The 461,373-nt window shown below is 43.7% G+C and carries 386 protein-coding genes, 12 tRNA genes, 6 rRNA genes, 5 pseudogenes and 1 riboswitch (1 of these 410 only partly in view); of the genes and pseudogenes, 182 read left to right on the forward strand and 227 right to left on the reverse strand.

Annotated features, from left to right (window positions below):
* The 7 genes from pyrI to mtgA form a co-directional block, all read left to right on the forward strand.
* Positions 1–396: the 3' portion of an aspartate carbamoyltransferase regulatory subunit gene (gene pyrI, locus ACYQ0C_RS10745; RefSeq protein ID WP_025019503.1), read on the forward strand. The gene continues 72 nt to the left of window position 1, outside the view; 396 of the gene's 468 nt are visible here — the last part of the coding sequence; its start codon lies off the left edge, out of view; the stop codon is at positions 394–396.
* Positions 397–401: 5 nt separating this feature from the next.
* Complete coding sequence (locus tag ACYQ0C_RS10750) at positions 402–1,001, forward strand: flavin reductase family protein (protein WP_016277573.1); 600 nt, start codon at positions 402–404, stop codon at positions 999–1,001.
* Positions 1,001–1,720, forward strand: coding sequence for a porin family protein (locus tag ACYQ0C_RS10755; RefSeq protein WP_025076880.1), 720 nt, complete (start codon positions 1,001–1,003; stop codon positions 1,718–1,720). Before ACYQ0C_RS10750 ends, ACYQ0C_RS10755 begins: the two co-directional genes overlap by 1 nt.
* A 258-nt stretch (positions 1,721–1,978) precedes the next feature.
* Entirely contained in the window at positions 1,979–3,259 is a 1,281-nt protein-coding gene (glyA, locus tag ACYQ0C_RS10760; protein ID WP_016277575.1) for a serine hydroxymethyltransferase, read from the forward strand.
* 197 nt (positions 3,260–3,456) lie between these two features.
* Positions 3,457–4,800 (forward strand): MATE family efflux transporter, encoded by a 1,344-nt coding sequence (locus ACYQ0C_RS10765; RefSeq protein ID WP_016277576.1) that lies wholly within the window; start codon positions 3,457–3,459, stop codon positions 4,798–4,800.
* 48 nt (positions 4,801–4,848) lie between these two features.
* On the forward strand, positions 4,849–5,568 hold the full coding sequence (locus ACYQ0C_RS10770) for an OmpA family protein (protein WP_016277577.1): 720 nt from the start codon (positions 4,849–4,851) through the stop codon (positions 5,566–5,568).
* A 121-nt stretch (positions 5,569–5,689) separates the two neighbouring features.
* Positions 5,690–6,406, forward strand: a complete 717-nt coding sequence (gene mtgA, locus ACYQ0C_RS10775) for a monofunctional biosynthetic peptidoglycan transglycosylase (protein ID WP_016277578.1) — start codon at positions 5,690–5,692, stop codon at positions 6,404–6,406.
* On the opposite strand, the gene ACYQ0C_RS10780 is transcribed toward mtgA, so the two are convergent.
* From ACYQ0C_RS10780 to ACYQ0C_RS10795, 4 genes are all read right to left on the reverse strand, one after another.
* Complete coding sequence (locus ACYQ0C_RS10780; protein ID WP_025076879.1) at positions 6,384–7,229, reverse strand: N-acetylmuramoyl-L-alanine amidase-like domain-containing protein; 846 nt, start codon at positions 7,227–7,229, stop codon at positions 6,384–6,386. The two genes, mtgA and ACYQ0C_RS10780, sit on opposite strands and share 23 nt — an antisense overlap.
* Before the next feature lie 153 nt (positions 7,230–7,382).
* Positions 7,383–9,158 (reverse strand): biotin/lipoyl-binding protein, encoded by a 1,776-nt coding sequence (locus tag ACYQ0C_RS10785; RefSeq protein WP_025019505.1) that lies wholly within the window; start codon positions 9,156–9,158, stop codon positions 7,383–7,385.
* Positions 9,159–9,349: 191 nt separating this feature from the next.
* Positions 9,350–9,853, reverse strand: a complete 504-nt coding sequence (locus ACYQ0C_RS10790) for an RNA polymerase sigma factor (protein WP_016277581.1) — start codon at positions 9,851–9,853, stop codon at positions 9,350–9,352.
* Between the two features lie 158 nt (positions 9,854–10,011).
* Entirely contained in the window at positions 10,012–10,626 is a 615-nt protein-coding gene (locus ACYQ0C_RS10795; protein WP_016277582.1) for a trimeric intracellular cation channel family protein, read from the reverse strand.
* A gap of 83 nt (positions 10,627–10,709) precedes the next feature.
* On the opposite strand from ACYQ0C_RS10795, the gene ACYQ0C_RS10800 reads away from it, so the two are divergent.
* Entirely contained in the window at positions 10,710–11,798 is a 1,089-nt protein-coding gene (locus tag ACYQ0C_RS10800) for a UDP-N-acetyl glucosamine 2-epimerase (protein ID WP_016277583.1), read from the forward strand.
* Between the two features lie 185 nt (positions 11,799–11,983).
* Here ACYQ0C_RS10800 and ACYQ0C_RS10805 read toward each other — a convergent pair whose 3' ends face one another.
* On the reverse strand, positions 11,984–13,375 hold the full coding sequence (locus tag ACYQ0C_RS10805) for a DUF3078 domain-containing protein (protein ID WP_016277584.1): 1,392 nt from the start codon (positions 13,373–13,375) through the stop codon (positions 11,984–11,986).
* A gap of 209 nt (positions 13,376–13,584) precedes the next feature.
* Between ACYQ0C_RS10805 and pyrG the strand changes: the two genes are divergently transcribed.
* The 3 genes from pyrG (at position 13,585) to dpp5 (ending at position 19,430) form a co-directional block, all read left to right on the forward strand.
* Complete coding sequence (gene pyrG, locus ACYQ0C_RS10810; protein WP_016277585.1) at positions 13,585–15,183, forward strand: CTP synthase; 1,599 nt, start codon at positions 13,585–13,587, stop codon at positions 15,181–15,183.
* A 39-nt stretch (positions 15,184–15,222) separates the two neighbouring features.
* Positions 15,223–17,091 carry a membrane protein insertase YidC gene (yidC, locus tag ACYQ0C_RS10815; RefSeq protein WP_016277586.1) on the forward strand — a complete coding sequence of 623 codons (1,869 nt, stop codon included), beginning with the start codon at positions 15,223–15,225 and terminating at the stop codon, positions 17,089–17,091.
* A gap of 218 nt (positions 17,092–17,309) precedes the next feature.
* Positions 17,310–19,430 (forward strand): dipeptidyl-peptidase Dpp5, encoded by a 2,121-nt coding sequence (gene dpp5, locus ACYQ0C_RS10820; RefSeq protein WP_016277587.1) that lies wholly within the window; start codon positions 17,310–17,312, stop codon positions 19,428–19,430.
* Between the two features lie 459 nt (positions 19,431–19,889).
* On the opposite strand, the gene ACYQ0C_RS10825 is transcribed toward dpp5, so the two are convergent.
* Together ACYQ0C_RS10825 and rlmD are read right to left on the reverse strand one after the other, a co-directional pair.
* Positions 19,890–20,816: an RluA family pseudouridine synthase gene (locus ACYQ0C_RS10825; RefSeq protein WP_016277588.1), complete on the reverse strand. Its 927-nt coding sequence runs from the start codon at positions 20,814–20,816 to the stop codon at positions 19,890–19,892.
* A 43-nt stretch (positions 20,817–20,859) separates the two neighbouring features.
* Entirely contained in the window at positions 20,860–22,281 is a 1,422-nt protein-coding gene (rlmD, locus tag ACYQ0C_RS10830; RefSeq protein ID WP_016277589.1) for a 23S rRNA (uracil(1939)-C(5))-methyltransferase RlmD, read from the reverse strand.
* A 197-nt stretch (positions 22,282–22,478) separates the two neighbouring features.
* On the opposite strand from rlmD, the gene ppdK reads away from it, so the two are divergent.
* Positions 22,479–25,199, forward strand: a complete 2,721-nt coding sequence (gene ppdK / locus ACYQ0C_RS10835; RefSeq protein WP_025076877.1) for a pyruvate, phosphate dikinase — start codon at positions 22,479–22,481, stop codon at positions 25,197–25,199.
* A gap of 332 nt (positions 25,200–25,531) precedes the next feature.
* Entirely contained in the window at positions 25,532–27,025 is a 1,494-nt protein-coding gene (locus tag ACYQ0C_RS10840; RefSeq protein ID WP_025076876.1) for a tyrosine-type recombinase/integrase, read from the forward strand.
* Between the two features lie 92 nt (positions 27,026–27,117).
* On the opposite strand, the gene ACYQ0C_RS10845 is transcribed toward ACYQ0C_RS10840, so the two are convergent.
* Positions 27,118–27,345: a hypothetical protein gene (locus ACYQ0C_RS10845; protein ID WP_128811894.1), complete on the reverse strand. Its 228-nt coding sequence runs from the start codon at positions 27,343–27,345 to the stop codon at positions 27,118–27,120.
* Positions 27,346–28,267: 922 nt separating this feature from the next.
* Between ACYQ0C_RS10845 and ACYQ0C_RS10850 the strand changes: the two genes are divergently transcribed.
* The 20 genes from ACYQ0C_RS10850 (at position 28,268) to ACYQ0C_RS10945 (ending at position 46,400) form a co-directional block, all read left to right on the forward strand.
* On the forward strand, positions 28,268–28,648 hold the full coding sequence (locus tag ACYQ0C_RS10850) for a plasmid mobilization protein (protein ID WP_025076874.1): 381 nt from the start codon (positions 28,268–28,270) through the stop codon (positions 28,646–28,648).
* 134 nt (positions 28,649–28,782) lie between these two features.
* A complete protein-coding gene (locus ACYQ0C_RS10855; protein WP_025076873.1) occupies positions 28,783–30,333 on the forward strand; it encodes a relaxase/mobilization nuclease domain-containing protein in 1,551 nt (516 codons plus the stop codon).
* 171 nt (positions 30,334–30,504) lie between these two features.
* Positions 30,505–31,299 carry a ParA family protein gene (locus tag ACYQ0C_RS10860; RefSeq protein WP_257463631.1) on the forward strand — a complete coding sequence of 265 codons (795 nt, stop codon included), beginning with the start codon at positions 30,505–30,507 and terminating at the stop codon, positions 31,297–31,299.
* Positions 31,300–31,320: 21 nt separating this feature from the next.
* Entirely contained in the window at positions 31,321–31,737 is a 417-nt protein-coding gene (locus ACYQ0C_RS10865; protein WP_025076872.1) for a hypothetical protein, read from the forward strand.
* Entirely contained in the window at positions 31,734–32,321 is a 588-nt protein-coding gene (locus tag ACYQ0C_RS10870) for a hypothetical protein (RefSeq protein WP_025076871.1), read from the forward strand. Before ACYQ0C_RS10865 ends, ACYQ0C_RS10870 begins: the two co-directional genes overlap by 4 nt.
* 13 nt (positions 32,322–32,334) lie before the next feature.
* Positions 32,335–32,760 (forward strand): hypothetical protein, encoded by a 426-nt coding sequence (locus tag ACYQ0C_RS10875; RefSeq protein WP_025076870.1) that lies wholly within the window; start codon positions 32,335–32,337, stop codon positions 32,758–32,760.
* Between the two features lie 111 nt (positions 32,761–32,871).
* Entirely contained in the window at positions 32,872–33,225 is a 354-nt protein-coding gene (locus tag ACYQ0C_RS10880; protein WP_025076869.1) for a DUF4134 domain-containing protein, read from the forward strand.
* Positions 33,226–33,243: 18 nt separating this feature from the next.
* Entirely contained in the window at positions 33,244–33,534 is a 291-nt protein-coding gene (locus ACYQ0C_RS10885) for a hypothetical protein (RefSeq protein ID WP_025076868.1), read from the forward strand.
* Between the two features lie 2 nt (positions 33,535–33,536).
* On the forward strand, positions 33,537–36,374 hold the full coding sequence (locus ACYQ0C_RS10890) for a TraG family conjugative transposon ATPase (protein ID WP_257463630.1): 2,838 nt from the start codon (positions 33,537–33,539) through the stop codon (positions 36,372–36,374).
* Positions 36,368–37,108 (forward strand): hypothetical protein, encoded by a 741-nt coding sequence (locus ACYQ0C_RS10895; RefSeq protein ID WP_257463629.1) that lies wholly within the window; start codon positions 36,368–36,370, stop codon positions 37,106–37,108. The genes ACYQ0C_RS10890 and ACYQ0C_RS10895 overlap by 7 nt, the downstream gene beginning before the upstream one ends.
* Positions 37,109–37,125: 17 nt before the next feature.
* Positions 37,126–37,812, forward strand: coding sequence for a hypothetical protein (locus ACYQ0C_RS10900; protein WP_257463628.1), 687 nt, complete (start codon positions 37,126–37,128; stop codon positions 37,810–37,812).
* Positions 37,802–38,488, forward strand: a complete 687-nt coding sequence (locus tag ACYQ0C_RS10905; protein ID WP_025076867.1) for a DUF5045 domain-containing protein — start codon at positions 37,802–37,804, stop codon at positions 38,486–38,488. The genes ACYQ0C_RS10900 and ACYQ0C_RS10905 overlap by 11 nt, the downstream gene beginning before the upstream one ends.
* A 19-nt stretch (positions 38,489–38,507) precedes the next feature.
* Positions 38,508–39,629 carry a TraJ family protein gene (locus ACYQ0C_RS10910; protein ID WP_025076866.1) on the forward strand — a complete coding sequence of 374 codons (1,122 nt, stop codon included), beginning with the start codon at positions 38,508–38,510 and terminating at the stop codon, positions 39,627–39,629.
* A gap of 23 nt (positions 39,630–39,652) precedes the next feature.
* Positions 39,653–40,249 (forward strand): conjugative transposon protein TraK, encoded by a 597-nt coding sequence (gene traK, locus ACYQ0C_RS10915; protein WP_257463627.1) that lies wholly within the window; start codon positions 39,653–39,655, stop codon positions 40,247–40,249.
* A gap of 11 nt (positions 40,250–40,260) precedes the next feature.
* Entirely contained in the window at positions 40,261–40,761 is a 501-nt protein-coding gene (locus ACYQ0C_RS10920; RefSeq protein ID WP_025076865.1) for a hypothetical protein, read from the forward strand.
* Entirely contained in the window at positions 40,758–41,942 is a 1,185-nt protein-coding gene (traM, locus tag ACYQ0C_RS10925; RefSeq protein ID WP_025076864.1) for a conjugative transposon protein TraM, read from the forward strand. Before ACYQ0C_RS10920 ends, traM begins: the two co-directional genes overlap by 4 nt.
* Positions 41,943–41,995: 53 nt before the next feature.
* Entirely contained in the window at positions 41,996–42,883 is an 888-nt protein-coding gene (gene traN, locus ACYQ0C_RS10930; protein ID WP_025076863.1) for a conjugative transposon protein TraN, read from the forward strand.
* Entirely contained in the window at positions 42,880–43,344 is a 465-nt protein-coding gene (locus tag ACYQ0C_RS10935) for a hypothetical protein (RefSeq protein WP_257463626.1), read from the forward strand. The genes traN and ACYQ0C_RS10935 overlap by 4 nt, the downstream gene beginning before the upstream one ends.
* A 48-nt stretch (positions 43,345–43,392) precedes the next feature.
* On the forward strand, positions 43,393–45,702 hold the full coding sequence (locus ACYQ0C_RS10940; protein ID WP_120137588.1) for a type IV secretory system conjugative DNA transfer family protein: 2,310 nt from the start codon (positions 43,393–43,395) through the stop codon (positions 45,700–45,702).
* Between the two features lie 2 nt (positions 45,703–45,704).
* The gene (locus ACYQ0C_RS10945; protein ID WP_025076862.1) at positions 45,705–46,400 is read left to right on the forward strand and encodes a TraX family protein; all 696 of its coding nucleotides are present in this window, start codon (positions 45,705–45,707) and stop codon (positions 46,398–46,400) included.
* Here the strand turns inward: ACYQ0C_RS10945 and ACYQ0C_RS10950 are convergent.
* A complete protein-coding gene (locus ACYQ0C_RS10950; protein ID WP_257463625.1) occupies positions 46,378–46,998 on the reverse strand; it encodes a glucosaminidase domain-containing protein in 621 nt (206 codons plus the stop codon). The genes ACYQ0C_RS10945 and ACYQ0C_RS10950 overlap by 23 nt on opposite strands.
* A gap of 84 nt (positions 46,999–47,082) precedes the next feature.
* On the opposite strand from ACYQ0C_RS10950, the gene ACYQ0C_RS10955 reads away from it, so the two are divergent.
* From ACYQ0C_RS10955 to ACYQ0C_RS11005, 11 genes are all read left to right on the forward strand, one after another.
* Positions 47,083–47,868 (forward strand): DUF4099 domain-containing protein, encoded by a 786-nt coding sequence (locus ACYQ0C_RS10955; protein ID WP_257463624.1) that lies wholly within the window; start codon positions 47,083–47,085, stop codon positions 47,866–47,868.
* Positions 47,869–47,873: 5 nt separating this feature from the next.
* Positions 47,874–49,142, forward strand: a complete 1,269-nt coding sequence (locus tag ACYQ0C_RS10960; RefSeq protein ID WP_257463623.1) for a MutS N-terminal domain-containing protein — start codon at positions 47,874–47,876, stop codon at positions 49,140–49,142.
* A gap of 41 nt (positions 49,143–49,183) precedes the next feature.
* On the forward strand, positions 49,184–49,414 hold the full coding sequence (locus ACYQ0C_RS10965; protein WP_025076861.1) for a hypothetical protein: 231 nt from the start codon (positions 49,184–49,186) through the stop codon (positions 49,412–49,414).
* Positions 49,398–50,735, forward strand: coding sequence for an ArdC family protein (locus ACYQ0C_RS10970; RefSeq protein WP_257463622.1), 1,338 nt, complete (start codon positions 49,398–49,400; stop codon positions 50,733–50,735). Before ACYQ0C_RS10965 ends, ACYQ0C_RS10970 begins: the two co-directional genes overlap by 17 nt.
* Positions 50,736–50,758: 23 nt before the next feature.
* Positions 50,759–51,943, forward strand: a complete 1,185-nt coding sequence (locus ACYQ0C_RS10975; protein WP_025076860.1) for a DUF3991 and TOPRIM domain-containing protein — start codon at positions 50,759–50,761, stop codon at positions 51,941–51,943.
* 5 nt (positions 51,944–51,948) lie between these two features.
* Positions 51,949–52,692 (forward strand): hypothetical protein, encoded by a 744-nt coding sequence (locus ACYQ0C_RS10980; protein WP_025076859.1) that lies wholly within the window; start codon positions 51,949–51,951, stop codon positions 52,690–52,692.
* 69 nt (positions 52,693–52,761) lie between these two features.
* Positions 52,762–53,307 carry a topoisomerase C-terminal repeat-containing protein gene (locus tag ACYQ0C_RS10985; protein WP_025076858.1) on the forward strand — a complete coding sequence of 182 codons (546 nt, stop codon included), beginning with the start codon at positions 52,762–52,764 and terminating at the stop codon, positions 53,305–53,307.
* On the forward strand, positions 53,304–53,840 hold the full coding sequence (locus ACYQ0C_RS10990) for a hypothetical protein (RefSeq protein ID WP_025076857.1): 537 nt from the start codon (positions 53,304–53,306) through the stop codon (positions 53,838–53,840). Before ACYQ0C_RS10985 ends, ACYQ0C_RS10990 begins: the two co-directional genes overlap by 4 nt.
* A 344-nt stretch (positions 53,841–54,184) precedes the next feature.
* Positions 54,185–54,490, forward strand: a complete 306-nt coding sequence (locus ACYQ0C_RS10995; protein WP_025076855.1) for a hypothetical protein — start codon at positions 54,185–54,187, stop codon at positions 54,488–54,490.
* A 30-nt stretch (positions 54,491–54,520) separates the two neighbouring features.
* Complete coding sequence (locus tag ACYQ0C_RS11000; RefSeq protein ID WP_025076854.1) at positions 54,521–54,943, forward strand: PcfK-like family protein; 423 nt, start codon at positions 54,521–54,523, stop codon at positions 54,941–54,943.
* A gap of 4 nt (positions 54,944–54,947) precedes the next feature.
* Positions 54,948–56,225, forward strand: a complete 1,278-nt coding sequence (locus ACYQ0C_RS11005) for a PcfJ domain-containing protein (RefSeq protein ID WP_025076853.1) — start codon at positions 54,948–54,950, stop codon at positions 56,223–56,225.
* A 210-nt stretch (positions 56,226–56,435) separates the two neighbouring features.
* Here ACYQ0C_RS11005 and ACYQ0C_RS11010 read toward each other — a convergent pair whose 3' ends face one another.
* The 11 genes from ACYQ0C_RS11010 to ACYQ0C_RS11060 form a co-directional block, all read right to left on the reverse strand.
* Entirely contained in the window at positions 56,436–56,942 is a 507-nt protein-coding gene (locus ACYQ0C_RS11010) for a phosphatidylglycerophosphatase A family protein (RefSeq protein ID WP_022400796.1), read from the reverse strand.
* 81 nt (positions 56,943–57,023) lie between these two features.
* Positions 57,024–59,909, reverse strand: coding sequence for a calcium-translocating P-type ATPase, PMCA-type (locus ACYQ0C_RS11015; protein WP_025076852.1), 2,886 nt, complete (start codon positions 59,907–59,909; stop codon positions 57,024–57,026).
* Between the two features lie 14 nt (positions 59,910–59,923).
* The gene (locus ACYQ0C_RS11020) at positions 59,924–60,520 is read right to left on the reverse strand and encodes a hypothetical protein (protein WP_235783122.1); all 597 of its coding nucleotides are present in this window, start codon (positions 60,518–60,520) and stop codon (positions 59,924–59,926) included.
* Between the two features lie 245 nt (positions 60,521–60,765).
* Positions 60,766–61,296, reverse strand: a complete 531-nt coding sequence (locus ACYQ0C_RS11025) for a hypothetical protein (RefSeq protein ID WP_025076850.1) — start codon at positions 61,294–61,296, stop codon at positions 60,766–60,768.
* Positions 61,297–61,298: 2 nt separating this feature from the next.
* The gene (locus ACYQ0C_RS11030; RefSeq protein WP_025076849.1) at positions 61,299–62,021 is read right to left on the reverse strand and encodes a TerD family protein; all 723 of its coding nucleotides are present in this window, start codon (positions 62,019–62,021) and stop codon (positions 61,299–61,301) included.
* Between the two features lie 4 nt (positions 62,022–62,025).
* A complete protein-coding gene (locus ACYQ0C_RS11035; RefSeq protein ID WP_025076848.1) occupies positions 62,026–64,515 on the reverse strand; it encodes a hypothetical protein in 2,490 nt (829 codons plus the stop codon).
* A gap of 12 nt (positions 64,516–64,527) precedes the next feature.
* Complete coding sequence (locus ACYQ0C_RS11040) at positions 64,528–67,908, reverse strand: hypothetical protein (RefSeq protein ID WP_025076847.1); 3,381 nt, start codon at positions 67,906–67,908, stop codon at positions 64,528–64,530.
* 8 nt (positions 67,909–67,916) lie between these two features.
* Positions 67,917–69,524, reverse strand: a complete 1,608-nt coding sequence (locus tag ACYQ0C_RS11045; RefSeq protein WP_025076846.1) for a hypothetical protein — start codon at positions 69,522–69,524, stop codon at positions 67,917–67,919.
* 5 nt (positions 69,525–69,529) lie between these two features.
* Positions 69,530–69,916, reverse strand: a complete 387-nt coding sequence (locus ACYQ0C_RS11050) for a hypothetical protein (protein WP_025076845.1) — start codon at positions 69,914–69,916, stop codon at positions 69,530–69,532.
* 5 nt (positions 69,917–69,921) lie between these two features.
* Positions 69,922–71,283 (reverse strand): hypothetical protein, encoded by a 1,362-nt coding sequence (locus ACYQ0C_RS11055; protein WP_025076844.1) that lies wholly within the window; start codon positions 71,281–71,283, stop codon positions 69,922–69,924.
* A 292-nt stretch (positions 71,284–71,575) separates the two neighbouring features.
* Entirely contained in the window at positions 71,576–72,778 is a 1,203-nt protein-coding gene (locus ACYQ0C_RS11060; protein ID WP_025076843.1) for a tyrosine-type recombinase/integrase, read from the reverse strand.
* A gap of 502 nt (positions 72,779–73,280) precedes the next feature.
* Between ACYQ0C_RS11060 and ACYQ0C_RS11065 the strand changes: the two genes are divergently transcribed.
* From ACYQ0C_RS11065 to ACYQ0C_RS11090, 6 genes are read left to right on the forward strand one after another with little or no spacing between them, the layout of a single operon-like run.
* Positions 73,281–73,475, forward strand: coding sequence for a hypothetical protein (locus ACYQ0C_RS11065; protein ID WP_128811892.1), 195 nt, complete (start codon positions 73,281–73,283; stop codon positions 73,473–73,475).
* 11 nt (positions 73,476–73,486) lie between these two features.
* Positions 73,487–73,807: a sulfide:quinone reductase gene (locus ACYQ0C_RS11070; RefSeq protein WP_257463621.1), complete on the forward strand. Its 321-nt coding sequence runs from the start codon at positions 73,487–73,489 to the stop codon at positions 73,805–73,807.
* A 1-nt stretch (position 73,808) separates the two neighbouring features.
* Positions 73,809–73,976: a hypothetical protein gene (locus ACYQ0C_RS11075; protein ID WP_025076842.1), complete on the forward strand. Its 168-nt coding sequence runs from the start codon at positions 73,809–73,811 to the stop codon at positions 73,974–73,976.
* A gap of 1 nt (position 73,977) precedes the next feature.
* Positions 73,978–74,337 (forward strand): hypothetical protein, encoded by a 360-nt coding sequence (locus ACYQ0C_RS11080; RefSeq protein WP_025076841.1) that lies wholly within the window; start codon positions 73,978–73,980, stop codon positions 74,335–74,337.
* Positions 74,338–74,396: 59 nt separating this feature from the next.
* Positions 74,397–74,765: a hypothetical protein gene (locus tag ACYQ0C_RS11085; protein ID WP_057249910.1), complete on the forward strand. Its 369-nt coding sequence runs from the start codon at positions 74,397–74,399 to the stop codon at positions 74,763–74,765.
* 7 nt (positions 74,766–74,772) lie between these two features.
* The gene (locus tag ACYQ0C_RS11090; protein ID WP_128811888.1) at positions 74,773–75,162 is read left to right on the forward strand and encodes a hypothetical protein; all 390 of its coding nucleotides are present in this window, start codon (positions 74,773–74,775) and stop codon (positions 75,160–75,162) included.
* A gap of 23 nt (positions 75,163–75,185) precedes the next feature.
* On the opposite strand, the gene ACYQ0C_RS11095 is transcribed toward ACYQ0C_RS11090, so the two are convergent.
* The 7 genes from ACYQ0C_RS11095 to ACYQ0C_RS11125 all read right to left on the reverse strand — a co-directional run bounded on the left by ACYQ0C_RS11095 (position 75,186) and on the right by ACYQ0C_RS11125 (position 82,613).
* On the reverse strand, positions 75,186–75,428 hold the full coding sequence (locus ACYQ0C_RS11095; protein WP_057249836.1) for a helix-turn-helix domain-containing protein: 243 nt from the start codon (positions 75,426–75,428) through the stop codon (positions 75,186–75,188).
* 1,070 nt (positions 75,429–76,498) lie between these two features.
* Positions 76,499–77,200 (reverse strand): RloB family protein, encoded by a 702-nt coding sequence (locus tag ACYQ0C_RS11100; protein WP_025076837.1) that lies wholly within the window; start codon positions 77,198–77,200, stop codon positions 76,499–76,501.
* A gap of 12 nt (positions 77,201–77,212) precedes the next feature.
* Positions 77,213–78,484: an AAA family ATPase gene (locus ACYQ0C_RS11105; protein ID WP_025076836.1), complete on the reverse strand. Its 1,272-nt coding sequence runs from the start codon at positions 78,482–78,484 to the stop codon at positions 77,213–77,215.
* Positions 78,485–78,623: 139 nt separating this feature from the next.
* Positions 78,624–81,833: a DNA primase gene (locus ACYQ0C_RS11110; RefSeq protein WP_025076835.1), complete on the reverse strand. Its 3,210-nt coding sequence runs from the start codon at positions 81,831–81,833 to the stop codon at positions 78,624–78,626.
* Positions 81,830–82,033: a MerR family transcriptional regulator gene (locus ACYQ0C_RS11115; RefSeq protein WP_081023366.1), complete on the reverse strand. Its 204-nt coding sequence runs from the start codon at positions 82,031–82,033 to the stop codon at positions 81,830–81,832. The genes ACYQ0C_RS11110 and ACYQ0C_RS11115 overlap by 4 nt, the downstream gene beginning before the upstream one ends.
* A gap of 52 nt (positions 82,034–82,085) precedes the next feature.
* The gene (locus ACYQ0C_RS11120; RefSeq protein ID WP_025076834.1) at positions 82,086–82,403 is read right to left on the reverse strand and encodes a hypothetical protein; all 318 of its coding nucleotides are present in this window, start codon (positions 82,401–82,403) and stop codon (positions 82,086–82,088) included.
* An 18-nt stretch (positions 82,404–82,421) separates the two neighbouring features.
* Complete coding sequence (locus ACYQ0C_RS11125) at positions 82,422–82,613, reverse strand: hypothetical protein (RefSeq protein ID WP_025076833.1); 192 nt, start codon at positions 82,611–82,613, stop codon at positions 82,422–82,424.
* A 145-nt stretch (positions 82,614–82,758) separates the two neighbouring features.
* Here ACYQ0C_RS11125 and ACYQ0C_RS11130 point away from each other — a divergent pair, with 145 nt between their 5' ends.
* From ACYQ0C_RS11130 to ACYQ0C_RS11140, 3 genes are all read left to right on the forward strand, one after another.
* On the forward strand, positions 82,759–83,211 hold the full coding sequence (locus ACYQ0C_RS11130) for a helix-turn-helix domain-containing protein (protein WP_025076832.1): 453 nt from the start codon (positions 82,759–82,761) through the stop codon (positions 83,209–83,211).
* Positions 83,212–84,092: 881 nt separating this feature from the next.
* Positions 84,093–85,949, forward strand: coding sequence for a gamma-glutamyl-gamma-aminobutyrate hydrolase family protein (locus tag ACYQ0C_RS11135; protein WP_016277591.1), 1,857 nt, complete (start codon positions 84,093–84,095; stop codon positions 85,947–85,949).
* 241 nt (positions 85,950–86,190) lie between these two features.
* Complete coding sequence (locus ACYQ0C_RS11140; RefSeq protein ID WP_016277592.1) at positions 86,191–86,628, forward strand: hypothetical protein; 438 nt, start codon at positions 86,191–86,193, stop codon at positions 86,626–86,628.
* Positions 86,629–86,684: 56 nt separating this feature from the next.
* Here the strand turns inward: ACYQ0C_RS11140 and ACYQ0C_RS11145 are convergent, their stop codons facing one another.
* From ACYQ0C_RS11145 to ACYQ0C_RS11155, 3 genes are read right to left on the reverse strand one after another with little or no spacing between them, the layout of a single operon-like run.
* Positions 86,685–89,000: an ABC transporter permease gene (locus ACYQ0C_RS11145; protein ID WP_016277593.1), complete on the reverse strand. Its 2,316-nt coding sequence runs from the start codon at positions 88,998–89,000 to the stop codon at positions 86,685–86,687.
* Between the two features lie 16 nt (positions 89,001–89,016).
* The gene (locus ACYQ0C_RS11150) at positions 89,017–89,691 is read right to left on the reverse strand and encodes an ABC transporter ATP-binding protein (protein ID WP_016277594.1); all 675 of its coding nucleotides are present in this window, start codon (positions 89,689–89,691) and stop codon (positions 89,017–89,019) included.
* Positions 89,692–89,725: 34 nt separating this feature from the next.
* On the reverse strand, positions 89,726–92,035 hold the full coding sequence (locus ACYQ0C_RS11155; RefSeq protein ID WP_016277595.1) for an ABC transporter permease: 2,310 nt from the start codon (positions 92,033–92,035) through the stop codon (positions 89,726–89,728).
* A gap of 320 nt (positions 92,036–92,355) precedes the next feature.
* Between ACYQ0C_RS11155 and ACYQ0C_RS11160 the strand changes: the two genes are divergently transcribed.
* Complete coding sequence (locus ACYQ0C_RS11160) at positions 92,356–94,461, forward strand: M3 family metallopeptidase (protein WP_016277596.1); 2,106 nt, start codon at positions 92,356–92,358, stop codon at positions 94,459–94,461.
* A gap of 175 nt (positions 94,462–94,636) precedes the next feature.
* Positions 94,637–95,797 carry an acyltransferase gene (locus ACYQ0C_RS11165; RefSeq protein ID WP_016277597.1) on the forward strand — a complete coding sequence of 387 codons (1,161 nt, stop codon included), beginning with the start codon at positions 94,637–94,639 and terminating at the stop codon, positions 95,795–95,797.
* Positions 95,798–95,903: 106 nt separating this feature from the next.
* Here the strand turns inward: ACYQ0C_RS11165 and ACYQ0C_RS11170 are convergent, their stop codons facing one another.
* The 13 genes from ACYQ0C_RS11170 to ACYQ0C_RS11230 form a co-directional block, all read right to left on the reverse strand.
* Positions 95,904–96,713 (reverse strand): YjbH domain-containing protein, encoded by an 810-nt coding sequence (locus ACYQ0C_RS11170; protein WP_050582569.1) that lies wholly within the window; start codon positions 96,711–96,713, stop codon positions 95,904–95,906.
* A gap of 185 nt (positions 96,714–96,898) precedes the next feature.
* Entirely contained in the window at positions 96,899–97,612 is a 714-nt protein-coding gene (locus tag ACYQ0C_RS11175) for a WecB/TagA/CpsF family glycosyltransferase (RefSeq protein ID WP_016277600.1), read from the reverse strand.
* An 8-nt stretch (positions 97,613–97,620) separates the two neighbouring features.
* Positions 97,621–98,715, reverse strand: a complete 1,095-nt coding sequence (locus ACYQ0C_RS11180; RefSeq protein ID WP_016277601.1) for a glycosyltransferase — start codon at positions 98,713–98,715, stop codon at positions 97,621–97,623.
* Position 98,716: 1 nt separating this feature from the next.
* Positions 98,717–100,630: an HAD family hydrolase gene (locus ACYQ0C_RS11185; RefSeq protein ID WP_016277602.1), complete on the reverse strand. Its 1,914-nt coding sequence runs from the start codon at positions 100,628–100,630 to the stop codon at positions 98,717–98,719.
* A gap of 70 nt (positions 100,631–100,700) precedes the next feature.
* Entirely contained in the window at positions 100,701–101,735 is a 1,035-nt protein-coding gene (locus ACYQ0C_RS11190) for a glycosyltransferase (RefSeq protein WP_016277603.1), read from the reverse strand.
* Positions 101,716–102,450 carry an acyltransferase gene (locus ACYQ0C_RS11195; protein WP_007835154.1) on the reverse strand — a complete coding sequence of 245 codons (735 nt, stop codon included), beginning with the start codon at positions 102,448–102,450 and terminating at the stop codon, positions 101,716–101,718. Before ACYQ0C_RS11195 ends, ACYQ0C_RS11190 begins: the two co-directional genes overlap by 20 nt.
* Before the next feature lie 78 nt (positions 102,451–102,528).
* Positions 102,529–103,356: an alpha-1,2-fucosyltransferase gene (locus tag ACYQ0C_RS11200; protein ID WP_007835151.1), complete on the reverse strand. Its 828-nt coding sequence runs from the start codon at positions 103,354–103,356 to the stop codon at positions 102,529–102,531.
* An 18-nt stretch (positions 103,357–103,374) separates the two neighbouring features.
* Positions 103,375–104,631 (reverse strand): O-antigen ligase family protein, encoded by a 1,257-nt coding sequence (locus ACYQ0C_RS11205; RefSeq protein ID WP_244964590.1) that lies wholly within the window; start codon positions 104,629–104,631, stop codon positions 103,375–103,377.
* Positions 104,632–104,688: 57 nt separating this feature from the next.
* Complete coding sequence (locus ACYQ0C_RS11210) at positions 104,689–105,579, reverse strand: glycosyltransferase family 2 protein (RefSeq protein ID WP_007835148.1); 891 nt, start codon at positions 105,577–105,579, stop codon at positions 104,689–104,691.
* Positions 105,580–105,606: 27 nt separating this feature from the next.
* Positions 105,607–107,169: a lipopolysaccharide biosynthesis protein gene (locus ACYQ0C_RS11215; RefSeq protein ID WP_016277605.1), complete on the reverse strand. Its 1,563-nt coding sequence runs from the start codon at positions 107,167–107,169 to the stop codon at positions 105,607–105,609.
* A 726-nt stretch (positions 107,170–107,895) separates the two neighbouring features.
* Positions 107,896–108,279 carry a hypothetical protein gene (locus ACYQ0C_RS11220; RefSeq protein WP_025077169.1) on the reverse strand — a complete coding sequence of 128 codons (384 nt, stop codon included), beginning with the start codon at positions 108,277–108,279 and terminating at the stop codon, positions 107,896–107,898.
* An 82-nt stretch (positions 108,280–108,361) separates the two neighbouring features.
* A complete protein-coding gene (locus ACYQ0C_RS11225) occupies positions 108,362–108,910 on the reverse strand; it encodes a UpxY family transcription antiterminator (protein ID WP_016277607.1) in 549 nt (182 codons plus the stop codon).
* Positions 108,911–109,908: 998 nt separating this feature from the next.
* Complete coding sequence (locus ACYQ0C_RS11230) at positions 109,909–110,325, reverse strand: DUF2442 domain-containing protein (protein WP_016277608.1); 417 nt, start codon at positions 110,323–110,325, stop codon at positions 109,909–109,911.
* A 310-nt stretch (positions 110,326–110,635) separates the two neighbouring features.
* On the opposite strand from ACYQ0C_RS11230, the gene ACYQ0C_RS11235 reads away from it, so the two are divergent.
* The 3 genes from ACYQ0C_RS11235 to ACYQ0C_RS11245 are packed head-to-tail and all read left to right on the forward strand — an operon-like array spanning position 110,636 to position 111,758.
* The gene (locus tag ACYQ0C_RS11235; RefSeq protein WP_005852645.1) at positions 110,636–111,064 is read left to right on the forward strand and encodes a DUF3791 domain-containing protein; all 429 of its coding nucleotides are present in this window, start codon (positions 110,636–110,638) and stop codon (positions 111,062–111,064) included.
* The gene (locus ACYQ0C_RS11240) at positions 111,061–111,534 is read left to right on the forward strand and encodes a DUF3990 domain-containing protein (RefSeq protein WP_005852647.1); all 474 of its coding nucleotides are present in this window, start codon (positions 111,061–111,063) and stop codon (positions 111,532–111,534) included. Before ACYQ0C_RS11235 ends, ACYQ0C_RS11240 begins: the two co-directional genes overlap by 4 nt.
* A complete protein-coding gene (locus ACYQ0C_RS11245; protein WP_005839961.1) occupies positions 111,531–111,758 on the forward strand; it encodes a UBA domain-containing protein in 228 nt (75 codons plus the stop codon). Before ACYQ0C_RS11240 ends, ACYQ0C_RS11245 begins: the two co-directional genes overlap by 4 nt.
* Positions 111,759–111,788: 30 nt before the next feature.
* On the opposite strand, the gene ACYQ0C_RS11250 is transcribed toward ACYQ0C_RS11245, so the two are convergent.
* A complete protein-coding gene (locus tag ACYQ0C_RS11250) occupies positions 111,789–112,328 on the reverse strand; it encodes a glutathione peroxidase (RefSeq protein ID WP_008668754.1) in 540 nt (179 codons plus the stop codon).
* A 205-nt stretch (positions 112,329–112,533) separates the two neighbouring features.
* Between ACYQ0C_RS11250 and ACYQ0C_RS11255 the strand changes: the two genes are divergently transcribed.
* The 5 genes from ACYQ0C_RS11255 to ACYQ0C_RS11275 are packed head-to-tail and all read left to right on the forward strand — an operon-like array spanning position 112,534 to position 123,131.
* A complete protein-coding gene (locus tag ACYQ0C_RS11255; RefSeq protein WP_016277610.1) occupies positions 112,534–114,306 on the forward strand; it encodes an AAA family ATPase in 1,773 nt (590 codons plus the stop codon).
* 36 nt (positions 114,307–114,342) lie between these two features.
* Entirely contained in the window at positions 114,343–115,683 is a 1,341-nt protein-coding gene (locus ACYQ0C_RS11260) for a sigma-54-dependent transcriptional regulator (protein ID WP_016277611.1), read from the forward strand.
* Positions 115,684–115,740: 57 nt separating this feature from the next.
* A complete protein-coding gene (locus ACYQ0C_RS11265; RefSeq protein WP_016277612.1) occupies positions 115,741–117,042 on the forward strand; it encodes a sensor histidine kinase in 1,302 nt (433 codons plus the stop codon).
* Positions 117,043–117,075: 33 nt separating this feature from the next.
* Positions 117,076–120,252: a UvrD-helicase domain-containing protein gene (locus ACYQ0C_RS11270; RefSeq protein WP_016277613.1), complete on the forward strand. Its 3,177-nt coding sequence runs from the start codon at positions 117,076–117,078 to the stop codon at positions 120,250–120,252.
* Positions 120,252–123,131 carry a PD-(D/E)XK nuclease family protein gene (locus tag ACYQ0C_RS11275; RefSeq protein WP_016277614.1) on the forward strand — a complete coding sequence of 960 codons (2,880 nt, stop codon included), beginning with the start codon at positions 120,252–120,254 and terminating at the stop codon, positions 123,129–123,131. The genes ACYQ0C_RS11270 and ACYQ0C_RS11275 overlap by 1 nt, the downstream gene beginning before the upstream one ends.
* 88 nt (positions 123,132–123,219) lie before the next feature.
* Here ACYQ0C_RS11275 and ispE read toward each other — a convergent pair whose 3' ends face one another.
* Positions 123,220–124,047, reverse strand: a complete 828-nt coding sequence (ispE, locus tag ACYQ0C_RS11280; protein WP_016277615.1) for a 4-(cytidine 5'-diphospho)-2-C-methyl-D-erythritol kinase — start codon at positions 124,045–124,047, stop codon at positions 123,220–123,222.
* A 263-nt stretch (positions 124,048–124,310) separates the two neighbouring features.
* Here ispE and dnaB point away from each other — a divergent pair, with 263 nt between their 5' ends.
* The 4 genes from dnaB to ACYQ0C_RS11300 all read left to right on the forward strand — a co-directional run bounded on the left by dnaB (position 124,311) and on the right by ACYQ0C_RS11300 (position 129,505).
* Positions 124,311–125,867 carry a replicative DNA helicase gene (dnaB, locus tag ACYQ0C_RS11285; protein ID WP_016277616.1) on the forward strand — a complete coding sequence of 519 codons (1,557 nt, stop codon included), beginning with the start codon at positions 124,311–124,313 and terminating at the stop codon, positions 125,865–125,867.
* Positions 125,868–126,021: 154 nt separating this feature from the next.
* Positions 126,022–128,484 carry a phenylalanine--tRNA ligase subunit beta gene (pheT, locus tag ACYQ0C_RS11290; RefSeq protein WP_016277617.1) on the forward strand — a complete coding sequence of 821 codons (2,463 nt, stop codon included), beginning with the start codon at positions 126,022–126,024 and terminating at the stop codon, positions 128,482–128,484.
* Between the two features lie 33 nt (positions 128,485–128,517).
* Positions 128,518–129,258 carry a YebC/PmpR family DNA-binding transcriptional regulator gene (locus tag ACYQ0C_RS11295; protein ID WP_016277618.1) on the forward strand — a complete coding sequence of 247 codons (741 nt, stop codon included), beginning with the start codon at positions 128,518–128,520 and terminating at the stop codon, positions 129,256–129,258.
* Between the two features lies 1 nt (position 129,259).
* Entirely contained in the window at positions 129,260–129,505 is a 246-nt protein-coding gene (locus ACYQ0C_RS11300) for a TIGR03905 family TSCPD domain-containing protein (RefSeq protein ID WP_007835123.1), read from the forward strand.
* 117 nt (positions 129,506–129,622) lie between these two features.
* On the opposite strand, the gene ACYQ0C_RS11305 is transcribed toward ACYQ0C_RS11300, so the two are convergent.
* The 8 genes from ACYQ0C_RS11305 to ACYQ0C_RS11340 form a co-directional block, all read right to left on the reverse strand.
* Positions 129,623–131,986, reverse strand: coding sequence for a DEAD/DEAH box helicase (locus tag ACYQ0C_RS11305; RefSeq protein WP_016277619.1), 2,364 nt, complete (start codon positions 131,984–131,986; stop codon positions 129,623–129,625).
* A gap of 10 nt (positions 131,987–131,996) precedes the next feature.
* Positions 131,997–132,806 (reverse strand): YjbH domain-containing protein, encoded by an 810-nt coding sequence (locus tag ACYQ0C_RS11310; protein WP_032942037.1) that lies wholly within the window; start codon positions 132,804–132,806, stop codon positions 131,997–131,999.
* Between the two features lie 11 nt (positions 132,807–132,817).
* The gene (locus ACYQ0C_RS11315) at positions 132,818–133,906 is read right to left on the reverse strand and encodes a glycosyltransferase family 4 protein (protein WP_016277621.1); all 1,089 of its coding nucleotides are present in this window, start codon (positions 133,904–133,906) and stop codon (positions 132,818–132,820) included.
* Positions 133,907–134,090: 184 nt separating this feature from the next.
* On the reverse strand, positions 134,091–134,726 hold the full coding sequence (locus tag ACYQ0C_RS11320; RefSeq protein ID WP_005852674.1) for an RloB family protein: 636 nt from the start codon (positions 134,724–134,726) through the stop codon (positions 134,091–134,093).
* Between the two features lie 3 nt (positions 134,727–134,729).
* Positions 134,730–135,950, reverse strand: a complete 1,221-nt coding sequence (locus ACYQ0C_RS11325) for an AAA family ATPase (RefSeq protein WP_016277622.1) — start codon at positions 135,948–135,950, stop codon at positions 134,730–134,732.
* 179 nt (positions 135,951–136,129) lie between these two features.
* On the reverse strand, positions 136,130–137,203 hold the full coding sequence (locus ACYQ0C_RS11330) for a radical SAM protein (RefSeq protein WP_016277624.1): 1,074 nt from the start codon (positions 137,201–137,203) through the stop codon (positions 136,130–136,132).
* A gap of 16 nt (positions 137,204–137,219) precedes the next feature.
* The gene (locus ACYQ0C_RS11335; RefSeq protein ID WP_016277625.1) at positions 137,220–138,398 is read right to left on the reverse strand and encodes a glycosyltransferase; all 1,179 of its coding nucleotides are present in this window, start codon (positions 138,396–138,398) and stop codon (positions 137,220–137,222) included.
* Positions 138,399–138,566: 168 nt separating this feature from the next.
* The gene (locus ACYQ0C_RS11340; protein WP_016277626.1) at positions 138,567–139,013 is read right to left on the reverse strand and encodes a hypothetical protein; all 447 of its coding nucleotides are present in this window, start codon (positions 139,011–139,013) and stop codon (positions 138,567–138,569) included.
* A 128-nt stretch (positions 139,014–139,141) separates the two neighbouring features.
* On the opposite strand from ACYQ0C_RS11340, the gene ACYQ0C_RS11345 reads away from it, so the two are divergent.
* From ACYQ0C_RS11345 to ACYQ0C_RS11365, 5 genes are all read left to right on the forward strand, one after another.
* The gene (locus tag ACYQ0C_RS11345; protein WP_175271235.1) at positions 139,142–141,466 is read left to right on the forward strand and encodes a VapE domain-containing protein; all 2,325 of its coding nucleotides are present in this window, start codon (positions 139,142–139,144) and stop codon (positions 141,464–141,466) included.
* Positions 141,467–141,673: 207 nt separating this feature from the next.
* Positions 141,674–141,880 carry a DUF4248 domain-containing protein gene (locus tag ACYQ0C_RS11350; protein ID WP_128812066.1) on the forward strand — a complete coding sequence of 69 codons (207 nt, stop codon included), beginning with the start codon at positions 141,674–141,676 and terminating at the stop codon, positions 141,878–141,880.
* Between the two features lie 307 nt (positions 141,881–142,187).
* Positions 142,188–142,694, forward strand: a complete 507-nt coding sequence (locus ACYQ0C_RS11355; RefSeq protein ID WP_025077112.1) for an HU family DNA-binding protein — start codon at positions 142,188–142,190, stop codon at positions 142,692–142,694.
* Positions 142,695–142,768: 74 nt separating this feature from the next.
* Positions 142,769–142,888 carry a smalltalk protein gene (locus ACYQ0C_RS11360; RefSeq protein WP_175271236.1) on the forward strand — a complete coding sequence of 40 codons (120 nt, stop codon included), beginning with the start codon at positions 142,769–142,771 and terminating at the stop codon, positions 142,886–142,888.
* Positions 142,885–143,397 carry an N-acetylmuramoyl-L-alanine amidase gene (locus ACYQ0C_RS11365; RefSeq protein WP_025077111.1) on the forward strand — a complete coding sequence of 171 codons (513 nt, stop codon included), beginning with the start codon at positions 142,885–142,887 and terminating at the stop codon, positions 143,395–143,397. The genes ACYQ0C_RS11360 and ACYQ0C_RS11365 overlap by 4 nt, the downstream gene beginning before the upstream one ends.
* 137 nt (positions 143,398–143,534) lie before the next feature.
* Here ACYQ0C_RS11365 and ACYQ0C_RS11370 read toward each other — a convergent pair.
* The 13 genes and pseudogenes from ACYQ0C_RS11370 to ACYQ0C_RS11430 all read right to left on the reverse strand — a co-directional run.
* Positions 143,535–144,674: pseudogene (locus tag ACYQ0C_RS11370) on the reverse strand (ATP-binding protein); the annotation flags it as partial.
* A 59-nt stretch (positions 144,675–144,733) separates the two neighbouring features.
* Positions 144,734–145,597 (reverse strand): hypothetical protein, encoded by an 864-nt coding sequence (locus ACYQ0C_RS11375; RefSeq protein WP_235783265.1) that lies wholly within the window; start codon positions 145,595–145,597, stop codon positions 144,734–144,736.
* A gap of 179 nt (positions 145,598–145,776) precedes the next feature.
* On the reverse strand, positions 145,777–146,880 hold the full coding sequence (locus ACYQ0C_RS11380; RefSeq protein ID WP_016277630.1) for a glycosyltransferase family 4 protein: 1,104 nt from the start codon (positions 146,878–146,880) through the stop codon (positions 145,777–145,779).
* Positions 146,881–146,897: 17 nt separating this feature from the next.
* The gene (locus ACYQ0C_RS11385) at positions 146,898–147,899 is read right to left on the reverse strand and encodes a glycosyltransferase family protein (RefSeq protein WP_016277631.1); all 1,002 of its coding nucleotides are present in this window, start codon (positions 147,897–147,899) and stop codon (positions 146,898–146,900) included.
* Positions 147,847–149,193 carry an O-antigen ligase family protein gene (locus ACYQ0C_RS11390; protein ID WP_016277632.1) on the reverse strand — a complete coding sequence of 449 codons (1,347 nt, stop codon included), beginning with the start codon at positions 149,191–149,193 and terminating at the stop codon, positions 147,847–147,849. The genes ACYQ0C_RS11385 and ACYQ0C_RS11390 overlap by 53 nt, the downstream gene beginning before the upstream one ends.
* A 100-nt stretch (positions 149,194–149,293) precedes the next feature.
* A complete protein-coding gene (locus ACYQ0C_RS11395; protein WP_016277633.1) occupies positions 149,294–150,514 on the reverse strand; it encodes a polysaccharide pyruvyl transferase family protein in 1,221 nt (406 codons plus the stop codon).
* A 178-nt stretch (positions 150,515–150,692) separates the two neighbouring features.
* Complete coding sequence (locus ACYQ0C_RS11400; RefSeq protein ID WP_016277634.1) at positions 150,693–152,444, reverse strand: thiamine pyrophosphate-binding protein; 1,752 nt, start codon at positions 152,442–152,444, stop codon at positions 150,693–150,695.
* Between the two features lie 16 nt (positions 152,445–152,460).
* Positions 152,461–153,333 carry an SDR family NAD(P)-dependent oxidoreductase gene (locus ACYQ0C_RS11405; protein ID WP_016277635.1) on the reverse strand — a complete coding sequence of 291 codons (873 nt, stop codon included), beginning with the start codon at positions 153,331–153,333 and terminating at the stop codon, positions 152,461–152,463.
* A 148-nt stretch (positions 153,334–153,481) separates the two neighbouring features.
* Positions 153,482–154,837 carry a hypothetical protein gene (locus ACYQ0C_RS11410; RefSeq protein ID WP_007835075.1) on the reverse strand — a complete coding sequence of 452 codons (1,356 nt, stop codon included), beginning with the start codon at positions 154,835–154,837 and terminating at the stop codon, positions 153,482–153,484.
* 27 nt (positions 154,838–154,864) lie between these two features.
* Positions 154,865–156,415, reverse strand: coding sequence for a lipopolysaccharide biosynthesis protein (locus ACYQ0C_RS11415; RefSeq protein WP_016277636.1), 1,551 nt, complete (start codon positions 156,413–156,415; stop codon positions 154,865–154,867).
* Positions 156,416–156,674: 259 nt separating this feature from the next.
* Entirely contained in the window at positions 156,675–157,247 is a 573-nt protein-coding gene (locus tag ACYQ0C_RS11420; RefSeq protein ID WP_016277637.1) for a hypothetical protein, read from the reverse strand.
* A 107-nt stretch (positions 157,248–157,354) separates the two neighbouring features.
* Positions 157,355–158,188, reverse strand: coding sequence for a hypothetical protein (locus ACYQ0C_RS11425; RefSeq protein WP_016277638.1), 834 nt, complete (start codon positions 158,186–158,188; stop codon positions 157,355–157,357).
* A 1,049-nt stretch (positions 158,189–159,237) separates the two neighbouring features.
* Positions 159,238–160,770, reverse strand: coding sequence for a carbon-nitrogen hydrolase family protein (locus ACYQ0C_RS11430; RefSeq protein WP_016277639.1), 1,533 nt, complete (start codon positions 160,768–160,770; stop codon positions 159,238–159,240).
* 201 nt (positions 160,771–160,971) lie between these two features.
* Here ACYQ0C_RS11430 and ACYQ0C_RS11435 point away from each other — a divergent pair, with 201 nt between their 5' ends.
* Complete coding sequence (locus ACYQ0C_RS11435; protein WP_025077107.1) at positions 160,972–162,474, forward strand: glutamine synthetase family protein; 1,503 nt, start codon at positions 160,972–160,974, stop codon at positions 162,472–162,474.
* Between the two features lie 134 nt (positions 162,475–162,608).
* On the opposite strand, the gene ACYQ0C_RS11440 is transcribed toward ACYQ0C_RS11435, so the two are convergent.
* The 8 genes from ACYQ0C_RS11440 to ACYQ0C_RS11475 form a co-directional block, all read right to left on the reverse strand.
* Positions 162,609–162,681 (reverse strand) — tRNA-Gly (locus ACYQ0C_RS11440).
* 12 nt (positions 162,682–162,693) lie between these two features.
* Positions 162,694–162,777 (reverse strand) — tRNA-Leu (locus ACYQ0C_RS11445).
* An 11-nt stretch (positions 162,778–162,788) separates the two neighbouring features.
* Positions 162,789–162,861 (reverse strand) — tRNA-Gly (locus ACYQ0C_RS11450).
* A 16-nt stretch (positions 162,862–162,877) separates the two neighbouring features.
* A tRNA-Leu gene (locus tag ACYQ0C_RS11455) sits at positions 162,878–162,961 on the reverse strand.
* Positions 162,962–162,986: 25 nt separating this feature from the next.
* A tRNA-Leu gene (locus ACYQ0C_RS11460) sits at positions 162,987–163,067 on the reverse strand.
* Positions 163,068–163,114: 47 nt separating this feature from the next.
* Positions 163,115–163,187: transfer RNA gene (locus ACYQ0C_RS11465), tRNA-Gly, on the reverse strand.
* Between the two features lie 175 nt (positions 163,188–163,362).
* On the reverse strand, positions 163,363–164,526 hold the full coding sequence (gene nspC, locus ACYQ0C_RS11470; protein ID WP_016277641.1) for a carboxynorspermidine decarboxylase: 1,164 nt from the start codon (positions 164,524–164,526) through the stop codon (positions 163,363–163,365).
* 27 nt (positions 164,527–164,553) lie between these two features.
* Positions 164,554–166,941 carry an ATP-dependent helicase gene (locus ACYQ0C_RS11475; protein ID WP_016277642.1) on the reverse strand — a complete coding sequence of 796 codons (2,388 nt, stop codon included), beginning with the start codon at positions 166,939–166,941 and terminating at the stop codon, positions 164,554–164,556.
* Between the two features lie 108 nt (positions 166,942–167,049).
* Between ACYQ0C_RS11475 and ACYQ0C_RS11480 the strand changes: the two genes are divergently transcribed.
* The 11 genes from ACYQ0C_RS11480 to ACYQ0C_RS11530 all read left to right on the forward strand — a co-directional run bounded on the left by ACYQ0C_RS11480 (position 167,050) and on the right by ACYQ0C_RS11530 (position 176,353).
* A complete protein-coding gene (locus ACYQ0C_RS11480; protein ID WP_016277643.1) occupies positions 167,050–167,667 on the forward strand; it encodes a superoxide dismutase in 618 nt (205 codons plus the stop codon).
* Positions 167,668–167,861: 194 nt separating this feature from the next.
* A riboswitch (TPP riboswitch) is annotated at positions 167,862–167,965 on the forward strand.
* A gap of 61 nt (positions 167,966–168,026) precedes the next feature.
* On the forward strand, positions 168,027–168,227 hold the full coding sequence (gene thiS / locus ACYQ0C_RS11485; protein WP_016277644.1) for a sulfur carrier protein ThiS: 201 nt from the start codon (positions 168,027–168,029) through the stop codon (positions 168,225–168,227).
* Positions 168,217–168,843: a thiamine phosphate synthase gene (locus ACYQ0C_RS11490; protein WP_016277645.1), complete on the forward strand. Its 627-nt coding sequence runs from the start codon at positions 168,217–168,219 to the stop codon at positions 168,841–168,843. Before thiS ends, ACYQ0C_RS11490 begins: the two co-directional genes overlap by 11 nt.
* 17 nt (positions 168,844–168,860) lie before the next feature.
* Positions 168,861–169,634: a thiazole synthase gene (locus tag ACYQ0C_RS11495; RefSeq protein WP_016277646.1), complete on the forward strand. Its 774-nt coding sequence runs from the start codon at positions 168,861–168,863 to the stop codon at positions 169,632–169,634.
* An 11-nt stretch (positions 169,635–169,645) separates the two neighbouring features.
* On the forward strand, positions 169,646–171,343 hold the full coding sequence (thiC, locus tag ACYQ0C_RS11500) for a phosphomethylpyrimidine synthase ThiC (protein WP_016277647.1): 1,698 nt from the start codon (positions 169,646–169,648) through the stop codon (positions 171,341–171,343).
* A gap of 21 nt (positions 171,344–171,364) precedes the next feature.
* Positions 171,365–171,883 carry a hypothetical protein gene (locus ACYQ0C_RS11505; RefSeq protein ID WP_016277648.1) on the forward strand — a complete coding sequence of 173 codons (519 nt, stop codon included), beginning with the start codon at positions 171,365–171,367 and terminating at the stop codon, positions 171,881–171,883.
* Entirely contained in the window at positions 171,880–172,452 is a 573-nt protein-coding gene (locus ACYQ0C_RS11510; protein ID WP_016277649.1) for a flavodoxin family protein, read from the forward strand. The genes ACYQ0C_RS11505 and ACYQ0C_RS11510 overlap by 4 nt, the downstream gene beginning before the upstream one ends.
* Before the next feature lie 92 nt (positions 172,453–172,544).
* Positions 172,545–173,675, forward strand: a complete 1,131-nt coding sequence (gene thiH, locus ACYQ0C_RS11515) for a 2-iminoacetate synthase ThiH (protein WP_016277650.1) — start codon at positions 172,545–172,547, stop codon at positions 173,673–173,675.
* A 38-nt stretch (positions 173,676–173,713) separates the two neighbouring features.
* Complete coding sequence (locus ACYQ0C_RS11520; protein ID WP_016277651.1) at positions 173,714–174,445, forward strand: HesA/MoeB/ThiF family protein; 732 nt, start codon at positions 173,714–173,716, stop codon at positions 174,443–174,445.
* Between the two features lie 199 nt (positions 174,446–174,644).
* Positions 174,645–175,253: a thiamine phosphate synthase gene (locus ACYQ0C_RS11525; RefSeq protein WP_016277652.1), complete on the forward strand. Its 609-nt coding sequence runs from the start codon at positions 174,645–174,647 to the stop codon at positions 175,251–175,253.
* 161 nt (positions 175,254–175,414) lie between these two features.
* Positions 175,415–176,353, forward strand: coding sequence for a ribose-phosphate pyrophosphokinase (locus ACYQ0C_RS11530; protein ID WP_025019467.1), 939 nt, complete (start codon positions 175,415–175,417; stop codon positions 176,351–176,353).
* A gap of 159 nt (positions 176,354–176,512) precedes the next feature.
* Here ACYQ0C_RS11530 and ACYQ0C_RS11535 read toward each other — a convergent pair whose 3' ends face one another.
* From ACYQ0C_RS11535 to ACYQ0C_RS11555, 5 genes are all read right to left on the reverse strand, one after another.
* Positions 176,513–177,853: an ABC transporter substrate-binding protein gene (locus tag ACYQ0C_RS11535; protein ID WP_016277654.1), complete on the reverse strand. Its 1,341-nt coding sequence runs from the start codon at positions 177,851–177,853 to the stop codon at positions 176,513–176,515.
* Positions 177,854–177,856: 3 nt separating this feature from the next.
* A complete protein-coding gene (locus ACYQ0C_RS11540) occupies positions 177,857–178,648 on the reverse strand; it encodes an ABC transporter permease (RefSeq protein ID WP_016277655.1) in 792 nt (263 codons plus the stop codon).
* On the reverse strand, positions 178,642–179,439 hold the full coding sequence (locus tag ACYQ0C_RS11545; protein WP_025019466.1) for an ABC transporter permease: 798 nt from the start codon (positions 179,437–179,439) through the stop codon (positions 178,642–178,644). Before ACYQ0C_RS11545 ends, ACYQ0C_RS11540 begins: the two co-directional genes overlap by 7 nt.
* A 12-nt stretch (positions 179,440–179,451) precedes the next feature.
* A complete protein-coding gene (locus tag ACYQ0C_RS11550) occupies positions 179,452–180,846 on the reverse strand; it encodes a polyamine ABC transporter ATP-binding protein (protein ID WP_089503724.1) in 1,395 nt (464 codons plus the stop codon).
* A gap of 75 nt (positions 180,847–180,921) precedes the next feature.
* Positions 180,922–182,964, reverse strand: coding sequence for a PAS domain-containing sensor histidine kinase (locus tag ACYQ0C_RS11555; protein WP_016277658.1), 2,043 nt, complete (start codon positions 182,962–182,964; stop codon positions 180,922–180,924).
* 196 nt (positions 182,965–183,160) lie between these two features.
* Between ACYQ0C_RS11555 and ACYQ0C_RS11560 the strand changes: the two genes are divergently transcribed.
* Positions 183,161–184,252 (forward strand): TlpA disulfide reductase family protein, encoded by a 1,092-nt coding sequence (locus ACYQ0C_RS11560; protein ID WP_032942040.1) that lies wholly within the window; start codon positions 183,161–183,163, stop codon positions 184,250–184,252.
* 226 nt (positions 184,253–184,478) lie between these two features.
* Here ACYQ0C_RS11560 and glgP read toward each other — a convergent pair whose 3' ends face one another.
* From glgP to ACYQ0C_RS11630, 14 genes are all read right to left on the reverse strand, one after another.
* Entirely contained in the window at positions 184,479–187,043 is a 2,565-nt protein-coding gene (gene glgP, locus ACYQ0C_RS11565) for an alpha-glucan family phosphorylase (protein ID WP_016277660.1), read from the reverse strand.
* A gap of 28 nt (positions 187,044–187,071) precedes the next feature.
* Entirely contained in the window at positions 187,072–188,742 is a 1,671-nt protein-coding gene (locus ACYQ0C_RS11570) for a glycosyltransferase (RefSeq protein ID WP_016277661.1), read from the reverse strand.
* A 253-nt stretch (positions 188,743–188,995) separates the two neighbouring features.
* Complete coding sequence (locus ACYQ0C_RS11575) at positions 188,996–189,460, reverse strand: V-type ATP synthase subunit K (protein ID WP_005839531.1); 465 nt, start codon at positions 189,458–189,460, stop codon at positions 188,996–188,998.
* Positions 189,461–189,663: 203 nt separating this feature from the next.
* A complete protein-coding gene (locus ACYQ0C_RS11580; protein ID WP_016277662.1) occupies positions 189,664–191,484 on the reverse strand; it encodes a V-type ATP synthase subunit I in 1,821 nt (606 codons plus the stop codon).
* Positions 191,481–192,086, reverse strand: coding sequence for a V-type ATP synthase subunit D (locus ACYQ0C_RS11585; RefSeq protein ID WP_016277663.1), 606 nt, complete (start codon positions 192,084–192,086; stop codon positions 191,481–191,483). Before ACYQ0C_RS11585 ends, ACYQ0C_RS11580 begins: the two co-directional genes overlap by 4 nt.
* A 14-nt stretch (positions 192,087–192,100) precedes the next feature.
* The gene (locus tag ACYQ0C_RS11590) at positions 192,101–193,423 is read right to left on the reverse strand and encodes a V-type ATP synthase subunit B (RefSeq protein ID WP_007843366.1); all 1,323 of its coding nucleotides are present in this window, start codon (positions 193,421–193,423) and stop codon (positions 192,101–192,103) included.
* Positions 193,424–193,541: 118 nt separating this feature from the next.
* The gene (locus ACYQ0C_RS11595; RefSeq protein ID WP_016277664.1) at positions 193,542–195,296 is read right to left on the reverse strand and encodes a V-type ATP synthase subunit A; all 1,755 of its coding nucleotides are present in this window, start codon (positions 195,294–195,296) and stop codon (positions 193,542–193,544) included.
* An 18-nt stretch (positions 195,297–195,314) separates the two neighbouring features.
* Complete coding sequence (locus ACYQ0C_RS11600; protein WP_016277665.1) at positions 195,315–196,151, reverse strand: DUF2764 domain-containing protein; 837 nt, start codon at positions 196,149–196,151, stop codon at positions 195,315–195,317.
* A 9-nt stretch (positions 196,152–196,160) separates the two neighbouring features.
* Positions 196,161–196,751 (reverse strand): hypothetical protein, encoded by a 591-nt coding sequence (locus tag ACYQ0C_RS11605; RefSeq protein ID WP_016277666.1) that lies wholly within the window; start codon positions 196,749–196,751, stop codon positions 196,161–196,163.
* Between the two features lie 471 nt (positions 196,752–197,222).
* Positions 197,223–197,333: ribosomal RNA gene (rrf, locus tag ACYQ0C_RS11610) — 5S ribosomal RNA — on the reverse strand.
* A 79-nt stretch (positions 197,334–197,412) separates the two neighbouring features.
* A 23S ribosomal RNA gene (locus ACYQ0C_RS11615) occupies positions 197,413–200,298 on the reverse strand.
* 117 nt (positions 200,299–200,415) lie between these two features.
* Positions 200,416–200,489 (reverse strand) — tRNA-Ala (locus tag ACYQ0C_RS11620).
* A gap of 15 nt (positions 200,490–200,504) precedes the next feature.
* A tRNA-Ile gene (locus ACYQ0C_RS11625) sits at positions 200,505–200,578 on the reverse strand.
* 125 nt (positions 200,579–200,703) lie between these two features.
* Positions 200,704–202,232 (reverse strand): 16S ribosomal RNA (locus ACYQ0C_RS11630).
* The 16S, 23S and 5S rRNA genes sit together here with 2 tRNA genes alongside, the layout of an rRNA operon.
* Positions 202,233–203,198: 966 nt before the next feature.
* Between ACYQ0C_RS11630 and ACYQ0C_RS11635 the strand changes: the two genes are divergently transcribed.
* Positions 203,199–203,432 carry a hypothetical protein gene (locus ACYQ0C_RS11635; protein ID WP_032942092.1) on the forward strand — a complete coding sequence of 78 codons (234 nt, stop codon included), beginning with the start codon at positions 203,199–203,201 and terminating at the stop codon, positions 203,430–203,432.
* 364 nt (positions 203,433–203,796) lie between these two features.
* On the opposite strand, the gene lacZ4 is transcribed toward ACYQ0C_RS11635, so the two are convergent.
* The 5 genes from lacZ4 to ACYQ0C_RS11660 form a co-directional block, all read right to left on the reverse strand.
* Positions 203,797–205,836, reverse strand: coding sequence for a beta-glucuronidase LacZ4 (gene lacZ4, locus ACYQ0C_RS11640; RefSeq protein ID WP_016277820.1), 2,040 nt, complete (start codon positions 205,834–205,836; stop codon positions 203,797–203,799).
* A 218-nt stretch (positions 205,837–206,054) separates the two neighbouring features.
* Positions 206,055–207,992, reverse strand: coding sequence for a WD40 repeat domain-containing protein (locus ACYQ0C_RS11645; RefSeq protein ID WP_016277821.1), 1,938 nt, complete (start codon positions 207,990–207,992; stop codon positions 206,055–206,057).
* Between the two features lie 63 nt (positions 207,993–208,055).
* Complete coding sequence (locus tag ACYQ0C_RS11650) at positions 208,056–210,101, reverse strand: metallophosphoesterase (protein WP_016277822.1); 2,046 nt, start codon at positions 210,099–210,101, stop codon at positions 208,056–208,058.
* A 341-nt stretch (positions 210,102–210,442) separates the two neighbouring features.
* Positions 210,443–210,516: transfer RNA gene (locus tag ACYQ0C_RS11655), tRNA-Asp, on the reverse strand.
* A gap of 28 nt (positions 210,517–210,544) precedes the next feature.
* Positions 210,545–210,621 (reverse strand) — tRNA-Asp (locus ACYQ0C_RS11660).
* Positions 210,622–210,884: 263 nt separating this feature from the next.
* Here ACYQ0C_RS11660 and purU point away from each other — a divergent pair.
* The 8 genes from purU (at position 210,885) to lysA (ending at position 218,004) form a co-directional block, all read left to right on the forward strand.
* A complete protein-coding gene (gene purU, locus ACYQ0C_RS11665; RefSeq protein WP_016277824.1) occupies positions 210,885–211,742 on the forward strand; it encodes a formyltetrahydrofolate deformylase in 858 nt (285 codons plus the stop codon).
* On the forward strand, positions 211,742–212,332 hold the full coding sequence (gene hisH / locus ACYQ0C_RS11670; RefSeq protein WP_016277825.1) for an imidazole glycerol phosphate synthase subunit HisH: 591 nt from the start codon (positions 211,742–211,744) through the stop codon (positions 212,330–212,332). The genes purU and hisH overlap by 1 nt, the downstream gene beginning before the upstream one ends.
* A gap of 41 nt (positions 212,333–212,373) precedes the next feature.
* Positions 212,374–213,093 (forward strand): 1-(5-phosphoribosyl)-5-[(5-phosphoribosylamino)methylideneamino]imidazole-4-carboxamide isomerase, encoded by a 720-nt coding sequence (gene hisA / locus ACYQ0C_RS11675; protein ID WP_016277826.1) that lies wholly within the window; start codon positions 212,374–212,376, stop codon positions 213,091–213,093.
* 9 nt (positions 213,094–213,102) lie between these two features.
* A complete protein-coding gene (gene hisF / locus ACYQ0C_RS11680; protein ID WP_016277827.1) occupies positions 213,103–213,858 on the forward strand; it encodes an imidazole glycerol phosphate synthase subunit HisF in 756 nt (251 codons plus the stop codon).
* Positions 213,859–214,025: 167 nt separating this feature from the next.
* Positions 214,026–214,637, forward strand: a complete 612-nt coding sequence (hisIE, locus tag ACYQ0C_RS11685; RefSeq protein ID WP_016277828.1) for a bifunctional phosphoribosyl-AMP cyclohydrolase/phosphoribosyl-ATP diphosphatase HisIE — start codon at positions 214,026–214,028, stop codon at positions 214,635–214,637.
* A gap of 1 nt (position 214,638) precedes the next feature.
* Entirely contained in the window at positions 214,639–215,337 is a 699-nt protein-coding gene (locus ACYQ0C_RS11690; protein WP_025019681.1) for a cell division ATP-binding protein FtsE, read from the forward strand.
* 79 nt (positions 215,338–215,416) lie between these two features.
* Positions 215,417–216,736 (forward strand): aspartate kinase, encoded by a 1,320-nt coding sequence (locus ACYQ0C_RS11695; protein ID WP_016277830.1) that lies wholly within the window; start codon positions 215,417–215,419, stop codon positions 216,734–216,736.
* A gap of 107 nt (positions 216,737–216,843) precedes the next feature.
* A complete protein-coding gene (gene lysA / locus ACYQ0C_RS11700; protein ID WP_016277831.1) occupies positions 216,844–218,004 on the forward strand; it encodes a diaminopimelate decarboxylase in 1,161 nt (386 codons plus the stop codon).
* 60 nt (positions 218,005–218,064) lie between these two features.
* Here lysA and ACYQ0C_RS11705 read toward each other — a convergent pair whose 3' ends face one another.
* Positions 218,065–218,307 carry a hypothetical protein gene (locus ACYQ0C_RS11705; protein ID WP_016277832.1) on the reverse strand — a complete coding sequence of 81 codons (243 nt, stop codon included), beginning with the start codon at positions 218,305–218,307 and terminating at the stop codon, positions 218,065–218,067.
* 103 nt (positions 218,308–218,410) lie between these two features.
* Between ACYQ0C_RS11705 and ACYQ0C_RS11710 the strand changes: the two genes are divergently transcribed.
* From ACYQ0C_RS11710 to ACYQ0C_RS11725, 4 genes and pseudogenes are all read left to right on the forward strand, one after another.
* Positions 218,411–219,568 (forward strand): glycosyltransferase, encoded by a 1,158-nt coding sequence (locus ACYQ0C_RS11710; RefSeq protein ID WP_016277833.1) that lies wholly within the window; start codon positions 218,411–218,413, stop codon positions 219,566–219,568.
* A 228-nt stretch (positions 219,569–219,796) separates the two neighbouring features.
* Positions 219,797–221,107, forward strand: a complete 1,311-nt coding sequence (locus ACYQ0C_RS11715) for an ATP-binding protein (RefSeq protein ID WP_016277834.1) — start codon at positions 219,797–219,799, stop codon at positions 221,105–221,107.
* Between the two features lie 197 nt (positions 221,108–221,304).
* Positions 221,305–222,221, forward strand: a pseudogene (locus ACYQ0C_RS11720) (HEPN domain-containing protein).
* 54 nt (positions 222,222–222,275) lie between these two features.
* Positions 222,276–222,734, forward strand: coding sequence for a hypothetical protein (locus tag ACYQ0C_RS11725; protein ID WP_016277837.1), 459 nt, complete (start codon positions 222,276–222,278; stop codon positions 222,732–222,734).
* Between the two features lie 168 nt (positions 222,735–222,902).
* Here ACYQ0C_RS11725 and ACYQ0C_RS11730 read toward each other — a convergent pair whose 3' ends face one another.
* Positions 222,903–224,147, reverse strand: coding sequence for an ABC transporter permease (locus tag ACYQ0C_RS11730; protein ID WP_016277838.1), 1,245 nt, complete (start codon positions 224,145–224,147; stop codon positions 222,903–222,905).
* A gap of 1 nt (position 224,148) precedes the next feature.
* Positions 224,149–225,351, reverse strand: a complete 1,203-nt coding sequence (locus ACYQ0C_RS11735) for a pyridoxal phosphate-dependent aminotransferase (RefSeq protein WP_005851630.1) — start codon at positions 225,349–225,351, stop codon at positions 224,149–224,151.
* A 165-nt stretch (positions 225,352–225,516) separates the two neighbouring features.
* Between ACYQ0C_RS11735 and ACYQ0C_RS11740 the strand changes: the two genes are divergently transcribed.
* From ACYQ0C_RS11740 to ACYQ0C_RS11770, 7 genes are all read left to right on the forward strand, one after another.
* Positions 225,517–226,752: a hypothetical protein gene (locus tag ACYQ0C_RS11740; protein ID WP_016277839.1), complete on the forward strand. Its 1,236-nt coding sequence runs from the start codon at positions 225,517–225,519 to the stop codon at positions 226,750–226,752.
* Positions 226,753–226,942: 190 nt separating this feature from the next.
* Positions 226,943–227,425 carry a DUF4494 domain-containing protein gene (locus tag ACYQ0C_RS11745; protein ID WP_005841540.1) on the forward strand — a complete coding sequence of 161 codons (483 nt, stop codon included), beginning with the start codon at positions 226,943–226,945 and terminating at the stop codon, positions 227,423–227,425.
* Positions 227,426–227,457: 32 nt separating this feature from the next.
* On the forward strand, positions 227,458–228,126 hold the full coding sequence (locus tag ACYQ0C_RS11750; protein WP_016277840.1) for a YggS family pyridoxal phosphate-dependent enzyme: 669 nt from the start codon (positions 227,458–227,460) through the stop codon (positions 228,124–228,126).
* A gap of 13 nt (positions 228,127–228,139) precedes the next feature.
* Positions 228,140–229,114 (forward strand): dihydroorotate dehydrogenase-like protein, encoded by a 975-nt coding sequence (locus ACYQ0C_RS11755; RefSeq protein WP_016277841.1) that lies wholly within the window; start codon positions 228,140–228,142, stop codon positions 229,112–229,114.
* 195 nt (positions 229,115–229,309) lie between these two features.
* Positions 229,310–230,968 carry an AMP-binding protein gene (locus tag ACYQ0C_RS11760; RefSeq protein WP_016277842.1) on the forward strand — a complete coding sequence of 553 codons (1,659 nt, stop codon included), beginning with the start codon at positions 229,310–229,312 and terminating at the stop codon, positions 230,966–230,968.
* 284 nt (positions 230,969–231,252) lie between these two features.
* Positions 231,253–232,638 (forward strand): hypothetical protein, encoded by a 1,386-nt coding sequence (locus ACYQ0C_RS11765; RefSeq protein ID WP_025076945.1) that lies wholly within the window; start codon positions 231,253–231,255, stop codon positions 232,636–232,638.
* Between the two features lie 36 nt (positions 232,639–232,674).
* Positions 232,675–234,147 (forward strand): DUF3943 domain-containing protein, encoded by a 1,473-nt coding sequence (locus tag ACYQ0C_RS11770; RefSeq protein ID WP_016277844.1) that lies wholly within the window; start codon positions 232,675–232,677, stop codon positions 234,145–234,147.
* Here ACYQ0C_RS11770 and ACYQ0C_RS11775 read toward each other — a convergent pair.
* Entirely contained in the window at positions 234,144–234,722 is a 579-nt protein-coding gene (locus tag ACYQ0C_RS11775) for a Crp/Fnr family transcriptional regulator (protein WP_016277845.1), read from the reverse strand. The two genes, ACYQ0C_RS11770 and ACYQ0C_RS11775, sit on opposite strands and share 4 nt — an antisense overlap.
* 143 nt (positions 234,723–234,865) lie before the next feature.
* Between ACYQ0C_RS11775 and ACYQ0C_RS11780 the strand changes: the two genes are divergently transcribed.
* The 5 genes from ACYQ0C_RS11780 (at position 234,866) to ACYQ0C_RS11800 (ending at position 242,182) form a co-directional block, all read left to right on the forward strand.
* Entirely contained in the window at positions 234,866–236,464 is a 1,599-nt protein-coding gene (locus ACYQ0C_RS11780; protein ID WP_016277846.1) for a dipeptidase, read from the forward strand.
* Positions 236,465–236,495: 31 nt separating this feature from the next.
* Positions 236,496–237,686: a C1 family peptidase gene (locus ACYQ0C_RS11785; protein ID WP_016277847.1), complete on the forward strand. Its 1,191-nt coding sequence runs from the start codon at positions 236,496–236,498 to the stop codon at positions 237,684–237,686.
* A gap of 137 nt (positions 237,687–237,823) precedes the next feature.
* Entirely contained in the window at positions 237,824–240,055 is a 2,232-nt protein-coding gene (locus ACYQ0C_RS11790; protein WP_025076946.1) for a S9 family peptidase, read from the forward strand.
* A 198-nt stretch (positions 240,056–240,253) separates the two neighbouring features.
* The gene (locus tag ACYQ0C_RS11795) at positions 240,254–241,741 is read left to right on the forward strand and encodes a capsule assembly Wzi family protein (protein WP_016277849.1); all 1,488 of its coding nucleotides are present in this window, start codon (positions 240,254–240,256) and stop codon (positions 241,739–241,741) included.
* Positions 241,742–241,771: 30 nt separating this feature from the next.
* Positions 241,772–242,182 (forward strand): lipocalin-like domain-containing protein, encoded by a 411-nt coding sequence (locus tag ACYQ0C_RS11800; protein ID WP_016277850.1) that lies wholly within the window; start codon positions 241,772–241,774, stop codon positions 242,180–242,182.
* Positions 242,183–242,277: 95 nt separating this feature from the next.
* Here ACYQ0C_RS11800 and ACYQ0C_RS11805 read toward each other — a convergent pair whose 3' ends face one another.
* Positions 242,278–243,711 (reverse strand): aspartate ammonia-lyase, encoded by a 1,434-nt coding sequence (locus tag ACYQ0C_RS11805; protein WP_016277851.1) that lies wholly within the window; start codon positions 243,709–243,711, stop codon positions 242,278–242,280.
* Between the two features lie 261 nt (positions 243,712–243,972).
* Positions 243,973–244,863 carry a YitT family protein gene (locus ACYQ0C_RS11810; protein WP_016277852.1) on the reverse strand — a complete coding sequence of 297 codons (891 nt, stop codon included), beginning with the start codon at positions 244,861–244,863 and terminating at the stop codon, positions 243,973–243,975.
* Positions 244,864–245,404: 541 nt separating this feature from the next.
* Between ACYQ0C_RS11810 and ACYQ0C_RS11815 the strand changes: the two genes are divergently transcribed.
* The 7 genes from ACYQ0C_RS11815 (at position 245,405) to ACYQ0C_RS11845 (ending at position 254,252) form a co-directional block, all read left to right on the forward strand.
* Positions 245,405–245,695: a hypothetical protein gene (locus tag ACYQ0C_RS11815; RefSeq protein WP_016277853.1), complete on the forward strand. Its 291-nt coding sequence runs from the start codon at positions 245,405–245,407 to the stop codon at positions 245,693–245,695.
* Positions 245,692–245,868, forward strand: a complete 177-nt coding sequence (locus ACYQ0C_RS11820) for a hypothetical protein (RefSeq protein ID WP_016277854.1) — start codon at positions 245,692–245,694, stop codon at positions 245,866–245,868. Before ACYQ0C_RS11815 ends, ACYQ0C_RS11820 begins: the two co-directional genes overlap by 4 nt.
* Positions 245,869–245,928: 60 nt before the next feature.
* Entirely contained in the window at positions 245,929–246,888 is a 960-nt protein-coding gene (locus ACYQ0C_RS11825; RefSeq protein ID WP_016277855.1) for a cation diffusion facilitator family transporter, read from the forward strand.
* Between the two features lie 50 nt (positions 246,889–246,938).
* Positions 246,939–249,287: a TonB-dependent receptor gene (locus ACYQ0C_RS11830; RefSeq protein WP_016277856.1), complete on the forward strand. Its 2,349-nt coding sequence runs from the start codon at positions 246,939–246,941 to the stop codon at positions 249,285–249,287.
* 36 nt (positions 249,288–249,323) lie between these two features.
* Positions 249,324–250,553, forward strand: a complete 1,230-nt coding sequence (locus ACYQ0C_RS11835; protein WP_016277857.1) for a DUF4374 domain-containing protein — start codon at positions 249,324–249,326, stop codon at positions 250,551–250,553.
* 140 nt (positions 250,554–250,693) lie between these two features.
* On the forward strand, positions 250,694–252,478 hold the full coding sequence (locus tag ACYQ0C_RS11840; protein ID WP_016277858.1) for an ABC transporter ATP-binding protein: 1,785 nt from the start codon (positions 250,694–250,696) through the stop codon (positions 252,476–252,478).
* A complete protein-coding gene (locus tag ACYQ0C_RS11845) occupies positions 252,465–254,252 on the forward strand; it encodes an ABC transporter ATP-binding protein (RefSeq protein WP_016277859.1) in 1,788 nt (595 codons plus the stop codon). Before ACYQ0C_RS11840 ends, ACYQ0C_RS11845 begins: the two co-directional genes overlap by 14 nt.
* Before the next feature lie 108 nt (positions 254,253–254,360).
* Here the strand turns inward: ACYQ0C_RS11845 and ACYQ0C_RS11850 are convergent, their stop codons facing one another.
* From ACYQ0C_RS11850 to ACYQ0C_RS11860, 3 genes are all read right to left on the reverse strand, one after another.
* Positions 254,361–256,241, reverse strand: a complete 1,881-nt coding sequence (locus tag ACYQ0C_RS11850; RefSeq protein WP_016277860.1) for an LruC domain-containing protein — start codon at positions 256,239–256,241, stop codon at positions 254,361–254,363.
* A gap of 249 nt (positions 256,242–256,490) precedes the next feature.
* Positions 256,491–257,297, reverse strand: a complete 807-nt coding sequence (locus ACYQ0C_RS11855) for a TrmH family RNA methyltransferase (RefSeq protein WP_016277862.1) — start codon at positions 257,295–257,297, stop codon at positions 256,491–256,493.
* A 27-nt stretch (positions 257,298–257,324) separates the two neighbouring features.
* Positions 257,325–258,371, reverse strand: coding sequence for an alcohol dehydrogenase (locus tag ACYQ0C_RS11860; RefSeq protein WP_016277863.1), 1,047 nt, complete (start codon positions 258,369–258,371; stop codon positions 257,325–257,327).
* 330 nt (positions 258,372–258,701) lie between these two features.
* On the opposite strand from ACYQ0C_RS11860, the gene ACYQ0C_RS11865 reads away from it, so the two are divergent.
* Entirely contained in the window at positions 258,702–259,139 is a 438-nt protein-coding gene (locus ACYQ0C_RS11865; RefSeq protein ID WP_025018471.1) for an Hsp20/alpha crystallin family protein, read from the forward strand.
* A 1,326-nt stretch (positions 259,140–260,465) separates the two neighbouring features.
* On the opposite strand, the gene ACYQ0C_RS11870 is transcribed toward ACYQ0C_RS11865, so the two are convergent.
* From ACYQ0C_RS11870 to ACYQ0C_RS11950, 17 genes are all read right to left on the reverse strand, one after another.
* Positions 260,466–261,788, reverse strand: a complete 1,323-nt coding sequence (locus ACYQ0C_RS11870) for a sigma-54-dependent transcriptional regulator (protein ID WP_016277866.1) — start codon at positions 261,786–261,788, stop codon at positions 260,466–260,468.
* Positions 261,781–264,108: a hybrid sensor histidine kinase/response regulator gene (locus tag ACYQ0C_RS11875; RefSeq protein ID WP_016277867.1), complete on the reverse strand. Its 2,328-nt coding sequence runs from the start codon at positions 264,106–264,108 to the stop codon at positions 261,781–261,783. The genes ACYQ0C_RS11870 and ACYQ0C_RS11875 overlap by 8 nt, the downstream gene beginning before the upstream one ends.
* 90 nt (positions 264,109–264,198) lie before the next feature.
* Entirely contained in the window at positions 264,199–264,618 is a 420-nt protein-coding gene (locus ACYQ0C_RS11880; RefSeq protein ID WP_016277868.1) for a DUF2867 domain-containing protein, read from the reverse strand.
* Between the two features lie 22 nt (positions 264,619–264,640).
* A complete protein-coding gene (locus ACYQ0C_RS11885) occupies positions 264,641–265,534 on the reverse strand; it encodes a DUF4377 domain-containing protein (RefSeq protein ID WP_016277869.1) in 894 nt (297 codons plus the stop codon).
* A 53-nt stretch (positions 265,535–265,587) separates the two neighbouring features.
* A complete protein-coding gene (locus ACYQ0C_RS11890) occupies positions 265,588–266,019 on the reverse strand; it encodes a GNAT family N-acetyltransferase (protein WP_025076948.1) in 432 nt (143 codons plus the stop codon).
* A gap of 5 nt (positions 266,020–266,024) precedes the next feature.
* On the reverse strand, positions 266,025–266,540 hold the full coding sequence (locus ACYQ0C_RS11895) for a GNAT family N-acetyltransferase (protein WP_016277871.1): 516 nt from the start codon (positions 266,538–266,540) through the stop codon (positions 266,025–266,027).
* Positions 266,541–266,622: 82 nt separating this feature from the next.
* The gene (locus tag ACYQ0C_RS11900; protein ID WP_016277872.1) at positions 266,623–266,916 is read right to left on the reverse strand and encodes a hypothetical protein; all 294 of its coding nucleotides are present in this window, start codon (positions 266,914–266,916) and stop codon (positions 266,623–266,625) included.
* 14 nt (positions 266,917–266,930) lie between these two features.
* Positions 266,931–267,383, reverse strand: a complete 453-nt coding sequence (locus tag ACYQ0C_RS11905; protein ID WP_025076950.1) for a SecDF P1 head subdomain-containing protein — start codon at positions 267,381–267,383, stop codon at positions 266,931–266,933.
* A 1-nt stretch (position 267,384) separates the two neighbouring features.
* Entirely contained in the window at positions 267,385–267,801 is a 417-nt protein-coding gene (locus ACYQ0C_RS11910; RefSeq protein ID WP_016277874.1) for a hypothetical protein, read from the reverse strand.
* Between the two features lie 254 nt (positions 267,802–268,055).
* A complete protein-coding gene (locus ACYQ0C_RS11915; RefSeq protein WP_016277875.1) occupies positions 268,056–268,631 on the reverse strand; it encodes a Crp/Fnr family transcriptional regulator in 576 nt (191 codons plus the stop codon).
* 5 nt (positions 268,632–268,636) lie between these two features.
* A complete protein-coding gene (locus ACYQ0C_RS11920; protein ID WP_016277876.1) occupies positions 268,637–269,203 on the reverse strand; it encodes a Crp/Fnr family transcriptional regulator in 567 nt (188 codons plus the stop codon).
* Positions 269,204–269,456: 253 nt separating this feature from the next.
* Positions 269,457–270,398, reverse strand: a complete 942-nt coding sequence (locus tag ACYQ0C_RS11925; protein ID WP_016277877.1) for a relaxase/mobilization nuclease domain-containing protein — start codon at positions 270,396–270,398, stop codon at positions 269,457–269,459.
* Positions 270,395–270,757, reverse strand: a complete 363-nt coding sequence (locus tag ACYQ0C_RS11930; RefSeq protein ID WP_016277878.1) for a MobC family plasmid mobilization relaxosome protein — start codon at positions 270,755–270,757, stop codon at positions 270,395–270,397. The genes ACYQ0C_RS11925 and ACYQ0C_RS11930 overlap by 4 nt, the downstream gene beginning before the upstream one ends.
* 173 nt (positions 270,758–270,930) lie before the next feature.
* Positions 270,931–271,869, reverse strand: a complete 939-nt coding sequence (locus ACYQ0C_RS11935; RefSeq protein ID WP_016277879.1) for a toprim domain-containing protein — start codon at positions 271,867–271,869, stop codon at positions 270,931–270,933.
* Positions 271,870–272,139: 270 nt separating this feature from the next.
* A complete protein-coding gene (locus ACYQ0C_RS11940; RefSeq protein ID WP_016277880.1) occupies positions 272,140–273,345 on the reverse strand; it encodes a primase-helicase family protein in 1,206 nt (401 codons plus the stop codon).
* Positions 273,346–273,678: 333 nt separating this feature from the next.
* Positions 273,679–274,062: a virulence RhuM family protein gene (locus ACYQ0C_RS11945; RefSeq protein WP_016277881.1), complete on the reverse strand. Its 384-nt coding sequence runs from the start codon at positions 274,060–274,062 to the stop codon at positions 273,679–273,681.
* The gene (locus ACYQ0C_RS11950) at positions 274,059–275,282 is read right to left on the reverse strand and encodes a site-specific integrase (RefSeq protein WP_016277882.1); all 1,224 of its coding nucleotides are present in this window, start codon (positions 275,280–275,282) and stop codon (positions 274,059–274,061) included. The genes ACYQ0C_RS11945 and ACYQ0C_RS11950 overlap by 4 nt, the downstream gene beginning before the upstream one ends.
* Positions 275,283–275,598: 316 nt before the next feature.
* Between ACYQ0C_RS11950 and ACYQ0C_RS11955 the strand changes: the two genes are divergently transcribed.
* The 3 genes from ACYQ0C_RS11955 to ACYQ0C_RS11965 are packed head-to-tail and all read left to right on the forward strand — an operon-like array spanning position 275,599 to position 277,865.
* Positions 275,599–275,988, forward strand: a complete 390-nt coding sequence (locus ACYQ0C_RS11955) for a GtrA family protein (RefSeq protein ID WP_016277883.1) — start codon at positions 275,599–275,601, stop codon at positions 275,986–275,988.
* A 16-nt stretch (positions 275,989–276,004) separates the two neighbouring features.
* Positions 276,005–276,880: an SDR family NAD(P)-dependent oxidoreductase gene (locus ACYQ0C_RS11960; protein WP_016277884.1), complete on the forward strand. Its 876-nt coding sequence runs from the start codon at positions 276,005–276,007 to the stop codon at positions 276,878–276,880.
* A 43-nt stretch (positions 276,881–276,923) separates the two neighbouring features.
* On the forward strand, positions 276,924–277,865 hold the full coding sequence (locus ACYQ0C_RS11965) for a VOC family protein (protein WP_016277885.1): 942 nt from the start codon (positions 276,924–276,926) through the stop codon (positions 277,863–277,865).
* Between the two features lie 159 nt (positions 277,866–278,024).
* Here the strand turns inward: ACYQ0C_RS11965 and ACYQ0C_RS11970 are convergent, their stop codons facing one another.
* Positions 278,025–278,489: a MaoC family dehydratase gene (locus tag ACYQ0C_RS11970; protein ID WP_016277886.1), complete on the reverse strand. Its 465-nt coding sequence runs from the start codon at positions 278,487–278,489 to the stop codon at positions 278,025–278,027.
* 97 nt (positions 278,490–278,586) lie between these two features.
* Here ACYQ0C_RS11970 and ACYQ0C_RS11975 point away from each other — a divergent pair, with 97 nt between their 5' ends.
* The gene (locus ACYQ0C_RS11975) at positions 278,587–278,880 is read left to right on the forward strand and encodes a nitrous oxide-stimulated promoter family protein (RefSeq protein WP_081642429.1); all 294 of its coding nucleotides are present in this window, start codon (positions 278,587–278,589) and stop codon (positions 278,878–278,880) included.
* Positions 278,881–279,027: 147 nt separating this feature from the next.
* On the opposite strand, the gene ACYQ0C_RS11980 is transcribed toward ACYQ0C_RS11975, so the two are convergent.
* Positions 279,028–279,558 (reverse strand): SGNH/GDSL hydrolase family protein, encoded by a 531-nt coding sequence (locus tag ACYQ0C_RS11980; protein ID WP_016277887.1) that lies wholly within the window; start codon positions 279,556–279,558, stop codon positions 279,028–279,030.
* 2 nt (positions 279,559–279,560) lie between these two features.
* Positions 279,561–279,767: a hypothetical protein gene (locus ACYQ0C_RS11985; protein ID WP_016277888.1), complete on the reverse strand. Its 207-nt coding sequence runs from the start codon at positions 279,765–279,767 to the stop codon at positions 279,561–279,563.
* 250 nt (positions 279,768–280,017) lie between these two features.
* Between ACYQ0C_RS11985 and ACYQ0C_RS11990 the strand changes: the two genes are divergently transcribed.
* The 5 genes from ACYQ0C_RS11990 to ACYQ0C_RS12010 all read left to right on the forward strand — a co-directional run bounded on the left by ACYQ0C_RS11990 (position 280,018) and on the right by ACYQ0C_RS12010 (position 289,490).
* Entirely contained in the window at positions 280,018–281,856 is a 1,839-nt protein-coding gene (locus ACYQ0C_RS11990) for a hypothetical protein (RefSeq protein WP_235783159.1), read from the forward strand.
* Between the two features lie 48 nt (positions 281,857–281,904).
* Positions 281,905–283,527, forward strand: a complete 1,623-nt coding sequence (locus tag ACYQ0C_RS11995; RefSeq protein ID WP_016277890.1) for an RluA family pseudouridine synthase — start codon at positions 281,905–281,907, stop codon at positions 283,525–283,527.
* Positions 283,528–283,719: 192 nt separating this feature from the next.
* Complete coding sequence (locus ACYQ0C_RS12000) at positions 283,720–284,919, forward strand: efflux RND transporter periplasmic adaptor subunit (RefSeq protein WP_016277891.1); 1,200 nt, start codon at positions 283,720–283,722, stop codon at positions 284,917–284,919.
* A 74-nt stretch (positions 284,920–284,993) separates the two neighbouring features.
* Complete coding sequence (locus ACYQ0C_RS12005) at positions 284,994–288,095, forward strand: efflux RND transporter permease subunit (protein ID WP_016277892.1); 3,102 nt, start codon at positions 284,994–284,996, stop codon at positions 288,093–288,095.
* 21 nt (positions 288,096–288,116) lie between these two features.
* A complete protein-coding gene (locus ACYQ0C_RS12010) occupies positions 288,117–289,490 on the forward strand; it encodes an efflux transporter outer membrane subunit (protein ID WP_016277893.1) in 1,374 nt (457 codons plus the stop codon).
* 36 nt (positions 289,491–289,526) lie between these two features.
* Here the strand turns inward: ACYQ0C_RS12010 and ACYQ0C_RS12015 are convergent, their stop codons facing one another.
* The gene (locus tag ACYQ0C_RS12015; RefSeq protein ID WP_016277894.1) at positions 289,527–290,738 is read right to left on the reverse strand and encodes a hypothetical protein; all 1,212 of its coding nucleotides are present in this window, start codon (positions 290,736–290,738) and stop codon (positions 289,527–289,529) included.
* A gap of 103 nt (positions 290,739–290,841) precedes the next feature.
* Here ACYQ0C_RS12015 and ACYQ0C_RS12020 point away from each other — a divergent pair, with 103 nt between their 5' ends.
* The 3 genes from ACYQ0C_RS12020 to ACYQ0C_RS12030 all read left to right on the forward strand — a co-directional run bounded on the left by ACYQ0C_RS12020 (position 290,842) and on the right by ACYQ0C_RS12030 (position 297,398).
* Positions 290,842–292,020 (forward strand): ATP-binding protein, encoded by a 1,179-nt coding sequence (locus ACYQ0C_RS12020; RefSeq protein ID WP_016277895.1) that lies wholly within the window; start codon positions 290,842–290,844, stop codon positions 292,018–292,020.
* A gap of 42 nt (positions 292,021–292,062) precedes the next feature.
* On the forward strand, positions 292,063–295,608 hold the full coding sequence (nifJ, locus tag ACYQ0C_RS12025) for a pyruvate:ferredoxin (flavodoxin) oxidoreductase (RefSeq protein ID WP_016277896.1): 3,546 nt from the start codon (positions 292,063–292,065) through the stop codon (positions 295,606–295,608).
* Between the two features lie 281 nt (positions 295,609–295,889).
* A complete protein-coding gene (locus tag ACYQ0C_RS12030; protein ID WP_016277897.1) occupies positions 295,890–297,398 on the forward strand; it encodes an arylsulfatase in 1,509 nt (502 codons plus the stop codon).
* A 226-nt stretch (positions 297,399–297,624) separates the two neighbouring features.
* Here ACYQ0C_RS12030 and ACYQ0C_RS12035 read toward each other — a convergent pair whose 3' ends face one another.
* Positions 297,625–298,386: a LytR/AlgR family response regulator transcription factor gene (locus ACYQ0C_RS12035; protein WP_016277898.1), complete on the reverse strand. Its 762-nt coding sequence runs from the start codon at positions 298,384–298,386 to the stop codon at positions 297,625–297,627.
* 127 nt (positions 298,387–298,513) lie between these two features.
* Positions 298,514–300,550, reverse strand: coding sequence for a tetratricopeptide repeat-containing sensor histidine kinase (locus ACYQ0C_RS12040; protein WP_032942103.1), 2,037 nt, complete (start codon positions 300,548–300,550; stop codon positions 298,514–298,516).
* Positions 300,551–300,732: 182 nt separating this feature from the next.
* Here ACYQ0C_RS12040 and ACYQ0C_RS12045 point away from each other — a divergent pair, with 182 nt between their 5' ends.
* Positions 300,733–301,608, forward strand: coding sequence for an aldose 1-epimerase family protein (locus tag ACYQ0C_RS12045; RefSeq protein ID WP_016277900.1), 876 nt, complete (start codon positions 300,733–300,735; stop codon positions 301,606–301,608).
* A 48-nt stretch (positions 301,609–301,656) separates the two neighbouring features.
* On the opposite strand, the gene ACYQ0C_RS12050 is transcribed toward ACYQ0C_RS12045, so the two are convergent.
* From ACYQ0C_RS12050 to ACYQ0C_RS12065, 4 genes are all read right to left on the reverse strand, one after another.
* On the reverse strand, positions 301,657–302,577 hold the full coding sequence (locus tag ACYQ0C_RS12050; protein ID WP_025018459.1) for a DMT family transporter: 921 nt from the start codon (positions 302,575–302,577) through the stop codon (positions 301,657–301,659).
* A 183-nt stretch (positions 302,578–302,760) separates the two neighbouring features.
* Positions 302,761–304,506: a phospho-sugar mutase gene (locus tag ACYQ0C_RS12055; protein ID WP_025076954.1), complete on the reverse strand. Its 1,746-nt coding sequence runs from the start codon at positions 304,504–304,506 to the stop codon at positions 302,761–302,763.
* 136 nt (positions 304,507–304,642) lie between these two features.
* Positions 304,643–306,283, reverse strand: coding sequence for a C69 family dipeptidase (locus ACYQ0C_RS12060; RefSeq protein WP_016277903.1), 1,641 nt, complete (start codon positions 306,281–306,283; stop codon positions 304,643–304,645).
* Between the two features lie 43 nt (positions 306,284–306,326).
* Positions 306,327–307,997 (reverse strand): M23 family metallopeptidase, encoded by a 1,671-nt coding sequence (locus ACYQ0C_RS12065; protein ID WP_025076955.1) that lies wholly within the window; start codon positions 307,995–307,997, stop codon positions 306,327–306,329.
* 192 nt (positions 307,998–308,189) lie between these two features.
* Between ACYQ0C_RS12065 and ald the strand changes: the two genes are divergently transcribed.
* Positions 308,190–309,281 carry an alanine dehydrogenase gene (gene ald, locus ACYQ0C_RS12070; protein ID WP_016277905.1) on the forward strand — a complete coding sequence of 364 codons (1,092 nt, stop codon included), beginning with the start codon at positions 308,190–308,192 and terminating at the stop codon, positions 309,279–309,281.
* Positions 309,282–309,505: 224 nt separating this feature from the next.
* On the opposite strand, the gene ACYQ0C_RS12075 is transcribed toward ald, so the two are convergent.
* From ACYQ0C_RS12075 to ACYQ0C_RS12115, 9 genes are all read right to left on the reverse strand, one after another.
* On the reverse strand, positions 309,506–310,120 hold the full coding sequence (locus ACYQ0C_RS12075) for a DUF5024 domain-containing protein (protein ID WP_016277906.1): 615 nt from the start codon (positions 310,118–310,120) through the stop codon (positions 309,506–309,508).
* A 20-nt stretch (positions 310,121–310,140) separates the two neighbouring features.
* Positions 310,141–310,707, reverse strand: a complete 567-nt coding sequence (locus ACYQ0C_RS12080; RefSeq protein WP_016277907.1) for a hypothetical protein — start codon at positions 310,705–310,707, stop codon at positions 310,141–310,143.
* On the reverse strand, positions 310,698–311,168 hold the full coding sequence (locus ACYQ0C_RS12085; protein ID WP_016277908.1) for an RNA polymerase sigma factor: 471 nt from the start codon (positions 311,166–311,168) through the stop codon (positions 310,698–310,700). The genes ACYQ0C_RS12080 and ACYQ0C_RS12085 overlap by 10 nt, the downstream gene beginning before the upstream one ends.
* A 179-nt stretch (positions 311,169–311,347) precedes the next feature.
* Positions 311,348–312,481 carry an aldose epimerase family protein gene (locus ACYQ0C_RS12090; protein ID WP_016277909.1) on the reverse strand — a complete coding sequence of 378 codons (1,134 nt, stop codon included), beginning with the start codon at positions 312,479–312,481 and terminating at the stop codon, positions 311,348–311,350.
* A gap of 126 nt (positions 312,482–312,607) precedes the next feature.
* On the reverse strand, positions 312,608–314,167 hold the full coding sequence (locus ACYQ0C_RS12095) for a DUF3857 domain-containing protein (RefSeq protein ID WP_016277910.1): 1,560 nt from the start codon (positions 314,165–314,167) through the stop codon (positions 312,608–312,610).
* 6 nt (positions 314,168–314,173) lie between these two features.
* Positions 314,174–316,129 (reverse strand): DUF3857 domain-containing transglutaminase family protein, encoded by a 1,956-nt coding sequence (locus tag ACYQ0C_RS12100; RefSeq protein ID WP_025076957.1) that lies wholly within the window; start codon positions 316,127–316,129, stop codon positions 314,174–314,176.
* Between the two features lie 473 nt (positions 316,130–316,602).
* Complete coding sequence (locus tag ACYQ0C_RS12105; RefSeq protein ID WP_016277912.1) at positions 316,603–317,787, reverse strand: class I SAM-dependent rRNA methyltransferase; 1,185 nt, start codon at positions 317,785–317,787, stop codon at positions 316,603–316,605.
* On the reverse strand, positions 317,777–318,427 hold the full coding sequence (locus tag ACYQ0C_RS12110) for a 3'-5' exonuclease (protein WP_016277913.1): 651 nt from the start codon (positions 318,425–318,427) through the stop codon (positions 317,777–317,779). Before ACYQ0C_RS12110 ends, ACYQ0C_RS12105 begins: the two co-directional genes overlap by 11 nt.
* Positions 318,424–318,987: a DUF5063 domain-containing protein gene (locus tag ACYQ0C_RS12115; RefSeq protein WP_016277914.1), complete on the reverse strand. Its 564-nt coding sequence runs from the start codon at positions 318,985–318,987 to the stop codon at positions 318,424–318,426. Before ACYQ0C_RS12115 ends, ACYQ0C_RS12110 begins: the two co-directional genes overlap by 4 nt.
* Before the next feature lie 104 nt (positions 318,988–319,091).
* On the opposite strand from ACYQ0C_RS12115, the gene ACYQ0C_RS12120 reads away from it, so the two are divergent.
* The 13 genes and pseudogenes from ACYQ0C_RS12120 to ACYQ0C_RS12180 all read left to right on the forward strand — a co-directional run bounded on the left by ACYQ0C_RS12120 (position 319,092) and on the right by ACYQ0C_RS12180 (position 335,957).
* On the forward strand, positions 319,092–321,557 hold the full coding sequence (locus ACYQ0C_RS12120; protein ID WP_016277915.1) for an FtsK/SpoIIIE family DNA translocase: 2,466 nt from the start codon (positions 319,092–319,094) through the stop codon (positions 321,555–321,557).
* Positions 321,558–321,573: 16 nt separating this feature from the next.
* Positions 321,574–322,188 carry an outer membrane lipoprotein periplasmic chaperone LolA1 gene (gene lolA1, locus ACYQ0C_RS12125; protein WP_025076958.1) on the forward strand — a complete coding sequence of 205 codons (615 nt, stop codon included), beginning with the start codon at positions 321,574–321,576 and terminating at the stop codon, positions 322,186–322,188.
* Positions 322,189–322,253: 65 nt separating this feature from the next.
* On the forward strand, positions 322,254–323,201 hold the full coding sequence (gene trxB / locus ACYQ0C_RS12130; protein ID WP_016277917.1) for a thioredoxin-disulfide reductase: 948 nt from the start codon (positions 322,254–322,256) through the stop codon (positions 323,199–323,201).
* Positions 323,202–323,232: 31 nt separating this feature from the next.
* A complete protein-coding gene (locus ACYQ0C_RS12135; RefSeq protein WP_175271240.1) occupies positions 323,233–326,052 on the forward strand; it encodes a M16 family metallopeptidase in 2,820 nt (939 codons plus the stop codon).
* 14 nt (positions 326,053–326,066) lie between these two features.
* A complete protein-coding gene (locus ACYQ0C_RS12140; protein ID WP_016277919.1) occupies positions 326,067–327,554 on the forward strand; it encodes a DUF5687 family protein in 1,488 nt (495 codons plus the stop codon).
* Between the two features lie 12 nt (positions 327,555–327,566).
* Positions 327,567–328,274, forward strand: a complete 708-nt coding sequence (locus ACYQ0C_RS12145) for an ABC transporter ATP-binding protein (RefSeq protein ID WP_016277920.1) — start codon at positions 327,567–327,569, stop codon at positions 328,272–328,274.
* Positions 328,271–328,783 (forward strand): C40 family peptidase, encoded by a 513-nt coding sequence (locus tag ACYQ0C_RS12150; protein ID WP_016277921.1) that lies wholly within the window; start codon positions 328,271–328,273, stop codon positions 328,781–328,783. Before ACYQ0C_RS12145 ends, ACYQ0C_RS12150 begins: the two co-directional genes overlap by 4 nt.
* 59 nt (positions 328,784–328,842) lie before the next feature.
* Positions 328,843–329,511, forward strand: a pseudogene (locus ACYQ0C_RS12155) (HAD family hydrolase); the annotation flags it as partial.
* A gap of 433 nt (positions 329,512–329,944) precedes the next feature.
* On the forward strand, positions 329,945–330,262 hold the full coding sequence (gene rplU, locus ACYQ0C_RS12160; RefSeq protein WP_005839375.1) for a 50S ribosomal protein L21: 318 nt from the start codon (positions 329,945–329,947) through the stop codon (positions 330,260–330,262).
* A gap of 21 nt (positions 330,263–330,283) precedes the next feature.
* A complete protein-coding gene (gene rpmA, locus ACYQ0C_RS12165) occupies positions 330,284–330,547 on the forward strand; it encodes a 50S ribosomal protein L27 (RefSeq protein WP_007833535.1) in 264 nt (87 codons plus the stop codon).
* Between the two features lie 300 nt (positions 330,548–330,847).
* Entirely contained in the window at positions 330,848–332,122 is a 1,275-nt protein-coding gene (gene serS, locus ACYQ0C_RS12170; protein WP_016277923.1) for a serine--tRNA ligase, read from the forward strand.
* Positions 332,123–332,261: 139 nt separating this feature from the next.
* On the forward strand, positions 332,262–333,479 hold the full coding sequence (locus tag ACYQ0C_RS12175; protein ID WP_016277924.1) for an MFS transporter: 1,218 nt from the start codon (positions 332,262–332,264) through the stop codon (positions 333,477–333,479).
* A gap of 180 nt (positions 333,480–333,659) precedes the next feature.
* On the forward strand, positions 333,660–335,957 hold the full coding sequence (locus tag ACYQ0C_RS12180; protein ID WP_016277925.1) for a bifunctional dihydroorotate dehydrogenase B NAD binding subunit/NADPH-dependent glutamate synthase: 2,298 nt from the start codon (positions 333,660–333,662) through the stop codon (positions 335,955–335,957).
* A 111-nt stretch (positions 335,958–336,068) separates the two neighbouring features.
* On the opposite strand, the gene ACYQ0C_RS12185 is transcribed toward ACYQ0C_RS12180, so the two are convergent.
* The 22 genes from ACYQ0C_RS12185 to ACYQ0C_RS12290 form a co-directional block, all read right to left on the reverse strand.
* Complete coding sequence (locus tag ACYQ0C_RS12185) at positions 336,069–336,494, reverse strand: BT0820 family HAD-type phosphatase (RefSeq protein WP_016277926.1); 426 nt, start codon at positions 336,492–336,494, stop codon at positions 336,069–336,071.
* A gap of 18 nt (positions 336,495–336,512) precedes the next feature.
* Positions 336,513–337,325, reverse strand: coding sequence for a glycosyltransferase family 2 protein (locus tag ACYQ0C_RS12190; protein ID WP_016277927.1), 813 nt, complete (start codon positions 337,323–337,325; stop codon positions 336,513–336,515).
* A gap of 17 nt (positions 337,326–337,342) precedes the next feature.
* On the reverse strand, positions 337,343–338,314 hold the full coding sequence (locus tag ACYQ0C_RS12195) for a glycosyltransferase family 4 protein (RefSeq protein WP_016277928.1): 972 nt from the start codon (positions 338,312–338,314) through the stop codon (positions 337,343–337,345).
* A 10-nt stretch (positions 338,315–338,324) separates the two neighbouring features.
* On the reverse strand, positions 338,325–339,347 hold the full coding sequence (locus tag ACYQ0C_RS12200) for an EpsG family protein (protein WP_016277929.1): 1,023 nt from the start codon (positions 339,345–339,347) through the stop codon (positions 338,325–338,327).
* Between the two features lie 26 nt (positions 339,348–339,373).
* Positions 339,374–340,351, reverse strand: coding sequence for a glycosyltransferase family 2 protein (locus tag ACYQ0C_RS12205; protein ID WP_016277930.1), 978 nt, complete (start codon positions 340,349–340,351; stop codon positions 339,374–339,376).
* Positions 340,348–341,496 (reverse strand): glycosyltransferase family 4 protein, encoded by a 1,149-nt coding sequence (locus tag ACYQ0C_RS12210; RefSeq protein WP_016277931.1) that lies wholly within the window; start codon positions 341,494–341,496, stop codon positions 340,348–340,350. Before ACYQ0C_RS12210 ends, ACYQ0C_RS12205 begins: the two co-directional genes overlap by 4 nt.
* Positions 341,475–342,449, reverse strand: a complete 975-nt coding sequence (locus ACYQ0C_RS12215; protein ID WP_016277932.1) for a glycosyltransferase family 2 protein — start codon at positions 342,447–342,449, stop codon at positions 341,475–341,477. Before ACYQ0C_RS12215 ends, ACYQ0C_RS12210 begins: the two co-directional genes overlap by 22 nt.
* Positions 342,450–342,502: 53 nt before the next feature.
* The gene (locus tag ACYQ0C_RS12220) at positions 342,503–343,408 is read right to left on the reverse strand and encodes a glycosyltransferase family 8 protein (RefSeq protein ID WP_016277933.1); all 906 of its coding nucleotides are present in this window, start codon (positions 343,406–343,408) and stop codon (positions 342,503–342,505) included.
* A 2-nt stretch (positions 343,409–343,410) separates the two neighbouring features.
* Entirely contained in the window at positions 343,411–344,835 is a 1,425-nt protein-coding gene (locus tag ACYQ0C_RS12225; protein WP_016277934.1) for a lipopolysaccharide biosynthesis protein, read from the reverse strand.
* Positions 344,836–345,181: 346 nt separating this feature from the next.
* Complete coding sequence (locus tag ACYQ0C_RS12230; protein ID WP_016277935.1) at positions 345,182–346,195, reverse strand: glycosyltransferase family 2 protein; 1,014 nt, start codon at positions 346,193–346,195, stop codon at positions 345,182–345,184.
* A gap of 28 nt (positions 346,196–346,223) precedes the next feature.
* The gene (locus ACYQ0C_RS12235; protein ID WP_016277936.1) at positions 346,224–347,234 is read right to left on the reverse strand and encodes a glycosyltransferase family 2 protein; all 1,011 of its coding nucleotides are present in this window, start codon (positions 347,232–347,234) and stop codon (positions 346,224–346,226) included.
* A 1-nt stretch (position 347,235) separates the two neighbouring features.
* A complete protein-coding gene (locus ACYQ0C_RS12240) occupies positions 347,236–348,141 on the reverse strand; it encodes an NAD-dependent epimerase/dehydratase family protein (protein WP_025077286.1) in 906 nt (301 codons plus the stop codon).
* Positions 348,142–348,193: 52 nt separating this feature from the next.
* Positions 348,194–349,084 (reverse strand): NAD-dependent epimerase/dehydratase family protein, encoded by an 891-nt coding sequence (locus tag ACYQ0C_RS12245; RefSeq protein ID WP_257463673.1) that lies wholly within the window; start codon positions 349,082–349,084, stop codon positions 348,194–348,196.
* Complete coding sequence (locus tag ACYQ0C_RS12250; RefSeq protein WP_016277939.1) at positions 349,084–349,620, reverse strand: dTDP-4-dehydrorhamnose 3,5-epimerase family protein; 537 nt, start codon at positions 349,618–349,620, stop codon at positions 349,084–349,086. The genes ACYQ0C_RS12245 and ACYQ0C_RS12250 overlap by 1 nt, the downstream gene beginning before the upstream one ends.
* Positions 349,617–350,693 carry a CDP-glucose 4,6-dehydratase gene (gene rfbG, locus ACYQ0C_RS12255; RefSeq protein ID WP_016277940.1) on the reverse strand — a complete coding sequence of 359 codons (1,077 nt, stop codon included), beginning with the start codon at positions 350,691–350,693 and terminating at the stop codon, positions 349,617–349,619. The genes ACYQ0C_RS12250 and rfbG overlap by 4 nt, the downstream gene beginning before the upstream one ends.
* Before the next feature lie 29 nt (positions 350,694–350,722).
* A complete protein-coding gene (locus ACYQ0C_RS12260; protein WP_016277941.1) occupies positions 350,723–351,022 on the reverse strand; it encodes a type II toxin-antitoxin system RelE/ParE family toxin in 300 nt (99 codons plus the stop codon).
* Positions 351,004–351,261, reverse strand: a complete 258-nt coding sequence (locus ACYQ0C_RS12265; RefSeq protein WP_016277942.1) for a hypothetical protein — start codon at positions 351,259–351,261, stop codon at positions 351,004–351,006. The genes ACYQ0C_RS12260 and ACYQ0C_RS12265 overlap by 19 nt, the downstream gene beginning before the upstream one ends.
* Positions 351,262–351,346: 85 nt before the next feature.
* Positions 351,347–352,126 carry a glucose-1-phosphate cytidylyltransferase gene (gene rfbF / locus ACYQ0C_RS12270; RefSeq protein WP_016277943.1) on the reverse strand — a complete coding sequence of 260 codons (780 nt, stop codon included), beginning with the start codon at positions 352,124–352,126 and terminating at the stop codon, positions 351,347–351,349.
* A 19-nt stretch (positions 352,127–352,145) separates the two neighbouring features.
* On the reverse strand, positions 352,146–353,489 hold the full coding sequence (gene rfbH, locus ACYQ0C_RS12275; protein WP_016277944.1) for a lipopolysaccharide biosynthesis protein RfbH: 1,344 nt from the start codon (positions 353,487–353,489) through the stop codon (positions 352,146–352,148).
* 160 nt (positions 353,490–353,649) lie between these two features.
* Entirely contained in the window at positions 353,650–353,772 is a 123-nt protein-coding gene (locus ACYQ0C_RS12280) for a hypothetical protein (RefSeq protein ID WP_016277945.1), read from the reverse strand.
* A gap of 95 nt (positions 353,773–353,867) precedes the next feature.
* A complete protein-coding gene (locus ACYQ0C_RS12285) occupies positions 353,868–354,764 on the reverse strand; it encodes an Rpn family recombination-promoting nuclease/putative transposase (protein ID WP_016277946.1) in 897 nt (298 codons plus the stop codon).
* Between the two features lie 198 nt (positions 354,765–354,962).
* A complete protein-coding gene (locus ACYQ0C_RS12290; protein WP_016277947.1) occupies positions 354,963–355,118 on the reverse strand; it encodes a transcriptional regulator in 156 nt (51 codons plus the stop codon).
* Between the two features lie 116 nt (positions 355,119–355,234).
* On the opposite strand from ACYQ0C_RS12290, the gene ACYQ0C_RS12295 reads away from it, so the two are divergent.
* Both ACYQ0C_RS12295 and ACYQ0C_RS12300 read left to right on the forward strand, forming a co-directional pair.
* Positions 355,235–356,281: a hypothetical protein gene (locus ACYQ0C_RS12295; protein WP_257463670.1), complete on the forward strand. Its 1,047-nt coding sequence runs from the start codon at positions 355,235–355,237 to the stop codon at positions 356,279–356,281.
* Positions 356,282–356,359: 78 nt separating this feature from the next.
* Entirely contained in the window at positions 356,360–358,336 is a 1,977-nt protein-coding gene (locus tag ACYQ0C_RS12300) for a toprim domain-containing protein (protein ID WP_175271245.1), read from the forward strand.
* A 108-nt stretch (positions 358,337–358,444) separates the two neighbouring features.
* Here the strand turns inward: ACYQ0C_RS12300 and ACYQ0C_RS12305 are convergent, their stop codons facing one another.
* Positions 358,445–358,684 (reverse strand): DUF4248 domain-containing protein, encoded by a 240-nt coding sequence (locus ACYQ0C_RS12305; protein ID WP_016277950.1) that lies wholly within the window; start codon positions 358,682–358,684, stop codon positions 358,445–358,447.
* A gap of 205 nt (positions 358,685–358,889) precedes the next feature.
* Here ACYQ0C_RS12305 and ACYQ0C_RS12310 point away from each other — a divergent pair, with 205 nt between their 5' ends.
* Genes ACYQ0C_RS12310 through ACYQ0C_RS12320 form a run of 3 tightly spaced genes read left to right on the forward strand, consistent with a single transcriptional unit; the run spans position 358,890 to position 360,001 of the window.
* Complete coding sequence (locus ACYQ0C_RS12310) at positions 358,890–359,369, forward strand: HU family DNA-binding protein (protein ID WP_016277951.1); 480 nt, start codon at positions 358,890–358,892, stop codon at positions 359,367–359,369.
* 34 nt (positions 359,370–359,403) lie between these two features.
* Entirely contained in the window at positions 359,404–359,505 is a 102-nt protein-coding gene (locus ACYQ0C_RS12315) for a smalltalk protein (protein WP_016277952.1), read from the forward strand.
* A gap of 40 nt (positions 359,506–359,545) precedes the next feature.
* Positions 359,546–360,001, forward strand: a complete 456-nt coding sequence (locus ACYQ0C_RS12320) for an N-acetylmuramoyl-L-alanine amidase (protein WP_081642430.1) — start codon at positions 359,546–359,548, stop codon at positions 359,999–360,001.
* A gap of 66 nt (positions 360,002–360,067) precedes the next feature.
* Here the strand turns inward: ACYQ0C_RS12320 and ACYQ0C_RS12325 are convergent, their stop codons facing one another.
* The 12 genes from ACYQ0C_RS12325 to ACYQ0C_RS12380 all read right to left on the reverse strand — a co-directional run bounded on the left by ACYQ0C_RS12325 (position 360,068) and on the right by ACYQ0C_RS12380 (position 372,419).
* Complete coding sequence (locus ACYQ0C_RS12325) at positions 360,068–362,488, reverse strand: GumC family protein (RefSeq protein ID WP_016277954.1); 2,421 nt, start codon at positions 362,486–362,488, stop codon at positions 360,068–360,070.
* A gap of 7 nt (positions 362,489–362,495) precedes the next feature.
* The gene (locus tag ACYQ0C_RS12330) at positions 362,496–363,290 is read right to left on the reverse strand and encodes a polysaccharide biosynthesis/export family protein (RefSeq protein WP_016277955.1); all 795 of its coding nucleotides are present in this window, start codon (positions 363,288–363,290) and stop codon (positions 362,496–362,498) included.
* Positions 363,291–363,420: 130 nt separating this feature from the next.
* Positions 363,421–364,824, reverse strand: coding sequence for a carboxypeptidase-like regulatory domain-containing protein (locus ACYQ0C_RS12335; protein WP_016277956.1), 1,404 nt, complete (start codon positions 364,822–364,824; stop codon positions 363,421–363,423).
* 28 nt (positions 364,825–364,852) lie between these two features.
* Positions 364,853–366,085 carry a YjbH domain-containing protein gene (locus ACYQ0C_RS12340; RefSeq protein WP_016277957.1) on the reverse strand — a complete coding sequence of 411 codons (1,233 nt, stop codon included), beginning with the start codon at positions 366,083–366,085 and terminating at the stop codon, positions 364,853–364,855.
* A gap of 11 nt (positions 366,086–366,096) precedes the next feature.
* Complete coding sequence (locus ACYQ0C_RS12345) at positions 366,097–366,804, reverse strand: YjbH domain-containing protein (protein WP_235783333.1); 708 nt, start codon at positions 366,802–366,804, stop codon at positions 366,097–366,099.
* A gap of 17 nt (positions 366,805–366,821) precedes the next feature.
* Positions 366,822–367,961 (reverse strand): MraY family glycosyltransferase, encoded by a 1,140-nt coding sequence (locus tag ACYQ0C_RS12350; RefSeq protein ID WP_016277959.1) that lies wholly within the window; start codon positions 367,959–367,961, stop codon positions 366,822–366,824.
* A 36-nt stretch (positions 367,962–367,997) separates the two neighbouring features.
* Entirely contained in the window at positions 367,998–368,588 is a 591-nt protein-coding gene (locus ACYQ0C_RS12355; RefSeq protein ID WP_016277960.1) for a UpxY family transcription antiterminator, read from the reverse strand.
* Between the two features lie 486 nt (positions 368,589–369,074).
* Positions 369,075–370,100 carry a nucleotidyl transferase AbiEii/AbiGii toxin family protein gene (locus ACYQ0C_RS12360; RefSeq protein WP_016277961.1) on the reverse strand — a complete coding sequence of 342 codons (1,026 nt, stop codon included), beginning with the start codon at positions 370,098–370,100 and terminating at the stop codon, positions 369,075–369,077.
* Positions 370,097–370,702, reverse strand: a complete 606-nt coding sequence (locus tag ACYQ0C_RS12365) for a DUF6088 family protein (RefSeq protein WP_016277962.1) — start codon at positions 370,700–370,702, stop codon at positions 370,097–370,099. Before ACYQ0C_RS12365 ends, ACYQ0C_RS12360 begins: the two co-directional genes overlap by 4 nt.
* Positions 370,703–370,836: 134 nt before the next feature.
* Complete coding sequence (gene tatC / locus ACYQ0C_RS12370; protein ID WP_016277963.1) at positions 370,837–371,670, reverse strand: twin-arginine translocase subunit TatC; 834 nt, start codon at positions 371,668–371,670, stop codon at positions 370,837–370,839.
* Between the two features lie 6 nt (positions 371,671–371,676).
* Positions 371,677–371,880, reverse strand: a complete 204-nt coding sequence (locus ACYQ0C_RS12375; protein WP_016277964.1) for a Sec-independent protein translocase subunit TatA/TatB — start codon at positions 371,878–371,880, stop codon at positions 371,677–371,679.
* A 29-nt stretch (positions 371,881–371,909) separates the two neighbouring features.
* Complete coding sequence (locus tag ACYQ0C_RS12380) at positions 371,910–372,419, reverse strand: hypothetical protein (RefSeq protein ID WP_016277965.1); 510 nt, start codon at positions 372,417–372,419, stop codon at positions 371,910–371,912.
* A 135-nt stretch (positions 372,420–372,554) separates the two neighbouring features.
* On the opposite strand from ACYQ0C_RS12380, the gene ACYQ0C_RS12385 reads away from it, so the two are divergent.
* The 3 genes from ACYQ0C_RS12385 (at position 372,555) to ACYQ0C_RS12395 (ending at position 373,920) form a co-directional block, all read left to right on the forward strand.
* Complete coding sequence (locus ACYQ0C_RS12385; protein WP_016277966.1) at positions 372,555–373,037, forward strand: hypothetical protein; 483 nt, start codon at positions 372,555–372,557, stop codon at positions 373,035–373,037.
* Positions 373,038–373,282: 245 nt separating this feature from the next.
* Positions 373,283–373,600: a type II toxin-antitoxin system RelE/ParE family toxin gene (locus ACYQ0C_RS12390; RefSeq protein ID WP_016277967.1), complete on the forward strand. Its 318-nt coding sequence runs from the start codon at positions 373,283–373,285 to the stop codon at positions 373,598–373,600.
* Positions 373,601–373,611: 11 nt separating this feature from the next.
* Positions 373,612–373,920 (forward strand): HigA family addiction module antitoxin, encoded by a 309-nt coding sequence (locus ACYQ0C_RS12395; RefSeq protein ID WP_016277968.1) that lies wholly within the window; start codon positions 373,612–373,614, stop codon positions 373,918–373,920.
* Between the two features lie 390 nt (positions 373,921–374,310).
* On the opposite strand, the gene ACYQ0C_RS12400 is transcribed toward ACYQ0C_RS12395, so the two are convergent.
* From ACYQ0C_RS12400 to ACYQ0C_RS12415, 4 genes are all read right to left on the reverse strand, one after another.
* Positions 374,311–375,549 carry a tyrosine-type recombinase/integrase gene (locus ACYQ0C_RS12400; RefSeq protein WP_016277969.1) on the reverse strand — a complete coding sequence of 413 codons (1,239 nt, stop codon included), beginning with the start codon at positions 375,547–375,549 and terminating at the stop codon, positions 374,311–374,313.
* A 212-nt stretch (positions 375,550–375,761) separates the two neighbouring features.
* Positions 375,762–376,748: a YeiH family protein gene (locus ACYQ0C_RS12405; protein WP_016277970.1), complete on the reverse strand. Its 987-nt coding sequence runs from the start codon at positions 376,746–376,748 to the stop codon at positions 375,762–375,764.
* Between the two features lie 89 nt (positions 376,749–376,837).
* Positions 376,838–377,734 carry a LysR substrate-binding domain-containing protein gene (locus ACYQ0C_RS12410; protein ID WP_016277971.1) on the reverse strand — a complete coding sequence of 299 codons (897 nt, stop codon included), beginning with the start codon at positions 377,732–377,734 and terminating at the stop codon, positions 376,838–376,840.
* A 13-nt stretch (positions 377,735–377,747) separates the two neighbouring features.
* The gene (locus ACYQ0C_RS12415) at positions 377,748–378,329 is read right to left on the reverse strand and encodes a DUF6621 family protein (protein ID WP_016277972.1); all 582 of its coding nucleotides are present in this window, start codon (positions 378,327–378,329) and stop codon (positions 377,748–377,750) included.
* A gap of 275 nt (positions 378,330–378,604) precedes the next feature.
* Here ACYQ0C_RS12415 and clpB point away from each other — a divergent pair, with 275 nt between their 5' ends.
* Positions 378,605–381,193 carry an ATP-dependent chaperone ClpB gene (clpB, locus tag ACYQ0C_RS12420; protein WP_016277973.1) on the forward strand — a complete coding sequence of 863 codons (2,589 nt, stop codon included), beginning with the start codon at positions 378,605–378,607 and terminating at the stop codon, positions 381,191–381,193.
* Between the two features lie 89 nt (positions 381,194–381,282).
* Here clpB and ACYQ0C_RS12425 read toward each other — a convergent pair whose 3' ends face one another.
* The 15 genes from ACYQ0C_RS12425 to ACYQ0C_RS12495 form a co-directional block, all read right to left on the reverse strand.
* Positions 381,283–382,158: a YjbH domain-containing protein gene (locus ACYQ0C_RS12425; RefSeq protein ID WP_025077215.1), complete on the reverse strand. Its 876-nt coding sequence runs from the start codon at positions 382,156–382,158 to the stop codon at positions 381,283–381,285.
* 38 nt (positions 382,159–382,196) lie between these two features.
* A complete protein-coding gene (locus ACYQ0C_RS12430; RefSeq protein ID WP_016277975.1) occupies positions 382,197–382,472 on the reverse strand; it encodes a hypothetical protein in 276 nt (91 codons plus the stop codon).
* A gap of 2 nt (positions 382,473–382,474) precedes the next feature.
* Positions 382,475–383,104 carry a sugar transferase gene (locus ACYQ0C_RS12435; protein WP_016277976.1) on the reverse strand — a complete coding sequence of 210 codons (630 nt, stop codon included), beginning with the start codon at positions 383,102–383,104 and terminating at the stop codon, positions 382,475–382,477.
* Between the two features lie 89 nt (positions 383,105–383,193).
* Positions 383,194–383,688, reverse strand: a complete 495-nt coding sequence (locus ACYQ0C_RS12440; protein WP_016277977.1) for a putative toxin-antitoxin system toxin component, PIN family — start codon at positions 383,686–383,688, stop codon at positions 383,194–383,196.
* Positions 383,666–383,917 carry a hypothetical protein gene (locus ACYQ0C_RS12445; protein ID WP_016277978.1) on the reverse strand — a complete coding sequence of 84 codons (252 nt, stop codon included), beginning with the start codon at positions 383,915–383,917 and terminating at the stop codon, positions 383,666–383,668. Before ACYQ0C_RS12445 ends, ACYQ0C_RS12440 begins: the two co-directional genes overlap by 23 nt.
* Before the next feature lie 125 nt (positions 383,918–384,042).
* Entirely contained in the window at positions 384,043–384,804 is a 762-nt protein-coding gene (locus ACYQ0C_RS12450; RefSeq protein ID WP_016277979.1) for a glycosyltransferase family 2 protein, read from the reverse strand.
* Positions 384,801–385,484 carry a glycosyltransferase family 2 protein gene (locus ACYQ0C_RS12455; RefSeq protein ID WP_016277980.1) on the reverse strand — a complete coding sequence of 228 codons (684 nt, stop codon included), beginning with the start codon at positions 385,482–385,484 and terminating at the stop codon, positions 384,801–384,803. The genes ACYQ0C_RS12450 and ACYQ0C_RS12455 overlap by 4 nt, the downstream gene beginning before the upstream one ends.
* A 25-nt stretch (positions 385,485–385,509) precedes the next feature.
* Positions 385,510–386,802, reverse strand: coding sequence for an O-antigen polymerase (locus tag ACYQ0C_RS12460; RefSeq protein ID WP_016277981.1), 1,293 nt, complete (start codon positions 386,800–386,802; stop codon positions 385,510–385,512).
* A gap of 10 nt (positions 386,803–386,812) precedes the next feature.
* Positions 386,813–387,541 carry a glycosyltransferase family 2 protein gene (locus tag ACYQ0C_RS12465; RefSeq protein ID WP_016277982.1) on the reverse strand — a complete coding sequence of 243 codons (729 nt, stop codon included), beginning with the start codon at positions 387,539–387,541 and terminating at the stop codon, positions 386,813–386,815.
* A gap of 1 nt (position 387,542) precedes the next feature.
* The gene (locus ACYQ0C_RS12470; protein WP_016277983.1) at positions 387,543–388,292 is read right to left on the reverse strand and encodes a glycosyltransferase family 2 protein; all 750 of its coding nucleotides are present in this window, start codon (positions 388,290–388,292) and stop codon (positions 387,543–387,545) included.
* 606 nt (positions 388,293–388,898) lie between these two features.
* The gene (locus tag ACYQ0C_RS12475) at positions 388,899–389,582 is read right to left on the reverse strand and encodes a CatB-related O-acetyltransferase (RefSeq protein WP_016277985.1); all 684 of its coding nucleotides are present in this window, start codon (positions 389,580–389,582) and stop codon (positions 388,899–388,901) included.
* Between the two features lie 14 nt (positions 389,583–389,596).
* Complete coding sequence (locus ACYQ0C_RS12480; RefSeq protein ID WP_016277986.1) at positions 389,597–390,436, reverse strand: acyltransferase; 840 nt, start codon at positions 390,434–390,436, stop codon at positions 389,597–389,599.
* Between the two features lies 1 nt (position 390,437).
* Positions 390,438–391,916: an MATE family efflux transporter gene (locus ACYQ0C_RS12485; protein ID WP_167330615.1), complete on the reverse strand. Its 1,479-nt coding sequence runs from the start codon at positions 391,914–391,916 to the stop codon at positions 390,438–390,440.
* 562 nt (positions 391,917–392,478) lie between these two features.
* Positions 392,479–392,862 carry a hypothetical protein gene (locus ACYQ0C_RS12490; RefSeq protein WP_025077201.1) on the reverse strand — a complete coding sequence of 128 codons (384 nt, stop codon included), beginning with the start codon at positions 392,860–392,862 and terminating at the stop codon, positions 392,479–392,481.
* A gap of 20 nt (positions 392,863–392,882) precedes the next feature.
* Positions 392,883–393,413: a UpxY family transcription antiterminator gene (locus tag ACYQ0C_RS12495; RefSeq protein WP_016277989.1), complete on the reverse strand. Its 531-nt coding sequence runs from the start codon at positions 393,411–393,413 to the stop codon at positions 392,883–392,885.
* A gap of 655 nt (positions 393,414–394,068) precedes the next feature.
* Between ACYQ0C_RS12495 and ACYQ0C_RS12500 the strand changes: the two are divergent.
* A pseudogene (locus ACYQ0C_RS12500) lies at positions 394,069–394,170 on the forward strand (site-specific integrase); the annotation flags it as partial.
* Between the two features lie 882 nt (positions 394,171–395,052).
* On the opposite strand, the gene ACYQ0C_RS12505 reads toward ACYQ0C_RS12500, so the two are convergent.
* The 5 genes from ACYQ0C_RS12505 to nusB all read right to left on the reverse strand — a co-directional run bounded on the left by ACYQ0C_RS12505 (position 395,053) and on the right by nusB (position 398,473).
* Positions 395,053–395,499 carry a DUF5606 family protein gene (locus ACYQ0C_RS12505; RefSeq protein ID WP_016277991.1) on the reverse strand — a complete coding sequence of 149 codons (447 nt, stop codon included), beginning with the start codon at positions 395,497–395,499 and terminating at the stop codon, positions 395,053–395,055.
* A gap of 66 nt (positions 395,500–395,565) precedes the next feature.
* A complete protein-coding gene (gene coaE / locus ACYQ0C_RS12510) occupies positions 395,566–396,162 on the reverse strand; it encodes a dephospho-CoA kinase (protein ID WP_016277992.1) in 597 nt (198 codons plus the stop codon).
* A complete protein-coding gene (locus tag ACYQ0C_RS12515; RefSeq protein ID WP_016277993.1) occupies positions 396,155–397,168 on the reverse strand; it encodes a CdaR family protein in 1,014 nt (337 codons plus the stop codon). Before ACYQ0C_RS12515 ends, coaE begins: the two co-directional genes overlap by 8 nt.
* A 13-nt stretch (positions 397,169–397,181) precedes the next feature.
* The gene (gene yajC / locus ACYQ0C_RS12520) at positions 397,182–397,490 is read right to left on the reverse strand and encodes a preprotein translocase subunit YajC (protein ID WP_016277994.1); all 309 of its coding nucleotides are present in this window, start codon (positions 397,488–397,490) and stop codon (positions 397,182–397,184) included.
* Positions 397,491–397,546: 56 nt separating this feature from the next.
* Complete coding sequence (gene nusB / locus ACYQ0C_RS12525) at positions 397,547–398,473, reverse strand: transcription antitermination factor NusB (RefSeq protein ID WP_016277995.1); 927 nt, start codon at positions 398,471–398,473, stop codon at positions 397,547–397,549.
* Positions 398,474–398,668: 195 nt separating this feature from the next.
* Between nusB and ACYQ0C_RS12530 the strand changes: the two genes are divergently transcribed.
* From ACYQ0C_RS12530 to ACYQ0C_RS12545, 4 genes are all read left to right on the forward strand, one after another.
* On the forward strand, positions 398,669–399,052 hold the full coding sequence (locus ACYQ0C_RS12530; protein WP_016277996.1) for a PUR family DNA/RNA-binding protein: 384 nt from the start codon (positions 398,669–398,671) through the stop codon (positions 399,050–399,052).
* Positions 399,053–399,232: 180 nt separating this feature from the next.
* The gene (locus ACYQ0C_RS12535; RefSeq protein ID WP_016277997.1) at positions 399,233–399,829 is read left to right on the forward strand and encodes a 50S ribosomal protein L25/general stress protein Ctc; all 597 of its coding nucleotides are present in this window, start codon (positions 399,233–399,235) and stop codon (positions 399,827–399,829) included.
* 24 nt (positions 399,830–399,853) lie between these two features.
* Complete coding sequence (pth, locus tag ACYQ0C_RS12540; protein WP_016277998.1) at positions 399,854–400,417, forward strand: aminoacyl-tRNA hydrolase; 564 nt, start codon at positions 399,854–399,856, stop codon at positions 400,415–400,417.
* A complete protein-coding gene (locus ACYQ0C_RS12545; RefSeq protein ID WP_016277999.1) occupies positions 400,417–400,845 on the forward strand; it encodes an RNA-binding S4 domain-containing protein in 429 nt (142 codons plus the stop codon). Before pth ends, ACYQ0C_RS12545 begins: the two co-directional genes overlap by 1 nt.
* A 100-nt stretch (positions 400,846–400,945) precedes the next feature.
* On the opposite strand, the gene ACYQ0C_RS12550 is transcribed toward ACYQ0C_RS12545, so the two are convergent.
* From ACYQ0C_RS12550 to ACYQ0C_RS12570, 5 genes are all read right to left on the reverse strand, one after another.
* Complete coding sequence (locus ACYQ0C_RS12550) at positions 400,946–401,371, reverse strand: HIT family protein (RefSeq protein WP_005852253.1); 426 nt, start codon at positions 401,369–401,371, stop codon at positions 400,946–400,948.
* 24 nt (positions 401,372–401,395) lie between these two features.
* A complete protein-coding gene (locus ACYQ0C_RS12555; RefSeq protein ID WP_016278000.1) occupies positions 401,396–403,663 on the reverse strand; it encodes a cation:proton antiporter domain-containing protein in 2,268 nt (755 codons plus the stop codon).
* A gap of 221 nt (positions 403,664–403,884) precedes the next feature.
* Positions 403,885–404,970 carry a glycine cleavage system aminomethyltransferase GcvT gene (gene gcvT, locus ACYQ0C_RS12560; RefSeq protein WP_016278001.1) on the reverse strand — a complete coding sequence of 362 codons (1,086 nt, stop codon included), beginning with the start codon at positions 404,968–404,970 and terminating at the stop codon, positions 403,885–403,887.
* Positions 404,971–405,007: 37 nt separating this feature from the next.
* A complete protein-coding gene (pepT, locus tag ACYQ0C_RS12565; protein ID WP_016278002.1) occupies positions 405,008–406,228 on the reverse strand; it encodes a peptidase T in 1,221 nt (406 codons plus the stop codon).
* A 107-nt stretch (positions 406,229–406,335) separates the two neighbouring features.
* Positions 406,336–407,742 (reverse strand): amidophosphoribosyltransferase, encoded by a 1,407-nt coding sequence (locus tag ACYQ0C_RS12570; RefSeq protein WP_016278003.1) that lies wholly within the window; start codon positions 407,740–407,742, stop codon positions 406,336–406,338.
* A gap of 98 nt (positions 407,743–407,840) precedes the next feature.
* Here ACYQ0C_RS12570 and crcB point away from each other — a divergent pair, with 98 nt between their 5' ends.
* A complete protein-coding gene (gene crcB / locus ACYQ0C_RS12575; RefSeq protein ID WP_025019478.1) occupies positions 407,841–408,206 on the forward strand; it encodes a fluoride efflux transporter CrcB in 366 nt (121 codons plus the stop codon).
* A gap of 74 nt (positions 408,207–408,280) precedes the next feature.
* Here crcB and ACYQ0C_RS12580 read toward each other — a convergent pair whose 3' ends face one another.
* Positions 408,281–409,036: a NigD1/NigD2 family lipoprotein gene (locus ACYQ0C_RS12580; RefSeq protein ID WP_016278005.1), complete on the reverse strand. Its 756-nt coding sequence runs from the start codon at positions 409,034–409,036 to the stop codon at positions 408,281–408,283.
* Positions 409,037–409,279: 243 nt separating this feature from the next.
* Here ACYQ0C_RS12580 and ACYQ0C_RS12585 point away from each other — a divergent pair, with 243 nt between their 5' ends.
* Together ACYQ0C_RS12585 and coaW are read left to right on the forward strand one after the other, a co-directional pair.
* The gene (locus ACYQ0C_RS12585) at positions 409,280–409,897 is read left to right on the forward strand and encodes a phosphatase PAP2 family protein (protein WP_016278006.1); all 618 of its coding nucleotides are present in this window, start codon (positions 409,280–409,282) and stop codon (positions 409,895–409,897) included.
* A gap of 137 nt (positions 409,898–410,034) precedes the next feature.
* The gene (gene coaW, locus ACYQ0C_RS12590) at positions 410,035–410,856 is read left to right on the forward strand and encodes a type II pantothenate kinase (RefSeq protein WP_016278007.1); all 822 of its coding nucleotides are present in this window, start codon (positions 410,035–410,037) and stop codon (positions 410,854–410,856) included.
* 160 nt (positions 410,857–411,016) lie between these two features.
* Here the strand turns inward: coaW and rrf (ACYQ0C_RS12595) are convergent.
* The 11 genes from rrf (ACYQ0C_RS12595) to ACYQ0C_RS12645 form a co-directional block, all read right to left on the reverse strand.
* Positions 411,017–411,127, reverse strand: a 5S ribosomal RNA gene (gene rrf / locus ACYQ0C_RS12595).
* 78 nt (positions 411,128–411,205) lie between these two features.
* A 23S ribosomal RNA gene (locus ACYQ0C_RS12600) occupies positions 411,206–414,091 on the reverse strand.
* A gap of 117 nt (positions 414,092–414,208) precedes the next feature.
* Positions 414,209–414,282 (reverse strand) — tRNA-Ala (locus ACYQ0C_RS12605).
* A gap of 15 nt (positions 414,283–414,297) precedes the next feature.
* Positions 414,298–414,371: transfer RNA gene (locus ACYQ0C_RS12610), tRNA-Ile, on the reverse strand.
* A 126-nt stretch (positions 414,372–414,497) separates the two neighbouring features.
* Positions 414,498–416,026 (reverse strand): 16S ribosomal RNA (locus ACYQ0C_RS12615).
* Between the two features lie 955 nt (positions 416,027–416,981).
* Entirely contained in the window at positions 416,982–417,239 is a 258-nt protein-coding gene (locus ACYQ0C_RS12620; protein WP_459976807.1) for a hypothetical protein, read from the reverse strand.
* A gap of 713 nt (positions 417,240–417,952) precedes the next feature.
* Positions 417,953–419,155: an ABC transporter permease gene (locus ACYQ0C_RS12625; protein ID WP_025077119.1), complete on the reverse strand. Its 1,203-nt coding sequence runs from the start codon at positions 419,153–419,155 to the stop codon at positions 417,953–417,955.
* A complete protein-coding gene (locus ACYQ0C_RS12630; RefSeq protein WP_016276244.1) occupies positions 419,139–420,311 on the reverse strand; it encodes an ABC transporter permease in 1,173 nt (390 codons plus the stop codon). Before ACYQ0C_RS12630 ends, ACYQ0C_RS12625 begins: the two co-directional genes overlap by 17 nt.
* Positions 420,312–420,371: 60 nt before the next feature.
* Positions 420,372–421,367 carry an HlyD family secretion protein gene (locus tag ACYQ0C_RS12635; protein WP_016276243.1) on the reverse strand — a complete coding sequence of 332 codons (996 nt, stop codon included), beginning with the start codon at positions 421,365–421,367 and terminating at the stop codon, positions 420,372–420,374.
* Positions 421,368–421,384: 17 nt separating this feature from the next.
* On the reverse strand, positions 421,385–422,818 hold the full coding sequence (locus tag ACYQ0C_RS12640) for a TolC family protein (RefSeq protein WP_016276242.1): 1,434 nt from the start codon (positions 422,816–422,818) through the stop codon (positions 421,385–421,387).
* A gap of 159 nt (positions 422,819–422,977) precedes the next feature.
* A complete protein-coding gene (locus tag ACYQ0C_RS12645) occupies positions 422,978–423,553 on the reverse strand; it encodes an RNA polymerase sigma-70 factor (protein ID WP_016276241.1) in 576 nt (191 codons plus the stop codon).
* A gap of 139 nt (positions 423,554–423,692) precedes the next feature.
* Between ACYQ0C_RS12645 and ACYQ0C_RS12650 the strand changes: the two genes are divergently transcribed.
* From ACYQ0C_RS12650 to ACYQ0C_RS12670, 5 genes are read left to right on the forward strand one after another with little or no spacing between them, the layout of a single operon-like run.
* Positions 423,693–424,637 (forward strand): FecR family protein, encoded by a 945-nt coding sequence (locus ACYQ0C_RS12650; RefSeq protein ID WP_016276240.1) that lies wholly within the window; start codon positions 423,693–423,695, stop codon positions 424,635–424,637.
* A gap of 52 nt (positions 424,638–424,689) precedes the next feature.
* Positions 424,690–428,079, forward strand: coding sequence for a SusC/RagA family TonB-linked outer membrane protein (locus ACYQ0C_RS12655; protein ID WP_032941680.1), 3,390 nt, complete (start codon positions 424,690–424,692; stop codon positions 428,077–428,079).
* A gap of 12 nt (positions 428,080–428,091) precedes the next feature.
* Positions 428,092–430,023: a RagB/SusD family nutrient uptake outer membrane protein gene (locus ACYQ0C_RS12660; RefSeq protein WP_016276238.1), complete on the forward strand. Its 1,932-nt coding sequence runs from the start codon at positions 428,092–428,094 to the stop codon at positions 430,021–430,023.
* Between the two features lie 41 nt (positions 430,024–430,064).
* The gene (locus ACYQ0C_RS12665) at positions 430,065–430,961 is read left to right on the forward strand and encodes a DUF4959 domain-containing protein (protein ID WP_016276237.1); all 897 of its coding nucleotides are present in this window, start codon (positions 430,065–430,067) and stop codon (positions 430,959–430,961) included.
* Positions 430,962–430,968: 7 nt separating this feature from the next.
* A complete protein-coding gene (locus ACYQ0C_RS12670) occupies positions 430,969–433,881 on the forward strand; it encodes a M60 family metallopeptidase (protein ID WP_016276236.1) in 2,913 nt (970 codons plus the stop codon).
* Between the two features lie 92 nt (positions 433,882–433,973).
* Here the strand turns inward: ACYQ0C_RS12670 and ACYQ0C_RS12675 are convergent, their stop codons facing one another.
* Positions 433,974–436,172 carry a DUF5686 family protein gene (locus tag ACYQ0C_RS12675; RefSeq protein ID WP_016276235.1) on the reverse strand — a complete coding sequence of 733 codons (2,199 nt, stop codon included), beginning with the start codon at positions 436,170–436,172 and terminating at the stop codon, positions 433,974–433,976.
* Between the two features lie 175 nt (positions 436,173–436,347).
* Here ACYQ0C_RS12675 and ACYQ0C_RS12680 point away from each other — a divergent pair, with 175 nt between their 5' ends.
* The 4 genes and pseudogenes from ACYQ0C_RS12680 to ACYQ0C_RS12695 form a co-directional block, all read left to right on the forward strand.
* Complete coding sequence (locus ACYQ0C_RS12680) at positions 436,348–438,537, forward strand: glutamine synthetase III family protein (protein WP_016276234.1); 2,190 nt, start codon at positions 436,348–436,350, stop codon at positions 438,535–438,537.
* A 161-nt stretch (positions 438,538–438,698) separates the two neighbouring features.
* Positions 438,699–439,400: a Crp/Fnr family transcriptional regulator gene (locus tag ACYQ0C_RS12685; RefSeq protein ID WP_005839272.1), complete on the forward strand. Its 702-nt coding sequence runs from the start codon at positions 438,699–438,701 to the stop codon at positions 439,398–439,400.
* 128 nt (positions 439,401–439,528) lie between these two features.
* Positions 439,529–439,681, forward strand: coding sequence for a hypothetical protein (locus ACYQ0C_RS12690; RefSeq protein WP_016276232.1), 153 nt, complete (start codon positions 439,529–439,531; stop codon positions 439,679–439,681).
* 26 nt (positions 439,682–439,707) lie between these two features.
* A pseudogene (locus ACYQ0C_RS12695) lies at positions 439,708–439,800 on the forward strand (ferritin-like domain-containing protein); the annotation flags it as partial.
* A gap of 203 nt (positions 439,801–440,003) precedes the next feature.
* On the opposite strand, the gene kdsA reads toward ACYQ0C_RS12695, so the two are convergent.
* The 4 genes from kdsA to gap form a co-directional block, all read right to left on the reverse strand.
* Positions 440,004–440,801: a 3-deoxy-8-phosphooctulonate synthase gene (gene kdsA / locus ACYQ0C_RS12700; protein ID WP_032941741.1), complete on the reverse strand. Its 798-nt coding sequence runs from the start codon at positions 440,799–440,801 to the stop codon at positions 440,004–440,006.
* Between the two features lie 69 nt (positions 440,802–440,870).
* Positions 440,871–441,800 (reverse strand): diacylglycerol/lipid kinase family protein, encoded by a 930-nt coding sequence (locus ACYQ0C_RS12705; RefSeq protein ID WP_016276230.1) that lies wholly within the window; start codon positions 441,798–441,800, stop codon positions 440,871–440,873.
* A 5-nt stretch (positions 441,801–441,805) separates the two neighbouring features.
* On the reverse strand, positions 441,806–442,729 hold the full coding sequence (gene miaA, locus ACYQ0C_RS12710; RefSeq protein ID WP_016276229.1) for a tRNA (adenosine(37)-N6)-dimethylallyltransferase MiaA: 924 nt from the start codon (positions 442,727–442,729) through the stop codon (positions 441,806–441,808).
* A gap of 120 nt (positions 442,730–442,849) precedes the next feature.
* Positions 442,850–443,860 carry a type I glyceraldehyde-3-phosphate dehydrogenase gene (gap, locus tag ACYQ0C_RS12715; protein WP_016276228.1) on the reverse strand — a complete coding sequence of 337 codons (1,011 nt, stop codon included), beginning with the start codon at positions 443,858–443,860 and terminating at the stop codon, positions 442,850–442,852.
* 151 nt (positions 443,861–444,011) lie between these two features.
* Between gap and mscL the strand changes: the two genes are divergently transcribed.
* The 3 genes from mscL (at position 444,012) to guaA (ACYQ0C_RS12730) (ending at position 447,589) form a co-directional block, all read left to right on the forward strand.
* Positions 444,012–444,452: a large-conductance mechanosensitive channel protein MscL gene (gene mscL, locus ACYQ0C_RS12720; RefSeq protein WP_016276227.1), complete on the forward strand. Its 441-nt coding sequence runs from the start codon at positions 444,012–444,014 to the stop codon at positions 444,450–444,452.
* Between the two features lie 235 nt (positions 444,453–444,687).
* The gene (guaA, locus tag ACYQ0C_RS12725; RefSeq protein ID WP_016276226.1) at positions 444,688–446,241 is read left to right on the forward strand and encodes a glutamine-hydrolyzing GMP synthase; all 1,554 of its coding nucleotides are present in this window, start codon (positions 444,688–444,690) and stop codon (positions 446,239–446,241) included.
* Between the two features lie 40 nt (positions 446,242–446,281).
* Positions 446,282–447,589 carry a glutamine-hydrolyzing GMP synthase gene (guaA, locus tag ACYQ0C_RS12730; RefSeq protein WP_016276225.1) on the forward strand — a complete coding sequence of 436 codons (1,308 nt, stop codon included), beginning with the start codon at positions 446,282–446,284 and terminating at the stop codon, positions 447,587–447,589.
* A gap of 95 nt (positions 447,590–447,684) precedes the next feature.
* Here guaA (ACYQ0C_RS12730) and ACYQ0C_RS12735 read toward each other — a convergent pair whose 3' ends face one another.
* Positions 447,685–447,936, reverse strand: a complete 252-nt coding sequence (locus ACYQ0C_RS12735; RefSeq protein WP_016276224.1) for a GlsB/YeaQ/YmgE family stress response membrane protein — start codon at positions 447,934–447,936, stop codon at positions 447,685–447,687.
* Between the two features lie 219 nt (positions 447,937–448,155).
* Here ACYQ0C_RS12735 and ACYQ0C_RS12740 point away from each other — a divergent pair, with 219 nt between their 5' ends.
* The 5 genes from ACYQ0C_RS12740 to ACYQ0C_RS12760 all read left to right on the forward strand — a co-directional run bounded on the left by ACYQ0C_RS12740 (position 448,156) and on the right by ACYQ0C_RS12760 (position 455,496).
* A complete protein-coding gene (locus ACYQ0C_RS12740) occupies positions 448,156–449,205 on the forward strand; it encodes an efflux RND transporter periplasmic adaptor subunit (protein ID WP_016276223.1) in 1,050 nt (349 codons plus the stop codon).
* A gap of 20 nt (positions 449,206–449,225) precedes the next feature.
* A complete protein-coding gene (locus ACYQ0C_RS12745; protein ID WP_016276222.1) occupies positions 449,226–452,252 on the forward strand; it encodes an efflux RND transporter permease subunit in 3,027 nt (1,008 codons plus the stop codon).
* Between the two features lie 17 nt (positions 452,253–452,269).
* Positions 452,270–453,559, forward strand: a complete 1,290-nt coding sequence (locus tag ACYQ0C_RS12750) for a TolC family protein (RefSeq protein WP_025077116.1) — start codon at positions 452,270–452,272, stop codon at positions 453,557–453,559.
* A 142-nt stretch (positions 453,560–453,701) separates the two neighbouring features.
* Positions 453,702–454,730 (forward strand): sensor histidine kinase, encoded by a 1,029-nt coding sequence (locus ACYQ0C_RS12755; RefSeq protein WP_016276220.1) that lies wholly within the window; start codon positions 453,702–453,704, stop codon positions 454,728–454,730.
* Entirely contained in the window at positions 454,723–455,496 is a 774-nt protein-coding gene (locus ACYQ0C_RS12760) for a LytR/AlgR family response regulator transcription factor (RefSeq protein ID WP_016276219.1), read from the forward strand. Before ACYQ0C_RS12755 ends, ACYQ0C_RS12760 begins: the two co-directional genes overlap by 8 nt.
* A 171-nt stretch (positions 455,497–455,667) precedes the next feature.
* Here the strand turns inward: ACYQ0C_RS12760 and ACYQ0C_RS12765 are convergent, their stop codons facing one another.
* A complete protein-coding gene (locus tag ACYQ0C_RS12765; RefSeq protein ID WP_016276217.1) occupies positions 455,668–456,546 on the reverse strand; it encodes a hypothetical protein in 879 nt (292 codons plus the stop codon).
* A gap of 246 nt (positions 456,547–456,792) precedes the next feature.
* On the opposite strand from ACYQ0C_RS12765, the gene ACYQ0C_RS12770 reads away from it, so the two are divergent.
* The 3 genes from ACYQ0C_RS12770 to ACYQ0C_RS12780 are packed head-to-tail and all read left to right on the forward strand — an operon-like array spanning position 456,793 to position 460,042.
* Positions 456,793–458,127: a DUF5690 family protein gene (locus tag ACYQ0C_RS12770; protein WP_016276216.1), complete on the forward strand. Its 1,335-nt coding sequence runs from the start codon at positions 456,793–456,795 to the stop codon at positions 458,125–458,127.
* A 31-nt stretch (positions 458,128–458,158) separates the two neighbouring features.
* Complete coding sequence (gene phnX / locus ACYQ0C_RS12775) at positions 458,159–458,947, forward strand: phosphonoacetaldehyde hydrolase (protein ID WP_016276215.1); 789 nt, start codon at positions 458,159–458,161, stop codon at positions 458,945–458,947.
* Positions 458,948–458,953: 6 nt separating this feature from the next.
* A complete protein-coding gene (locus ACYQ0C_RS12780) occupies positions 458,954–460,042 on the forward strand; it encodes a 2-aminoethylphosphonate--pyruvate transaminase (RefSeq protein WP_016276214.1) in 1,089 nt (362 codons plus the stop codon).
* A gap of 67 nt (positions 460,043–460,109) precedes the next feature.
* Here ACYQ0C_RS12780 and ACYQ0C_RS12785 read toward each other — a convergent pair whose 3' ends face one another.
* A complete protein-coding gene (locus ACYQ0C_RS12785) occupies positions 460,110–461,264 on the reverse strand; it encodes an OprO/OprP family phosphate-selective porin (protein ID WP_025077115.1) in 1,155 nt (384 codons plus the stop codon).
* Positions 461,265–461,373: the final 109 nt, after the last annotated feature.

The raw sequence follows: 461,373 nt of genomic DNA on the forward strand, positions 1-461,373 counted from the left end.
CCTTCCGATAAATTATTTACTGTAGTCGCCCTGTTGGGATTACAGGATTCAGACTCTAACATAACCATCGGAAACAACTTTGAGAGCAAGAAACTTGGCAAAAAAGGAATTATTAAAGTGGCCGACCGCTTCTTTACCGATGAGGAAATAAGCCGACTTTCCGTAGTAGCCCCGAATGTGAAACTGAACATTATCCATGATTATGAAGTGGTGGAAAAGAAGCAAGTCCTGATGCCTCAAGAATTACGAGGCATTGTAAAATGCGCCAATCCCAAATGTATCACCAACAATGAGCCAATGACCACCCTGTTTCATGTAATTGACAAAGAACATGGAATCTTGAAATGTCATTACTGTGAAAAAGAACAAAGTAAAGAAGGTATCAAATTGCTATAATCATTATGAAACAAGACTGGAAGCCGGGGACTATGATTTATCCTCTTCCGGCCCTATTGGTAAGTTGCGGAAGTACGGAAGAAGAATATAACATTATCACAGTGGCATGGGCAGGTACTATTTGTACCAACCCTGCCATGTGCTATATATCCGTGCGCCCGGAACGCTATTCCTACCCCATTTTGAAACGGAATATGGAATTCGTCATAAACCTTACCACCAAAGACATGGCATTTGCCACCGACTGGTGCGGAGTGCGTTCGGGCAAGGATTACAATAAATTTGAGGAAATGAAGCTGACTCCGGGAAAAGCGAAAATAGTCAGTGCGCCCATCATCGAGGAATCTCCGCTCTGTATAGAGTGCAGGGTAAAGGAAATCATTTCACTAGGATCTCATGACATGTTTATAGCCGATGTGGTAAATGTAAAAGCCGATGATAAATACCTGAATACGGAAACAGGAAAATTCGAATTGTCCCAAGCTAATCCGTTAGTCTATGTTCATGGCGGGTATTTTGAATTGGGGCCGAAAGTCGGAAAATTCGGCTGGTCTGTAGAAAAGAACAGATCACAGACCAAAAGAAATTCTGAAGGCCTCCTATGATGAAAAAGCTCCTTTTATTAATCGCTTTATTGCTCCTTGCCCTGCCCATTACAGCACAAGAAACAAAGAAAGGCCCGAAAGAGGAGCCTAAAATAAATGTGGGAATAAAAGGAGGTTTCAACTCTTCCATGTACTTCACCAGCCGGTTAGAACTAGACGGGGAACGAATGGAAGATGTACAAAACAATTATAAGGTAGGCTATTTCACCGCCCTGTTTTTCCGGATACACATGAAAAGACATTTCATCCAACCCGAAATAATGTATAATGTTTATAAAGGTGAAATAGCTTTCAATAAAAATCAAAACAAAGAAAACACCCTCCCCGAGTTTGCCAAACTGAACAGCACCATCCACTCTTTGGAGCTACCTATATTATATGGCTATAGTTTTGTAAAAAGCAGGCCTTACGGCATGGCTCTTTTTATCGGTCCCAAACTGGAATATGTATGGAAACATAAAACCTTCGAAGAGTTTGAAGGATTCGGGTATTCCGATATAAAAGAAGAATTACACCCTATTAATATAAGCTCCATTATCGGATTAGGAGTAAATATCGCTAATATATTTTTTGATTTCCGGTATGAAATCGGACTTACCAATATCTCCAGATCAATTACTTATAAGGAAAATACAGATGGAATAAGATCCCGGGGAAAAGGTATCTCCATCAATCGCCATCGCAATGTGTTAAGTTTCTCGTTAGGGGTTATTTTCTGAAGCAGGAGTTCCTTTTCATGAAGTATCCGACTTATATCATAATGCTACATTTGTACGCTAACCTATCAAGAAAAGAGCCACCACTTTCAAGTTTTTATTCACTTTAGCGCTTACAACATAACAAAAAGAAATCCGTCCCTGTTTTTTTCTATAGTCTCACCAAATATTTTCTTCTAAATAATTTCCTTATATTCTAAAATTACTTAACTTTGTGAACTCAGAATCGAATATCGCACATAAACTTATTATAATAAAGAAATGAAAAGAGACGATTTGATTTTCGACATTATCGAAAAAGAGCATCAACGCCAGCTCAAAGGTATCGAGTTGATCGCATCCGAAAACTTTGTTAGTGACCAAGTAATGCAAGCCATGGGTTCTTGCCTTACCAACAAGTATGCTGAAGGGTATCCCGGCAAGCGCTACTATGGCGGTTGCGAAGTGGTAGACCAGAGCGAACAAATCGCTATCGACAGATTGAAACAAATATTTGGAGCAGAATGGGCTAATGTACAACCCCACTCCGGAGCACAGGCCAATGCGGCCGTATTCCTAGCCGTTTTGAATCCGGGTGACAAATTTATGGGATTAAATCTGGCTCATGGCGGTCACTTGTCACATGGCTCGTTAGTTAACACATCCGGAATTATTTATACTCCGTGTGAATACAACTTGAACAAAGAAACAGGCCGTGTAGATTACGATCAGATGGAAGAAATCGCATTACGTGAAAAACCCAAAATGATTATCGGTGGAGGTTCAGCATATTCTCGCGAGTGGGACTACAAACGTATGCGTGAAATCGCAGATAAGGTGGGTGCCATCCTGATGATCGACATGGCCCACCCTGCAGGGCTGATTGCCGCCGGACTGTTGGAAAACCCGGTTAAATATGCTCATATCGTCACTTCAACAACCCACAAAACTCTTCGTGGTCCTCGTGGAGGTGTCATCATGATGGGCAAAGACTTCCCTAACCCATGGGGTAAGAAAACTCCGAAAGGCGAAATCAAAATGATGTCACAGCTTTTGGATTCTGCTGTATTCCCTGGTATCCAAGGAGGTCCGTTGGAACATGTCATCGCAGCCAAAGCCGTTGCATTCGGTGAATGTTTACAACCTGAATACAAAGAATATCAAGCACAAGTAAAAAAGAATGCAGCTGTATTGGCACAGGCTCTGATCGACCGTGGTTTTACGATTGTTTCCGGTGGTACAGACAACCACTCCATGCTGGTAGATCTACGCACCAAATATCCTGATCTGACAGGCAAGGTAGCAGAAAAGGCATTGGTTGCCGCCGATATCACTGTAAACAAGAACATGGTTCCGTTTGACAGCCGTTCCGCTTTCCAGACTTCAGGTATCCGTTTGGGAACTCCAGCCATCACAACCCGCGGTGCAAAAGAAGACTTGATGTTGGAAATTGCCGAAATGATTGAAACTGTTCTTTCAAATGTAGATAATGAAGAAGTGATTGCACAAGTTCGTGCACGCGTAAACGAAACTATGAAGAAATATCCTATTTTCGCTTACTAATCAACGATTTCTATCAATACTCATAAAAGACTTTGGAGTGTTTTGAAAAGGTTTGGTCCTTCTTCAAGAACTCCAAAGTTTTTTTATGGAACATACAGAACATTTAAAAAGAACAATAGAAACGTATTTTTACCGGCAGACTCCACTGAAATCAGTATAAATTTCTACCTTTGCAGACTATTTATTGTTAATGACGAATGAAAGGAACTAAGAATCTGACTCAAGGCCCCATCCTGAAACAATTGTTTACTTTGGCAATGCCCATTATGGCCACTTCATTCATACAGATGGCATATAGTCTGACCGACATGGCTTGGGTAGGAAGAATAGGAAGTGAAGCAATAGCTGCCGTAGGTTCGGTAGGGATTCTTACGTGGATGTCTACATCTATCTCCTTGCTGAACAAGGTAGGTTCGGAAGTCAGCGTAGGACAAGCCATCGGGGCACAAGACGAACAAGCCACCCGAGCGCTTGCGTCACATAATCTTACTTTATCATTACTTATATCATTGAGTTGGGGAGCATTGTTATTCATCTTTGCCACTCCCATTATCAGCATCTATGAACTGAAACCCCACATAGCCGAAATAGCCGTGGAATATCTACGGATTATAGCAACCGCCTTTCCTTTCGTCTTTTTATCAGCTGCCTTTACAGGGATATTCAATGCCGCCGGACGAAGCAAAATACCTTTCTCCATTAACGGTATCGGACTGATTATAAACATGATATTAGACCCTGTTTTTATCTTTGGTTTAAATTGGGGGACTACAGGAGCCGCAATTGCCACTTGGCTGGCCGAAGCGACTGTATGTATGCTGTTTATCTATCAATTGAAACAAAAGAAAATATTATGGGATGACTTCCGGGTATTTACCAAACTGAAGAAACAATATACACGCCACATCCTGAAAATAGGACTGCCGGTAGCAGCACTCAATACATTATTCGCTTTCGTCAATATGTTTCTCGGAAGAACTGCCACAGAACAAGGGGGCCATTTAGGACTGATGGCACTCACTACCGGAGGACAAATCGAGGCCATCACCTGGAATACTTCCCAAGGTTTTTCTACCGCTCTCAGTGCTTTTGTGGCTCAAAACTATGCAGCACGACAAATCTCCCGTGTGCTGAAAGCCTATCGCACCACTTTATGGATGACATTTATATTCGGATCTTTCTGCACATTTCTCTTCATATACTACGGGAACGAAATTTTTAGTATCTTTGTCCCTGAAAAGGCGGCATACGAAACTGGTGGTGTATTCCTACGTATCGACGGATACTCGCAACTGTTTATGATGTTGGAAATTACTATACAGGGCGTATTTTATGGAATGGGGCGCACCATGCCTCCCGCTGTAATCAGCGTCAGTTGTAATTATCTACGCATCCCGATGGCATTGTTGTTCGTATCAGGAGGATGGGGCTTACCGGGTATTTGGTGGAGCATAAGTATTACAAGTACTATGAAAGGAATTATATGTCTGATCTGGTTTATGGTTATCAAAAAGAAAACTTTAAATTATCAGGCTGTTTAATGAACAATTTTTGCATTAAGTCATTAATATATTAAAATGAACATGATTATGAGAAAGACTAAAATTATGGCTTTATTACTGAGTGCTACACTAGTATTCAGTGGATGTGGTAACATGAATAATACCGCTAAAGGCGGCCTGATCGGCGGCGGTGGCGGTGCTGCCCTAGGAGCAATCATCGGCGGAATAGCCGGACATGGTAAAGGTGCGGCCATTGGTGCGGCAGTGGGTGCGGCAGTAGGTACAGGCGCCGGCGTGTTAATTGGGAAAAAGATGGATAAAGCGGCAGAAGAAGCAGCTCAAATCCAAGGTGCACAAGTAGAACAGGTAACTGACAACAACGGACTTCAGGCTGTAAAAGTTACTTTCGATTCCGGCATTCTCTTCAATACAGGAAATGCGGCCTTGAGCGCACAAGCGAAATCGGCTTTAAGTAAATTTGCAAACAACGTATTAAACCAGAACCGGGATATGGACGTATCCGTCTATGGATATACAGACAATCAGGGCTGGAGAAACAGTACTGCGGAACAAAGCATTCAAAAGAACCTTAACCTGTCACAGGAACGTGCTCAAAGCGTGGCTAGTTATTTGTTGAGTTGCGGTGTAAGTAATTCTCAAATCAAGTCTGTAGAAGGCTTGGGACAGGCAGATCCGATAGGTAATAATGATACCGCCGAAGGACGCCAGCAGAATCGCCGTGTAGAAGTATATATGTATGCCAGCCAACAAATGATTCAGCAAGCGGAAGCGGGCACATTGAAATAATACCGATGACATTATCCAATACCTCCGAGCCAACGGTCGCAACCTTGGAATAATACATAAAATAAAGTAAATCAATTTCGGACAGGAATTTCTGCCCGAAATTGATTTTTAATACACAAGCATGAAAAAGAAGATATTTAAATTCATCCGTAACCTGTTGATTGTTTTCTTTGGTTCTTCCATTCTCTCAGTCATCGTTTTACGCTTTATGCCGGTTTACTTTACCCCATTGATGTTTATCCGGACTTTCCAACAGATTATTCACGGTGAAGATCTAAAATGGGAACACACCTGGATATCTAAAGAAGACATATCCCCTCATCTGCCCATGGCCGTTATTGCCTCTGAGGATAACCGCTTTGCTGAGCATAATGGATTTGATTTCAAAGAAATAGAGAAAGCCCTAGAAGAAAACAAAAGCCGGAAACGTCCCCGAGGGGCCAGTACTATCAGCCAACAGACAGCCAAAAACGTTTTTCTGTGGCCAGCATCCTCCTGGGCCAGAAAAGGACTTGAAGTGTATTTCACCACCTTGATAGAACTGTTCTGGAACAAGGAACGGATTATGGAGGTCTATCTGAACTCCATAGAAATGGGAAATGGCATCTATGGCGCCGAGGCTGTAGCCCGCAAGCATTTTCACAAGAATGCCGGCAAACTGACACCGGGAGAATGTGCACTAATTGCTGCCAGTCTTCCCAATCCCCGCAAATTCAATTCGGGCAAGCCCGGCAACTATATGCTTAAAAGGCAAAAGAAGATTCTCTATCTTATGAAATGCGTCCCTGCATTTCCACCCAGACAGGATACGACTCCTACAAAGAAGAAAAAGAAATAACCCGCACACCCGTGTGGGCTTTTTTATTCTTAGAGTAATCAAAAAGACTCTGCGGATCCAGAATAACTTTCTTCATGACTGATGAAGCATGAAGCAAATGCAATTTGCCATCCATCCAACAAGCAAATCCTGTGTGCACCACATCCAACCCTTTTATATTGGTAGTGATCGCTATGATATCCCCATTCCTTATGTCCAATTCCTCAGGAGAAACATTCAGACAGCTTTTAGGAAGGTAAGAAACAGGAACATTCTTCCATCTTCCCTCTATTTCAATCATCTGGGATATTATAGAAGGATTATTTTTCAACTGGCGATAATTGTCTGGGTGCGTGGACATAAAATCCAGATTCAAAACTTGTGATACGGCAAGTCCGAGCTCTCCCGTACGTTCATGTACAATCCCTTTTTGTTCATTATCTTTAATCCAATCACTGAAATAATGCAAACGCGAGACATAACCGGCTTGCTTTCCATTCCGATAGCGAATACACTGTAACGCTTGTTTATAACTTCCAAAATCACTTTTCCCATTCTTATCAGTGAGACTCAATGCAAGTACCGTTTCAACAAATGTGGTACAATCCACCTTATCCAAATACACGACCAGTGCCTCTTCGTCCGTCTCGTCCAATGTATTCGCGACGTATGAAACTCCTAATAGACTTTTGGCAAAAAACAATATCCTACAGCTATCAGCCGGCAATAAGGAAGCCTTTTGAAGCAAGTCACCGACTTTTATACTGTCATTTTCTGACGCTGAGACCATGCAGGACATTAACCCTAAAATCATTCCCAGCAACCACGGGTGCAACTTTCTCATATACATTTTCTTATGTTTCTTCTACATGGCAGCAAAGATAGCACATTACCGGATGAAGACAAATTTTAAAAGAATGAAAAGACAAAAAACACATCCGCCATGACAAGTCCAGCACCTGCCATGGCGGATAAAAAACTATATTTCACCTTTAAATTATGCAGAAAATTCTGTTCTTTCCAAATAAGCTATAACGTCACCTTTATTAACAATAGCTCCCTGTTGGGCGCAAACCTCTACAATGCGTCCCGTAAAGTTAGCAAAAATCTTTTCGTATTCCCCCCACGGAGTAGAAATATAGCAGAACACTTCATCATGCTGGTATTTCCGTCCGACAAATGGTGCTATAGAAGGACCCTCCACAGAAACCTCCCATAAAATCTGTCCTTTATCCGGAGCAATGATAGGATCTGCCTTAGCACGTTTGTATTTCCGGATCGTTTCCTCATCAAAGCCACTTTTTGCCATGGCCGCATCTTGAGCCCGTTGTAAATCATCCATAAAGCGTTTCTTGGCCACACCCGATTTATAATCACGGTATTGCCGGTCATGCATGGCCAGTTCAAACAGTTCCTCCTCATCCTCACCATATTCCCAGCCATTTTCATCCATCTCTTTACGGTATTTTTCCAATTCATCAGGATAGTTCAGCTGAGGATCTTCATCTGTGAATTCGTAGCCTTTACTTTCCGCCAGTTCGATAATTTCAGGCGCCAGCGCACCCGGCAGCTTTCCGCTTTTTCCCAAAATCATGTCCCATGTATGGTTATCAATCATTGTCCATCTCTCCTCTCCCTTCACCAGCTGCATGACATTCATCAAAGCCACATTCTTCACATATTGACTGAACGGTGTTACCAAAGGAGGATACCCCAATTTCGGCCATACATATTCCACTTCTTCAAACAGCATCACTACCAGATCATCCAGACTCATAGGCTCTTTTCCCTGCCCTTTCAGAATCAGATTGATCCCCGAATGCACACCTTTCAAATCGGCCATCATAGACCCCATCATACCACCGGGAAGTCCGCATCCTAACAATAAGGAAGACATGTGCTTGTTGGTAGGATCCATGAAATATCCCAAAAAGTCATCCATAAACTCCTGCGTCATGCTACGTGCTTTCATATAAGCCTTCATATTGATTTCCGGGACCTGAAAGCCTGCATTTTTCAGCATGGCCTGTACAGAAATCACGTCAGGATGCACTTTTCCCCATGACAACGGCTCCATAGCCACATCAATGATGTCCGCACCGTTCTCACAAACCTCCAGAATGGATGCCATAGATAATCCGGGACCAGAATGTCCATGATATTGTACAATGACTTCAGGATGTTTATTTTTGATGTTTTTCACCAACTGCCCCAGCATTTCGGGACGACCGATACCTGCCATATCTTTCAGGCAGATTTCAGGTGCCCCCGCCTCTATCAGCTGATCAGCGATATGAGAATAATATTCCACGGTATGTACAGGAGAATAAGTGATGCAAAGAGTAGCTTGAGGGATCATCCCCGCTTCCTTGGCATATTTTATGGAAGGGATGATATTCCGAACTTCATTCAAACCGCAAAAGATACGGGTAATGTCCACACCTTGCGCATGTTTCACCTTGTACATCAGACGGCGTACATCGGCCGGGACAGGATACATCCGCAATGCATTCAAGCCGCGGTCCAGCATGTGCGTCTGGATACCCGCCTCTCGTAAAGGCTTGGTAAAAGTACGTACCGCCTGGTTCGGATTCTCGCCATACAGCAAGTTCACTTGCTCAAAAGCGCCTCCATTAGTTTCCACCCGGGCAAAACACCCCATTTCAATGATTATAGGAGCAATTCTGGCTAACTGATCAGCTCTGGGCTGGTACTTCCCTGATGACTGCCACATGTCGCGGTAGACCAAACTGAATTTGATTTCTTTTTTCATAATTGTTACTTGATTTAAAGGTGTCTTGTCCTTTTGCAAATATAACAAATGAATAAAAATAAAGTTAATATCCAAGGAGCTTTTTTAGCTTGAAAAAACATGTTTAATATCATATTGTAAATCCATTAAAGCAGCAAAGGCAGAAAGTAATCTTCTCTTCCTGCCTTTTTGATAGTTTTTTTTCCTGGATATTATACAAAATCACGGAGTTGTCCCTGCAATCGTTGTCTGGTAAAGAAGATCCGGCTTTTTACCGTACCTAGCGGTAATCCCAGTTTTTCTGCAATCTCACGGTATTTGAATCCCGACACATGCATGGCGAATGGAATGCGGTACTCCTTGGGAAGCAAACCCACTATACGATGTATTTCCTTCATGTCATAAGCCCCCTCGGTACTGTCAAAGCCGGAATCCTGCGGCAAGCTCAAATGGTAGAGATTGTCTGTGTGGTCCACAAATGTTTGGTCGCGCACTATTTTCCGATAATTATTTATAAAAATGTTACGCATAATGGTGTACATCCATCCCTTAAAGTTTGTGTCGGGGATATACTTGTCTTCGTTGTCCAATGCTTTCAATGAAGTTTCTTGCAACAGATCATTAGCCTCCTCACGGTCGGCAGTAAGTTTGTATGCGAATCGAAGTAACTCTTCTTGCACACCCAGCAGATTCTTTTTAAAACTAACGCTATTCATAAGTCTTTCAGTTTAGGTTTATATTCTTTATTCCATGATCTCGTGATGCAAGGATAGCGCATTTTAAACGGGTGTCAAAGAAAAAACTATCAAAATAGGGGGTAGAAACTGACAAATGACGATTTCTACCCCCTATTTTGATAGTTTTTAGGTGCTGTTTAACGCTGTTCCCCTTTTAAAATTGGTAAACAGATGCTATATTTAACAGCTAAAATACGTGCCAAGAAGACAGTACTGCCTCCTACTATCTGGCAAATAAAGGCTTCCAGACCGCACAGATCACATATCCAGTAGGCCAGTCCTCCCACAACACAGGCCATTGCATAAATCTCTTTACGAAAAATAAGCGGAATTTCATTAATAAAAACATCGCGGAGCACACCACCTGCGGCTCCGGTAATACTACCCATGATAATAGCCACCCAAAAAGGATATCCGAGGGCAATACTTTTACCCACCCCCACTACTGTGAACAGCGCCAGACCGATACTGTCGAACAGGAAGAAAGTGTTATGCATGTGAATCAAATACTTGCCGAAAGCAATCACCCAAAACAATGCCAGTCCTGTACATATTAAATATATGGGGTCGGTCATCCAGCCCGGAGTCACATCCAGAAGCACATCACGGATAGTACCTCCTCCGATGGCAGTCGCCAAACCCACTACATACGCGCCAAACCAGTCAAACTGTTTGGCAGACGCCAATCTGATACCACTGATGGCAAAGGCAAACGTGCCTATAAAATCTAAAACTTGAACAAATGTTAGCATAATGGTTGTTATTTGTCTGCAAAGTAACGAATAAATTCGATAAGAAAATGTATTTTTGTGTTCAGAAAATAGCTTAAAATAAGATGAAAGTAACAATTATCGCAGGCGCACGCCCCAATTTCATGAAAATTGCCCCACTAATGCGTGCTATCAGGGCTGCAAAGGCAGCAGGAAAAAACATCACTGCCCGTCTGGTCTATACAGGTTCGGACGAAGACAAAAGTCTGGAACCTTCTCTGTTTACAGACTTGGACATGCCGCGTCCCGATGTGTACCTTCATGTAGACGATACTGATTTTTTCCAGCGGATGGCAGGCATATTGGTCGCTTTTGCCCGCGAACTGGAACAACATCCCGCACAGATAGTGCTTGTCGTGGATGACCTTACTCCTACCATGGCGTGCTCTATCGTGGCCAAAAAGAAAGGAATAAAAGTAGCCCATCTGGTGGCGGGAACCCGCTCTTTCGATATGGACATGCCAAAGGAAGTGAACAGCATGATAACAGATGGCTTGTCCGATTATCTGTTCACGGCCGGAATGGTAGCCAACCGCAATCTGAATCAAACAGGAACCGAACAGACGCATGTGCACTTTGTGGGAAACATCCTGATTGATACACTACGTTATAACCGCACCCGCTTGCAGCGCCCGGTGGCATTCTCCATTATGAGACTGAAAGAAAAAGAATACCTTTTGCTAACTCTGAACAGACACTCACTGCTGAATAATGACAATGCGCTGAAAGCCATCTTCCACACCATGCTGGAAAAAACAGACAAACCTGTTGTAGCACCACTCCATACGTATGTAAGAAACAAGCTGGTCGCTTTGGGAATCACTTCCGAAAAGTTACATATATTGCCACCGCAACCTTATTTGTCATTCGGTTATCTGGTAAACCATGCCCGAGGCATCATCACAGATTCGGGCAACGTAGCAGAAGAAGCAACTTTTCTGGGAATCCCCTGCATAACATTAAGCACGTATGCAGAACACCCCGAAACGGTGACAATCGGCACTAACCGGCTGGTTGGAGAAGATCCGGAAGCTCTGGCAGACGCCCTCGACATACTGAATAAAGGAGAATGGCAGGAAGGCCGTCTGCCGGAACGCTGGGATGGACGAGCCGCTGAAAGAATTGTGCAAACGTTGCTGGGTGAACATCAATAAAAGTATAAAGCCACCCTACCGATAAAAACACAAGGGCATGTCAAAACCCAACATGAAGGATAAAGAACGTTTAATCTGAAACTTGGCGCCCTCCATCGACAATAAAAAAACCGTATCAACTCTACTTTTGAGTAATGATACGGTTTTTCTTTATTTATCAGTTAACTATTGCACCTTTCTCCCGGCTACCAAGTATAATTCAGACCGAAACTAAGCAATTCCTGCATCTGGAAATAACTCTTGTTATCTTCCGTCAGCTTCACACCGTCATCATAACGCGCATGAACAAACAACTTAGTAGACAAATAGCGATTCAACACAAAATTGAATGTATTTTCCCAACTGGCAATCACTGTGTCATAAGTAGTAAAATACTCCAGTTTTGACTCCCACACTATGCTGGGTATAATCTTCCAAGTCAGATTGCCTGTAAATTTCGAACCGAAGAGATTGGCAGTCTTATGCCCCTGCTCCACATTGAAAGCACCCGGATCAATGATCTTGTCATTGCTGATATACATAAAGGTATATGCCAGCGGAGAACCTAACAAAGACAACGAATAATTCTTCTTATTCTGCTTGAAGTCCATACCGAGCGTTATATCCAACTGCGCAGGAGACAAAAAGTTAGAAATCATATTATTTGTATTCGTCTTGTAATTTCCAAAGAACTGAGTCTTGAACTCACCCGCCAAAGTATAATACCAATTCTTGAACGCCTTCACTCCCAACTTACTGTTTAAGCGGAACAAGTCGGCATTCGTCTTATATTTATGTACCGTGTCTGACGGAGCAGTAATGAATCCCAGTTTTATTTCCAGTTTATTTTCAAGCTCCAGCCGCTGGCGGTCATCAAAATTAGCCTCCAGCACCAAGCCGGCCAGCAGGGCATTCGTACTCTCACCACCTTTATACCAGTTATCGGAAATGTAATGTTGCGTGAACTGCATATATCCATTTCCCTTGTGCGTCCAGAAGTTAGGACGTACTACCACCAGCTCATTATCCGTAGTCAGGCTTTCCACCGGTGTCTCCGGATGAAGGAAACTCTTAATTTTCTCTTTTCTCGGCCTTTTCACAATCTGATTGTCCTCCAACGGTTTCAGATCCGCCAGATAAAGTTCATTGTTCACCAGCCTGCCCGGATACTTTAAATAGTAATTCCTCAATATATTATTTGACCAACGGTCCGCAGCTGCCAAAGTCTCCATATCCGGCAGCTGATATATGGCGGAAGACACAGAGTCACGTTTTCCCATATACAACGAATCAACCGCTGTCATAGCCTTTGTCTCCGGACTCCATTTTATTTCAAATAGTTCTTTTATAGGAGCCTCATAATATGTGGGCGGAACAAATAACTTATAAAAAGCCGGATTAGGACGCACCCGCCGGGGAGCCGGAATATTTAAATCATCCCACATTCTGAAATAAGCAAAATAAGACGCACTTAAAGCTGATAAAGAATCGGAAAAGGCTTTCACGGCCGGACTCTCTTTCGTCTTAGCCACATCCTGCGCCGGTGCACCCAGACAGAACGCGGCAAACACTATAGCTAAACATATATTCTTTCTCATACTATTTTAGTTTTGTGCAAAAATACACTTAATTTTCCTTTTCCCAAAAAACTGTTTCCTTTATCATAGTAACGAATGATAATTTCAGTTCCATCAAATGATTTTTTAAAGCATATCCGACGATATTGAAAAAGATTTTGTAATTTTGCAACTTTGATAGATATTGCGATCTTGGTAATAAAGAAAATAACATTTAAAAATATTAAGTAGTGGGAGAAACTAAGTATATCTTCGTAACTGGTGGTGTTGCCTCCTCATTAGGTAAAGGTATTATTTCATCATCAATAGGTAAATTACTGCAAGCCAGAGGCTATAATGTAACAATTCAGAAGTTCGATCCGTATATCAACATCGATCCGGGAACTTTGAATCCATACGAACACGGTGAATGTTATGTAACGGTAGACGGACACGAGGCTGACCTCGACTTGGGACATTACGAACGTTTTCTGGGCATCCAGACAACTAAAGCCAACAACATTACGACAGGACGTATCTACAAGAGCGTTATCGATAAGGAACGTCGCGGTGACTATTTGGGAAAGACTATCCAGGTTATCCCCCATATCACCGACGAGATCAAGCGTAATGTGAAATTATTGGGAAGCAAATATAAATTCGACTTTGTCATCACCGAAATCGGTGGTACAGTAGGCGATATCGAGTCACTGCCTTATCTGGAAAGCATCCGCCAGTTAAAATGGGAAATGGGGCGCAACGCACTATGCGTGCACCTTACTTATGTACCCTATCTGGCAGCGGCAGGCGAACTGAAGACCAAACCTACCCAACATTCCGTAAAAGAATTGCAATCTGTAGGTATCCAGCCGGATGTACTGGTATTACGCACAGAACATGAACTGAGCGCCAATCTGAAAAAGAAAGTGGCTTTGTTCTGTAATGTAGATGAAAGCGCTGTAGTACAGTCCATTGATATGCCGACCATTTATGAAGTGCCTCTGCGCATGCAGGAACAAGGGCTGGACGTAACCATCCTCCAGAAAATGGGATTACCCGTAGGCGAGACCCCTACCCTTGGCCCATGGAGGGATTTTCTGGACCGCCGCCACAAGGCAACGGAAAAAGTAAAGATCGGATTGGTAGGCAAATACGATTTGCAGGATGCCTACAAATCTATTCTTGAAGCCCTGTCACAAGCAGCCACTTACAATGACCGCAAAGCGGATATCCACTTCATCAACAGCGAGAAACTGACAGACGCCAATGTAGAAGAGCAGATTAAGGAAATGGACGGTATCATTATCTGTCCAGGATTCGGACAACGCGGCATAGAAGGCAAATTCGTGGCCATCAAATATGCGCGCACACACAATGTGCCGACTTTTGGTATCTGTCTGGGTATGCAGTGCATGGCTATTGAGTTTGCCCGTAACGTGCTAGGTTATACAGACGCCAACAGCCGTGAGATGGACGAAAAGACTCCCCACAACGTGATAGACATCATGGAAGAGCAGAAAGCTATCACCAACATGGGCGGCACCATGCGCTTGGGAGCCTACGAATGTATCCTTGACCAACAATCTAAGACTTTCGAGGCCTATAAGAGCGAGCACATACAAGAACGCCACCGCCACCGCTACGAGTTTAACAATGACTACAAGCAGGAGTATGAGAAGGCGGGTATGAAATGCGCAGGTGTCAATCCGGAATCCGACTTGGTGGAAATCATCGAGATCCCGACATTGAAATGGTTTATCGGAGTCCAGTTCCATCCCGAATACAGCAGTACTGTATTGAAACCGCATCCGTTGTTCCTGTCATTCATCAAAGCGGCAATAAACAAATAAGAAACGAGAATTATAATATAATAAGGTAAACAAGTAAAAATGGACAAAAACACTTTAGTGGGATTCGCCCTGATTGGTGCAGTTGTGATAGGCTTCAGCATCTACAACCGTCCCAGCCAGGAAGAAATGGCGCGTGCCAAGCACTACCAGGATTCCATTCAGGCGATAGCCCAGAAAGAGGCCGAACGACAGGCACAGGCTGCCACGACACAGAGTCAGAACACAACATTGCATCTAGACTCTGCCTCCATGTTCTATGGCGCGAGCCAAGGTACGGAACAGCTGACAACACTGGAAAACAATGTAGTAAAACTAACTTTCACCAACAAAGGCGGACGGGTATGTGCAGCCACATTGAAAGACTATAACGGACAGGACGGCAAGCCCTTGATGCTGTTTGACGAAAAAGACTCGGGCATGAATTTCGCTTTTGAAGGAAAGAATGAGAACATCCTGACCGAGGACCTGTATTTCCAGCCTGCCAACGTGACAGACAGCACTGTAACCATGCGTCTGGCTGCAAGCAACGGCGGCTATATAGATTTCGATTACAAACTTTTGCCGGACGCCTATATGGTGAACTTCACCATCCGCGCGAACGGCATGCAAAACTTTTTCCCGCCTGCTCTGAATACGGTTCACATAAGCTGGAATCAGCGGGCACGCCAGCTTGAAAAAGGTTTCAGCTTCGAGCAACGCTATACTTCGCTCACCTACAAACCTGTAGAAAAAAGTTCAGACTACCTGAACGAGATGAAAGAAGCAAAAGAAGAGGTAACCGACCGTCTGGACTGGATCGCTTTCAAGAACCAGTTCTTCTCAAGCGTGTTTATCGCCGATCAGAATTTCGACAAAGCCTCCCTTACCTCCACCCCACAAGAGGAAGGAAGCGGATACATGAAGAATTATACTGCAGACATGACAACGTTCTTCGATCCTAGTGGAAAGCAATCTACCGACATGCAGTTCTACTTTGGTCCGAACCATTTCAAGACTTTGCTGAACAGCAATGATCTGAGCCTTTCCCAAAAAGACTTGGAGCTGGAAGATCTGGTTTATTTGGGATGGCCCATTATCCGCTGGGTAAACCGCTGGTTCACTATCAATCTGTTCGACTGGCTCTCGGGCTGGGGACTGAGCATGGGTGTCGTATTGCTGCTGATGACAATCATCGTCAAAGCGCTGGTTTATCCGGCTACCTACAAATCCTATATGTCCTCTGCCAAGATGCGCGTTCTGAAACCGTATATCAACGAAATCAACGCGAAATATCCCAAGAAAGAGGATGCTTTGAAAAAGCAACAGGAAACCATGGCGCTTTACAGTAAATACGGAGTAAGCCCCATGGGGGGATGCCTGCCTATGCTGATACAGATGCCGGTATTCATGGCCCTGTTTTTCTTCGTGCCCAATGCCATTGAGCTGCGTCAACAAAGTTTCCTATGGGCTCCGGACTTGTCCACATACGATGATATCTTCCATTGGAGCACCACCATTCCTCTGTTAGGCAACCACTTAAGCCTGTTCTGTCTGCTGTTCAGCATCACCAATATTCTGAACACCATGTACACCATGAAACAGCAAGACATGGGCCAGCAGCAGATGCCGGGTATGAAACTGATGATGTATATCATGCCGGTCATGTTTATCTTCATCTTCAACGGTTATTCCTCCGGTTTGAACTATTATTACTTTATTTCCGGGCTGATTGGTATCCTCACCATGGTGATTTTGCGTAAGACTACCGATGAGAAGAAGCTTCTTGCCATGCTGGAAGCACGGAAAGAAAAGAAAAGCCAGAAGAATGGCGGCAAACCAAGCGGCGGCGGGCTGATGGCCAAGCTGGAAGCCTTGCAAAAAGAGCAGGAACGTCTGCAACAGGAAAGAATGAACAAAGGAAAGAAATAACAAGTCTACATTTAAAATAAAATTTAACAAGTGAGGGTGCCTGTTTTTATTCAAAAACAGGCACCCTCACTCTTTTTAATAGTATGACTACTTCTCTCAGCAAAGAATGCCATTCACAGGCATACAAAGAAAAAAAACAAAAATGCCGGAACATTTTACATCACCGGCTTTTATACGTATTTTTGCAATCACTTAAACATCAAAAACAACATTAAGATATGAACAAATCAAGCGCAACCATCATGGCAGCAGCACTTATGCTAGCTTCCTCCTGTGCCGAAGTGAAGCAGGAAGGACAGGGCTACGAGCCCATTATCGGCAAGCAAGAGATTACCATCAAGGACGGCCGTCTTACCCCCGAAGCCCTGTGGGCAATGGGACGCATAGGCAGCCTGAGTGTATCACCCGACGGCAAACGGATAGCCTACACCGTAGCCTACTACAGTGTTCCCAAAAACAAAAGTCACCGTGTGATTTATGTAATGGATGCCGACGGACAAAACAACAACCTGCTTACCCAAGCAGCCTGGAACGAAGGAGAACCCCAATGGATAAAAGGAGGAACCAAAATCGCATTCTTATGCAACGAAAGCGGTGGTAACCAGATTTGGGAAATGAACCCCGACGGAACTGAACGCCGTCTCATCTCCGATTTCAAAGGAGACATAGAAGGATTCTCCTTCTCGCCGGACGGCAAAAAGATTCTTTTCATCTCACAAGTAAAATACGGCCAACGCACCGTAGATCTGTACCCTGACCTGCCCAAAGCCAGCGGTATCATTGTAAATGACCTGATGTACAAGCATTGGGACGAGTGGGTGGAAAGCATTCCGCATCCTTTCATCGCCGATTTTGACGGTAACATGATGGGAGCAGCCACCGACATCATGGAAGGCGAACCGTTTGAGGCCCCGATGAAACCTTTCGGAGGCATCGAGCAACTGGCCTGGAGCAACGACTCCAAGCAAATAGCTTACACCAGCCGGAAGAAGCAAGGACTGGCATACGCCGTATCCACCGACTCGGACATATACCTATATAATATAGAGGAAGGTACAACGCTGAACCTGTGCAAACTGAATGGAAAGGATTCGAATGGAACCGATGAGATGAGAGGATATGACACCAATCCGAAATTCAGTCCTGACGGCAAATACATTGCGTGGCAGAGCATGGAACGCGATGGTTATGAAAGCGACCGGAACCGCCTGTGTGTCTACAATCTGGACAACGGGCAGAAAACATTTGTCACAGAAAGCTTCGAGTCGGGCGTAGATGACTATTGCTGGAACAACGACTCGCAAAGCCTGTACTTTGTCGGTGTATGGCATGGAACCAGCATGGTACACAGCACCAATCTGAACGGCGAGGTGAAAAGACTGACGGACGGCATGTACGACTACGGATCAGTAGCCATGGCAGGCGACAAAGTAATTACCAAACGGCATTCTATCAGCGCGGCCGATGAAATCTACACCCTCACTCCCACCGATGGACAAGTGGCGCAACTCTCGCATGAGAACGACCATATCTTCAAACAATTGAATCTGGGTAAAGTGGAGGAAAGATGGACCAAGACTACCGACGGCAAGCAAATGCTTTCATGGGTGATCTATCCCACCAATTTTGACGCGAGCAAGAAGTACCCTACTTTATTATTCTGTGAAGGCGGCCCGCAAAGTCCCGTCAGCCAGTTCTGGAGCTACCGCTGGAACTTCCAGATTATGGCAGCCAATGATTATATTATCATTGCCCCCAACCGTCGCGGTCTGCCCGGATTCGGCATGGAATGGCTGGAACAAATCAGCGGAGACTACGGAGGCCAGTGTATGAAAGACTACTTGTCCGCCATAGATGACATTTCGAAAGAACCGTATGTAGATACCGACCGTCTGGGATGTGTAGGTGCCAGCTTCGGCGGATTCTCCGTCTATTGGCTCGCCGGACATCACGACAAACGCTTTAAAGCGTTCATCGCACACGATGGTATATTCAATATGGAACAACAATATCTGGAGACAGAGGAAATGTGGTTCGCCAACTGGGACATGGGTGGCGCATATTGGGATAAGAATAATGCAACGGCACAACGCACCTTTGCCAACTCTCCCCATCGCTTTGTTGACAAATGGGACACTCCTATTCTCTGCATCCACGGTGAAAAGGATTACAGAATTCTTGCCTCACAAGGTATGTCAGCGTTCAATGCAGCTGTGTTGCGCGGTGTTCCGGCCGAACTTTTACTATATCCGGACGAGAATCATTGGGTATTGAAACCGCAAAATGGAGTGTTATGGCAACGCACTTTCTTTAATTGGTTAGATAAATGGCTTAAATAATACCTAAATTACCGCAAAGTTATCCGTTATTGGAAATATATAGTAGAAGTTCCAATTTTTATATTACCTTTGTAGCATCAAACAAAAAATGAACATTAAGTGATATTTGTTAAGCTACCTTTTATTAGGTGAGTAGACAATAGCTTGTGAAAGTAGTTGTTTACAGTGTTAGTATATAAATAACTTTTTATTCCCCGTGCTTTGTGAGCGCACAAAGCTGGATGATTACAAAATAATAAAGTGATTATTTTCATGATGCTGGCTTGTGATAAGTCGGTATCATTTTTTTTATCCCCCCAAGGTAGCATCAGCCCCGGCCATGGTCAGACCTACAAATAAAAACATCCACCCGCCTGCCATAAACTGCAGACGGATGGATATGATTACTTTATTCCTTACCTCTCCGTTCAAGATAGAGGCAAGACGCTTTTATTCAACTCCAAGAGGACAGAATGTCTCCTATTTTTCCATCATCAATCCTTTGAACGCTGTAGGATAAGGAGTCTCGAACTCCATCAGTTCTCCAGTCACCGGATGATAGAAACATAACTTGAAGGCATGTAACGCCAACCGTCCCAAAGGATCACAGTTACTGCCATAGCGCTGGTCGCCGGCAACAGGATGCCCCAGATCCGACATGTGCACACGGATCTGGTTCTTACGTCCCGTCTCCAAGTCCAGCTCCACCAAGGAATATCCATTGGCACGTTTTATTGTTTTATAATGAGTGACCGCAAACTTACCCTCCCCATCATCTACAGGGCTGGAGCTGACATACAGTTTCCGGTCGGTCAGCCAAGACTCTATAGTACCGTAATCCTTCTCCATATCACCCGAAACGACGGACACATAACGGCGGTCTGTCACAATATCATGCCAGTTATCACGTAAAGTATTCTGGGTTTTCTCATCCTTGGCATACATCATCAGCCCCGAAGTCTCGCGGTCCAGACGATGCACCACGAATACGCGGTTGAGGCGATGCGAACGCTTTACATACTCATTCAGAATGTGTTGGGCAGTACGTTCCTTCTGACGTTCTGTACTGACAGAAAGCAACCCTTCCTTCTTTTCCACCACTAATATGTATGCATCCTCATATACCAGTTTCAGCATCGGATGTTTAAACTCACGGTTATTCTTCGCCTTGGACAGCTGCACTTTCATACCTGGTTTCAACGGGAAGTTATATTGGGTAGTAATCACATTGTCTACCAAAACCACACGGTTGGCAAGCAATGTCTTCACTTTGTTGCGACTGATTCCCGCCATCTTCCGCATCAGGAAATCCATCAGTTCTGCGGGTTCTGTCACATTATATATAGTATATTGGGCAGCGCATTTCGCCTTAGGCCTGCCGGAATCACTTTTTCTACCTCTTGACATAATTCAATTTACGGTTTTAAAATTTATAATTGAGTTGTCCGGATTATCCTCTTTTCTCCAGCAACACCACATTTTCCACATGGTGCGTATGGGGAAACATATCCACGGGCTGTACGGCCATCACCTTGTATTTTACATCCAGCAAAGACAAATCGCGTGCTTGGGTGGCCGGATTACAACTGACATACACAATCCGCTGAGGTTCGGCAAAAAGAATCGTATTAATTACATCATCGTGCATTCCGGCACGGGGAGGGTCAGTAATGATGACATCGGGACGCCCATGCCGGTTGATGAACTCCTGAGTCAGAATATCCTTCATGTCACCGGCATAAAACAAGGTATTGTCAATGCCATTGATCGCCGAATTCACTTTGGCGTCCTCTATCGCTTCGGGCACATACTCGATACCGATCACTTTCTTTGCCTGACGTGAAACAAAGTTGGCTATGGTTCCGGTTCCGGTATAAAGATCGTACACCAATTCGTTGCCGGTCAATCCGGCAAAGTCGCGTGCCACCTTATAAAGATTGTACGCCTGTCCGGAGTTAGTCTGATAAAATGACTTCGCTCCTATCTTGAACCGCAGCCCTTCCATTTCCTCGAAAATATGATCTTTGCCTTTGAACACCATTACATCCAGATCGTTGATGGTATCATTGCATTTATTATTGACCACATATAATAAAGAGGTGATTTGCGGGAAACGTTCCGCGACAAAATCCAGCAAGCGCTTCATCAAATCCAGTTCACCCTCTTCCACAATCTTGCACTGCAGCAGCACCATGAGTTCCCCCGTGCTCGAGGTACGGATCATCAGGTTGCGAAGCATTCCTTCTTGAGAGCGCAGATTGAAGAAAGAATAATTATGCTCGTATGCATAGTCACGGATGGCGTTGCGTATCTGGTTACTGATATCATCCTGCAACCAGCACTTTTCTATAGCCAACACCTTGTCAAATGCTCCGGGAATATGAAAACCTACGGCATTCATCTGATCGTACTTCACGTCCTCCTTTACCTCCTCTTCCGTCAGCCAACGTTTGTTTGAGAACGTAAATTCCAATTTATTACGATAAAATTCCGTTTTTTCCGATCCCAGGATCGGTGAGATCTCCGGCAGTTCAATCTTGCCGATACGGGTCAAGTTATCTGTCACCTGCTTTTGTTTGTACTTTATTTGTTCCGCGTATGGCAGGCACTGCCATTTACAACCGCCACATACGCCATAATGCTGACAGAAGGGTACTGCACGCACAGGAGAATACTCATGGAATTTCACCGCTACAGCCTCTGCATAATGATTTTTCTTACGCTTTACCTGTAAGTCCACCACATCGCCGGGCACTACGTATGGTACAAACACTACCAAGTCATTCACTTTCGCCAAAGCTTTTCCTTCGGCAGCCACATCTGTTATTGTTATCTTCTCTAATAATGGAAGTTCTTTCTTCTTTCTAGCCACTTTTCCGAATAAGTTAATTTGGGGACAAATTTAAGCATTTTCCCCGAATATCTCTTCATAAATCGGAAGATATTAAAATTGTAAAGTAGGAATTGCAATTTCTACTATTTTTTTTTAGTAAATCGTTTGGAGATAAATAAAATATGTATAGTTTTGCGATTACATTTTTTGAGCGAGTTAACTTTAAATACATTATTATGGATAAAAAAAGAGTTTACACCTTCGGCAACGGACAAGCTGAAGGAAAAGCAGACATGAGAAATCTGCTTGGTGGAAAAGGCGCTAACCTGGCTGAAATGAATCTAATCGGTGTTCCCGTACCTCCGGGATTCACAATCACCACCGAAGTTTGTAGCGAATATTATGAGTTAGGCAAAGATAAAGTAGTGGAATTGCTGAAAACGGATGTTGAGAAAGCTATCGCCAATATCGAGAATCTGATGAACTCCAAATTCGGTGATGTAGAAAATCCGTTATTGGTTTCCGTACGTTCAGGTGCCCGCGCTTCCATGCCGGGTATGATGGATACCATCCTTAACTTGGGTTTGAATGACGAAGTGGTGGAAGGTCTGAGCCGCAAGACCGGACGTCCACGTTTCGCATGGGATTCATACCGTCGTTTCGTACAAATGTATGGTGATGTGGTACTGGGTATGAAGCCGGTGAATAAGGAAGACATCGATCCGTTCGAGGAAATCATCGAGAAAGTAAAAGAAGAAAAAGGCGTGAAGCTGGACAACGAACTGGAAGTGGAAGATCTGAAGGAACTGGTTAAACGTTTCAAAGCAGCTGTAAAGGAACAAACAGGGCAAGATTTCCCGGCTTGCGCATACGAACAACTGTGGGGTGCCATCTGTGCCGTATTCCGCAGCTGGATGAACGAACGTGCCATTCTTTACCGCAAGATGGAAGGCATTCCTGCCGAATGGGGTACTGCCGTAAGCGTGCAGGCAATGGTGTTCGGTAACATGGGAGACACTTCGGCTACCGGTGTTTGCTTCTCTCGCGATGCAGGCAACGGTGAGGATTTGTTCAACGGTGAGTATCTGATCAACGCACAAGGTGAAGACGTTGTGGCCGGTATCCGTACTCCGCAGCAAATCACTAAGATAGGATCTCAGCGGTGGGCTGAACGTGCAGGCATTTCTGAAGAAGAACGCATAGCCAAATATCCTTCTATGGAAGAAGCCATGCCGGAAATCTACAAGGAACTGGATGCCCTGCAGACCAAACTGGAAAACCACTACTGCGACATGCAGGATATGGAATTTACCGTGCAGGAAGGAAAACTATGGTTCTTGCAGACTCGTAACGGTAAACGTACCGGAGCCGCTATGGTAAAAATCGCCATGGACCTGCTGCGTCAGGGTATGATTGATGAAAAAACAGCGCTGGAGCGTTGCGAACCTAATAAATTGGACGAACTGCTCCACCCTGTATTCGATAAGAAAGCATTGAAAGAAGCGAAAGTATTGACTCGTGGTCTACCCGCTTCTCCGGGTGCAGCTACCGGTCAGATTGTATTTTTTGCCGAGGACGCTGCCAAATGGGCTGCCGACGGCAAGAAAGTGGTAATGGTACGTATTGAGACTTCTCCGGAAGACTTGGCAGGTATGGCAGTGGCACAAGGCATCTTAACCGCACGTGGCGGTATGACTTCCCACGCTGCTGTTGTGGCCCGTGGCATGGGTAAATGCTGCGTATCCGGCGCCGGTGCTATCAATGTGGATTACAAGGCACGTACGGTAGAAATTGAAGGTGTGACACTGAAAGAAGGTGATTTCATCTCTCTGAACGGTACCACCGGTGAAGTATATAAAGGTAAAGTGGAAACCAAGGCAGCCGAAGTTTCAGGCGATTTCGCCGCATTGATGGATCTTTGCAACAAATATACCAAGTTGAATGTCCGCACTAACGCTGATACTCCGCATGATGCGGAAGTGGCTCGTGCCTTTGGCGCTTCAGGTATTGGTCTTTGCCGTACAGAACACATGTTCTTTGATGCTGAAAAGATTGTCGCTATGCGTGAAATGATTCTGTCACCGGATGTAGAAGGACGTAGAAAAGCTCTAGCCAAATTGCTTCCCTATCAGAAGGCTGACTTCAAGGGCATCTTCAAGGCTATGGACGGATGTCCGGTGAATGTTCGTCTGCTCGATCCTCCTTTGCACGAATTCGTTCCCCACGATGCAAAAGGTCAGGAAGAAATGGCCAAGGCAATGGGTGTGACCGTACAGGAAATCAAAAAACGTGTGGAAAGTTTGTGTGAACACAATCCGATGTTGGGCCACCGCGGTTGCCGTTTGGGTAACACTTATCCCGAAATCACCGAAATGCAGACTCAAGCTATCTTGGGTGCAGCAATCGAACTGAAGAAGGAAGGCTATGATCCTCATCCCGAAATCATGGTTCCGCTGACCGGTATCCTGTATGAGTTCGAAGCTCAGGAAAAAGTCATCCGTAATGCCGCAGCAGCATTGTTTGAAAAGGAAGGTATGGAAATTCCGTTCAAAGTAGGTACTATGATTGAAATTCCGCGTGCAGCTTTGACCGCCAACCGCATTGCCAGCCGTGCAGAATATTTCTCATTCGGTACCAATGACTTGACGCAGATGACCTTCGGTTATTCTCGTGACGATATCGCTTCCTTCTTGCCGGTATATCTGGAAAAGAAGATTTTGAAAGTAGACCCGTTCCAGGTACTCGACCAGAATGGTGTAGGCCAACTGATTGAAATGGCAGTAGATAAAGGCCGTTCAGTCCGTCCTGACTTGAAATGCGGTATCTGCGGCGAACATGGTGGTGAACCTTCATCAGTGAAGTTCTGTCATAAAGTAGGTTTGAACTATGTGTCTTGTTCTCCGTTCCGCGTGCCTATCGCCAGACTGGCGGCGGCGCAAGCTGCAATAGAGGGATAAACCTCATAAACCTGGCGAAATCGTTATTTTGTTTTTCTTTTGTTTGTCAGCGGATATTCAAAACACTAAGAATCAAAGAGGTAACGATGTGGCGCAGGCTGCAATAGAGGAATAATACTCTAAATAGATAATCTTTATATCAGGCTGTAATCTACTGTTTTAACGGTGATTACAGCCTGATTTGCGCTTGGACGGTTCGTACACTTGACCGCAAAAAATGAGCCAAATGAACGGAAATGTTTTCCATATGTTTACCCCGGAAATCACCATGTTTACCCCTGTTTACCCCGGATTATTTTAGAGTATTTACCCCTTAAAATTAAAAGAAGGATATGACGACATTAAAAGCAACGGTAAAGAAACCGCGTGGCGATGGCTTTTACACGGTTTACATCAGACTGACGCATCAGCGTAAGTCAAGTTACATCAAGACGAACAAAATCGTTGATGAAGCCCACATCGCAAAAAATGGTGAATTGACAGACCCGGTTGTCAATGAGTATTGCGCTATGCTCATTCGGCAATATACCGACCGGTTAAATCGAGTGTGCGCTGACCACTGGGATATAAAGGAGGTTATCGAGTATCTATTAAAGAATGATGCTGATGTATGTTTCAGCGAATATGCTCGAACCTTCATTGGTAAAATGGAAAAGAACGGACATGAACGGACGGCTAAGAACTATCATCTTGCCGTTAATCATTTGGAGCGTTATGTCGGTTCAAACCAGCTCATGTTTAGCCAGCTTACTTCTACTGTATTGAATTTATGGATAGAACAGTTGTCTAAGACGAATCGCGCGAAGGAAATGTACCCTACTTGTGTTCGGCAGATTTACAAGAAAGCCATCATGGAGTTGAATGATGAAGAACGTGGAATGATTCGCATTAAGTTCAACCCTTGGAATAAGATACAAATTCCAAAGTCTGATAGCACTGTTCAACGTGCCATCAGTGCCGAGGCTTGCCGTGAGTTCTTCAATCGCCCGCTTCCTCAAAGCAAGATGATTTCTTCTCTCCCCGAATTGGGTAGAGACGTGGCACTTCTATCTCTTTGCTTGGGTGGTATCAACACGGTTGATATGTATGAACTCAAAAAGGAGGATTACAAAGATGGTGTCATTGGCTATAAGAGAGCCAAAACCAAGCATAGCCGTCGGGATGAAGCCTACATCGAAATGCGAGTTGAACCATTCATCCAATCTACTTTTGACAAGTACCTGTCAGATGAAAAGGATGAATACCTGTTCAATTTCCATCAACGGTACAGCAACTCCGATAGTTTTAACGCAAATGTGAATATCGGCATCCGTAAAATCTGTATAGATATGGGGATGAAGAAAGAGGACTTCTACTGCTATTATACCTTCCGGCATACTTGGGGCACCATTGCCCAAAACGATTGTGATGCCAACTTGTATGAAGTGGCTTTCGGGATGAATCACAGTCATGGTCTTAACATTACCCGTGGGTATGTTAAGTTGGATTTCACTCCGGCGTGGGAACTGAATGCAAAAGTTATCGACTTCATTTTCTTTAGCAGCAAGAAGAGCAAGCAAGGAAAAGCAAAGGACATTGAAGCCTCAGAAGATAAGTTGTTCCGTATCTCAAAGAAGATGATGATTTATGGTCGTGCCTATTTCAAGGGGGATGTGGTAAGCGAACTTACGGATATAGGTTTCAGTAATGCGGATGAAGTCATTGCGGAACTTGTCAAACAACTACCCAAGGACATCCCTACAGGTTGCACCGTTCAATTTCGCCTGCTGAATTGCGATTCAAGAAAGGAAGTCGTTTATGAAAGAAGCAAAGGCAAAGGTTTTTAGCCGATGTGTTGTAGAAGCCAACCCTTAACCCAAGGGAAGAATTAAGCTCCACTCCCCTATGAGCCGTATCAGTCTTTTTGATTGGTGCGGCTTTAATTGTATCTGCCTCTATCGGTTTGATTGCGGTTGGCTACCATCTTGCCTACTACCAAACCGGTAATCAAGAGCAGTCCCTTCCACAGTAAAACAAAGGCAGTCTTGATAATCCAGATAGCCAGCCGGAATACGTTTACGATAATCCAACGAGCCGCCTTCAATAGCAACCCTATCAATAAGATGACCGGGAGCAAGTATATGAGGAATAGCAATTCAAACAACATAACTTTCAAATTTTAGCGTAAATAATGTAGCCAATCAAAGGCTATTCCTATATGTAAATATAGTGAAAATCAGTGATATAGCAAAGAGAAAGTGCCGCTTTTTATGACATCAAACGATACTTTTTTACCTTGCTTTCAAGCTTTTAGGTATCATTGAACAGAGGTTGTTCTAACCTTGAACACTTGGTTAAATTACCATTCTATCCCAATTATGTTGACCTCTTGATATGTTTATTGCTTGCTCAAATTACATCATATGATAACACTTTATTTCCCTATTGTCTTGGTAAAAGAACTCTTCTAACCACGATACCTTGGTTAAACGATACCTTGGGTATAGCATATCCACTAACCTTATTTACTTGGTTACAAGTGTCTATCGTATTAGGCTGCCAAAGAATCATGGTCGATTGGTAGCGTGGTTTGCTGATAGCAGTGTCTAAGGTTAATGAAACAATGTAACCTTGAAACCGAAGTATCACGTTACTTAAAGTATCATAGTTATTGATAACTCCAGTTCGATAAACCGAAGAATCTGTACTATTCGGCATCTTGGTTAAGTAATCAAGGTATCTCGGTTACACCGCATCAGGATGTTTCAGGATGCGGATAACGAGCTACCCTATATCTTTGGCTATCGGGTTAAAGTAACCTTGGTTAGAGAATACCACTTTCAGAAAAATCTGTTGCGTATTTCGTTCCGAGAGGAGTTTCAGCGGTAATTTTGTTGTAAAACGAACCTTGGAGGACATCGAACTGCGTTGCAGGATTTGTCAAGCAAGTTGTACCTTTGTCATTACAAAACTTCGTTTCGTCCTGAAAAGGTGACTTGCCGACTGCTGCCGCATCGGAGCGGTTTCACGCTGTTTCGCCCTGCGAAAGAAGGTTCAGAAAACCAGTTTTACCCAAGTATCATAGTAAGATGAAACGAAGAACCAAAGTTTATCAGTTACGACTGACCCCGGAGGAACAGTCCATGCTTAAAGAAAAAGCGAAGGGAAAACCTGTCGCTGATTACATACGTGCAGCATTGGCAGAGTATTCAGACACCGATGCCAGACAACGGTTAGAACTAATCAATAACCTCGGTTCGTTTTACCGGAAATTCCGGGATGAACTATCCTGGGCAGGCAGTAACCTGAACCAGTCGGTTAAGAGAGCCAATGAACTCTCGGTAGCCGGGTTACTTCCACCCAGCTATATCCGCGAGGTCTTGATGCCGGCTATCCTTGAAACCCAAAAAACACTGAACGAGATAAAGAGAAACCTTGAAACCGTGACACGCAAGGCTGTCAAACTATAGTTCAAGAGTTCACTTATACCTAATTATATAGTAATCCTGATAATGGAAACCGAATAACCGAGATACTGAGTAACCACGGTTACATCCTATCAGAACACCATAGTCACATTATCCAAAGATAAAGTTCCCCAAGTATGATAGCCACCATATTACCCGGAAGCACGAACTTCCACGCAGTCGGTTACAATGAACGCAAAGTTGCGAAAGGAGTTGCCCGTATGCTCGAAATGCGGAACTTCGGCACACTCGGTACATTCGGCAAGCCTACCCCGGAAGAACTGGTCACATACCTTCAGGAGTACACTTCCCGGAACACCCGTATTGAGAAGGCGCAGTTCCACGTTGCCTTTTCCTGTAAAGGGCATGAAATGACGGAATCCGAGTTGTTAGACTTCGCTCATCGCTATCTAACTGAAATGGGATATGGAGAGGAAGGACAACCCTTGTTGGTCTATTCCCATTATGATACCGACAACACCCATCTGCATATCGTTACCTCCCGCATCGCTCCCGATGGCAAGAAGATACAGCACGACCACGAGCGCAGACGTTCACAGGAAGTGATTGACCGCATATTGGGTAATGACAGAAAGCAAAAGGTAGAGAAAGACATAGATGCAGCCAAACAATACACCTTCTCCTCTTTTGCCCAGTTCAAAGCCGTAATGACTTCGATGGGCTACGAGGTCTATCAAAAAGACGGCACCGTCTTTGTCAAACATGGCGGCAAGGTACAGGAGAAAGTGCCTCTTACCGACATTGAGGCATTGTATAAGAAAGGCAACTATAACAGAGGACGTAACCGCCAGCTTCGGAGCATCCTTAAAAAGTATCGGGACGTAAGTTCCAACAAGGAGGAACTACAAAAGGAATTGAAAACCAAGTTCGGCATTGACATCGTGTTCTTCGGAAAGAAGGATGCGGCATACGGCTACATACTCGTTGACCACGCCAACAAGACCGTCATCCACGGAGCAAGAGTATTGGCTATTGATGAACTATTGGACTTCGCCACCCCCGAACAACGCTTTGACCGCATAGAGGATTTCATTGACCGGTTGCTTACCCTCAATCCCAAGATAACCCAAGGCGAGATATTCCATAAATTGAAGAAGCGTCATGCCTATATCAAAAAAGGTGTCATCTACTTCAACGGGGAATCCCGTCCCTTGAAACCGTTTATGGCAAAAGCCATAGACCGTAACAACCGCATCGAGCTGGTGGAGAAGTTCCGACCCACCACAGAGTCAGAACGTGATTTGCTTTGCAAAATCTATAAGGTGAACCGTCCCGACCTTGTTTCTCTCTCGTTGAAAAGACCACAATCTTGTACGGATGCCATCAATCGCCTGAAAGAAATCTTCGCAGATGAAACCGTTACCTCCGTCAGAAGTGCCCTTCGTGAGGAAGGATTCATCATCCGTCAAGAGGCGGATGCCACATACGCCATCAACTTCAAGAAGCATATCATCATCAACCTATCAGAAGAGGGCTTCGATCTGGAGCGACTAAAAAGAAAGCCGATTAAACAACTACACTCGAAGCACTCAGCCAATAAGCCACTCTCCCGTCATAACAAGATGCGTGACCACGGAGAAGGAAGCCACGATGAAAAACGGGAATGGGAAGTCGGACAGAAAGGCAACTATGACGATATAGACGACGGGCGTTCCTTGAAGCGATAAAACAGGGACGTGCTGCCGTCCACTTTTCGGGCGCATCAAACCGTGATACCCTGATAACACGAACCCTTGCACCCCGGTTACTTTAACCGAGGACATATAAGTGTTGCGTATTTCGTTTTCCCGGTTACACGTGCGATAATTTTGCCTTAAAATAATTCATCGCACGGAAAAATGATACAGACACCGGTCATCATCACATTCGCCAACCAAAAAGGAGGCGTGGGCAAAACCACCCTCTGCGTGACCTTCGCCAACTATCTGGTGACGAAGGGAGTACGTGTCGCCATAGTCGATTGCGACTTCCAGCACTCCATCATCAAGTGCCGCAAGGCTGACATCAAGAAATACGATGTGCAGTATGTGCCTTACGATGTGCTGTCATACGAGGCCAACGACAAGAAAGCGATTATTGCCCTTATAGAGAAAATGCACAACGATTCGAGCCTGGATGTCGTGCTGATGGATTCCCCTGGCAGCCTGCAAGCGGACGGACTGGTGCCGATGTTCGTAAACTCGGACATTATCGTTGTGCCTTTCCATTATGACTTGATGACCGTTCCCTCCACCGCCAGCTTCCTTATGTTTATTGACCGTCTGCGAAAAGCCGTTGGCGAAAATATGAAGGCACAGCTTTTCATTGTCCCCAACCTGCATGACGGCAGAGTGGGAAAACGTTCCGAACTGGTCATTTGGGAGAATACCAGAGAGACCTTCTGCAACTACGGAGTGGTAACGGGCAGGATTCCCAAGCGTGCCGACATGGAGCGTTTCAGTACGATGGCGGCTTTGGATAAACAGGCCGGTATCGTTACTCCCGTCTTTGAACGTATCTATTCCTACATCTTCGATACGACAGCACCCATCCGTGAGCCTAAATTGACGGGAATACAACTGACCGGGAATCTGGAGGTGGAATTAAAAGGCAAAGCGAAAGAGAAACAACCGGAAGAAAATGACAATCAATAATAACCATCAACATATACAGTAATGACAAAAGACATTCCCGAAATAGATGACCTCCTCAAAGGCATCAATGACCCCGACATAAGCCTGTCGGACGAAAACAAGCCAAGAGTTGAAGAAGAACATGAAACTGTGTTGGTTACAGGCGAAGATAACATTGGCGAGAAAACTGCTCCTGAAATTGAGCCTTCCGACTATTGGCAAGACTTCCTGTCCTATCTTGAAAGCGATACCCAAGAAGATAAAGGAGAAAGGATGATCTGCAAGTTAGACCGCGACCTTGCCGACTCATTGGACGAGTGCAACATCCATAACCGCAGCCGTTCCGACATGGTGAACGCCATTGTCCGCACGTTCTTCAAGACCTACCTGCCACAGCTTGCGAAGTACCGCCGTGATAACAAGTCGCTTTTCATCAACTATAAGGAGGCAAAGGCATGAGGACAATCCAATGGACTGACCGGATGACAACCCTCTTGACGGAACTGTACCCGGTGGAAACAACTTCCCATACCGCCATAGTATTGGGAGTAAGCGAGACCCTTGTCAAGCAGAAAGCCCGCAAATTAGGACTGGTAAAAGTTGCCAAGACGAAATGGATGGAGCGTGCCGACTATATCCGCAGGCATTTCCATTACAAGTCATTCACTCAAATGGCCCGCGATTTGGGAATAAGCCGGTCGAATGTATGCAACATCGCCGCCAAGTTAGGACTGAAACGCAGCCGGACGGAAACTTCCTATATCATATCCCAAACCCGTATTGAGCTAATCAAACGTGAGAGACGGCACGTGATATTCGGACTTGAACCGCTGACACAGATTAAGGTTGTTTCCAACCGTGCAAGGGTAAGGCTCCGCTCACGGCTCAAAAGCCTGGGGTATGTTGTATGCGGCGAGCGTGTCCTGCTATATGCCACAGATAACTTCGAGCGCAAGACCAAGCTGGAAAGCAAAGCCGTCAAGTTGGGATTGAGCTTCCTGCCAATTACAGGAAATAATCTACAAGTAGTAATCACTTTATAAATAACATAGCACCATGCAATACGGACAAATAGTATTCCTGCTCTTCATTGCCCTCCTGTTCTACTATGCCGCGTTGATAGTCCTTGACATCATGAAAGCCAAGGCTGCACAGACAGCAGAACTGGAATCGCAATCAGAAGAAGACATAGACATATCGGATGAAGCAAAGACCTTCAAGCCATTCAGAATCAGCCGGGATGAACCGAAGCAGAAAGAGGATAAACCGGAGGAAAAGGCAAATTCTGACTCTGAGACAAAATCTGACCGGGAACAGCCTGAATCCAACTCCGAAAAGCCATTCCATCGTCCCGGTTTCCGTGAAGCCATTATGACGGACGGCATCCTTGTGGAAGACCTCGTTGTGGAGGTAAATAATATGGTGGAAAACGGCATTTGCGATTTAGGTTCACTTATAGCCGACTGTGAGAATGCCAAATAGCAAGGCAAACTTACCCGACAAACCATATATACCTTCTTCTAAGAAGAAGCCCCCGTTTCTTTAGCGACCTCTGTTCCTTTGGTGATGAAATCAGATAAACAATTTCAAAAAATGCAATTCAAGAAAAAACTGAAACGTGCATATGACCGCTTCATGGCAAGCTCCTTCGCACAGAAAAGTGTGTTGGCAGTAGTAGCACTGACAATATCCGTAGGTGACATGATGGCGGCAAGCAAGGGCGCGGCCGGCTTCACAAAAGCCACTACTGAAATCAGTTCCTATCAGACCCCGGTTTCCAACCTGATGAAGGCAATCGCAGCCGTAATCGCCTTGGTCGGAGCTTTCAACGTGTATTTCAAGATGTCAAACGGTGACCAGGACGTGAAGAAGACCATCATGCTCACCATCGGTGGCTGTATCGCCTTCATCGCGCTTTCCGAGGCTCTTCCGTTGTTCTTCAAATAACAATGACGCAACAATAGAATGACGATGAATCAGGAGGGATTTCCCGTATTCAAGGGACTGCAAAAACCGCTGGAGTTCATGGGCATCCGTGGGCGTTTCCTTACGTTGGCGGCATTGGCCATCGGTATGTCGTTTGTCGGATTCATACTGTTCTCCATTGTATTGGGAAAGCTCGCCGGGTTCATCGCCATGCTTGTCATGGCGGTCATCGGGCTGGTGACCATCTTCATCAAACAGCGCGGAGGATTGCACAACAAGCGGAGAGACAAGGGCATTTATATTTACAACAAACTGAGAAAAAGCTCCTAATTATGGCACAAACCAAGAAAAAAGTCTTTGACGGCCTCTATGCCGGGTTGGAGGAAACGGACGGCAATGTCGTCCTTTTTTCAGCCAAGGGCGAGCCGTCCGTCATCTTCGAGATGACCAACCCGGTGCAGCAGCTTTGCACCGATGCCGGGCAGTACATACGCTTTCAGGATGTGCTTTCCAATGTAGTGCAGACCCTCGGCGAGGGCTATGCCCTGCAAAAGCAGGACATCCTCTGCAAGCAAGCCTACCACCATGACGTGCCGGAAGATGCGGAGTTTCTGACCCGGAGCTACTTCAATTATTTCGAGGGAAGGGAGTTCACAGAGATACGCACGTACCTGATAGTGACACAGGAGGCGCAACGCAGCCAGTTCGTGCAGTACGACCCGAAGACATGGCTGGACTTTCATACGAAGGTTTCCAAGGTGGATGACATCCTGACCGAGCGGGGCATCCGGCACCGCAAGCTCTCCAAAGCCGAAGCTGACGAGTATTGCCACCGCTTCATGGCATTCCAGTTCCGGCACGGGGCATTCTCCATGACAAACTTCAAGGCTTCGGACGAATACCTCAGAACCGGCAATCGCATCATTCGTTCCTACCCGTTGGTGGATATAGACGAGATAAACCTGCCATCAATCATCAAGCCCTATACGCAGACGAACATCAATGGTTATAATATCGCAACCGACCTGTTCTCGTTCCTGACCAACATACCTTTTTCGGATTGTGTGGTGTTTAACCAGGTAGTACAGATACCGAACCAACGCAAGTTACTCCGTAAGCTGCAAGGCAAAGCAAAGCGTCACGGCTCCATGCCTGACCCAAGCAACAAGATTGCCAAGGCTGACATCGAGGAAGTGTTGAACCGACTTGCCGTGGATAGTTCCATGTTGGTATATACGAATTTCAATATCTTGGTCAGTTGTCCCGTGGATAAAGTAACTCCGGTTACATCGTATCTGGAAACCAAGTTATATGAATGTGGCATCATGCCGTCAAGGACAGCCTATAACCAGTTGGAACTGTTCACGGACAGCTTTCCCGGAAACGCATACGCTTTCAATCCGGACTATGACCTCTTCCTTACACTCTCGGACGCAGCCCTCTGTTTCTTTTTTAAGGAACACTTAAAGGAGTCTGAGCAGACACCTTTGACCACTTACTATACAGATCGACAAGGGTTGCCGGTCTGCATAGATTTCACTGGTAAAGAGGGCAAAGTCAAAATGACAGACAATGCCAATTTTTTCTGTATCGGGCCAAGCGGAAGCGGAAAATCTTTCCATACCAATAGTGTCGTGCGTCAGTTGTTGGAACAAAACACGGATGTCGTTATAGTAGATACGGGTGATTCCTACGAAGGTATCTGTGGCTACTTCGGTGGCACATATATCTCTTATACCAAAGAGAAGCCTATCTCCATGAACCCCTTTAAGGTGACTAAGGAGGAATATGAATTAAACTTCGGCGAGAAGAAGAACTTTTTGAAATCTCTGATATTTCTGATATTCAAAGGTAACGAACTGCCCACGAAGATTGAGGATATGTTAGTGAACCAGACCATTGTGGAGTATTACGATGCCTATTTCCATCCCTTTGAGAAATTCACAGAGAAGGAACGTGAAGGCTTGCGTCAGAAGTTGCTGGTGGACGCAAAGATGGAAGAAGACTATGATAATTATTCCACCCGAATGGAGGACATAGACGAACTGATAAATACGGAAGAGCCTCCTTCCACTGTTGAGGAAAACCGTATGCTGATGTTGCCAACCGAGGCTCACAGGCAAAAGCTGATTCGTCAATACCGTTCCCTAAATGCACTTGCCCATGACCAAGGGGCTACCCAGCCAGAAAGGGAGCGTGCCTTGTGCATCATGGAGAAATTCAAGAAGGAACTCTATGAGAACTCTTTCCTGATAAAGATTGAGAAGCAGATTGATTACTTGGAAGTACAGAAACGTAGGCTAAGGGTAAAGGAACTGTCCTTCAACTCCTACTATGAGTTTGCCTTGGAGCGTATCCCGCAAATCACTTCACAGGAGAAAATCAGTTTCGGCATCCGGGACTTCGCCGCCATCTTGAAGCAGTTTTATCGTGGCGGTGAGTTGGAAACCACGCTGAACTCCGATTTGGATGTAAACCTCTTTGATGAAAGGTTCATCGTCTTTGAAATTGATAAGATAAAGGATGATCCCGTGCTTTTCCCTATCGTGGTGCTGATAATCATGGACGTGTTCCTCCAGAAGATGCGTATCAAGAAAGGCCGCAAGGCATTGATAATCGAGGAAGCGTGGAAGGCTATCGCTTCGCCTACGATGGCAGAGTATATCAAGTACCTCTATAAAACGGTCAGGAAATTTCACGGCATAGCCGGAGTGGTCACTCAGGAGTTGAACGACGTGATAGATTCGCCCATCGTAAAGGAAGCCATCATCAACAACTCAGACGTGAAGATATTGTTAGACCAGACCAAGTTTAAGGACAGGTACGATGAGATAGCCGCCATATTGGGACTGACCCAAATACAGCGGCAGCAGATCTTTACCGTCAACGCCCTGAACAACCGGGAGGGGCGCAACTACTTCAAGGAGGTATGGATATGCCGGGGACAGAACTCCGATGTCTATGGTGTGGAGGAACCGCCCGAATGTTATTGGGCATACACCACCGAGCGGACTGAGAAGGAAGCCCTGAAGATTTACCTTGCCTACTATGGCAATATGCAGGAAGCAATCACGAGAATCGAGGCGGACAGGAAGCAAGCCGGTGATGACAAGTATCTGGTATTCGCAAGAAAAGTCAATCAACAACAAAAAGTGATGTCGTTATGGTAAGAATTAGAATGATACTTGTGGCACTCATAACAATGGTGGCCACTCCAAATTTATTCGCCGCTTGGAAGGTAGTCATTGACAAGAACTGCATCAAGGTGGTATCAAGTAACCTTGCCTCTCAAAAGCTGATTGAGGGTCAGCACAACCAACGTCTGGATTCCATTGCCGAGAAAAAGAAGAAGGTGGAACTCTATACTGTGAGCATGGCTACCATCAAGGAACTCTACAAGGTGACGATGCAGAATGTGTCCGGCTTCGGTACGGAGAGCAAATACTACAAGGAGATTGGACTGTGCGCCTACGACATCCTCAAAGATGTGCCGGAACTTATCAAGACGGTAAACAAGGCGAAGTTCTCCAACAAGTTGCTATGCCTGAATGAGCTGGGCAACCTTGTAACGGAAACCCAACAGTTGGTGGGCAACTTCGTGAATATCGTGAACAATGCCACGATACAGAATCCCCTTAAAGGACAAGGTACGGCAGAGAAGAAAAGCGATGGCTACAATATGCTTGACCGATACGAAAGGCTCTCATTGGCTAACAGTATCTATTCAGGATTACTGGAAATCCGCTACAAGGTGGAAGGTATGATACTGATGGCTCAGTATGCTACCGCTAATGACTTGTTCTTTGCCATTGACCCGGAGGGTTGGGCAAATGTGGTGACGATGAAGAACAATGTCGGCGGGCTTATCAATGACTGGAACAGGTTGGTGGCTTCCAATTACTAACATTAATCTGAGCAGATATGAAACGATATATTATCATAGCTATGATGCTTGCAACGCTCCTTCCGGCAAAATCTTTCGCCTTTGTTATCCCGAAAGACCTTCCGACCATCGAAGCCCTGATAGCCCTTCACAAAGCCGTGAAGAAGGATGAAGACCAGGCATTGAAACGGGTGGCTACCAGCTTCGGGGAGCAGTCGCTTGTAGCCAAGGGAGCCATTAAGTTCAACGATGTACGGACTACGCTTGATACCAAGTTGGACAATGCCCATTCGTACCTTGTATTGGCAGGTGCCATATCAAGCACCGCCAACTCGCTCTATCAGTTAGTCAAAGAGTATAAGGACTTTACGAGCAACACCTTCAAGCAAGTATCAAAGAAGCCGTTTGTCGGTTGGTACTATGCGGATGCCAATGTAGCCATATCAAGGGAGATAAGCCATTGTTACAAGCTCTATGCTTCTGTGGCTGCTTCGGGCATCAACCTGATGAAGGCGAGTATGGACGAGAAACTGAATTTGGTGATGACCCTCAAAACCTCCATCGACAGGGCACGGTACATCATTGACAATGCCAATCTGTATTGCTTTCTGATAACGGATTGCGGCTGGAAACCGGATTATATCTGGGAGATTTTGAACTCCAATGTCAAGGACGAGATAGCGAATAAAGTAATCAATAAATGGAATCAAGGATATGCAGGTTAGACAAATTTTAATATGCCTGTTTTGTGTCGCAACAACAGGTTTCCCTATAACGGTTAATGCCCAACGCCCGACCCGTGACAAGGAGAAAGAGAAACAATGGAAATCTATGGAGAACGGGCCTTGGAACTTCGCCCCCGACTGGTATTATTACTTCCTGCACAACAAGTATTCCGGTGCGGAAATGTATTGGAAATGGGCAGGCTTCAATTCCGGTTTCCGGGTTCGCTTTAAGGAAAAGGACTCTGATGTCAAGCGTATCATGCCTACCCGTGTGACGGCAGAAGAGACCCAGCGGCAGAAAGTAAAGAAGGTGGAAACGGAGCGCAAATACATCGAGGAACTATACAAGGAAGAGCTGGTTCGCGAGGCTGACAGGTCGGTTGATTTGACCTACGCCTCCTACAAGGACGAGTTTGACCGTATGCAGGACTGCATTACGGACGGGTTGCTCTATTGCATGAAGAAAAGTAACGGTAAGCTCAAATATCAGGTGGACGAGTTAAGCCGGCAGAATGAAATTCTTTGTTCCGGCATCGCCTATATCCACAAGACGGGTGTCGGCTACGGATTGGAAAATGCCAAACGGCAGCAAGCCTACGAGGAAGCCAAGACGAAGATGCAGAAACTGGTAAATCAGACCGCCCATCTGTGTGCTGTGGCAGCAACGCATTATTAACTGTAAAATAAGAATAACAATGAATGTATTATCAATTTTCCTGACCATAGGTTTGCCTGCCATTGACGAGAGTCTGGATAAGCTGTTGGTCGCAATGGAGACCTTCCCGAATGTGGCGGTGTTGGGTGATGCGGTCGGACTGGCACGTATCATCGGGCTGTTGCTTGCCCTCTGTGTCGGCTCTTACGAGTGTTGGATGATGATACTCGGACGGCGCGGCATGGATGTAATGAAGCTGCTCCGTATTGTCGGCATCTCCATCTGTATCTCTTCCTCGTCGTGGATTTGCTCCGCATTGCAAGTACCGGGCAAGGGATTGGAGTCAGCCACCAAAGCGATGGCAAACTCCAAAAACAAGGAGGTGGCTGCTTTCGAGCTGAAGGTAGCACAAAAGCAGAGTGAGTATTTGGACCGGCTGAGAGCCGTTCAGGATTCCATTGCAACCGCCAAACAGGTAGCTGCCATTGGTGAGGATGCCGCCTGGTGGGACAAGCTCATCTATAATGTGGAGAACTTGGGTAGCACTATCAACAACTATGCCCAACGTGCGGCTGTGGCTGCCGAGACAAAAGTCAGCGAATGGATTAACGATGTCATACGCTTTATCGGCGAACTGATATTCCAGATGTCCTATTACGGCATACTGGTGGCGCAACGGATATTCATCGCCATTATGATGATATTCTGCCCGATAATGTTCGCCCTGTCACTTGCACCGCCTTGGAGTTCGGCATGGAGCCAATGGATGTCTAAATTCCTTTCCCTCTCGTTATGGGGCTTCGTCACCTATATGTGCCTTTACTACATAGACTTCATCCTGCTTTATAACTTGCAGCAGGACATGGTAGCCTACAACCATCTCCTGCACGGCTCAGTCAATTCATGGGAACAGATTGGCGCATTGGGATTGCAAGGGATAGGCTCCAACTGCATGTACGCGATGGGTATGCTGGTGGGTGCCTACATTATTCGCTTTGTTCCCGAAGTGGCTTCTTGGCTGATTCCCGGTGGTGTAAGTTCGAGTGCGGCTTCCGCTGCAGGTTCTACTGTTACAGGCATGGCTGCTACGGCAGGTTCTATCGCCGGTGGTGCTGTCAGCGCAACGGCTGGTGCGGCAGGTTCGGTCATCAAATCCAAGTGAATGTAATCTTAAAACGAAACGATATGCTTATAGAATCTTTAGCACAGAAAACAAAACTTGCCATGATGACGGTACTCGCAACCATCGGAGGTTGCGCCGTTATCTGCGGCTTTACCATCTGGTGCTGCATCTCTTTAGTTACCAAGGAGCGGCAGCAGATATATGTATTGGACGGTGACATCCCTTTTTTGGCGGAACGGGCCAAGCTGGAAGCGAACTTCACCATGGAGGCGAAAGCCCACATCCAGCTCTTTCATCAATACTTCTTCAACCTGCCACCCGATAACGACTATATCAAGTGGACGGTCGGCAAGGCGATGTATATGGCGGACGGCACAGCCTTGAAGCAGAAACAGGCGATGGACGAGAACGGGTTTTATTCCGACATCATATCGTCATCGGCAGTCTGCACTATCATGTGCGACTCCATCCAATTTGACGAGCATGAACGGAAGTTCACCTACTACGGCACACAGCTTATCAAGCGGCGCACCCGTGACTTGAAACGGACAATGGTAACGACCGGGTATGTGGAGAATGTGCCGAGGACGAGGAACAATCCCCACGGGTTGATGATTACCAACTGGCGCACCATAGAGAACAAGGATTTGGATTATTAAAAACAGCAACAATGAAATCACTCAGAAAGACATTGCATGAAAGCCGCCTGAAGACCCACCAACAGGTTCGGTCATGGCTGCAACCCAAGATGGGGGCAATCGGTACGAAATATCGGTTGGCAGCAAGAATCCGTTTGGCTAACGCATGGGCGATAAAGCATCCCAAGAAGACTTTTGCCTATGTGGTCAGTTCTCTACTATTCTTGTTAGTGGGTAATCTTTGGATAAGTGGAACAAAAACCGACCCGTCTAATGAATTAAGCGAGTCCAATATCAGTATGGTTTCCAACATGGAACCGCTTTTCAGTGGCTTCCATACCATACAGGCAAACAAGGACATCCAGCGCAACACGCTAATTGATTTGGTAGCCCAAGGTCAGGAACTCCGTGAGGAATTGGATTCGATGATTGCCGTCCCCAATAAGTCAAGGATAGATTCCGCCCGTATCATCCAACGATACCGACAGCTCGAAAACATTGTAAAATCCCTTAATAATAATGAGAACAAATGATTAAAATCAATTTCAAACAACCCAAGTATATCTTCCCGCTGGTGGTGTTCGTGCCGCTGTGCGCCTTGATATACTTCGTGATGCAGACCTTCAAGGGTTCGGGCGATACCGAACAGTCGGTATCCACCGACCGCATCAACATGGAACTTCCCGAAGCCCAAGCGGAAGAAGCCGGAGATAAGATGTATGAGATGTCAAGACGTTTCGGTGACGAGGATGCCTTTACCGCAGTCGGTGCTATCGGCGAGGAAAAGAATGAGACCGAGGAACTGGAGCATGGTTATACCGAAGAGGAACTGAATCTGCTTGATGCAGCCGAAGCAGAACGCATCCGTCAGCAAAAGGAACTGGAGGAGTTGGAGCGTTCCCTTGCGGAATCCCGAAAGCATATCAATGAATATGCCTATGGCGATAATCCGACCAATGGTTATACCTCAAAAGATGAGTTTGCCCAAGATTTGGAGGAAATCCAACGCAGGAGCTATGAACGGCAAAAGGCAATCGAGAGCGGACTGGGCATAACCAACCCGGAACAGGAAGAAGCCCTGCAACGGCAACGTGCCGATTCCATTGCCAAAGTCAGACAGGAAGAGAAAGAACGCAACCGTCCCAAGTTGGTTATCAAATCCTCCGATACCAATGCGGACAAGTTCCACACGGTATCTTCTTCGGATGATGCGGTGGATGCCAAACTGATCCGTGCGATGATTGACCAGACCACCAAGGCGCGTGAAGGCACCCGGCTTCGCTTCAAGCTATTGGATGATGTGACGGTTGGCGGCATTAACTTGAAGAAAGGCACTTACCTCTATGGGACGGTGACAGGGTTCGGGCAGCAGCGTGTACGTGCGGCCATCACCAGTATCCTGATTGGGGATAAGTTCGTAAAGGTCAATCTGTCCGTCTTTGACAATGACGGCATGGAAGGCTTCTATGTTCCCGAATCCCAGTTCCGTGACTTCGTGAAAGATGCCGGCTCCAATGCGGTACAGCAGAATATCAATTTTGATTCGGGAAGCGGATATGAGACCGGCATATCGGCTGAAGCCGTCGCTTTGCAGACCTTGCAGAATATGTATAACTCGGCATCGTCGGCCATATCCTCCAATATCCGAAAGAACAAGGCGAAAATCAAATACAACACCATTGTCTATTTGATAAATTCGGATGAAGCAAGGTAGATTTTCTCAAACGTATTCAGATATTTTATAGTCAAACATCAATAATTTTCAGTATGAATTCCAAGATTATTCTTTTCATTCTCAGTGTTCTCTTTGTCATAGGCAACGCATCTGCCAACGAAAGGATCTATGTCAATAGCGGAGTGACCACCCACATTGTCATGCCGGAGAACATCAAATTGGTGGATATATCCACTCCCAAGATTATCGGCAACCAGTGTGCCGACAACATTGTACGCATCAAGCCTTTTCAAGAGAACGATTCCACTTCGGTAAGCGGTTATAAGGAAGATGAGCTGTTAGGAACGCTTACCTTGATTGGAGAACGGCATATCGCCCAATATGACATTGTCTATACACAATCCCCGACATTGGCGGCATCCATCTTCCAAGTTCCATACAGCGATACGCAATCCTACATCAACCCGGAGGTATCTATGCCCATGTCGGAAATGGCCCGCTATGCGTGGGCGGTTTATGGCAGTGACCGCAAGTTTAATCAGGTGGTGTCAAAGGCACACGGCATGAAGGCGGTGGTCAATAACATCTATGCCATCGGGGATTACTTCTTCATTGACTACTCGCTGCAGAACAAGACGAAGATTCCTTACGACATTGAGGAACTGCGTGTGAAACTGACCGACAAAAAGCAGAGCAAGGCTACCAACTCCCAGACAATCGAGCTGACTCCGGTGTTCTCACTCAACTATGCCAAGAAGTTCCAAAAGAACTACCGCAATGTGTTGGTGCTTCCCAAACTGACTTTCCCTGACGAGAAAGTGCTGCGACTGGAGATTTCAGAGAACCAAATCAGCGGCCGCGTCATCGTGCTGACCATCGAATACGAGGACATCCTCAATGCCGACGGCTTTGACTCGGACATCTTGAAGAACAGTGATTATTATCCTTACCATTACATCAAATACTCTGTCGAACAATGAAAAAGCTATTATTCCTTTTAGTATGTGCGGTTATGGCTATAGGCGCATCCGCACAAGATGCCAAGCTCTCAATAAATGCAGGCTTTCAGTTCCCCTCTACGTTGAACGCTACGGTCGGCTATGAACATCCGCTATCCTACGGCAATGCTGTGGAGTTGTATGGCGAGGTGGGCAACCATTGGAGGAAAGATGACTTTTGGAAAGGTTACTTCTGGGATGGTGGTATTGTTTACAAACAACGGCTTGCCCGATATAAGAACGGTATGCTTCGCTTCCGTTTCGGCCCACAATTTGGTGCGGTGGAAAGGAAATTCTTTCTCGGATTGGAAGCGGGCTTTGAATACAGTTACGTTTTCAGAAACGGCTGTGAGTTTGTGATAACCCAGAAGAATAACGTGAACTTCCTGCATGGTGATACATTCAGAAATGGTCTATTGCTTGGAATGAAGATTCCATTCTAAAGGAATGGCTATGTAAGATTCATTTTGTAGAAATCAATATAAAGGACTATGGCATTTGAAGAAACAAGGGAACAGCAGCAGATGTATAACTACTTCCGTAGCTGCATCTACATCTTTCTCATCATTGAGATTATTATGAACCTGCCCATTGCGGCAGATAACCGTATTACGCAGTTTATTCTTGACCTGTTAGGCAGATTCCCCGTGTTCACGTCCGTTTCGGGTTGTAAGATGGTGGAACTGGTCTGCATCTGTGTGGTCTGCATCGGTACAAAGGCGAAGAAAGCATTGAAGTTCAATGTCAAGACAATGGTCATTTATCCTGTATTAGCCGGTCTGACCCTTGTCGGACTTTGCTTCCTCTTTCACAAGATGGACTTCGGAATGAGTTGGATGGGATTCCCAGCCAACCGTATTCTTTATGCCGTATGTTCCGTAGTGGGCACCATGTTGGTACATCAAGGATTGGACGGCATTGCCAAGTATTACAACTATAAGGTTGGTGATGACCGTTTCAATTTCGAGAACGAGTCCTTCCAACAGTCTGAGGTACTTGCCAATAACGACTATTCGGTAAATATACCGATGATTTATTATTGGAAACGGAAGATGCACAAGGGATGGATCAATATCATCAACCCGTTCCGTGGCACGATTGTTCTCGGAACACCGGGTTCGGGTAAGTCCTTCGGTATCATTGACCCGTTCATACGGCAACATGCCGCCAAAGGTTTTGCCATGATGGTGTACGATTTCAAATACCCCACATTGGCGAAAACGCTATTCTATCAGTTCTGCAAGAATCGGAAAGCCGGAAGGCTTCCTGCTAACTGTGGGTTCCGTACCATCAACTTCACGGATGTGGAATACTCTGACCGCATCAATCCGATACAACGGAAGTATATCCCTGACTTGGCGGCAGCTTCGGAAACGGCTGCTACCTTACTTGCTTCCTTAAACAAGGGAGGTGGAGAAAAGAAAGGCGGTTCGGAAGCGTTCTTCACCAATTCGGCAGAGAACTTCTTGGCGGCTATCATTTATTTCTTCGTAAACTTCCACCCTGTCGGGTTCAGAAACGGAAAGAAACTGAAACGCTATATTTTACTGGAGGGAAAGAAATTGGAGATTGTCATTCGGAATTGGGATGACTTCAATGCCATAGACGAGAAGGGAAATGTGGTGCTGGACTTCGTGGATGAGAACGGCAATGATGTATCTACCGATGAAGATAGGATGTTTGTGGACTTGAACGGGTTTTCTTATAAAGACCGGACAAGAACACTTAGAAAAATAGACCGCTGTTGGTATGAGGATGAGCACGGAAACGAGGTTGAGCCGGACACCATCACAGGTGAGTTCTCAGATATGCCGCACGTACTATCATTCTTAGGCAGGTCATACGACCAAGTGTTCAACATCCTGATGCAGGATGATAAGATTGCATCCTTGATGGCTCCGTTCAAGAGTGCTTTCGAGAACAAGGCGAATGACCAGTTGGAAGGTATGGTGGGTACGCTTCGTGTCAATGCCGCAAGATTGGTATCTCCCGAAGCCTATTGGGTCTTTACAGGTGATGATTTTGACTTGAAGATTTCAGACAAGGAGCATCCGAGTTATTTGGTCATCGCCAATGACCCGGAAAAGGAACAGGTAATCGGTTCGCTGAACGCTTTGGTGCTGAACCGACTGATTACACGTGTGAACTCCAAGGGGAACATCCCGGTAAGTATCATCGTGGACGAGCTGCCCACCCTGTACTTCCACAAGATAGACCGGTTGATTGGTACGGCTCGCTCCAACAAGGTTGCCGTTACTCTCGGCTTTCAGGAACTTCCCCAGTTGGAAGCGGATTATGGTAAGGTGGGTATGCAGAAGATTATCACTACTTGCGGTAACATTTTCATGGGTGCGGCACGTAACAAGGAAACCTTGGAGTGGGCACAGAATGATGTGTTCGGTAAGGCGAAGCAGACCTCACGCTCTATCTCCATCAATGACCAAAAGGTATCTACCACAATCTCGGAGAAGATGGACTACCTCGTTCCGGCAGCCAAGATAGCAGACATGGCAACCGGTTGGCTGGCAGGTCAGGCGGCGCGTGACTTTACCGCTACCGATGACAAGATGTTGGACAACTTCGACATCGAGCAGTCGGAGGAGTTCAAGACCACGAAGTATTTCTGCAAGACCCACTTCAATATGAAGAAGATTAAGGAGGAGGAAGAGCACTATGTGGCTCTCCCAAAAATCTATGAGTTCAAGAATGACCGTGAGAAGGAGATTATGCTGAACCGCAACTTCAAGCGTGTCAATCAAGAGGTGGAGGATATGGTCAAGGAACTACTTGGAATGAGTTAAGTATGAATAGACTTGCGAAGATACCCACCTTTAGTGGAAGTACATTGAAGATTATCGCCATAGTATCTATGGTAATAGACCATTGTGCCTATTTCCAGATGAATGACGGCACACTACTTTATGATGCGATGCGTTGTGTAGGTCGAATCGCCTTCCCGGTGTTCGCCTTCTTGATTGCGGAAGGATTCGCTTATACACATAACAAGAAAAGATACTTTGCACAGCTTTTGGCTTTTGCCGTTATCAGCGAAGTTCCTTGGTATCTGTTGAACGGAACAGGTACGCATAATGTGATGTTCACGTTGGCTTTAGGTGTGGTGGCTTTGGCAATACAGGAGAAGCTGAAAGAGAATGGCATCCTTTGTGGGATTGCTATTCTCTCTATTGCCTGCTTCGCCACCTGGTTAGGAACGGATTATGAGTGGCGAGGGATATTGATGATTGTTGTTTTCAATTTGTTACGGAATCAGAATACCAATCTTCCTTTTCCCTATGGTCGGATAATGCAGATACTTTGCGCTTTTCCTTTGATGATACACTATGGTAGCATCGGTGCTTTGCTGGCTTGCGCAGTCCTATTCTTATATGATGGCACAAGAGGATTTATCAAGGGTAATGCTGCCAAGTATGGTTTTTATGCTTTCTATCCGATACACTTGCTACTAATATGGTACGTTATAACATTTTCAGCACACTGATAATTGCCGGAATATAATCAGGTGCTTCCGCATACCCAATCTTTTTTAACCAAAGCAGATAGTTCCCATCTTCTCGTTTGTACTTGTACTGCACCTTGGTATAGTAGGCGCGGACACTTTCCGACCAATGGGCAAACTCATAATACTTTCCGGTACGTGGATTGGTCAGCCCAAAGAGGTTGTGCCTATCCCTACACAGTGGTGAGGTAAACCATCCTGTTTCCAAAATGGCTTGTGCCAATACCACTTTCGGATATAGGATGCCGTTCTTCTTGATTTCCGTATAGAGGTTGGGAATCGTCAATTCAGGAAGATGCCCGTTTGATTTAACCCGTTTGAATTTTTGGGACGTCTTACCGTCCACTTTTTGGGTACATAGACGTTTGTATGTTCTAATATACGATTGAACTTTCAATGTATCTTTCGGTTCATTATTTGAGCCTATTTGTGTTGTATCCTTCTTATTATCAATAGCCTTTTCTTTGTCGTTTGCCCGAATCGACTCAATTCTTGCCTCTTTCGTTATCGTATAGAACTGTGCCGATGCCATGCCCGGCATCAGCATCAAGAACATCGCTGTCAGAATAGTGTTGCGCATTTCTTTTCCGGAATTTGATGTGGGTAATTTTGTGACATCCAAGCGGTAACGACACCGCAAAATTAATAGTTCAACATCATTCAAATGGAATTACACAACAGAAATTTATCCGAAATGCTGCCCTACGAGAAGTTGGCGGTATTGGGCATCGACCGCAAGAAAGCGGATTTGCTGCCCCAAGAGGTAAAGGAGAAACTGGCTTCCGGCGAGGTTACACCGCTGATGCAAGTTTCTATCAATACCCGCAATGGCGACATCATCACCTTGCCTGTTAAGTTACAACTTACCGCAGACAAAAACGGCAATCCGGCTCTTATCGCCTATCCGGTCAGAGCGGAGCTTGAAGTGGAACGTAACAAGGTTCTCCGCCTAACCGAGCAGGAAGCCATCCGGCTACGGAATGGCGAGGTGCTTCAAAAAGCTGTGGAGGTAAACGGCGAGAAGACAAAGCAATATCTCCAATTAGACCCTGAGACCAAATCAGTCATCCACCGTAAAGTGACGGACATCCAACTGGAGCAGAAACTCAAAGACATGGAGAAGGTCAATGACATCGAGTTGGGCACCCAGCAAAAGCAACAGGTTCGTGAGGGCAAGCCCATCGAACTCAATGTTGGCAGTGAGAAGGTTTCCGTGGGCGTGGACTTGAAAGAACCGCAAGGCTTCAAGGTCATCCAAGGCGATATGAAGGAGTGGGAACGGCAGCAGAAACTCCGTTATGACGAGCAGCATCCTGAATACCTGGGGCTGGTAATGACGGACAAGAACCGTTGGGAGTACCAGAAGGTCGTGGATGCCCAATCCAAGGAACGTGCCATTCACCTTAAACCCTCCCATGAAGAGAAAGCAAACAATATCCTTAAACGCTGACGGTCATGGCTAAGAAATCAGACAAAGAGCTGGATGCCGGACTCCTGAAACAATTTGACTCTCTGAAACAAAAGCATCCCGATGCGTTGCTTCTCTTTCGGGAGGGCGATTTCTACCGGCTCTACAAGGAGGATGCCGTCAAAGCCGCCTTGATTCTCGGCATAGCCACAGCAGACAAACTGACTTCAAGCATTGAGAAGAAGATAAAGACAGCCGAGTTTCCCACGGTCGCATTGGACACCTATCTGCCCAAGCTCATCCGTGCCGGAGAACGGGTCGCCATCTGTGACAGGCTTGAAGTTGTAGAGAAAGTAAGGAAGAATGAAGAACCAACCCTATCAAACAATACCGATATGGCAAAGAAGAGTAAAGAGAAGAAAGAGAAGGCTGTGCAGGAAGAGCCTGCCAAGACTGTGAAGAACGCAGCCGGGGAGAAACCTGCCAAGGAGAAGAAGGTGGAAGCGCAAGCGGAAGCCAAGAGTGAACAGAAAGCCGAGGTTAAACAAGAGCGTAAGCCACGCGAGCCTCAGATGGTAACTGCCGCCGGTGAGAAAGTGACCCACGGCCATGCTTACCAAAGCAAAGCCAATCCCGAAGAGTGGTATTTTACCGCCAAGATGGACGGCAAGCAGTTGAAGCCACAACGTATGGACGCTGCCGACTTAGCCGCTTACCAGAAGAAGGAAATGACGGTGCCTCAGTTGATGGAACGCTATTATCCCACCAAGCTGATGCCAAAGGTATCGGAAGAATCCTTCAAGATGCCCAAGTCCATTGCCGGACCGGAAGGCAATATCTCCGTGGAGAAGTTCAATGTCTATAAGGAGAAGGACGAGCAGCGTGCCGATTATGGCAAGTATAAGTTCTATGCGCAAATCGGTGACTCCAAGATGTCGGCTGTCGCTTCCCGTCAGGACTTGAACGCCTACTTCGACCGGGTGATGACACCTGCCCAACTTGTGGAGAAGAACTTCGGGGAACGCTTACATCTGAAATCAGCCTACGAGAAGTACCAGCTTCCCGAAGGCATAGACCCGAAAGGTGTGCGTGTGGCGAAAGACCGGGGTGACAACAAGTGGAAGGTGTCCGTGGATATGGGCGACAAAGGCCGCACCACCAAGCATGAAATCTCCTTCGATGACGGCTATTCCCTTTTCAAGGCGAAGACCGCCACACGGGAGCAGATTGCCGCCAAGTATCTCAATACGGAAATCACAGGTATGCTGGCGGCAAAGAGTATCAAGGTGGAGAAATCCGCATCCATGAAAATGTAACGTAATCAAACAACAGTTTAACGATAAAAGAAAAACAAGATATGAACAAAAAGATGAAGCATGAGGAGTTGGTGGAACTCCTTCAGGAGGGCAAAATCGGTTATCTCCGTTTTGTCCTGGAGGGTGAGAACGAACAGGATTATCTGGAGTGGTGCCGTGCCCACGGCACAGACCCCTCGGATGAATCCGCAGAGTTTTATATCGAGCAGACGGACATCGAGCAGATGGACCGTCAGGTAATGGATGACGAGGACTATGGCATCTGGAACTAGTTACAATCCGTCTGCTTCGGGCAATGCCGGTCAGGTCGCTCTGGATAAGTTCGCGGCGATGATGATTGACCGCATGGAGCAGATGAAAGCCTCCGACTGGAAGAAAGGCTGGATTGGCGGTGCTTCGGGTTATGCCGGCTTGCCGCAGAACGTGGGCGGCAGGAACTATTCCGGTTTCAACTCGCTATTCTTGCAACTACATACGGCGGCGAATGGGTATGACCTACCTGTCTATCTGACTTTCAAGCAGGCGCATAACCTCAAAGCCCACGTCCTGAAAGGAGAAAAGGCGTTTCCCGTGGTCTATTGGGATATGCTGGTAAAGGACAAGAACGGGCAGAAAATCAGTTCAGATGAATACCGTGCCATGAGCCGGGAGGAGCGGAAAGATTTGGAAGCGATACCATTTATCAAGGCTTTCCCGGTTTACAATGTGGCGCAGACCAATCTGGCAGAGATACAGCCGGAGCGTATGCAAAAGCTGTTGGAGAAATTCAAAGTTCCTGAACTTAGAGATACCGAGGGTATGTATGCCCATGCCGCCCTTGACCGTATGGTGCAGACCCAGGGATGGCTCTGTCCGATACAGGCGGACAAACGAGTGGACGGTGCTTATTATTCTCCCTTGGCAGACAGGATTGTTGTTCCCATGAAGGAGCAGTTCAATATCGGCAAAACTCCGGAGGAAGTCTATCGTGGCGGTATGGAGTATTATTCGACCATGCTACACGAAATGACCCACTCGACCATGACGGCAGACCGACTCAATCGTGAGATTGGTGGCAAGTTCGGAGACTCGAAGTATGCGAAAGAGGAACTGGTGGCGGAACTGACGGCTGCCATGATCAGCCACTCGATGGGATTTGATTCCAAGATAACGGACAACTCAGCCGCCTATCTGGATTCGTGGATTGGTGTCCTGAAGAAGGAACCTAAGTTCATTGTTTCCATTATGGCAGACGTAAACAAGGCATCCGACCTCATACTTGACCACGTGGACAAGCAACGGTTGGCATTGGACGAACAGCCTTACCTTGCCAAGAACGACCCTTTTGCTCCTTTGGGGCCGGATGAAGAAGTTCCCTTCAAGAACGCCGTCATCATCAAGACCCGTTCCGGCAATTATGCCATCCGTGCTTCATACGATGGTGTGGAGTTGGGATTGAAGAAAGTTACCAAAGACACGGCTAAGACGTTCTTCCAGTTTACCGACCAGAAGGACAAGACGGCATTCCTGAATATGACGGCACGCAAGACTTACGAGCCGGAGTTGGCTGTGATGCGGAGAAGCCAAAAGGTCAGTTCCGGGATTGGCTTGTAATCGTCCAACAAATCTTAGCGATTATGAGTGATTACAAAGTAAACTTTAAGGACATGAAATCCCGTGTGGGTGTGGATGACATCGCCTATGCGTTGGGGTATCGTCTGGACCGGAAAGCGGGTGTGGGTCGGTATATCGAGCTAGTGCTTGGTAAAGGCAATGACAGACGTGATACCATCATCATCAGCCATCCGCACAACAAGGCGGCCCAGACCTTCTTCCGCAGGGATGGCTCCAAAGGCGATGTGGTCACTCTCATCCGTGAGAATCTGAATTCATTTCTGGTATCGGGTAAGGACGATTGGCAGAAAATTGCCAAGGTGATGGCACGCTTCGCCAATATGCCCGAACCCGAATATCGGGAAGATAGAGAATATATTAAATCTGTTAGGCACGACGCTGTATTTGATGAATCACGCTATGAGGTCAAGCCGATTGATACCAACAAGATTCCGGGATTATTCTCTCAAAGGGGTATTTCAGATGATACTGTGAAAGAGCTTTCATCTTTTATTTGTCTTGTCAGGAACAAGCAAAATGGAAAATTTGAAGGTTACAACATCGGTTTCCCTTATACCAACGAACATAGTGACGAAGTCAATGGCTACGAGATTCGTGGCTATGGCGGTTACAAATCCAAAGCGGCTGGTACGGACTCTTCCTCTTCGGCTTGGGTAGCAGACCTGACAGGAGGCAATCGTGAGGCTGTCCGAAGCGTGTTCTTCTGTGAGTCGGCTTTTGATGCGATGGCGTTCTATCAGATGAACAAGATTCAACTGGGTACGGATGTGGCTCTGGTATCATTGGGCGGCACTTTCTCTGACAAGCAGATAACCGGAACGATGGTTCGTTTCCCCAGTGCGAGGGCATTTGACTGTTTCGATAATGATTTAGCGGGACGTATCTACGGATTGCGTATGATGGTAATACTGGAGGATATTCCGATGAAAATCAGTCGCACAGACAATAAACTGCGAGTGGAAGCCAAAGGCAAGTCCTTTGAATTGAATACGGAACGCTCCTTGACGGCACAGGTCAGCGAGAAGCTATCCATCCGTTACAAGATGGGGCAATGGCTACCTCCCAAGGCTTTCAAGGATTGGAACGACTGTTTGCTCAACAAGCCGATGGTTCCGATGCTCTCTCCGCATAAGGAGGAACGTGAACAGAACTTGACTGAACGCAGAAATGGTGGACTTAAAATGTGAAGTATATGCAAAGAATAAAATCAAGGGTAGCGGCATTGGCCATTCTGTCAGGTTTCCTGATGAACGGCTTGCCTTCTTTTGCCCAACAGACGGATCCGGCTTTGACGGGTGCGGTGATTGCGCAGACTGTGGAGTTGAAAAATATCCACAAGCAGCGTAAGAAAAGACAGGAACAGATTATCGCTGCCGAGACAGCCGTGACCTTGGCTCTCGACCGTGTTCACTCTGTGGAGAACAAGATGCTGGAATACCTCTCCAATGCGCAGGGTGCGATGCAGAACCTCTATCAGATTAAACGTGCAGGGGAATTGGTTGCGGTTGAGATACCCAAAAACTGCAGTCTGCTCACGAAGTCGGTTGGTCGTAATCTGAAAGGTACGGCTATTGCCGCCATCGTGTCGGATGAACTGACAGATGCGGCTACACAGATGGCAGCACTCTATCCCTTTATGAAGCAGTTGGTGACTTCGGGCAGTTACAATGTGCCCGGTGGGGATGGGAAGAACGAGAAGCACAAGGTGAACTTGTTAAACTCTTCTGAGCGATACTATATCGCCAATGAGGTGGTAACAAGGTTGGAAGCCATCAATACGGACTTGTTTATCCTGGCATGGCAGGTTCGCACCTTGTCTTGGAATGACCTTTGGTTCTCTCTTGACCCGGAAGGTTGGGCAAATGTGATGTCCGGCAAGAATATCATTGATGGTATTGTGTCGGAATGGAATCAAGGCTACTTGCTTAAATGGTAATTAGAATAGAATTGGAATGCAATTAGAATAATAATCGAACAACGTAATAATCAATAATCAAAGAGTATGATGACAACAGAAAAGAAAATTATAGGTAGCTGCCCCCTCTGTGGCGGTAACGTAGTGAAGACCTGCAAGGGGTATCGCTGTGAGAACAATATGGGAGAACATCCCTCGTGTGTGCTGAACATCAATGCCATTCTTGGCAACCGTAAGATGGCTGATAACGAAATAGCGGAACTGCTTGCCAATCGTTCTGTTCTACTGGACGGTTTCGCCAGTAAGGAAGGCAAAACCTTTCCCACCGTGCTTGAACTGGCTGATAACGGGAACATCAATATGCAGGCGGTTGTCGGTAAATGCCCTCATTGTGGTGGTGAAATTCGTGTGGGCAGCCGTGCCTTCAACTGTTCCAATTATGGCAATCAGGAAGCTCCCTGTTCGTTTGCCATCTGGCGGAACATCGGCGGGCATCAGGTGACTTTGGCTGAAGCCAAGGAACTTTGCGAGAAAGGCATCACTTCTGCAGAACTGGAGATGTACCGTGAGGACGGTGCGGTGTACCGCAAGCGTCTGGGTGTCTCTCCTGACAAACTCCAAATCGTGAAGATATGAGACCGGGGGCAAGATTAGCTATCATATTGGCTTCGATTATTCTGTTTTGGGGTGTCGTTGGTTATTTGGTATTCCGTGGCGATAATCCGAAGAAGCGTGCTGTCAAGGTGGCGGAACTGGCATTGAAAGCTTCGGTGGATAATCCGAAGTCTGTCAGGATTATCGGTATCAGCCAGCCGGATTCTGTGTTTGGCAGGGAGTATATCACGATGGACGAGAAGATGTCTATCTCTATGGCAATGATGAAAATCAACGAGAAGGTAATGAAACTTACTGACGGGTTGGAGAACTTCAATCCTGATGACAAGGAGATTTCCGTGTTGATGGAGCGGCAGATGGAGGCGATGTCGGTTCTCCGTTCCATGACTCCACAGGCTAATGATAATGTTGTAAAATCATTTACCGGTTGGAAGGTCAAGATTGAATATGAAGGTATGGACTTGGAAGGCAAGCCTTATCACTCCGAATACTGGTTCATATTAGACAAGGAGGGGCAATTTGTCATCAAGTCGTTTGAGATTCCTCTGATGTAAATCCATACAGCAAATACTTTATCCCCGGCATCCGGGAACCGCAAGGTTCAAGGTTGTCGGGGATTTTTGTGCCTGTTATCTTCATTCGGTCATCTGCGCTCCCGGTTCTATTTTCCGATACAAAGTAACAGAGGGCGGTGCCGACAGCAAATGCCGTTTCTCTTGGCTGCACGGAAAGCGGACGGAAGCCTTCCGCAATTTGTGCCAAATTGGGTATTCCGTCTCTTTCCGCTTGCCACATTTGCCTTACGCCCCTTGTTCCCTCCGTGTGGGTGGCATCGTAAAAATCACCCGGAAGCGAGAAGCCAAAAAGGCTTCAAACAAAAGGGAAAAAATTAGAACGTATGAGCATCACACTTAAAGACAGAAAGGAAACGGTAAACCTCAGAGGGAATGTTTACGAACTGACCCTATTGTGGAACAGAGAGGACATCCGCAGATGTGCTTTCGGTATGGCTCCCGATTATGCCCATATCCGCAAGGATGGCAAGAACTTCGCTTGCATTACTTGCTACTCCAATGATACAGGCTTTTCGGTGGAGAGTTTCCATCGCTTGCTGGTTAAGCCGGAGTGGGAAGTGTTGTTCCGCAGTGAGGACATCAATACCATTCCATTGAAGGAACTTTTGGAGAGGTTGCCGATAGGATAGTAAATGTATAACAACTTAAAGCGAACATATATGAAAGGAACAGAGCAATTCAAGGCGATTATCAAGAACTATCTTGACAACAGGGCAAAGGAGGATGAACTTTTCCGTGCCAAGTATGAAACCACCACACGCACCATTGATGATATTGTGAATTACATATTTTCAGAGGTACAGAAATCGGGGTGTTACGGTTTCGCTGACGAGGAAATTTACTCAATGGCAGTTCACGTAGTGGATGAACCCACATTGGAGATTGGCAAGCCGGCATCTTGTAATGTTGTCGTGAACCATCATATAGACTTGACAGAAGAGGAAAAGGCGGAACAGAGGGACATTGCCCTCAAACGCTACCAAGAGGAGGAGCTTCGCAAGCTACAAGTCAGAAACTCCCGACCCAAGCCGAGCAAACCCAAAGTTCCCCAACAAGCCGAGTTATCACTATTTGATTTTTAAGCATATGAAACCGAGAAACAAGTTTGAGAAATTGGTGGCAGCTTCCAATGAGAAGCTGACCGCCATCGGCTCTAAAGCCGTGGAGTGGGCAGTAAGAAACGTAGTGAAGCATATTGCATTCCGTACATCCGAGCATAAATGTACGTGTGGCGATTGCGGAGAGAAGTTTGACTATAAGGGAAAAGGCAAGTCTGTCCGTTGCCCCCATTGCGGACACCGTTTGCAAGTGGCTGATACGATGAAACGCAAGCATCAAGAAAAAAGCTATTTTTCTTCCCTTGAAGTTATCGGGGACTTACAAGTACAACGAGTATTTTTGCTGACCGTCCTATATAGCAAAGGGAAGCCGATGGAGTTTTACTATGATGAAGTATGCCGTCTGTGGCTCAATGCCAAAGGACAGGTGGCGGTTACTTCAAGAAAGAAAATTAAAGGCTATTATCAAGACAGCTTTAGTTTTGCCAGTCCGATAGAGTTAAGGAGATTGTCTGATGTCTATATGGTCATATCCGACACTTATACCTATCCCTACTATTCAGCCCTTCCCGAATTGAGACGGAACGGTATGAAAGGAAAATTGCCTAATTGCCACCCGTTCAAGTTGATTAAGTCTCTTTTATTTGACCATCGGATGGAAACGCTGATGAAAGTAAAGGACTACAAGGCGGTTGAATATTTTATCTATCACGCTTTTGACCTTAACAGCTGTTGGCAATCGTACAAGGTGGCTTCAAGGCATCATTACCGGATTGAGGATTTTGGTATTTGGTGTGATACCATCCGCTTGCTTGAAAGATGTGGCAAGGACATTCATAATGCCAAGTATATCTGTCCGATAAACTTGAAAACGGAGCACAACCATTGGTTGAAGAAAGCGGATGTCATTGAGCAAAAGCGTAGGGATATGGAGCGGATGGCAAAAGTCAAGACATACGAAGCCGAGTTTTACAAGAACAAGTCCTGCTTCTTCGGTATCGTCATTAGTGATGAAGATATTGAGATTTCTGTATTGAACTCGTTGGAGGCTTACAGAGAGGAGGGCAACAAGATGAAGCATTGTGTATTCCAATGTGAATACTATGCCAAGACTGACTCTGTTATTCTGTCGGCTCACGACCATTTGGGAAACCGCATTGAGACCGTGGAGTTCAGTTTGAGCCAGGGGAAAGTGGTACAGAGCCGTGGGGTGTGCAACAGCAACACTGAGTATCACGATAGGATTATCCGTTTAGTGAATGATAATGCCCACCGTTTCTTGGAGGCAAAAAGGACATCCGCATAAGTTCCTTTATATATGTTGAAACTCCGACTTCCGCCGTGAGGCGTGGGTCGGAGTTGTTTGGAATATAGGAGGCTATTATGATTATGTTACATATTCATAGGAAGAAATTGCAGAGGAAACAAGTAACCTTATTATATTATGATAGGAGAAATGCTATGGGAACAGAAAAATCAATGCTCTTTTTAGAGAGAATGATAATTCTGGAATTTTTCATAAACAGATATATTTTATAATAATAACAAGAACAAGAGCATAACTTCCAGCTAATATGTCGTCAAACATCACACCCCATCCTCCGGGCATTATCTGTTCTACTTTTCTACATCCTAAAGGCTTGAAGATGTCAATTATACGAAAGAGAGCAAATCCAATGAATGCAAGAATCCATGTATATTCACCGCATGGGGCTGCTAAAAGCGGAATCCAAGTACCAACATATTCGTCAATAACAACTGCACGTGGATCTGTGCCCCAATATTTTTCCATAACATTTGAAGTCCACACCCCAACAATAGTTGTGGTTATGATTAGAGCAAATGTAATATAAAAAAGAGTTGGTGGTAATAAGACAAGATAAAGTGCATACCATATCACTAATGCTATAAAGCCTGCGAAAGTACCGGGTGCTCCGGGAAAAAATCCGCTTCCCAACCCTGTGGAAACGATTATATGAAACCAAGGTGCTTTACCTAAGGGATGATTATTGTTATTACTCATGCTATCTTTCTTACCATTCTATGTTATTTTGAAAAGTATGGGTATGCCCTTAATAAGAATCAGGCATACCTATACATTGTTTTACTTTCTTGTTATCAAATGCCATACCTCATGTACCCAAAGTACAAGTGAAGAACCAAGGATAATAATTATCCAATCCTGCAGACTCAATCCACAGACATTGAAGAAATCTTGTAGAGGCCAATACTGAGTCCAAGACAGAGGCGTATTAAATAGTTTATGTAGAATTTCAAACAGATTTTCCACCATAAGTATTTGACCCAAGAATACAACGACAACTATCGTAAGCAGACCTTGACATCCTTTGAAATGTAATGCACTGCGACCCGTTTCAAATGCACGAGCATCGAAGAGGTAGAAGAAGTGAGTCATAACAAACGTGGTGAATATCATAGTCAATTCGTATGTACTCAATCCGTCACGCTCACCGATATGAAAGTTCAGCAAATCTACCATACTTGTATATTCACCATGCTCGAAGATATAAAGCATAGCTACAAGCAAGAAGAAGAAAAAGAATCCTACACCAAGAATGTTGATACGCATAGAATGACTGAGGATAGAGGCTTTTCTGTTGCGAGGCTTATCTTGCATAACTTTCTGCGATGGCGGAAGTGAAGCCAAAGCGATAGCTGCAAAAGTATCCATAATAAGGTTGATCCACAACATCTGGGTAACAGTAAGCGGAGACTCCGTGCCCATAAACGCGCCGACAAGTACGAGGAAACAAGCTGTCACGTTCACTGTAAGCTGGAACAACAGGAATCGCTGGATATTTTTGTAAAGAGAACGTCCCCACATTACAGCGTTGGCAATCGTAGAGAACGAGTTGTCTTGGATGGTCATGTCCGAAGCCTCTTTAGCCACAGCAGTACCGTCACCCATTGACAGACCGACGTCTGCGACGTTCAACGCTGGAGCGTCATTGGTACCGTCACCTGTAGCGGCAACAACGTGTCCCTTTTGTTTCAACAGTCTTACCAACCTTTCCTTGTCATTAGGACGGGCACGGGACAGAATCTTAATGTCTTCTACACGTGTAAGCAAATTCTCATCGCTCATGGCTGCAAATTCCACACCTGTCATGATGTTTCTGTCGCCATCTGTGTTATTCCACAGACCAATTTGTCTTCCTATTTCCTTTGCCGTACCAGTTGTGTCACCTGTTACAATCTTCACTTGTATTCCGGCATTGACACAATCTTTGATTGCAGCAGGCACTTCCTTGCGAACAGGGTCAGAAATAGCAAAGATACCAACGAAGGTAAGACTCTTTGTGTTGAGTTTGCCATCCTTGAAAATCTCTTCATTATTGTCAGCTTCCACATATGCCAGACCAAGAGTACGCATTGCCTTGTTCTGATAACTCTGCAACTCTTCGTTGTACTTCTGCTTTTGGGATTCACCAACAGTTGACATTGAGAGCAGAATTTCAGGAGCACCTTTCACATAAACCACTTTTTTATTCAAGGCTGCAGAATCAACAATCGTTGCCATATACTTGTTTTCAGTAGAGAAAGGAAGACGGTCAACAATCATAGACTTCTCACGTATGGACATATAATCCTGTCCTTTGCCGTTGAGCCACAACAAAAGTGCACATTCTGTAGGATTACCTACGGTCTTGACGTTGTTCTTATTTGTAAAGTCAAGGTTGGCAGTTGTGTTGAGTGCAATCATTTCTGCAAGCAGTTCATCGGAAACCTCGTTGAGGTCACTTTCTGCCACCTGCATTTTGTTCTGTGTTAATGTACCGGTCTTGTCGGTACATATCACAGATGTTGCTCCCATAGTCTCGCAAGAGTGCATGGTACGGGGGAGTGTGTTCTCCTTCATCAACTTGCGCATACTGAATGCTAGACTAAGAGTGACGGACATAGGTAATCCTTCTGGAACAGCCACAACAATGAGGGTAACGGCAATCATTACGGTGTTAAGTACATACGTGACAAATCCTATCCATCCATTGCCGGAAGAGAAGTCGGCATCACCCATATAGAAATAGATGAAGATACGTCCAACGACGATAAGGGCGGCAAACACATAACTTGCTTTTGTTATCAAATCCGCCAGTCCATCAAGTTCCTCGCTCAATGGAGTTGAACCTCCTTCTTCCACTTGTGCAGCCTCAAAGACCTTTCCACTCTCTGTAGCATCACCCACTTTCAACACTTTGGCCGTGCAATAGCCTTCAAGGATTATAGTACCCTTCATAATTTGATTTGAAGGATAAGTTGATTCCTTGTCAAATTCCTCTGGGGTAGTAGTCTTGTAAACTTGAAGTTCACCAGTAAGTGATGACTCGTTGACATTTAGATTTAACGCATCTAACAGTTCACAATCGGCAGGAATTTCCTCACCTGCTTCAAGCAACACAATGTCACCAACCACAATATCTTTACGTGGCACCTGACATACATTACTGTTGCGTATCACCTTTACGAGCGTGTCGTCATTCACTTCATTAAGGCTCTGGAATGTCTTTTCATTCTTTCTCTCCAAAACGAAAGCGATACTCGTTGCTAATATCAGAGCAACAATAATACCTATCGGCTCAAAGAAAGTTTTGAATCCAGCACCGACCCATATAAACTCATAAATGGAGATACCCATTGAAAGGACAAACGCCATTATGAGAATCTTGAAAAGAGGATCACCGAAACCTCCAAAGAAGCCAACAGCCAATATCATCACCGTTGCAAGAGCAATAATAGCAGGCATAGACCATACAATAGCCCCCAGACTACTGCTCAGCATCGCTGCGCCAATTACAGACAGAACCAAAAGAACCAACATCGATTTGGTTATCCAATGCGTACACGCTTCTTTTAGAGTGTCCCATAATGTTTCTTTCTCTGGTGGTGTCAGTATATTGACCCCATACTTCTTGCGGCTTTCGAGCACTTGGGCATCGGTCAAGCCTGTGTAATTTTTGTTTTGTAACATATGATTGATTTTAATTATTTCATAAATTCAGCTTCAGATATGGATACGGTTTCAAAATTATTCTGAAGACAACTATCTTTGATATTTATCTGTAGAACATAACTGATAATCGTAGAAGAATTTTTTTTGCCGAAATCAAACACGTCTATACTTTTATCATAGGAAACATTTGCCGTAAATTTCCCTTCTACAATACCGTTACCATTATCATATTCCATCCAGTCCTTCCCATAAGCTAATTTTAGATAATACAGTCCTTGAGGAATCATCTGAATGTTTGCAGTTGTATTTTCGGGCACGAACACATATCTAATACATTGTTCATTTGCCTTATTGACTATTTTTATTGCGACATCACAACCTGAGCCAATTTTAATGTCAAAATAGTTATCTTGTTGTCCGAATTTGCTTTTAACTCCATATTCCTTTGGTAATTCTCCGGATGGAATAGACTGGGGTATGTACCATCCGTCGTTAATAAGATTCTCCTGAACTTTAGAGATTTTTGTTGTATTCTGTTTAGTCGTTGATGTTCCGTTGTGGTTACAACCAATCTCTAAGGCTCCCAATACAATTGATGCTAATATGGCAAATCGACTAATTCTTTTCATGAGAATAGGAACATTATATAGTTGATTATTGATATGGCAATTATTACCATGCCAACAATTCGACACAGCATTGCAACAGCTTTTTTATAAGCTTTCTTTTTAATTGCATCATTGGTTAGTATTGGGACAACAAACCATATGATAAGACCAATTATGATTATAACAATATCCATTATTTTTAATTATACAGGTGAGGAAGTATCGTATAAGACTTCACTTCCTCACCTAATATACATTTGTTAGTTTTAGAATAGACCTTTTCGCTTCAGTTCATTTACTCGGTTCTGAATAGTTTGATATTTTTCACCAAGCTTATTCTTTCGTTCTTGGCCAACTCCATAATCGCCGCGAATAACCTTTATAGCTTCTGTCTCAACATCATTGGAAACATCAAACGTCTTAATATACGTGTTTGTAGTAACCGTTGTTGCAGTTTCTGTAGGCTTCGTAGATTCTACCGAAGTCGCTGTTTCATTAGCATTACTGTTACTTTTTTCAGCTAATTCAGATTCGACATCTCCTGCCTCTTCTTTTACTGTTTCACCAGAATTGGTGGTGTCGGACGGAACTGAAATGTTTTCAACTCCTGTTTTATCTTTTACAATGACTGGTTTTTGACTTCCATTATCAAACTTAGAGAGAAAAAAGTATCCAATAATGCATAGTAGTACAATGACTCCGACAATCAACCATGGATTTTTATACCCAAACTTTTTATTCGAAGTATGAGGCTCTTTGTCGAAATCTGCTTCTGTGAAGATTTTATTGTCTGCCATAATTAGTTAAATACTTCAGTTGCAAGATACATCATACCACCCTTATTGCCATCAGCCATTGGCTCAAAACTCCATAACATGGTATCGGAATCATATACCGTTTTACCAAAACACACGACATCTTTGCCAGGGAATTGTTGTGCGAGTTTATACTCTGCTAAAAGTTCATCGGTGTCAGCATCGTAAATATTCACAACGGGATTATGTGCGTCTTCAAATGTTTCACCAATTTGTATGCGATCTTTTGCAACAGCAGCTGCAAACACAATTGAAGCGTATTTGCGTGAGTCAACTTCATCAAGAAGTACATGCATCGTTTCTCCACATTCTGCATCTTCTTCATCGTCATCTGCCATGTCGTCCCATGAGCCGATAACAGAACCATCTGACGAAATGGGAAGAGTTGCTTCCATCCATTTACGTGGGTTCTTGAAGTTAGCACTGTCTTTAGCCCATGTACTAACTTCTCCTTCAAGAGGATTGAACTGTGGGTCATTGAAGTCTCTTTTGGTTTTCCATCTTAATTGAGAGTTGAAATAAACCAAATCAGCTTTGTCATGAATAAGCCCATCTTCTCCTAATAAGAAGGCGCAAATATCAAGGTCTGTACCTTTCCATACGAGGTCAAGACGTAGAGTTTTAAGATCTTGCTTGTCAAAGACAAGTTGGTCTCCAATACTGAGCGACTTATCAAAGTCCGCATCTGAAAATAGTTTTTTTGCCATATAATTATTTATTACGTGAAACTTTCGGATATTTTCTTATTGTCTCTATTTTGGGAGCATGATCAGAAACTGCATCATTTTTCGAGTAAGCCTTGTTTTTCTCTTGGGGCTTTGGAAATCTTTTTCTATTCGTCTCGTTTGTAATCTCAGCAGAAGAATCTTCAAGCAAAGTCTGAGGCATAGTTCTTTTACACTTTGGTCTTGGATGATTCTTTGCATTAGAGGTTTTATATACTTCCTCTGATATGGTTGGAAGCTGAGAAGACGATTTCTTGCGTTGAACTCGTTGAATACGAATTTGATTTCTCGCCAATTTTATTATCGAATTATTACTTGGAACCTCTCGTAATATTGGGTTGTCATTATAAATAGTAATTACTGTCGACCAATCCTCTGATTCTACGGCATTATTAAATTTTTCTTGTACTGATTGTATTTCAATAGAAAAATTTGCTTCAGACAAAATATTTTCGATTTCTGCATCTTTTTCAATCTCTAAATATTGTCGACACAAAGAATTCAATATATCCCATTCTTTCGTTTTGTATCGTTCTAAAATACTTTGTTTGAGATTGTTCTTCTTTTTATCATTTTCTTCTGACTTAATTCTGAGGGTTACTAATGATTCCTTTTTTTTTCTCCATTGGGGAGAATTATTCGTATCTTCTTCTATAAGCGACTCGCAAATACTAATCGCAGAAACATAGTCTTTTGCTTGTTCAGCTTCATTGATTTGCGCAATAAGTGTATTAATCATTTCTTTATGTTGAGCATGAACTTCAGAAACTTTTCTTTTTATTTCTTTCGCATCATGATTTGAAGGATCTAGACCAAGAATTTTGTTTACCTCTTTGAGTGTCTCTGCATATAACTTCTGCGCAAAAAAAACATCGGCACGATTCAAAAAAGTCTGGACTTTTTCTTTAACCTCCATTTGACGACGTGCTTCGTTTTTCAGGCGAGAAACTTCTTCAGAATCAGGCCTAATTTCAAGTGCCATGTCACATTGTGAAACGGCATCAGTCCATCGTCTTTCTGAAAAAGCTGTTTTTGCACGTAAAAGAACAGTGTTAAATTGCTTATTAGCTGCTTTTTGTTCAGCGTGGAGTTGGCGTGCTAAAGCTGCTTTTTCTTTTGCAAATTCATCGTTGGGTTTATTTGTCAAAGCGATCTCAGCCCATTCAAGCATTTCCTCATAATTATGGTCACTTTCATGACGTTCTATATTTTCTACGGCATTTTTATATTCTTGATTTGCTTTTTTTTGATTATCAATAAGTTCTTGCTGACGCCGTGCGTTTGCCTCTGCTTTCAACTTCTTTTCTTCCTCTTCTTTTGCCTGCTTATTTAGAATTTCCTGAGTTTTTGCGTCATTTAAGAAATTTGCAGTAGCTCCTCTGAACTGGTCGCAATCTATCTGAGAGTATACACTGACCACTTTAGGCAGCTCTTCTTCTCTATAAATTACAATCTTGTCATTATCTACAATAAATCGATTGTTAATTGCTCTTGTAAAAGTCTGATTCGTAAAGGTGTTGCCAATAAATACAATTCCTTTTATTTCATGTGGTTGCAACTGATTTTCTTTCACGAATTCAGCTATTTTTCGAACAATGTCTTCAACAATTCCATTAGTGCGATTATCTAACGCATTAGGGAAAATCTGTACTACCGTAGGATTATTAGGAGCAACTGCGAAAGTTATATTATCAAATGGAACTGGTATATATGGCTTGCTTTTTGCTATTTTGTCAAGCCACATAGAAGCAAATCGATCTTGCCTTACACATTCCATATCAATTTCCTCACGACTTTTCAATAACTTGGTGTTTTTGTTGATGTTTTCAACTATTGCTTCAACTAAAGCTCTGCGACGAACATCCAAACCGAGTCCTAATAATTTCCCTTCATTTTTACGAAGGAAAATATTGCCTTTATTCTCATAAAGTGAGAAATGGAAATTATCGTTGGTTGCTACTAATACAAGATATGTTCCAAGGTTTGTAAATACATTACGTTTTTTGCATTCTTCTAATGCAAGATGAGATATGCGCGCAACACTTTCAATGACCTTGAAGTTGGACTCTTCAAGTTCTTCGATGAAACGTAACCGAGCGACATCAGGGATGTCTGCCGAGAAAGATATATAAGTATCAATAGAACCATCTTCTTCTATTGCTTGATGAAGGTGATTAAAGATACCTGCAACCTTAAAGATTTCCCGTATATCTTCTCTCCGTCTTTCATATCGAGTGAAATAATGCTCTCCTTCCTCAATAAGATTGAATATGTCACCAAAGTAGTGCGGGAGTTTGTCTCTATAATTATTTTCAAATGACTTGCCGTACTCTACTCTGCTGTTGGCTATATCTTCATGGAAATATAGCCAAATCCTATCCTCTCCATTCGGAAGGGACAATGGTAACACATTACCATCGTAGTTGATGGCAACTGTAATAAACCATTTGTCTATGTATAAGGACAGTGATTTCATATTTTCCGATTACTACTGATTGAATACTTTTGAGATAAGGGACTTTAAGAAGCATGCACCTTCTGCAATAATAATAGGCTGATGATAATGGAATCCTTCACCATTTTTGTTGTTCTTCGATGCTTTTTTATACTCTGGGTCGTTTGTGCAAAAAGAAATTATACGAGTAGGAAGTTCACTGATTTCTTCTCTCAATGAATCTTCAGCTCTTTGATACAATTTGGTGTCCTTGCTTACGAACTTGATGAAAATATCCATAAATTTCTCAAAGTTTTGGACACCTGAAAAATCAAAGTAGCTCATATCGTCCGAGAATTGCTCTCCACTGATTTCATCATCGGGAGCGATGGATATAGTGTTGCCATCTTTTATAAATCGTACACCAGTCTCACCACAGATGTCACAATCATTTAGAGCATCAACTATTGCAAGCTCATTGTTTTCACAAAGTCCACGAGCAACCTCTGTCTTATTATCATTCTCGATTTCTTCGTGATACTTGATACTTACGGTTTTATCTGGAATTATCAACTGAAGTCCGGCATTTACACAATTGTTATAGAACTCATTAGTAGTTCGTGAACTTGATGCGTGACGAAGCCAATGGAATAATCTGCCTCCTTTACCAAATGGCATGAGCTCAATACGTTCTATATTTCCTAAACGGTTTAACTTGATTGTCTTTCCGATAAGCATTCCTGAATAGAAAAGCAACAAACCGCATACATAGGCTGGAATTGTAAAGACAAACTTTGCATTTGAACTTAGTGAAGCATAGAACGCATCGTAGTCGTCCTGATTCTTAAGTTGGTCAAAAATGCTATTAAGATAGTATGGAGCCTTATCCGGATGATCTATTATCTCTTTGATATTCTCTACATAGACAGCAGTATCATGTCCCTCATGAAAATCCACAAGAGCTTGTCGGTATTGCTCTGATTTTTTTACAGCATCAAAGAATACACCCGCCGCAAGTCGTACAGAACTTTCACGGAATAATGAGTATCTGTTATTATTCTGTGGGTTCTTTGCTATAAGCAGAATATCACTTGTACTACCACCTACGTCTATTCCAAGGAACATATTGTTGCTATTTAAGCCAAATTCTTGAGACATGGCATAGCTACATACAGCCTCGGCTTCGGTAACCAATTTGTTTGCCAACTCTGGTTTTCGTCCAAAAGGCGTAATTTTACATAAATCCTCAAAAATACCTTCCAATTCATCGCAATCAGAAGTCATCATTGAACCAGGATAACTCCAGAAGATTTCTTCAGGATGAACTCTATTTGTATATAGGAATGCACAAGCTTGAAGCCATATAGATTTCAAAAAGGCACGTTTCTTCTCACGTCCTTTATCATCATCAAGCCATTTCATATTATAATGCAGTATTCCTGCTTGCGTCTTAATTTCCCATTCATTCATCTCCTGAACTCTGACATTCGGACGATTTACTGGGACACCTCCAGCTACCTCTGACGATTGATTAGCTCCGACATAGCGAGAATCATGTTCATGAAGCCATGATTTTAGCTGACCATTTTCAGATGGATAGTTCGTGAAAAATAGTAATTCGTTATTCTCGGCAATTGCTTTTGGATTATTATTTTCCCTGCCAACAAGAACTGCACGGTAGTTCCCGAAAACAATTGGATTTGTTCCTCGATTGGGAGTATTATAATACATACAAGTATTGTTACTTCCAAAGTCGATACCTACTACCGCTTCACTATTAGTGCCAACCGTTGTTAAATCCCTAACAAGATCTTGACGTAACATTAAATATCCTGCACCAATGTTTTTGCCTGCAATTTTAACGATTGCAGACAAGCCACATATTGGTTTATTAGATGATATGATGTTGTATTTAGGAAGATTCTCACTTTGACCAGACGGGTAAGTCGCTAACTGTTTAATGTCAACGCGTCTTTCTTCTTCCGGAGTGGGTTTATACCTTGAAGTAAGGAAATTACCATCAATGGTCTTAACAATCTCACCTCCAATTTTGAAAATTGGGAAAAACTGCTCTGTATCACCATCTGTATATTCAGAGAAGAGATAATACTTATTCCATTTCTCTGAAACGAAATTAGGCCAAGCGATAACTTTTCCTTGGTTTTGAACCCATTGAATTTTGTATTCACGGTCATTTAGTGTTACACTTTCGCCATCAATCTCAACAACAAGAGAAACCGCAAGCATTCCTGCATCCGTAATATGTGCAGTAAGTTTGGTGTTGGCATTACCAGCATATTCAAGAATAGTATCAAGTTTATTTTTGAATATGTCAATTCCTTTCTCAGAAAGAGGCACACTAAAATATGCCGTATCTCCTGTTTCTATGTCTTTTACTTGAAGATAGTAAACAGGTGCATCGGATAGCTTGGGCCGCTGGCTTTGTGGCTCAATCCATCCAACAACATATTCATCAGAGCTGAGAAGTTCTTGTATGTCGCCAATAGTTTGATAGTCGCCATCATTTACATAAGTAAACGTAAAATCAGGCTTCAAATATACGGGAACATCGCTTTTGAACAATTCCATAAATGGCTGTTGTAGCGAACTATATCGAGCAACAGGACCTACAGTTCGCAAGTTATTTCCCCTAATAGCAAGTTCGTTTTCCCATTCTCTTGCCATACCTTTGAAACCAGACAAGTTAATGGATATTTTGCCATTTCGTTGAGAGTTTATCATATTCTCAAACTTAGCAACATTCTGATTGAGGTTCATTATAAAAAGATAAACCTTTTGAAGTTGCTGCGAAGTGAGATATCTGGTAGGGTCTTCAAACTTACCGTTTCTATACCAGTTAATATCAGAAGCTGTGTCTCCTAAATTTGTATAATTTACTCCTGTGAAAACACCTGTAAGAGGAGAAGTTCCTCCAACAAGTTGATTGCGATAATATATTAGGTGAATAAATGGCTGCGCATCCGGATTTTTGGCGAGATCCATTTGATTACACCAAACGTCCTTGTCATCAAATAACATTCGACCGAATGCCGATGCAATGTCATAATCATCACCCTTGATATTCATGTAAACAGGAGCAGAAAATCTGATTCTATCAGGATACAGGGCTATTGTCGCCAATAGGCCACGCCATTCGCCGTGCAATATCTGATAAAAATTCAGTAATCCTCCATTGTCAATATTGGGATTCGGATTATTAATAGTGTCAAGTGCATACTTAAAAAGTTTTGCTCTCGCCCAAGGAGAAGGGACACCTGAGATTAGGGCACTCAGTGTCTGAGCATTCACATTTCCAAGTATATCTCCAGTTTGTATGCCTTGGATATAGGAATTTGCCATATTGAGCTCATTCCAGTCACCTTGTATTCCGGTGGTTAGAGTTGTATAACTCTGTATGAGAAGTGCTTTAGACATAACCTATATCAATTAAAGTTGTAAAGTTTAATTAATGTATCATAGATGAGTTTGTACAATTGTTCTCCTCTATTGGTGATACCTTTGTTATTCTCTCCGTGTAGTTCTTGAAGGAACATCTTTTTGAAACTATTGAACTTGCTGCCAATTAACCCGGTAGAATATTTATTATCCTTACCAATGCCTTCATTCCGATAGATATTTTTATTCCAATCAAACCGCATAAGTTCCTTCTTTGTTTGAGGTGCGAAAAGTTTGGGATTAAGGAGGAATTTATCTCCACCTCCAGCAGAACGATGTAATTGACGAAGCCAACCTTCTTCTAAAACTCCGCTCTCAGTCATACGAGCAAAAAACAATCGGAAATAATCCTTGAGGTATTTTACCTGTGAAGGGTCTATCTCCTCAAAGCCAATAATTTCTTTGTCCTCTCCAGAACGCGCTTTTTCAACAAAATCGTCCTCTCCATTATTAAACAGAGCAAATGCGACAAGGCATCCGAGTTTCTTTGCGAACTCTGTCTGACGGCCTTTTCCTACAAAATCTTGGAAATCAAATTTGTCATTGTCTTCTACTGCACGATACAGATATTCTGTTTTATAATTGTCTTTGTTTTCTTGTAGCGTATCTTCATTACTATTCAGGAAATCCATAGCCGCACATGCTGCAAGTAATTCTATATAGTGAGAATCGTTTTTTTGTGCAGCGCCTCCAGTTAATGTTTTATTAGTCTTTTGACTTTCACTTTGCATAGGATTCCAATTTAGACCACTTGTGCCCATCATATAGAAGCGCTGATAAATGCTTCTAACTGTAGCATCGTCATCATAAAACATCATTGCAACCTGCGAATTGAGAGCAAACTTATCACTTGTCGCAATAATTTTTTGTTGATTCAACTGACCGGCATCCGGTAGATTAAAGTTGAAATATGCAGTTAAAAGAGTTGAACCAAAATATGCGTTTTTGAGAATGTCTGCACTTCCATTACTGATGATTTGCGCTGCTCGTGAAAGGGCTTGTGGAATAATGGGGATTGAAGATGCTCCAGTTCCACCAAAGACAGAACCCAAAATAAATACTTTGGCTTTGCCTGATGTCGTTTCAGTGATTAAAGCACTGACAAATTCTTTTAATCCATTTGGTAATTTTGAATTAGCCGCTTCCACGATTGATTGATACATCATCATAGAACCAAGATGGGTCTGGGCACGATAACCATGTTGAAGATTAAACTCTTCAACATTACGGTCCAAAACCAAATCTGCTAAATCTGTTTCTTCCCGATGGTTATATTGTGTATCACCATATCCAAAGACTTCCTTAAAGGTACTTTTGGTTTCGTAGTTAGGAGAGAACTCGTAGTATTTAATGTTTGACGAGAAAAAAGTTTCTTTATGAGACACTCTGTTTTCAGCTTTAAGACCTTTGGTATTTACATAAGCCTCCTTCAACTCTTTTAGTCTTCCAAAATTACCGTTATTCTTATCGGTGTCAAGTGCAAGAAGATGAATGTCTGTATCATCAAACATGCCCATGGCACATAAGTGTATCAAACTTTCGATACACCTCATGCCGGTTCCACCTATGCCAAGTACGAAAAATTGTTTTGCCATAATAATTAATCTTTTTTCTTACCAAGGATGGAGCCTAATTTGGAATTTCTAAAACAGAACATTAGAAGTACGCCGACAGCTGTATAGCAAACAAATGATGCCAACAGAACATAAAGGTTTGTTTCCTTAAACATATTCTGGAATCCAGCATTCTGTATCTTCGGAACAATAACCTGCATGTTATACACCCAATATCCTAAAGGAGCAATAATCCCAATAGCAATAAACCATATTCTTCGCGTAATATAGTCCTTACGGTCGGATCTCCAATTAACGATATTTGCGACAAAAATTGCTATTGCAAGAGCGATTACAACGACAATCGCTCCATATACCCATGCGTCAGCCTGTGCTTGCTGAACCTGAGGTAGAGTTCTGATAACTGTATTCATAGAATTTAATATTTATCTGATTTAACGTATATACTATATAATACCTTCCCTTTTAGTTGGTTAATAAGTTCTGGATCAAAGACACAATTCTTCAAACTTTCCGAAATGGAAATATTAGTCTGTCCATCACTAGTAATAGAATCAAAGTTAAACATATCAATGTTGTTATCTATGATGTTCTCAAGACTGTTAATTACAATGTCGATTCTAAAATAATTGTACGGTTTACCAGTTAAATCATCGTTAGGTGCAAAGTTATTAATGTCAAAGTAAATGTCTGTCACACCATGCTTTTTGAACTCATCTTTATCTACAATTAAGAAGTTATCAATGGCAGGACCGGCATTCTCAATTTTTTCCGCCCTTTCGTTAGATTCTATGATATTGTAAAGGTTGAAATACTCATCATTTATATTTATAACTCTCACATCAATGTCTGAAATACGATAACAGCCAAACGCATTTTTATTGATTTTCAGACCGCCTATAAGTTTCTCTCCGTTAGGCAGCGGATTGCCTTTGTCATCATATGCGTTTACGATAAGGTTTATGATGTTTTTCCAATCTACTTGCCAATCTTGAATTTCATACGCCCCACAAGATGTAACATTAGCCGCTACAATTTCGTTGGATACGGAAATCTTTCCATTTTCAGGAACTATCCAAGGATAATTACCACTCAAATGAAACTCATCCACCTGTGGAAATTGTTCCATATCTACTATTTCTTTTATTCTATCGTAGATATTTCCCTGAATTCTATCGTCTGTAAAGATGATATAGAATCTTTTTTTGCTATATACTTTTCCATGATATTTTTCTTGAAATGGTTCTGCAATAATATGAATATCATGCCCTTTTAATAACCACTTCTTAAAAGCGTTGTGCATGTATGGATTGTTGGGATTGTTTTTGGTAGCAGTTTGTGTAAAAAATTCACCATCGGTTAGCATCACAGATTCACCGTCCCGTTGAGCCATTTGCTCTATAGCTTTATCAAGAGCTGCATAATTAACTTCTGCCACATTATTAAGGAGATGGTAAGTATCTCCATCTTCTTGAGTAATGGTATTACCTTTAATAGACCAGTATTCTTTCGTGGCGGCAGTTAATGGAGAAACCATTTTCTGATAAAACGAAGAAGTCATGCCGTTGGCAATACAATTAGAATAATCTACATATAACGCCAACTTATCATTGGTAATACCTATCACTTCTTCATTATTAGAAAGTCTATGAAAATCTGCAATGTATTTTGTGTCATACGGGACATTATCATTTTTGCATGATACAAGCGAGACACCAGCAATGATGACTCCCAATACTACTACAAGTAGCGATATTTTAGTATTTGTTATCATTTTCATTATAAATTATTGCTTTATTACCTCTCATCTCTTGGATAGAGATAAGAAGTACCTATTTGTATCTAATACAGAGTGTCTTGAAAGAAGAGAAATCTCTATTTGCTCAACAAATAGGCATAAATAAAATCATATAAGAGTGGATAATTGAATTTTTTGTCTTATTTCCTACAGATTATGGTGTGTTTTTCAGTTTTTCTTTCTACCTTTGTATTTGGATAAGTATCTCTATCCAAGAGATTTGGATAGTTGCTAAACAAAAAAGCCCCAATACCAATCGGTAAAGGGGCAATTATCAGAGGCTTTTAAGGATAAGGGAGTTGGCTTTATCAACAACAGAGGTATCAAGACTGGCAAGATAAATCTGAGTTGTGATTTCCGAATCATGTCCCATTCCTTCACTGATTACACTTATCGGAATACCTTTTGCTTTGGCGGCAGATGCCCAACTATGGCGGGCCACGTATAGCGTCAAGGGGATTGTTACACCTATCATTTTTGCTATCTTTTTCAGGTTATGATTGATGTTGTAGCCTATGTTGCGATAGGTGCATCGCTCATTGATGTCAGGATTACGAATTACAGGTAACAGATAGTCGCTTTTGTTTTCGGTGTACTTATCAAGAATCAACTGCATTTCCTTTGTCCATTCAATAATCAACTGTTGTCCGGTCTTACGACGACGGTACGTTATGTATCCGTTTTTAAGGTCTGTCTTTCTCAGAAAAGCCATATCAATAAAACTCATGCCACGGAGATAGAAACTCATCATAAACATATCACGGGCAAAGTCCAATGCTGGAGTTAATGACAACTCCAATGCTTTTATTTTCTTGATGACGGATAAAGGTAATGCGCGTTTTACCGTTTTATCAACACCCGTATAGACATGACGAAAAGGATTGCGATTTTCGATGATGTCATTCTCTACCGCCCGATTATAGACTGCCCTAAGAATACGGGTATAGAACGATATGCTGTTTGGGGCAACGCCCCGACTTTTATGCCATGCCTCGAAGTTTTCCATTACTTCGGAAGTGATGCAGTCAAGCATAATATCTTCCTCCTTACGGAACTTTTTGAAACTATTGAGAGTAGCCCTGTAAGTTTCTGAAGTTCGTACCTTGCCATTCTGTTTTAGTTTTGCAATTATGCTTTCCATGTAATTGAATAAAGAGTATTCTTTGGAATAACGGTTAAACTCGTCTATTACATCATCAGCGGTATATATCAATCCGTTAGCATCAAGTTTACGGTCAATTTTCGTCAGCCGTTCTACATCCCAGCGAATCCTCTCCCGAATTGAGAGAATTGTAGAACTACGCTCACTTTTCTGATTGGTAGTTACCATTGAGCGGTTTTCGTCCCATTCCGAGGATAATACTTTGTAATCTGTCAGGAGCTGTCGCACCTTTCTTTCATGGATAATCTGATAGTAGATAGTTCCCTCTCGACCAGTGACAGTTGAGGAACGGAATTTTACTTTAACTGTTGCCATATATTTAAATAAGTTCTCTTGTTTTACTCTAACGGATTGGATTTACTATGTAAATATATAGCTAAATAACCTGATAATAAATAACTTAAATATGGGAAAAATTGGATTTTTGTGTGATTTTATGGGAATGATTACTAAGAACACAAAACGTGTCTTGGAAAATTATATGAGTAGAATCCCAAACAGAAATCTTTAGTCATTATTGATAGCGTGTTAGGGCTTTTCTTGGTCAAGACCCATTTTCCCGTGCAAAGGTACTGCGGACAGGAGGAACGTCAAGTGACGCTTCGCTTTCGGTCGGAGGGCTTGCCGACAGCCTTCCGCAAATTTTCTCATTCTTCCAAAATTTGGGTATTCCGTCCGCGCTCTCTGACCTCACACTTGCCTAATCCTCCCTATTGCCCGCAGGGATTACCGCACGTAAAAACGGTTCTCCCGACCAAGAAGCCAAAAGGCTTCAAACAAAAGGGAAAAGTATTGAAACCTAAAAATATAAAGGATTATGCGAGTAAAAAGAATGACCATCGAGCAAGGTAAGCGAGTAAGAATAAACTGTTTCCCAAACTTCCACGCAACAGGAAGCATCAGAGGTATGAAACGACTGTTTTATGGTAACGATTGTTTATTGGTGCGTTGCGGTAACTACATCTATAATGTAACCACCCAACCACAAATCTATTATCAAGCAACTTTCTAAAATTTAACAATATGGACTATCAAGAATTATCAAGAGCAACGACCTCCGAAAGAGACAAGGCATTTGCCTTAGAGTTTGCCAACTTTGTGAATGGTGGTATGTCATCCGCTGACCAGACGGGCAGGGAAATGACCAGAGCACACCGATACCTACAACAACAGATGTTCAAAGTATTTGTTGGATTCATGCGCCAGTTGGCATACAACTATCAGAAAGGACGTTATGACCAACGTAATGAGTGGGCATCCAAACTTGCATCCGAGGCATACGGACATTTGGTTAAGTGTGAGCTTATCTATGACCCCGAATTTTCTAACCCTAAAGCAGAGTGATATGGACGAGAAAGACTTTCCGGAATATGGACGGCAATGTGAGCTGATAACCCCGTGGCGCGGTTATCATCGTGGTACGATAGTAGCCAAAACTGCAAGAGGTTTTACCGTACAGTTCAGTAGTGGCGCAGAGATAGATGTTTATGAGGACGAAATAGAATTTGATTGATATGTGCAGATTAATGACACCCCAATTAGTGGAAGCCTTGAAGGATTTTCCACTTTATTCCCAGGACGGCAAGGGAAGAGAAGCTGTTTGCCGTGCGATATTCGCTCTCGGTTCAATCCGGTGGTACATCCTTGAAGGAGAAACGGAGGGTAAGGACACCATCCTCTTTGGTATCGTTATCGGAATGATGGAAGATGAATATGGCTACATTTCACTGGACGAGCTTTCGGAAGTGGAGCTTGACTTAACGAGACAAGGCTTCGGCAAGTTGCAAGTCCGGCAACAAGAGGATTTCAAACCTGCCAAGTTGAGCCAACTAAAAGATGACAGGTTGCAACACTTCCTTGCAAGGTTTGAATAGTAACTAACCAGTCAGCCGTAGCAGATTCGTTACGGCTGACACAACCATTATATATGAGTATGAGCAAGAATAATACCATTGATAAGATAACCGAGTGTGCCGAGAGCAAAGGCTGGAATGTAGGCTTAGACACCCAACAAGAGAAAGGCATTTTCGTTTTTGAGTTTTCAAAATATACTCCTGCAGGGCAGGACTTTTCCTTTTCGGCAACGATGAAGGATAATAGTCTTGACTCTTTAGTGGCTGATATGGAGGAATACTATGAAGGCTTCGAAGTGGATTCGGAAACTTATCTGTGGTTGGATGATAACGGACACGGAAAGAATGGTGCGCCATATCGTATGAAGGATGTATTGGCAGATATGGAGGCAGCGAAGAAATATATTGAAAGTTTGCTTGATGCTATCAGAGATATTGATAAAGTATGAACAGCTAATGAAAAGACAAATGGTAGGCGAAATCTATGGTATCGCAGCCAAGAATGGCTGGAGTGTATCTATGAGTGTGAAAAACGGAATCCGCAGTTATGACTTTCAGCGGAAAACCCTCAGCGGTGTGGCTTTTAGCTTCACCGCTGAGGTCAAAGATGATAAGGTCAGCAGCCTTACGAATGAGATTGTATCTTTTGCGGATGCAATCCATCCCGACATTTGTGCTTGGGAATGGATGATAAAGTCCGGGGCGATGGGCTCGTCCCGGTATCTGCAAGCTGTGGCGGATATGGAGGACATTCGCACCCAAGCGTGGCTGTTGGCTTGCGACCTGTCTGAATTGTCGGGTGAAAAGCCTATTTGGTCTGTATTAACCAAGAATGGGCTTAACTGAATAGAAAACTGCGGGGATGCCTGTCAATGGGTATCCCCTTGTCGTTTGCGCCCTTTCTTCGGAAGACCGGCTGCTTTGTAGGCTATCAAATCGGCTCCACGGAAGGCTGTCTTGACTTTATCGGGTGACCTTACGAATGGCAAGGACTTTGTGGGATGATTGATATAGGCATAGATGGTACAGCGGTGGACACCGAAGTATCGTGCAGCCTCACTTACTGAGTAGGTCTGTTCCGGGATTATTATTGCGAAATCTTTGTGTATCATAGCTGTTTTTCCATAAAGGTAAACAGATTATGGCTATAGCACAAGACGTTAAACAATGGAATATCTTGTAATTCATTGGATTATGTCGTAATTTCTTGGATTCGTCTCAAATTCTCGGCAGTGTACTATGGTCAACGGATAAGAGTACAATTTTTCAGGAATGAGAAAGGCATATATTTGAAGGTTGACAGCGTTGACAAAAGAGCCAATGCCTGAATGTTGTAAAAATGAGATTCAAAAGCCATTGTAATACAATATATTATCTTTTTTTCTTCAATAAAAGGATAAAAAGTATATATACATACTTTTGTCAACGTATGGCACCTGATTTTAAGAGGAATGGAAAAAGTGGCTACGTTTGTCAACGTTTGTCAACGCAACATTTTTATATAAAGTCATTGATATAATGCGATTTATGCTTTGTCAACGCTGTCAACCGTGAAATGTGTACATATTATTTTTTGAAAATGCACAAAGAACAGGTCTATGATATGAGTATTTATTCGTTGAAATAATATGATGGGGAGGAATAGTCTGGTAAACACAGGCATACAGACATTCTTGTCGCATGGCAACAAGTTGTTATTTGCCAAGAACGACAGGTCTGCCTTGGACCGAACACGATAAGACCACAAAAAGATATGCAGGTTGATCGAGACTTCGCTACGGCACTTGCATATCTTCGCTTACGGCCATATCGTTATGGAGTTCGGTCAAATGTTTCTACAACCATTACACTATGGAGTGGGGGGCTTCCATTTCTTTGTATGATTAAATCCGGCTTACCTCTGCGGATATTCTTTTGCAAAGGTTCTGTCGGTATTACCAAACGGCAAACCGGGAACGGCAAATCCCCCTCAAACAAGTTGAGTGTATTTGCTGTTCCTTCATTTGCCTTATTGCATATTATGCCGGCAAGCCCAAAGGAGGCACGTATTATACGGTCAAGAAAGTCGAGAGGATGGAAATGAGTGTAGCCAACCTTTACGGCTAAAGGAGCAATTAGCCCCTTTGGTCGTAAAGTATTGTTTTTCTTTATAAGACTTCATATAGAGGATGGATAATGTGTCTTATCTGCTTTGTAAAAGCTTTTCAGGATTTTCCAATTCCCCTACCAGTACATCCACAGTTGTGCATGGCTTATGTTCTTTATAATCTTCGTCACCTTCAAAGAAAGAACGAAGTCGTTCTGCATACCGTTTGGCTAAATCTTCATTACCGATGGTAGTCAGCATCTTATAAACAGATACATCATTTTTCTTGTATTCATAATTCTCATATCCGGGATGCTTCCGTACTTCACCTTGTAATTTTTCAATGTAGTTATGCCGACTGATTCCTGCATCTAAATATTGAAAATGAAGCAAATACCAAAGTTCAAAAGCTTCATTTGTCCATGCGCTTTGAAACGAATAGGATGTCGCTAATTGGATTGCTTCATTGAAATCTGTAAAATCATCCTTGTCAAAAACCACCCAAACACGGTCAAATGGCAACTGACGTTTCCGCTCCAGCTCATCCTTGATTTGAAGTGTCCGTTTTACAAGTGCGCAAGTTGATTTACCTTCACCTACTATTTTTTCATCCCGGACTTCCGAATACCTGTCTCTGACTAATGCCTGAAAATAGTTTGGTTCGGTACGTGAACCTTCACATACGATCAAGAAACGTACAATTTTTGAGCGAGTGTTTTCTTTACGCTTCTTGGCTGCCTTGGCTTCCCGTTTCTCACGTTTGAGTGCTTCAATCTTATATTTTGGTAATAATCCCATAATAAAATCATTTTAATTCAGGAATGGAATGGCTCCATAACGTCCGTTAATATAGTCCTTTTGAACACTGCGGTCATTCCGAATTTTTGTGCCGTTTTCATCCTTGAATTCAAGCAAGGAATAAAGGTCAGTCGATTCGGTCTTGTCTTTCTCGGTAAACCAAATCTGGTCGCGACGCAGATAAGCAAGGTTGAGCAGATTGGTGTCGTGAGTAGCAAAGATGAGCTGGGCACCATGAGGGTTAGTCTCAGGGTTCATAAATAGCTGAAGGATGCTGCGAGTAAGAAGGGGGTGTAATTTGGCATCCAGTTCATCTACAATCAGTACTTTACCTAATCGAAGCGTGTCAAAAATGGGACCGGACATTTCGATAACCTTTTTTGTTCCTTCAGATTCCATTTCGTCCTTATCAAAAGTACCAATTCCGCTTACATTACCTTGTTCGTCATAGATGTTATGGGTCGTTTTGGCTTCCATTATTTTTTTACCCTTCAATTCTTCTACCAACTTGGAGCGTAATGCTTCTGGAATTTGCATCTTCCCTGAAATTGTTTCGTCCGAGAATGATTTTTCTGTAACCAACAACTCATTAAAACCGAGTTGGGTATGATGGAAAAATTCCAAAGCCTGTCTGCATCCCTCCAAATGGTTGCTGAACATCTGGAGTGTGAAACCTTCATATCCCTGGCTATCCATTCCAGAAAGGTAATTGCAGTTGTTGAACCAGTCCAAGATACGCATGGATTTTGCACCGTTTAATTGGGCCACCAATGAAACGAACAGGCGATTGGATGGAGTGGCACCCTCTTTGCCCATTCCTTCCGGGAAACGGGTTTTTGATACCTCAAATTCATTATCTACCCGTAGGAATAGATTGAACTCACGTTGTCCGGCACATTTTTCATATAGCCATTCCTTACAAATATGGGTTTTATCATAATCAAATCCATATCGATATTTTACATCGTCCAGCAGAAACTGGATTTCAAACGAAGTCGGAGCATTAGCCGAGGTCAAATCCAGTTTGAATGGCTGAAAATATAATTCATCGGTAGGGTTCAAACGGACACTGCCTAACAAGACACTCCTCATTGTCATTAAAGCCAATAGGACATTACTCTTTCCGCTGGAATTGGCACCATACATCACTGCTGCCGGCAATAAGCGATAAGATTCCTTTTGGATAACAGATTCTTTTAATTCCTTGATTGAACCTGCTTCCATACTAAGCGTTTTTTCGTCTCTGAATGAACGAAAATTCTGGAAAGTGAAGTTTACTAACATTGTATTCTTGTTTAATATCCGTACAAAGATAACGAATAAAAACGATTCTGATGTGATATTTTGTGAAAATCTCTCATTTATCATTATATGCAACTCTATTTTATCATTAAAGATAGCGTTATAAGTCAAATGACAGTTTTTATACACCTTCTGAATCTTGTGCGTCAGATACCATTTCCGTTTCCAGTTCCAAACCAAACGCCTCCTTTAATTGCAGATAATCGAAACATAATGCTTTCGGACGGTTTACTTTTACTTTCCGAATCTGTTCATTATTGACAATCTCAATCGAATAATCAGGCAAGCCACTTGGTAATAAAATCGTGAATCTGTCCTGCTTCAATCCAAGAAATGACGAATGGGATTTCAGATATGAAGTGATAGTGGACCAGTTGGAACGGTTTGCGGTGGCGTTCATATTCCGGCTATTGAACAAGGACGCCACTGCCGCCATATTCAAATAGAGGATTGGACGTGCCTCTTTGAACTCAATATCTTCTTTGACAGAAATGGGACGGAAGGATTTCATATAGCGGATGCGGTAATGTGCCTTATCCACACATTTCCCTGAAGTCTGGAACCCTTGCAGCATATTCCAAAAGTCAGCCACTTCGGAACTTTCCTGAGCCAGTTCGTTCTGACTGCGGACTCCCTTGACTGCCGTTTCAAATAAGTCTGCATAACTGAAAGGCATATCCAATACCGTTTCCAAAGTTCGGTAAGCAGCCAATGGGATGACCCAGTTCCCGAAAATACGGTCATGGATATTCCCATTCTCGAATTTTACAGCCAGTTCCCTCTTGGTGATGGAATAGATTTCCGGAAAATTCTTCTCGAACAGTTCCCGATGATTTAATATCTCTATCGTTAAGTGGGTCAGCCCCATATTGCAGAGCGCGACCAAGTCCTCATAGTTCCTTTTCTCCACCTGATTGAACGATGTCTTGGAGAATGCCAGGAATATGACACGGGTATAGAGTGCCATATCCTGCGTAGGCTTGTCCTGACCACAAAGGGCAACACCGGTACTTACAATGGTCTGTGCCGCCATTCCGTCCGTATTGGTGTTCTTTTTGGTCTGACCGCCACCACCCCAAAGCCCTTTGAGGTAGGCAATCTTGCGGATGTCAAGGTCGTTCTTATATTCATCGAGTACCACAAGCGTATTTACAGCTTGCGATACTCTGTCGTTCATAGCTGGAACGGAAGTAACACCAAGGTTGGGCGGATCCACTCCGTGCAGAAAGAAAGACTGGAGCGAAGTGGCCAAAGTGGTCTTACCTGTTCCTTTCTCACCGAAGAGGTTGAGTATCGGGAAATGCCGGGTGCGCCTGAATATAATGTCACGAAACAGGGTGGCAAGAAGATAACACAAGGCGATAGAGGCGTTCTCGCCGAACACCCCAATCAGCCTTGACGCGAAATCATACAGTTTTACGCCATTGCGGTTCTCATGAACCATCAACCGCTCAAACTGAAAGATTTCCTGGTTGTGTAGATAAATCTTGGAGGTCGCCGGGATATAGAACGCCTTGCCGTTGATGCCGCGGACAATACCCAAATCATCGACATTCTTGAATGAACCGCCATGCAATATGCCGTTACCGAAAGCAAAGAACTCTTCGGAGGCATTCCAGCCCAACTTACGGATACGTTCCGCCGTATCGGTCTTAGAGTATAAATACTCCTTAACCCGGTTGAGTTTGTCTATCTTCGCCAGCCATACATAGTTACCTAATGACCCGGCTTTCTGTTGGAAGTTGCTCAACGAACAGAGTTCCGACTCTTTCAGTTCAATGACCCGGCACACGTCATACATGTTTCGCATCCGAAAGATTCGGGTGGCGTTGTTCTCGTCCTCGATATGAAACAACGGTTCCATGATGAAGTTGGAGATTCTTGCCGGTTCTTCTTCCTCTTCGCCAATGGCATAATAACAGTTTTCCCGGATAAATAGCCCGAACTGGCGTAATAGTTCCGCTTCACGTTGCATTTCGTTCATGGACGAACCATGTTCCTGCTTTTTTCGCGCTTCTCCACGTGCTTGTGTTACAGCGTCGCGCCACAACTTGACCTTGCCGTGCAGTTTGGCCAGTTGTTCAATGCACTGGTCGAAAACGAGTTGGTCTTTCACGTAGCGTAACAGGTCTGCGATTTCAGCCACGTATTTTCGCTCTTCCACCAAAGAACCGGCTATGCAGAAGCGTTTCTGTGCCAGCCACACGATAAAATGTTTTTCCTTCAGGGAAGAATAGTCCTCCTTGCAATGGATGTAACTGTCCGCATCATTCTTTCCGTTTTGTTCCGCAAATGGCAGTTCCCTGACCGTCACGTGGAATCCTTTCTTTATTGCCGAAGCCCCGTTTGCCATGACCGCTTCAAATCCCGGCCCGTATTGTTTGCCATCTGTGGTGTCCGAGTCCGGTATGAAGCAAAGTGAAGAGGTAAACCTTTTCAGTTGTTCAAACTGGCTGTCCGTCCATGCCGTACCAAGAGCTGCCACGGTATTCTCATAACCAACGGACTGCATTCTTAGCACATCCGGCGCACCTTCTACTACAATGAAGTAGTCGGCATCCCGTTGCCTGCTTGCCCGGTCAATACCGAACAGGGTTTCACCTTTAGAATAAATAATGCTTGTTGAAGAGTTGATGTATTTGGGGGCTCTCTCATTGTTGCCTATATATCGGGCAGTGTAAGCGATGATGCGTCCCCATCTGTTACGGACGGGAATCATAATGCGTTGTCGGAACATGGCGTATATACCGCCATCCTCACTGCGCTTGAACATTCCAAGCTCGAAAAGAGATTCCTCATTGAGTCCTTTTACCCGGCAATACTTCATGAATGTATTGCCATCTTTGGGAGCATAACCGATTCCTGCGATGGAACAGAACTCTTCCGACCACCTGCCGTAAGCGTATTCACGGGCAGTCCGGCTTTCATCCGGCATTTCCATCCTCAGGTTTTCTACAAAGAAACGTTGCAGATGGTCAAGGATGACAAGAAGTGATTCTTTATGCCTAGCTTCCAACTGTTCTTCTCCACTGCGTTCTTCATCAGAATACTCTACCGGTATGCCGTTGTTCTTGGCGATAAACGTCACAGCCTCCATGAAGGTCAGGTTCTCTTTCTCCATGATGAAAGCGATGCCGTCCCCTCCACGGTTACAACTGAAACAGTGGAACAGATTCTTGCTTGGAGTGATCGCAAACGAACCTGTCCGTTCCGAATGGAAAGGGCAAAGCCCCATCAGCGTCAGACCTTTTCTTGAAAACCTGACGTAGGGTTTAAGGATGTCTTCAATGGGAAGATTTCTGACCTTGTTGATGGTGGATTCGCTTATCATAATGTTTTGAGAAGGTTCCAACATTCGATGATTGACTGCCCTGAGTATTTGGGGCGGCAAAGGTTTTGGGGATTAAGCGGCTTGATATAGCCATTATCCCTGTATTTACGGAGTGTCTTGTGGCTTACGCCCAGTTCCGCACATGTGCGTTTGACTGAATAGACACCTTCCGGGTCGCATGTTGGCTTTAATTCCTTCATCTGTCGGTACGCTATTGTTCTTGTTTTAGGTTAAAAGTAACCACATTATTGTTTATATCTTCTTCCTTTTCCTGTTATTGCCAATCTTTTCTTTTAATGGAGGCTCCATGTAATCTTGCACGGTACGCTGTAAAATGCGAAGGTCTGAAGTCCTGTATTCCACCTTTCCGGGTCTTTTGTAGGATTCAATTTTCCCTTGCCGCCTCCATCTTTCGACATTGCGCCTCCCAAACATTTCGTATGCCTTTCTTTGGCTAACATATTCGGGGTCGTTGCTGTCCGCTTTAATCATCCCGACAATTCTGGCTGCAAGGTCGTTTAAGAAGGCATCGTATGGAATCAACCGGTCTAATACTTGGAGTATTTTCATATCCATATAATTAGGTCGTTAATCAATACGTTTTACGGTGATAGTCATGTTCTCCCTGTTGGTTTGGGTCTTGTACTGCCGGTTATAGATGGCACCCAACTCGGAGGCTTGGGTACGGACACTTTTCAACTTGGAAATGGGGAAGGTGATTGATTCACCGATCTTGAGGGCGGTGAGAGCGGGACGAATTTTTACCACATTTTCTACCATAATACTTGGATGTTTAATGTTTAATGTTTAACTTTGCATATACTAATCAAGTGTATAACGCTTGCAAAGTAACATAATAATGTTTAGGTAGCCAAATAAATATTTGATATTTTTTGGTTTAATCTCTATTTAATGATTGAAACCTATGGAAATGAACATCAAACATGTGCATGTAGGTGCCGAAATCGAGAAACGGCGTGTCGAACTCGGACTTTCCAAATCTGAGTTGGGGCGCAGGATTGGTGTGCCGCAGCAGCACGTAAACCGCATCTTGGAGAGGGAAACCATGGAAACAAACCGTCTCGTTAAGGTGAGTGAGGCCTTGGATTGTAATTTCTTCTCTTTCTTCTGTCCCATTCCGCAACCGATTTCCGCCAATTGGGGAGCAGTCTCATTACAGGGAAACGCTCATAATATAATAGGTAATGCCGAACTTGCAGTTCAGCTGGAGAAAGAGCAATCAAATACAGAGAATCTAAAAGAAACTATAAAGCTCTTGAAGGAGCAGATAGATAGTTTGAATGCACAGATAAACCGTCTTGATTCCAACCTGAAGGATAAGGACGCCATTATTGAACTATTAAAAGAAAGGAGATAAAAATGTAACATCAAACAAAAACACTGTGGCAAATATGAGGATTTGCACAGGGTAAATACGGATGTTTACACCGGAACAGTAACCAACTGATTATAAAGATTAAATTGTTGTGGCGATTGCTTTTATTGAGGGAAGAGTCCTTCAAAGTTGATGCAAAATTGATATTCGTTTCCTATCTGTTTTCCACAAGTAACCAATCTGCTGAATATCAATATAGTATTAAAATGGCGCAAGCGGCAGTGGAAGAATAACACTCTAATATAAACAATCTTAATATCAGGCTGTAATTCACTGCTTCAGCGGTAATTACAGCCTGATTTGCACTTGAGCAGTTCGTACAAAAAATGAGCCAAAGAAATGTCCCCTACTTACTCCGGCAAATCTTTAATAGTGCAATAGCGAAGTATAACGCCAAAAACACATTGTCGCGCATAGTATCTACCAAGTCATATTGTTTGGAGAGGATATTATCTTCATCGAGAAAGAGGAATATCGGATTAGCGAGGGAGTCATGCAATGAACAAGCTTAGCTGGTACACAGAACACAGTAGCTTTGTGCACTGAACAGACTAAGCTGGTACACAGAACATGCTGGCATGTTTTAAAAAACATCTCGGCCTATTCAACAACAAACATAAGTAACGTGTAATCCTGCACATACATAAGCATCGGACTATACGTAAGTTGTATCGCACCCTGCTCCATCGGACTTTGCACCAAGCCCCGGTGTGCGTCTGGCACTGGACATCCGCGAGATTCACACACTTCCGGACAATAAAATTTGGAAACGTAAATGCCATTCTTTCCATTTTTATGGCATTTTATTTTTATAAGAAAAACATAGTTTATACATTTGCCTGTAAGACAAAATCTAAGTTTATATGAAAAACAAATGCCTTTTAGTATTACTGTTTGCTTTAGGCTGTTGCCATGTACAGGCACAAAAAAACAAAAAAGACCCTTTGCCCGAAGCACTCATCCAATTGAATCAGAAAGTGGATTCCGAATCGGTTTCCGGAGTAAAAAGACGTCCCCTGATTGGAATTTCCACCGATGTAAGCCCGAAACGGACAGCGGTAAACACAGCGTATGTACAGTCAGTCATTCTGTCGGGAGGAATTCCTTACATGATACCTGTAACGGATAATGTAGAAGTGCTGCGCCAAATAGTGTCCCGGCTGGACGGAATTGTCTTTACAGGTGGAGAAGATATCCAACCGATGTATTACGGAGACCTCCCTTATGAAAAACTGGAAGAAGTAAGCCCAGCCCGGGATACCTTCGACTTGATGGTGCTGAAAATGGCCGCAGACCGGAATATTCCCATATTAGGAATTTGCAGGGGACTGCAATTAATGAATGTCGCTTTCGGTGGAACTTTATATCAGGATCTGCCCACACAACATCCCTCAACCGTCAACCACCGCCAAAAAGAGTCCGGCACCACCCCCACCCATGCGGTATCCATCATAAAGGAAAGCAAGCTGGCGGAAATTACCGGACAAGAAGTGCTGCAGGTCAATACATTCCATCATCAAGCCATCCGGAAACTGGCACCCGGATTCAAAGTCACGGCTTGGGCGCCCGACAGTGTGGCGGAAGCCATCGAAGCTTATCCCGTACGACAAATGATAGGTGTGCAATTTCATCCGGAAATATTTACGGCTGCCGGAGATACCACCATGCATAAATTATTTAAATTTCTGGTGAATAAGGCTGACACATTTAATCTGGCCAAAGATATCCATAGCCGTATCCTTTCCATTGACACTCATACAGACACTCCTCTTTGGTTTAAAAACGGTTACAGTGTAGGCCTGAGAAAAGACAACATGGTCAGCATCCCCAAAATGGAGGAAGGCAAATTGGACGCACAGTTCCTAGCCGCATTTATATGGCAGGGGAAACGGGATGACGCATCTTCACAAAAAGCCGTAGAAAGCACCACCCGATTAATTCAATCCATTTATGACGAAGTAGAGCAATACAAAGATTTTTGTGGCATCGCCCTTACGGAAGAAGACTTGATACGCCTGAAGCGTGAAGGTAAAAAAGCTTTTTTTATAGGTATCGAGAATGGTTACGCCATAGGCAAAGACCTAAAGAATATAGCAAAATACAAACAGATGGGAGTCAATTATATTACTCTCTGCCATTCTTATGACAATGATATCTGCCATTCATCCACTCACACGGAAGATGCGACCCAAGGACTGACCCGGTTCGGACGTGAGGTGGTAAAGGAAATGAACCGCCTAGGAATTATGATAGATGTATCGCATGCCAGTGAAGGTACTTTCTGGGATGTTATAAAATATAGCACACAACCTATCATCGCCTCTCATTCCTCGTCAAAGGCGTTATGCGACCATGATCGTAATCTGACAGACGAACAACTCCGTGCCTTAGCGAAAAATGGCGGAGTGGCACAGTTATGTCTTCTTGATGCCTATATCAATAAAAAACCAAAAGCCGCATCCGTTTGTGATGCTGCCGAACATTTGGACCACATGATTAAGGTAGCCGGCATAGACCATGTGGGAATAGGTACGGACTTTGACGGCGGTGGTGGTTTGCAAGGATGCAATGGAGATAATGACTTGATTAATCTGACCGTAAAGATGATTGAAAAAGGATATACGGAAGAAGACTTAAGGAAGATTTGGGGAGGCAATCTCCTGAGAGTGATGAAGCAGGTACAGGAAGCACCCCTTCTCTCCTCCCCCAAACGCAAATAATATACAGACAAGGATAATCAAAAAGTATAGAGAAATTATCCTGTTGTCACTTTTTTGAAATTATCGGAGAGGTTGTGTCAAGATGCCGGCACAACCTTTTTTTGTGACTTACAGTTTAGAGGAATTTTCCTATTACAAATAGGGAAATTCTCCTCTACAAATAGGATTATTCTTTTTATTGTATCATTTTCCCCACCTACCTTTGTGACATAAAGAAAAGCAAATTTAAAAATGAACGGATATGAAAACAAGACTAATGAAATACTTCGGAATAGCAGTCGTACTGACAACAATGATCAGCCTCACTTCCTGTGAAGTATCCATAGGAAGCTGGTACGATGATGATGATTACAGCGAAATGTATTACAGAACCACACGGGAACTATGTAGCCGGACCTGGCAGGAAACTTGGGTACAAGATGGTGAATACTACACGCAACGACTGGACTTTTACGAAAATAGAACAGGCACAGACATTATACGGGTAGAGCACCGGAACGGCTATGTAACCGAAGACAGGTACCGTTTTGAATGGAGATGGGATAACAGTTCACAGACATGCATCCGTATGGTTTACAGTCCCAGTGATGTTTCATATTTTGAGAATGTATGGTTGGGCAGTAATTTTTTAAAAGGCGTACTGGATGACGTCAATGTAAATTTCACAAGAATCAGGTAAAAAGAAAAAGCGGGATGAAATCCAACACCTATCATCCCGCTCTCTTTTTCTACCTGTCATTCAGTCTTAATACTCTTCACCGGATTTTCATTCGCGATGCGCCAAGTCTTGACGATAACACAAGCCACCACCAAAACAATCACCCCGAGACACATGACCCCAAAATACAACGGATTCATATAAATGGCTTCAGGGAACTGGTCAAGCCATGCCCCGGCTGTAAAATAAGAGGCCACGGCCCCTATCAAGGCGGATGGAACAACCACATACAATATATCACAGGACAGCAACCGGAGAATAGTCGAAGCTTCGGCGCCATTCACCTTACGGATGGCTATCTCCTTGCTACGGCGCTGTGTTTCATCATTCACATAGCCAATCAACCCCATGATGACAATGAGCAGAACAAAAGTCGAAGTAATCCATACCGAATTACGAAAACGGTAAACATTGCGATAGATCTCCTTCAGCATGGTATCTATCGGGATAAATTCCAATGCCTTAGTGGAATGCACCTGCTCCATGTATTCGTTCAGCTTTTTCAAATTCTCATCGTATGGCTGCTTTAAACGTACATCAAAAGTATGATTGGTATAATTATTATAAACTAAAGCCACAGGAAACTGTTTGTAAAGAAAAGACGTATTTCGCACATTACGGAATACACCGACAATGGTTCCGGCTTTGTCAAAATCATTCAACCGTTTACCCACTGCCCCGTCTGTCCATTTCATCAGCCGAGCCACCTCTTCATTGACCAATACATCCCCCTCATTCTGCATATCTTTCCCTTCAATAATAGTAATTCCCATGGTTTCAGCATAATTTTTATCACAAGGATTATACATCAAAGTTTCTATGCGCTTGCCACTATTATCAATCAGCCCACGAGTCCAATATTCTCCCAGAACCCTGAGCATAGAACGGGTGGCATTTTCCACCATGGGTTGACGACGAAGATCGCTCACCATATTCTCCGCTTCTTCGGATGACATCCATGTCTCCGCCTCCACCAATCCGGAAGTACGGATACCCATATCACTATTAGCCAGATGATGATACTGCATCAAAGATACCAACAAAATCCCCATCACAAAGGATACCCCCATAAATTGCACAAATAAAAGAGAACGCTTCCATCCCTTTTTCCCATCTGTGTAACGGCGAAAAACCTGAGTGACAGGAATGCGCGAAAACAATCTTCCCGGCAGCACTCCGGCTACCATGAACAGTACAAAAATAATGAGTACCGGCACCCATAGAGTTTCCAATGTAAAGAGTGAGGATAATTGTACCGAAAGCAAATCCTCTATCAGATCTTTGGCGTTAAATATAATAAAGAGAGCCACTACGACGGAAATCAATACCACAATCCCTGTTTCAAAAAGGAACATGCTGAAAATATTGACCGCACTGGCACCGCTGCACTTGTGCACACCTATACTCTTTGCCCTGCGGCTCATGGTAGCAATAGCTACTAATACATAGTTCATGATCGCCACAAAAAAGATGGCAAAGCCCAAAAAGCCATAAATGTAAAGACGAGTACGGGTATTTGAATCGTCCAGATGAATTTCGGGCAACGGCTGTGCATCATAGAAAAATCTCCATTCATTATCAGCAGAATCAGGATGATATTTCTGCATGGCCTTGTATATCTGACGATTGATCTCTTCCCTGTCCACCCCATCGCGCAAGCGGAGAACAGTAAAATAAATATCATTACGTCCCCATGTTCCACCTCCTACATAGCCACCTCCGGCATAAATGGGAGCAACAAAATCAAAATGGTAGGCCGTATTTTCCGGAGTATCCTGATAAACACCACGGACTGTCAGTTCCTGCTGTTTGTCCAAAGACAATTTCTGTCCTACAGGATCCTGCCCACCAAAGACATCACGAACAAAAGTTTCAGAAACGAAAATGTTCCCCGCCCTTTGCAATTCTTCGGGATTTCCTTTCAATACCTTGATGCCGAAAGTACGGAAATAGCAAGTATCTACATAAGCGTAGTTTACATCTTTCAGCTTATGACCATCCTCCTTGAATACATTTAAGGTCTCAAAATTGAAAAGAACTGTAGCATTTTCAATCCATTGTGACAAATCACTGCGGAATGCTTCTGCCATCGGAGCAAACAAGGTATTATCATATCCTTTTCCTTTCTCTCCGGTCTTCACATTCTCTCTCCCTCCACGTACCAATACCAACCGGTCGGCTTCAGGATAACATTTTTCATAATTGAGTTCGAATGCTATTTGTGAAAAAAGCAGTACACCAATAGTCAGACCTAATGATAGAGAGATGACTTTCGTCACATTACTTCCACGGCCGTGCAATATCGTTTGTATTGCATAATAGATTTGTTTCATCGCAACTATCCTTTCATTATTCCTTTATGTTCGCTACCACACTACCATCAAACAAATGAATGATACGATGAGCAAATCCGGCATCATGCTGAGAGTGGGTCACCATGACAATACTAGTCCCCTCTTTGTTAAGTTCGGTCAATAGATTCATGACTTCGGCACCGTTCTTCGAGTCCAGATTACCGGTAGGCTCATCGGCAAGAATCAGTTTAGGATTGGTAATCACCGCACGGGCTATGGCCACACGCTGTTGCTGACCACCGGAAAGTTGCTGTGGAAAATGCTTTGCACGATGGCTCAGATTCATACGTTTCAATATTTCGAGTACACGTTCCTTGCGTTCACTGGCTTTGATACCCAAATAAGTCAGCGGTAACTCCACATTTTCGAATACATTCAGTTCGTCTATCAAGTTAAAGCTCTGGAACACGAAACCTATCACACCTTTACGCAGACGGGTGCGCTCCTTTTCTTTCAGATTGGCTACTTCGTTGCCTATCAGTTTATAGCTGCCCTCCGAAGGATTGTCCAATAATCCGAGAATGTTCAGCAACGTGGATTTTCCACAACCAGACGGTCCCATAATGGCAACAAACTCTCCTTCTTTCACCTCTATATTTACATGGTTCAACGCAATTGTTTCTACTTCTGAGGTACGAAATACCTTACTTAAATTTTCAATCTGTATCATAATAATAAATTTTAATTGTTTGTTCTATTGATATTTATTCTGATTTAATACTCTTTACCGGATTCTCATTGGCTATGCGCCATGTTCTGGAAATGACGCAACCGACAATCAATATCAAGACCACGATAGCTACACATATATAATAAGGAACAAGCGAACCTACAGTCACCGCAAACTGTTCCATCCATAAGCCACCTACATACCATGCCCCTAACGTACCTGCGACTACAGCCGGGAAAGAAATCCAAAGAACATCTTGCACCAACATTTCCAATATGGAAGATGCTTCAGCCCCATTCACTTTACGAATAGCAATCTCTTTCGAACGCCGCTGTAATTCATCATTAATATAACCTATCAGTCCCATCAAAGTAATAAACAAGATGGCAATTGCCGCCAATAAAGTCGCATTACGGAACACACGAACGGAATTATAACTATCCGCCATTTTTTGTTGCAAGCTTTCAAAACCGACTGTTTGATTGGGAAAAGCTTCGGCAGCATCACGGTTCAGTTTCTGAAGATTCTCACCGAAAGGTTCCTTCAGACGGAGATAGACAAGACTAGCCAAGTCTTTGGGATGATGATGCAGGACAAATGGTTTCATCTCTGAGTAAAATCCGTCAATATTAAAATCTTTAATCACACCTACTATTTTGACACGTCCTTCTTCTGTCCCGATACTCCTGCCCAACACATCTTTTCCCCAATGCATTCTCCGCACAAACTCCTCATTGACAGCCACCTCACCGGATTCACGCGGTACACGCCCTTGCTGTATGGTCATTCCCATAAAAGCGACATAATTCTCCTGAGTAAAATCATAGCGACTGGAAAAAAGACTCGTTCCTTTCTCATCCGGTATCATCTGTCCGCTATAGCCATTAGACGGATAGCTGGTTGCCGAAGTCAATGCCTCCACGTATGGAAGACTCTCATAAAAGTGACGGGCGGCAAGCCGGGCTTCAGCATCCGGTGCATTATTAATGCCAATCACTACCCGTTCAGGATTATAACCCGGATCTTTATTAATAACATAATGATATTGAAGCATCACTACACACATCAATCCACATATAAAAGCCACTCCTGCAAATTGGATAAACAATAACGGACGTTTCCATCCTTTTTTACCCTCTGTATAACGCCGGAAGACCTGTGTGACCGGTATCTTCGAAAAAAGTCGTCCCGGCAATACACCACCAATGAAGAATAAAAAAAGAGTCACTCCCAAAGGTACCCAAATACGTTCCACCGCAAAAAGGGACTCCAGTTTAGCAGCCGTGGTATCTTCCACAAAATCCCGGAAGTTAAACATTAAGAAAACCATCAAAAATAATGAAAGCAGAATAATAATACCGGTCTCCCACATAAACATACCAAAGACAGTCCCCGTTCCCGCTCCGCTGCATTTATGCACACCAATACTTTTGGCACGCCGGCTCAACGAAGAAATAGAAATCAACACATAATTCAATGCCGTAATAAACAAAATGGACAGCCCCAAAATAAGCATGATATTACGCATTCTTTTCACCTCATCATATCCACGGTACGTATCCCGGACTGGTTTGGCTATGACGGTGATTCCAAACTTATCACTTCTGGGAATATGTTGCTGAACCACCACATCAATACGTTTGTTCAACTCATCCAGATCAATGTCCTGCTTCAACCGGATATATTCTTTCCAACTGTCACCACCCTCCCATGAATAATTTCCTATCCGGCGGCTCCAGATAGAAGGCAAGGAAATGACGGCCTTCGGCCGCATAGTACAATTCTCAGGTAAAGTAGCATACGTTCCTTTTACTGTCAGCTCAATTTCCTTATTGAAACTAATAACTTTACCAATCGGATTTTCACCGCCAAACATTTTATCCGCCAAGTCTTTACTCAGAAAAATTACATCTTTTTGCTGCAATTCACGTACCGGATCCCCACTCAAGACCTCAATACCCATTGTCTGAAAAAACAATGAATCGGCAGTGACCTTAAAATCATCAAAGCGGACACTCCCGTTATAAATAGGTGCCGATACCGGCCACGAGCCTGTACTTGCCGCCGATTCCACAATTTCCGGCATTGCATCCAGTATGCCTCCGGCAGCTGCACCGATAATGAACTCACTCGGAGGAAAAGGCTCTCCATTTACTGTCCATATATTCCACAATTGGTATAGTTTGTCATGATCCTTAAAACAAGTATCAAAACTCTGCTCATACACCACTCTTGAGAAAAGTAAAATACTCATAGTCAGACCCAAGCCCAACGAGACGACTTTTATGATATTAGAACCTCGTCCATGTATCAAAGTCTGAATGACATAATAAATCTGTTTCATATTTCATGTTTTTAATTGTTATTATCTTAAAAGAGAGAAGTCCCGTTTCACAACGTTACTTCCCATAAAATGTATAAGAAACTAAAGTTTCTATAATTCGTTCTCAATAACAGAAATGCCAAAACCATGCCAAACAAATAAACTACTGATTAATAATATTTTATAGAAATCTTAGAAAAAGCGATCTGTCTAATTATTAGACAATGATGTATAATAATTAGACAGAACTCCCAAACAAACAGATAGTTCCATGCTTCAAATCCATTGAAATTTGCCTTATTTTACTATCTTTGCATATCTATTAATAAAAACAACAGATTATGAAACACATCCTTCTGGCAGCCTGCGCGGTTGCCATACTAAGCGGTTGCGGTTCGCAAGGGAAACAGGCAGACCCTACCGGAAATCCATTCCTTTCTGAGTACACAACCCCCTTCCAGGTTCCTCCTTTCGACCAAATCAAGATGGAACATTACAAACCCGCCTTTTTGCAAGGCATGGAAGAACAACAGAAAGAGATTGACGCTATAGTAAACAATCCCGAACCCGCCACTTTCCAGAATACCATTGCAGCACTGGATCAAAGCGGAGCGTTACTTCGTAAAGTCAGTACCGTATTCTACGGACTGAAAAGTGCCAATACCAATGATGAGATGGATGCACTGAGCCGTGAACTCTCTCCCCTGCAATCAAAACACAGTGATGACATCGCCTTAAATGAAAAACTTTTTGCCCGCATCAAAGCTGTCTATGAAAATCCCGGCGATTTGGACAAGGAACAAAAGAAATTGCTGGAAGAGACCTATAAAGACTTTGTACGCGGAGGTGCCAATCTGGATGCCGAAAGTCAAAAGAAATTGCGTGAACTGAATAGTGAGATTTCCATGTTGCAACTCACCTTCGGCCAAAATATGCAGAAGGAAACCAACGCCTTCCAATTGATCGTGGACAAAGAAGAAGATTTAGCCGGATTACCCCAAAACCTGATTGCCAGTGCTGCCGAAACAGCTAAAGAAGCAGGCATGGAAGGCAAATGGATTTTCACCCTGCACAATCCCAGTGTCATGCCTTTCCTGCAATATGCCGACAACCGAGACCTGCGCGAAAAGATCTTCAAAGGATACATTAACAGAGGTAATAACGGCAATGAATACGACAACAAGGAAGTGGTACGCAAACTGCTCAAAGCCCGTCTGGAAAAAGCCAAGCTGATGGGATACGAGAACTATGCTTCCTTTGCACTGGAGGTACGTATGGCCAAAACACCGGATGCCGTATATCAATTATTAGACCAGATTTGGACCCCTACTCTGTCCAAAGCCAAAGAAGAATTGGCGGATATCAATGCCGAAATAAAAAAAGACGGAAAAACCTTCACTGCCGAAGGTTGGGACTGGCGTTATTATGCAGACCGTGCCAAGAAAGCCAAATTCGACTTGGATGAAAATCAGGTACGTCCTTATCTGAAACTGGAAAACGTACGCGACGGTGTGTTCTATGTTGCCAACAAACTGTACGGCATCACTTTCGCCCAGCTGGATAATCTTCCCCTCCCTCATCCCGATGCACAGGCATTCGAATGTAAGGACAAAGACGGTTCTCATCTAGGTGTGCTCTATATGGACTTCTTTCCGCGTGCCAGCAAGAAAGGTGGTGCATGGTGCGGAAGCTATCGTTCACAAACCTACAAGGACGGCAAGAAAGTGGCTCCTGTAGTAACCGTGGTATGCAACTTTACCAAACCGGCAGCCGGACAACCCGCTTTGCTCAGTGCAGACGAAGCGAATACCTTGTTCCACGAATTCGGACACGCTTTACATAATCTTTTCAAAGATGTACATTATTATGGTGTGGCTAGTGTTCCGCGTGATTTTGTGGAACTGCCGTCACAGATAGATGAGCATTGGGCTTTTGAGCCGGAGGTATTGAATGTATATGCCAAACATTATCAGACAGGTGAAGTCATTCCTGCCGGACTGGTTGAAAAAATGGACAAGAGTGGCAAATACGGGCAAGGCTTCGCTACGACTGAATACTTAGCAGCTTCCCTGCTGGATATGGATTACCACGTATTGAAAGAAGTCCCCGATGATATGGACGTTGTACAGTTTGAAGCAGAAACATTAGGCAAGCGCGGATTGCTGAAACAAATTCCGTCACGCTATCGCACCACTTATTTCAACCATACCATGGGTGGTGGATATACTGCCGGTTACTATAGTTATATTTGGGCGGAAGTGCTGGATTGTGACGCATACGAGGCATACAAGGAAACGGGCGATATCTTCAATCAGGAAGTAGCAGAGAAGTTCCGTAAATATATCCTCACTCCCGGCTGCATTGACGATGCGATGGATATGTATGTCAATTTCCGTGGCAAAGAGCCCGGTATTGATCCGTTGCTGAAGAACAGAGGACTAAAGTAACCCTCTAACTCTAAATAGAAATCCTCCCCCTGCAAAAGACAAATGATTGTGGATCTTGCGGTGGGAGGATTCTCGTTTTGTAGTATGATTGCGGATAGTTCTTTTTTTGTTCCAAAACAATAAATAATCCTCAGAGAAAGCGTACCTTTGTGCCTGTCAAATCAAAAATTAAATTATGAATCAACCTATTGCTATGAATACCACAAGAAAACATGTGGTATGGCTGGACGTTGTCCGTTTGGTAGCCATGTTCACCGTAGTTTGCTGCCATAGTGCAGACCCGTTCAACTTTTACCCCGGCGAACCGCCAGCCAACATTGATGAAATCAAATTCTGGGGAGCCGCCTACGGAGCCTTTCTCCGTCCGTGTGTCCCACTGTTTGTCATGATTACAGGAGCGTTGCTGCTTCCCATACGTGGCGAAATATCCGCTTTCTACAAAAAAAGAATCAGCCGTGTATTCTGGCCGTTCCTTATCTGGAGTGTCATTTATAATTTATTTCCTTGGTTTACAGGACTATTGGGACTTAATCCCGAAATAATCCTTGACTTTTTCCCTTATAGCGGTGAAGAGGCCGCCCGTCAGTCACTCAACGTATCATTGGGTTATATAACAGAGATGCCTCTCAATTTCTCTTTATTGGACGTACACATGTGGTACATCTATCTGCTTATCGGATTATATCTATACCTTCCTATTTTCTCCGCATGGGTAGAAAAGGCCTCGGAAAAAGCCAAACTATGGTTTCTTGTCGCATGGGGAATAACCGGCTTGTTACCTTATTATTATCAGTTCGTATCCCCATACATTTGGGGAGGCTGTGCGTGGAACTCGTTCAATATGCTCTATTATTTTGCCGGATTCAATGGATACTTGCTATTGGGACACTATCTGCGCAACCACGACTGGTCGTGGGGCAAGACACTGTCAGTCTGTATCCCCATGTTTCTGACAGGTTACATGGTCACTTTCTTCGGTTTCCGCCACATGACCGCATTGCCACAATGCACTGATGAAATGTTGGAACTGTTCTTCACCTATAATTCTTTGAATGTGATTATGATGACTATCCCCTTCTTCCTCATAGCCAAGAAAGTAAAAGTACGCTCCGAACTGATCCAGCGTATGCTGGCTAACTTGACCGTATGTGGTTTCGGTATCTATATGATACATTATTTTTTCACAGGTCCGGGTGTAGTCCTGATGCGCAATATCGGTGTTCCCGTGCCTTTACAAATTCCCGCTGCCGCTGTCGTGGCATTTGGCGTATCGTGGCTGCTTGTGATATTCATTCGTAAAATAAGCGGCAAGAATGCTAAATACATTGTAGGATAATAAAAACAGGACATACAAATATCGTTATATAAGAATAGCCGGAACTACTTTTTCCAAGTGATTCCGGCTATTCTTATAATGCTTTATCCACTAGAAATCAAGTCAGTTATTTGAGATGTAATTTAAAGAATATACCTCCGCTAAAATATTTACCGTCATTCAGTTCAGCAATAAGATTGATATGGTCTTTCCATATTGAATAAGTTCCACCTACATTCACAGTATAAGTTGCTGTATGCAGGTTTTCTGCATGTCCGGGACACACTTCCGCCATCAGATTAAATCCATTCAGAGCTTTCTGCCAGAAGCCTTCGCCCTTCATGCCAAAGTGAAAGTTTACCCCTGCAGCAGGACAGCTATAATGCACATCACTCATAGCTTTACCGATAACCCAAGCTACATGCCCCCCCACTGTACCTATTCCACTAAATTCAACATGTTTCGTTGCCGCCAGATAATAACGTGTCAAGTAATTGTGGTTTCCGCTACCGCCACCACCCCAATCTATATCTCCACCTCCATTTGAAGAATGACTTCCCGGATCATTCGTACCAATCACCACCTGAGGAGTCCAGGCCTTCCCCCACCCCTCCTTCCATGCCCTCAACCGGAAATGAAACGATCTGTCCTGATTGGTAAACCTGCCCCAAGTTTGCTGAGGCCAATAAGAAGAACCATGTATCCCCTTTACCAACGTACAAGTATAGGCTACTTCCAGCCAAGGAAACAAAGTACAATTAATATAATAGTTATAGGTATAGGGATGATATTCACTTCTCACCCAATATCGGGAAAGCGTATTCACATCCAGCATATTTCCTCCCAGCATAACGGTTTTATCTTTCTGCATAACGGCAGTAGGTGCATGAAGTAGTCCTGTAGTACCATAAAAAGCCTGCCCTTTGATAACATTCATTCCTCCAAAGAGTCCCCCCAGAAATATTAGAGTCCTTAATTTCACGATTCTATGAATTTTAATTTATATTTGCAGCATGAAAACAGATGTATTAAAAATACTCGGAAAAATTATTCCTACTGCTATCTTCGTCCTGTTGTTGCCATTCTCCATTATTTACATGGCAATAAGCAAAGTCAGCTCTTTCATCCGAAAATTCTTTCCCCGATAAAGCGTGCCGGAAACAAGAATGCAGCTTGCAGATATCTTGTACGTGTATGTTTCTCCTTATACATTCTATAAACGAAACGCAAATTCATCTTATCAACCCAGTCTGGATAATAGTGCATCCTATTCATTGCCGTTTGGTGAATAAACCCACCGCACGTAAAGCCGATGCCTTGGTAACCCATCTTTTTTACCTTAAGCAGAAACTTCTCCTGCATCAAGGCCCCCATACCTACGATCAGAAAATCCGGATTTAATTCGACTATATGAGAAGCTTCCTTGTTCATTTCCGCATCCGAAGAAAAATATCCGTTCCTGAACCCTGCAATGCGTAACTCCGGATACTGTTCTTGAAATATCTTCACAGCACATTCCACTTGTTCCTGACCCGAGGCTACGATATAGAGTGTTTTACGGCTTTCCATGAGGTAATTCAACAATTCGGGAGCAAGGGAAGTCATATCAAAGCTACATCTGGTCACTCGCTTTCCGTATACTAATCTTATGGCAGAAACCAGTAAAGAGCCATCGGCAAAAATACCATCGAATTGTTCAAATAGAGATTTGTTTTCTAAAGCGATAAGGTAAGAGACGGGGTTGAGAAAGGTGTAAATTCTGCTTTTCGTTTCGAAAAGTTCGGGAGGCGTCCATTGCTCTGTTTGCAAAATGTGATTGACTAAGAGAGATGTCATATTTTATACTACAAGTTTTTGTAAATTCTCATGAGGTTTTCCGCCTCTGTTTCTATATTATAACCCGCTTTAGTAATGAGTTTAATATTCCTTTCGCAACGTTCCTGACGAGACAATTCGTATTTAACGTTACCGAGATATTCCGCCCAATAGTCAGCACCTTTACTTAAAGGTAACTGAATTACATCTTCACCTATGTTTACCATTTTAGTTACAGCATCCGAAATAATACATGGTAGACCTGATGCCTGTGCTTCTACCACAGACAATGGCATACCTTCATAAATAGAAGGAAAAAGGAAAATATCCATTGCTTGTAACACATCTGGGATATCAGAACGCAATCCCGCCAATATTACACAATCATTCACTTTGTTTTTATCTATCGCTGCTTCTACAAGATGGCGCAGTTCACCATCACCAACTAGCAATAATTTTGACTTTGGCTGTAAAGCATGATATTTGGCAAACACTTCAATAAGAAAGGAGTGATTTTTTGCTTCCATGAATATACCGATATGGCCTACCACATATTCATCATCTTTAAAACCAAAGACACACCGCATTGTCTTTCTTTTATCTACATTGAATATAAAAGGTTCCACTTTGATAGCATTACGCAAAATAGTAAATTGTGTTTCACCATAAAGCCATTCACCAGCTTCAATAGAACAAGCTATAGCCTGAGTGAACGAACGCCTATATCCAGGCAACAATAATTTATTTAAAATTTTATGTTGGCAACAACTAGAATGATTATGTATAATTCTTGCCTTTATACCTAACCATTTTGCAATTTGTAATTCCAAAACAGCTGTAGCACTGTTTCCATGTATATGAACAATGTCATAACTTCCTTTATACATTATGCGACATAATGCCATTATATAACGAAATAATTGCTTCTGCCGATGTGGCAAATGAATGATTCCACACCCTAGAGACTTGAATTTATCTATAACATCATTGTTTTCTTGTACCGTTACCACTATATCAATTTTATAATCACTGTTTCGCTGTAAGACTGAAATATAATTGAATATATGAGTAGTTATGCCACCTAGATCCAAACCATTTAAATTCTCAACAAGTATTCTTGTCATTTTAGTTTCTGTTTTTCAATATTTTATAAAGTTTAAAGTATGGAAAAGGAATTTTAAGCAAGCATTTTAAAAAACCTATTTTCCATTTACTAGACAATAAATCATTTTTTAAACATCGAGGATTAAACACATAATAAATAAACGACTTACTAGAAACTAATGAAAAAGTCTCTCCCTCATCAAAAAATCTAAATTTTGCCAACATCTTTAAATCCTTTCGAGAGGGAGATAATCCCACTGCTTTTAAATTCGCAAACAACACATCTGGAGTAAAAGGAATATATTTTACAAACTCTATTGCTTCTATATCATTAATGAAATCTAGAGCTGCTGACTGGATTTTTTCTACAATATAATACTCCTCTTGTAATTCACCATTCATTTGATATTCATAATCATATCTCTCTGCCACAAGCCATTCATTTTTGTCACGAATATAGTTTTTTACAGACCCTTTTTGCTCTAAAAACAATGTTTCATAAAGTCCAACAAACGGACTTCGTTTATCCACACTGTTTACATTATTATAAAAATCGAACAAATATCCATGTAATGATAGTTTTCCATCATTCATATTTCGTTTATAATAATCAGCTACCCCTGTATAATAACCTAAAATTTCATTTTCTATACCTATTATTCCCAGTGACTTTTGAAGAAATCTCTGCATACCACCTGACCACCCTATATCCACAACTGCAAAACGTCCTTCAACGTGCATTTGCTTCATATATTCACACATTAAGACAAATTCTTTTTTTGAGTTTAAAATAATCTCATTCTGCAACTCATTATATAAAAGCATTAATCTATTTTCTTCCAATATGGTATTTCTATAGAAATAAGAATTTAAATCATATCCATATTTTCTAACTAAAGCTATATGATCAATAATATTTAATCCAACTCCATCAAATATTGACTTCAATGATATCCTTTTGGAAGGTGACAGCATGGTCAATAAATTAATAAATGATGGATCATTCCACAAAATGGGTACTCTTAGACTTCTTCTTGAAACTTCTAGATAATAACTTTTCAAACTTTCATCTTTGTTTACAATATCGAATGCTTTTTTCATGATAAGCCCATCACGAGCAAAAAAATAAATCTTATTAAGATCTTCTTTTTGAAAATTTTTAATTAGCCAATGAATATATCCCCATAATAAAGGGCCCAAACATCTATAGCCCAAATATTTAAAATAATCCTCTTTTGTTTGACACATATAATCAATGACATTATTTAATAGGGATAAATAGCTTGTATTATCTACTTTTGACTTTGTAAGAGTTATCATAGTTGTATGTATACCCATTATCTTTGGTCTAATAAAATCAGACTTTAGTGTGTCTCCAATATGAACTAATTGACAAGGTTTTAGATTTTCTTTATCTAAGATATAACGAAATAAAGCCCCTGTTCTTTTAGTTCTTTTTATAGATGAAGAAAGATAAAGTTTTTCATAACCTGTAATGCCACAATGACTTAAAATATCCTTTATTATATCTTCAGGAAGATACATATCTGATGTTATTATTACTTTTTTTCCATTCTTAAGGCATTCATTAAAAAGACCGACAATAGATTTATTGGGAATACAAACTTCGTACTCCGTCTTCAATTCTAGGTTTTTCAATTCTTCATTTATAGCTGGACTAAATTCTATAAAATTATAAATTTCATCGATTGAAACTTCTTCTATTATTTTTTTTCTAGCCTTAAGTTCGGCATTTATCCTCAATTCCTTAAAACCTCTTATTTTCTCATTACTGGTACCATGTAAACTGTTATACCTCAATTCAACTATATCAAACACATCTGTAGGCAAGGAAACATATCTTTTTACTAACGTATCAAATATGTCAAAAGATACACAATCATGTTTTAATATATATTTCAATTTATGATCCATATATAAGCCTCAATTGATTAGAGACCCTAATAAATAGGGAAATCTCGCTGATTAATATTTTGGGTTCTGACTAAGATTTAACAGATTTAAACAGCATCTTTAATAATAAAATGCATTTATATTTCAATAAAAAAAATACTATTCTATGCTTTAAATCCATTCGTTGATAAGGATAATTAGACAATAATTCTTGATATAGTTTTTCTTCTAATATTCTTTTGATCTTCTGATCTGTTTCACCAGCTAACACCATACGCATTACAGTATTACGAAGAAGAAAAAATACCGAGCGAAGATAATGCAAATAATATTTCTCTTCAGAGTAAATTTTTGCCAATCGCTCTTTTATTATCCGAGATAAATTTACCATTTTATGGTATTTGGCATCATCATAAGTATGAGAAAGCGAATATGGATTTACAACATAATAGTGCAAACAATCAGGCAGATAACATACACTCCTTACATGTGAAAGAAAATCAATATCAAAAATAATATCCTCGCTCACAAATTCACGTTCAGATACAAACTGTACTCTATGCTCCATAAAAATACTATGACGATATATAGCATGCCACACCGATATCATATAGCGAACATCATGATGATATTCAGGCAATGGAGCTATCATATCAAGCAAAAAATCATCAACAACTTCACGCCCTCTGAAGACAACCTCCTCCTCTACATCTTTTCGAGGATAAATATGCTTTTTATCTTTATAAATATTGCAATTACAATAAACAACATCAATATCCTTGGCCTTTGCTTTTAAATATAACTGTTCATACATATTCACATCTACAAAATCATCGGAATCCAGAAATGCTATATATTCACCAGTAGCTATCTCCAACCCCGAATTACGGGCAAAGCCAAGACCTTCATTAATTTTATGAATCACCTTGATAATCGGCCAATGCAAATTATCTGACGCTGATTCATAATTATCACATAATGCAGGACTATTATCCGGTGAACCGTCATCCACTAGAATAATTTCTAATTCTTTCAGCGTTTGCCCAAGAAGCGATTGCATGCAACGATCAAGATATTTCTCCACATTATAAACAGGGACTATTATACTAACTTTCGGCTGTTTCATTCATTTTTTGATTTACATATTGAATAAAATCATCATAAGACGAAAATTTCGCCTTATGAGTAGATAACCAATCACCATAAGCTATACTTAACTGAGACCGAACAGGCACACCTTGACGTTCATATTCCTCTACATTTGAGGCATCTACAAAATAGATGAATTCTTCATATAATTCATGAGGCAAAGGATCTCGACCAAAATTCTTTTGAAAAGCCTTAACATGTTCCACAGCTTCCTGCAATCCTTTGACTTTCCGTTTTTGATAATATTCATCTAATGAACACACTACACGACAAGGAGCTCCTACCGCTACACTATTGGCAGGGATATCATGTGTTACAACACTGCCAGCACCTATAACACAGTTATCACCAATAGTAACACCACGTAATACAATGACATTTGTGCCAATATAAATATTCGAACCTATTTCCACTCTTCCTGAAGAATTCACAAAATCATGATATTTATTCCTAAAAACAAAGCTAGCCCAGTCATGTGTCAATATCTGGAAATATGTATTCATATCAACATTACTACCAATGGAAACCAAGGCTGGTCTTGAAACATCGATTCTCGTAGTCAGCGGATCTCTAAAAATGCAACCATCACCAATTCTTATACCCAGTGAACGCAGATGAGCAATGTACGATCTGCTGTTTCGGCGATGCCAAATATCTAATATATGCGCTGTTATAGATGATAATTTTATCATATATTGAATTGTACAATGAATATTTAATATAAAGACCTATTAATATGTTACTTAGAGCATTTGAACATTGCCTATAAATTATACACGAATTTTTATCCATTCATTTGGCAAAGCTTCTAATTTTGAAAAATCAGTATTCACCCATCGGTCTGGAGTTATAATTATTTTTGCTGTCCTATTTAAATAAGCTGCCCAACATGAAAAGGTACTATTTGCCAAAATCATATTTTTAGCATGAGCCATCAGGTACATATCAAAGAAGCTGCGATCATCTCTATTATGTGATATGATTATTTTATTTCTTATATCAGCAAATTCTGTTTCCACATATAAACAATCATCAGAGAAAAAGAAAAAAAACGGTTCTTCTACCTCTTGTTCCATGAATTTAATTGCTTCCCGATAATATTTCGATGTACATATACCACCATAAATATGTATTAAATCTGTTTTCAAATAATCGCCACGACGAATATGCACTGAGATTGAATTACAGGTCTCCATTTTTTTAAGAAATTCCATGTTTTCCTTTCCTATAGGAAGTTCCGAGCGAAATTCAAAAATATTTATTTGTTTTATAATAGAATAATCTTGCCAATCTCCCCATTGAAAAAAATGTTTCATAGATTGAGGATAAACCCTATTACAAAATAACAATCTATAGCCATGATTATATAAAAAGCGATTCACACGATATAGAAGAATGCCCAATTTATTATATAAATAAGAAGTTGGAGGTAATTCTATATCAAACCATTTATCAATCTCTATCCCATTATGTGCCTTTAAACTATCAGGATATATTCCCAAAATTCTTTCTGAAGGATATTTCTTCTTCAAATATCTATAATAACTATACTGGAAAAGTTGGTTACCTAATCCTCCACCAAAAACAAAAAATTTCATTTCAATACTTCCATTTGTTCACCTATGAGTAGATGATATAACTATATTACACCACTTTAATTCAGAATCTCGACTCCAATAGTCCATTCTTAAAAAGATAACAACAAAAGTCATCAGAATATTTATATTTTCATCAATCGGAGCAGATAGAGATAAAAAAACAAAATATATAACAGGAAAAAGCACAGCAGTTTTCTGACATTTATAAATCAAAAAACAACATACTAATACAAGAAAAATAAACATTAAGCCACCCATTATTCCATAATCTATCAATAAAGAAAACCAAATACTTTCAGCACCTAATATTTCATAATTATTCTGTGTGGCAACATTCCACAAATATGAGCTCCCATTTCCCCATAATTCATTTTGCTCAAAAGCCCATAAAATAGATCCCCATTGCTCTAGTCTCATACCACTGCTACTACCTACGTCCATTTTGTTAGCAAATAAAGTAGAATAAATAAGAGTAAAATAGAATTTCCAAAAAAACAAACATGATACTAAAAACACACCTACTATTCTATAAAAAACTTTATACCTGAAAATGTTTACACTCAATAAATAAGGCAGTATACCAATAAGAATGGCAACATACCCAGCCCTAGTCCCTGTAAGAATAGTGCATAATGGAAGGAAATATAATAGCTTTGTTACTTTATTTTTATTCAATGGATAATTATAATACCGACTACAAAAAAAGTAAAGATAAAAACACATACAACAATATAAAGCAAAAGGCTGATAATAAGAAAATATAGAATTACTTCGTTTAAAACCATATCTTTCCGCACCTTGGGCTATATATCCATGTACATCAAATAAGCTCAGCAATACGTCCTGAATAATATTCTTATTAAAAAGAACTTCTATAATAGAATAAACACAGGCAAATAACATACATCCACTAAGAAGTTGCAAACAATATATCATATATTTTCTAGAATCCAATGAATACCATAAAAACACGGGTAAAATGAAAAAGAAATATATGTTAGCAAAGGTCAGCATGTTATCAGGAGGATATAATGCCAAATAATTAGAAATTAAATAGCTGATTGAAGTTAAGACTGAAATAAGAATTAACGATATGGGATATTTTCCTTTTTTTGATCTATATATAACTAATCTTCTTTTTCTGCATTTCCGATAAACAAAAATACAAATAGCCAAAACTGATGTCGGATAAATCAGGCGAAGACTCGTATTCCACAGAGTTAAATATATGAATATCTGCAAAATAACAACTATTTGTATGATACCTTTTTTCACATCTTTAAGAAGAACGAAACAAAAGTAGATGAATAGAAGAACAGATGGCATCTTTTTTTATTTATTGTCTATTAGGAACATAGAATAGGCCTTTTTTTTCTCTTTTACAGGATTGAATCTATACAAGGGAATTGAGAGCACAAAAAAAATTGCAAAAAGAATATCCCTATTATTTAAAGCTAATCGGAAACAACTCCAAAGTGCAGTATTATATCTTCTTATTTTACCATAGCACAAATATTGGTAAATTCTATACCTACTAGTAAATAGACTATACATTTTATCAAATGTTAGTTTAGATGTAGATATGTTTCCTTCCCGTGTATAATAAACATATATTTTATTTTTAATAACTTTTATATTAGTTGATCTATATCCAACTCTTACAGAAAATAAAGCATCATTTCCCTTTTCAATTTCCTCAAATTCTACATCCTCACAAATAAGTTCCTTTTTTATCATTTTATTCCATGGAGCCCATAAATAATACCGTATATTATTTATCATGTCTTTATGTCCTTCTAGATAAGATTTTATTTGTATAGAGATAATGTTATCACAATGTTCCATGGTCTTTTCTATGATATGATCACAGGCAAAATAAATTATATCATAATTACTATTCACATATTTATCCAAAACGTTCATTAAATCTGTTGTATAATGATCATCTGCATCAGGAAACAAAAACCATTTTCCCTTTGCATAAGTCAATCCTATATTCCTGGCATATCCCGCTCCCTTCCCTTCTTTTGTAAAATAAACCTCAACACATTTTTCATTTAAGCCTGGAAAACACTCAAAATTCACGATCTTAGGATCACTATTATCATCAACTATAATTATTTGGATATCATCACGTTTGGGAATTGAATCAATACATCGTTGAAGAAGATGTGGTACATTCCTATGAGGTATTATAAAAGAATAATTAATTTCTATTTCCATACGCACTAATACAAACTAAATATTAAATCATTTTTTTTGTTTATTTTTTCTCCGCTTTGATTCTAAAATGGTCACTAACTTTTGGTTTACCACATATCTTTCTGTTGATGAAAGACCGCATAAATAGGCAAGAGAAAATAAAATAAGTTCTAATATAAAACTTGAAAGAACAGCTGTAAAAAAACTATCCTGTTCCATCTTTTTATGTAAGATATAAACTATACAATAGGTGATAAACACAATAAGTATATTTTTGCTGAAAATATGTGTCACATAGTATCTAATTTCATAGATGGGCAAGATTCTACTTATTAAAACTATCCGAATAAGTACCCCCAATAATGTAACAAATAATGATGCATAGAGAACTGAATATGGCGGATATCCAATTGATAACAATAAATAAGCTATCGGTAATTCTGTCAGCATAACAATACAAATTATTACTTGAAACCATTTGATTCTTCCCGTGGCTTGCATGGCTGTTGTTAATGGACTAGATATAGCATACAAAAGATTGCATACAATCGTTAATATCAGAAAAATATCCGTATATTGTGGAACTTCTACCAACCATAAATTTAATATATAGGTAATATTAATCATTATAGGCAGGGAAATGACAGCTAACAAATAAAATGAAAATCTACAACCTGCATATACTAACTCTTTAGATCTGTATAAGTCTCCTACTGCATACGATTTTGTTATTTGTGGATTCATCGCCATCATAAAATTAGCAGAAAAACTATTTATTAGCGAACCTACCTGAACTGATATTCCGCGTGCAGCATTAACAACTGTACCAAAAAATAGATTCAAGAGAATATTAGATAATTGATCTTTAAAAGAAAATCCTAAATTCCCAACCAAACTCCAACCAGCAAAGGCAAACATTTCCCTAAATTGTTCAATATTAAAGCTAAAAGTATAATGACACTCCTCAAAATGCCTTTTACAATAAAAGCAATATAAGGAACGTAAAAGCAATGCAACGCAAAATACCAAAATTGAATATACAATCAATTTATCATAAGATATAAATAACAGCAAATAGGCTATTGCTAACTTCAAACTAACTTCGAAGATACTAATATATGCAAATGCGCTCATTTTTTCGTGTGCCACAATAGAAGCATTATAAGGAACACTGATTACATTCACAGCAAATACGAATATAGATAATTGGAGTGTCCAATTGGCAGCCATCATTCTATCTGATGGAATATTCAGTTTGGTATTGAGGAACCAAACTCCTATTACTTCCGATAAAACAACAATAATAAACGCAATAGCTATGTGTATAGTTAAAGTCGTACAAAAAACATCTTTAAGTTTATGTAAATTTCCCTTTCCTAACTCATATGAAATAAAACGTTGTGAAGTTGCAATCATAGCCGAATTTAAGAAAGCAAATATTGTAACAATACCACCAACAAGATTGTATATGCCATAATCCTCTATTCCCAAACTTTCAAGTACAATACGACTTGTAAACAAACCTATTCCCATACTGAAAAGCATACGAAAATAAAGTAATAGAGTATTTTTAGCTATTCTTTTATTATTTTGCTGAGATAAAGCAGACATTTTCAATTATAAAAAAGCACATTAAAATATTATGTCTATAATAGACAAGTCCCGTAATATGTATCCTGATTCTATTAATATATTCAAATCACTTGAAAGATATATATCTTCCACCTGTAACATTACTAATCTTACAGCCCACACATTAGTAACGTGTCACCCCACACGTTACTAATCTTCCGGCACGCACATTACTAACCTTTCAAAGGTCTTGTCCTTTTCCGAAAAGAACAAGGTCTTTAAAAAAAAGAACAAGACGTTTTCATTAAAAGAACAAGAGCTTTTTAAAATTTGACCTGTTGTTTTTTCCATAATGGCATCTACATGCCGAACCGCCTTACTTTTCCTTCAGATCTTTCAGCCATTCCGCAAACGTCCTGCCTGTCGGCATTCCGGCTGAAGGATATGCATCGTGAAATGTTTCAGCCGGAAAATATCCTTCAGGAAAACGACTCCCCAAAAATCGGAAGAAGATCAGTTCGGCTGAAACATTCCAATCCCCAGCTGAAGGATTCCCGAACCCAATCCTTCAGCCGGAATGCCCACGGGTAGGGCGTTTGCGAGCAGGATGAAGCTTTTGAAGGATTTTTCAGGGTATTTCCTATAGAACATGATCGATGACCATATTCCACTGAAAAAAGTAAGATATCTTCGTGAGCAAAGTAAGATATGTTCCCAAGCAAAGTAACACCACTTACTTGCCTCACGAAGTCCACATACTTTTCTTTACAACAAAAAAGACCTCACGGCCATCTCATGCCAGTGACGATAATCCCCCGTCGGTAAAGAATGCTCCAACCATACTTTCCGGTAAATTCCATCGTGCAAAAGGATGTACTCACCCAAACAGCCCTCCGCCTCATCGGCAGGAACGGAAGCCATCACCACATATTCCACACAACCCGGGACACGAAACAAAGTCAGCTCACTTTCAGAAAACAAACCGCTCAACCTACAGGCGGAACGTTCAAAGGCCACCCAATACGCACCAATGTCATACAGATGAATGAACTTATCATTATTCTGTTCCCTGGCTAAGATTTCCTTATGCTGATTCTGAATCAGCTGTTGGAGCCGGATGCCGGACGGCATGGATGTGGTTCTACACATTATTATATATAAGATTTATATTATCAGATCGTTTACTTTCCCATTAATCAAGGAATAAGAATGTTTAACGTAGCAAATGAAGTCATCTCTTCTTCGGCTCTTCTATCACTTCTATCAAGTCCGGCGAAAGCGTCGCCATGGCCATGGCTATCACTCCTTGCAGACTGATAACCACACGACGGTCTCTCGCACCTTTCACCTTTACAAACACCCCCTCGTAGCCCTCGAAGTCACCACCCGTAATACGGACTTTCGTACCTTTACGCAGGTTCACCTCATCGGGACTAAAGAAGATAAGATGCTCGTCATACGTTCCAGCCACAGCGATAAACTGCTTCATCTGATCATCGGGCACAATGATTTTCTGTCCGTTGCGGATATCAATCATGTATTGAAGATACGGAAGTTTAAACTTCACCTTCTGGAGTTCGGACTGGACGGCATGAACAAATATCAGATCACTGATAACAGGAACCAACTCACGCCTCTTGCGCCCGTTCCTTATACGAACTTCGTAACGCATGGGGATGAAGTTGTTGATTCCTTCTTTATCCAACAAAGCCTTGATCTGCATCCCCCGGCGATAGGTGGCACGCATGGCAAACCATTGCATTTTTTCACTTGAAAGCATAGTTATGGAGCTTTGAAGTACAGATATCTATCTGCAATTCAATCAATTACGAGGAGTTTCGTAAAATACAAGAGGAATCGGCCTCTTGTGATTAAGCTGACCGGAGAAAAGCTATTTCAACAAATGGAGGATAGAAATCCGCACGATGTAGATGCAGCCTGTCGGGTCAACCGATGACCTTCCGCAGATTCCCGAACCGGACGGTTCATATATGTTAAATCAGAAATTTGTAATACCTATATATAAAAAAAGCGCGGGAATCTGTACCTGTTACTCGTCCCACACTTCGAAGGCTTTGCACTGCCCATTGCTGTCTGAACGAGCAACGCAGAAGCCCACGCCGATATGTATAACAACACTTGAATACACCTTTGACCAACAAAGGCGCACCAAGGATATAAACATACCCCGCAGACATCCACTGTTGCTTTGTCTCTGACAGCAATTTCAAAAGGTGCAAATTTTCGAAGCGTCAAGAACAAAACGTCAAGTAAACGTCTTTTCTATATATGTATATTTCCCACCTCCCATAACTTCCCTGCGGAAGTATCAGCGTAGAAAACGTGGCAAAGATAGCAATTTAATAAATAGGACGAAAATATATTCCGCTATTTTTAGTGATGTTTCTTTATTACTTAAAAAGCAAACAAGAAACAGATTGTAGGTGTGCTTGCCTTGATGCAAACTTTTCTGAGCACATCATCGCTCTGATGGTTAAGATATAAGATACAGCGAACAAGGCTACCTGGTACTCGGTACACGCCTACCCTGTCTGCATCACATGCTTGCCCGGTTCTTTGTACGAGCTTGGCTTGTTCACCGCATCTCCCTGACGGATGCAAAAACGTCACGCAGCAACATAGCCGTATTTGTTTATTCTAGCCATATCTTCCTTATATTTAATTATCTTTCTGTTGAAACTATGATTGTGGAAAAATTAACATAAAAAAGGCGTGAAACCAAATGGAATCACACCTAAACTATTATTAAGAGATTAATCAAACGGCAAGTAATTCTTTTCCCAAAAGATGGAGAGCCTCTTTAATCTGCATCTTCCTTATATCACTCGGCTTTTTAATACCATAGATATACTTGGAAAGAAGACTCTTGTTTATTCCCATACTACGTGCAACCTCTGACACATTTAGTTGAGGGAAACGTTTAAATATCATTGCTATCTCATTTTCATAATCCGGCTCCGCTGTATCGAAAAAACTGGATATATGAATATCCTCATCCAATGATTCCCAACGAATATCGTCACCAAACTTTCCTATCTTGAAATCAAGGCGCTCTCTGTCACTTGCATCCTTCAGCAAAGGGAATGCCTCTAAGGGACGGCTGAAAGTTTCTCCACCATCCGTTTTCATATAAATGCGGTTAGCATCAAACCAAATGTCTTTTATTGTATCCATAACTTTCAGTTTTAATAATCATTCTCCATGATATTTTTAATTTTACTAATACAATATAGGGATAAATATTTATCCCCACAAATAAATAAGCAAAAAAATAGCGACAACTCTTTTCGAACCACCGTTCCATAACCTATGATGTACAAAGGAACTGATTTCCCTCCTGTTTTCCTAACAATCATCATCCGGCACACGGGTTCTTGCGTGTCAGAGCAGAGCTGCCATTTAATTGGAAAGATAATAATTATCTAAAGAATATATTTGTAGTTAAAAAGTTTCCTACACAAGAAACTTTATCTATTTTTGTGGTATGAATACGAATTTGCAAAAAATAGGAGAACTTTTGGCCCAATGCCGAAAAAACAAAGGATTGACACAAGAAGAAGTCGGGGTGATGATTGGCGTCCAAAAAGCAATGGTTTCCAAAGTGGAAAACGGTCTGTGTGTTAATTTTGGCACTGTCAACCGCATAGCGGAGGCGTTGGGTGTCGAACCGATAGTGGCGCTCAAGTCCAAAAAGAAAGCGGACAAGAACCTAATCGATTATGTGATGACGGTCATTGTCGAATTTGCGCGCCGTCACGATTTGACAATCCGGGAGGCAAGCAATTATATCAGACGTTTCAAAGGCATTGATTTTCTCACCGAATTTTACGATGTGGAACACACGCTTTCTTTTAACGACTGTGTGGATGACCTAACCATCGTCTGCCAAAACAATGGAGGAACATTGCGATGATACTTTACCACGGTTCAAATACGGCAATCGACGGCATCGACCTCAACAGATGCCGCCCCTATAAGGATTTCGGCAGAGGATTTTACCTGACCGACATTAGGGAACAGGCCCAAAGGATGGCCGCAAGAACAGCGCGGATGTTCAGCGGAAACCCCACTCTGACTATGTTTGAGTTTGACCTCGAAGAAGCGCAGTCGAGCGAATTGAAAGTCAAGGTTTTCAAGGAGCCAGACTGGGAATGGGCACGTTTTGTCATGTCGAACCGCGATATAAACACTACTCAGCCTTGCCACGATTACGATATCGTAATTGGCCCTGTTGCCGATGATACCATTGCGCGCTTGCTACGTTTATACACCGAGAATTTTATTAACGAAGAACAACTATTGCACGAACTGACATTTTCGAAAGTGACTTCACAATATTTCTTTCACTCAGAGGCAGCGATTAAAATGCTGAAACGACTATGAACACGAATACCGCAAAATTCCTCTTTGAAGGAATATCCGCCGATGTAGTCCGTTACTTGGTGGAACGTAATGATATGGATTTGCAGGAAGCCATCTCCACATTCCACAATTCGGAGACATTCGTCAAACTGGAAGACTTCTCCACCGGCCTGTATATCGAAAGCCCGGCATACGTCTATGACCTGCTGATGTCGGAACTGAAAAACGGAAAGCTGGTACAATAACAATAGGGCATTATTTATCTTCTGGTCATTTTATTCTTCAATCCATTCTACAATTTCCTGTGAAAGCGGACTGGTAGTAGAGCCGATTGAGGCAACCCATCTACCATTTTCATCAATCAGAAACTTATGAAAGTTCCACCCTATTTTAGCATCCGAAACCCCGTTTTCACTTTTATGCGTAAGCCATTGATAGAGGGGAGCTATATCTTTTCCCTTTACAGATATTTTAGCCATCATAGGAAAAGTCACTCCATAATTCAACGTACAAAACTCCTTGATTTCTTCATTCGTTCCGGGTTCCTGATGCAGGAAATTATTAGCAGGAAATCCGATAACGACAAAATCATCTTTTCCATATTTCTCATACAATTCCTCCAACTTGGCGTATTGGGGAGTGAAACCGCATTTAGATGCCACATTGACTACCAATACTTTCTTACCCTTGAATGTGGAAAGTGGCAAGTCCTTCCCGTCAATAGTCTTGACCGTAAAGTCATAAAAACTTTTTTGCTGTGCGCCAGCTACCGATGTGATCATGGTTACAATTATGCTTAATATAAATGTTTTCATTTGAAATGCTATTTTATAATAGAACAATTCATGAACTTGAAAAGTTTTCTCTGAAAGAAAAGATTGGCGGATACCTATCGGACAGCTTCCTCCATGTTACCAAAAAGAACCTTTGTTTTTTGGAGAAGCAGGGAAAAGAAAGTATCTTTGTATGCTATACATATCTCTTTTACCAGAGTTTATTCATAAAAAAACAATATAACTAATGGAATATGCACCTTCAAACAGGAAACGATTGCCATACGGCATGATGAACTTTGCAGACATCCGTTTCGACAATTATTATTATGTGGACAAAACCGCCTTCATCCCACTGATAGAACAGTCGGACCGGTTTTTCTTCTTCATCCGTCCCCGGCGATTTGGCAAAAGTCTGACCTTGAGTATGCTGCAACATTATTATGATGTACGTACCCGCGATAAGTTTGACGCCCTGTTCGGAGACCTCTACATAGGAAAGCACCCCACGCCGGACCGCAACAGCTATCTGGTGCTGAAACTCAATTTTTCCGGTATCAGCGGGGAATTGCACAACTACCGTCAAGGACTGGATGCACACTGCCAGACCATGTTCGACTATTTCTGCGATATCTATGCCGACTATCTCCCACAAGGTATCAAAGAGAAGCTGGATGAAAAATCAGGAGCGGTAGAACAATTGGAATATCTGTTTACGGAGTGCAACAAGACTGAGCAGAAAATTTATCTTTTTATCGATGAGTATGACCACTTTACCAATACCATTCTCTCCGATGCCGAAAGTCTGCACCGATACACTGAAGAGACACACAAAGAGGGCTACCTGCGCGCATTCTTCAACAAAGTGAAAGCCGGAACTGATTCCTGCATCAAGCGTTGCTTCATCACCGGAGTAAGCCCCGTAACCATGGATGATCTCACCAGCGGATTCAATATAGGTACCAATTACTCCCTCTCACCAGAGTTCAACGAAATGACAGGATTCACGGAAAAGGAAGTGCGTGAGATGCTGACGTATTATTCCACAAACAGTCCGTTCAACCATACCGTCGGCCAACTGATAGATATCATGAAGCCGTGGTATGACAACTACTGCTTCGCACCGGAATGCTACGGAGAAACCACCCTGTACAATTCCAACATGGTTCTCTATTTTGTCAAAAACTATATTCTGCGCGGCAAAGCGCCACAGAAAATGATAGAAAGCAACATACGCATAGACTACGAAAAACTCCGGATGCTGATTCGCAAGGACAAGGAGTTTGCTCATGATGCCTCCATCATACAAACCCTAGTAAGTCAAGGATATATCACCGGAGAACTGAAGGATAGCTTTCCGGCTGCGAATATTGTCGATCCGGACAATTTCGTGAGTCTGCTCTATTATTTCGGTATGCTTACCATCAGCGGAATGCACGAAGGGAAAAACAAACTCACCATTCCCAATCAGGTAGTGGAAGAGCAACTATACACCTATTTGCTGAATACATACAATGAGGCCGACCTTAGTTTCAGCAGTTATGAGAAAGACGAATTAGCCAGTAAACTTGCTTATCGGGGCGACTGGCAGGCCTACTTCGGTTACATAGCCGACTGTCTGAAACGTTACGCTTCACAACGTGACAAACAGAAAGGAGAGTTTTTCGTACATGGATTCACACTGGCCATGACAGCGCAAAACCGCTTCTACCGCCCTATTTCTGAAGCGGATACACAAGAAGGATACGCTGATCTTTTCCTGTGTCCTTTGCTGGAAATCTATCCGGACATGAAGCACAGTTATATCATAGAGTTGAAATATGCCAAATACAAAGATTCTGAAAGTCGTGTGGAAGAACTGAGGCTGGAAGGGGTCGCTCAGGCAAATCGTTATGCTGATTCCGACCGAGTGAAAAATGCTGTAGGCACCACACAGCTACACAAAATAGTAGTGGTCTATAAAGGAATGGAAATGAGAGTGTGCGAAGAAATAGCACCTTTGCATGAAACGTACAACTAAAGATATCTTAAAAGGAAAAAGAAGCTACAACGATTTATGAGCAAACAAGGAACCATCATTGTGGTAGATGATAACAAAGGAGTGCTGTCGGCAGTAAAGCTATTGCTGAAAAACCATTTCGAACATATTGTCACACTGCCCTCACCCATCACACTGCCCGCTGCGTTGCGTGAAGAAAACGCACAAGTAGTGCTGCTGGATATGAATTTCAGCAGCGGACTGAATACCGGGAATGAAGGTCTGTACTGGTTACATGAAATAAAGAAAATACAACCCTCCCTGCCCGTAGTACTTTTCACAGCATACGCTGACATAGACCTGGCAGTACGCGGCATCAAGGAAGGGGCGACAGACTTCATCGTCAAGCCCTGGAACAATGCCCGGCTGATAGAAACCTTGCTGTCTGCCTGCCGCAATTCCTCCAAGAACAAGAAGAGAGCGGAAGTCCCTAAAACCGTATCTTCTATGTATTGGGGAGAAAGCAATGCCATGAAGCAACTGCGGACGCTGATAGAGAAAGTGGCGCAAACGGATGCCAATATCCTGATTACAGGAGAGAACGGCACAGGAAAAGAAATGCTGGCGCGGGAAATACATGCGTTGTCTGCCCGATACCGGCGGGATATGATAACAGTGGACATGGGTGCCATCACCGAATCCCTGTTCGAAAGCGAATTGTTCGGCCATAAAAAAGGCTCGTTTACCGATGCCCATGCCGACCGTGCAGGTAAGTTCGAAGCCGCCCATGAAGGGACTTTGTTTCTGGACGAAATAGGCAACCTGCCCTATCACCTGCAATCCAAACTGCTCACCGCCATCCAGAGCCGAAGCGTGGTACGAGTAGGAAGCAACGAACCGATACCGGTCAACATACGTTTGATTTGCGCCACCAATTGTGATTTGGAAGAGATGGTGGCCAAAGGCAAATTCCGCGAGGATTTGCTTTACCGCATCAATACCATCCACATCGAGATTCCCCCTCTGCGGGAACGCAAAGAGGATATTATCCCTTTGGCCGAACGCTTTATAGACCGGTTCTGCAAACAATATGACAAAGGAACGATCCTTCTTTCTACCGGTGCGCAAGAAAAATTACGGACACATCCGTGGTATGGAAACATACGCGAACTGGAACATGCCGTAGAGAAAGCGGTCATTATCAATGAAGATGGTATATTGAGCGAGGAACATTTTCATTTTCCCCGAAAAGCAGCGGCTCCTGCGACAGAGACAAGTGTTTCAACTCTGGAAGAGATGGAATTGCAAATGATTCAGAAAGCGATAGAGAAATGCAACGGAAACCTCTCGGCAGTAGCGGCACAGTTGGGAATTACCCGGCAGACGCTTTATAACAAGATGAAAAAGTTCGGACTATGACCTATTTTTAAATAGGAACTAAAGAAACATCCAAACGAAACAATAAATAATCAAGCTGTGAAACAATTCTTCTTCCGCCTATTTACCGTACTGGTTCTAGCCATTGCCTGCACCCTGCTGATTCAGCAACGCAACTGGCTATGGCTATGTATCGTTATACCTTCGTTCCTCGTTTCCATAGGCTGGTTTTACCGCCTGTACACTTTTAATACTCGAAAAATAGCCTTTCTGCTCGATGCTATCGAAAATGATGACCCCGCCGTTCGTTTTTATGAACATGCCTCCCCCAGTGATTCCACTATGGTCAATGTCATGCTGAACCGCATCGCATGTATTTTGTACAATGTAAAGCAGGAAACGGCACAACGCGAGAAATACTATGAACTGATTATGGACTTTGTAGAAACCGGCATTGTAGTACTGAACAGCAAAGGCTCCGTCTATCAAAAAAACAAAGAGGCCATGAATCTGTTGGGACTGGATGTTCTGACTCATGTCAAACAACTCTCCCGCATCTCGGATGAACTGATGACTGCTTTGGAAAAAGCAGTTCCGGGTGACAAGCTGCAAATTCAGTTCAACACCGAACGGGGAACGGTGCATCTTGCCTTACGGGTGTCCGGCATCCGGATCAAAGACGAGGAACTCCGCATTATTGCCTTGAGTGACATCAACCGGGAATTGGATGAGCGGGAAATAGATTCATGGATACGCCTCACCCGCGTGCTGACACACGAAATTATGAACTCCCTGACCCCTGTGACCTCCCTCAGCGAAACGCTGCTGGCACTTCCCGGCGCAGAGAACGAAGAGATGAAGCAAGGATTGGAAACGATCCACACCACAGGTAAAGGATTGATAAACTTCGTCATGTCCTATCGTAAACTGACACGCCTGCCAGCGCCTGAGCCATCTCTATTTTATGTTCTTCCCTTCCTGGAACGAATGATAAAACTGGCACAGCACCAGCATCCGTGCCCCAACATCACCTTTTCCATCCTCGAAGCCCGGGAAGATCTGATAGTCTTTGCCGACGAGAACCTGATAGCCCAAGTCGTCACGAATCTGCTGAAGAATGCGATTCAGGCTATAGGTACTGCTCCTGACGGAAGGATTACCATAAAAGCCTATTGTGACCAACAAGAAAGTATCCGTATCGAAATAGCCAACAACGGCCCTGCCATTCCTCCCGATGCAGCCGAACAAATCTTTGTACCTTTTTTCACCACCAAGGATGAGGGAAGCGGTATCGGCCTAAGCCTGAGCAAGCAAATTATGAGACTGAGCGGAGGCACACTGACCCTGCTACCTTACAAGGAAAAGGGACAGGATACTATTTTCGTACTGGTCTTTAATTAATAATGTGCTTGGCAAATTGACAAATTATTTAAAATGAAACATTCTCCTGAATTATTAGTTTATAAAGCCTCTGCCGGTTCGGGAAAAACATTCACACTGGCTGTGGAATATATAAAACTGCTGATACAGAACCCACGGGCATACCGTAATATACTGGCAGTGACCTTTACCAACAAGGCCACTACCGAAATGAAAGAGCGGATTCTGAGCCAGTTATACGGAATATGGATAAAAGATAAGGATTCTGACCCCTATTTACAGAAAATCACAGAAGAGCTGCAAATGCCCCAAGAAGACATAAGGACAGCCGCCGGTACGGCACTGCACTACATGATACATGATTACAGCCGCTTCCGGGTAGAAACCATTGACTCATTCTTCCAGTCGGTGATGCGTAATTTGGCACGGGAACTGGAATTGGGCGCCAATCTGAATATCGAACTGAACAATATGGAAGTACTGAGTGATGCCGTGGACTCCATGATAGAAAAGCTGGACCGGAAATCTCCCGTACTCTATTGGCTGTTGGAATATATAGAAGAAAGAATAGCCGATGACAAACGATGGAATGTTTCCGGCGAGATAAAGAATTTCGGACGAAACATCTTCGATGAAGGATATATAGAAAAAGGAAACGGACTACGGGAAAAATTACGGGACAAAGACTGTATCAAGAACTACCACAAGACGCTGCAAGCCATTTTGGAAGAGGTGCAGGAACAAATGAAAGGATTTGCCGATCAATTCTTCGGAATATTGGATACAGACGGGGTGAAAGTAGAAGATCTGAAAAACGGCTCCCGAGGTATAGCCAGCTATTTTAATAAACTGCAATCGGGTAAACTGGATGACAGCGTCCGCAATGTAACAGTGGAAAAATGTCTGGACTGCCCCGACGAATGGGTGAAAAAAACTTCCCCCATACGCAACGCTATCATAGGCCTGGCAGAAAAAGAACTGATTCCCCTGCTGAATGAATCGGAAAAATACAGAAGCCGGAACAATATGCTGGCCAATTCCTGCCAACTCTCCCTACGCCACGTAAACAATATCCGTCTGCTGGCCAATATAGACGAGGAGGTACGCGAATTGAACCATGAGAACAACCGTTTCCTGCTGTCGGATACCAACGCGTTGCTTCATAACCTGGTAAAAGAAGGAGATTCCTCTTTTGTATTCGAAAAAATAGGAACGACCATACGCAACGTAATGATTGATGAATTTCAGGACACTTCGCGTATGCAATGGGACAATTTCCGTCTGTTGCTGCTCGAAGGACTGTCCCAAGGAGCCGACAGCCTGATTGTAGGAGACGTGAAACAATCCATCTACCGCTGGCGAAACGGTGACTGGGGCATACTGAACGGACTGAAAACAAACATCGAAGCCTTTCCCGTCAAAGTAAAGACACTGACCACCAACCGCCGGAGTGCCGCAAACATCATTCACTTCAACAACGAAGTGTTTACAGCCGCCTGCGAGGTGTTGAACAACATTTACAAGGAAGAACAAAAAAAGGAATGCAAGGAACTGAAGGAAGCCTACAGCGACGTGTGTCAGGAGACATACAAAGATCCCGGAAAAGGGTATGTCAAAGTGGAATTTCTGTCGGATACGGAAGACATGACCTATATGGAAAACACCCTGCACCACTTGGGAGAAGAAGTGGAGCGGCTTGTGGCGCAGGGTGTACAACTGAAAGATATGGCCATCCTGGTACGCAAGAACAGAAGCATTCCTTTAATAGCCGATTACTTCGACAAGAACACGTCTTACAAAATCGTATCCGATGAGGCATTCCGACTGGATGCCTCACTGGCGGTATGTATGATAATGGATGGTCTGCGCTGCTTGTCACAACCCGGAAACCGGATTGCCAAGGCGCAACTGGCTGCTGCTTATCAGAATGAAGTATTACATAAAGGAATAGACCTCAACACTCTATTGCTGAACGAAATAGATGATTATCTGCCATCCGCTTTTACAGAAGAACTGGAGCAGCTTCGCCTCATGCCACTGTATGAACTGATGGAAAAACTTTTCAATCTGTTTCAGATGTCCTGCATCGAACAACAGGATGCCTATCTGTGCGCCTTCTTTGATGCGGTGACGGAATATTTGCAAAGCAATTCTTCCGAATTATCCGCTTTTATCACCTACTGGGAAGAAAAACTAGGCAGCAAGACCATCCCTTCCGGCGAAGTGGAAGGAATTCGCATTCTCTCCATCCACAAGTCCAAAGGATTGGAATATCATACCGTACTGCTACCCTTCTGCGACTGGAAAATGGAGAATGAGACTTACAACCATCTGGTATGGTGTGCTCCCCGGCAAGCTCCGTTTAGCGATCTTGACATTGTTCCCATCAACTATTCCACAGCCATGCAGCAATCCATTTATCGGGAAGAGTTCCTGAACGAACGCCTGCAATTATGGGTGGATAATCTGAACCTGCTTTATGTAGCATTTACCCGTGCCAAAAAGAACTTGATTATATATGGAAAGGCGGAACAGAAAGGAACGGTATCCGAATTGTTAGGCAATGCCTTATCCGACATGACCGGAAAGAGCTATGCCACCGGAGAAGAAATATACGAACTGGGAACACTCTATCTCTCCTCTCACGAAGAGGAAAAACAAGTGTCCGGCAACAAGCTGCTGACTGTAGCCCGACGTTTGCCTATTCATCTGGAAACGCTGGAAACCAACATCGAATTCAAGCAGTCCAACCGTTCTGCCGAATTTATCCGGGGAGAAGAGGAAACGGAAGACAAATACATCCGGCAAGGACAGCTGTTGCATAATCTGTTCTCCGTAATCCGTACCACGGACGATGTGCCTCCCGCCATAGAACGCCTGCGTTTCGAAGGAATCATAGAGTCGGCACAACAGGAAGAACAGATACGAAAACTCACCGAATGGGCTTTGAGGCATCCGCTGGTCAAAGAATGGTATTCGGGCAGCTGGGAACTATACAATGAGTGTGCCATTATTTATCGGGAAAAAGGAGTGTTGCAAACCCGCCGTCCGGACCGCGTGATGATAAAAGACGGGGAGGTGATTGTGGTGGACTTTAAATTCGGAAAAAAACGGAAGGCTTACAACAAGCAGGTGAAAGAATATATGGATTTATTATCGAATATGGGATATGAGCATATCCGTGGCTATTTATGGTATGTATTTAACAACGAACTGGAGGAAATAGAATAATGGAAAGCTTTTTGAAACTGGTAGCAGCCGATTTATATAAACATACGGAAGGAAACCTGGCACATACAGCCGTGGTTTTTCCCAACAAACGTGCCGGACTTTTCTTTAATGAGTATCTCGCCCAAGAGTCGGACTCACCTATTTGGTCGCCCGCATACGTCAGCATCAGCGAATTGTTCCGTAGTCTTTCTCCATGGGAAGTGGGTGATCCGGTAAAACTGGTATGCGAACTTTATAAGATATTCCGACGGGAAACTCAAAGTACGGAAACACTGGATGATTTCTATTTTTGGGGAGAAATGCTGATCAGTGATTTTGACGATGCCGACAAAAACAAAGTGGATACCGACAAACTGTTTTCCAACTTGCAGGATCTGCGCAACATCATGGACGACTACACCTTCATTGACGATGAGCAGGAAGAAGCTATCCGGCAGTTCTTCCAGAACTTCTCCATCGAACGGAGAACAGCGCTGAAAGAACGGTTTATCTCCTTATGGGACGTATTGGGAAACATCTACAAAGGGTTCCGTGAATCCTTAGCCTCTCAAAACATTGCCTACGAAGGAATGATGTACCGCCACGTGATAGAGCATCTGGATGTGGACAAACTTCCCTACGAGAAATATGTTTTTGTAGGATTTAATGTGCTGAACAAAGTGGAACATACGCTGTTCACCCAATTGAGAGATGCCGGAAAAGCTGTCTTTTATTGGGACTACGACGAATTTTACAGGAGGGAAAACAGACAAGCCGTCACCCATGAAGCCGGAGAATTTATCCGCCGGAACTTACGCGACTTTCCTTCTCCCCTGCCCGATGAACTGTTCAACAATCTCTCGAAGCCTAAAGAAGTACACTATATCGCATCTTCCACTGAAAATGCACAAGCCCGCTACCTGCCTCAATGGATACGGAACAATCTGACCACACCGGAAAAGGAGACCGCAGTCGTATTGTGTAACGAAGCATTGCTTCAACCGGTCCTCCATTCGTTGCCGGCAGAAGTGAAACATGTCAATATCACCATGGGATTTCCGTTATCGCAAACTCCTGTATATAGTTTCCTCATCGCCTTACTGGAATTGCATACCCACGGATTTAATTTCAAAAGCGGCCGTTACACGTTTCAATCGGTTGTTACGCTGTTAAAACATCCCTATACCCGCCAACTCACCGGCCAGGCCGAATTGTTGGAAAAAGAACTGACCCGGGACAACCGTTTCTATCCGTTACCCGGCGAATTGGGCAAAGACGAATTCCTGACCCGGCTTTTCACTCCGCTTTCCGGAAACCTGAATCTGTGCATACGTCTGTCCGAGACTTTGCAGCAAGTGGCAGGTATCTACCAGACAAACACTTCCGGTACCGGGGACACAGATGCATTCAACCAACTTTACCGGGAGTCGCTTTTTAAAGCCTATACCACCATCAACCGTTTCCGCACACTGATAGAAGAAGATGAATTAACCGTACAGCCCGAAACCTTCCGGCGATTGCTGGTCAAGGTCTTGTCAGCGACTAATATTCCATTCCATGGCGAACCGGCCATTGGTATGCAGGTCATGGGGGTATTGGAAACACGTAACCTGGATTTCCGCCACTTGGTATTACTGTCGGTCAATGAAGGGCAGCTTCCCAAATCGGGAGGAGACTCTTCCTTTATTCCTTACAACCTGCGCAAAGCTTTCGGAATGACCACCATAGAGCATAAGATTGCCGTATATGCATACTATTTCTACCGTCTGCTGCAACGGGCAGAAAGGATTACCTTGATGTACAATACCAGTTCGGACGGACTGAACCGCGGCGAATGGAGCCGTTTCATGCTGCAATTCCTTATTGAATGGCCTCACCCCATCACACGTCAGTTTCTGGAGGCCGGACAGTCCCCCCAAGGCACCTCGCCTATCACTGTAGAAAAGACCCCGGATGTCATGCGCCGGATGCAAAACCTGTTTGATGTCCGTGCCAATCCCAAAGCAAAATTTTCTCCATCAGCCTTGAACTATTACCTGGATTGTCCTTTAAAATTTTATTATAGGTACGTAGCCGGTCTCTCCGCCCCCGATGAGGTGAGTGCGGAAATAGACTCCGCCACATTCGGAAGTTTTTTCCATTACGCCGCCGAGCATATTTATAAAGACCTGACCACTCATGGCAAAGTCATTCATAAGGAGGCATTGGAAACGCTGCTGCGCAATGAAGTGAAGCTGCAAGATTATGTGGATGCAGCCTTCAAGGAATTATTCTTTCATGTGCCGCAAAACGAGAAACCGGAATATAATGGCGTACAACTTATTAACTCTGCCGTTATTGCAAGATATTTAAAACAACTTTTACAAAACGATTTACGTTACGCTCCCTTCACTTTTGTGGCGTCGGAAATAGAAGTGGACGAACCCATCGACATACAGACACCCAGAGGAGTCATCAAATCACGTATCGGGGGAATTATCGACCGTATGGACAGCAAGGATGGCACACTCCGCATTGTGGACTACAAGACAGGCGGTGACGCAGACACCCCACCCAACGTGGAGTCTCTGTTTGTTCCGGACAAAAAACGCTCCAACTATGTATTCCAGACGTTCCTGTATGCCGCCATTCTATGCCGCAAGCAGCCAACGATGAAGATAGCTCCGGCCCTTCTCTATATTCATCGGGCCGCCACAGAAACTTACTCTCCCGTTATACAAATGGGCGAGCCACGAAAACCCAAAGAAGCCGTGGAAGATTTCAGCAACTATGAAAAGGAATACCGTGAACGACTTCAAGGATTATTAGAAGAAATCTTTCATCCGGAAAAATCATTCACCCAAACAGAAACCATAGAAAAATGTGCCTATTGCGACTTCAAGGCCCTATGCAGAAGATAGCTGTAGCGGTTAGTGATTAGTGGTTAATACCTGCGGCATGACAGCGCAGCCCACTAACCACTGATCACTAACTACTATTCCCTATTTCCTATTCCAACGCCCTCTGTCTGCAAAAACATCCACAGAATTTATCTTCCACATTCTCTATCGGTGCTTTGAAGATGCCATAGACGGAAGACCCCGAACCACTCATGGCGGCATACACCGCACCCAAATCATACAATTTATCCTTTATGGCAGCAATCTCGGGGAACTTTTTGAAGACACTATCTTCAAAATCATTCTTCATACTGTCTTTCCATGTTTCTATAGGCTGCTTTACAATCTCTTTCAAAGAGACAGCCGGGCGCACAGGCTTTATTTCGGCAAACGCATCCCGGGTGGATACAAAAATATCAGGTTTAATCAGGATAATGTGATATCCCTTTAATGACAATTCCACAGGCTCGAACAGATTCCCGATTCCGGTAGCGAAAACAGGTTTGTTTTGAATGAAAAAAGCACAGTCCGCCCCTAGTTTTGCCGCATATTCCTCCATCTGTCCGGTGCTGAGCCCCAATGAAAATTTATCATTCAGAAGCTTTATCATACAAGCGGCATCTGATGATCCGCCCCCCAGTCCGGCACCCGCCGGTATATGCTTGTACATGTGTATATCTACCGGCAGCAGTCCGGGATAGTCTTTTTTTAATAACTTGTAGGCTTTTACTACCAGATTGTCTTCGGGCTCACCCTCCAAAGGAGATCCGCTTAGGTGTAAAGTGTATTCGTTGTCATTGTTTTCCCGCCGTGTCACTTCCAGAGCGTCTTGCAGGTTTATCGGATAAAATATAGTTTCCAGATTGTGGTATCCATCCGGGCGCTTTTCTATAATATTAAGTCCCAAATTAATCTTTGCATTAGGAAATGTAATCATATTCTGTTCTTTAAATAATTATTTTTAGTGTGTTTCGTCAAGATTGCTGCCCGTTCTACAAAGATGCACGCCATCTCTTTATCCGGACAGAGCGCCAAATATAGAACAAACTTTTCATTTTACCATATAAAAAAACCAATTACTGTCCAGATTGTTCATTTCTCTGTTGATCCAGGTTCATATTTCTTTTATTATTTTTGGGGATGGACGAGTGTCCAACTCAGCAAAAAGTTCTATCTTTGCCCTACTTTAAACAGATGACAATGGCAGAAACGAGAAAAACGACACGCACTCCCAGAGCTCCGAAAGCAAAACCTGTTGACGAATACGGACATTTGCAGCCTCAGGCACCTGAGCTGGAGGAAGCTGTATTGGGAGCTTTAATGATAGAAAAAGACGCTTACTCATTAGTAAGTGAGATTCTTCGCCCCGAATCTTTTTATGAACGCCGTCACCAGCTTATTTATTCGGCTATCACCTCGTTGGCTCTGCGCCAGCAACCGGTCGATATCTTGACAGTGGCCGAACAATTACGTAGCACCGGTGAACTGGAAGAGGCAGGCGGTCCTTTTTATATAACACAGCTGAGCGGCAAGGTAGCCTCTTCCGCACACATAGAATATCACGCACGTATCATCGCGCAGAAGTTTCTGGCACGCGAACTGATCACCTTTACCAGCAACATCCAGACAAAGGCTTTCGACGAGACCCAAGACGTGGACGACCTGATGCAGGAAGCGGAAGGAAAACTGTTCGAAATCTCACAACAGAACATGAAGAAGGATTACACGCAAATCAACCCTGTCATTCAGGAAGCGTATGAGATGCTTCAAAAAGCGGCGGCACGGACGGACGGTCTGAGCGGTCTGGAAAGCGGTTTCCATGCATTGGACAAAATGACCTCGGGCTGGCAGAACTCCGACCTGGTGATTATCGCCGCCCGTCCTGCCATGGGTAAGACGGCTTTTGTGCTTTCCATGGCAAAGAACATGGCGGTAAACGCGAAGATCCCTGTGGCTTTGTTCTCTCTTGAAATGTCCAACGTACAGTTGGTCAACCGTATGATTGTCAACGTGTGCGAAATTCCGGGTGAGAAAATCAAGAGCGGCCAGCTGGCTCCGTATGAATGGGGACAACTGGACTATAAGATAAAAGAATTATACGATGCACCGATGTATGTGGATGATACACCATCCTTGTCCGTCTTTGAATTACGTACCAAAGCACGACGGCTTGTACGCGAGCATGGAGTAAAGATTATCATCATCGACTACCTCCAGTTGATGAATGCCAGCGGAATGTCGTTCGGCAGCCGTCAGGAAGAGGTCAGTACCATTTCACGCTCGCTGAAGGGGTTGGCCAAAGAGCTGAACATCCCCATCATCGCACTGAGCCAGTTGAACCGTGGTGTGGAAAGCCGTGAGGGTATTGACGGAAAACGTCCCCAGCTCAGTGACCTCCGTGAATCCGGAGCCATCGAGCAGGATGCCGATATGGTATGCTTCATCCACCGCCCGGAATACTATAAAATCTATTCGGATGAAAAAGGGAACGACCTGCACGGTATGGCGGAGATCATTATCGCCAAGCACCGTAACGGTGCCGTAGGCGATGTGCTGCTGCGTTTCCGTGGCGAATTCGCCCGTTTCCAGAATCCGGACGACGATATCATCGTACCTATGCCGGGTGAGGCGCCGGGTATTATCCGCTCCAAGATGAACGGTGGCGGCAACAGTGTGCCTCCCCCATCTCCCGATACCATACCTGCCGATAACAATCCGTTCGGAGCACCTATGCCCGAAGGGCCTTTACCGTTCTGACACTTATTTATCCCTCACAGAATGAACACGGATTATTTCCCTCAAAGAAAAAATCTGTGTTAATCTGAGTAATCTGTGGTGGATAAATAACAGGATAAAAGAAAATAATTACTAAATTTGCAGGTCATTTTGAAATACATAAAAAATATCATATATGAATATCTCTTATAATTGGCTGAAAGAATACGTCAACTTCGATTTAACACCCGATGAAGTAGCCGAAGCGCTGACCTCCATCGGTCTGGAAACCGGAGGCGTAGAAGAAGTCCAAACAATCAAAGGTGGTCTGGAAGGTATTGTCATCGGCGAAGTGCTGACTTGCGAACCTCATCCCAACTCGGACCACATGCATGTCACTACTGTCAACTTGGGACAAGGCGAACCGGTACAGATTGTCTGCGGAGCCGCTAACGTAGCTGCCGGACAGAAAGTGGTGGTTGCCACACTGGGTACCAAACTATACGATGGCGAAGAATGTTTCACCATCAAGAAATCAAAGCTCCGCGGAGTTGAATCCATGGGTATGATCTGTGCCGAGGACGAAATCGGTATCGGAACCAGCCACGAAGGTATCATCGTACTGCCGGCGGATGCCGTTCCGGGTACTCCCGCCAAGGATTATTTCAATATCAAGAGCGAATACGTACTGGAAGTGGATATCACTCCGAACCGTGCGGACGCCTGCTCACACTACGGTGTGGCGCGCGACCTGTATGCATATCTGATTCAGAACGGCAAACAAGCCACCTTGAAACGTCCGTCTGTGGAAGCGTTCAAAGTGGATAACCATGATCTGGACATCGACGTCGAAGTAGAGAATACGGAAGCCTGTCCGCGCTATGCCGGAGTCTCCATCAAAGGGGTCACTGTAAAAGAAAGCCCCGAATGGCTGCAAAACAAGTTACGTCTGATCGGGGTACGTCCCATCAACAATATCGTGGATATCACCAACTACATCCTTCACGCCTACGGCCAGCCCCTGCACTGTTTTGATGCAGATAAGATTAAAGGCGGTAAAATCGTAGTGAAGACTGTGGCCGAAGGTACTGCATTCGTCACGTTGGACGAAGTGGAACGCAAATTGTCCGACAGGGATCTGATGATATGCAACACCGAAGAACCGATGTGCATTGCCGGCGTATTCGGCGGTCTGGATTCGGGAACAACCGAACAGACAGTAGATGTGTTCCTGGAAAGCGCTTATTTCAACCCTACCTGGGTACGTAAGACAGCCCGCCGCCATGGATTGAGTACAGACTCTTCTTTCCGTTTCGAACGTGGCATTGACCCCAACGGAACCATTTATGCCTTGAAAGAAGCGGCTCTACTGGTTCAGGAACTGGCAGGAGGTACTATCTCTTCCGAGATCAAAGACAACTACCCTGCCCCGACAGCCGATTTCACCGTAGAGCTGAATTATGAAAAAGTCCACTCACTGATAGGAAAAACCCTACCGGTGGAAACCATAAAGAGCATTGTCACCAGTCTTGAAATGAAAATTGTGAACGAAACGCCCGAAGGCCTGACTTTACAAGTCCCCCCCTATCGTGTGGATGTGCAACGTGATTGCGATGTAGTGGAAGACATTCTCCGTATCTACGGATATAATAATGTGGAGATTCCTACTACCTTGAAATCCAGCCTGACCACCAAAGGTGAAGTGGATTACTCCCAGAAATTGCAGAACCTGATTTCAGAGCAACTGGTAGGTTGTGGATTCAATGAAATACTGAACAACTCACTGACCGCCGCCGCTTATTACGAAGCATCGGAAACATACAAGAACGAAAATCTGGTGTACTTGATGAACCCATTGAGCAACGATTTGAACGTGATGCGTCAAACCTTGTTATTCGGTGGTTTGGAAAGCATCCAGCACAATGCCAACCGTAAGAACGCTGACTTGAAATTCTTTGAATTCGGTAACTGCTATTTCTATAATGCAGAAAAGAAGAACCCGGAAAAAGTGCTTGCTGCATATACGGAAGAATATCATTTAGGACTGTGGGTAACCGGCAAACGCGTCAGCAATTCATGGGCCCATCCCGATGAGAACAGCAATGTTTACGAGCTGAAGGCATACGTGCTGAACATCTTCACCCGTTTGGGATTGAGTTTCGGCAACGTGGTATTCGGTAACCTGACCAACGATATCTATTCAACAGCCATCAGCGTACACACACGTGGCGGCAAGTTATTGGCCACCTTCGGCATCATCAGCAAGAAGATTCAAAAGGCATTCGATATAGACAATGAGGTATATTATGCCGAAATCAACTGGAAAGAACTGATGAAAGCCATCAAGTCCGCTAAAGTCAACTTTAAAGAACTTTCCAAGTTCCCGGCTGTGAAACGTGACCTGGCTTTGTTGATTGACAAGAATGTGCAGTTCGCGGAAATCGAAAAAATAGCCTATGAGACAGAAAAGAAACTGCTGAAAGAAGTGGAACTGTTTGATGTCTATGAAGGCAAGAATCTGGAAGCGGGCAAGAAGAGTTACGCGGTGAGCTTCCTGTTGCAGGATGAAAGCGCGACACTGAACGACAAACAGATTGACAAGATCATGTCCAAACTGATTGCCAACCTGGAAAACAAACTAGGTGCAAAACTAAGATAACAATAAAAATAACCATTATAAAACTACAATCCAATGGGAAGAGCATTTGAATATAGAAAAGCTACAAAGCTGAAAAGATGGGGCCACATGGCCAAAACATTTACAAGACTGGGCAAACAGATCGCTATCGCAGTAAAGGCAGGTGGTCCGGAACCCGAAAATAACCCAACCCTGCGTGGTGTTATCGCTACTTGTAAGCGTGAAAACATGCCGAAGGATAACATCGAACGCGCTATTAAAAATGCAATGGGTAAGGATACCAGTGACTACAAAGGTATGACTTACGAAGGATATGGCCCTCACGGAGTAGCTGTATTTGTCGATACATTGACAGACAACACTACCCGTACCGTGGCAGATGTGCGTTCAGTCTTCAACAAATTCGGTGGAAACCTGGGTACTACCGGTTCTTTGGCTTTCTTGTTCGACCATAAATGTGTATTCACCTTCAAGAAGAAAGAAGGAATAGATATGGAAGAACTGATTCTGGACTTGATCGACTATAATGTAGAAGATGAGTTCGATGAAGATGAAGAAGAAGGAACAATCACTATCTACGGTGATCCGAAGAGCTATGCAGCTATCCAGAAGCACCTGGAAGAATGTGGTTTCGAAGAAGTGGGTGGTGATTTCACTTATATCCCCAACGATTTGAAAGACGTGACTCCCGAACAACGTGAAACGCTGGACAAGATGGTAGAACGTCTGGAAGAATTCGATGATGTTCAAACCGTTTATACCAATATGAAGCCTGCATCTGAAGAGGAAGAATAAAATGAAAATAACCTATAAGACGCAAGGCACTTGCAGCAGCCACATTGAAGTGGAAGTGGAAGATGACGTTATTCAACAAGTTTTCTTTTGGGGCGGATGCAATGGAAATTTACAAGGCATCAGCCGGCTGGTGAAAGGAATGAAAGTGGAAGAGGTCTTACAGAAACTGGAAGGTGTAAGATGCGGAAACCGCTCCACCTCCTGCCCGGATCAATTATGTAAGGCGTTGCGTGAAATGAAACAATAAAAAAGAGGCTGTCTCATCTTGCAGTTCAAGTGTGAGACAGCCTCTCTTATTTTTCCAATATCCTATCTTACTTCCGGATCATTGTTCCGTTTCATTTTCTGATTTCTTCAAGGCCCCTCAAAGGTTGATGGTCTTCACCTTACCCGGAATAATGGTCAGATGCACCGTTCCATCCTTTTCTATCTCCACCTTCTGATACCTGGCCTCCACCACCACTTTTCCATCCAGCGCCATCACTCCCCACTGGCAGGCATTCCCTTCAAAAGCACAATAACCGCCCACGGGAACACAGATATTCCGGTAACAGGGAGGCACTACGATGCGGTCGCCCCATTTCAACCCCCACTTCAGCCCCATCCGGAAAGGAAGCACATCTTTTATCTCATCCAGTCTCTTCCGCCTTTTCTCCTCCTCGTCCTGCTGCCGTTCCCGCTGTACACTCTCCGCACGCCGCACGGCCTCCTCCATCAGATCTTCCATCACAGAGGCAAAATCCGCCTCGCCTGCCTTAGGAGCATTGCAGGCTATATACCGCTTCCCCCGGCCTTTCTCCACATGATAATAGTTCCCATCACCGTCCATCACCACGATGCTCCGGTCCGCCAGACGGCCGCAGCACCAGTACACCTCCTCGTCATCACCGGCCAGCACACAGGCGAAAACATCAAACAGGGTAGTCCACACAGGATCGACCAGCCGGCAGGACTTCGGAACACGGTAATCCGGTATCTTCAGGTAGAAACCATGAAAACAGAGACTGTCCTTGTGCAAGCCATACATGGAGACATACGCCTTCCGCGTGCGGCTATGGAAACTCTCCCCCACCCGCAGCAGCTCTATGCCGCCGTATGAAAAGACCACCGGCCTCTCCCGGTAAGTCCTGTTTGTCCTCAAGTCGGTGTAGCAGTCGCTCCCGTCCTCCCGGGTGACAGCAAGAAGTTCCCCTTTCAGGAACCTCAACCTCCGGCAGCGGTCTGTCACCATCAGGGGAGTTCCGGAATCATCCACCACTCCTGCCCGGCCGTCCTCAAAACGGACGGCAGCCCGGTCCGCACAAAGATCAAACACTTCCCGGTATTGAGGGAGCACGGTGATTTTGTTCCCGCACCTCAAGCCCCACAAACCACTCTGCCGGTCACGACAGGCTTTCAAGGCCGTCCGTTGCTCCCCACCGGCCGGACCGTCCTCTCCCAGACAAACCAAGTCCCCGTTCCGGACAGCATCCAGCAGACGGGCGTGTGTCATCACGACCTCCAGTTCTTCATTCCGCCTGCCATCCTCCGGCAGCGGAACGGACACGGACAGCCCGCTGTTCTCCGTCCGTATCCGGGGCTGGGCATTTCCAGCCATCCGCCCCTCGAACATCGCCTCCCAGTCACGGTCACGGACAGGCAGACCGAATATCCGGTGCAAGCCCACATTATCTATCAGCACACACGAGTCCTTATCATCCGACTTCCGAAGCCCCCGTCCCACCTGTTGCAGGTATTTCGCCAGCGAAAGCGTGGGACGTGCCAGTTGCACGAACTCCACATCGGGACAGTCGAAACCTTCGGAAAAAATATCCACATTGACCAGTACGCTGATCCTGCCCCGTCTGAAATCCTCTACCAGTTCCTTACGTTCCAGAGCGGGGGTCCTGCTGTCGATAGCAACAGACTCCACGCCATGCAGGCTGTAATAAGCCGCAATCTGTCGGGCGTGTGCGATGCTCACGGCATAGACTATCCCTTTCTTCCCGGCGGCATATCGACGGACGCTCTCATACAATTGTCGGATACCGGTCTCCCGGTTCAGCACCGCATTCATTTCCTTCACCTGGTAATCCCCGTCCGCACCCCGCTTCTTCAACGAGTCAACCAGCCGCTGTTCCCTGCTGTTCGCACGGATGGACACATAGTCAAAGGACGACAACCAGCCCCTCCCGATAAATTCCGCAATGCTCCATGAAGTAATCAGGGTATCAAACAAATCCGTGAATCCCTTGCGGTTCAGCCGGCAGGGAGTAGCAGTCATGCCCAGTTTCCTTGCCTCCGGATATCTCTTCCAAAGCTCCCGGTAGGTTTCCGCCAAAGCATGATGTGCCTCGTCAATGACGATCAATCCGGGGGATTCCTCCCTATTCTTCCAGTTACGGGACAACCACTGGATGGAAAATACCCGCACCCTCCCGGATTCTTCCGGCATACTGTCTTTCCCCGTCCTTCCGTTCTTTGCCGATTTGTCCGGTTCTTTTCCCATTCCATACCGGGCTACGGTTTCCTCTATCTGCTCCACCAGCTCCCTGCGGTGTGCCACTATCCACACCCGCATACCGACACCGCCACCACAGAGAAACTCTTTCACCACCGCAGCCAGCAGATGTGTCTTTCCCGTGCCGGTGGGCATCTGTACCATCACACTCCGGTGAAGCTCCCACTCTTCAAAGAGGCGGAGCTTCATCTCCTGCTGGTAGTCACGGAGACCGTCGTTTCTTGCCATACATCATCCCTTATTTCAGATGTATCCTGAATACCATCCCTGCACTGGGATACTTACATTGGGTCAGTTCCACCACACCACCGATATAATCCTTCCAGAAGTTATACCCGATACCGCAATTCACCGAATAACTATCGTATTCCGCTATCACATTCAGCCCATTCACAGCCTTCATCCAAAAAGAGGTAGCCGGCAGGGCAAACTGAAAATTCACCCCCGCCACAGGTCCGTTCCGGTGATAATCCAGCCGCTTGTTATAGACATAACCGAAGTGCATCCCCAACTCCCCCACATTCTTCACCCCGAAGTGCTTGGTGGCAACTATGTAATAGCGGTTCCAGTGTCCGTTACCCACCGAAGACGTACCCGTAAAACCATAATCGTCCTTATCGGGGTCGCCCAGCACATCGTTGGTGGACGGATCGTTCGCCCCCACCACTATCTGCGGTGTCCACTCCTTCCACCATCCCTCCTTCCATACACGCAGCCGGGCGGAAAACTGGCGGTCCTGATTGCGGAACTTATATGAATAACCATACTGGGGCAATCCTATTTTGTGCAGCGTACAGGTATAGCCCACTTCCAGCCACGGAAAGAGGGTGATGTTTATGTAGTAATTCCACGTGTCATAATTCCAATGCTTCGGGGTAGCCGCCACTTGCAGATAGGAAAACCCGCACAGAAAAGTCTTGTCGCGCTGCATATCCGCGCTGGGGGCGTGAAGAAGCCCCGTGGTGCCATATACATATTGCGCTTTCGTTTGCTGCAAGCATACAACCATCAGTAACACTGTCCCGTAAATCAACTTCTTTATCATCATCCGTTTTATTCTTATTTCAACAAACCCTCATAAACTCCCATCACCTGCTTTGCAATCTTGTCCCAATCATACGGAGCCATGTCATACTGCACACTATGATAATCCTCGTCTATCACCTTCTGCAATCGAGCGGCAAGAGCACCCACATCTCCACAATGAAAATAGCAGTCAGAAGAAAGGCCTACCTCCAGATTGGCAGGAATATTACTCACCACCACCGGCAAGTGATAACTCATGGCCTCCAATAATGCAATAGGCAACCCTTCATGCGATGAAGGCAGGCAATAACAGCGAGCATTTGTCAGCAACGAGTGCAACTTACGTCCCTTCACGAATCCCGTCAGCACCACGCCTGCCTCTTGCGCCATCTTCTTCAACCCCAGTGAATATTCATCTTCAAAATCCGTATCGCCCGCCAGCACTAACTTACAATCTCCAGCTTCCAACTTCTTAAAAGCTTCTATCAGGTGATGGAGGTTTTTCTCCGGCACAAAACGACACATGCCAAGGATGTACTTTCCTTTCTCAATACCCAGTTCTTCAAAATAGTCGGGATAGTCGCAAATTTCAGGCTTCGGCACACCATTGTAAATCAGATGTACCCTCTCACGCCGATGGTACTTCCGGGCAATCAGATCCTGAATTACTTCAGATATGACGATTACATCATCTGCAAACCTGCATCCCAACCGCTCCCCCAGTTTCAGCACACTTTTGGCGGCAAAGCCCCACTTGTCACGGTCATAGTCGGGCCCGTGATGCGTGAACACCACCTTCATGCCGAGCATCTTGGCGTATGGCACTAATAGCGCAGGCCCGATGGCATGAATATGCACCACGTCCGCCTTCCACTTTTTCGCCAGGTTGATGGCACGGAATGTATGGACAATCGCTTCGTAAGATTTCTTTTTAGGCGCATCAATGTCCACCAGTTTCACACCCTTCCATTCCGTGAGTGAATCTCTCACGTAACTCCTGCGGCGGATTACGGTCGTATCCACATCCCTATCCGCAATGCGGGGAAACAGTTCCTCGCAATGCGTCTCTACGCCACCCATGATATCGGGGATACCACGGGTGCCGGTAACTACTAGTTTCATCAGAATTTAGATTATTATTAATGAAGGCTACAATCCGAATAGGACAGCCACAATGCATTTAGCCTCATTTCCTGATACAGGAAATGAGGAGATAAGTTTTATCGGTAAATATTAGTTATTAAGAAACCACGCCAAATCCCTCAACAACCAGACAAAGGCAACTTCGCCCCAATTATTTGGCTTTCTATAAAAAATTATTCAATTCTTCTACAAGCCTATAAACAGTAGTAGAAGACTCTTGTTGTGCCGGATTATTCCCATCAAATTGTTTCATGATAGTTTTAGCGTGATTAATGGCTTGTTCTTGTTTAAGAAATAAAGCATTAAACATTTTAGAGCTTACGCCCGACTTCTTTGTATAAGCAAATCCGAGCAAAGTACTCAACATTTTTTCATATCTGGAACGATGCAAAGCCCCCTGATACAGATTGAAGTGAAGCAAGAACCAAAATTCAAAAGCCTGGTTGCTATAAGCCACTTCAAAACCATTCTGGCGAGCTGACAGGATTGCGGAGTTAAAGTCATTTTCTGGAAAATCATCTTTGTCAAAGACCACCCAATTCTGATTGTATGTCCTTCCTCTTTGCCTTTCCTGCTCTTTTATATTGATAGCTTTCTGTACTAATGCTAATGTCCCCATGCCTTGACCGATAGCTTTCACAGTGGCAGAAGTCAAGCGGAAGGCATTAAAGTAGTCTGGTTCAGTATTAACCCCCTCGCAAATAATCAGAAATGTTTGTTTCACTTCACGCACACCACTGATACGGGTTATCTTTCTTTCGATACGCGGATTCATATTTTTCCTTTTTGTAGCCGCCATAGTTTATTTTTCTTGCGTATTAAACAAACGGGTTAAATCTCCGACAATTGGAATAGCTCCATACTTTCCGGACAGGTAATCTTTTTCAAACGAAGCATCATTACGAACTTTATACTCTGCCAATGAATAAAGTTCGGTTGCTCCATAACGGTCTTTTTGTGTAAACCAAATCTGATCTCGTCGGAATATATTAGCACTCAACAAGTTTGTATCGTGGGTAGTGAAAATCAATTGGGCATTTTTCGGATTTGTTTCTTTTGAATTAAACAAGGTAATAATTCTACACGTAAGAAGTGGATGCATTTTGGAATCAAATTCATCTATAATCAGACGCTTCCCATTATCCAAAGCATCAATAATGGGATATGCTAAAGAAAAATACTTTATTGTACCTTCCGATTCATTTTTCCTGAATGGGAAGGTAACAGCTTTGACTTCATTACCTTCATCATCGTATTGTGTATGCGTACTGACAATAGTATTATCAATTTTTTCAATATTTTCAATACCTAAATCAGCATAACGGGAAAACTCCACAATTCGCTGTTTCATTGTGATGTCATCCAGTTGGATGGTGGCGGTATTCCATATCTTCTCATCATTAGAACCTGAAATAATAGTGGTATCGTTCAACCATTTCATGATCTCCACTGCCGTCGGATCATTGAATTGTGCCGCAACAGAAAGTAATAGTGCATTTGCTCTCACCATTCGTTTACCTGCAAGCTCTTTACCAACGGCAAACTTGGTATGAATATCAAAACTGTCTTTTTCCCGGTAGAATAATTCCACCTCCTTAGCCCTTTTCTTATTAGCTTTTTGATAGAGCCATTCCGAATGTACCGATGAATTGTCAGCTTCAAAACCATAACGATATTGATTATCCTCATCACAGAATATGGCTTCAAAATAACCTGGTTCACCTGCTGTAAGCGAATTTAACCGGAAACTTTCTATATTGACACGTTCCCCTGCCTGAATATCCTTCGATGAATTTATCACATACCACTTGAAGAACTCAAATGCTTTAATGAAATTGGATTTACCGGATGCATTGGCACCGTAAACAACCGCACTCTTCATTAACAATAATCCGGCAGTCCCTACACTAAAGATTATATCTTCAGCCGGAACCTGTATTTCTTTCAAAGCCGATGCCGCTAATGACAATGTAGACTGTTCTTTGAAAGATAGAAAATTTCCTATTGTAAATTGAATAATCATACTTTAATCGCTTCATTCGAGATTTTATCACAAATATAGCTTTTATTTTTCATATAAGGATAACTATCAAGTGAATTATATTATTTTATGTCTAACAACATGTAACAGTTCCTCGCAATGCGTCTCTACGCCACCCATGATATCGGGGATACCACGGGTGCCGGTAACTACTAGTTTCATCAGAATTTCTCCCTTAAATCACCTTGCTCAGGATCTTGCCCTACATCGCACCATTTCGGTTCCAGACAAATATCTTTTCCTTGCAGTGATTTCAGTTTATTGACCAACGCCCACTTCAGCGGATACTTGATATATTTGTGCATCACAGGACTGGCAGTTCCCACCATCCAGCAGTTTTTGGGACAACGGCGCACCATGGCGCGAACCTCCTGTGCCTGCTCACTCTCCCATATAGTCATAAAGTCGGGAGTTTCATGAATGTTTCCCATCGACTTCTTCCAATACTTCTCTTCCAGCCCATTACAAGGATATACATCACCAAAGGGATCAATGAAGAAGTTAGCCGAACCGGCCTCACAAGGCAACATACGGCGACCGCCTTCAATATAATTTATCAGTCCCATATTGAACCAGGCACGGAACCAGCTCTTCGGATGACGCTCCTTCAGCTGCCATTCAATGAGTTGCTTGAAGTCACCACACACCTCATTTTTATTAGTGATTACATTGTCTTCTTTGTGGAAGTAGTACGAATTATGAAAAGCAGCTGTGGCGAACTCCATCCCCAAGCTCTTGCTCAGTTGGTAGAGCGAAAGCATGTCTTTAGAATTATTGTTAGACACCGTGCAGCCGAAACCGATATCTTTCAGCCCCATTTCCTTCAATGTCAGCAGTGTACGAAGTCCCTTGTCGAAACCTCCCGCATGTCCACGCAGTTCATCGTTCTTACAACTCAATCCCTCGATAGAGATGCGGATGCCGATATTTGGAAACTTCTTTGCCAGCGCCACCACACGATCCTCAAACCATCCGCTGGTCGAAATGACAATACGGTCGGTATGCCGGTAGCATTCCTCCACAATCTCCGCCAAATCCTCGCGGACGAAAGGTTCGCCACCCGTCAGGTTGATAAACTTCAACTTAGGCAGTGTTCTCAAATCACTCGCTTTTATCTCTTCGCTTTTGTTGGTGGGATTAAACCAGATGTTGCACATCTTGCACTTCATGGGACAACGATAAGTCAGGATGATACTTGCGTCCGTAGGAATAGGAACAGTTTTTTGATAAGCCATAAATATTATAATATTTTTACATTTTATACACTGTGATTATTTCATTATAATACCTTTCCGCATTATAACGCTTATGTGAAGCGACAGCAATCTTAGCATTGTTGAAAGTCCGACCGTACATCGCTTCAATTTTTTTCTTTAAGTCGGCCGTATGGCGGCTTTCGAAAGTCATGCCCGTTTCCTCTGATATCAATTCAGGGATACCTCCAATCCGGGCACCCAGCACCGGAGTACCCAAGCACTGAGCTTCTATCACCGAAAGCGGATTGTTCTCGTACCATTCCGATGGGATGACCGAGAAACGGGCTTTGCCCACCAAGCGCTTGATTTCGCTCCACTGTTTAAAGCCTGCCAGCTCAATGTGCTTGCCTGCCATAGACTTCAACTCGTCTTCCAAAGGCCCTCCCCCAATAACCACCAGTTTATGTTGCGGCAACGCATTGGCCGCTTCAATCAGAGTCTTGGCACCTTTCTCGTGCGAAAGGCGGCCGATAAAGCAATAATAATCATCACGTTGACTGTAATCATCGGCCACACATGGGGCTACATCGATAAAATTGCACAATGTGTGCAACTTTGCAGTAGCAAATCCACCCTGCTTCATCTTGTCGCGCATAAATTGTGAAGGACAGACGAAAGCGTCCGTGCAGTTCTCCAAGCGCTCCCGGTGCCATTTCATTGCCTCACCATAAGAGAGGAAACTTGCTACTTTCGAGTTTTTCATGCATTTATATTCCAACACCTTGTGCTTGTCTGCAAAGCAGGATTCACATACCGTTTCCCCATTTCGCAAACAATCGTATCGAGGGCACAGCAATTTATAGTCGTGCAGGGTCCACACCACCTTTATACCTCTTTCGTGCGCCATCTCTGCAATGACCGGCGAAAGTTGCGAATGGATGTTGTTGAGATGTACCACATCCGGATGGAAATCATCGAGCAGCGCATTGAACTTCCGCTGTACCTCCCGCGTGCCAAACGGTCTCATCAGTGCTTCAATCATGCCCGTTCCGAGTTTGAACTTCACCTCAGAAGGAAAATACTTGCTCCATTGAGTTTCCAGATTTTCAGGGTAGTCCATGGCAAACACAGCCACTTCGTGACCGTGCGCTTTGAGCAGTTGCTCCAAGTTGAGTGTATGGACACAGTCACCGCCCCGGCGGTAATAGAATTTATTAGCCAGTAAGATTTTCATATATCAACATTAATTATATGACCTGCAAGATTTTCAAGGCTGCAAAGCCTGATTAAGTTATTTTGTTATACACTTTAAGGGTAAAGAATATCGATCAATTCTCACATCTGACATTCGCACAACTCCGCCAGTTTTTCCATCGATCTCTCCCGCTCTCTATGCATTATCTCATTCTCTCCTCACATTATTTATCTGCGTACGAATATTCCCCGTGGACGTCCCCGACTTGAACGTCAGGAACTGCTGGAGCGCCTCTATGAAATCCTTGCTTACCATACGTTCGGCACTAAGGATGGTATGCTTATACATATCATTCACCACCAGGTTCGCCAGGTCCGACGCACTGCGGCAATCAGCTATGCGGCGGATGATATCATCCAGTTCCCAGTCATCAGAGTAGTAAATGCACAACGTGCCACGGGCAACACGCACTGCCTCATCCTCGTCTTTCTCCTCCATACCCTTGTTCTGTTTTCTCACATGGGCGAACTCAGCACCATAAAAATTTTGCACTACCTCTATAGCATTAGGCAGTATTTGGTTGTTACCACCATGAATGTTGATGACAACACTTGCTCTCGCAGTATTTTGAGATTCTTTAGTCTCGTTTTTCATTGTTGTTTTATCTTATTTTCTAATTATTCCCGATTATTTTAAATCATAGAGTGATTATTTTAAACCACTATTGTCCTCCTGAAAATTTACCCTGTACTTTGCAGACACAAAATTCTACGCTATACATTATGAATAAAGATTTTTTCAATTCAAGCAACCCGTCTCGCTTCCACTCCCTGCGCGACACCCGGCCCGAACCCACCACCTGGCAGGTTCTTTTCAAGGAGATAACCGACGACACCCATACCGCCGCCACCCGTCATTACCGCACCCATCTGGCCACGCTGCCCGCCATCGAGGCGACAGGCGACGCGCAGCAGCTGGAGCAATGGAAGCTCACCAAGAGCAACCTCAAGAACGCACAGCCGGCATTCATCCCCTCCGTCCTGCTGGAGGGAGGGAGAACCTACGCCCATGTCAAGGGATTCACGGGATTTATCATGGTGGACATAGACGGCATCCCCCCCGAGCGCTTCGCCGCCATCCTGGCTCTGGTAAAGGAGGATATCCATTCCTTCCTGGTGTACACCACCATCTCGGGATGCGGCATCCGGGTCATCAGCCACGTGGAGGGCGGAGTGGCCAAGGCCAACTACCGCATGGTATGGGAGTGGGTCAACGACCATTACGCCCGCCTGTGCGGAGTGGAGATTGACGGACAGTGCAAGAACGCCACGCGCATGTCGGTCCTCTGCCACGACCCCGAAGCCCTGCTCCGCCCCGAAGCAGCCTCTTTCCGCACCGGCGGAATGAAGCCCCGCGAGAAGCCGAAGCGCGGCACTGCCGTGACCGTGACCGCGGAACGTGCCTACAAGATTATCCGTGCACTGCTGGAGGAGGAAGGAATAGCATACGCACCGGGCAGCTACAACGACTATGTAAGCCGCTGTTTCTATCATGCCAACCGCTACGGTGTTCCGCAGGCGGACGCCGAGGCATGGGCGCTCCGGACTTTTCCCGATTATCCGAGCGGGCAGCTGCTGCCCATTATAAAGAGTTGTTACTCGCTCACGACGGAGTTCAACACCGTCCCCCTGCCCCGTTCCGTCCGGAAAAAGGAGAAAGAGAATGACTCCTCTCATAAGAAGGCCACCGTGGAGGAGATGGAGGAGTTTATCAACGGCTACATGAAGATCCGGATGAACATGCTCACCCATCAGATTGAGACACAACTGATTGTAGATACCGATGTGAATGCCGATTCCGATACGAATGCGAAATCCGAGCGTCCCGAAGCTTCCAGCTGCCGCCACTGGCAGCGGCTCACCGACCACATAGAGAACTCCCTGTGGTGCGCCATGCAGCACCATGGAATGGCGGTCAACCTGAACGAGCTTCACACGCTGCTCGGAAGTGATTTCGTCAAGGAATATCATCCGTTGAAAGAGTATCTGGACAGTCTGCCGCCCTGGGACGGAGAGACCGACTACATCGGCCGGCTGGCCGCCATGGTGCATGTCAGGGAAAGTCCGCACAGTCCGTTGCAGCAGGACAAAAGCCGGGGACGGGACGGCCTCTCCGAGGCTCCCGTCCGCTTTGCCGACATCCTGAAACGGTGGATGGTGTCCATGGTTGCCGCGGCTCTGGACGAGACCGTGGTGAACCAGGTGATCCTCACTCTGATAGGGCGGCAGGGAAGTTACAAGACCTCGTTCATGCAGCATATCCTGCCGCCCGCATTGTCCGAATATTACACCACGAAGAGCAATTCGAGCCGCATGACCAAGGACGACCTGTTCACCATGACCGAGAACCTGGTGATCAACCTGGAGGAGATCGACACCATGCCTCCCTCGGAGCTGAACCAGCTGAAGGCGATGGTGACGCAACGCTACGTGGACGAGCGCCGGGCATACGGGCGCAACAAGGTGCACCTGCCCCATGTGGCCTCGTTCGTAGCCACCGGAAACAACCTCCAGTTCCTGACCGACGACACGGGAAACCGCCGCTGGCTGCCCTTCGAGGTGGAGGGCATAGACAGCCCGTGGGAGGCGGACATCCCCTACGAGGGCATCTACAGCCAGACGTACGCGCTCTATCAAGACGTAAAATTCCGTTACTGGTTTAGCGATGAGGAGATACAGCAGTTGCGCGGCCATGTGCAGCAGTTTGAGGTGCCCCGTCCGGAGTATGAGCTGATCCTGACCTTCTACCGCAAGCCCGTGGGGCTGGAACGGGGAGTCTATACCACCAGCAGCCAGATCATCGGACGTTTCGGAAACACCTCGCTGCGGCTGAGCCTCCAGAAGGTGGGCCGTGCCATGCGCGAGCTGGGCTTCCGGCAGATAAAGGCCTCCAACGCCAACTATTGGGTGGTGGTGGAGCGCACCACCGAGGAGGTGCAGCACTTGCTGCCGGCCGAGGCGGAACAGCAGCTGTTGCCATCCGGAGAGGAACAGGCGGATCCCCCCGGCGGAAAGCCTTCCGAGGAGAGTGCCGAACTTCCCTTCTGACACACTTGGTGGAGGATATGGAGGATATTTTTCAAACTTTCCATTATATGGGAATAAGAAGTATCTTCCTTTAAAGGAAAGAATAATAAGTATATTATTTATATAAGTTATATAATAACCCTCCATATCCTCCACTGAAATTGATATTCAAGCATTTACAAAAGAAACAATTCAAGAGTCACTTAGAAAAGAAACAATTCAAGAGCCATGAACAAACAAGAACTCGCCCTGCAATATTTTCCCGATGCCACTTCCGCCACCGCCGTGCGCCACCTCACACGATGGATAGCCCGTTGCCAACCCCTGGTCGAAGCCCTCACCGGAACCGGCTACCAAAGCCGGAACCGAACCTTCACCTGGAAGCAGGTGACCCTGATCCGCCAGTATCTGGGCGAACCATCCGCCGCATCCTGACCCATTCCGAAAGAAATTTTTCCGTAGACGGACATAAACGGACATAGACGGACACTGCGATTTTGAGGGGTGATACCTTTGCACACGTCAAGGAGATGCAGCGGACAGACTAGGCCTGTTCAGCGAACAAGCTAAGCCTGTTCAACGAACAAGCTAAGTCTGTTCAACGGACAAGTTAAGTCTGTTCAACGGACAAGCCAAGTCTGTTCAGCACATTCTCCAAGACCTGCAGGCCCGGTGGATATTCCGGACAGTCCGCTACAGCCGCGCAGTGACTGAGTGTTTAACCATTAAAAACAAACCGATTATGTCAATCAATTACAGTATTGCCATGCTTGGCAACCCTATCGACGAGGATGCGCCAAAAAAGGCCTACGCCAAGTCACAGTACACCAACATCCTGACGCTGGACAAGTTTGCCCAGCACATCGCCAGCCACGGATCCAAGTACAACCGCGCAGACATCTATGCCGTGCTGATGCAGACCGTGGACTGCATGCGTGAAATGCTGCTGGAAGGAAAACGCATCGAGATGGGCGACCTGGGCGTGTTCAGCATCAGCATCCAGAGCCAAGGGGCGGAAAACCTGGAGACCTTCAACCCCGCCATCCACATCGAACAGCTCAACGTGAACTGGTCACCGGGCGACCGCTTCCGCAACCTTCTGGACAATGCCGTGTTCAACCTCGTCCCCTCGCGCCGTGCAGCCAAGATCCTGTTGAAGAGCATCAAGGCAGGCGAAACCACCGTAGACCTGACGGGAGGAGAAGGAGGAGGAAACGAAGCCGACCAGCCCACCGAAGAACAGGTGTGACCCGACTGGGACGGACATGTAGTCCGTCCCAGTAATTTCCCGAACTCTTATGGAAAACTAAAATTTAAAGAATAATGAGCGAAAATAATAAAATCACCTGGCAGAAGGTTATTCAGGCCATCATTCAGGCGGCAATCGCCGCCCTCACCGCACTGGGAATCACCAGCTGCACAACCTTTCCTCTTGGCCTATGATAGAGGAATCCTTTCCCCTGCTCACCGCCGATGAGGAAGTGGCGAGCGAACGAGAACTGCTGAAAAGCGTAGAGGACGGGCCGTATATGCAGAAAGTGAAATATATCATCATACACTGCTCCGCCACCCGCGAGAACCGGGACTTCACCGTAGAGGACCTGCTGCGTTGCCACCGCCGGCGCAAGTTCCGCACCATCGGATATCATTTCTACATCCGCCGCTCGGGCATCGTCACCCAGCACCGCAAGTTGAAGGAAGTGGGCGCGCACTGCCGCCCGTGGAACCGTTGCTCCATCGGTATCTGTTACGAGGGCGGTCTGGATGCGGAAGGGCATCCGGCCGACACACGCACGCAGGAACAATGTGAACAGCTGCTGTTGTTGCTGATGAAGCTCAGGAAACTCTTTCCGGACGCGAAGATCCGAGGACACCGGGACATGCCGGGAAGCATTCCGAAGGCGTGCCCGTGTTTTGATACGGAAAGTGAATACGGATTTTTGGAAAAGTAAATTTATTTTTATTGAAAGGCTAAGGCGGACAAGTAGCGTTCCGTCTTAGCCTTTTGTTCTAATTTCTTGCTTGTTTTTCATTCTTGCTTTTCATTCCTCCACCACCCACTTTTCAATGTTGTGGGTTTCCGCTAGTTCGGCAACAGGCTTTGCATCAGCCCCACCCTTATTTCACGGTTCGGGATATCCAGCGTATAAAGCTCCGTCAGCTTGTCATAGTCCTTTATCGTGATATAGCCGCTCTGATAGAGCAGAGGCACAATAGTTGTCATCCGCTCGGTAGGGGCATCAAAACTGGCAGCCATGGCCTGCATACTGTGCCCCACTTCAGAGGGAAGGACGTGGAACTTGCGCAGCATCTCTATCAGATAGGTGGGCGCGCCGCTGCCAAACCAATAGTTGTCTATCTTCCTTCTTTCCAAGGCATTCAGCAGGCTGAACGGGTTATAAATATCGGGCGAAGGCCAAGTGAAATGATAACCGTCATATTTCTCTTTCAATTTCAGCAGGATATCTTCTTTGCTCATCTCCTGTGATATGGCCAGGTGTTCTATATGTCCGGCCATCTGTTCCAGCATTTCCTCCTGAGTAATGCCACAAATGGCAGCGTATGGTTTCAACATACTGACATTCGAGATATTGTTCAAAGTGCCGGACATGCTGAGCTGCGCGAACTTGGTGACGCCGGTCAGGAACACAAAGCGCAGATAAGGGTCACACCCCTTCAGCGGACTGTAAAAATTATGCATCACATTACGAAGTGCGGGGAGGTTCTCTTCCTCGTGCATCACATCCAGCAAGGGCGCGTCATACTCGTCAATGAGGACTACCACCTGGCGGCCCGTCTGTTCACAGGCACGCTTTATCAGATCCGCCAACTGGATGTTAACCTCCGCATCATTGTTTTTCGTCAGGCCATATTTTTCATTATATCCCCGCAACTGCCAGACCAGATACTCATTCAGTTTCTCCTTGTCCACATGCTTGGCCCGGCTCATGTCAAAATGCAGCACCGGATATTCCGTCCATTCGTTTTCCAGCTTTTCTATGGCAAGCCCTTTGAAGAGTTCTTTCTTCCCGGAAAAATAGCTATGCAGCGTGGAAACCAGCAACGATTTACCGAACCGGCGGGGACGGCTCAGGAAATAATAATTGGAAGCACCGTATGCCATACGGTAAATATATTCCGTCTTATCTATATAAAGGTAGTTCCCCTCTATGACTTTCTCAAAAGTCTGTATCCCTATCGGGCATCTCTTCAACTGCTGCTGTTCCATGATTCATCGTTTAAATCCTAATAAAAAGGGTTATTTCTTTTCAGAGAAGAATTTAAACCCTATACAATCATATGTTCAAACTCCACACCGCCAATTCTAGCGCCACACAAAGAAAAACAAGAACTAGAATACATCTCTGGTGCAGTGATCATATAAACTTTACTTGCTAGCGAAATCATATATTGATCGAGGAAAGCCTTCAACACCTGCTCATGATTATTATTAAAACAAATATGACCGATGGTATCAGGATTGAGCGTTTCCACAGGCAGATCATCTAATGAATGTAGAAATATTTTGCTGTCTGAAAACACCAGCATCTTTTTGTGAGGATTGCAGGCAATTATCTTTCGAATACCAGCTTTACATCGTTCTATAAGGAGTTGCTTTTCACTTTCCGTTGAGAGTCTATTATAATGTCCTTCTTCAAAATCTTCCAAAGCATTCACAAATCGCAGGTGTATGGCGCAATAGCTTTGGGGAGGCATCCCCGTGTCATGGATGGCCCGTACAATTTCCTCGTTGGGTGTAAACAACTCATGGTAGAGTTCATGCCATTTATATCCCGTATTCTCAAATATCTCAGGAATAATATCGCCCGTATAATTATAGCAATGATATTGACACCCAGACGTTGCCGACAAATGCCACCCTCGTTTCTCATTCACAAACCGGGTTTTAAAGAAGGAATATTCCAAATCTCTAAAATCGGCCACCCAATCATTATCTATGCTTGTCGGATGTAAATAATCCTCCAGCACAAAAGGTTGCTTGAATACAATCTTGAAATGCAACCCATTTTTCTTTGCTTCATTATAACATGCGATTATTGCCTTCATACGGTCAGCAAGCCCGGGATGATTAAAGCGAGGATCTATTACGAAGAAAAAAGTGTCAATTTTTTTAACTTTTCCAATTCCCATTAATCTCACATAGAAAGCATTACGCATTATTCTACGAAACAACCGGTAAATACGAGTTATTCCTTTTAAGTGTATGCGAAAAAAGTATCTAATTCTATTCATGTGTGCATATTCATTATAGATGACATATTGAGGATATTCATACAACACATATTATATGAAATTCATTCAATATACTTTTATTTTTTTAGAATCTCATAATTCTGCAAGTAGGCCCGTGCCGTGACACTCACATCATACGTATTCCTCACATAATCCTTCGCTTCATCGGCCTTCGTCATCGCTTCGCCATAATGTTCCTTGATAAAGACTATCTGCCGCTGCAAGTCGTCGGCATCTCCATTGGCAAAAACCCAGCCATAGCGGTTGCCCTGTATCACCTCGGCAGGGCCTTGCCCCTCGCTGACCAATACAGGTACGCCTGCCGCCATAGCCTCCGCAACTGTCAGACCGAAACCTTCCCAACGGGATGGCTGCACAAAGAGGTCGTAGTCAGCCAGATGCGTTGCCACGTAGCCCTGCGTCTGCTTGCCCAGAAAACGTACATACGTTTCAGCATGCAATTCGGCAGTAAGCTGTTTTAGATATTCCATGCTGGAGCCGATACCGATAAAGTCCACCGTAACAGTTCCTTGCAACGCTGCCACTGCACGGATGAGCAAGTCCTGCCCCTTCTTGTCGTGTTCTAGACGGCTCACCATGACGATGCGCAACTGTCTGCCGGGCATGGTCTTAGGACGTGAGACAAAACGGGAGGTCACGATACCGTTGCATACCACCGTGCTCTCCACACCATAATTATCATGCAGTGCCTGCTGCACAGCATTGCTGATAGAGAATACTAGCGGCACTTCGTCGATGTTCACCACATTGCTCGATCTGGCGAGTACCATGTGGGCAAAGGGCACAAGGTTCATCAGACGCCCATGCCTTACCGATCCTATTGGTAAGTCGTGTAGCGTGGAACACGCTACACGACTTTGCTTATTGCACAGCAACCGGATTAATTCGCTACAATGCAGGTGAATCACATCAGGAGATAACCGGTCTAGAACACGGTTCAACTGATATATGAAACTCAGTGAACGCGAGTGCAGCTTGCGGTTGAGACAAACGAGTCTAACACGCAATGAGAGTGTGTCTACAAGCGACTTTTCCAGCCAGTCATTAATAATAATGATGCTCACTTCAGCCCCTGCTTTGGCTTGCTCGTTGGCAATATTGACAAGCATGGTCTCGATGCCACCGAAGCCGAGGCTCCAGAAGATATGGGTTACTTTCATTTTTTAGAAAATAAATATTATTTTTTATGCATAATCGCTTTTTGCAATCGAAGCAAAAACTTTGACACTACAACCGAAAAGCAATAAAGCCAATAAGCAGGTTTAGACACCCCCATATAATTCTTCATATAATAACGGGCACTTCTATAATTATGATCCAGAATGAACAAACTTGGTGAAAAAGAAGTAGTAGATGCCCCCAAGTGAATACATTTTAAATCTGTAAGAAGATAATTCCGCTTGCCTATGGATTTTACTTTTTGCCAAAGTATATTCTCTTCAAAGTACAAAAAAGTGTAGGGGTCGAAAAAACGCAAGTCAGCAAATAATTGTTTACGTATAAACATGCACGAACCAGAAGGTAGTTCAATAGGAATCACTTTAGTAAGAAGTGTCCCTTTCTTAATAATATAACGTTTTTCCACAAAAGGATTATCAGTCCCTATAGCCTTATAACAATAATGAAAAAAGTTTTCTACCAATTCTGCTTTATAGGAAGTGTCAAATCGCGCGCAATTGACATCAATCTCCTCCATGTCCTTCTTATATAAAAGGGGACTGACCAATGCGGCATCCTCATGGTTCTCCACAAAAGCTACCAACGCAGGAATTATATCCTGTATGAAAAGTACATCATTATTAAGAATCATCACATACTGTACATCCGCATCCTTCTCCAAAAGATGCAAGGCTTTATTGTTACCACGTGCATATCCATCATTAGATGAACTTTCAATAAATGTAATATAAGGCAAGGTTACCGATGAAGAACTAACTTTTACTGACAACTCTTCGTCATTGAGTCGCAAATTACGCCCTGCATACCTCCTCTCTACATATTGTTTCAAATTCATGACCTCATCACGATGTGTAGACCCATTATCTACCACGACCAATTTAACAGGAGCAGTATTATAATGTTCAACACTCCTAATACAGTTGAGAGTATCCTTATAATTATTGTAATTAAGAATGATAAGTGCTGTTACTTTCAATGTAAAATCGCTGTTCTCTGCCATTGATTATATTATATAAAGTAAGAAAATAAAATATCATATACAAGGTAAAAAATGAATAAGATATCCCTGTCAAACAAATGCTAAAAAGAAATGGAACGCACAAGGTATGAGCGCGTCCCTTCTCTTCTTTATTTATACACTTTCTCAACAGTCCCTTGTATAAACCGATATAGAAAATAAAGAAGAACACAGTACCCAAAATTCCACCATCTACAAGTTCCTCTAAAACTACACTTTCATAACCCAACATACCTGAATGAGTCTCTCCATAATTGCGTACGTGCCCTTCACCATATCCCATTAACAGCCTGTTATCAATCACTTGGAATGCATAGGTCAGCTGTTCTGTACGTCCACCTAGAGAACTACCATGCATTTCAGCCTTAGCAGCCGCTTTATCATTCCAAAACAACACAAAACCTTCCACTGTATCCTTAGTTTCTTTTGAAAGCATCGGATAACAAAAAAGCGCCAAAACAATGCCTACTAAAACAGATAACACGATATAAGAAGTTCTTTTACAATACACTACATATATTGCAATAGCTAGCAACATTGGCACTAATGCAGAACGTGATCCACAAAACACGCACATCAACATCAAGCCAACAACCAACGGCCAATATATAAATAACCGAGAACGATGCTCAAATTGATGTAGTGCATAACAAAAAAGTAATAATGAAGCTTGTCCCAACTGTAACGGGTGAATAAAAGTGCTGGATATTCGCCCTGCAATTAAACCACGGCTTTCTTCTTGAAAAACATTTGCCATATCAAAATTATCCGTTAACAAACTGATATAAGCAATATATGGATTGAAAAATGTGAAATAATTAAATAGCCCATAAGCAATAATTATAAAAGCACAGACTATTAATGATATATCTATGATCTTAATTGCCTTATCATCCAAGCTTATATAACACATAGCATAGGCAAACATCGTATATTCTACAGAAAACAATAGCATGTTCTTCAGATACTCTCCAATAGAAATTTCACCAAATGATGCTAAAAATGCACAGACAACAACATAGCCCCAATACCCTTTTATTATCTGGAAAATTCCTCGGAATTGTACTTGTTGATGCCTGCTATAAAAAAATAAAAGAGCACAAAAGATGAATATGCTTAAATTGAACACATTTAAATTCACACCTATATTAAACTTCAAAATACCTGGTACTAAAAGTAGTATAACTATTACAGCAGCCAAAGAATACCCTTTGTTGATAGGGAAAAATATGACCTCAGCAAAAAGTATCAGAATAATTACATTAAAAATATCCATATATAAAGCATAAAATGTCAGCCCCCGAAAAAGTACCTATATACTGAACGTAAAAAACGGCTGTCTATTAACTATCGACATGTCATCTACCCAATTATATCTAGCCGCAGATTGAAAAGATACTCCTGACAAACTTATCAAAACAGTTCTGAGCCATATTTTGTGCCTTAAATCTAAGTTTCTGATCTAAGCAAATAACATTTAATTTACTCCGAATCAATTCAATAGTCGCTTGCATATTTTCAGAAGAAATAAAAGTATCTACTATGTCCACCATCATTTCTTCCCCTCCTAACGAGCACAATAAACCGGACATTTTATGCTCGTAACTAAGAGATATAAATGGCACACCATTATTAATAGCAAATACAATAGAATGATAACGGGCACCTATTACACTCTGTGCACCAGCAATAACTGTTTGCTGAACATCTGAATTGTATTTATCACTAATAGACACTAATGGAGCATTAGGATTCCGACCCTTAATTTTTTCGAAGAACAAATAATCACACCAGCCACCAGCATTAAAAAGTTGCGGTAACATGACAATATTGTGACCGGGATAACGTTTAATCAATAAGTCAATAATGCTAGAATAAAATGTCAACAAAGAGTCATCAGAAACATGCCGATAAGCATAATGCCAATTAAGTTGATTGGGTACAAATACTACATAAGGTTTGTGACCTATAAAACTAAGTATTTCATCAGGTAATTCCAGCTTGGGAGAATCCAAAAATGCAGAATCTACTGTAGCTACATACCGAATGCCCAACTCCTGTGCCAAGGACTCAGACTTCTTGTCACGGATAGATAAAAAAGAAAAATAATGTAACATTTCAACACTTAATTTTTTAAACTGCCGATTACTTCGTGTTACAACAGGAAAAGGGCCAAACGAACGCCCATAATAAACCAAAGGTTTTCCTATATATTTAGCAAGTTGTAACATAAACAGATGCCACCAGTTCTGAAACCCTCCCATACAAATGCCTCCAGGTGCACACAACACCACATCCGATTCCTTATATAACTTCATTATATTGAAAATCATCGGATGTAAATGCCAAATCCAACGTACATTGTAAATCATACCCAATTTGGACAAACATCCCATTCCTCTCATTTCAGAAAGATTGACATAGGTCACTTGTGGTAAATGAACATCAAACTGGTGTATGCTGTCAGGATTTGCACCAATGAACAATACTGTCACACGTACATTCTTCTTTTCCTTGCAAACAGCTCTCAACAAAGCTTTATGAGCCGATTCGTCCCCACGATTGTTTAGAGGTTGATTTATCATTAAAATATTCATGACTTTATTATTAAAACATTCAAACCACTCAATCCTTTACCTTCTCTATAGCTCCTAATGGCTATTATTACCATAATAAAGTGAGTTGTTTCGCTAGATGATTATACTATTGGTCTTTGATTCAAAACGAAAGTATATATTTAAATATGAAATTCTAAATTGAGGACTCATACCAATATCATTTCTTTAATATGGATTTTATTGTGTTCATCCCCTCGTGTCCAAACAGGAATTTAACAACTTTCTTAGCTGTTCCTTTCAAACTTTTATCTATTTCGATATTCCACATTCTCTTTAACGCATCATTCTCATCTTTCACATGGGTAAAGACCTCAAAAATCATCGATTTTTCTGCTAATTCGGGAGTAACGAAACGAGGATAAACCTTATCAAACTCTTCCTTACTAGACGCAGACAAGTACTCGAATCCCAAATCCTCCGCATAATGGCGGACTAATACAGATGATTGGTTACCGAAATGGTTTTCCGCTGAAATATAAGACTCTATGTCATTCACACAAGTAATGATGTTTGTTTGCTTGAACAACAGAAATTCTGCCCCAAGAGAATTGTTAATCAACAAAACCCGCAGGTTGTTCCCAATATGACGGTTGCCAAGCGAATTAATGTCGTAAAAGAAAGACAAGTCGCCGACTACTCCAAAATAAAGTTTCTCAGGATGAATCAAAGAAGCACCTATCAAAGAAGAGAGGTTACCATCGATACCAAATCCACCCTGGTTGCAATAAATATCCACCGTGGGATGAAATCTGAAATAACTCCATGAACGCAAGGGGCTTAATATACCCAAATGCATAACTGAATTTTCAGGTATCTTGTCGTGTAGCCGAGAAGCCACATAGATATGAGAGAAAGGAAGTTCCGGCAATTTACCCAAAATCCGCTTCTCCATATTCAAACATGACATAAGATAGGAATCATCTCCATTTTCTTCTTTGGCCATTGCCACATAGTGGCTCCAAAAATCTCCTTCAGACATTTCGAAAACAGCGCTTAGCTTTCCATATCTATCAGACAATTTTCCGTCCTGACAAACCCTCCATACTTCTTTAGGGGTTCCTACCATTCCTGCCTCATCCGACATATCCCCGATGTGTATCAGTAAATCAGGATTTTTATTAGTGTCTGCTATGCTTTGGCAAGCAGGTAAATTATAATTTACACAATACTTTCCATGATAATTGGCAGTAGCATCACAAAACGCGACTGCATTGTATGCGTGGCAAAACGCCTCCAACAAAGCCGCATCCTCAGGCTTCCATTTCGAATGCGACCCAATATAAACAGCAGTCTTTCTTTTATGGATTGGTGGAAGTTTACCATGAGGCAAATAACGATGAATAACCTTCACGGATGGCAATTCTCTTATGGAAAAGTTATGGCTATAACGGGTTGTCAGATTAATGTGGACAGGCCCTCTTCCGTGGTGGTCAAGTTCCAAAATCGCACGGTTGGCTTTTAACGTTACATTCCATTCATCATCCTCATCTTTGACCGTTTGCAAATGTTCACTGCATTTCACGATGTCAGAAGGTTGCTGATGTCGGTCAATGACTTGCGGAATAAGGTGACCAATCTTGGACTCTTCTTGTGTGGAAGTGACCGCCAATATGGGCAATTTACGGTAGAAAGCTTCTGTAAGTGCTGGGAAATAATTACGCGATGCCGTTGCTCCCGTACAACTTAACACTACCGGTTCTCCGCTTTCAGCAGTCATGCCACAAGCCATGTAGGCAGCGGAACGTTCATCCACACAACTGTACATTTCAAACCAAGGGTCCTGTTGTAAACTCCCTACGAAAGTGACATTAGCCGACCCGGGAGAAGCGATCACCTGTTTTATGCCATGTGCTTTAAGGAGAGCTATGAGTATCTGCACATTACGCTCATCAGTATAGTATTGTTCCATTTTCCAATCTAATTCTTTAAAAGTTATAATTCACATCATCAAACGTAATCAGTCCCGCTCCACCCGTCATGCAAACAATGTCTCCTACCACTGTCCTTCCCATGTCACTAACCAAGAAGACAGCCATGTTGGCTATTTCCTCAGGCAAAGCATAACGACCCAATGGATTTCCCTCGAATAAAAGGTTACTACTTACATCTTTCAAAATCATAGGAGTGACTGTTGGTCCGGGAGCAATGCCATTCACCACAATGCCGTAAGGTGCGAACGATTTGGCAAGTCCCAGTGTCAATCCTCGCAAGCCCCATTTCGATAGGGTATAAGCCGATGCAGCCGGTCGGAAAGACGAAGAAGAAGCAATATTCAAAATATTACCTTTTATCTTATTTTGCTTCATGTTCCTTGCTACCATTTGCGAAAGGAAAAAAGTACCTTTCAGATTAGTATCTAATACAGCATCATACTCTTCCTCTGTAGCGGTGGATATATCTCCTCCAAGCAAACCCGCATTGTTTACCAAAATGTCGATCTTTCCACAAATATGCTCAGCTTCTTTTAACCTTTCGGAAAAAGACTGGACATCACGGTTGTCAAGTAAAAGAAAATGAATTTCATTATCCATATCTATTGAGCATTGGTTCTTCAATTTATGAATTGAAGCAACCAATCTTGCTTCATCGCGTCCCGTGATACAAACTGACGCCCCACTCCTAAGAAACACTTCGGCTATAGTATACCCAATGCCACTCGTGCCACCAGTGATAAAAGCCGTCCGTCCACAGAGTAATTTATTCGGTGGCAAAGTAACAATATTTGCTGTAACGTGTTGCACAGGTAATCCTGTCAACAGATAACGTCCTACTCTCTTTATATATTTCTTCAGTTCCATAATCTTCGTATGTTGATATACTTTAAAAATTCAAGTGACAAAATCTATTCATCAATACATCAATTTGAAAAAATCGACATTATCGGATTGAATACCCTTATACAACGATTTGAGAATATCAACTCAATGAATAAAACAACAAGAGATTTCATTCAAGCTTCTTACCAGCAAGCTTTGAAAACATCACTTTCACATAGTGCGGATATTTGTGAACCTTGACTATCCTTAACCATTTCCGAATAACTTTCATTTTCCGGACCCTTTTGAAATATCTCTTGTAACCTGTTTTTTTGAGCCAATGCAGCAACTTGTCACAATACGGGTAAACCGTGTCATCGTCAATCGAATCTATGATGTCCCAAATCCAACATGGATTATTCTCGTAATAGCGGTAGAAACGGACAAGGTGCGAAAACTTCTTTTCATCAAAGTTTACAAATCCCCAATCAACAGGTTTTTCTTTCACACAAAGGATGTTGAGCAATGTTCTCATACATTTATGGCACATACAACATTGCTCGGCATTGTCTTTACAACAAGCCCATATTTCAATTTTCTTACCATGAGCCGCACACCACGCAGCTATATTTTTCATTTTTTGGGAACGACGCATATATTGCCCGTCCTGCCCGGCAAAGGATATCCCGGCAAACTTTATCACATCGGACAGTTCTGGATTAGCCCCATCCTGATTGACTAACGGTTGATTTTCAATGGGTTCAAAAGTGCTTCCCATAATAAGAGTAGGTATGCCCATGGCATAAGCGAATGGTGCGGAAGAAAGTAGGTTACCCAAATATTTTATACCAAACCAACCGTCTGCCAGAAATGCCGCACTGTTGAGTGCAAAAATATGCCTCAAGTCATGCTGTATTTTTGAATCATCGAATATATCCATACGAAAATTATTCGTAACCATAAGCCAGTCACTTCCAGAAACAGCCGAGAACTCACGTATGAGACGCGATTTTGCCACAAGGAAATGCTGCCCGGAAATTTCTTTTGATGAAGACTCCGGACCTTCTATGCTAGGCACAGTTACGAGGACATTACTTTTTCCAAGATTGTTTATTCCGGCATGTACCGCATCAATACCCCCTGAAAAAAAGATAACATTATCGAATCGACTTTCAGGAATCTTATTCTCAACTATTGTTTTGGCCGTCACTTTGCCATGCCATTCTTCCTTAAAAGGTCCATAGATTTTAGAATAGGAATTGTAGATTTGGGGAAGTCTCTCATACAACCTCTTGTCTATCGATGGTACAACAAGTTCCACACCGTAAAACCATGTTACGGGAAGCAGATAAAGCGTTATAGGCAGTACCAATATAGATTCGGGCAATCCTTTTGCCGAAAATCCAAAACATTCCACATTATGGAATTTCACCCATGCTTCAACCTTCTGTTTTTTTAAAAGGCCCAGTCCCGTATTATCCCACAATTCATACCGTATGGTATCACCTGTTGTGGACACCTTTACTATTTCAATCGTTTTAGCCATTGTTGTGATAGTTTTTATTTATAAATATCATCTCTGGATCTGGCTGTAAATCCCGTGCCATTTCTCTTTCAATATTTTTTTGATGTAAAACCTTTCTGTCCGCGTCATACCCAGTGCATATACGGTTACACTGGTAAAAACCGTTATCACCAATGTCCTCATAAAAAATAGTCCGAAATCTGACGCCTCTTTTCCCAGCAGAGCAAAAACGAAAAGTGCAGAAACGGAGAATACGACAAGTGACGGAATAAGGCAACTTTTAAAGAAGCGGACGATGGATAAACCGTATTTTGAACGCGAGTGCAATAACAACGCAAAAAGCACGCATACCTTAAATACAATATTAAGCACAAAGACTGTTTCTACGGGCAAGCCATCCCTCAGGCACACGTATGATGCAATAAAATTTACCAGATAAATGAAAGTAAGCACGATTTCATAAGATTTTATATTCCCCTGCGCCAAAACACCTGTACAAAGCGGATTCACCCAGCAATCAACAAGTGAATACAAAAGAACAAGTACGATGAAATTAGCTGTATGGGCAGGTACATCGGAAAGCCATAATCCCAATACATAGTTTATATCCACGCATAGCGGAAGCAGGACTATCAGCAGAATGAAAAAGCCGAACTTTCCGCTTCGAATAATAAGAGTATGCATCTCATCCAAGTTCCCAGCCGCATAATTTTTGGTAATCTGCGGATTTGAAGCTTGCATGAAGTTGGCCACAAAACTGTACACGGAAGTATTCACCCTCATTGCAATCCCCTGCGCGGCATTCACCACCGGGCCACCGAACAAGTTCAAAAGCACATTACTACCCAGGTCTTTCAAGACAATCACTCCATTGCCTAAAAAAGCCCATCCGGAAAAAGCAAACATTCGGAATAGTAGTTTTTTATCAAAAGCCATTACAAAACGACATTCTGTAAAATGCCGCTTGCAATAAATGGCATATATGCTGCGCTGAATCAAGGCAACCACCACCATGAAGAGAGCATACAGCCACAATTTATCAAGTGGGATGATAATCAGCAGACCTACCACAGCCAATTTCAACACAGCCTCCACAATGCTGATATAGGCAAACGCTTTCATCTGCTCGTTGGCTATAATCAAAGCATTATATGGAACACTCAACAGGTTAATGAAAAAAGCCAATGCAGAGAACCATAGCACATAAAACGCAACGTCAAGTCTTTCAAACGGTATCACCATTTTGTTCTCTATAAACCAGACTCCAAATGTGCTTATCAGCAAGCAGACAGCAATTCCCATGCCAACCTGAATGAGCAAGGAAGCGGAAAATATCTGTTGTACACGAAAAGTGGTAACATTCGGTTGCCCCTTCTCATAAGTGATAAAGCGCGCAATTGCTATTGACATGGCTCCAGAAAGGATACTAAACATAGCTACAAAGCCACCAACAGCATTGTATATTCCATAATCTTCTTCACCTAATACCTCTAATGTCACCCGCACAGTGTACAGACTGACCGCCATGATCAGTATTTGACGCAAATAAAGGAATATGGTATTTTTAGCGATACGTTTATTATTAGTTGATTGGTTCATAATGTTTTAATAGGACACAAGGAAAAGTTCCTTTAAAAGATAGCTTCCCTATATAAAAGGGAAACTTCATGGCACTCATTATCATAATTTAAAAATTTATTAATTATAATGTAAAGGTAAGGCTATACTATTAACCGACTTAAAAAGGATTAGACGCTTACCTTATTACTGATGAGCCATATCAAATAGTTACCATATATGTCATTAAATGCATATTAATAAAAAAGCCAATGTATACATAAAATCTAAACATCCAATATTATAAATGAAATCCCTTATCAACATATTTTCGCTTTCCTTCCTTATCAAACTCACTCATCTCAATAGTATTCGACTCTGATGCTATATAAAAAAAATGATTTCCAATCTTGTATTTCTGAAAATAATCATTGGCTTCATTTACTAATAGTTCACCTGTCGGCTCTGCCAGCCCGAAAAATCTCATAATGCGATTAAATGCATCTCTTACATATTCTTCTTTTGGATCTTTTCTACCGCTAATATCAACAATAAAGTGGAGAGTATCTCTGACAAAAAGCTTCACCCTTTCCCTATTTTTAGGGTCTTCAAATGCCTCTCGCAACTCTTGCTCCATCTTTTCCCTGACACTCCTTTGATTTTTATCACTTAAATGTTTATCTGGAACTATATTTATCCCCCTGTCTGTATTTAGTGAAACCTTAACAGATACAGTTACAGGTTTTCCATTATATTTCGTTTTGCTCTTTTTATCTAAATGTATATCTTGTTTACTATCCCACTCAAACGGAAGGTTTTCATGATGATTATCTACTGTGATAAATTCACCTTTCAGTAACGCACTTATTACCATTATTCTAATTTTATTTTATAAGACAATACTTCACAAAGTATAGACCAAGTAAACATGAATTTTCACAAAGCCATACAACTCTTTTTAATCAAAGAAGAAACGGCTTGTCACTCCACCTTCTCAAACGGAAAAGCGTGAAGATAACTCACAGCCACCGTCATATTCCCAAAAGCAAACACCAGCCTTGTATTCCGATGCAAACGCATGATGCATCCTTCCTTCCCCCTGAAGATGCCACCGGTAATCCGGATGCGTTGTTTCTTCTGAAGATAATCCTCCAAAGGACGGTTCATCAACTCGATATTATAAGGCATGGATTCGTACAAATAGATAAATTCCTCCATCTGGCTTTGAGGGATTACCACCGCACGGTGCGTGTTATAGTCCGTCACCAAATACTGGCGAGGAAACATAGCAGACAAAATAAGTTCCAACTGATCCAAAGGAGCGCAGACAAACAGCCAGCCGTTGCCTTCGATTTCTTTCTCGTCCGTCAAAGCATTCAATTTCCGGGCGGAACCGGTGGCAAAGGCTTCTTTCACTACCCGGGCGGAATCACGACGGGCAGTATATTCCTCTTTAGTATAGGCGCATTGCTCGAAGCGTTTCCTGTGGTCCGTCGAGGTATAGGAGAATACTTTGAAACAAAAGTATCTTTCTTCTGCTTCACCTGATGGCTTACGAAGTTTTACGGACTTCCTGCCACTAAAAACGCCAATATAGCGCTTCAATTCTTTGTTAGGCAGATACAGATAGTACCAATTGAGTTCAGGATGTTCCTTCCCTATTCCCGCCAATGGCGTGACTCCCTTATTTGACCCCTGGTCTGAGACGGAAGCGATTGAACTGCAGAGCAGTAACTTAGGCGCTTCGCTCGCTATGTTTTGATTATTATAAGAGAGTGCTTCGGTTGCAAGCTCTATAGGACTTTTTATTTCCATCAAAACATCATAATTAAATTATTCTTCTAAAAAATGAGGCTCGAATAAGCCATCAATTTTCTTTTTTTGTTGGGGTTCTCTTAGTAAGAGAACCCCAAGTTTACTTAAATGCCTGATAGAGTGACCTATAGATATCGTCTTTCATAGTATTTTTGCAAACGATTGTCATTTATAAGCATACTTTGGGATACTTTTTTAATGCGGAAATTTCTGTATTAAGGAATTATAGCTATCTTTGCAGCAAAATGGGGTTCTCTTACTAAGAGAACTCCATTTTTTATTGAAGGCTTAAAAAGTGAAAAGTCTTATTTTCAATACATTACATTATTTATACAATCAGAATAGATTTTCCTCTCACAATAATTATGGTGGACTAAAATACTCAAAAAGAAAGAGGCTTCCGTTTCCGGTCGCCTCTCTTTTCTTTTCGGATAAACGCTTTTATCCGTAAGTGTACTGACTTTCACAAGCAAATACTAACTATTAATCTTAAATCTATTACTATGAAAAACACATTATATTAACACGCGAATCGCGTAGATTGTTCAACAAAAAGAGATAAAAAGAGTGTTAAATCTATATCGGAGGAATGTTCCAGTTATTTTTTTAATACAGGAACAACAATTAAACCTACTAAAAAGTTGGAGAAACCAAAACATAAAAGAAATATGGTTATTTCACATAATCGTGACACTAGTAAAATACAATGCAAATATAGAAGTATATAGCAAAAGTACAACATAAAAGAGAAAGGATGCCATCAGGACACCCTTTCTCATCGCTCATTTGTAACTATAGAGAGTCAGACTCTCATTAAAAACGCGGTAAAATTAATAAAATAATTTTAAACACAAAATTAGTTTTATAAAAAAAATCAAAAGGTATTCAAAGTTTAGATGAAAGAGAAATAATGGAACAGAACAGAGTTCACTACAGGACTACCCCCGGTTGACACAGGCTATTGCTCATAAACGCAAACAGGCATGAAAACCATAGCCGCTGATCTATATACCTGCATTAACCTGAGTAATCTTATAGTGAAACCTTCTTTATTTCTTTACCTTCAGTTCATAAAGGTCATGCCTGCGGTCACGCAAATTGCGCACACTGCCATACGTATGCAATTCATTCAACAGATTCAAATCAACATCCGAAACCAGAATCATTTCGGTATTCGGAGTCGCCTCGGCCCGTTTACCATCAGTAGGGAAAGCGAAATCACACGGAGTAAACACTCCGGACTGGGCATACTGAATGTCCATATTGTGCACGCGCGGCAAATTACCCACACTGCCGGCTATAACGACAAAGCATTCATTCTCAATAGCCCGTGCCTGAGCACAGACGCGCACACGGGAATAACCGTTCTGCGTATCCGTCAGGAATGGGACAAACAGAATCTGCATTCCCTGGTCGGCCATGATACGGGAGAGTTCGGGGAATTCCACATCATAACAAATCAAGATACCAATCTTGGCGCAATCCGTATCAAAGGTCTGCACCATCTTGCCTCCCGAAAGCCCCCAGCTCTTTATCTCATCGGGAGTGACATGAACCTTTTCATACATTTCGTATGAACCGTCACGCCGTACTAGGAAGCCTACATTATAAAGTCCTCCGTCCTCTTTCACGTATGGCATGCTGCCCGTGATGATATTGATATTATAACTGATGGCCAGATTGACAAACCGGTCGCGGACCTCTTCCGTATATTGTGCCAGACCACGGATGCTCTGGGCTTCGCCCAAATGGTTGAACTTGGCCATCAACGGCGCATTGAAATATTCCGGAAAAAGAACAAAATCACTCTTATAATCGGAAACGGCATCTACGAAAAACTCCACCTGCTCAAATACATCATCCAATGTTTTATAAGGACGCATCTGCCACTGCACCAGCCCTACACGCACCGTGGTTTTCTTATCCACATAATCCTGCGTAGGCTCCTGGTAATAAATATTATCCCATTGCAACAAAGTGGCACAATGCTTGGATTCCTCGTCATTGGGGAGATAATTCTTCATGACACGACGGACATGGAAATCATTGGAAAGCTGGAATGTCAATACCGGATCATAAATCTCACGGGAACGCACCTTGTCCAAATATTCCTTAGGACGCATCGTGTCCGCATACTTATAATAATTAGGAATACGGCCACCGAACATGATCGCTTTCAGATTCAGTTTCTCGCATAATTCCTTCCGGTACTCATACATACGGCGTGCCAGACGCAAACCGCGATAATCGGGATGGATAAACACCTCGATACCATACAGGATATTCCCCTCCGGATTGTGTGTGCAGAATGTCTCATTCCCGGTTACTTTGGCATAGGTATGATCTCCCTTCACCATATCGTAATCCACAATAATGGAAAGAGCACATCCCACTATCTTATCATCCACCACCGTCACGACTTGCCCTTCAGGAAAAATCCGGATCAGCGTTTCTATTTGCTCGTGTGTCCAGAACACATCTTTATCCGCATATACCCGCTTGAATGATTGTGATAACTGGATGTAGTCTTCGATCTGTAAGTTCCGGACCTCTACTTTATTGATTTTATGCATCGGTTCCATAATGATTTTTTTATTATATTTTAAAACAGTGGTGCAAAGGTAGGACAAATTATAACACAATGTTCTCCAAAACAGAAAAAGATAAAGAGAATATCACCCGGTATGAAAAATATCTATGAGCCGTTAATAGGATTTTCAGAAAACTTTTTGCTACCTTTGGAAAGTTAACCCAATAACAAACAAAAAACAACCAATTTTGCTATGAATAAAGAATTAATAATGAATCCCAATCAATTGGTGGCATTTCTAGGAAAGCCTTGCGCAGAGTTTACAAAAGAAGACATCAAGCAATACATTCAGCAGAATGGCATCCGCATGGTCAATTTTATGTATCCTGCCGGAGACGGACGACTGAAAACACTGAATTTCGTTATCAATAATCAAGCATATCTGGATGCTATCCTGACCTGTGGTGAACGAGTGGACGGTTCCAGCCTGTTCCCGTTCATCGAAGCGGGCAGCAGCGACCTGTATGTCATCCCACGGTTCCGCACAGCCTTTTTAGACCCGTTTGCCGAGATCCCGACCCTTTCCATGCTCTGCTCTTTCTTCAACAAGGATGGAGAACCGTTGGAAAGTTCGCCCGAGCATACGTTGCACAAAGCCTGCCGGGCATTCCATGAAGTAACCGGCATGGAGTTTCAGGCTATGGGAGAACTGGAGTATTATGTAATCGCTCCGGATACGAATATGTTCGAGGCAACCGACCAAAAAGGTTACCACGAATCGGCTCCATACGCCAAATTCAATGATTTCCGCACCCAGTGCATGGCCTATATCGCACAAGCGGGCGGACAGATAAAGTACGGGCACTCCGAGGTAGGCAATTTTACCCTGAACGGTATGATATACGAACAGAATGAAATAGAGTTCCTGCCTGTCAATGCCGAGAATGCGGCAGACCAATTGATGATAGCCAAATGGATTATACGCAATCTGGCTTACAAACACGGCTACAACATTACTTTCGCGCCTAAAATAACTACCGGAAAAGCAGGATCGGGATTGCATATCCACATGCGTATCATGAAAGACGGACAGAACCAAATGCTGAAAGAGGGGGTACTCTCAGAAACAGCACGCAAGGCTATCGCCGGCATGATGGAACTTGCTCCGTCCATCACCGCATTCGGAAACACCAATCCTACTTCTTATTTCCGCCTGGTCCCCCATCAGGAAGCACCGACTAATATTTGCTGGGGAGACCGCAACCGCTCCGTATTGGTACGTGTCCCCTTGGGATGGGCGGCTAAAACAGATATGTGCATGACAGCCAATCCACTGGAAGCAGAAAGTCACTATGATACCACACAAAAACAGACGGTGGAAATGCGGTCACCGGACGGCTCGGCCGACCTCTACCAACTGATAGCAGGACTGGCTGTGGCCTGCCGCCATGGCTTTGAAATAGAAAACGCCCTGGACATTGCGGAAAAAACTTACGTAAACGTCAATATCCATCAGAAAGAAAATGCGGATAAGCTGAAAGCATTGGCCCAGCTGCCCGATAGCTGTGCGGCTTCCGCAGCCTGTCTGCAACAACAGCGCGAGATATTCCAAAGACATAATGTGTTCAGCCCCGACATGATTGATGGAATCATCAGCAAACTGACAGGCTATAATGATCTGACCTTACGCAACGACTTGAAGGACAATCCGGAAGGTATGCTGGCATTGGTCAATAAATATTTCCATTGCGGATAATTTGACTAAAACAAGCGGGAGGAGGGCAGATCCATATTTTATTAATATGCTGTTGACCTCCTTCCGTTTCTCATATTTACACTATTATAAATAAAAAAGGTCAATGTATTCCTACACTGACCTTTTTCTTTTTGAGCGGAAAACGAGACTCGAACTCGCGACCCTAACCTTGGCAAGGTTATGCTCTACCAACTGAGCTATTTCCGCAAACCTCTAACATGGTGCCCAGAACAGGACTCGAACCTGCATGCCTCTCGACACACGCACCTGAAACGTGCGCGTCTACCATTCCGCCACCTGGGCATTTTCTTTTGAGCGGAAAACGAGACTCGAACTCGCGACCCTAACCTTGGCAAGGTTATGCTCTACCAACTGAGCTATTTCCGCAAATATCTTCCCTTCGTGAAGGAAATGAGACTCGAACTCACACGACATAACTGTCACCACCCCCTCAAAGTGGCGCGTCTACCAATTCCGCCATTCCTCCAGAAACGAAAAACCTTGTGTTTTAGTGCCCAGAACAGGACTCGAACCTGCATGCCTCTCGACACACGCACCTGAAACGTGCGCGTCTACCATTCCGCCACCTGGGCATTCTGTGTAACACTCTTGTTACAACGCACAAGATTTTATTTATGTGAGCGGAAAACGAGACTCGAACTCGCGACCCTAACCTTGGCAAGGTTATGCTCTACCAACTGAGCTATTTCCGCAATTTCCGCTTTCGGTTTCAACTATCTACTAGCTGTTTCCCGATTGCGGATGCAAAGGTAGTGCTTTTTTCTAAACTTCCAAAAGTTTTCTATACTTTTTATAGCACTTTTATTACATTATTTCAGCAATTTCCTCATAATCAATACAAACCAAAAGAAAGTTTTTTTCTTGTAATCAGGACATACGGTCACGGTAATCCTCATAGCGGAAGTCTTTATATACTTCCAAGGTATGGTCTGTATGCCAAATAGCGATAGAAGGGTGATGGATTCCATTAAACATGTTTGTTTTTACCATAGTGTAATGAATCATATCTTCCAGAACAATGCGCTCTCCTATCTGCAACGGATGGTCAAAACGCCAACTGCCCATATAGTCTCCGCTTAAGCAACTATTTCCGCCCAAACGATAGATATTTTCTTCCGCTAAAGCTGTTTTTACCGCATCGGCAGGTAAAGTTTCAGCACCACGCACTGCCGGCTGATAGGGCATTTCAAGACAGTCGGGCATGTGACATGTAAAACTGACATCCAGAATCGCAGTTTTTATCCCCCGGCTTTCCACTATATCGACAACAGAAGCTACCAAAGGTCCGGTCTGCCAAGTAAAAGCCGATCCCGGTTCCAGAATGATTTCCAGATGCGGATAACGGGCTTTCAAACCTTTTAATAAAGAAATGAGGTGCTCCGTATCATAGTCTTTACGTGTCATCAGGTGCCCCCCTCCCAAATTCAACCATTTTATCTGCGGAAACCAACGGGCAAACTTCTCTTCTATATGCTGCAAAGTATGTTCCAACTCATAAGAGCTGGACTCACAATGACAATGACAATGAAAACCCTCGATACCTGCCGGCAAAGTGTCGGGAAGCAAATCGGCCGTCACTCCAAAACGCGTACCGGGAGCACAAGGATTATAAAGTTCCACCTCTACTTCCGAATATTCAGGATTGATGCGGATGCCACAGGATATCTTTTCTCCAAAAGCCTCAACCATAGGATAAAAACGACGGAACTGACTGAAGGAGTTAAAGGTGATATGGCTGCTGCACTGCATGATAACCGGGAAGTCAGTCTCCGTATAGGCTGGAGAATAAGTATGAGCCTTACTGCCGAACTCTTCGTACGCCAAACGGGCTTCATATACGGAGCTGGCCGTAGTATAACGGATGTATTCCCTGAATACAGGGAACGATTTCCACATGGCAAAAGATTTGAAAGCCAGGATGATCTCAACTCCGGCCCGGTCTGCCACACGCTTTATCAGGCTCAGATTCTTTCTGAGCAATGCTTCATCCATCACATAGCATGGAGAAGGTACTTTATGGATATCTATCATTTTTATATCAGAATTCTGTTCGAAAATTTATCCCACAACTTTGAAACGGGCGAATTTCAGTAATAATTGTTTCTCTCCGGCATTCCGGAAACGGACAGTCGCCTTGCTGTTCTCACCGGTTCCTTCCACCTTTATCACATCGCCTATTCCAAAGCGTTCATGCTCTATCACCTGCCCTGCCTGCACATTTACCGGCAAGGTTCCCGCCGCGGACGGCTTTGAGGCCGTGGCAGGACCTACCTTAGTCAAATTACGCGGCACACTGGGACGGATAATCTCAGCCTTCGGCCTTTCTCCAGCCGAAAACGGTTTCTGACCAGACGGACTTGATGAAGAACGCCCGTAAGAAGGCTGTGAAGCAGATTCATCAAACAAGGAACGAGACGGACGTTCATTTTGTTCACGGCGGAAACGGCTGGCTCCCTCGTCTATTCTCCGGGCCATCTGCTCCTCCTGGGGCAGTTTCAGGAAATGTATATCAATATCTTTCAAGAAACGGCTCGGACTACTGAACTCCATCTTTCCATATTTAAACCGGCTCTTGGCAAAGGACAGATAGCAATGCTCTTCGGCACGTGTAATCGCCACATAAAACAGGCGGCGCTCCTCTTCCAGTTCCTTATACGAATTGAGTGACAAAGCACTGGGAAACAAGTTTTCCTCCAACCCTACAACAAAGACGTTTTTAAACTCCAAGCCTTTAGCAGAGTGAATGGTCATCAAGGTAATCTTCTCGGCATCCCCCTCTTTCTCATTATCCTGATCCGTCAGCAGAGAAACCTCCGACAGAAAATCTGTCAGCAGGATGTTCTCATTTCCTTCTTCCTCACGGGTCGCACAAAAATCGTGCATACCGTTTATCAATTCCTCAATATTCTCCTGGCGGCTCAAATTTTCGGGGTCATTGCTCTGATAAATCTCAGTCATAATGCCGGACTGACGGACTATCATCGCCCCCAATTCGTATGCATTCTTTTCCGGGACCTCCACGATGAAACTCTCTACCAGTTCACGAAAGCCCTGTAACTTGGCATGCGTGCCCTTGTTGATATTCAGGCCGTATGCCAACGGTTCTTCCAAGACTCTCCAAAGACTGACATGATGCTGTGTAGCCGCATCAATGACCTTGTTCAAAGTGGTATCACCGATTCCCCGCGCCGGATAATTCAACACCCGCTTAAAAGCCTCCTCGTCATTCGGATTCACCGCCAGGCGGAAATAAGAAATGACGTCTTTAATCTCCTTGCGCTGATAAAAAGAAAGCCCTCCGTAAATTTTATAAGGCAGACTACGTTTCCGCAAAGCCTCCTCGAAAATACGGCTCTGGGCGTTTGTACGATATAAAATAGCAAAATCATTATAAGAATAATGTTCCCGCGAGCGTAGTTTCACAATCTGGTTGGCCACAATCTCCCCTTCCTCCACATCACTGTAAGCATTGAAAACTCCGATAGGTTCCCCTTTCGCTTTTTCCGAAAAAACTTCTTTCCTTATCTGCTCGCTATTTTTCTCTATCAGGCTGTTTGCCGCACATACAATGGTTTGGGTAGAGCGATAGTTCTGCTCCAGTTTGAAAAGCCTGGCCCCTTTATACAGTTGGGTAAATTTCAATATATTGTCAATATTCGCCCCTCGGAAGGAATAGATACTCTGCGCATCATCCCCCACCACGCATACACGCTGATGCTCCCGGGTAAGCTGAAGCACAATGCTGTGTTGTGCGAAGTTGGTATCCTGGTACTCATCCACCAGCACATAACGGAACTGCTCCGCATACTTGCGGCAAATCTCGGGATAATCCCGGAATAACAGATAAGTATAGACCAGCAAATCATCAAAATCCATCGCATCGCTCTGGCGGCAACGTTCCCAGTACCGTCGGTAAATATCACGAGTGGCAGGTACTTTGGCATTCACATCATACTGATAAAGTTCTGCATTCGAGGCGTATGCATCGGGAAAAACCAGGTGATTTTTCGCATTGCTGATACGCGCCTGTATCAACCCCGGCTTATAGGTCTTATCGTCCAGTTGCATTTCTTTTACAATAGACTTGATCAAGCTCTTCGAATCCGAAGAATCATAGATGGTAAAATTAGAGGTAAAGCCGATGGATTGCGACTCACACCGCAGGATACGCGAAAAAATGGAATGAAACGTCCCCATCCATAAATAGCGTGCCTGATCGCCCACCTGACGGGCTATACGCTCTTTCATCTCACGGGCAGCCTTGTTGGTAAAAGTCAATGCCAGAATAGACCAGGGAGTATATCCCTGCTCCAGCAAATAAGCTATCTTATAAGTCAGCACACGTGTCTTCCCCGAGCCTGCTCCGGCTATCACCAAAGAGGGACCTTCGTTGTAAAGCACCGCATTGCGCTGGCTTTCATTCAATTCTTCTAAATAATTCGTCATAAGTTTCTTCTTTCGTCCGCAAAGATAGAGAAAGTTTGAGTTTATCAGAACAATTCGACGCTCAATAATGTTATTATGATAGAAGTTTAATTAAAACCTCAACTAAAAATGAATATATTATTAACCACTTTAATTTCATTAGTTATGACTTACGAAATGCCCAAACTCCCGTATGCAAACAACGGACTCGAACCTGTAATCAGCCAGGCTACTATAGACTACCATTATGGCAAGCACTTACAAACCTACGTAAACAATTTGAACTCCTTGGTTCCGGGTACGGAATTTGAAGGAAAGACCGTAGAGGAAATTGTAGCATCAGCTCCCGACGGGGCGATATTCAATAATGCCGGACAAGTATTGAACCATACATTATATTTCCTTCAGTTCGCCCCCAAACCCGGCAAGCATGAACCGGCCGGTAAACTGGCGGAAGCCATCAACCGGGACTTCGGAAGCTTTGAGAACTTCAAGAAAGAATTCAACGCCGCCTCCACAGGACTGTTCGGCTCGGGCTGGGCATGGCTTTCTGTAGACAAACAAGGGAAACTGCACATTACCAAAGAACCCAACGGAAGCAACCCGTGGCGTGCAGGATTGAAACCTTTGCTGGGCTTCGATGTATGGGAACATGCCTACTATCTGGATTACCAGAACCGCCGTGCAGACCATGTGAACAAATTGTGGGAAATCATTGACTGGGATGTAATAGAAAAACGTCTGTAAAAGAGTCCTTAACTATACATTATAACAGAACCGCCCCGCGCCCCTATTTATTCAGGGAGCGGGGCGGTTTTACATCTGTCTCCTTTACAGGGAAAGACACACCACGATGCAAGATTATCATAAAAAACAGTCTCCCGCAGAAAATAAAGCAATCTGTTGTAGCATTATTCATTTCTTTCTCCTATCTTTGCCATCGTAAAACAAAGGGGTGCCCCACGTAAGCAGCGGACGGGCTGAGATTATACCCTGTGAACCTGATGCGGTTAGTACCGCCGAAGGGATTGTTACTTCTTACCTCATGCCATCCGGTCAAAAAGCAACTCTTTGTATTTACAGGCAAATTCATAAACTGATATAGCATGAAACTGACAGTAAACAGCAAAGAAACCGAAGTAAAGGACGGATGCACCGTAGCCGAACTTTCCACCTTTCTGGCACTTCCCGAGAAAGGCATTGCCATAGCGGTAAATAACCGTATGGTCCCCCGTATAGACTGGGAAAAATGCGTGTTACAACCCAATGACAGTCTGGTAGTCATTAAAGCTGCATGTGGAGGATAAGGCCGTGGAACTTCAATTCATCACTCACTTCACCGACACATATTCCTATTATGATTCCGCACGCATGGCACTGGAAGGCGGCTGCCGCTGGGTCCAGCTACGTATGAAAGACACTCCCGTTGACGAGGTGGAACGGGAAGCCATACGCCTGCAACGCTTATGCAAAGACTACGGAGCGACATTTATTATAGATGATCACGTGGAGTTGGTCAAGAAAATTCATGCCGACGGAGTACATTTGGGAAAAAAGGATATGCCCGTAGCCGAAGCACGAAAAATATTAGGAAAAGAGTTCATCATCGGAGGCACCGCCAATACATTTAATGATGTAAAGATGCATTATGAAGCCGGAGCTGACTACATCGGCTGTGGCCCGTTCCGTTTTACCACCACGAAAAAGGACCTCTCGCCGGTACTGGGACTGGAAGGCTACCGCTCCATTATCCAGCAAATGAGAAAGGCGGATATCCATCTGCCCATCGTCGCTATCGGAGGAATTACTTTGGAGGACATCCCTTCCATCATGGAAACGGGGGTTACGGGCATTGCCTTGAGCGGAACCATACTCCGGGCGGAAGATCCGGTAGCGGAAACTAAACGAATCATGAATTTATAATAAAATCACAAAATATAATGAAGAAACTGATTATAGCTGGAAAAGAATTTAATTCCCGTTTATTTCTGGGAACCGGTAAATTCAACTCAAACACCGTAATGGAAGAAGCCATCCTGGCATCAGGATGCGAAATGGTAACCGTAGCCATGAAACGTATTGAACTGGACGATAAGGAAGATGATATGCTGAAACATATCATTCACCCCCACATCCAGCTATTGCCCAACACCTCCGGTGTGCGCACAGCCGAAGAAGCCGTCTTTGCCGCACAAATGGCCCGAGAGGCTTTTGGCACTAACTGGCTGAAACTGGAAATCCATCCTGATCCGCGCTACTTGTTGCCGGATTCTACCGAAACATTGAAAGCAACCGAGGAACTGGTCAAGCTAGGCTTCGTCGTTTTGCCTTACTGCCAGGCAGATCCTACATTGTGCAAACGGTTGGAAGAGGCCGGAGCAGCAACCGTCATGCCGCTTGCCGCCCCCATCGGGACAAACAAAGGCTTGCAGACACGTGACTTCCTGCGCATCATTATCGAACAAGCTTCCGTTCCTGTGGTAGTGGACGCCGGAATAGGTGCCCCCAGCCATGCCGCTGAAGCGATGGAAATGGGCGCGGACGCCTGTCTGGTCAATACCGCCATCGCAGTAGCCGGTCAGCCGGTAGACATGGCAACAGCCTTCAAGGAAGCTGTCATTGCCGGACGCCGCGCTTATGAAGCAGGCTTAGGAGCGGTAGGACAGAACTTGATCGCATCCGCCTCATCCCCTTTAACTTCATTCTTAGATTAAACAGAAATATGATGGACAAAAAGCAAGATCAAAAAGCATACGCTCATGCTGAAAAGGCATATATGCAAGGAACCCTGTTCCCATACATCAAAGTAGGAATGCAGAAAGTAAACCTGACTCCCACAGTGAACATAGTGAACGGCGAAAAGGTGACAACGCCAAATGCTCCCGTTTATATCTATGACACCAGCGGTCCGTTCAGTGACCCCAATATGGAAATCGATCTGAAAAAAGGACTTCCCCGTATGCGCGAAAGCTGGATTACCGGACGGGGAGACGTGGAACAACTGCCCTCCATCACCTCAGAATACGGAAAGATGCGCCGTGACGATAAAAGTCTGGATCACCTGCGCTTTGAACACATCGCCCTGCCCTATCGTGCCAAGGCCGGAAAGGCCATCACACAAATGGCATACGCCAAAGCCGGCATCGTTACACCGGAAATGGAATATGTGGCCATCCGTGAAAACATGAACTGCCGGGAACTGGGCATCGACACCTTTATCACCCCTGAATTCGTGCGTGACGAAATAGCCGCAGGGCGTGCCGTACTTCCCGCCAATATCAACCACCCCGAAAGCGAGCCCATGATTATCGGCAGGAACTTTTTAGTGAAGATCAACACGAACATCGGAAACTCCGCCACCACTTCCTCCATTGACGAAGAGGTGGAAAAAGCCGTATGGAGCTGCAAATGGGGAGGTGACACCCTGATGGATCTCTCGACCGGCGATAATATTCACGAGACACGCGAATGGATTGTCCGCAACTGTCCTGTCCCCGTAGGCACCGTGCCTATCTATCAGGCATTGGAAAAGGTAAACGGGAAAGTAGAGGATCTGAATTGGGAGATTTATAAAGATACATTAATCGAGCAATGCGAACAAGGAGTGGACTACTTTACCATCCATGCCGGAATACGCCGGCAGAATGTACACCTGGCCGACAAACGACTGTGTGGCATCGTAAGCCGCGGAGGCAGCATTATGAGCAAGTGGTGTCTGGTACATGACCAGGAAAGCTTCTTATATGAGCATTTCGATGACATCTGTGATATTCTGGCACAATACGATGTAGCCGTATCCTTGGGTGACGGACTTCGTCCGGGCTGTATCGCCGATGCCAATGACGAGGCACAGTTTGCCGAACTGGATACCATGGGTGAACTTGTACTCCGCGCATGGGACAAAAACGTACAGGCATTCATTGAAGGACCGGGACATGTACCTTTGCATAAAATCAAAGAAAACATGGAACGCCAGATCTCTCACTGCCACAACGCACCGTTCTACACCCTCGGCCCGCTGGTAACGGACATCGCTCCGGGATATGACCATATCACTTCGGCCATCGGTGCCGCACAAATCGGCTGGCTGGGCACTGCCATGCTATGCTATGTCACCCCGAAAGAGCATCTGGGACTACCCAACAAAGAAGATGTACGCGTCGGTGTCATCACTTACAAGATTGCCGCCCATGCGGCCGACCTGGCAAAAGGGCATCCTGGCGCACAGATCCGCGACAATGCTTTAAGCAAGGCACGTTATGAATTCCGTTGGCGCGACCAGTTCCACCTAAGTCTGGATCCCGACCGCGCTTTGGAGTACTTCAATGAAGGACGCCATACGGACGGTGAATACTGTACCATGTGCGGACCCAACTTCTGCGCCATGAAATTGAGCCGCGACTTGAAGAACGTGGGTAATTAAACGACCGATTTTGCGAAGACCATGGAAGATTTCAAGAAAGCACTTGAAGGAGCTTTAGGAAGGAAATATATAGACATCATAGTGGAGCAAGTAGCCGGAGCCCCCGGCCGCTTTGACTCCCTTTATGCCCTGACCCGGCATGAAGAAACAAAGATAGCCTGGCGTGCCGCTTGGGCTTGCGAAAAACTGAGCATCCTCCTCCCTTCCCTATTGATGGACAAAAGGGAGGAACTGATGCTGAGAGCCATGCAATGCCCTCACGGCGGAACCAGACGCCTGCTGCTGAATATCCTTCATCACCTTCCTGTTCTGAAGCCTGTCAACGCTACTTTCTTCGATTTCTGCCTGGAAGGCATGCTGTCTCCTGCCGAAAGCGCATCCGGACAAGCTGTCTGCATGAAACTAGCCTACGACATCTGCCTGGAAGAGCCGGAACTGACGGGAGAACTGGAAGCATACCTGGAAAATATGGAACCGGAATACTATACGGCTGCCGTGCAATGCGCCCGCAACAACATCCTAAAGAAAATAAGGAAATGAAGATATTGATACTCAACGGAAGCCCTCGCAGCCAAGGACTTATCAGCCGGATGCTGGACATCATGGCCGAAGAGGCCCGCATACGTGGCGCCGAAGTGGAAGCAATACCCATCCGTAAATTGCAGGTGCGTCCCTGTACAGGATGCATGGCTTGCCGCAGCCGGCAGGCCTGTGTCCTGCCCGAAGACGATGCGCAGCGCACGCTTCAAAAGATACAATGGGCAGACGTGCTGATTGTCGGATCACCCTGCTATTGGGGAAACATGAACGGACATCTGAAAGTAGTGTTCGACCGCATCGTGTACGGCATGATGGGAGAAAGTCCGAAAGGGATCCCCCAAGCGTTGCATAAAGGCAAGAAAGCAGTCATCGTAAGCACCTGCTCCACCCCATGGCCGTTCAATATCTGGTTTAACCAGACACGCGGTGTAGTAAAGGCGTTGCGCGAAATCCTGAAATGGAGCGGATTCTCTATCAAAGGCGTTATCCAGAAGGGAGGAACGAAGCAACATCCCGAACTGACGGAAAGCGACAAAAAGAAATGTAGAAAAATAATAAGGAACTTATAGCTTGAAACCTGTTTAAATGCCGGAAAGGTTTAAACAGGCTCTTATAAAAGCGAAATCATCTTATAGAACAATAACAAGAAAAAAAAACGATCATGTTTTCAGAAGAACTTGAAAAAATAGATTGGGAGAAAACCACCAAAACCATCTACTCCAAGACCGAAAGTGATGTGCTCCGCGCCCTTGGCAAGGAACATTGCGATGTGGACGACTTTATGGCGCTCATCTCCCCCGCAGCAGCAAAATACCTGGAGCCGATGGCGCAACTAAGCAAAAAATATACCGAAGAACGTTTCGGCAAAACCATCTCCATGTTTATACCGCTGTATATCACCAACTCCTGCACCAATTCTTGTGTGTATTGTGGTTTCCATATCAGCAACCCGATGGCACGTACCATCCTCACCCCCGAACAGATTGAAGATGAATACAAAGCCATCAAAAAACTGGGGCCTTTTGAGAACCTGTTACTGGTGACCGGAGAGAATCCGGCAAAAGCCGGAGTCCCTTATCTGGCTAAAGCTTTGGACATCGCCAAAAAATATTTCAGCAATCTGAAGATAGAGGTAATGCCACTCAAAGCCGAAGAATATGCCGAACTGAAAGAACACGGACTGAATGGAGTCATCTGCTTTCAGGAAACCTATAATAAAGCCCGTTATAATATATATCATCCACGCGGAATGAAATCCAAATTCGAGTGGCGGGTGAACGGCTTCGACCGCATGGGACAGGCAGGAGTCCACTCCATCGGCATGGGGGTACTTATCGGACTGGAAGAATGGCGCACCGATGTGACCATGATGGCCTATCACTTGCGCTATCTTCAGAAAAAGTATTGGAAAACCAAATACAGTGTCAATTTCCCCCGTATGCGTCCGGCTGAGAACGGAGGATTCCAGCCGAATGTCATCATGAATGACCGTGAACTGGCACAGCTCACTTTTGCCATGCGCATCTTCGACCACGATGTGGACATCTCCTACTCCACCCGTGAACCGGCACAAATCCGCGACAACATGGCAGGACTCGGAGTGACCACCATGAGCGCTGAAAGCAAAACCGAACCAGGAGGATACTATACCTACCCGCAAGCTTTGGAACAATTCCATGTAAGTGATGAACGTACAGCCGTGGAAGTGGAACACGCACTGAAATCATTAGGAAGGGAACCGGTATGGAAAGACTGGGATGTTTCTTTTGACAAGTTCACACCGATGCGATAGATTTTACCCTCACTTTTACAAAGAAAGGGGCGGTATCAATGATACGAAGCCCCTTTCCCAACTTAACAATAAACAACGTGGAAAGATATAACCGTCAAATCATTCTCCCTGAATTGGGAGAAAAAGGACAACAACGGCTCAAACAGGCCAAAGTGCTTATAGTCGGTGTAGGTGGTCTGGGATCTCCTGCCGCCCTGTACCTGGCAGGAGCCGGAATAGGCACTATCGGATTAATAGACGATGATGTGGTAAGCATCAGCAACTTACAACGTCAGGTACTTTATAGTGAGGCCGAGGTAGGTATGCCCAAAGCTATCCAAGCCCAAAAACGTCTCGAAGCCTTGAACCGTGATGTGCAGATCAATGCCTACCCCACAAGGCTTACCAAAGAGAACGCGGATGAAATTATCTGCGCCTATGACATCGTTATAGACGGATGCGATAATTTCGCCACCCGTTACCTGATCAATGACACCTGTGTGAAATGGGGAAAAGTCTATGTATATGGCGCCATCCGCGCCTTCGACGGCCAAGTGTCCGTCTTCAATTACCAGGGAGGCCCCGATTACCGCCACTTTTTCCCCGACGAAACGGAGATGCTGTCCATGCCCCATCCCCCCAAAGGAGTATTGGGTGTAACCCCAGGCATGGTAGGTTGTGCCGAAGCAGCCGAAGTGTTGAAGATTATAGGCGGATATGGTGAAGTGCTGAGCGGCAAGCTATGGATTATTGATTTGAAAACAATGGCAACCCATCTCATTTCTTTCTAACCAACCCCAAACGGTGCTCGGTTCAGCACCGTTCCCATCAGAAAGTCAGCATTCCCCGCTGTCCTTGCCCTATATCGCAAGACATCCGTATCTTCATTGTTTCCAAGCCGGTTCACAAACTCACCTAAAATAAATCTATGAATCCACTAGGATTATTACAAATAGGTTGCTATCTTTGCTTAGCAATTAGTCATAAGGTATGAAGTTAATTCTAATAACACCCCCCACTTATTTTGTGGAGGAAGATAAGATAATTACAGCCCTTTTCGAGGAAGGGCTGGACACACTCCATTTAAGAAAGCCCGACACTGCGCCTATGTTCGCAGAGCGTCTGCTGACTCTTATCCCCGAACAATATCATAAGCGCATAGTGGTTCATGGACATTTTTACCTGAAAGAGGAATACAAACTGAAAGGAATTCACCTGAACGGCCGTAATCCGAACTTGCCGGAGGGTTACAAAGGACATATCAGTTGCTCCTGCCACTCGCTGGACGAAGTAAAAGAGCACAAATCCGGCTGCGACTATGTATTTCTGAGCCCGGTATTCAACAGTATATCCAAGCTGAACTATAATTCGGCATATACGCCCGAAGAGCTCCGCGCCGCCGCCAAAGCGGGTATCATTGACAAGAAAGTCATAGCTCTGGGAGGCATTGACGAGGAAAACTTGCTGGAAATAAAAGACCTTGGTTTCGGAGGAGCCGCCATATTGGGCGCTCTTTGGAATAAATTCGACGCATGTACCGACCGCGACTACCAATGCGTGATAGAACATTTCCGGAAATTAAGGGATTTGGCCGACTGATTATCAATAGATTTAGAATAAAGGTCTAAAAAGCGAAGAATATGCATCAAAACAAGCATATTACTATAATGAGAAGTTATTTTTAATTTTCTATTTTTAATTTCTAATTATAATACGTACCTTTGCACGCAAATTAACAAATAGGTAATATCTATTACAAAATGAGCAAAACATCACCTTTTATGGTATTCTCAGGAACAAATTCGAGATACCTTGCAGAAAAGATTTGCAACAGCCTCGGTTGCGAATTAGGAAACATGAACATCATGCATTTTGCTGATGGTGAATTCGCTGTTTCTTATGAAGAATCAATTAGAGGCGCACATGTTTTTCTGGTTCAATCTACCTTTCCTAACTCTGACAACTTAATGGAACTGCTGTTGATGATTGATGCAGCAAAAAGAGCCTCAGCAAAGAGCATTGTAGCCGTTATCCCCTACTTTGGATGGGCACGTCAGGACAGAAAAGACAAACCCCGTGTTTCCATCGGTGCCAAACTGGTAGCCGACCTTCTGAGTGTGGCGGGCATCGACCGTCTGATTACAATGGATTTACATGCCGATCAGATTCAAGGCTTCTTTGATGTACCGGTAGATCACCTCTACGCTTCCGGTGTATTCCTGCCCTACATTGAATCATTGCAGCTGGAAGACCTGGTAATCGCAACTCCGGACGTAGGTGGTTCGAAACGTGCCAGCACTTATTCAAAATATCTGGGTGTGCCCTTGGTGCTTTGCAACAAGACCCGCCTGAAAGCCAATGAAGTGGCCACCATGCAAATTATCGGTGATGTAAAAAATAAAAACGTCATCTTGATTGACGATATGGTAGATACAGCTGGTACTATTACCAAAGCTGCCGATATCATGAAAGAAGCGGGAGCCATTTCCGTACGCGCCATCGCTTCCCACTGTGTAATGTCAGGTCCTGCATCCGAACGGGTTCAGAACTCCGGCTTGGAAGAAATGGTATTTACCGACAGTATTCCATACACTAACCGTTGCTCTAAAGTGAAGCAACTGACCATTGCCGATATGTTTGCTGAAACAATCCGCCGCGTGATGAATAACGAGTCTATCTCTTCACAATATATCATTTAATCTTTATAGATTATAGATCAAAAAAAGTCCGGGCTTAGAAAAGTCCGGACTTTTTTGTCTTACCTGCAAAAAGCAGGAAGCACCTGATAATGTGTTTTTTCATCTTTCTAGGACGTGCAAGCTCATGCGTACGTATGCAAAATCCTGCGCCCCTATACATCATTTTCTTTTCCTTTTCCGGTGATTCCTGCGACGGCGCTGCGCCTTCTCATGCCGGTAACGCTGAAGCCTCCTATACACAGTGAACACCACCATAACCCCGACGGATACCAGAATCACAATAACTACACCTACTCCCAAATTATCCCCCTTTACACGCGACCACATCTCCAGCACCAATTCAGTCTTATCACCGGAATCACGAATCATGGCACAACGTTCCACCACCTTACGGTCGGGATACTGCACCTTGTCTATAGGCAAACTATCGGCAGCAGGGCCGAAAAAATAACTCAAATCCGAAAAGTAAGATAAGGTAGTATCTATTTTCGCCTCCAAAATCTCGGGAGTCGCGACGGCACTCACATAGCCACAGGCATCCATATTACGTAAAGCCACATCGGAACGGCACAAATAATTGATGAAATAACTGGCAGCCTTCTTATTTTTAGCATACTTAGGAATCACCCATCCGTCATACCATACATTACTTCCTTCTGCCGGCACCTCATAATCCAGATTGACGCCTACTCCTTCAGCCTCTTCTATCGCCCATACCGCATCACCGCTCCAGGTCATGTTCAGCCATGCTTTACCCTTGGTCATCATTTCCTTGCCAAAATCCGCTTCCCAGCCGGCTATCAAGGGCTTCATCTCCTTCAGGTACTTCTCAACTGTGTCAATGGAGGCTTGCGAATAATCGTTCATCAACTCCTCTACCGTAACTTTGCCTTTTTCCAGATTCCCGGCATTGGCATAAATCAAGGCGGTGCCATACGCATCACGATAACTTTCCTTCATCAGAATCTTGTTCTTATATTTCAGATTCCAAAGACTGGCCCAAGTCCCGGCATCTTCGGCAGGGACATGATCGGTGTTAAAAAGGATACCAGCTGTCCCCCACATATAACCGACAGCATAATCCGAAGCACGATGCCCCGGCCGGCTCAACTTATCCAATTGTTCGCGAATATAAGGAGATTCATTATGCAGATAATTGGGAGTCTTTCCAAAAACGGTATCAATGGGAAGCAACAAACCTTTCCTCAGCATACGCTCTATGATATACTCCGAAGGACAGACCACATCGAAATCCTCATGTCCGCGCTCTATCTTGGTCAACATGATTTCATTGATGTCAAAAGTCTGATAAACAATCCGGATATCTTCTCCCGTCTGTTCTTTGTACCACTGGGGAAACTCCGCCAACACATCCTCGTCAATATAGTCGGCCCAATTATATATTTTCAGTACATTTTCACGAGACTCTGTATTATAGCATCCGGTCAAAGAGAATAATGCACAAGCACACGCCACCAGCCATTTATTTATTTTCCTCATTTTCTATGCCTCCTTTTTCTTGCCTGCACGGCGGTTGATGATAACCAACAATACCAGTACCAATACAAATATAATGGTAGAAAGCGGACGGAGTTCAGGCGTCAGCCCTCCTTTCCGTGCATCCGCATAAATATAGGTGGAAAGAGTTTCAAGCCCTTCGTTACCAATAGTAAATACCGTCACGGCAAAATCATCGATAGATAAAGTCACCGCCAGCATAAAACCTGAAATCATTCCCGGAAGAATCTCAGGGACAATCACCTTGCGGAGTGCCTGCATAGGGGTAGCCCCCAAATCAAGCGCCGCCTCATAAATATTCGGATTCATCTGTTTCAAACGCGGCAACACACTCAACACCACGTATGGAGTACAGAATGTGATATGTGCAAGCACCACAGTGGTGTATCCCTGTGGAATACCCAAGGATACAAACAGCAGGAATAAAGATATACCTATAATGATATCGCCATTCAGTATAGGGATATTATTGACAAAACTGATTGCTTTACGGGCACGGGTACGAAGATTGAATATGCCGATTGCCGTAATGCTGCCCAGCAAAGTAGATACGGTAGCTGCAATCAAGGCGATGCTCAGGGTGTTGATCAAAGCATTGGTCAATGAATGATGTGTACCCGCAACAAACAGGGATGAATAGAGTTTGGTGGAAAATCCGGTCCAGTTGCCCAGCACCTTTGCTTCGGTAAACGAATAGATCATAATGATAAAAATAGGCGCATAAAGCAATAGCAGAAGCAGCCACAAATATCCTTGGCATAAAATTTTCTTTACCATAGTCCACCTCCTTCGTTATGATCCTTATCGTCTGATGCAAGCAAGGTGGTCGCACCGATAAGGAACAGCATAATCAATGACAACGCTGCTCCATAATTCCACATACTATTATTAATATTTTCCTGAATGGTAGTACCAAAGAGTTTGATATTGTTCATTGTCAGCAGTTCGGCAATGGCGAATGTAGAGATAGTAGGCATGAACACCATCAATATACCACTCACAATACCCGGCATGGACAGGGGTAGCACAGCCTTGAAAAACACTTGCATAGGATTGGCGCCCAAATCTTGCGCCGCTTCCACATAACTTTTATCCAATTTCTGCAAAGTGTTGTAAATAGGATAAATCATAAAAGGCAGAAAATTATATACCATACCGAATATCAAAGCCCCCTCGCCTAGAGGTACGTTCATAAAGTCGAACAATGCCACCGTAGCCAGTGTACGTATCAAAATATTCACCCACATGGGCAGAATAAACAAGACCACTACCGTCGATGCATACTTCATCCGGGTCTGCGTCAGAATATAGGCGGCAGGATATCCCAATAAGATACACAGCACTGTCGTGATGATGGCTACGCCAATAGAATAAACAAATGTATTGATTGCCTCGGGATGGGCGAAGAATTTGGCGAAATTTCCCAAAGTGAAATGACCCGCATCATCCATAAATGCATAAACTACAATTAAAAGTAGCGGAAGAATAACAAACACCGCCGAAAATATCACGTAGGGAATCGTCCAGCTTTTACGTGAAGACAAGAAAAATCGTATTGTTCTGAGCACCTCTTTTCTTTATTATGATTCTACAACCTTGGTTACCTTGATACTTTCGGGCAGGATGCTGATACCTACATGGTCACCGTTGTCCCATACATCATTGGTATCAACAAAGATGTCCTCTCCCCAGTCCGATGATACGGTGAGGTGATAATGGTCTCCCTTATACAGGATAAAACGTACATCTCCGGTTAAAGTTCCGTCCTCTTCATTATCCTGCAAAATGATATCCTTGAAGTTCACCTGTACTTTCACTCTGTCCCCCGGCTCAATGTCAGCCACCGGCAGACATTCAAACGTACATCCCAGAAAGTCCACATGCGTTCTGTCTGTCAACTCTCCTTCAAACGTATTGCATACACGCTCTTTTTTCATAATATGAATATCGAAAGGTTTTACCAGCAAGCCAACCTGCTCACCCACTGCGAAGTGATGATAATCCTGTACGATGAACTCATAACCATTGGCCTCGACCACCATTTCATAATGCACGCCTTTAAAAATGGATGAGGTTACGATACCGGAAATCTGTGAGGCATCCGAATCCGGAAAAATATACCAGTCTTCAGGACGTACCACTACATCTACCGGCATATTTTCACCGAAACCTTCGTCCACACATTCAAACTCCACACCTGCAAAACGCACAAGTTTGTCCTGTATCATGGTTCCATTCAGAATATTGCTCTCACCTATAAAATCGGCTACAAACGAATTGATGGGCTCATTATAGATATCCACCGGAGTCCCGATCTGCTGTATTTTTCCTTCACTCATTACCACAATCGTGTCACTCAGTGTCAAGGCTTCCTCCTGGTCATGCGTCACATAAACAAAGGTAATACCCAATGTCTTGTGCATCTCTTTCAACTCCATCTGCATGTCTTTACGCATCTTCAAGTCCAAAGCAGCCAAAGGCTCATCCAACAACAGCACCTCCGGTTCATTGACAATGGCACGGGCTATGGCCACACGCTGTTGCTGACCGCCTGACAGGGAATTCACGTCCCGGTATTCATAGTCAGTCATTCCAACCATGCGGAGAGCCGCCTTTACTTTTTTCCCGATAATCTGCTTGGGAGTCTTTTTCAGTTTCAATCCGAAAGCAATATTATCAAATACATTCAGATGTGGAAACAGGGCATACTTCTGAAACACGGTGTTTACAGGCCTTTTGTGCGGAGGCGTCTGTGTAATCTCATTTCCGGCTATTTTTATCTCACCTTCCGAAGCAGTCTGAAAGCCGGCAATCAAACGCAAAAGAGTTGTCTTTCCGCAGCCGGAAGGTCCCAGCACGGTTACAAACTCACCTTTCTTTACGTATAAATTGATGTTATCCAAGACCATCTTGTCACCAAAAAACTTGGAAACACCTTTTACCTCAATTATATAATTAGATTGTTGCATACTCATTTTGTAATTGAGTTGCAAAAATACGCTATTTTTCAAGAATGAAGGACATAAATAAAGTAATATTTATTCATCCGACTAATAATTTTCCATTGTGCGTACTATTTCTCTTCTTTCGGCAGGAAGAGTGACAGGTTTTTGAGGAATCGTAAACCAGAAAGTGGAGCCTTTTCCCTGCTCTGAGTCAACACCGATCCGCCCTCCCATAATCTTGATGATACTGCTACAGATGGAAAGTCCCAATCCGGCTCCCTGCTTGAAGGTATCCAATTGCACAAAGCGCTGAAATACCTGTCCCTGCTTCTCTTCAGGAATTCCGCAACCTGTATCTTTTACATAAAAATACATTTCCTCCTCCCGTTGCTCATAACCTATGACAATGCTCCCCCGGGTAGTGAATTTCATCGCATTAGTGACCAAGTTGGATATAACTTGAATGAAGCGTTGCCGCTCGGTACGAATCACGCAGTCCTTCATACCAGGTACAAACCTGATCTCCACTTCCGGATTATTCTTGTTCCGTAATTGAAACACTTTCTCTAGATCGTACAACATTGCATTAATATTCACATCACTCCACACAAACTTCAAAGTTCCCGATTCTATTTTCGAAAGATCCAGAATATCACCGATCAACTGTAACAGCAAGGTGCTATTCTGTTCTATAATCTGTTTGAAGCTGTCAAAATCGTCCTTATTGTCAGCATTTATCAATAAATTAGAAAAACCAACTATTGCATTCAAGGGGGTACGTATCTCATGGCTCATATTCGCTAGAAAAGCAGACTTCAACCGGTCAGAACTTTCCGCGCTTTCTTTCGCGGCACGCAAGGCTTCCTCCGTTTGTTTCTGTGCATCAATATCCACATTCACTCCTGCCAGAACAATAGTTTTGTTCTCCGGATCAAAAATCTGCTGTATTAAATATTGTTTCAACCAACGATATTCACCGTCCGTCATAATACGAATATTACGTTCCAACGGCTCCATCTTCTCATAACGGGCTTTCCTTACATATTCAAGGAAAAGTTTCCGGTCATCAGGATGAATATGGTCTAAATTAGAAAAGATCTCACGCAAGTCCACGTTTTCCTTCACTCCCAGATTCTTTAAATATTCCGGAGTCACCAATTGCTCGCTCTTGAACAGATTGAGAGAACAGAAGCCTATTTTGGAAATAGAAGAAGCATAAGTGATCATCTCACGGAACGTGTTATTTTGACGAAGCGCCTTATGAATAAGCGTGTTCTCTACCCAAATAATTAAAATATTCTCCACTTCCCCTTCGGCATCCCGCATATAATTCACGATAAAGCGAAAATAGTGCACATCCTCATGATAGCTCCTTACATAATGCTTGTTTATTTTTTCATAATCATATTTCACTTCACCCGATACAGGAATACCCGCTTTCATCATCTCTTTAAATTCCGGATTAATGCATGGATTGGTATAAATATTAAGCTGATTCACAGCCTCTTTTTTAGAGGAAAGGCCCATATATTTTACATAAGTATCATTCACCTCCACCAACTTGCCATTCTTGTCACAAATAGCACATCCAACGGTCACATTATCAAAAAAACAAAGAAATTTCTCGTTGCTATGTTGCAAAGACGACTTCAACGCACGCTCTTCACTAATGTCATGCACGGTCAAAATAACGTAATTCTTATTTTCCATGGACAGATATCGTCCCGAAACAACCATGTTATAAATACCCGACGGCTGTGAAGCAATCTGCATGTCCATCACCAATTCCAAGTTGCTGAAAGAAGAGTGGTTCTCAAACAATTCCTTTACCTTATGCCGGATGAAACAGGAACCACACCGCTCATGGTTATTGCAATTTTTCTGCCCCCGCGCATACTTGCATTGCAGGATTTTACCAAAACAGATCCTGCCCTTTTTGACAGGTAGTTGATACAAGGTATAATAGTTTGTCTTCACTACGTGCAGGTTCTCGTCTATCAAGAAGATAAACTCATGCGCATTATTCCATATTGCATCATGAAATTGTTTCGCTGTTTTTATTTTACGACTCTGAACCCTCCCTTTTACAATAAGTCCGATTAATGCAAAAGAAAGTAATACAATCAGGATAATAGTCATTAGTAACATTGGCCGATAGGATTATACTTTTTATTCCATAGATTTGTGCAAATATAGCCAAAGGATTTGAATGTGTATGCATTATTTTCAAAAAAAGCAAAGCAAAACTATAGATTCTTAATTTCATTCTGAAAATAAAAACCTTTTTTCCTCAAACATATTAATTAAGTAGTTATCTTTGCGTGCAAATTATAATCATATTAAAATGAAAAAATTAGTTTATTTATTGGCTGCCGGAAGCATGGCTTTCGTTGCATGTCAGAATTCACCTTCTTATAAGGTTACAGGTTCAGTAGAAGACATCACTGATGGCGACACTATCTATTTACAGGAATATGCAGGGGGCGACCTTGTAAAACTTGATTCCGCTATCGTCAAAGGCGGAACTTTCGTATTCACAGGAAAACAGGATACTGCTGTAAACCGCTATATCACTTATATGAAAGGTGACAAGCGTTACTTTACCGATCTTTTCCTTGAAAATGGAAATATCAATATAGCCTTGGGCAAGGAAAGCAAAGTTTCGGGTACTCCTAATAATGACGCTTACCAGAAATTCAAAGACGGTTTCATGGCTTTAAGCAAGGAAATGAATGAAATGTACCAAAAAGCTCAAAGCGACACCAGCCTGACAAAAGAGCAGGTAGAAGCTATCATGGCTGAGATTGAAAAGAAAGACAGTGTAGGCATGGATATGGTTTACCAAACAATTGAAGCCAATATCACCAATCCGGTTGGTGTCTATCTGCTTCCTTCCTATGCAGGCGCATTCGAACTTGACAAACAAAAAGCATTGGTAGAAAAAGTTCCCGCCGCATTGGTCAATGAACGTATCAACAAACTGAAAGCCCATATTGAAACCTCAGAAAAAACGGCTGTAGGCCAGAAGTACATTGATTTCTCTATGCAGACTCCTGCAGGTGAAACAGTAAGCCTGTCCGATTTCATCAGCAAAAACAAATATACATTGATTGACTTCTGGGCTAGCTGGTGCGGACCTTGCCGTAAAGAAATGCCTAATGTTGTGGAAGCATACAAAGCATTCAAAGATAAAGGGTTCGGTATTGTAGGTGTTTCTCTGGACGAGAACGCAGACAAGTGGAAAGATGCTATCACTACTCTGAATATTACATGGCCGCAAATGTCTGACTTACAAGGTTGGAACAATGCAGGCGCCAAACTTTACGGTGTCAATTCAATTCCCGCTACCGTATTGGTTGATCAGGACGGTACCATTGTAGCACGTAATCTTCGTGGCGATGCCATCAAAGCCAAACTGGACGAACTGTTGAAATAAAAAGACAGCACAGATAATTCACTAAATAAAATAGCCGGTGTCCAAAAAGACATCGGTTATTTTTATATCTGTTTCTATCACTCCCAAGCATACAGCTCTTTTCATGGCACCTCTCCTAGAATGAAAATATTCAATGGGATTCTTGAACAACCACAATAGAAAAAGAACTGCCCCTCCTTTTCAAGGAAACAGTTCTTTAAATATGAATGTTATATTAATTCAAGGATTAGTTGAACCAACGCACATAGCAGAAATCCTGACGATGAGGAAGATCAACATTCTTCGGGAACATACGATATGCCACCTTGAAACTACCAGAGTTAGACAAGCTATGTTTAACTTGGAATGTATACAAGTTACCTTCTTTCTTAATCACTTCCATTGGTTCTACAGAATAGATATGCTCCTTACCTTCCGCATTGGTGAAAGTAGTAACCAATTCAATGCCTACAGCATCATCCAATCCCTTTTCATCAATAACGTAAGTAATGGTATATTCTTTTCCGCTTTCAATATTACCGCTAGTCAGTTCTTCTGTCTTTTCACATGATACAATTTCAATGGAATCCCAAAGTTCTGCTACTTTTTCTTTCCATGCAGCCAGTTCCTTAGCCTTTGCATAATCATTAGCTACTAATTCTTTAAAACGCTTTGCTTCTTTAGTATAGAACTTAGTGTAATAATCGTCCAACTGACGTTTCATTGTATAATGAGGGGCTACCTGAGCGATAGAATTCTTGATAGTCTTCACCCAACCTTCAGAGTATCCCTTACGGTTACGTGCATAGTACAATGGCAGAATTTCATTTTCCAGAATGCTATAAATGGTAGCAGCGTCCAATTGATCTTGATGATCCTGGTTCTGATAAGTACGTTTTTCCGTCAACGCCCATCCTGCACCTTCACGATAGCCTTCCAGCCACCAACCGTCAAGAACTGAGAAGTTTACAACACCATTCATCAAAGCCTTCTCACCTGATGTACCGGAAGCCTCCAAAGGACGAGTCGGAGTGTTCATCCAAATATCAACACCGGATACCAAACGGCGAGCTAACTGCATATCATAATTTTCCAAGAAGATGATTTTACCCAAGAATTCCGGACGACGGGAGATTTCCACAATCTTCTTGATCAATCCCTGACCTGCACCATCATGTGGATGAGCCTTACCTGCAAACAAGAACTGTACCGGATAATCAGGATTGTTCACAATCTTAGCCAAACGATCTATATCTGTGAACAGCAAATGTGCACGCTTGTATGTAGCGAAACGACGGGCAAAACCAATCAATAATGCATTCGGATTAATCTTTTCCATCAGCGATACAATGCGTGAAGGATCACCTTGGTTCTTCAACCAGCTTTCACTGAACTGCTTGCGGATATGGTCAACCAGTTTATGCTTCAAAGCCATACGAGTTTCCCAAATTTCTTCATCAGCTACATTATAGATAGCTTCCCAAATTTTCTCATTAGACTGATCTTCCAAGAAGTTAGGAGCAAAATGCTTGGCATATAATTTTTTCCATTCAGTAGCACTCCATGTCGGGAAGTGAACACCATTGGTCACATAACCTACATGACTTTCTTCGGGGAAATAACCTTTCCATATTCCAGAGAACATCTCCTGAGAAACCTTGCCATGCAACCAGCTTACGCCGTTTACTTCCTGACAAGTGTTACAAGCAAATGTGGACATACAGAAACGTTCGCCTGCATCACCCGGATTGATACGGCCCAAGTCCATCAGATCCTGCCAAGTGATTCCCATGCGCTGTGGGTATCCCCCCATATATTTACCAAACAAACCTTCATCAAAATAGTCATGACCGGCAGGAACCGGAGTATGAACCGTATATAGAGAAGAAGAACGGACTACTTCCAAAGCTTGCTCAAACGTCAAGCCATCTTCTACATAATCACACAAACGCTGTACATTGCACAATGCAGCATGTCCTTCATTGCAATGATAAACATCTTTCTTAATACCCAGTTTCTTCAGCAACAACACGCCACCGATACCCAACAAGATTTCTTGTTTCAGACGGTTTTCCCAGTCACCGCCATACAACTGATAAGTAATCGGACGGTCGAACTCACTGTTCATTTCATTATCCGTATCCAGCAAATACAAAGGAACACGTCCTACATTCACCTTCCATACGTATGCATGAACGAAATAATTCAAATAAGGAACATCAACCACCATCGGCTGTCCGTTTTCATCCATTACGCGTTCAAGAGGAAGACTACCGAAGTTCTGTGATTCATAGTTAGCAATCTGCTGACCATCCATTGAAAGGCTTTGGCTAAAATATCCATAACGATATAAGAAGCCAACACCGCACATATCTACATTACTGTCTGATGCTTCTTTCAGGTAGTCACCGGCCAAAATACCCAGACCACCAGAATAGATTTTCAAAACATGTGTCAAACCATACTCCATACAGAAATAGGCAACAGAAGGGCGTTTGCTATCCGGCTTAGTATCCACATAAGCTTTGAATTTGGCATATACGTCATTCATGCGCTTTACAATCACCTTATCCTGGGTCAATGCTTCCAGCTTTTCATAGCTCAAACGTTCCAATAAAGCAACAGGATTCTGCCCCACTTCTTTCCAGGTTGCAGGATCTAAATCTCTAAACAGATCTGTCGCTTCATAATTCCATGCCCACCAGATGTTACGAGCCATTTCCTCCAACTTCTTCAGTTCCTCAGGAATGTGTGATTTTACTGTAACCTCCTTCCAATTAGGAGTATTCGCATTACTTACTTTGATTTTCATGTCTCTCAAATTATTTATTAATAATTAATTAGCTATTCATAATAAGCCTTTTCTGTGCATTACGCAATGCCACATCATAAGCTTCATAATAATATTTGATAAAATGCTTCCACAATGCCTTTTCAGCAATCTCCGCCGCATTTTTACGCATAGTCTTGATTACATTTTCCGGTAGTCCCGAAAATTCCGATATAGTGTCCTTTATAACATCCGCTACTTCAGAATAGTTATAATCCGAGCGATGAATAACCTTCACACCATCCTTCAACTCACTATATCTGCCTTTCAACGAGTTTACCCACAAACCAAATCCGGCCAGATCAGTCGTGATAGTAGGCACATGGAATGCCACACTTTCCAACGGTGTATAACCCCAAGGCTCATAATAGGAAGGATAAACACTCAAATCATTCCCCAACACCAAGTCATAATACTCCAGATCCAAAATACCATCTTTTCCATCCAGATAACAAGGTACAAATATTACTTTTACCTTAGATTCCGCCGAATTGGACATACCCAAATATTTCATCATATCAAGTACCTGATCATGACTCATATTATGCAACCAATGTGTGATAAAAGGACATTCCAACGGAGTTGTAAAATTCTCTTTGCTTTTCAGACGTTCCACCAAATCCTCACGAGGATCTCCTACCCAACCCGGTACATTAATAAATGCCAGCACCTCTTTTTTCAAATTCTTATCTCGGGTCAGTCGGTTCAAGGATTCCAAATAAACGTTGATACCTTTATTTTTAAACTCATAACGACCGCTTGTGCCTACAATAAGAGTATCATCACTCATCGTCAAACCAAGCAATTTATTAGCCAGATTCAACATTGCAGAACGAGCTTTCTTACGCTTGGCAGTAAATGTACGGCCTTGCGGAACGAAATCATCCTCAAATCCATTCATCAGCACCACATCCGCTGGTTTGTCCAGCAACTCCTTACATTCATTGTTGGTAATTTCACTGACCGTAGTAAAACAGTCCACATGATGCGCAGTCTGCTTCTCAATAGAGTGCTTTGCCTCCATATTAAGTTCACGAGCCATCTGGTCGCCATTATAAGCGAATAAGTAATCGTAAAGAGGTTTATTGTTTCCGGCGATAGACCGGCCTATAGAAGTAGCGTGAGTAGTAAAAATAGTAGCAATTTCAGGTACCGATTTCTGCAAATAAAGGGCACCCATACCTGTCATCCATTCGTGTGCCTGATAAATAACTTTATCATTTTCAGTCAAATTGAAACGATAAAAGCTTTCAACCACTTTCCCGGCTGCATAAGAATACATAGACGCTTCATCATAATCTCCGTAAGCATGAAGTGAATCGACTTTGAAATCTTCCCACATCCGACCATATATTTCATTTCTTTTAGAGAAGAAAGGATAAAAATCCACCAATATAACAATAGGCTCTCCCGGAATGTTCCAGCGTCCTACACGCACTTTCAGTCCGTCTTTCTTCAACGCATGTTCACGCCATGCCGCACAAAGGTTCTCGTTTTCACTGAACAAAGGGTTTTCCTTTCCTGCCCAAAAATCGGGTCCTATGAAAAAGACTTTGTCTCTGAATGCTTCCTGCAGCGTTTTTGCCCTGGTGGACAACACTGTATAAATCCCCCCTACTTTATTACATACCTCCCAGCTTGCTTCAAAGATATAATCAGGGGCTAACAATTCTTTTGCCATCTATTAACTAATCTTAATTCGGGCGCAAAGGTACATATTTTCAATGAGATAATAAAGTTTTTTTGCAACTTTATGTTATTCAGACAGCTTCTGAATTAACATTCAATCATTTCGTTCTAACAATCGTCACAAAAAATACTGATATCGACTACAATAATAAACTTTTTTTAGGTTCTGTCTTACATTAGAATAATAAAAGCGGTTATTTCCATAAAACCAGGAAATAACCGCCTATATTAAAAAACTAATCTGATTATGCAGCCAATGCAGATCCCATCAAGAAGGTTGCAGCCAAAGCAACAATAGCATACAATTCAGGGAAAACAGCTAAAATCAATGTATTACCAAACACGTTATGTCCTTGACCAATAGCAGCGATACCATTCGCGCAAACCTGCCCCTGACGGATAGCAGAGAAAAGAGCGACAAGTCCCAAGGCAATACCGGAACCTAATACAGCAGCAGCTTGAATTCCTGTAATAGCCGGAGTCAGAACACCAAAAATGCTCTGGAACATGAAATAACCAGCAAAGCCATACAGACCCTGTGTACCAGGAAGTGCAGTCAACACCAAAAAGTTACCGAATGCACTATCGTTCTTTTTCAATGCACCGATAGATGCATTACCTGCGATAGTCACACCATACGCACTACCGATACCTGATAAACCAACCATAATTGCGATACCTACATAAGCAATCAATAAATTCATTTCCATAATTCTTCTATTTTTTAATTTTTAAATTCTTTATTTTATCAAACTCCTCCTAAAAAAGACTGTTTTGCCATCCCGAGGCGAAAGAACATCAAACAGTTTCCAAATACTTCATTTTATTCAAAACATGCCTTGATGAATAATCAATCCGGAAATCAGCAAAGTTCATGACTGTGCCAAATAACACTCAAAACAGCTTCCTTTTTTTATTTTTCAATTTTTAATCGCTGGAAAGGCTTATACTCCTTGCCTCCTCCTTCGTAACCCGAATTCTTGAAGAACTCTACGAAAGTAAGACGCATCGGGTGAACCATCGCCCCCAATATATTCATAAACATATTGATAGAATGACCGATCAAGAAGATCAGTACCATCACTATCGGACCTGCTATTGCGTTATCGGGACTCATTCCGGCAGCCAGGCTGTTGAACACGCTGGCTAGAATACCACCCGAAAGACCTAATGCAAACAGACGCACATACGAAAGAATATCCCCCAACAGACCGGTTGCCATGTTATAGGAATCCCACAAGCCCAAACCGATATTGAGGAATATATTCTTTCCGGGACTGTTGAACAAAAAGATCAGTACACCGGCAATACCTAAAATTACCAAATGAACAGTTCCTCCCATCGGCATCGTGTCGCCCAACAGGAACGCCAAAGCTGTACTTACCAATACAATAATCCATCCGATAGTTGACAATGCATATTTCAATCCAAATTGAATGGTTTGATTAGCCGCTTTCAATATCATACCGAAAATAATCTGTACTGCCCCCAGAATCAATGAAAGGTTGAACATCCACTGATTGTCAAGGAAGAACAAATCACGCATTTTGTTAAAGAACGGAATGTCATTACCATACAGATTGAATCCGAAGAATGTACCAGTCAACATACCACAGAAGAAAGTAGAAGCCCCCAGAATCTGTACCAAAGTCAGGATAGACTTCATGGAAGCACTGATATTCTTCGCCAACATACGGTAAACCGTCACCCCCAATACCATGAACAGCCCATAACCCGAATCGCCCAGACACAGCCCAAAGAAAAGCATGAAGAAAGGTGCGAAGAACGGGGTCAGATCCAGTTCATTATATTTAGGAAGCATATACAGCTTCATAATCGGTTCAAACAGACGAAAGAATCCCTTATTGTTCAACTGAATAGGTACATTGTCCTCCGACGTAGGGTCAGCTATTTCAAAGTACACTTCCTGTTGGTTCAGAAAATCGGTAATCTCCGGAACCTGCGTAGCCGGAGTCCAGCCTTGCAACAACATCAATTTGTTGTCCGCAGCCTGTTCCGTATTCAACACCACTTTAGAGAATTCTATCTGCGAATGGACATTTGCTTGTGCAACCTGCAAGGAAAGCAACTTCTCTCCAGCTATGGCAGCCAATTTATCATCCACATCTTTTATTTTTTGCTTCATACCCTCACATCGTGCCGCCAGCTGGCTCAATGACATCACCGGCAGTTTGGCTGATTCCACCTCCAGCTCGGGCAGTGAGCCTTTTCTGATAATAGTGATGAAATAAATGCGCGAGCCAATGCGATTAATCTCCGTAGCATGGTAGGCTTCCAGCCATTCCTGGTTAAAGTTCTTCTCTGAACAGATATAGAAATTCACTTGATACCCAGCATCTTGTAGTCTTGACACTGATGCAGGATCAAAGTCACCCCATACCTCCAGTGCAGCACGTTCCTTGTCACAAGCTTGTAACTGATGCTGCAACTGGGTCTTTTCCAGTTGAAGAGCTTCCACTTCCTCCAAAGCCTTCTCTCCACAAACTGCATCACCATTCTGTTCTTTCAGCTCAGCATTGAATGCCTGCAGGAACTTGATGGCTGATGTATAACGGTTAGACAGACGGATGCTCTCTTGAAGTTCGGTATTCTCTGCTGTCCCCTGTGCTTTCTCCGCTACATGGACTACCCCCAGGTCCCGGATGTTTTGCAAGAACCGGTCATACTCCTTATGATAGATAAGGAAAGTCAACTTCTTCATTTTTGTAATCATGCCTCTGCCTCCTTTCTTTTCTCTTGAATGGATTTCAGAATCTTCTGCGATGACTTGGACAAGTTCTCCTCATCCTCCATAAATCGTTTAATCTTTCGCAAAGCGTCCTGGTATCCGGGTATCTGCACCTTCTCAAAAAGATTCACTTTCTGAGTCGTTTTTTTACGCGCATGTTCCAGCAGGTTCAGTTTGGCAAGCATAAATTCCCTTTCAATAGCAGTCTGCGCCAGTCCTTTCAATAAATGTATTCCATCGGAATACCATTTCGGGCTGTTGAACAAACTATAGGGACGAATATCGAAATCCACGTTTTCCAATAACGGAACCCGTACACCGGCAATCTTCTTTATGCCCAAATGAACGTCACTCACTTTAATTAATGAAGCATCAAATTCATTCCAAAGTGCGAACATGGCCTCGTATGCCTGAATCTGTAGTTCAAGCCTTTCCTCCAACCCTGCAGCTTCCGTCTTGCATCTCTTCACTTCCATGCGAAGAGCGCTTTCCTTATTTTTAATAATAGGAAGCGTGCGCACACGGACCTTGAGCTGCTTCTCAAGCTGTTGTAGCGAGGTCTTGTTATATTGAAACTTTATTGCCATGTTTCTTCATTAATTTATTGTTTTTTCCAGTGCTGGTCAACCAATTCTTTCTTGATATTGACTTCTTCCGGCTTAAAGTATTTGCTGAACAATCCCCATGTAACATCCAACATTTCAGTGGTATCCAGATTCACATCAATAGCCAGCAATTGATTGGCATAATCCTTGGCAAATGCCAGAGTACGTTCGTCATAATTAGTCAGGTCGAAACCGTTCTCCATCTTTGTCTTAGCATTGGCTGCATCGGCATACAGACGTACCGCAGCATTCATTACCTGCGGATGATCCTTACGGGTTTTCTTACCACTAACGAGCTGTTTCAAACGAGACAATGAGCGGAACGGGTCAACGATAACCTTACCGATATCACTGTCACGGCGCAGGAACAATTGACCTTCGGTGATATAACCTGTATTATCAGGAACCGCATGGGTAATATCCCCACCGCTCAATGTTGTTACCGCAATAATGGTAATGGACCCCCCTGCCGGGAACTGCACCGCCTTTTCGTATATCTTTGCCAAATCCGAATAAAGAGAACCCGGCATGGAGTCCTTCGACGGAATCTGGTCCATACGGTTGGAAACGATAGCCAGCGCATCAGCATAACTGGTCATATCTGTCAACAACACCAATACTTTCTGGTTGTGTTCCACTGCAAAATATTCAGCTGCCGTCAACGCCATATCCGGAATCAACAGACGTTCTACCGGCGGGTTTTCCGTAGTATTCACGAAACTGATGATACGATCGAGCGCACCAGCATTAGAGAACACGTTCTTAAAATACAAGTAGTCATCATTGGTCATGCCCATACCGCCCAAAATAATCTTGTCGGTTTCGGCACGCAATGCCACATTGGCCATCACCTGGTTGAACGGCTGGTCAGGATCGGCAAAGAACGGAATCTTCTGCCCTGACACCAATGTATTGTTCAAGTCGATACCGGCAATACCGGTCGCAATCAGTTCCGACGGCTGCTTGCGGCGTACCGGATTCACAGACGGACCGCCAATAGGCACTTCCTGCCCTTCAATTTCCGGCCCTCCGTCAATCGGGTCACCAAAGGCGTTGAAGAAACGTCCGGCCAACTGTTCGCTCACTTTCAACGTAGGCGACTTGCCCAAAAATACAACTTCGGCATTGGTCGGGATACCTTCCGTACCCTCGAACACCTGCAAAGTCACTTCGTCACCCATGATTTTTACCACCTGGGCCAACTTCCCATTAACCATAGCCAGTTCATCATAGCCCACTCCTGACGCTTTCAGCGAACAGGTCGCTTTGGTAATTTGGCTGATCTTAGTATATATCTTTTGAAATGCTTTTGTTGCCATTTATTTATTTACAATTTAGCAATTTACAATTTACATTTTTCTCTTCTTCCCAATTACCATTCACAAATACACACCGAACGGCCCATAGTACATTGTGCATGATAAATGGTACATTAAATCAGACGCTTCTCTCGGCAACCAAGTCCTGCAACTGCTTCTTGAAATCCTCATACTGTTCAGATTTATATTTAGCATAGTTCATCTGTTTGCAGAGGTTGATCATCTTCTTGAAGTAATCCATCACTTCAAGAAACGTATCAAACTTGAATTCCGTATGACAGATATCGATAACCATGTTCAGTATATCTTCCTGACGTTCCATCGGAGTCACAGAATCTACTTCATCAAAAGCATCCTGTTGCAGAATTACAAAGTCAATCAGTTCTGATTTCCAAAATATTACGTGATATTCTACAGGTACACCGTCATCACCCAAGATATTAATCTGTTCGGCAATTTCCTTACCACGCAACAATCTTGTCTTGATTTCGTTCACCTTACCAATCCATTCGCCATTAATACGTTTGGCGATATATTCCTCAAATTCAGGATATTCCAGATATTTTGAATAAGAATCAATAGGATTCACTGCCGGATAACGCTTTCTGTCAGCACGTTCCTGCTCCAGAGCATAAAAACAACGGGCCACCTTCTTGGTGTTCTCGGTTACAGGCTCCTTCAAGTTACCGCCTGCCGGAGACACGGTACCGATAAAAGTAATGGAACCGGTTTCACCATTATTCAGATGCACATATCCCGCACGTCCGTAGAAGTTGGAAATAATAGCCGAGATATCCATCGGGAAAGCGTCCGGACCGGGTAGCTCTTCCATACGGTTGGACATCTCACGCAAAGCCTGCGCCCAACGGGAAGTGGAGTCAGCCATCAACAAGACCTTCAATCCCATGGCACGATAATATTCGGAAAGGGTCATGGCTGTATATACAGAAGCTTCACGAGCAGCCACCGGCATGTTCGAAGTATTAGCGATAATGATAGTACGTTCCATCAGCTTACGTCCTGTATGCGGATCTACCAGTTCGGGAAACTCTGTAAATATCTCCACGACCTCGTTTGCACGTTCACCACATGCTGCGATAATTACAATATCCGCCTCCGCCTGCTTGGAGATGGCGTGCTGAAGCACCGTTTTCCCTGTTCCGAACGGGCCGGGAATAAATCCCGTACCACCTTCTACAATGGGATTTACCGTATCAATGACACGGACACCAGTTTCCAGTAGCTTATAAGGACGTGGTTTTTCTTTATAATTAGTCATAGCCTTCTTTACCGGCCACTTCTGAATCATATTTACAGGAATGTCTTTCCCTTCCTCATCCGTCAGAACCACTACTGTATCTTCAATAGTGTAATCGCCTTCGGGTACAATCGATTTTACTTTATAGGTACCCATCAACTGAAACGGTACCATAATCTTCAACGGTTGGAAATTCTCATCCACCTGACCCAACCAAGCCGAAGGGCCCACTTCATCACCCACCTTCACCAACGGTACAAAGTGCCATGCTTTTTCTTTATCCAATGGATACGTGTATTGTCCACGTTTCAAGAACACTCCGTCCATTTTATCGAGGTCATTCTGCAGACCGTCATAATTTTTGGACAACATGCCCGGTCCTAGAGTCACTTCAAGCATGTGTCCCGTAAATTCGGCTTCGGCACCCACTTTCAGTCCACGTGTACTTTCAAACACCTGCACATACACATTGCTGCCTACCACCTTAATAACCTCCGCCATCAACCGATCTCCACCAGTCAGAATGTAGCAAATCTCATTCTGAGCCACCGGCCCGTCAACGGTAAGAGTAACCATGTTGGCAATTACGCCACTAACAGTTCCTTTTGTTGCCATATATCTTTAATCTGTTTATTATCTGAATTCTGCGGGAATCTTTACCTCGTCCTTCAGTTTGTCAATAATCTGACGGAACAGCTCGCTTCCCTTTTCCTTATCCATAGAAATCCAACGGCCAATCATTTCCAGTTTCAACAAGAATACGAAAATCCGTTCCACTGTAAAATAGTTGAAGAAGACAGCGTCTTCCATCCAGTTCCATTTCAACAAATCTATCTTCTTTTCCCTTTCCACCAGTTCTTCAATCTCGCTGATACGGAGTACCGGCTCAAAATATTCCAGCATCTCGGTCAAGCCGAAATCACGGGCATTCGATGTACGGATCATCTCACTCACATCCGTCTTGCCCACTACCGCCTGAGACACGTCCATTCTATATTTACGCGCAGCCAAGGCAGCCAGTATATTATTGATATTCAGATTAAATTCAAACCAAGAGGAAACAAATTGATTACCGCAGTTCATGGCATACGCATAATAATATGCAGACAACATATCTTCCGCACGATAAAGTTCCTCAGCGGAAAGAGCCAGGTAAGCAGTAATAAATTCATAAAGGTAAGATGGATATCTCTTATCCGGAGCATCGCCTTCACGCACTGAAGTGATAAGCGCCAATAACTCATCAGGGGAATAATTCCCTTCAGATCCTGTGACCGCTTCCTTATCTTTCAGCAGTTTCAGCAGGTTGGCGTTATCGAATTTCAGATAGAACAAGTCGATCAACTTTCTATCCTTTTCCGATAATTCCGAATAGATTTCCGATTTAAAATTGGCCACTGTATAGTTCAATTTGCCATCCTCCAACGAAAGATCCGGCAAACCGGCTACCAGGCAATAATAATTTGTCATAGTCCCGTTTTAAAACAACATTTCTACTAATTGAGGACGGAGGAAGTCTTTGAAATAATTTTCAAATTCCTCTTCACCGAAGTTCACTTTGTAAGAACCGTCAGCCGGTGAAATAGTAAAAAGTGCCTTCGTTCCATTCACTTGTTCTATTCTCACTCCTTTATCCAACAAAGCTTTTGCATTCGCTGCAAAATATTTCTTAAGTTCTTCGGCGTTTGTGGTAGAGATAACGATAGATTCGTTGGCAGACCATTGGGCAGCTAATGACACTATAAATTTATTCAGATACTCCTTGTCTGCCACAAAGCCTTTTACAGCCTTGCTTACAACCTCATTTGTCAGCAAAGTAGTAATTTCAGTCTTCAGTGCATTCACTGCTTGTCCGGCAAACAACTTAATCTCTGATTGTGTATTTTCGGCAGTTTCTTTTGCCGTTTTCCGAGCTGCAGCAAGAACAGATTCAGCCTCCTTACGGGCTTCCTCTACAATTTTCGCTGCTTCATCGCGGGCACTACTGATAAGTCGCTGTGCTTCTTCGTTTCCTTTTTCCACACCTTCACGATAAATCTTATCGGTAAGTTCCTGAATTTTATTTTCCATATTCTTAGAAGATATTTTTTGAGTTTAACACGTTCTTTCTTCAATAAATTCAAAAAGAATTGTCCAAAAGTACAAAAATCAATGATAGAAAAAGAATTTAATGATAGAATTTACACTAAAAGTACTACAAAAAAAGAAAAATGCACCATATTCATGTTACAAAACATAGGATTAGAAACGCCCCAAGCTTCCCGATGAAAAAGCCTGACGCATCAAGGGAGCTTCTAGAGATGAGTCTGTCCAAAGAAAAAGCAATCTTAAGAGAGACGGCCGTCCTCCATGATTTTGCAGGCGAGCCACTACCGATGGCTGTCAGGGAGTTGCAACCGTTAGATAATACTCATGTCGAACATACCATCCGTCCGGACAGCCTCCGGAGCAGGATGCAACGCATCCGTCCGGTGGGATTTTACCGGGCGTACATAACAAAAAAACTCCTCCGGAACTTGATTGTTCCGGAGGAGTTCTGTAAAACGGCGGCTACCTACTCTCCCACTGTGACGCAGTACCATCGGCGTGGTGAGGCTTAACTTCTCTGTTCGGAATGGGAAGAGGTGGAACCCTCACGCTATAGCCACCTGAATAAGGTTGACATATTGATAAGCTGTTATCGTAATTTCAATTCGTAGCAACAATGCTAAAGGTATACACCATCCACATATAAAGAAAGTGGACGGGCAATTAGTAATGCTCGGCTTTGATGTCTCCATCTTTACACCTGCATCCTATCAACGTCGTCGTCTGCAACGACCCTGAGAAATCTAATCTTGTGGCCGGCTTCGTACTTAGATGCTTTCAGCACTTATCCGATCCCGACTTGGATACCCGGCGATGCACCTGGCGGCACAACCGGTAAACCAGAGGTCAGTCCAACACGGTCCTCTCGTACTAGTGTCAGAGCCACGCAAATTTCATACGCCCACGATAGATAGAGACCGAACTGTCTCACGACGTTCTGAACCCAGCTCGCGTGCCACTTTAATGGGCGAACAGCCCAACCCTTGGGACCTTCTCCAGCCCCAGGATGTGACGAGCCGACATCGAGGTGCCAAACCACTCCGTCGATATGAGCTCTTGGGAGGGATCAGCCTGTTATCCCCGGAGTACCTTTTATCCTTTGAGCGATGTCCCTTCCATACGGAAACACCGGATCACTATGCTCTAGTTTCCTACCTGCTCGACTTGTGAGTCTCCCAGTCAAGCGCCCTTATGCCATTACACTCTCCCGGCGGTTACCAATCGCCGTGAGGGCACCTTTAGAAGCCTCCGTTACACTTTTGGAGGCGACCACCCCAGTCAAACTACCCACCAATCAGTGTCCTCGCATCACGAGTTAGAACTCAAACAAATGAAGGGTCGTATTTCAACAGCGGCTCCACAAATACTGGCGTACCTGCTTCAAAGCCTCCGACCTATCCTACACATCACGTGCCCAAATTCAATGATAAGCTATAGTAAAGGTTCACGGGGTCTTTTCGTCCCATCGCGGGTAATCGGCATCTTCACCGATACTACAATTTCACTGAGCTCACGGTTGAGACAGCGTCCAGATCATTACACCATTCGTGCAGGTCGGAACTTACCCGACAAGGAATTTCGCTACCTTAGGACCGTTATAGTTACGGCCGCCGTTTACTGGGGCTTCAATTCAACGCTTCTCTTGCGATGACGTCTCCTCTTAACCTTCCAGCACCGGGCAGGTGTCAGGCTGTATACCGGATCTTTCGATTTCGCACAGCCCTGTGTTTTTGTTAAACAGTTGCCTGGACCTATTCTCTGCGCCCTCTCTTGCGAGGAGGGACCCTTTATCCCGAAGTTACAGGGTCAGTTTGCCTAGTTCCTTAACCGTGAATCACTCAAGCGCCTTAGAATATTCATCCCGACCACGTGTGTCCGTTTACGGTACGGGTACCTTTACGGTATAGCTTAGCGGATTTTCTCGGCAGTATGCTTACGTGCGCTATTGCCTTGTCCCGGAGGACGCGGCATACTCTCAGGTTCGAATCACGTGGTGGATTTGCCTGCCACGATCAGCTTCTACACCCTTCAACCATCTATTCCGTCAGATGGCGGCACTGTCACTTCTGCGTCTCCACATCGCCCGTAAAGGTAGTAACGGAATATTAACCGTTTCTGCCATCGGCCTCGCCGTTCGGCTGAGCCTTAGGACCCGACTGACCCTGATCCGATTAGCGTTGATCAGGAAACCTTGGTCTTGCGGCGAGCAGGTTTCTCACCTGCTTTATCGTTACTTATACCTACATTTGCTTTTCCACACGCTCCAGAATACCTCACGGTACGCCTTCGACGCCGGGTGGAATGCTCCCCTACCGATCATTTACATGATCCCACTGCTTCGGTAGACAACTTCATACCCGATTATTATCCACGCCGGACTCCTCGACTAGTGAGCTGTTACGCACTCTTTAAATGAATGGCTGCTTCCAAGCCAACATCCTAGCTGTCATGGCAGTCCGACTTCGTTAGTTTAACTTAGCTGTCATTTCGGGACCTTAGCAGGTGGTCCGGATTCTTCTCCTCTCGGGCACGGACCTTAGCACCCATGCCCTCACTCCTGCGGTAGGACTGATGCGCATTCGGAGTTTGTCAAGACTTGATAGGCGGTGAAGCCCTCGCATCTTATCAGTCGCTCTACCTCACATCAGTAACCCGCAAGGCTGCACCTAAATGCATTTCGGGGAGTACGAGCTATCTCCAAGTTTGATTAGCCTTTCACCCCTACCCTCAACTCATCCAGAAGCTTTTCAACGCTTATTGGTTCGGTCCTCCAGCTGGTGTTACCCAGCCTTCAACCTGGTCAAGGGTAGATCACTTGGTTTCGCGTCTGCCACTGCCGACTCAGGCGCCCTATTCAGACTCGCTTTCGCTTCGGCTTCGGGTGTCATCACCCTTAACCTTGCCGGCAACGGCAACTCGTAGGTTCATTATGCAAAAGGCACGCCGTCACAGCTCAAGCTGCTCCGACCGCTTGTAGGCGCACGGTTTCAGGGACTGTTTCACTCTTCTGTTCGAAGTGCTTTTCACCTTTCCCTCACGGTACTGGTTCGCTATCGGTCTCTCGGGAGTATTTAGCCTTACCGGATGGTCCCGGCAGATTCACGCAGAATTCCTCGTGCTCCGCGCTACTCAGGATACTACTACGGTTCGGCTGACTTCAAATACGCAACTTTCATGCTCTATGGTTGAACTTTCCAGATCATTCTTTTCATCAGCTTTCGTCCGATATCGTAGTCCTACAACCCCACACATGCCGTAACATGGATGGTTTGGGCTCTTCCCCGTTCGCTCGCCACTACTTGGGGAATCATTGTTTATTTTCTTTTCCTGCAGGTACTAAGATGTTTCAGTTCCCTGCGTTAGCCTCCTACTAAGTAGGATAATATCCCTTCAGGATATTGGGTTGTCCCATTCGGAAATCTTCGGATCAAAGGTTATTTGCACCTCCCCGAAGCTTGTCGCAGCTTATCACGTCCTTCATCGCCTCCGAGAGCCAAGGCATCCGCCATGCGCCCTTGCTTACTTTCTTTATCCATTCGCTGACACTTGCATGTCGGCGGGATGATATATACTTCTAGCTCTTTACTACTAAAATTACTTTTTGCTTGTACAATATGTCATAGACCGTTTCTCTTTTCAGAGACTGTGGAGAATAACGGATTCGAACCGTTGACCCTCTGCGTGCAAGGCAGATGCTCTAGCCAGCTGAGCTAATCCCCCGAATCTTGAGATTCGTAGTCCCAGGCAGAGTTGAACTGCCGACCTCTACATTATCAGTGTAGCGCTCTAACCAACTGAGCTATAGGACTAAGTTCAACCTAGTCTGTATTAGACCCGGCTTCTTCTTTCTCTTCTCTGTATTTCTACAGTTATATGTTAAATAAACAACCAGCAGCACAAGGACAAGAACCTTTCGATCAGTCATCCTCTCCAGAAAGGAGGTGTTCCAGCCGCACCTTCCGGTACGGCTACCTTGTTACGACTTAGCCCCAGTCACCAGTTTTACCCTAGGGCGCTCCTTGCGGTTACGCACTTCAGGTACCCCCGGCTCCCATGGCTTGACGGGCGGTGTGTACAAGGCCCGGGAACGTATTCACCGCGCCATGGCTGATGCGCGATTACTAGCGAATCCAGCTTCGTGGAGTCGGGTTGCAGACTCCAGTCCGAACTGAGAGAGGCTTTCGGGATTGGCATCCACTTGCGTGGTAGCGGCCCTCTGTACCCCCCATTGTAACACGTGTGTGGCCCCGGACGTAAGGGCCGTGCTGATTTGACGTCATCCCCACCTTCCTCACATCTTACGATGGCAGTCTCCATAGAGTCCTCAGCATGACCTGTTAGTAACTATAGACAAGGGTTGCGCTCGTTATGGCACTTAAGCCGACACCTCACGGCACGAGCTGACGACAACCATGCAGCACCTTCACACTCGCTATTGCTAGCTATAACGTTTCCGCTATATTCGAGTGCAATTCAAGCCCGGGTAAGGTTCCTCGCGTATCATCGAATTAAACCACATGTTCCTCCGCTTGTGCGGGCCCCCGTCAATTCCTTTGAGTTTCACCGTTGCCGGCGTACTCCCCAGGTGGAATACTTAACGCTTTCGCTTGGCCGCTTGCAGTGTATCGCAAACAGCGAGTATTCATCGTTTACCGTGTGGACTACCAGGGTATCTAATCCTGTTTGATACCCACACTTTCGAGCATCAATGTCAGTGGCAGTTTAGTAAGCTGCCTTCGCAATCGGAGTTCTTCGTGATATCTAAGCATTTCACCGCTACACCACGAATTCCGCCTACCTCAACTGTACTCAAGGCTGCCAGTATCAATTGCAATTTTACGGTTGAGCCGCAAACTTTCACAACTGACTTAACAACCCATCTACGCTCCCTTTAAACCCAATAAATCCGGATAACGCTCGGATCCTCCGTATTACCGCGGCTGCTGGCACGGAGTTAGCCGATCCTTATTCATAAAGTACATACAAAAAGGCACACGTGCCTCACTTTATTCCTTTATAAAAGAAGTTTACAACCCGTAGGGCAGTCATCCTTCACGCTACTTGGCTGGTTCAGGCTCGCGCCCATTGACCAATATTCCTCACTGCTGCCTCCCGTAGGAGTTTGGACCGTGTCTCAGTTCCAATGTGGGGGACCTTCCTCTCAGAACCCCTATCCATCGTAGACTAGGTGGGCCGTTACCCCGCCTACTATCTAATGGAACGCATCCCCATCTTATACCGAAGTTCTTTAATCACGAGAAAATGCTGGCCCGTGATACCATCCCGTATTAATCTTCCTTTCAGAAGGCTGTCCGGGAGTATAAGGCAGGTTGGATACGTGTTACTCACCCGTGCGCCGGTCGCCATCAGTCTTAGCAAGCTAAGACCATGCTGCCCCTCGACTTGCATGTGTTAAGCCTGTAGCTAGCGTTCATCCTGAGCCAGGATCAAACTCTTCATTGTAAAAATATTCTTTCCACTATTGCTAGTGTTGTAATCTGCTCAAGGATCCAGATCTATCAATATATTAACTATTGACGGTTCTTGTTTTTCCATACATCATATATATAATGTATAGGCTTGTACTACTTGTTTGTTTATCTATAAGTCTTTCAAAGAACTCTTCTTCTTGTTGTGCTATCGGTTTCGAAAGCGGATGCAAAGGTAAGGGATTTAATTTTAACCACCAAATGTTTTCGAAAGTTTTTTTTTGAAAAAGTTTTTTTTCAAGGCGGCCGGTTGTACGTTCCGAAAGGTCTTGTCCGTTCTCGCTCCCTTAGCCACGCTAAGGTAAGATACCGGGTGCAGATCCTTATAAAGGAAAGCAACGCTCCTACGTTTGTATCACCAAGTCGGTCACACTGTTTTTGTCAGTGCCGCATCTCTCCCGATTGCGGTTGCAAAGGTAGACGGTTTTAACTTAACAGCCAAACATATCTTACGGTTTTTCCTGAACTTTTTTGAAACTTGTTTGTAACAGGCTGATACAGAGATGTGTTATAGGACATGTTTTTTAAGCGGACTCCGGAGGAGGGGAAAGGGACACACATTATAATATTCACGCGCGGGCGGGCGGGTGCGCATACAGGTGCGTAGACGGGAGGAGAAAAGGGAAAGAATGGGAAAGGAAGCGGATTACGGCAGCGGCAAAAAACATCAGGACCTTTTTTAAAAGGACCGGCATCTTTTTGGAAAAGACCATCATCTTTAAAAAAAAGACCGTTATCTTTTTATTAAAGACCGTCATCTTTTTGGAGAACGGCCTCATCCTTTTCCGAAAGGACAAGAACGTCCGGGCCGGAAAGGAAAGGGCATTTCACATACATATCCGGAGAATTCCGTGCACACCCGGACGATTCACACAAAACACCTGCAACAGAGTTTTGCAAAACTGCTGCCACTGCTACCACTCTTCCTACTGAAACCACGATGGACAGGGCCTCTCAAGGGGTGGTGGCACCACCTTTTTTTATGCGGAAAAAAGGGCTGCTGCCACCACTTTCACCTGTTTTTTACCCCGGAACGACCGGTGGAGGGGGAAAAAACAGGAGGCGGAGGAGGACCAAACGACGGGAAAAGGAGACGGGTACGGACAGACAGAAACCGGAAATCACGCCGGCAGAACGGAGCCTGATGAAGGACAAGACTTTGACCGCAACCTGACGGGAATCCGGTTGCGGACAGACAGAACCACGGTTGCATACAGACAAAGCCACAGTTGCAATCCGTCAAAACCACAGTAACAATACAGTGGAACTCTGGTTACATCTTGACGGAACTGAAGTTACAGCCGGACGGAACTGTAGTTTCAACCGGATGGAACTAAAGTTTCAGCCGGACGGAACCGGTTGAAACTCCTTGTCCGTATGCTCATTCATTGTAGCTTAACGCTTCAGGCTGACTACTACTTCATCTTACTTGTAAGGATGGTTGACGGAGTTAATACTTAGTTATAATATCAGTTGACTCTTTCTAATAAAAATAATTGCCGCAGAGATAGATACATAACCACTCTGCAGCAATTGTTTTATTGCAATATCCAAGTGCATCGATCTATTAATTGTTTTTTACCATCACCGGCACGCACTTCTATTTCATTGCTTCCTTTTCTGAGAGGAACGTCCTTGAACAAACAAACTTTCAATCCGTCCGGTTTCATCTTTCCACACAGACGTCCATTCACAATCAATCTCACTTCTTCTACATTCGAAAAAACCTGTACATCAACGAGCGGTTTCACCCGATCCACATTACGGCGCCCTGCAATATAAACCATAGGCTCCGGATTCCAATTGGCCCGGTAGAAATAATAGGCATCCTTTTTTATCTTGCGGTCATGAGTCACCAACCCCTTGTCATTAACGCCCGGGCGATCACCTTCCGTACGATGAGCCGCGCCGAAATCGAACATATTCCATACAAAACTCCCCCACACATACGGACGCTCACTAATTATTTTCCAATTCTGAATGTGATATTCCGTTTGCCAATTCTCAGGATGCCACCAGCTTCCAGGCACAGTCTGCACCAAAGAGTCCTGCTGATGATAGATACTGGCACCCGCACCATACTCGCTGATAGCGATTTTTATTCCGGGGTAGCTCTTATGAGTAGCATCCAGCCATGTGGCAAGCGTAGCCGGCGTAGCCCCATACCATCCGTCATAGCGATTCCAAGCTATATGATCCGTAATGAAATTCAACGCACCACCCTGATTACTTGCTGAAGTCGTAGGGCGAGTAGGATCTTCCCTATGTGCCATGGTATTCAACTCCTTTATATACTCTACAGGATTGTCTCCCTGTTCTTTTAATTCATTGAACAATCCCCAAAAACAGATACTGGGATGATTGTAATGCTGACGGATCATCTCCTTCAACTGTTCCTTGCCATTTTCACGGAAAGAAGGCTGATCCACAAAACCTTTATCAGCATATCCCCCCGGTCCTACAAATGGAATCTCAGCCCAAGTAACAATACCGTTCTTATCCATTAAATCATACATATAAGTAGCTTGCGGATAATGCGCCAGACGGATAGCATTCACTCCCATATCAAGCATGATACGAGTATCTTCCTCGTGATGTTCCGGATGAAGAGCATTACCCACTTCCGCCCTCTCCTGATGGCGGCATACACCATGCAATGGCAAATGTTTTCCATTCAAGAAGAAACCTTTATCGGGATCTGTGGTGTAATAACGTAATCCTAACGGCTGCTCCACCTTGTCCAACTCTTGTCCGTCCTTAATCAAGGTCACCACCGCCTGATACATGAACGGATCTCGTGTTCCGTTCCAAAGACGCGGATTCGTCAGTATGAACTCTATATCCTCTGCTTGTACATCTGTACGAGGAGTCATGCTCACTTCTTTTTCTGCTTCATACACTGTCTTTTCTCCATCATTAATCTGCAACCGGACTACTGCTTTCCGAAGTTCTCCCGTTCCATTAGAAAGATTGACGCGCGCACAAACAGCTGCCTGTTTGTCCGTTACCTGTTGCTGTATAAGATAAACACCAGACGATGCATAATCCAGCGGAGAGATACACAGGTTATCAGTCAGCAACAGATGTACATCCCGATAGATACCGCCATAAAAATTAAAGTCACCGACCAATGGCATCACATCCAACTGTTCACCATTGTTGACGCGTACCAGCAATGTATTCTCTTTTCCATATTCCACCTTATCGGTTATCTCGAAGACAAAAGCTCCATAACCGCCCCGGTGCTCACCTATATGTTTACCGTTCACAAAAACATTGCTCACACAATTCGCTCCTTCAAAACGTAAAAAAAGCCGCTTGCCCTTCCAGTCGGGACGGATGAATATCTTTTTAGTATAATTGCCTATTCCCCGTTTGTAATCTTGCTTCCCCCCCAAGGCGTCTTGTGCATTCCAAGTATGAGGCAAGTCTACTCTATGTGCCGCATTAGCATTTACCTGATGGGAAAAACGAAAACTCCAATCCTGATTAATAAGTTTGTCTTCTCTTTGCGCGAATGTCGGTAGGCTGAAAGCCGCAGCAAACCATATAGCAAAAGTTAGTCTAAGGTTTTTCATAAGTATTATTATTCATATTTTGATTTATGTTCTTACAGCAAAAATAAGCAAAAAAGTTGAAAGGCTGAGGAAAGTGCAGAAAAATAGTTAAAAACGAAAGAGGCAAGACCAGACTTTCTTTTAAAGAAAACAAAAATCCCCCCATGATCTGACCGATAAACCGATATCTCACCCTGGCAGTCAGCCATGCGGGGCAGGAACAGTATACTGAAAATCTTTTATGAAGGTTTACAATATGTCCCATTTCTTGTAAGGGATATCCGTAGATCATTAGAGCAACTGCAACGACTAAAGTCATAGGAGTCCACATTAAATGCTGCTATAATATTGAATGAATCGATATATTTGCAGTGCGTATCACTGCAGTACATTATTTTACCGTTGGATAGAATAGCAACTATTTGTTGATTATACAGATTGAATGCAATGTCAAGAATATCACCATCAATGATATGTCTGTTACCACGGAACTTGTTTTGTTCCCATAATCCTTTATCTTTTCCACCAGATGTCCATTCCTTAAAGAAACGCGTTTCCAAATATCTGCGTCCGTCTGTGCAGGCAATCAAGGGCCTTTCTTGATGGGCGACCATTTGTTTGGCATTCGTTTCTCCTGCTTCTTTAATCAGACATTGCATCTTGTCGTATTGCTTCCTCACCCCCGTGTGGTAAATTCGAATCTTTTGGTCGTTAGTAAATACAGCGATAAAAGGTTTACTTTGTATTGGTTGAATTGAAAGAATAGTGCTACCGTCCATATATTGTGACAGTAAATTTCCATCACGAGTGCTCCATAGATGAAGTGTTTGTCCTTTTTTATCTACAGCGGCAAGTGTTCTGTCAGGCAGGAAACACACCATACTTGGGTTTGGTGTAGGACTTTCCAGCCATTCCTCATTCCCACTTTTCAGATCGAACAGATATAGATCGTTCTCCTTTTTTCTAATCACTTTATCACCATAGGTTATCAATTTTCCCGTATGATTAGATACAAAGTGCTCTCCATACCATATTTCATTTCTACTTTCGCTATTCAATACCCATGTACTATCGTCTGTTTCTCCCATTAGCCATTTACCGTTTTCTGACAAATGTATGTTCTTCACAATAGAAGGACAAGCAAAGTCTGCTACTCTTTTTTCATTGTCCAAGTCCCATAATTGAATTTTCCTCTTTGTTCCGACACTATGAAAGCCTAAAGTCGCGGCACTCCTCCCATCACTGGATATTGCTGCATCCATTAGTAGAATCGCACCTCTGGAAAGTTCATATTGTTGCTCACCTTCACTTTCAACAATCAATCTGCCATCACCGTATGATATCGCCTGAAATGAATCATTCCCCACTTTCGACAGAATGTCTTTTTGTCGGGGACTATTATTCGCAGTCCAAGGTGTTGTTCTTCTTAAAGATGTAACATTTTCCCCTTCAATAGGATTCTCCCATTGTTTCCCGTCAATTGTATCCATTTTATGGCAATCTCGCAGATCATAGCGTACCAGTAGTCGTCCATTATAATAGAGATATAAGATATGATCTGCAATAATACATTTCTGCAGTTTATGAAATATATTCATTCCACCATCTCCAATTACTCCGGAATAATGCCATTGCTTGTCATCTTCCATACTGAACACATAGATACTGCTTGCAACAATAAACAACCTGTTGCCATGAAACTCCATTTTCCCCACTTTCTTATTCAACTCATGATTAAACACCATCATGCCGTTATCAAGAGAGAAAATATTGAGTTGTATTTGTCGTTCGCGTTCTTTAACAGCTATGGCTGCTAGAAAATCTCTTCCTTCCGACAGACAGAGGTTAGTGTATAATACAACATCGTCTGAAGACAATCCGACTGTCGTCTTATCAATTTCTGATTCACTCAAATCTATCTTCTCATCACCAATAGGGTTGTCTGGCAGTCTATGCCCTTTTAGCCATAGTTTTGAATAGTCAGGAGTACCGCTCGAAGCTGTTCCGGGAAAACAACTAAACAGATTATCAACAAGGAAGTGCGAACGATCTTCTATTATTCCCATACCTGCTTTATGTACATTACAAGCGATGCCGTTCTTCCAGTATTCTCCACTACCCCATCTGATGTGTGTCATTACGGAATATGGAATCTTCCTGCTATTCCATAATTCCATTATGTTATCTTTTATCTGGCTTTGACGGATAATCCATTGAGCCGACAGATAGTCACGATAAATCTAATGAGGAAAAGCCATGATAGTGTTGTCACGATGAAGCAATCGCATATCTTGTGTCAGGAAGTCCATTATTTTCGTGACATTAAGTTCTGGCATTTTTTCTTCCCTGTAGTGTTCTTGAATGGGTAATAGTTTATCATTGTCAACAATAATGTTTTGTAGAACCTCATTAAACAATGTCCTGAACTCACTAAGACTATAATTCAACCGACGTTTGCGCTCATACTTGTAGGCTATAGCAGGAAGAATGCAACTAATACACATTTTGGTTAGCAACATCCTCTCCCCGTCCGTGCCACTTCTTTTCATCATTAGAGCCATCTGTGCCACATAGTAATTATGAAACAAATCTGTGGAATTTTTTACAGGAAATCTCCAATCGAGAAACTCAACATCCATAAACTCAGCAGCCACCGAGCAGATTTCTTTATAAATAGTTACCATCATCGGATTGCCTAACAGCTGATGCAATGCTCTTGTTCCTTTTATCCTTGCCCACTCTATATCATTAAAATAGCTGTATATCTGTGTATCCTCAAGCGGCTTTAGTTTTGTGCTCCGATAACCGGGCATACTATATCTTAATGTAAAATTCGAACGGGAAGTTACCACAATCCGCAGACCTTTTAGCATGTTCAGCCGTTGTATTTCCAATACAAATGACCGTTCATGTTTACCATCCACCTCGTTCAAACCATCTATGAATAATGTAAGTGTTGGCTTTGAATACCTGTTTTGAAGATTTTCACGGAATGTATGTATGTCGTTGTCATAAATGAACCTGGCACAATAATCCTCTATTCCAATCTTCAGTGCGACCAATCGTTCTACAGGTACATAAAGTATTGGTTCTGATGATTTCCGACAATATTCGAGAAGCATGGTCGTTTTTCCCATGCCACCATCAGCCAATATAATGATATGGTGAGTATTGCTGTCCCATGTTGTTTCCAGCAGTTGCTCAAATGATGTTATATTGCCATCGTCGTCAATGGAAGGAAGCAGACCTTGTTCAACTTTTTCTGGTAATCTGTAAAAATACTGTTTATTGGCATCTTTTGCAACTTTAGTCGTTCTTGACAATCCACCATCTTGTACAGTTAAAAGCAGACATTCATAGCGGTCTCTCTTCTTGTTGTCAAGATCTAATATCGGATATTGCGCCCATCCCTCCGGGAACCAAGTGTATGCCATAACCTGTACTTTCCCAGATATATGGTCGTATTCTCCTATTAAGAATGTAGCATTGGCCTTGTTTTCATACCTTAACTCACCAGCCTGCAATTGGTGCAGATAGTGTATCGGCTGCGCCACATGATCGTGTTCGTGACCTGCCAGCCATAGACGTATCTCGTTCTTTTGCAGAATACTAGAAATATATTTTCTCTCGTCTTGTAGCAAAGAAGTAATTGGGTAGTGTGTCAACAGAATCGTAGGCTTGTTCTTATTGACTTTATTTATTTCCTTATACAGTGCATGTGTACCAACAATCAGGTCATTAGCCTCTTGGTCTTTTGTATATGATATTGTAGTGTCAACATGAAGAATATTAAAGTCGGGAGTCTCAATTACAAAGTGTGGTCTGTCAGGATTACCATACATTGCAACTCTGTCTGGCTTGAATATTTTTAAAAGAAAATCCTTGAAATCGGTCTCTCCCTTCATTATATTCACAAGATCTGCACTGTCAATTATTCCTTTTGCAGGGTCGTAATATCCTTGTCGATGGAACATTAGTTTTTCTATCGATGATTTTCTTTCGTCCAGGTCCCTATTAACATCGTGGTTTCCCGGCACTATGAACAGCCTATCAGAAGATATGCCAACAACTTGACATATCTCTTTAATGTATATGGCCATATCATCCGTAAACCCACAGTCTTTTGGGCCGGCAGTCTTAATATCGCCAGTACAGAACACATAATCACATTTAAGCCCTTCTCTTGTAAGAAATTCAGGAAGTTCATCCCGCATCATATCGGTTGACATATCTGTACTCCCCAAATGAAGATCTGATAAATGAAGCCAACGTATCATATCAATCATTCTATTCTAACCTTAAATCCGCAACGCTATAGTTTTATAATACACCTGAACAAAACAACGATAAAATTAACTATAATATTCCAATCTGGAAATTTTATTGTCGTTTTTCTCCTTCAAAATAAAATGAGTTTAACAAAAAGCACTTTACTTGTGGTCCGAATTTACGGAAAGGGTGTATCCATTAGAAATGAGCGTATGCCTGTTACCCGTTATGGTAATATGGTTACGTATTAGTAGATTATCTACTGTATTATTCTTCCGCGCGTTGTGTAAAAATAAAAAAGTCCCGAAGTATAAGACTTCAAGACTTTTCTTGTTTTTGCTATCCTATCATAAGATAGCGGTGCGTACGGGACTCGAACCCGTGACCCCATGCGTGACAGGCATGTATTCTAACCAACTGAACTAACGCACCAATATATTAACGAACTGAAAAAAATTTTTGGCGGTGCGTACGGGACTCGAACCCGTGACCCCATGCGTGACAGGCATGTATTCTAACCAACTGAACTAACGCACCAATATTTCATTTTGTCTTCCTTTCAACGCTTTCTCTCTCGATTGCGGGTGCAAAGGTACGCATTATTTTTAAATGTGCAAGCGTTTTGGCAAAAACCATGCAAAAATATTTTCCAAGCACCTCTTCCATCTCTCCCCTCAAATTACGATATTGTTATTATTTTAATCTTTTTCTTAAACTTCTTGTTAGAATATTTAGCTTATTGGCAATAATTCGCTATTTTTGCGCACTCAATAGATTAAAATCGGAAATAAGGGAAAAAGATGAATACAACTGCAAAATTATTGTTGCACTGTCCAGACCAACCGGGCATTTTGGCAGAAGTAACAAACTTTATTACAATTAATAGAGGTAATATTATCTACTTGGACCAATATGTGGATCATGTAGAAAATATATTTTTTATGCGTATAGAATGGGAAATAAAGGATTTCTTTATTCCTAAAGATAAAATAGAAGATTACTTCGAAACATTATATGCCCAGAAATATGGAATGAAATTCCGTCTTTACTTCTCGGATGTAAAGCCAAAGATGGCCATATTTGTGTCCAAGCTGTCCCATTGCCTGTTCGACATGCTGGCACGCTACACCGCCGGAGAATGGAATGTGGAAATACCACTGATTATAAGCAACCATCCCGACCTGCAGCATGTGGCAGAACGCTTCGGCATTCCTTTCTATCTCTTCCCCATTACCAAAGAAAACAAGATGGAACAGGAAAAGGCTGAAATGGAGTTGCTGGCCAAACACAACATCAACTTCATTGTGCTGGCACGCTATATGCAAGTGATCTCCGAACAAATGATTGAAGCATATCCCAACCGCATCATCAACATACACCACTCTTTCCTTCCCGCATTCATTGGGGCTAAGCCTTATCATGCAGCTTTTGAACGAGGAGTGAAAATCATTGGTGCCACCAGCCATTATGTCACCACCGAACTGGATGCCGGACCGATTATTGAACAGGATGTAGTGCGCATCACACACAAGGACACCGTACAGGAACTGGTCAGTAAAGGTAAAGATTTGGAAAAAATAGTCCTTTCTCGCGCTGTCCGGAAACATATTGAACGAAAAGTATTGGCTTATAAAAATAAAACAGTTATCTTTAGCTGATGAAAATTGCTGTCGTAAAATATAATGCAGGAAATATTTACTCCGTAGACTATGCTTTGAAGCGTCTTGGAGTAGAAGCAACCATCACTTCCGACAAGGAAACACTGATGAGTGCCGACAAAGTCATCTTCCCCGGTGTGGGCGAAGCTGAAACAACCATGAACCATCTCCGGAAAAACCGGCTGGATGAAGTGATCAAAAATCTAAAGCAGCCCGTGCTAGGTATCTGCCTGGGAATGCAACTGATGTGCCGGCACTCTGAAGAAGGAAATGCCGACTGTCTGGGCATCTTTGATACAGATGTAAAATTGTTCTGCCCCACACGGCACGAGGACAAAGTGCCGCACATGGGATGGAACACCCTGACCCATACACGCAGCGACCTGTTCAAAGGGTTCATCAAAGAGGAATTTGTGTACTTTGTACATAGTTTCTACGTACCTCTGAACGAGTTCACGGCAGCACAAACGGATTATATCCTCCCCTATAGTTCGGCCTTGCACAAAGATAATTTCTATGCGACACAGTTCCATCCTGAAAAGAGCGGAGCCGTGGGCGAACGAATCCTGAGGAACTTTTTAGAATTGTGAACCGTTACATTATATATAATAATGTATAAGAAGAAATAGATATGATAGAGTTAATTCCTGCCATCGACATTATTGATGGCAAATGCGTCCGTCTTTCTCAAGGAGATTATAACACCCGGAAAGTGTATAACGAAAATCCGGTTGAAGTAGCCAAAGAGTTTGAGGCTCATGGCATTCATCGTCTGCACGTTGTCGATTTGGATGGAGCAGCTTCACACCATGTTGTGAATTACCGTGTACTGGAACAAATCGCCAGCCGTACTTCTCTGATCATTGATTTCGGAGGAGGGATAAAGACAGACGAGGACTTGGTCATCGCTTTTGATAATGGCGCACAAATGGTAACCTTGGGCAGTGTAGCTGTAAAAAATCCCGAACTTTTCAAGAAATGGCTGGAACAATACGGAAACGAGAAAATCATTCTGGGAGCTGACGTAAAGGAAAACAGAATTTCCGTCAATGGCTGGAAAGAGGAAAGCCAACAGGAACTGATTCCTTTTTTGAAAGATTATACCAAAGAAGGTATTTTCAAAGTGTTGTGTACCGACATCAGCCGTGACGGAATGTTGCAAGGGCCTTCCGTTGAATTATATCAGCAAATTCTGAAGGAATTTCCGGACATGCATCTGATAGCCAGCGGAGGAGTAAGCTGCATACAGGATATTATCAACCTGGAAATAGCCAAAGTCCCGGCAGTTGTTTTCGGAAAGGCGTTATACGAGGGAAAAATCACACTGAAGGAACTAAACCGTTTCATGTAAAAGCAAATTATGTTAGCAAAAAGAATCATACCTTGCCTGGACATCAAAGACGGGCAAACCGTAAAGGGAACCAACTTCGTAAACTTACGTCAGGCAGGTGACCCCGTAGAACTGGGACGCGCCTACAGTGAGCAAGGAGCTGATGAACTGGTCTATCTTGACATCACTGCCAGCCATGAAGGACGCAAAACTTTTACCGATTTGGTAAAACGGGTAGCGGCTAATATCAACATCCCCTTTACCGTGGGAGGAGGCATCAACGAACTAAGCGACGTAGACCGACTGCTGAGCGCGGGAGCCGACAAAGTATCCATTAACTCATCGGCCATCCGCAACCCGGACTTAGTGGATGAGATTGCCAAACATTTTGGTTCACAGGTGTGTGTGGTAGCCATTGACGCCAAGCAGACCGGAACGAATTGGAAATGCTACTTGAACGGTGGCCGGATTGAAACGGACAAATGCCTGTTTGACTGGGCCAAAGAGGTAAATAATCGTGGCGCAGGCGAAATACTCTTCACCAGCATGAACCACGACGGAGTCAAAAACGGCTACGCCAACGAAACCCTCTCCACTTTGGCTGATTCACTGACTATCCCTGTCATCGCATCAGGCGGCGCCGGGTGCATGGAACATTTCCGCGATACATTTGTAAACGGAAAAGCGGACGCTGCATTAGCTGCCAGCGTTTTTCATTTCGGAGAGATTAAAATTCCCGAATTAAAACAGTATCTTTGCAAGCAGGGAATTAATGTGAGATTATAACTTTGTTTTTAATCGCATCAAAATCTGTTCCCGTTGCCATCCCTAAACAAGATGAAGAACCGGCAAACGGTCTTCAGATACTCCATTCCACAGAGAATGACGATGCTGATGATTTTTTAAACAAGTTCTATACAACACGGATTATATAACAATAAAAATATAGGAAAATGGATTTGAATTTCGAAAAAATGAACGGGCTGATCCCCGCCATCATACAAGACAACAGCACTAACAAAGTACTGATGCTAGGGTTTATGAATGAAGAAGCATACCGGAAAACAGTGGAAACCGGCAAAGTCACCTTCTTCAGCCGCACCAAGAACCGTCTGTGGACAAAAGGGGAGGAAAGCGGAAATTTCCTGAATGTAGTTTCCATGAAAGAGGATTGTGACAAGGACACCTTGCTGATTAAAGCAAACCCTGCAGGTCCCGTATGCCATACCGGAACAGACACCTGCTGGGGAGAAGAAAACAAAGAGGACATCATGTTCCTGAAAGAATTACAGGATTTCATTGACAAACGTCATGAGGAAATGCCCGCTGGTTCTTACACCACCAGCCTGTTCGAATCCGGTATCAACAAAATGGCACAGAAAGTAGGCGAAGAAGCTGTGGAAACAGTTATTGAAGCCTGCAACGGAACCGATGAACGACTTATCTATGAAGGAGCCGATCTGATATACCATATAATAGTACTGCTCACCTCAAAAGGGTATCGCATCGAAGACCTTGCCCGTGAATTGAAAGAACGTCATAGCGCTACGTGGAAAAAACACTAAAATGATGGACGGGCCTCTCATTCGATATAAAAACGTACACATCAACCAACAAGAATTAAGCGTATTGGAAGATGTGAATCTGGAACTGGACAAAGGGGAATTTGTTTACCTCATCGGAAAAGTCGGCTCCGGAAAGACGTCATTGCTGAAAACGATTTACGGCGAACTGGACATACAGTCGGGAGAAGCCGAGGTGCTGGGCTACAACATGACTGACATCAAGCGAAAACATATTCCCGAACTGCGCCGCCGTCTGGGCATTGTCTTCCAAGATTTCCAGTTGCTGACAGACCGCACCGTACACGCCAATCTCAGCTTTGTGCTACGCGCTACCGGATGGACAAACAAAGCAACCATCAAGGCACGCATCGAAGAAGTATTGGACCAAGTGGGAATGACCGGCAAAGGATACAAAATGCCCAACGAACTGTCGGGCGGTGAGCAGCAACGCATCGTTATCGCCCGCGCCATCCTGAACCGGCCGGACATTATACTGGCCGACGAACCGACCGGCAACCTGGACACAGAAACAGGCCGCAAAATTGTAGAGCTTCTGAAATCCATCTGTGCCACAGGTTCAGCCATCGTGATGACCACCCATAATCTGCACCTCTTGTCAGAGTATCCGGGAGTTGTCTATCGCTTCGAAAACCATCATATTAAAGAAGTGACAAACGAATACTGCACTTTTTCTCGCTAAAATGCTGATTTTTGCAGTCTTATTTGTATATTTGCACGCTAATTATCAATATAGGAACAATTAAAATACGAAACGAAAAATGAAAGTTTTAAAGTTTGGAGGTACTTCGGTAGGTTCTGCACAAAGAATGAAAGAAGTAGCCAAATTAATTACCGACGGTGAACAGAAAATTGTTGTACTTTCAGCCATGTCTGGAACTACAAACACGTTGGTTGAAATTTCGGATTATCTGTATAAGAAAAATCCCGAAGGTGCGAATGAAATCATTAACAGACTGGAGGCTAAATACAAACAGCATGTTAATGAACTTTATTCTACTGACGAGTATAAACAGAAAACACAGGGATTCATAAAGGCACAGTTCGATTATATTCGTTCGTATACAAAAGATATTTTCACACTGTTCGAAGAAAAAGTAATCCTGGCACAAGGAGAGCTGATCTCTACCAACATGGTCACCAACTATTTACAGGAACAGGGAGTCAATGCTATTCTGCTTCCGGCACTGGAGTTCATGCGCACGGACAAAAACTCGGAACCCGATCCCGTATATATTAAGGAGAAACTGGCCGCACAGCTGGAGATACATCCGGATGCTGAAATCTATATCACGCAAGGATTTATCTGCCGTAACGCCTACGGTGAAATTGACAACTTGCAACGTGGTGGAAGCGACTATACCGCATCACTGATCGGTGCCGCTGTAAATGCCTCCGAAATCCAGATATGGACAGACATTGACGGTATGCACGATAACGACCCGCGCATTGTGGACAAAACTTCTCCCGTACGCCACCTGCATTTCGAAGAAGCTGCCGAGCTGGCCTACTTTGGCGCGAAAATTCTGCACCCCACCTGCATACAGCCTGCCAAATATGCCAATATTCCCGTCCGTCTGCTTAATACAATGGAACCAGCAGCTCCGGGCACATTGATTTCCAACGATACGGAAAAAGGTAAAATCAAAGCGGTTGCCGCCAAAGACAATATCACTGCCATCAAGATCAAATCGAGCCGCATGTTGCTGGCCCACGGCTTCTTGCGCAAAGTATTCGAAATCTTTGAGAGCTATCAGACTTCCATCGACATGATCTGTACTTCAGAAGTCGGCGTTTCCGTATCCATTGATAACACCAAGCACCTGAATGAAATATTGGATGACTTGAAGAAATATGGTACAGTAACCGTAGACAAGGATATGTGCATCATCTGTGTTGTCGGTGACTTGGAATGGGAAAATGTAGGTTTTGAGGCCAAAGCGCTGGACGCCATGCGCGACGTACCGGTACGTATGATCTCATTCGGCGGTAGCAACTACAATATTTCTTTCCTGATCCGTGAAGAAGACAAGAAAAAAGCATTGCAGTCATTAAGCGATCATTTATTCAACAATAAATAATTTCTACTGTAGGGGCGGATTGAATCCGCCCGAATGCATCTCACTGTATAAAGTAGGTGTTTTCGGGTGAATTTAATTCGCTCCTGCTCATAATAACAAAATACAATATGAAAGGAACATTCCCCGTAAACAAGTTCAGAGAGTTGGAGACTCCCTTCTACTATTACGATGTCAATGTGCTGCGAGAAACCTTGTCGTGCATCAATAAGGAAGCCGGCAAATACAATAATTTCTGCGTGCATTACGCTGTGAAGGCCAATGCCAACCACAAAGTTCTGACAATTATCCGCGAAAGCGGTCTGGGAGCCGACTGTGTAAGTGGCGGAGAAATCCGCGCAGCCATTAAGGCCGGATTCCCGACAAACAAAATAGTCTATGCAGGCGTAGGCAAGACAGACTGGGAAATTAACCTGGGATTGGATTATGATATCTTCTGCTTCAACGTAGAGTCTGTACCCGAACTGGAAATCATCAACGAACTGGCTGCCGCCAAAGGCAAGACAGCCCGTGTAGCTTTCCGTATCAACCCGAATGTAGGTGCGCATACCCATGCAAATATCACCACCGGACTGGCTGAGAACAAATTCGGTATCAGCATGGAAGATATGAACAAAGTGATTGATATGGCCGAAACACTGCCTCATGTAAAATTTGTAGGCTTACACTTCCACATCGGTTCTCAGATTCTGGATATGGGTGATTTTGTGGCCTTGTGCAACCGTGTAAACGAGCTACAGGAAAAACTATATGCCCGCCAAATCATAGTAGAGCATATCAATGTAGGCGGCGGCCTGGGTATAGATTACTCCCACCCCAACCGTCAGGCCATCCCCAACTTCGCGGAATACTTTGCCACCTATCACAAGCATTTGAAACTACGCCCCCAACAGACTTTACATTTCGAACTGGGACGTGCTGTGGTAGGACAGTGCGGCAGCCTCATCAGCAAAGTGATTTACGTCAAGCAAGGAACCAACAAACAATTCGCCATTCTGGATGCCGGCATGACCGACTTGATTCGTCCTGCCCTTTATCAGGCATATCACAAAATAGAGAACATCACTTCGGAAGAACCCATAGAAGCATACGATGTGGTAGGTCCTATCTGCGAATCATCCGACGTATTCGGCAAAGCCATCGACTTGAACAAAGCACACCGTGGCGACCTCTTCGCCCTCCGCTCAGCAGGAGCGTATGGTGAAATCATGGCATCGGCTTACAATTGCCGTACATTGCCCAAAGGATATACTTCGGAAGAGTTAGTATAAACCAACTGCTTTGGATATAAAGAAACGGCGGCGCTTTATGTATAAAGCGCCGCCGTTTCTTTATCTATCTCCCGGAATAAAATCTTCTTTTATAAACTCATCATACACACGTTGCGGATGATCTGCTTTGGAGAATCCATTATTACCAAAATTCAGTTCACGAAACTTCTTCAGTTTCAAGTTACCTTCCGCATACTCACGCAAGGTTTTCTGCTTACCTCCCAATATGGAACTATCCAGTACCTCGCATTCCAATAAATTTTCCTTCGGAGTAAAATATTCACGAAAGCATCCTTTTAACATTAAATTATAATTAAAATTGGACTTTTGAATAAATAAAGAATATTCACCCTGCCACAATTCAATTATTTGCTGTATTTTTGCACGTTTTTAATACAGATCATGCATGGAACTATTCACCATAGATACAATCTTACCGGCTGTTTCGGGAGTCCTGTTCACCGCACAGGCCATTTACCATTTAGGGCTATATAGCAAACTATACACTCACAGTAAAGAAACAGCATATACCACCGATGTAAAAACCGAAAATCCTCCGCTGTCTGTCATCATCGTAGCAAAAGACGCTGCCGGTGAATTACAAGAAAACCTTCCATTCATTTTAGAGCAAGACTATCCGGAATTCGAAGTGATTGTGATTTACGACCGCTCGGCGGATGATTGTGACGACACCTTGAAATTACTGGAAGACAAATACCCTCATCTCTATCATACCTTTATCCCCGAAAGCGCACGCTATATCAGTCATAAGAAGCTGGGAATAACAATGGGCATCAAAGCCAGCCGTCATGAATGGCTGGTGTTTACCGAACCCAATTGCCGGCCGCAAAGCAATCAATGGCTGAAACAGATGGCACGCAATTTCACACCTGCCACCGAAATCGTTTTAGGATACAGCAACTACGAAAAAGTACCGGGATGGCTGAATAAGAAAATCACTTTCGACACGTTGCTGAACTCGATGCGTTATTTGGGTATGGCCGTTTCCGGACATCCCTATATGGGTACAGGACGGAATCTGGCTTATCGGAAAGCGCTGTACTACAAGCAGAAAGGATTTGCCTCCCACCTGAATCTGCAACGCGGAGAGGATGATTTGTTCATCAATGAAACGGCCCATGCGCACAATACACGAGTCGAGTCCAGCCCCGAAAGCCTGATGCGAATCGCAATGCCCAAATATAAAAGAATATGGTGTGAGGAGAAAATAAGCTATGCGGCTACCAGCCGGTTGTTCAAGGGAGCAGCCCGTCATATCATGGGACTCGAAACTTGCAGCAGGCTGTTGTTTTATGCGGCCATCATCGCCACTATGACCGTCAGTATTCTTTCCCATCAATGGATTATTTTAGGTATTGCCGTTTTGTTGTGGGCAACCCGTTTCATGATGCAACTGATTGTTTTCAGAAAAACCGCCAAAGTTCTTGGTGAGCGGAAGTTCTGCGCATTACTCCCTGTTTTCGATTTTCTTCAACCCGTATGGAATGGGGTATTCAAACTACAACGCAAGTTCAGACGGAAAAATGAGTTTATGAGAAAATAAAAAGAGAATGAAACCAGACAATCAAACAGTTCCTCCTCCACATAATCACTGCCTGCAAAAGAAACGGAAGAGCATTCATTGCGAAATTTAACAGGATTACTCCGATTTCTATCCCCAAACGTTGCCGAACTCTTTTTATTTTACTATGTTTGCAACTATCGAAATGTACAGTTCCGAAATGGGCATTTCGGAACTGTACATTTCGATAATAGTTAAAACATTGATTATATGAAGTTCTATAACCGAGAAAAAGAAATTAAGTTGCTGGCTAAGATACAAGAAGCCGCAGAAGAGAATGCTCAAATGGTAACCCTGATGGGGCGCAGACGAATTGGGAAGACGAAACTTCTATTTCATGCCACCCAAGACACTCCTACCCTATATTTCTTCGTTGCCCGTAAAGCCGAGCCATTATTGTGCCGAGACTTTATAGATGAAATAACTTCAGTACTCCAGTTGCCCATTTATGGTGAGATTCAAGACTTCAGAACTATATTCCAACTGCTAATGGACTATTCTAAAACAATGAAATTCAATTTAGTCATTGATGAATTTCAGGAGTTTTATACAATCAATCCATCTGTTTACAGCGATATGCAGCATCTTTGGGATAGAAATAAAGACGACAGTCACATTTGTTTATTTCTATGCGGTTCCATCTATTCATTAATGCATCGAATTTTTGAAGGCAATCATGAACCGTTATTCGGCAGAGCCACCCAACAGATTTTCCTAAAGCCTTTTAGTACCATCACACTTAAACAAATATTATCAGAGAATAACCCCGGATACACTTCTGAGGATTTATTAGCATTCTATACCTTCACCGGTGGAGTAGCAAAATATGTAGAATTATTCGTTGATAACAAAGCTTTGACACATCATAAAATGATAAAATTGATGTGTCAGGAAAATTCTCCTTTCCTTTCAGAAGGCAAGAATATATTAATCGAAGAATTTGGCAAAGAGTACACCATCTATTTCTCTATCTTATCATGCATAGCCAACGGCTTCACAGCTAGGACAGCCATAGAAAGTTATTTACAACGTGAAATTGGAGGATATCTAACCCGTTTGGAAAACGATTTCAATATCATAAAGAAACGTATTCCCATGTTCAGCAAAGCAGAAAACCGCAATGTACGATACGAAATAGAAGACAATTTTCTCCGCTTCTGGTTCCGTTTTTTCTATAAATATATTCGCTATATCGAGGCGGGTGCATTAGAGAAACTACAGGAAATCATCATAAGGGACTATCCTACCTTCAGTGGTCATGCTCTGGAAGAATATTTCAAGTGCAGATTTCGCGAGAAAGGCGAATTTACCGCTTTGGGAGGTTATTGGAATAGAAAGGGAGAGGATGAAATCGACCTGATCGCTTTAGATGAAATTGAAAAAAAGGCAGTTGTTGCAGAAATCAAGCGGAACAGACAGAATATCAAGATGGATACATTGATGTTGAAAGGAACAGCTATTCAAAAAGAGTTGAAGGGGTATTCGGTAGAATATAGAGGATTGGATATGGAGGATATGTAGACAGCAAATCACCCTAATCATAGTAAAATCCCTTATTTATAGACATTCCGGCAAACATGTCATTTTTTGAAGGAGACGAAATGCCAAAGTCAGGAAAAAAGAGTCCAATGTTATCATTCATACACTGATTTAAATTATCTTTGCAGATAAGAAATCGTATTACAAGAGCATCTTGCAAATAGAGACAGACTGACAATATGAAAAGATCAATAAAACATTTGCCCAAACGCACGCAGGAAGAACTGGCGGTGCTACAGGAGTTGATATTGAAATATCTCGTGAATGTGCGTATGATTATCCTGTATGGGAGTTATGCGCGCGGAGAGCACGTCATCTGGGATGAAACATACGATGAACACGGAGTGCTTACCTACTACCAGAGTGATTTGGATATTCTGGTGATATGTGATACTGGCGATGTAAATAAAGCCGAGAATCATGCGCGTACCTATATCCTCCCAAAGTATGAGATGCGAATGGAAGGAAGGCGGCATCCGGCACCTCCGCAAATTATTGTGGAAAACACAGTGGGCATAAACCGGGCAATAAGGAAAAGCATTATTTCTTTTATGAGATAATAAAAGATGGCATTCTGTTTTATGACGACGGCATGTTCCAGTTTGGCAAACCGAAGAGGTTGCCGTATCGGGAAATCAAGCAATATGCAAGGGAAGAATATGAAGGATGTTTTGATATGGCAGAAAGTTTTTTAAAATCCGGTCATACCGCCTGCAAAGATAGTAATTTTAAATATGGCTCATTTGAATTGCATCAGGCCTGTGAACGCTTCTATAAAACGTATTTGCTTGTTCATAGCGCCACTCGCCCTAAATCTCATAAACTGGAGGTAATGGGAGCGATGGCAAAGAGCCGTTCACGAGAGTTCGCGAATGTGTTTCCAATAAATACCCCCGAGGAGAAAGAGGCGTTTGATAAATTATGTCGTGCGTATATCGAAGCACGATACAGCCGGGATTTCACCGTCAGCAAAGACCAATATGAGTATATGCTGACACGTACCGAGATGCTGCGCAAGGTGACTATCCGTGAGTGCACTGCACGCATGGCATATTATGACAAGATGATAGAGAAAGAGGAGAAAAGAAAAGGATAAAAATCAAAGAGAATCATCCGCATTCGTGGATAAAAAGAAAAGCATCTCTTTTTTGTGTTGATTTATCCGCAGTTTGCAAATAGTTACAATCATACGTTATTCAGTACTACGGCTGTTTTTGATGCTTATCAAAGGATTTGGGCAGGAGGTGTACTTGCTATGGACTTATATGGCCAATTCAATAGCAGCCACACACCCTGGACTTTGCGAGAGGAACTGGGTAGCGGAGCAGACCGGATGCGCGGCTACTATGGCGGTCGCTACATAGACTCCAATCAGATGACAGTACAGATGGAGTTAAGACAACACATCTATGGCAGACTGGGATGTGTGGCATGGATAGGCGGAGGCACAGTTTTTCCTTCATCCAGCAAGTTAAGGCTTGCACACATATTACCCAATTATGGATTAGGCTTGAGGTTTGAATTCAAACATCATGTAAATATCCGCATTGATTATGGTTTTGGAAAAGAAACCGGAGGATTTGTGTTTCAATTTGCAGAAGCATTCTGATAGTTGAAGAATTGGTGGAATTACCTATGAAACTATTCCAGATATTTTAATGGGAAAAAGTCACCGGATAAAATCAAGAAAAAAGTAAGTTAACTTCATGGGCAAAGTAAGTTAACTTCATTGCCCAACTAAGTTAACTTACTTTGCCCATGAAGTTAACTTACTTGCTTATTCAAAACGAATAGACTTTGCCGGATGAATACGCGTCACCAAATAGGACGGTCCGATAAGCATCAATACCGACACCAACAACGTACAGACATTCAATAGCAGATAAATCCAGATATTGAATTCAACAGGAACCCGATCTACATAATAAGTGGCAGGGTCCAGCTTGAGAAGATGAAATTGAGACTGGATGAAGCACAATGCCACCCCGATGATATTCCCCCATAACATCCCCCTGCCTATCAAAAATACGGAGAAACTGAGGAATATCTTACGAATGGCCAAATTATCAGCACCCAATGCCTTCAGTACCCCGATCATATTGGTACGCTCCAAAATGATAATCAGCAGACCCGATATCATGGTGAATCCGGCCACCCCCGTCATGAGAAACAGGATGACCCACACATTCATATCCAGCAAATCCAGCCATGCAAATATCTGAGGATTGGCTTCTTCCACCGTCTGAGTATAGTAAGTACCCCCGTATGCATCCACCTGCGTATCCACCCGGATACGGATTTCCTCTTTCACCGGCTCCAACCGACCATACTCATTCACTGCCAGTTCTACACCGCTCACCTGCCCTTTCCGCCAACTATTCAAACGGTTCACCGTATATAAGTCGGTTATCAGGAACAAATCATCGTATGCGGAAAAATTGGTCTGATAGATGCCTGCGACAGTAAGCCGACGGGCACGCACATTGTCCTCTATATAATAGGTATAGATTTTATCACCCAGCTTCAGATGAAGTTTGTCGGCAATGGTGCGGGACACCAGTACCCTATTGGTAGAGACCGTATCCGAAAAAGCCGGGATTTCCCCCTCTTGCAAATGATGCTTCAAAAACTTCCAGTCGTATTCATGAGCAACACCTTTCAGCACCATTCCCTGAAAACTGTCGTCTGTCATAATCATCCCCGGCTTGGTGGAATAGCGCTGCACGTGCTTCACTCCGTCCAGTGTCTTCAACAGATGGAGCAAGCTGTCGTTGGCAACGATGGGAACTGTCTGATAAGATTGCTGGGAGTCGAAATTGGTTATCATGATATCGGAACCCAAGCCCACCACCTTGTCGCGTACCTCATGCTTGAAGCCGATCACCACCGCTACCGACACAATCATGACGGCCAGCCCGATGGCTATGCCCAGCATAGCAATGCGGACGGCAGGCTTGGACACCTCTTTTCCACCCTCATTGCTGCGATAGATGCGTCTGGCAATAAAGAGCTTCCAGTCCATATCAGTCTTCCACTCTTCCGGGATATGCTTCCAATGCCTTACGCAGTACGAACAGCGCACGGACCAGATCCTCTTTCTTCAACACGTAGGCAATACGCACCTCGTTGCGGCCCGCACCCGGAGTGGTATAGAATCCGGCAGCCGGAGCCATCATGACCGTTTCGCCCTCATAGTTGAATTCCGACAGACACCATGCACAGAACTTTTCACTGTCGTCCACCGGCAATTTGGCAACCGTATAGAAGGCTCCCATCGGTATGGGTGAATAAACGCCCGGAATGCGGTTCAACCCATCAATCAGGCACTTACGGCGTTCCACGTATTCGTCATACGTCTCGCGTGTGTATTCTTCGGGGGCATCCAATGAAGCCTCGGCAGCAATCTGACCGATCAAAGGAGGACTCAGACGTGCCTGGCAGAATTTCATGACGGCATTTCTCACTTCCTTATTCTTGGTAATCAACGCACCGATACGGATACCACATTCGGAATAACGCTTGGACACCGAGTCAATCAGCACCACATTTTCTTCGATACCTTCCAAGTGACAGGCAGAAATATAAGGAGAGCCGGTATAGATAAACTCGCGGTAAACTTCATCCGAAAACAGATAGAGATCATACTTCTTCACCATGTCACGAATCTGGTTCATCTCGCGACGGGTATACAGGTAACCGGTCGGATTATTCGGATTACAAATCAGAATAGCTTTTGTGCGTTCGTTTATCAACTCCTCGAACTTCTCCACTTTCGGCAGGGAGAACCCTTCCTCTATGGTAGTCGTCACCGTGCGGATCACAGCTCCGGCCGAAATGGCAAATGCCATATAGTTGGCGTAGGCAGGCTCCGGCACAATGATCTCATCCCCCGGATTCAGACAACTCAGAAAAGCGAACAGCACCGCCTCCGAGCCTCCGGTAGTGATGATGATATCATCAGCAGATAAATTGATATCATACTTTTTATAATAACCCACCAGTTTCTCGCGGTAACTGCGGTATCCCTGGCTGGGACTATATTCCAAAACGGTACGGTCAATATTACGAATCGCATCAAGGGCCGCTCGCGGAGTGGGCAGGTCGGGCTGACCGATATTCAGGTGATAGACATGAATTCCTCTCTGTTTTGCAGCATCGGCCAGCGGTGCCAATTTGCGAATTGGCGATGCGGGCATCTCGTTTCCTCTGATGGATATTATTGGCATAATGTTATAAAAATTATTTAATCGAAGTGCAAAGATAGACTTTCGCAACCAACCGAGCAAACAATTAATTAAGAATTTAAATCTTTGTTATCTTAATGCGCATTTTTTAGGGTTATTAAAAAAAAACATGTAAGTTTGTTCCAGTAAAACAAAGCAAAATAACAAATGAATCTATACCTGATAACATTCCAGTCCGCCTTGAACAGAATTGAATCTGTATATGATTGCCATAAAGATTTATTTGTGGAAATCGAGAAGTTTTTCACGCTTCATCTGGTACCTTATACAGAGGCTGCAAGTATTCCGGCAGATGCCTACCGTATGGCTTTCATCGCTTCGGGCGGAGTAGAAAAGATAGTCACACAGCACTTCGAGCTACTTCCCTATCCTATCCATCTGCTGACCGACGGACAGCAAAATTCACTGGCCGCTTCCTTGGAAATCGCCACATGGATACGCAACAAAGGGATGAAAGTACATATCATCCACGGCACCATCCCCAACATGGTGAAGCAACTGATAGACCACCACAAGGCTTTTGCCGCCCAGCGAGAAGTGAGAGGGAAACGAATCGGAGTGGTGGGATATTCTTCCCCATGGCTGGTGGCCAGCAATGTAGATTATCTGCTTGCCAAGCGCCGCTGGGGAGTGGAATTCATTGATATCCCCATGGAGGAGGTGTACTGCCTGTTTTATCAGATAAAGGATGATGATATAGGATATGAGGCGTCCGTATTCGCCAACCGTGCCATTGCCTGCCGGGAAGGGACTCCGGAAGACCTGCTGAAAGCCATGCGGCTTTACCGGGCGGTGAAAATTATCTGTGAGAAGAAAAAGCTGGATGCAGTGACCCTCTCCTGCTTCTCACTGATTGAGAAATTAGGAACTACCGGATGCCTGGCGCTTGCCTTGCTGAACGACGATGGCATTCCGGCCGGATGTGAAGGAGACTTGCAATCCATTTTCACCCTGCTCATCGCCAAAACCCTGACCGGACAGGCAGGATTTATGGCCAACCCGGCATTCATCAATGACGACCTGAACGAAATAGTGGTAGCCCATTGTACGATTGCCACCCAAATGGTGGACCGGTTTATCATCCGGAATCATTTTGAGACGGAAAGCGGGATAGCCATACAGGGTATTCTGCATCCGGGAGGCATCACGATGATAAAATGCGCCGGAGAATGCCTGGACGAGTATTTCGTATCCACCGGCCAGCTGATAGAGAACACCAACTATATCAATGCCTGCCGCACGCAGGTGAGAATCAAACTGGACAAACCCGTAGACTACTTTATGCGTAATCCTTTGGGCAACCATCACATTATATTAATGGGAGATCATGAGAAGGTGATTCATGAGTTCATGCAATTGAACAGCTGCAAACTAGTAGAATAAAAAATGAGACTGACAGAGCCGGCATCAGCAGAGGGAAGGTAAAAGAATAGATATCAAACCTCACAGCCGAAAGTCCGAGTCCCTTGTTTCCTATCAGAAAGCATGAAGAATTTAAGTAAAATTGAAGACGAAGATTAAATAAATTGTATCTTTGTATCCAATTTAATATTCAATAAAACAATAAACTTTTATGATGCATACTTGGTTTGAATGTAAGATACGTTACGAAAAAGTCATGGAAAACGGCATGAACAAGAAAGTAACGGAACCCTATTTGGTTGACGCGCTGAGCTTTACTGAGGCAGAAGCACGTATTATTGAAGAAATCACTCCGTATATCAGCGGTGAGTTCACGGTTTCGGACATCAAACGCGCCAACTACAGCGAGCTGTTCCCCTCTGAAGAAGATGCGGCCGACCGCTGGTTTAAGTGCAAGCTGTTCTTCATCACGCTGGACGAAAAAAGCGGAGCAGAGAAAAAGACCTCCACTACCGTACTGGTACAAGCTTCCGACCTTCGCGACGCTGTCAAGAAACTGGACGAAGGAATGAAAGGCACAATGGCAGACTACGTGATTGCATCCGTAGCCGAAACCGCCATCATGGATGTTTATCCATACGAAGCCGAGCCGGATGTAAAACCTGAATTTCCGGATGCCGGAAAAACCGAATAAAGTCTGATTAAGAAATAGAAAGTATAACAATAATGAGCATTCAAGCAAACTTAAAAGAAGTTCTTTCCGAACTGCCTGCGGGTGTCCGTCTGGTGGCCGTGTCCAAATTCCATCCCAACGAGGCATTGGAAGAGGCGTATGCCGCCGGTCAGCGTATTTTCGGTGAGAGCCACGTGCAGGAAATGACTCAGAAATATGAAACGCTGCCCAAAGACATTGAATGGCATTTCATCGGCCACCTGCAAACGAACAAAGTCAAATACATGGCTCCCTATGTAGCTATGATACATGCCATTGACTCGTATAAATTATTGGCCGAAGTCAATAAACAAGCCGCCAAAGTCCATCGCGTCATCCCTTGTTTATTGCAGATACATATCGCCCAAGAGGAAACAAAATTCGGTTTCTCCTTTGACGAGTGCAGAGAAATGCTGAATGCAGGCAGATGGAAGGAGCTGAAAAACGTCCGTCTGTCAGGAGTGATGGGCATGGCGACCAATGTGGATGACGACGAACAAATCAAAAGAGAATTTTGTTCCTTAAATACATTCTTCAAAGAAATCAGGCAGAGCTATTTTGCTGATTCAGCATACTTCAAGGAAATTTCCATGGGGATGTCACACGATTATCCGCTGGCGGTGGAAGCTGGAAGTACGCTGGTCAGAGTAGGAAGCAGGATCTTTGGAGAACGAAACTATTAAAACTACTATTTATATGACTCAATTAAAAACCACCTTTGCCGGGTTGTCACTGCGCAATCCTATTATCATCAGCAGTTCCAGCCTTACAAACAGCGCTGAGAAGAACAAGAAACTGGAACTGGCAGGCGCCGGAGCCATTGTCTTGAAATCTGTTTTCGAAGAACAGATCATGATGGAAGCACATCACATGGCTACATACGGTTCTCCCGAAGGAGATGACTACTTGAGCACATACGTACGCTCTCATGCTCTGAACGAATATATTTCATTGATTGAACAGACTAAAAAACTTTGCACCATTCCTGTCATTGCCAGCATCAACTGCTTCAGTAACTCAGAATGGACGGACTTTGCCCGTACCGTGGAAGCAGCAGGCGCCGACGCACTGGAAATCAACATTCTTTCCCTGCAGACCGAAAAAGAATATCAATGCGGTTCTTTCGAACAACGCCACATTGATATCGTAAGCAGCATCAAAAAACAGGTTTCCATCCCCGTCATTGTGAAACTGGGCAGCAACCTGACCAACCCCATCGCATTAATCAACCAGCTTTATGCCAACGGAGCCAATGCAGTGGTATTGTTCAACCGCTTCTATCAGCCGGATATCAACATTGACACCATGACCTATTCTGCAGGCGATGTGTTCAGCACTCCTGCCGATTTGTCCAACGGATTGCGCTGGACGGCTATCGCTTCGGCACAAGTGCCCCAGATAGATTACGCTATCTCGGGTGGTGTGCACGATGGAAAAGCGATTGTCAAAGCAATTCTGGCAGGCGCTTCGGCCGTAGAACTGTGCAGCGTCATCTACCAAAAAGGCAATGAGGCCATTGCAGATATGACAAATGAACTGACTCAATGGATGGACCGTCAGGGACACAAAAACATCAGCGAGTTCAAGAGCTCGATGAACGCACTGTCCACCGGAGCCAGCAATCCGTTCGAACGTACACAGTTCATGAAATATTTCAGCAGTAAAGAGTAGGATGAAGTGGAGCGGTTAGTGATTAGTGGTTAGTGATTAATGTCCATGCGGCATCACAGCGCAACTCACTAATCACTAACCATTAACCACTAATCACTATTTTTTCCTCCAGTTTAATTTGTATGCTCCAAAGAAAGTCTTATATTTGCACATTTGATTAATGTTTGTGCAAATATAAACAAAAAGAGTTATACAATGGAGCAGAGTTTTATTGCCTTCCTGGAAGACAGCATAAAGAAAAACTGGGATTTGGATGCCCTGACAGATTATAAAGGTGCCACATTACAATATAAAGATGTAGCCCGCAAAATAGAAAAGCTACACATCATTTTTGAGTTAAGCGGCATCAAGCAAGGAGACAAGATAGCAGTCTGTGGCCGCAACAGTTCCCATTGGGGGGTTACTTTCCTGGCTGCCGTCACCTACGGAGCGATCATTGTCCCCATTCTTCACGAATTCAAATCGGACAACATTCATAATATAGTCAATCATTCCGAAGCACGCCTGCTGATGGTAGGCGATATGGTATGGGAGAATCTGAATGAAAACGCCATGCCACTGCTAGAAGGAGTCATCTTGATGAATGACTACACGTTGTTAGTGTCCCGCAGTTCCAAGTTGGACTATGCACGCGATCACCTGAACGAGCTGTTCGGAAAGAAATATCCGCGCAATTTCCGCCGGGAACACGTCAGCTACCGCCGGGACACACCGGAAGAACTGGCCGTGATCAATTACACCTCCGGCACCACCAGTTATTCCAAAGGAGTGATGATTCCTTACCGCGCATTATGGTCGAATACCCAGTTCGCTTTCGATGTCTTGAAAATGAATCCGGGTGACAAGCTGGTTTCCATGCTCCCTATGGCACACATGTACGGACTGGCTTTCGAGTTCCTTTATGAATTCTGCGTGGGATGTCATATTTATTTCCTGACCCGTACTCCCAGTCCGAAAATCATCTTCCAGGCCTTTTCCGAGGTGAAACCCAATCTGGTAGTGGCCGTTCCATTGATTATTGAGAAAATCATCAAGAAGAACGTACTGCCCAAACTGGAGACTCCGGCTATGAAGATTTTGCTGAAAGTCCCTATCATCAATGATAAAATCAAGGCCACAGTCCGTGAACAGATGATTAATGCTTTCGGAGGCAATTTCTATGAAATTATTGTCGGAGGCGCTGCCTTCAATCAAGAAATAGAACAGTTCCTGAAGAGCATAGATTTTCCTTATACCGTGGGATATGGCATGACCGAATGTGCCCCGATTATCTGTTATGAGGATTGGAAATATTTCAAGATGGGTTCTTGCGGAAAGGCGGCTCCCCGTATGGAAGTCAGGGTATTGAGTCCCGACCCCGAAAATATAGTAGGTGAAATCGTGTGCAAAGGGCCTAATGTGATGCTGGGCTATTACAAGAATCCCGAAGCTACCGCCGAAGTGATAGACAAGGACGGATGGTTGCATACCGGCGACCTGGGTGTTATAGACGCGGAAGGCAACGTTACCATAAAGGGGCGCAGCAAAAATATGCTGTTAGGCCCGTCGGGACAGAACATTTATCCGGAAGAGATTGAAGATAAACTGAATAACATGCCGTTCGTCTCGGAAAGTATTATCATACAGCAGGCAGACAGCAGACTGGCAGCCTTGGTTTATCCCGATTTCGACGATGCCTTTGCTCATGGAATGGATAACGATGCGATAGCACAGGCTATGGAAGAGAACCGCATCAACCTGAATACAGAACTTCCTGCATATTCACAGATAGCCCGTGTGAAAATCTATCCGGAAGAGTTCGAGAAAACACCTAAAAAGAGCATCAAGCGTTTCTTGTATCAAGAAGTAAAATAACGCTTGACAGAAAAAGAACCTGCCTGCAACATATATAATGTATAAGCCTGAAGATTATAGATGTTGCAGGCTATACATTATATAGGTTACAGATTATACCTCCGTATATATAGGCAGTTGGATCACGATACATGCAAGGGAGACAATACAAAACATATAAACTTGCCATTCTTCACACACCAAGTGCAATTTTACTCTTTCCCCCCAATCAATTCTCCTCATAATTCCCCCTTATATCTACATTTTTATTACATTTGTACCCAAGAAACTAAAAATGTATGAAAATGAATGTGCGTATAGCAGCAATGCTTCTCTTAGGATATTGTGCAGGTATGTCAACTCCTGCTTTTGCCCAGAAAAAGGACAAGCTTAAAAAGGGACCCAACATCTCCTTGAACATTTCCGCGAAGAAAGACAGTGTCAAAACCACTTATCTGAATATCGGTCTGCTTACAAATATCTATCAACTGAAAGGAATCGGCATCAACGCCGTGTCCAGCGTTGTGCAAAAAGACATGACAGGCTTCCAGATCTCCGGCCTGGCCAGCATTACCGGACGTCACGCCTCCGGTTTCCAACTGGAAGGGATTGCCAATGTGGCCGGGAGCAACGCCAATGGAATCATGCTCAGCGGGCTGATGAATGTGGCCGGAGGAAAAGCCAACGGCATACAATTTTCCGGATTAGGCAACATTGCCGGAAAAATATCGAGAGGGGTTACCATCGGCGGTCTGATGAATCTGGCCGGCAGCGAAGCCCAAGGGGTTCAGATAGCCGGCTTGGCCAACATTGCCGGAAAATCACAAAACGGTATCGCCGTCGGCGGACTGATGAACGTATCTGCCGAGAAACTGAACGGAGCGCAAGTATCCACCCTGCTCAATATCAGTGGCGGAGAAGCCAAAGGTGCCCAAGTTTCAGCCATTGGCAATGTAGGTGTAAACGTGAATGGTATGCAGTTCTCCGCCATCAGCAACATCGCTGCCGGAGAAATCAGAGGCTTGCAGCTGTGTGGCGCGGTAAATATCGCCGTCAAGACGGAAAACGCCCTGCAATTCTCAGGACTGACCAATGTGTGTCAAGGCAAGCTGCGCGGTGTGCAGTTCGCTCCCGGCAACTACGCCGGAGAAGTAAGCGGCGCGCAAATCGGTCTGCTCAACCTGTGTGGCGGAAATGTAAAAGGGATACAAATAGGAATCATCAACCATAGCAAGGATACTACCGCCCATAAACTAGGTTTGGTGAATATCACCCCTAAGACCCGTATCCAGATGATGCTGTATGCAGGCAACACCAGCAAACTGAATGCCGCCGTGCGTTTTAAAAACCGCTGGAGTTATACCATGCTGGGTATCGGTACACACTATCTGGATTTGAATGACAAGTTTTCGGGCTGTGTGTTCTATCGTGCCGGTCTTTACTATCCCATCGCCCCCAAACTGGAACTAAGCGGTGACTTAGGCTATTTCCACGTAGAAAATTTCGAGAATGAAGATGCGGAAACGCCGGAACGTATGTATTCATTACAGGCCCGCATCAATCTGGAATATAAATTCAAATCCAAGATCAGTTTCTTTGCATCGGGTGGTTACGGCATGACACGCTATTATGATAAAAATAAGTTCTACGAGAAGAAACCTATTTTCGAAGCAGGTGTTATCTTATTTTAAACAGCCGTCACACGAGTATAAACTAATTCATACAGTATGAAACTACAGCATATCGCATTAGTCTGCCTGCTGGCATTAAGTGCCGAAAGTGCCACAGCTCAAATACTGCATCGTCCCGATTCCATTTATACATTCACAGATCCCCGCCTGCAAAAAAAGCATCCTTGGCGTGCCGCCGCCGAGACTTTCGGCATGAATGTCGGAGTATGGGCATTCGACCGTTATGTAATGAACGAAGACTTTGCCAAAATCAGCATCGGCAGCATACGGCGCAATATCAAGCATGGTTTTGTATGGGATAACGACCAGTTCTCCACCAATCTGTTCGCCCACCCCTATCACGGGAATCTTTATTTCAATGCAGCACGCAGCAACGGACTGACTTTTTGGGAATCGGCCCCATACGCCTTTGCAGGAAGCCTGATGTGGGAAATAGCCGCAGAAGTGGAGCCTCCTGCCATCAATGACCTGATGGCTACCACCTTGGGCGGTATCGCCCTGGGAGAAGTAACGCACCGTATGTCTTCCCTGGTGCTGGACGATTCCAAGCATGGCTTCTCACGTTTCACCCGCGAGTTTCTGGGAACCCTGATCTGCCCCATGCGGGGATTGAACCGGATGATAACCGGCGAGATGTGGAAAGTAAAGCGTTCGCATTACAAATACCACGACTACGACCGCATTCCGGTATACTTTTCCATAGGCGCCGGCGACCGTTACCTGGCCGATGACAATCACCTGTTTCGTGGAGAGCACAATCCCTACCTCGAATTCCGGATACAATACGGAGACGCTTTCGATAAAGTGAACGACGGCCCATACGATTACTTCACCGCACGGGCCACTTTCGGCCTTTCCGGAAACCAACCTCTCATCAGTCAGATCAACCTGATGGGGAAGTTATGGGGAGTTCCCTTGAAAACCACTACCGGCATGGAAATGATGTTCGGTATCTTCCAGCACTTCAACTATTTTGATTCCGAGGAAGTGATTGACGGATCGGGGCGTATCCCTTACAAGATTTCGGAAGCTGCCAGTGTGGGACCGGGTATGATTTACAAATTCCCCCAAATGAACAGTCTGGTAAATTTGGAACAACGTGTATTCCTGAGTGCCATTCTGCTGGGTGGAAGCCTTACCGACTATTACAACGTAATAGACCGCAATTACAACATGGGAAGCGGATACAGCATCAAGAACAATACTATTCTGGACTTCGGCCGTTACGGCATGTTCGCACTGAATATGCATCTTTACCAGATTTTTACCTGGAAAGGATACGAGCATAAGGATTTGGAAACGGTAAACCCGCTTTATCTGAATGCACAAGGAGACAAAGGAAATGTAATGCTCGCTGTGGTAAATCCTATAATCGAACTGAATCTAAGTTCACACTTCAAAGCAAATATGGAAGTGTCCTATTACTACCGCCACACACATTATTCCTACCATGAGGACATAAAATACAAGACCTTCGAGACCCGGCTAGGATTGATTTATCAATTCTAAAGCAATGAAGAGCGGACACGGCTCAAGGTTTCGGGAGTCATCTGTAATAATGAAGCGATGTACACAAGAGGTGCACGCTTCAATATTTCGGGATGAAGTTGCAACAGCTTGTCATAGCGTTTATGAGCCGGTTCAAAACGAAGCGTGTCCGCCTTTATCTGAGACTCTATCAAAGAATGCTCGATAAAGCCGCGATAAAGCCGCTCTATATCACGATATTGATCTATCAGCTTCTCAACTTCCACACGGGGCAGTTCCCACACCACAGAGGTTTCCAATGTCTCTACCATCAGGCGGGTGGGTTCCTGTTTAAAATAACTCTCTATGCAAATTATCATTCCGTTCTCATAACCGATATGTTCTGTCAGATCTTTATCATACTTATAATAAAATTGTCTGAGCATCCCTTTCTCTATAAACAACATCGCTTTACAAACCTCACCGGCCTGCAAAACAATCTCCCCTTTACGATATTTTTTACAAACTAAGATTTCGGCTAATGCGTGAACACTTTCTCTACTGAGAGGATGGTTAACTTCTGCTATCCTTCTAGCTATGTCTATACTAGTTGTCATGTGCTCCCAATTTTTGTATTTTTTGCAAAAATACAAAAAAAGGCCGAATAAAACGGTATAAATAACAAAATTAAGCCGATAATGTTCTGAATAATAGTTTTTTTTATATACTTTTGAAACGTAATAGTAATATAACGACCTTTATGAAACTACTAGCCTCTTTAACAATCCTGGGTTTAGTCATGACACAAAGTGTCACAGCCCAAACAAATTACACGAAGGATCCGGAAAGCTGTACTAGCATTATGGTAGGAAAGAAAGCAACTACCGACGGATCAGTTATAACCAGTCACACATGCGACAGCTGGTACCGAACTTGGGTAAACATGGTTCCGGCAGAAAGCTATGAAAGGGACACAGTCATGAATATTTACGATGGCCGTATGCATACCGAATTTGCAGCCGACCAGACCAATGTAAAAATCAAAGGACAAATACCACAAGTACGAAAAACATACGCTTTCATGGATACATCCTACCCTTGTATCAACGAAAAGCAACTGGGCATAGGTGAAACGACCGTAAGCGGACGCAGGGATCTGGAAAACCCCAAAGGCATGTTTATGATTGAAGAATTGCAGCGCGTGGCATTACAACGTTGTACAACAGCCCGTGAGGCTATCCGCCTGATGGGAGATCTCGTAAAACAATATGGTTATGGCGACAGCGGCGAGTGCCTGACCATCGCCGACCCCAATGAAGTATGGCATTTCGAAGTTTTTGGAGAAGGAAAAGATAAAATTGGCGGAGTATGGGCGGCAGTCCGTATTCCGGATGATCATGTAGGTGTATCTGCCAATATCTCACGCATCAGTACGCTCAATTTGAAAGATCCCGATCATTATATGGCTTCCGAAAATGTATTTGACGTGGCCAAAAAGTTAGGGTATTGGGACGGGAAAGAGCCTTTTAAATTCTGGAAAGCCTATAGCGGAAAGAATTATTCCGGTCAACTGAAATCCTTCAGCACCCGCGAGCACTTTATTCTGAATGCACTGGCACCTTCCTTGAAGCTTGATTATGAGGCAGAAGAACTGCCTATCAGTGTAAAACCCGACAAGCAAGTATCCGTAACAGATGTTATGGCATTGCTCCGGGAGACATACGAAGGAACGCCGCTGGATATGACACAGAATCTGAAAGTTACGGTAAAAGATAGGAAAACCGGAAAAGTAGACACCATTATCAGCCCGAAAGCCAATCCGTGGATGCGTGGCGATGAACTGAATATGCTGAACGGAATTAAAAAGGGAGTTGTGAAATCAGTACGCAATATCGCCGTTCCGCAATGCGCTTATTCTACAGTCATCCAGTTACGTGGCTGGCTTCCCGACGCTGTAGGTGGTGTGGTATGGTTCTCTATGGACAATCCCGGACAAAGCCCGCGCGTTCCGGTATTCTGTGGCATTACTGATTTCCCTGCTATGTATAAAATCTGCGGTAACCACCGCTACCGCGATGATGCCGCCTTATGGCACTACCGCCGCGCCAACAAACTGGCTGCTGTAAGATGGGGAGCGACCCGCAAAGTAATGGAAAAGAATATCCGTCATTTCGAAGAAAAAGGGCAACGTGAACTTCCATTTGTGGAAACACAATACCAAAGCATCCTTCAATCCAAAGGAGAAGAAGCCGCCCGTACTTATCTCACAGACTATACGACAGACTTTATCGGTGCCACCATTCTTCGTTGGGACGAAATGGCAAACCAATATTGGATTGAATCACGCTTCGGCTTTTAATTGTCAACCTTATCATATTAAAAACAAACTTATGAAAACAAAAGTATTCACACTAGCCGCATTGCTATGCTGCGCATCAGCCATGTATGCACAAGAAAGCGGTTACAAATTCACAACTGTCGCATCACAGAAAGCAACTCCTGTCAAAAATCAGGCTTCTACCGGAACTTGCTGGTGCTTCGCCACCACTTCGTTCATGGAATCCGAACTGCTCCGTATGGGCAAGGGGGAATATGACCTTTCTGAAATGTTCATTGTACGCCAAAAGTACTTGAACCAACTGGAAGACAACTATTATCGGGGAGGCAATGGGAATTTAGGACAAGGAAGCCTTTCACACACGTGGAAGAATGCCTTCAACCAAGTGGGCATCGTACCCGAGGAAGTATATCACGGAATCAATTATAACTCGGAGAAACATAGTCATGGCGAAATGGTGAAATACATCAACGCCTTAGGAAGTACGGCGGTAAAGATGAAACGTCGCAGCCCGGAATACTACAAGCTGATCAACAACCTTTTCGACACTTACCTGGGAGAACTGCCTGAAAAGTTCACTTATAAAGGAAAAGAATACACTCCGAAATCTTTTGCTGAAAGTTTGGGGTTGAACATGGACGATTATATCGAACTGACTAGTTTCACCCACAAACCATATTACCAGAAATTCTCTCCGGAAGTACCCGACAATTGGGAAAATGAGCAAATGTACAATCTTCCGCTGGACGAAATGATGGAAGTCGCTGACTATGCTTTGACCCACGGATATACCGTATGTTGGGACGGTGACGTCAGTGAAAGAGGCTTTTCATTCAAAAATGGTGTAGCCATCAATCCGGTGGTGAAGAAAGCGGAAGATCTTTCGGGTTCCGACCGTGCACGTTTTGAAAAGATGGACCCTAAAGAACAAAGAGAGATGCTGGCGGAAGCCTACAAGTTTGAAAAGCCGTGCCCCGAAGTGAATGTCACTCCGGAAGTCCGTCAGGAAGGTTATGAAGCATTTGTTACTACCGATGACCACTTGATGCATCTTACCGGCATCACCAAAGACCAGAACGGAACCAAATATTATATCACCAAGAACTCTTGGGGTACAGAACGTAATACATTCGGCGGCTATCTGAATATGTCCGAAAGCTATGTGCGTGCCAAGACTATTTTCCTCATGGTGCATAAAGATGCCATTCCGGCTGCTATCAAACAAAAATTAGGAATCAAATAAAAAAGAAAAGAGCAGGCGTCCGTTTTTCTAAAATAGACGCCCGTTTTTTTGAAAACAGATGTCCGGACCGGAATCCCAATACATACTGGCATTTTCAAATGGACATTTGTCTTTTTAGTAAAAGATCTATGATTATGATGACAAAAAAAAACTTATTTGCATTAGTCTTATGCTTGTTCAGTCTCGGAACCACAACCCATGCGCAACGCATCCCCACACTGGAGGAGGCTGTATACGGAGGACTGATCAAGACAGAAGGCGGAAGCAACGTGAGCTGGATGAAAGATGGCGAACGTTATTCCAAAATAGAGAAAAATGCCGAGGGGGCATACGAAGTCACTGCCTACAAAGCAAAGGACAATTCCAAAGAAGTGCTGATCCCTGCCCGGCTGCTTTTGAATCCACAGACAGGAAAACCGATCCCTGTCCGCAATTTCATATTCAGCGAGGATAACTCCAAAGTATTGATCTACACCAATACCCGTCGCGTATGGCGTTATGATACCCGCGGTGATTACTGGGTGCTAAGTTTGAAAGACGGCAAACTGCAACAATTGGGCAAAAACTTGCCGGAAGCAACCTTGATGTTCGCCAAGTTCTCGCCGGATGCCAGCCGGGTGGCATACGTTTCCAAAAACAACATTTATGTAGAGAATCTGGCCGACGGTAAAATCAACCAGATAACTCAGGACGGGAATAATGAAATTGTAAACGGAACATTCGACTGGGTGTACGAAGAGGAATTCAATTGCCGCGATGGTTTCCGCTGGAGTCCCGACGGGCAATACATAGCCTATTGGCAAAGCGACACCCAAGGTACGGGATGGTTTGATATCATCAATAATGTAGATTCCATTTATCCCAAAATCCAACGTTTTCCCTACCCTAAAGCCGGAACTGCGAACTCCGCTGTAAAAGTAGGCTACGTATCCGCCGACGGTGGAAACACCACCTGGCTGAATCTGCCCGGTGACGCACGTAACCACTACATTCCCCGCATGGAATTCATTCCGGGCTGTAACGAACTGTTCATCCAGCAAATGAACCGTGCCCAAAACACCAATAAAGTATGGATTGCAAAAATAGGTGAAAATAACCCCGTCAACATCTTTACTGATCAAGACGCCGCATGGTTGGAAACCAATGACAATGTGCGTTGGCTGAAAGGGAACAAGTATTTCACCTGGGAAAGCGAACGTGACGGATGGCGCCATCTGTATCGTGTAAGCCGTGATGGCAAGGAAATCAAGCCCATCACCCAAGGAGCCTTTGATTATATTCAGGAAGTGGGTGCGGATATGGATAAAGGTCTGGTGTACTTTATCGCCTCTCCCGACAATTTCACCCAGCGTTATCTCTACCAAGCACGCCTTTTCGGCAATGGAGAAGTGAAGCGGCTCAGCCCGGTTGATCAAAGCGGACAACATCGTTATATCATGTCACCATCCGGCAAATGGGCAGTCCATACGTTCAGCAACTCGGAAACTCCCCCTGTGATCGACATGGTGTCTTTCCCCGGCCATAAAAGCGTACGTCTGATTACAGACAATGCGAAAGCCAAAGAGCAATACAAAGCCTTGGGACTGCAACCGAAAGAATTTGTAAAGACCCGTTCGGGAGAACTGGAACTGGATGCATGGATGGTCAAACCCGTCAACTTTGACCCTGACAAAAAATATCCAGTCATTATTGATGTATATGGAGAACCAGCCAACGCCACCGTGCAGGATGTATGGAGTGGAGGAAGCTTATGGCACCAGTACATGGCAAACCAAGGATACATCATTGTCAGCATCGAGAACCGTGGAGCCAATGCCCCCCGCGGACGCGAGTGGCGCAAATGCATTTATGGAGAAGTCGGAACCTTTGCCAGTGAAGATCAGGCAAGAGGCATCCAGGACCTGGCACGTCAATACTCTTTCATTGACGCCACACGTATCGGCATCACCGGCTGGAGTGGCGGAGGCAGCCAGACGCTGAACAGTATGTTCCGCTATCCCGATGTTTTCCACACAGGCATTGCCATTGCTTTTGTGGCAGACCAGCGTCTGTATGACACGATATATCAAGAACGTTACATGAACACTCCTCAAAATAATCCGGAGGGTTACCGCAAAGGGTCTCCCATCTCGTATGCAGCAGGACTGAAAGGCAATTTGCTGTTAATTCACGGTACAGGAGATGATAATGTCCATTACCAGAATTGTGAAATGCTGGTCAATGAACTGGTACGGCACGGCAAGATTTTCTCACAGATTTCTTACCCCATGCGTTCTCACGGAATTTATGAAGGCGAGGGAACCAGTTTGCATCTGAGAAAGACGATGGCTGATTACTGGTTGAAAAACCTGCCTGCCGGAGGAAAATAAAAGTCAAAAGTTCCGGATATAAAATGATTCCGGATCGTTTTATAGTTATGAAACATGTTAAGACACTACTGATATGATTGTGCAGCCTGCCACTCTGAACACTAGTAAAGTAAAATCTTTCATAAAGTTCAGAAGGGCAGGCTGACAAACCAACTTCGTTTTAACAAGTTTTACACTAGACCCAAACATATAAACTAGATGAGGAAAATACAACTATTCTTATTACCACTATCTTTATTATTCATGACTCGGCACATCCATGCCCAACTCCCTGCCCAAACAGAATATGCTGTTGAGACAGGAGGAACATCGGGCAAAGGAGCCTATGCACCGATGTGGCTTACCGCCAACAGGCAAGGGCTGTCTTCTGTCAATACCGAATATGGCTATTTACGGGCGGGAATTGCACACACGATGTCATTAAACCGGCATTTCTGTTTCAGTGCGGGAGTGGATTTGGCAACCGCCTACAATTTCACCTCTTCATTCATCATCCAACAAGCCTATGCAGACCTCAGTTACCACTGGTTGAATCTGAGTATCGGCAGCAAAGAACGCTTGCCCGAACTAAAGAATCCCAAGTTAAGCAGTGGAGGTATGGTAGAGTCAAATAATGCCCGTCCCATTCCCCAAGTGCGTCTGGAAGTGCCCGAGTACGTAGCCATACCGGGTACTCATAAATGGATTTATCTGAAAGGGCATATAGCCTACGGGCGTTTTACTGATGACAAATGGCAGGAACATTTCACTTCCATAGGAAACAAATATGCCATTGATGTACTTTATCACAGTAAATCACTCTTTGCCAAAGTGGGAAACCGAGATCATTTTCCGGTAGAGTTTGAAGGAGGAATACAGATGGCCACCCAGTTTGGCGGTGATCAATATATTGCCGGGCAAAAAGATCCTGTAATCAATATGCCTACCCGGTTCGTTGACTTCATGCGCGTGTTGATTCCTATGGCCGGAGATGATACTACGCCTGAAGGCGAACAAGTAAACATCTACGGCAACCATGTCGGCAGCTGGAACTTTGCCGCAACAGCCTACCTGAACCAATGGAAGTTAAAAGTCTATTACGAACATTATTTCGATGACCACTCTCAAATGTTTTTCCAATACGGACGTTGGAAGGACGGACACATCGGAGTGGAAATAACTTTTCCCAAAAACCGCCTCATCAATACTTTTGTATACGAAGGATTAGGAACAAAAGACCAGACCGGACCTATGCTGTATGATTCATTCTGGGGCGAATTTGAAGAACAAATCAGCGCCAAGGATAATTACTACAACCATTACCTTTATCAAGGATGGCAACATTGGGGAATGGGAATAGGCACCCCCCTGCTTCCCGGGCCTGTTTACAACAAGAACGGACAAATTACTTTTATCAGTAATCGTGTACTGGCGCATCATATAGGATTCAGCGGTTCCCCCTGCCATTCGCTGGGGTATCGTGTACTGCTCTCCTACTCCCGCCACTGGGGCACTTATGACAATCCTCTGAATGAGATAAAAAAACAATTCAATTCTTTGTTTGAAGTAACTTATGCTCCACAACGGCTGAAAGGATGGAACTTCACTGTATCCGGAGCTATGGACCGTGGCAGTATGCTTGGAAACAACTATGGCGGAATGCTGGTTATCCGCAAGCAAGGAATTATCAAATCAAGCTATAAATAAAAGTTTTAACCGTCAATCCCCAATCAACACATGAGACAAATCATATTATTCATACTCCTTGTAGTGGAAATCAGCAGTTGCGACAAGGCTCCCATCAATGACAAACTAGATGGCAGATGGCAATTGATGACTATAGAATATACAGATGGGAAAGTCGAGGAATGTAACCGCATTTATTATAGTATCCAATTACATTTAGTGGAAATCAGTGCCAAAGGTGGAAATGGAGGTACTCACATCGGACGTTTCTCTTATAAAGAAGATGAGATAACCATGAGTGAATTCCGTCACCGTGGAGATGAAGAAAAACTAACGACACTGAATGAATTGAAGCCCTTCGGACTCAACCAAGCCATTAATCATCTTCAAGTGGAAAAAGCAACAGGAAAGAAACTTATTCTGAAATCGGATTATGCACGTCTCACATTCAGAAAGTTCTAATGTTCATCAATAAAACGCAGCCGGCTACATTGGTTTATGAAGCCGGCTGCATGAAACAAGTCTTTTATCTCTGAATAATCTGTAATGATACAAACTTATTTTCTAGGCTTTATATCCAGTTTTACCGGCTTCAACATATTTTCCGGACTTAGAATCGTATCCAATTCTTCCTTGTTCAAGACCCCATGTTCCAAAACCAGCTCATAGACACTTCTGCCCGTTTCCAAAGCTTCTTTTGCAATCTTTGTAGAATTCTTATAACCGATTATCGGATTCAATGCAGTGACTACACCAATGCTGTTATGCACCTCAATCTTGCAACGTTCCGCATTGGCTGTAATACCTTCCACACAACGTGTACGCAGGGTTTCAAAACCATTGATCATCAAATCTACAGATTCAAAACAACACTGTGCCATCACCGGCTCCATAGCGTTCAGTTCCATTTGTGCAGCCTCGCCGGCCATAGTCACACATAGTTCATTACCCATTACCTTATAACAAATCTGGTTCATCACCTCAGGAATCACTGGATTCACTTTGCCCGGCATAATGGAAGAACCCGGTTGCATGGCCGGAAGGTTAAATTCCCCTAAACCACAGCGCGGTCCGCTGGCCAGCAAACGCAAGTCATTACAAATCTTATTTACTTTAACAGCTACCCTTTTCAAAGCTGAGGCATAACCCACCAGGCAAGATGTGTCCGAAGTAGCTCCCACCAAGTCTGCCGACAAGTTGAATTCAAAGCCTGTAATTTCACACAATGCCGCCACGCATTTCTCCGCATAGCCCGGCTCCGCGCAAATACCGGTACCGATGGCCGTAGCCCCCATATTTACTGTCAAGAAGTCCGCCGCCGCCTCATTCAAGTGGCGGATTTCATCTCTCAATATGCTGGCAAAACCATTGAATGTCTGACCTAAGGTCATAGGTACGGCATCTTCCAACTGGGTACGTCCCATCTTGATGATATGCGCAAACTCTTCTCCTTTCTTATGGAACGCACCAATCAGCGATTCCAGATAAGGCAGAAAACGAAGATGGGAATAATACATACCGATATGGATTGCAGTGGGATAAGCGTCATTGGTTGATTGCGAGCAGTTCACATGGTCATTAGGAGAGCAATATTGATACTCGCCACGTTTATGCCCCATAATTTCCAAAGCACGGTTAGCGATGACTTCATTGGCATTCATATTGGTAGAAGTGCCGGCACCTCCTTGAATCATATCTACAGGGAACTGTTCGTGATGCTCACCATTCAAGATTTCCTGGCACGCCAACACAATGGCGTCTTTTTGTTCTTTAGTCAGCAGACCTAACTCATAGTTGGCCATTGCAGCTGCCATTTTTGTGATGGCAAGGCCGTTGATAAACAACGGATATTCATTGAGATGGAATTTGCTGATTGGGAAATTTTCTATGCCTCTAAGAGTCTGCACACCATACAAAGCACTGGCCGGAATCTCACGGGCACCAATTAAATCACTTTCTACTCGGGTTTCTTCTGTAAGTTTTGTTTCCATAATAAGTTTATTTATCGGTTTATCATTTTTTATTTTATACAGCAAAGGTATAAACTAACATTTTGATATCAAAATATATTCTAATATAATTTTCAAATATTATTTCATACTTATTTTTGCAATAAAACCATCAACAAACTTACATTATGAAAGTTCGGTCAGTTAACAAAGTCTTATATTCTTTGGAGTTCATTCGAAAAACAGGCATAAAAAAAGGCGTCCATCCAGAACGCCTTTATTCTATTTTTTAACTTAAGATCCCTATTTTACCTTTATTCTATCAAACCCTTCACCAAACACACCTATGACGGCACTTTGTGATACAAATGCATTCGGATCGATATCTTTTATCAAACGGAATATGGTAGTAGATTCACGTTTTTTTGCCAGCACGAACATCATTTTCACACCCGCACCGGTATAACAACCCACTCCGTCAATAAACGTCACTCCTCTATGCAGGTCTTTATTTATGCGATGGCCTATTTCCTCATGTTTCTTCGAAATGATAAAGAACTGCACTGACTGACGGGCACTGTTTACCACTTGATCCAATACAAAACTGGATATAAACAAGACAACATATCCATATACCACCTTTTCCCAATCATGCAACACAAAATAACTGGAAGAAATAATAACCAAGTCACACATCAATATAACCCGGCCTAAAGTAATATCACGATACTTATTGACTATAGCGGCTATAATATCCGTACCTCCTGTACTGCCATTGGCAGAAAAAGCGACACCAATACCGCCTCCACAGAAAAAGGCCCCCAAGACACAAGCCATGAAAGGCTGGTCATGTATTAAAGACTCCCCTCCCGTCAAATCCTGTATGACAGGCAGAATAGAACTCAGCACAAATACGGCATAAATGGTTTTCACACTAAACTTCCATCCCAGAATAATCAAAGAAAGTATTAACAATGCTCCATTAATTCCCAAATAGGTATATTGAACCGGCAAGCCAGTAGCCCAATAAACAATAGAAGCAATACCCGGTACCGCACCCGAAGGGAGGTCATTGGGCAACAAAAAGACGGTCCATCCGATAGCATACATCAGCATGCCAAGAGCTATTAGCATATAGTCTCTTAATTCTCTGATAATCCGTTGTCTACGCGTCGTAATAAAGACTGAATCCATGTGAGTTTTCCTTTATAAAATCATATTGTCCGCAAAAGTACAAAAAGATTAAGTCACTTAGCCTTAAAAGGTGACATTTTTTCAAGCAAAAACCATGGAAAAAGCTTAATTAACTAATATCCAAGGCGTAAAGAGCAATAAATTAGTAACAGGTCACAAAACCACTGGATTCCAATGAATGCAAATCAGCCTTTTAAAGCCCCACAAGGCTTTACTGAGCCTGCCGCATTTAAAATTTCACGTTGCTTTTGGTCGCTTCAACAGCCTCTCATCCAATCGTCAGCTGAAAAATACCCATTTCAAGGTATTGTAAAGAGTGGCGCATATAACGAACTTTGCAAATAAAAACAAAAACGATATTCTGACGTATGCAAACGGCAAAAGACAGCCTGCGGCAACACGGACAGCCTGTCGGGTAAAAACAAAAAAAGGTAGTGCGGCATAAAGAACGATCCGAAAAGGATCTTGAATCTTTTACAGGCAGTATCTCCAATTCTCTACGAGGACTGGAAAAGACTCATGGATATATAAGGATTACAGTATGACAGAACAATTGAATCATCATAGCAACCCGATGAAAACAAACGGATACATCCGCACTTCTTCCTGTCTGGAATGCAAGCCCTGCGGAAACGACTGTACGATTGTGAATAATCGGATCTCTTTTATAACAGACTCCGAGAAAAAGCGTTTCAGCCACCTTCTGCTCGACTCCGCCCCCAAAGCCTGCATGGGCAGATGCGGCAAGTCTTGCCAGGCGGCATTACATTTAGTGCAAGAAGTGAAACACCGTACCATTCCGGCAGAACAACTAAAAATAATCAATATATGAGTATCACCAACATTATCAGTAACGATGAAGTTACACTTGTACAAGGAGTCAACGGAGTTTTTCTCTGCGAAGAATCGTGGACTACGCAAAGCCGGAAATCCGCCTTACACAAAGAAGATCTGAACACACCCGATATCGAAAGCCTGCAATCAGACTTACCGGAGTTAACTTAACCACAGGCAGATGCCCCCGTATTCAACAACCATTCATTCTATCGAATAAATAAAAAAGATATGCATACATCTCATTCCTGTCACTGTCATGAGCAAGATGCTCATAGAAAACAGAGTCATGAACATCATCATGTACCTCCCAAAGGTGAAAAACTACTCATCGTTACGCTGCTGAACGCTTTGATTACGGCAGTGGAAATAGTGGGCGGGCTTCTTTCGAACAGTCTTTCACTGCTCTCTGATGCCGTACACAATCTTGGTGACACTTTGGCCATAGCCTTTGCCTACATTGCCCGGCGCATAGGCAACAAACAGGCGGACATGCGCCACACCTTCGGTTACAAGCGTACGGAAATTCTGGCTGCTTTTGTCAATGCCTCCATGCTGATGGCTATCTGCCTCTTTCTACTGAAAGAAGCTTACGAACGTAGCCTGCATCCCGAACAGATACAGGGCAAAATGATGCTCATCGTAGCTGTCGTAGGGCTGGTGGCCAATCTTATCTCTGTGCTGGTTTTGCAAAAAGAAAAGGAGCACAACATGAACACCCGTGCCGCCTACCTGCACCTGCTGGGCGACACACTCTCGTCCGTGGCCGTGATAGCCGGCGGAATTGCCATCTGGCTGTACGATCTTGTTTGGCTGGACCCGCTTATTACGGCACTGGTCAGCCTGTACATCCTGTATCATACGTGGGGCGTATTACACGAAGCGGTTAGCATCCTGATGCAAACCGCTCCTGAAGGGGTGGACATCCCGATGATTATCCAAAAGATAGAAGTTCTTGAAGGCGTGCACGATGTACATCACCTGCACCTGTGGCAACTCAACGAAGAACAAATTCATTTCGAAGCGCACATCAAAGTGAAAGAGGGAATCAGCATAGAGCAGCTGGACGAGATGCGAAAACAAATACAAGAAATACTTTCCGCATACGGCATATACCACAGCACCCTTCAGATAGGGCACGATTGCTGCGAGGGGCATATCCCATTGATTGTCAATGAAAACAGGGACTGATATAGACATATCCTATTAGAAAGAGAAAACTAACAACCATATAAATAACAATGAAACAGAAAATACTATTCTCTCTATGGGCACTGACGCTCATGATCCTCAGCGTATCTGCCCAAACAGAGAAAGAGCGGATTACAGGCATAGTTATCGACTACACAAGCGAAGAGCCACTACCCGGAGCAACCATCTTTATCGAGGAACTGAAAAAGGGTGATGTGGCGGACAAACACGGTGAATTCTCTTTTTCAGAGGTTCCTTTCGGCACTTATACATTCACCGTGAAGTTTATGGGCTATCAAAAAGCTACCCAAAAAGTAACCGTGAGCAATGAGCGTGCAAAGAAAACCATTATCCGCCTGAAGGCCGAAGCCCAATTGCTGGATGAAGTAGTGGTGATGGGCAAAAGTGAAGCCCGCAAAATCCGAGAACAAGCCATGCCCGTATCGGTCATCAGCATGAAACAGCTGCAAGGGACAGTGAGCGATATACAAGGTATATTGGCAAAGACCGTAGGGGTTGCCATTCGTTCTACCGGAGGGGTGGGCAGCACTTCCCGATTGTCTGTACGTGGCCTGGAGGGTAAACGCATTGGCTTCTTTATTGATGAAACGCCTCTGAATGACCAATCCGATTTTATCGACCTTAATGACATACCGATTGATATGATTGATCGGATTGAGATATACAAAGGCGTGGTTCCTGCCAAGTTTGGAGGATCATCAATGGGGGGCGCGGTCAACATCGTCATAAGAGAATATCCAGATCGTTATGCCGATTTAAGCTATACCCGTGAGTCGTTTAACGTAAACAAGGCACAAACGGTATTCAAAAGGAACTTGAAAGATGCCGGATTGATAGTTGGCATAGGAGGAGGATATACTTATGCAGACAATGATTACACGATGGAATCTCCTTACGTTAAAGGATTAAAAATCAAACGTGACCACGATAATTTCAGGAAAATACTCGTAGGAGGAAGCCTTAAAGCCAAGAAGTGGTGGTTTGATGAAGTGGAGTTTGAACCCGCTTTTATCGATACCTACAAGGAAATACAAGGCATAGAAACCGATATCAGAAAAGCCCATACGAGATCGCGCCTTTATATGCTGGCCAATAAACTGGAGAAAGAAAATTTCCTGTTAGAGGGCTTGGACTTAGAGATGAATACAGCGATTGGCTATACGCAATACGGGCTGACAGACACCGCTAAAGTATGGTACGACTGGAATGGGGTTTCCTATCCTACCCCCTCGCTCCACGGTGGCGAGCTAGGTACACGATACGCATCCGAATCGGATAATAAGAAAACGACGCTGATGAATAAGCTGAATCTGGAATTCCTGATAGATAAGCATCATTCCGTTAGTTTTCATTCGGTTTTTACCTTGGCCAACGGGCATCCCTCGGACCCGGTCAAGGAAAAAAGTTTAGGAAAGAAAACGGATTTTGACTCGCGTATGCATAGCTGGACAGTAGGTCTGACCTACGATTACCGCACGGCAAACGACAAGTTTCTCAACTCGTTCACGTCAAGATATTATTGGTATTCGATGAATACATCCTATCAAAACATCTATGTGAACATCCCTGTAGAGGATATCCATCTGAACAAGAACAGCATAGGCTTCAGCAACGCCATGCGCTACCGCTTCACGCCCTTCTTTATGGCAAAGCTGTCGGGTGGATATGACGTACGCATTCCATCGGAGAATGAATTGTTAGGCGATGGTTACACCATCAGCCCGTCGGAGAGACTGTTGCCCGAGCGCAACCTGAGCGTGAATGCCGGTCTGCTCTACGATCTAAGCGGAATCCATCCGAGCAATCTGCAAATAGAACTGAGTGGATACTACATGTATTTGCAGGATATGATTCGTTTCACAAAAGGAATTTTCGGCGCTCAATACCAGAATTTCGGAGAAATGCGAACCCTTGGTGTGGAGTTTGAAGTGAAGGCTGACGTCTTTCCTTTTTTATATGCTTATGGCAATGTCACTTACCAAGATTTACGCGATGTAAGGAAACAGGAGGAAGGAAGCAATTTGCCCAATGCGACAAAGGGGAAACGGATGCCCAATATTCCTTATTTCATGGCAAATGCAGGCCTGGAGTTTCATAAAGAAAATCTTTTCGGCGGTAAAGGGCAGAACACACGGCTATTTGTCGATATGGCTTTTGTGGAAGAGTACCTCTACGACTTTGAGATGACCGAGAATGCCAAACGGCGTATTCCCCGAAGCACAACGATGGATCTCGGTTTTGAACACAGCATCATGAATCAACGTCTGTTCCTCTCGGGCAAAATAAAAAACCTGACCAATGCCACTGTATTGTCCGAATTCAACCGTCCCCTGCCGGGCAGAAGTCTCGGCGTGAAATTGCGCTATATTTTCAAATAAATAGAAACCAACCAGTAATCATTAAAAGATAAGAAAATGAGAACAGTTTTTAAAAGCTGGCAACTTATAGCCATGAGTGTAATGATGGTGTTTGCAACATCTTGTGAGAAAAATAACGGAGATGATCCAAGTCCCGGCAAAGTGTTGGGCGGAGAAGGCAATATCCTGATAGCAACCACAGTGAAGAATCCCGATGGACAAAGCGGACAGTCGTATGTGCAACAAATGCCTGAGCTATCGGGGACCTTGAGCATGAGCAAAGGCATTCAAACCGGTTTTGGAACCCCTATATCTATCGTGGGAAACGATGTCTTCGTCTTTCCAGAGTTTGGCGGCAAGGGCACACAAACCATCATCCGATATGCACGCTCTCAAAAAGGTTTGGAGAAAGCCGCAGAAATGCAGATTATTCCCGACTCCAACCCTAGCAACCTGACGCAAGTGAGTGCGGAGAAGGCTTATATCCCCACGTATGTTTTGGGGCGAATCATGATTGTAAACCCGAAGACCCTGGAAAAGAAAGGAGAAATAGACTTGAAACAATATGCGCATCATGACGCAAGCCCCGAACCGGCTCACGGCATCTTGCGGGAAGGCCTATACTACCTCCCGCTCAACCAGCTTGCCGAAAACTGGATGCCTTATGCTGACTACAGGCAGGTGGACGTAGTCATTATTGATACTAAAACCGACCAAGTGGTAAAAGTAATTTCCGAAAAGACGAGCGGTCTTTGTTTTCCTACCCGTCCTTTCCTCAAGGAGATGATATTTACAAACGAACAAAATGACATTTACATCGCTTGTGCAGGTTATTTCGGATATGACCCCACATACCTGAAGAATGGATTTGTCTGCATTCCGGCAGGCAAACAAGAGTTTGACGAAACCCAGACGTGGGATATAAGCGGCACAAGCATTGAGGGAAGCGCCTATAAAGCGGCATCCGTATTCAACTGCAAGTATATTGGACATGGAAAGGTTGCCGCCTATGCAGGTATTGTAGAGCTGAATGGCAACAATCCTTATACGGCACGCAACGCCATGGCGGTGCTGATAGACTTGAACAGCCGAACAATCAAGAAAATTGAAGGAATCCCCTATACAGATGGTTATAGCGTGGCAATAGAATATCATAATGGCGAGGTCTTTTTTGCCGCGTATGGTGTAGACGCTTCGGGAATCTTTGCATACAATCCCATAACAGGAAAGGTACGACAGGCACTGTCGGCAAGTGGAAATATAGCATATATGCACTTCTTCAACTAAGTAACAGCCCAAATACAAAAGGACAAAGACGAAAGTTGAGACACCGGCTTTCTCTTTGCCCTTTTTCATCGGATGCCTGATCATGGCACGAACGGCAATGATCAAGAAAAGAAACACTTCACCTTTTAAATAACCTCCTTATGAACAACCTCTCTCAGATTCTTAATTCCGCCACAATGGGACACCCCCGTCGATTGCGTCCGCTGATATGCTGGACCATTGCGGAATATTTATTCCGTGGCGCACCTTACGGAAGCATGCTTCTTGTGGTATGGGAAGTATTCAAGCCTCTCCAGCACCCCGGAACCACAATCAATCTCATGAATATAGCAGGGGCGTGCGCATTCCTCCTCCTCTCTCTCATCTGCCTTTGGCTCATCGGAAAGAAAGCCTATCTGGTAGCCTATCGTGACGGCTACGAAATATGCTGCGACGGCCGTCTGGCTGTAGTCAGCCACCTGCGCCGTCTGCCGATGAGCTTTTTCAACAGCCGAGACCCCGGAGACATCGGTGCATACATTGTCAGCGACTACAACAATGTGGAGATGCTCACCACACACCTCATCGGCCAGTTCTTCGGCGGTCTGGCTATGCCCGTTGCCGCTTTGATATCGCTCGCGTTCTTCAACTGGCAATTGGCTCTGGCAGCTGCGGCCGTCATTCCACTGGCATACCCCATGATGCTGCTCACCAACCATTTTGTGGCGACATTGGGCAAGAAACATCAGAAGATAAAGACAGATGCCGCTTCGCGTATGATTGAATATATACAAGGTATCCGGCTGATAAAGGCATTCAATCTGAGCGGCAACAAGTTTGAACGCCTGGAACGCTCCTTCCGCAACCTTAAGCAGGAAAGCATCCGCCTGGAAGCTGCGCCCGCACCGACCATCACACTGGCTTCCACGCTGCTGAACGGTGGCCTGGTGCTGCTGATGTTGCTGGGATTCCCGATGCTGCTGGACACTAAAATCTCCATGCCCGTATATATCATGTTCCTGCTGGCAGGATCGGTCATTTATGCCCCACTCATCAACGCGCTGGCCTTTATAGCCATCATCAACTACATGAAGTTGGGAGCCGAACGCATCAACACTCTCTGCAAAACACCTGTACTTCCGGAAGGAACGATAGAGCGCACTCCGGCCCCTACCATAGAGTTCCGTCACGTAACCTTCAGTTACAATGCCAATATCCCCGTACTCCGCGATGTGTCGCTCACCATTCCGGAAAAAGGACTGACCGCCTTTGTCGGCCCGTCAGGATCAGGCAAGACAACACTGACACGCCTCATCGCCCGCTTTTGGGATGTGGACAAGGGGGAAATCCTGCTAGGCGGACAAAATATCAAAGACTACACCGTACATACACTGATGCAGCAAATTTCCATCGTCTTCCAGGATGTGTATCTCTTTAACGACACCATCTATAATAACATCCGCGTGGGACGTGAGACCGCCACCCGTGAAGAAATAGAAGCCGCCGCACGCAAAGCCCGGTGCCATGACTTCATCACAGCCATGCCCGGAGGCTACGGCACGATGGTGGGCGAAGGTGGAAACACACTCTCCGGCGGGGAAAAGCAACGCATATCCATCGCCCGCGCCATCTTGAAAGACGCACCTATTGTATTGCTGGACGAGGCGACCGCTTCGCTCGACCCCGAAAACGAGGCGCATATCCAAGAGGCCATCAACGATCTGGTGAAAGAAAAGACCGTGGTCATCATCGCCCATCGGCTGGGAACTGTCGTTAACGCCGACAATATTGTGGTGATAGATAAAGGACAGGTGGTACAACAAGGAAGCCACCAAACGCTTCTTGAAAAGGAAGGACTGTATCGAAGCCTCTGGCAGGAACAACAACGGGTGAAAGGATGGAAATTCCAGCAATCAACTAAACAGCAAGACCATGAATACAGATAAACGTAAGACCGGGCTGGCACGATTGATAGAAATTGCCGGCACTAAACGTTGGCTGCTCATCGGATCGATGCTGCTGGCCGTCATCACCGCCATCGTACAGTTTGTACCGATTATTGCGGTGTACAATATCCTCATCGAACTGGCGGAACATGCGCTTGCCCCCTCATTGATTGACAAAGCATACATCTGGCAATGGAGTTATGCCGCATTGGGAGCTTTCTTCGTTTTCGGAGCGCTCACCTTCGCCTCACTGATGCTCTCACACATTGCCGCTTTCAATATCCTGTACGAAATACGGATGCAACTGGCACAAAAGATGGTCCGTCTGCCGTTAGGGTTCTTTACCCGCAGAGCTTCGGGCGAGCTGAAGAAAATAATGAGCGATGATGTGGAACGCATCGAATTGTTTATCGCCCATCACATCCCCGACATCGTAACCGCCGTACTTTTTCCGCAGATTCTTATCGGCTACATGTTTGTCGTAGACTGGCGGTTGGCTACCGTAGTTTTGGCAGTACTGGCGGCAGCATTCTATGTGATGGGGAAGATGTACACCGGAAAAAAAATCCGGGAGGTGTCCGAGCGGTATGTGGAGAGCCTGGGCAAGATGAATGCCGGCATCGTGGAATATATCCGAGGAATCCAAGTGGTAAAAACCTTTACAGAATCAACCGATGCCTACCGAAAACTGAATGACGATATCAAGGAGTACCGCAATTTTTCAAATGAGGTGAACTTGCAGTACGAACCTACCTATGTGGGATTCCTCACCATACTCTCTTCGGCGCTGCTCTTTATCATCCCTGTAGCTGTATGGCTGCTTGTCGGGAGTGCCTCGTATGCGGCTTTTGTACCAGTGGTGCTGATGTTCCTGCTTTTCGGCGTGACTGTTTTCTTCCCCGTCCTTAAACTCTTGTGGATAGGCAGCTTCTTGAATCAGAATAACATGGGCGTGCGGAAGATAGACGATATCCTTTATATGGATGAGATAGAAGAGTCTGCCACTCCCCGATACCCCCGGGATGCCTCGGTGGAGTTTCGCAACGTATCTTTTGCCTACGACACCACACCGATACTCAAAGAGGTATCTTTCATCGCCCTCCCCGGCACGGTAACAGCCTTGGTCGGTCCTTCGGGAGCCGGGAAAAGTACCGTAGCCATGCTTGCCGCCCGTTTCTGGGATGTTCAAGGCGGAGAAATTCTGATAGGAGGAGCACCCGTCAAAGAGATTCCCACCGCGGTGCTGATGAATAATGTGGCTTTTGTCTTTCAGGACAATATGCTCTTCTTCGATACTATCGAAGAGAATATACGTATGGGAAACAAGACAGCAACCTTTGAAGAAGTGGCACAGGCAGCCTGTGCCGCTCAATGTCATGAATTCATCGAGGCTCTGCCCAATGGCTATCAGACATTGGTGGGCGAAGGAGGCACGTATCTCTCCGGCGGGGAGGCGCAACGCATCGCCCTGGCCCGTGCCATACTGAAAGACGCCCCTATCATCCTGCTGGACGAAGCCACCGCTTTTTCCGATCCTGAAAACGAAGGCAAGATACTGGAAGCGTTCTCTTATCTCATCATGGGAAAGACCGTACTGGTCATCGCACACCGTCTGGGTACAATTACGGATGCAGACTGCATTCTTTATGTGGACAAGGGAGCTGTGGCCGAACAGGGAACTCACAAGGAACTGCTTTCTCTCGGAGGCTTGTATGCCCGTATGTGGGAAACGTATAACCGGACCAAAGAGTGGACGATCGGAGAAAAGAAATAGCCACAGAGACCGGACAAGAGACTTGAAAGGCAGGAAAGAAAATAAAGAAGAGAGCATAAAAAGTCCTGTCAAACTGAATGATCAGTATTCACAGGACTTTTCAGCACTCTACTGCCCCTCAGGATATAAAAACCAATCTTTATAATCCTTGCCAAAAGAATCCCTCCATTGTTTAAACTTGGGATAGTAGGTGGTAATAGATACTTTCTCAGGAGGCCACTTGAATTCAATGTTACTGATATTTATGGCAAAAGGCATGTTGTCTTCTGCAATATAGTACATTGGATTACCATTGGAATCCTGACTCAAATCACTACCTGTGCCACGTAAACTCTCATCGGCCACACTTGTCGGTTTATATCCTGACAAATGTACTTCATGGGAACGTTCATTTACAAAGACAAAAGGATTGTAAGGAGGATAAGCATCCATGTCACTTACTTTATCATATTTCTTAAACCCGATCACTACAGTCACAGGCTTTTTGAGAACGGGCTTTATATTGGGAAAAAGAACTAATACAGGCTTTTCCGTGTCCGGATCAAAATGATCGGCAATCACATTGCCATCTTGACTCACCCGCACCAAATCTATATGTTCTTTCCCCACATCATCCAACTGGAAGCCAAATCCATTGGTATAAGTGGCGCCATCATTCATCGGAGTAAAAGTTGTAGTGGTGCGTACCAAGGCGTTAGAAGATTTATCTTTCACTACCGTACTGGAATAATATATCACAACATCATTCATGTCATAATCATTCTTATCAGGCCAATTGTCCTCATAAGCCAAAGCCCCTTTGACTACATACGAAATTTCATCTTTATTTACTTCATCCGGTATACTGGGAGTAGACTCCACAGAAGAAGGAATAGATGCCATAATAGCAAACTGCACATCATTAAAGCGCATATCCACATTATCCTCCATAGCCATAAAGAAACAATTGTCAAGTTCAGGATCGCTTAACAGAACTGAACGTTGCTCTTTATTGTCATTATACGCGGGATTAGAATAACGAAGCAATGCACCTTTCTCTTTTCCGAATCCCATTCCTAATAAGACCCATCCAATATGCGTTCCTTTAGGGAACTCATCCTCATAGTTGCCATTTTCTTTATTCCAATATTTTAATCTTATTTGTTCACCGACTAAAGATTTAGGGGCATTCTTACCGGAACGAGGTATCAATATAGTCTTCTTTATAGTAGCTATATCTACAGTCTCCCCCTCTTTATACGTATAATAAGCGACCATATTCTCCCAAGCGGTAGAGGAGAAATCAAAATAAGTAGCTACCAGACCGGTAGCTTTAGTGATTACCATATCATTATTTCCTGATGTACGTAGTTCCGGAAATCTTTCCAACAGATTACGATTATCCACCAGTATAGAACGGCTCAAGCTGCTGCATCTTTCTAAAAAAGCACCAGGAATATCCAACTTCTCAGACAATAAATAATCAGGAACTCCATTTTCATCCCAATGCCCCAGCACATCATATCCATCAGGGTATCCCACTCCTCCCATTATTGCTCTAGAACGCCCTCCGGCAGACAATTGCGCTTTATAATCAGCATAATTAAAGGTTAGTCCGTCTGCTAGCAATTCCAACTCAACAGGTGATACGACCAATACATGATCCGTTACCAGCCATACCTTTTTCAAGTATGCCGGCAAAGATACTTTGGAGATAAATTTACCATTCACATCAGTCGAAGCAGCATAAATGGGATTTATATCTTTGAACTCCCACGTATTTCCAACCAATTCCATAGGATATTCATCATACAGATAAAAAGCAGTCTGTACTTTCATGCCATAGTCAATGACAAGTTGGCAATTACGTGTAGTGATAAAATCAAAAAAGTCGTCTTTGTTGATTTTTTTCTCCTCTTCTTCCCCTCCACCCGTGTATATATCATTCATATTACGCGAGCAAGCCACAAAGAAAATTGATAAGCAGATGATCCAATATTTTGTTTTCATAAAGTAATATGTGATTATTTCCGGCAAATATAGGAATAAATAAGCTCACCTGCAAAATCATAAGGGAGGAGTTTTGCTCGTAATGGATCATTTTGTTCAAACCGCTTCGTTGCTGACGGAATCGAATTTCTAAGAATTCTTCTTTATTCATTTTTCTCATAATCTTTTTTGCATAAAGATCAAGAGAATAAAGACAACGGGTATTTTATCGGGAGCTTACAAACAAGCTGAATCATATATCAATTTTTTTCAAGGATCCGTAATCCGGAGTTGCCAAAAGGCTACAGCAGCCGCAGCAGCCACATTGAGCGAATCCACCCCATGCGCCATAGGGATACGGACCACATAATCGGCTTCAGCGATTGTTTTGTGAGGAAGCCCCTCCCCCTCCGTTCCCATCACAATAGCCAACCGAGGTTCTGCCGCCAACATGGGATGATCTATAGAGACAGAATCGTCAGTCAACGCCATGGCAGCAGTACGGAAACCGAACTTGTTCAAATCGCCAATCGTACCATCCAACCATGTCCATGGGACTAAAAACACCGAACCCATAGACACCCTTACCGCACGGCGATTTAACGGGTCGCAAGAATTGTGTGTCAACAATACTGCATCTATCCCAAGAGCAGCCGCCGAACGGAATATCGCCCCGATATTGGTAGTGTCCACCACACCGTCAATGACTACAATCCGCCGGGCATCCCGGCAGATCTCCTCCATAGAGGGCAACACCGGACGACGCATAGCACATAGTACACCACGTGTCAGAACATAGCCAGTCAGCGTAGCCAACAACTCTCTGTCTCCCGTATAAACGGGCACATCACCACAACGCTCGATAATGTGGGCAGCACTACCAGAGATATGCTTGCGCTCACACATAAGAGCAAGAGGTTCATATCCTGCATCCAAAGCCCTACTAATGACATTGGGGCTTTCGGCTATAAACAATCCTTTTCCAGATTCCATACGCTGACGTAACTGAGCTTCCGTCAACGTGCAGAAAACATCCACTCCGGAATGTGTCAACGATGATATTTCAATAACAGGCATACACGCTTATATTTTACTATTTTCAATTTACATTCCAGTCTCCATTGTTACAGCTACCTTTATCACTCCATCCTGTCGGTTCTCAAAAATCCGGTAAGCCGTCTCTATCTGATCCAGCGGGAAACGATGTGTAATTAATGGAGTGGTATCTATTTTTCCCACCTCTATCAAGCGGAGTATCTCAGCACAATCACAACCATCTACGCCACCGGTTTTGAAAATCAAATTCTTTCCATACATGTCCGGCAGAGGAAGAATCTGAGGACGGTCATAAAGAGCCACCAAAACAACGACAGCATTAGGGCGCGCACATTCCCATGCCAAGCGGAATGTATCCTCCCCTCCTGCTACTTCAAAAACTACATCCGCACCACCGTGTGTGCTACTTTGCAATATAAATTCCTTACATTTATCCGGAGTGACAACTTCCACTTGCGGATAATGTTCCCTAACAAACCGGATTCTTTCGGGGGATTGTTCACAAACAACAATGCGCCGCGGCTTCCTCAGCATCACGCAAAGCAAAGTACAGATTCCCGTAGGTCCCGCACCAATGACAAGCACCGTGTCCTCTTCGGTAATCTCCGAAATGCGAGCAGCCCAGAATCCTGTAGCAAGGATATCTCCTACAAACAAAGCCTGCTCGTCAGTCACGGAATCGGGAATACGATTCAAACCTTGATCAGCGTAAGGTACGCGAACATACTCCGTCTGCCCACCATCAATCCGGCATCCCAAGGCCCATCCCCCATTAGGATCGGTGCAATTATTCACATATCCATGCCGGCAGAAAAAACATTCCCCACAAAAGGTTTCCACGTTGACGGTAACCCGATCGCCCGGCTTGACTAATTCAACATCACTTCCCGTCTGCTCTACAATACCCACCATTTCATGCCCCACTGTTATTCCGGGAACGGCACGTGGCACACCACCATGTTTGATATGCAAGTCACTGGTACAAATACTTCCGAGAGTGACGCGCACAATAGCATCACTCGAGTCTTTCAACTCAGGCTTCGGTTTCTCTATCAATTCAAATTTCCCCTGCTTAATATAAGTATATGCCAACATGGAATTTCCTTTTCTTTTTTAACGGTTACTTTTATAAAACAATGCAAAGATAATATACTGACATAAATAACAGCCACCATTTGCTGACAAAATGGCTTTCATTGTCACTTTGCCTCGCGTCTCAACTGCAAACAAATTCTGCAAAGGTTTAAAAGCATCTCGATATTTATTAAAATTATCTTCACAGATTTAAATTCATTTCACTTCCGGCTGACATTTTGCCATCAGGCATATACTTTGCAAGGACATCAGTGTATCGCCAAAAGCGACAAGATAAAAAGATTTAAAAAATCAATCTAGTAACAATTTAAAATATAGGAGATTATAATTATGATGCCGACTAGAAAGTATAACAATCAGAATTGGTTACCAAGTATTTTCAATGATTTCTTTGATAATGAATGGTTGACAAGAGCGAACGCTACCGCCCCTGCAATTAATGTCATTGAAAGTGACAAAGATTATAAAGTAGAGGTTGCTGCTCCGGGTATGACTAAAGAAGATTTCAATATCCACATCAGCGAAAACAACGAACTAGTGATCTCAATGGAGAAAAAGAATGAAACAAAAGAGGATGACCATCACAACAGAAGATATTTACGTCGTGAATTCTCTTACTCTAAGTTCGAACAAGCTTTGATTCTTCCCGAAGATGTGGTTAAGGAAAAAATCAGTGCCAATGCCAGCAACGGCGTTCTGACTATTGATTTGCCTAAACGCACTCCTGAAGAAAAAGCCAAAGTGAACAGGATCATCGAGATTCATTAATCACAGATTCTGAATAGTTGCAATCGGACAGTTTATAAGGTACATTTGCGATATACTATTATTTTGCATGATATAAAAGTGCCTTACTTCCGGAGTTTTACAAAAGTGCTGCCACTGCTACCACCTTTCCCACTGGAACCACGATGAACAGGACGTTCCAGAGGGTGGTGGCAGCACCTTTTTTTATGCGGTAAAAAGGCTGCTGCCACCACCTTTCTCTATTCTTTCCGACAGTGAGATACCTCGCGGCTATCCTGCCGGGGCGCACCTGTTGATACGTATGGCTCGCCTTGTTCATCCGTATGAACGTGTACACGGGCTACAAGTTTCAACCAGTTCCGTCAGGTTGAAACTTTAGTTCCATCAAGATGCAACCAGAGTTCCACTGAATTGTTACTGTGGTTTTGACTGTAGGCAACTGTAGTTCTGGCAGGATGCAATCAGATTCCCATTGTAGTTTAACGCTTTAGGTTGACTACTCCTTCTTCTTACTTGTAAGGATGGTTGACGGAGTTAATACTTAGTTATAATATCAGTTGACTCTTTCAACATCAGGCTACAGTCAGTGTTTTGTCCGCCGGTGGGTTCCATTCTGTCAGTCCGGCTTCAGCATTCTGTGGGTCCATTCCCATCTCCTTTTCCCGGCGTGTGGTAATCATCTCATGTATCTTCCCCTTCTTCCGTCCGTTTTGGGGTAAAAAAAAGGTAAAAGTGGTGGCAGCACACCTTTTTACCGCATAGAAAAAGGTGCTGCCACCACCCTCCGGAACGACCTGTTCATCGTGGTTCCAGTGGAAAAGGTGGTAGCAGTGGCAGCAGTTTTACCAAACTCTGTTGTAGGTGGATAAAGCATCCCGTGTGCACGGAATGCTCCGGATACGTATGTCATTTTCATGGATGGATCATCATAGAAGGATCAGCCGAAACGATGAACTGATATTCGCTCCGACAGAGGAAATGGTTAAATGGGTTACAATAAGATTACGATTGAGGAAAATTTAAACAGGAACTAAGGAAAGTGGGCTTCTTTTTTATTGCACAAGCATTAAAATCACAGATTTTTAGTAATTCTGGAAGACTTTTATAACCTCTTTATTTATAAGAGGTTTGAGAGAAAGGTTAAAATAGAGGTAACGAATTGGCAACCGTGTTTATTTCTGCGCTTTGCTGCGAGTTGCTGTCAATGTCTCTCGTCTTGTTGCAAAATTAGGAATAAAAAACGGGAATACATCAAAACGTCCCATGATTTTTTTATCACAGGACGTTTTTTATCTTCGATGAGTATATCCGATTCAATCGTTACCTCTATTTTCAGTAAGTTATCGGCTATGATTGCTGAAATTTATACTTTAATCCATACTCTTCCAGCTTGCTGTACAGCGTTGTACGTCCTATTCCGAGCAGTTCGGCGGCAACCTTGCGGTTACCGTTCGCCTGCTTCAACGCACGTAAAATCCGTTCTTTCTCTTCCGCTTCGTTGCGCAAGGAGAAACTGATGGGAGAGGTCGGTTTTGTCACAGCAAGTTCCAGATGCTCTTTCGTGACAAGTCTGGTCTGCGCTTGCAACACCGCACCCATGATTTTCTGTCGAAGCTCACGGACATTGCCCGGCCACGCATGGGTCAGCAATGTTTTACGGGCTTCTCCGTCAAATCCGATAACGTCGCATTCCAGTTCTTGGTTCGCAATCTCACGGAAAAACTCCGCCAACGGCATGATGTCCTCCTGACAGTCGCGTAACGGCGGGACGGTTATCTCGAAGTCATGCAGGCGGTATAATAAATCCTGCCGGAAACGTTTTTCGTTCACAGCCGCCTCTAAATACTCATTGGTGGCGGCAATGATACGGACGTTGAAACTCTTGTCCGTTTTGTCTCCTATCGGGCGGTATCTCCGCTCCTGTATGGCTCGCAGAAGCATCTGCTGGGTTTCCATAGCGAGATTACCCACCTCGTCCAAAAACAATGTGCCACCTTCCGCTTCGTGGAAATAACCTTTCTTGCTGCTGTCCGCACCCGTGAACGCTCCTTTGACGTGTCCGAAGAATGCCGACGGAGCAAGTTCTTTGGTGAGTGAACCGCAATCCACCGCCACGAACGGTTTTCCTGCCCGTTTGCTCTTATCGTGCAGAAGGTGGGCAATATGCTCCTTGCCCGTGCCGTTCTCCCCGAATATCAGTACACTCATGTCAGTAGGAGCCACCAGCCTTATTCGTTTCATGATGGCCTGAAATGCCGAGCCGTCACGGGAGAACACCGGCATACGGCTTCGCCCGATATTCCGTTCTTTTAAAATGGTACGAAGTAAAGGGACGAGTTTGTCCTCCACAAGTTGTTTGGGTATGTAGTCCAACGAACCGAGTTTCATGCTTTCCACTGCCGTATGTACTTCGGCATAGTCGGTCATGATGATGAACGGTTGCATCATTCCTTCCTTGCGCATCCAGCGCAAAAGGTCGATACCGTTGCCGCCGGGCAGGCGCAGGTCGGAAACCACTATGTCCCCGTCTGCGGCTTGTTGCAGATATTTCTTCACGGTCGAGAGGTGGAAAGCCTGCACGGTGCGGAACCCCTCGCGTGCCAGCAGGTTGCAGACGAACTCGCAATACACGATGTTGTCCTCCACCACGATGATTTTTGTATTATCCATTATTATATTTTCTCCTTTCTTCTTTTGCCAGCCGGATGATTTCCGAACCTTTATCCAGTACGGCAGTCACAGCTTTATGGATAGCCTCGTTATTTGATATGCATTCGCTATGAAGCAATTTGTATAGTTCCCTTAATGGCTGGTCGGCACGGAGTATCTCCCACGAGCTGCGCAGATGGTGTATAAGGGCTTCCAGTTCTTGAAAATCTGTCTTTTGTTCCGCTTCCCTAATTATCAGCATTTCCTTTTCGGTTTCCGCTATCAGTTTATCCAGCATAACGGTTTCATTACCGTAGGACAGCAGGGAGGTGAAATCCGGCTTTTCATTCCGGTTGCCTTTCATGGCGCACTTGTCTGAAACCTCCATCAGTTCCGATATGGAGAACGGTTTGAGCAGGCAACCGGAGAAACCACGTTCCATAAGTTCCTCCTTGCTGCAACTGCCCGAAGCGGTTGTCACGACTACCGGGATAGTCTTTGAATTGCCCACATTGGAGGTGCGTAGCAGTTCCAACAGCTCGAAGCCATTAATCTCCGACATATTCAAATCCGTAAGCAACAGACTGTATTCTTTCCGGCGTATCATTTCCATCAGCTCCGCAGCACCAGTGCAGGTGTCGCAGTGTATCCCTTCCTGCGCATACATCTCTTTAAGCATCAGTAGCAACACTTCGTCATTGTCGACAGCAATTACCTCATGATACGCCTCATTATGGCGGACATATCCTTGACGGGATTGTGCTGTCTGTTCATCAACTATCGGCATAAGTATTTCCACCGTGAAGCGGCTGCCTTTGCCTTTTTCGCTGTCCAGCCGGATTGTGCCGCCAAGCATTGCCACGATACGCTGCACGATGGATAAGCCCAGCCCGAAGCCGTCCTTTGCGGCGGCATTAGACAGACGTTCAAAAGCACCGAATACACGTTGTTGTTCCTCATCGGTCATACCTGTTCCCGTATCTTCAACAATGAGTTTCAGTGTACCGTTATCATAATTCGTTATCAGGGATATACTGCCGTTATCAGTGAATTTCATGGCATTAGACAACAGGTTGTTCCCGATTTGGATTATTCGCTCTTTGTCAGTTAGCACAACGGCATCACATACGTTCTTCACTGTCAGCGATAGCCCTTTGTTCATGGCTATTGGCATGAACTCCGTTTCAAGTGTGTGCGTGATTGCTGAAATTCGGCAAGGTGAAAGACGTGGTTGTTCTTTGCCATTGTCTAAACGGAAGAAGCCCAACAAGGTATTGAGCATATCCCGCATACGGTCTGAGGAGTGCTGTATGCTTTGAAGAAAATGCACATTGTTTCCATTGCTGCATTCCTTCCATAACAATTCGGTATAGCCGATTATTGTCGTCAATGGTGTACGCAACTCATGGGTAATAGTATGTACCGCTTTCTTTCGGGAGGCTATGAGTGCCTCATTTTGCTCGATTGATAGCTTCAGTTGCTCAATTAGATCTGTCGTTTTTCGTTTGTACCGCTTGATACGTTTGGCATCCCTGTGTATGATTATATAGGAGATAATCAAAAGTAATAGAACGAAGCCAGTCAGACCTCCAATCTGTATAAACGACTGCTCACGCATGGTAGCTATCTCTATGTTTCGCTTTTGCAAGTCAGCTTGTACTTTTTCATCCATTTGGCGAATTAGTTCTTGCAGTTGTCGGTTAAGTTCCACATTCCTTGCAGCAAGACTGTCGGCGTGTTCCGATAGATAGTGGCTTTGCGCCTGTTGTTCGGCTATCATATCCCGGTTGAGGGAATGGAGCATCGTGGTGGTTACGGTTGGTTTTGGTCTTTCCTTCTTGCCGAATATGCCAAGAAATCCTTTTCGCTTTGGCTTTTGTGGTTGCTCCTGTACGCTTTTCTGCACGATTACAGGAACCTGACGGGCTATCTTCTCGTTGAGAGCCTGCTGTTCGTCAAGTACTTGAACAATCCAGCGCATTTGCAGTTCTTTATCTGCAAGAAGATGGCGCACGCTGTCGATGCGCTCTACCGGATAAATCGTTTTGAAACGGCACAGCATACTGTCCATTGCCATACGCTGAATATGGTAACATTCTAAATCTTCATCATCCCATTCCAATACGCTTTCGCCTAAAAGAGAAAACTTTATCAGCTGGATATGGATAATGTTTATTTCCTTACGGAAACTCTCTATCTGCCGGTTCATAGTTTCTAGTCTCTCCATGTCCCGCCACTCGCTGAACCAAGTGTAAACGATACCGCTCACTAACAAAGCTATCAGCAGGTAACCCATGGCCGTCAGTGTACGGATATTTTTTATTTCAATAACTTGTTTCATGAGACATCATAAGACCGCTATGTTTTTAGTTGAACTCATATCATCAATAGATAAAATTGGCGATGTGACAAAGGACAAGGATAGGCATTATTATAAATTTCTTCTGACCCGTTTTAACAGTATCTTGCAGATTAACCTATGAAATGGTTTTATTATTGTAAAATAGAATTTTCCCATACGGTTATTGTATCTGACTTTTGTACAAACCGATAGATATAGGCTGTCATTCATACGCTTTTCGGTCATAAATGCAATAACAAAATCAAGGTGTTTGTTGTTTTTGCTTATTGTCGCAAGGCGATCGGATTCGACAATGACAAAATCCGATAAATTCTTCTCTCCTTTCAGACCAAAAGGTTTTACTATGGCATTACGAAACTTCATCAAGGCAGTAATCCACTGCGGTGCGCAGAAGAATCTATCAGTCAATTCTTCTGCACTTATCAGCCGTGTGGTATGGACTATCTCACTGTAATTATCAGTATAATCAAAATGCTTGTTTAGTTCCATGACGCGTAAAAAGATTTTACTATCACAAATTCTTCACCATATAGCGAATCACAACAGCTTTGACATTAGCTTCCGGGTATTTGTTTTGGTAATATGCCGTAAGGTCTTTATATAGCCATATCTCAACATTCTGCGGTGCAGGTGTTCGATTCTGAGCATATATAAACACATCATATTGCATTACAGAGTCTTCTATATCATCGCCTGTTACAAAATTAAACTCTCCATATCCGGAAACTTTACTTTCCGGCAGAAGGAGCTTATATGATTCAGGAAACTCTGTTGGTTCCTTGCCCCTGCTAATCAAAAAGCCTTGATTAACAATGTGCATATCGACATCCAATAAGAACCATTTACGTGTTCCTGTAAAAGCAATATAACAACGCAAGCCTCCGAATTTATAGGTTGCATCGGTTTTAAGGTCATTTTCAATCTCATCTTTTTGGTCGGCTTCAATGGCATAAGCAAATTCAGGATTGATATACGGACAACGTTGCTCAAAATACCAGTCCGGGATGAAATGAGGAGGTAAATTTTCAGAGTTCTTGCGTTCTTTCGATATGACTTCCAATAGCTCGTATTCAGTCCATGCCGGATCGCCCATATTATAATCCAGATAGCTCGTTTCACTGATGCGTATTTGGTACTCATATCCTTCTTCATATTCAAACTTACCGATGCTTCCATGAGCCTCCCAATCGGTGGACTGCTCGTTTTTTACAGCATATACATCTGCAAGTACATTGCTACCACTCGATGTTAAAACACCGGGGAGTTTTACAGAAGCTACCGTAAGCGTGTATTCCTTATAACCGGTTATCTTCCTACCTTCTTCATCATCGTCATTACACGCAGTCAGCCCTGCCATAGTAAGAATAGCTACCAATAGTATTGTGAAATAATTATGTTTCTTCATTTTATTGTTTCTTTATAGTAAATTCCACCTTTTGAAGACCTTTTTGGCAATAATTATATATTTCTCTCCATAGGGATACTTACAATCCCCTTATTAAGCTCTTTTTCACCCACTTTTTTGAAACCTAAAGATGCATAGAAAGTTTCTGCATAGGTTGAAGAATGAACTGTTATATAAGTAAAATTACATTCATTCATTACATAGTCAAATAGCGATTTTCCTATTCCTTGCCGATGATAGTGCGGCAAGACAAAGAAGAGGGATATATGTTGTTTTTCCCGATGTACACCGATTATTCCTATCAATAAATGCTTGTCAAAAGCTCCATATATGTCAAGTGCATTCATCAACGATGTGTCATACACGAAACTTTTAAAGGTTTCGATACCTTCTTGGGTGAAATCATTCCTGCCACATTCCATACATACTTGATAGGACAAATCGGCAGCATTGTTATATTCATCTTGTGTTAATTTGCGTATCATAATATTCATATCCTAAAATCAGCTTTTAGCAATTCATAACAGTGGCAATCTAAAAAATTCCCATTCTTGAAATAGGCATTACGATGTATGCCACATTTGCGAAATCCTATTTTCTCTAAAACTCTCATTGATGGCATATTACCAGCATAAACATTTGCATAAACACGTATCACATCTGTATAGGAAAAATAGCTACGAATAGCAAGTACTAACATTTGAGTCATAATCCCTTTACCCCAATAAGGTTCGGCAAGCCAATACCCTAATTCAGCATTGTAGCGTTCCACGTCAATGCCACGAGAGAAACTTATGTTGCCGACAGCCTCCTGATTTACTTCGATGCAATAATTATTTTGTTCGCTTTGATTTAAAACGAATCGGATAAATTGTTGCGCATCGCTCTCAGAGTAAGGATATGGCAGACTATCACGGCAATTATCCCATATCTTTTTATTATTAAGATATTTAGCCAAAGTGGAAAAATCATCTTTAAGCCAACGTCTTATTTTGCATTTATCCATATCTATTCCTTTTGTTTTATTACTGCGACTTTCACTAACGCCAAAATTCTTCGTGGATTTGCCCGTTTGTCCGATGTGGAACTTACGTTAGTTGGCAGGTAATAAATAAGCAAAGAAAGAGAAGGCCTGCCAATACAATGCAGCCTATGACTAAAAAGGCTCTATTGAGTTTCTTACGCTCCAATTCCTCCTTTTCCAATGTATTCTTTCGAATATCCTCCAATTGTTCCAACGAGAGGTGGGAGGAGGGAGAGGAGGCACTTACTTCGAGCAATCGGCGACGAGTTTCCTTCATCCGCTCACGCCCTATCTTGCGCAGTGCCCTGTTCTCCTTATCTCGCTGGAGCATATCGCTCACACAGCCTAATGTCCCCATTTTATAGTTAATATTTAATGTTCCAACCTTGATGTCTCAATTTCTTTTTGTAGAATCTCAAAGATACGTTCTAAATCATGCCTGTGCGGGGGACTGATTTGAAAAGTACCGCTTTCTATTCTTGCATTGACCATCGGGGCGGTAATAACTGTATCATTAAATACAAAACCTATCCGTTGCCCAATAGCTTGTTCTGTAGCATCTGCCCAGACTTTTTGTTTCTGCTTATTTACACTTCCCGATATAGCTCGGAGACCATAATCATCAGAAACAAGTTCTATCGCAGCAAAATCCTTGACGGTTACAATCGGCCTGCTTGCAAGACTATCCTTCTGTCCGTCTGTGATAAGATACCAACCGTTTTCCTGATGCAGCATCGAAGCCTGCTTACATGAGACCACAAAGATGAATAAACAGCAGCCTATTACTCTTATTGCGGTTTGTGCATTTCTAAAAGTTTTCATCATATCAATGCAGTTTGGTCAATGTCGCCACCGATTTTTCCGGACGATAAGACTGAAGTACAATGCGATTCTTGGACTTTTCAATAACTGTCCAATTGCCTACCAAAGCACTATTCTTAAAAGTAATGATTCTACCATCTATGCAATAGTATAAGTCCCATACAGCAGAAGGATCACCACTGCCCTCACCATTGATACTTTTACCTTGTGTTTCAGTGAGGAATTCCACAATCAGATATTCTTCGTTTACGACTTCTTTCCCATCTGCATCATAATCGCAAACACAAGCATTCCAGGTCGTTTGCAACAGTTCCGAAGCGGTCAATGTTGGCTCAGTATCATTGTCGTCATCACTGCAACTCGCCAATAGCCCAATACTTAGAAGCAATATCATACTCCACAATTTAAGTTGATAGTTCATATTATCCAATTTTTTAGTTTGATATTATACATGGAATTTTAATTATAACCTTCTCTTCGTCTCTGAACCGGAAGTTTTACGCTCATGGGATTGGGGTTGCGAGTACATCTCAATCCCACTTACAAATATAAATATGGTAAACAAAATATGTTTCATACCTTTATGATTGAATATTTCTGCAAAATTACAGGTATAAAACGAAACAACTCTCAAACTATTTTGAGAGTTGCATTACGGGCACTTATTTGAGAGTATTATTCCTTGCCAAAAGTAATTTCTTTGCGGATACGGCTAAGGTAGGTCGGTGTAATTTGCAGATAGGAGGCAAGTTCTTTGAGCGTAATATCTTGCAATATATTAGGACAGCGTCTTATCAACTCCCAATACCGTTCTTTGGGAGATTGCCGATAAAGATTGAGGTATCTGTCATGAGTTTGCCGAAATAACTCTTCTGCCATAACGCAGCGTAATTCTATATTTTCTTTCAGTATTTGTCTAAAAAGATTAGTGCTACAAACCCATACGTTTGAATCGGTTATCGCTTGAAGAGCCACCAATGACGATTCCTTCCGAATGGAACTATAGAAGTCTCCGGCTAAAGTATCGCACAATGCAAGCCCCGTGATATGTTCATTTCCATCAGTATCAATGATAGTATATTTAAAAGCACCGGATGTAATGAAACCGAAATACTTAGGTGTTTCTCTGCGATGAAGAAAATACTCTCCCTTTTTATAATGGCAAAGTTTACCCTCTTTGACGCAAAGTTCACGCCAAAAATTCAGGTCTATCTTATCTATATATGGGTTAAAATTAGCCTTGCTTTTCATCTGCTCTATTTTTCAAAAGTAATTTCTTTGCGAATGCGGCTAAGGTATGTCGGTGTGATTTGCAGATATGATGCCAATTCTTTGAGCGTTATATTTTGAAGAATATTAGGACAATATTCTAATATATGAATATAACGTTCCTTCGCAGATTGGCGATACAGATTCAAAAACCTATCATATGTCTGGTGAAAAAATCCGTCTGATATGACACAATGTAACTTAAAGTCTTTTTCAAAGAGTTCATCAACAATATTGCGGTTACAAACCAATACTTCCGCATCTGTAGCCGCTATAATATCAGTAACGGCTGGAGTTTTCAATACAAGACTTGAATAGTCACCCAATGGCGTGTCGCAAAATGAAAAACCAGTTATATGTGTATTACCTTCTGAATCGGTCACGGAGTATTTGAAATATCCTTTTTTGATAAATCCCCATACATTTTTTGTTGTATCTCCACAATGAAGGAAATAATCACCTTTTTTATAAAGGCATAACTTCCCCTCTTTAGCGCAAAGTTCGCGCCAAAAATTCATGTCAATCTTATCTATGTATGAGTTAAAGTCTGCCATTCTTAATCGTTACAACTATTTGCAAAGTTAAGCATTCTAATCCGAATAGTCCTTAATTCTGTTGAGCAATAAAGCCATTCAGAGCAAAGTTCACTCCAAATGGCTTTTCAAATCAATGAAAATTCTATATTTTCATACTTTTGTGGCGGTTTCCTTCTTTCGCATATAATCCCGGATGCCCGATGATTATATGGTCGGCAATGAAATTCCCTGACGGGCTGCGGTCTTTTGCCGGACTGCGTATCTGCGGTGGTTACAACCTCATTCCCCGTTTGCGTTTCTTCTTCCTGCGAAGTATTTCCGCCATTTCCTGATCGGTTTCCGCATCAGAGGCATTGTAAGATGAGCCGTTGCTGTTCAGCAGTCCCAACGAACCGTTGAACAATTCACTTTGTGCCGTTCCGAATGGTGCGCTCGGTGTAACTGCCTCATGTACTTTGGCTGTCATTCCCATACGTTCCTCATACCTGTTGTGCCGCAAGGTAGCATCAATCTTGGTATAACTGAAACGCCTGTCCACTTTGGAACCGTTGAAACGGTATCCGTTCTTGATGAAGACCACGCCCTGTATTTCGTCCGTCTGCCCTTTGTGGCTGAAAAGCACTTCCACGCCCTGCCGTTTTAGGTTGGCGACAAGCACGCTCCAGTTACCACACCTGCAGACTTCGGTTTTGAGGATGTCGTAAAGCTCGTACCTTGTCTTGTCCGGCTCTTTCAGGCGGTTGCGCTTGACATTATCCTTACCGCCAGCCATGTGCAAGCCGTATTTCTGCGTAAGATCTTTGCAGATACGGGCGCTTCGCAATCGCTCGTGCTTGTCCGAAATGGTGTTGCCGTTGTTGTCAATGCGGTTGAAGGCGATATGCACGTGCGGATGCTCCTTGTCGAAATGTCGGGCGATGAAGAACTGCGTGTCCTTGATTCCCATCTTTTTCAGATATTCAAGAGCGATGCCCGCCATGACGCGGTTAGTCAGGCGTGGCTCATCCTCTTTGGAGAAACTTAACGCGATATGTCCGACAGGCTTCGCAACCTTGTTGTTCATCTGCCATTGGACGTTGAAACTCATGGCGATGGTTTCCCTGTTTTCCATGAACAAGCCATCGGATGCGACAACTTGGGCGTTCTTGTCTTTGTCAAGTATGTAATTCACCACACCCTTGAAGTCGCTTCCCTTTACGATTTTCGCCATCATATCCCTATCTTGGTCAAGAGTTCGTGAATCCTTGCCACCGCCACCTTGCAGTCCCACTGTTCATCGTGGAACCCTCCGGCGTTAGCCTTGCGTGCAAGCTGGTTGAGATTGTTCGCCATGCCGCAGAGCTGGCGGATGTATCCGGCGTGTTCCTCCGACAGCCGTTCCCTCACATGACCGTTCCGGAAACATTCCCTCATGTATTCGCTCGGCGATATGCCTGCCTCATGCGCCCGTGTCAGCAAGCAGAAGTAGTCGGCTGCCGCCATTTTCACGCCAATACGATAGCTCAGCTTTTCCGCCGTTTCCTTTTTCGGGCGACCGCCCTTGTTACGTTTCTTATATTCCTTATGCTCCATTTTCTACTTTCAATGCTGTTACTGATTATACTGTATAGACCAACGGGATTCCACCTCCTGTAGCTTGGATGGTGGGTAGCAAGCGGTTTCGGTACACCCGAAACACAAACTTGCTACTTCCCAATCCTTGAAGAATGAGTTTCGGGCAGCTCCCGTTTTTGCTGTTTGGAATGTCATAGTCCCAATCCTTTCTTCTTCTGTTTTACGATAGTTCTTGGTGGTGGACTAACGGCTAAATCCTGCCGTTTGCCGCACAGGTAATCGTTCAGGTCTTTGTGTCCTTTGTAGTTGTCGGAGAAATCGCGGATGCGTCCGGCGAACTCTCTTTCCAGTTCTCGGTACGCATTTCTTCCCGCCTCGTCATTATCAAGCAGGCAATGGATGCGCCCGTACCCGTGCAGCACATCTACGGCTTTGGAAACATTGGAGACGGAATTGAGGATGACATAATCCTGCCTGTCAAGGTTGGGCATGGCCGGACAGTTCTTCATCCGCAACGTGAGGAAGGAAAGATAGTCCGTCATGCCCTCGAACACGAGGCATTTCTCTCTCAGCTCTCCCTGTTGCCGGATATGGCTGATGTCCTTCGGTGCGATACAGCCTTTGAAGAAACGGTTACGAACCTCATATCCTCCAGCCACGTTCGGGAACCCGATGGCGAAATAGGGCTTGCCGTTATGGATGAAGTGCAGTTCCCTACATTCCGGTTTTGCCAAAGCTATGTTTATACCCCGTTCCTGTAAGTAGCGGAGCAGTGCCGGATGGGTGAGTTCTCCCACTTCCAGGTGTTGGAAGCTCGGTTCGGATGCCTGCTGGCGAAAAGAGAAAGACACGGGACGGATGTGTGGAGCCTGTTCCGCTATCCTGCCAAGCAGGTAAGGCACATAGTCGGATGCGTATAGTTCCTGTGCCAGCGTGATGATGTTGCCGCCCCTGCCCAGCCCGTAATCGAACCACAGGTTACGGTCGGTATTCACCTTGAACGAGGCTTCCGTTTCCTCTCTGAACGGGGATTTGTACCACAGGCTGTTTCCCTGTTGCTTTACGGGCGTGTAGCCCAGACTTTGCAGATAGTCCGCGATTCTGATTTGTTTGGCTTCTTGTATAGTCATAATCTTACAATGGATTTAGTGATGAATGGAAAAACGATAATTTGATGAATGTACACATTATTTCACTGAATGACAGCATGGTACATATTCATCGTCCTTTCATCAAAGTACTCGCCAAAAGAGAAATTCATCATTAACGGTGACGGGCATAGCTTGTCAGTCTCATTTCTACTTTTCATCTTCGGAATACTTTTGATGAACATCTGATGAGGATGTAAACCTGTATGTTTCAGTATGGTTATATGCTTGTTCATCATTTCATCAAAATAATCAGAGAGTTGTCAGATATTCTTTTGTCACGGTATAGAACCTTCCGGTTTTCCGTATGGGCGAATAGTGACATTCACGGGTACAGTCCACTTGGTAGGTGGTATAGGTAAGCGTATTAGGTGCAGGCGTGAGTTTCCAACACTCTTGCAATACTTTCCGTACTTGGTGCTTCTCCACCTTTACCTGCGAGTGTACCAGCAAAAGAAGAACATCGTTATAGCAGAACGAGAACGTGTCCGTGCCTGTACTGTCCATGATGTCGAGTATAAGCTCGCACATCTCGATTTCCAGACGGTTGCGGTTGCTGCGGATAATCTTGCGCAAGGCTTCGGTATGCAGCAATGAGGGAGCGAACCACATCCGGCTTTCTTTTTTCGTTGCCATTGCCCTGTGCTGCAAATGATGCAGGAAAGCCGGGATTTCCGCCTTCAGCTTTTGCAGAAAGTCGGTATCATCTGATTGCAGGCGGTTTATCTTGCGCACCCAATAACGTGTTTCGCCCGCGTCAATGATGACAGGCAAATACTCGTTGTTGGAACACAGCACGAACTTGGCGAAGAAGGCTATCTCGTCACGGTCTTTGCCTTTGGCTTCCACCTTGTAGGAGAGTGTGGTGCTGAGGTTCTTCAACCGCTCGCTGTCCTCCCTGCGGTTGAGCAGCACCTCGTCCACCACGATGAGCAGCTTGCCCGTCCAGTCGGAATTGAACTGGCTGCGGAAATCCTCGTTGGTGTTGAACGTGACGTTGTTCTGAAACACGGCTTTCAGGAAGTTCAGGAACGTGCTTTTGCCTGTGTTGCGCTCTTCCGATACCAACAGCAGGATAGGCAGTTTTTGAACAGGTTGCAGGTAGAGCAGTTGCAGGTAATCCATGCCTAACTCGTACTGTTCACCGAAGATGTGGTGTACTAATGAAAGGATACAGGGAAACTCGCCTTGTTGCGGGCGGTGCTCAATCGGCTCGTAGAGGTTCAGGAACTTGTCCACTACAGGACGGTAGTCCACATGGTCGGGGACGGTGCAGAAGCCGTCATACTTCGGCACGGTGGCGAGATAGTCCTTGCCGTAGTCCTGCCGCAGCGTCTCGTTGTTCCACACGATGCGTTTCCTCACATAGCCACCGTTCAGACGGGGCTGGTTCACTAATTTGTAGAGGGTCGTACCTACCCGTATGAACTCCTCCTTTTCTGTATTTTCTTTCTTCATCGGCATCTTGATTTTATGATTGTCAGATGTTTGTCTGGCGCAAAATTCGGCAATACAAACAAGACGGATTGACAACCCACACGTGACTCACGTAAGATTTTCTTGGATTTGGCTTAAAAGCATACAACAAAAGCCCGAAGAAGTGCCTTTCTAATGGGTTTTTCTTCGGACTTAGTAGTACGTATTGTTGATAAAACGGCAATACGTCTGTTCAACTGACCACCAATACGTTTTATCAGCAGTACGTTTTATTGATAATGCGTTTTATCGGCAATAGATTGACACATAAAGATTTGTCGGTTTCACTATTTTATGTCGCCATATCATTGGGCTTTATGCTTGATAATTAGACATATTGTGAATACCCAGCGAAAAGAAGAATGTTGTTTTCTCTTTTCGCAAGTATAGCCTTTCAAAAACGGCATTGCGCACCAGTTCCGCCCCAAAACTGTTGATGTGGAAAGCAAGCGCGACTATCATCGGGAAACTGAACACATCGGCATGATATCCGTTCTCCAGCCGGGCATACTTCTGTGCCTCTTGCCCTTTCAATACACCGCTTTTATACACGGCTTTGATGGCGGCACGGAGTGTCGGGACGATTACCCCGAACAGTTCCACCAATTCCGGTTCGCTCATCCATATATCAGTGACATTCTCCGTCATGATAATATTGCCGGATTCATTCATTGTTATGATGTTTCTTCCCATACTCATGACATCGTTATCCCGTTAAACGTCTTGCTCAATTTATCACCGAACATCGTCAAGTCATTGTCGAGTTTCTGCGTGGTTATCTTTGCGTAGATTTGGGTTGTGACGATATTCGTATGTCCCAATACACGGCTTACGCTCTCGATGGGCATGCCCTTGCTCAACGCTAATGTTGCGAAGCCATGACGACTGCAATGAAATGAAATTGACTTGGTTATACCACATTCCTTTATCATCCGTTTCAGAGGTTTACAGACAGACCAGTAGTTCAAGCCGGGGAATATGCGGTTGTCTTTCTGTATCGGTCGGTAGCGTTCGATTATCTGTAAGGGAATATCCAGCAGCTTCACTTGAAAGGGGACTTTTGTCTTGTGGCGTTTGGACAATATCCACTTCTCGCCGTTCACCTCCACTATGTTGTCATTCGTCAGTTCCTGAATGTCCACGAACGACAAGGCGGTGAAACTGGCAAAGACAAAGATGTCACGAATGTATGCGAACTTGCTATCCTCGAACTCATGTGTCATGACCGCTTTCAGTTCATCTTCCGTCAGATATTCCCGCTCCTTTACATTGGGGCTGATATGGAACTGTGCGAAAGGGTTGCGTGGAATCAGTCCGTTGAAGTGCGCACGCATCACCACGCCTTTCAGCCACATACATTTCTCCCATATCGTCCCGTTATGCAGTCCGGCTTCAGTCGAGAGGTATGCGGCGAACTCCTTGATGAAATCGGGAGTAAGTTCCGGCATAGCCATGTCCGTACGCTTGTAAAATGACTTGATGAACGCCGCAACATAGTTCCTTGCCACCACACGTGAGCGGTAGGTAGCCATTGTACGGTCTTTTCCCACACGCTTCTTGAACACCTCGTTCTCACGGTCAAAAGCCTTGAGCAGGGTTTCATACTCACTGCCGATTCCCTGATAGGCGTTGCGTACCATTTCAGCCGTGACGAATGCCTCACGGTCGGATATGCGCTGGTAATGCTTGATGATTTGCGCCTTGATGTTGTCCAAAGCGAGGTTAATATCCCGTGCCTCGCGGCTCTTGCCCTTCGCCTTGTTGCCTTTCACGTCCCAAAGCGTTTTCGGGATGCTCTGCTTGCAACTGAACTGCGCTACAGTCCCGTTGATTGTAACCCGTCCCATGATGGGGACAATGCCGTTTTTCTCCTTGCTGCCGTTCACATAGAACAGCACCTTGAATGTGCTTCTTGCCATACTCGTTTTTTGTTTGCAAAGTTATTACTCAACGAGTTAGACCTTGATATGCCAACCTGTGCCACAAGCTGCCAGATACAACACGGTGTGTTAAAAATCGCCATCCGGCGGGTAACGATTTGGAGACCGTTCTGCTTCATAAATCCGCTTTCCTTTGCGTTACCCCGTTTTTTTTACCTGTCCTCATTTGGCTCCGCAAACGCCTTATTGACAGGCGTTACGAAGACATTTGTCCCTTTTTATTCGTTTTTTCCAGAGATTTTGCGTAAGTTTGCACGAAAATTCACCATGTAAAATAAACCAATAAAGAAAGAGGATGAAAGCATCAGTACGTTTAGTTCGTTTTGCTACGATAGGAACCTTAAATTATCTTATTACCATGTTAGTGATATGGATTGTAATGAGTTACTTCTCATTCAGAGGAAACTATATAGTAGCAAATATTATGGCATACCTCATCGCTCAGACTCATAATTTTATATGGAGCAAATATTGGATCTTTCCTTCCAGCAATCCCCAAAACAGTCTTGGGCAACAAATAATGCTCTTTTGTACCGCTTTCGGTATTGCCTATGGCATACAACTTCTTTTTGTAATACTGATGATCGAAGCAATAGGCCTCAAAGAATTTACAGCACAATTCATTGGAATAATAATCTATGGAGCTGTTAATTTTATGGTGAACAATAGAATAACATTCCGATAAATATATTTCAAAACTTATGGCAGACAATTATATAGAAAGACAATACGAGCAATATGAAGCCCGAAAGGCTGCATGGGAAAAAAGCCGCAAACATGGAAAGAAGAAAACGATCTCCGTCAAGCCTCAACCAAAGGAACTGACAGACAACGCTATCAGACTTCCTAGAAAAGCATTCATCACAGGAGGTGCCGATGGTATCGGGAAAAATATAGTGAAAGCTTTCCGCAACTCACAATACCAAGTCGCCTTTTGTGACAAAAATGAGGAGTTGGGAACACTGACGGCCAAAGAGACCGGAGCAATTTTCTATCATGTCGACGTAAGTGATAAAGAGTCCCTTGAGGAGTGTATGCACGACCTTTTTGAAAAGTGGGGGGATGTGGACATCATTATCAACAACGCCGGAATAAGCGAATTCTCCCCCATCACAGAAACCAGTGTGGAAGATTTTGACAAAATTCTATCCATCAATCTGCGACCTGTATTTATCACCTCACGCACATTAGCTTTGCATCGCAAATTCCAGGCAGAAAATCATCCGTATGGCAGAATTATCAATATCTGCTCCACCCGTTATTTAATGAGCGAACCGGGTAGTGAAAGTTATGCGGCTTCCAAAGGAGGAATCTATTCACTGACTCATGCGCTTGCTTTATCCCTTGCCGACTTCCATATCACCGTAAACTGTATTTCGCCGGGATGGATTCAAACTAATAATTACGAACAACTACGCCCTGAGGATCATGCCCAACATCCATCAAAACGAGTAGGAAAACCGGAAGACATAGCACGCATGTGTTTATTTTTATGTCAAGAAGAAAACGATTTCATCAATGGACAAAATATCATCATCGACGGTGGAATGACCAAAAAGATGATTTATCTAGAATAAAAACGAACTGTAAAAAATATATACAACAGATAAACAATCACCCATGAACATACATCATATCGCCATTTGGACATTTCAGTTGGAAAGGCTAAGAGAATTCTATATCCGTTATTTTAACGGAACGAGTAATGAAAAATATATTAATGTCCAAAAAGGGTTTGAATCTTACTTCATTTCATTTGAAAGTGGTGCTACATTAGAGCTGATGAGCAGGACTGACGTGCAAAATGTTCCGATAAAAGAAAACAGACTGGGATTGACTCATCTAGCTTTTTCTTTTGAAAACCAAGAAGCTGTTTTATCATTGACGGAACTACTACGTGCTGAAGGATACCATATCGTAAGTGAACCTCGCATTTCCGGAGATGGTTATTTTGAAAGTGTGGTACTAGATCCAGACGGGAACCGGATAGAGTGTGTTTATAAAAAAGAGCAGGAAAACACCCCTGTGAAAAACCATGTAATAGAAACGGACCGACTTATTTTACGTCCTTTTACAGAAAATGATACGGAAGCAGTCTTTAACTGTTGCCGAAATCCTAACCTAGGAAATAATGCTGGATGGAAGCCTCATGACACACCGGAGGAATCTTTGAAAATTCTTCAAACAATATTTATACCACAAAAAGACACATGGGCCATCACCAGACAGGAAGACCAGCTTCTGATAGGAGCTATAGGAATTCTGCCAGACCCTAAAAGAGAGAATTCAAATGCCGGAATGATCGGTTACTGGCTAGACGAAGCCCAGTGGGGAAAAGGATATATGTCTGAAGCCGTCTCTGCTGTTTTGGACTATGGTTTCAACAAGCTGGGATTAACCTTGATCAGTGCGAACTGTTATCCTCAAAACAAACGTTCACAACGTGTTTTGGAGAAAATGGGATTTGCATACGAAGGCATTCTCCATCAGGCCGAAGCAAGCTATGACGGCAAAATATATGATCATCAGTGTTATTATTTAGAAAAAAACAATCTGAAATAAATTTCTTAATCTTGTTAATCCTCAACTTCTCCGGAAGGATATATATACGTGCCTAAGGAACACTCTTTCAGAGGTAAAGCAATCGTTCTTGGACAAATGTCTTTTTGTCCAAAAACGATAAAATATACCTGATTCTCCTTCAGACATTATTTGAAAAAATCAATTGAAATAATACAGGAAGACAGCGATACCCTCAAGCGCCTTTTTCGGCTGGTCTTTAATTTCAATCGTAAACTTAATTTCGGCTTTGGCCACACCACGCAAATTCTGTAAAGAATGAAGGCTTGCTACCATACGGATACTCTGACCAGCCAGAACTGCCTGTCCGAATTTCATCTTGTCCATACCATAGTTAATCATCATTTTCAGATTATTCACTTCTATGATCTGGTTCCACATATGTGGAAGCAACGAAAGAGTCAAGTAGCCATGCACAATAGTGCTATGATAGGGACTTTCCACTTTAGCACGTTCTGTATCTACATGAATCCATTGATGATCCAAGGTGGCATCTGCAAAAAGATTAATCCGGTCTTGCGATACTTCCACATAGTCAGAAATACCAATCTGTCGTCCTAGCAGTTTCTCAAAATCCTCGTACGAATTAACAATAACTTTATCCATTATCTCTTTATTTTAAAGGTTATACACTAATTGGATACAAAAATAAGAAAAAATAGTCCTATATTTGTACCCTATTCGCACAAAAGCTTCATTACAGATGAGAATTATTGAAAGAGAACAACGTACCGCAGAACAAATGATCCGAATTTATTGTCGGTACAAGGAAGGCAATAAAGAGCTTTGCCCAGCCTGCCAGGAGTTATTGCAATACGCACATAACAGATTAGAGCACTGTACATTCGGTGAACAAAAAAAGACCTGCCGCAACTGTCCCATACATTGTTATAAACCAGAAATGAAGAAACGAATGCGAGCAGTAATGCGGTACGCCGGTCCACGAATGATCTTTTTTCATCCCCTAGCAGCTATCAGACATTTCATGCATAAATAACCAGGATGGACTGAGCACAATTTTACGAGGAAGCATATAGCATTATAAAAGCAATTCCTTACGATAACGTTTCTACTTACGGAGAAATAGATATCAGCCCCACAAGTGCAACGTGGTAATAATCGCTCACTAACAAAATATTCATCACTATCTATTTTTGTATTTACAGAAAAGTTCTCTCAAAGTATGAACCAATATCCGATAGCCAGCCCCATTCAGGTGCAAATCATCAATAGTCAAATCTGGATTCAATCTATCATTCAATAAAAATTTGTCGAACACATCCAAATATACAACATTGGTTTCCTCTTCTATCTTCTTTCTGATCTTCTCATTCAGTAAAGCTATAAAACGGTTCACAGCTGTGCTATCCATAAAATCATTACGTGGGAAAATACAAAACAAATAAGTACCACGAGAAAGAATGGCACTAACCGCCTTCACATACCTTTCCACATAAACATCCATGTTTTCTGTATTCAGATGATAGATATCATTGGTTCCAAACTGAATAACCACATAACTATCCGAAACATCTTCATGAAACCTCTCCACATAATCCAGCCCTTCCCCCGGAACACCATAATTGCGACATTCCCATTGGGGGAAATAAGACTCAAGCGGCCAATAAGCAATGTGGCTATTTCCTATAAATGCAAATTTAGTTTTTCCTTCCATACCTACCTCCTCACCAGTCTTTTAGGAGAACCGCTCCATGAGCACCCCAAACAATAGACTATAGTTAAATCAAACCCCTCCATATCCTCCTCCGGATTCCTCGGTATCACTCTCCCCTCATCCGATACATAAACCAACAGTCTCTCTTCCCTCCCGTTTTTAACGTATAATCCTGCAATTTTACATTGCGGACACAACAATTTTCCCATATCTGTATTCCTTTTTATCCAAAACAACAAATAAACATCCAATATTGCTTATAACTCATCAACAAAAGTAGGAAAAAAAATCAGATACATAGCATCTGTCATCAATTTGCACCACATAAAAAGATTTTTGAAAAGAAAATGCCTATCTTTGTCCGAGAATATAAAACCGCAAAATAAAAGAGTAGCTATGGAAATAAAATCCGATAGAAAAAAAGATTATATTACAAGATCTGATCACAAGGAACAAATAATGAAATACCTATCATGGAAAGTCAAACCTTTTGTTCTCTACCATGAAAGCTTTGAAACAAGCCGAGTACTTAGTTTTCCTCCGAAAGAGGTGGAAACCATTTTAAAAGAACTGGAAGAGGAAAACAAAATATTCCCATTACCAGCAGAAAGTTCACGAGACAGACACTATATATTGAAAGCCGACATCCAGCTACAACTTCTCATGGATATAAAGAAAAGTCCTCAGAAACCGGCTTTCATCACTTCTCCCAGCTATTCTTCTCCAAACAATTGGAGAAAAGAAGAGTGGATCACCGCCATTCAAAACTTTGTACTAGGGAAAAGAATGAAAGATCAAATCCCTGCTTATGCTGAATCCGGACCGATACGCTACATATTAATGTCTATGCCGTCCTTTCCCGAATGGATGCCTTTTTTTCAAAATATCCCCATACATATCATCGATACTCTTTTCCATGAATACAAATATGTATGGACATCAGGACTGCTTAAACCTGACATCACCTGTCTGACAAACGGATACTTTGAAAATAAGGAAATAGCACCAACAATCCGGGAAAAATATAAATTGGAGTTCGCTTTTTACCAATATATCCTACCCGGACGCATCAACGAAATTCCTCATAAGATTGCCGCTGATATACCCGAAGGCATGTGTCACCATGCCATTTACCATCAATATAGAGGTGATTTCAGCGAAGCCCTTGATCTCTATTCTCAATCGTTGAAAGGAATGAATGCAAAAAGCTTTGACAACGCGTTGATCAATCTCTTCTATATCATCGCCTTGCTAAACGACTCCACCATCGAGTCAAAAAGAACATTACGAATGCTATTTATAAAAGGTTATCTTCCATCAGAAATGATACCCGCCCAACTGCTTGCCCTCTATGCTTTAAATGAAAATATAGAACCGGTCATAAAACATATTCTCTATAGTTACGACAATTATCCACCGTTAATCAAAGTTCTGATCATGCTCATAACACGCCATTATCGGCTTCAAAAAAGAATAAAGCTGAATATCAGTGATGATAAGATACAACAGTTCATTGATGCAAACCATCTCAAATTATTACAACTGGAATGTTCTCAAGATTTCGCTCCCTACATTGAAAAAGCAAACGAGCTGATTCAAGAAACAGGTTTTTCCCCTCTACTCCCTCCTTATCAAAAAACAGACGAGTGGGAAAGGGTTCTTGCATTGCTCTTGGATAAATCCAAAGAGCTTCCATCCAAAAATAATGATAAAAAAGGAAAAGCCGACTCACAAAGCCGGATTATCTACCGTATAGACCAACGCAACAACATTAATCCATACCTGCAAAAATCAAAGGACGGCATTATTTGGAGCAAAGGCCGCATCATTTCACTTACCACCTTTCAGCAAGGTATGTCCGAAATGAATGAAACAGATCATGCATTGACCCTATGCATCAAAACCCTTTCCAGCGACTGGGAAGAAAAAAGCCGTATGCGCTTTCATAGCCCCAAATCCATCATGCAACTGGCAGGATATCCTTTGGTGTTCTCGGCCGAAAAACCCGAAAGACAAATTACAATCCGAAAAGAAGAACCACAAATAACCGTCACAAAAACAAGCAACGGTTTTAAAGTAAAAAGCAATATAGACACGGACAAAATAGAAGGAAACTATATGATAAAAAGAGAGACAGAGACGCTTATAAAAATAATAGAGTTCTGCAATTTCCAACGTGACACCATCCTAAGCTTAAACCGCGTGTCTGTCTTCCCGTTACAAGCTGAGGAACAGTTAACTGAAGTGTTACAGGAATTAAACAAAAACTTTATCATCCATTCCGACTTGCCCGTATAAGAGCCTCAAAAGGAGAACGAATCATTGTCAACTATATTAAAACGAAATATGCTACATTTTTTTAAGAATTCCATAGCCGCTATAAAGTTACCCGATAAGTTCACTTATCCTTTTCACTATACCCCTCATCCGCTTTGTATAATAGCGGCCGAAGAAGTACAGGCCTATCTTACAACCCAATTCCAATGGCAGGAAGAATTGCAAAAAGGAAAAATGTTCGGTGTCCTGATTGTACAAACTCCGGAAAACAGAACAGGCTATTTAGCCGCATTCTCAGGAATATTGGCCGGTAAAAATCTGCATCCTTTCTTCGTTCCACCAATTTATGATTTGTTACAACCTCAAGGATTTTTCAAAATTGAGGAAGAACATATATCTGCCATCAATGCACATATTACACGCACACAGAACGATCCCCGTTACCTGAACTTGCTCCGGCAAATAGAAACAGAGACAGCACAATCCCGGCAAGAATTGACAAAAACTAAAGAATTATTCAAAGCCGCTAAAGAAGCCAGAGAAACCCGGCGCAGGACAGGAACTCCCGATGCAGAGGAACTAGCCGCAATGATACGCGAGAGCCAGTTTCAGAAAGCGGAATTAAAACGCATGGAAAGAATGTGGAAAGAAAAAATCACTTCACTGCAAGCGGAGGCTGATGCTTTCACCACAAAGATAGAAGCGATGAAAGTGGAAAGGAAAAAACGTTCTGCCACTTTGCAACAAAAGCTATTTGAACAATTTCATATACTGAACGCCCGTGGAGAGACAAAAGATTTATGTTGTATTTTTGAACAAACTACACAAAAGTTCCCCCCTGCCGGAGCCGGTGAATGTGCGGCTCCCAAATTACTTCAATATGCCTATCAGCACCAATTAAAACCCATTGCTATGGCAGAATTCTGGTGGGGAGATTCCCCAAAGGCAGAAATAAGACATCATGGATACTACTATCCAGCATGCAAAGGAAAATGCGGTCCCATTTTGGGACACATGCTACAGGGGCTGGAGGTGGAAGAAAATCCCTTGTTGAAAAACCATTCTCACGAAACGCCTTTGGAGATCGTATATGAGGATGATTATCTAGTCGTAGTCAACAAACCGACAGGAATGCTCTCGGTGCCCGGAAAAGGAGAAACCGACTCAGTCTATCAACATATAAAAACACTTTATCCGAATGCTACAGGCCCTCTGATAGTCCATCGCCTGGACATGGCAACTTCCGGTTTATTATTGATAGCCAAAAACAAAGAAGTACACCAGCGTCTGCAAGCACAATTCAAAAACAGGACGATAAAAAAACGATATATTGCCTTATTGGATGGCAAAATTCCATTTAAAGAAGGAATCATAAAACTCCCTCTCCGTATGGATCCTCTTGACAGGCCCAGGCAAGTGGCAGACTATGAACATGGAAAAACCGCCATCACACAATACCAAGTTCTAAATGAACAAAACGAACGGACACTTGTCGCTTTTTATCCATTGACAGGAAGAACACACCAATTAAGAGTACATGCTGCCCATCCGGATGGATTACATTGTCCTATACGAGGAGATGAACTTTACGGACAAAAAGCAGACAGGCTTTATTTACATGCCGAAAGTCTGGAGTTTGTCCATCCTATAACCCAAGAACTAATTTTCGTAGAAAAGAAAAGCAACTTCTGACCAGCCCTCTACTAAACTTAATTACGCCTACTGTGGAATTTTTCTACAGCAGGCGTTCCTTTTCCACACTTTTCTTACCCACAAGACACAAGAATAAAGCACTGACTATAAGCAAGAAAGGCTATTCAGGCGCGTTTGGCACACTACTTGTATTTCTGCTGATGGCATCTTAAACATTAACAAAACGAAGGTATGAAGCTATTTTTTACACACAGAGAGATTGCGCTGAAGAGGAAAAGGACAGCGCTTGCAGTAATAGGTATCGGACTAATTATCGGGATTTACCTGATTGTTTCCCATCGACCGGCAAAAGTACCGGAACTTCCGGTAGTTGCCATAGCACCCGCCACACAAGACGATGTGGAAATATATGGTGAATATGTAGGACGCGTCCGTGCACAGCAATTCGTAGAGGTACGTGCCCGGGTAGAGGGATATCTGGAACAAATGCTTTTCGCTGAAGGTACATACGTCACTAAAAATCAAGTACTGTTTGTCATCAATCAAGACCAATACCGGGCTAAAGCCGACAAAGCGCGCGCCCAATTGAAAAAAGATGAGGCACAAGCACAAAAAGCGAAACGCGACTTAGAACGTATCCGTCCGCTATATGAGCAAAACGCTGCCAGCCAGTTGGACTTGGACAATGCTACTGCCGCATACGAAACGGCAGAAGCCTCGGTAGCTATGAGCAGCGCCGACCTTGATCAGGCAGAACTGGAACTAGGTTACACGATCGTTCGTTCCCCATTGGCAGGACACATCAGTGAACGTCACGTGGATTTGGGAACATTAGTAGGTCCGGGTGGCAAATCATTGCTTGCCACCGTCGTGAAAAGTGACACCGTATTAGTGGATTTCAGTATGACAGCTCTGGATTATCTGAAAAGCAAAGAACGTAATGTAAACCTGGGTCAGAAAGACTCTACCCGCTCCTGGCAACCCAATGTTTCCATTACTTTGGCTGATAATACCATTTATCCATACAAAGGTCTGGTAGACTTTGCCGAACCGCAAGTTGACCCACGCACAGGTACATTCTCCGTACGTGCCGAAATGCCGAATCCGGAACGGATATTGCTTCCGGGACAGTTCACTAAAGTAAAACTATTATTGGATGTCAGAGAGAAAGCTACGGTAGTCCCGCTAAAGTCCGTTATCATAGAAAAAGGCGGTGCCTATATTTATGTAATGCGCAAAGATTCTACCGCCGAGAGACGTTTCATTGAATTAGGACCTGAATTCCAGAATCAAGTAGTGGTGGAAAGAGGCCTGGCCCCCGGAGAAGACATTGTCATAGAAGGATACCACAAGCTAAACCCTGGCATGAAAGTGAAAGTAAGTCCTGCCGTAGAGAACAAAAAAACGGAGGAAGAAGATACGATCAGATAGTTTCTCACTCCCGAATACGAAGCAGTCCATCCCTACAGAGGGAAAGTTTACGCATTTAAAAAACAACAGGCATTATGAAAGTTAGTTTCTTTATAGACAGACCGGTATTTTCTGCTGTCATCTCCATATTAATAGTCATTGTCGGTATCATCGGTCTCACGATGCTGCCCATTGACCAATATCCGCAAATCACTCCGCCGGTAGTGAAAATCAGCGCATCCTATCCGGGTGCCAGTGCCCTGACTGTATCACAGGCTGTAGCCACTCCTATAGAGCAGGAGTTGAACGGTACACCGGGTATGCTCTACATGGAATCAAACAGTTCCAATTCGGGAGGTTTCTCAGCCACCGTCACTTTCGACATCTCGGCAGATCCCGACCTGGCGGCAGTGGAAATACAGAACCGTATCAAGTTGGCAGAATCACGTCTTCCGGCAGAGGTCATACAAAATGGGATCTCGGTAGAAAAACAGGCAGCCAGTCAGTTGCTGACCTTATGCCTTACCTCCACCGACCCGAAGTTTGATGAAATATACCTTAGCAACTTTGCCACTCTGAACGTACTGGACCTGATCCGCCGTATCCCTGGGGTAGGACGTGTATCAAACATCGGAAGCCGCTATTACGCCATGCAGATATGGGTACAGCCCGACAAACTGGCCAATTTCGGCCTGACCGTGGCCGACTTGCAGAACGCACTGAAAGACCAGAACCGCGAATCGGCAGCCGGTGTACTGGGACAACAACCGGTACAGGGATTGGACGTGACCATTCCCATCACTACCCAGGGACGTCTGTCTACCGTAAGCCAGTTTGAGGAAATCGTAGTCCGTGCCAATGCCGACGGTTCCATCATCCGTCTGCGTGATGTGGCCCGCATCTCGCTCGAAGCACAATCGTATAACACCGAGAGTGCCATCAACAAAGAGAATGCGGCGGTATTGGCCATCTATATGTTGCCGGGAGCCAACGCTATGGAAGTAGCAAAAAGCGTGAAAGAAGCCATGGAGGAAATCAGCAGGAACTTCCCCGAAGGAATGAGTTACGAGATACCTTTCGATATGACTACGTATATTTCGGAATCTATTCATGAAGTATACAAAACACTGTTTGAAGCCTTGATACTGGTCATCATCGTAGTGTACCTTTCACTCCAAAGCTGGCGCGCAACAGTTATCCCGCTTGTTGCCGTACCTATCTCACTGATCGGTACTTTCGGATTCATGCTGATTTTCGGATTCTCGCTTAATATCCTGACCCTGTTGGGATTGGTACTTGCCATCGGCATTGTGGTGGATGACGCCATTGTGGTGGTAGAGAATGTGGAACGTATCATGGAAGAGGAGAAACTATCCCCCTATCAAGCTACCAAGAAGGCTATGGAAGGACTTACAGGAGCCATTATCGCCACATCTTTAGTACTGGCAGCAGTATTTGTTCCCGTAAGTTTCCTAGGTGGAATTACCGGACAACTTTACCGCCAGTTTACAGTCACCATCGTAGTATCCGTATTACTGTCTACGGTAGTAGCTTTGACACTGAGCCCCGTCATGTGCTCGCTCATTCTGAAGCCGGAAGATCCGAGCAAGAAAAAGAATATCGTATTCCGCCGCATCAATGAGTGGCTGGCTATCGGCAATCATAAATATGTGGGCCTCATCAAGCATATTGTGAAACACCCACGCCGTGTACTGAGCACATTCGGCATGGTATTGATCGCCATCCTGCTGATCCATCGCATCATACCCACCAGCTTCCTCCCCATCGAGGATCAAGGTTATTTCAAAATAGAGCTGGAGCTACCCGAAGGAGCGACACTGGAACGTACACGCATCGTGACGGAACGCGCGGTAGAATATCTGATGGAGAATCCGGCAGTGGAGTATGTACAAAGCGTGGCAGGAAGCAGCCCGCGTGTCGGAACCAGCCAAGCGCGAAGTGAACTGACCGTTATCCTGAAGTCTTGGGAAGAACGTGACTCGCAGACCATTGACGATATTATGTCACAGGTGAAAAAAGACATGTCCCAATACCCCGAATGCAAGGTATATCTTTCCACCCCTCCCGTTATTCCGGGATTGGGTAGTTCGGGAGGTTTCGAGATGCAACTGGAAGCACGTGGAGATGCTACCTTCGAGAATTTGGTACAAGCTACGGACACCTTGATGTATTATGCATCAAGACGTAAGGAATTATCTGGTTTGTCCTCGGCTTTGCAGGCGGACATCCCCCAGCTTTATTTCGATGTGGATCGTGACAAAGTAAAATTCGCAGGAGTACCTCTGGCCGATGTCTTCTCGACCATGAAAGCTTACACAGGTTCGGTCTATGTAAACGACTTCAATATGTTCAACCGCATCTACCGTGTGTATATTCAAGCAGAAGCGCCCTACCGGGAACATAAGGAAAATATCAACCTGTTCTTTGTGCGGGGCACGGACAATGCCATGATACCGCTCACCTCGCTGGGCACCACTTCGTACACCACCGGTCCGGGCAGCATCAAGCGCTTCAATATGTTCAACAGTTCCGTGATCCGCGGTGAAGCTGCAGACGGCTACAGCTCGGGACAGGCTATGGAGATTATCGAACAGATAACCCGCGAGCACCTCCCGGAGAATATCGGTGTGGAATGGAGCGGACTCTCCTTCCAGGAGAAACAGGCGGGCGGACAGACCGGTATGGTACTGGCATTGGTGTTCATGTTCGTATTCCTGTTCCTTGCCGCCCTATACGAAAGCTGGATGGTGCCGGTTGCCGTATTGCTCTCTTTACCAGTAGCTGCACTAGGTGCCTATCTGGGTGTATGGGGCTGCGGACTGGAGAATGACGTTTATTTCCAGATCGGACTGGTGATGCTGGTGGGGCTGGCTGCCAAGAATGCGATTCTGATTGTGGAATTTGCCAAGGAACAAGTGGACAGAGGAGTAGAGGTAGTACAAGCCGCCCTTCATGCCTCGCAACTCCGCTTCCGCCCCATCCTGATGACTTCATTGGCATTCATCCTGGGCATGCTGCCTATGGTCATCGCCAGCGGACCGGGTTCTGCCAGCCGGCAGGCTATCGGTACAGGTGTATTCTTCGGAATGATCTTTGCTGTAACAGCGGGAATTTTATTGGTACCTTTCTTCTTTGTACTAATATATAAGATGAAAGCGAAAATGAAACAAAAATAAGGATATAAAAAGATGAAAGAAATGATGAAACATACATTATTATATATAGCCCTATCGGGAATGACTTTGCTGACCTCCTGCCAGTTGGGCAAACACTATACACGTCCCGACTTGCACCTGCCCCAACAATTGGACACGCTGCGGCAGCAGGACACATTATCCATTGCGGATATGCAGTGGTGGGAAATCTATACGGACACCACCCTGCAAAGCCTGATAGAAAAAACATTGGACAACAATAAAGACATGAAAATAGCCGCAGCACGTGTCAAAGAACTGGCAGCCATGAAGCGCATAGACTTTGCCAACCTTTTCCCCCAACTGAACGGAAGCGCTTATGCTCAAAAAGAAGGAAGCAATTATGGCGGTGATAACTATAAGAATGACCCCGAACTGGGTGCCAAACTCACAACAACCTGGGAATTAGATCTATGGGGCAACCTGCGTTGGGCAAAAGACAAAAGCATGGCACAATTCTTAGGAAGTATCGAGGCACAACGTGCCTTGAAGATGAGTATTGTGTCCGAAGTGGCTCAAGCCTATTTTGAATTGGTTGCATTAGACAACGAACTGAACATCGTCCGTCAGACACTCTATGCCCGTAAGGAAGGTGTACGCCTGGCAAAACTTCGTTTTGAAGGAGGGTTGACTTCAGAAACCTCTTACCAACAGGCACAAGTGGAATATGCACGCACCGCCACCTTGGTTCCTGAACTGGAAAGAAAAATCTCATTGAAAGAAAATGATATCGCATTCCTGGCAGGCGAATACCCGCACCGCATTCAGCGTTCCATTTTGCCCGAAGAAGTGAAACTGCCTGAAACATTGCCGATAGGCCTGCCCTCCACGCTGTTGGAGCGCCGCCCCGATGTACGCGAAGCAGAGCAGAAACTGATAGCAGCCAATGCCGGCGTAGGAGTTGCCTATACCAATATGTTCCCGCGGCTCAGCCTCACAGCACAATATGGCGTAGAAAGTGAAGAGCTCTCTGATTTCTTCAAATCACCCATTCATTATATCAGCGGCAATCTGCTTGCCCCCCTCTTCGCCATGGGAAAATACAAAGCAACCTTGAAAGCCAAGAAAGCCGTTTACGAACAGGAGTGCCACAGTTATGAAAAATCAGTACTCACTGCATTCAAAGAAGCCCGTAATGCCATTGTGGATTTCAATAAGATAAAAGAGATCTATGAATCACGTCTGCAACTGGAACGTTCCTCTAAAGCGACAATGGAACTGGCCCAACTGCAATACATCAATGGAGTAATAGGTTATCTGGATGTATTGGACGCACAACGTAGCTATTTCGATGCCCAAATAGGATTGAGCAATGCAGTCAGAGACAAGCAGATCACATTGGTAAAATTGTATAAAGCATTAGGGGGTGGATGGTAACCACTCCCTTTTCCGTATTTTTCTTTATCCGGAAAATCAAATTAGGATATATGCCTGATAGGCCGTACTGCCCTCTACCGGTGTAAGTGACAAGTAGCCCGATTTTACCTTTCCATTCTCCAGGCACAAAGGATATTTTTCCTGAAACGCAAGATGAGAATGCCATGCCTCACCGGGCTTTGCGTAATATTCTATGACATACCGCCCCTGCACGCCACGACACACATAGTTATCATATACCAAGCGTGCTACCACTCCCATATTCATGCGAAGATTTATTTCCACACACGGATGAATGGCATACCCGCCATCCTTGGTACGGCATATCATCATATCCACCCCCAGATAACCTTGATAACTTCCTCCTATCACTTCCGCCAGCTCCACCTGCAACACCCGCCCGACCTGCCGCAAGGTTTCCGCTGGAATATAGGCGGATATCCTTGCTTCAATAGCTTCATCCGTAGCCAACAAGTTTTCTTTATAAACACCCCTCTTGTCCGTTTCGAATAAGGAATACCCTATAAAACGCACCTGTCCACCCTCATCCGCAAGAAACTCCATGGCAAAGTCCAGAAATTTATCATAAAAAGGCTCTCCTATCACCTCATGCTGAGTGGTGAGTATATGCTGAGTCCACCCTTTCAGCGGAATGGGAAAACTACCAGAAGTATACTGTATCCCCCTCCCGCTACCAGACCATGGCGCCTTTAACAAAGCACGAGAGTGGGACAATACAAAAAGCTCCACCTCCTCTATCGAAGATAACACAAAGGCTTCCCCCAATGCAGGAATGTCCCCGCCTATTTGCCCATAAAGGTTACGTAACACCCTTACAGCCGTCTGACGTCCGGATAATTGACGGATACGCTTCATACGCTCTGCTGACGGATATGCCGTAACAGGAAATCCAGCCTCCTGCAAACGACGCACCAAAGACGGATTCCATCCCCAAGGTACCACCTTGTCACAAACAGGAGCGAATTCTGAGACCCAATTGACCGCAAGCGGCAAAAAGGATTGTCTTTCCATAGCCTCCACACGCTGAGGCGAATCCAGCCACACAGTACCTCCCTGTTCTGCATACCATGCAGGCAACACGGACAGCTCGGCTGCCATCCGCCGTGCATTGGCAGGCGCCATATAATAAGGATCACCACAAGCCAATGCCATATCATTTTCCGGATTAAATAAATAAAACGCTTCCATTTCCAGGCACAAAGATAAATGTTTTAGAGTACAAAACATTCCTCCGGTCCGTCCTTTAAAAGAAAAATAAATAATATTTTGCTATCTCCAGTTTGCAATTTGAATTAGTATTGCTATATTTGCAGCCGATAAAAAAGCAACCATGGAAACCTTTTACAGAACACACAGTTATCTGGTGGAACATACAAATGCTCCTGTCCGCCGAGACCTGATGGACGAAATAGACTGGAACGACAGGCTGATCGGTATCAAGGGTACTCGTGGCGTAGGAAAAACGACTTTCCTCCTGCAATATGCAAAAGAAAAGTTCGGAACGGATCACTCATGCCTGTTCATCAACATGAATAACTTTTACTTCTCCAAATACACGTTAGTGGAATTTGCCACAGAGTTCGTAAAACGCGGAGGGAAAGTTTTGCTGATAGACCAGGTGTTCAAGTATCCCGAATGGAGTCACGACCTGCGTGCCTGCTACGAAATGTTTCCGACTCTGAAAATCGTATTCACCGGATCATCCGTAATGCGGCTGAAAGAAGAGAATCCTGAACTGAGCGGCATCGTCAAGGTATATTACCTGAGAGGTTTCTCATTCCGTGAATATCTGAACCTGCAAAGCGGTAATAGTTTCCGCGCCTATACCTTACAAGAGATTCTGGAGAATCACGAACAGATAGCGAAGACCATCCTGCGCAATGTGAAGCCGCTGGATTATTTTCAAGACTATCTGCACCATGGCTTCTACCCATTCTTCCTGGAGAAACGTAACTTTTCGGAGAATCTGCTGAAAACCATGAATATGATGATAGAAGTAGACATACTTCTTATCAAACAAATTGAACTAAAATATCTCTCGAAGATAAAAAAATTACTATATTTGCTAGCTGTGGACGGGCCCGTTGCCCCGAACGTCAGCCAGCTGGCCACGGAGATTCAAACCTCACGTGCCACGGTGATGAATTACATTAAGTATCTGGCAGATGCGCGTCTTATCAATATGGTTTACCCCAAGGGGGAGGAATTTCCCAAGAAACCATCCAAACTGATGATGCACAACACCAATCTGATGTATTCCATTTATCCGGTAAAGGTCGAAGAACAGGATGTTCTGGATACATTCTTCATGAATACCCTATACAAAGACCACAAACTATATAAAGGCGATAAAGGCACTTCGTTTATGGTAGACAACGGGCTGCATTTCCGTATTTGCGCGGAAGGATGCAAGTTCAAGAATAACCCGAACGTGTATTATGCCCCACACAAATTGGAGTTAGGGCATGGGAATATGATCCCATTGTGGCTTTTCGGCTTTTTATATTAAAAGATAGAGAATAGATTTTATTACCTAATAATTAGTAATTGTATGACTAAACAAAAAAAATTCATCACTTGTGATGGTAACCAAGCAGCAGCACATATCTCGTATATGTTCTCTGAAGTAGCTGCTATCTATCCCATCACTCCGTCGTCCACTATGGCTGAATACGTGGACGAATGGGCTGCCGCAGGTCGTAAAAACATCTTCGGTGAAACAGTTTTGGTACAAGAAATGCAGTCAGAAGGCGGTGCAGCAGGTGCTGTTCACGGTTCTCTTCAGGCAGGTGCGTTGACTACCACTTACACTGCATCTCAGGGTCTGTTGCTGATGATCCCTAACATGTACAAAATTGCCGGTGAATTCCTGCCTTGCGTATTCCACGTATCGGCTCGTACATTGGCTTCTCACGCATTGTGTATCTTCGGTGACCATCAGGACGTCATGTCTTGCCGCCAGACAGGTTTCGCCATGCTGTGCGAAGGTTCTGTACAAGAAGTTATGGATATGGCTGCTGTAGCTCATCTGGCTACCATCAAATCCCGCGTGCCATTCGTCAACTTCTTCGACGGTTTCCGTACCTCTCACGAGATCCAAAAGATTGAAATGTTGGAGAACGAAGATCTGGCAGGTCTGATTGACCAGCAGGCTTTGGCTGAATTCCGTCAACGTGCGTTGAATCCTAACAACCCTGTTGCACGCGGTATGGCCGAAAACCCTGATCACTTCTTCCAGCACAGAGAATCTTGCAACAACTTCTATGAAGCAGTTCCGGCTATCGTAGAAGAATATATGAACGAAATCGGTAAAATCACAGGTCGTCCTCACGGTTTGTTCGATTACTATGGTGCAGAAGACGCTGAACGCGTAATCATCGCTATGGGTTCTGTAACAGAAGCTGCCCGCGAAGCTATCGACTACTTGATTGCTAACGGTGAAAAAGTAGGTTTGGTATCTGTACACTTGTACCGTCCGTTCTCTGCCAAACACTTCCTGGCCGCTGTACCTAAGACAGCCAAGAGTATTGCAGTTCTTGACCGTACGAAGGAACCGGGAGCAAACGGCGAACCTTTGTATCTGGATGTTAAAGACTGCTTCTATGGCATAGAAAACGCTCCGGTTATCGTAGGCGGCCGTTACGGTTTGGGTTCTAAGGACACAACTCCGGCTCAGATCCTCGCTGTATTCAAGAACTTGGCTCTGCCAATGCCTAAGAACCACTTCACAGTAGGTATCGTGGACGATGTTACTTTCACTTCTCTTCCTCAGGAAGAAGAAATTGCATTGGGCGGTGAAGGTATGTTCGAAGCTAAATTCTTCGGTTTGGGTGCTGACGGTACTGTAGGTGCCAACAAGAACTCAGTGAAGATTATCGGTGACAACACAGACAAACATTGCCAGGCTTACTTCTCATACGACTCTAAGAAGTCAGGTGGTTTCACTTGTTCTCACCTCCGTTTCGGTGACACTCCTATCCGTTCCACATACTTGGTAAACACTCCGAACTTTGTGGCTTGCCACGTACAGGCTTACCTGCACATGTACGATGTAACCCGCGGTTTGCGTAAGAACGGTTCTTTCTTGCTGAACACTATCTGGGAAGGTGAAGAACTGGCCAAGAACCTGCCTAACAAGGTAAAGAAATACTTTGCTCAGAACAATATCACTGTTTACTATATCAACGCAACTCAGATTGCACAGGAAATCGGTTTGGGCAACCGTACCAACACCATCCTGCAATCAGCATTCTTCCGTATCACAGGCGTTATCCCTGTTGATCTGGCAGTAGAACAGATGAAGAAATTCATCGTTAAGTCATACGGCAAGAAGGGTGAAGACGTAGTAAACAAGAACTATGCTGCCGTAGACCGTGGCGGTGAATACAAACAACTGGCTGTTGATCCGGCTTGGGCTGATCTGGAAGTGGAAGCTGCTGCAGCTAACAACGATCCTGCTTTCATCAACGAAGTAGTTCGTCCTATCAATGCTCAGGACGGTGACTTGCTGCCGGTATCTGCATTCAAGGGTATCGAAGACGGTACTTGGGAACAAGGTACTGCTCAATACGAAAAACGTGGTGTGGCTGCATTCGTACCAGAATGGAACGCAGAAAACTGTATCCAGTGTAACAAGTGTGCATACGTTTGTCCTCACGCTGCTATCCGTCCGTTCGTACTTGACGCCGAAGAACAGAAGGGTGCAAACTTCGAGACACTGAAGGCTGTAGGCAAGCAGTTCGACGGCATGACATTCCGTATCCAGGTTGACGTACTCGACTGTCTGGGTTGCGGTAACTGTGCCGATGTGTGTCCGGGTAACCCGAAGAAGGGTGGCAAAGCTCTTACAATGAAGCATCTGGAAGGTCAGTTGCCTCAGGCTGCCAACTGGGAATACTGCACTAAGAACGTGAAGAGCAAACAACACCTGGTAGATATCAAAGCCAACGTGAAGAACTCTCAGTTCGCTACTCCGTTGTTCGAGTTCTCAGGAGCTTGCTCTGGTTGTGGTGAAACTCCGTATGTAAAACTGATTTCTCAGTTGTTCGGTGACCGTGAAATGGTTGCTAATGCTACCGGATGTTCTTCCATCTACTCTGGTTCTGTTCCTTCCACTCCTTATACTAAGAACGAAAAGGGTCAAGGTCCTGCTTGGGCTAACTCTTTGTTCGAAGACTTCTGCGAGTTCGGTCTAGGTATGACTTTGGCTGACAAGAAACTTCGTGCACGCATCGAAGCTGCCATGAAGGATGCTATCGCCGGTGATACTTGTCCTGCTGAATACAAAGAAGCATTCCAGGAATGGATTGACGGTAAAGACGATGCAGAAAAGAGCAAAGCTGCTGCCGAAAAGATTATCCCGATGGTAGAAGCTGCTAAAGATAAATGTGCAAACTGCGCTACAATCGCTGAATTCAAGAACTACTTGATCAAGAAGAGCCAATGGATTATCGGTGGTGACGGTGCTTCATACGATATCGGTTACGGTGGTCTGGACCACGTGATTGCTTCCGGGGAAGATGTAAACATCCTGGTATTGGATACTGAAGTTTATTCTAACACCGGTGGTCAGTCATCCAAGGCTACTCCGCTGGGTGCTATCGCCAAGTTCGCTGCTTCAGGTAAGCGTGTACGCAAGAAAGACCTTGGTATGATCGCTACTACTTACGGTTACGTATATGTAGCTCAGATCGCTATGGGTGCTGACCAAGCTCAGACATTGAAAGCACTCCGTGAGGCAGAAGCTTATCCAGGACCGTCATTGGTTATCGCTTACGCTCCGTGTATCAACCACGGTTTGAAAGCCGGTATGGGTAAGAGCCAGGCTGAAGAGGCTAAGGCTGTAGAATGCGGTTACTGGCACTTGTGGCGTTTCAACCCGGCTTTGGAAGAAGAAGGCAAGAATCCGTTCATGCTTGATTCTAAAGAACCGAAATGGGAAGGTTTCCAGGATTTCTTGAAGAACGAAGTTCGTTTTGCTTCTGTAATGAAGCAGTATCCTGCTGAAGCTGCTGACCTGTTCGCTGCTTGCGAAGAGATGGCTAAGAAACGTTACGCTTCTTACAAGCGTATGGAAGCTATGAATTGGGGTGAATAATCTCTGATACATGTATATAAAAAAGGCTTGTTCATTGCTGGACAAGCCTTTTTTATGACCTTTTCCACACGTTAGTATGTGCGGGCTTATACGTTAGTATGTATAAGCCTACACATACTAACGTGTAGCTTCATACATACTAACGTGTAAGCCTATGCTGCCGTATGCACAAAACAAGGCCTCAATGTAATGTATCTCCGCTCTAACCATCACCATTCATAGCTCAAGGTTACCAAAAATTTCCTATCTTTGCCACATAACATTATGAAAAACCTATAAACATGAATATTCCAACCAACCTGAAATGTACACTGGCTGTCACAGCCGGATTGTGCTCATCTTTTGCATACGCACAAAAACATCCTCACATTATACTGATAATGACCGACCAACAACGGGCCGATGCCATGGGCTGTATGGGAAACGAAGCGGTCATCTCCCCTAGCCTGGACGCACTGGCTGCCGAGGGAACATTATTTATGAATGGTTATTCTTCCTGCCCAAGCAGCACTCCGGCACGTGCAGGTCTGCTGACCGGACTTTCTCCTTGGCATCATGGCTTGTTGGGATATGGAAAAGTATCTCCCGAATATAACTATGAGATGCCGCAGATGCTGAAAGACGCCGGATATTATACTTTCGGAATCGGGAAAATGCACTGGCATCCCCAACGGGTAAAGCATGGCTTCGAAGGCACTTTGCTGGATGAGAGCGGACGCGTGGAGGACAAGAACTTTACCAGTGATTACCGCCAATGGTTCCAAACAAAAGCTCCTGGTAAGAATCCTGACGCTACCGGCATAGGCTGGAACGACCACACGGCAAGCATCTATAAATTGCCCGAAAACCTCCATCCTACCTATTGGACAGGCGAAATGGCCTGTGAACTTATTAGTAACTACGATCCGGACGGCAAGCCCTTGTTCTTGAAAGTTTCATTCGCCCGCCCGCACAGTCCGTATGATCCGCCACAAAGATATCTGGATCTATATAAAAATGCCCCCGTGCCCGATCCTGCCATGGGTGAATGGTGTGGCAAATACGCCAAGAAACTAGATCCTGAAAAAGCGGCAAAAGACGCGCCATACGGTAATTTCGGCAATGAATACGCACGTAACTCCAAACGGCATTATTATGCCAACATCACTTTCATTGACGAACAGATAGGCAGAATCATCCAGACCCTGAAAGAAAAGGGCATGTATGATGACACACTGATTATTTTCGTTTCCGACCATGGTGACATGATGGGCGATCATTACCATTGGAGAAAGACCTATCCATACGAAGGTTCCACTCATGTGCCATACATCGTGAAATGGCCTGCAGCCGACCATATAGCACCGGGAAAAATAGACGCCCCCGTAGAATTGCGCGATATTCTTCCTACTTTCCTTGATGTGGCCGATGTAACCATCCCTGCTGATATGGACGGACGTTCTTTGTTACCACTGGCCAAAGGTACGGAAACAAACTGGCGCAAATATTTGGATCTGGAACATGCCACCTGCTATAGTGATGATAATTATTGGTGTGCATTGACCGATGGAAAAATAAAATACGTATGGCGTATCCACACCGGTACTGAAGAGTTATTTGATTTGACCAAGGATCCCCAGGAATTGCATAACGCCGTCAATGATAAAAAGTATAAAAAGCAATTGGAGGAAATGCGTAATGAAATGATCCGTCATTTAAGCGAACGCGGTGAGGAGTTTGTAAAAGACGAACAATTGGTAGTAAGGGAGAAGACGATGCTGTATGGACCTAATTATCCGGAGAAACAATAGAGCGGCAGCCATGGAAAATGATGTTCAGGTATCATCCGCTTAGACTCATGTAAAAAAGGCATGCAGCTGCGTCGGTCATCGCAAGAGGTTTCATCGGCCGTCACAGACGGCTGCGCTGACTGTTGCAGCTGGCTGCATACAAAGACGGAGTGGCAGTCTCACGACTACCACTCCGCTTCAAGCGACTTGAATTGAATCACTTCTTATAAACTTATATTCTAAAATTCTACAGCAAATAGAAACGTTCCTGTAACTCTTTTTTATACTTCTTGGAAACCTGCAACTCAGTAACATTCTCGAATGGAGGGAACATGACACAACGGTTCTCCTTAATCATCATCAAATAATTGACATTAATGATATACGACTGATGAATCTGGACAAAACACGAATCATACGCTTTTATATTATCTGCCGTTGTATTCTTCTTCAACAACAAGGGTGCCTGATTGTTGAGTGACACCTCCCACAATTTCCGATCAGAATTATAACGAAAGAAGCCAATATCAATAGAGCGTAAAATACGCAAATCATTAGTAGGCGTAGATATCATAAAAGTATGCTCACCGGTAGCATATACACGTGGAGGAATCACAAAAGAAGCAGATACCTCTTCTGCTTTTCTCGTAAAGCGCTCGATGATCCCTTCCAATTCTTTTCCGTCAATGGGTTTTAACAAATAATCGAAAGCAGCCCCACGAATAGCATCAATCATGTATCTATCATAAGCTGTATAGAACACAATCTGCATATTCCAAGTTATGTTTTCTTTTAACTGCTCTAATAGTTCCATCCCTTTCATATCCGGCAGCTCCACATCCAAAAACAATAAATCGGGATGTACTTTTTCCAATAGTTTCTTACCGTTCAGCCCATTACGCGCTATCCCCTCTATGAGCAACCGATTATACTTCTTCAATTCCAGGCAAAGATTATCAGCAGAAAATTCATCATCATCAATTATTATGACCCTATATAACTTATCCATTGTAAACAATCTATCTTTAATTATTAATAAGACAAAAGTATTTAAACATTTTTCAATGTACAAATCCAATACTTCGATTATGGGATCATAACGACTGTTTTAGGCACTATTATATAAAAAACAACAACTAAACCATCTTTTTCAGATTATAATCATAACCTTGAGGCAAGATGACAGTAAACTCACAACCTATCTCTCCTTCATCTAATTGTACATTAGCTATAGAAATGTCGAGATGCTTCTTATTATTAGCATTTAGTAATTGTACCGTTTGAAAAATAACTTTCATCCCCGTACCCGTACCATGATTGACACTGTTCACCTTATACCCTCCCCCATTATCTCTGATTTTAATGCAAATTCCAATTTCAATTCTCCTTATATCAATCCATAACCTTTTCATTCCTTCTTTATCCTTTAAAGCATGCTTCAAAGCATTTTCCACCGGAATCTGTATCATCATAGATGGAAGGATTTCCTGGTCAGGATTTATGGCTTCATCTATAAATATGGATAATATAAAATTATCTCCCAATGCTTTACGCTCCAAATTTATAAATGTATTGACGAAGTCCAGTTCCTCAGCTATAGTTACGCAGAATTGTCCCGTCAGCTCCAGATTCCTCCTCATTAACTTTACCAACCCACGCATATTTTCTGCCTGCTCGTCGGTATAACTCCCCATTTCACGATTCAATATATTAAAAATAAAATGCGGAGAAATCCGGTTACGAATGTTCTCCATGCGCAAAGCCGTAATCATGGTCCGGGTTCTCATTTGTAACAAATAATGCCGTTTTTTGTTATATACAATAATAAAGACAACAAGAAAAAGGACGCATATACAAACAGATATCCATATATAAAGCGTCTGGTTCAAAGCCAATACTTCATTCTCTTTTTGTTGGATGAAAATTTTCTGTTTCATCAATGTGGTGTCCTGACTGTATTTCAGATCTATTTCGGCTGTACGCATTTTAATACGCTCATTACGTGTGGAATCATCAATACGCTGATTTTCCATTTGGTAGTAATAGGCTTGTCTGAAATCTCCCGCCTCTTCAAAATAATGTTGCAGATAACGGTTACGGATATGCTGCATGTTCGGTTCCACATAATCAGGTTGGACAGCCTCAGACATACGTTTGCGCGCTAGAGGCAAATCATTCTGCTTCAAGGCAAGCTCTATCAATTGGGTATCCAAATAATAAAGAGCTGTCTGATTTTCAATAGAACGGAAAAAATCACCGCAAAGGTTTAAATAGTATGCTGCAGAATCAACCTGATTCATCAGAAGAAAAGTTTCTCCCAAATTCATTTCAGTCAGATGCTCCTCAAAAATCATATCGGGATAAGAACGGGCCAATACCAATGACCTTCTGAAAATTTCCAAAGCTTTGGGATAATCGGCACGAAAATAATAAGAATTACCGCGATTATTCAAATAGATATGTTTCTCAAATGGAAGCATCTTATCATAGTGCCGGGCAGCCAGTTCATAGTAATAATCACAGGAGGTAAAATCGCGAAGTTCCATATAGACTTGTGCCAATCCATAATAAGCAGGGAAGCGCTTTTCTTCAGGAATCTTCAACGAATCACTGTAAGACAAAGATTTACGATACCACATAGCACCTTTATCATAATGACCGGTACGGACAAAAGCATCAGCCAAATTGATGGAAATATCCGGAAGCACATCTCTGTTGCTGCCCTGCAAACGATAATCGAATGCTTTTTGAAAACAGATCACAGAAGAGTCGGCCAATCCTTGACGGGCACATACATTCCCCCGCATATTATAAATATCGGCATACAAGTCATTAATCAATGAAGACGGAACAGCTCCGTCACAAAATACTTCCGCTCTATTCATACTAAGTCTAGCCGAATCCATTTCAGACTTAAACATATATGCCTTTGCCAGAAGAACAAGATAATGGTAATACGCCACACTATCTGTGGTAACCGCCATTTGCCTGGCAGTACGGGCACATACATAACTAGGGTTTTCGGACAGTGAATCAATGATAAAGTCATAATACTGCATATAAATGTCCATCTGAGTCTTTTTATAAGTACCAGAACTTGTGCAAGATACTCCCCATATACAAACCAACACACTATACCATAAAAATTTAAACATCAAATGTATGTTCTTCATCGTATCCCTCCTTCATAGTTTATTGACAAACATAAGCAAAAATAAACATAACCACATCTTTTTATTGAAATTTATTTGATTTAAAAAGCATTTTGGATAAAATCCACATAAAGATGAAGATTCACTTTGCCATGTCATGAAACATCCCTACCTTTGAAAAAAGAACTTATAACTGAAGAAACATGGAAACACTATCTAATTCTGTCCTGACTGTACAAATAGCCGAGCATGGAGCCGAGCTTCAAAGCATCAAGAAGGATGGCAAAGAATATCTTTGGCAGGGCGACGCTAAATTTTGGGGACGGCGCTCACCTGTCCTTTTCCCTACGGTAGGCCGTGTGTGGGATAATAAATACCGTCATGCCGGAAACACTTATGAAATAGGGCAACACGGATTTGCACGTGATATGGATTTCAAACTGACCTATAAAGAAGATAAAGGAGCTGTATATTGGCTGGAAAGCACTCCTGACACATTGGGCAAGTTTCCTTTCCCCTTCCGCCTGCTGGTAGGATATTTATTGGAGGAAAATAAAATTACCGTAAAGTGGCGTGTGGAAAATCTGGGAGTCATGGACATGTATTTCCAAATCGGAGCACATCCCGCTTTCTATTTCCCCGAGTTCGACGCCGCTACAGAGGAGCGTGGCTTCTTTGTTTTTGACCGGAAGTCTGATTTAGAATATACCGTACCCACGGAAAAGGGATGCGTTTCACCGGAGCGCCATGCACTAAAATTAAATAAAGAAGGACTGATGCCAATTGATATTCATACTTTTGATTGTGACACCTATATCTTCGACAACAAGCAGCTGAAGAAAGTAACCCTGCTGGATAAAAAGAAAAATCCCTATATCAGTTTGGAATTCGATTCTCCGCTAGTGGCTTTGTGGTCTCCCACCAAGGCTCATCCCGACTGTCCGTTTGTCTGCATCGAACCATGGTATGGACGCTGCGACTCTGTGGGGTATTCAGGAGAGTTGAAAGATCGTGAATGGATACAGAAACTAGAGTCCAAAGAAGCTTTTGATGTAGAATATAAAATCATTATAGAGTAATCAAGAATAACGGGGTATGCACGCGATAAGCCATACCCCATTTTTTTCTTACCGGCTTCCCAAATACAGAAATATCATACCTATAAGTACCAGCGCCAAATCCACGGCCTTGCTTTTAAGATTCTTCTCACGGAACACCATTGCACCAAATATGAAAGAAACAAGAACACTGCCACGCCTCACCATGGATACAATAGAGATCATTGCCCCGTCCAAACTCAAGGCATAGAAATAGACAAAATCGGCTGCCGACAGAAAAATAGATATCAGAACAATACACCAATGCCAATGAAACGGAGTAGTAGATCCGCGCTTCGGCCACCATAACAGCATCAGGACACCTCCCATCATAAACAATTGATAGATATTATACCAAGATTGCACAATCATCCTATCCAGTCCGATACCTCCTTGATCGGCAGACGCCATGAGGTACTTGTCATAAAGCCCGCTGATTGCCCCCAGCACAGCCGCCATTACCACATAATAGATCCATTTATTATGCTTGAAATCTATACCTTCCTTCTTTCCACTGCGGCTCAGCATAAAAAAAGAGAAGACAGCCATCAGCACACCAATCCATTGGTACAGATTCAACCGCTCACCAAAGACCACTAAAGCCCCTACCAGCACCATCACCGGACGGGTGGCGTTTATAGGCCCCACAATCGTGATAGGAAGATTCTTCATCCCAAAATATCCCAACACCCACGATGAAAGGACAATAACCGATTTCAACACCACATAACGATGTACCTCCCATCCTGCAACGGGCACATAAAAAATAGAGTTTTCCAATGTTTCCGGCTTCCACACCGACCAAACAATAAAAGGAAGAAATATCAAACTAGAGAACAATGTATTAAGAAATAACACCGGAATGACCGCATTGTCCTTTAACGACTGTTTCTTAAAAACATCATAGAATCCCAGCAATGCTGCCGAGAGAAATGCCAGAAGTAACCACATCATATCTTTTACCTTATTTAAAACCGGGGACAAAGTTACAACAAAAAATAAACAAAGGAGTGCAGATTCTGATATAAATGGCATGGAAATAAAAAAAAGGGAAACGGAGAAAAACATCTCCATCCCCCTTCTTTTATTTATGAACGATATCCTCCGGGACTTTCGCCCGGCGGCTACCCTTGATTAAATTCCCAGCGACTTTCTTACGGCTTCCACTTTTTCCTCAGCAGCAGCATTAGCGGCATCGAAGCATTTGTGGCAACCCATCTCACCCTTCACTTCCACATAGAACTTGATTTTAGGCTCTGTTCCCGACGGACGGACTGAAATCTTAGTTCCATCTTCTGTGAAATATTGCAATACGTTACTGGTTTCCGGCATTTCGAGTTCTGTAACATTACCATTTCCGTCAGTAGCCTTCAATGTCTTGAAGTCCTTGGAAACAATCACTTTGGAACCACCAATTTCTTTTGGAGGATTAGCACGGAAGTTTTCCATCATCGCTTTTATTTCTTCAGCGCCACTCTTACCCGGTTTCACCACATTTACGGTAGTTTCTTTTGAGAAACCATATTCTACATAGATATCAAGCAGCACTTCGAACAATGTCTTGCCCTGGTCTTTTGCCCAAGCACAGATTTCTGCCAGCAATGTACAAGCGGAAACAGCATCTTTATCGCGGACAAAGTCTTCAGCCAAAAATCCATAGCTTTCCTCACCACCACCGATGTACTGCTGCTTGCCTTCACGCAAGCGGATCTCACGTGCAATCCACTTGAATCCGGTATAGCAATCCAACATTTCGATGTGGTTCTTGTCAGCGACCGATTTAATCAATTCTGTAGTAACGATAGTCTTTACAATGAAATCATCCTCTTTCATCTTACCCGTAGCAATGCGGTTCTTGATGATATAATACAAGAACAACAAGCAGGTTTGGTTACCATTGATCAGCACCCATTCTCCCTTGTCATTTTTGCAAGCCATACCTACGCGGTCAGCATCCGGGTCACTGGCCATCACGATGTCAGCGTCAATTTTCTTAGCCAGCTCAATAGCCATAGACAATGCCTCCGCATTTTCTGGATTCGGAGAGATAACCGTGGGGAAATCTCCACTCTTCACCATTTGTTCAGGCACAGTATGTACATTTTCAAATCCCCATTGCTTCAACGCACGCGGAATCAGCATCATACCTGTACCGTGAATCGGAGTATATACAATCTTCAGATCTTTCTGTCGCTTGATCACTTCAAGATCAATAGAGATTGACTTCACTTTATCCAAATAAACGCTGTCCACTTCTTCGCCCACAATTTGAATCAAGTCTTTGTTACCTTCAAATTTGATATCGGTAGCCGATGAAATCTTGTTCACCTCATCAATGATACCTTTATCGTGCGGAGCCAATACTTGTGCGCCGTCATCCCAATAAGCCTTGTAGCCATTGTATTCTCTCGGATTATGAGAGGCGGTAATATTGATACCACTCTGGCAGCCGAAATGACGAATAGCGAATGACATTTCAGGAGTAGGACGCATATCTTCAAACAAATATACTTTAATGCCATTTGCCGAGAAGATATTGGCAGAAATTTCCGCAAACAAACGGCTGTTGTTACGGCAGTCGTGACCTACCACTACAGAAATCTGATCGAGATCTTTAAAGTTTTTATTTAGATAATTGGACAAGCCCTGAGTAGCAGCACCTACCGTATAGATATTCATACGGTTGCTGCCCACGCCCATAATGCCACGCAAACCACCTGTTCCAAACTCCAGATCTTTATAAAACGCTTCAATCAAATCAGTCTTATCGGGATTCGCCAACATTTTCTTAATTTCAGCCTGTGTCTCGGCATCATAAGCAGGTGTTAACCATTTCTCTGCTTTCTCTGTCACTTGCTTTATCAATTCTTCATTTTCCATAATTTTTTGTTATTTATAAGGTTTATAATCATATCCGCTTTTTACGTGTTGACAAATGTAAAAGAATTAAATTAAAAATCCTAGAAATTTGGAAGAAGAAAATTAGAGATAATATGATTTTCAGGGCATATATATCCTATTTCATCTTATAACGTTCACCGGTGGCCTTTACCAGTTCTTCCAAAAATTCTTGAGGATATCCCGGACGTACCAAAGGAGCACAATGACCGGTTTCAGGACGAAGTATGGTTCCATCTTTTGCCATCTTTTTCATAGCACCGTCATTATACTTCACTATCAGAAACTCGCCCAGCTTCTTCCAGCTGTCTACTGCCGATTCGGCTGTCATGCAACTATAGTTAGTCAGGAACTCTTTTGCTTTTGCAGGATCTTTCTCATATAAACTCATGGCAGACGACTCAATACCTGCCTGTGCATTTGCATAAGTATCTTCCAGATTGTTTTGAACAGCACGCATATCATCAATCATCAGGCTATAACGTGGGCGAATCATATCGGCCACCCAATTATAAATCCAGAAAGCGGAATTCCATGAAAAAGTTACACAGTCTGCCTCCTTACCGCTATAGCAGTCGGGAATACGGTCCGAACAACAATATACGGGAGCGAACACTGTCATATTGGCATCATCTGTTCCAAACCATAACACCCCCCCTATCGCATCGGGCAATCCGGCACGCATCTGTGCCACAAAAGTGAAAGCCGTCTGCTGGGTAGAGATGGGGCGCTCGTTGAAGTATTCCTGATCCCCTACTTTAAAGCTCAAGGGTGACAGCCGATAAGGAGTTTTAAACGGGCCGGCACCAGGATCTTTGGTAATATCCAATGGAGTGCCCTCATAATGATCGCGCATAGCCGCTTGTACATCACGCACTGAAAGTTTACGTGAGGGCTTGATATAAAGAGGCATCGGTTCCTTACTTTCTCCCTGAATGTATGACAGATAGGTGTCTCCTACCAATTTATTAAACATATTATAGAAACTCCATACACGCGCTTCACAAAAACGTACGCCACCAAAGTCCAAAGGATTATATGCCGCGGAAAAACTGAAATCCTTATTCATACCGTCAAAATAGCCTTTTTCACGAGCGAAAGAAATCACATCCGGAGAATAAAGGCAATTATCCTTGTCGTTCATATTGAACTGATGAATGCGGCTCTGATTAGCATGTGCGGCAATACAATCATCAGGGATACGGACTGCCACCCATACAGCACCTTTCACACCGGGGCCTTTGCCGATCATCTCCAGAATCCAAACTTCATTGGGATCAGCGATACTGAATGACTCGCCACTACTATAGTAACCGTATTCTTTTACTAAATCCGTCATTACCCGTATGGCTTCTTTGGCTGTACGAGAACGCTGGAGAGCTACATAAATCAGACTTCCATAGTCCATAATTCCGGTAGAATCCACCAGTTCCTCGCGTCCACCAAAAGTAGTCTCGCCTATGGTTACCTGAAATTCATTCATATTACCTACCACATTATAGGTCTGGCGGGCTTCTTTTATCTGCCCTAAATATTTGCCCGAATCCCAATCATAGATATCACGCATAGCTCCTTTTTCATGCATACCGGCAGGATAGTGATACAACTCACCGAACATTCCGTATGAATCGGCGGAATAAGATACGATAACAGAACCGTCGGCAGAGGCTCCCTTGCCTACAATCAGATTCGTGCACGCCAAACCCTCTGTTATTGCCGCCAACAACAAGGCAGCACCTAAAATCAGTTTATTCTTCATTAAATATATAACTTTTTAATTGTGTATAATGCTTATTTTACCATCAAAACTCATATTCCTCTCTTGTTTCGTTCCCACAATAATCCGTCACCACCAATTCCAGTTTATGGGCGGCTCCTTTTTTTAACCGTTCCGGATGCTTCATCCACAATCTCGCATTTTTAGAGCTGAAACCAAACAAGGCAAACTCACCGTCTATCTTCACCTTATAATCCTTGACTCCCGTTTCCGCATCCCCTATTTTGAACTGAATCCTGCCCGTCTTCCATTGCGCTTTATTCAATGGAGTCACCCATGGAGACAAAGTATCTACCGCTACAGTATAGGTTCCCAATTCACGAATGGAAGTCTTCATCCAACCATTCTCATAAGTTCCTCCCGCTGATCCCGTCCTATTTCCCCACTTGCGGGCTACATAATATTTCGACGTATCCTCCACAGGAAGATGACGTACCCCGATCATCAGCGTACATCCGGCCTGCAAAGCCACCGGCTCATCATGCAACTGATATTCGTAAGAAATTGCGGCTGTATCTTTAACCACCTGACAGTTCAATGCCACATCCTCATACAACATCCCCCGGGGGATAACCAGTTCCATACCCGGTTCCTGAACCACATTCCCTTTATTCCAGGCCAAATAATATCTCACCTGCGGATGATATTCCTCTATCGGCTGCCTACGGCCACGCACAACAAAACGATAAGTCGATTTATTACCATATAAATCAGCCAATTCATAGCGAAAATGATAATCACGCTCTTCATCAATCGTAATCACCCCTCCCTTATCGTCAGCCTGTAACATGCGCAGACGGCTTCCGGGAAGGATTTGTGAGCGCATCACCCAATTATGCCTCTTTACATTCTCCTCATAATCCGTCCAGGCATTAATCATCCGGTTCTCTTCAGGCAAAACGCCATCCACCGTGCTGCGAAAAACTTCTGTCGTATCCACATAAAGTACTACGGAACGCACACCATAATTATTATGTGTACCATCCATATAGTCGTATGCCTTAATACCGGCGGCTATTTCCCCCCAGGCGGAAACCGGCTGTCCCAAAGAGGCGACAGGGATGGACTTTTTTCTTTGTGAACCTTCCACAACCCCAGCTCCCCGCTGCGGATAAAGCATAATCATTGACGCACGTGGCGGAGTAGTATCTTTAATTTTATCGGTATAGAACTGTAAAGGATCTATCAATTCACCGGTATCCGTACGGCGTATCTCCATGTGCAGATGCGGCCCGAAAGAATACCCTTCATTACCGCTTAAAGCAATGATCTCTCCGGCCTTGAAACTGATCTGATGAGGTTCGAATTCCAAATCCACAGCAAAAGTCTCATGCTCATATTGGTATTCCTCCACTAATTCCGCCACAGCCGGAGCAAATTTCAACACATGCCCATATACAGAAGTATATCCATTGGGATGAATAATATAGATAGCCTGCCCATATCCGCCGGGGGTAACCGACACACGGCTCACATAGCCGTCGGCAATGCAATGAACAGGTTTTCCCACTTCCCCCTGGGTTTTAAAGTCCACCCCTCCATGAAAGTGATTAGAACGTAATTCACCAAAATTACCGCTCAGCGTAAGCGGAAAATCAAAAGGAGGACGGAATACAGGAGCCGCCGGTTCTTCCTGTGCCTGCACAGCGAGCACACCACCCAAGGCTAATATCATTATATAATCTCGTAATGCCATTTCTTTATTTTTATGGAGATTCATCACCAAAAAATTGAATTCCTCCGCAAACTTACAAATAAAAAACAGAATATCCCTTAAAACAGTGTTGCTAAACATACATTTATGACAAAAAAAACAGATCCATACCAGACCTACTTTTCTGACATTTTGCTATCTTTGAGGCAGTCAAACCCCTTAAATCTGACGATTATGATAGTAGGAATTCCTAAAGAAATCAAAAACAACGAGAATCGTGTATCGTTAACCCCTGCAGGAGCACACGAGTTGGTACAGAGAGGTCACACGGTGTATGTACAACACACCGCAGGTATAAACAGCGGATTTTCTGACGAAGAGTATGAGAAAGTCGGAGCGCGTATTCTTCCTACTATAGAAGATGTGTACGCCATTGCTGACATGATTATAAAAGTCAAGGAACCCATCGAATGCGAATATAATCTGATACGTAAGGGCCAACTGGTGTTTACATACTTCCACTTTGCCTGTGACAAGGAACTGACGGAAGCGATGATGCGTAGTGGTTCTGTGTGTCTGGCTTACGAAACTGTAACCGACCGGCAAGGAGGACTGCCTCTGCTGATTCCCATGAGTGAAGTGGCGGGACGGATGTCCACTCAAGAAGGAGCACGTTTTTTGGAAAAGCCTCAGGGAGGACGTGGCATCTTGCTAGGAGGAGTTCCCGGTGTCAAACCAGCCAAAGTACTAGTATTAGGCGGTGGCATTGTAGGAACCAGCGCTGCATTAATGGCCGCCGGACTGGGAGCTGATGTCACAATCTGTGACATATCTTTGCCCCGTCTGCGCCAGTTGAGTGAGTTCATGCCCAAAAATGTAAAGACGTTATTCTCGTCCGGTCACAATATAGAACAAGAACTGCCTGTTACCGATTTGGTAATCGGGGCAGTTCTTATTCCAGGAGCCAAGGCTCCCCACCTCATCACACGCCCCATGCTGAAATTGATGAAGAAAGGCACCGTACTGGTAGATGTGGCCATTGACCAAGGAGGGTGTTTCGAAACATCCCATCCCACGACACATGCCGATCCTATTTATGAAGTGGACGGTATCATTCATTATTGTGTGGCAAATATTCCGGGCGCTGTGCCCTGCACTTCCACTTTGGCACTGACCAATGCTACACTGCCATACGCCGTCAAGCTGGCAGATCTAGGTTGGGAAAAAGCTTGCGAAAGCGATCCAGGATTGAAAAACGGCTTGAATATTGTAGACGGTAAGATTGTGTTTCCGGCTGTGGCAGAAGCTTTCGGCTGGAAAATTTAGTAAAAAAAGAAGGTGCGCAAACAGGCGAGGGCACTGAAAAAGTGATCTTTTTTAGCAACCAATCCTTTTTTTAGAAATTTCGGGAAAAGTTGTATGTCGAATGATGCATTTCATTCACATACAACTTTTTCTTATATTAAGGGTCATAACTCCACAATTTGCTTTAATCTAACTAAAAGAGAGTATTTTATTATCTTGTGTTCGTGAAAAAATAGTTTCATTATCTATTCGGCTATGACATAAGCATCCAATCCTTTCAAGGACTGACGAATGTCTTCCTGCATCTTCTCCATTTCCTTCCGGTTCATTTGGCGCATCTCTATGCCAGACTCCCTCAGGTTATTCCCCAATTCAGCCATCTGCTCATTGAACGAACCCCATTCTTCCGAATCGAGGACAACAGAATACACTTCCTTTCCATCCTTCATCGGACTGATAATGACCGTCATGCTTACATTGCCACTCTCATTAACAGTAAGGGTATAAGTACGTTTCTCATTATCCATCTTATAGATGAACGTAAAATTTGCTTTCTGCGCCTTACCCCTTCCCTTCGGCATGTCTTTAATGGCGGTTTCGGCATACTCCTCATCCTTTTCGAAAGCCTCAATCAATCTTGCGCCTATCTTCTCATCCTTTAACGAGAAACTTTTCACCACCTTCACCACTTTGCGGGTTTTAGAGTCACGCTTCGTTACAGAGTTGATTGCCACATCGTCCCGTTTCTCCAGTTCAGCCGCCATTTTATCAATATTCTTCTGGGCCATAACCTTGCTTGTTCCACCACACAGCAGTAAAAAAACCACCAATGTACTTCCTAAAATAAATCTTGTTTTCATATTTTATTCTTTATGTTTTTTTATTCACTTACCAATAATTCCTTTGCTTCTATCTCTTTCTCGGAACGACGAATTTCGTCCACCCGCTCCTGAGCCAGTTTCTCCACCCGTTCCGCCTTTTCCAAGGTTTCAATAATACAAGGCATAATCTGTCTCACATCCGAAATGCGCTTGCCTCCCACTTCCACATAACTACCTTCGTAACACGACCATTCACCACTTCCGCCTGCTTGGTTTTCCGAATAGAAAATCAAGCCTAACCCCAGCGCAATGACCATCATTGCCGCTATACCAGCACTCCAGACAGCTATCGGGATATGCTGATAAAAGCCTTCTTTTCCAGCCGGCGGCACCTTTTCCGATTTCTTTCCTCCGGCAATCTCCTCCTGTCCGTCTGTCTGCAATGTACCCGGTTCTCCCTGCATGCCCCCCTCATACCAGGCAAACATCGGAGCATATTCCATCAGATGAAAAGGTACGTTCCCTGTATGGAAGAAGCGATAAATAGCCTGCTCCTCGGCATTCGTAGTCTCCCCTTCCAAGAAACGGTTAATGTATTCTTCTATATTCCTCTTATCTAATTCCATACCTTACTGTGTATCATAAATTGTTCTTTTACTCTTTTTCTAGCTCTCGACAAATTGGTTCGTACCGCCACCGACGTACTTCCTGTGAGACGGGCTATCTCCTCTACTTCGAAACCTTCCAGGTGCTTCATGCGGAGAATAGACTGCTGCAAGTCAGGTAAAGTACTTATGACTTCCAGTATCTCCTGCATATTCTCTTCCTCTACCAGTTTCATTTCAGGGTTTTCACTTCCACCAATGCTGATGCCTTGCTCCAAACCGACCTTTTCTATCCGGATACCTCGCAGACGATTGATGCACAAATGCTTGGTTATGACAATGGCCAATGCATCCACGCTGCGGTATTGATCCAGACGGTCACGAAGAAACCAAAGTTTCAGCAATGCATCCTGCACCACATCTTCTGCCTCGTCGGAGTCTTCCAGATAACGGATGGCCATTCTTAGCAAAGCCGGCCGCATTCGTTTTGCCTCTATTTCAAATTTATTTTGTTCCATGTTCACTAGTATGACACATAGAGGTAGGGAAACGTTACATCAAAATAAAAAATAATTTGTTGACAGGCCTATTTGCTAATATTCCAAGAGTCCGCACGGACAATACATAACACTGATAATTAACAAATTATCCTGTCGGCAAATTATTCAAATTTATAAACCGTATGACTACGAAAAACCTCTCCCGGCCGGAGCACTGTACTAGGGAATCCCGGTTGATTGGGGCTATCTTGAAAATGCATCGTTTCAAAACATACCGCTGAACGGAAAGGATAAGCTACCCCCCCCTTACCTGTCATTTTTCCTTTCAGTCCATTACCGGTATAAATTTGTATTCCTGGCTCGGTGGTGAAGATCTCCATCTTACGCCCGCTTGCCGGATCATACACCCAGGCAGCCGGCTTTGTATCATCTCCTTTCGTATTCAACTCCCAAGTATGGTCATATCCGTTTACGACCTTCAATTGGGGATAATCCGCATCTATATGTTCTCCGATAGTATGCGGCATCCGGAAATCAAGGGGAGTACCGGCCACCGGAAGATATTTTCCTGTGACACATTTCTTATCATCGTATGGAGTAAAGCGATCCGCATCTACCCAAAGTTGCTGGTCCTCCACACTTTTCGTAAAATCTCCCGAGATATTGAAAAAAGAATGATGAGAAAGATTAAGTACCGTGGGCGCATCCGTAGTTGCCTCGTATTTCAAATCCAACACATTATCATCCTCACCAAGGCGATAGACCAACGTTACTTTCAGATTTCCGGGAAAACCATTTTCTCCATCAGGAGAGAGATAAGACAGACGAACCGTATGTGTATCTGCCTGTTCCACTTTCCATATTCTATCGGCAAAACCAGGATTCCCTCCATGTGATATATGCCCGGACTTCCCATTATTAGGGATCAGCTTATACTCTACTCCGTCCAGTGTAAAACGCGCATTCAGGATACGTCCTATATAACGTCCCACCGTGGAACCAAAATTCTGCCGTTGCTCCATATATGCACCAATCGTGGGAAATCCGCACACCACATCCTCCCGTTTTCCATTTCTGTCGGGTACAAGGATGGAAACCACCCTCGCCCCATAGTTCGTGATGCAGACCTCCATTCCCTTCTTGTTGCTCAATGTAAATAAATCGGTATGCTGCCCATTCACTTCTGTCTGAAAGTCCTTCCGTTGTAATCCTGAAGCAGTAATTTGCTTGCTGGTGTGACAAGAAGAGAGCATCATCAACAAGCCTATACAAACTATACCATGTTTTCCGTTCATATCATTCATTTTATAGGTTTTAAATTACCACAAATGTAAATCCTCCGATGGAAAATAAGAAAAGTCGGCCTTCCCTTTTTCAAGGGGTGACCAACTTTTCAACTATTTCAACCAATTTTTACCCGATTACTTCTTCTCTTTCAGCAATAAGGTAGTATGATGACTATCCTCCCATTCGGACATCAGCCGATGAAAATCCGCATAATCGGCGGGAGTTATCAATTGTTTGTCCAGTTGCAACGAACGGGTCACTTCCGTCTTATCCCCTGTAGTATGTACGGTTATTTTCAATTTCCCTACCGCATTGGTTATTTCTTTTGCCTTTTGCGGAGTACATACCTGCATATCCGACGGAACATTTACTACACAAATATAGGTCTCATCCGTCATACCAGGGAGCAACAGATTCGTAGTACGTTCTGTATTTCCAGAACCATAACCATTCATGGCTATTCCGGTTTTAGCATGAGGCAGTGTTATCAGACGATAGCCACCTGCCAATGTTTTCCCTGTTTCAGAAGTGACCGTTACCGTATCCGTTTCATGAACCGATTTATTTTTCACCTCCAAAACCGCCTTTTCACCATCCAACGTGTGGACAGGTTGATATTCCTGTCTGCCCGCTATGACAGAAGAATCTAGAAACAACTGACTTATAGCACTTAAGCCCAAACAATTATCCGGCGCTTTCACACTATATGCAACTTTCACTTCACCTTGTAATCCTGCCGCCTGCAACAATCCTGCAAGCAGATTTATCTTTTCCGCTTCCGTACCATACGCAGTACGGATTACTTCAGTCGCCGGACGAATCCGGTACCCCGTTTCAGGCAAAGATAACCGAGACGTGCCCAACCCATGTACATAGTTCATCAAGACAACCTCCTGTTCATCCACATTTTTCCCTTGCAATAATTTTTGTGCCAAAGTCATGACCTCTTTTTCATGAGCTGCCGTAAATTGAGACTTCAGCACTTTCAAAGCATCGGTCATCGACGGATACGTATTTGCCAGAATAACCGGTATATTTCCTGATAAAGCTGAAGTACTTTCCACAGGATAACAAGCAGGAATATTCTTCAGTGTCCAAGTGACGACTTTATTTCCATTCTCATTTTTTACTACCGGCGCAACTTTTCCGTTTACCAATGCATAATTCAAAGGCTTATCCTCCGGAACCGACACACTACAGATATATTCTTTGATGGGAGACAACTCCTCTACCGGCACATATACATCCAGCCCGGACAAATAACCGGGACGTGTAACAACTGAGTAATCCAAACAAATAGTCGCTCCCAACTCCAGTCCCGTATGTACCACCACCATCTCTTTCAGTCCATTATAGGCAGGGGCATCAGCCGCAGTTGCAGGAAGGACCTCTACAAATGCATTTCCGGGAGTCTTTACTATAGTCCCATCTTTCTGACGAGTATAAGACTCATGTATCTTCAATTCCTGATAGGCCGGATTATAAACAATGAAACTTTCACCATACAAGCCATTCATCGCTGTATGTGTAAACAAAGTCAACTCCTTATATATCCGCATTTCCTGACTACCGTCCTTATGCAATGTGTAAGTTTTAGCTAACTTTCCGAACTCCGCTTCAGAAGCCGCTTTTACCGGAAGAGCTGTCAGTAACAACACTCCCAAGCATACATATATATAATAAATCTTTTTCATATCACTTTACTTTTTAATCACCAAATAATCACCGTATGCCTTATGGGCTTCCACCGCTTTACGGAAGCTATCCCAATCCGACGCTTCGTACACACGTTTTTTCAAAGCCAGACGGTTATGCAGAACCACCCGGTTTCCTTTTTGCAGAAGTGAGCCCGCAAAATCGGCTCCCGTCCCCTGCACGGCATCCTCCTTTGACTCATTGATCAGCGTATAACCCGATGGCAATTGAATGGTTTCATCCAATTCCACCAAACGGGAGCAGGCATCTTTAAAACCATACTTCCGTTCCTTCACCTCTGTATTAATCCGTAGATAAGAACGCACCTGGCTATAAAGATTATTCATAACCAAAGGTTTGAACAACATTTCTTTCTCCCCTTTCATAGCATAATCCGGAATCTCATAGCGGAAAGTGATTTGGATAGGAGCAGCTTGATAATCTTTAGGATTCTTGCCATAATCCACACTCAGCAATCTGGCTTTAGGAGAAACAGCCAGCAGTTGTCTTTCCATAGTCACACGCCACTGGCTCTGAAAGCCCCTTGTGAAAATGCTGCGTATATTGCTGTCACTCTGCCCCTCGGCTTGAATGGTAAATGTACCACGCAAAGTACCATTAGCATCCAAACGGTTGTCCGCCTTAATGCGTACATAGTGATTTTCCGGAGCAGAAACAGGAGTCAGGCAGAGGTCAGAACCTTCGGGAACACCGGGCAGATAATTCTGCTGTTGTTCGGCGCTACTCCATAATTCACGACAGAAAGGAACCCACGTAGGGTCTAGCGGCATGTAAGTTCCATCAGCAAGTTTCACCACAGCCACACAATGATTGAAATGATCGGCAGGAATACTTTCGACACGACTGCCCGCCATTGTCATGGCCGGATAGGCCTCAAAACCCGCCATGCGCAGAAAAGAAACTAAGGTTCCTGCTATATCTTTACACACGCCGCAGCGATCCGTATAATTCATTTTAGTATTATGTAATGTATAGCCCTCGCCTTTTCCCATAGAGATACCTGCATAACGTATATTATCCGCCACCCAATGGGTCAGTACAGCTATTTTCTCCATTTCGGTTTTCTTTCCTTTTATCAATTCGTCCACTTTCTTCTGCGCTTCGGGCAGTGGAGCAAAGCTTCCATAGTCTTCATTTACTTTATTGAACCACAAAGACTTGTCTTTCCAATGAGAAGTAGAAGACATCATCAGTTTAGGGGCTGCATCAAACAAGTCCACCATATTCGGCTCCCGCCGGAAAGGCATCATGTCCTCCATAGCGAAAGTGTAAGCTTTCCGTCCGTCTTCATAACGCATGGATGATGCACATTCTCCTTGATAGAATTGAAATTGCATCTCTTTGTCCATAGGAATACTGACCTTGTACACTTTACGCACGGTAGGCTCACTGCTCCAAAATGGGACAATGTCATAGAACTGGCCATGCATGGGAGGTATGAACCGGGAATCATCCTCAGGAACAGCCCCTAGCAAAGCGTATGTAAAGCCCTTTTTCGCTATTTCATAATCTATGACATCATCGGGATTCAAAGCCCCCACTTCTATCATAATCTGTCGTGCTCCCCAATAAATAGCACGGGCCGGAGCCGCATAGTCACAGGTTTTCTTCACATCCACCTCATCAATCTGCCCGTCAGCATGATATATCGTAACACGTTTGAATTCGGCATGGGCCGTCAACGGATCATAATCATATTTAATCACCCGGTTGGCTATAGCTCCTTTAGGAGTCTGCACCTTGATAACCTTACATACGGCAAATGATCCCTGCCCTGTCGGTTGCACCGACACCGACGTACTGTCCAGCAACGCCACACAGTCAAACTTGGCATACGCTTCTCCTTTCGCAACTTCCTCATAAGGTTTCCACCCCTGCCCGTAAGCTGTGGCGGCAGTTAAAAGAAAGCAAACCAATGTTGCATAAAGTTGTTTTCTCATGTTTCTCATCTATTTTGTTTTAACCTAACAAATGTAGACAATTATCTTCTATTTCACATCTCTTTTCAGAAAAAACTCCTGTTTCCATACCGTCTTTTATTCTCCCACGTATCTTTATATCATGGATAGAAACGGAAAAGTGAACATAGGGCTATTACCCAAAAAGAGAAAATATAAGGAGTGGAAGAAAAAAACAGAGCAAATCTTTCTTTCGGGAAAAAGAAACTTGAAAAACGGTCTATAGACTATATAAAAAAGAAGGGTATCTATCCCAGACACCCAATCTTCATTAACCTTAAATCTAATACCATGAAAAACACAGTGCAAAGATAAACGGTTTTATGTTATCAAACATAATAAAGCTACAATTATTTGCTTTCGATTAACATCATTTAAACTTTAAAGGCGCTTTTACAGTTTCAAATCCTGCAAAAACGCCTTTATATTATATATGATAATACAAATCAATCGAATTATTCCACATACAGTACCAGCCCTTTCAAATATTCTCCTTCAGGATGGTAAATATTTACGGGATGATCTCCCGGCTGAGTCAATTGATGCAGAATACGCACACTACGTCCACTTTGTGCGGCGGCTGTAAATACCGCATTACGGAAACTCATCTTATCCACGACCTGCGAGCAAGAGAAAGTAAACAGAATGCCTCCCGGTTTGATTTTCTCAAATGCTTTAGCATTTAGTTTTGTATAGCCACGCAGTGCATTGCGGAGAGCATCCTTGTGCTTGGCAAATGCAGGAGGGTCAAGAATTATCAAATCATATTGGTCTCCCATACGGTCCAGATATTTAAAAGCATCCTCGGCATAAGCCTTGTGGCGAGTATCACCCGGAAAGTTCAGCTCCACATTCATATTGGTAAGATCAATCGCTTTCGAAGAACTGTCTACAGAATGTACCAAGTTCGCCCCTCCGCGCATGGCATAGAAAGAGAATCCCCCTGTGTAACAAAACATATTCAACACATTACGCCCTTTGGCATAACGCTCCAACAAATGGCGGTTCTCACGCTGATCCACAAAGAAACCTGTTTTCTGACCTTTCAGCCAGTCCACATGAAATTTCAAGCCGTATTCCATCGCTATGTTTTCAGGACTTCCTCCTTTGATGAAACCATTCTCCGGTCCCAAATCCGCCTTGAAAGGTAATGTGGTTTCCGATTTATAATAAATGTTCCGGACCACATCCCCCATCACCTCGGATAAGGCATCGGCTATCTCCATGCGGTAAACATGCATTCCGGCCGAATGTGCCTGCATTACGGCTGTATGATCATATACATCAATGATCAACCCCGGCAAGTTATCCCCTTCGCCATGAACCAGGCGGTAAGTATTGTTCACAGGATTACCGGCCAGCCCCAGGCTGTGGCGCAAATCGTATGCCACTTCCAGTTTATGCTTCCAGAATTCATGATCAATCTCATCCTCCTTGAAAGAGAGCACGCGCACGGCAATACTTCCTATCTGGAAATGCCCGCAAGCTATAAACTCTTTCTTCGAGGTGTACACATTCACTATCTCGCCTTCTTCGGGTTCTCCCTCTATGCGCTGGATAGCTCCGGAGAACACCCATGGATGAAAACGCTTTAACGACTCTTCCTTGCCCGGTTTCAGGTATACTTTCTTATAAGCCATTTGTATTTACTGTTGTTTCTATTGGTTCTTCCTCTGTTATCTCATAACTGCCCGTACGTTCCAATTCCGTCAGGCAATTGTAAATTTCCACACAAGCCCAAGCATCTGTGGCTGCATATAGTTTCTGCCCCTCACTGAGCACCTCCGCCTCCCAGTTGGAAAGACGCTGGCTTTTCGAAATCTTCTGACCAAACAAATTGGCGAAGATTTTTTGCAAACTCCGGTCAGCTATGCCGAATCTTCCTACATAATCCTGCAGCTCTATCCAGTTCCCCCGATCGGGATGCACATCCTCACGCTTCCGCAACGAGTTAAAATCATCTTTTAGCGACAAACCTATCTTCAAGGTATCACTCATCAAAAACTCTTGCAGAGAATCGGGCATACCTATCCGGTTCAGACGGAACAAGAAACAGGTATCTTGCGTAGATATTTGCAACAACGCCACCTTATGGGTAGTACCACGTTTAAAAGAAGGGCGTGTTTCCGTATCCACCCCCACTATTCGCTGATCTTTCAGGTAGGCTACCGCTTTCTCGGCCTCACTCTCGGTATAAATCACGAAAATGCGTCCCGGAAAAAGCACCTTGGGCATCGCTGCTATCTCGGCTTTAGTAATCGTTCTTTTTATTTGTTTCATAATAATGAATTCTCATCTTCCATATCTTCCTCCTCGTCATCATCGGCAGCACTGTACTTTACATCGTGCAAAGCGCGCATGGTGTTTACCAGACGCTGCCCCCAAAACTCTCTGAAATGTTCCTTGCAGACCACTAACGAGTCGTTCATCGTTTCATTCAGCCCCAATTGGAACACCCCGATAAAGTCCTTCAAATCCTGATAAATATCCGCCAAATCCTCCGAAATACATTTCTTGATGGGCGTGTCACTGTATGCCATATCCGGAAGGAACACTTCCAAATAATCGTCCTTAGCCCCTAACACGGCGGCTACAGTCCTACGTATCAGTTCATAATCTTCTTCAGTAACGAAAGTTTCGGGCTCGTCCTCTCCTATCGGCTCACACGGAGGCAACAAAGTCGCTTTCAAATAAAGCAGCGGAAGTATTTTTAAGGCAGTATCTACAAAATCATAGCGTTTCATATCACGGACACGTTCCAGAAAGCCACAATATTCAGCGGCCACCGTCACAAACTCTACTGTATTTTTGTCAAATATCACCTGACTGTACTTTTCCATAAACATTAAAATTGAATCGCAAAGTTAAGAAAAAAGAGATTAAATAAGGCAATAATTAATGTTTTTCATGTACATTTGCGAAATAATAAATAGAACGAAGACCTATGGCAAAGAAAAAATCAGATAAGGAGACAGAACCTAAAAAGGTATCTACCAAACGATTCTCCGCTTTTTTCAAGAATGAAACAACACATTTTGTTATCGGATTGATCAGTGTAATTTTTGCAGTTTATCTGCTGCTGGCATTTACCTCTTTCTTCTTCACAGGAGCCGCCGACCAGAGTATTTTGGATAACCAGCAGCCGGGTGAACTGATGCAGACTGCCAATCATGTAAAGAACTACGCGGGAGCACGCGGTGCACAACTTGCCGAATTCCTTATAAACGAATGTTTCGGCTTAGCCGCCTATTTTATCATCTTATTTCTGGCGGTAGTGGGTATGAAATTAATGAGGGCTTACCAGTTCCGCATCTGGAAATGGTTTATGTCCTGCTCTATCCTGCTCATCTGGTTCTCTATCACATTGGGATTCATTTTCGACGGCACCTTTGGTGATAGTTTTATCTACCCGGGCGGATTGCATGGACACAATGTCAGCAACTGGCTGATTTCACAGATTGGTATTCCAGGCTTGGGACTATTACTGTTCATTGCAGCACTTTTGTTCTTTATCTATTTAAGTAACGAAACCATACTGGTGATCCGTAAAGCGTTGCGCCCCAATTTCAGACGAAAGAAAAAAGAGGAACAAACAGCTCCTACAGCCAAAGAGAGCCCGGTTAAAGAAACTTTCCGAAAGGAAGAGGCCAAGAAAGAATTCTCTAACCCCGGCCCCGCTATTGTAGATTTCGAACTAGAGCAACCGGCAAAGAATGAGGAAGACGCGGAAGAACAGGTGCCTTTCCCTTTTGAAAACGAGCAGGCCACCGAACCGGAAATGGTACAGGAGCCTGCCTACGCAAACGAAGAAGAGGAAGCAGAAAATACAGATGAACCTGATTTTTCAATCAGTGAAGAGACAAATGAAGAAGACGAGGCGTACAAAGGTCCCGTACTTCCACCATACAATCCTCGTCTGGATTTGGAAAACTACAAATTCCCAAGTCTGGATCTGCTAAATGAATACGAAGATGATGGTCCCAATATTGACATGGAAGAGCAAAATGCCAACAAAGACCGCATCATCAAGGTGTTGCGTAGTTTTGGAATCGAAATCAGTTCTATCAAGGCAAGTGTAGGCCCTACCATCACATTATACGAAATCACTCCGGCAGAAGGAGTACGCATCTCGAAAATCAGAAACTTGGAGGATGATATCGCATTAAGCTTGTCGGCACTGGGTATCCGTATCATCGCTCCGATACCGGGCAAAGGTACTATCGGTATTGAGGTTCCGAATGCCAATCCGCGTATTGTACCGATGAAATCCATTCTGAATAGCAAAAAGTTCCAAGAGACCACATACGAACTGCCTGTGGCATTAGGCAAGACCATCACCAACGAAGTCTTTATGGTGGACTTGGCAAAAGCTCCCCACATGCTGGTAGCCGGTGCTACCGGACAAGGTAAATCCGTGGGATTGAATGCTATCGTGACCTCCTTATTATATAAGAAACACCCGGCAGAACTTAAATTTGTAATTGTGGACCCCAAAAAGGTGGAGTTCGCCATCTATGCTCCGATTGAGAAGCATTTTTTGGCCAAACTGCCCGATGGAGAAGACGCAATTATCACCGATGTTACCAAAGTGGTACAAACCTTGAACTCACTCTGTATAGAGATGGACAGCCGATACGACTTGCTGCGTAAAGCTGGTTGCCGTAATATTAAAGAATATAACGCAAAATTCATCAACCGACAGTTGAATCCAGAAAAAGGCCATCGCTTCATGCCTTACATAGTAATTATCATTGATGAGTTCGGTGACCTGATTATGACTGCGGGCAAGGAAGTGGAACTGCCTATCTGCCGTATCGCCCAGTTGGCGCGTGCGGTAGGTATACATGCCATTATCGCAACCCAGCGTCCGACAACGAACATTATCACCGGTACCATCAAAGCCAACTTCCCGGCACGTGTTGCCTTCCGAGTAGCCGCCATGATGGATTCACGTACCATTCTGGATCGTTCGGGAGCACAACAACTGATTGGTAAGGGAGATATGCTTTACCTACAAGGTAATGACCCGGTACGTGTGCAATGTGCTTTCGTGGACACCCCCGAAGTAGAGAAAATAGCCAATTACATCAGTAAACAGCAAGGATATACTACCGCATTTATGTTGCCCGAATATGTAGGCGAGGAAAGTGAAAGCAGCGTTGGAGAAGTGGACATGAACCGGTTAGACCCTATGTTCGAAGATGCAGCCAGACTGGTAGTGATTCATCAACAAGGCTCTACCTCGTTGATCCAACGCAAGTTCTCTATCGGTTATAACCGTGCGGGACGAATCATGGACCAACTGGAAAAAGCAGGAATCGTAGGCCCCACCCAAGGAAGCAAAGCGCGTGACGTGCTCTGTATGGACGAAACAGACTTGGAAATGAAATTGAACAATCTGCAACTATAAATTGTTTAATAAAGATATGATTAAAATGAAAAGAGCATATTTATTGGTATTTATTCTTTTCCTTTCGGTCAGCCTGTCTGCACAAAAGGACAAACAGGCACGGGAGATACTGGACAAAACCGCCAATGCCCTGCAACAGGCCGGAGGCATCCGTGCCACCTTTGGGGGAACAGGCAATGGGACTTTACTGTTAAAAGGTAACCAGTTCTATCTGAACAGTGGTGGCATACAAAGCTGGTTTGACGGAAAAACACAATGGAGTTATCTAGAAAGCAGCGAAGAAGTGAATGTGAGCAATCCTACCCCGGAAGAATTACAAACCATCAACCCATACGCACTGTTGTCCATTTACAAAAACGGATATAATTATAAGTATGCGGGGGCAAAAAGCCGTAACGGCAGACAAGGATTCGAAGTGATACTGACTCCTGAAAAGATACAGGATATCACCTCCATCACTTTGTTTGTTTCCCAAACATATCAGCCTCTGTATATTAAAGTGGAGCAAAGCAACAAATCGGCAAACGAAATTATAGTCACTTCTTACCAGACCAACCAACCGCTGGACAACGCGATGTTCAAGTTTGATAAAAAGAAATTTCCAAACGCCGAAGTGATAGACCTACGATAAGAAGTAAGAATCAAGATAAAGAGATAAATATTCATAAAATTAAACGAAGTAAAGAAATAAGTATTATGAGTACAGAAAAAGTTAAATGCCTTATCATCGGCTCAGGTCCTGCCGGCTACACCGCCGCCATTTATACAGGACGCGCTAACATTGCTCCGGTCCTATATGAAGGTTTACAGCCCGGAGGCCAGTTGACCATCACTACCGAAGTAGAAAACTTCCCCGGGTATCCCGAAGGTATCAGCGGCACCCAGCTGATGGAGGATTTGCGCAAACAAGCAGAACGCTTCGGAGCGGATATCCGCAACGGTATTGCAACTTCTGCCGACCTGAGCAAACGTCCTTACCACATCACCATTGATGACGAAAAAGTGATTGAGGCAGAAACCGTAATTATATCCACAGGCGCCACCGCCAAATATCTAGGTTTGGAAGACGAACAGAAATATGCCGGAATGGGTGTAAGCGCCTGTGCTACCTGCGACGGTTTCTTCTATCGCAAGAAAACCGTAGCTGTAGTAGGTGGAGGTGACACAGCTTGCGAAGAGGCCATCTACCTGGCCGGACTGGCCAAACAGGTTTACCTGATTGTCCGTAAACCGTTCTTACGTGCATCCAAAATCATGCAAGCACGTGTAATAAACCATCCTAACATCAAGGTATTGTTCGAACACAATGCCGTCGGCTTATACGGAGAGAATGGCGTAGAGGGCGTTCACTTGGTAAAACGTCAGGGCGAATCCGACGAAGAACGTTATGATTTGCCTATCGACGGATTCTTCCTAGCTATCGGCCATAAACCCAATTCGGACATCTTCAAAGATTATTTGGACACAGACGAAGTAGGCTACATTATTACAGAAGAGGGTACTCCGCGTACGAAAGTTCCCGGTGTGTTCGCTGCCGGTGATGTGGCAGACCCGCATTACCGTCAGGCCATCACTGCTGCCGGAAGCGGCTGTAAAGCTGCCATAGAAGCAGAAAGATACCTATCTGCCAACAACTTATTATAATAAAAAATAAACTAACCCCACAACAAACACCATGACACATTTTCTAAGGAAGATGGCAGCTGCCTGGATCATTCTAGGCAGCGTGTCGGTGGGCTTTGCACAACAGCAAATGCCTCCCATCCCTACGGACCCTAACGTCCGCATCGGTAAATTGGACAACGGATTAACTTATTACATCCGTCACAACGAACTCCCCGAAAAAAGAGCCGATTTCTACATCGCTCAAAAAGTAGGTTCCATCTTGGAAGAAGACAACCAGCGTGGCCTAGCACACTTCTTGGAACACATGTGCTTTAACGGGACTAAGAATTTTCCCGACAAAGCCCTCATCCAATATCTGGAAAGCATAGGGGTGAAATTCGGTGAAAACTTGAATGCTTACACCAGCATAGATGAAACGGTGTACAATATTTCCAATGTTCCCGTGATACGTGACGGCGTTGTAGATTCCTGCTTGCTGATTCTACACGACTGGGCCGACGACCTGACACTGGATCCTAAGGAAATAGACAGCGAACGCGGTGTAATTCATGAAGAATGGCGTACCAGCACAAACGCTATGATGCGTATGTACGAAAAAGCCCTCCCTACCCTTTATCCGGGAAGTAAATATGCCTACAGACTTCCCATCGGCATAATGGAAGTGATAGACAATTTCCCTTATCAGGCACTACGTGATTATTATGAAAAATGGTATCGTCCGGACCAACAGGGTATTGTCGTAGTAGGCGACATAGATGTGGACAAAATTGAGGAAAAAATAAAAAAGATATTCTCTCCTATTAAAATGCCGGAGAATCCGGCAGAACGAGAATACTTCCAGGTTCCCGACAATAAGGAAACGATTGTAGCTGTAGAAACGGACAAAGAACAGGCAAACCCGGTAGCTTATTTATGCTACAAACATGAAGCGATTCCTAATGAACAAAAGGGAAACATGGATTATCTGGTAGTAAACTACATGAAATCCATGATAGAAAATATGTTGAACGCCCGTCTAAATGAACTAACCCAAACAGCCAATCCTCCTTTCATCTTCGCTCAAGTCAGCGATCAGGAATATCTGGTTTCCAAAACAAAAGATGCCTTTACAGGAATAGTAGCGAGCAAAGAAGACGGGATTGACAGTGCAATAACCGCCATTGTACGCGAAATAGAACGAGCACATAAATTCGGTTTTACCGCATCCGAATATGCCCGTGCCAAAGCCGATTATCTGCGTATGCTGGAATCTGCATACAACGAACGCAACAAAGTGAAAAACGGTTCATACGTGGATGAATATGTACGCCACTTCATTGACAACGAGCCGATTCCAGGTATCGAAAATGAATATGCCATCATGAATCAGATTGTCCCCAACCTGTCCGTGGAAATGATAAACAGCCTGATCCCCGCATTGGTTACCGACAGTAATCTGGTAGTAAACGTATTCTTCCCCGAAAAGGAAGGATTGAAAGTTCCGTCCAAGGAAGAAGTTTTGGCTGCAATCAACAAAGTAAAAGCAGAAACGCTGACTGCTTATGAAGACAAAGTTTCTGATGAGCCATTAATTTCTGAAATGCCTCAAGGTGGAAAGGTTACAAAAAAAGAAAATGGCCCGTTCGGTTCTACAGTCCTGACTCTGTCTAATGGAGTACGCGTTATCTTAAAGTCAACCGACTTCAAAGCGGACGAAATCAGAATGAGAGCTTTCAGTCCGGGTGGAAATTCCTTGTTCCCGAATGATGAAATTATCAATATCAGTGTCATGAATGATGTGGCAGGTATCGGCGGCTTGGGTAACTTCAGCAATGTTGATCTGGAAAAAGTATTGGCAGGTAAAAAAGCCAGTGTAAGCGCTTCTGTCGGTGGCAATACAGAAGGATTGAACGGAAGCTGCTCACCCAAAGATTTTGAGACCTTGATGCAATTAGTCTATTTGTCATTCACAGCTCCACGAATGGACAATGATGCTTTCACTTCATTCAAGAACCGTCTGCAAGCATCTTTGGCGAATCAAGAGGCCAACCCGATGACTGCCTTGCAGGATACACTGCAGAAGGCCCTCTATATGGGACATCCGCGTGCCATCCGTATGAAAGCCGACATGGTGGACAAGATTGACTATGCCAAAATTATGGAGATGTACAAAGACCGTTTCAAAGATGCCAGTGACTTTACTTTCATCTTTGTAGGAAATATCAAACCGGAAGAAGTGGAGCCGCTGATTGCAACCTATTTAGGTGCTTTACCCTCTGTCAACCGCAAGGAAACATTCCGTGACAACCACATTGAAATGCGCCAAGGTGACTATAAGAACATTTTCAACAAAAAATTGGAAACTCCTAAGGCCACCGTATTGGTAATCAACAACGGACAATGCGCATACACACTGAGAAACCAGATCATGATGAGTATGCTTTCACAAATACTGAATATCATGTACACTGAAAGCGTACGCGAAAAAGAAGGCGGGACATACGGTGTCAGCGCATTCGGCAGTCTGACCAAATATCCAAAAGAGAAAGCAGTTCTGCAAATCTACTTCGATACAGACCCTGCCAAACGCGCGAAAATGACAGATATCATTTTGAATGAGCTGAACCAGTTTGCCAACGAAGGGCCATCTGCTGAAAACTTGAACAAGGTTAAGGAATTCATGCTGAAGAAATATAAGGAAAATGCCAAAGAAAATAGTTATTGGGTAAATATGCTGGGTGAATATTTCTGGGAAGGGACAGATATGAACACCGGCTATGAAAACACAATAAACGGCATTACCGCTAAAGATCTGCAAGAATTCACCAAAGCCTTGCTGGATCAAAACAACCGTGTGGAAGTAAGCATGACTTCAGAAGAAACAAAATAATCCCATTCAAGCCTATGCTTCTCTCTATTATAAGACAGAATCAAAAACTTGCAGCCAAGCGGAATCCTGCATTCGACAGGAACCGCTTTGCCAAGTTTTTAATTTACTTTATGGTCGCATTTTGGGCAGCATACCTCATCTTCATCGGGGTCATGCTGTCCTTTGCTTTTGAAGGTATCTTCCCCAGCATGGAACCTTACCACATCATGAACCAGGGGTTGGTCTATCTTCTGCTACTTGATTTTCTGCTACGCTTCATGCTACAACCGGCCATGTCGCAAGAAATCAAACCCTATCTGCTTATGCCAATAAAGAAGAATAAGCTGGTGGATACCCTGTTACTACAATCCGGCATCAGCAGTTACAACTTCTTCTGGTTTTTCCTAATCGTACCTTTTGCCCTGCTTACAATAATTCGTTTCTACGGGTTCATAGGCATTCTATGCTATCTGTGCGGCATCTGGCTTCTGATGGTGATGAACAATTATTGGTATCTGATATGCAAAACTTTATTGAATGAAAAACTACTTTATATACTCCTTCCTGTCGGAGGCTACGGATTACTGGCTGCGGCTGAATTTATTCCGGAAGGGAATCCGGTTTCCACGTTCATGATGAATCTAGGAGAAGGATTTATAGAAGGAAATATACTCGCCTTTCTAGGTGTCATTGCAGTTATTCTGCTGCTTCTGCTAGTAAATCGAAAGCTACAGCTACACTTCATCTATAATGAAATAGCTAAAGTGGAAGACACCAAGATGAAGCATGTATCCGAATACAGGTTTCTGGACCACTATGGTGACGTAGGCGAATATCTGCGTCTGGAACTGAAGTTGTGTTTACGTAACAAGACCGTGAAAACACAGTTCCGCATGGGATTTATCATCATGTTTGCCTTTTCGGCATTGATTGCCTTTACGGACGTATATGACGGGACAGGAATGATAAACTTTATCTGCATATACAATTTTGCCATTTTAAGTATCATGACTCTAGGGCAAGTGATGTCCTTCGAGGGCAACTATCTGGACGGTCTCATGAGCCGCAAGGAGTCTATTTACAACCTGCTCCGCGCCAAGTATTACCTGAACTGCATCATCGTATTCATCCCTTTTCTGATTATGATGATCCCTGTAGCCAAAGGCAAGATTCCTTTCCTGATGGCTGTATCCTATATGCTGTTTACAGCAGGATTCGTATTTGCCATGATGCTACAGCTGGCGGTGTACAATAAAAAGACACTTCCGCTGAATGCCAATGTCATGCGGAGCAATCGGGGTAGCTCTCTGTTTCAGACCATCATCATCTCATGCGCCTTCTTCCTGCCCCTGATTATCAATAAAGCCCTGACAGCTTTCTTTGAGCAGGATACGGCCTGCATCGTCATGATGGGTATAGGACTGCTACTAATTGCTACTCATAACCTCTGGATAAAGAATATCTATAACCGTTTCATGAAGCGCCGTTATGAAAATATGGAAGGCTTCCGTGACTCACGTTAAAACGAATTGCGTATGAATATCATAATAAACCAATTACAAAAGAACTTTGGGCCGAAAGTGGCCGTAGATATAGAAAGTTACACCATTCAAAGCGGTGACATGTTGGGACTGGTGGGTAATAACGGAGCCGGAAAAACTACCCTGTTCCGCTTGATGCTGGATTTACTGAAAGCCGACGGAGGCAGTGTGCATATCGGAGATATCGATGTGAGCCGGAGCGAGGAATGGAAAAGTAGAACAGGCGCTTTTATTGACGAAGGTTTCCTGATAGATTATCTCACCCCCGAAGAATATTTCTACTTTGTAGGAAAAATGTACGGACTGAAGAAAGAAGAAGTAGATGAACGTGTCGCCGGATTTGAGCGTTTTATGAACAGCGAAGTTATCGGTCAAAAAAAGTTGATTCGTAACTATTCGGCAGGTAATAAACAGAAAATAGGCATCATCTCGGCTATGCTGCACAAACCGCAGGTACTGATTTTAGACGAGCCGTTTAATTTCTTGGATCCCAGTTCTCAGTCTATTATCAAGCATCTACTGAAAGCTTATAATGAAGAAACCGGAGCCACCATACTGGTTTCCAGTCATAATCTGAACCACACGGTAGATATATGCCCGCGAATCGTCTTACTGGAAAGCGGAAAGATTATCCGAGATATTGACAATAAAGACAATTCCGCCGAAAAGGAATTGGAGGACTATTTTAATGTAACAGAATGAAAAAATTACTCTCCCATCTGCTGATACTAAGTACGCTGGCAGTATTGTTGGACTCATGCGGTACTGCTGCCCCACGTTATAACTACAAAGAACTGGCACGTGCCTCCATACGTCTGAATATGGATATTGGCATGAAAGACAATCACCAACTGTACGTAGAATCAGCAGAATGGCTGGGAGTTCCCTACCGTAGCGGTGGTAACAGCAAACGAGGAGTGGACTGCTCCGGGCTGACCTCACATTTATATAAAAAGGTATATCACAAAAAGCTGAAACGTAACTCGGATGACCAACGCACCAAAGATTGCCATAAAATAAATAAGAGAAACCTGCGCGAAGGAGATCTAGTATTCTTCCATAACGGCAGAAAGAAACGGATTGCCAGTCATGTAGGCATTTATTTGAAAAATAATAAATTTATTCATGCCAGTACCAGTCAAGGGGTGATAATCAGCAACCTGAATGAAGATTACTACCGGAAACACTGGTTAAGTGGAGGCCGCCCTTGACGCAAGGTCCTTTCTGGCAACATTTTCATCACATTAAAACGAATTTAATTTGATACGAAATGAAATACACGACATACCTTTTTGACTTTGATTACACACTAGCCGATTCTTCACGCGGCATCGTCATTTGTTTTCGTAATGTACTGGAACGTCATGGACATACGGGCATCAGTGATGAGGCCATAAAACGCACCATAGGGAAAACACTGGAAGACTCATTCAGTATCCTGAGCGGAATCACTGCTCCCGAAACACTAACCGAATATAAAAAAGAATATGTAAAGGAAGCAGACACATATATGACCGTCAACACTTTCTTTTTTCCTGAAACGGTTACCGTACTGGAAACACTGAAAAACCAAGGTGCCCAAATAGGTATCATCTCCACCAAATTCCGCTTTCGCATCCGCGAAATGGTAGATCAACATTTCCCGAAAGATTTTTTCGATATCATTATTGGTGGAGAAGACGTGAAGAAAGCGAAGCCAGACCCTCAAGGTATAAAAAAGGCACTACGCCGGTTGCATCGCCAGAAAAGCGAAACACTCTACATCGGTGACAGCACCGTGGATGCTGAAACCGCCCAAGCAGCCAAAGTGGATTTTGTAGGAGTACTCAATGGTATGACAACTCGTAAAGAACTGACAGCCTACCCGCATCGGCAAATATTAGATGACCTCTCTTTGCTCCCGTTAATTCATAAATTCAATCCTTACGAACCAGAGAAACATTTTCTGGAAAAGCACATTTGAATGATATTTTTGATTTAAGTTACAAGGTGATCTTCATCTTATTTGTCTGGGACTACCGCCAACTGTTCGGACTCTCCTGGTGGAAAAGTTTCTGCCGCACGATAATCATGTTTTGGTATTGTTTCTTAGGACTGTTACTAGTCTGTTCCATCATTATAGGCATCCTTGTATTGACAGCCTACTTTATACAATGAGGCAACTAAAAACAGGGGCAGACAAATCTCATTTATACATTCCACCCGATGTATTACAAACAAAAAACATTGAATACAAGAAAAAAGAGGTGGATTTTCTTTGTCGATATAAATAAATATAGTAATTTTGTGCCCGATTTAGTCCGTAGAGGTAGAAAAGTGAGGGCAATGATGCAATCCACCTTACGGAGAAAACCGTTTAATATTATAAAAAGATGTACGTAATTGTAGAAATTAACGGTCAGCAGTTCAAGGCTGAAGAAGGCAAAAAGCTGTTTGTACACCACATTCAGAACGCAGAAAACGGCGCAACTGTTGAATTTGAGAAAGTTTTGTTGGTAGATAACAATGGAACAGTAACTGTAGGTGCTCCTACTGTAGAAGGTGCCAAAGTAGTTTGTGAAGTAGTATCTCCGCTGGTAAAAGGCGACAAAGTACTCGTATTCCACAAGAAGAGAAGAAAAGGTTATAGAAAACTGAACGGTCATCGTCAACAGTTTACAGAGTTAACTATTAAACAAGTTATTGCTTAATCATTTAAAATTTAAGAAGAAATGGCACATAAAAAAGGTGTAGGTAGTTCTAAGAACGGCCGTGAATCAGCAAGTAAGAGATTAGGCGTTAAGATATTCGGTGGACAGGCTTGTAAAGCTGGTAACATCATCGTTCGTCAGAGAGGTACAGAATTCCACCCAGGTGAAAACATCGGTATGGGACGCGATCACACTCTTTTCGCTTTAGTAGATGGTACAGTATGTTTCAAAGTAGGTCGTGATGATAGAAGATCTGTTTCTGTTGTTCCTGCCGTAGAAGCATAATCAGTTACAAATAAGAAATTTAAAAGCTCTTCATCCTCTTGAAGAGCTTTTCTTTTTTTTAAAAGCACCTTGGATATTAACACCTTACCCTCAATCCGGACGACAAAAAGAAAGGCAGTCGATATTTAATGAAGATAAGAGCCGACCAGTTAAAGAGCCATCCACCTCAGGAGAATTCATCTTTCTTACTCCTCATTTTCTAATCCGGAAACAAAAGTAACGGATAACTCATACACCTTACCATTTTTTTATCTATCTTTGTCCATTAATTCAAGAAATATCAAAAAAGACTGAAAAGATATGCTTACCATTAAACAAATTACAGACAACACGGAAGGAGTAATCCGCGGACTGGAAAAGAAGCACTTTACAGATGCAAAAGCAACGATAGAACAAGTGCTTGCATTCAATGACAAACGACGTAGCACACAGAATCAATTAGATAAAAACCTGGCAGAAGTGAACTCGCTCTCCAAATCCATCGGGCAACTGATGAAAGAAGGAAAGAAAGAAGACGCTGAAGCAGCTAAAGCGCGTGTAGCCGAAATCAAAGAGACCAGCAAGACCCTGCAGGCAGAAATGGACAAGGCGCAAGAAGATATGAACAACCTGCTTTACACCATTCCCAATGTCCCCTATGACAGTGTGCCCGAAGGTACAAACGCAGAAGACAATGTGGTGGAAAAGATGGGCGGTATGGAAACCGAACTTCCCAAGAACGCACTCCCCCATTGGGAACTAGCCAAGAAATACGATTTGATAGACTTTGATCTGGGCGTGAAAATCACAGGGGCAGGTTTTCCTGTATATAAAGGTAAAGGGGCACGTCTGCAACGCGCATTAATCAATTTCTTCCTGGATGAAGCCCGCGCTTCCGGCTACGAAGAAATCATGCCGCCGACGGTAGTGAACACAGCATCCGGTTACGGAACAGGACAACTCCCCGACAAAGAAGGACAAATGTATCATTGCGAAGTAGACGATTTGTACCTGATCCCGACCGCAGAAGTCCCTGTAACCAACATCTATCGTGACGTGATTTTGGACGAAAAACAATTGCCTATCAAAAATTGCGCATACACCCAATGTTTCCGTCGTGAAGCCGGATCTTACGGCAAAGATGTACGTGGTTTGAACCGCTTGCACGAATTCTCAAAAGTGGAGCTGGTACGCATTGACAAACCCGAACATTCCAAACAGTCACATCAGGAAATGCTGGACCATGTAGAAGGCTTGCTGAAGAAATTAGAACTTCCCTATCGCATTCTCCGTCTTTGCGGTGGTGATATGAGTTTTACAGCCGCGCTTTGTTTTGACTTCGAGGTTTACTCGGAAGCACAACAACGTTGGCTGGAAGTAAGCTCCGTATCCAATTTCGATACATACCAGGCCAACCGCTTGAAATGCCGTTACCGTTCTGCCGAAAAGAAAACAGAATTGTGCCATACCTTGAACGGTTCCGCATTGGCTTTGCCGCGTATTGTCGCAGCCTTATTAGAAAATAACCAGACTCCGGAAGGTATCCGTATCCCTAAAGCATTGGTTCCTTATTGCGGATTCGAGATGATTGACTAATAACGACTAATTACACATATTGAATGTCATTCTGAGTATTGTTCAGAATCCGATCTTTCCCGACAGATTCTGTCATGTATGCAGAATGGCATTCTTTTTTATTACTCTAACCTGATTACTAACTATTTAACCTATTATTATGAATACTTCACAGAAAAATTTCATGGTACCTCTTGCCTTTGTAGGCATGATGTTTTTTGCAATCGGATTTGCACTGGGTATTAACTCCTTCCTAATGCCGGTATTGGAACGGTCAATGGAAATGTCAGCTTCGGAGTCCAACCTCCTGCTTGCCGCCACATTTGTTCCATTCCTTATTTTTGGTATTCCGGCAACCAAATGTATTGAAGCCATCGGTTACAAAAAGACAATGGCTCTTTCATTTATCATTTTCGCTGTCGCTTTTGGATTATTCATCCAGGCAGCCGCTACAGAATCTATAGTTTGGTTCCTTTTCGCCTCATTCATCTGTGGTGCCGCCAACGCCGTACTTCAAGCTTCAGTAAATCCTTATGTGACTATTCTTGGTCCTATAGAATCTGCGGCAAAACGTATTTCCATCATGGGAATTTGCAACAAACTGGCTTGGCCTGCCACTACTCTCTTCATTACCTTAGTGATCGGTAAAACCATAGACGAAATCAAGATGGAAGATTTGTTCCAACCATTCGGCATCATTATCGGTATCTTCGTTGTATTAGGCGTTATCGCCTTAATGGCTCCGCTGCCAGAAGTGAAAGCCGCCGGAGAGGATGCCACAACAGATGCAGAAGAAGCAGTAGCATGCCCTTATGCAGAAGGCAAAACTTCCATCATGCAATTTCCTCATTTGTTATTAGGAGTGGTCGCTCTTTTCCTTTATGTAGGTGTCGAGACCATAGCCTTGGCAACTGCAACCGGATATGCCAAAGCATTGGAACTGCCGGGTGACAATTACGGATTCATTCCTTCCATCGGTATGGTAGTGGGCTACATTTGCGGTGCGACCTTAATCCCTAAATACCTAAGTCAGGCTACCGCAATGAAAATATGTGCCATCATAGCCATCATCGGTTCTGCCCTGGTAGCCATCATGCCTGCTGAAATCTCTATCTATTGCATTTTCTTCATGGCACTGGGATGTTCACTCATGTGGCCTGCCTTATGGCCTCTTGCCATGGCCGATTTGGGTAAATTCACCAAAGCCGGTTCTTCATTGCTGACCATGGCTATTGCCGGTGGAGCGGTTATGCCGTGGGTGCGTGGTGTGGTTCAAGATGCGACTAATTTCCAGGCCTCCTATTGGATCTGTGTTCCCTGTTTCCTTTTCATCCTTTATTACGGAATGATAGGATATAAAATCAGAACAAAGAAATAATCTCTTTTTCACATCGGCAACAAACCGCTGACAAAATCAAAGATTTTTTCATGACAGGATGAGCCGCCCCTTACAAAAGGGCGGCTTTTCTTTTGTCTTTAAAAAATATAATTCTAACTTTGCATAAATTATCAATTTGATAATCAACTCAGAAAAATAACTAACTTATAGTATAGCAAAATGAATAAGATTATTTCAAAAGAACATTTCTCGGAAAAGGTCTTTAAATTGGTCATAGAAGCGCCTCTGATTGCCAAGTCACGTAAGGCCGGACATTTCGTAATCGTTCGTGTCGGTGATAAAGGAGAACGTATGCCACTTACTATCGCCAGTGCAGATCCCGTAAAAGGTACCATCACACTAGTAGTACAGGAAGTTGGTCTTTCTTCTACACGTCTTTGTGAATTGAACGAAGGAGATTATATTACCGATGTCGTAGGCCCGTTAGGCAAAGCCACCCACATCGAAAACTTCGGAACCGTAGTATGCGCCGGAGGAGGCGTAGGCGTTGCCCCGATGCTTCCCATCGTGCAAGCTTTGAAAGCTGCTGGAAACCGTGTAATTACCGTATTGGCCGGACGTACCAAAGAATTAATTATCCTTGAAAAAGAAATGCGTGAAAGTTCTGATGAAGTAATCATTATGACAGACGACGGCTCATACGGACGTAAAGGATTAGTGACTGAAGGTGTGGAGGAAGTAATCAAGCGTGAAACGGTAAATAAATGTTTCGCCATTGGTCCTGCCATTATGATGAAATTCGTTTGTCTGCTGACTAAAAAATACGAAATCCCAACAGACGTTTCCCTGAACACCATTATGGTGGATGGAACCGGCATGTGTGGTGCCTGCCGTATCACTGTAGGGGGCAAGACACGTTTTGTGTGCGTTGACGGTCCGGAATTCGATGGCCATCAGGTAAATTTTGACGAAATGCTGAAACGTATGGGAGCTTTCAAAGATATTGAGAAAGAAGAAATTCATAAACTGGACGCCGAAAAGCCGGCTACCTGTGAAGCGACTAAAGAACCGGACAGCAGGGATGCGGAATGGCGTGCAAACTTACGCAAAGTCATGAAGCCTAAAGAACGTATGGCTATCTCTCGTGTGAAAATGAACGAACTGGATGCAGAATACCGTTCACATAGCCGTAAGGAAGAAGTCAATTTAGGCTTGAATGAGGAACAAGCTGTGACGGAAGCGAAACGTTGTTTAGATTGTCCCAACCCTACTTGTATGAACGGCTGCCCCGTAGGAATCAACATCCCGAAATTCATTAAAAATATCGAGCGTGGCGAATTCCTTGAAGCAGCCAAGACCTTAAAGGCAACCAGCGCATTACCTGCTGTTTGCGGCCGTGTATGCCCCCAAGAAAAACAATGTGAATCACAATGCACTCATCTGAAGGCCGGACATGAAGCCGTAGCCATAGGCTATCTGGAACGTTTTGCTGCCGATTACGAACGCGAAAGCGGTCAAATATCCGTACCGGAAGTAGCGGAAAAGAACAATACAAAAGTGGCTGTCATCGGTTCAGGTCCTGCCGGACTCTCATTTGCCGGAGATATGGCCAAACAGGGGTACGATGTCACTGTATTCGAAGCTTTACATGAAATAGGAGGCGTATTAAAATATGGTATCCCCGAATTCCGTCTGCCAAACAAGATTGTAGATGTGGAAATTGACAACTTATCCAAGATGGGTGTCAAATTCATAAAGGACTGCATCGTTGGAAAGACAATCAGTGTGGAAGATCTGGAATCAGAAGGCTTCAAAGGCATATTTGTTGCATCAGGTGCCGGACTTCCCAACTTCATGAATATCCCGGGTGAAAACTCCATCAATATCATGTCTTCCAACGAATACCTGACTCGTGTAAATCTAATGGATGCCGCCAGTGAGGACTCGGATACTCCTGTAACATTCGGCAAACGTGTAGCAGTAATTGGTGGCGGAAACACAGCAATGGATTCTGTCCGTACAGCACGTCGTTTAGGAGCAGAACGCGCTATGATTATTTATCGCCGTTCGGAGGAAGAAATGCCTGCCCGTCTGGAAGAAGTGAAACATGCTAAAGAAGAAGGAGTGGAATTCCTCACTTTGCACAATCCCATAGAATATATTGCTGATGAAAAAGGGCGTGTAAAACAAGTCATCTTACAGAAAATGGAATTAGGAGAACCGGATGCTTCCGGACGTCGTAGTCCGATAGCTATTCCGGGAGCGACAGAAACGATTGACATTGATATGGCAATAGTCAGTGTAGGAGTCTCCCCTAACCCGATTGTCCCAAGCTCCATCCCTGGATTGGAACTTGGACGCAAAGGAACAATTGCCGTAAATGAAAACATGCAATCGTCAATCCCGACTATTTATGCCGGTGGCGATATTGTGCGTGGTGGAGCTACAGTTATCCTTGCAATGGGTGACGGGCGCAAAGCCGCTGCTTCCATGCATGCGCAACTCTCTCAAAAATAACATCATCTCATTCTATAATTTGGAGGTGTGTCGTAATGCACGATGCACCTCCCTGTTTTTTAGAGCATCATGCGGAATTTATAACGTTCTTTTTGTCTATCGAGGGTCTTCCTAAGTCTTGAACAACCTCCCCCAAAATCCTTTCTTTTCATCTTTCTCTTCTTGATTCGTCCTTTTATACATCTCTTCATAACCCAGCCGTTCATGCACCATGCGGTAAATCACTCCCCACTCGGGCAATCCCCCCAGATTGCGGTCATCAATAAACAAATCGGCTTTCAGTTTGCGCGAATAATGTTTGTTTTCCTCTTTTTCTTCGGCATAATTCCTGTTTACCGCATAAAATTCCAATCCCCGCTTGCGGCAAAATTCCACCGCTTCCTCCAGCAGGCGGCCTTCGCGCACACTCCACAATATCAGGTAATGACGCTCTTGCTGCAATTGCTTCAAGGTATCTATGGCAAATGGAATCTCTTTCCCTATGGCAGGGTATTTATGCTCTACTATTGTTCCGTCAAAGTCTACTGCTATAATCATAATTAAATAGTACCCAATTTATTTCCTCAACATTCTTTTATAAAATATCTCCCTCATCCGGTTAGGCATCATTCTCGTTGTAAACCGAATCATTACATTCAGCACAAACCGCCTGTAATTTATATATCCTATGCGCAAAAGTTCGCATTGCAACGCCAGTTCCTTCATGGCATAGCTCCATCCGCCTCTGCGCCGAAACACATTCCTTGAGAACCGGAAGTACAATAAACTTTCCTGAATATTATAAAACTTACAACCGGCTTTCAGCATATATCCCCATAAATAATAATCCTCAGGGAATTTATGATACCCTCCCACTCTCAACACTGCACTTTTCCTATACATCACACAGGGGTGATTTATCGGACTTCTTTTCTTTCCATATTCATAAATCTCACTTGGCTGCTCCGGCAATTTACGAATAGAAGTCACCTTTGAGGTATCTCCTTCAAATTCTTCTATCCAAGCGCCTACCACATCCAATTCCGGATGCTCCTGAAAAATCTTTATCTGCTTTTCAAAACGATCCGGTTTCGAAATATCATCAGTATCCATACGGGCCACTAAATCATACGAGCAATATTTCAAGCCTTCATTTAGTGCTTTTCCCAGTCCTCCGTTCTTTGCTAGAGGGATTATTTTCAGTTGGGGATATCTTAGGGCATATTCCTCTATTGTTTCATCCAGTTTGGCCGTCAAAGGGCCGTCTTTTACCAATATTACTTCCGATGGCAATAATGTCTGCCTGAATATGCTGTCCAGACTTTGGCGCAGAAAGGCCGGGCTTTCTTTGTAATATAAAGAAAGCAATACAGAAAAAGGATTGGTCATTTGTATTCCAGAATAAGTTACTGTTCAGCAAGTAAGTTATTATAAATCTCCAGATATCTTCTATAGAAGCAATCAGGAGAATAAGCCTTTTCATACTTCAACTTTATGTTACAGGATAATGTCTCTTTATCCTGCAAAACACGTTTGATGGCAGTTGCTACACTTTTCTTATCTTTCAAATCAAACATGGCTATTTCATCATCCGTAAATATTTCCTTAAACACATCCAGATTGGAAGCTACAATGGGCTTGCCGAAAGCTGCCGCTTCAAGCATTGCCAGCGGGAAGCCCTCACTATGGCTGGGAATGGCAAAAGCATCAAAATAAGGAAGATACCTATAAGCCGCCTTTTTATAACCAACGAATAATACCCTATCGGCTACACCTAAATTTTCAGCTAATCTCTCCCATTCTTTCCGAACAGCCCCATCACCCACAATGCAGAATTTCACATCCGGACACCCCGGAAGGGCTTGCAACTGCCGCTTTTCATCCGCAGTCAAGTCTAGTGAATAATCACAAATCCGGGTATTATAGGCATAAGTAAGTTTCCGAGCCTTAAAAAATTTCGCGTAATAGCATTGTGCATCTTTTGTCAGAGCAACCACCTTATCCGCCCGGCTATTCACGCATAAATAGAGCATGCCATATAGAAAACCTTTAAACTTGCCATAGGTGAAGCTGAAATCATCGAACAGATAATTATGCATCGTTGTGACAAACTTTGCCTTAGCGTGCCACGGCCTGTGCAAGAACACATAGAGTTGTGGGCGATAACCATGCGTATGCACGATATCATACTCATCAAAATCAATCTTCCGGTTTATCACAATTCTTTCCGTATCACAGTCAAAGTCCAACTCTTTTATTTCATCGAAATAACACACTTTGCACTTATGCCCATGCCTCACAAACTGATGAACCAAATCATTGGCTACAAGTACTGGACCGGCATTTTTCAAAGACGGAACAATAAACAATATTTTCATAATCAATCCATTAAAACAAGATAGAACTATAGTGAAGCACTCCCGCAGAGTTCGTTGACAGAAAATAGAAAAAGAACACCGACAAAAAGAGGACAACTACATAGGGAGAAACCACCCTGTATGATTCTTTTACATTCGCCAGATAAAGCGGAAACAAAACCACTTCGACTACAGAAAAATAAAACACGACACGCAGCCCCAGTTCCAGCCGGAGCATTACATTCATCACCAGTATGGCCATAAAATAGAGCTTCATCCAGAAGTTCTCATGCAATTCCTCCTCTACGGTCTCGTACACATAAAGAAATAATCCGGTCCAATACACCGACAGAAGAAATGCCTGAAGTGTCCTGTCTTCTGTCCGGTATCCGTCCGCTTTATCCAAATAGCCTTCATAACTGCCTATAAAAGGAGAAATCATATCATTATTCAGCAACAATCCCACAAAGAACGAGGCTATTAATAAAATATATATCAGCAATCTGTCATCCAGTTTTATTTTCTTATAAAATAAAGCTATTAAAGCCACCATGGCAGTAGAATGAATCAAAGAGGCCACAACCACCCATCCCATAAAAGCATACGTCTTATTACGATTCAGCCAATAATAGGCATACAGCACCACACTTACCGCTATCATCTGCCGGTTTACGTTCATGGTGTAACAAATAAAGTAAATGGTCAGCAAGACGAACCACGAGAAGATACGGTTGGGGCTTTCCCTCCTAATGACGAATGCGTAGCAAGACAACATGAGCAGACTAAGCACCCATTGAAAAAAATGAAAATCGTTCTTTATCTGATAAATGAAGTATATTAAATACCCATACAGGGGTTCAGGATATCCATGATAACCACTTCTGCCAATTCCATGAAACATCTGATAATAAGCCCTTACATCTACCCCTACCGTTAAAGAACGAAATCCTATCAATACAGAAAAAACCAATAAAATACTCCAAAAAGAAATTTCATTCTCCTTGTCCCACGCAGCTACCAGAATCAGAAGCCACAAAATAAAAAATACCAGCATACTTATTTTATTTGTAAAAATTCAGATCAGCGTAACTTCAACTCAATCAACAACCTTTTTATCCTATTCACTAACGTACATAAAAATAAAGCTAACGAATGGCTTACATTCAGTGACAGAAAAACCAACAAAACACGATAGTCGGAACGCAAGGAATACAAATGCTTTGCATCTAAATTCAGCCCAAGTTCAGTCTTCTTGCTTTTAAGTTCTCTTATCCGGGCTTTTATCTCAAGCAATATGTACAACATCCCAAGTCCCTGCCAGTTCAACTCATTCTCAAGTTCCTGATAATCACGCAGCAAGCATTTTAAATGCTTATATACATCCTCAGACACTTTATAATATTCATACGTAATACTCCGCGTAATGGAACCACTATTTATAATCTGGTCATAATGATAAAATGCCCGGGGTAGATAAGCCACTTTTGTTTCTTGTATCAATATTTGCATATTCACCAAAAGGTCTTCACGGTAGTTGATGCCTTTTATAAAATGTACTTCACGTGTTTGGTAGCAAGTGGACTTGATCAGTTTGTTCCAAAGAGCGGCATGCAGTCTTTGAAACAAGTCTTTCATAAGTTGACGGGAGTCCAAAGAAGTGGGTTCCTGCTTCCTGTAAGTCGTTTTATGGGGAAAATCCACATAGTAGTCACAAATCACCATGTCCGCATCCGTTTCTTTTGCTTTCCTGTAAAGTTCCTCCAGCATGGTAGGTTCCACCCAGTCATCCGGATCGGCATGGATGGAATACTCCCCGCAAGCATGATCTATACCAAACTGACGGGTAGCCCCCACTCCCTCATTCGCTTTATGAAAAACACGGATACGAGCATCTTTTCGGGCATATTCATCGCAAATTTCTCCTGAACGGTCGGGACTGCCATCGTCTATCAACAGGATTTCAAAATCGGTGAAAGTCTGCGCCAAGAGACTGTCCACACAGCGATGCAGATATGCTTCCGCCTTATAGACGGCTACAATTACTGATATTTTTATCATTTCAATACTTCCACCCACTTACTCATAACATTGTCAATGGAAAAGCGCTGCACGTTCCTTTCCGCATTCTGTCCCATTCTTTTTCTCTCCTCGGGATGTTCAATCATGTAAATCATCGCCTTTGCCAAGCCTTCCACATCTCCCACTTTATCCACCAGTAAGCCGTCTTCGCCATGAGCGATAATTTCACGAGGACCACCACAATCATAAGAGACACAAGGTAAACCACATGCCATTGCTTCTAGTAACACCAAAGGAAATCCTTCATTCCGAGAAGACATAATGTAAAAAGAAGATTCCACATATTTATCAACAATATTTTTCACTGGATCATTTAATGATATAAAGTCTTTCACACCATTATCATTTACTAATTGTTGAAAATAATCCTTCCCTTTATCTTCATCCACTCCACCATAAATATCCAAATGCCAATCGGGATATTTGCGAGCAACCAGTGCCCAGGCAGCAAATAAAAAATCAAAACCCTTTTCAAAATGCAATCTTCCAACAGATATTACTCTTTTACTATTCAATTGTGATTTTACTGAAGGTATATTAACGGTAATAAAATTAGGGACCACAATCATATTAGATAAATTACCACGATTTACAACATCTTCTTCTGTCAAATCTACAATTCGATAATAGTTTTTGTATGTTCTGGATTGATAGCACTTTCTAAGTGACGCAATCAAACGATAGATATATCTACCATCATGCCCACCAACATTTAAAATCAAATTATGTATTTCATAAATCTTCTTACTCCCATCTTTCATCTTGGGAATGAATCCACAATGAATCAAAGTAGAAAGATAGTCACATGGATTTTCTTTTATATATTCCAACAATTTCTTTTTCAGCAACCAATGCCTTCTAAAACTAATAAAAATGTTTTTAAGGGATGAAAGGGCGTCTTTCCTACTTTGTTGCTTTCGTACATCAGCCAGATTATCTATATGCAATGCATACAGTTTAATCTTTTCCGATAACGGATAAAAGGAACAAATTTCCTTTTCTATAGTTGTCAGAATAGTCACTTCGTAACCATGTTCCACCAACCAGTTGGCCTTCAAAGAGACAACGCGTTCCGTACCGCCCGAACGGTTCAGACACTCTATCAGATAAATAATTTTCGCCATATATTTCGTGTTTTTTTTGCTAAATTCGCCAGGATATAATAGATAAATACAAATCTTTCGTGTTGGCACACGAACTTCACACAGGCAGTTTTCAAACTTCCATGATAGCCTTTAGAAAGAGCTAACAGACCGGAAATAAATTCTATATTCCGTACCTTTTTATTTTGCTTAAAAATACATCCGCCTATACCGGAAAACACAAATACCAAATATTCATTCCTACATTCATTCTCTAAACCATGGTCGGATAACTGTTTCCAGATGGCATTGCACAAACTAAAAAAAGGCTCCTCGTACACTTTCATGGTTCTACATACTGAATTCATATTATCCGGATTATACAGATAAACCACAATATCATCATAAAAGCCTATGCGACTGGAATTCAGGGCAGCTACAATATTCATATACAAGTCTTCATTATTCGTCACATTACGGGGCAGTTTGAATGCATTCTCATCCAGGACTTGTCTTCTAAATAATTTTGTAACAGGCCCACAAGAAATCTTATGAAGCAACATTTTTTTTATATAGTCTGTCTTTTCCCAAAGCCCACTTTGCAAATAATGTTCCTTTTGGGTTCTGTCACGATAGAGAGCAGCACAGCCCACGGTAATGTCCAAGTTATCTTTTACAGCCTTCCCCAATAGCAGGCTCAAAGCATCACCGGGCAAATAATCATCAGAATCGACAAAGGCAATGTATTCCCCAGAACTGGTCTGTACCCCCAAAGCCCGTGCCGCACAAGCACCGTGGTTCTCTGTATGAATGACTGTAATACGCCTGTCCTTTTCCCGATAGGCATCACATATCTCTCCAGCTTTATCTGGACTGCCATCGTCCACTAAAATTAGCTCCCAATCCGTAAAATCTTGGGATAATACACTTTCTATACATCTTGCAATGTAAGGTTCCGCTTTATAGACGGGAACAATAACTGAAATTTTAGGCATACTATTTTAATTACATATTTATATTCAGGAACAGTCCTGCTGAACTCATAATCCTAACTTCGGCAAACAGGAGGAAGTACTCCCAACTTTTCCAATCCACCCCTTATCAGATATTTCAAATAAAGATTCAATGGCAAGCTTCTTCTTTTTCTAACCGACAATCCTGTCAGTTTCAAGTACTTGAAAAAATCTTTTTTATAAGGGTTCCAACATTCTTTATGCCAAGGTTTCAATCCTGTGTAATGTACAATTACCGGATCTTTTGACTGTTCGCAAATAGTGGCATAGTTTTCATCCTCCATTATTTCTCGCTTAAGAAAAGTTGATTGTACATTGTATGCTATAGACATCTGTTTTTTCCGGTCTTTCAATACGGCATTCAATATATCTTGATCATGGTACTGCAATAAACCAATATTGTTATAAGCATACTCCAAAAGTTCATTTTCAAGATTATTTTCGCGCCAATAGGTCAAATTCAACAAGAGGACACCACTATTAAAATAACCATACCTTGTTTCATAACCCAATCTGAGACAATGTTCCTGATAATCATCCTGCACAACCGCCAGTGCAACCTCCGATATATTTTCATCAAATAATTCCTTGAGAGAATGACGAACTATAATGTCACAATCCAAGTATAAGACCTTAGTAACAAATAAAGGTAAAACGCTAGACAACAACAAGCGGTAATAAGCAGCTATTGTTATGTGGGATGGCTGTCCTTTTCCCTTTAAAGGAAGGCATTTTAATAAATCCGCATTCACTTGATAAAAAGAAATAGAAATGCCATACTTTTCAGCCAATCTACGCAACATACTTTTGCTCACTTCACTTAAACCTGAACTGACAATATAAAAATTAATATCAGAACCCATGTTATTTTCACACACAGACACTATTAAAGCACTGCATGGTATGATATAATTATCATCCGGACAACATACAATATCCATATTTAAATTTTCTTTTTTATGATACGAACAATAAAAACAAATTCTTTCCACTTAAAAAGAAAGGGTATAACCAAGTAATAAAAACAGCCTAAAACAATCCCTACCAACAGTTGCACTATTGGAGATTCAAAGAATCCTATTACCCAAAACACAACTCCCCCCATAGAAGAAGCCCATATAAACGTTGGAAATATGATTTTTAGTTCCTCTAGGAATCCACAATCGGGCAAAACACGTTTTATATACTGAGTAACAATGAAGATATCAAGAACTGAATAAAGAACAAGCCCCCAGCACATCCATTTAATACCCAAAGGTATGGTTAAAACCAAAATTATAAATGCTACTATTTTTTTTATTATTTCGGACTTCAAAGAATAATCACTTCTACGTTTTGCATTTAATAGTTCCCAATTTTGGCGCATTAAAGGTTCGAACATATAAGCAATACACATAATCTGCAAATAAACGACAGCCCCCAACCATTTATCGGTCAGAATAGTAATGATTAATGGTCTGGCTAAAGCACAAAGCAATATCATCATGGGAAATACAACGAAAGAACTCATCTTTATAAAGAAAAGAAATTTATCACGCAATAAATGATTATCATGTTGCAATTCACATTCTATGGGATATGTCACCCTGTTCACAATAGCCATGAAAAAAGAAGAAGGACTTTGAGCTAGGGAAAATGCCCTATTGTAATATCCTAATTCAACAACTGGAAAAATTTTTCCAATAAAGAGGGTATAAAGATTAGTATAAACCGTATGAATCACCCCGCCTACCAGTAATTTACTGCCAAAAGAGAACAATTCTTTAAACGATTTTACAGAAAAGACAAATAAAGGTCGCCAGTCAGACATTATCCACAAAAGCAAGGCAGATATCATAGCCATAGATAGGTTTTGACCTACCAAAGCCCACACCCCATAATTATTGTAAGCTAAGAGCAACGCAAGTATTCCACTTATTATTATTGAAACAAAAGAAATGATAGCCTGTTTTCTATAATCAAGGTCAATCATAATTTTTGCACGCTGCACAATAGAAAGAGAATTTATGATTAAACTCAACCCTATAATACGGACAATCTCTTTCAATTGCGGCTGATTATAAAAATCAGCAATAAAGCCCGAAAAAGAATACAATATAAAATAAACTGCAACAGAAACAATCAAATTAAAAAAGAAAGCGGTAGAGTAGTCGGTATCTGTCCTATCCTGCTTCTGTACAAGTGCAGCTCCAAATCCAGAATCTACTATATTCTGCGATATACTCATAAAAATAGTGAGCATTGCAATTAACCCATAATCAGCAGGAACTAGTATGCGGGTTATAAAAAGCAAAAGAAGAAAAGACAATAATCTGGAAGAGAAAATATCTATACTACTCCAATACAGACCTTTTAAAGTTCTATTCATAAGTTAGCACTCAATTTATGGCATACTCGTTTGAAAAGGCACATAAGTGTGCCCTAAACTGAGTTTTGTTAATTAATAAGTTTTGAGATAAATGAAGACCGTTACTTATACGGTTATCAATCCAGATACGAACAGGATTTATCAGTTCGGCTTCTTAATACACTTTGATTGCCTGTCTTAGGATCTTCATCAGTAGGAGTCCCATCGACTTTAACTTCAACGACCTTGCTACAAGTATCCTTATGCCATTTGTGAAAGATGTTACAATCTGTAAGCATATCTAATAATCAAAATCCTAAATATTGATTCAAAAACTTCGGAAATAGCTTTTTAAATATGACTACATTCATTTTCTAACTAATGAATACTTTGCATGAAGATTATATACGATTACGCTCATTCGCACCATAGCCTTCTCAAATAAATTCAATTTCCTTGCCGGAAAGAAGTTCAATGCTTCACACTCAGCTGATTCAGTTAGCAATCTCCCTATATAATGCAAAATTCTATTACCTCTAAAATATTTATCAACAATGGCTTTTCGCATATAAAAATTAAATGCGGCAAATCTATCAGATACTATCAACGATGTGTTCACTGCAACCCTACATACATGAAGGGGCTGATTTATTCTATAAATAGGTGCAAAAAGAAAATACTTCATGAGTAAAACAAAATCTATAGCTGGATAAAAATCAGGATTATACCCTCCTATTTTCAGCATTACCGATCTATTAAACATCTCTCCTACCCCATTGCTAAAATCCAGTATAAACAAAGAATATATATCGTTAAGATAATAAGATTTAGACTTCAACAATCCCCAAAATCGATCCTTACATATATCATCTTCACTTATCAAGTTTCCATCAGCATCTATTGCTCTGCTTCGTCCCAAAATGGCCGCTTCAGGCCCTACCTTCTGACGGAACGCCCACAAGTTTTTCAAAGTATCTTCCACCAGCATATCATCGCTATGACAAAACACGATATTCTCCGAACGGGCAAGCTCTATACATCTATTCCAATTGCCTGCCATACCAATGTTATCGTCATTACAGTAATACCGTATACGGCCGGACTTGAGACTCTTTACATACTCCAGAAGGTTACTGTTACCCGGATCATTTTCTACAATGACCACCTCATAATCAGGAGCTTCCGTCTGATGAAGCACACTATCCAAAGCCTCCTTTATATAGGGAGCCTTATAAGTGGGTATGACAACAGAAACAAGAGGGTCTTGGCTCTTTACATCCGAAAACAAAAGATTAGACTTTACATTCTTATATTTCTCAAAGCTGTTCACATATTCAAAAAAATCCTTGCTTTTAAAAGGATATTCAAATTTTATTGCCATATATAATTTTCATTACAAACTATATTTTTCATATTCTAGTAAAAGAGTATACTGAGTGGAAATAATATATAATACTATCCATTTTCATCATTGCCTTCTCTAATATATTGATATTCCTTAGGGGAGAGAGTCCCCACAACTCATCCTCAATTGTTTCCGATCTTAATTTTGCTATATGATATAAAATCTTATTACCTCCCCAATATTTATCAACAATAGCTTTTCGCATATAAAAATTACATGGGGCAAATTTTGCACATACTACTAAGGATGTATTTACTGCTATTCGAGTTAAACGAACAATCGAATTAATTCGATAAATGGGTGCGTTACAAAAATAGTTCATAAACATAACAAAGTCTATAGCAGGATCAAAATCTGAATTATACCCGCCTAACTTCAACATTACTGACCTATTGAGCATTGCTCCCACACCCGTATCAAAATCCAATCGAAAGGAAGAATGTCTATTGTTTTGATAATAAGATTTCGCCTTCAACAATCCAAAGAATCGATCTTTACATACACCACCCTTTATAAACTTTCCATCCTTATCTATCAATATATTCCGCCCCAAAATGGCCGCTTCAGGCCCTACCTTCTGACGGAACGCCCACAAGTTTTTCAAAGTATCTTCCACCAGCATATCATCGCTATGACAAAACACGATATTCTCCGAACGGGCAAGCTCTATACATCTATTCCAATTGCCTGCCATACCAATGTTATCGTCATTACAGTAATACCGTATACGACCGGACTTGAGACTCTTTACATACTCCAGAAGGTTACTGTTGCCCGGATCATTTTCTACAATGACCACCTCATAATCAGGAGTTTCCGTCTGACGAAGCACACTATCCAAAGCCTCCTTTATATAGGGAGCCTTATAAGTGGGTATGACAACAGAAACAAGAGGGTCTTGGCTCTTTACATCCGAAAACAAAAGATTAGACTTTACATTCTTATATTTCTCAAAGCTGTTCACATATTCAAAAAAATCCTTGCTTTTAAAAGGATATTCAAATTTTATTGCCATATCATATTTTTATTGAAAGATTTCTATTAAAAGTCTCCATCACATTTTTATAGGGATATATAATTGTCAATAGTTTACCTATGTCACACTTCAAATCCATTATTTCATTCTCCCTGTAAGGCATTGCACCATAATGCACTGCTGACGCAGAATGCAACTCCGATTTATATAATTCTATAATTGATTTCAATGAAATGCTGCTTCCACTACTCACATTCACTATCTCGCCTATACATTCCCTATAGTTCTCAAGCAAGCCGTGAATATCCTCTGCAAAGTCATCCACATAAATGAAATCGCGTTTCTGTTCGCAAGGAGAAACATTCAAAGGTTCGCCATTCTGAAGCTTGTCTATTACATAAGGAATAAACTTATTTTTATTTTGTCCCGGTCCGAACAGATTGCCCGGACGAACGACCATGGCCGGAAAGGCATAATTACGATGGAGCATCAAGGCTGTATTTGTTGTCAGTTGTTTTACCAAAGCATAAGGAGAATTGGGATATTCCCGGTTTTCTTCCTTGAATGGCGAACTTATTGAACCGTATTCCTCTGAACTGCCGAACTGGATAAAGAGTTTCAATGAAGAGGTATCCTTAAAACGTTCATATAAGTTCAGGAGAACTTTCAGATTGGATGATATCAATTCATCAAACAAGGACAAATCACGCTCGGCGGTCACTATAGAGGCCAGGTTGATGATGTAATCGGGAGCAATGATTTCCGATGGTATTTTATCTGCTACCAAGTCAAGTTGATATACATTTACAGAAAGATAATCTGCGAAAAAATCATGATCAATATACTTGTCAAAAACTGATATCTGATAATAAGGCGACAGACATCGTACCAGATTTTTTCCTATGAATCCACTGCCACCTATCAAGAAAAGGGATTCTCCACTCATCATGCCACCCTCCTTTCCGGCTCAAGGGAAGGTGTTAGAGGGATGATAAGACCTAATTTACCCCCCCGATAACTTTATTTAACATATTGATTATTTGTTTATTTGCTTTCCAATTTGGCAGGACATTCCCCACATAAGGTTTCATCACTTCTCGTTGCCGGTAGCAACGTCCTCCCCACTGAATATTCAAGTGTACATTATTCCGTTGCTCATACAAGTGTGCCCATTCTTTAAGCGAATAGGTCTGACCGGAAGTCAGGACATATTCTTCACGGAGAGCAACTGTATCATCCTGTAACATTTCTGCTAATTGAATGAATCCTGAAACCACATCGTCAATGTGAAGAATATCAAGCTGCTGCTTCCCCGGAGACATTGCCAGCTCTTTTCCGGATGTAGCAATCTCATCAAAAAGCGTGAATATTTTTCGTCGGGTGTCATCCGCACCGTAAGTATCACAAAGCTTCAAAGTACAAAAACGAAGCGGGGATGTTTCTGTATAATACTTTGCCACGGTAATAAAAGCCTGTTTACTGGCCGCATAAAGATTTACAGGATTATATTGATCGCTATAATCAGGAGCATTGTAATTCTGCCAAATGGTACCGGTATTCAGAAACCACTTCACGCCAGCCATCTTAGCAGCTTCTAATAAAGCTGTACCTAAATATAGGTTGCTGTCTATTATTGGCTTTATCTGTTCTGTCTTATGTTCGGCGACATAAAGCGATGCCAAATGAATGATTCCATCTATCTGTTCCTGCCGTAAGTAAACGGCCAAAGCTTCTATATTGTCATTAAACGTAAATATACGGCTTACGTTTATAGAGGAGCAGTCGGTGGAAGGTCTTACCAAAATATGAACTTCATGCGCACAGCATTTCAAGTCTTTCACCAGATGCTTGCCTACAAACCCGGTGGCTCCTGTTACCAGAATATTCATCAAAACGGAGATTTAAATTTATCTAATGGTTCAAATGCTAGATCACGCCCGGAAATGATTGGTTGATTTATATTCCAATTAAATCCTATCGAATTATAGGCTATGCCATAGTCATGTTCTTTAGAATACCCGGAAGTTTGGGCATAATTTACTATCGTATTATCTTCCAATGAAAGGAAACCATGTGCAAAACCTTTGGGAATGTAGAGATATTGTCCTCTACAAGCATCGAGTTCCATGGAAAAACATTTCCCATAAGTTTCAGAACTCTTACGGATATCTACCACTACGTCTCTAATTTTTCCCCGGCTGACATATACTAATTTCGTATGCTCAAAGGGAGGCAACTGAAAATGCATTCCCCGTATCACATCTTTATGCGATACAGAATAATAGAATTCTCTAAAGTCGGTATCCAATCCATTCCTTTCAAAGAAATCATAATTAAATGGCTTTTGAAAGCCACCACGAATCTCTTGGAAGTTTACTGTTTCCAAGATATAAAGTCCTTCAAAAGAAGTTTTCTGTATATTCATTCTTGCAAGTATTTTTCTATATGTTCTACACAAAGTGTATATGCATCCTCTTCCTTATAACGTTTATACCAGTCCACAACCAGCTGTACACACTTGCCAAGGCTCATCCTTGGTTCCCAGTCCAATTGAAACTTCGCCTTACTGATATCCAGCATCAGCAACTTCGCCTCATGCAAGGCATCCGGATCAGAAAGATCCTTCAACTCACCACTGCCGTAATTCTCTATCACCATAGAGGCTACATCCCACACATTGGTGATGCTTTCAGCCCTCGGACCGAAATTCCATCCTTCGCAATACTTCACAGGGTCATCCCACATCTTTTGCGCAAGAAGCATATAGCCACTAAGAGGTTCAAGCACATGTTGCCAGGGGCGGATTGCTTTAGGACTACGGATTTCTATCGGTTTACCTGCTTCCAACGCCTTGATGCAATCGGGGATGATCCTGTCCAAAGCCCAGTCGCCACCGCCTATCACATTTCCGGCCCTTACACTGGCAATACTCTTGCCGTGTTTTTCATACACTCCGGGATGAAAGAAGCTCCGACGCCACGAGGCTATGGCTATTTCAGCCGCACCTTTACTACTGGAATAAGGATCGTATCCGCCCATCGGTTCGTTCTCCCGGTAGCCCCAGATCTGTTCCCTGTTCTCGTAGCATTTATCGGTGGTTATCATCACGCCCACTTTCACACTGTCTGTAAAACGGATAGCTTCAAGAATATGGATAGTCCCCATCACGTTGGTCTGATAGGTCTCTACAGGAATGTCATAACTCAGACGTACCAAAGGCTGGGCTGCCAGATGGAACACAATCTCGGGCTGATACTGCCGGAAGATTTCTTTGATACGTTCACCGTCACGGATGTCGGCACGGATATCCGCCTTTATTCTCTGACCGATACCGGAAAGCACAAAATTGTCACGTTCAGTGAAAGGGTCCTGAGCCACACCGATAACCTCGGCGCCCAGCTCATGCAACCAGATGGAAAGCCAGCTGCCCTTGAAACCGGTATGGCCGGTGACAAGCACACGCTTCCCACGATAGAAATCATGGAAAATGTCTATCATGAATAATGGAGTTGATTAAAAAAGAATGATTAGTTATGCTTCATCATAGTAGCATGAATGGCCACTACATAAAGAGTTGTATTAGTATAACGATAAATAATCCGATACTTGGGATGGGAAAGGAAAGTATAGTATTTAGTCTTCGATGTGCTACGCCGTTCGTCCAATGTGCCCATGGTGGGCATTTGAGCCAACAAATCTATAGTATTCAAAATACCTTGATAGAATTTCACGGCGAATTGTTCTCCTCTTTCGTCCTGATACCATCGCAGGATTTGCAGATAGCGGTCAGTAGCCCTGTTGCTCCAAACTATCTTTCGAACCCCCATCTGGCAAATTTAGCAAGGACTTCCTGCTGAGTTATATATCCGCCCGCTTCAGACTGTCTGATTTCCTCATCCAGTTCCTCTTCTGTGAATGTGCAAGGCATGGAACTTTCATGCAGCAAGTCCCAACATTCCTGCAATTTCGCCTCGTCATTGATGCTGTCAATGGTACTTATCAGCCGGTTCTTCAAACCTTGAAGACCGGAAGCATTATAAGCTGTTGCAGGTTCTGAAACTTTCATTAGTATATTCCTATTCGTTTATGCAGGACAAAGAAAGATGTTTTATTTGGAACAAACAAATATTTTAATGATTTTCACGGTTTTATCACCAAACTTTCCAAGGAGCCTGTCCTTTGTCCCACATCCCATTCAGTTCCGTATTGTCGCGCAGGGTGTCCATCGGCTTCCAGAAGCCTGCATGGCGGTAAGCGTGCATCTTCCCGTCCTTTGCCAATTGTTCCAGAGGCTTGCGCTCAAATATCACCGTGTCATCATTTTCCGGTATATAATCGAACACCTCAGGCTCGCACACAAAATAGCCGGCATTGATCCAGTTGCGGTCACCGTCCGGTTTCTCCTGAAAGGACAAGACCTTGTCACTTCCCAAATCGATCTGCAAGGCTCCGAACTTTCCACCCGGCTTGTAGGCTGTCAGTGAAACGGCACAACCGGAAGCTTCATGTGCCCGGATGCTTTCCGCTATATTGATATCGGAAACACCGTCTCCGTAGGTCAGCAGAAAACGCTCGTTGCCGATATACTTCTGCACACGTTTCAGGCGGCCTCCCGTCTGGGTGTTCAGACCTGTATCAACCATGGTTACAGTCCAGTTCTCCGAATGGTTATCCAATACTTTTACACTATTATTGCTAAGATCGACTGTCATATCACAATTATGGCGGAAGTAATTGGCAAAATATTCCTTGATGACATACTGCTTATAACCACAACAGATGACAAAATCCTTAATGCCGTAATGGCTGTAAGTCTTCATGATGTGCCACAGGATGGGCTTCCCTCCGATTTCAACCATCGGTTTGGGGATCAGATTGGTCGCTTCGCTCAGACGCGTACCGAAGCCACCGGCAAAAATCACCGCTTTCATTTTCTACTGGTTTTGAATTTTACTTATGGGAAGCCACAAACTCCTTGATGGTGGAGATCATGTATTGCAACATTTCTTCCGTCATGCCCGGATAGACACCGATCCAGAAGGTATTGGTCATCACAAAGTCTGTGTTCTTCAGCTCACCGACAATGCGGAAACCTTCACCTGTGACACGCATCTCATCGAACGCCGGATGCTTCACCAGGTTACCGGCAAAAAGATTGCGGGTCTGGATTCTCTTGCTTTCCAGATATTCACTGAACTGGTTACGGGTAAATCCTGCATCCGGCTTCACCGACATCAGGAAGCCAAACCAACTGGGATTGGAGTTTTTCATCGGTTCGGGAAGAATCAGGCCTTCCGTTCCCTCCAGTCCTTCGCGCAGTATCTTGAAATTACGACGACGGGACTCTACAATATAATCCAGCTTCTCAAGTTGGGCGCAACCGATGGCCGCCTGCATGTCTGTCACTTTCAGATTAAAGCCAAAATGGCTATATACATATTTGTGGTCATAGCCTGCAGGCAGCTCACCGAACTTGCCTGTGAAACGGCACTTGCACGTATTGTCCACACCGCCCATACACCAGCAGTCGCGCCCCCAGTCACGGAAAGAGCGGACTATCTTGTCCAGTTCGGAATCATCTGTATAGACTGCACCGCCCTCGCCCATGGTCATGTGGTGGGGAGGATAGAACGAACTGGTGCCGATATGCCCCCATGTACCTGTCTTTTTCGTCACTCCGTCAATGGTATATTCCGAGCCTAAAGCGTCACAATTGTCTTCCACCAGCCATAGTCCGTGTCTGTCACAGAATGCTTTGACCGCTTCAAGATTGAACGGATTCCCCAATGAATGGGCGATCATCACGGCTTTTGTCTTGTCTGAAAAGGCTTCTTCCAGCCGGGTGACGTCCATATCGTACTCCGGAATCGTGATATCCACAAAAACAGGAACCGCACCATATTGTATAATAGGAGTTACCGTGGTAGGAAAACCACAGGCGACCGTGATCACTTCATCACCTTTCTTTATTCTCCTGTCTCCCAATTTCGGGGAGGTCAGTGCATAAAAGGCCAACAGGTTGGCACTGGAACCGGAGTTGGTAAGCGCACAATGTTTCACACCCAGCCATTTTGCCAGACGGGTCTCGAACTTATGAGCCCAAGGGCCGGCAGTCAGCCAGAAATCGAGTGACGAGTCGACAAGGTTCACCATCTCTTCATCATTGAAGTAACGGCCGCCGTAATTGACAAAACTCTTGCCCGGTTCAAACACTTTGGAAGTCTTATGGACTTCGTTATAATATTCACGCGTCAACTGAAGTATCTGTTGCTTCAGTTCTTCTTTTCTATCCATAATTATATAATCGTTTTATCATTGATCAAAAGCAAAACTCAAAAACAATCTCATCTCAAAAAAGGAGTGATTTTCTTTACCATTTCATTCCAAGACAAGCACAGGGGAAACCACTTTGCAGTGGCTTCCTCTTAAATAGTGTCAAAAGTTGGATTATCTTTTAATGTTTGTTATTGGCTATTCCGATGGTCATCGGCAATAAATTTTCGTAAACGGTGCAACCCGTCACTATCTGTTTGAAAAATTCTTTCAGATATTGCAGTGCGGAGATGCCTTGCATCATTTTTCAAACAAGTTTATATGGCAGCTTGTTTCTCAAGCCGGAATTCTATATGATTTTTATCTTTTCCGATACACTTTCAGGAAACGATAGCATACTCACAGTTGTTCTATCTCTTCCAAGGAAAGTCCTGTTACACGTGCTATTACATCCGAAGGAATCCCGGCAGCCTTAAACCCCTTAACCAAGGATTTCTTTTCTTCCTCACGTCCTTCCTCACGTCCTTCCTCATGTCCTTCCTCGCGTCCTTTCTCCCAGCCCTTCTCCCAGCCTTTCTCCCAACCTTTTCTTTCGCCGCTGCTGTAGAGAGTCCTCTCCACGCTGATGGCATCCCAGAATTTCTCGTATCCCTGCAACTGTGCAGGCGTAAAAGCTGATTCTTCCAAGGCTGTTACAGCCCTTTTAATTTCCGGATATTCCATTAGTTCGGCAGGAACTTTACGCGTTTTCTCGTCTATCTCGGTCAGATAGCGGAGCCAGAGTGCCTGCATTTTCTTTTCGGTGTAGGTGTGGGGGGTGAATTTGGGCAATTCCACAAATATAAGGTGGAGACCGTCTATCACTTTTTCAGAATGTTCTACATGCACCAATCTATAATAGTGGTAGTATCCTTCCAGCCCGGTCTCGAATATATCGTTTACCAGATTCAGGGAATAGACGGGTTGCAGCAACTCGTATTTATGCCCCTTGTCCAGCTGCCTCACATACGCCTTGGAGGCGTTGAAGAGTACGCGCTGTTTAAATTCGGGTGACCACACCATCTGCATCTCGACGATAAAATGACGCCCCCGACTGTCCTTGCAGCGCACGTCTACAATGCTGTATTTGCGCAAAGGATGCTCAGGAATCAGTTCCGTAGGCAAATATTCTATTTCGGTTATCTCTTCACCTTCCTCCAGGGGGAGCAGGGCATTGAGAAAACTCATCACGATGTCGGGATGCTCTCCGAATACTTTCTTGAAGGTCAGATCGGCCTTAGGATCCAAATAGGTCATAGTTTTATTTTTTTAAGGAATTGTCCTTGGTTGATGCAAAGAAACAATTTTCCAGCCACATTTCCTAACAAATCCCGGTCTTTCATTCCTCTCCCCCCATAATCTCCACTTCACCCAGTTCCATCCACAGCTTGCGGAATTCTTCTTTTGTCATGGCCTGGCGGAAATAGTCCAGAATGCGGAAATAAGAGTCGAGTCTTACACAGCCCCTTTTTCAATTTTGGTATAGGTAGACGCACTCATATCCAGTTCGCTGCACATCACATGGATATCAATATTCAGTTTTCTACGGACGCTGTCAATCAGTTCCCCATCGGAACGAAGCCACAAAGCAACATTTGTCAGTTCTTTCATCTTAATAAGTCTTAAAATACGTAAACATATATATTCAGATTACAGTTTCCTGTAATTCTTCAAAAAACAACAGGGTAATTTCACACCCCGATAACTTAACGCAAAAAAATAGAAACATGCAACAAAACGATCCATCCATGTCCGTAGCCGGACTGAAGAAAATGATGCACATCTGGAAAAGCCGTAACATTACAGATTCCACCACGACCAAACTACTGGAACTCTACCTGGGACTGACCGCCTATATGAACAGCCAGAAAATCTATCCGCAGGAGAACTTCTACGAGATACGAAATTCGCTCCGATTCTCCACCACACAGGCACTGATAGAAGCCATGAAAAGATCGCAAGCCTTCCCTTTCGTCACCGACCCCGAAACGGGAGCCGTCAAGGCCTTCTGGTCGCCGCTCTACCACGAAACGAATTCCGAAATCCATACAGAAAAAGACAACGGACCGGCATCACAAACTTTTGCGCAAACTTTTGTGCCGACAGATAATAATAATATTATTAATAATAATATTTATACTAACTCTACTAATGAGAGAACTTCTTTCAGAAGTTCTTCTCCTGAAAAGGATTCTCCGAAGGATGACTCAGGCAATCTTTCAGAGGAAAATTTCCCCGGACAGGGAAATTCCACGACAGACACGCTGCCCACCATAGCCGCAAAGGAATTCTTCCACCGCATCAATACCTCCAAAGAGGAAAAAGCCGGAATACTGATTCCGCTCATCGACCGCTTCCAGCAGCAGGAGGGAATTGACCGCCCCCAGGCGTGCCGGATAGTGGTTTGCCTGGTGAACGAGAAACTCATCCCCTACTTCACCGCACAAGTGAAGTTCCGGAAATTAAACCATTCCGGCAGGTTGGCGTGGCTGGGCAACCTGCTGAAGTCCGCGCACGGACAGAACCTCATAGCGCAGGCCATCCAGTCCCACCGCACGAAGCGCGAACAGGAAGCCCGGGAAAACTGCCGCAAACAGTGTAGCGAACTCCGAAGCTTCCATCCCGTCAGCCCCCACGAATGGAGCGACCGGGAATCGGGATCGAGATTCTATGACGACGCCACAGAAGGAACCGTCCTTATCCCCGCCGAAGCCGCACCGCGTCCCAGCGAAAAGGCCGTATGGAACGTGCTGTCGCACCTGTGGAACGAATAACCCTCCTCCATAGGGGCGGACACATGGATCCGCCCCTACGGAGGGGAACATGAATAATCTATTTTTAAATTTAAAGAAATGAAACCATTTTATCAACTTTCAGACTTTCCCGACCGTAAGAGTGCGGGAAAGAACTTTATCGCCGAGTGTCCCAAATGCGGGAAGAAACATCTTTCCATCGCCAAAGCCAACGGGATGTTCTATTGCTTCTACGCCGGATGCGGATTCCACGGCCAACTGCTCGACTTCCAGAAACAGCATCCGCTGAATCATTCCTACAGCGCACCTGCCGCCGGATATGCCCGCAGCCACAACACCGCCGCACGTACCCCGAACGACGGTGGAACACCGCAACCGCCCGAAGTGCCCATGATTCCCGAAGACTATACCCGTCTGACACCGGAAATCATGAAACGCATCCAGCCCTTGGACGCTGACCCACAGAACACAGACCCCGTGCAACAGGCAGCCCGACGCTACCTGGCCGACCAGGGCATCTCGCCCGCCACCGCCATCGCCGCCCGCCTGGGATGCCTCAAGCACCATTGTGCAGGCAAGGGCGACAAGAATACGTCGGGCATGGTGCATACCTGCATCGCCTACGTGAACTACCTCAACGGACAGCCTATCAATGCCAAGTACCGTTCCTGCGACCCTTCCAACCCGCAGCCGTCCCCTCAGGAGGAGAAGACGGAAAAGCCCGTCTACACCAAATGCTGGAGCCAGGATTCACCCACCACTCCATGCGCCCCTTACAACATTGACTGCATCAACCCCCTGCTGGTCACCACCGAAGAAAACATCCAACGGCTCATCATCACTGAGGGTGAAAAAGACACCCTCTCGCTGCTGGAAGCAGGCTATCAATATGTCATCAGCATGCCCAACGGTGCCGCCAGTGAGCCGGCGAAAGCCTTCGAAGCCTTCACCCCCTGGCTGAACCAGGTGGACGAAATCGTGATCTGTGGAGACACTGACCTGCCGGGACGCACCCTCGTCAAACACCTCTCCGATTATTTCGGGACACGCAGCCTGCACGTCGTGCTGCCCGGCGACTGCAAGGATATCAGTGATGTGCTCGCCGCCTATGGTGCAGAGGTGGTGCGCCAAATCATCGACTCGGCACATTCCATCCGGGCATCGGACATCATCACCGTGCACGAGCGCGAAACGGAAATCATGAACGTGCTGCATGGCGAATTCGACCACGGCTACCAGGTGGGACACGGCCCCCTGACAGACCACGTGCTGCACCCCACCGACCAGGGCGGACTGATCATCGCCACCGGAAAAGCCAATGCCGGCAAGACCGACTTTATGAACGACCTCACCTGCCGTCTGATGGCAAAGACAGGCCGTCACGTGTGTTACCTTTCTTTCGAGGTGCCGGACAAGAACAAGCATATCGCCCACTTGGTGCACCTCATGCTGGGCAAGGCGAACACCACCCATTACACCAGCGAACAGTTGCGCCCGCTGGTCAATTATCTGGATGCCCACACCGTGCACCTCGACTTTCACGAAGCGCCCCCCACGCCGGACAACATCATTGCCCGCGCCGAACAAGTGCGCAAGAAGATGCCGCTGGAATATCTTTACATCGACCCCTACCTGTTCATGGAGATGAACACCGCCCAGGGCACTACCGAGACGCAGGCCATCAAGTCCATGCTGACACAGATGCAGACATGGGGACGGAACAACAAAATATGGGTGATCATCGTAGCCCATCCCCGCAAGCTGGCCAAACTGACCGGCAAGAATGAGCTGGAAGAAATCGACATGTACACCATAGCAGGCAGTGCCAACTGGGCAAACCTGGCCGATTTTATCTTCTCCATCTCGCGCATCAATGAACCCGACCGCGCCTTTACGCGGCTGGATATGCTGAAGGTGCGCGACCAGGATTTGTGCCAGACGGGCACCGTGCTCTATGTGCGCCAACCTTGCGGACGCTATGACGAACGCGAATCCGAAGAACAGATCATGGCGGAAATGAACGGGCGGATGATGGCGCACGACCAAGCTCCGTGGACGGACCTCCTCGCCCGATGACGTACCTTCCGGCAGTGCGAATATTCACACCGCCGTGTGTGAATGTTCACGATGGCCTGCATGAATAGTCACGCAAGGGCACGTGAATAGTCACGTTTTCCCTTCCTGTCAGGGTCTCCCCAAATACCGGAAAATAAGCTCCACCTGCAACGAGGTGAACATGCGTTGGCGTACTTGATAGCCGGCCAGCAGCAAAGCCTCGTGCAGCGCCGCATTATGATGTATCCACAACGCCAGGCGGTTCAACGCCGAGGCGGGGGTGATATCGGGGGCATAGGCTATGGCAAGGTCGCGCTTGTAATAAGGGCGCAACGGCCATTCTTCCGTAAGGGTTTCTTTTGTGTTCATAAGTTCTTTTTCTTTCTGGGTTTACGATACACAAATGTAACTAAAAATCACCACTCCGGCTAATAATCGGAGGCCTTTAATTCATCATTTACCATAGTTTGTCATTCCCTGCCACACAGGCACATAGTTGCCCACATCCGGGCCTCCGCCCCGTAGTATATTTGCATTGTTCTTTTAATATTAACCCTTTAAAAAATTGACCATTATGGCATTAAATTACAGTGTCGCACTACGTGCGAATCCCATGGACAAGGATGCGGCCCACAAGGCTTACGCCAAGGCGCAGACCAACGGTGAACTTTCACTGAAACAGTTGAGCAAACGAGTAGCCTCACAAACTACCGTAAACCGTGCCGATGTGGTGGCGGTGCTCACCGCTACCGTAGACAACCTGCTGGATGCCCTGCAGGAAGGCAAGCAGGTGGACTTTGGCGAACTGGGCAAGTTCCGTCTCCAGATTCTGAGCCAAGGGGCGGAAACCCTGGCCGACTTCACCTCCGAGAATATTCAAGGTGTAAACATCCAGTATATTCCGGGCGAGGATCTGAAAAACATCTTCGCCGGACTGGAATTCCAGCCGGTAGCCAGCCGCAAGGCACAAAGCGCAGCGCTCCGTGCCGAAAAAGAAGGCAAGGACGTGGCGGAACTTGTGAAAACCGACCAGCCCTCTGAGGGGAATGTCTGATTTCTAAATGTCTAACTTTTAAATGAAATGTATGATGAGAAAATTCTCTTCCTCTACCTGGAGTATCATTTTCAAAGTGATTATCGCAATAGCTTCCGCTTTGGCGGGAGCACTGGGAATCCAGGCATGCCAGTAAAATCAGTCTGATTCCTAACTTTTTAAATCAGTTACTTACCATGACGTATCAAAACATCAGCAGTCAGTATCAAAACTATCGGCGCATTGCGCTGATCGCGATACATTGCAGCGCCACGCGCTGTGACCGAGACTTCCCTGTGGAAGCCCTCCGCCATGCCCATGTGCACGGACGGAACTTTGCCGATATCGGTTATCATTTCTACATCACCCGCGATGGTGTCATTCACTGCTGCCGTCCGGTGGACCACATCGGCGCACATGCCCGCGGATGGAATGACCATAGCCTCGGGGTGTGCTATGAAGGCGGACTGGACGAACACGGCCGCCCGGCGGATACCCGCACCATCGATCAGAAAATTGCGCTCATTGCCTTGTTGCGCCAACTGAGACGGGATTATCCGGATACGCGGATCATGGGGCACAGGGAGCTTTCCGCCAGTGTACGTAAGACTTGCCCGTGCTTCACGGCGAGTAAGGAGTATCAGGATCTGTAGATTCTTTAAATCCTTACCAGGAAACTTGACCACTTTGGATGTTATACCCATAGTGGTCTTGTTGCTTTAAATTCGTTTCTTATTAAACAGCCTTTTCAACAACGAACTGCGCGAACTGACATGCTTGCGTTTCCGTCCGCCATCTTCCGTATAGTAACCATAGCCGTAGCCATAGCCATACCCGTAACCATAGCCATATCCATAGCGTTTCCCTTTATCTTTCACATCATTCAGCACCACACACATATTATTGAATTTCTTTTCCCGGTGCAGCCGTTCCAGCTCCGTCAGGTAACGGCGGTCCAAGATGCCTTCGCGAATGACATACATCGTGATTTCCGCCACCCGGTTTACAATGGAGGCATCGGCAACCACCAGTGCCGGGACATTATCGAGGATGATGTAATCATAATGCTTCTTCAATTCCGCTATCAATAGTTCCAGCCGGTCGCTCATCAACAGCTCCGCCGGATTGGGCGGAATGCTGCCTGCCGGAAGTACATCCACATTGGGATGCAGTTGTGCCGGAATAATCAATTCGGAAATATCGGTATAAATGCCACTCAGAAACGTGGAAACACCCTCCTTGCACTTTGCACCCGAAAGTTTGCTCTGGGTGCGCTTGCGGATATCCGTATCTACCAGCACCACCTTCTTGCCCGTACCTGCCAGAATCACAGCCAGATTACGGGAAACAAACGTCTTGCCCTCGCCTGCCATCGTGGAGGTGAACATCAATACCTTCGCCCCCTTGTTCATGAAGTCCAGATTGGCGCGGAGCAGGCGGAAAGCCTCGGTGATGCGGTCGTTCTTATTCTCGGACACCACAATCTGTCCATCGCCCATTCCCTCCTTGCGGGCAGGGATTTCACCCAATACAGGCAAAGTAGTCATATCTTCCACATCCTTGCGTCCACGTACCCCTGTATTCCAAAATTCGCGCAAGCGGAAATAGACAAAAGGAATGACAAGCCCCGTTACCAGGGCAGCCAGCAAAATCATCATCCGCTTAGGGGCTACAGGCAGGCGACTGCCGAATGGGGCTTCCACCACGCGGATATTGGCCTCCGTCACCGCCAGTTGCATGGCCGTTTCCTCCCGTTTCTGGAGCAGATAGGTATAAAGCGTTTCCTTGATGGACTGCTGGCGCATTACGTCCAAGGCATATTTCTCCTGCTGAGGAATGTTTTCAATATTCTGATTCACTTTATTCTCCACTTTACGGGCATTCTGAAGGCGGAGGCGGATGGTACGCACATAGTTGTCAATGCTGCCGGCAATGGTCTTGCGCATGGCATCCAAGTTGCGGTTCATGTTCTGAACGACAGGATTGTTTTCGCCTGAATTGGTAACCAAACGATTACGCTGCAACATCATTTCATTGTAACTTTCTATCTGGCTCTGTACACCCACATCCCCCACTCCCGATACATTCGGAATCAAGTCGGAGCTTCGGGTCTTATCCGTTACATAGTTCTTTACAAACTCCACCACGTTCAGTTGCGCTTCCAGCTGGATGCTTTCCTCTTTTGCCTTGCTGCCTTCCTGCAAATAAAGATTGGCATTGGAGTTGATGTCCACAATGCGGTGTTCCTGTTTGAAGGTGGTCAGCTTATTTTCCACATCGCCCAGTTCCCGGCTGATAATGACAATACGCTCGTCAATAAAACGCGCCGTATTGGAGGCTATACGGTTCTTGTCCTCGACAATGGTTTCATTGTACACCTGCAAGATGGAAGTCAGAATGGCATCGGCACGGGCTATATTGACATCCTGGCAAATGATATTGACCAAGGTGCTTTGGGAAGCCAATGCGGAGGTCTGTATCCGTGCCATCACTGCATTGGTGGCAGATTCAAGGTCGGAACGGGTTACCCGGATCTCCTTTCCCTGATAATGTGGAATGGATTCGGCATGAGGCAGGACAAGGATGCGCCCTGCAGGAGTGGAAAGCGTATCATTGAATGCCACAACTTGCTCATAGGATGGTGCATTCCCATCTATTTCCAGTTGGGAAATCCTCACTCCCTTTTCATTGATAATAGAAACTGTCAACTCTGTAAAACCCGGATAAATATCAAGGAAACGGACTTCGAAGGGAAGATCGCCAAAAAGATTATCACGACGCAAACCGTCACGGATAGTATAATCCACATCCAGATGCAGGCGCTGGACCACATCATTCAATATCTGATAGGAACGCAGAATATAGACTTCATTTTCCACACCGCTTCCCCCCAGACCGCCACTCACTTCCCACATGGCGGAAATATCATTCTGCGAATTTTGACTGTCGCCCTTTACCAGCATCACGGCCGTACGCTGATACAGCGGAGGAGTGGCGGAAAGGTAAATCCATGCCATGGCCACGCAAGCCACGGCAGATGCCGCAAACCAATACCAGTTATTCAGGAATAGTTCTACTATATCGCGAAGGGTAATGACATTTTCCTTAGGAGAAGATGTTGTCGTTTTTTTAGTTTCCATCGTTTTTTTATCTACTCAGAGCTATGATGATTGATACTAAGGAAGCAACCATGGAAATCATACCGAAGGTGGAAGCCATGGTGCTCATGGTTCCGCTTCCCTTTACACGGATGGCGCTGTTGGGCTCTACATAAACCACATCGTTCTGTTGCAGGAAATAGCAGGGGGAGTTCAGCACATCATAACTGGAAGTCAGATCTACCATATAGCTTTTGCGTTTTCCGTCTTCTTCACGAATTACCATGATATTCTCCCGCTTGGCGCTGGGGAGCAAGTCGCCTGCCATGCCCAATGCTTCAAGAAGGGTGAGACGCTCGCCGGTGACATTCTGCACGCCGGGGGCTTTTACCTCGCCCAGCACGGTCACTTTGAAACTCATTATTTTGACGGAGACCTGCGGGTCTTTTATATAATTCTGGCTGATCAATCTGTTTTCCAATTCTTTGGCAAGTTCCATGCGGGTGAGGCCGGAGGCCTTGAGGGTCCCGAAAATGGGAAATTCGATATTGCCATCCTTGTCTACTTGAAAATAAGATACACCTGCCTGGGCAGAGTACTGGCTACTGCCACTACCTATCAGGGTACTATTGTTGAACGGCTCTATCAGTTCTCGGTCTTTGCTACTGATGGAGATGGCCAACTGGTCGTCGGACTGGATTTTCAATTCAAAATTCTCTTTGATCTGCTGCGGATTGTCCTGCAGATAGTCAGCGCCTTGCAAGTAAATCATTTTCTTTTGCGAGACACAGGATGCGCACGTCAGAAGGATAAAAAACAGAAGTACGGAAGTCAATAATTTCATGGATCGCTTGTTCTTAAAAAAATTAGTAGGAGTAAAGAGAAAGGATCGCCGCAGAGACACAGTGCACAGAGCCATTGTTTTGTGCACCGTGTCCTTCTGTGACGAAAAAGGGAATTCTTACGATAGAAGATTAATTCGTTGTACCCTGACCTCCACTGTGTCCCGGATTGTAAGTCACTGTGGTGTACTGATGGTCGGCTCCTGTATAACGCTTGGCCGATACACTGATGGTAACAGGCTGCCGGTTGTACATCACGTCGATTTTCAGCACGGTGGTACGTACCTTGGCATAGCAGACATAGTTCATCTGGGTATAGCCGTTCACATTCACCGTGTTATAGACACGCTCTGTGGAAGTCACTCCGGACAGGGAGCCCATCACCGCAAACATACGGGTTTTGACATAAGCTACCATCGCATTGACAGTGACTGTAGAGGCACCCGGAAGGGCGGCCTTTACCGTTTCAACCAGGTTGCCTTCGTAGTCCCAACCCGATTTTTCGGTATATTTCAGCACAATGTCGGTCAGGGCTTTCGCATTCTTCGTATTGTCACGGCTGTCCTCGCCCAGCACTTCATCTTTGACCACCCGGACGCCCGATACGGTATTCTTTACGGCACTCTCCATGGCATAGGAAGAGAAGTGGTAGATGGGAGCCTCGTACTTGTCGGTCTCCGCATTGTAGACCACGCCATTGTCTGTCGCTTCCCACTGGCCGTTGTCAGGATTCAGGTAAGTGAGCAGCATGTCGCCCGCCGCAAAAGTAACCCCGGGTATCGGATTGGCTACCGCCATGGTAATGGGCTTCTCGAAGGTCAGCCCGCTGGGTTCGAACTGGACAGCGGCAAGCGGAGTGCTTTTTTCCACTTCCTTGTTTTCTTCGGATGCATCCACTTTGGTGGACACCTCTTTCGGTGCAGGCACAAAGTTCGTCACACTGACATTGGCGGAACCGTCTTCGTTGATGCCGGTGCCCGACTTGGGAAGCGCTCCGGCAGGGATCACTACTTCCGCTTTGGTCACAGGAGCATCCTCCACTACTTTATCGGGTTCAGTCTCGCCCGGAGGGACAATCTCTTCATTGGTGGCGCTGTTGTCTTCCACAATCACCTCCTTGTCCGGTTCCACTTTCACCGGCTCACTCTTCTTGGTCAGTGCCAGAGCTACCGTCACCACACTGCGGTTTTCGGCACCGGCGGCTATTTCCACATTGGTCTTCTGGGGAAGATAGCCTGCGGGAGCCGCTTCAATGGCATAGGTTCCGGCTGCCTTTCCGGTCACGGTAAACTTGCCGTCGGCATCCGTGCGGACGGTTTCCGCATTGACTTTCACCTCTATGCCGGACAGGCCTTTACCGGCCTCGGTCACAGTACCCAGAATGTAATACTCGGTCTCCGGTTCCGGAGTTACCACCACTTCACCTTCTTCGGGCTTTTCGTCCTTGTCATCGTCACTACACGAAACCGAAAGGAAGGCAAACATGCCGAAAGCCATTGCGCCCAGGCATGCATAAAACCATTTGTTCTTTTTCATAAATTTCTACACAGTAAATTAATAAAAATCAGTTATTCTCGTTTTTCAAAGTCCTGATCAGGTAATAACGGATGTAATCCGGCTGATAAAAGCAGGAGTTTTCCGCCGATGTGGGTTCCGTATGATACGTTTCGCCCAAGCGGCGGCGCGCATAGGCATTGCCGCTGCGCATATCATAGCGGAAGGAGAAATAATCGGGAAGCATGATGCGGAAACCGTTTTTCCGGCTGCGCTTCTTCCCCGGAAGGGGAATGGAAAAATGAAATCCCGCATTTTTCTCGCCATCCGTGTACAGGGCATATACGCCCACTATATATTCACCGAAATAGCGCGAGAGGGTCCCCCTGACTCCATAGTCGCCATACAGGAAACGTCCTGCCTCGGCCTTCAGCTGCGTGTGGCAGCCGGGAAGGTAATAACCGGCTTTCAGCATGCCGTTATAGCGTTTCCAGGTCCCTAGGTGCCAGTCGCTGCCATATAAATGGGATACGCCGGTCACTCCTCCCGTCATTCCCACAGTCAATCTGCCGTCGGAAGACAAATAGCCGAATGACAGGGCGGCTCCCTGGCGGTCGGCCGAAAAGTTGCCTGCCGTCACCTCTCCCTGCCAATGGTCTCCCCAACGGAAACGCTGGCTGAGCGTGAGATAGCCCGGACGGATGCAGTCCCATTTGCCTTCTTCATTATTGACTAACGGAAGACAGACCTGGGCACGGATCAAGGCGCCTTTCCAGAGCTGCATTTCCAAAGCCGGCTGAAGTTCCACAGCATAACGGTATAGTTTGGTCCGAAGGTTGTTGGCCAGCATCACTCCCGGATATAACACCAGGTCGGTTTGGCCGAACGAACGGTAGTAGGAACGTGCGCCTTTCAATTCCCGCATGGCAGGACGGGTGGCAACCGTGATGTCCATGGTGCGGTAGAGATCTTCCAGACTGCATTCTTTCACTTGATAGGCTTTGACAAGCCCGGAGGGCAGCGTGATGCAAAGCTGCGGCACCGCATGGTCCAGCACCACCAGTTGCAGGGTAGGCAGTTCCGGAATGGCCGCAAGGCCGCGGATGGCGGCGTCTATCCCCCGGTAAACACCCCGGTAGGGCGTCGGCTCGAATGCCACGGTGACGGTGTCTCCTCTTTGCCTGACGGCAATGTTTTCCATATCCAGCCGCCTCAACGTATCCATGATGCGGACAGGCTGTGCGGAAAGCAAGCTACACATGGCGAGACAGGACGCAATGAATATGATCAATCTTTTTGACATGGTGCGAAGCATTAGTGGATCAAGGTACATTCATAACGCACCCCGGCGGATACACACGTAAATTGACGGGTAAACGCATGGAGGGTGAAATGCCTCCACAGCCGGACGGCCCCGCCCACGTTCCATCCGTGCGAATCATATTCGGCCATCAGCCTCAGCTCCCGGCAAAAGGCGGGAATATAACTGACACCGCCGAAGGGGCCTTTGTTGTAAGGATGGCCGCCCGCCGGAATATACCAGCCGGCGGTAACCGCCAGTGTGTGGCCGCCCCGCCAGTCGAAGTGCTTGGTCAGGACGCCATAATAGGCTCCCCAGAATTGGCTGCCGGCCTCTTCGGTAAACAGGTCGTCGATGCCGAATACCACTGCCGGAAGCAGACGGCTTTCCGCCAAAGGGCGGATGCGGATGGTATTGGAACGGTCCTGCTCGTGGTAGGTTTTCTTCCCTGACGCATCCGGAGTTTTCAATAAGGTCATCCGGTAATTCAGTTCGATGAATGAGAACAGGGTCATATTGACATAATAGTTCATGGTAGGATAGGAAAAATTGTCGGGAGTCACTTGCTCCGGCAGGAAATTGGCCCCTCCCATGAAGGTTCCCGTTTGCTGCATTTCCGCTGTAGGGATCAAGGATTGCCCGGTTACCCCCAAAGCGAACTGTGCGCGCAGGAAGCCGGAAGACAAACCGGCCAGCAGAATCAGGATATATATTCTTTTCATGATCGACAGTTTGTTCATCACCCTGCTTTAGCGGCATAATCCCGGGTCCATTTTTTTCGGGGGAACCGGCTTTCGTGCAGCGCGATGAAATGATTCAACACCAGATGCATCACAATCCATAACAGTATATCCAGCCCGCACAGCAAGGTGATATTCAGGTAGCGGACAAGTATTGCATTGAGCGCTATGAAGAACAGGCTGACCATGAGCAGGCCTGCCATAGCCCAGCGGATGCGCATGCCTGTACGCAAAAACTTATGATGAATGTGGTTCTTGTCGGGCAGGAAGGGGTTGCGGTGGTCACGAAGACGCGAAAGCACCACCCGTACTACATCGAACATAGGGACTATCAATGTGGAAAAGGAGACCAACAACATCTTGGGACGCGCCACATGATCCTCCGCCATGCACAAATGAAGGATAATGAAACTTAGGATATAGCCCAAGGTGAGACTGCCGGTGTCTCCCATGAATATTTTACGCCGGCGCTCCACCCTGCCATACACATTGTAGATCCAGAAAGGAATCAGGATGCCCACCACGGCAAAAGCCACCATGCAATGAATATAGTGCCCGAACCACAAGCAGATACCGCCCAATACACACATCGAGATGCAGCTCAGCCCCGAAGCCAGTCCGTCAATGCCGTCAATCAGATTGATGGCATTGGTGATGTACACCACGATAAACAGGGTGAAAGGCACTCCCACCCAAAAAGGGATATCGTAAATGCCGAACAACCCGCCCAATGAGTTCAGCCACAGGCCGGAGGCGGGAAACAGGCATGCGCACAATAGTTGTACAACCAGTTTATAAAGGTAGCTCACGCCCATCAAATCGTCTACCACACCAATGAGGTAGAGCATGGTCAATCCTGCCACCAGAAACATAAACTGGACAAAAACCGTATCCGGACTTACATGTTCGATGGGAAGATGGAATAAATAACGGATTCCCATGGCCAGGCAGATAGTGACCAGCAACACCGGGAAAAAAGAAATTCCTCCCAAACGGGGTACAGGAGAAGTATGGACTTTGCGGGCGTCGGGAACATCGAACAGCTTTTTTTTGTAGGAAACCAGCAGAATGCGGGGAATGATGACAGATGCCAGCAGCGCGGAAATGACAAATACAGTGACAATAAAAAAGTAGATCATAGTCTAATTTGTATCATGTTGAGATTACATTTTTCTTCATTTGACGGACGGACGTGGTTCCGGGTCCGACAGTATTTCCAACAGGTCGGGGTGCACTTCGGCGGTGGCTACCGCCATGGTGTTAGGCAGCAGCACCACTACCCTTTTGCTGCGCGCTCCTTTCACTTTCACAAAGATGCCTTCCACGTTATCGAACGTACCTCCATGAATGCGGACGTGAACGCCCTTGGACAGGTTGACCTCGTCGGGTTTCAAGAAGATCAATTTCTTGTCATGGGTATTGCAGACGGCCATAAACTGGTTCATCTGATAATCGGGAATGATAATTTTGTGTGATATTCCATCGATGGTCCAAGTGAGATATTGCAGATAAGTGGTATAAGTTTTGAACCATTTGAGACGGGAATCCGTTGTATGCACAAAGATCAGATTGGAGACGGCAGGAACTGAGACGACTTCTTTTTTACCTTTAACGGTCCGTATGTCTTGACGCATGGGAATGAAGCATTCCATTTTCTCTTTTTCCAGCATCTCTTTTACCTTGATTTCTCTCCGGAAGGGGGCACTCATGGCAAACCAATGCATGGGTTCTTCTCGTTTTTCTTCAAAAAGCGTTGTATTTTTCATCTTCCTTTTTACCTTTTTTGAAAGGTAAGGACATACTTTTAGCTCCGCGAAACATATTTAACTTTCTATATTCCAGCTGATTACAAAGTAGTGTTTTCTAATGTTACGTATAATGTTAGATCATAAAAGTACCACTTCTAAGTAAGAAGCGGTACTTTTATATATAATCCTCTATATCAATGGAATACAAAAAGGAAAATAAATCATTTTTCTAACTTTTCTTTCTTTTCTTACAAAATGCAGGTATATCATTGGAAGAGCTATGTAAATCATTTTTCCAATATACAATGGTAAATCCCTAAAAAGGCTTGTTTGACAAAAGAAGATAAAACACTAAAAATCAACTACATAACGACCTTGATATGTTTTTTATTATTAAAACAAATGTTTTTTCTTTGTGACTCTCATTTAAAATAACTACTTTTGTCGCAGAGTAAGTACCGCTTCTTACTTAGAATGAATCAATACGTATGAAATGGAGCTAATCTATTTTATTTGATTAATTGCGCTGTTTAATTTCTCTAATTCTTTGACCAACTCTTCAAATGGTACCGACTCACCATAAATCATATGCAATCGCATATTCTCATAATCAGCTTTCCATTGTTCAATAACAGAAGTGGGAGGAACTATATTGAGTGTTGCAGGATAAAGAGTATCATAATCAAAACCACGCAAACCGATGAATGTACGTCGGTGTTCTACCACCTGACGGTAAAGGTCTGCATCATTGATGGCTCGTTCTGCTATTGGAGTTCTCAACATCTGCCCGATGTCGTACATGTGTCGTGACATTCGCTCTACTCTGATTAAATCCTTTGACTTGGCAAATTCTTCATGAAGCAGGAATACTTTTTCAAGGAAAGTTCGTTCAGGAAGAACCGCTCGTACCATGAATTTCTGTTCAGCAAAAGGAGCTTTCGAATATATCTGGTCTATCATTGAATCAAGAGCAATCTCACTTACAGGCTCGCTCATTGACCTGCCGCTGACTTCCACTTTTACTTTTGGCAGGATATACTGGTTGCTATCCATGCCATCTATGGAGAAGGATAACACAGAATCATAGTTGATGTTTATGACTTCCGGGTCGGTGGTGGTGACAGGGGTAATGTCCACATTCACCTTGAACTTTTCTTTTGATATGCCGTTTTGGTATAACCGCTCTGCCAAATCGTATTGCATGGTTTTACGAACAAAGGAACAGGCAGAGCGGCGCAATTTGTCACTGATTTGCGTTTTGGATAAAGTTCCGCTGAAGCCAAGAAATTCTCGGTCGATGGCTATGTCTATATCTTCAGAGAAACGGTCAATCAGATGCCAACACTTACTCAGCGATGTACCGCCTTTGAAAGACAGATGATTGGCATACGGCAAACTGAACATTGCACGGAGTACTGCCGTCACCCACCAATCTTTTTCTATGACCTCACGTTGTCTTATATTCAACTCTGTGGAAACACGGTCAAGTATATCCACACGGTCTTCTGCTGATAAATCAATGAATTTCATCGCTGCAATATTGTTTTTATCCATGTCGGAGCAAGCACTATATCGTGATTAAAATCCTGTTCCGAAACATATTCTGTTATCATTTTTTTTATTATTTCCTTCTGGGTTTCTGTTATGGTTTTCTCGCCAATCTCACGCATGGCGAGAACTGCCAGTTGCATCAGTCGGGATTGATAAGCGAAATTCCCTAAGTCGTTACTATGTCGGAATGTGATACTCTTTCCCTCTCCAAACCTCATCTGCCGGGCAGAACCATCTGTTATGTAAATGATATTAGCCGGAACCTGTGTGGATAGTCCTAATTTGTTAAGCGCATAAGCTCCTGTCGGAATGACACGCGCATTGTCCCGTTGCGCTATTTTTAAGGCAATGGCATCTAAGGATGGCTCTCGTAGTGTACCATCCCACTTGTCATATATAGGTATATAGTAAATGCCTTTTGCAAAGCGACACAATTTCCCATTGCGGCACAAACGGCTTAATCCCGACCGTACTGCATCGGGAGTACCACACGTTGTGAAGTCATCAGGGATAAATATAGTCCCATCCTTTGCTTGTTCTACAATATCGTGCATTGCTTTGTAAGAACTGTTTGCTCCCATAGTTTATATTTTGCCACAAAGTTAATGCTTTTTTGTGTTATTCCACGATCCTAAATGGAATTTGTTTACTCTATCTTCCGATAGAATGAATCAATACGTATGAAATGGAGCTAATACGTATAAGGATTATCCTCTCATAGTTTTTCAAACACTTCCTCCTCCACAGATTCCTCCTGTTGTTTCTTCTCCGTCCGGCTTACAATCCAAATGCTGACTTCGTAGAGCAAATACATAGGCACAGACACCATCATCAATGTAAAGACATCGGATGTAGGAGTGATAATGGCTCCGACTATCAGAATGATGACAATAGCATGCCGACGATACCGCTTCATAAAATCAGCCGTAAGAAATCCCAGTTTGGCAAAAAGCCAACAAAGGACAGGAATCTCGAAAACAATCCCCATCATCAGGCTCATCATCATCAGCGTATCCATATACGAGGACAAAGTGATCGTATTCTCCACTTCCACACTCACCTGATAGGTAGCAAGGAAACGGAAGGTAAGAGGAAAAATCAAAAAGTAATTCAAAAGAACTCCCATCATAAAAAGGAAATAACCCCACCCTACAACCCGGGTAGAATATTTCTTTTCATTCTCGTATAAAGCCGGCGAGACAAAACGGAACAACTGATAAATAACATAAGGAGATGCCAGCAAAAGACCCGCATAAAAGGACACACTCATGTGAGTAATGAATTGAGCCGCCAATTGAGTATTGATAATCTTTACATAAAAGACTTCCGGGCATAAGGAAGGCATGGCCACGGCATCAGCCATCCGGCAAAAAAAATGATAAATAATAAAATCGGCATTCTTAGGCGCCAGAACAATAGCAAAGAGCTCATCCTTAAACAAGAATGCCACCAGCATTAAAAACACCACAGCCACCGCAATGCGGAACAAAACATGGCGCAGTTCTTCCAAATGATCCCAAAAAGTCAGTATCTTCTGCTGCTGTCCCATTATCTGTCACTCCTTCGTCTCCCCTTTCTTATCTTTCCCGTCTATATCATCCTCCAACCCGTTCATCCCTTCTTTAAAACTCTTGACTCCTTTGCCCAGACCTTTCATCAGTTCGGGTATCTTCTTTCCACCAAAAAATAAAAGAACAATCAATGCAATGAATAATACTTCCTGCATTCCTAATCCTAAAAATAATAATGTACCTGTCATTTTTTCTATGAACTATTAAATGATTTTTCTTATCTTTTTGCAATAGCTTTCAGCAACGCATAGCCACCAAAAATCTGGAGCAGCATGCCCGGAATTCCAATCCGGAAATCCTGTGCCGCCAGATAGAAATCACCGACAAGGGCCCATTCTATCAAACTACCCACCACCTGGTAGGCCATAACGACGCCCAGCAATGCAGGGATGGTAATCTTACGGAAACGTTCTGCCATATACCCCGCTGCCACCGCCAGCAATACCGACTTTACCAATATAGCCGGAAGTACGGCCACGGAAGGCATTCCAAACAAGACACTATTGGCAAGCGGAGAAAGAACAGCCGTCAACATTCCCACCTTGAAACCATATTTATAGGCACCTATTAATGTAAAGAAATAAATGGGCAACATAGCAGGACCACCCAAATGCACCAGATGACAAAGTTGGGGCAACACCATGTTACCCGCAATAAACAATAACGCAAACAAGTAAGTATTTGCGTTCGTGTAATTTAACGAATAGAATTTTGTTGTTGATTCCATAAATACTAACCTTTCATTTAATTTCTGCAAATATAATCATTTCATGAAGCAAGCTCCATCTTTTTTTTCTCTTTTCTTGTTTATATTATCAAATATTCCTCTATCTTCGCAATATTATTGATAAAACTCCAACCTATGAAATATTATAAATTCATCTGTTTTCTGGCCTTCGTCCTTGGAATGTCAACATGGGTACAGGCACAAAACACTCCTTGTACCGGAAGTGCATATAGTACAAACGCAGACTTCTTCCGTGCCTCGGCATCCGCCCAGAGTGGTGACGCCACCGCCTCCAAAAAGAAGGCGGTCATTACAGCCCGTACCGCAATAACCAACCAGATCAAGGCAAAGGCAGAAATGGCCGCCAAGTCTCAAAGCAAATTCGGCAGTGCAGAATGGGAACAATTTTCAGACCTGATCCAAATGGTTACCCGGCAAGAGGCTGCCAACTTAAAAGTAATTTGCGAGAACAGCCGGCAGAGCGATGGTAAATATAAGACAGACGTTGTCGTAGAATTGCCCAAAGCAGAAGTCCTGTCCGCTATCATCAACCAACTAAAAAGTGATGATAAATTAAAAGGTCTCTTTGAAGAAAGCAAGTTCAAACAAGCCTTTTAAAGCCGCCGGAACCCATTGGAGGAGCCGGTGCGGTTTAAACAGGAAAACCAATTATATCAACCGATAAAATATTTCATCTAAGCTGACAGGATGGGACTTATAGAGGAAGCGTTCTTTGACAGATTGGGAAACGGGAAACTTCAATCGTTGCATAAAAATTGTTGAGTATCAGCGTATAATTTTCCACTTTTATAGTGGAATTTCAAAAAAAGCAGTACATTTGCACAATAACATAATGATCAGCGATGGAAATCAACTTCGACAAAGAATACCTGCGGCAGTTGTATGAGGAAGGAAAGACAACAGACAAGAAACACCGCTTCCAACCTCATATCATAACACGTTATCAGTTGCGTGTCAAAATCCTGGAACAGGCACAAGGAGTGGAAGAACTCTATGCCATCAACTCTTTGCACTATGAAGTGCTGAAAGGCGACAAGGCAGGAATCTCTTCCATCCGGGTAAATGACCAGTACCGCATAGAGTTCACGGTAAGGCAGGTTTCATCGGAGACCATCGTGACGATATGTAACATATTGGAATTGTCGAACCATTATAAATAGGAGATATGAATATGGGAAAATATACATGCCAACGCCCCATTCATCCGGGCGAACTGCTCAAGGAAGAGATTGAGAGCCGACGCTTGCCGCAGACACAGCTTGCCGCACAAACGGGTATATCTTACAAGGTACTGAACGATATCCTGAACTGCCGCCGTCCTCTTACCACCTCCACTGCAATGCTGTTAGAGGCGGCTTTGGGGGTCAGTGCCGGACTGCTGATGCGGATGCAGCTTGACTACAATATGCAACAGGCCACTTGCGACAAATCTTTCATGGAACGGCTTGCCAAAGTACGAAAGTTCGCAGCCATGCTTTGATGCCTATATGCACAAGATGAGTTTCTCGGAGGTGTGTCAAAATACGCACCTTCTTTTTTTTAAGCACAAAGCCCCGACTTTCACACGCAACTATATACTTTATTGTACCAAATATTGTGTATAATACCTGCTTGCTCAAAAGTATATAATTGCGAGTGAAAATAGGAGGCGCATTTTCACTATAAATGCAGATCGTCGATTAGGACTGTCTGCTACTCCAAAAAGAGATGGTGATCCGGTGGGTACAGAATGCATCTTTAATTATTTGGGTGGTATTGTTGGACAACCATATACTCTGAAAAATGCAATTAACGATAATGTCCTTTGCCATTATTTTTATTTTCCACACATAGTTTCACAAAAAGAAAAAGTCCGTCCCTCCTTCCTTTTCTACAATTTCCCATTCTCATCTTTCCACCGCTCCAATGAAATCACAATTTCAGAATTTGCATTATCAATGAGAGAGTTATCCAAAGCAGCCAAATAAATTTGCGTTGTTTTTTCAGATGCATGTCCCATACCTTCACTTATAATGGAAACAGACACATGATGGCTTCGGGCAATACTAGCCCACGAATGGCGCGGAGTATACGAAGTCAGCGTAATTCCATCTCCCAATAAGGCTGCGATTTCCTTCAGACATTTATTATAATAACGTAATCCTGTCTGATATTGCGAATAAGCTTCCTTATCGTCCACCGAATGAAGAATGGGAAACACATAAGGACTATTCCGGGTACGCTCTGTATAGCTGTCTATAATTCTCTGCACACAGCCTTCTACACGGACTAACAATTGTTGATTGGTTTTCCGGCGTGCATAACAAATGTATCCGTTTTTTATATCCGTCTTATGTAAATAGGCCATGTCAACAAATGACATTCCACGGGTGCAATAACTGAAAATAAACAAGTCTCGGGCAAAAGCCAGACGCGGGCTGTCAGAAAGCTCCAGTCCCAGCAAACGAGCTATCAGTTCCTCACTGACCGCACGCTTTCGAGTCTTGTCAATACCAGTATATACATTCTGGAAAGGGTGGAGTTGCCGGATCCCCTGCTTACGTACCGCCTTATTATACATGGAACGAAGATTCCGCATATAGAAAGAAGAGGAATTGCGAAGTACCCCACGTTTCTCCAGCCAATCGGCATATTCCTGTATCAACGGCTCATTAAGCAAAGAAAACGGAATATCCTTTTCATTGAGGAAGGTACTAAAACTGGCCAAGGTACACTGATAATTACGTGCAGTACCCCGACTGCCTTTTGAAAACAATTCGTCAATCAAATGCTGCATAAATGCCAGTACTTTCCCCGATCCTTGTGAAATGCGGAAAGCATCAACGACATGTTGCAAAGTGAATTTCTTTTTCTGTATTTCATAAGACTGTATGATTTGCCAAATCAGAGCAATGTCGTTGTCTATCAACCGCTGAACAGCCGGCAAGCGCGGATCTTCCTGGATAGCATCATCCCGAAGGCGCTCCCCTCCTACATTCCACACTTCCGGCAATAAATGAATAGAAGTGTTTATCTGCTTCACTACCTTTTGGTGAGACAGCCGATAAAATACTGTCCCCGCTTTGCCCGGCACACTGGACAAGCGCAATTTAATTCTTACTTTTACCATTATCTTTCTCTTTTAAAATTCAAAGAAAATGTATTAACGCACTTCTAAAAACAAAGAAAAAGATATTGTGTTTTCAAAAAGGAGTAACGCAAAAATTTATACAGACTTCTCATAAAAAAACAAATGACACAAATCTTTATTGTTTGATTCATGTCATTCGTATCCTATAAATATCTTGAACGATTTTACCTGTATATCAAGATGAGTCCCTGTCAGAAAAGTAGAATATAAGCCAATGAGCTAATACTGATCACCGCCCAAAGAGCAACACCTTGGATCAGCGGTTTCATACCAACCTGCCTCAACACATCCATAGAGAGTGAAGCACCGATAAAGAACATGGTGATAATCAAACCCTTGCGCGCCAGTCCAGAGACAGCCTGACCGAATTGAGGCACACCATCCAGCACATAAGTATTCAAGAGGATAGCTACAACGAAATAAAGGATAAACCAAGGAATGCTTACTTTCTTACCGCTTCCCTTGAAAATGAAAGAAGTAGCGAACGCCAAGGGAATAATCCAAAGGGCACGAGTCAGTTTGATTGTAGTCGCCACTTTCAATGCCTCCTCACCGTATGCCGCACCTGCACCCACCACAGAACTCGTATCGTGAATAGCAATAGCCGCCCAAGTACCAAACTGTTGCTGGTCCAACCCCAACGTATGGCCTAACACCGGAAAAATAAACAAAGCGACGGCATTCAAGACAAAGATAGTAGCCAGAGCCACAGACATCTCGCTATCTTTAGCTTTCAGCACAGGCCCCACAGCAGCAATGGCGCTACCCCCACAAATTGCAGTACCCGAGCTGATAAGGTAAGCCGTATCACGATCTACCTTCAACAATTTACGCCCTATGAACATACCTATAATCATTGTACCGATTACGGAAATGATCGTGAACTCCATTCCTTCCTTGCCGGAAGCCAGAGAAGCCTGAAGATTCATACCGAACCCCAACCCTACCACAGAATATTGCAACAAATATTTAGAAACCTTTTTATTGAACTTGGGATAGGCCTGTCCGCAAACCAATGCAAATATCAACCCCAAAAATAAAGATACGGGAGGAGTGACCCAACGGGAAAACGGAGCCAATGCCGGAATATAGTCCATCAATAAAAAGACCGTTAATGTGGAAAGCACGCCTGCATAAATAGTTTTGTTGTTTTGCTGTAAAGCTGTTACTGAAATCATATATTTTTCTTTTTAACGTTAATTGCCTTTTTCCGGGGTGCAAAAGTACTATATATTTCAATAACAGTCTTATCGTTTTTAATTATAGGTTATAACTTTTCCTTATAATGATTGGCAAATTGCATGAACAGAGCCGGGAGCCCTGTGTCCTGTCCTTGCAATTGAACAAAATCAAATTCACGAAACATCACCAGGTCTTTTATATCCAGCACTTTAAACTTTCCTGAATACAATTCTTTATTGATAGAGCGGATAGACAAAATACCCATGCATTCACTATTTTCCAAAAATAATTTAATGCTCTCTGTACTCCCCAGATGCATACGGACAGTGAGGTCTGATAACTTTATGTTGTGTTTATGCAAAGCGGTAATCAATACATCCAGTGTTCCCGAACCTCTTTCACGAAGCACAAGAGGAATTTCTTTCAATTCATCCAAAGTTATCTCATCATAATCCATCCACTTGCTGCGAGTATGGACGATAGCCACCAGCTCATCTTGCAGAAAAGGAGTATATTTCAAATTAGGTTGCCGGGTATTGCCCTCTACCAGTGCCAGATCTATGCGATGTTCTTGCAACGCCTTTTCCACCTCAGAGGAATTTCCGCTGAAAAGTGACAAAGACACTTGCGGAAACTTCTCGATAAAACGGGCCAGCAAGGGAGGAAGCACATATTGGGCAATCGTAGTGCTGGCCCCCAAGCGCAGCTCACCGGTATGCTCATTACGTAATAAGTTCATCTCGTACTCCAAACGTCCGTAATCTTCCAAAATTTTCTCACAATGCTCCAACAACAACTTGCCCGCATCAGTCAACAAAATCTTGTTGCCCATCCGCTCAAAGAGGCGTGTCTGGTACATCGTTTCCAATTCCTGAATATGCTTGGTTATAGCCGGCTGACTGATAAACAGTTCCTGCGAAGCCTTCGTAAAGCTGAGGTTTTTCGCAACACTACTGAAAACTCTTAACCTGAAATCAGACATGTTTTTTTAATGATTATAGTTCGTCTGCTTTAATTCCTAACGATTGCAAAATAGCGAATCCAAACATCTCCCACTGATAAGCCACTTCACCGGCCGGAGGATTCATGCCGAATACCGTCATCTTTTCTTTTCCGTCCACCTTATTTAATATGGCAGGAACTTTATCACCATATTCTTCTTCGGCAGGGACGACAATCACCCGTTTCACCTCTTTCGCGTCAGCCACCACTTTCAAAGACTCCAGAAACAACTCTTCGCGACTAGCCATGTCCGACGGCTCGAAAGAATAAAGGGCGAACTCTCCCAACTGGCTCTTGAATGCCACATTATTTAATTCCTTTTCCAAATCCGACGGCTCGAGAGCACCCATTTTCTTACTTTCCTCGTCATAAATAAATAATACCTGAACTGCATTCTCCCCCAAAGGTATTCCACTATCCAGTGACAGACATTCCAGCAACACCGGCAAATCGGCTTTCGGCAACTTACGCCCCACCACTTCGCCAAAATGCCTGGATAAATCAGCCGCCACCCTATCTACATAGGCTACATCCATCAGAATTACAGTATCTGCAAACTTTATTTCATTTGTCATCTCGCTTCCATTTTATGATTTCGATGCTAAGATAGCAATTATCATCTGCCTACAAAAAGAGTTATCTGCCTTTTTGTGTACAATTCGGACTTTTTTTCATTTAGAAGCCGGCAATCCCTGTCAATTTGTCTGCTTATTTTACCTTTCAGGCTTTATTTTCCTTTTTGGCAAACTATTTGACGATGATCAAATGAAATCGCGAAAGCCATTGAACAAAGCCGTAGCGGTTACGTTTTCAATAGGTATTTGAATAACATTTAGAAAGGAGATACAATATGAATTTTAACAACTTCACAATTAAATCACAGGAGGCAGTGCAACAAGCGGTGAACTTGACCCAAGCCCGCGGACAGCAAGCTATCGAGCCTGTGCATCTGTTGGCCGGAGTACTGAAAGTAGGTGAAAATGTCACCAACTTCATTTTCCAGAAACTGGGGATGAACGCCCAGCAGATCGCACTGGTCATCGACAAGCAAATCGACTCGCTGCCTAAGGTTTCGGGAGGAGAACCTTACCTTAGCCGTGAAAGCAACGAGGTATTGCAAAGAGCCGTACAGTATTCCAAAGAGATGGGTGACGAGTTCGTTTCACTGGAAGCGGTCATCCTGGCTTTGCTGAATGTAAAGAGTACTGTCGCCACCATACTGAAAGACGCGGGCATGACAGACAAGGAGCTGCGCTCCGCCATAGCAGAACTACGTAAGGGGGAAAAAGTAACTTCACAATCCAGCGAAGACACTTATCAATCCTTAAGCAAATATGCAATTAATTTGAATGAGGCTGCCCGCAGCGGAAAACTTGATCCGGTTATCGGACGTGACGAAGAAATACGTAGGGTATTACAAATATTGAGCCGCCGTACCAAGAATAACCCGATTTTAATTGGTGAGCCGGGTACCGGCAAGACCGCCATTGTTGAAGGATTGGCACACCGTATCATCCGAGGGGATGTACCCGACAATTTGAAGAACAAACAAATCTTCTCATTGGATATGGGTGCGCTGGTTGCCGGAGCTAAATACAAAGGTGAGTTTGAGGAACGTCTGAAATCTGTTGTCAACGAGGTGATCAAGGCCGAAGGCAGCATCATTCTGTTCATCGATGAAATCCATACCTTGGTCGGAGCCGGTAAAGGTGAAGGCGCCATGGATGCCGCCAATATATTGAAACCCGCCTTGGCACGTGGTGAGCTCCGCAGCATCGGCGCCACTACTCTGGACGAGTATCAGAAGTACTTCGAAAAGGACAAGGCACTGGAACGCCGGTTTCAAACCGTTATGGTAGCCGAACCGGACACGCTGAGTACGATCTCTATTCTCCGTGGATTGAAAGAACGCTACGAAAACCATCACAAGGTGCGTATCAAAGATGAAGCCATCATTGCCGCTGTAGAATTGAGTAACCGTTACATCACCGAACGTTTCCTTCCGGACAAGGCGATTGACCTGATGGATGAAGCTGCTGCCAAACTGCGCATGGAACGTGACTCTGTGCCCGAAGAACTAGATGAAATCTCACGTCACCTGAAACAACTGGAAATTGAGCGTGAGGCCATCAAACGTGAAAAAGACGAGCCGAAATTACAACAGCTGAATAAAGAGATTGCCGAACTGAAAGAACAGGAAACCTCTTACAAAGCCAAATGGCAGAGTGAAAAGGAACTGGTCAACAAGATTCAGCAAAACAAGCAGGAAATAGAACAATTGAAGTTCGAGGCCGAGAAAGCGGAACGTGAGGGAGATTACGGTAAAGTGGCCGAAATCCGTTATGGAAAATTGCAGGCTTTAGAGAATGAGATCAAGGATATTCAAGAAGATCTGAAGCACAAACAGGGTGACAGTGCCATGATCAAGGAAGAGGTTACCGCCGAGGATATTGCCGATGTTGTTTCACGGTGGACAGGGATACCGGTCAACAAGATGCTGCAAAGCGAACGTGACAAATTGCTTCATCTGGAACAGGAATTGCATTTGCGTGTGGTAGGTCAGGATGAAGCCATAGCAGCCGTATCCGATGCCGTACGCCGCAGCCGTGCCGGATTACAGGATCCGAAACGTCCGATAGGTTCATTCATCTTCCTGGGTACTACCGGTGTGGGTAAGACAGAACTTGCCAAAGCATTGGCCGACTACCTGTTTGATGACGAGAGCCTGATGACGCGTATCGACATGAGCGAATATCAGGAGAAACACTCTGTATCCCGTCTGATCGGAGCGCCTCCCGGATATGTAGGTTACGATGAAGGCGGTCAGTTGACGGAAGCCGTCCGGCGCAAACCATACTCTGTGGTATTGTTTGATGAAATAGAGAAGGCACATCCGGATGTGTTCAACATTCTGCTGCAAGTGCTGGACGACGGACGTCTGACCGACAACAAGGGACGTACGGTAAACTTCAAGAATACGATTATCATCATGACTTCCAACCTGGGCAGCGCTTACATTCAAAGCCAGTTCGAAAAGATTAATGACGAAAATCGCGAAGTGGTGATTGAAGAGACGAAAAAAGAGGTAATGTCCATGCTGAAAAAGACGATACGACCGGAGTTTCTGAACCGTATAGACGAAACAATCATGTTCCTGCCTCTGAACAGAGAAGAGATAGAACAGATTGTGATGTTACAAATCAACGGGATCAAGAATATGCTGGCCGGCAACGGCATTACTTTGGAAATGACCGATGAGGCCGTCCGTTTCATTGCCGGCACAGGTTATGATCCCGAGTTCGGCGCCCGTCCTGTGAAACGTGCCATCCAGCGCTATCTGCTGAATGATTTGTCCAAAAAGCTATTGTCACAGGAAGTAGACCGGAGCAAACCGATTATCGTAGAAACTGCTGGTGACGGGTTGAAGTTCCGCAACTAAAATGTTACAGATAACAAAGTGTTATTCTTCCCTGAAAAAAGGTATCCCCGGTAAATGTTACCGGGGATACCTTTTTCTTTTAGTCTAAATTATTTTAAATGCACCCTGAACACAAGGCCACCGGAAAAATAACGACAGCGGCTTAACTCCACCACAGCATTTATATAGTCTTTCCAAAAATGATACTCCATTCCTATATTTACCTGATATCTCGGACCATCGGGATTAAATGTCAAATCGGATCTCACATCAGTATAACCCGGAACTATCTCCCCCATCAAATTCACACCATTGATAATCCTGAGCATCAACGCACCGTTCTCCTTCAGCCCGAAACGAAAATTAGCGCCGACCGCGAGATTATTCATTCTATTATCAAAACGCCGACTATAAATCCATGAAATATGTCCCCCCAACGTTCCGATATTTTCCAAACAAATATGTTTGGTTATAGCCAAATAGTAACGATTCCAAAAACCGTTCCCATATCCCTGTTCTGACTGACCGGACAATGATCCGCCATGGGCCGAATCGCCTATCACATCATTCGCACCTATCACTATCTGAGGAGTCCAGCACTTCCACCAGCCCTCCTTCCATACCCGCAAACGAAAATGGAAAGAACGATCCTGATTCGTAAACTTACCATACGTAGAAGGAATCCAAAAGCCGGAATTATTGCCATAATCCGTAGGGACAGCTTTATGCCCCGTACATAAATATCCGGCTTCCAGCCAAGGGAAAATGGTAATGTTAATGTAATAATTCCATGTGTCATACCACCAGCGGGGCACCGTGGCATGACGGTTCAACCAGTTACCTCCCACCATGAAGGTCTTATCACGTTGCATATCCGCAGTAGGCATATTCATCAGTCCTGTTGTGCCATAATTTATCTGGGCCTCAACAGCCTGAGACATGCACAGAACAAAGAGAAGCAAACCTGCCCGACGAACCTTCTTCATCGGATACCTTTCCGTCATTCCCTTTCTTTTATCCCTTTTCATTCGTTGAATTTGTTTTCCAGTTTATACCGCTTCCATTTCTTCTTCTCTTTATGTCTCATCATAATCAGCATCAGTTTCACATCCATAAACAGAAAATAAGTACCTGCTATCATCAGCGGCAGCCACCCATGGTATTCATGCCAGATGGTCATACCGTTCACTATATAATACACTCCCGCCAGCCCAAGCCAGAACAGCAAGGCAAGCATCAGCATACGCTTCCAAATAAGTTTCACCGCAAAATGATAAAGGCGGAAAGAAGGAACAATCATTTTCAGAATTTCTTGCCAAAGGCGATATTGAGGAAAGTCTTTACCAAAATCTTAAAGTCGAAAAGCCAGGAACGGTGTTCCAGATAAAACAAATCATAACGAAGACGACGGAGCATCTTTTCTATCGTATCCGTGTAGCCATTATAAAGCGTAGCGTATGAGGTGACTCCCGGACGGATTTGATAGAGGAACCGGTAACGCGAATCCCGCTCCATGATCTGGTCAATGTAGAACTGACGTTCGGGACGCGGACCAATAAAGGCCATGTCACCTATAAACACATTCCACAATTGGGGGAGTTCATCCAGATGATGCTCACGAAGAAATTTACCTATTTTTGTCAATCGCGGATCTTCTCCACCTTTATAAAGAGCTGGTCCCAACTTCTCCGCATCCAGCCGCATACTCCGGAACTTATAAATATAAAATGGCTTCCCGAAGCGGCCTATCCGCTCCTGCTTGAATATGGCGGGACCGCCATCCTCGCGCTTCACGGCAAGATAACAATATAAAAACAAAGGAGAAAAAATGATAAGCGCAATGAATGCTATCAAGCAGTCTCCCACCCGCTTGACATTACGCTGAAAGACGTTCATCCCATCAGGAATGAACGCGTCAGTCTGTTGTTTCATGTTGTTGATTTTTACAAATAAAGATATAGAAGGACAGCCTCATTACCGTGATTGGCCATGAGGGACTAAGAAATATCTGAAACAATAAGTTATTTAATTATGCGAACAGTACGATAAACAATTTCTGATTCATTCAGTAGCATCCGATCAGAGCTGTCACCACTCCAAAGTAATTCAAACTCCATAATAGTAACAATGCGGCAATGTTCAATCTTTGCAATGACCAACAAATCATTATCACCAGTTATTAAAAAATCCGCATCAGACTGAATTGCTAATTCCAACAAATAATCATCTTTTACATCCCTACACCGAGAAGGTATATCATGAGGTAATTCATAAACTCTACCAATCGTTTGCAAATACATCATAAACTCATCCACTTTATCGGATGCCGAAAAATACTTTGCAAACTTTTTCCGCTGAGTAACACAATATAATTCTGTTAATAATTCTTTAGAAAAGATAAATTGAATCTCAGGATGGGTTAAAACAGTCATCAAATGTGACATTTTCCGTCCTATCAAGAAACTAATCCAAATATTAGTATCAACAATGACCCTAACCTCTTTTCCGTTTTTCATAAAGTTCCTGTCTTACAGCATCCACTTCCTCCTGTATCTCTCCCATAGAAGGAAGTTCATCCACTGCTTCATTCCCTTTAAAAACACCTTGGAAATACTCTAATTTACTCTTTCTCGTTTGAGCAATCAATTCGTTTGCTAAACGAAGTTTATCTTCGTCTGACAACTGACCGACTATATCACGTATCTGATTATAGTCCAATTGGATATTAAAAGATGCACTTTCCATATTTACCCAAACGTTTTTAAGTTATACCACAAAAGTAGTGTTTATTTTATTACTGATTGAAGTTTCAGCTATTTATTTTCATCTATTAACCAATGATTCTATTACAAACAGTCACAACGCTATTATCAAAAACGCAACTTACACTTCATTAAATTCACAGCTTTAGGAAACAAGCGGATGATGGGATAAAAAGGAGAAACTGATACACCATTCTTTTTAAAAGCTTTTACAATATTTTTATTGCCTTTTATAATCTTTTCAATACTGCCTGTACTTTCACCACCGACTCTCATCCTCACCATATACCTATCAATGTATTTAATACGGATATGACATTTTTCTATCAGCCGAAGCATCAGTTCAAAATCTGCTGATACATCAAAAGTAATATCAAAAGCACCATACTTTTCATATACCTCACGACGCACATAAAAAGTAGGATGTGCAGGATGCCAACCTGTAGTAAAACTTTTATATGAACTTCCTTTCCAAACACGAACAATACGATTAGTATTATCCTGTCTCACAAAATATAAATTTCCATAAATTGCATCTGTTTCACAATCAAATGCTAATGCAATATCTTTCAATACATTATTATCCATCAACAAATCATCAGAATTAAGTATTCCAACAATATCCCCTGTAGCCATTTGAATTCCTTTGTTCATTGCATCATAAATGCCTTTATCAGATTCTGATAAAAACCGTAATTTACCTTTAAACAGGCGACTATACTCTTCTATAATCGAAACCGTATTATCTCCAGACAATCCATCAACCACTATATATTCTATATCTGAATACGTTTGAGACAGAACAGAAGACAATGTAGCAGACAATGTTCGACCACTGTTATAAGTAACTGTTATAAGAGAAATTTTCATTTTAATATTTTTTCAAACAAAGAATATATAAAATAAATCCGATACCTTATTTGGTAAAAGAAAGAATAGCTACTTTTTTCAGAAGATGGACTTGCATTATGGCCATGCCGCCTATATAGCATCAATGGTTTTTCAAGGAAATAAGAAGTTCCATGTAGTTCTACCATCAATCCAATCCAAATATCATGCATTGCAATATACCTTGGAAAAGGTAAAACATATTCCAAGACCTTCCGCCTAAATGCCATACAGCATCCCAAATATGAATTTTTGTATAAATTCTTCAATAAACCTTCACCAGATGACCTTTGCTTAAAAAATGATTCTAATATTATATTTAAATTCTTATCCACAACAGTACAATCAGAAACGACCAAATCATATAACTGTAGAGCATCAAACATCTCACTTACTTTATGAGGTAGCCAAATGTCATCTTGATCACATAAAAATACATAATCACCTATAGCGTTTTTTAAAGCATTCTCAAAATTATGTATCAAACCATGATTTTTATTATGGAACAGTTTGATTCTAGCATCTTCAAACTGTAAAATAATATTCAACGTATTATCACAAGAGCCATCATCCGAAATTATAATTTCATCATTTTGTTCTAATTGAGACAAAATACTCTGAATTTGTTCTGCCACGTATTCCTCACCATTATATGTGGCCATACATACTGATATCATACCGAATAAATCATCTAAGTAAAACAGAAGATAAACGAATCTTTTTATTTAGATTCAACAGTGAATCAAGACATAAAATCAATGGAACAAATAGCAAAAAATTAGTAACATCTGTAAAGCAACGCGGTGCATCCGTTTCAAAACCCACTGCTATTTTATAAAATAAGATACAAAATATTTTCTTGTACTCAGAAAGATAGTAACAGTTGAATATTCTATATCTCATTAACTTCAAAAAAAGACCTCCACAAAAAGAAAAAAGGATACTACCCCAATATCCTAAGCTAACATATCCAATAACATTATGCCTTGGGTTAGGACCTGCCAAAGCACCTACTGTTCCATTTGCAATATCATATAATTCATACCCCATACCTAAATACCCATTAGATGGAATAACTCGTATAGTCCTAAGAAGATCACCAAAAATGAAACTAAAACAGCCTTCGCTAGTCAAAGATTCGATATTAGCATTTGGATACGCCATATAATAAGTATCACCATAAGAAACAATTCTAAACAACATCAATGAAAACGCATTTTGCATAGAGCCTTGAGTTTGTACTATAATAACAACCAATGCCGCTAAAAAACATCCAACAAAAAAAAGCAAAGAATATCGTTTAAAAAAAAGAAATTGTCTATAGTACAAATCTCTATTTAAGATATAAAAGAGAAACAATATGGTCAACAAATTTAAAAAAGCACTTTTAGCACCAGACAAAAAAGAGACTAACAATATTAGCATCAATGAAAATAAAGCCACCCTCCTTATAAATTCATTTTTTGAAAACAAATAATAATAAGTAAAATAAATAACAAATATTTGAATAATAGACAATGCCCTAGTTACAATTCCAAAACCTCCACCTATACCAATAGCACCAAGCCTGTACTCTGCAAAAATTGGTATTCCTGCTGTTATATAGCCTATTAAGTTCAACAATAAATAGGAACAAACAAGTAGAACATAAATTCTGAAATACCGATATTTTATCTTAGATCTATGTAAAATCACCTTTATTTGTATCCTCTTATTAAACCAAAGAAAACCAATCCAAAAAGCCGTTTGAGTTAAAAGATAGTGGACATAATAATACCATTCTATTTCTTCTTGTATGTATAGTAACTGGACTACTGAAAAACCTGCTGTCGAAGCAAGAACAGATATTGTAAAAGGATCCCATATAGACAAATAATGCTTCCAAAATAAACAACCAATAAAAAATAGAGATAAAAAGAATATATAAATAAACAAATCCAAATTCTCCATTAAAAAGGTCGTAAAATCATAATATGACATACTGAATCATTTATTTTTTTATTATTTTCCGTACTATTTTCTTTACTATATTCTTCAAATAACCAACTATTAATTTCCCGATTGTCTTTTCTATTGATATTTCATTTAAACAGTAATCAACTACTATCTTTTGAAAACCACACCAATCTCCAGATGACACCCCCGCTTGATTACTAATAGATATATTAACATCTACTTTATTCATCTCACTTTTAGGTATCAATAAGAAAAACAAATAATCAGAAACAATATAATTTGGTGTAACCAGATAATTACCAAATCTTTCATGAAGAATCTTTTTATATATGACAGACTGGTGTAGTATGATTCCTTTTTCCCTACTTGCATGTACACATTCTCGTCTATTCCAAAAATTAGTAATGTAATAATCTGAATAAAGAAAGGTTATACCACCTTCCAATTCACTTGAAAATATTTTTTCCAAAACATTACTAGCAATAAACCGGTCTCCACTATTCATAAAATTAATCCATTCTCCTTTTGCCACCTTTATCCCTTTATTCATCGCATCATAAATTCCATTATCTGGCTCACTGATCCAATAAGCAATCTTGTCTACGTACTTTTTAATGATATTTACTGTTCCATCTGTACTACCACCGTCTATGATAATATACTCAACGTTAGGATAGGTTTGATCTATAACAGACAAAATAGTATCTTCTATTTCACCTATAGAATTATAGCAAACTGTTACTATTGATATTAATGGATTCATATTATTTTGAAATAAATATCAAAAAGGATTTTATTATTTTCCTTAACAAAAGAGGGAAATAAACAACAAATAAAAAATAAGTGTTATTAGACTTACCCCTTATCTGATAATTTTCACATAATGCTTGTTTGATATTACAACTCGACACACCACTGTAAGCATCATACTTGGAAATAATTTCATCTATGAAAAGAAAATTTACATTATTCATATACATAGAATAAAAAAACTCATCATCGGCCACTAATTTATAATTTGTATTATAAGGATGCATTTGCAACAATTGTAATTTAATAAAAGATGATTGATGACAAAATGGTAATCTTTTCTTAATTTTAGATATTGCAGGGGGTATCTCTATTGTACAATATTTTTCAAATTGCTTCATGGTTTTTCCATATATAATAGAAACATTATTGATGGTGCTATTTTTATTTAAAATTTTTTCAACTGTATCCTTTTCATATAAACAATCACCGCTATTCATAAAATTAATCCACTCACCCGTAGCAACAGCAACTCCTTTATTCATTGCATCATAAATCCCCTTATCAGGTTCACTCACCCAATAAGCAATTTTATCCGCATATTTCTTAATAACATCCACTGTTCCATCCGTGCTTCCCCCATCAATGATGATGTATTCAATGTGAGGATAAGTCTGGTTTATGACAGAAAGAATAGTCCGCTCAATGGTCGAAACGGCATTATAGGATACCGTAACGACACTTATCAATACTTGATCTTGCATTAGAGTTTATCTTTTAAAAGCATCTATCGTTATACTGGCAGCGTTGATCACGCCATCTTTACATGTAAACTAAATTAAATATACTTCCATATCTGTGCATCCCTATTAGTGGAGGATATGGAGGGTATATTTACAACATTTATAATACTAAGAATTATAGTACTTACCTTTAAAGGAAAGAATATATAAGTATTATATTTATATAAGTTATAAAATAAGCCTCTATACCCTCCACAGAACCGCACCGGAAAAAGGCAGATAGTTGTCGCAGCACAGTTTTTTTCCGCTAGACGGACATAAACGGACATAGACGGACACTGCGATTTTGTCGGGTTGCATCTTTGCAGCGTCAAGAGGATGCAGCGGACAAGGCAGCACTTTCCGGTGAACAAGCATAGCATGTACAGCGAACAGAATAGGCTTGTTCCAAGAACAGACTTAGCATGTACCAAGAAACCGTCCGGCTTACCCGCCGTATTCTCCCAGAAAAAATAGTTATTCAACCGATAAAAAAACGTAACCATTATGCATTTCAAACATACCCATCAGCATATACTCCCTTCCGGAAATCAGAACCAGGTGCTGTATCTACAGATAATTTTCAGCTCAATACAAACATCTATGATAATACGCTTTCAGTTTCTCAATATCACACAACAAATCCCAATGTTCCCGGAACCATTCCGGGGAATTATTCCACCATTTGATGCCAAGCAGAAAAAGGATAGTGTCTTCATCATAGCGGTATCTGACAACCTTAGCGGGCACACCACCGACTATGGCATAAGGTGGCACATCTTTTGTCACTACAGCACCGGCAAGCACCACTGCCCCATCCCCAATACAAATGCCCCCCACCAAAAAAACGCCTTCGCCTATCCAGACATCATTGCCTATTTCCACAGATATCGTTTTTTCCATATCAACAAACGCCAACTCATCAAACATTTGGCGGGTGGCAAAAGTAGAACCGCTCTGATTATGGTCTGGATTAAGCGAGAAAAAATTTGGCGAAGTAGTTGCAAAGGGGAACAGATAAGGATGCCTCCCATTGTTACAGCGTACATAAGGAGCAATGCTGGTAAACCGACCTATCCGAGCACTTAACCTGCAATTGTCACATATATAGGATCCCAATCCCAAAGAACCATGGAATACGGTATTTTTATAAATCCGACTCATTCCTTCAAATGTAGATCCAAACGAAACATCAGCAGAAAAAGGGAATCGCACCTTGTTCCAATACTGTAACCGAAGAATGACAAACTTTACTATTTTCTTAACAAGCACAATATTGTTTTTTATTAAAACGATTTACAATATTGGATATCATTCCGGCAGTCATCCAGCAATTGTTTTTCAGAACAGACCTTTTGTTCAGGATTTGCAGCAAACCATTTATTTAAATTAGACTCCATTTCTAACGAAAGAACTCTTGTACAATTTCTTTGAACTATCCTAGCCGGTGATCCGGCTAATAACAGATTTTTTTCTCCACTACCCAGCTCTCTATAATTTTTATTCAAGAAACTTTTAGATGCTATAACTGTTCCATCCGGAGTTTCCGTACCTTTCATGATTGTGGAGGTATTCCCAATCCAATTATAACGCCCTATAACAACAGGCGCGCTTTTCCTATGGACCTCACCAGACTCCATATGAATGGAATAATGATAATTCGTATCCATAAAGCAGCTTCCAAAAGGAATCCGGCAATAATCTCCGATAGTTATAGACTCTTCACAATATATCTTGGTATCACTGCCAAAGCCTATGTAGGATCCAATATTTACTACACCTTTTCCCGTAATTCTAATCGCATAATCCAAATCAAACATACAAGGTCCATTGAATATTAATTTTGTTTCGGGAGCAAGCAGAATCATACTGCATCCTTTAGAACCGGAGAAAAAACCCTGTTTGTATCCTAGCTTTATCATATTTCTTCTGACAGCACCACGAATCTCAATATTTCCGCCAAGATTATACAACCCTACAGGCCCATATATAACAATAGGGAACCTTACAGCCTGATAAAACGGAAGTGTCCTAAAGTTAATATACAAAGTTTTAAAAAAACGTATCCTGTTATGAAAACAGAACCGCTCAAACCGTGAGAACAGACGATTGACCAATTGTATCATATCACTTTACTAATTTATATTTTATGTTATAGATTATAGATTTTATACGTTCTTTTTCAGGCTGCTCTGCCCCGTAATGCCAAATAGATGCAAGAGATGCAACCATACAGGACATAAACGTGACAACCAAACGCATAAAACTTGATTCCAAAGAGCAGACGATGATTACTCCAATGAACAGAGTCAGACCAGTCGTTATCATAATAGGCTGTATCACCTTTTTGAGTACTGCATCCACAGATATGCCAACAATATATCTGGCCAAACCAATCCTGGCACACATACAAATCATTTCCTCACAAACCACCAGCCACAACACACTATATGCGGAAAAACCATAATACAATAATAAATAACCTACAGGAAGATTCAAAACATGCAGACATCCCAAACAAATGTACATCCACTTGATATTGCCTGTCGCATCAACGGCGGTGGACAATCCCGAAGTAATCATATATAACATGGTGGACAATAATACAAGCCTGCAAAAGCCTACTGTATATTCTGGAAGATTGTCAAGCCAAAGATGCAGCACATAAGGCATTTCCAATATCAAGGGAATAGAAAAAAGCGCACAAAGAAAAAACATATAACGGCAGGCTGTAAGTGAGAGTCTGCCAACCCGTTCCCTGTCGTGCGCTCCCTCACTTTTCATTATCTGAGGCCTTACGGACTGCAATATGGTAGTTGCAAAGAACTGCATCAGTCCATTCACCTGATTGGCTATCCCATAGGCTGCATTCGTTACCACTCCGTAAAAAAGATTAAGCAACACCTGCAAACCTTGAAATCTTCCTATGCTACCCAATGACGCAAACGTATACCATCCGGTAAAAAACATCAATTCTTTCACCAAACCAATATCAGTCAATGATTGCAAAGTAATTCGTGTTTCACGATATTTACACTGACATACAATAGCTTTCAGAATAAACGAGGTAAACATAATCGCAGCAATTACAGCCGCATATAAAATTAATCTATTACCCAGGTATGATAACAAAACAATCGCTCCCAACAATTTGAGGCACGACTCAACTGTTTCAAGAATGGAAAGCAACAACATATTTTCCCGACTGACAAGAATAGCTACATAGGGAACTGACAATATGGAAAAAAACACACTTCCACTTAAAAAGTATAACACTATCAAAGTCTCACCTCTCTTATCCGGATGAACGGACAATATATGTTGAATGCCATATCCACCTAAAAAAACGACCAGTAAAACCACCCCTACACCGATTAGAAGATGCAAAGCCAGACTATAATAAAAAACTTCCGATAAAAGTACCTTATTATTTTTCCCTAAAGAGATTGATAAAAAACGCTGAGTGGAAGTCGCCAACGAGGTATTCAAAAAAGATAACATAGACACAACCCCTGCCACCAAATTATAAATACCATAATCTTCCACTCCCAATGCTTTCAATACCAAACGGGTTGAAAACAGCCCTAGCAGAATAGAAAGAACCATTTTCACATAAAGTATCAAGGTATTCAATATAATTCTATTTCCCGACCGCATAATATATCTGCAACATTAGTAATCATTCACCTGTAACATTAGTAATCTTATAGTCCACACATTAGTAATATGTGGGCATACATGTTATTAACCTTTCAAACGTCCTATCCTTTTCTGAAAAGAACAAGAACTTTTTAAGATTTGACCTGTTTTCTTTTCATAACGGCATCTACATGCTAAAACGCCTTATTTTTCCTTCAGATGTTTCAGCCACTCCGTAAGCGCCCTGTTCATCGGCATCCCGGCTTAAAGTTATGCACAATGAAATGTTTCAGACGAAAAATATCCTTCAGGACAACCACTCCTCCGAAAACCGGATGAGCACAGCCCCGGCTGAAGGATTCCGGAATGCCAATCCTTCAGCCGGAATGCCAATGAACAGGGCGTTTGCGAGAAGGCTGAAACTTTTAAAGGATTTTTTCGGTTATTCTCCATGAAGCATTATGAATGACCATACCCCACTGAAAAAAGTAATATATGTCCGCAGGCAAAGCAAGTCCACATACTTTTTTTACAACAACACAGACTCCACAGCAGACTCACGCCAGTGACGATAATCCCGCATCGACAAGGCATGATCAGATTGCACTTTCCGATAAATCCCGTCACGTAAAAACTTGTTTTTATAAAAATACCCCTCCACCTCACCGGAAGGAACGGAAGCCATCACCACGTACTCCGGACAGGCAGGGACACGGAAGAGCGTGATTTCACACTGACGGAAGATGCCACTCAGCCGGCAGGCGGAACGCTCGAAAGCCACCCAATACGCGCCAATGTCATACAGATGAAGAAACAGCTCGTTCTGTCTTTCCCTGCTCAGTATCTTGATATGCTGATTCTGAATCAATTGCTGAAGACGGATGCCGGACGGCATGGATGTGGTTCTACACATTATTATATACAGGGGTTTGTTTAAATCACTTCTATCAAATCTGCCGGAAGCGTTGCCATGGCCATGGCTATCACCCCTTGCAAGCTGATAACCACACGGCGATCTCTCGCACCCTTCACCTTTACAAACACTCCCTCGTAACCCTCGAAGTCACCGCCTGTAATACGGACTTTCGTACCTTTACGCAGATTCACCTCACTGGGACTGAAAAAAATAAGATGCTCGTCATGCGTTCCTGCCACGGCGATGAACTGCCTCATCTGATCATCGGGCACAATAATTTTCTGTCCGTTGCGGAAATCAATCATATATTGAAGATAAGGTAGCTTGAACTTCACTTTCTGAAGTTCAGACTGAACAGCATGGACAAATATCAAATCACTGATAACAGGAACCAGTTCACGCTTCTTGCGCCCGTTCTTTATATGAACTTCAAAACGCATAGGAATAAAATTATTGATTCCTTGGTTATCCAATATTTCTTTGATTTGCATCCCCCGGCGGTAGGTGGCACGCATGGCAAACCATTGCATTTTTTCACTTGAAGACATAGTCATGGAGCTTTGAAGCACAGATACTTATCTGCAATTCAATTAGTTACGAATAGTTTCGTAAAAAACAAGAGGAATCGGCCTCTTGTGATTAGGTCGACCAAAAAAGCTATTTCAATAGATGGAGGATTGGAATCCGCACTATGTAGATGCAGCCTGTCGGGTCAACCGATGACCTTCCGCAGATTCCCGAACCGGATGGTTCTTATGTGTTAAATCAGATATTTATTATACCTATATATATAAAAAAGCGCGGGAATCTGTACTTGTTACTCGTCCCACGATTCGAGGCTCTCGCATTGCCCATCACTGCTGAACGAGCAACGCAGAAGCCCACGCCGATATGTATAATGACACTTGAATACATCTTTGACTAGCATAGATGCACCAAGGATATAAACATATCCCGCAGACACCTACTGTTGCTTTATTCTGGCAGTGATCAAAATTTGCGAGATTCCGAATCGCCAAGAACAAAACGTCAAGTAAACGTCTTTTCTATATATGTATATTTTCCACCATCTCATCGCTCCTTTACAGAAACTTTGGTTTGGAAAACGTGACAAAGGTACGGATTTATTAATAGAATAGAAAATTATTTCTTCATTTTTTGAAAAAAGGGCATATTTTTAAAAGGAACAACGATTGAGTGCAAGATAGTTTTGTGACTGCTAAAAAGGTTTATGAACGTTATAATGGCTTCGGTGACGATTTTCACACATTGGTGGAAATACTCAATATACAGATCGAAGACTACTAAAAATGTCCTTTCCTCTCGGGCATCTTTCTTAGTTGATAGCCTATCAAGGCAACCACACAGGCTATTAGCAAGAAACAACCATATATCGCTATTCCAGAGAATAATCCGCTCATTTTAAAGTTGCTTTATGATTTCATTTTCTCCTTTTGCAACGCCTCTTTCCACGCAATGATCCGGATGAATATCAATCGATGTTCGAGAGTAGTCTGATGTACGCTTCATTGGGTATAGCGTTACAATTCGGGAAATGACGGAAACTAGAATTTCAGCGTCTTCATGCATAGTAGAGGGTGCTCAAAAGTAATATCTGCTATCATTTTGCTATACACGGGTTGCCCGTAGCCGCCAGGCTAAGAGATAAATCACGCTCTCGTCCACTGTAGTGGCGCATTGAATGCGCACAATAACACTCTGAAAAGTGTATTTGTGGATGCATTCGGGTGACTGGATGTCGCCCCTACAGCAAATGGTAATACAATGCGTACAAAGAATAGCTTTCAAGGGGGAAAGCTACGAAAGTACAAAGAGGGGCACTTATCAATTATTCATTAATGATATTCTGGTGTATGTAGAACCGCTATCATTAAGTTGCGGGTCATGCCGTGAAAGCGTTACTATACCTAATGTCTCAAATTCAGGACCACGCCACATTTTATTTAGGGCTGGCCAAAAAAATTATTGTATCGGAAGTATGAATAAAAGCAAGTTCGTGATAACAACACAGACAATGCGCTGGGACTCCAAAAAGTCATGCGTCTTCCCAACTGGCGGAGAAACAAGATGCCGGAACCGCTAAAGATTTTATTTAAACAGGATAAAAAAAGCCCGTCAGGTTCATAATCCACCTGACGGGCTTTTTCTTATAACGCTTTGCTTCAATTATTCAGCAGCTTTCTCCTCTTTCGCTTCATCAGCAGATTCAGCCGGAACTTCTTCTACAAATTCGGTAATGCCATTGTTTACCAAAATATTGTACCATGAAATAAGTTTCTTGATATCTCCGTTATGTACACGGTCACGGTCATAGTTCGGCAGAACTTCTGCAAAATAAGCATGCAACTCATTGGCTGATGCTTTTTTATAATTGATAGAAGCAACCGCTCCATTCTCTTTCTTCTTTACCGCTTCCAGCACTTCGCTCAAAGGCACCTCTTCCGCATCGGTGTACATAGCAATATCCGCCAATGAGATAACTTTGTCATGAGCATAAGCAGGAACTCTTTTCTTAGCCGCGTCGACTGTTTCTACAATCAACATGTTCTTTCCTTGAGAAATCAATTTATATAATCCCGGTTTACCCGCGATTGATAAAATGGTCTTTAACATACTATTCTATTTTATATTTATGGTTTGAGGGAACAAAAGTACAATTCACCAATGAAACTCCCAAATTTATGGTACGAATTTTTCGGTTTTTAATTGTTCCACTATCTTGTTCAACTGGGGTATGAGCAATTGCACTCCGTCATTCACCACCGTGAAATCGGCCCGCCGGCGCTTTTCTTCATCATCCATCTGGGCGGCAATACGGGCCCGGACTTGCTCCTCGCTGGCTCCGTCACGATACATGGCACGTTGTATGCGCAGATCCACAGGTGCATAGACCATTACTACCGCATCTACCGTATCCTGAAAACCGGCCTCATACAGAATGGCCGATTCCATGCCCACTATCTCACACTTTTGCTGACGTTCCACCCATGCGGCAAAATCTTTCCGCACCCGGGGATGGATAATAGAATTGATTTGGAGCACATGCGCCGGAGCGGAAAACAGATAAGAAGCCAGCAACGGCTTGTTCAACAGGCCGCCCTTGTAAACATCCTCACCCAACAACGCAATCAGTTCCCCACGAATGCCGGCATCAGAAGCCGTAAGGCGTTTCGCCTCATTGTCCGCATTATACACAGGGATATGCATATCCTCCAGCAAATGGGAAATGTATGATTTTCCACTGCCGATGCCACCGGTAACCGCTATCTTAATCATTGAATTTAATTCGTTGTTCTATCAAATAATCCACCTCCTTGGGATTCAAACGGACGTGGTTCACATATCGGGGAATGGATTTGAGATTGACGGGACATTTCTCTCCCTTATTATTCAACAAGGACTCGTATGTCACCCCGATAAAGAAATCCTCGGAAGTGATGGACTTGAAATGGCTCAAGCCCACCTGAAAAGTCACCTGTACCTTGGAAGGAAAAGTACGAAGCACTTTGTCGGGCGGAAAATTGATGCCACGTATAGGCACCTCCACACTTTTCTCGGCGTAGATATCTATCAACAAAGTCACATCATCAAAAGAGGGAATGAATTTCGCTCCGCGCACATCGGCCAGATTCACCCTGCGGCGGATGGTATCTGTCACATCCTCAAAACTCAATGCCTGTGTATAAGCAGCCGTAATGGTGTCCAAAATCTCCTGAGGAGCATAGACCATGACTGAATCCGGCGAGTAAATGATATCCGAGATATAATACTGGCGGTCCAGAGCTACCTTGCCCTGCAATCTTACGGGCACCTTCTTTGCCTTTCCTTTTGTATAAATGAACTCTACGGTATCCGGCCGTATGGTCAGCAACTTCGTTGTCTGGTTCAACTGGACCGAGATCTTTTTCATCAAGGCCGAAACCGGAATCCCGACACGGTTCCCCTTATCCTCATAGTCCTTGAAATCCACAACAATGGGATAAAATGTCTGTCCCAGCATATAGTTAACCAATACGGTTCCCCTGTCTTTCACACCGATACGCAATTCATCAGGAAGTTCGGACGTCAGCACCACATCACTGGGTACATTCTTCAACCGTAACGGAACGGAAAATTCCGTTTCATAGTCATCATTCAGCACCTGAAGCAGCCAGAAGCAGAAAGATACAAATACAAAAAACAAGAAAATCAGGAACTCCCTGCTATTACGGCTAAGCAGGAAGCTTCTGATTCTCTCTAAAGTCTTTAAATAGTAAACGCGTATGTTCCTTTTGTCGAACATGTTGTTATGTCATTTACTTCTGTTGATTGGATGCAGCATTGGCGAAGATAGAATTTCTATCAATTTTAATCTTAACGCCTGATGCTATTTCCAGAACAACTGTATTATCTTCTATTTCTTTTATCTTTCCGTATATACCACCGGCAGTAATCACTTCCTGACCCACTTCCAGATTCTTGCGGAAATTAGCAATTTCTTTCTGTTTTTTATTCTGAGGACGAATCATGAAGAAGTACATAATAGCGAAAATGGCTACCATCATAATCAGGAAAGAGTAATCTCCTCCAGCCCCTGCCTGCAGAAATACAAATAATAAGTTCATACTTTCTATGTTTTTTAGTTTATAATGTTGTTATTCTTCAATAACAAACAAAGATATTAATTTTTTGTTAGTTTATTCTCTTTTTTCAATGAATTAACGATTCCGTCCAACGTTCCGTTAATAAAGCCACCGCTTTTCGGTGTGCTGTACAGTTTGGCTATTTCTACGTACTCGTTCAGTGAGACGCTGACCGGGATGTTGGGGAAACTCAGGATTTCAGCCAAAGCGATCTGCATAATGATCACATCCATGAAAGCCACACGGTCCAAATCCCAATTCTTTGTATTCTCACTAATCAGATGTCGATAATAATCGGCATTCAATATAGTACGACGGAACAAACGGCGTGCGAAGTCCTGATCTTCCTCATCCTTGAATTCCGGCAGCAATTCCTGCTTTGCGCCATTCTTTTCATCGAAACGCTTGATGGTCTTCAGCACAAAGGTATCCACTATTTCCTTGTCATCATTCCAATACAGGCTTTGGTCTTCCAAAACTTGATCCAGTTCGACATTAGTGAAAATAATGTTCTTGTATAGCTTGCGCCACAATTCACGGTCTTCTTCATACGAAGAAGTTTCACTGGCCATATATTCCTTATATATATCGCTTTCAAAGATTTTATCACATAAATTCTTTACGAAATCTGTTTCGTTCTCCCAAGTTTTCTTCTGATTGTTCGAGAACTCCAGCAGTTGTTTGTTCACCTCCAGCTGTGCAATAAAGCGGTTTTCTACAAATTTAGTGTTGGGAAACAATTCTTCCTTAGTAGGGATCAGTTTGTTTTTCGCAGCATTCAGTCGTTTGTTAGCTTGTTTAGTAACCTCTACCATTAAAAGGAGCAGATAGTTGTATAAGTCATACGCTTTAGAAAGGCTGAAAAATAACTCTTTTTCCGCTGTATCCAAGTTTTTGCCTCCGTTCTGATAATAAGCATAGACTATCTGAACTATCTTAAGACGAATAAGAACTCTATTTATCATAATTCACATAAAATTATTTAGGAGTTGCAAAAGTAGGTATTTTCATTGATTTCACATAACATAATTACATTTTTTAATGTAAAAATTACATCGGACTATCGAAATCGCTTTTTTCATCGAAGTTTATCCGCAAATCCTTTGTCCATTTAAAAAAAATGTCCAATTTTGAAGCCGATTTATAAAGATATTCAAGTTATGGAAGATTATAAAAAGAAAAGTGTAGTGGATGGTGACAAAGAAATTGTTTTCTCAAAAGCAATTAAGGCCGGAAAGCGTATTTATTATTTAGATGTGAAGAAGAACCGGAAGGATGAAATGTTTTTGGCTATAACCGAAAGCAAGAAAATTGTTTCGGGAGAAGGTGATGACTCGCAAGTAAGCTTCGAAAAACATAAGATTTTTCTATATAAAGAAGATTTTGAGAAGTTCATGAGCGGCTTACAGCAGGCCATACAGTTCATTGCCGAAGAGCAGGGACCTATCGAACCGCATCACACCGAAAATGAGGAGGAGGAAACGGCCGAAGACGCACACAAACCGCTCAGTCCGAATGAAATTAAAATAGATATCGACTTCTGATTCCAACGGATAAAGAAAGCACAATGATAAAAAACTTGTGCTTTCTTTTTGTCAAGTCGAAAATAAGCAGTAATTTTGCACCGCTTTTTCAAGCTCATCGTGTGATATACCACATCGTGTGATGGCGAATTAAGCAATCAAATCAACTTAATTTAGAGTAACACAAAAAATTAAAAAACAATGAAATCAATTGAAATTAAAGGTTCTGTCAGATCAGACGTAGGAAAGAAAGCAACTCATGAATTGCGTAAGAACAATGGTGTTCCTTGTGTATTGTACGGAGTACAGAAAGACGAAAACGGTTTGCCCGTAGCCACTCATTTCTCTGTTCCTACCGAAGGTCTCCGCAACTTGGTATACACACCGCACATCTACGTTGTAGATTTGAACATTGACGGCAAAATAGTAAACGCTATCTTGAAAGATATTCAGTTCCACCCTGTAACAGATGCAATCCTTCACGTTGACTTCTATCAGATTGATGAAGCTAAACCTATCGTTATGGAAGTTCCTGTCCAGATGGAAGGTTTGGCAGAAGGTGTACGCGCCGGTGGTAAACTGGCATTGCAGTTGCGCAAGCTGAAAGTGAAAGCTTTATACAATGTAATTCCTGAACGTCTGATTATTGACGTAACTTCTTTGGGCTTGGGCAAAACCATCAAAGTGGGCGAATTAAGCTATGAAGGTTTGGAATTGATCAACGCTAAAGAAGCTGTTGTTTGTGCAGTGAAATTGACTCGTGCCGCTCGTGGTGCTGCTGCAACTGCCGGCAAATAATTAATAACCCTTTAATCCTTATCAATGAAATATTTGATTACAGGACTGGGTAATATAGGTGAAGAATACCGAAATACCCGTCACAACATAGGATTCACAGTATTGGACGCCCTCGCAAAGGCGTCCAATCTTGTTTTTACCGACGGACGTTATGGAGCTACTGCCACCCTCCCGCTCAAAGGACGCCAGCTTATCCTGCTGAAACCGTCCACTTACATGAACCTGAGCGGAAATGCGGTGCGCTACTGGATGCAGAAAGAAAACATTCCGTTGGAAAATGTGTTGATAGTAGTGGACGACCTCGCCCTTCCTTTCGGTACATTGCGCCTGAAGGGAAAAGGCAGCGATGCCGGACACAATGGTTTGAAACATATAGCTGCTACGCTGGGCACACAGGATTATGCCCGTCTACGCTTCGGCATCGGAAACGATTTCCCCCGTGGCGGACAGATAGATTTTGTATTAGGGCACTTCACTGATGAAGATTTGAAGACCATGGACGAACGCGTAGCGATGGCTTGCGACATAATCAAGAGTTTTTGCCTGGCAGGCATCAGTATAACAATGAACCAATACAATAAAAAGTAATGGCTGAAGCAAGAATTGATAAATGGCTATGGGCCTCACGTATTTTCAAGACCCGCACTATTGCCGCCGAAGCATGCAAGAAAGGACGGGTTTTTATCAACGGCACTCAGGTGAAGCCATCGAGAATGATAAAACCGGGAGAAGTGATACAGGTAAAGAAACCGCCTGTCACATACTCTTTTAAAGTTTTACAGGCAATAGAAAAACGTATAGGAGCCAAATTGGTGCCTGAAATACTGGAGAATGTAACGACTCCGGAACAATATGAATTGCTGGAAATGAGCAAAATCAGTGGCTTTGTTGACCGCGCCCGCGGAACAGGACGTCCCACTAAAAAAGACCGCCGCAGCATGGAAGAGTTTATTACTCCTGAATATTTCGGTGACGATGACTTCGACTTTGAATTCGATTTCGAAGAAAAAGAATAAATAGGGATCAATGGTTAGTGATTAACGGTTAGTGCCTGCGGATGTATGCAGCTGCTATTAATCACTAACCATTAATCACTATCTATGAATGACTCCGCTACTACAGATTTTTCTTGATGGCCTCAATCATCTCTTGATATTCCGCATCTGTCAAATAAACTTTTCCCGGATTCATCTGAAACACACCTCCATAATCTGGCCCGTCCACATACTTGGGAGCCAGATGAAAGTGCAGGTGAGAAAGTTTGTCACTATACGCTCCGTAATTTATTTTTTCAGGATGGAAAGCCTTGTCCATGGCACGAGTCACACGGGCAACATCCGCCATAAATGCGTTACGTTCCTCATCACTCAGCTCAAACAAGTCGTTTACATGATCTTTATAAGCTACAAGACAACGTCCGCGATAGGTTTGTTCCTTAAACAGAAATACACGTGAGACACTCAATGGTGCGATTTCAATCATTAAATTGTGCAATGTTTCATTGTTCTGACAATACAGACAATCTTTAGGATCACTTTTCATGGTTTTCTTATTTATTAAAATTAATTATTCTTCCTCTTTCTCTTTTTTTCCCAATAAACGGTACACATCATCCCGTTCGCCTACTACCCATACCACATCTCCTTCCATAAAAGGTACATTGATATCAGGGGTCATCAGTGTGCTGTCTTCTTTCTCGACGCCTACCACCAGGCATCTGTACTCATCCCGGATACCACTTTCTCTGATATTTTTACCCAAGAAGAGCGAACTACGATCTATAACGAACTGTTTCAGACTCATTTCACGCTTTTCCAAGTCTTCCTCCTCGGCAGCAGAGGATACTCTTTCCGCCTGACGGGCAAACTCGCCCAATTGCTCATCCGTACCGATCACCTGTATGGTATCACCGGGGAACAGGCGTACATTCGCCCCGGGTATATTGATACGGTGCATGCCACGGATGATAGATGCCACATGCACTCCGTACTTATGCCCCAAATTCAATTCTCTTAATGTATGTCCCGCCCATAAGGAATCAGCAGGTATCTCGAAATCCGAGAGATGCAAATCGCGGGATAACAAATGTCCTTCATACTCAGGACGTTTCTGCCCTGTAAACTCGGCATGTACATCTCTGAAACGCAGATTCTGAATAAATGTACGCTCCATAAAGATAGATTGTTTCTTCAGCCATCGCGAGAACATCATCAGACCTACCAGGACGACGGCTATACCGACCAGCAAAGTTGTGGAAGCTTGAAAAAGTTTCTCTATGACAAACATCACAAACATCACAGCTATCATTATACGGAGCAGAATGGTAGAGATTAAAGGAGCCCGGTTGAAACGGTTATCCTGCCATAACATCTGAAACTCTATAGAGTGATTTTTCTTCATGATAATGGCACGCAGAAAAGGTGCGATGCAGGCAATAGTAAAAACAGCTCCTGCCAAATTCGCCCAAAAGACAGGCAGACTAGCCCGGAACAATGGAATAATGAAATGGAACGAGAGCGTAATCACAGCTATACACAGCACGGAATAAACAGCCACAATTCTGGCTATGGCAACCAGCAGCTTCTTCCAATTATTTTCATGGTTCACCGTCTGCGATCCCGACGAATAACGCTCAAGCATTTTCTTCCACTTGTCCGGCAGGTGTCTCTCTACTGTATTATAAGAAGGTATCGCCAGACGTATCATATACGGAGTCAGAAATGTGGTAATGACCGAAACAGCCACGACAATAGGATACAGAAAATCACTGGTTACTTTCAGACTTACCCCCAGCGAAGCGATAATAAACGCAAATTCACCTATCTGGGTCAGGCTGAAACCGCATTGCATGGCAACCTTCAACGGCTGCCCCGACAAAATCACGCCACCCGTACCAAAAATAACCTGCCCAAGCAGAATGGCCAACGTGATGATCACAATGGGCCATGCATATTCCACAATCATGGCAGGATCTACCATCATTCCCACAGATACAAAGAAAATGGCTCCAAACAAATCCTTAACAGGAGCCACCAGCTTCTCTATATTCTCGGCTTCCACCGTTTCCGCCAAAATGGAGCCCATTATAAAAGCTCCGAATGCAGCCGAGAATCCAACCTTGGCCGCCACAACCACCATACCGAAGCACAATGCCAGCGAAACGATCAGCAATGTTTCATTCGCCATCCACCTGCGGGAACGCTTCAAGAAGGTGGGGATGATATAAATACCTACCACAAACCATAATATAAGGAAGAATAATAGTTTAGCAATGCTATATACCATCTCACTGCCTTCGAAATTCTGGCTTACCGCCATTGTGCTCAGCATAACCATCAAGACAATGGCCAATATGTCTTCCAAGATCAGAATACTGAGAACCAAGCCGGCAAACCGTTGCTGCCTCAGCCCCAAATCATCAAAAGCCTTATAGATAATAGTCGTGGAGGACATGGCCAGCATACCTCCCAAATACAGGCAGTCCATGTGTTTCCATCCGAAAGACCACCCTACAAACATCCCGACCAGTATCATACAGAATATAATGGTGCACGCCGCAATGACCGCCGTCCCCCCTACCTTCACCAATTTCTTGAAACTAAATTCCAATCCTAAAGCGAACAACAAGAATATCACACCAATCTCCGACCATGTATGGATATTGGCCACATCAATGACCGACGGAGTAAGAGGAACATGGGGACTTGCCAGGAAACCGGCTACAATATAGCCGAGAACAAGAGGTTGCTTCAACCGTTTAAAGACGAGCGTCATGACACCGGCGCAGATCAGAATCAAAGCCAAATCACTTATCAATGGAGCCAATTCAGACATAGCTAATAGATTTTTGATTGCAAAATTAAGAATTATCTATGTATCACGTCCTTCATTCTATCATTAATTTTGCATTAAAGGCTGTTTTTTGCGGAAATGAAATGACAGTAAATGTATATGATTTTTATATCGGCCGGTCATATTAAAGGAAACGCGGGTATCCATGAAATCTGAATATCCGCGTTTTTTCGTTATCAATGTTCTCTTTTCCGGCTTCCGATTTATTTTCTGAACGGTGCCTTTACTACCACAGCTTTCAGCTTGCGTCCACGCACATCAATAAATATTTCAGAACCCAATGCTGTGTAAGCGGTCTGGACATACCCCATACCGATACCGATCTTACGTATCGGAGACATGGTGCCGCTGGTTACTTCACCAATTTTCTCTCCATCGGCATTGACCAGCTCATAACCATGACGGGGAATACCACGGTCTACCATTTCAAAAGCAATCAGTTTGCGTTTCAGGCCTTCGGCTTTCTGCTTTTCCAGTAAAGCGCGTGAAGTGAAATTCTTTCCTTCAACAAACTTGGTAATCCAGCCCAATCCTGCTTCTAACGGAGAAGTGGTATCACTCAAATCATTGCCATACAGACAGAAGCCCATTTCCAAACGTAAGGTATCACGCGCACCCAGTCCGATAGGTTTAATTCCTTCGGGAGCTCCCGCTTCGAAAATCGCTTTCCAGATAGCCTGACCGGCTTCGGGATAAAAATAAAGCTCGAAGCCACCTGCACCGGTATAGCCGGTATTCGAAATAATCACATCTTTCTGACCGGCAAACTCACCTGTGGTAAAAGCATAATAAGGAATTTCGGACAAGTTGACCGGAGTCAGTTTTTGTAACACCTCCATAGCCTTTGGCCCCTGAATGGCAAGCTGCGCCATACGGTCGGATGCGTTTTCCAATTCCGCACCCACTGTGTTATGACTGACACACCAGTTCCAGTCTTTCTCAATATTGGCTGCATTTACCACTAACAAATATTTTTCGGGTTCATAGTGATATACCAACAGGTCGTCGACAATGCCTCCTTCCTCATTAGGGAAACAAGTATATTGCGCTTTACCGACAGGCAAAGTTGCCACATTGTTTGAAGTCACTTGCTGCAGAAACTCCAACGCATCGGGACCTTTCACCCAAAATTCGCCCATGTGGGATACATCAAAAACACCTACGGCATTACATACGGTGAGATGTTCGTCAATAATTCCCGAATATTCAATAGGCATATTATAACCTGCAAATTCGTGCATTTTCGCCCCCAGGGCAATGTGTGTTTCGGTAAACGGAGTTGTTTTCATGTTATTGCTTTACTATTTTAAGGTTAATAAATTCTACTTATCTTGCTACCAGTTCAGCGATTTTTACCACCACTTTCATGGCCTTCTCAATAGACTGGATGGGCGCAAACTCATATCTGCCATGAAAATTCAAGCCACCGGCAAAAATATTGGGACAAGGCAGTCCCTTGAATGAAAGCTGCGCACCATCCGTTCCACCACGGATAGCCTTCACCTTAGGTGTCACGTCCGCCTCTTCCATAGCCTTGAAAGCGATATCAATGATATGCATCACTGGCTCAATTTTCTCACGCATATTGTAATACTGGTCCTTCAGTTCCAATGTAACGGTGCCTTCTCCATATTTTTTATTGATGATTTCCACCCATTTTTTCATATTTTCCTTGCGTGCCTCAAACTTGGCACGGTCATGATCACGAATGATATAAGAAATGACAGTCTGCTCCACTTCACCCGTCATGCCAATCAAGTGATAGAATCCCTGATAACCGTCAGTACACTCGGGCACTTCATCTGTAGGCAGCAAAGCTACAAACTCATTAGCCACACGCAAAGAGTTGATCATTTTATCCTTGGCGTATCCTGGGTGCACGTTGCGTCCCTTAATAATCACTTTTGCAGAAGCGGCATTAAAGTTTTCAAACTCCAGCTCTCCCACTTCACCACCATCCATCGTATATGCCCACTCGCATCCGAATCTCTCCACATCAAATTTATGCGCACCCAAGCCTATTTCTTCATCTGGATTGAATCCTACACGAATTTTTCCATGCTTGATTTCAGGATGTTCCTTCAGATATACCATAGCTGAGATGATTTCGGCAATACCTGCCTTATCGTCAGCTCCCAACAATGTTTTACCATTGGTTACAATAAGATCCTCTCCTTTATGATCCAGCAATTCGGGGAATTGTTGGGGTGAAAGTATAATGTTGTCTTCCTCACATAGTATAATATCCGACCCGTCATAACCATAGACAATGCGTGGAGTGACTCCCGCGCCCGTCATATCGGGACTGGTATCCATATGGGCAATAAATCCGATGGCAGGAACCGGCTTATCCGTATTGGCCGGCCATGTAGCAAACAAGTAACCGTTCTCGTCCAAAGAGATTTCCTGAAAGCCCAATTGCTCCAATTCTGATTTTAAATATTGTGCAAATACCATCTGCTTCGGCGTACTGGGGGTAACTCCGCTATTCTCATCAGACTGAGTATCGAAGCTTACATATTTTAAGAATCGTTCTATTACTGTCATATTTCTTTTTGTTTTAACATTCATACTTGCCTGTAAAAATAGGAAAAGAGCCGTGAATTGCCAAACAATTCACGGCTCTTTTTCATTAATATTTTATTATTTTGCTATCAGAAGCTGCTGGAACCATCAAAACAATGGGTACAGACCTTACACTTTGGTAATCCTATCGCCTCGACCAACGTTTCCAAAGTATTGAATTTCAATGAGCTCAATCCGAATCGGTCAGCAATCATCTGTACCATTTTCTTGTATTCCGGCGAGTCTGTTGTCGCATATTTCTCCAGATTCTTATTTTCATCACCTTCAATCTCCTTGATCATCCGGCGGGTAATCAATTCCAAGTCGCTTTTTGATGAAGTGAAACCAATGAAAGGACATCCATAAATCAATGGAGGACAAGCTATGCGCATGTGAATCTCTTTGGCACCATAATCAAATAAGATTTTCACATTATCACGAAGCTGGGTCCCGCGCACTATAGAATCATCACAGAACAGCACGCGCTTACCTTCCAGCATAGCACGATTGGGTATCAGTTTCATTTTCGCCACCAGTGAACGCATTTCCTGATTGGCAGGAGTAAAACTACGGGGCCATGTGGGTGTGTACTTGGCAATGGCACGATGATAAGGAATTCCTTTACCTTCAGCATATCCCAGTGCCATACCTACTCCCGAATCAGGGATACCGCAGGCACAATCCACCTCCGAATCGTCCTTCTGCCCCATTTTGTAGCCACTCATAAAACGGACTTCTTCTACGTTCCTGCCTTCATAGCATGAAACCGGGAATCCATAATATACCCACAAAAAAGAACAAATCTGCATTCCCTCGTTCGGTTTGCGCATTTGTTCCATCCCGTCGGCACGCAAGCGGATAATTTCGCCCGGTCCTACATATTTCTCTATTTCATAATCCAGATTCGGCAAACTGCTCGATTCACTTGTCGCAGCATACGCACCCTCTTTTTTACCTATCACAATCGGAGTACGCCCCCATTTGTCCCGTGCAGCTATAATGCCGTCCTCCGTCAGTATCAGCATGGAGCATGATCCCTTGATTTTATTAAAGACATTCTCGATACCATCTACAAAATTTTTTCCTTGCACAATAAGCAATGCAATCAGCTCCGTCTGGTTCGTTTTACCAAGACTCATTTCAGAAAAGTGCATATTAGCTGCCAGCAAATCGCGTTCCAATTCCGTAATGTTATTGATTTTAGCTACTGTGACGATGGCGAACTTGCCTAGATGCGAGTTAATCACGATAGGTTGCGGGTCTGTATCACTGATGATGCCGATACCCGAGTTCCCTTTGAACTTCGGAAGTTCAGATTCAAACTTCGTGCGGAAATAAGAACTCTCCAAATTGTGGATAGAACGCATGAAGCCCTCTCCCTGGGCATACGTAGCCAAACCACCTCTTTTGGTTCCTAAATGTGAATTATAGTCCGTCCCGTAAAATAAGTCGGTGACGCATTCAGCCTTTGAGACTGTTCCAAAAAAACCACCCATTCCTTTTTGCGTATTTTTTGTTTAGGGTGCAAAATTAATAAAAAAGTTTGGCTCTGAATGAATAATCATTGCTATTTTTGCATCAAAATGTAACATTTATGAAATCTCTATTATTCATCTTTTTGGGAGGAGGTACAGGAAGTGTGCTCCGCTACCTGCTGACCATTAGTATTTACCGCCAGGGAGCAACGAATTTTCCGTGGGGTACTTTCGCGGTCAATATCCTGGGCTGCATACTTATCGGGGCATTTTATACCCTCACCTCACGCATTCATATCAGCAATGATATAAGACTGATGCTCACCATCGGACTTTGCGGCGGCTTCACCACTTTCTCCACTTTCAGCAATGAAAGCTTGCAATTACTGAAATCCGGACTCTACCCCTCTTTTTTCACCTACGTCATTGGCAGTGTGGTACTGGGTATCCTCGGAGTGATGCTAGGAGTATGGATGAGCGAATAAAGCAAAATAAATATCCCTCCGGCTCTATACCACATAGAACAGGAGGGATTGAAATTGCACCTCGCTATAAAACCTTACTTTAATCTCAAGACACTTCGTCCGGCTGCAATGGCTGCACTGCTTGCAGGAGTCGACTTACGGGTACAGTAATCAAACTCCGCCGTTTTCTCCCCGTTAAACGATTTCCATTTTAATGTCAGTTTCACTGTTTTTCCTTCAGTGTCAGGCAAAGCATCCAGATTAAATGCCACCAGCCCGTCGGCAGTTTCACCGTACACATCACCAAAAGCATTATGGCGGAATTCTACCTCATAAGGATTCTCAGCATTCTTGCTCATCAGCAAATTGACAAAATGAGCCTGGCTACGATCCCCCCACACGGTCCTGAAACGCAAGGTCAGATAACCATCTTCGGCAATCGTTACCCAATCGTTAATCATATCTACAGGATCAGTGCCATACACTTCATCATTTTCATCTCCCAAATCAGCGGCAATGGGTTTTGTAAGGATACTGTCTATCCAGTTGATATGTACAGCCTTGTCATACTCTCCGCTTGACTCATTCACCTGTTCGAAATTTACAAGGGCTCTCACTTCCTTCTCACCATAAGGAGAATTTTTCATATTGACAGGCAGCAGTGTCGTACTGTCATCCAACTGCATAAAAAATGAATTGTCGGCCAGCGGCTTCACAGTAACCAGCGCATTGGGCTGCGCATATCTGTAATAACCATTATCATCATCATCCAGACAGGATTGAAAGATCATCACAGAAGCAATTACCGCTACAGACGCAAGCAATTTATTAAAACCAAAAAACTTTTTCATCACGTTTTCCTTTATTAGTTAATTATTCTAGTTTATAAGTCCTTTCTATCGATAATAATGCAGGGCATAACATAATGCTGCACGACGTTTTGTTAAGAAAACATAACCACGCTGGCAAAGAAAGAAATGACTTTAACGTAAGTATAATCAAGTCAAAACTTAGTTTGAACAAAATTCATCATGAACGCATTAATAAATAAGGCAAGAAAAGAGTACTTTTGAAGCATATTAATAGACAGACTTATGATAAGAAAAATTAAAACGGTGGCAATTATCACGTTCTACATAGCTGTATTGCTTGTTATCGCAGTATATTTGCAAAACGGAAACGGAGCCTTCTCCCATTTTTTCGAGAATGCAAACCTATATATACGCAACTTACGCAATGTACACACTCCGGCATTCCATCAAACATACGACAATTATCTGCAACTTTTCCCACTCATACTTCTGCTCGGCCTGAAATTGGGAGGAATAAGGGGTAGTTTCGGATGGAAACGGCTGCTCACTTTCATAGTCCTGGCAATCATACTGACGCAACTGGTAGTAAACGGATTGAAACTCACCACCGGAGTACTCCGTCCGGATGCCACAAATTATTTCTCTTTTCCATCCGGACATACGGCAGCAGCCTTTATGGCAGCCACCTTATTTTATAAAGAATATGGGTTCAAAGGATATTGGGTAGGATTAGTAGCATACGCAGCAGCTATAGTAACAGGATTTACCCGCATTCTGAACAACCGTCACTGGCTGTTTGATGTCATCATTGGCGCGGCTTTGGGAATACTGCTTACAAACTTAGCATTCCGTCTGGTACAACTCATATTCAAAGACCGGGGACTTATCCTACATAAATAGATACCATAAACCGGATAGCACCCAAGCGTAGGGTACCATTCCCCGGACAGATAATTGGAAATTATTCAGGCTATATGAATAACCACTCGAATAATTCCTCTATATTTGCACTCTTTTAAACTAAAAAAAGAAAAAAGATGGGAATGGTAATAGGTATAGATGTAGGTGGAAGTACTACCAAGATAATAGGTGTGGACAAAGAAGGCATAAAACATCCTATGATTGTAAAAGCTGAAGATCCAATCACTTCGTTATTCGGTGCTTTCGGCAAGTATATATATGATAATGGAATCAGCCTGAACGACATTGAAAAAGTCATGCTGACAGGAGTGGGAAGTGCTTACGTGAACCAACCGCTATACGGACTTCCTACCGATCATACGGATGAGTTTCTGGCAAACGGTCTGGGAGCTCACTATAATTCCCGACTGCAGGATCTTATCGTAGTAAGTATGGGCACCGGCACTTCTTTTGTAAAAGTAGAAGGTGAAAATATCTCCCACATAGGTGGCATAGGTATTGGCGGAGGAACCATTCAAGGACTATCGCGCCTATTACTAAAGACGCAAAATATTCATCAAGTGGTGGATATGGCTGAAAAAGGTATAATAGAAAATATTGATTTACAAATCAAGGATATTTGCAACACTCCTCTGCCCGGGCTTCCTTTGGATGCCACCGCTTCCACATTTGGTAAAGCAAACTCAAACGCCTCTATGGAAGATGTAGCGGCCGGAATCATTCACATGGTATTACAATCCATAGGGCAATCTGTCATTTTAGCTGCACTGAATAGTCATATCAAAGATTTTGTCCTGATAGGTAATTTGACAAAAATGCCACAATGCAAAGAAATATTCCCGGTTATGGAAGAAATGTATCAGTGTCATTTTTGGATACCCGAATATGCTGAATATCGCACGGCATTAGGAGCAGCGCTCGCTTATACCCATAAATAAGAAAAAGGATTTACTGCCGTCATTTTCTTGTTTATCCTCATGCCGTATGGCATATATTATCAACCGAAAAAAGCCTCCGGACTCATGTCCGGGGGATTCTGCCGGGCGTACATAACAAAAGAACTCCTCCGGAACCTGATTGTTCCGGAGGAGTTCTGTAAAACGGCGGCTACCTACTCTCCCACTGTGACGCAGTACCATCGGCGTGGTGAGGCTTAACTTCTCTGTTCGGAATGGGAAGAGGTGGAACCCTCACGCTATAGCCACCTGAATAAGGTTGACATATTGATAAGCTGTTATCGTAATTTAATTCTGTAGTAAAAACTAAAGGTATACACCATCCGTTTCATAAAGAAAGTGGACGGGCAATTAGTAATGCTCGGCTTTGATGTCTCCATCTTTACACCTGCATCCTATCAACGTCGTCGTCTGCAACGACCCTGAGAAATCTAATCTTGTGGCCGGCTTCGTACTTAGATGCTTTCAGCACTTATCCGATCCCGACTTGGATACCCGGCGATGCACCTGGCGGCACAACCGGTAAACCAGAGGTCAGTCCAACACGGTCCTCTCGTACTAGTGTCAGAGCCACGCAAATTTCATACGCCCACGATAGATAGAGACCGAACTGTCTCACGACGTTCTGAACCCAGCTCGCGTGCCACTTTAATGGGCGAACAGCCCAACCCTTGGGACCTTCTCCAGCCCCAGGATGTGACGAGCCGACATCGAGGTGCCAAACCACTCCGTCGATATGAGCTCTTGGGAGGGATCAGCCTGTTATCCCCGGAGTACCTTTTATCCTTTGAGCGATGTCCCTTCCATACGGAAACACCGGATCACTATGCTCTAGTTTCCTACCTGCTCGACTTGTGAGTCTCCCAGTCAAGCGCCCTTATGCCATTACACTCTCCCGGCGGTTACCAATCGCCGTGAGGGCACCTTTAGAAGCCTCCGTTACACTTTTGGAGGCGACCACCCCAGTCAAACTACCCACCAATCAGTGTCCTCGCATCACGAGTTAGAACTCAAACAAATGAAGGGTCGTATTTCAACAGCGGCTCCACAAATACTGGCGTACCTGCTTCAAAGCCTCCGACCTATCCTACACATCACGTGCCCAAATTCAATGATAAGCTATAGTAAAGGTTCACGGGGTCTTTTCGTCCCATCGCGGGTAATCGGCATCTTCACCGATACTACAATTTCACTGAGCTCACGGTTGAGACAGCGTCCAGATCATTACACCATTCGTGCAGGTCGGAACTTACCCGACAAGGAATTTCGCTACCTTAGGACCGTTATAGTTACGGCCGCCGTTTACTGGGGCTTCAATTCAACGCTTCTCTTGCGATGACGTCTCCTCTTAACCTTCCAGCACCGGGCAGGTGTCAGGCTGTATACCGGATCTTTCGATTTCGCACAGCCCTGTGTTTTTGTTAAACAGTTGCCTGGACCTATTCTCTGCGCCCTCTCTTGCGAGGAGGGACCCTTTATCCCGAAGTTACAGGGTCAGTTTGCCTAGTTCCTTAACCGTGAATCACTCAAGCGCCTTAGAATATTCATCCCGACCACGTGTGTCCGTTTACGGTACGGGTACCTTTACGGTATAGCTTAGCGGATTTTCTCGGCAGTATGCTTACGTGCACTATTGCCTTGTCCCGGAGGACGCGGCATACTCTCAGGTTCGAATCACGTGGTGGATTTGCCTGCCACGATCAGCTTCTACACCCTTCAACCATCTATTCCGTCAGATGGCGGCACTGTCACTTCTGCGTCTCCACATCGCCCGTAAAGGTAGTAACGGAATATTAACCGTTTCTGCCATCGGCCTCGCCGTTCGGCTGAGCCTTAGGACCCGACTGACCCTGATCCGATTAGCGTTGATCAGGAAACCTTGGTCTTGCGGCGAGCAGGTTTCTCACCTGCTTTATCGTTACTTATACCTACATTTGCTTTTCCACACGCTCCAGAATACCTCACGGTACGCCTTCGACGCCGGGTGGAATGCTCCCCTACCGATCATTTACATGATCCCACTGCTTCGGTAGACAACTTCATACCCGATTATTATCCACGCCGGACTCCTCGACTAGTGAGCTGTTACGCACTCTTTAAATGAATGGCTGCTTCCAAGCCAACATCCTAGCTGTCATGGCAGTCCGACTTCGTTAGTTTAACTTAGCTGTCATTTCGGGACCTTAGCAGGTGGTCCGGATTCTTCTCCTCTCGGGCACGGACCTTAGCACCCATGCCCTCACTCCTGCGGTAAAACTGATGCGCATTCGGAGTTTGTCAAGACTTGATAGGCGGTGAAGCCCTCGCATCTTATCAGTCGCTCTACCTCACATCAGTAACCCGCAAGGCTGCACCTAAATGCATTTCGGGGAGTACGAGCTATCTCCAAGTTTGATTAGCCTTTCACCCCTACCCTCAACTCATCCAGAAGCTTTTCAACGCTTATTGGTTCGGTCCTCCAGCTGGTGTTACCCAGCCTTCAACCTGGTCAAGGGTAGATCACTTGGTTTCGCGTCTGCCACTGCCGACTCAGGCGCCCTATTCAGACTCGCTTTCGCTTCGGCTTCGGGTGTCATCACCCTTAACCTTGCCGGCAACGGCAACTCGTAGGTTCATTATGCAAAAGGCACGCCGTCACAGCTCAAGCTGCTCCGACCGCTTGTAGGCGCACGGTTTCAGGGACTGTTTCACTCTTCTGTTCGAAGTGCTTTTCACCTTTCCCTCACGGTACTGGTTCGCTATCGGTCTCTCGGGAGTATTTAGCCTTACCGGATGGTCCCGGCAGATTCACGCAGAATTCCTCGTGCTCCGCGCTACTCAGGATACTACTACGGTTCGGCTGACTTCAAATACGCAACTTTCATGCTCTGTGGTTGAACTTTCCAGATCATTCTTTTCATCAGCTTTCGTCCGATATCGTAGTCCTACAACCCCACACATGCCGTAACATGGATGGTTTGGGCTCTTCCCCGTTCGCTCGCCACTACTTGGGGAATCATTGTTTATTTTCTTTTCCTGCAGGTACTAAGATGTTTCAGTTCCCTGCGTTAGCCTCCTACATGGTAGGATAATATCCCTTCAGGATATTGGGTTGTCCCATTCGGAAATCTTCGGATCAAAGGTTATTTGCACCTCCCCGAAGCTTGTCGCAGCTTATCACGTCCTTCATCGCCTCCGAGAGCCAAGGCATCCGCCATGCGCCCTTGCTTACTTTCTTTATTCATTCGCTGACACTTGCATGTCGGCGGGATGATATATACTTCTAGCTCTTTACTACTAAAATTACTTTTTGCTTGTACAATATGTCATAGACCGTTTCTCTTTTCAGAGACTGTGGAGAATAACGGATTCGAACCGTTGACCCTCTGCGTGCAAGGCAGATGCTCTAGCCAGCTGAGCTAATCCCCCGAATCTTGAGATTCGTAGTCCCAGGCAGAGTTGAACTGCCGACCTCTACATTATCAGTGTAGCGCTCTAACCAACTGAGCTATAGGACTAAGTTCAACCTAGTCTGTATTAGACCCGGCTTCTTCTTTTCTCTTCTCTGTATTTCTACAGTTATATGTTAAATAAACAACCAGCAGCACAAGGACAAGAACCTTTCGATCTGTATTCCTCTCCAGAAAGGAGGTGTTCCAGCCGCACCTTCCGGTACGGCTACCTTGTTACGACTTAGCCCCAGTCACCAGTTTTACCCTAGGGCGCTCCTTGCGGTTACGCACTTCAGGTACCCCCGGCTCCCATGGCTTGACGGGCGGTGTGTACAAGGCCCGGGAACGTATTCACCGCGCCATGGCTGATGCGCGATTACTAGCGAATCCAGCTTCGTGGAGTCGGGTTGCAGACTCCAGTCCGAACTGAGAGAGGCTTTCGGGATTGGCATCCACTTGCGTGGTAGCGGCCCTCTGTACCCCCCATTGTAACACGTGTGTGGCCCCGGACGTAAGGGCCGTGCTGATTTGACGTCATCCCCACCTTCCTCACATCTTACGATGGCAGTCTCCATAGAGTCCTCAGCATGACCTGTTAGTAACTATAGACAAGGGTTGCGCTCGTTATGGCACTTAAGCCGACACCTCACGGCACGAGCTGACGACAACCATGCAGCACCTTCACACTCGCTATTGCTAGCTATAACGTTTCCGCTATATTCGAGTGCAATTCAAGCCCGGGTAAGGTTCCTCGCGTATCATCGAATTAAACCACATGTTCCTCCGCTTGTGCGGGCCCCCGTCAATTCCTTTGAGTTTCACCGTTGCCGGCGTACTCCCCAGGTGGAATACTTAACGCTTTCGCTTGGCCGCTTGCAGTGTATCGCAAACAGCGAGTATTCATCGTTTACCGTGTGGACTACCAGGGTATCTAATCCTGTTTGATACCCACACTTTCGAGCATCAATGTCAGTGGCAGTTTAGTAGGCTGCCTTCGCAATCGGAGTTCTTCGTGATATCTAAGCATTTCACCGCTACACCACGAATTCCGCCTACCTCAACTGTACTCAAGGCTGCCAGTATCAATTGCAATTTTACGGTTGAGCCGCAAACTTTCACAACTGACTTAACAACCCATCTACGCTCCCTTTAAACCCAATAAATCCGGATAACGCTCGGATCCTCCGTATTACCGCGGCTGCTGGCACGGAGTTAGCCGATCCTTATTCATAAAGTACATACAAAAAGGCACACGTGCCTCACTTTATTCCTTTATAAAAGAAGTTTACAACCCGTAGGGCAGTCATCCTTCACGCTACTTGGCTGGTTCAGGCTCGCGCCCATTGACCAATATTCCTCACTGCTGCCTCCCGTAGGAGTTTGGACCGTGTCTCAGTTCCAATGTGGGGGACCTTCCTCTCAGAACCCCTATCCATCGTAGACTAGGTGGGCCGTTACCCCGCCTACTATCTAATGGAACGCATCCCCATCTTATACCGAAGTTCTTTAATCACGAGAAAATGCTGGCCCGTGATACCATCCCGTATTAATCTTCCTTTCAGAAGGCTGTCCGGGAGTATAAGGCAGGTTGGATACGTGTTACTCACCCGTGCGCCGGTCGCCATCAGTCTTAACAAGCTAAGACCATGCTGCCCCTCGACTTGCATGTGTTAAGCCTGTAGCTAGCGTTCATCCTGAGCCAGGATCAAACTCTTCATTGTAAAAATATTCTTTTCAACATTTAAGTTGATAATCTGCTCAAGGATCCAGATCTATCAATATCAATTATTGACGGTTCTTGTTTTTTCTATAACACCATATATACTATATAATGTATAGGCTTGTACTACTTGTTTGTTTATCTATAAGTCTTTCAAAGAACTCTTCTTCTTGTTGTGCTATCGGTTTCGAAAGCGGATGCAAAGGTAAGGGATTTAATTTTAACCACCAAATGTTTTCGAAAGTTTTTTAAAACTTTTTTTCAAGGCGGCCGGTTGTACGTTCCGAAAGGTCTTATCCGTTCTCGCTCCCTTAGCCACGCTAAGGTAAGATACCGGGTGCAGATCCTTATAAAGGAAAGCAACGCTCCTACGTTTGTATCACCAAGTCGGTCACACTGTTTTGTCAGTGCCGCATCTCTCCCGATTGCGGTTGCAAAGGTAGACGGTTTTAACTTAACAGCCAAACATATCTTACGGTTTTTCCTGAACTTTTTTGAAACTTGTTTGTAACAGGCTGATACAGAGATATGTTATAGGACATGTTTTTTAAGCGGACTCCGGAGGAGGGGAAAGGGACACACATTATAATATTCACGCGCGGGCGTGCGGGTGCGCATACAGGTGCGTAGACGGGAGGAGAAAAGGGAAAGAATGGGAAAGGAAGCGGATTACGGCAGCGGCAAAAAACATCAGGACCTTTTTTAAAAGGACCGGCATCTTTTTGGAAAAGACCATCATCTTTTAAAAAAAGGCCATCATCTTTTTGGAGAACGGCCTCATCCTTTTCCGAAAGGACAAGGATGTCCGGGCCGGAAAGGAAAGGGCATTTCACATACATATCCGGAGAATTCCGTACACACCCGGACGATTCACATAAAACACCTACAACAGAGTTTTGCAAAACTGCTGCCACTGCTACCACCCAACCCTCTGAAACCACGATGGACAGGGCGTCTCAAGGGGTGGTGGCAGCACCTTTTTTTATACAGAAAAAAGGGATGCTGCCACCACTTTTATCCATTTTTATCCCAAAACGTCCGGAAGAGGGGGAAAAGACAGGAGGCGGAGGAGGACCAAACGCAGGGAAAAGAAGACGGGTACGGACAGACAGAAACCGGAAACCGGACCGGCAGAACGGAGCCTGATGAAGGACAAGACATTGACCGCAACCTGACGGGAATCCGGTTGCGGACAGCCAGAACCACGGTTGCATACAGTCAAAGCCACAGTTGCAATCCGGCGGAACGGTAGTTTCACTACTGACGGAACTGAAGTTTCAGCCGGATGGAACTGAAGTTTCAGCCGGATGGAACTAAAGTTTCAGCCGGACGGAACCGGTTGAAACTCCTTGTCCGTATGCTCATTCATTGTAGCTTAACGCTTCAGGCTGACTACTACTTCATCTTACTTGTAAGGATGGTTGACGGAGTTAATACTTAGTTATGATATCAGTTGACTCCTTCAAGGTGAACAAGGCGGACCGTACACATCAGCAGCACCGGACACCAGCACCGAAAAAAAACAGCCGGAAAGCACCGGGCATCCGAAAAAAAATGAAGAAAAGTGGTGGCAGCAGCCCTCTTTACCGCATAAAAAAATCATCACAGACAGACGAAGGCTTGCAGTTGAAAATTACCGCCAGAGAAAATGAGACTGAGAAAATGCGAAAGGAAAAGGTTGTACTGACTGTACAGGAGGACATTGCTGCCGAAACACGAACTGTGAAACTAAATCAGGATGCCGCCACTATAGAATACGATTCATACAAAATGGATTCGTACTCCCTTTTGTTTTATCCATTGATTGGCTATGAAAATATTGTTTACGCTGTTATCCGTTGTTACAAGGAACTAATCCAATTCTTTTTCCAGGATTTTCAGTGTATTTCCGAAGAAGCCATTGGACAATACAACTACCCGGCCTTCATCAACCCAAAAGAGTCCTATCTTTATACTTTGCTTTTTTTATATTATAACGATAAACCCGGCAAGCCAAAACAAAGTATATCGCACATTGTATCCATAAGATAACATATTGCTGACTGATTTCAGACATCCCTGCTCCCATAGAGGTTATCTTAACAAAAGCCAAAGTTCCGGGAGCTGCAGGAATTATATAATGAACCCATTGCCAATACCAAGGCATTAACTCCAGCGGATAAGATACTCCGGACAAGAAAATCAATCCTACAGAGAAAAAAGCCACCAACAACAATGGAGCATCACTATCACTAAAGAATAACGAACAGGCCAGTCCCAAAAAGCTGGTAGCAAGAATATAAGGTATCATAAGTGACACTATTTTCCACGGATGCGCCAAATGAGGCAATTGGAAAACTAGAGGAAGAAGCCCTAGTAAAAAGATGGAAAACAAGGCATAAAAAACTAAATAAGTAAATGATTTTCCGATTACCACGGACGCCATACGTGAAAAAGAAAGATCGCTCCCTTCTGGACCTGCAAACCTCAGTATATCTCCCGTTTCACGTTCCTTTCCACTCAGCATGCTGATAACAAATATCAACGTCTGAAAAATAACAACCATCAATACGGCAGGTATCAAATAAGTGCCATAACCATCGGTGTAATTATACAGAGCAATCCCCACCACATCAATGGGCCTTGTCTGAACTACCGGCTGTATATCATTCCGGGGCAGAAAAACCACTTGCCCGGGACGGACATCATCATTCACAGCAAGCATGGCTCCAGCAGACGCCTCCTGCATGGAAGCAAAATATAGAAAAGCTGTAGTAGTGCTATACATGATATAGATCGCTTCTTCCCCACGCCCCACACGAGCATCAAAATCCGATGGAATGTAAACAATACCTACTACTTCATCACATTTCATCAATTCCTTGGCAGCAGGCAAATCAGCATTGTTTGTCAAAACTTGTGCCTGCGGAGTGGCATCCAGCAAACGGATGTAACTGCGGCTCAACGGAGTGCGGCTCATATCCACGACCGCCACCGGAGCATTGCGCACCACATTGGGGGCATACATATAGTTATAAAGTAATCCATACACAAAGATGCCACCGCTGAGTACCAATAAAATGGAATAGCGGGTACATATCACACGGAACTCGCGCCAAGATACAGCTAGTATATTATTCAATATCGTCATATTTCCTACTGATTAAAGATCGTTTCAAATGAGGCAACAACAATAAGGGAGGAATAAGGAACAACAACAGACAGGCTACGTTGCCCCACATATACGCATAACCATAGTTGCCATAAAGGAGATTCTGCCCAATCTCGACAAAGTGACGGACAGGGAAAAGATAAGAGGCATAATGCACCGGTGCAAACATGTGAGGAACCGGAAAAGTAACCCCGCCAAGGGTAGCGCCCAACGACCCTACCATAGAAACAATACTGATAATAATACTCAACGCAGGAAAAAGAGAGAACAGAAAAACAGCCAGCGCCTGCGTAGCAATGACCAACAGTATCGAAGTAAGATTCAACGCCCAAAAGCCACAATCCATCGGTATGTGCATAACACCAAAAAAGACATAGTTTGCCAGAATGCTCATAGCGATGAAGATAAAACTATATGGAAGCAACTTGGCAGTGACCGCCACCCAGATATTCCCATCTGCCACCGCCAGCCAGTTGGCTGAAGTATGAAATTTCCCTTCACTGCCAATGGAATATGTGGTGACCAACAATAAGATAACTTGCAGAAAAACGAAAAAGAATGGCTGCGTAAGATAAACCGAATAGTCCATATCAGGATTAAATAACGGATGATTCTGTGTGGCGACCGGTAACAGAAAAGATTCTATCTCTTCCTGATTTATACCCAATGCTACAGCATGAGTGACAATGGGAACTACCGAGATATTTTTCAACAAACTTTGAAATGCTCCGTGAATCTCACTTCCCACACTCATCAATGCATAATGGTAATAATAAGTCAGAGCTGTTTCCTTACCATCCATCACCTTTGCTTCAAAACCAGATGGAATACTGAGGTATCCATAAATATTTTTCCGCTGCACATCTGCCCGGGCTTCTGCTTCATCGGCATAATGCCGGGTGATGCGAAAAGTAGGAACAGCCTCGGTCATACGAATGATCTCACGAGAAGTAGCCGTATTATCACCATCCACAACACCCACTGGCAGATTCTCCATCTGTCCGTTACCAAAAATTGTAGCCATAAAAAAGATCGAGAATAAGGGCAAGACGATACACGACGCAAAATAAATGCGCCGGGAAACCATACGGTCCAGTTCACGTTTCAATACCGCTATAAAAGGAGATTGTTTCATTCAAGTAGTTCATTTATATTTACCATTCGCTGCAATCAGAATAACACCGTTATCCTTTCATCATTTCAATTCATCCAGATTTACCAAGACGGACATACCCGGTCTTAATCCCTCCATCGGCTCTACAGGCAGCGCATGAATTTCAAAAGTTTTCATATCGTACGTCCCCGTCTGCTTGGTGGATCGCCAAGTGGCAAAACTCCCCAACGGGCTGATGTAATTGATCTTAAATGCCTTGTTTTTTACATCAAGAGCCGGAATATCTCCAATGAAATTCTCGTTCATGCGGAAATAAGGCATATAGTCCTCACGGACATTAAGCACGACATGGCAGTCATCTAGTACTACCAGACTCATAATGGGAGTCCCCGCTCCTACCAGTTCCCCGCGCTTGGGATAGATGGTTGATATCTGCCCGTCTTCGGGAGCTGTGAGGCGGGCGTCCATCAACAAGGCCTGGACCTCATTCACAGTGCCCCGAGCCGCATCCACCAGGGAGCGGGCACTCTCTTTATCCTCTTTCTGCGCTCCGTCCTTCACTAACAAATATTGTTGATGCGCCGCCCGTTCGGCGGCAACAGCAGCTTTATACAAGGCTTCCACTTCATCTTTCCGCTGGCTGGTGACCACGCTGTCTTTGTAGAGCGCCTGAATACGGTCGTACGTCACCTTGGCCAGTTGCAAGTCACTCTTTGACTTGTTCCACAATTCTTCCACCGAACGGACGATCTGCCGACGTGTACCGTCGTCTATTTTCTTGTTCTGATATTTCGCAATATCTTCCAAGGCATTCACCTGCTGGAACTTCGCCCAAGCCTCAGGACTGTTAATCACTACCAAGGTGTCGCCCATCTTTACAAACTGTCCTTCCCGGACCAGAAAGGTATCAATTCGACCGGGCAGTTTTCCTGAAATCCGTATTTCGGTAGCTTCTATCTGCCCCTGTAATACAACCGGTTTATTGCTCATAGCTATAATCCCGATGGCAGACACCATAACAATGGCCACAAGAATAACGATAAAAGCGACTCCCAACTGTTTCTTCTCTTTTTCCATATTGTTTTCTTTTTTTATTATTTTTCGAATATAAAGTTCTCGGTTTGTCCGGTACGGCTATACTGCCAGAAGCTTTCGGGCATTCCACAGGTAGAGAGCAGGGAGGCCAGTGCCACATCATATTTATAATAAGCCAGCAAGAAAGCAATCTGCACCTTGGACAACATGGTTTCCGCATCAATCACATCGGTAGAGGTAGCCATACCTTCCTGAAAGGACTTTTTACGGATACGCACCAGTTCACGGCTCATCTCAATCGTGGTATTGAGTGTGGCCACATCATCTTTTGCCTTCTGAATCTCGCTATACAGCTTGTCCACTAGAACTCCCAAGTCATTCTGCGCCTTTTCACGCCCCAGTTGCAAAGTCTGTTTGGTGAGACGTGCCTGGCGGATATTGGCTTCACGGTTCAGTCCGTCGAATATATTCCAAGTAAACCCCACCCCTATCAAGGTACGGGGCATCAGGTTTTTCGGAAGATTATCGGCATAAAGTGTCTGTTTTCCAAACAGTGCAATGGTAGGTATATACGCACTTTTACTGATTTTTAACTGATTGTCGGCCATCACCTCCTGTATCCGCAATTTGCTCACCACATAGTTACCGGTACCTACCAGATTCTTGAAATAAAGTTCATCGGGCAGGTCATGATTCATAAACAAAGGAGAACTGGGATGGATGGAAGTGGCATCTTCCACATTCAACAAGACTTTCAACGCATTTTGCGCTACGTTCAAATCTGTCCGGGCAGATTCCAGCTCACGTTTGGCTTCATCCATGGTGACCTGGGCAAAGAGGCGTTCGGCCTTGTTTATCATACCATTCTCCTCCAGTTTCATAGCATTACGATAATGTTTCTGAAGGCCTAGAAAAGTTTGCTCGCGCACATCCACCACTCTTTGAGCCAGACGCAAGGCATAATAAGTCTCCACCAGTTCCGATTGCAAAATGGCTCCCGCCTCTTCCCTGCCTACCTCAGCTAAATCCACCATACGGTTACCGATACGGGTCGCAAAGATTCGTTTCCCTCCTGTAAAAAGCGGCCACGTCACATTAGCATCTATGGTCGTCAGGTTACGTTCCAATAAAGGAAAAGTAAGGGTATGCGCACCTATGTTATCAAGAATGGAAGAAATAAATTGATCATCGGGCACAATGGAATGCACAAAGTCTTTTGCCGGATCGGTAAATTGCTTTAAAGGCTCCTTAACCTCAATCTTGTTGGATAAATGAACGTATGCACCCGATGCGTTCAAAGACGGATACCAGAAAGCATTCATCTTTTGTCGCTCACTACGGGCTATACCCACAGCCTTATCCGCCATTTGCAACGTGCGGTTACCCTTATTCATCAGGCTGGCAGATTGTTCCAATGTCAAAGATAATTCCCCATTCTGAGCTGATAATGAAACCGGGAACAAAAGAACACCTAAAAATATTTTGTAATGCATACACTGTTTAGTTTCTGTTATGTTGTAATAAACAGAAAACTAAACAGATTGTTTGAACATCCGGTTTTCAATAAAGAGAGTCTGATCAGCATGCCATATCTTGTACCTCATTACCGAAAGGTTTTATTCATGGTGTTCTGAAGCTTACACTTCCACTCACTAAAATGAGAGAAGCGACAATAAAATCTCCCATCCCCGTTCTATGCTGTTTTTTAAGAACTTCAAAGCCTTTCCCATGTGTATCTCCACTGTCTTTGGACTGATGCCAAGCCTTTCGGCTATTTCTTTATAACTTAAGTTCTCTTCCCTGCTCAGTAAAAAACACCTCTTTTGCTGTTCGGGAAGTGAACCAATCAACTTATCAATAAAAACGGCCAGCTGAGATGCGCAATACTCTTCCTCCACACTATTCGAATTATAATTACTTTCATTTCCGAAAGCTGAAAGAACGGAAGTTTTAAACAGATTCTCATTCACCTTTTTTCTGTTTCTACTGAAAACGATGTTCCGGGTAATAATAAAAAGAAAGCCTTTGAAACTCTCATCTTCTTTCAGTAGATGTCTGGATTCCCATAACTTCACAAACACATCCTGAACAATTTCCTCAGCATCGGCAACCCTACTGATATACAACCTGCTAAAGTCATATACCTGCCCCCAATAGTCATTGTATAATTCCACAAAAGCCTGATGATCACCATATTTTACAGCTATTACTTTTTCTCTCTCGCTCATATCTGTACAAGTATTAATGGCGTCAAAGCTATGTATTATTTCAAGAGAAACAAAAATAAAACACTTTTTTTTTAATGGTATAGGGGTAAGAGGCACATAAAGCGTATTTAGTGCATAACCCGATAAAAAAGAGAATTTTATGAATGCAACAAATCTCATTAATACTATAAAAAGGATGCTGACGGACAAATTAACCGCTTCTGAAAGAGAACAGCTTCTCAACGAGAAGCCCATGATCCGCTTCCAGGCCCGGCAATGGGAAAAAGCTCCCAAAAAACATTGGGAAGAAAATGTATCTTCACAAACCATACTCCATAAAGTGATGGCAAGATGCCACAGTGCCAAACAGCCGGTATCATACAACAAAAAATATTTCCGGATGGGATATTCCATTGCCGCTACTATTGTACTTTTCATTGTCAGCTGCTGGTTGGTCAATAACCTGTCATCATCATACATCAAAATCAGTACATATACCCAGGAAAAACGCGTATTCATGCTCCCCGACAGTTCGGAAGTATGGCTTAATGAAGCATCCGAAATCTGTTATCACAAATCCTTTTCGGATAACAGAAAAGTCTTTTTAAAAAAAGGAGAAGCGTTCTTTAAGGTTAAAAAGAAGCAAGGGGCACCGTTCAGCGTTTTTTTCCACCAGTCGCATGTCGAAGTGACAGGAACTGAATTCAATATCAAATCGGGAGATTCCGAATCGGAAATCACCTTATTTACAGGTTCCATCAAATTTCAGGCAGAGAAAGGACAGGAAGAAATACCAATGAGCACCAATGAACGGATCATATACAACATGCATACAAAATCAGTGGTATGTACCAATATAGATGCCAACGAATATGACTGGCGATCAGACAAATACCATTTCACCAACAAACCTTTGCAGGAGTTCGTAGAGTTTATCAACCGCTCCCATGACACGCAGGTCATCATCAAAGGAAAAGGCCTGAAAGAATTGCGTTTTAACGGGACCATACATAAAAACGAGCCGTTGAAAGACATCATAGAAAAAATATGCATCAGTCTGGATCTGCAAATGAAGACTGAAAAAGATTCCATTATTTTGTTCTGACAAGTACCTAAATTAATTATTCATAATATTCATTTCTAACCTTTTTAAAATCATGAAAAATATGTATTCTTTTAGCTGCATATTAAAATATGCAGTCTTGCTGTTTTGTTTCCTGCCACCGACAATACACGCTCACAACACAGGACAAAGCAGGAAAATTATTCTCAAAGGAGAAAGTATAACCATGCAAGAAGCGATTCAGATCATTGAAGCCAACAGCACGTACACATTCTTCTTTAAATCAGGTATGCTGTCCGAAACAGAAAAGAAAGACTACAATCTGGAAGGAGACATCCATGAGATCCTGAAAGGGGTATTTACCGGCAGCGGCATTACCTACGTTATCAAGAACAATGAAATTATCTTGAAAGGCACAGCAAAACAAGCTCCCCAGCAATCCAAACAAAAAGAAAGAAAGACGGAAATAGTGGGCGTTGTAGCCGATGCCGATACAGGCGAGGGCATCATCGGGGCTTCTGTACAGTTGAAAGGCACTTCTACCGGAACAATTACCGATTTAGACGGGCAGTTCAAAATAATGGCTTCCCCATCGGATGCCATTGTCATCTCCTTTATAGGCTATATATCTCAGGAAATAAAAATAGGATCGCACAAACTGTTCTCCATCGAGTTGCACGAGGACAGCAAGCAACTGGACGAAGTGGTTATCACCGCCTATGGTACCGGACAGAAAAAGGCAAGCATGGTAGGATCGGTAGAATCCATCAAACCATCGGAACTGCAAATACCTTCCACCAACCTGTCCACCGCATTTGCAGGACGCTTGGCAGGAGTTGTCGCCGTGCAACGGAGCGGACAGCCGGGTGCCGACGGAGCGAACTTCTGGATTCGAGGTGTTTCCACCATGAACGGAGTCACCAACCCACTTATCATTCTAGACGGAGTACAAGTCAGTTCCAGTGACTTAAACAATTTAGACCCTGAAATCATAGACAACTTCTCTATCCTGAAAGACGCCACCGCCACGGCAATGTATGGAACCAGAGGAGCCAACGGTGTAATGATTGTAACCACCAAATCGGGCATGAACCTAGACAAACCTATTATTAACTTCCGCATGGAAGCGCAAATGTCTCAGCCTACCAGTACACCCAGATTCGTAAACGGCGCCACCTATATGGAGCTTTTCAATGAAGCGGTAAACAACGACAACAGTGGCGACGTACTATACAGCGAAGAAAAAATAGCCGGCACACGCGCCGGATTGAATCCTTACATTTATCCGAACGTAAACTGGTATGATGAATTGTTTACCAACCATGCCTTCAACGAGAAGTTTAACTTCAACATACGTGGCGGAGGTAAACGGGTGAACTATTTTTCCAGCATCTCTGTCAACCACGAGTCGGGAATGCTCAAAAACCGTTCGAGAGACTTCTTCTCTTACAGCAACAACATTAACATCATGCGCTACAACTTTCAGAACAACATTAACGCCGAGCTAAGTAAAACATCAAAATTATCTTTACGGCTGAATGTACAGTTGCGCGACATGACCAGTCCCAATCAGGGAGTAGGCGCCATTTTTACCAATGCCATGGATACTTCACCGGTAGAATTTCCGGTTTATTTTCCGGATGACGGTAGTACTCCTTATGTCAAATGGGGATCTACGGAACGTATCAATGCCGATTACCAGACAAACCCTGTAGCTCAAGCCGCCACCGGATACAATAAAGGCTTCCAAAGCACAGTAATCGCTGCACTGGAGTTTAACCAAAAGTTAAATTTCATCACAAAGGGATTAAGTTTTAAGGCACTGGCTTCATTTAAAAACTGGTCGTCTTCCAATAACATGCGCTCGGGACATTGGAACAAGTTCTCGTTGACAGGCTATGAAGAAGATGGGAACGGAGGTTACAACTATATGACAAGCCGGATCGGAGATGAATACCAGACCAACCTGTCCGCCAGCAATTCAACCTCAGGCAACCGTCGCTTCTATATAGAAGGTATGCTCAACTACAGCCGTACCTTTGATAAACACGATGTAAACGCTATGATAATCTATAACCAGGATGAGCTGGTCAATAACGTACCGGGCAATGGCAACTTTATCGGTTCGCTGCCTCAGCGCAAGCAAGGCCTTGCCGCACGTGCCTCCTACACGTATGCGGGAAAATACCTGGCTGAAGTAAATGTGGGATACAATGGTTCGGAGAATTTCGCCAAAGGACACCGATTCGGTTTCTTTCCCTCTGTAGCCTTAGGCTATAACATCAGCGAGGAGCCTTACTTCAAGCCTTTGAAAAACATTGTCTCCAAATTGAAGTTACGTGGTTCATGGGGACTGGTGGGTAATGACCAGATAAACGGCAGCCGATTTATCTATATGTCACAAATAGACCTGAACGGAATAGGTTACACAACAGGAATCAACCAGAATGTCACCTACAACGGTCCTGTTTATCAGCGTTACGCCAATGAGAATATTACGTGGGAGGTCGGTGAAAAGCTAAACTTCGGAGTAGATTTGCAATTATTCCGTTCATTAGACTTGACTTTTGATATCTTCCGCGAAAACCGGCGCGACATTTTCCAGCAAAAGCAGACGATTCCTACCTATATGGGCACAGCCAGTACGAAAGTATATGGTAACCTTGCCGCCATGCGTAACCAGGGCTTTGAATTGGCAGCCAATTATAATAAAAAAATAAACAAAGAATGGTTTGTCAGTTTCAAGGGAACCTTTACATACGCACACAATAAAATCACCAAATATGACGAAGCTCCCAAATATCCATGGCAGTCCAAAATAGGAGTCAGTGCCAATACGAATGGAATTTACGTATCCGACGGACTCTTTATAGATGCCCAAGACATTGCACACCATCCTCAACAACTAGGAATGATTATCAGCCCGGGCGACATTAAATACATCAACATTTCAAAAGACTGGTACGGGTATGAGGACAACCTGACCGATACAGACGACTGGGTATGGTCCAAATATCCGGTTATACCGGAAATAGTCTATGGATTCGGCCCTTCCATCAAATGGAAAAACCTGGATTTCTCCTTCTTCTTCCAAGGAGTCTCAAGAACCTCCTTCATCCTCAATAATTTCCATCCTTTCGGTGACAATATGCTACGTAATGTGCTGTCATGGGTGGCGGACGAACGCTGGAGTCCCGACAATCAAGACACCAACGCAACGTATCCGCGCCTGTCACGCAAGACCAACTCTAACAACAACAAGAACTCCAGTTATTGGGAACGCAATGGAGCTTTTCTGAAATTGAAGAACGCAGAAATAGGCTATACATACAAACACATGAGACTATATATCAGCGGTTCCAACTTGCTCACATTTGCTCCGTTCAAATTATGGGACCCTGAACAGGGAGGCGGAAACGGACTTTCCTATCCTACCCAGCGTGTTTTCAACATTGGATTTCAAATGACTATCAATAACAAATAACACCTTAAAGCCATGAAAAAAAATACACTATATTTATTTGTACTACTACTGATTACAGGCTTGAACACCTCCTGTAATTATCTGGATATTGTGCCCGATGAAACAGCTACCGAAAAGGATGCTTTTGCCAATCCCCGCGCTACCTTGCGTTACCTGTATTCATGCTACGGCTATTTGCCTCAATCCAACAAAGTCCAATCATGTATGGATTTCACCGGAGATGAGACCATCAGTCCGTTCGCCGAGAAATATGTAAAATTCGCAGAAGGTTCTTATGACTCCAGCAATACCATCATCAGCTATTGGAATACCCTGTTCCAAGGCATACGTCAATGCTATCTGCTGAAAGCGAACATCGCTTCCGTTCCCGGAATCAACCAAGAGGATATCGACCTCTATACAGCAGAAGCCGATTTTCTCATCGCATACTTTCATTTGTTGCTGGTCAAATGCTACGGTCCCAGCATTCTGGTCAAAGAACTTCCTCCATTGGACACTCCGGCTGCCAATATGCTGAGCCGCCGTCCATACGATGAGTGCATAAACTGGATAGCCGACTTGCTGGACGACGCGGCCTCCAGACTGCCCGCCACGCGCAATAGTTCAGACTACGGACGCGCCACCAGCATCATCGCAAAAAGCCTGAAAGCGCGTATGTTGCTTTATGCCGCATCCCCTCTTTTCAACGGCAATCCCGACTATACAGATTTCAAGAATCCGGATGGCGAACAACTCATGCCCGCCAAGTACTCGGAAGAAAAATACAAACGTGCGGCAGATGCAGCCTGGGATGCTATTCAAGCCGCAGAACAAGCCGGTCACGAACTTTATGAAGCCACGGCAAGCAGTGCTTACCCCGAACCGGCAGATATCACGGAGCGTTCACTTCGCATGACTTTCATCGACAAGGAAAATTTCAAAGAGATTATTTATCCGGAAACCCGTAAAGCCGGTGTCTATAGCATCCAACGCAAATCCATACCCTTCTTTCCCCGTGGTTCATGGAACGGTATTGCCCCCACTATGGTCATGATTGACCGTTTTTACACCTCAAACGGGCTACCTATTGACGAAGATCCTGCTTTCAACCCAGAAAACAAGCTGGACATTGTCACCATTCCGGCAGGTACGACTTATGCCGAACCGGGAAAAAGAACATTGTATATGAACATGAACCGTGAGCCCCGTTTTTACGCATGGATAGCCTTTGAAAACGGCTACTATGAATGCCGTACGAATGATAAAAGATATGCATACCATAAATTATGGAATGCCGAGCGCTCCGACGGCAATAAATGGGTAACCGGATTTCTGGCAACAGAGAACTGCGGTGTAAGAGCCGACGACGGAAAGGTAATCACTTCGGCGCGTAGCCAGAATTATTCCAAAACAGGATATCTGAATAAAAAAGGCGTACACCCCGGAATAGAAGCCAGCGTAAATAGTGTGGAACCAACAATAGAATATCCATGGCCCGTAATACGTCTGGCAGAGCTTTATCTGAACTATGCGGAAGCCTGCGTAGGATACGGAAAAGAAGGATATCCTGAAAAAGGAATGCTTTATCTGGACAAAGTGCGCAAACGTGCCGGAATAAAACCCGTACTGGAGGCTTGGGCGCATGCCAAGCACCCTTTAACCAACTATGAGGGACAATGTGGCCCGGACGGAAGAGTCATGAATATAGTCAGACAAGAACGTATGATTGAACTTTATCAGGAAAATCACAATTTCTGGGATATACGCCGCTGGAAAATGGGAGATACTTATTTCAATGTCAAGGCATGCGGCCTGAATATCCTTGCGAAAAACCTGGAAGACTTCGCTAAAATCGTAGAGATACAAGATAAACGCACATTCGACGCTCCCCGGCAATACTTGATGCCTATCCCGGCAAGTGAAGTAAGCAGGAATCCGAATATGGTTCAAAACCCGGGATACTAACCCGTCACATGAATAATAACCTTAATAAAATGAATGAGATTATGAAAAAGAAACTTACAGCAGTATGCTTGATAGGAGGAGCGGTTATTCTTTGTTCCTGCAACGATGACAAGTCATCCTACCCCATCCCCAGTGATATAGAGAACCTGAAAGCTACTTCCGCCCCGGGACAAATAATCTTGAACTGGACCAACCCCACCGATGAAAATCTATATTATGTACAAGCTGAATATACCATCGAAGCCACTGGAAAGTCTTATAAGAAACAAGTCAGCCAATACACAAACGAGTTGATTATAGACAATCTGCTACAAAAATATGGAGATATAAACATCACCGTACAGCCTTTTAACAAAGGCTATACGGCGGGAGTCATTCACCAGATAACAGCCCGTTCCGAGAAAGCCAATCCGACATTCGGCACTCCCGTAAAGTTGAAGTTGGACGGTAAAAAGATATGGACTAACGCCCCCTTTGCCGCCCACCCGGCAAAGGATGTCGCAGATGGAAGTACCGCAACCTTCTTTCATACACAGTGGCAACAGAAAGTGGAAATGCCGCATTACCTCATTGTCGATTTAGGCGAAGAGGCAAGCGCACTCAAATTCCGCTTTACCAACAGCCCACGTGCGGCAGACAGTTCCTGGAAAACCGTCAATTTATATACAAGTGACAGTTATGACCCTGCCCTATGGTTTGATGGAGTGAAACTCATTCATGGAAACAGTGTGGACATCGCCAAAGGAGGGACACGTAAAGAAACAACATTTACCGATCTTCCTGCAGGAGCCGGTAAAGTGTACAACTCCGATATAATCCCCCTGTCAAAGCCTTCCCGGTTTCTTTGGTTCGAAACAACCGAAACGACCAGCGGTACCGCTTTCTTTACTTTAGCGGAACTGGAAATATATGCATGTTCAATGATTATACCTGAATAATACAGCCATGAAAAGAAATATATACTCCTTACTTATCATTGCATTTCTATCCTACTGGCTTACCGCCTGCTCTGATAAAGACCGTTCGCAAGAAGCCAGTTTGGACATTGACAAAGAATCGGTTGATTTCAGCAGCGACTCCGGCAGCCAGCGGATAACTGTCACAACGAATATCGACAACTGGACAGCCAAAGCAGACAAAAGTTGGTGTCACCCGTCTGCCGAAGGAAAAGCACTGAGAATTGACGTGGATGAAAGCGAAGAGCGATACGTGCGCCAAGCGACTGTTACCCTCACCGCTTCCGGGCAAATAAGGAAGCTTACCGTACGCCAACTGGGGTACGAAGCCTCCATTCTGGTAGACAAATCCGCTTTTAAAATAGGTGTTGCAGGAGGAGAAATCCGTTTTGCAGTAACATCCAATGTCAATGTAGCAATCAGTTTACCCGAATGGATTACCTCTAAAGCCGCCCCACGTTCACCTGCCACAGTCACTACCACATACAGCTACATGGTAGAGGCTACAAAGACAGACAATCAACGGCAAGGATCTATTGAAATAACAGAAATACTAGCCGGTTCTAGTACAAAAGATGGACAATCCGAAGAGGTGACACCTAAAAGTACCTCTATATCCGTTATCCAGAAAGGACTCAATGAGTTCGCCGAAGGAAGCGGAGAAGACGTTAACGGAGACATTAAAATAAAAGTGACAAGTGGAACCGCTTCTTCATTCCAGCCCGGCAGCAATATCGAAAAATCTTTTGACGAAGATTATTCCACACTGTATCACTCTAATTGGAATAATACTGCCAGCAATTATTTCCCCATCACGCTGACCTATAACTTTGGAGCACTAACGGATGTCGATTATCTGGTTTATCATCCGCGCAGCAATGGTAATAACGGCCGGTTCAAGGAAGTGGAAATAGACTATTCAGCAGACGGACTCACATTTACCAAACTTCTTGACAAAGACTTCCAAGGCTCAAACCATGCAAGTAAAGTGACGTTTGACCGGAGTGTTCAAGCCAAATCCTTCCGTTTCATTATAAAAAGCGGTAGCGGAGACCGACAAGGTTTCGCATCGTGCGCCGAAATGGAATTCTTCGCCAAGAATCCGGCTAATTTTGATTATTCAACCTTATTTACCGACGGCAGTTGTAGTGAACTAAAAGCCGGCATAACTGATGATGACATAGCCCGTTGCGAATATCCGTTCTTTAAAAACATCGCTTACTATATGATGAGAGGAAAATATCCCTCCGAATTTCGCATCAATGAATTTAAAGCATACCCTGATCCGGATATTCAGGCTAGCACCCACAAGACTTATCCATACAGTTTACTGGACAATCCAACCGGAATAGCTGTCAAGGCAGGCGAAAACCTGATTGTTCTAGTAGGAGACACACACGGATATGACATCGGACTAAGAATTCAGAATCTGGATGCCCCCAACGAAGATGGTTTTGGTGGAACCGCTTATTTATTGAACCAAGGAATCAACAAACTAACCATCAACGAACAGGGATTGGTCTATGTGACGTACCTCACCAAGACGCTGGACGATCCAAATGCAACTCCCATCAAAATACATTTTGCTTCGGGAACGGTAAACGGGTATTTCGATTTACAGAATCCGGCACACACCGGGCGCTGGACTGAATTGCTGGGCAAGGCAACCAACCGGTATTTTGACGTATTGGGAAAATATACCCATCTCACTTTCGAGACAAACGACTTCAGAACCTACACAGGTTCCGATGGAGAAGAACTGATAAACATTTTCGACCAAATAGATTACAACGAACAAGTGATGCTGGGACTGGAGAAAGAAAACAAAATGTTCAGAAACAGACTATATCTGAATGTGATGTATAAAGCTTATATGTATGCCACTTCCTATCACACAGCTTACAACCGAATTGTCATGAAAGACATTTGTAACCCTGCCAAATTGAAAACAAGCTCCTGCTGGGGACCTGCCCACGAAATGGGACATTGCAACCAAATAAGGCCGGGAGTAATGTGGGCAGGCACCACAGAAGTGACAACAAACATCATGTCCGAATACATACAAACCGTCATTTTCGGACAGCCCTCCAGATTGCAAGTCGAAGACATGGGGATAGTTTACAGAAACAGGTACTCTAAAGCATGGAACGCAATCATTGCGGCCGGAAGCCCACACTCTGATTTCCGGGACATAGAGAATCATGCTGATGACGTATTCTGCAAACTAGTGCCTTTCTGGCAATTGGAACTCTATTTCGGCAAAGCACTAGGCAGAACTCCATTGAAACAAGCAGACAGAGGAGGTTTTTATCCCTCGGTATATGAATATGCCCGTAACAAAAACTACTCCGGAATGAGCAATGGAGATATTCAACTGGACTTTGTATATGCCTGCTCTAAAATATCGGGCATGAATCTGCTTGATTTCTTTAGCAAATGGGGCTTTTTGACTCCTGTCAATAAAGAAGTGGATGACTATGGAATAAAACAAATGACCGTGACACCCTCTATGATAGAAGCCCTTAAACAAAGGGTAAACGCATTGGGACTCCCTACTCCGGATGTAGCATTAGAGTACATTTCGGACAATACAAGCGAATTATATAGAACAAAAGCGGAAATAATCAGAGGAGGGAATGCAACTCATTCTCCCAGGACATTTACCGTAGGTTCGGGTAAGAACACAGTCACTTACCATGGAGAAACCATAACAATACCCGACTGGAAAAACGTAGTGACCTACGAAGTAAAAGACGGCACCGGCAAATTCATTCTGATCAGCAGTGGTGAAAACGCCCCATCACCGACAGATACATTTACCATACCAACAGGCTGGAAAAACGGCTTCAAACTCTATGCGGTTTCAGCAACGGGAAAACGAGTAGAAGTCCCGGTAAATTAATTGTTTTCAGGTTTATTTTTCAATTTGATGAAAGCCTTGTTCTGCATATTCTGCCAGAACAAGGCTTTATTATATCATCGAAGCAAACAACATTACTTATTAAACAACTCGAAAGTGAATTTAAAACCAAAGGTATCAAATTGCCCGTTGATAGTGCTTACAAAAGCCCCCACATCAAATATATGCGTGCCGATGCCATACCCCAACTCGATATACGGATTAAGATGCGGCATAAACAGAATACCACCATACAAGCGCTCCTGCTGGACTAACCCCAGCCAACGGTTTAAGGGTTTCAAGAGAATAAAAGGAGACTCGTAAGTGAAATTCCCCCGCCAGTATTGGCGTGAGGAGTTATACCAACGTCCGTCCAGCAATTGAAAAGTGCCACCAATATCATCATTCCATCCTTCGGGGAGATTACGACGGGCAAAGTTGGCAAAATCCACGAAATACATATCTTCCTGCTTGGTAAACATCCCCCCCCCGATACGATAACCGATACTCCGGATTCCGCTTAGCTTCAAGTTTTGCTGTATATCAAACTCCCAACGTTCATGAGCACCCGTACTCTTGAATACACCTTTAATGCCCCGTTCATAATCCAGCATAAAAGTAGGCATACTAGAGCCTACATTCATCTTCCGGCGACCGTTCATGTAATAATACATGCCAGGAGTCCATTCAATACGGACACGAGGTGCAAAACTATTGTATTCTGATCTGATGCCCCGCAATGCCGCCCAATCCTTATCGGGCAACGGCTTTTCAAGAATGACCTTCGAATTATTTATCAGATACCTCCAATGTACGGACACACCCGCTTTAATAAACAAACCGTTCACTATTTCGATATTATGGAACAGATTGAGATACACATCCTTGAAATAGTCCAACTCCAATTTGTCAAAATTAAAGGTGCTATCAGGCAATTGTTTTAGCTGGTCCAATACGACACTACTATATATGCGGTTACCATTACCCACACTGACCTCGAACCCAGCCTGCTTTTCCGGCCAATATTGCCAATCGGCATCCGCCTTCACATAAAGTTCCTTATGTGTAAAATTATAACCTATCTGCGGAGTGACTCTAAGCACACGTCCATCATGAAAAAGCCGGCTGTATTTAAACTTCTGCTTGTATGAAAAACCTCTGCTGTGACTATAATCCAACAACACCGGATTTATAAGTGGAGAACAACGCACACTTCCCATGCTGGACAGGTTCACACTGTAACTGCTGATAAGCATATCGCCCAGCTCTCCCCAAAACTCCAGACGCTCGTTCTTCTTCTTTTTCGGTATATGCAGAAGCGTATCCCGACGTAAAGCATAACTTCTGTACAAAGAATCCTCCAAAGCGGACAACGGGATGGGCCGCAATTCATTGAACTTTTCCTTGTCCGTTATCAACTGTTCTGAATCGCAAGTCAACTTATAGGACTCCGTAAGGTCATGATGATGTTTCTTTTGAGATCTACGCCGGGCAGCCCCTTCATAAAATTCAATCTCATTGTACTTTAACCAAGCTCCCATATCCATTTCCAGATGGTTGCCCAGAAATTTGAAAACAAGATTCAGATCAAACTGCACCGGCAGAAACTCCACATCACCCTCATCTCCCATCTTGACACGAACCTTAAAACGGATCACATCATAAACGCCTTCAATATAAAGTTCACGAATAGTCCACGTCTGATCACTGACCCACATATATCCACTGACCAACTGCGTACCACGGAATTTGGGAATAATGAGTATTTTATACCGCTGGCAGTCGGGAGGGCCGGTTATAGAATCCAACAAATAATTATAATATTTGCTGGATTTCTTATCCAGTGGAGAAAGAAGTTTATCGGACATCAATGAAGAAGAATAGATATTCATGTTCAAATAATCCATCACATCCGTTATCTGTCCCTTATTACGCGGAAACGTAGTAGATACCGCTTTTATTTTACGGTCGTATATATCCGGAGCCGTATAGTGCAACTCACTAAGAGACTCCATCAGATAATCATTGATGTGCTTTTCAAAACGGAACATGGACGGCACATAGCGGATAAGATGATTGCGCTTGTGTACTTTCACCTTTCCTTTCATATATAAATCGGCCTTATACTCATCAATGATACGGGAATAGAACGGAGAAAACTGAAAGATGCACTGAAGGATGGAGTCGGACACCACCGGCTTGTCGGGCATATCAACCTTTTCCCTCTTAGCCTGAACAGCTAAAGGCAACAAAAGGCAAAGTATAATCAGTCTGACAATCCGTATATAGTGCATCAATGTACTCTCTTTTCAGCGTTTGGAAAGCAAATATAAGCAAAAACCAACAGGCTGATGCATGATAATACTTAATTAACATCCTTAACAGAAATGAAAAATGACTAGCTATATAGCGAATTATTAATCAAAAAGCAGTATTTTTGCAGCCAACAACCAGTAAAAGAAAGACAAGATGTCCAAAATGAGATTTTTTGCTCTACAGGAGTTAGCCAACAGACGCCCCGTTGAAGTTGACTACCCCTCTGAGAAGTTAGCTGATTATTACGGCAACCACGTGTTCGACCGTAAAAAAATGCAGGAATATCTGCCTAGTGAGGCTTATAAAGCAGTAATAAACGCAATCGAAAAGGGTACCCCCATCAATCGTGAAATGGCTGACATGATAGCCAACGGCATGAAGAACTGGGCAAAGACCTTCAACGTTACCCACTACACTCATTGGTTCCAGCCCCTGACCGACGGAACTGCCGAAAAGCACGACGGCTTTATAGAATTCGGTGACGAAGGAAATGTGATAGAACGCTTCTCGGGCAAACTGCTTATTCAACAGGAACCGGATGCTTCCAGTTTTCCCAACGGTGGTATCCGTAACACATTTGAAGCACGAGGCTATACGGCATGGGATGTCTCTTCTCCGGCTTTCATTGTGGACAGCACACTTTGTATTCCTACGATCTTTATCTCGTACACAGGCGAAGCGCTCGACTATAAGACTCCTTTACTAAAGGCATTAGGCGCTGTAGATAAAGCTGCAACGGAGGTTTGCAAAATGTTCGATCCAAACGTAAAACGTGTATTCGCCAATTTGGGCTGGGAACAAGAATACTTTTTGGTAGACACCGCACTGCATAATGCACGTCCGGATCTTTGTCTGACCGGACGCACCTTGATGGGACACTCGTCTGCCAAAGACCAGCAACTGGACGACCACTATTTCGGTTCCATCCCTCCGCGTGTAACCAACTTCATGAAAGAACTGGAACTGGAATGTCATAAACTAGGTATTCCGGTAAAGACACGGCATAACGAGGTAGCTCCCAACCAATTTGAACTAGCTCCCATTTTTGAAGACGTAAATCTGGCCAACGACCACAACCAGCTGGTAATGGACTTGATGAAGCGCATCGCCTCCAAACATAATTTCACCGTACTGCTCCACGAGAAACCATTCAAGGGAGTAAACGGATCGGGCAAACACAACAACTGGTCACTCTGTACTGACACGGGTATCAATTTGTTCTCCCCCGCCAAAACCGCAGAAGGAAATATGCTTTTCCTGACTTTCATAGTCAACGTACTGATGATGGTCTATAAAAACCAGGATTTGCTACGTGCCTCTATTGTCAGTGCCGGAAACAGCCACCGCCTGGGAGCGAATGAAGCGCCTCCCGCTATTCTGTCTATTTTCCTTGGGCGTCACCTTTCCCACATGCTGGACGAAGTCGTGGCACGTCTGAACGACGCCGAGCTGACTCCCGATGAAAAGAAAGCCTTGCAACTGGGCATCGGCCGCATACCTGCCATCCTGCAAGACAATACAGACCGTAACCGCACCTCTCCTTTTGCCTTTACCGGAAACCGTTTTGAATTCCGCGCCGCAGGCTCGTCTGCCAACTGTGCCGCATCCATGATTGTTATCAATGCAGCTATGGCACACCAGTTGAATGAGTTCAAAGCCCAGATAGATGAATTGGTAAACGGAGGCATGGAACAGGAAGAAGCTTTATACAAGGTATTAAAAGAAACCATTATCGCTTCACAAAACATCCGCTTTGAAGGTGACGGCTATTCGGAAGAGTGGAAAGCAGAAGCCGCGCAACGCGGACTGACCAATATTTGCCATGTGCCCGAAGCCATCCTGAAGTTCAACGACGAGCAATCCCGCTCTGTACTGATAGGTGAAAAGGTATTCAATGAAAACGAATTGTTCTGCCGCATAGAAGTGGAACTGGAAAAGTTCACTAAAAAAGTACAGATTGAAAGTCGCGTACTAGGTGACCTCGCCATCAATCATATTGTTCCCACAGCTGTAATTTATCAAAACAGACTGTTAGAAAACCTTCGCGGCCTGAAAGAAATATTTCCCGCCGAAGAATACGAAGCACTGACCGAAGACCGGAAGAATCTGGTGCGCGAGATCCAAAACCGCATACTGGCCATCAAAAAAGCTGTGCACAGCATGACAGAAGCCCGAAAGGTGGCCAACCATTTGGGAAGCCAAGTGGAAAAAGCCTTCAGTTATGAAGAGCAAGTGCGTCCATATCTGGAAGAAATCCGCGACCATATCGACCATTTGGAACTGGAAATAGATGATGAGATTTGGCCATTACCTAAATATCGTGAATTACTGTTCACCAAATAAAATCTCACAAAAAAAAGAAAGGATAGGCCATAAGAACCTATCCTTTTGTTATTTTTTGAAGATAAATTGATAATATATCTTTCTTTTTTCTTCTCATTACTTCTTCCTTTTATTTTTTCTTCTTATATTTGTGCTCTATAACACGGTTTTATAGCACGTTTATGGTTAGAAAAGAATTATCAGAAACTGAGATTGCTGAAAGCATACCAGACTTGTGGCAACCTTTAACGCAGGAACAAAGAGAGTTCTTGGCTCAGAACTTTACAATACAGAAGTATAAAAAGAATGAGACGATATACTGCGAAGGAGAAACTCCGATGCACCTTATGTGTCTTCTTAGTGGAAAAGTCAAAATCTACAAAGAAGGCGTGGGAGGACGTAGCCAGATTATCCGCGTATTAAAGACGAAAGAATATTTTGCATACCGCGCCTTTTTTGCCGAAGGAAACTTCGTAACAGCAGCTTCTGCTTTCGAGCCCTGCACAATCTGCCTTATTCCCATGCCGGCCATTATGAAACTGATAAAAGACAACTCCGAATTAGCGCTGTTCTTTATCCGCCAACTTTCTATAGACTTAGGTATTTCTGACGAGAGAACCGTAAATCTTACTCAAAAACATATTCGCGGGCGATTGGCAGAATCGCTGTTGTTCTTGAAAGATACATACGGAGTAGAAGAAGACGAATCCACACTAAGTATTTACCTTTCACGAGAAGATCTGGCAAATTTATCGAATATGACAACTTCGAACGCAATCCGTACGCTTTCTAATTTCGCCACAGAAAAACTGATCACCATCGATGGTAGGAAAATTAAAATCATTGATGAAGAGAAACTAAAAAAGATCAGTAAGATAGGATAAGATCCAATATCAATCATATACCTCACACACAGGCGTCTGCTTTTCCATAACAGACGCCTTTTTTCCCTACTTATAAAAACCTTTTCCATCACCAGCTGTTATTAAGAGAAAACTAAAACAAAAAAACTATGAGTAAAGGTAAATTATGGGGAATCATCCTCCTTATTCTATTTGTGCTGGGGTTCGGAATCTGGCTTTATACCAGTTCAGATGTAAAAAAAGAGATAAACCAGGAAGGTGTAGAGGTATTAGATGACATGACTATACCCGCAGCAGACTAAATTATAATAAACACTAACTTAAACTTTACATTATGGCTGAAGAAGAGGAGCATGAACAAGATTTGCAAGATTACTTGAATGATATAGCCCGCATGAAGGCTTATATCCTAAAAAAATAATCCACATCTGCCAATGTGCTTTCTTCATCCCCACTGAAGAAAGATAAGGCCGGCTCCTATGACAAGAACCGGCCTTATTTTTACGCTATTCAAGCAAGTTAAGTTACTTGGCAAAGTAACTTAACTTCATGGGCAAAGTAAGTTATGTTAAATGGCAAAGTAAGTTAAGTTACTTGGCCAACGAAGTCCCCAACGAGTTCTACCTATAATGCCTGACGGATTCTCACCAGTTTGGTCAACAATCCATCCAGCAAATCCAGTTTCAACATATTTGCCCCGTCACTCTTAGCTACAGAAGGATCTTCATGGGTTTCCATAAACAAACCGTCCACTCCTACCGCCACCCCGGCCTTGGCTACCGTTTCAATAAGTTGCGGCATACCGCCCGTGACGCCTGTTGTCTGATTAGGCTGTTGCAAAGAATGGGTTACATCCAGAATCACAGGAAAACCAAAAGTCTGCATTTCCGGAATACCCCGATAATCCACAATCAAATCCTGATAGCCGAAAGTAGTGCCACGTTCTGTCAGCATAACCTGCTCATTACCAGCTTCCACCACTTTATCAGCCGCAAAACGCATGGCACCCGGTGACAAGAATTGTCCTTTCTTTATATTGACAATCTTTCCGGTACGGGCCGCCGCTACCAGCAAATCAGTCTGGCGACAGAGGAAAGCAGGAATCTGCAACACATCCACATATTCAGCGGCCATAGCAGCCTCTCCGGCACTATGAATATCGGTTACTACCGGTATATCAAAAGTTTCCCGTACTTTGCGAAGTACTTTCAAAGCTTTTTCATCACCTATTCCCGTAAACGAATCCAGACGGGAACGATTAGCCTTACGATAAGATCCTTTAAACACATAGGGAATACCCAGTTTATCTGTTATTTTCACAACACGGTCCGCTATTCGGAGAGCCATCTCCTCTCCTTCTATCACACAAGGGCCAGCTAGTAAAAAGAAATTATCTTTATTTCTTAAATCTGAAATTGTCATCATCTTTATATTCATTGAGATACTTACTCCGCTTTACATGTTTAAAGTGAGAAATAAGTATTTATATTTTCAATTAGGAATAATCAAAGTTATAGCTTCCGGCTGGATCGTTATTTCCAAAGGGAAATGACGGTCTAAAATACGCCCGTCCAAACTGACCGAAGCATTCTGCGCACGTAGTACTTTTACTTTCCGCGTACGATAAGGTTTCACCATCTTATGATTTAAAATACGTCCCTGCAACAGCATCCACAGCCCCGAGAAAAGTTGCATCAGCTCCGGACGATAAATAACCGACACATCCAGCCAACCATTATAAGGAACTGCACTAGGTGTCAAACCGTACCCACGGGCACTCCCCACACACACTGTCATGATTCGTCCACGAACATGTTCGCCATTGATGCGAAGATGCGTACGGTACAGTTTACGCTCAAACAACAAAAGAAACATAGAAGCGACAAAAGACAACTCACGTATTCCCCAAAAGCGGCGGGTACCATCTGAAATCTGTACAATACGCGCACCTAGACCTATATATATGGCATTCAGGAAATAACGGGAAGTATGTTTCTCGCCATCAAAATAATTACAACACCCCACATCAATCTTCCTCAGACGACGATTGATAATCCAATCCACCGCTGCTTTATAATTATCCTCATCCAATCCCCAATATTTGGCAAAATCATTACCAATGCCATTAGGAATGATTCCGAAAGCGATATTTGTCTTATCCTCCACCATAGAAGTCATAATACCGTTAATAGCATCATTGATCGCTCCGTCTCCACCTACAATCACAATAGTACGATAGCCATTATTAGCCAAGGTACGGGCGAGACGTTCCACCGATCCAAAACCTTCGGACTGTACGTAGTCAAAAACCACCTTGCGGCTTTCCATATAGCTACGTATCTCATTCCAACGCTTCTGAGTCTTACGGCTTCCGGCTTTCGGATTATAAATAATCCCCCATCTGTTTGGTTCTACAGCCATAACATTTAGTTTTTAGTGTGTAACAAATTAATAATTTTTTCCACCTTATCTTCCATAGGCAGGCAGGCATCCAACCAATATATAGTGAATCCTCGCCGTTCCATGCCTCTGAACCATGTCATCTGCCGCTTGGCAAATTGATGGATTGCTATTTCCAATTGATGGAACATTTCATCAAAAGAAAGTTCACCCAAAACATATAAAGTCAAATACTTATATTCCAATCCATAATAAATCAAATCCTCGGAAGGAATGCCACTATCCAGCAAAGCTTTTACTTCGTCCACCATCCCTTCGTCCAAACGCTGTTTCAAACGGCGGGATATTTTCTCACGACGTAATTCACGCTCTATATCTACTCCGACAATCAGACTATTGATTTGCGGAAACTCACGGTATTCCGGTGATTGCTGTTTGTAATATTCTTCTATCTCAATGGCGCGGATAGCCCGTTTTACAGTATCCACATCCGTAGAGTTATGAAGTTTCTTGTAAGTGGACAGCAACCGGGTAAGGTCCTCTAATGATTTACCCGCCAATGAATCCCTGAGTTCCGGATTTTCGGGAACAGGAAGCAGTCTATATCCTTTCAGCACGGATTCAATGTACATACCCGTACCTCCGCATAATATCGGGAGTTTTTCCTTCAATCTCACTTGACTATATGCATTCAGGAAATCACGCTGATATTCGAATACATTATATTTGTATCCCGGCTCTACAATGTCTATCAGATGGTAAGGTATTTGCCGCCCATTCACGGTATAGTCTTCCAAATCTTTTCCCGTGCCCAGATCCATCCGGCGATATATCTGCCGGCTGTCTCCGCTGATTATCTCGGTGTCCAACTGGTAAGCTAAAGCCGCTGCCAAAGGAGTTTTTCCTGAAGCGGTAGGTCCTAATATCGTTATCAAATCATACTTTTCCATCCTAAGTTTTTGTAACAGTCGCACAAAGATAACGAAAATGTGCAACTTACCACGCAAAACTCCATAAAAAAAGCCGTCTGAAGTAATTCAGACGGCTTTCGCTATATGGTTTTTAACTGATTAGCAGTTTACAGAAGCCATGTGAGCGATCAAATCCAATACTTTGTTAGAGTAACCGATTTCGTTGTCATACCAAGAAACCACTTTAACGAAAGTATCAGTCAAAGCGATACCAGCTTTAGCATCGAAGATAGAAGTACGAGTGTCACCCAAGAAGTCAGAAGAAACAACTGCATCTTCAGTGTAACCCAATACGCCTGCCAATTCACCTTCAGAAGCTTCTTTCATAGCTGCACAGATTTCAGCGTATGTAGCCGGTTTAGCCAAGTTAACTGTCAAGTCAACTACAGAAACGTCCAAAGTCGGAACACGCATTGACATACCAGTCAATTTACCGTTCAGTTCAGGAATAACTTTACCTACAGCTTTAGCAGCACCAGTAGATGAAGGGATAATGTTACCAGAAGCAGCACGACCACCTCTCCAGTCTTTCATAGAAGGACCGTCAACTGTTTTCTGAGTAGCAGTTGTAGAGTGAACTGTAGTCATCAAACCGTCAGTGATACCCCATTTGTCATTCAATACCTTAGCAATAGGAGCCAAGCAGTTAGTAGTACAAGAAGCGTTAGAAACAAACTGAGTACCTTTAACATAAGTTTTTTCGTTTACACCGCAAACGAACATCGGAGTATCATCTTTAGAAGGAGCTGACATAACTACATATTTAGCACCAGCTTCGATATGAGCCTGAGCTTTTTCTTTAGTCAAGAACAAACCAGTAGATTCAACTACGTATTCAGCACCAATTGCATCCCACTTCAAGTCGGCCGGATTTCTTTCAGCTGTTACGCGGATTGCATTACCGTTCACAATCAATTTGCTATTTTCTACGTCAGCTTCGATAGTACCTTCGAATTGTCCGTGCATAGTGTCATACTTCAACATATATGCTAAGTAATCAACCGGGCAAAGGTCATTGATACCTACGATCTGAATATCGTTTCTTTTCTGAGCTGCACGGAATACAAAACGGCCGATACGACCAAATCCGTTAATACCTACTTTAATCATTTTGTTTAAATTTTAAAGGTTTTATAATATAGCTTTTAAACACTCTACACTGGAATGTTGTTAAACATTTAGTATTTATTTCCTAAACGCGGTGCAAAAATAAGAATTTGTTTTTATATTCGCACATAAATTCATATTAAAATAAAAAAAAATGGGAAAAAGTAGCTTCTTGCAAGATTTTAAGGCGTTCGCAATGCGCGGAAACGTCATTGACATGGCAGTCGGTGTCATCATCGGTGGAGCCTTTGGTAAAATAGTATCTTCCATTGTAGCCGATGTTATTATGCCTCCCATCGGATTACTGGTAGGTGGAGTGAACTTTACAGATTTGAAACTACAGCTGAAGCCGGCTGAAGTGGTGGACGGAGTTGAAAAAGCTGCCGTGACATTGAATTACGGCAACTTCCTACAAGCCACCTTCGACTTTATCATCATTGCTTTTTCTATATTTTTATTTATAAGATTACTTGCCAAACTGAACCGCAAGAAAGAAGAAGCACCTGCCCCCGCCGCTCCACCCGCCCCCAGCAAGGAAGAGGTGTTACTTACAGAAATCCGTGATTTGCTGAAAGAACAGAACGACAAAAAATAAGATCTTATCCAAATAAAAACGGGCTGTCCTTCAAACGCTTGCCGGACAGCCCGTGACTTACATAACCAGCCGGCATTTTCCAAACAGACCCATCTTTTTTTGCCTATTCCCCTACAAGAAAGCAGGAAGAACTAAGTTTTTTCAATTCAATTATAAAAAGCCGTAACAGCATGACGGATTTTTATTTTTTCTGAGTATCTTTGCGGCACGAAATCATTTACATATCTTATAATATATGCAAGAAAAGATCATTATTCTCGACTTCGGTTCACAAACCACACAGCTCATAGCGCGTCGCGTTCGCGAACTGAATACTTATTGCGAGATTGTGCCCTACAACAAATTTCCACACAATGATCCGTCCGTTATCGGCGTTATTCTTTCGGGAAGCCCTTTCTCTGTTTATGATGAAAGCGCCTTTAAAGTCGATTTGAGTGACATTCGCGGAAAATATCCTATTTTGGGCATCTGCTACGGCGCACAGTTCATGTCCTATACCAACGGTGGAAAAGTGGAACCGGCCGGTACACGTGAATACGGACGTGCGCATCTTTCCACTTTCGACCAAGAAAACCCACTATTGAAGAATGTCCGTGAACACTCACAAGTATGGATGAGCCACGGAGATACCATCACCGCCATTCCCGAAAATTTCAAAATTATCGCTTCGACAGATAAAGTAGCCATCGCTGCCTATCAGATAAAGGAAGAGAAAGTATGGGGAGTACAATTCCATCCGGAAGTGTTCCACAGTGAAGATGGAACCCAGCTTCTGAAAAACTTTGTAGTCGATATTTGCGGAGGGAAACAGGACTGGAGCGCTGCATCCTTCATTGAAACGACTGTAGCCGAACTGAAAGCACAACTGGGAAATGACAAAGTAGTATTGGGACTAAGCGGCGGAGTAGACTCATCTGTAGCAGCCGTATTGCTGAATAAGGCGATAGGCAAGAACCTTACCTGTATTTTTGTAGATCACGGCATGCTGCGTAAGAATGAATTTAAAAACGTACTTCATGATTATGAATGTCTCGGGCTGAATGTAATCGGAGTGGATGCCAGCCAAAAATTCTTCAGCGAGCTGGCTGGTGTGGAAGAACCTGAAAAGAAGCGTAAGATTATCGGCAAAGGCTTTATCGACGTATTCGATGAGGAAGCCCATAAGATTAAAGATGTGAAATGGCTGGCACAAGGCACCATTTATCCGGACTGTATCGAGTCATTGAGCATCACCGGCACTGTAATCAAAAGCCATCACAATGTGGGTGGATTGCCTGAGAAGATGAATCTGAAACTATGTGAACCGCTGCGCCTGTTATTCAAGGATGAAGTACGGCACGTAGGTCGTGAACTGGGTATGCCGGAACATCTGATTACACGCCATCCATTCCCCGGACCGGGACTCGCCGTACGTATTCTGGGCGATATCACCCCCGAGAAAGTCCGCATCCTGCAAGATGCCGATGATATCTATATCCAAGGATTGAGAGACTGGAAAGTGAAAGATGCGGACGGAAACGAGACCTCCCTTTATCATCAGGTATGGCAGGCAGGCGTAATCCTGCTACCGGTACAGAGTGTGGGAGTAATGGGTGATGAACGTACATACGAACGCGCCGTTGCCCTGCGTGCCGTAACCAGCACGGATGCCATGACTGCCGACTGGGCTCATCTTCCCTACGAATTCATGGCCAAGGTTTCAAACGACATCATTAATAAGGTGAAAGGTGTGAACCGCGTATGCTATGACATCTCGTCCAAACCGCCTGCCACTATTGAATGGGAATAAGAATAGATAACCAACTAATAACTTAAAACAACATAACGGAATGAAACAAGATATGATTGTTATTCTGGATTTGGGAAGTACTGAAAACACCGTGCTTGCCAGAGCAATTCGTGCCTTGGGTGTATATAGTGAAATTTACCCGCACGATATCACAGCCGCCGAGCTGAAAGCATTGCCCAATGTAAAGGGCGTCATTATCAATGGCGGTCCCAACCATGTGATTGACGGAGTAGATATTGATGTGCTTCCCGAGGTTTACGAAGCAGGATTCCCCGTAATGGCTGCCGGTCATGACAAAGCACGCTGCGAAGTGAAGCTTCCCCAACTGACAGATGATGTGGAGGCAATAAAGAACGCTGTCAAATCGTTTGTTTTCGATACCTGCAAGGCAGAAGCCAACTGGAATATGACAAACTTTGTCAATGACCAGATTGAATTGATCCGCCGCCAGGTAGGCGACAAGAAAGTGCTATTGGCACTTTCCGGAGGTGTGGACAGTTCTGTGGTAGCGGCCCTGTTGCTGAAAGCCATCGGCAATAATCTGGTATGCGTACATGTAAATCATGGATTGATGCGTAAAGGCGAATCAGAAGCTGTGATTGAAGTTTTCAAGAATCAGTTGAATGCCAATTTGGTTTACGTGGATGCTACAGACCGTTTCCTGAGCAAGCTGGAAAATGTAGCCGATCCGGAGCAAAAGCGCAAGATTATCGGTGGTGAATTCATTCGTGTGTTTGAAGAAGAGGCCCGTAAGCTGAATGGCATCGACTTTTTGGGACAAGGTACAATTTATCCCGATATCGTAGAAAGTGGTACCAAAACGGCAAAGATGGTAAAATCCCATCACAATGTAGGGGGCTTGCCCGAGGATTTACAGTTTGAATTAGTAGAGCCTTTACGTCAGTTATTCAAAGACGAAGTCCGTGCCTGTGGAGTGGAACTGGGCTTACCATACGATATGGTCTATCGTCAACCGTTCCCCGGTCCCGGTTTGGGAGTACGCTGCTTGGGCGCTATCACTCGTGACCGTCTGGAAGCTGTTCGCGAATCGGACGCCATCTTGCGTGAGGAATTCCAACTGGCAGGCTTGGACAAGAAAGTATGGCAATACTTCACCGTAGTGCCCGACTTCAAATCAGTAGGCGTGCGTGACAACGCCCGTTCATTCGACTGGCCTGTTATTATCCGCGCAGTCAACACCATAGATGCCATGACAGCTACTATCGAACCGGTGGACTGGCCTATTCTGATGAAAATCACGGACCGTATTCTGAAAGAAGTGAAGAATGTCAACCGTGTATGTTATGACATGTCGCCCAAACCCAATGCCACCATTGAGTGGGAATAAGAAAATTATTTCAAGATGATAGAATCCCGAGGCCTTGGTCTCGGGATTTCTTTTACACCAACATGCCATCAGGACGGTTCCTTTTTGCTTCTGATTCAAGATACATCAGGCCGCCTAAGCAAAGATACAATCCACAACAACAATATAGCTCCCACAATAGAGGTTACAAGACTGCCAATAATACCTGTTGCTGCAATACCGAACAAACCGAAGACCCAACCTCCCAAAACACCGCCAACAATACCGACCAGCAAATTAATAAAGAGTCCGAAACCTCCTCCCCTCATCAACTTACCGGCAACAAAACCAGCAATGATTCCGATAATAATGTACCAAATAAAATACATACGCTTTGTTTTTAAAAGTTTATAATTAATCATCTCACTGATAAAAAACAGCTATTCTGTATAAAAAGTTGCTTGAATATATCTTTTTTTACTTCATGGACAAAGTTATTCAGGCCGTGTTTTTCCTTTTTCCGATCCTGTTTTTCCGGCTTCGGCATCTTCTCCCACCTCCACTCCCCTCCCAATTCTTACTTTTGCCACAAATTTAAAAGACAAGATATGAAGATAAACGTACATTCCATGCTATTAGCAGGGCTCGCCGCACTACTTTCCGCTTGTGCTGCCGGAGACCATGAAAAGAAACAAGACTTTATTGTAAAAACAATACAAGCTGTCCCCGTCTCACACCACAGTGACAAAGAATTCTCCTTCATCGCCCGGCCTTTCCGCACTTCCGAACTATCCTTCCGGGTAGGCGGACCCATTGACCGTTTAGAAGTATATGCAGGTAACCGGTACAAACAAGGCAGCATCATAGCCGAAATAGACCCGCGCGACTTCCGCATCCGCAAAGAACGCTCCGAAGCTGTCTTCCATCAGGCAAAAGCAGAATTTGACCGTATACAAAAACTCTATGATAAAGGCAATATCTCCGCAAGTGTTTACGAAAAGGCAAAAGCAGACTATATCACCGCCAAAACAACTTTCAACACAGCTTCATACGAACTGGAAGACACACGCCTTATCGCCCCATTTAATGGATATGCAGGCGAAGTATATATGGAAAAATTTCAAGAAGTGAAAGCTGGCGAACCTGTCATGTCTTTCATTGACATAGACCAACTTAAACTGGAGATTTATGTCACTCAAGACATTGCCCGTACAGCCCAGGCACTAGATACAATACAAGTACGATTCGACACCCAGCCCGATAAAGTATATGAAGCACGGATTGTGGAAGTCTCAAAAGGAACAACCCGCAACAATCTCTCCTATCTGTTGACCGCCTTGCTCCCCAATAAAGAAGGGAAACTACTGGCAGGCATGTCCGGAAAAGCAAGGCTAAACAATCCTTCCATAGCAACAGACACCCCTAGTGGAGTGGCCGTTCCTCAAACAGCTCTTTGTCATCGGCCCACAGAAGGCGATTACTTGTGGATAGTAAATACCGACACCCGGCAAGTGAGTTTAAGGAAAGTAAAAAAAGGAGATTTGTTGCCGAATGGCTACATAGCCATCACCGATGGTTTACATCCCGATGAAACCGTAGCTACAAGCGGACTCCGCTTCTTGTCGGACGGAATGAAAATAAGTGTAGAGAACGAATAAAATCAAAGAAACGAGCAGACATGAAACTAGTAAAATATTTTCTACAAAAGAAAGCAGTCACTATCTTGCTGTTGATATTGATATTGGCCGGCGGCCTGTTCTCCTACATCAAAATGGGAAAACTGGAAGACGCCCCCTTTACCATCAAACAGGCACTCGTGCTGACTCCCTATCCCGGAGCATCCCCCTCCGAAGTACAATCCCAGGTAACCGATGTTCTGGAAGAATCCATTCAATCCATGGGTGAGCTTTATTATCTGAAAACAGAGAACCGCTCCGGACTTTCCAAAATAACCGTTTACGTAAAGAAGGAAATCCGGGCAGACGAAATGCAACAGCTTTGGGACAAATTACGCCGCAAAGTAAATGATGTGCAAGGCAAACTTCCTGCAGGAGCAGGGCCTTCTGTCGTCAACGATGACTTTGGAGATGTACTGGGCGTTTTCTATGGACTTACCGGAAACGGCCATACCTATCGGGAACTGGAGGACGAAGCCAAGATCATTAAAAATGAGCTTCTGAAAGTAAAAGACGTAGCCAAAGTAGAAATCTACGGTATACAGACACCCACTATCGACGTATCAGTCAGCCCGTCTGTCATGGCACAAAGCGGAGTCACGATTTCGGACATAGCCCGCGCTTTCGAAGCGCAAAACAAAGTGGTGGATGCCGGAGGTATTGACGCCGGACAAAACCGCCTGCGCATTGAATCTACCGGAAATTTCTACTCATTGGATGATATCAGCAACCTGACTATCGTCTCACGCTCGGGCGAACATTTCCGCCTTGCCGACATTGCACACATAGAAGAAAGCTATCAGACACCTGCCAGCAATCTGATGCGCATTGACGGTAATCCGGCCATAGGTGTAGCCATCTCCACTGTTCCGACCGGAAATGTGGTAGATATGGCCAAAGCCGTGAAAGACCGCATTGACGAACTGTCCCAATCCATGCCCGAAGGATATGAGCTGACCTCTATTTACGACCAGGGATATGAATCAGACGTTGCCAATCAAGGATTCATCTTGAATCTTATCATTTCTGTTCTAACTGTTATAGCCATTCTATTATTTTTCATCGGATTCAAGAATGGCATCTTGATTGGTAGCGGACTGATTTTTTCCATCTTCGCTACCCTTATTGTCATGATGGCTTGCGGCATCGCACTTCAACGGATGTCACTGGCCGCCATCATTATCGCCATGGGAATGCTGGTAGATAACGCCATTGTCGTTTCAGACTCGGCTTTAATCAATATGGAGCGCGGAATGCGGAAACGTGTCGCCATCATGCGTGCCTGCTCGGCTACCGCCTTGCCTTTATTGGCGGCGACCGTCATCGCTATTCTTACTTTCCTCCCCATTTATTATTCACCGCATATCACGGGTGAGTTGCTATCTTCATTGGTAGTGGTTATCGGAGTTTCATTGATGTTCAGTTGGGTATTCGCTCTGACACAGACTCCTTTCTTTATACAGGAATTTGCACGTCGTCCCCGTCCGGAGGAACTGAAGACATCTTTATTCGATGGAAAATACTACAACCATTTCCGTAATGCCCTGCATTGGGTGCTCCGCCACCGGTCAGTCACCATCAGTTCATTGGTCGTTATGCTGATACTCTCTGCCTGGAGTTTCAAATTTATTCCCAAAGTATTCGTGCCAGCTCTGGACAAGCAATACTTCACCATAGATATGTGGCTGCCCGAAGGAACGAACATCAATGAGACAGACCGTATGGCAAGCAGCTTGGCCGATTATATCCGCGGCCACAAAGAAACGGAGATGGTCTCCACCTACATAGGCCGTACTCCGCCCCGTTACTATTTGTCCAATGTAGCTTTCGGTCCTCAGTCCAACTACGCACAGATATTGGTGAAATGCAACTCCTCTGAAGAATCAAGACAATTACATGCTTTGTTGCAAGACTCCATCCGTCAAAAATATCCCGAGCCTCTGATAAAAGTAAACAAGTTTGAACTGAGTCCCTTGACAGAGGCGGTTATCGAGGCCCGCTTCCTTGGACCGGATCCTGCCGTATTGGATTCACTGGCCGGAAAAGCCATAGAGATTATGAGACGTAATCCCAAAGTAGCGGACGCCCGCAATGAATGGGGAAATATGAATTTAATGATCCGCCCCGTTTACGACCCCGTAAAAGCCGGTGCGCTAGGCATCACCAAAGCACAAATGATGAAATCCGTCAAGTCCATCAGTGACGGAACTCCCGTAGGTATTTATCGGGATAATGAAAAGAAAGTACCCGTATTGCTGAAATCGGAAAGAGTCCATATTACGGACGCCCAGTCTTTAGGTGATTTCTCTGTCTGGAACGGAGAGCATTCGGCTCCCCTGTCGCAAGTGACGGAAAAGATTGAAACCACCTGGGAATTTCCGCAGATGCGTACCTACAACCGTCAGTTGTCCATGGCAGCCATGTGTGGAGTAAAACCGGGACACACCATGGCCGAAGTACACGGAGAAATACGGAAAGAGATAGAAGCGATAGAGTTGCCCAAGGGATATACCTTCTTTTGGGATGCCCAGCACAAAGACCAAGGTGAAGCCATGCAGGCCATTGCCAAATTTTTCCCTTTGGCTTTCTTGATGCTCATAGTGATCCTGGTGGCATTATTCGGTAATTTCCGCCAGCCGGTCATTATTCTATGCGTACTTCCGCTCTCCCTTATCGGTGTTGCCGCAGGGATGCTACTTACCGGATTTGACTTCGGCTTCTTCCCCATTGCCGGATGGCTGGGATTACTAGGTATGATTATTAAAAATGTAATTGTACTGCTGGATGAAATAAATATACAGCGCCGGAGTGGAATCGTACCTTATACCGCCATCATAGAAGCCACAGTGTCAAGAACAAGGCCTGTCCTGATGGCAGCTACCACCACGATTCTGGGAATGGTACCGCTATTATTCGATATAGCGTTTGGAGGCATGGCGGCAGCCATTATCTTCGGACTGACGTTCGCCACATTGCTGACGTTATTCGTAACCCCGGCACTATATGCCATGTTTTACAAGATTAAGTAACTGATTATATGTATCCTATGAAAAGAATTGATATACTGTTCATCTTTATTTTTAGTATTCCGTCCGCTACTTTCGCCCAACAAAGTGATTTATTGGAAAAGTACAGGTCGATGGCTGTAGCATACAACCACGACCTGAAGGCGGCGGATAAACATATCTCGGCAAGCCTCGAGCTGGAGAAAGCCGCCCGGAAAGATTTGCGTCCCAAGCTCTCGGGTGACGCCAACTTCCAATACACCGGCAATCCCATCCAGCTCACTCTGGACTTACCCAGTATGCAGAACCCGCTGACATTCGAAGGCAAGGACATGAAATACGGTGCCTCACTCAGCCTGTTACAACCGGTCTATACAGGCGGACGGCTGTTGGAAACCATCCGGATGGCAAAGCATCAACATAGTCTGGCAGCACACCAGGCAGAATACTTCCGCTCCGCCGTGTGCTATCAAACCGATATGCAATACTGGAACACTGTAGCCCGTGCCGAACTTCTGCAAGTAGCCACCGACTACCGGAATTCCATCGCCTCACTGACTAACACCATCCGGGAACGGGTGGAAGCAGGTCTGATTGATCCACAAGACCTGCTTATGGCAGAAGTGAAACTGAATGAGGCCGAATACCGGTTGCTTCAGGCAAAAAGTAACCTGGAAACAGGAAGGATGGCACTTAACTCACTCATCGGCATGGAACTTCATGAAACAACAGAAGTGGAAGATACCATTCCTTCCGTCGTAATGAATGAACAGCTATGGGAACAGAATGGCTCCAACCGGCCGGAATTAAAAATGGCATACGACCAAATAGGTATAGCCGAAAGCTCAAAGAAACTGACTGACTCCAAATATAAACCGCAACTGTATGTCGGCATAGAAGGAAGCTATTCCTCACCCGGATATAACTTCAAATCCGACCTTGATCCCAACTATGCCGTTTACGCCAAGTTGTCTGTACCTATTTTCGAATGGGGAAAACGGCGAAATGAAAAACGGGCCTCTTCCTTCCGGATAGGTGCCGCTACCGATAACCTGCACCAGACAAGCGACCATGTGAACCTGGAAGTACAGACAGCCCGCATATCGTTATCACAAGCAATGGAACAAGTACAACTGACCGGAAGCTCACTGGAGAAAGCCCGCGAAAACGAACGTATGGCATTGGAAAGATATACGGAAGGAAAGGTGTCAGTAGTGGAAGTGATAGAAGCCCAGAACTATCGGCAGGCCTCACAAACCAACCATGTACAAGCCAAGGTTTCCGCACAAGGATACTATTCCGCATTACTGAAAGCATTGAATAAATACTAAAACAAAGTCCGGAAACCATGAATGACAGTATCGCATTGTCATGGCTTCCGGACAGATATCCTCCCTACGGGTGAATGGAATATATTAATTTTATCTCCCTTCACCCTGTTATTATTCTGTAAAATATCGTAGCTTTGTTCACATGAAATGGAATGTCATACTATACGGCCTCTTGTTTTCAGGATTAGGAGTTTTTTCCTATCTCCTGCTAGCCAATTATTCCGAATTATCCCCCCAGGTGGCAGATATACTCTATTCCAAAGGCGCCTTTATCTTTTTCGTCACCGCCTTCAATGTCCTCGGTTACTCCACCCTGCGGCTCAGTTCATGGTTAAACAACCAGTACGCACTGAATCTCCGCAGACGCTGGAAAATCATCCTTATCTATATAGCCGTAACGCTGCTGTTCTTTCTGCTGAACTACAGTTTACTGATTGTCGGAAAACTGCTGGTAGGTTCTTATAACATCTTTATTTTCCCCAATGGCGGTTGGCGGATTCTCATTTTAGTGTGGCTGGTAGAATTAGTCATCGTAGGGCTGCTTCTGTCCAACCGCTCCATTCAGAACACATTGAAACTACAACAGGAAACCGCCGAACTTCAAAAGGAGAACAATACAGCCCGCTATGCCGCCCTGCAAAGCCAGCTCAATCCGCACTTCCTGTTCAACAGCCTTAACACACTGATTGCCGAGATAGAATACAATCCAGGCAACGCTGTCCGTTTCACCAAACATTTGTCCAGCGTTTACCGCTATGTACTTCAAAGCCAGGACAAAACCTTAGTACCTTTAAATGAAGAGCTGGACTTTATGACCTCCTATCTCTTTTTGCACGAAGTACGGCTAGGAAACTGCATCAGCTGTGAATATTCCATCTCCGATGATTATTCCGACGCCATGCTCCCCCCCCTGACTTTGCAACTACTGGTGGAAAATGTCATCAAGCATAACTCCATCACCTCTGCCAAGCCCATGCGGATCCATATCGGGATAGAGTCAAATTACCTGACAGTAAGTAATCCTGTCCAACCTAAAAAAAGCAATGACTCCCTTTCCGGGGTAGGACTGAAAAATCTCTCCAACCGCTGCAAATTGATGCTTGGCGAGGAAATCATTGTCATCAAAGAAAATAATTTATTTACCGTAAAAGTACCTTTAGGATATGAATAAACTAAACGTAATCATTATAGAAGATGAAATACCCGCAGCACGCCTGCTACATTCCATGATTACCCGTCTGCGCCCGCAATGGACAGTGACCATCGTACCGGGCAGTGTGGATGAAGCCGTGACCTGGTTCAAAGAAAACCCACAACCCGACCTTATCTTCCTCGATATCCAGCTGGCAGATGGAAACGCTTTCGATTTCCTTTCGGCCGTACACCCTTCCTCTGTCATTATTTTTACGACCGCCTACGACCAATACGCCATCCGTGCATTTACCGTAAACAGCATAGATTATATACTGAAACCCATTGACGAGACACGCCTGCTTGATGCCATCATCAAATACGAGACTTTGCAAAACAAAGGCCTCCCCCAACCCCATGAATATCTGGATACCCTGCTAGACACCCTGCAACATAAAGACAGACGTTACCGCACCCGCTTTCTCATCTATGGAGCCGACCGCTTCTGGTCTCTTCAAGTAGCAGATATCGCCTATTTCTATTCTGAGAACAAAATAACCTTCGCCGTTACTAAAAAAGGACAGGAACACATTATCGACCTGTCTCTGAACAAACTGATGGAACAATTGAACCCCGGACAATTCTTCCGTGCAAACCGTCAGATGATTATCAGCATTGATGCCATAGACCATGCCGAACCTTACTTTAACGGCAAGATAGTAATCAGTGTCCTCCCTCCTTACAAATCACCCATCACCATCAGCGAAGAAAAACTTTCCTCATTCAAACTTTGGTTGAATTACTGAAACCGGATCTGCCAGGTTTGCTTGCGCCTGCCCTTGCAACATGGCAAGGAAGGCGCAACAAACAGCATGTTCCATAATCTTATTTTCCTTCGCTCCATGCCACCGCGGGCACAGCTGTCACATGCAGATAAAGCATGAAAGAGACTTTACAAACCTTTCCAAATGTGCGAATCATAAAGACAGGATCTTTTTTTCTCTCTCCAAATCATTCTCATTCAGTTGGGGAGACGGCACCATGCAGGTACGGATACAATCCCCCTCCTGACAAGTATAGTCATAATACTTCTTCTGTAATTCCGTCAGCATGTCAAGCGATACCAACTCCCCTTTCAGTTCCAGGAACTCCTCCATGTCCGTACTATCCCCTTGCTTTACAAACAAAATACGACGCGCTATCGGATTTCTGTTGTAATCCAGACTAAGATACAAACCTTTAAGGAACGGTGGAAAATCATACATCGGCAATTGCAGATAAATACTGAACAAAGCCATTTGCGGTGACTCACGCTCGTTAAAGAAAATATACCCGTTCTGATGATTATTAAACAACCCCACCCCCCGATGAGTTGTATTATAAGCACTCATGTGAGTCACCTTCACATACGCATTATCTTCGGAAGCCTCTATCAGATAAGGTTCCACTTTAAGGCATTGACACGAGGAAGAAAGACTATAGCTCAGATAACTTCCGCTATAATTATAAACTTCCTGTACGGAACGTTGCATCTCGGCAGTCATCATCTCCATAAAAGGATGGGGCTTTGCCTCACCATTGGCAGGTTCCAAGTTGAAAAGCAGCTCTTTGATACTTGCCAAATTACCCAACAGGCGTTTCTTTGAAACATTATTGACCTGCGCCAAAGCTAAATCCAATGAATCTTCTTCAGTATGTCCTTGTTTCAATGAGGTTACATAAGTGGGCAAGACACTGGAATAAAGAGCGGACAAGACACTGGGAGCCATATCCACAAAATCCGCTATTTCCTTCATTTTCAACCCATTGTTACGGAGATATTCTATTCTTCGGTATATTTCAATCAAATCATTCATCATTACTTGTTTCTTCATTGAACTTGCAAAATACGAGTTTTTATATGAACATACAATGACATACACATTACATTAATATTACAACAGGCAACGGGTGGAATATGAAAAATATTAATCATAAAGATTCATTTTTTCTCTCTCGAAAGCCCTCTACTTTTGCTTCCGGAAACAGCAATCCAAGGATCTGAGGAATGAGGTCTCTACAAAGAAAAGAAACAAATAAATTAGTCAATATCAATTATTAGAATGGAAGCAAAAAGCGAAACAAACAAACAGATATCCAGTTTCCTGTTTATCCTATGGGCAGGAGGGGCGGCACTACTATCATACTCACTGGTGTATGCCCTGCGCAAGCCTTTTACGGCTGCCACCTTTGACGGAATGGATTTCTTCGGGATGGATTATAAAGTGGTCACTACCATCATGCAGATTCTGGGTTACCTTATTTCAAAGTTCTTTGCCATCAAGATTGTTTCAGAATTGAAACGCGAAAGCCGGTTGAAGTTCATGGTATGCTCCGTAGCCCTTGCAGAACTCGCTTTAGTATTCTTCGGACTGTTCCCCCAACCTTTTAACGTGTTTGCCTTATTCTTCAACGGGCTGGCATTGGGATGCATGTGGGGAGTCATCTTCAGTTTCATAGAAGGACGCAAAGTTACAGATATATTAGCCAGCTTGCTGGGGGTAAGTATGGCGGTGAGCTCAGGAATGGCTAAATCTCTGGGATTGTTTGTAGTCAAGACCTTGGGTGTCACAGAATTCTGGATGCCCGCCCTGATAGGAGGTTTAGCCTTCCCGCTCCTTATCCTTATGGGGTGGTCGCTCAACAAGTTGCCACACCCCACAGACGAAGACCGCGCTCTTCGTTCGGAACGTGTCACCCTGAACGGAGAGCAACGCAGGCAACTGTTCAAGAGCTATATGCCTTTACTGATCATGTTGTTCTTCGCCAATCTGTTTATCACTATTTTACGCGATATTAAGGAAGATTTTCTGGTCAACATCATTGATGTCAGCACCATTTCCTCCTGGTTGTTCGCACAAGTGGACGGTATGGTGACGCTGATTATTCTGGGAATCTTTGCCATGATGTCATTAATAAACAGCAACTACAGAGTATTGCAGGTGCTTCTGGCCATGGTCATTGGCGGAGCGGCCACCATCAGTTATCTGGCTTTCAATTATGACGCGTTACAACTGCCTACCCTCTACTGGTTGTTCATCCAAAGTCTGAGCCTGTACATCGTCTATCTCAGTTTCCAGACCCTGTTTTTCGAGCGTTTCATCGCCTGTTTCAAAATTAAAGGAAATGTGGGATTCTTCATTGCCACCATCGACTTTATCGGATACACGGGAACAGTCTGTGTGCTGCTGTTCAAGGAATTTTGCAGTCCGGATATCAACTGGATGGAGTTTTATAATCAGTTCTCGGGATGGGTAGGCATCGTGTGCTGCATGGCATTCATCGGTTCGGCCATCTATCTGGTGCAACGGTATAAATTAGAAAAGCAACTGAGAAAAGAAGAAAAAGAGAAAAAGATAATCATAGCACCGATAGCGTTGGCCGATTTAAAGGAATAAATGTATAACTAAATAAACAACAAACAAAAAGATGAAGAAAATTGAATGTGTTATTATGGACTGGGCCGGAACGGCTGTAGACTATGGATGCTTCGCTCCAGTAGCCGCTTTCCTGAAAGCTTTTGCCGAGCAAGGACTGACAGTGACAATGGAAGAAGCACGAGGCCCCATGGGTATGACCAAAATAGACCATATCCGTGAATTATTCAAGTTAACAAGTGTGACAGAACAATTCAAGCAAAGCTATAACCGCAGCTGGACAGAGGAAGATGTGGTATCCATATACAAAGAATTCGAGAAACACCTGTTCGCCTCCCTGGAAGAGTACACGACTCCTATTCCCGGTGTAATCGAAGTAATCGGGAAACTGAAAAAAGACGGCATCAAGATAGGCTCCACCACCGGATATACTACAGCCATGATGGACATTGTGCTGCCCGGTGCCGCCGCCCATGGCTATACCACAGACAACTGTGTGACTTCCAACCACCTTCCGGCAGGACGTCCGCACCCCTACATGATTTACCAGAATATGATTGATCTGGCCATCCCCTCCGTTCAAAGTGTAATAAAATACGGTGATACGATAGCCGACATCAAGGAAGGTGTGAATGCCGGTGTATGGACTGTCGGTGTGATTCTGGGCAGCAACGAAATGGGGCTTACCCAAGAAGAGACAGAGAAACTGTCTGCAGAAGAATTGAACAGACGCATGGCAGCAGTCAGAAAACGTATGTATATGGCAGGTGCGCATTATGTAGTAAACACCATTGCCGAACTTCCCGAAATTATTGAAATTATTAACCATAAAATGAATTAAAGAATTATGAGACCATACTTACTTTTAACCCCCGGCCCTTTAACCACTTCTGAAAGCGTAAAAACAGCCATGATGACCGACTGGTGCACATGGGATGAAGACTATAATGTCCACATCGTAGAAGAAATACGTAAAGGATTAGTACAACTGGCTACACAAAAAACAGATGAGTACACCAGCATCCTGATGCAGGGAAGCGGTACTTATTGCGTAGAGGCGACCTTAGGAAGTGTGATTACGCCCAAACACAAATTATTGATTCTGAGCAACGGTGCCTACGGAGACCGCATGGGAAACATTGCAGAATATCATGGCATGAACTATGACATGCTGGCCTTTGATGAAACAGAACAGGTATCAGTGGAGTATGTGGACGATTATCTGGCACACAATGCAGAAATCACGCATGTGGCAGTGGTACATTGCGAAACCACGACCGGTATTCTGAACCCGTTAAAGGAAATCGCCCACATGGTAAAGATGCATGGCAAAAAGCTGATAGTGGATGCAATGAGCAGCTTTGGCGGCGTGCCCTTGGATGTAGAGGAATCAGGTATCGACTTTATGATCAGCAGTGCCAACAAATGTATTCAGGGAGTTCCCGGTTTTGGTTTCATCATTGCACGCAAGTCTGAATTGCAACACTGTAAAGGAGTCTCAAAGAGTCTTTCTCTAGATATGTACGACCAGTGGGATGCGATGGAAAAAGGCCACGGAAAATGGCGTTTCACCTCTCCCACCCATGTGGTACGCGCCTTCAAGCAGGCCTTGGACGAACTGGCAGCCGAAGGGGGTGTGGAAGCCCGGTATGCACGCTACTGCCGTAATCATGATGTGCTGGTAGAAGGCATGCGGTCATTGGGATTCCATACTTTACTGAAAGATGAAATCCAATCTCCTATCATCACTTCCTTCCTTTATCCCGACAAGGAGTTCGATTTCAAGGAATTCTATCATCAATTGAAAGAAAAAGGATTCGTCATCTATCCGGGAAAGATTTCCCAGGCAGATACTTTCCGCATCGGAAACATCGGTGATGTGTTCCCCGAAGATTTCAGCAGATTGATTGAAGCTGTCAAGACCGTCGCAAAATAAAAAATAAATATAGCTTTATGGCTCGGGCGCAATAATTGCGCCCGAATTTATTTCTACCCTTCCTCCATTACAAGATCATTTGGAACCGGAGCTGCAAGACACTGAAATCCTTATCACTAATCTCCTTTATATGCTTCCCCGGCATCACCCAGCTATAAGCCAGCTTCATCCCTATATGCTTATTCATGTAATAATTCACGCCCAATGAAAAATCCTTTTGAGCCCCTCCACACACACCGGCTTCCTCATTATTCATATCAAGCATATTAAATCTTCCACACAACTCCAATGCCCGCCCCACAGGTCTGCCCGGACAAGCCAATGCTTCATCATACCCATATTGCCTGCCTGTCAGCAACCAGGAACATTGCACATATCCGCCATGTCCTGTATAATTTGTGAAATCCTGTTCACGCTTCACCATCGTCCGTATATATTCCCCTTGCAAAAAGAACTTTTGATGAGCGATCATCAATTCCACCCCTTGTTTCAACTGATACTTCGCATGATCCACCTTGGCGTAAACAAGATTCCGGTTATCAATAGTGCTCACCCCCGGAGATTTATAAATAAACGCATTCTCGTCTTCATCTTCCGGCAACGCACCATCAGGAGTACGATACACTACCGCCGCACCGATGTGCAACAATTTCCCCTCCTCGTTCACAGGACGATATACCAAACGCCCGTCTATGGCATATCCTTGTGAAATGTTTTTCACATTGCCAAGATCACTGTCCGTAAAGAAACCGCCGGAAGCATAATAATGTTTTCCACTGTAAGTATAGGAAGTCCCCATCCGCCTGCTATTGGTCAAGGCCAGCACGATTCCCGGTGACTGGTGAAAACGAAGGTCGTACGTACTGCATAGCATGTCCAATGTGAAAGGTTCATAGAATTGTCCTACCTGAATAATATGTTTTCCTGAAATATAAGCAGCAAAAGCATCCTTTATGGAAACCTTATTTCCTACATAACCCACTTCCATTTTCATGCTCCACTGCTGATAGGTCGCTTTCACCCCTAGCCGCAGGTCATTGAACTCCGTACCGTTACCAAACCGGTTATCATTCTTTAAATACACACCGCCATCCATCAGCATACGTCCGGTCAGTTTATATTTCAAATCTTCGGCAACCTCAGAGTGCTGCGCATAAGTCACCAAAGCAGCAGAGGGAAATAACAAGCACATCAACGCTTTAGCATAAGTCATTCTTTTCATTTTTTCTTCTGTATTTACTTTACAACAAATGTAAGAGGAATTGACTATACTAAAAATGAATATCCATTAATTTGATTATGAAGTTATTACCTACAGAAAGCAAGTAATA

It is taken from the genome of Phocaeicola sartorii JCM 17136 = DSM 21941, from assembly GCF_054653615.1.

Bases quoted from the DNA above. Each gene is read 5' to 3' on its own strand.
- ACYQ0C_RS10750 (WP_016277573.1), top strand. From the start codon at position 402: ATGAAACAAGACTGGAAGCCGGGGACTATGATTTATCCTCTTCCGGCC.
- ACYQ0C_RS10755 (WP_025076880.1), top strand. From the start codon at position 1,001: ATGAAAAAGCTCCTTTTATTAATCGCTTTATTGCTCCTTGCCCTGCCC.
- glyA (WP_016277575.1), top strand. From the start codon at position 1,979: ATGAAAAGAGACGATTTGATTTTCGACATTATCGAAAAAGAGCATCAA.
- ACYQ0C_RS10765 (WP_016277576.1), top strand. From the start codon at position 3,457: ATGAAAGGAACTAAGAATCTGACTCAAGGCCCCATCCTGAAACAATTG.
- ACYQ0C_RS10770 (WP_016277577.1), top strand. From the start codon at position 4,849: ATGAGAAAGACTAAAATTATGGCTTTATTACTGAGTGCTACACTAGTA.
- mtgA (WP_016277578.1), top strand. From the start codon at position 5,690: ATGAAAAAGAAGATATTTAAATTCATCCGTAACCTGTTGATTGTTTTC.
- ACYQ0C_RS10780 (WP_025076879.1), bottom strand. From the start codon at position 7,229: ATGAGAAAGTTGCACCCGTGGTTGCTGGGAATGATTTTAGGGTTAATG.
- ACYQ0C_RS10785 (WP_025019505.1), bottom strand. From the start codon at position 9,158: ATGAAAAAAGAAATCAAATTCAGTTTGGTCTACCGCGACATGTGGCAG.
- ACYQ0C_RS10790 (WP_016277581.1), bottom strand. From the start codon at position 9,853: ATGAATAGCGTTAGTTTTAAAAAGAATCTGCTGGGTGTGCAAGAAGAG.
- ACYQ0C_RS10795 (WP_016277582.1), bottom strand. From the start codon at position 10,626: ATGCTAACATTTGTTCAAGTTTTAGATTTTATAGGCACGTTTGCCTTT.
- ACYQ0C_RS10800 (WP_016277583.1), top strand. From the start codon at position 10,710: ATGAAAGTAACAATTATCGCAGGCGCACGCCCCAATTTCATGAAAATT.
- ACYQ0C_RS10805 (WP_016277584.1), bottom strand. From the start codon at position 13,375: ATGAGAAAGAATATATGTTTAGCTATAGTGTTTGCCGCGTTCTGTCTG.
- yidC (WP_016277586.1), top strand. From the start codon at position 15,223: ATGGACAAAAACACTTTAGTGGGATTCGCCCTGATTGGTGCAGTTGTG.
- dpp5 (WP_016277587.1), top strand. From the start codon at position 17,310: ATGAACAAATCAAGCGCAACCATCATGGCAGCAGCACTTATGCTAGCT.
- ACYQ0C_RS10825 (WP_016277588.1), bottom strand. From the start codon at position 20,816: ATGTCAAGAGGTAGAAAAAGTGATTCCGGCAGGCCTAAGGCGAAATGC.
- ppdK (WP_025076877.1), top strand. From the start codon at position 22,479: ATGGATAAAAAAAGAGTTTACACCTTCGGCAACGGACAAGCTGAAGGA.
- ACYQ0C_RS10840 (WP_025076876.1), top strand. From the start codon at position 25,532: ATGACGACATTAAAAGCAACGGTAAAGAAACCGCGTGGCGATGGCTTT.
- ACYQ0C_RS10845 (WP_128811894.1), bottom strand. From the start codon at position 27,345: ATGTTGTTTGAATTGCTATTCCTCATATACTTGCTCCCGGTCATCTTA.
- ACYQ0C_RS10850 (WP_025076874.1), top strand. From the start codon at position 28,268: ATGAAACGAAGAACCAAAGTTTATCAGTTACGACTGACCCCGGAGGAA.
- ACYQ0C_RS10855 (WP_025076873.1), top strand. From the start codon at position 28,783: ATGATAGCCACCATATTACCCGGAAGCACGAACTTCCACGCAGTCGGT.
- ACYQ0C_RS10860 (WP_257463631.1), top strand. From the start codon at position 30,505: ATGATACAGACACCGGTCATCATCACATTCGCCAACCAAAAAGGAGGC.
- ACYQ0C_RS10865 (WP_025076872.1), top strand. From the start codon at position 31,321: ATGACAAAAGACATTCCCGAAATAGATGACCTCCTCAAAGGCATCAAT.
- ACYQ0C_RS10870 (WP_025076871.1), top strand. From the start codon at position 31,734: ATGAGGACAATCCAATGGACTGACCGGATGACAACCCTCTTGACGGAA.
- ACYQ0C_RS10875 (WP_025076870.1), top strand. From the start codon at position 32,335: ATGCAATACGGACAAATAGTATTCCTGCTCTTCATTGCCCTCCTGTTC.
- ACYQ0C_RS10880 (WP_025076869.1), top strand. From the start codon at position 32,872: ATGCAATTCAAGAAAAAACTGAAACGTGCATATGACCGCTTCATGGCA.
- ACYQ0C_RS10885 (WP_025076868.1), top strand. From the start codon at position 33,244: ATGACGATGAATCAGGAGGGATTTCCCGTATTCAAGGGACTGCAAAAA.
- ACYQ0C_RS10890 (WP_257463630.1), top strand. From the start codon at position 33,537: ATGGCACAAACCAAGAAAAAAGTCTTTGACGGCCTCTATGCCGGGTTG.
- ACYQ0C_RS10895 (WP_257463629.1), top strand. From the start codon at position 36,368: ATGGTAAGAATTAGAATGATACTTGTGGCACTCATAACAATGGTGGCC.
- ACYQ0C_RS10900 (WP_257463628.1), top strand. From the start codon at position 37,126: ATGAAACGATATATTATCATAGCTATGATGCTTGCAACGCTCCTTCCG.
- ACYQ0C_RS10905 (WP_025076867.1), top strand. From the start codon at position 37,802: ATGCAGGTTAGACAAATTTTAATATGCCTGTTTTGTGTCGCAACAACA.
- ACYQ0C_RS10910 (WP_025076866.1), top strand. From the start codon at position 38,508: ATGAATGTATTATCAATTTTCCTGACCATAGGTTTGCCTGCCATTGAC.
- traK (WP_257463627.1), top strand. From the start codon at position 39,653: ATGCTTATAGAATCTTTAGCACAGAAAACAAAACTTGCCATGATGACG.
- ACYQ0C_RS10920 (WP_025076865.1), top strand. From the start codon at position 40,261: ATGAAATCACTCAGAAAGACATTGCATGAAAGCCGCCTGAAGACCCAC.
- traM (WP_025076864.1), top strand. From the start codon at position 40,758: ATGATTAAAATCAATTTCAAACAACCCAAGTATATCTTCCCGCTGGTG.
- traN (WP_025076863.1), top strand. From the start codon at position 41,996: ATGAATTCCAAGATTATTCTTTTCATTCTCAGTGTTCTCTTTGTCATA.
- ACYQ0C_RS10935 (WP_257463626.1), top strand. From the start codon at position 42,880: ATGAAAAAGCTATTATTCCTTTTAGTATGTGCGGTTATGGCTATAGGC.
- ACYQ0C_RS10940 (WP_120137588.1), top strand. From the start codon at position 43,393: ATGGCATTTGAAGAAACAAGGGAACAGCAGCAGATGTATAACTACTTC.
- ACYQ0C_RS10945 (WP_025076862.1), top strand. From the start codon at position 45,705: ATGAATAGACTTGCGAAGATACCCACCTTTAGTGGAAGTACATTGAAG.
- ACYQ0C_RS10950 (WP_257463625.1), bottom strand. From the start codon at position 46,998: ATGCGCAACACTATTCTGACAGCGATGTTCTTGATGCTGATGCCGGGC.
- ACYQ0C_RS10955 (WP_257463624.1), top strand. From the start codon at position 47,083: ATGGAATTACACAACAGAAATTTATCCGAAATGCTGCCCTACGAGAAG.
- ACYQ0C_RS10960 (WP_257463623.1), top strand. From the start codon at position 47,874: ATGGCTAAGAAATCAGACAAAGAGCTGGATGCCGGACTCCTGAAACAA.
- ACYQ0C_RS10965 (WP_025076861.1), top strand. From the start codon at position 49,184: ATGAACAAAAAGATGAAGCATGAGGAGTTGGTGGAACTCCTTCAGGAG.
- ACYQ0C_RS10970 (WP_257463622.1), top strand. From the start codon at position 49,398: ATGGCATCTGGAACTAGTTACAATCCGTCTGCTTCGGGCAATGCCGGT.
- ACYQ0C_RS10975 (WP_025076860.1), top strand. From the start codon at position 50,759: ATGAGTGATTACAAAGTAAACTTTAAGGACATGAAATCCCGTGTGGGT.
- ACYQ0C_RS10980 (WP_025076859.1), top strand. From the start codon at position 51,949: ATGCAAAGAATAAAATCAAGGGTAGCGGCATTGGCCATTCTGTCAGGT.
- ACYQ0C_RS10985 (WP_025076858.1), top strand. From the start codon at position 52,762: ATGACAACAGAAAAGAAAATTATAGGTAGCTGCCCCCTCTGTGGCGGT.
- ACYQ0C_RS10990 (WP_025076857.1), top strand. From the start codon at position 53,304: ATGAGACCGGGGGCAAGATTAGCTATCATATTGGCTTCGATTATTCTG.
- ACYQ0C_RS10995 (WP_025076855.1), top strand. From the start codon at position 54,185: ATGAGCATCACACTTAAAGACAGAAAGGAAACGGTAAACCTCAGAGGG.
- ACYQ0C_RS11000 (WP_025076854.1), top strand. From the start codon at position 54,521: ATGAAAGGAACAGAGCAATTCAAGGCGATTATCAAGAACTATCTTGAC.
- ACYQ0C_RS11005 (WP_025076853.1), top strand. From the start codon at position 54,948: ATGAAACCGAGAAACAAGTTTGAGAAATTGGTGGCAGCTTCCAATGAG.
- ACYQ0C_RS11010 (WP_022400796.1), bottom strand. From the start codon at position 56,942: ATGAGTAATAACAATAATCATCCCTTAGGTAAAGCACCTTGGTTTCAT.
- ACYQ0C_RS11015 (WP_025076852.1), bottom strand. From the start codon at position 59,909: ATGTTACAAAACAAAAATTACACAGGCTTGACCGATGCCCAAGTGCTC.
- ACYQ0C_RS11020 (WP_235783122.1), bottom strand. From the start codon at position 60,520: ATGAAAAGAATTAGTCGATTTGCCATATTAGCATCAATTGTATTGGGA.
- ACYQ0C_RS11025 (WP_025076850.1), bottom strand. From the start codon at position 61,296: ATGGCAGACAATAAAATCTTCACAGAAGCAGATTTCGACAAAGAGCCT.
- ACYQ0C_RS11030 (WP_025076849.1), bottom strand. From the start codon at position 62,021: ATGGCAAAAAAACTATTTTCAGATGCGGACTTTGATAAGTCGCTCAGT.
- ACYQ0C_RS11035 (WP_025076848.1), bottom strand. From the start codon at position 64,515: ATGAAATCACTGTCCTTATACATAGACAAATGGTTTATTACAGTTGCC.
- ACYQ0C_RS11040 (WP_025076847.1), bottom strand. From the start codon at position 67,908: ATGTCTAAAGCACTTCTCATACAGAGTTATACAACTCTAACCACCGGA.
- ACYQ0C_RS11045 (WP_025076846.1), bottom strand. From the start codon at position 69,524: ATGGCAAAACAATTTTTCGTACTTGGCATAGGTGGAACCGGCATGAGG.
- ACYQ0C_RS11050 (WP_025076845.1), bottom strand. From the start codon at position 69,916: ATGAATACAGTTATCAGAACTCTACCTCAGGTTCAGCAAGCACAGGCT.
- ACYQ0C_RS11055 (WP_025076844.1), bottom strand. From the start codon at position 71,283: ATGAAAATGATAACAAATACTAAAATATCGCTACTTGTAGTAGTATTG.
- ACYQ0C_RS11060 (WP_025076843.1), bottom strand. From the start codon at position 72,778: ATGGCAACAGTTAAAGTAAAATTCCGTTCCTCAACTGTCACTGGTCGA.
- ACYQ0C_RS11065 (WP_128811892.1), top strand. From the start codon at position 73,281: ATGCGAGTAAAAAGAATGACCATCGAGCAAGGTAAGCGAGTAAGAATA.
- ACYQ0C_RS11070 (WP_257463621.1), top strand. From the start codon at position 73,487: ATGGACTATCAAGAATTATCAAGAGCAACGACCTCCGAAAGAGACAAG.
- ACYQ0C_RS11075 (WP_025076842.1), top strand. From the start codon at position 73,809: ATGGACGAGAAAGACTTTCCGGAATATGGACGGCAATGTGAGCTGATA.
- ACYQ0C_RS11080 (WP_025076841.1), top strand. From the start codon at position 73,978: ATGTGCAGATTAATGACACCCCAATTAGTGGAAGCCTTGAAGGATTTT.
- ACYQ0C_RS11085 (WP_057249910.1), top strand. From the start codon at position 74,397: ATGAGCAAGAATAATACCATTGATAAGATAACCGAGTGTGCCGAGAGC.
- ACYQ0C_RS11090 (WP_128811888.1), top strand. From the start codon at position 74,773: ATGAAAAGACAAATGGTAGGCGAAATCTATGGTATCGCAGCCAAGAAT.
- ACYQ0C_RS11095 (WP_057249836.1), bottom strand. From the start codon at position 75,428: ATGATACACAAAGATTTCGCAATAATAATCCCGGAACAGACCTACTCA.
- ACYQ0C_RS11100 (WP_025076837.1), bottom strand. From the start codon at position 77,200: ATGGGATTATTACCAAAATATAAGATTGAAGCACTCAAACGTGAGAAA.
- ACYQ0C_RS11105 (WP_025076836.1), bottom strand. From the start codon at position 78,484: ATGTTAGTAAACTTCACTTTCCAGAATTTTCGTTCATTCAGAGACGAA.
- ACYQ0C_RS11110 (WP_025076835.1), bottom strand. From the start codon at position 81,833: ATGATAAGCGAATCCACCATCAACAAGGTCAGAAATCTTCCCATTGAA.
- ACYQ0C_RS11115 (WP_081023366.1), bottom strand. From the start codon at position 82,033: ATGAAGGAATTAAAGCCAACATGCGACCCGGAAGGTGTCTATTCAGTC.
- ACYQ0C_RS11120 (WP_025076834.1), bottom strand. From the start codon at position 82,403: ATGAAAATACTCCAAGTATTAGACCGGTTGATTCCATACGATGCCTTC.
- ACYQ0C_RS11125 (WP_025076833.1), bottom strand. From the start codon at position 82,613: ATGGTAGAAAATGTGGTAAAAATTCGTCCCGCTCTCACCGCCCTCAAG.
- ACYQ0C_RS11130 (WP_025076832.1), top strand. From the start codon at position 82,759: ATGGAAATGAACATCAAACATGTGCATGTAGGTGCCGAAATCGAGAAA.
- ACYQ0C_RS11135 (WP_016277591.1), top strand. From the start codon at position 84,093: ATGAAAAACAAATGCCTTTTAGTATTACTGTTTGCTTTAGGCTGTTGC.
- ACYQ0C_RS11140 (WP_016277592.1), top strand. From the start codon at position 86,191: ATGAAAACAAGACTAATGAAATACTTCGGAATAGCAGTCGTACTGACA.
- ACYQ0C_RS11145 (WP_016277593.1), bottom strand. From the start codon at position 89,000: ATGAAACAAATCTATTATGCAATACAAACGATATTGCACGGCCGTGGA.
- ACYQ0C_RS11150 (WP_016277594.1), bottom strand. From the start codon at position 89,691: ATGATACAGATTGAAAATTTAAGTAAGGTATTTCGTACCTCAGAAGTA.
- ACYQ0C_RS11155 (WP_016277595.1), bottom strand. From the start codon at position 92,035: ATGAAACAGATTTATTATGTCATTCAGACTTTGATACATGGACGAGGT.
- ACYQ0C_RS11160 (WP_016277596.1), top strand. From the start codon at position 92,356: ATGAAACACATCCTTCTGGCAGCCTGCGCGGTTGCCATACTAAGCGGT.
- ACYQ0C_RS11165 (WP_016277597.1), top strand. From the start codon at position 94,637: ATGAATCAACCTATTGCTATGAATACCACAAGAAAACATGTGGTATGG.
- ACYQ0C_RS11170 (WP_050582569.1), bottom strand. From the start codon at position 96,713: ATGAATGTTATCAAAGGGCAGGCTTTTTATGGTACTACAGGACTACTT.
- ACYQ0C_RS11175 (WP_016277600.1), bottom strand. From the start codon at position 97,612: ATGACATCTCTCTTAGTCAATCACATTTTGCAAACAGAGCAATGGACG.
- ACYQ0C_RS11180 (WP_016277601.1), bottom strand. From the start codon at position 98,715: ATGACAAGAATACTTGTTGAGAATTTAAATGGTTTGGATCTAGGTGGC.
- ACYQ0C_RS11185 (WP_016277602.1), bottom strand. From the start codon at position 100,630: ATGGATCATAAATTGAAATATATATTAAAACATGATTGTGTATCTTTT.
- ACYQ0C_RS11190 (WP_016277603.1), bottom strand. From the start codon at position 101,735: ATGAAACAGCCGAAAGTTAGTATAATAGTCCCTGTTTATAATGTGGAG.
- ACYQ0C_RS11195 (WP_007835154.1), bottom strand. From the start codon at position 102,450: ATGATAAAATTATCATCTATAACAGCGCATATATTAGATATTTGGCAT.
- ACYQ0C_RS11200 (WP_007835151.1), bottom strand. From the start codon at position 103,356: ATGAAATTTTTTGTTTTTGGTGGAGGATTAGGTAACCAACTTTTCCAG.
- ACYQ0C_RS11210 (WP_007835148.1), bottom strand. From the start codon at position 105,579: ATGGAAATAGAAATTAATTATTCTTTTATAATACCTCATAGGAATGTA.
- ACYQ0C_RS11215 (WP_016277605.1), bottom strand. From the start codon at position 107,169: ATGTCTGCTTTATCTCAGCAAAATAATAAAAGAATAGCTAAAAATACT.
- ACYQ0C_RS11220 (WP_025077169.1), bottom strand. From the start codon at position 108,279: ATGTGTAGAACCACATCCATGCCGTCCGGCATCCGGCTCCAACAGCTG.
- ACYQ0C_RS11225 (WP_016277607.1), bottom strand. From the start codon at position 108,910: ATGCTTTCAAGTGAAAAAATGCAATGGTTTGCCATGCGTGCCACCTAT.
- ACYQ0C_RS11230 (WP_016277608.1), bottom strand. From the start codon at position 110,325: ATGGATACAATAAAAGACATTTGGTTTGATGCTAACCGCATTTATATG.
- ACYQ0C_RS11235 (WP_005852645.1), top strand. From the start codon at position 110,636: ATGAATACGAATTTGCAAAAAATAGGAGAACTTTTGGCCCAATGCCGA.
- ACYQ0C_RS11240 (WP_005852647.1), top strand. From the start codon at position 111,061: ATGATACTTTACCACGGTTCAAATACGGCAATCGACGGCATCGACCTC.
- ACYQ0C_RS11245 (WP_005839961.1), top strand. From the start codon at position 111,531: ATGAACACGAATACCGCAAAATTCCTCTTTGAAGGAATATCCGCCGAT.
- ACYQ0C_RS11250 (WP_008668754.1), bottom strand. From the start codon at position 112,328: ATGAAAACATTTATATTAAGCATAATTGTAACCATGATCACATCGGTA.
- ACYQ0C_RS11255 (WP_016277610.1), top strand. From the start codon at position 112,534: ATGGAATATGCACCTTCAAACAGGAAACGATTGCCATACGGCATGATG.
- ACYQ0C_RS11260 (WP_016277611.1), top strand. From the start codon at position 114,343: ATGAGCAAACAAGGAACCATCATTGTGGTAGATGATAACAAAGGAGTG.
- ACYQ0C_RS11270 (WP_016277613.1), top strand. From the start codon at position 117,076: ATGAAACATTCTCCTGAATTATTAGTTTATAAAGCCTCTGCCGGTTCG.
- ACYQ0C_RS11275 (WP_016277614.1), top strand. From the start codon at position 120,252: ATGGAAAGCTTTTTGAAACTGGTAGCAGCCGATTTATATAAACATACG.
- ispE (WP_016277615.1), bottom strand. From the start codon at position 124,047: ATGATTACATTTCCTAATGCAAAGATTAATTTGGGACTTAATATTATA.
- dnaB (WP_016277616.1), top strand. From the start codon at position 124,311: ATGGCAGAAACGAGAAAAACGACACGCACTCCCAGAGCTCCGAAAGCA.
- pheT (WP_016277617.1), top strand. From the start codon at position 126,022: ATGAATATCTCTTATAATTGGCTGAAAGAATACGTCAACTTCGATTTA.
- ACYQ0C_RS11295 (WP_016277618.1), top strand. From the start codon at position 128,518: ATGGGAAGAGCATTTGAATATAGAAAAGCTACAAAGCTGAAAAGATGG.
- ACYQ0C_RS11300 (WP_007835123.1), top strand. From the start codon at position 129,260: ATGAAAATAACCTATAAGACGCAAGGCACTTGCAGCAGCCACATTGAA.
- ACYQ0C_RS11305 (WP_016277619.1), bottom strand. From the start codon at position 131,986: ATGGCAAGAAACGACGGTCTCCGTGACTACCAGCAGGAGATGAAGCTC.
- ACYQ0C_RS11310 (WP_032942037.1), bottom strand. From the start codon at position 132,806: ATGATGATAAAGAAGTTGATTTACGGGACAGTGTTACTGATGGTTGTA.
- ACYQ0C_RS11315 (WP_016277621.1), bottom strand. From the start codon at position 133,906: ATGAAACTAGTAGTTACCGGCACCCGTGGTATCCCCGATATCATGGGT.
- ACYQ0C_RS11320 (WP_005852674.1), bottom strand. From the start codon at position 134,726: ATGGCGGCTACAAAAAGGAAAAATATGAATCCGCGTATCGAAAGAAAG.
- ACYQ0C_RS11325 (WP_016277622.1), bottom strand. From the start codon at position 135,950: ATGATTATTCAATTTACAATAGGAAATTTTCTATCTTTCAAAGAACAG.
- ACYQ0C_RS11330 (WP_016277624.1), bottom strand. From the start codon at position 137,203: ATGGCTTATCAAAAAACTGTTCCTATTCCTACGGACGCAAGTATCATC.
- ACYQ0C_RS11335 (WP_016277625.1), bottom strand. From the start codon at position 138,398: ATGAAAATCTTACTGGCTAATAAATTCTATTACCGCCGGGGCGGTGAC.
- ACYQ0C_RS11340 (WP_016277626.1), bottom strand. From the start codon at position 139,013: ATGAAAAACGAGACTAAAGAATCTCAAAATACTGCGAGAGCAAGTGTT.
- ACYQ0C_RS11345 (WP_175271235.1), top strand. From the start codon at position 139,142: ATGAATAAAGATTTTTTCAATTCAAGCAACCCGTCTCGCTTCCACTCC.
- ACYQ0C_RS11350 (WP_128812066.1), top strand. From the start codon at position 141,674: ATGAACAAACAAGAACTCGCCCTGCAATATTTTCCCGATGCCACTTCC.
- ACYQ0C_RS11355 (WP_025077112.1), top strand. From the start codon at position 142,188: ATGTCAATCAATTACAGTATTGCCATGCTTGGCAACCCTATCGACGAG.
- ACYQ0C_RS11360 (WP_175271236.1), top strand. From the start codon at position 142,769: ATGAGCGAAAATAATAAAATCACCTGGCAGAAGGTTATTCAGGCCATC.
- ACYQ0C_RS11365 (WP_025077111.1), top strand. From the start codon at position 142,885: ATGATAGAGGAATCCTTTCCCCTGCTCACCGCCGATGAGGAAGTGGCG.
- ACYQ0C_RS11375 (WP_235783265.1), bottom strand. From the start codon at position 145,597: ATGGGAATTGGAAAAGTTAAAAAAATTGACACTTTTTTCTTCGTAATA.
- ACYQ0C_RS11380 (WP_016277630.1), bottom strand. From the start codon at position 146,880: ATGAAAGTAACCCATATCTTCTGGAGCCTCGGCTTCGGTGGCATCGAG.
- ACYQ0C_RS11385 (WP_016277631.1), bottom strand. From the start codon at position 147,899: ATGGCAGAGAACAGCGATTTTACATTGAAAGTAACAGCACTTATCATT.
- ACYQ0C_RS11390 (WP_016277632.1), bottom strand. From the start codon at position 149,193: ATGGATATTTTTAATGTAATTATTCTGATACTTTTTGCTGAGGTCATA.
- ACYQ0C_RS11395 (WP_016277633.1), bottom strand. From the start codon at position 150,514: ATGAATATTTTAATGATAAATCAACCTCTAAACAATCGTGGGGACGAA.
- ACYQ0C_RS11400 (WP_016277634.1), bottom strand. From the start codon at position 152,444: ATGGAACAATACTATACTGATGAGCGTAATGTGCAGATACTCATAGCT.
- ACYQ0C_RS11405 (WP_016277635.1), bottom strand. From the start codon at position 153,333: ATGGAACTGAAGAAATATATAAAGAGAGTAGGACGTTATCTGTTGACA.
- ACYQ0C_RS11410 (WP_007835075.1), bottom strand. From the start codon at position 154,837: ATGGCTAAAACGATTGAAATAGTAAAGGTGTCCACAACAGGTGATACC.
- ACYQ0C_RS11415 (WP_016277636.1), bottom strand. From the start codon at position 156,415: ATGAACCAATCAACTAATAATAAACGTATCGCTAAAAATACCATATTC.
- ACYQ0C_RS11420 (WP_016277637.1), bottom strand. From the start codon at position 157,247: ATGGTAATAAGTGCGTTACTGAAAGGTGAATTTATCACAGTAGATAAT.
- ACYQ0C_RS11425 (WP_016277638.1), bottom strand. From the start codon at position 158,188: ATGGAAATAAAAAGTCCTATAGAGCTTGCAACCGAAGCACTCTCTTAT.
- ACYQ0C_RS11430 (WP_016277639.1), bottom strand. From the start codon at position 160,770: ATGGAACCGATGCATAAAATCAATAAAGTAGAGGTCCGGAACTTACAG.
- ACYQ0C_RS11435 (WP_025077107.1), top strand. From the start codon at position 160,972: ATGAATAAAGAATTAATAATGAATCCCAATCAATTGGTGGCATTTCTA.
- nspC (WP_016277641.1), bottom strand. From the start codon at position 164,526: ATGATAGATATCCATAAAGTACCTTCTCCATGCTATGTGATGGATGAA.
- ACYQ0C_RS11475 (WP_016277642.1), bottom strand. From the start codon at position 166,941: ATGACGAATTATTTAGAAGAATTGAATGAAAGCCAGCGCAATGCGGTG.
- ACYQ0C_RS11480 (WP_016277643.1), top strand. From the start codon at position 167,050: ATGAATATATTATTAACCACTTTAATTTCATTAGTTATGACTTACGAA.
- thiS (WP_016277644.1), top strand. From the start codon at position 168,027: ATGAAACTGACAGTAAACAGCAAAGAAACCGAAGTAAAGGACGGATGC.
- ACYQ0C_RS11495 (WP_016277646.1), top strand. From the start codon at position 168,861: ATGAAGAAACTGATTATAGCTGGAAAAGAATTTAATTCCCGTTTATTT.
- thiC (WP_016277647.1), top strand. From the start codon at position 169,646: ATGGACAAAAAGCAAGATCAAAAAGCATACGCTCATGCTGAAAAGGCA.
- ACYQ0C_RS11505 (WP_016277648.1), top strand. From the start codon at position 171,365: ATGGAAGATTTCAAGAAAGCACTTGAAGGAGCTTTAGGAAGGAAATAT.
- ACYQ0C_RS11510 (WP_016277649.1), top strand. From the start codon at position 171,880: ATGAAGATATTGATACTCAACGGAAGCCCTCGCAGCCAAGGACTTATC.
- thiH (WP_016277650.1), top strand. From the start codon at position 172,545: ATGTTTTCAGAAGAACTTGAAAAAATAGATTGGGAGAAAACCACCAAA.
- ACYQ0C_RS11520 (WP_016277651.1), top strand. From the start codon at position 173,714: ATGATACGAAGCCCCTTTCCCAACTTAACAATAAACAACGTGGAAAGA.
- ACYQ0C_RS11525 (WP_016277652.1), top strand. From the start codon at position 174,645: ATGAAGTTAATTCTAATAACACCCCCCACTTATTTTGTGGAGGAAGAT.
- ACYQ0C_RS11530 (WP_025019467.1), top strand. From the start codon at position 175,415: ATGAGCAAAACATCACCTTTTATGGTATTCTCAGGAACAAATTCGAGA.
- ACYQ0C_RS11535 (WP_016277654.1), bottom strand. From the start codon at position 177,853: ATGAGGAAAATAAATAAATGGCTGGTGGCGTGTGCTTGTGCATTATTC.
- ACYQ0C_RS11540 (WP_016277655.1), bottom strand. From the start codon at position 178,648: ATGGTAAAGAAAATTTTATGCCAAGGATATTTGTGGCTGCTTCTGCTA.
- ACYQ0C_RS11550 (WP_089503724.1), bottom strand. From the start codon at position 180,846: ATGAGTATGCAACAATCTAATTATATAATTGAGGTAAAAGGTGTTTCC.
- ACYQ0C_RS11555 (WP_016277658.1), bottom strand. From the start codon at position 182,964: ATGTTACTAATGACTATTATCCTGATTGTATTACTTTCTTTTGCATTA.
- ACYQ0C_RS11560 (WP_032942040.1), top strand. From the start codon at position 183,161: ATGAAAAAATTAGTTTATTTATTGGCTGCCGGAAGCATGGCTTTCGTT.
- glgP (WP_016277660.1), bottom strand. From the start codon at position 187,043: ATGAAAATCAAAGTAAGTAATGCGAATACTCCTAATTGGAAGGAGGTT.
- ACYQ0C_RS11570 (WP_016277661.1), bottom strand. From the start codon at position 188,742: ATGGCAAAAGAATTGTTAGCCCCTGATTATATCTTTGAAGCAAGCTGG.
- ACYQ0C_RS11575 (WP_005839531.1), bottom strand. From the start codon at position 189,460: ATGGAAATGAATTTATTGATTGCTTATGTAGGTATCGCAATTATGGTT.
- ACYQ0C_RS11580 (WP_016277662.1), bottom strand. From the start codon at position 191,484: ATGATTACAAAAATGAAGAAGTTGACTTTCCTTATCTATCATAAGGAG.
- ACYQ0C_RS11585 (WP_016277663.1), bottom strand. From the start codon at position 192,086: ATGGCAATAAAGTTTCAATATAACAAGACCTCGCTACAACAGCTTGAG.
- ACYQ0C_RS11590 (WP_007843366.1), bottom strand. From the start codon at position 193,423: ATGGCAACAAAAGCATTTCAAAAGATATATACTAAGATCAGCCAAATT.
- ACYQ0C_RS11595 (WP_016277664.1), bottom strand. From the start codon at position 195,296: ATGGCAACAAAAGGAACTGTTAGTGGCGTAATTGCCAACATGGTTACT.
- ACYQ0C_RS11600 (WP_016277665.1), bottom strand. From the start codon at position 196,151: ATGACAAATTATTATTGCCTGGTAGCCGGTTTGCCGGATCTTTCGTTG.
- ACYQ0C_RS11605 (WP_016277666.1), bottom strand. From the start codon at position 196,751: ATGGAAAATAAAATTCAGGAACTTACCGATAAGATTTATCGTGAAGGT.
- ACYQ0C_RS11635 (WP_032942092.1), top strand. From the start codon at position 203,199: ATGGACAGGGCCTCTCAAGGGGTGGTGGCACCACCTTTTTTTATGCGG.
- lacZ4 (WP_016277820.1), bottom strand. From the start codon at position 205,836: ATGAAAAACCTTAGACTAACTTTTGCTATATGGTTTGCTGCGGCTTTC.
- ACYQ0C_RS11645 (WP_016277821.1), bottom strand. From the start codon at position 207,992: ATGGAATTATGGAATAGCAGGAAGATTCCATATTCCGTAATGACACAC.
- ACYQ0C_RS11650 (WP_016277822.1), bottom strand. From the start codon at position 210,101: ATGATTGATATGATACGTTGGCTTCATTTATCAGATCTTCATTTGGGG.
- purU (WP_016277824.1), top strand. From the start codon at position 210,885: ATGAATACAACTGCAAAATTATTGTTGCACTGTCCAGACCAACCGGGC.
- hisH (WP_016277825.1), top strand. From the start codon at position 211,742: ATGAAAATTGCTGTCGTAAAATATAATGCAGGAAATATTTACTCCGTA.
- hisA (WP_016277826.1), top strand. From the start codon at position 212,374: ATGATAGAGTTAATTCCTGCCATCGACATTATTGATGGCAAATGCGTC.
- hisF (WP_016277827.1), top strand. From the start codon at position 213,103: ATGTTAGCAAAAAGAATCATACCTTGCCTGGACATCAAAGACGGGCAA.
- hisIE (WP_016277828.1), top strand. From the start codon at position 214,026: ATGGATTTGAATTTCGAAAAAATGAACGGGCTGATCCCCGCCATCATA.
- ACYQ0C_RS11690 (WP_025019681.1), top strand. From the start codon at position 214,639: ATGATGGACGGGCCTCTCATTCGATATAAAAACGTACACATCAACCAA.
- ACYQ0C_RS11695 (WP_016277830.1), top strand. From the start codon at position 215,417: ATGAAAGTTTTAAAGTTTGGAGGTACTTCGGTAGGTTCTGCACAAAGA.
- lysA (WP_016277831.1), top strand. From the start codon at position 216,844: ATGAAAGGAACATTCCCCGTAAACAAGTTCAGAGAGTTGGAGACTCCC.
- ACYQ0C_RS11705 (WP_016277832.1), bottom strand. From the start codon at position 218,307: ATGTTAAAAGGATGCTTTCGTGAATATTTTACTCCGAAGGAAAATTTA.
- ACYQ0C_RS11710 (WP_016277833.1), top strand. From the start codon at position 218,411: ATGGAACTATTCACCATAGATACAATCTTACCGGCTGTTTCGGGAGTC.
- ACYQ0C_RS11715 (WP_016277834.1), top strand. From the start codon at position 219,797: ATGAAGTTCTATAACCGAGAAAAAGAAATTAAGTTGCTGGCTAAGATA.
- ACYQ0C_RS11730 (WP_016277838.1), bottom strand. From the start codon at position 224,147: ATGGACTGGAAGCTCTTTATTGCCAGACGCATCTATCGCAGCAATGAG.
- ACYQ0C_RS11735 (WP_005851630.1), bottom strand. From the start codon at position 225,351: ATGCCAATAATATCCATCAGAGGAAACGAGATGCCCGCATCGCCAATT.
- ACYQ0C_RS11740 (WP_016277839.1), top strand. From the start codon at position 225,517: ATGAATCTATACCTGATAACATTCCAGTCCGCCTTGAACAGAATTGAA.
- ACYQ0C_RS11745 (WP_005841540.1), top strand. From the start codon at position 226,943: ATGATGCATACTTGGTTTGAATGTAAGATACGTTACGAAAAAGTCATG.
- ACYQ0C_RS11750 (WP_016277840.1), top strand. From the start codon at position 227,458: ATGAGCATTCAAGCAAACTTAAAAGAAGTTCTTTCCGAACTGCCTGCG.
- ACYQ0C_RS11755 (WP_016277841.1), top strand. From the start codon at position 228,140: ATGACTCAATTAAAAACCACCTTTGCCGGGTTGTCACTGCGCAATCCT.
- ACYQ0C_RS11760 (WP_016277842.1), top strand. From the start codon at position 229,310: ATGGAGCAGAGTTTTATTGCCTTCCTGGAAGACAGCATAAAGAAAAAC.
- ACYQ0C_RS11765 (WP_025076945.1), top strand. From the start codon at position 231,253: ATGAATGTGCGTATAGCAGCAATGCTTCTCTTAGGATATTGTGCAGGT.
- ACYQ0C_RS11770 (WP_016277844.1), top strand. From the start codon at position 232,675: ATGAAACTACAGCATATCGCATTAGTCTGCCTGCTGGCATTAAGTGCC.
- ACYQ0C_RS11775 (WP_016277845.1), bottom strand. From the start codon at position 234,722: ATGACAACTAGTATAGACATAGCTAGAAGGATAGCAGAAGTTAACCAT.
- ACYQ0C_RS11780 (WP_016277846.1), top strand. From the start codon at position 234,866: ATGAAACTACTAGCCTCTTTAACAATCCTGGGTTTAGTCATGACACAA.
- ACYQ0C_RS11785 (WP_016277847.1), top strand. From the start codon at position 236,496: ATGAAAACAAAAGTATTCACACTAGCCGCATTGCTATGCTGCGCATCA.
- ACYQ0C_RS11790 (WP_025076946.1), top strand. From the start codon at position 237,824: ATGACAAAAAAAAACTTATTTGCATTAGTCTTATGCTTGTTCAGTCTC.
- ACYQ0C_RS11795 (WP_016277849.1), top strand. From the start codon at position 240,254: ATGAGGAAAATACAACTATTCTTATTACCACTATCTTTATTATTCATG.
- ACYQ0C_RS11800 (WP_016277850.1), top strand. From the start codon at position 241,772: ATGAGACAAATCATATTATTCATACTCCTTGTAGTGGAAATCAGCAGT.
- ACYQ0C_RS11805 (WP_016277851.1), bottom strand. From the start codon at position 243,711: ATGGAAACAAAACTTACAGAAGAAACCCGAGTAGAAAGTGATTTAATT.
- ACYQ0C_RS11810 (WP_016277852.1), bottom strand. From the start codon at position 244,863: ATGGATTCAGTCTTTATTACGACGCGTAGACAACGGATTATCAGAGAA.
- ACYQ0C_RS11815 (WP_016277853.1), top strand. From the start codon at position 245,405: ATGACAGAACAATTGAATCATCATAGCAACCCGATGAAAACAAACGGA.
- ACYQ0C_RS11820 (WP_016277854.1), top strand. From the start codon at position 245,692: ATGAGTATCACCAACATTATCAGTAACGATGAAGTTACACTTGTACAA.
- ACYQ0C_RS11825 (WP_016277855.1), top strand. From the start codon at position 245,929: ATGCATACATCTCATTCCTGTCACTGTCATGAGCAAGATGCTCATAGA.
- ACYQ0C_RS11830 (WP_016277856.1), top strand. From the start codon at position 246,939: ATGAAACAGAAAATACTATTCTCTCTATGGGCACTGACGCTCATGATC.
- ACYQ0C_RS11835 (WP_016277857.1), top strand. From the start codon at position 249,324: ATGAGAACAGTTTTTAAAAGCTGGCAACTTATAGCCATGAGTGTAATG.
- ACYQ0C_RS11840 (WP_016277858.1), top strand. From the start codon at position 250,694: ATGAACAACCTCTCTCAGATTCTTAATTCCGCCACAATGGGACACCCC.
- ACYQ0C_RS11845 (WP_016277859.1), top strand. From the start codon at position 252,465: ATGAATACAGATAAACGTAAGACCGGGCTGGCACGATTGATAGAAATT.
- ACYQ0C_RS11850 (WP_016277860.1), bottom strand. From the start codon at position 256,241: ATGAAAACAAAATATTGGATCATCTGCTTATCAATTTTCTTTGTGGCT.
- ACYQ0C_RS11855 (WP_016277862.1), bottom strand. From the start codon at position 257,297: ATGCCTGTTATTGAAATATCATCGTTGACACATTCCGGAGTGGATGTT.
- ACYQ0C_RS11860 (WP_016277863.1), bottom strand. From the start codon at position 258,371: ATGTTGGCATATACTTATATTAAGCAGGGGAAATTTGAATTGATAGAG.
- ACYQ0C_RS11865 (WP_025018471.1), top strand. From the start codon at position 258,702: ATGATGCCGACTAGAAAGTATAACAATCAGAATTGGTTACCAAGTATT.
- ACYQ0C_RS11870 (WP_016277866.1), bottom strand. From the start codon at position 261,788: ATGGATAATACAAAAATCATCGTGGTGGAGGACAACATCGTGTATTGC.
- ACYQ0C_RS11875 (WP_016277867.1), bottom strand. From the start codon at position 264,108: ATGAAACAAGTTATTGAAATAAAAAATATCCGTACACTGACGGCCATG.
- ACYQ0C_RS11880 (WP_016277868.1), bottom strand. From the start codon at position 264,618: ATGGAACTAAACAAGCATTTTGATTATACTGATAATTACAGTGAGATA.
- ACYQ0C_RS11885 (WP_016277869.1), bottom strand. From the start codon at position 265,534: ATGAAGAAACATAATTATTTCACAATACTATTGGTAGCTATTCTTACT.
- ACYQ0C_RS11890 (WP_025076948.1), bottom strand. From the start codon at position 266,019: ATGATACGCAAATTAACACAAGATGAATATAACAATGCTGCCGATTTG.
- ACYQ0C_RS11895 (WP_016277871.1), bottom strand. From the start codon at position 266,540: ATGGATAAATGCAAAATAAGACGTTGGCTTAAAGATGATTTTTCCACT.
- ACYQ0C_RS11900 (WP_016277872.1), bottom strand. From the start codon at position 266,916: ATGGGGACATTAGGCTGTGTGAGCGATATGCTCCAGCGAGATAAGGAG.
- ACYQ0C_RS11905 (WP_025076950.1), bottom strand. From the start codon at position 267,383: ATGATGAAAACTTTTAGAAATGCACAAACCGCAATAAGAGTAATAGGC.
- ACYQ0C_RS11910 (WP_016277874.1), bottom strand. From the start codon at position 267,801: ATGAACTATCAACTTAAATTGTGGAGTATGATATTGCTTCTAAGTATT.
- ACYQ0C_RS11915 (WP_016277875.1), bottom strand. From the start codon at position 268,631: ATGAAAAGCAAGGCTAATTTTAACCCATATATAGATAAGATAGACCTG.
- ACYQ0C_RS11920 (WP_016277876.1), bottom strand. From the start codon at position 269,203: ATGGCAGACTTTAACTCATACATAGATAAGATTGACATGAATTTTTGG.
- ACYQ0C_RS11925 (WP_016277877.1), bottom strand. From the start codon at position 270,398: ATGATGGCGAAAATCGTAAAGGGAAGCGACTTCAAGGGTGTGGTGAAT.
- ACYQ0C_RS11930 (WP_016277878.1), bottom strand. From the start codon at position 270,757: ATGGAGCATAAGGAATATAAGAAACGTAACAAGGGCGGTCGCCCGAAA.
- ACYQ0C_RS11935 (WP_016277879.1), bottom strand. From the start codon at position 271,869: ATGACTATACAAGAAGCCAAACAAATCAGAATCGCGGACTATCTGCAA.
- ACYQ0C_RS11940 (WP_016277880.1), bottom strand. From the start codon at position 273,345: ATGAAGAAAGAAAATACAGAAAAGGAGGAGTTCATACGGGTAGGTACG.
- ACYQ0C_RS11945 (WP_016277881.1), bottom strand. From the start codon at position 274,062: ATGAGTATGGGAAGAAACATCATAACAATGAATGAATCCGGCAATATT.
- ACYQ0C_RS11950 (WP_016277882.1), bottom strand. From the start codon at position 275,282: ATGGCAAGAAGCACATTCAAGGTGCTGTTCTATGTGAACGGCAGCAAG.
- ACYQ0C_RS11955 (WP_016277883.1), top strand. From the start codon at position 275,599: ATGAAAGCATCAGTACGTTTAGTTCGTTTTGCTACGATAGGAACCTTA.
- ACYQ0C_RS11960 (WP_016277884.1), top strand. From the start codon at position 276,005: ATGGCAGACAATTATATAGAAAGACAATACGAGCAATATGAAGCCCGA.
- ACYQ0C_RS11965 (WP_016277885.1), top strand. From the start codon at position 276,924: ATGAACATACATCATATCGCCATTTGGACATTTCAGTTGGAAAGGCTA.
- ACYQ0C_RS11970 (WP_016277886.1), bottom strand. From the start codon at position 278,489: ATGGATAAAGTTATTGTTAATTCGTACGAGGATTTTGAGAAACTGCTA.
- ACYQ0C_RS11975 (WP_081642429.1), top strand. From the start codon at position 278,587: ATGAGAATTATTGAAAGAGAACAACGTACCGCAGAACAAATGATCCGA.
- ACYQ0C_RS11980 (WP_016277887.1), bottom strand. From the start codon at position 279,558: ATGGAAGGAAAAACTAAATTTGCATTTATAGGAAATAGCCACATTGCT.
- ACYQ0C_RS11985 (WP_016277888.1), bottom strand. From the start codon at position 279,767: ATGGGAAAATTGTTGTGTCCGCAATGTAAAATTGCAGGATTATACGTT.
- ACYQ0C_RS11990 (WP_235783159.1), top strand. From the start codon at position 280,018: ATGAAATACCTATCATGGAAAGTCAAACCTTTTGTTCTCTACCATGAA.
- ACYQ0C_RS11995 (WP_016277890.1), top strand. From the start codon at position 281,905: ATGCTACATTTTTTTAAGAATTCCATAGCCGCTATAAAGTTACCCGAT.
- ACYQ0C_RS12000 (WP_016277891.1), top strand. From the start codon at position 283,720: ATGAAGCTATTTTTTACACACAGAGAGATTGCGCTGAAGAGGAAAAGG.
- ACYQ0C_RS12005 (WP_016277892.1), top strand. From the start codon at position 284,994: ATGAAAGTTAGTTTCTTTATAGACAGACCGGTATTTTCTGCTGTCATC.
- ACYQ0C_RS12010 (WP_016277893.1), top strand. From the start codon at position 288,117: ATGATGAAACATACATTATTATATATAGCCCTATCGGGAATGACTTTG.
- ACYQ0C_RS12015 (WP_016277894.1), bottom strand. From the start codon at position 290,738: ATGTTTTGTACTCTAAAACATTTATCTTTGTGCCTGGAAATGGAAGCG.
- ACYQ0C_RS12020 (WP_016277895.1), top strand. From the start codon at position 290,842: ATGGAAACCTTTTACAGAACACACAGTTATCTGGTGGAACATACAAAT.
- nifJ (WP_016277896.1), top strand. From the start codon at position 292,063: ATGACTAAACAAAAAAAATTCATCACTTGTGATGGTAACCAAGCAGCA.
- ACYQ0C_RS12030 (WP_016277897.1), top strand. From the start codon at position 295,890: ATGAATATTCCAACCAACCTGAAATGTACACTGGCTGTCACAGCCGGA.
- ACYQ0C_RS12035 (WP_016277898.1), bottom strand. From the start codon at position 298,386: ATGGATAAGTTATATAGGGTCATAATAATTGATGATGATGAATTTTCT.
- ACYQ0C_RS12040 (WP_032942103.1), bottom strand. From the start codon at position 300,550: ATGAAGAACATACATTTGATGTTTAAATTTTTATGGTATAGTGTGTTG.
- ACYQ0C_RS12045 (WP_016277900.1), top strand. From the start codon at position 300,733: ATGGAAACACTATCTAATTCTGTCCTGACTGTACAAATAGCCGAGCAT.
- ACYQ0C_RS12050 (WP_025018459.1), bottom strand. From the start codon at position 302,577: ATGTGGTTACTTCTGGCATTTCTCTCGGCAGCATTGCTGGGATTCTAT.
- ACYQ0C_RS12055 (WP_025076954.1), bottom strand. From the start codon at position 304,506: ATGGAAAATGAAGAATTGATAAAGCAAGTGACAGAGAAAGCAGAGAAA.
- ACYQ0C_RS12060 (WP_016277903.1), bottom strand. From the start codon at position 306,283: ATGAAGAATAAACTGATTTTAGGTGCTGCCTTGTTGTTGGCGGCAATA.
- ACYQ0C_RS12065 (WP_025076955.1), bottom strand. From the start codon at position 307,997: ATGGCATTACGAGATTATATAATGATATTAGCCTTGGGTGGTGTGCTC.
- ald (WP_016277905.1), top strand. From the start codon at position 308,190: ATGATAGTAGGAATTCCTAAAGAAATCAAAAACAACGAGAATCGTGTA.
- ACYQ0C_RS12075 (WP_016277906.1), bottom strand. From the start codon at position 310,120: ATGAAAACAAGATTTATTTTAGGAAGTACATTGGTGGTTTTTTTACTG.
- ACYQ0C_RS12080 (WP_016277907.1), bottom strand. From the start codon at position 310,707: ATGGAATTAGATAAGAGGAATATAGAAGAATACATTAACCGTTTCTTG.
- ACYQ0C_RS12085 (WP_016277908.1), bottom strand. From the start codon at position 311,168: ATGCGGCCGGCTTTGCTAAGAATGGCCATCCGTTATCTGGAAGACTCC.
- ACYQ0C_RS12090 (WP_016277909.1), bottom strand. From the start codon at position 312,481: ATGAACGGAAAACATGGTATAGTTTGTATAGGCTTGTTGATGATGCTC.
- ACYQ0C_RS12095 (WP_016277910.1), bottom strand. From the start codon at position 314,167: ATGAAAAAGATTTATTATATATATGTATGCTTGGGAGTGTTGTTACTG.
- ACYQ0C_RS12100 (WP_025076957.1), bottom strand. From the start codon at position 316,129: ATGAGAAAACAACTTTATGCAACATTGGTTTGCTTTCTTTTAACTGCC.
- ACYQ0C_RS12105 (WP_016277912.1), bottom strand. From the start codon at position 317,787: ATGGCTTATAAGAAAGTATACCTGAAACCGGGCAAGGAAGAGTCGTTA.
- ACYQ0C_RS12110 (WP_016277913.1), bottom strand. From the start codon at position 318,427: ATGAAACAAATAAAAAGAACGATTACTAAAGCCGAGATAGCAGCGATG.
- ACYQ0C_RS12115 (WP_016277914.1), bottom strand. From the start codon at position 318,987: ATGGAAAAGTACAGTCAGGTGATATTTGACAAAAATACAGTAGAGTTT.
- ACYQ0C_RS12120 (WP_016277915.1), top strand. From the start codon at position 319,092: ATGGCAAAGAAAAAATCAGATAAGGAGACAGAACCTAAAAAGGTATCT.
- lolA1 (WP_025076958.1), top strand. From the start codon at position 321,574: ATGATTAAAATGAAAAGAGCATATTTATTGGTATTTATTCTTTTCCTT.
- trxB (WP_016277917.1), top strand. From the start codon at position 322,254: ATGAGTACAGAAAAAGTTAAATGCCTTATCATCGGCTCAGGTCCTGCC.
- ACYQ0C_RS12135 (WP_175271240.1), top strand. From the start codon at position 323,233: ATGACACATTTTCTAAGGAAGATGGCAGCTGCCTGGATCATTCTAGGC.
- ACYQ0C_RS12140 (WP_016277919.1), top strand. From the start codon at position 326,067: ATGCTTCTCTCTATTATAAGACAGAATCAAAAACTTGCAGCCAAGCGG.
- ACYQ0C_RS12145 (WP_016277920.1), top strand. From the start codon at position 327,567: ATGAATATCATAATAAACCAATTACAAAAGAACTTTGGGCCGAAAGTG.
- ACYQ0C_RS12150 (WP_016277921.1), top strand. From the start codon at position 328,271: ATGAAAAAATTACTCTCCCATCTGCTGATACTAAGTACGCTGGCAGTA.
- rplU (WP_005839375.1), top strand. From the start codon at position 329,945: ATGTACGTAATTGTAGAAATTAACGGTCAGCAGTTCAAGGCTGAAGAA.
- rpmA (WP_007833535.1), top strand. From the start codon at position 330,284: ATGGCACATAAAAAAGGTGTAGGTAGTTCTAAGAACGGCCGTGAATCA.
- serS (WP_016277923.1), top strand. From the start codon at position 330,848: ATGCTTACCATTAAACAAATTACAGACAACACGGAAGGAGTAATCCGC.
- ACYQ0C_RS12175 (WP_016277924.1), top strand. From the start codon at position 332,262: ATGAATACTTCACAGAAAAATTTCATGGTACCTCTTGCCTTTGTAGGC.
- ACYQ0C_RS12180 (WP_016277925.1), top strand. From the start codon at position 333,660: ATGAATAAGATTATTTCAAAAGAACATTTCTCGGAAAAGGTCTTTAAA.
- ACYQ0C_RS12185 (WP_016277926.1), bottom strand. From the start codon at position 336,494: ATGATTATAGCAGTAGACTTTGACGGAACAATAGTAGAGCATAAATAC.
- ACYQ0C_RS12190 (WP_016277927.1), bottom strand. From the start codon at position 337,325: ATGACCAATCCTTTTTCTGTATTGCTTTCTTTATATTACAAAGAAAGC.
- ACYQ0C_RS12195 (WP_016277928.1), bottom strand. From the start codon at position 338,314: ATGAAAATATTGTTTATTGTTCCGTCTTTGAAAAATGCCGGTCCAGTA.
- ACYQ0C_RS12200 (WP_016277929.1), bottom strand. From the start codon at position 339,347: ATGCTGGTATTTTTTATTTTGTGGCTTCTGATTCTGGTAGCTGCGTGG.
- ACYQ0C_RS12205 (WP_016277930.1), bottom strand. From the start codon at position 340,351: ATGATAAAAATATCAGTAATTGTAGCCGTCTATAAGGCGGAAGCATAT.
- ACYQ0C_RS12210 (WP_016277931.1), bottom strand. From the start codon at position 341,496: ATGGCGAAAATTATTTATCTGATAGAGTGTCTGAACCGTTCGGGCGGT.
- ACYQ0C_RS12215 (WP_016277932.1), bottom strand. From the start codon at position 342,449: ATGCCTAAAATTTCAGTTATTGTTCCCGTCTATAAAGCGGAACCTTAC.
- ACYQ0C_RS12220 (WP_016277933.1), bottom strand. From the start codon at position 343,408: ATGGATATTGTATGTTGTCCGGATGATAATTATATCATACCATGCAGT.
- ACYQ0C_RS12225 (WP_016277934.1), bottom strand. From the start codon at position 344,835: ATGAATAGAACTTTAAAAGGTCTGTATTGGAGTAGTATAGATATTTTC.
- ACYQ0C_RS12230 (WP_016277935.1), bottom strand. From the start codon at position 346,195: ATGGCAATAAAATTTGAATATCCTTTTAAAAGCAAGGATTTTTTTGAA.
- ACYQ0C_RS12235 (WP_016277936.1), bottom strand. From the start codon at position 347,234: ATGGCAATAAAATTTGAATATCCTTTTAAAAGCAAGGATTTTTTTGAA.
- ACYQ0C_RS12240 (WP_025077286.1), bottom strand. From the start codon at position 348,141: ATGAGTGGAGAATCCCTTTTCTTGATAGGTGGCAGTGGATTCATAGGA.
- ACYQ0C_RS12245 (WP_257463673.1), bottom strand. From the start codon at position 349,084: ATGAATATTCTGGTAACAGGAGCCACCGGGTTTGTAGGCAAGCATCTG.
- ACYQ0C_RS12250 (WP_016277939.1), bottom strand. From the start codon at position 349,620: ATGAATATACAGAAAACTTCTTTTGAAGGACTTTATATCTTGGAAACA.
- rfbG (WP_016277940.1), bottom strand. From the start codon at position 350,693: ATGATAGACATTTTCCATGATTTCTATCGTGGGAAGCGTGTGCTTGTC.
- ACYQ0C_RS12260 (WP_016277941.1), bottom strand. From the start codon at position 351,022: ATGGGGGTTCGAAAGATAGTTTGGAGCAACAGGGCTACTGACCGCTAT.
- ACYQ0C_RS12265 (WP_016277942.1), bottom strand. From the start codon at position 351,261: ATGAAAGTTTCAGAACCTGCAACAGCTTATAATGCTTCCGGTCTTCAA.
- rfbF (WP_016277943.1), bottom strand. From the start codon at position 352,126: ATGAAAGCGGTGATTTTTGCCGGTGGCTTCGGTACGCGTCTGAGCGAA.
- rfbH (WP_016277944.1), bottom strand. From the start codon at position 353,489: ATGGATAGAAAAGAAGAACTGAAGCAACAGATACTTCAGTTGACGCGT.
- ACYQ0C_RS12280 (WP_016277945.1), bottom strand. From the start codon at position 353,772: ATGATGCAAGGCATCTCCGCACTGCAATATCTGAAAGAATTTTTCAAA.
- ACYQ0C_RS12285 (WP_016277946.1), bottom strand. From the start codon at position 354,764: ATGACCTATTTGGATCCTAAGGCCGATCTGACCTTCAAGAAAGTATTC.
- ACYQ0C_RS12290 (WP_016277947.1), bottom strand. From the start codon at position 355,118: ATGAAAGAACTGACAAATGTTGCTTTGTGGCTTCGTTCCGATGGGGAA.
- ACYQ0C_RS12295 (WP_257463670.1), top strand. From the start codon at position 355,235: ATGCAACAAAACGATCCATCCATGTCCGTAGCCGGACTGAAGAAAATG.
- ACYQ0C_RS12300 (WP_175271245.1), top strand. From the start codon at position 356,360: ATGAAACCATTTTATCAACTTTCAGACTTTCCCGACCGTAAGAGTGCG.
- ACYQ0C_RS12305 (WP_016277950.1), bottom strand. From the start codon at position 358,684: ATGAACACAAAAGAAACCCTTACGGAAGAATGGCCGTTGCGCCCTTAT.
- ACYQ0C_RS12310 (WP_016277951.1), top strand. From the start codon at position 358,890: ATGGCATTAAATTACAGTGTCGCACTACGTGCGAATCCCATGGACAAG.
- ACYQ0C_RS12315 (WP_016277952.1), top strand. From the start codon at position 359,404: ATGAGAAAATTCTCTTCCTCTACCTGGAGTATCATTTTCAAAGTGATT.
- ACYQ0C_RS12320 (WP_081642430.1), top strand. From the start codon at position 359,546: ATGACGTATCAAAACATCAGCAGTCAGTATCAAAACTATCGGCGCATT.
- ACYQ0C_RS12325 (WP_016277954.1), bottom strand. From the start codon at position 362,488: ATGGAAACTAAAAAAACGACAACATCTTCTCCTAAGGAAAATGTCATT.
- ACYQ0C_RS12330 (WP_016277955.1), bottom strand. From the start codon at position 363,290: ATGAAATTATTGACTTCCGTACTTCTGTTTTTTATCCTTCTGACGTGC.
- ACYQ0C_RS12335 (WP_016277956.1), bottom strand. From the start codon at position 364,824: ATGAAAAAGAACAAATGGTTTTATGCATGCCTGGGCGCAATGGCTTTC.
- ACYQ0C_RS12340 (WP_016277957.1), bottom strand. From the start codon at position 366,085: ATGTCAAAAAGATTGATCATATTCATTGCGTCCTGTCTCGCCATGTGT.
- ACYQ0C_RS12345 (WP_235783333.1), bottom strand. From the start codon at position 366,804: ATGAAAAGAATATATATCCTGATTCTGCTGGCCGGTTTGTCTTCCGGC.
- ACYQ0C_RS12350 (WP_016277959.1), bottom strand. From the start codon at position 367,961: ATGATCTACTTTTTTATTGTCACTGTATTTGTCATTTCCGCGCTGCTG.
- ACYQ0C_RS12355 (WP_016277960.1), bottom strand. From the start codon at position 368,588: ATGAAAAATACAACGCTTTTTGAAGAAAAACGAGAAGAACCCATGCAT.
- ACYQ0C_RS12360 (WP_016277961.1), bottom strand. From the start codon at position 370,100: ATGAAATTCATTGATTTATCAGCAGAAGACCGTGTGGATATACTTGAC.
- ACYQ0C_RS12365 (WP_016277962.1), bottom strand. From the start codon at position 370,702: ATGGGAGCAAACAGTTCTTACAAAGCAATGCACGATATTGTAGAACAA.
- tatC (WP_016277963.1), bottom strand. From the start codon at position 371,670: ATGGGACAGCAGCAGAAGATACTGACTTTTTGGGATCATTTGGAAGAA.
- ACYQ0C_RS12375 (WP_016277964.1), bottom strand. From the start codon at position 371,880: ATGACAGGTACATTATTATTTTTAGGATTAGGAATGCAGGAAGTATTA.
- ACYQ0C_RS12380 (WP_016277965.1), bottom strand. From the start codon at position 372,419: ATGGAATCAACAACAAAATTCTATTCGTTAAATTACACGAACGCAAAT.
- ACYQ0C_RS12385 (WP_016277966.1), top strand. From the start codon at position 372,555: ATGAAATATTATAAATTCATCTGTTTTCTGGCCTTCGTCCTTGGAATG.
- ACYQ0C_RS12390 (WP_016277967.1), top strand. From the start codon at position 373,283: ATGGAAATCAACTTCGACAAAGAATACCTGCGGCAGTTGTATGAGGAA.
- ACYQ0C_RS12395 (WP_016277968.1), top strand. From the start codon at position 373,612: ATGGGAAAATATACATGCCAACGCCCCATTCATCCGGGCGAACTGCTC.
- ACYQ0C_RS12400 (WP_016277969.1), bottom strand. From the start codon at position 375,549: ATGGTAAAAGTAAGAATTAAATTGCGCTTGTCCAGTGTGCCGGGCAAA.
- ACYQ0C_RS12405 (WP_016277970.1), bottom strand. From the start codon at position 376,748: ATGATTTCAGTAACAGCTTTACAGCAAAACAACAAAACTATTTATGCA.
- ACYQ0C_RS12410 (WP_016277971.1), bottom strand. From the start codon at position 377,734: ATGTCTGATTTCAGGTTAAGAGTTTTCAGTAGTGTTGCGAAAAACCTC.
- ACYQ0C_RS12415 (WP_016277972.1), bottom strand. From the start codon at position 378,329: ATGACAAATGAAATAAAGTTTGCAGATACTGTAATTCTGATGGATGTA.
- clpB (WP_016277973.1), top strand. From the start codon at position 378,605: ATGAATTTTAACAACTTCACAATTAAATCACAGGAGGCAGTGCAACAA.
- ACYQ0C_RS12425 (WP_025077215.1), bottom strand. From the start codon at position 382,158: ATGAAGAAGGTTCGTCGGGCAGGTTTGCTTCTCTTTGTTCTGTGCATG.
- ACYQ0C_RS12430 (WP_016277975.1), bottom strand. From the start codon at position 382,472: ATGATTGTTCCTTCTTTCCGCCTTTATCATTTTGCGGTGAAACTTATT.
- ACYQ0C_RS12435 (WP_016277976.1), bottom strand. From the start codon at position 383,104: ATGAAACAACAGACTGACGCGTTCATTCCTGATGGGATGAACGTCTTT.
- ACYQ0C_RS12440 (WP_016277977.1), bottom strand. From the start codon at position 383,688: ATGAAAAACGGAAAAGAGGTTAGGGTCATTGTTGATACTAATATTTGG.
- ACYQ0C_RS12445 (WP_016277978.1), bottom strand. From the start codon at position 383,917: ATGGAAAGTGCATCTTTTAATATCCAATTGGACTATAATCAGATACGT.
- ACYQ0C_RS12450 (WP_016277979.1), bottom strand. From the start codon at position 384,804: ATGAAAATTTCTCTTATAACAGTTACTTATAACAGTGGTCGAACATTG.
- ACYQ0C_RS12455 (WP_016277980.1), bottom strand. From the start codon at position 385,484: ATGGCCACATATAATGGTGAGGAATACGTGGCAGAACAAATTCAGAGT.
- ACYQ0C_RS12460 (WP_016277981.1), bottom strand. From the start codon at position 386,802: ATGTCATATTATGATTTTACGACCTTTTTAATGGAGAATTTGGATTTG.
- ACYQ0C_RS12465 (WP_016277982.1), bottom strand. From the start codon at position 387,541: ATGAATCCATTAATATCAATAGTAACAGTTTGCTATAATTCTATAGGT.
- ACYQ0C_RS12470 (WP_016277983.1), bottom strand. From the start codon at position 388,292: ATGCAAGATCAAGTATTGATAAGTGTCGTTACGGTATCCTATAATGCC.
- ACYQ0C_RS12480 (WP_016277986.1), bottom strand. From the start codon at position 390,436: ATGATACAATTGGTCAATCGTCTGTTCTCACGGTTTGAGCGGTTCTGT.
- ACYQ0C_RS12485 (WP_167330615.1), bottom strand. From the start codon at position 391,916: ATGGTTCTTTCTATTCTGCTAGGGCTGTTTTCAACCCGTTTGGTATTG.
- ACYQ0C_RS12490 (WP_025077201.1), bottom strand. From the start codon at position 392,862: ATGTGTAGAACCACATCCATGCCGTCCGGCATCCGTCTTCAGCAATTG.
- ACYQ0C_RS12495 (WP_016277989.1), bottom strand. From the start codon at position 393,413: ATGTCTTCAAGTGAAAAAATGCAATGGTTTGCCATGCGTGCCACCTAC.
- ACYQ0C_RS12505 (WP_016277991.1), bottom strand. From the start codon at position 395,499: ATGTTAAAGACCATTTTATCAATCGCGGGTAAACCGGGATTATATAAA.
- coaE (WP_016277992.1), bottom strand. From the start codon at position 396,162: ATGATTAAGATAGCGGTTACCGGTGGCATCGGCAGTGGAAAATCATAC.
- ACYQ0C_RS12515 (WP_016277993.1), bottom strand. From the start codon at position 397,168: ATGTTCGACAAAAGGAACATACGCGTTTACTATTTAAAGACTTTAGAG.
- yajC (WP_016277994.1), bottom strand. From the start codon at position 397,490: ATGAACTTATTATTTGTATTTCTGCAGGCAGGGGCTGGAGGAGATTAC.
- nusB (WP_016277995.1), bottom strand. From the start codon at position 398,473: ATGATAAATAGAGTTCTTATTCGTCTTAAGATAGTTCAGATAGTCTAT.
- ACYQ0C_RS12530 (WP_016277996.1), top strand. From the start codon at position 398,669: ATGGAAGATTATAAAAAGAAAAGTGTAGTGGATGGTGACAAAGAAATT.
- ACYQ0C_RS12535 (WP_016277997.1), top strand. From the start codon at position 399,233: ATGAAATCAATTGAAATTAAAGGTTCTGTCAGATCAGACGTAGGAAAG.
- pth (WP_016277998.1), top strand. From the start codon at position 399,854: ATGAAATATTTGATTACAGGACTGGGTAATATAGGTGAAGAATACCGA.
- ACYQ0C_RS12545 (WP_016277999.1), top strand. From the start codon at position 400,417: ATGGCTGAAGCAAGAATTGATAAATGGCTATGGGCCTCACGTATTTTC.
- ACYQ0C_RS12550 (WP_005852253.1), bottom strand. From the start codon at position 401,371: ATGAAAAGTGATCCTAAAGATTGTCTGTATTGTCAGAACAATGAAACA.
- ACYQ0C_RS12555 (WP_016278000.1), bottom strand. From the start codon at position 403,663: ATGTCTGAATTGGCTCCATTGATAAGTGATTTGGCTTTGATTCTGATC.
- gcvT (WP_016278001.1), bottom strand. From the start codon at position 404,970: ATGAAAACAACTCCGTTTACCGAAACACACATTGCCCTGGGGGCGAAA.
- pepT (WP_016278002.1), bottom strand. From the start codon at position 406,228: ATGACAGTAATAGAACGATTCTTAAAATATGTAAGCTTCGATACTCAG.
- ACYQ0C_RS12570 (WP_016278003.1), bottom strand. From the start codon at position 407,742: ATGGGTGGTTTTTTTGGAACAGTCTCAAAGGCTGAATGCGTCACCGAC.
- crcB (WP_025019478.1), top strand. From the start codon at position 407,841: ATGAAATCTCTATTATTCATCTTTTTGGGAGGAGGTACAGGAAGTGTG.
- ACYQ0C_RS12580 (WP_016278005.1), bottom strand. From the start codon at position 409,036: ATGAAAAAGTTTTTTGGTTTTAATAAATTGCTTGCGTCTGTAGCGGTA.
- ACYQ0C_RS12585 (WP_016278006.1), top strand. From the start codon at position 409,280: ATGATAAGAAAAATTAAAACGGTGGCAATTATCACGTTCTACATAGCT.
- coaW (WP_016278007.1), top strand. From the start codon at position 410,035: ATGGGAATGGTAATAGGTATAGATGTAGGTGGAAGTACTACCAAGATA.
- ACYQ0C_RS12620 (WP_459976807.1), bottom strand. From the start codon at position 417,239: ATGCAACCGTGGTTCTGGCTGTCCGCAACCGGATTCCCGTCAGGTTGC.
- ACYQ0C_RS12625 (WP_025077119.1), bottom strand. From the start codon at position 419,155: ATGACGATATTGAATAATATACTAGCTGTATCTTGGCGCGAGTTCCGT.
- ACYQ0C_RS12630 (WP_016276244.1), bottom strand. From the start codon at position 420,311: ATGAAACAATCTCCTTTTATAGCGGTATTGAAACGTGAACTGGACCGT.
- ACYQ0C_RS12635 (WP_016276243.1), bottom strand. From the start codon at position 421,367: ATGGAAAAAGAGAAGAAACAGTTGGGAGTCGCTTTTATCGTTATTCTT.
- ACYQ0C_RS12640 (WP_016276242.1), bottom strand. From the start codon at position 422,818: ATGCATTACAAAATATTTTTAGGTGTTCTTTTGTTCCCGGTTTCATTA.
- ACYQ0C_RS12645 (WP_016276241.1), bottom strand. From the start codon at position 423,553: ATGAGCGAGAGAGAAAAAGTAATAGCTGTAAAATATGGTGATCATCAG.
- ACYQ0C_RS12650 (WP_016276240.1), top strand. From the start codon at position 423,693: ATGAATGCAACAAATCTCATTAATACTATAAAAAGGATGCTGACGGAC.
- ACYQ0C_RS12655 (WP_032941680.1), top strand. From the start codon at position 424,690: ATGAAAAATATGTATTCTTTTAGCTGCATATTAAAATATGCAGTCTTG.
- ACYQ0C_RS12660 (WP_016276238.1), top strand. From the start codon at position 428,092: ATGAAAAAAAATACACTATATTTATTTGTACTACTACTGATTACAGGC.
- ACYQ0C_RS12665 (WP_016276237.1), top strand. From the start codon at position 430,065: ATGAAAAAGAAACTTACAGCAGTATGCTTGATAGGAGGAGCGGTTATT.
- ACYQ0C_RS12670 (WP_016276236.1), top strand. From the start codon at position 430,969: ATGAAAAGAAATATATACTCCTTACTTATCATTGCATTTCTATCCTAC.
- ACYQ0C_RS12675 (WP_016276235.1), bottom strand. From the start codon at position 436,172: ATGCACTATATACGGATTGTCAGACTGATTATACTTTGCCTTTTGTTG.
- ACYQ0C_RS12680 (WP_016276234.1), top strand. From the start codon at position 436,348: ATGTCCAAAATGAGATTTTTTGCTCTACAGGAGTTAGCCAACAGACGC.
- ACYQ0C_RS12685 (WP_005839272.1), top strand. From the start codon at position 438,699: ATGGTTAGAAAAGAATTATCAGAAACTGAGATTGCTGAAAGCATACCA.
- ACYQ0C_RS12690 (WP_016276232.1), top strand. From the start codon at position 439,529: ATGAGTAAAGGTAAATTATGGGGAATCATCCTCCTTATTCTATTTGTG.
- kdsA (WP_032941741.1), bottom strand. From the start codon at position 440,801: ATGACAATTTCAGATTTAAGAAATAAAGATAATTTCTTTTTACTAGCT.
- ACYQ0C_RS12705 (WP_016276230.1), bottom strand. From the start codon at position 441,800: ATGGCTGTAGAACCAAACAGATGGGGGATTATTTATAATCCGAAAGCC.
- miaA (WP_016276229.1), bottom strand. From the start codon at position 442,729: ATGGAAAAGTATGATTTGATAACGATATTAGGACCTACCGCTTCAGGA.
- gap (WP_016276228.1), bottom strand. From the start codon at position 443,860: ATGATTAAAGTAGGTATTAACGGATTTGGTCGTATCGGCCGTTTTGTA.
- mscL (WP_016276227.1), top strand. From the start codon at position 444,012: ATGGGAAAAAGTAGCTTCTTGCAAGATTTTAAGGCGTTCGCAATGCGC.
- guaA (WP_016276226.1), top strand. From the start codon at position 444,688: ATGCAAGAAAAGATCATTATTCTCGACTTCGGTTCACAAACCACACAG.
- guaA (WP_016276225.1), top strand. From the start codon at position 446,282: ATGAAACAAGATATGATTGTTATTCTGGATTTGGGAAGTACTGAAAAC.
- ACYQ0C_RS12735 (WP_016276224.1), bottom strand. From the start codon at position 447,936: ATGTATTTTATTTGGTACATTATTATCGGAATCATTGCTGGTTTTGTT.
- ACYQ0C_RS12740 (WP_016276223.1), top strand. From the start codon at position 448,156: ATGAAGATAAACGTACATTCCATGCTATTAGCAGGGCTCGCCGCACTA.
- ACYQ0C_RS12745 (WP_016276222.1), top strand. From the start codon at position 449,226: ATGAAACTAGTAAAATATTTTCTACAAAAGAAAGCAGTCACTATCTTG.
- ACYQ0C_RS12750 (WP_025077116.1), top strand. From the start codon at position 452,270: ATGAAAAGAATTGATATACTGTTCATCTTTATTTTTAGTATTCCGTCC.
- ACYQ0C_RS12755 (WP_016276220.1), top strand. From the start codon at position 453,702: ATGAAATGGAATGTCATACTATACGGCCTCTTGTTTTCAGGATTAGGA.
- ACYQ0C_RS12760 (WP_016276219.1), top strand. From the start codon at position 454,723: ATGAATAAACTAAACGTAATCATTATAGAAGATGAAATACCCGCAGCA.
- ACYQ0C_RS12765 (WP_016276217.1), bottom strand. From the start codon at position 456,546: ATGAATGATTTGATTGAAATATACCGAAGAATAGAATATCTCCGTAAC.
- ACYQ0C_RS12770 (WP_016276216.1), top strand. From the start codon at position 456,793: ATGGAAGCAAAAAGCGAAACAAACAAACAGATATCCAGTTTCCTGTTT.
- phnX (WP_016276215.1), top strand. From the start codon at position 458,159: ATGAAGAAAATTGAATGTGTTATTATGGACTGGGCCGGAACGGCTGTA.
- ACYQ0C_RS12780 (WP_016276214.1), top strand. From the start codon at position 458,954: ATGAGACCATACTTACTTTTAACCCCCGGCCCTTTAACCACTTCTGAA.
- ACYQ0C_RS12785 (WP_025077115.1), bottom strand. From the start codon at position 461,264: ATGAAAAGAATGACTTATGCTAAAGCGTTGATGTGCTTGTTATTTCCC.